Raw genomic sequence first — 455,756 nt, 5'->3', positions numbered from 1 at the left:
GCGGGTCGCCGGGTCGACCGACACGGTGCGGGTGGAGACCGGCTCGGGCGACATCGACGTGCAGGACGTGACCGGACCGGTCGTGCTGCGCGCCTCCTCCGGGAACGTGACGGGAAGCCGACTCGGCGGCGAGGTGGACGCGGAGACCAAGTCCGGCGACGTCACCCTCGAACTGGACAAGCCCGTCTCCGCGCGGGCGCACGCGTCGAGCGGCAACGTCGCGCTGACCGTGCCGGACGGTGCGTACCAGGTCCGGCCGAGGGCCGACTCCGGCGAGATCGACCTGGGTGTGCCGGATGACCCCTCCGCCACGTCCGTGCTCGACCTGCGTACCGGCAGCGGCGACATCACAGTCACCTCGCGATGACTTCCCCGTCCCGGCCACGCTGTTCCGGAACCGGCTCCGCCCGACGCTCCACCGCTTCGGGGATGGGCCGCGACGCCGGCTGACGGCCACCCGGAATCAGCTCGGGTGGACGCCGCGCCGCGACATCCTCGACCCAACCCACGATCGCGGTCACCAGCCCCACCAGCAGGAAGACCAGGACCACCCGAATCGCCAGGCCGAGCAGATCCTGATGTGACCAGCCGACCACGTCGACGAGCGGGGTGAGGGCGACCACGAACGCCATGTGCCACAGGTAGACAGTCAGCGCCCGCCGGTTCAGCACGGTGACCGCCCGACCGAACAACGCCTTGCGATCCACCCAGGCTGCGGTCGCCGGGGCCCGGCCCAGTGCCACCAGGATGAACGCGGCCGACCAGAGCGCGTTGCCGAGCGGAATGTCGTTGAGGTCGTAGCCACGCGGACCCTGGTGGGTCAGGACCCAGGCACCGCCCAACGCGGCGAGCGCCAGCGCGGTCGGTAGCAGAATCCAGGCGCTCAGCCGGCGCAGCAGCCCGCTCTGATGGGCGAAACCCAGCAGCCATGCGCCGAAGTAGAGGCCGAACTCGCGCAGCACGACCGGCGGATCCTGATAGATGCCCACCTCGATGACCAGCAACAGGCAGTACGGGGCGAGCAGAGTGGGCAGTGGGAAGCGGCGGAACAGCCACAGCGCGACCGGCGAGGCGAGCACGAACCAGAGGTAGTCACGCAGATACCAGATCGGGCTCAGCGCCAGCGCACCCCAGTAGTTCGCCGGCGGATCGGCCACCGGGAAGAACCAGAGCAGCACCGCCGGGGTGAACGGCAGCCCGGTGAGCAGCATCGCCGGCACGAAGATCGCCGCGACCACCCACAGCGACGGCAGCAACCGCCGTAGTCGCCGGCCGACAGCGGTCGGCCCGGACCGCAGCAGCGACGCGGCCATCAGCGATCCGGCGAGCGCAAACATCACCGACATCGCCGGGAACAGCAGTGTCAGCGAGGCCCAACCGGTGACGTGGTAGACGACGACCCGCACGATGGCCAGGGCGCGCAGCAGGTCCAGGTATCTGTTTCGCATCAGCCTGCATCTGTGTCGGGGGCGCGTAGGCTCTTGTTTACCCTCCTACCCTCCGTTGCCCGCCGACGAAACAGTCAGACACCCACCGCGATAGTGAAACTTCCCATCTGCCTGACCGGTCCCGATCAGTCGATCCGGTGCCACTCGTCCGGTTCGACCCGGCCTGCCCGAACGACTCAGAACCCGAGCTTGCGCAACTGCTTCGGATCGCGTTGCCAGTCCTTGGCAACCCGTACGTGCAGATCGAGATAGACCTTCGTGCCCAGCAGTTCCTCGATCTGCCGCCGCGCGGCGGTGCCGACTGCCTTGAGTCGAGCGCCCCGATGCCCGATGACGATCGCCTTCTGACTGGGCCGCTCCACGTACACGTCGGCGTAGATCTTCGTCAGCCGACCCTCCGGAATCATCTCCTCCACCACCACGGCGATGGAGTGCGGCAACTCGTCCCGGACGCCCTCCAGGGCAGCCTCCCGGATCAGCTCCGCCACCAGCACCTGCTCCGGATCGTCGGTGAGCATGTCGTCCGGGTACAACTGCGGCGACTCGGGAAGATAGCGCGTCATCACCTCGACAAGGGTGTCCACCTGGTGCCCGGAGACCGCGCTGACCGGCACGACCTCCGCGAAGTCTCCCAGCTCGCTGACGGCGAGCAGCTGCTCGGCCAACCGCTTCCGATCAACCAGGTCGGTCTTGGTGACCACCGCCAGCACCGTCGCCTTCAGCTCGGCCAGCTCCCCGGTGATGAACCGGTCGCCACGGCCGATCGGTTCGTCGGCCGGGATGCACAGGCCGATCACGTCGACCTCGCTCCAGGTCTGCCGGACCAGGTCGTTGAGCCGCTCACCCAGCAGGGTGCGGGGCCGGTGCAGGCCCGGGGTGTCGACAAGCACGAGCTGCGACTCCGGCCGGTGCAGCACCGCTCGGATGATGTGCCGGGTGGTCTGCGGCTTGTTCGACGTGATGGCGATCTTCTGCCCGACGATGGCGTTCGTCAACGTGGACTTGCCAGCGTTGGGACGCCCGACGAAACACGCGAAACCCGCCCGGTAGGCGCGCCCGCTGCGTTCGGTCATTCGGTCACCGTGCCGAGCACCGTGCCGTCCGGCCCGGCCACGTGCACCGGCGCGTCGGCGGCCAGATCACGCACGGCCGCGTAGCCGGCACCATCCAACGTGGACGCCTCGGTCACCACCACCGCGGCCTCCAGCCGGGTGGCACCCGCGGCTGCCGCCGAAGCCACAGCCAGTTGCAGCGCGGTGATGGTCAGCGACGGCAGCGACACGCTGGCCGCCGCATAGGTCCGGCCGTCCTGGTCCCGGACCGCGGCACCCTCCACGGCACCCACCCGGCCCCGGGCACCACGGGCGAGGATGACCAGCTTGCCATCCTCGGCGCTCAGTTCGGTGCCGGTGGGCCGGGCGGCCGGTACGGCCTGTGACTCAGGCATCGGCGGGCTGCCTCTCTTCGGATCGGTCGGTGTCGGAACGGGACGCGGTCGGCTGGCCGCCCCGGTCGTCAGTCGTGTCTGTCGGCTCCACCCGGCGCACCAGCACCGTGTCGATCCGGTTGCGGCGACCGGTGGTGCCCTCGGCGACAAGTCGCAGACCTGCCACCTCGACCTGCGCGCCCGGGATCGGCACCCGCCCCAGGGACTGCGCGAGCAGACCACCCACGGTCTCCACCTCGTCGTGCGGCAACTCGGTGTCGAACAGCTCGCCGAGATCCTCGACCGGCAACCGGGCGGTGACCCGCACCGCACCGTCGGGCAGGTGCTCGACGGGTGGACGCTCGACGTCGTACTCATCGGTGATCTCCCCGACGATCTCCTCGAGGATGTCCTCGATGGTGACCAGACCGCCGGTGCCGCCGTACTCGTCCACCACGATGACCAGGTGGTTGCGGGCGGCCTGCATCTCCGACAACAGATCGTCGACGGGCTTGGACTCGGGCACGAAGGTCGCCGGGCGCATCAGCTCGGCCACCGGCAGCTGATGATCCTCAGCGGCCCCACCCTGGGTACGCCGGATCAGATCCTTGAGGTAGAGGACGCCGAGCACGTCGTCGACGCTCTCGCCGATCACCGGGATCCGGGAGAACCCGGAGCGCAGGAACAGCGCGAGTGCCTGGGAGAGGTTCTTGCCCGACTCGATCCACACCATCTCGGTACGCGGCACCATCACCTCGCGGGCGATCGTGTCACCGAGGGCGAAGACCGAGTGGATCATCTGCCGTTCGCCGTGCTCCACCACACCCCGCTGCTCGGCGAGGTCGACCAGCTCACGCAGCTCGACCTGGGTCGCGAACGGCCCCTCCCGGAACCCACGGCCCGGGGTGACCGCGTTACCGATCAGGATCAGCAGGGATGCCAGCGGGTTGAGCACCCGACCCAGCCAGCGCACCAGCGGCGCGGCCGAACGGCCCACCGCGTACGCGTGCTGCCGGCCCAGGGTGCGCGGGCCGACGCCGACCACGACGAAGCTGACCACAGTCATCGCCCCGGCGGTGACGAGCGCCGCACGCCAACCCGCGCCGAAGGTGTCCACCGCCACCAGCGCCACAAGCGTGGTGGCGGTCAGCTCGGCGAGCAGCCGGAGCAGCAGCAGGAGATTGAGGTGCCGGACCACGTCACCGGCGACCGTCTGGAGGGTACGGGCTCCCCGGATCCCCTCCCGGGCCAGCTCGGCCGCCCGGGCCGGGGAGACCGCGGCCAGGGCCGCCTCGGTCATCGCGATCAGCCCGGCGAGCACCACCAGCCCGGCAGCGAAGACGAGCAGTTGCAGGTCGGGTAGGCCGGTGGCGGCCGCGGCCAACGAAGTGTCCATCACCGGGAGCGGGCCGACCGCCAGCTCGCCAGCAGCCGGGCCTGGAGCCCGAACATCTCCCGTTCCTCCTCCGGCTCCGCGTGGTCGTAGCCGAGCAGGTGCAGCACACCGTGCACGGTGAGCAGGTGCAACTCGTCAGCAGTGCTGTGCCCGGCGGTCGCGGCCTGCTTCGCCGCCACCTCCGGGCAGAGCACGATGTCGCCGAGCAGCGCCGGCTCACCACCGGCGGCGGCGCTCTCACCCGGCCCGTGGTCGACGCTGCCCTCGTCCATGGGGAAGGCGAGCACGTCGGTCGGGCCGTCGCCGCCCATCCACCGATGGTTCAGCTCGGTCATGTAGTCGACGTCGACAAGCAGCACGGAAAGCTCGGCGAGCGGGTTGACCCCCATCTCGTCGAGCGCGTGCCGGGCCACGGCGAGCACGGCGTCGGTGTCGACCTCGGCACCGGACTCGTTGGCGATCTCGATGGACAACTGTCTTCCCTCGGTCTAGCGGCGCCGGCCGCCGCGGTTGCCCTGGACGCTGCGCCCGGACACCGCGTGCACACCCTGCGCCTGCTGATTCTCGGCGTCCCACCGCGCGTACGCGTCGACGATCTCCCCGACCAACTTGTGACGCACCACGTCGGCGCTGGACAGCTGCGCGAAGTGCACGTCCTCGACACCTTCCAGAATGTCCCGGACGACACGCAACCCGCTTGTCGTCCCGCCGGGCAGGTCGACCTGGGTGACGTCGCCGGTGACCACGATCTTGGAGCCGAAGCCGAGCCGGGTGAGGAACATCTTCATCTGCTCGGGCGTGGTGTTCTGCGCCTCGTCGAGAATGATGAACGCGTCGTTGAGCGTGTTGTGCGTGACCAGGAAGTCATCGGTGACATACAGCGAATCCTCCGCTGCCACCTGGATGCACATCGTCTCCTGGACACCAGCGGGGACGATCGAGTCGATGAAACGCATCGGTCGGCCGCCGCCGCACTCCTCGTACCGCTGGCGCTTACGCGCCAACCGGAACGGCGCTACGCCCTCCGGCAAGCGGATCTCCACGACGTAGGCGTCCGACCGGTACGCGACCGGTCGACCGCTGGCCAGGCCAGGCTTGCGCCCCTCGGCCACCCGAACGCGCCACGTCGCCACGCCACCGAGTGACTGGACCAGGTGGACGACGTTGTCGCGGAGTCGGGGAGAGGTCGTCGAGTACTGCACCCGGCAGGTACGTCCCGCCTGGACGACCGGCCCGCCGTCGGTGTCCAGCAGCCCTTGCAGGACGGCCAGGCGGACATCGACGCTGTTCTGGAGATACACGGACGGCACGAACTTGGTGCCCGACTTCGTGCCGGCCAGACCCAGCTCGCGGAGCGCCACCGTCACCGGGTTCGCGACGATCACTCCACCGCGGTGACCCTTGGTGTGCCGGAGCACATAGTCATAGTCGCTCTTGCGGTGCAGCTCGATGTCGACGAGGTTGTCCTCGATCGCGCGAGCGAGTTCAGGGTCCGCCGTGGTGAATCCCGGCGTCGTCCGGCACGAGATCGACCCGTCACCGAGCAGCAGGCCGAGGACGTACGGATCGAGCGGAACGTCCTGCGGCTCCAGCTGGACCGGAGCCACCACAGGCAGTTCGTAACGACGGATGTAACCCCGCCGCTCCTGCCCGATCATCTCCTGGGTCTCCAGCGTGCGTCGCCGACCGCGTCGCTTGTCCTCGGGCGTGGCGACCGTCCAGAGGTGCTCACCGCAGCACAGGGTGGAGGCCCCGTCCTGCGTGGTCACCCGGTAGACCTGTTTGGGCCCTTGCGGGTAGATCCCGATCACCGGGGTCGGCATACCGTCCGAGCCGATCACCAGGTCGCCGACCTGGAGTGAGCCGAACCGCTTGAAGCCTTCCGGCGTCAGGACACGCGCGTCGTACGGCTGTGCCCGGCCCCTCATGTATGCCAGGGGGGCGACCTCGATCGTCCCGGCCGCCATCAGCTTCGGGATGGTCTCCGGGTCGAGCATGTCGTGCAGTGCGTCGTAGAGCGGACGCAGGTAGGGGTCGATCTTCTCGTTGAGCGTGCCGGGCAGGAAGCCCAACCGCTCACCGGCCTCGACCGCCGGCCGGGTCAGGATGATCCGGTTGATCTGCTTGGCCTGCAACGCCTGCACCGCCTTGGCCATGGCGAGGTAGGTCTTACCGGTACCCGCCGGGCCGATGCCGAAGACGATGGTGTGCCCGTCGATCGCGTCGACGTAGCGTTTCTGCCCGAGCGTCTTGGGGCGGATGGTGCGCCCGCGCCGGGAGAGGATGTTGAGGGTGAGCACCTCGGCGGGTCGCTCCGTACCACCCTGTTCGAGCATGCCGACGGTACGCCGGACGGCATCTGTGGTCAGGGTCTCGCCTTTCTCGATGAGTTCGAGCAGCTCGCTGAAGAGCCGCTCGGCGAGGGCGTTGTCGGCGGGAGCGCCGGTGATGGTGATCTCGTTGCCACGCACGTGCACGTCACTGTTCACCGAGCGCTCGACCAGTCGCAGGATCTCGTCACCCGCGCCAAGCAGGTTGACCATGATCTTCGAGTCGGGAACCGTGATCCTGGTCTGCACCCGGGGCGGGCCGGGAGGTGGGGTGCCGGTCATAGGTCGGGCCCGAGGGGCCCTGCGCCACCTGCTCTCGATCTCGGTGCCGGGCCCGTGGCACGGCGTGCGGACGTTGCATCCATCGTATCGGTTCAACGACGCGGACACGCTGCCCATTTCCGCCGCCGTGGCACCCCGGCAGCAGTGGACAGAACAGGCATTTCACCCCCGGTGACTGCCGGTTCAGGCGCGGAAGTCGAATCCCTCGAAGGTCTCCTGACGCCGGGTGAACCGGTACGTCGCCCAGTGCATCCGGACCACCACGCCAGCGGAGTCGCGGGTCAGCCGGAGCAGCTCACCGGTTTCCCGCCCGGCGACGGTACGGAACACGTCAGGTCGCTGCGGCACCGGCGCGAAGACCGCCTGCGGCTTTCCCGGTGGGTCAGCGGCGCCACGGGCCCGCAGCGCCCCCTCGTGCCACGAGAAGACGTACTCGAAGCCCTCACCCCACCAGCGGCCGAGCAGCCCGCGCACCTCCGGCGGCGCCGGATCGCCGGGACGCCACGGATCGATGTCGGCCGGATCGTGGTCGACTGCGGCGGCGAGCAGCCGGTGCGGCAGCTCCAGCAGCTCGACGGCGGTGCCGGAGGAGCCCAGCACGGCTGCGCCGAACGCGGCCGGGGTGCCCTCACCGCCCCGTCGGCCGTACACCCCGGCGAGGAAGCCGGGCATCGCCCCGTCGTGCCCGACGTGCACCACCCGCTCCCCCTGCGGTACCAGGATCAGTCCGAGACCGAACCCGCCGGCCCACACCGCCTCGTCGGTGACCGTCACCGGCCAGCGCATCTCGTCGAGAGTGGTCGGGGCGAGCACCCGGCCCGCCGCGTCCATCGCCGGCGGGTCGGCCAGGAAGGCGGCCCAGCGGGCCATGTCGGTAGCGGTGCTCCACAGCTGTGCGGCAGGTCCGACAGCGCCGAAGTCGGTGGGTGGTTCCGGATGCGCCTCGTCGGAGTACGCGTCGACGAGGAACCCGGTCGCGGCGCGCGGGCCCGGGGTGACGGTGGTGGCGGTCAGTCCGAGCGGAGTCAGCACCCGATCGCTGAGCACCTCCGCCCAGGTGCCACCGCGTACCTGCCCGACCAGGCGGCCGAGCAACGCCATGCCGAGATTCGAGTAGTGGTAGCGGCGCCCGGTCGGCAGCACCCGCTCGGCCCGGGCCAGCTCGGCGACGAGCTGTTCGGCGTCCGGCGCGCGCAGCGTGTCCCAGACGTCGCCGTACGGCTCCCGTTGCAGGCCGGCGGTGTGCGACAGCAGCCGGCGTACGGTCAGCTCGCCGTGCGCCGGCAGGTCGAGGTGCCGGCGCAGCGGGTCGTCGAGGTCGAGCAGCCCGTCGTCGCGGCACTGCATGACCAGGACGGCGGTGAAGGTCTTGGTCACCGAGCCGATCCGGAACCGGGTCTGCTCGTCCAGGGCCGTGTCGATGCCGGTGCCGCCGGCGGTGCAGGTCCACAGCGGCCGGTCGGCGCGATGCACCGCAGCCGAGATCGCCGGCACCCGGGCCCGCGCCTGGATCTGGCGCACCATCCGGTCCAGGTGACCGGCGGCGGAGCTGCGGCCGGCGGCGGAGGTCATCCGAGGTTCCGGGCCAGCATCGGGCCCAGTGGCGCGCCACCGAGGACGTGCGCGTGCACGTGGAAGACCTCCTGACCGCCGTACGCGCCGGTGTTGAACATCAGCCGGAACCCGTCGCCGAGCAGGCCCTCGTCCTCGGCCACCGCGGCGGCGGTGGCCAGCACCTCGCCGGCCAGCGCCGGATCTCCCTGACCGAGCGTGGCCACGTCCGCGTAGTGCTCCTTCGGCACGACCAGCACGTGGACCGGCGCCTTCGGGTCGATGTCGCGGAAGGCGAGTGTGGTCGGCGTCTCACGGACCACGGTGGCCGGGATCTCTCCGGCGACGATGCGGCAGAACAGACAGTCGCTTCCCATCCGGGCAGTGTAAGAAAGAGATCCCCGGCGGCGTCCGTGCGACGCTCACCACCGCAGCAGGCGGGTGGCGAGGACGGCCAGGGCGGCCACGCCCGCGGTGGAGGTACGCAGCACCGAGGTGCCGAGCCGGACCGGTCGGGCGCCGGCCTGGTGGAAGGCCGACAGCTCGTCCGGGGTGATGCCGCCCTCCGGCCCCACCACCAGCACGATCTCGCCGTGGTCGGGCAGTTCGACGGTGGTCAGCCGGTCGGTCGCCTCCTCGTGCAGCACGTACCCGGCCGCCGCACCGGCGATCCGGCGCGCCACCGAGGCGGTGGCTTCGTCAGGTGCCCCCGCCAGCACCGGCAGCCATGCCCGACGGGCCTGCTTCGCCGCCTCGCGGGTGGTGGCCAGCCATCTGCCGCGGGCGCGTACGCCCCGGTCGCCGCGCCACTGCACCACCGAGCGGCTCGCCGCCCAGGGGACGATCTCGTCCACCCCCGCCTCGGTCATCGCCTGCACGGCCAGTTCGCCCCGGTCCCCCTTGGCGATGCCCTGGACCACGACCAGTCGGGGGTTCGCCGCGTCGACGTACCCCCGGTCGGTGACGTCGAGGTCGAGGGTGCCCCGGCCGACGGCGGTGACCACGGCGGTGGCCGTGCCGCCCCGGCCGTCGGCGAGCAGCACCTGCTCGCCGACCCGCAGCCGTTGCACGGTGGCGGCGTGGTGGCCCTCCGGGCCGTCCAGCACCAGCGAGTCCGCGGTCGGCAGCGACTCGACCAGGAACAGTGGGGCGGACACGTCAGGCGTGGCCGTTGAAGGCGTCGCGCATCCGGGAGAAGAAGCCGCCCTGCTTGGTCAGCTCGGCCACCTCTTCGCCGCGGGTCTTGGCGAACTCGCGCAGCATCCGCTCCTGCTCGGCGTCGAGCTTGGTGGGGGTACGCACGTCCAGGTGGACGTAGAGGTCACCGCGCCCGGCGCCGCGCAGGTGCGGTACGCCCCGGGCCCGCAGCCGCAGGGTGCTGCCCGGCTGGGTGCCCGGCTTGACGTCGACAGGTTCCTCGCTGTCGAGCGCCTTGATGGTCAGCCGGGTGCCGAGCGCGGCGGCGGTCATCGGCACGGTGACCCGGCAGTGCAGGTCGTCGCCCTTGCGGGAGAAGACGTCGTGCGGTCGTTCGTGGATCTCCACGTAGAGGTCCCCGGCGGTGCCGCCACCCGGGCCGACCTCGCCCTGCTGGGCGAGACGGATCCGCATGCCGTCCTCCACCCCGGCGGGGATCTTGACGGTCAGCGACCGGCGGGTGCGTACCCGGCCGTCACCGGCGCAGGTCGGGCAGGGGTGCGGGATGGTGGTGCCGTAGCCCTGGCAGACCGTGCACGGTCGGGCGGAGACCACCTGGCCGAGGAAGGTGCGCTGCACCGACTGCACCTCGCCCCGGCCGCCGCAGGCCTCGCAGGTGGCCAGGTGGGTGCCGGCGGCGGTGCCGGCGCCGGAGCAGGTGGTGCAGAGCACGGCGGTGTCGACGGTGATCGGTGCCTCGACGCCGAAGGCGGTCTCCTGGAGGTCCAGCTCCAGGCGCAGGATCGCGTCGGCGCCGGGGCGGGTGCGCGGTCGCGGGCCTCGTCCGGCGCCGGTCGCGCCGCCGAAGAACGCGTCCATGATGTCCTGGAAGCCGACGAAGGGTCCGGCTCCGCCGGGGCCGCCCGGGCCGCCGGGTCCACCCCCGCCCGGTGCCAGCGGGTCTCCGCCGAGGTCGACGATCTGCCGTTTCCGATCGTCCGAGAGGACCTCGTACGCGGCGTTGATGTCCTTGAACTTCTCCTGTGCCTCCGGGTCCGGATTCACGTCCGGATGGAACTGGCGCGCCAGCTTGCGATAGGCGCGCTTGATCTCGTCATCGGAGGCACCCTTGCTCACGCCGAGAATGCCGTAGTAGTCCCTGGCCACTGCGTTCCGTGTCCTCGTGTTCGTCTCGAGTTACGCCGTTCGGCGGCGGCAGCCTGCCGGCGGCCCTGACTTGTCAGTTCTGGGCCAGCAGCTCGCCCACGTAGCGTGCCACGGCCCTCACCGTGGCGATGGTTCCGGGGTAGTCCATCCGGGTCGGTCCCAGCACGCCCATCCCCCCGACGATTGTCGCGCCCGGGCCGTACCCGGTGCTGACCACGGATGCCGCCCGCAGGTTGTCGTACTCGTTCTCGTCGCCGATGCGTACCCGCAGTGTGCTCGGCTCCACCTCACCGATGAGCTTGAGCAGCACGACCTCCTCCTCAAGCGCTTCGAGGATGGGGCGCAACGAGCCCTGGAAGTCGAGCAGGCCGCCCCGGGCGAGGTTTGCGGTGCCAGCCAGGGCGAGCCGTTCCTCGTGCCGTTCGACGAGCGTCTCCAGCAGCACCGTGGACAGGGTCGTCATGGCCGGGCGCAGGTGCGGCACGCAGTCGTCGATGAGGGCCTGCACCAGCGGCGGGGTCTCCGACAGGCGGACTCCGACGAGTTTCTCGTTGACCAGCCGGCGCAGGTCCAGGACGTCGTCGGCGAGGACCGGTGCGGGCAGCTCGACAAGCCGCTGCTCGACCCGGCCGGTGTCGGCGATCATCACGAGCGTCAGCCGGGTGGTGGAGATCGGCACCAGTTCCAGGTGACGCACCCGGGATCGGGCCAGGCTCGGGTACTGCACGACGGCGACCTGACGGGTCAGCTGCGCCAGCAGTCGCACCGTGCGGTGCACCACGTCGTCGAGGTCGACGGCGCCGGCCAGGAAGCGCTCGATCGCCCGGCGTTCGGCCGGGCTGAGCGGCTTGACCCGGCTCAGCCGGTCGACGAAGAGTCGATAGCCACGATCGGTGGGCACCCGCCCCGCGCTGGTGTGCGGTTGGCGGATGTAGCCCTCCTCCTCCAGCACGGCCATGTCGTTACGGACCGTCGCCGGCGAGACACCCAGTTGGTGTCGTTCGACGAGCGATTTGCTGCCGACCGGCTCCTGGGTGGCGACGTAGTCCTCGACGATCGCGCGGAGCACGGCGAGCTTGCGGTCGTCCAGACCCACCTTCCCCACCTCCTGTCGCAGGTCAGCTCTCAGCGCCGCGGCCACCAGAGGAACACTCTGGCACTCGACTGTAGCGAGTGCCAGTCTACGTCGGGGCCCGCGCGGACGCGATGATCAAGTCAGCACGGCTGTCATCAAACCGATCGTCGGGTTGACACTGGCCGGTGTCGCTCTGGTGCGCCGTTGCCGGTGGCACCTACCGTGACCTCCATGACTGAACCACCTCGTCCCCCGACTCCGGCGACGAACCCACGACACCACTGTCCGGCTCACCTGGCCAGGGCGGCTATCCACCGCCCGGCGGCTATCCACCCCCCACCGGCGACCAGCCGCCGCCGGCCGGCTATCCCCCACCCGGCGGCTATCCCCCACCCGGCGGTTACCCGCCGGGAGCGCCGGGTGTCGGCTACCCGACCGGCGGTTACGGCCCTCCGGGTGGTGGCTACGCCAACAACGAGGACAAGACCTGGGTCCTGATCGCCCACTTCGGCGGCCCGCTCGGCGTGGTCGTCGGTGGCGGCCTCTTCGGGTGGGTGGCGCCGCTGATCGCGATGATGACCCGCGGGCAGCAGTCCCCGATCGCCCGGGCGCACTCGGTGGCCGCGCTGAACTTCCAGCTCACCTGGGCCATCGTCGGCGTGCTGAGCTGGGTGCTCGCCACGATCACCTGCGGCATCCTGTTCTTCGCGCCGATCATCGCGGGGATCGTGCCGGTGATCTTCGGCATCATCGGCGGGGTCAAGGCCAACGACGGGGTGCTCTACCAGTATCCGATGAGCTACTCCTTCGTGAAGCGCTGACCGGCCGGGCCGCCTGGTGACGGGGATCAGGGCAGCAGGTCGCGGACCACGGCGTCGGCGAGCAGCCGGCCGCGCAGGGTGAGCACGGCACGGCCGGCGGCGTGGGCGGGCTCGGCGAGCAGACCCTGGGCAAGTGCCCGCGCCGCGCCCGCTCGCCCGGCGTCGGTGAGCACGTCCAGCGGCAGGCCGGAGGCCAGCCGCAACCGCAGCATGACCTCTTCCATGTGCGTCTCGTCGCCGGTGAGCACCTCCCGGGCCTGCCCGGGTGACTCGCCGGTGGCGAGGCGTTTGGCGTACGCGCCTGGATGTTTGACGTTCCACCAGCGCACGCCGCCGACGTGGCTGTGCGCCCCGGGCCCGAGGCCCCACCAGTTGCCGCCGGCCCAGTAGAGCAGGTTGTGCCGGCAGCGCGCGTCAGGTGTGCGGGCCCAGTTGGAGACCTCGTACCAGGAGAAACCGGCGGCGTCGAGGGCCGACTCGGCGGCCAGGTACCGGTCCGCGGCCACGTCCTCGTCCGGGTACGGCAGCTCACCACGGCGCATCCGGGCGGCCAGCCGGGTGCCGTCCTCGATGATCAGGGCGTACGCGCTGACGTGGTCCGCGCCGGCGGCGACCACCTGGTCCAGCGAGGCGGCGAAGTCCTCGGCCCGCTCCCCCGGCGTCCCGTAGATCAGGTCGAGGTTGACGTGGTCGAACCCGGCGTCCCGGGCCTCCAGCGCGGCGGCGGTGGCCCGGCCGGCGCTGTGCCGGCGGTCCAGCACGGCGAGCACCCCGGGCGCGGCCGATTGCATGCCCAGCGAGATCCGGGTGTACCCGGCCGCCCGCAACTCCTTCAGCGTGGTGGGTGTCACCGACTCCGGGTTGGCCTCGGTGGTCACCTCCGCGTCGGCGGCCAGCCCCCACGTCCGGTCGATGGCGTCGAGAATCCGGGCCAGGTCGTCGGTGGGCAGCAGGGTAGGGGTGCCGCCACCGACGAAGACCGTCTCCACCCGGGCGGGCGGAGCCTCGCCCAACACCCGGGCGGCGAGCGCCAGCTCCGCCAGCACGGCGTCGGCGTAGCCCTCCCGGGTCGCGCCACCGCCCAACTCGTCGGCGGTGTACGTGTTGAAGTCGCAGTAGCCGCAGCGGCTCGCGCAGAAGGGCACGTGCACGTACACCCCGAACCCCCGGGCGCCTACCGACGCGTGGGCGGACGCGGGCAGCGACCCGTCGGCGGGGACGGGCTCGCCTGCTGGAAGGACGCCGGGCATGGCCACTAGTGTGCCCTCCCATGACCTCTCCCGACGCGCTCGTGCGGGTCGCCACGGCCCACGGGGTGACCACGCTCACGCTGGACAGTCCGCACAACCGCAACGCGCTCTCCACGCCGCTGATGACCGAACTGCTGGCCGGGCTGGCCGCCGCGGTCGCCGACGACGCGGTCCGGGTGATCGTGCTCGACCACACCGGTCCGGTCTTCTGCTCCGGAGCCGACCTGAAGGAGACCGCTGCGGCGTACGCCAGCGGCACGGTGCCGGCAGGGATGCTGGGTGACGTGCTCGCGGCGGTCCGGGAGTGCCCGAAGCCGGTGCTGGCGAAGGTCGGTGGCCCGGCCCGGGCCGGCGGCCTGGGCCTGATCGCGGCGGCCGACCTGGCGGTCTGCGCGGCGGAGGCCACGTTCGCCTTCACCGAGGTGCGGATCGGGGTGATCCCCGCGGTGATCTCCGCGACGGTGCTGCCCCGCCTGTCGTCCCGGGCGGCGGCCGAGCTGTACCTGACCGGCGACACCTTCGACGGCCGGCGGGCCACCGAGATCGGCCTGGTCACCGCAGCGGTGCCGGCCGAGGAGCTGGCTGCCGTGGTGCGCCGGTACTGCGACTCGCTGGTGCGCGGCGCGCCGGCGGCGTTGGCCGGGGCGAAGCGGCTGCTGCGCCGACCGGCCGCCGTCGACCTGCGCGCCGAGCTGGCCGAGCTGGCGGAGTTGTCCACCGGGTACTTCCTGTCGGCGGACGGGATGGAGGGTGTCACCGCGTTCCGGGAGAAGCGACCACCGCGCTGGGTGGCCGAACTCGGCAGGTGAGGTGCGGCCGGGACGGGGAACCTCACGTCCACGCGTGGTCGCCGCGCGGGGGCCGGAACCGGTCGGACGACCCCGGACAGCTCGACGAGGGACGTACGCTTGGCGGACCTTGACACAGGAGGTGCGGGTGCGAACTCGGGCTGCCGCGACGGGCTTCGTGGTCCTCGTCCTGATCGCCACGATCGGGATGATCGTGGTGCTGAGGCAGGCCGGCGAGGGGCTACGGCTGCCGCTGACCGGCCGGGCCTGCACGGTGCAGGCCGACGGCGAGGTGACACTCGACTCGCAGCAGATGGCGAACGCGGCGACGATCGCGGCGATCGGCGTACAGCGCGAGATGCCCGAGCGGGCGGTGGTGGTGGCGCTGGCCACCGCGTACCAGGAGTCCGGGCTGCGCAACCTGACAGGTGGTGACCGCGACTCCGTGGGGCTGTTCCAGCAGCGGCCGAGTCAGGGTTGGGGTACGCCGACCCAGATCCGCGACCCCCGGTACGCGGCCGGGAAGTTCTACGCGGCGTTGAAGAAGGTGCGTGGCTGGGAGGACATGCGGGTCACCGACGCCGCGCAGAAGGTGCAGCGCTCGGCCTTCCCGGAGGCGTACGAGAAGTGGGCCGACGAGTCGCAGGTGCTCACCCGGGCGCTGCTCGGTCACGCCACCACGGCGGTCACCTGCGCGGTGGGCGGCGATCCGGTGATGCGCGGCGCCGCCGCCATCGCCGCGCTGGCCGAGGGGCTGACGCTCGACTGGGGTCTGACCGAGCGCTCCCCGGTCGAGGACTCCGGGTCGGGGCCGGACTACTTCGCCACCGAGGTGGACCGCGAGGTCGGCCTGGCGAGCCTGACGGTGGGCATCCGGGCCGCCGCGGCGCGCTCGACCGACGCCACGCAGACGATCCCGGACGGTGAGCGGGCCGGCTGGCGGTACGCGTACTGGCTGGTCTCCCACGCGAAGGAGCACGGGGTGAAGCGGGTGGCCTTCGACGGCCGGGAGTGGACCGCCAAGCGGGGCACCTGGAAGCGCATGCCGGACAGCGAACGAAGCAGCGGGCAGGTTCAGGCCGAGGTGCACGCGGACGTCTGAGCAGCCCTGATCTCTTTACCCGCAGTCACCGCAAAATCGGGCTATCCCCCACATAATCGCCCGTCCCGCCACGTTGCGTGACTTGCGGTAGTGGTGCAACCGCCATCAGTCGCCATCCCCGTGGAAAGGTCACGGGGTGCCCCCCGGGCCCTCGACACGCGCGTTACGATCGGCGGCCTGTGCCAGAAATGGTTTCACCTCTTGGGGAGGGGTACGACGTGGCGTTCGACTACGGCGACCGGACCGGCTATGAACCGATCAGTGACGTCGACCGCAAGGAGTTTCACGAGCAGGGCTTCCTCCTGCTGCGGAACGTCCTGACCGAGGATCACCGGGCCGCTCTGGAGGCCGCGGTCGACCGGGTGTACGAGGAGGAGAAGGCCAAGGGCACCACCACCAAGGACGGCACCCTGCACCTGCTGGGCTTCCTTGAGCGGGACGAGCTCTTCGGCGAGCTGCTCACCCACCCGATCGCGTTCCCCTACATGTGGGGCCTGGCGGGCTGGAACATCTACACCCACCACAACCACCTCGACGTCACGCCGCCCGCGGCGGAGCCCGAGAAGCCCTACTGGGGTTGGCACCAGGACGGATACCGGCAGAACTCCGACCCGGAGACGATGGACCCGAACCTGCCGCGGCCGATGTTCTCGCTGAAGGTCGCCTACGTGCTCTCCGACCTGTCGGAGAACGGCCGGGGCGCGACCAAGGTGATCCCGGGCAGCCACCTGTGGAACTCGCTGCCCCGCCCGACGGACCTGAGCGTGCACAACCCGGACCCGGAGGGCACCGTCGAGATCACCGCCAACCCGGGCGACGCCTTCATCTTCGACCGCCGCCAGTGGCACTCCCGGTCGACGAACCTGTCGAACATCACCCGCAAGATGCTGTTCGTCGGCTACACCTACCGGTGGATCCGTCCCCTCGACGAGCTGCACCCCGACAAGGACGGCGAGTGGTACCGCAACCGCACGCCGGTGCAGCGCCAGTTGCTCGGTGAGGGCACCCACACGGCCAACTACTGGGGCATCAACTGGGACGGCTACATCGACGACGAGATCCCGCTGCGCAAGGAGCTCAAGCAGCGCGGTCTGCTCAACCGCAACATCCCCTGGCTCCGCTGACCGGACCGTGACCAAAGGTCCCGCCCGCCACGACCGATCGTGGCAGGCGGGACCTTTTCGCATTCACCCGCCGGTTCGGCCAGCGCCGCCAGCGCGCCTGTGGATCAGCCGAGGCGGCGGCGCACCTTCTCGCGGACCGGCTCGGGCAGGTCGTCGGCGGCCAGGAGCCGGGGCAGCAGCGCCGGCTCCAGGCTGAGCGCCCGGAACACCTCACCAAGGGTCACCCCGTGCGCCGGCCGGTGCACGATCTCGATCGGGTCGCCGGCAGCCACCGCGCCGTCGCGCAGCACCCGCAGGTACGCGCCCGGCGTCGCCCGCTCGGTGAACCGCTTGATCAGATCCGGTACGCCCCAGAAACCGGCGAAGGTGGTGCACGGCGTACGCGGGGTGGTCACCTGGAGCAGCGCCGCGCCGACCGCCCACCGCTCGCCGATCACGGCACCTGTCACGTCGACCGCCTCGGTGGTGAGGTTCTCGCCGAAGCCGCCGGGGCGGATGGTGCGCCCGAGGTCCGCCTCCCACCAGGTCGCGTCCTCCACCGCGTACGCGTAGACCGCCTTGTCCGGACCACCGTGGTGGGCCCGTTCGCCGATGAAGTCGCCGGCCACGCCCTCGACCCGGAAGACGACCGGGGCGTCGGCCGGCCGTTTGTCGATGCCGCTGCGCCCGCTCGCGGCACCGGCCCACGGCGCTTCGGTCACCACGCCCACGTTCACCGAAGCCACCCTGCCCATCATGATCAGCATCCTACGGGAGCAGCCCGGTCACGCCTCGGCCCTCGCGTTCAGCCGGGCTGGTCAGGTCGGGCGCGACACCGGTCACGAGGCCGTGGGTACCCATACGAAAGGCGCCCGACCGTGAGGTCGGGCGCCTTTCGACGGCTCAGCGGTTACCGGTGGGTGACGCCCCGGCGGTTGCGGCCCACACCGACGACCAGCGCGACCGCGACGGCGGCCAGCAGCACCTGGAGCATCAGCTCCCGCCAGTCGATCCCGGCGGTCTCGGCGAAGCCGGAGGCCCGGGCGATCACGGTGCCGAGCAGCGCGGCACCGACACCGATGAGCATGTGCAGCCAGATCGGCATGTTCTGCCGGCCCGGCACCACCAGGCGGCCCAGTGCGCCGACGATCAGACCGACGATCAGCGCGGTGATGATGCCCCAGACGGTGAGCTCCATGGTCGCTCTCCTTCACAAAAGACGTTCCACGTTTGTGGTGTTCCTGTCGTGACCGCCTAGTGCCCGACCCGTGAAGATCCCAAACCGAATTTTCTGGCGGAGAAGCCGCGAGGATTCCGAAAGGTCGCGCCGGGGGAGCCCACACGCCGACGGGCGCCCGGCCTGATGGCCGGGCGCCCGTCGGAGGCGGATGCGGTTACCGGTGGGTGACACCGCGGCGGCGACTGCCCAGGCCGGCCACCAGGGCGACCGCGATCGCGGCCAGGGCGACCTGGACGGCCAGCTCGGCCCAGTCGATGCCGGCGGTCACCGTGGCGATGCCCATCGCACGGGCGAGCACGGTACCGAGCAGCGCCGCGCCGACGCCGATGATCATGTGCAGCCAGATCGGCATGTCCTGCCGTCCCGGGACCACGAGGCGGCCCAGCGCGCCGATGATCAGACCCACGAACAGCGCGGTGATGATGCCCCAGACGGTGAGCTCCATGGCGGCTCTCCTTACCCAGAAGATGTCATTCGGGGGTTCCTGTCGTGCCGATCAGATTCCCTCGACACCGAATCCCCAAACCGCCCAGAGCGCCGTCGACGGACGCCACAGGTCATGCCGCGCGTCAATGGCACATTGCGCCGCGACGAGACCTGTCGGTCACTTCTTTCCGGTCGCCTTGCCGTCGGAGTCGGAGGAGAGCGCGGCGATGAAGGCCTCCTGCGGGACCTCCACCCGGCCCACCATCTTCATCCGCTTCTTGCCTTCCTTCTGCTTCTCCAGCAGCTTGCGCTTACGGCTGATGTCACCGCCGTAGCACTTGGCGAGCACGTCCTTGCGGATGGCGCGGATCGTCTCCCGAGCGATCACCCGACTACCGATGGCCGCCTGAATGGGCACCTCGAACTGCTGGCGCGGGATGAGGTTGCGCAGCTTCGCGGCGATCGTGGTGCCGTAGGCGTACGCCTTGTCCTTGTGCACGATGGCGCTGAACGCGTCCACCGGCTCGCCGTGCAGCAGGATGTCGACCTTCACCAGGTCGGACGCCTGCTCGTCGGTGGGCTCGTAGTCCAGCGAGGCGTAGCCCTTGGTGCGGCTCTTGAGCTGATCGAAGAAGTCGAAGATGATCTCCGCCAGGGGCAGCGTGTAGCGCAGCTCCACCCGGTCGGCGGAGAGGTACTCCATGCCGAGCAGGTTGCCCCGGCGGCCCTGACAGAGCTCCATCACCGCACCGACATAGTCGTTGGGGGTCAGCACGCTGGCCCGCACCGTCGGCTCGTACACCTCGGCGATCTTGCCGGTCGGGTACTCGCTGGGGTTGGTGACCACCACCTCCTGGCCATCCTCCTGGATCGCCCGGTAGACCACGTTCGGCGCGGTCGAGATCAGGTCCAGGTTGAACTCCCGCTCCAGCCGCTCCCCGATGATCTCCAGGTGCAGCAGGCCGAGGAAGCCGCAGCGGAACCCGAAACCGAGCGCACCCGACGTCTCCGGCTCGTAGGTGAGCGCGGCGTCGTTGAGCTTGAGTTTGTCCAGCGCGTCCCGCAGTGCCGGGTAGTCCGACCCGTCGATCGGGTAGAGACCCGAGTAGACCATCGGCTTCGGGTCCTTGTAGCCACCGAGCGGCTCCGCGGCCGGCCGGTTGTTGATGGTGACGGTGTCACCGACCCGGGACTGGCGCACGTCCTTCACCCCGGTGATCAGGTAGCCGACCTCGCCGACGCCGAGCGCCTCGGCCTTCACCATCTCCGGCGAGATGACCCCGATCTCCAGCAGCTCGTGCACCGCCCCGGTGGACATCATCTTGATCCGGTCCCGGGCGCTGATCTGACCGTCGATCACCCGGACGTAGGTGACCACACCCCGGTAGACGTCGTACACCGAGTCGAAGATCATGGCGCGGGCCGGAGCGTCGGCGTCACCGACCGGCGGGGTGAACTGCCGGACGATCTCGTCGAGCAGGTACGGCACGCCCTCACCGGTCTTGCCGGAGACCCTGATGCAGTCCGCCGGGTCGCCGCCGATCAGGTGGGCAAGCTCCTCTGCGTACTTCTCGGGCTGGGCGGCCGGCAGGTCGATCTTGTTGAGCACCGGAATGATGTGCAGGTCGTTCTCGAGCGCGAGATAGAGGTTCGCCAACGTCTGCGCCTCGATGCCCTGGGCCGCGTCGACAAGCAGGATGGCACCTTCGCAGGCGGCCAGCGACCGGGACACCTCGTAGGTGAAGTCCACGTGGCCCGGGGTGTCGATCATGTTGAGCACGGCCTGTTCCCCGGCCCGCTCGCCCTCCCGGATCGTCCACGGCATGCGGACGGCCTGGCTCTTGATGGTGATGCCACGCTCGCGCTCGATGTCCATCCGGTCGAGGTACTGCGCGCGCATCAACCGCGGATCGACCACACCGGTGAGCTGCAACATCCGGTCAGCCAGGGTCGACTTTCCGTGGTCGATGTGAGCGATGATGCAGAAGTTCCTGATCCGCCCCGGGTCGGTGGCACCAGGAGCGTTCGCGCCGGGATCGAGCGTCGGTGGCACAGCGGTCCGTTCTGGTCGGCTGACGTGAGCGGGCCGGCACGTGCCGGCCCCCTCTATGCTCCCATGTCCCCGGCGGACATCGGCCGGGCGTCCGTCACTCCTGCGGCGGCTCGACGAAGAGAGCGGCGAGCCGGGGCAGTCGACGGCGCGCCTCGTCCTCGTCGTCGAAGTCCCAGAAGTCGTTCAGGTCTGGCTGTCGGATGGCCGCACGCTCTCCTGGCAGGTCGGTCGCGGTCGCCTTGCGGTACGCGTCCCACGGCACCGCGAGCATGTCCTCGCACTCGAACTCCTCGCCACTGAGCGCGGCGGACCGGATCTGCGGCAGTTCGGCGAGCGAGTCCGGATCGGCGACCGCCCGGGCGAAGACCTCCCGTCCCTGGGTCATCAGCCAGCCCCGGAAGTACTCGAATCCGTCGTCGGAGGCCCCACCGTTGATCAGGTACGCGGCACCCCACAGATCGACCCGGTAGGACGCGGCCAGGACCCGTTGCTGGTGGTGGGCGTACCCGATGATCTCCTCGGGGTCGCGGGCGGCGAGCAACGCGACAGCCCGGGCGGCGACGGCGTCCGGTTCGCCCCCGCCGGTCCGGGCGCGGTCGATCAACTGCCAGAAGTCGTCGGTCCTCATGGGCTGGCAGTCTGGCAGACGCCACCGTCGGTGCCCGGATCCGCGCCGGATGTCGCCGCCCGGCCGGCCGCCGGGCAGCATGGTCGGGGTGAGTGTTCCTGTCCCGCCGGCCGTGCCGTACCACGCGACCGCGCAGCGGCCCGAGTGGTCGTCGCTGCCGGCACGGCTGCGAGCCGAGGTGTCCACGCGGATGGGCGCCCCGGTGGTCGAGGCCCGCACCGCTGGCGCCGGCTTCACCCGCGGGTTCGCGGCGCTGCTGCGCACCGCCGACGGGCACAGCGCGTTCGTCAAGGCCGCGCCCCACGCCGAGCAACCGCACCTGGTCGACTGGTACGCCCGGGAGGCCGCGATCCTCACCCGGCTGCCGGCCGGGCTGCCCGCGCCCCGGCCGCGCTGGACGCTGTGGGAGGCGGGCTGGTACGTCCTCTGCCTCGACCCCGTCGACGGTCACACCCCCCGACTGCCCTGGGACCAGGCCGAACTGACCGCCACCCTGACCGCCTTCGCCGACATCGCCGAGGCGCTCGCCGAGCCGTCCGTGGAGCTGACCGCCCTCGGCCTGCCCCGCCTCGCCGACCTGGCCCGCGACGACATCCTCTGGTGGGGCGAGGTCGCCGCCGGCCGGGAACCGGCACCGCCGCTGCCCGCCGTGGTCCAGGGACGCCTGGCCGACCTGGTCGCGCTGGAGTCCCGCCTGCCCGGGTACGCCGCCGCCGCGACCGGGCTCACCCACGGCGACCTGCGGGTCGACAACGTTCTTATCGACACCGCCGGGTCGGTCTGGTTCTGCGACTGGCCGTGGCTGTGTCACGGGCCGGCCTGGTTCGACCTGGTCACCCTGCTCATCACCGGGTACGCCACCGGACTCGACGTCGATTCGCTCTTCGCCGCCCAGCCGGCCGCCGCCAGCGCACCCGACGACGCGCTCGACGTCACGCTGGCCGCCCTGGCCGGCTACCACCTCACCGCCGCGAACTCAGCGCCACCGACCGCCTCGACCAACCTGCCCGCCCACCACCGCTGGACCGGCGAACAGGCCATCCGCTGGCTCTCCCACCGGCGTGGCTGGCTCTGACCACACCCGCCGCCCGCACCCACACCGTTGATCATGAGGTCAGCGACAGTTTGAAGATCAACGAGTAGGGCTAACCTAATGATCAACCAGGGCGGGTTGCGGGAGGCTGTTTTGGCCCGTTCGAGCCGACCTGGTAACCTGGCTCTTCGCGCAGCGATGACGCATGCTCGTCGCGCGCACAAGCTGACCAACCCGAGCTATCAAGACGAGGCTGTCGCGTGGCGAACATCAAGTCCCAGATCAAGCGCAACCGGCAGAACGAGAAGCGCCGGCTGCGTAACAAGTCGGTCAAGTCGTCGCTGAAGACCGCCATCCGCAAGTTCCACGAGGCCGCTGAGGCCGGTGACGTCGAGAAGGCCACCGCTCTCATGCAGGACGCCTCGCGCAAGCTGGACAAGGCGGCCAGCAAGGGCGTCATCCACGGCAACCAGGCCGCGAACCGCAAGTCCGCGATCTCCAAGCGCGTCGCGTCGCTCGCCGCCTGAGCTGAGCGCCCAGACCTGACGGAAGCCTCGGGGCACCGCCCCGGGGCTTCCGCACGTCGTCCAGCCGCGGTTGCTCCGGTTTCGGCCGGTGGCAGCCGCTCCCTTGATCCCGTTCCCGGTCGGCGGCACTCCCGGTCCAGCCAGCGCCCCCGGTTCGGGCAGCGCGCTGATCAGGATCCGGGTTCGGTGGTCCCCGGGCGACGGCCCGGCTGACCCCGATCGGCCTCGCCCTCGAGACCCCGCGCTGCCGGCCGGTGCTGCTGGTCCGAGGGCCCCACCGGTCGATGCTGCTGATCCGCCGGCTCAGCCAGACGATGCTGCTGATCCGCCGGCTCGGCCGGTCGCTGCTGCTGGTGTGCTGGCTCGGAGCGAACCACGACGCCGGGCACGCTGTGCCGCAGCCAGTCGACCCGGGCCCGCCCGACCACCGGCTCCATCTGCCGGCGGAACCTGTCACGTTCCTGCTCGGGTACGGCCGCTGCGGAGCGCACCACCGCGGCGGCCACCAGATCGTTGAGCTTGACCATCACGGCCACCGCGGCGGGCAGCACCAGCACCGCCCACCAGGTCACCAGCTCGGCGAGCGCGAGCAGGGCCGCCAACGCGATCGCCCCCTCGAAGAAGATGAAACAGAGCACTCCGCCCGGGTTGACGAACCGCAGCCCGAGCACCCGCGCGTAGAACGGACGGTACTGCTCCTCGTCGGCCGGGATCGTGGCCCACGAGCCACGGAGCGCTCCGCTCACCTGGCGCCACCCTGCCGCGCCGCCGCCACCGAGAAGACCGCCTTCTCCAGCGCGTACGCCCGATCGTCGGAGCCGCCCTTGACCGCCGCGTTGCACTCTGCCGCCGCCCGCATCGCCAGTACCAGCCCGTCCGGGGTCCAACCACGGGCCTGTCGTTGGGCCCGTTCCACTTTCCACGGCGGCATGCCCAGACTGCTGGCGAGCTGGTACGGACTGCCTCGGCCGGCGGAGGCGACCCTGGCGACCGTACGGATGCCGTCGGCGAGGGCGTCGGCGATCGGCACCGGATCCACCCCCACGTGCAGCGCCCAGCGCAGCGCCTCCAACGCGCCCGGCAGGTCACCGACCATCGTGGCGTCGGCCACCGTGAACCCGCTCACCTCCACCCGACCCCGGTAGTAGCGGGCCACCGTGTCGGCGCCGATCCGGCCGTCGGTGTCGGCGATCAGCTGGGAACAGGCCGCGGCGAGTTCGCGCAGATCGTTGCCGACCGCGGCGATCAGCGCCTCGGCCGCGTCGTCGGTGCATCGCCCACCGGCCCGGCGAATCTCCTCGCGGACGAAGGCCACCCGCTCGCGGTGCCCCTTGAGTCTGGTGGCCGGCACGACCTGGGCACCTGCCGCCTTCAGCCCGTCGGCGAACGCCTTGCCCTTCGCCGCACCGAGGTGCGCCACCACGAGCTGCACCTCCGGATCAGGGTTCTTCGCGTACGCCAACAGGGCGGCGACCAGGTCCTTGCGGGCGTCCTGACCGGACCGGAGCACCAGCACCCGACGCCCACCGAACAGCGACGGGCTGAGCATCTCGTCGATCTCGCCGACGGTCAGCTGACCGGCCTGGTACTCGCGCACGTCGACGCCGGGGTCAGCGGCCCGGGCAGCGGCGACGGTTTCGGTCACCGCGCGCGTGGCGAGCAGCTCCTCGTCGCCGAGGACGAGCACAATAGGAGCGGCACTGGCGGCGGTCACGCCGCCCATATTCGCACGCTCGGCCGGCTGGTCCAGCCTGCTCGTCGGTACTCTGCCGGCGGACCCCGCACTCAGCGCAAATCCAGACATACGCCTTATCTTCCGCTTTTCACGGTAAATTGCCGTTGATTCATCACGGTGGACGGACCCGGTCGACACCGGCGCTCACCACCCCGAGCCCTCGGGACGACCGCACGACCGCCAGGTCACCACCGGTGTCGGTACGCAGCACCCGCGCCCCACCCCGGGCCAGCCGGGTCAGCACCGCCGGGTTGGGATGCCCGTAGGTGTTCCCCGCCCCGACCGGCACCAACGCCACCGCCGGCCGTACCGCGTCCAGAAAGGCCGGATCCTGGTACGCGGAGCCGTGGTGGGCGACCTTCAGCACGTCGGCCCGCAACCCGTCCGGCGGCAGCCGTTCCCGCACCGCCTGCTGCTCCTCCACCTCGGCGTCGCCGGTCAGCAGGATCCGCACCCGGTCGACAGTGGCGAGCAGCACCAGAGAGTTGTTGTTCGGATCCGAGCGGGTGCCTCGCATCGGGTACGGCGGGCCGAGCACTGTCACCTCAACCGCCCCGGCCCGGTACCGCCACCCCGCCGGGGCGGCCACCACAGGTGTGTCGTGTGCCGCGGCGGTGCTGCGCACCAGGTCCCGGCCGGCCGCCGGCTCCGGCCACTGGGGAACCAGTACCGTGTCCACCCGCCGTCCCCGGAAGATCCCGGCCACCCCGCCTGTGTGATCCACGTGGAAGTGGCTGACCACAAGCAGCGACACCCGCCGTACGCCGAGCCGGCGCAGGCAGGCGTCCGCCGCCGCCGGATCCGGGCCGGCGTCGACCACCACCGCCCGGCCGGCCACCACCGGCAGCAGCACCGTGTCGCCCTGACCCACCGCGCAGGCCGTGACGACCCACCCCTGCGGCGGCCATCCCGGCGCGACCATCCGTACCGGCAGGGTGCCCAGCATCACCGCGACCGCGCAGACCGCCACCAGGCGACGTACCACGGGGCGGCGGGCCGCGATCAGCAGCGCCACGGTCAGCGCCGCCAGCAGCAGCGCCCCGGAGATCCCGCCGGGCCACGGCAGGTTGCCCGCCGGCAGCCGGGCACCGTACCTGGCGACAAGCACCAGCCACCACGCCGGCCAGTGCGCCAACCAGGCGACGGTCTCGGCACCGGCCGGCCAGACCGGCGAGACGACAGCCGCTGCCACGCCCAGCACCGTCGCCGGGGCGATCGCCGGCACCGCGAGCAGGTTCGCCGGCACCGCCACCAGGCTGACCGTGCCGGTCAGACCGGCGATCACAGGTGCACAGGCGAGCTGTGCGGCGGCCGGCACCGCCAGCGCCTCGGCCGCCCCCGGCGGTACGCCCCGCCGCCGCAGCCCGTCCCGCCAACCCGGAGCGAGCAGCAGCAGACCACCTGTGGCCAGTACGGACAGCGCGAAGCCGGCGTCACCGGCAAGTTCCGGATCGACAAGCACCAGCACCGCCACGGCGGCGGCAAGTGCGGGCACCGCCGCCCGGGGTCGGCCGGCGGCCAGCGCGGCGAGCCCGATCGCGCCCATGGTGGCCGCGCGGACCACGCTCGGCGACGGCCGGACCAGGATGACGAAGCCCACCAGGGCCAGCCCGCAGAGGCCTACGGCCAGCACCGGACCGGCTCGGGCCCAGCGGGCCAGCAAAAGCACCGCCCCCACCACAATTGCCACGTTCGATCCGGAAACAGCGTTCAGGTGGGTCATTCCGGTGGCACGGAAGTCCTCCTCCACCGTGTCGGGCAACTGGCTGGTGTCGCCGACGACCAGGCCGGGCAGCAGGCCACCCGGGTCGTCCGGCAGCGGCGCACACGCTCGCTGGAGACCGGCACGGAGCCGGCCGGCCGCGCGCTGCACCGCCGACGGGGCACCGAGCCGATCCGGTGCGCCGACGGCCATCAGGACCGCCCCGGTGAGGTCGCCGCCGCGCGGTGCGGCAAGGCGCCCCTGCGCGGTGAGGCGCTGCCCGGGCAGCAGCCCTCGCCACGCCGGGTCGTCGGCGAGCACCAGGACCCGCGCCGGCGTGGTGACCCGCTGGCCCTGCGGCCCGGTCAGAGTGACAAACCTGGCCGGCACCAGCAACGTCGGTGGACGGCCCACGATGCCGCCGCGTACCGGCCTGGGGTCGTCCCGGACGACCAGTTCGGTGCTGACCCGGGCCTGTTCGTCCACCAGGACACGCAACGGGCCGGCGTCCCGTACGGTCAGCCGCGCCGAGGTGGCCGCCCCGCCGCAGATCACGCCGAGCAGGATCGCCACCGCGATCCAGCCGTGACGGCGCAGGGTCGGATGTGGTCTGCCGACCACCCCGAGCAGGTGCAGCGTCACCGCCCCGGCGAGTCCGGCAGCGGCGACGGTCACCAGCAGTGTCCGCCGGGAGTCGAGGTGCAGCCCGGCCAGCGCGGTCAGCCAGGCCGCCACGGCAAGCCCCGCCATTCGGAGGTCCGGGGTGGTCGAGCCGGCCGTGAAACCGGCGGCGGTTCCGGCCGACCGGGTGACCGGGGTGGGCGTCGCCTTCACACCGTCACCAGGTCCTTGAGCTGCTCGTACCGTGCGTCGCCGATCCCGTTCACCTGACGCAGGTCGCCGACGGACCGAAAGCCGCCGTGCGTGTCGCGATGCTCGATGATGCGCTGGGCGAGCACCGGGCCCACCCCGGGCAGCGTCTCAAGCTGTGCCGATGTGGCGGTGTTCAGGTTGACCCGCCCGCCGGTGCCGGGTTCGCCGCCCGGACCTGAGCCGGGCAGGGTGCCCGACGGCGGGACGCCCGGGCCCACGGTGGGCGCCGGTACGCCGACCAGGATCAACTCGCCGTCGCTGACCCGACGGGCCAGGTTCAGCATCGCCACGTCCACCCCCGGCAACGCACCCCCGGCGGCGTCGACGGCGTCGGCCACCCGAGCGCCGGCCGGCAGTCGCACCAGTCCGGGCCGCCGGACCTTGCCGGCGACGGCAACCACCAGCTCGCCGGTGGGCACCGCCGCCGGCACCGCGGGTTCGTCGCCGGCCACGACGGCCGGCTCCGTCGTGCCGGCGGTGCCGGTCTCGGCGACGACCGGCTCCACCTGAGGTCGGGATCGCCAGGCCCAGAATCCTGCGGCCACCACCACGAGAACGGCGACGACCGCGAGGGCCCGCACTCCCCGCCGCCCCGGATCGAAGGCACCAGGCCCGGGCAACGGAAGCCTCGGCGACGCCTCGTCGACCGTCCGATCCCGCGCCACGTCGACAGGCTCCTCGTCGCCGGCACCGGCCGGACCACCGACGGCACGAGGATCGGCGGCCCGAACCGGACCGGCGGCCCCAACCGGACCGGCGGCACGAACGGGTCCAGCGGCCCCTGCCGGACCGGCGACACCGGCCCGGTCGGCAGCCTGGACCGGCAGCAGCGCTGTCGGCCAGTCCGCCACCGACGGCGGCAACCCGCCGGACGCTCCGGCGACCGGTGGCAGCCCGACCGACGAGGGCAGGCCAGCGGAGGCAGGCGTCCCGTGCTCACCCGCCATCGGCGGCCCGGCAGCATCCTCCGAGAGGTCCAGCGCACCGGGCATCAGTCGCCACAGCCGCTGACGGACCACCGTCTCCTCGTCCTCGTCCTTCGACACGGCGCGAGGCTAGAGCGGCGCGGCCCCGGCGGGCGCGACGAGCAGGCAGGACTGTGGACAGGGCAGGACTCTGTGGACAACGCCCTGATCATGCACCGGATCTGCTATGGCCTCGGCACGGCCGAGCCGGCACCGGTTCAGTCCGGGCGGGACTCCGGATCCAGACCGAGCACGGAGCGCCCGCCGTCGACCGGCAGGGTCACCCCGTTGACGAAACCGGCGGCCCGCGAGAGCAGGTACGCGACCGCCTCCGCCACGTCCTGCGGTTGCCCGATCCGGCCCACCGGGTGCAGCCGGGTCAGTTCCGCCTCGATCCGCCGCGCCTCATCCGGTTCCGTCTCGGCCAGCAACGCCTCGTGGCGCTCGGTGGCCACCGAACCGAGGGCGACCGTGTTGGCCCGGATGCCGTACCTGCCGTACTCGACGGCCAGCGCCCGGGTCAGCCCCTCCACCGCCGCCTTGGCCGTGGCGTACGGCAGGCAGCCCGGCACCGGCCGGCTCGCCTGATGCGACGAGACGTTCACCACCGCGCCAGCGGTGCCGGCGGCGAGGAAGCGGCGGACCGCGATGGCCGCGCCGACCACGACGGGGCGCAGGTTGCGGGTGATCAGGTCGACGACCTCGCCGACCGGCGCGTCGTGTACCGATGCGTCGCGGAAGACGGCGGCGTTGTTCACCCAGCCGGTGAGTGGCTGGGCGCGCTCGGCCAGGTCGGCGGCGCGGCCGGCGACGCCCTCGTCACCGGCGTCACCGACCACCGCCGCGAGCTGGTCGGCCCGGTCGTGCCCATCCAGCCAGGACAGCGCGTCCCGATCGCGTTCGATCACCACCACCGTCCGGCCGTCGGCGAGCAACCTCTCCACGATGCCCCGGCCGACGCCACGGCCACCGCCGGTCACCACACAGGACACTCGTCCCACCTCCCCAGCTTGGGATCCGCGACCAATCCTCGCCCACCCCCGCCATTACCCCCGGGCGGCTGCGCGGATCAGGCGGCGGCGTCCGGCCGTCGGTGAATCACCACACAGGCGAGGCCGGGTCCCACGTGCACGGCGACGGCGGCACCGGCCTCGGAGACGTACACGTCGCGCAGCCGGTCGCCGAGCCGGTCGGTAAGCGTGCTGACGAGTTCCCCGGCCCGCTGCGCTGCGTCAAGATGGTGTACGGCCAGGTCCACAGGTCCGTCGCCGGCTGCCTCGACGGTGAGGTCGACCAGTCGTGCCATGCCCCGACTGGCGGTACGGACCTTGTCCCGCAGCACGATGTGCCCCTCGGGCATGTGCAGGATCGGCTTGACCGACAGCGCGGTACCGAGCAACGCCTCCGCCGCGTTGATCCGCCCGCCCCGACGGAGGAACTCCAGCGTGTCCACGTAGAAGTGGATGCTGGTACGGCCGACGGCGGCCACTGCCGCAGCGCGTACCCCGGCCAGGTCGGCGCCGCGCGCGGCGGCCCGGGCCGCCGCGATCGCCGGGAAACCGAGACCCATCCCGCAGGAGCGGCTGTCGACCACGCTGACCCGGTCGCCCAGTTCGGCGGCGGCCAGTTCGGCGGCCTCCACCGTGCCGGAGAGCCCGGCCGACAGGTGCACCGAGACGACGCCCTCCGCCCCGGCCGCCAGCAGCTCCCGGTACGTTCGGCCGAACTGTTCCGGCGACGGACGGGAGGTGCTCACCGAGACCCGCCGCGCCCGCAACGCCCGGGTGGCGTCCGCCGGGAAGGTCTCGACGCCCTCCAGCCCTTCCACCCCGGCCAGCACCACGGTCAGCGGTACCACGGTCAGCGGGTGCTCCCGCAGCAGCTCGGGTGGCAGGTAGGCAGTGGAGTCGGTGACGACCGCGACTGGCATGCGGGCACCGTAGCGGATCAAGCTGGATGACCGCCCGACCGTGTCCTCAGACCGCCTCGGCGGAGACCGGGGTGACGGCCGCGACGGTGCCGGTCGGGGTGGCGGGGAGCTCCATCGGACCGACGTTGTGGGCCCGCAGGTGCCAGCCACGCTCGACGTCGTGGCGCAGCTCCGTCCAGTGGCAGTTGCGCAGGGAGCCGACGGTACGCAGCACGTGGTGCTCCCAGCCGAGCAGGTGACCGCAGCCCTGACGGGCCGCGGCACCGTGGGTGGCCACCACGACAGTGCCGCCCGGCACCTCATCGGCGGCCTCCTGCAGGGCGCTGCCGATGCGCTTGGCCAACTCGTCAAGCGGTTCGATGTCCGCTCCCGGGTCGGGATCGCCGGCCCGCCAGCGGGCGTACTCCTCGGGGAACCCTTCGGCCACCTCGGTGAGGAACATCCCCTGCCAGTTGCCGAAGTACCGCTCCCGGAGCCGGGCGTCGGAGCGTACCGGCAGGCCGGTCAGCGCGGACAGTGCGTCGGCGGTCTCCGCGGCGCGGCTCAGGTCGCTGGCGAACAGGGCGTCCGGGCGCAGCGCGGCCAGCAGCGGCGCGGCGGCGCGGGCCTGCTCCCGGCCGAGGTCGTTGAGCGGTACGTCGGTCTGCCCCTGCACCCGGCTGGCGGCGTTCCAGTCGGTGTTACCGTGCCGCCAGATGATCAGCCTGGTCACTCGCCCGATCCGGCGGAGGCCTCGGCGGGGGCGAGATCCCGGTCGACGAACGGGATCGTCGGGCAGTCCTTCCAGAGTCGGTCCAGGGCGTAGAACTCGCGCTCCTCGGTGTGCTGCACGTGCACCACGAGGTCGACGTAGTCGAGCAGCACCCAGCGGCCGCCGCGCTCGCCCTCACGCCGCACCGGCTTCGCCTTCTCCGGCAGGTCGAGCAACGCCTCTTCGATGGCGTCGACGACGGCCAGCACCTGACGCTCGTTCGGGGCCGCGGCGAGCAGGAACGCGTCGGTGATGGCGAGCTGGTCACCCACGTCGATGATGACGATGTCCTGAGCCTTCTTGTCGGCCGCGGCCTGGGCGGCGACGATCGCCAGCTCGTGAGCGCGTTCGGAAACTGTCACCGTTCTCCTTCGATCAACCGTGCGATGCTTCCAGCCTCTCACACGGCCCGGATTGACGACTCGTCAGTTTCAGCCGAAAAGAGGGATGAAACGGCTGAATCACTCCCGGTAGAGACGCCTTTTCGCGATGTACTGCACCACACCGTCCGGCACCAGATACCAGACCGGTTCGCCCCGGGCGACCCGCGCCCGACAGTCGGTGGACGAGATGGCCATCGCCGGCACCTGCACCAGGCTCACCGTGTCGGCGGGCAGGTGTGCGGCGGTCAGCTCGAAGCCCGGCCGGGTGACCCCGATGAAGTGGGCCAGCTCAAAGATCTCGTCGAGGTCCTTCCAGCTCAGGATCCGTTTCAGGGCGTCCGCGCCGGTGATGAAGAACAACTGCGCCTTCGTCCCGTACCGGGAGCGCAGGTCGCGCAGGGTGTCGACGGTGTAGGTGGGCCCGCCCCGGTCGATGTCGACCCGGCTGACCTGGAACCGGGGATTGGAGGCCGTGGCGATCACGGTCATCAGGTAACGGTCCTCGGCCGAGCTGACCGGCACGTCGGCCTTCTGCCATGGCTGCCCCGTCGGCACGAATATCACTTCGTCGAGGCCGAACCGGTCCGCCACCTCGCTCGCGGCCACGAGGTGCCCATGATGGATCGGATCGAAGGTCCCGCCCATGATCCCGATCCGCCGAATGTCTTCCTCCACCCCATGATCCTAGGCCGTGTACGACCGGAGGCGGGCCGGGCCGTCACCCTCCGGACCGGCCCGGCCACCGTCGTCACGCGGTGGTGGCCGCCACCGCCGTGCGCGCCACCAGAGCCCGGCGCAGGTCGTCGTCGGCATCGGTGACCACCCGACGCAGCCCCGGCGTAAGGTCGTCGCGGGCCAGCAGCGCCGCGGCCGCCTCCCGGGTCGGCTGGGACACCGCGTGGCGGGGGAAGGCCAGCTTGGCGACCTCGTCAGCCACCCAGGGCGTACGCAGCCGCGCCGCGGCCGGCATGTCGGCGAAATACCTGGCGACGTAGGCGCTTGTCAGTTCCGCCTGCTCAGGCTGCCAGAAGCCCTCTGCCGTCGCCTCGACCAGCCGGTTCGACAACTCCGTGTTCGACACGATGATCTCCCACGCGGCCTGCTTGGCGGCGGGTTCGGGCAGGGCGGCCCGGCACCGGGCCGCCCGCTCGGCACCTGTGGCGCTCGGGTCGACCGCCACCTCGGCCGCGATCTCGGCCGCACCGGCGGCACCCAGCACCACGAGTCGACCGAGCAGCGCCCACCGCAGTTCGGTGTCCACCGCCAGCCCGGCGGGTACGGCCCGGCCAGCGAGCCAGCCGGTGAGCAATTCGGCGTCGGTGCTCGTGGCGATCAGGCCTCGCGCGGCGGCCAACTGCAACGACTCCCCCGGCGCGGCACCGTCGAGCAACCGCCGGCAGGACTCGGCGACCCGGGCCAACGCGGACAGTCGAGCCAGCGGGTCGAGGTAGCGGTCGATGAGCGCCCGGCTCATCGCCAGCACATCCTCAACGATGATCACTTCCGTCTCGGCGGGCAACGCCGCGACGATCAGGTCGACCAGGCCGCTGACCGGCCGTTCGCCGTCGGTCGCCGTGTCCACCGCCGCACCCCAGAGCAGGGCGCGGGCCAGCGGGTCGGCGAGGCGGGGCAGCAGCAACGGCACTGCGTCCACCGAGGCGGGATCGAGGCGGATCTTCGCGAAGGTCAGGTCACCGTCGTTGGGCAGCAGGACCGCCGCCGCGGGTTCCCCGACCAACCCGGCGAGCCGGGTACGTCCGTCGTCGGTCTTCGGGTCGAGGTCGACCTCGATCCGTTCGGCGGTGCCGTCCACGGAGTACCGGCCCACGCCGATGCGGTGCGGGCGCAGCACCGGGTGCGTCGACGGCGCGGTCTGGGCGATCACGACCTCGCGGTACCGACCGTCGGCGTCCACCCCCACCTCGGCCCGCAGCGTGTTGACCTGCGCGGTCCGCAACCAGGACTCCGCCCAGTCGGTCAGCTCCCGCCCGCTGCTGGCGGCCAGGCTCTCCAGCAGGTCGGCGAGGCTGGCGTTACCGAAGCGGTGCCGGGCGAAGTGATCGTTGAGCCCGGCCAGGAACGCCTCGTCGCCGAGCCACGCCACCAGCTGCCGGAGCACGCTGGCGCCCTTGGCATACGAGATGCCGTCGAAGTTGAGCAACCCCTCGGCGGCATCGGTGACCCGCTCGGGAGCCACCGGATGCGTGGAGGGGCGCTGGTCGGCGGCGTATCCCCACGCCTTGCGGCGCAGCGCGAACGTCGTCCACGCCCGGTCGAACCGGGTCGCCTCGGCGGTGACCCGGGTGCCCAGGTACTCCGCGAACGACTCGTTCAACCACAGATCGTCCCACCACCGCATGGTGACCAGGTCGCCGAACCACATGTGGGCCATCTCGTGGGCGATGGTGGTGACGCGCAGCTCGCGCTGGCTGTCGGTGACCGCCGAGCGGAACACGTAGTCGTCGCGGAAGGTGACCAGGCCGGGATTCTCCATCGCGCCGGCGTTGAACTCGGGCACGAACGCCTGGTCGTACTTGCCGAACGGGTAACGCTCGTCGAACAGCTGATGGAACCGGTCGAGGCACTGCTTGGTGACGGTGAAGATCTCCGCCGCGTCCGTGTCGAGGTGCTCGGCGAGTGAGCGCCGGCAGTACACACCCAGCGGAATCCCGTCGTGGGTGTCCCGGCGGACGTGCCAGGGACCGGCGATCAGGGTGAAGAAGTATGTGGCGATCGGCAGGGTGGGGGCGAACTCCCAGCGGCCCGGTGCCGGGTTGGCCGCCAGTGCCGCGTTCGCCGCCACCGTCCAGTGCTCCGGCGCGGTCACCGACAACGTGACGGGTGCCTTCAGATCCGGCTGGTCGAAGGCGGCGAAGACCCGCTGCACGTCGTCCAGGAACGACATCACGTACAGGTAGGTCTCGCCGTCGGCGGGGTCGACGAAGCGGTGCATCCCTCGCCGGTGTTCGTGTACGCCATCTCGGCGTCGACGGTGAGTGTGTTCTGCGCCGCGAGGCCGGTCAGCGGCAGCCGGTTGTCGTCAAGCGAGGCGGGATCCAGTTCGGTGTCGTTGAGGCGTACCGCGTGCAGCTCCGCCGGCTTGACCTCGGCGAAGGTCTCGGTGCCGGTGGCCCGGAACCGGATCGTGACGCGGGAGCGGAACCGCTCGCCGCCCCCGGTCAGGTCGAGGTCCACCTGGTAGGACTCGACGGTGATCGACGCGCCACGCGCGGTCGCCTCTGCACGGCTCAGGCTCGGCATCCGCTTATCCTGCCCGATGAGGGAACGAACCGGCTTCCCCATATCCCCTGGTACTGGAGGACGGGACCATGACAGCGCACCCCAAGGGTGACTTCGACCTCTCCCGGGCGGTCTGGCAGCGGGCCGAAGGCGACACCTCGGAGGCCGCCGTGGAGGTCGCCTTCGTCGACGACCTCATCGGCATGCGCAACTCCGCCGAGCCGGACGGCCCGGTGCTGGTGTTCACCCAGGCCGAGTGGGACGCCTTCGTCGCGGGCGCTCAGGACGGCGAGTTCGACCTGGACTGAGCGCGGGCGCGGGGTCCGGGAACGGTCGCCCGGTCCGGCTTTCCTGGACCCCGCGCTAGCCACGGTCACCGTCGCCCCAACCGAGGCCACCGGGGCCCGGGCCGTGATGAAAACCGCCGTGGTCCGCGACATCGACACAGCGCTCGCCGTCCGGCCCGAGGGCACCACAGAACAACCGCTCCGCACGCTGCCAGGCGTCGGCCGGCGACAACGCGGAGGCACCGATCGCCAGCTCGGGCCGGAGCACGCTCAACGCCTCGGCGTACCCGACCGCCACCTCGCGGGCGGTGACGAGATCGGCGGCGGTGAAGCCGAGATGCACGGTGAAGTGGCGGTCGGGCCGGGACGGTCGGCGTGGCGGCGCCACCAGCGGCGGCTGATCCCCGCCGGACGCCCCGGTCATCCACCGTCGCCAGTACGCCGCCCGGTTGTCCCGCATCAGTCCCTCCCCGTGACTCGCCGAACCGCCTGACCGGCGCCGCACCGACCGCTCGGACCCGGGGGCCGGATGACCGCCGGGCATGCCGACAACGCCGCCGGATCCAGCAAACCAGGCTCCCCCGGTCCTGGGAGGGGCCAGCAGCCGACCACCTCACCGGCCGGCCGACACCACCGCCCCGCTGGTGGGTTCAGCGGCCCTGACCTGGGTAGACGCAGCCCGCGACGCAGGAACGGCCGGTCGGCGACGGCCGCGCCCCGGCAACAGGGGGCCCGATGGCTACCATTCCGACGGACCGCAGCCCGGACAGCACCCTGGCCTTCCTGCGGGCCGGCTACCGGTTCATCGGGCAGCGGTGCGACCGGTACGGCACCGACATCTTCCAGACCCGTCTGCTGCTGGAACCGACGATCTGCCTGCGCGGCCGGGCCGCCGCCGAGCTCTTCTACGACGCCGACCGGTTCGCCCGGGACGGTGCCATGCCGGCCCGAGGTCAGCGGACGTTGACCGGTCGGGGCGGCGTCCAGGGCCTCGACGGCGACGCCCATCGGGACCGCAAGGCGAGGTACCTGTCACTGATGACCCCGACTGCGGTCCGGCGGCTGGGGCAGCTCTTCACCGACGAGTGGCAGGCCCGGCTGCCCGCCTGGGAACTGGCCGGGACGGTGACCCTGCACACCGAGGTCGCGTCGATGCTGACCCGGGCGGTCTGCGCCTGGGCGGGGGTGCCACTCGCCGGCGGTGAGCTGGACCGGCGTACCGCCGACCTGCTAGCCATGATCGACAGTGCCGCCGCGATCGGCCCCCGGCACTGGCGCGGCCGACTGGGCCGCCACCGCGGCGAGTACTGGATCGGTGACCTCGTCGAGCAGGTACGCACCGGCTCGCTGTCGCCGCCCGAGGGCACCGCCCTGCGGGCATTCGCCGAACATCGCGACGGCGACGGGCACCGGTTGCCCCGCCGCATCGCCGCGGTGGAGCTGCTCAACGTGCTCCGCCCGACAGTCGCGGTGGCCCGGTTCGTGGTTTTCACCGCGCTGGCCCTGCACGATCATCCCGCCTGGCGGCAGCGGGTACGCGGCGACGCCGACGCCGCCGGGCAGTTCGTGCAGGAGGTACGCCGCTACTATCCGTTCTTCCCGGTGACCGCGGCCCGGGTCCGGCGGGACTTCGACTGGCAGGGATACCACTTCCCGCGCGGCCGCCGGGTGCTGCTGGATCTGTACGGCACCGATCATCACCCCGAGTTGTGGCCGGAGCCGGAGCGGTTCCGGCCGGAGCGCTTCGCCGGCTGGCCCGGCGACCCCTACACGCTCATCCCGCAGGGCGGCGGGGACCATCTCCACGGACACCGCTGCGCCGGCGAGTGGATCACGATCGAGTTGATGAAGCGGTCGCTGGCAGTGTTGACCGAGGTCATCCGTTACGACGTACCGCCGCAGGACCTCGCGGTGGACCTGAGCCGGATGCCGGCCCTGCCGGCCGGCGGCTTCGTGATCACGGCCGTGCGGCGCACCGGCTGAGCCCACGCGCCGGGCCGCCACCGGTCTGGCACCGCGCCGCCGGGGCCACCGGCGGCGCAGTGCGGATCAGACCGGATGCAGCACCGTACGCAGGCAGCCGTCCTGCTTCTTCTCGAACATCTCGTAGCCGCGCGCACCCTCCTCCAGCGGAAGCGGGTGGGTGGCCAGGTAACCAGGGTCGATCTCCCCGGCGGCGAGCCGGTCGAGCAGCATCGGGATGTACCGCTGGGCGTGCATCTGCCCCATCCGCAGCACCAGGGCCTTGTTCATCGCCGCGCCCAGCGGGAACTTGTCCACCACTCCGGCGTAGACGCCGACGATGCTGACCGTGCCGCCCTTGCGGGCCGCCATGATGGCCTGCCGGACGGAGGTCGGCCGGTCGAGCTGCGACCGGGTGGCCTGCTTCGCCCGGTCGTACGCGTACACCGGTCCGACGTCGTGCGCCTCCATGCCGACCGCGTCGATGCAGGCGTCCGGGCCTCGACCGGAGGTCATCTCGCGCAACGCCTCCAGCACGTCGGTGTCGGCGTAGTTGACGGTCTCCACCCCCAGCCGGTCCGCGGCGACGGCCAGCCGCTCCGGCAGCCTGTCGACAATGATGACCCGCTCGGCACCGAGCAGTTGGGCGGCCCGGGCAGCCATCTGCCCCACTCCCCCGGCACCCCACACCGCGACCACCTCACCGCCGGTCAGGCCGCAGAAGTCGGCAGCCATCCAGCCGGTCGGCATGGCGTCCGAGGCGAAGACCACCGCGTCGTCGGGCACCCCGTCGGGCACCTTGAACGCTCCGACGTCGCCGAACGGCACCCGTACGTACTCGGCATGGCTGCCGGAGTAGCCGCCGGCGGCGTGCGAGTAGCCGAGGATGCCGGCCGGCGCGTGACCCCACAGCTTCTCCGCGAAGACCGGCTGCGGGTTGGAGTTGTCGCACAGCGAGTACTGCTCGGTCCGGCAGTACCAGCAACCGCCGCAGGCCACCACCGAGCCGACCACCACCCGGTCACCGACGGCCAACCGCCGCACCCCGGGCCCGACCTCGACCACCTCACCCGTGAACTCGTGGCCCAGGACGTCGCCCTCCCGCATCGCGGGGATGAACCCGTTGATCAGATGCAGGTCCGAACCGCACACGCTGCTGGCCCGGACCCGGACGATGATGTCGCCGTCGGCGCGTACCCGCGGCTCCGGTACGTCGCGTACCTTCAGCTTGCCGACGCCCTCCCAGCACAGCGCCCTCATGCCCGTCCTCCCGTCGTCAACCGCTCCCGGATCTCGTCGGTGGCTCGTTCCTGCGCCTGACTCCGTCCGGACGGGTCACGCCGGGTGTCGATGACCTGGCCGCACTCGATAAGCGACTTGACCCGGCGCAGCGTGTCGCGCAGCCGCAGGTCCGGCTCGTCCCCGCCGGCCAGGCCCAGGGCGCGGCGCAGCGGGCCGGAGCGGTACCGCAGTTCCGCGCGGATCTCCGTACCCCGGCCCTGTGGCGCGGGCACCAGTTCCACGGTGCCCTGCTGCTCCAGGCCCCCGGTGACCTGCCAGCGCAACCTGCCCGGGCCGGTCACGGTGATCTCCGCCCGCCATTCGGTGGCGCCGCTGTCCGGATCGCGCGACACACACCGCCACCGGTTTCCGTCGATCTGCTCCAGGGTCGCCCACTCGGCCAGGGCACGGTCGAGCCGCTCCCGCTCCGTCCAGAAGCCGATCACCGCTTCGACCGGCCGGTCGACTGTCACCCCGCGCCGGACCACGTACCAGCCGTCCTCCCGGTGTGGCTGGTGCCGACGCCGACGTCGGATCACCGCCCGACCGACGCCGATCGCGGTGGCGGTCGCGGCGCCCATCACGGCCAATCTCGTCGCGTTGCTCCTCATCACGCCTCCTCCTACGGGGCGTCCGGCACCCGGCCGCCCCGTAGGAGGCGCTACCCGACACGGAAGCCTCGAAACGGGGCAGAAAGCAAGGGCCCCTCCGTCGGGTTACCCGAGGAGGAGCCCTTGCTGTGGATCACACCATGCCGCGTCCGGTGCGTACGCGGAGCGTCGCGACCGGCGGCCGAGTGCGCCTTCCGGTCAGGGTCGCACGCGGTCCCGGGAGTGCTGCGCCTGGTCCTTCACGTCGTGGGCCGCGGACCGCGTGTCGTCGGTCACGGCCTGCGTGGCCTCCTGCGCGGTGGCCTTCACCGATTCTGCGGCCTGCTGCGCCGGCTCGCGCAGTTCCTCCTTCATCTCGCTCGCCACCCGGCCCAGCTTCTCGGTCACCGCCGAGCCATGCTCACCGGCCTTCTCCCGAGCCTGGGTGGCCAACTGCTGTTCGCGCCGGGTCGGCGGGATGAGCGAGGAGACGAGCATGCCGGCACCGAAGGCGATCAGGCCGGCGGCCAGCGGATTGCCCTCGGACCTGCGCCGGATGACCTGCGGGGCACGGTGTGCCGCGTCGCCGACGGCCGAGGCGGCCGAGTGCGCGGCGTCGCCGACCGTGGACGCGGTCGCGGCGGCGCGATCACCGGCCGCGTGGGCACCCTGGCTGGTCTGGTGGCCGAGGTCGGATGCGGTTCCCATTACCTTGTCCCTCACATTCTGCAGCGTGGTACGCACCCGCTGCTTTCGATCGTCGACGATGCGACCCGGGCTGACCTTGTACGCCAGGGCGTCCACGTCGGAACTCAGGTTGTTGCGGGTGGCCTCGATCTCCCGGCGGATCTGGACGGGGTCGGTGCTCATCGGGTCACTCCCTCCGGGTGCGGCTTGAGCGCGTCGGGGATGCGCTGCACTGTGTCGTTCGTCTGCTTGAGCCCACGGATGCGCTCCGCGTTCCGGCGGCCCATCGTGTAGAGGAGCGCCGCGATCGCCGCCCAGATGACGGCCATGATCAGTCCCGCCCAGCCGGCATCCATCACGTTGGACAAGCCGGCCCAGAGCGCCAGGGAGAGAAACAGGGCGACCATGTACGCGCCGAAGCCGGCGCCGCCGAACAGGCCGGCGGCCTTGCCCGCCTTCTTCCCCTCCTGGCGGATCTCGGCCTTCGCCAGCTCCACCTCCTGCCGCATCAACGTCGACAGATCGCTTGTGACCTGGCGCATCAGCTCCCCGATGGAGCTACCCCGGACCTCCTCGGCGGAGGGCGGGTGATGGTTCCGGGCGTCCGCACCGGAACTCTGCGTCGGCATGGTCATGCGATCGCCTCCCTTCGGATGGCTCGGGCCCTCACGGGCGGGTGGTTCCGCTGGACGGCACGCCCGGCAGCGGGTCGGTCCGGTCCACCGGAGGCAGCGGCGTGCCCGTGCCGGAGTAGCCCTCGTCGATCGGCCGGAAGTCGGCGGGCTGGGTACGCGGGTCGAGGTTGCCCCCGGCGGACACTCCCGCCACCCCGGCGGGCGACGCGGACGGCGGAGCCTGGGTCGGCAGCGCCATGGTCCGGTCGGGGTCGCCGTACGGGTCAGCGGTGGCGGCGTGGCCGGGACCGTCGTCGCCACCGGCCGAGAGGTTGCGGGTCAGCCGGCCCGCCACCACACCGAGCAGGGCCGCGCCGACCAGGAAGGTGCCGGGGTTACGGCGCGCGTAGTCACGTACCTCGGTGAGCAGGTCGCCGGGTTCGCGCTGCTCCAGCCAACCGGCCACACCGTGCACCCGGTCGGAGGCCTGACGGGCGAGCTCGCTCACCGGGCCGGCCTGGCCCCCGTTGTCGGCCATGGAACGCATCTCGTCGGCCAGCGAGCGCAGGCCACCGGCGGCGCGCCGCTGCTGCTCCCCGGCCTGGCCGGCGAGTTGCGTACGGGCCTCGCCGTACAGGTCGCGGGCCTGGCGGGCGGCCTCCCGACCGACCTCGCGGCCCTGCTCGCGAGCGGTCTCGGCCACCGCTCCACCGGCGTGCACGGCCTCCGAGCCCACCTGGCGGGCCTGTTCGCGGACGCCGCTGCCGTTCGTCGAATCGGGCTCGTGGGTCCTGGGGGTCGATGACAGATCGTAGGTCATGATGTCCCTTCCGCTGCGGGATCGTCGCGGGTGTTGGGGGGTGCGGCGGAACAGTGTCGCCGCCGCTGATTGACCTACCCTGCGATCGGCCACCCATGCCCGATCGGTGATTTCTCTGCGGCACGGCCGGGACGGGCGACAAGATGAAGGATCGGCGGGACGACATCACGTCACGGAACGTGGTCGTCCACCTGTCGGACCCTCGCGGGGGTCGTCCCGCGGCTCCACGGAGGTGACATCGATGGCGCGTCGGTCAGTCGGCGGCCGGGCCGCGCGCACCCGGGTCCAGCTCGCCACCCTGATCGTGGCGGGAGTGTTCCTGCTGCTCGGGGTACTGGGGTTCGTGCCCGGCATCACCACCGGCTACGGCGACATGACCTTCGCCGGACACCACTCCGGTGCCCGGCTCCTCGGCCTCTTCCAGGTCTCGGTCCTGCACAACCTGTTGCATCTCGGCTTCGGCGTGGCCGGGCTGGTGCTGGCCCGCACCGTGGCCGGTGCCCGCGTCTACCTCATCGGAGGTGGTGCGCTCTATCTCGGGTTGTGGATCTACGGTCTGGCCGTCGGGGAGGAGAGCGCCGCGAACTTCATCCCGCTCAACGACGCGGACAACTGGCTGCACCTGGGACTCGGCTTCGGGATGATCCTGCTCGGGCTGCTGCTGTCCGCACGGACCGGCGGCAGCGGCGGCCGTCTCGACCGGCCGTTCGACAGGCCCTGATCGGGCTCAGGCCGGAACCGGCAGCCGCTTGGCGAAGCAGGTCCGGTACGGCCCCTCAACAGGCCCACCGACAGCGGGTACCGGCTCGTAACCGCAGGCCCTGAAGAGCGCCACCGCTGCCGGCAGGTGCGGGCCGGTCTCCACCCGCACCACCGAGTGCCCCCGCTGGTACGCCAGCTCCTCGAGCGCGGCGACCAGCTGACGGGCGATGCCGCGGCGCCGGTAGGCCGGACGAACGTACAGCCGCTCCAGCTCGCCGGTGTCGTCGTCGCGCACCCGGATCCCGCCGTACGCCACCGCCCGGCCGGCGAGCACCACCGTCAGCCAGCAGGCGTCACCGTGCGTGCCGATGTCCCGACCGGCGGCCCCGCCCGCGATCTCACGCAGCTCGCGCTGCCCGGCCGCGACAAGTGCGGCGACCTCCGGATCCGCCAAGGGGCGGGACTCGATAAGCATCACTCCACGCTAGGGCGACGAACTTTCGCGAAGGTTTCCAGCAGTCGTCCCCACTTCGGAGCGCACCGAGCTATTTGGCGTCGTCCCCGTCGTCGGACGCCGGCACAACCTCGCCGGACGCCGCCGCGACCTCGCTGGACGCCGGCTCGACCTCCTCGGACGCCGCCGCGACCTCGCCGGACGCCGCCGCGACCTCGTCGGCCGGTCGCTGCCGGCGGGCCTTGCGGGCCGCCAGACGCTCGGCCGCGCTGGCCCGGTTCGACTTCTCCTCCAACCGGACGTCACGGCCCCGGGCACCCGGGACGAACTCGGCACCGGCGTAGAGGGTCGGCTGCCAGTCGAACTCGCGTTCACCGATGCGGACCAGGTCACCGGGCTGCGCGCCCGCCTTGGCCAACTGCTCCTCGACGCCGAGCCGGGCCAACCGGTCGGCGAGGTAGCCGACCGCCTCGTCGTTGTCGAAGTTCGTCTGACGCACCCAACGCTGCGGCCGGACACCGCGCACGGTGTACGAGCCGTCATCCTCGGCCTCGATGGTGAAGCCGGCGTCGTCGACAGCCTTCGGTCGGAGCACGATCCGGGTCGGTTCGGCCGGCGGCGTCGCGGCACGCGACTGTGCCACCAGCTCCGCCATCGCGTACATGAGTTCCTTGAGCCCTTCCCGGGTGGCCGCGGAGACCTCGAAGACCCGCAGGCCACGCGCTTCCAGGTCGGGCCGGACGATCTCGGCGAGGTCGCGGCCGTCCGGCACGTCGACCTTGTTCAGCGCGACCAGCCGGGGCCGGTCGGCAAGCCCGCCGTACTCGGCCAGCTCCGCCTCGATGGTGTCGATGTCGGCCAGTGGATCCCGCCCCGGTTCCAGGGTGGCGGTGTCGATGACGTGCACCAGCACCGCACACCGCTCGATGTGCCGCAGGAACTCCAGGCCCAGCCCCTTGCCGGTGGCCGCGCCCGGGATCAGCCCGGGCACATCGGCGACGGTGAAGGTGTGGTTGTCGAGCCGGACCACGCCGAGGTTCGGTACCAGCGTGGTGAACGGGTAGTCGGCGATCTTCGGCTTGGCGGCGGAGATCACCGAGATGAGCGACGACTTCCCGGCCGACGGGAAACCCACCAGACCGACGTCGGCGACGCTCTTCAGTTCCAGCACCACGTCCAGTTGCTCGCCCGGCTCACCCAGCTCGGCGAAGCCGGGGGCCTTGCGGCGCGAGTTGGCCAGCGAGGCGTTGCCCCGACCACCGCGCCCGCCCCGGGCAACCTCGAACGTGGTGCCGGCACCGACCATGTCGGCCAGCACGGTGCCGTCGCTGGTCTGCACGACAGTGCCGTCGGGCACCTTGAGCACCAGGTCGGCGCCGTTGCCGCCGTCCCGGTTCGATCCCGCGCCGCCCCGCCCGTTCTCCGCCTTGACATGCGGACGGAAGTGGAAGTCGAGAAGCGTGTGCACCTGCGGGTCGACCACCAGCGAGACGCTGCCACCGTGTCCGCCGTTGCCACCGTCCGGGCCACCGAACGGCTTGAACTTCTCCCGGTGGATCGAGACACAGCCGTGCCCGCCGTCGCCGGCCTGCAGGTGCAGGACGACCCGGTCAACGAACGTCGTCACGCCGTAATCCTTCCAGCAGGGCCCGGCCCCGCACGAGAATAGGCGAAGCGGGCCGGGACATCAGGTCCACGGCCCGCTTACGCCGGAGAGCTACTGCTGCGGCACGATGCTGACGGTCTTACGACCGCGCCTGGTGCCGAACTGGACCGCACCGGCGGCCAGCGCGAAGAGCGTGTCGTCTCCGCCGCGGCCGACCAGGTCACCGGGGTGGAACTTGGTGCCACGCTGACGGATGAGGATCTCACCCGCGCTGACGACCTGACCACCGAAGCGCTTCACGCCGAGCCGCTGGGCCGCGGAGTCACGACCGTTACGCGAGCTGGACGCACCCTTTTTGTGAGCCATTGGAGGACGACCTACTTCCCGCTGGAGATGCCGGTCACCTTGACCTGGGTCAACGGCTGACGGTGACCCTGGCGCTTGTGGTAGCCGGTCTTGTTCTTGAACTTGTGGATCCGGATCTTCGGGCCCTTGGTGTGCGCGGCGATCTCGCCGGACACCTCGACCTGAGCGAGCTTCGCCGCGTCGGTCACCAGGTCGTCACCGTCGACGAGGAGCACCGCGGCGAGCTTCACCGCGTCACCGGGGGCACCGGTGAGCTTCTCGACCTCGATCACGTCGCCCTCGGCGACCTTGTACTGCTTGCCGCCGGTCTTGACGATCGCGTACATCGGAGGCGGACTCCCTGTCGTTGAGGCTGCTGGCGTCTTTTCCCGACCGTTGCCGGCCCGGTCGTCCCCACGGCGGCTCGCCAGGCAGCAGAAGCACGGCGGCGCGGGCACGCGGGAACTCGGCACACCAAAGTGCGCCGCAGGTTAGCGTACGCCATGGTCGGGCCGGGACCCAAACCGGGGCTGGGCCGGTCAGCGGGCGCAGAGCTGGTCGAGGCGTTGCTGCAGCCGGTCCAGCGCCGTCCCCTCGAGCGCCTCGATGTCGGTGCCGAGCCGGCCGACCTCGCGCGACAGCTCCGTCAGCAGCGTCTTGAGCTGCTGGTCGTCGGCGCGTGCCGCCTGGGCTCTGAGCGCTTTCGCCCAGTCGGACAGCGCCGCCTCGGCCCGCCTACCGGCGGCCTCCGCGTCGGCGGTGTCGCCCGAACCGGTGGCCGTGACCATCGCGGCCACCTGCTCGACGTACTTCTTTCCCGCGTCACCGCTGGCCTGTTGGGCGGCGGCGCAGACCTCCGGGGCGTTGCCGCCCGCCGCTCCGGGGGCGGGGATCGCCGACGGCGACGGGGTGGGTGTCGTCGGGCCGGTGGTGACGTCGACGTGCGTCGTGGCCGGAGCGGCCGGTTCGTCCGCGTCGCGCCGCTCGGCCGAGCAGGCGGTGCCGACGAGCAGCGTGGCGATGGCCACGGTGACGGCGAGCGGTCGGCGCATCGTCTCCTCCTCCGCGGCCGCGTCCGCCCGCCGCGTGCCTGACCGCACGGGACGGGGTCAGCAGGCCCGGGCCGGGCCGCAGCGACCGCCCATCGACCATACGGGAAGGTCCCGCCCGGCGGACATCACCACCGGGCGGGGCCGACCCCTACCGAACGCCGTCAGGGCCGGGTACGTCGACGCGCGCCACCGCGACGGGAACGACGCCGCCCGGTGCCACCTTCGCCGCCGTCCTCCTCGTCGACCTCGCCGAGCGCGTCCGGATCGTCCGGCGCGGCGAGCCGTGCCGACTCGCCCTGCTGGCTGTCGGCCACGTCCACGGCAGCCGGGGTGTCCGTCTCGTACCGCGACAGGTCGTAGCCCATGGTGTCGTGGTAGTCGGCGTCGACGGTGCTCGTGGTGTCGGTCTCGGTGACCTCCACCACGGTCCGCTCCGCCGACGCGGCGCCCTTGCGCGCGCGTCGCCTGGCCGAACCGGTCGTCTGCTCGGCCGCCGGGACACCCGCCGAGGCAACCGCCTTGACCTTGTCCCCACCGCCGGAGCGCGGCTTCTCCGGCACCGGTTCGGTGTGAATGACCAGTCCCCGGCCCTTGCAGCAGTCGCAGGTCTCGCTGAACGCTTCCAGCAGCCCGGCACCGATCCGCTTACGGGTCATCTGCACCAGACCCAGCGAGGTGATCTCGGTGACCTGGTGCTTGGTGCGGTCCCGACCCAGGCACTCGGTCAGCCGACGCAGCACCAGTTCCCGGTTCGACTCCAGCACCATGTCGATGAAATCGATCACCACGATCCCGCCGATGTCCCGCAGCCGCAGCTGCCGGACGATCTCCTCGGCCGCCTCCAGGTTGTTACGGGTGACAGTCTCCTCCAGATTGCCCCCGGCGCCTGTGTACTTGCCGGTGTTCACGTCGACCACCGTCATCGCCTCGGTCCGGTCGATCACCAGGTGCCCGCCGGAGGGCAGGAAGACCTTGCGGTCGAGCCCCTTGAGGATCTGCTCGTCGATCCGGTACTCGGCGAAGACGTCGGTGGTACCGACGTGCCGGCGCAACCGCGCGACCAGGTCCGGCGACACGTGCGACAGGTACGACTCGACCATGTCGTACGCCTCGTCGCCCTCCATCACCAGCTCGCGGAAGTCCTCGTTGAACAGGTCACGGACCACCCGGATCACCAGGTCCGGCTCCTGGTAGAGGAGCACCGGCGCACCGCCCTCGGCGGCCTTGGCCTGGATGTCCTCCCACTGCGCCTGGAGCCGCTTGACGTCCCGGGCCAGCTCGTCCTCACTCGCGCCCTCGGCAGCGGTCCGGACGATCACTCCAGCGCCGTCGGGTACCAGCTTCTTCAGCGCGTCACGCAGCCGCTTACGCTCGTTGTCCGGCAGCTTGCGGCTGATCCCGGAGGCGTTGCCGCCGGGTACGTAGACCAAATGCCGGCCGGAGAGCGCGATGTGGCTGGTCAACCGGGCCCCCTTGTGCCCGATCGGGTCCTTGGTGACCTGCACCAGCACCGAGTCACCGGACCTGAGGGCCTGCTCGATCGAGCGGGCCCGTCCCTCCAGGCCGGTGGTGTCCCAGTTGACCTCGCCGGCGTACAGGACCGCGTTGCGTCCCCGACCGATGTCGACGAACGCCGCCTCCATGCTCGGCAGCACGTTCTGCACCTTGCCGAGGTAGACGTTGCCGGCCATGGTGCCGGAGGAACTGCGGGTGACGTAGTGCTCGACCAGGACGCCGTCCTCCAGCACGGCGATCTGGGTCCGGTCGCCGCGCTGGCGCACCGCCATCACCCGGTCGACCGCTTCCCGGCGGGCCAGGAACTCCGACTCGCTGAGGATCGGCGGCCGGGTCCGGCGCTGCTCACGACCGTCCCGACGGCGCTGCCGCTTGGCCTCCAGCCGGGTCGATCCGGAGACGCCCTGCACCTCGTCGACCGTCCGGCGCGGCTCCCTGATCTTCACCACGGTGGGTACGCCGTCGTCGGCGGCGCCGTCGGTGTCACCGGCACCCCGGCGACGTCGCCGACGGCGTCGCCGGGTCATCCCGTCGCCCTCGGCCTCGTCGCTCTCCTCGGCCTCGCCCTCGCCCTCGGCCTCGGCCTCGTCAGCCTCGGCCTGGACGGCCTCCTCGGCCTCGCCGTCCTCGACCTCGTCGCCGTCGTCGGCACCGCCCTTGCCCCGGCCCCGGCCGCGGCGACCACGGCGGCGGCGACGCCGACCGCCAGCGGTCTCCTCGTCGTCGTCGTCCTCCTCCTCGGCGGCCTCCTCGGCAGCCACGCCGGGTTCCTCATCGACCTCGGCCGTCACCACCGGCTCGGCCTCCCGCCGGCCCCGACGGCGTCGGCGCGACGGCTCGGCCGGTTCCTCGGCGGGTTCCTCCTCGGCGGGTTGCGCCGCGGCGGCACGGGCCGCGATCACCTCTTCCGGGGCCATGAACAGCACGGTCGGCGCGGTGAGCGCGGCCTTCCGACGACGGGACCGGCTCTCGGGCTCGGCCGGTGCCACCTGCGCACCCGTCGGCTCGACGGCCCCCTCCGGCTCGACGGAGACCACCGGCTCAGCGTCCCCGGCCGGCGCGACCGCCGGCTCCGGCTCGGTGCCGCCCTCGGCGGGCAGCGCGGCGGAGCCGAAGTCGGTGCCGGCCGCCGGCGCGAGACCGGCATCCGGCGCGCTGGCGGAGGGCTGCGTCGGCTCGGTCCCGACGGGCGGCTCGATCGCGGCGTCGACGAACGGTTCGGCGGCTGCGGGCGTTGACTTCCGACGACGGGTACGGGTCACCTTGACCGGCGGTACGACGTCGCTCTCCGCGACCTCCGCCTCGGCCACGGCCAGTGGCTCCTCGACGGCCTTCTGCCCGGTGGTCGCCTTGCGACGACGGCGTGGCGTCTTCGCCGGAGGGTCGAGATCACCGGATACCGGGGCGAACACCTCGGCCTGGGGCGATTCCCCGCTGCCCACCATCGCGGCACTGGGCGCCTCCACCGGCGCGTCGGTCTGCTCGGGCCGGCTGACCGAGGTGGCCCGGCGGCGGGTCGCCCGACGCCGGGGCGCCGGTTCGACGGTGTCACCCGGATCGGCGACGCCGCCGAGGTCAGCGGTGCCGCTCACGGCACCGGGAATCTCCTCCGGCGGGTCAGCGACCGGGCCGGGCCCGGCCGCCTCCTGGGACGGGCGGAAGCTGGCCGCCTCGGCGGTGCTGGTCTCGACGGTCTCGTCGGCCGGGTTGACACCGGCTCGTTCGCTGCCCTCGGGCTCGTTCTCGAGCATGGACGTTCTCCAGTTCTGGCTTCCCCGGGCGCGGGTGAGCGCTGCCACGCAGGGTTGCCGCAAAGGTGTTTCCCCGGGCGCACGGAGTGCGCGTCGGCGAAGTCTGCCTGCCTGGACGCCGACCGTCGGTCAGCGCCCGCCGATGGTTGCCCCGTCGCGGTCCGCGTCCAGCGGATCCACGATCGCACCCTGCGCGGTCAGCGTGCCCTGAGCCAGCCGGATCACCTTCGGGGCCACCGGCGGCTCCAGGCCGGCCACCACGCGGAAGCCGGAAAGGACGTCATCGGGCCGTACGGACGGAGTGACCTGCCGCACGACCAGTTCGAGTATCGCACACGGTACGTCCGGGTCCTCGGAAGGCGTCGTCGGTGCGGCGATCACATCGATGCCGATAACTGCGGCACGCGCGTCGAAGGTGCGCCGCCCCTGCTTGGTCATCCGTTCGACAAGCACCTCCTCGGCGGCGCCGAAGACGGCCACGGCCTTGGCCAGCACGTCGGGATCCACCTGCGGCAGCTCGATCCGCCAGCGGGACGCCTCGATCCGGTCGGGCAGGCTCGCACCGCTGGCCACCACGGCGTCGAGCACGTCGAGTCCGGGTGACAGCGCCGCGTCCAGCGCCAACCGCAACTGCTCCGGGTCGACCGGCTCACGCAGGCCGATCTCCAGATACTCCGCCTCGCTCGCCACCCCGGTCGGTGCCGCGCTGGCGTACGAGATCTTCGGGTGCGGGGTGAAGCCCTGGGAGAAGGCCACCGGTACGCCGGCCCGGCGCAGCGCCCGCTCGAAGGCCCTGGCGAAGTCGCGGTGCGAGGTGAACCGCAGCGGTCCCCGCTTGGCGTACCGGATCCGGACGCGCTGGACGACAGGTGCCTGGCCGCCCTCGGGCTGTGGTTTCCTACTGATCGTCGTGCTCCTCGGTGTCAGGCCCCGCCGGTGGCGCCGGGTTACTGCTGGGCGCCGGGTTACTGCTGGGCGCCGGGTTACTGCTGGGCGCCGGGTTACTGCTGGGCGCCGGTGGACAGCTTCAGGCCGTTGACCGGAGTCAACGGGAGCAGCTTCCGACCGGTCGGGCCGATCTGGATCTCGGTGTCCATCGCCGGGCAGACGCCACAGTCGAAGCAGGGCGTCCACCGGCAGTCGTCCTGCTCGTACTCGCTGAGCGAGTCCTGCCAGTCCTGCCAGAGCCAGTCCTTGTCCAGGCCCGAGTCCAGGTGGTCCCAGGGCAGGACCTCCAGCTCGTCGCGCTCCCGAGTGGTGTACCAGTCCAGGTCGACCCCGAAACCGGGCAGCACCTCGGCGGCGGCGTCCACCCAACGCTGGTACGAGAAGTGCTCGCTCCAGCCATCGAACCGACCGCCGTTCTCCCAGACCCGCCGGATCACCGCACCGACCCGACGGTCACCGCGGGACAACAAACCCTCGATCAGCGAGGGCTCACCGTCGTGGTAGCGGTAGCCGATCGCCCGACCCAGCGACCGGTCGGCGTTGATGGCCTGCTTCAGCAGCCTGAGGCGGTGGTCGATGACCTCCGGCCGTTCCATCGCCGCCCACTGGAAGGGGGTGTGCGGCTTGGGCACGAACCCGCCGATCGAGACGGTGCACCGGATGTCCTTGGAACCGGTGGCGGCCCGACCGGCGCGGATGACCTCGTGCGCCATCTCGGCGATCTCCAGCACGTCCGCGTCGGTCTCGGTCGGCAGGCCACACATGAAGTAGAGCTTCACCTGCCGCCAACCGTTCGTGTACGCGGTGACCACGGTACGGATCAGGTCGTCCTTGGAGACCATCTTGTTGATCACCTTACGGATCCGCTCCGACCCGCCCTCCGGGGCGAAGGTCAGACCGGTCCGGCGGCCGTTGCGGGACAGCTCCTGGGCCAGGTCGATGTTGAACGCGTCGACCCGGGTGGACGGCAACGAGAGCGAGACGTTCGTGCCCTGGTACTGCTCGGCCAGGCCGGAGCACATGTCACCGATCTCGGAGTGGTCCGCCGACGACAGCGACAACAGCCCCACCTCGTGGAAGCCGGAGAACTCCAGCCCCTGCTGGACCATCTGTCCCACGGTGGTGATGGAGCGCTCACGGACCGGCCGGGTGATCATGCCGGCCTGACAGAACCGACAACCCCGGGTACAGCCCCGGAAAATCTCCACCGCGTACCGCTCGTGCACCGTCTCGGCCAACGGCACCAGCGGCTTCTTCGGGTACGGCCAGGCGTCCAGGTCCATCGTCGTGCGCTTGTGCACCCGGAACGGCACGTCCGCCCGGTTCGGCACGACCCGCTGGATCCGGCCGTCCGGCAGGTAGTCCACGTCGTAGAAGCGCGGCACGTAGACGCTCTCCGTACGCGCCAGCCGCAGCAGCAGCTCGTCCCGCCCGCCCGGGCAGCCCTCGGCCTTCCATTCCCGGACGATCCCGGTGATCTCCAGGACCGCCTCCTCGCCGTCACCGAGCACGGCGGCGTCGACGAAGTCGGCGATGGGCTCCGGGTTGAACGCCGCGTGCCCGCCGGCCACGATCACCGGGTCGGCGTCGGTACGGTCCGCCGCGAGCAGCGGGATGCCGGCCAGGTCGATCGCGGCGAGCAGGTTGGTGTAGCCCAGCTCGGTGGCGAACGACACGCCGAAGACGTCGAAGTCACGGACCGGACGGTGGGCGTCGACGGTGAACTGCGGCACGCCGTGGGCGCGCATCAGCTTCTCCAGGTCCGGCCAGACCGCGTACGTCCGCTCGGCCAGGGTGTCCGGCAGCTCGTTGAGCACCTCGTAGAGGATCTGCACGCCCTGGTTGGGCAGCCCCACCTCGTACGCGTCCGGGTACATCAGCGCCCACCGTACGGTCGCCGTGTCCCACTCCTTGACCACCGCGCCCAGCTCACCACCGACGTACTGGATGGGCTTGGTCACCTGGGGCAGCAACGGCTCCAGGCGGGGCCACACGGAGTTGGCCGCGACGGGACGCGAAGTGGTGGACGGGACGCTCATGATGCCCAAGGGTACGCGGTGCTCCACCGCCAGCCGCGCCGACGGGGCGAGCGCAATCGGTCAGGCCGGCATTCGCCGCCGCGCACGCCAGCGCCGCAGGCCCTCGCTGGTCAACGCATGGAAGAGGATCATGACACCGATGCCCGCCAGCCCGAGGATCGGGTTGACGAACCAGCCCAGCGCCGGGGTGGTCAGATAGAGCGCCATGCCGACCACCGGGCGGACCCGCTGGGCGGACACGAACGCCCGGTCGAGCCCCTCCCGAGCAGCCTCGGGTGCCGTCGCAGGTAGGCGAAGAATGAGCCGCAACAGGGTGTGGTGGTTGAGCCAGAGCACCCCGACGTACCCGGGTGCCGCCTCTGGCTCCGACATAGGCCGAGACTATGGGTGCACACCCGGCCACCACCCGTGAATGGCGTGCGCCGGAACGCCGTGGTGCACCGGCCTCACCGTCATCCCGAGTCGGTGCCGGTGGCACACCGGTACTAACCTCGGACCGGCGCGAGAGGAGATTGCCGCGATGCCGGAGCCGCAGCCGGGAGCCGACCGGCCGGTCGACGGGAGCCGTCCGGGTGAACACCGGGACGGGGAGCCGGCGGTCACCCACGAACTGCCCACCGACCCCGCAGCCGCCGCAGACCAGTCGGCCAGCTCGGACGAGACCAAGCAGGCCGACAACGAGCCCGCCAAGGCGGGCCCGCAGGCCAACATCGAGCCCGCCGAGGCGGGCCCGCCCTCCGACGTGGCGGCACCCACCCGGGTTGACCCACCCGCCGACGCCGACCCGGACGACGGGCAGCCCTCCGCCCCGGCGGAGCCGCCTGTCGGTCCGCAGGGCACCCGCGTGCTACCCGAGTCCGCGCCGGAGGCGGCCACCCCGCGCTGGAGCGGCTCGGCACCCGTACCGCCGGCAGCACCGCGCCGACGTGGCTGGGGCGAGTCGGCCGAACCCACCCCGCCGCCGGCACCCCCGGCGCCGGCGGCGCCGCAGCCGGAGCACCAGACGCCTGTCGATCCGTGGGCCGGCGTCGACACGAGTGGCTGGGATCTCCCCTCGACCGATTTTCCCGCCCTGCCGCCGACGCTGTCCTACCCGAGCCCACCGCCGACCCGGCCGTACTCCGGCCCCCCGGCACCGGTCTCGCCGGTTCCGCCGCCCCAGCATCAGCCCCCGCCCGCGCCGCAACACCAGCCCCCGCCCGCGCCCCAGCACCAACTCCCACCCGGGGTCGGGCCGCAGCAGCAGCCACAACAGCCCGGTCCCTACCCGCCCGTCCCGGCCGGCCCACCGGCGGCACCGCCGCCGCGTGGTCGGCGGGGCCGGAAGAAGGCCAAGGCTGGACCGGTCGCGCCCGCACCGGGTTGGCCGCCAGCCCAGGGGCACCTCCCGAAGGCACCCCGCAAGCGTCGCCGTTGGCCCTGGCTGCTGCTGCTGACCCTGGTTTGCTGCTGTGGCTGCCCCGCCTACTACGGCGTGCCGATGGCCAGCCAGTACCCGGCGAACGCCACGCTGCCCCAGCAGGTGGCCGACCTCAGACTGCGCGAGGACCCCCGGAGCACCCGCGACGCCCGGCAGCTGGAGACCCAGATGCGCGAGGCGCACTGGCTGGCCGACGGCACCTTCGCCGGGATCTACCACACCAGCAACGGCAAGCGGGTGACCGTCTTCGGCGGCACCGGCTTCCGGTTCACCCCGTCGGCGGACGCCGACGCCGAGATCGGACGCCTCAAAGACCAGTACGCACTCGGCGACGCGCAGGTCATGGAGACCGGCGTCCGGGGTCGCCACGAGCGTTGCGCCGTGGGCCGCACCGACGGTATCGGCGCGGTGGTGTGCACCTCGGTCGACCACGGCAGCATCACGACGGGTGTCTTCACCGGGCTCTCCGTCGACGACAGCTCCCGGCTGCTGGGCACCCTACGGGACCAGATCGTCACCACCGACGGCTGATCGAGGCCGCCGGGCCGCCCGTCAACCGGCGTGACGCGGTCCGGCCACCGTCGGCTCAGCCGGCGTCGGCTCAGCCGGCGTCGGCTTCTCCGGTGACCGGCGGATGGGCCCGCGGTGGGGCGTAGCGCGACACGTACTCCTGGCCGGTGAGCTTCTGGATCTCACCCATCATCTCGTCGGTCATCTGCCGCAGCGACAGCCGGTCGTCCGGCCGGCCGGTGAAATCGAGCGGCTTGCCGAACTTGACGGTGATCTTCCCGGTGAAGGGGCGCGGCACCCGGGCGCCGATCGGCTGCACCTTCTCGGTGCCGATCATGCCCACCGGAATGATCGGAACGCCGGCCGCGATGGCCAGCCGGACCGCCCCGGTGCGCCCCCGGTACAGCCGCCCGTCCGGCGAGCGGGTGCCCTCCGGATAGACGACCACCAGGTCACCGCCCTTGAGTGCCGGGATCGCGGCGTCGAAGGCGGCGAGCGCGGCGCGGCCACCGGCCCGCTCCACCGGGATCGCGCCGAGACCGGTGAGTAGGAACCTGGAGAAGCGCCCCTTGACGCCGGTGCCGGTGAAGTACTCGGACTTGGCCCAGAAAGCCAGGTGCCGTGGCACCACGGTGCCGAGGAACAGTTCGTCGGCCACCGACAGGTGGTTGCCGGCGAAGATCGCTCCGCCCCGGTCCGGGATGTGCTCCAGCCCCTCCACTGTCGGACGGAACGCCAGCCGCATCGCGGGCCCCACGGTGAGCTTGCCGATGGTGTAGAGCAGCGGCACTGGTCCTCCGGCGGATCGAGTGAGGTAAGAGGCGGTGTCACCGTAGCGGACCGCCCCACCACAGCATGCGTGAGGTCGGGCTGGTCCGCTCGCTGGGTACGGGTTGCCGGGAAGGGGCCCCTCCGCTCGGAAAGGGCCCCTCCGGACAACTCAGACGCGACGAACGACCACCGCGACGGGGACACCCTCGCCGACCTCACCGGCGAAGCCGTCGATCCCCTCGGCGAAGTCGACGCTGTCGGCCAGCACCTCCCGGGCCACGAAGTCGCGGTACCCGGCCACCGCCGCCCGGACCTCGTCGGAGCCCGACGCCGTCACCACTATCCGGTCGGACACGTCGAGGTCGGCGTCCCGGCGCGCCTGCTGCACCACCCGGACGAAGTCCCGGGCCAACCCCTCGGCGGCGAGCTCGGCGGTGACGTCGGTGTCCAGCACCACCACCCCCTCGCCACCGGGCAGCGGAGCCGAGTGCTCGGCATCCGCGGCGACCAGGCGCAGCTCGAACTCGCCCTCGGCGAGGGTGACTCCGGCGGCCACCGGGGCGCCGTCGACAAGCTCCCACTCCCCCGACTTGACCGCCTTGATCACCTGCTGCACCTGCTTGCCGACCCGGGGGCCGAGCGCCCGCGGCACCACTGTCAACACCTGCTGGCAGTACGCCGACACCTCGTCGGTGAAGACGACCTCCTTGACGTTGACCTCGTCGGCAACCAGGTCGGCGAAGGGCCGCAACTGCCCGGCCGCCGGGCTGGCCACGGTCAGCTTCGCCAGCGGCAGCCGGACCCGCAGCCCCTTGGCCTTCCGCAGCGACAGCGTCGCGGAGGCCACCGCACGCACCGCGTCCATCGCGGCCACCAGCTCGTGGTCGGCCGGGAACTCCTCGGCCTGCGGCCAGTCGGTCAGGTGCACCGACCGCTCACCGGTCAGCCCGCGCCAGATCTCCTCCGCGGTCAGCGGCGCCAGCGGTGCCACCACCCGGCAGAGCGTCTCCAGCACGGTCCACAGCGTGTCGAACGCGTCCGCGTCGCCCGTCCAGAAACGATCCCGGGAACGACGCACGTACCAGTTGGTCAGCGCGTCCAGGTAGGACCGGACGGTGGCGCAGGCACCCGAGATGTCGTACGCGTCCATCTGCGCGCCGACCGTCGACACCAGTTCGTTCGTCTTCGCCAGCACGTACCTGTCGAGCAGGTGCGTGCTGTCCACCCGCCGCCGGGCGGTGTGCCCGTCGGCGTTGGCGTAGAGCGAGAAGAAGTACCAGACGTTCCACAGCGGCAACAGCACCTGTCGGACGGCGTCGCGCACGCTCGACTCGGTGACCGGCATGTCCCCGCCCCGCAGCACCGGCGACGACATCAGCATCCACCGCATCGCGTCCGAGCCGTACGAGTCAAAGACGTGGTAGACGTCCGGATAGTTGCGCAGGCTCTTGGACATCTTGCGCCCGTCGGAGCCGAGCAGGATGCCGTGGCTGAGGCAGTTGCGGAACGCCGGCCTGTCGAACAGCGCGGTGGCCAGCACGTGCATGGTGTAGAACCAGCCCCGGGTCTGGCCGATGTACTCGACGATGAAGTCACCCGGATAGTGGTGCTCGAACCAGTCGGCGTTCTCGAACGGGTAGTGCACCTGGGCGAACGGCATCGAGCCGGACTCGAACCAGCAGTCCAGCACCTCGGGCACCCGACGCATCATCGACCTGCCGGTCGGGTCGTCCGGGTTGGGCCGGACCAGCTCGTCCACCGCCGGCCGGTGCAGGTCGGTCAGGCGTACGCCGAAGTCGCGTTCGATCTCCGCCAGCGACCCGTACACGTCGACCCGCGGGTGGTTGGGATCGTCGGACTTCCACACCGGGATCGGCGAACCCCAGAACCGGTTCCGGCTGATCGACCAGTCCCGGGCGTTGGCCAGCCACTTGCCGAACGAGCCGTCCTTGATGTGGCCGGGCGTCCAGTTGATCTGCTGGTTCAGCTCGACCATCCGGTCCTTGAACGTCGTCACCGCGACGAACCACGACGACACCGCCTTGTAGACAAGCGGGGTGTCGCAGCGCCAGCAGTGCGGGTACGAGTGGGTGTAGGTGTCCTGCTTGAGCACCACCCCCCGCTCCTTGAGCTGACGGATCACCGGCTTGTTGACGTCGAAGACCTGCTCGCCCTCGAAGGGCGGCACCAGCGCGGTGAACCGGGTGTGGTCGTCGACCGTGACGATCGTCGGGATGCCGGCCGCGTTGCAGACGTTCTGGTCGTCCTCACCGAAGGCGGGCGCCAGGTGCACGATCCCGGTGCCGTCCTCGGTGGTCACGAAGTCCGCACCGAGCACCTGGTAGGCGTTCGGCCCGGCCTGCTCGACCAGGAAGTCGAAGAGCGGCGTGTACCGCCGCCCCACCAGGTCCGCGCCGCGCACCGTGCCGACCTGCTGGTACCCCTCCAGTTCCTTGGCGTACGCGCCCAGCCGCGCCGCACCCACCAGGTGGCGGACGCCGTCGCGCTCCAGCACCGCGTACTCGATGTCCGGGCCGACGGCGAGCGCCAGGTTCGACGGCAGGGTCCACGGCGTGGTGGTCCAGACACCCAGCCGCACCGGCCCCCGGACCAGTTCCGACGCGGACTCGTCCGGCGTCAGGTCGAACCACACGGTCAACGTCGGGTCGTGCCGGTCGCGGTAGACGTCGTCCATCCGCGTCTCGGTGTTCGACAACGGCGTCTCGCACCGCCAGCAGTACGCCAGCACCCGGAAGCCCTCGTAGACCAGTCCCTTGTCGTGCAGGGTCTTGAAGGCCCACATGACGCTTTCCATGTAGTCCAGGTCGAGGGTCTTGTAGTCGTTGGCGAAGTCGACCCAGCGCGCCTGCCGGGTCACGTAGCGTTCCCAGTCCTGGGTGAACTCCAGCACCGAGGCGCGGCACGCCTCGTTGAACCGGGCCACCCCCAGGTCGAGGATCTCCGCCTTGCTGGTGATGCCGAGCTGCTTCTCGGCGACCACCTCGGCAGGCAGGCCGTGGCAGTCCCAGCCGAAGCGCCGCTCCACCCGCCGACCACGCATGGTCTGGTAACGCGGCACCACGTCCTTGACGTACCCGGTGAACAGGTGCCCGTAGTGGGGCAGGCCGTTGGCGAATGGCGGCCCGTCGTAGAAGACGTACTCGTTCTTCCCCTGGTCGCCGGCCGGACGGGCGTCCACGGACGCCTCGAAGGTCTTGTCGGCCGTCCAGTGCTCCAGCACCCCGCGCTCGACCGCGGGCAGGTCCGGGCTCGCCGGTACGCCGCCGGCGGTCGGGTCGTGCAACGGATAGGCCATCGCCTGTCGCTCCTCGCTGACGCTCACTGTCGTGGGTCTGCGAGGACGAAGCCCTTTACCGGTACGCCGTGACCGGCGTCCCGGGGCCCGCGGTACCACCCCGCTTGACGGTCAGCATCAACCGCCCGCTCGTTGTCCGGCTGTGACGGGCCGCCCCGTCCGGTTCTACTGAGCCGGTCACCCGGCCGTTCTTCCGGAAGCTCCCCGGTGATAGCCGGATCATCGCCCACCCATGATACCCACCCCACCTCCCACCCCTCCCCCAATAACCCCGACCCTCCCGCCCTCCGCGATCTTGTAGTTCCGGTCCCCTCTTCACGGCTTTTACACCGTTATGCACGGACGGAAAGTGCAAGATCGCGGTCGGCGGTGGAGGGGTGGAGGGGTGTGGTCAGGGGGCGGGGAGGGTGGTGGTCCAGAGGGAGTGGCCCTGGCGGTTGCGGAGGTGGACGGTGAGGGCGCGGGTCGCGGCGTCGATGTGCACCTCGCCGAAGTGCTGGAATCCCTCCGCCGGGGAGGTGTTGGCCCGCGGTGGGGCGTTGACGAAGACCGCCATCGGGCCGAAGGTGCCGTCCAGGGCGTTGGGGCCGAAGGCACCGGCGTGCGCCGGGCCGGAGACGAACTCCCAGAACGGGGTGAAGTCGTCGACCGCCGCCCGCGCCGGGTCGTAGTGGTGCGCGGCGGTGTAGTGCACGTCGGCGGTGAGGAAGACGATGCCGGTCACCCCCGCTCGATGGGCCGCACCGAGCACCTGGGCGAACTCCAGCTCCCGTCCGGCCGGCGCACCCGGGTCGCCCTGCGCCACGCCCTCCTGGGCGTCCGGACCGTCGGGCACCACCAGCCCCAGCGGCAGATCGATGGCGATCGCCTTCCAGGTCGCCCGCGACCGGGTCAGTTCCCGGATCAGCCAGGCCCGCTGTTCGGCGCCGAGCAGACCACGCCCGGGGTCGGCGTACGTGTTGCCGTCGTTCGGGTCCTTGTAGGTCCGCATGTCCAGGACGAAGAGGTCCAGCAGCGGCCCGTACGACAGGCGGCGGTACCGTGGTCCGCGCGGCGGGGTGGGCAGCCACTCGTCGAAGGCCCGCCGGGCCCGCGCGGCGAGCACGTCGACCCGACGCTCGGTGTAGCGGCTGTCGGTCAGCACCTCCCCCGGGTACCAGTTGTTCGTCACCTCATGGTCGTCCCACTGGTTGACCTGGGGAACCTCCGCGACGAACGCCCGCAGGTGCTCGTCGAGGAGGTTGTACGCGAACTGCCCACGGAACTCGGCCAGCGACTCGGCCACCTTGAGCTTCTCCGGCACGACCAGGTTGCGCCACACCCGCCCGTCGGGCAGTGGGACCGCCTCGGCGAGCGGGTTGTCGGCGTACACGGTGTCGCCGCTGCACAGGAAGAAGTCGGGCCGCCGCTCCCGCATCGCCCGGAAGATCTCCATACCGCCGAAGTCGGGTGCGATGCCCCAGCCCTGCCCGACGATGTCCCCGGTCCAGACGAAACGCACGTCGCGGCGGCCACGTGAGGTCGGAGCGGTGGTCAGCGAGCCGGTCAACGGGGCACTGGCCAGGCCCGGCCGGTCCAGGCTCTCCACCCGTACGCGGTAGTGCAGCCGTTCGGCGCCGGGCAGCCCGAGCAGCCGCACCTTCCCGGTGAAGTCGGTGCCCGGGGTCAGCACCGGCCCGCGTACCTGACGGGCACTCCGGAAGTCGGGCCGGTGGGAAACCTCCACGAGCATCCGCCCCGGCCGGTCCGCGCGGGTCCAGAGCACCGCCGAGTCCGCCGTGGCGGCTCCGCTCTGCACGCCGTGGGTCAGCACCGGCCGCCCGGCAGGTCGCCAGGCCGGCCCGGCGAGCGCGCCGGGTCCGCCCAGCAGCGCGCCACCGGCGACACCGGCGCCGGCGACCAGACCGGCCCGCAGCAGGGTACGTCGGTCGACTTCGGTCATCGTTCCTCCTGGATTTGCTGGCTGACCGCTTCGGTCTACCGGGCTGACGTGGCCATCGACATCTGTCCAGGTGGCCGCCGCCGGAACGGTGCATGACCGGCGTCACAGGGCCGGGTTGTCACACGACGGGACGGGCGGTCCGTCGTGGGGGTGTACACCGATCTATCGGGAGGTTGTCATGCAGCGGATCAACGTGGCCGAGGTGGCACCGGAGGCGTTCGGCGCCGTGCTGGGGCTGGAGAAGTACGTCCGGGCCAACGTCGACCACACCGTGCTGGAACTGGTGAAACTGCGCGCATCGATGTTGAACGGCTGCACGTACTGCGTCGACATGCACAGCCGGGAAGCCCTCGGCGCCGGCGAGTCGAGCCGGCGGCTGTTCGCGGTGGCCGCCTGGCGCGAGGCTCCCTTCTTCGACGAGCGGGAACGCACCGCGCTCGCGTTGACCGACGCGGTCACCAAGCTGGGTGAGCACGGCGTGCCCGACGACGTCTGGGACGCCGCGTCGAAGGTCTGGTCGGAGAAGGCCCTCGCCGACCTGGTTCTGGCGATTGCCACAATCAACGTGTGGAACCGGATCGCGGTGACCTTCCGCAACGAGTTGCCGACGGACGTGTGAGCCCGGTCGACGCGGCGGAGGCGGCCGGTGCGCTCGACGCGCACCGGCCGATGCTGCTCGGGTTGGCCTACCGTCTGCTGGGTAGCCGCCACGACGCCGAGGACGTCCTCCAGGAGGCATACCTGCGCTGGTTGCGGGTCGACCGCGCCGAGGTGAGCGAACCGCGTCGCTACCTGTCCCGGGTGGTGACCCACCTGTCGATGGACCGACTGCGGGCCCGGCAGGCCACCCGCGAGACGTACGTCGGGTCGTGGCTACCGGAGCCGGTGCCGACCGCGCCGTCGCCGTTCGGGCCGTTGGAGCGGGCCGAACTGCGCGACTCCCTCTCCACCGCGCTGCTGCACCTGCTGGAACGGCTCACCCCGCCGGAGCGCGCCGTCTACGTGCTGCACACCGCCTTCGAACTGCCCTACGCCGAGATCGCCGAGTTGCTGGACCGCTCCGCCGAGGACTGCCGCCAGTTGCACCACCGGGCGAGCGTACGGATCGGGCGCGACAAGCGCCGATTCACCGCCGACCGCGCCGAGCAGGAGCGGCTGCTGGAGGCGTTCGTCGCCGCCGCCACCGAGGGCGACATGGCCACGCTCACCGACCTGGTCGCCGCGGACGCGACCGCGTGGAGCGACGGCGGCGGCCGGGTGCGCGCCGCCCGCAACCCGATCACCGGGGCCGACCGGGTCGTCCGGTTCCTGCTCGGCGTCCGGGAGAAGGGCTGGCTGCTCACCGTGCGGCGCACGGAACTCAACGGCCAGCCGGCCGCCGTGATCACTACAGCGGCCGGTGACACGTACGCGGTGACGCTCGGCACAGCCGCCGGTCGGATCACCGACATCTTCCTGGTGGTCAACCCGGACAAGCTGCCCTGGGTGAGCTGAGCCGAGCGGGCCGGGCTCAGCCCAGCTCGGGGAACCAGAGCGCCAGCTCGCGCTTGGCGCTGTCGGCCGAGTCGGAGGCGTGCACCAGGTTCTCCCGGTTGGACAGGGAGAGGTCGCCCCGGATGGTGCCGGCGGCGGCCTTACGCCCGTCGGTGGCACCGATCAGACCACGCACCACCTCGATGACCGCGTCGCCGGAGAGCACGAGCGCGACAAGCGGACCAGCGGTCATGAACGCCTTCAGCGGCGGGTAGAACGGCTTGTCGACGTGCTCGGCGTAGTGCTCGTCGGCCAGCGCGTCGTCCATCGTCCGGGACACCATCGCGTCGATCCGCAGCCCCTTGCGCTCGAACCGGGAGATGATCTCGCCCACCAGCCCTCGGCGGACCGCGTCGGGCTTGATCAGGACGAGCGTGCGCTCGTCCGGGCTGCTGCTGGACACGCTGGGTTCCTCCTCAGAGCGGAAGCCGGTCGGGCTGGGTACGGTCAGCCTAGCGACCCGGTCCCGGCGCCGGCGCGGTGGCCGGCCTTCCCCCGGCCCCCGATCCGGCCTAGCCTGGCCCTGACCCCCGGGAGGTCCACTGTGGCGAATGGTGGCGGCAACCGACCCATCGCACCGGTACGCAAGTTGATCGCTGCGGTGCTGGGCACCGTGGCCACCTTCGTGGTCCTCTTCGGCCTGGGCATGACCAGCTGGGCCATCGTCGCGCTCGGTGCCGCCCTGCTCGCCCTGGCGATCGCACTGGCCACCGTGCGGGGCGGCGGTCGCACCTGGGTGGTCGGCGCCGGCCACGTGCACAGCGCCTCAGAGCCGCCGACCCAGTACGCCTTCGGCCGCTGCGAACTGCAACTGGTGATCGACGCTCCCGGGCTGCCACCCCGCTCAAAGAAGATCATCGAGCCGCGGGTTCCGGTGTCGAAGTGGCCGTCACTGGGGCAGACCCTGCCGATCCGGGTGGCTCTGGACGACCCTCGACACGTACGGGTGCTCTGGGACGAGGTGCTCACGCACACCGAGGCCGGTAGTGCCGCCGACCTGCCCCCCGAGTTCGCCACGGTGCCACCGGACGAGGTGCTGATCGGGCAGGAGGCACCACCGTGGGCCGGCCGGGCACCGGAGGACGACTTCCACGACCCCCTGGGCGACCTCTCCGACGGTCCACTCGGCGGCCCGTCGGACGGCCGGCCGCACGACGTCGTGGCCGAGCCCGTGGAGCACCACGAGACGGTGCGGGTGCGCCAGCGCCCCGGTGAGCCGGTAGTGCTTGAGGGCACCGTGGTGGAACGCTCCGACGAGCAACGGCTTCCCCGCCGAGCCACGCCCGCCCCACGGACACCCGCCGAGGAGCAGTTCGTCGAGCAGCAGCCGGCCGAGGAATGGCTCGCCACGGCGGCGACCCCCGCCGGAGACGCACCCGCCGACCTGCCTGCCGATCCGGCAGCCACCGGGCGACAGGCGCGGCCGCCTACCGCTCCGACCACGGGTCTGACCGACCCGATGGATCCCCTCGATCCGCTCGACCTGCCGCTCGACGACCCGGAACCGGGCCCGCCGACCACCGCCGACCGCGCGACGACGAGCGGCGAACCGGCTACCACCGCCCGGGCGGAGACGGTCGACGCGGGGGAACTGGACGAGGCGATCTTCGGGTTCGACCCGGACGCCGCCGACCCGGCGGCCCCGATCAGCGGGGTGGGCATCACCCTGCTGGTGACCGAGTTGTCCCGTTCCCTGGAGTTCTACCGGGACCGGCTCGGATTCACCGAGGTCGACCGGGGTGCCGCCAACGCCGTGCTCTCCTCGGGGACGACCCGCCTAGTGCTCCGCGAGATGACCGGAGCCCAGCCGATCAGCCGCCGACTGGTCCACGTGAACCTCGACGTGGACGACATCCAGTCGGCGTACGAACGGCTGCGCGACTCCGGAGTCCGCTTCACCTACCCACCCCGGGTGGTCAACCGCGGCAGCAAGCTGGAAGTGTGGGCGGCGGCGTTCCGCGACCCCGACGGGCACGGCATCGCGCTGACCCAGTGGCGGGAACTCGCCGAGGCGTGACGAGGCCCCTGGGCAGCCGGTAGCCCGACGCACCTCCGCGGCCGCTGTCAGCCGAGGATGACGCGGCGCACGTGCAGCGCGTACGCCCACACCAGCGCGAACATCACGCCCAGCACGAACAGCGACCAGTGCAGCAGGCCGGACAACAGCAGCAACCCCTGCAACACCGTGCCGGCGTGCCAGGCCCACGACCGGCGCATCATGCCGGCGAGCACGGTGGCGACCACGGCCAGCGCCACGACCACCGCGATGACCGCACCGCCGAGATCACCGTCCACCGCCCGGATCGGCTGGATCGCCAGCAGCAGCACCAGCGCCTCCAAGGCGAGGGCAGCCGCACCGAGGCCACGTACCGCCCGCTGCGGATCGCGCAGCCCGGACCGGCGCGGCTGACCGTCGCCGTCCCCGGTCATCGCTTCAGCAGCCGACGCGCGTCGGCCACGGTCACCACGGACCCGGTGACGAGCACCCCGACACCGGCCAGTTCGCCCGGCACGTCCTCCTCGGCGAGCGCCACCGCCGCCTCGATGGCGTCCGGCATGTCCTCGGCCACCTCGACCCGGTCCGGACCGAACACCTCCGCGGCCAGCGCGGCCAGTTCCTTGGCCGGCAGGGCGCGCGGTGAGCTGTTGCGGGTCACCACCAGCCGGTCGACCACCGGCTCCAGCAGTTCCAGCATGCTGGCGGCGTCCTTGTCGGCGAGCGTTCCCAGTACCGCGACCAACTTGCTGAACGCGAACTCCTCCTGCAGAGCGGTGACGGTGGCCGCCATGCCCTGCGGATTGTGTGCCCCGTCGAGCAGGATCGTCGGCGCGGTGCGTACCCGCTCCAGCCGTCCCGGGGAGCTGGCGGTGGCGAAGCCTTCCCGTACCGCCTCCACGTCGAGCTGCCGGCGGGCGCCCGCGCCGAGGAACGCCTCGACGGCGGCCAGCGCCACCGCCGCGTTCTGTGCCTGGTGGGCACCGTGCAGCGGGACGAAGACCTCCTCGTACACCCCACCCAGCCCCTGCAGGGTGAGCACCTGACCGCCGACCGCGACGGCCCGGCGCAGGACGCCGAACTCCGAGCCCTCCCGGGCGACTGTCGCGCCCACCTCCGCGCAGCGTTGCAGGACAGGTCGGGCGGCCTCCTCCTCCTGCGCGGCGGCGATCACCGTCGCACCCGGGTGGATGATGCCGGATTTGGCGACCGCGATGTCCTGGAGCGTGTCACCGAGCCACTCGGTGTGGTCGAGCCCGATCGGGGTCAGCACGCAGACCCCCGCCTGGATGACGTTCGTGGCGTCCTCGGCGCCACCGAGACCCACCTCGACCACTGCCACGTCGACCGGGGCGTCGGCGAAGGTGGCGAAGGCCAGGGCCGTGGTCATGTCGAAGTAGGTGAGCGGCTCGGCCGAACGGTCGTCGACCAGCTCGGCCAGCGGCTTCACCTCCTGGTAGACGGCGGTGAACCGGGCCTCGTCCACCGGCTCGCCGTCCAGGCTGATCCGCTCCCGCACCGTCTCCAGATGCGGGCTGGTGTACCGCCCGGTGTGCAGCCCGAAGGCCCGCAGCAGCGAGTCGATCATCCGAGCCGTGGAGGTCTTGCCGTTGGTCCCGGTCAGATGGATCGACGGGTACGCCCGCTGTGGGCTACCCAGCAGATCCAGCAGGGACGAGATGCGGTCCAGTTCGAAGACCATCCGGGTGAAGCCGCGCGCGGCCAGCTCGGCCTCCACCTCCGCGAAGGCGGCACGCTCGGCCCGGCTGGTCCGCTCACGGCGGTCCGCGCCCACCCGGTCACCGGTACGGGGACGGCCGGTCAGTTCGCTGGGTCCGGTACCCGTCCGTTCGGCACGGACGTCATCGGTGCGGTCGACAGGATCGGTCACGAGGGAAGCGCCTCCAGGGCGGCATCGATGCGGGCCAGGTCGGCCTCGGCGACCGCCAGCCGTTCGCGGATCTTGGAAACGACGTGTTCGGGGGCCTTGCCGACGAACGCCGGGTTGCCCAGCTTCGCCCGGGCCTGCCCCGCCTCCTTCTCCGCGGCCGCGCGGTCCTTGGTCAGCCGGGCGCGCTCGGCGGCGACGTCGATCGAGCCCCGGGTGTCCAACGCGACACTGACCTCGCCCGGCATGGCCAGAGTCGCACTGGCCTGGAAGTCGTCGCCGGCCGGGTCCAGCCGTGCCAGTGACCGGATCAACGGTTCGTGCGCCGACACCCCGGCAGCGGACAACCCGTCGAGCCGGGCCGCGACCCGCTGGGTCGGACGCAGGCCCTGGTCCGAGCGGAACCGGCGGACCTCGGTCACCACCCGTTGGAGGGTGGCCACCTCCGTCTCGGCCGCGTCGTCAACGAGCGCCCGGTCAGCCATCGGCCAGGCCGCCGTCAGGACCGTCTCCCCACCGGTCAACGCCGTCCACAGCTCTTCGGTGACGAACGGGATCACCGGGTGCAGCAGTCGCAGCAGCTGGTCCAGCACGTGACCGAGGACCCGACGGCTGACCTCGGCCGGTTCACCGCCGGCGGCCAGCACCGGCTTGCTCAGCTCCACGTACCAGTCGCAGACGTCGTCCCAGGCGAAGTGGTACAGCAGGTCACAGACCTTGGCGAACTCGTACGCCTCGAACTGCTCGTCGACCTCGGCGGTGACATGGGCCAGCCGGGACAGGATCCACCTGTCGACAGTCGACAACCGACCGGCGTCCGGCATCGGACCGTCCGTGTGCGCGCCGTTGAGCAGCGCGAACCGGGTGGCGTTCCAGAGCTTGTTGCAGAAGTTGCGGGAGCCCTGGCACCACTCCTCGCTGACCGGCACGTCGCCACCGGGGTTGGCGCCCCGGGCCAGGGTGAAGCGGGTGGCGTCGGCCCCGTACCTGTCGATCCAGTCCAGCGGGTCGACCACGTTGCCGAACGACTTGGACATCTTCTTGCCGTGCTCGTCGCGGACCATTCCGTGCAGGGCGATCACGTCGAACGGTTGCCGGCCGTCCATCGCGTACAGGCCGAACATCATCATCCGGGCGACCCAGAAGAACAGGATGTCGTACCCGGTGACCAGCACACTCGTCGGATAGAACTTCGCCAGGTCCGGGGTCTGCTCCGGCCAGCCGAGCGTGGAGAACGGCCAGAGGCCGCTGGAGAACCAGGTGTCCAGCACGTCCTCGTCCTGGTGCCAGCCCGCACCGGTCGGCGGTTGCTCGTCCGGGCCGACGCAGACCACCTCGCCGTCCGGGCCGTACCAGACCGGGATCCGGTGCCCCCACCAGAGCTGCCGGGAGATGCACCAGTCGTGCATGTTGTCGACCCAGGCGAAATAGCGCTTGGCCAGTTCCGCCGGCTCGATGCGAACCCGACCGTCACGCACCGCGTCGCCGGCCGCCTTGGCCAGCGGTGAGGTGTTGACGAACCACTGCAGCGACAGCCGGGGCTCCACGGTGGTGCGGCACCGGGAGCAGTGGCCGACGGCGTGCACGTAAGGCCGCTTCTCCGCGACGATGCGTCCCTCGGCCCGCAGCGCGGCCACGATCGCCGGTCGGGCCTCGAACCGGTCCAGCCCCTCGAACGGTCCGTGCGCGGTGATGACCCCCGCTCGTCCATGATCGTCAGGCTGGGCAGGTCGTGCCGCTGCCCGATCTCGAAGTCGTTCGGGTCGTGCGCCGGGGTCACCTTCACCATGCCGGTGCCGAAGGCGGGGTCGACGTGCGGGTCACCCACGATCGGGATCCGTCGCCCGGTGAGCGGCAGTTCCACCTCGGTGCCGATCAGGTGGCGGTACCGCTCGTCGTCCGGGTGCACGGCGACCGCCGTGTCACCGAGCATCGTCTCCGCCCGGGTGGTGGCCACCACCACGTCGTCGCTGTACCGGATCGAGACGAGCTCGCCGTCGTCGTCGGTGTGCTCCACCTCGATGTCGGACAGCGCGGTGAGACAGCGCGGACACCAGTTGATGATCCGGTTCGCCCGGTAGATCAGGCCGTCGTCGTACAGCTTCTTGAACATGGTCTGCACGGCGCGGGACAGGCCCTCGTCCATGGTGAAGCGCTCCCGGTCCCAGTCGACCGAGTCGCCGAGCCGGCGCATCTGGCCGAGGATCGCTCCGCCGGACTCCGCCTTCCACTGCCACACCCGCTCGACGAACTTCTCCCGGCCCAGGTCGTGACGGGAGAGCCCCTGCGCGGCGAGCTGCCGCTCGACCACGTTCTGGGTGGCGATGCCGGCGTGGTCCATGCCCGGCAGCCAGAGTGCCTCGAAGCCCTGCATCCGCTTGCGCCGTATCAGCGCGTCCTGCACCGTGTGGTCGAGCGCGTGGCCCATGTGCAGCGAGCCGGTGACGTTCGGCGGCGGGATGACGATGGTGAAGGGCTGCCGCTCGCTGTCCGCGGCGGCCCGGAATCGACCGTCGGCTACCCACTGCTCGTACCGTCGCTGCTCTACCTCGCCCGGCTGATACTGGCAGGCGAGGGTCGGGGCGTCGGGGCGTCGGGCATCCAGTCTCTCGGTCACCCTGAAAGTCTACGGAGCGCTTCGACGGACCCGACGTGCGCCACCTGTCGTTCGCGTACGGTGTCGGCTATGTCCGACGCACATCTCAGTGCCCGCCAGCTCGACGAGGGCGCTCCCCCGGTCGAGCTGACAGATGAGCCGATCGAGCTGGGCGATCGCGAGCCGACCGACGGCACCGAACAGCGGGACGTGCGGTCCCGGCGGCGACGCCTGGCAGTGGTGCTGCTCGCGGTCGTCGCGCTGGTGGGGGTCGGCGCACTCGGCACCTGGGGCTGGCGGATCGTGCAGCAGAAGGACGCTCGGATCACCACGCCCGACCAGATCGCCGGACTTCGTCTGGACAGCAGCGACCGGGCGGCCAGCACCGCCGACTACCTACGTAGCGGGCTCGCTGCCGACATTCAGCTCGACACCAGCTTCGGTGCCGTCTACCAGGACCCGGCCGACGCCCGACGATCGGTACTGATCTTCGGTGGGACGACCCTGCTGTGGCAGCCTGAGCGGGATCTGGAAAGCCTGTTCGAGCTGATGGCCGACGAGACCGCGGCCGTGACCGGCCTCCGCGGTGTGTCACCCGGTCAGCTGGGCGGCGTGATGAAATGCGGCAGCACCAGCGGCGAGGGTGGCGATTTCGCGGTCTGCGGCTGGGCCGACCACGGCAGCGTGGTGCTGGCCATGTTCCCCGCCCGATCGGTCGACGAATCCGCCGACCTGCTGCGGCAGATCCGGGAGAGCGTACAGACCCGCGACTGACCGCCCCGGCCGCCGGGCCCGGGTCCGTCAATTGGGGCCCGTGTGCCGCACCGGCGTGATCAACCCCACGAGGGCCACCAGCACACATCCTCCGCCGGCGAGAACACACACCAGCGGCACACCGTACGCCTCCGCACCCCAGGTGACGGCGGCGGCACCGACCGGGCCGAGGGCGTAGTGGGTGGCCCAGAACACCGAGGTGACCCGACCGAGCAGTCGGTTCGGGGTGACTTCCTGGCGCAGCGAGAGCGAGCAGATGGCCGCGACCGCCACCGCGCCGAGGTAGCCCGCCGCCAGGGCCGCCACCACCGACACGGTACGCGCCGAGCCCAGCACCGCCACAGCCACACCAGCCAGCGCCACGCTCCCCGACCAGGTCGCCCCGAAGCCGAGCCGACGCCGCAGCGGAGCCACCGCGAGCGAACCGAGGAGCGTACCGGCAGCCGCCACACCCAGCACCAGGCCGACCGTGCGGTCGGTGCCGCCAAGGTTGTGCCGGACGTGGTAGATCAACACGTCGTCGAGCCCGTGGGTGAGGAAGATGAACGCCGACAGCAGCAGGGTGAGGGCGCGCAGCACCGGATGCCGCCACAGGAAACGCGCCCCCTCCAGCAGCTCGTCACGCAGGCCCGCGAGCGTGATCGCGGTCCGCGGCGGCCCGTGCTGCCGCAAGCGTACGAAGCTGAGTCCGACGGCCGCCACGGCAAAGCTCGCCGCGTTCACCGCGATCGCTGTCGAGTGGCCGAAGCCGGCGACGACCAGCCCGGCCAGCAGTGGTCCGCCGATGCCGGCTACCGCGTAGCTCGCCGAGAGTTTCCCGTTCGCCTCGGTGATCCGCTCGACGTCGACGAGCCCAGGAACCGCCGCCACGTACGCCACCCGGAACACCATGCCGACCGCCGCGCTCGCCGGGAGCACCAGGTAGAGCAGCCACAGTTGGGGCCCCCACAGCCAGGCCACCGGAATGGCCGTGAAGAGTGCGGCTCGGACGAGGTCGACGCCGATCAGCAGTCGTCTGCGGTCCGTCCGGTCGACAAGCACGCCAGCGAAGATCGCGGTGACCACCGAGGCCACCCCGGCGATCGCGGTGAGCAGGCCCATCAGAGCCACCGAGCCGGTCAGCTGAAGCACCAGCAGCGGTACCGCCAGGGCGGCGAACCCGTCACCGACCACGGAGAGGAACTGCGCACCCCAGAACACGGTGAAGTTGCGGTTCCGCCACAGCGGGTCGACGGCCGACCGTTCCGCCGTACGTGCCGTCATTCGCGCGATGCTATTGGTTGGCCGCTCCCGGCGGCTTCCCATTTAACGGGCCAGGCCTACTCTCGCCAACGTGTGCCACCACGGGCCGCAACGGCGCGCGACAAGGCCCTGAAATGCGTTTAGGGCCACCCCTTTGCGGGGTGGCCCTAAACGGAAGAATGTCCGGCGGTGTCCTACTCTCCCACACCCTCCCGGGTGCAGTACCATCGGCGCTGGAGGGCTTAGCTTCCGGGTTCGGAATGAGACCGGGCGTTTCCCCTCCGCCATGACCGCCGTAACCTTATCAACATGTCAAACAACACCAACACCAAACCATCACGTGCCGGGTGTGTTGTTTGTTTGTTGTGAGTTACACAGTGGACGCGAGCGACAATCTTTGTAGTCAAGTCCTCGGCCTATTAGTACCGGTCAACTGAACCCGTTACCGGGCTTACATTTCCGGCCTATCAACCCAGTCGTCTAGCTGGGGGCCTTACCCACCCGAAAGTGGTGGGATACCTCATCTTGAAGCAGGCTTCCCGCTTAGATGCTTTCAGCGGTTATCCCTTCCGAACGTAGCTAACCAGCCGTGCCCCTGGCGGGACAACTGGCACACCAGAGGTTCGTCCGTCCCGGTCCTCTCGTACTAGGGACAGCCCTTCTCAAGTATCCTACGCGCACGGCGGATAGGGACCGAACTGTCTCACGACGTTCTAAACCCAGCTCGCGTACCGCTTTAATGGGCGAACAGCCCAACCCTTGGGACCTGCTACAGCCCCAGGATGCGACGAGCCGACATCGAGGTGCCAAACCATCCCGTCGATATGGACTCTTGGGGAAGATCAGCCTGTTATCCCCGGGGTACCTTTTATCCGTTGAGCGACACCGCTTCCACACGCAAGTGCCGGATCACTAGTCCCGACTTTCGTCCCTGCTCGACCCGTCAGTCTCACAGTCAAGCTCCCTTGTGTACTTGCACTCAACACCTGATTGCCAACCAGGCTGAGGGAACCTTTGGGCGCCTCCGTTACCCTTTAGGAGGCAACCGCCCCAGTTAAACTACCCACCAGACACTGTCCCTGAACCGGATAACGGTCCGAAGTTAGATACCCGAATCAACCAGAGTGGTATTTCAAGATTGCCTCCACCCATACTGGCGTATGGACTTCACCGGCTCCCACCTATCCTACACAAGCCGAATCAAATACCAATGTCAAGCTATAGTAAAGGTCCCGGGGTCTTTCCGTCCTGCCGCGCGTAACGAGCATCTTTACTCGTACTGCAATTTCGCCGGGCCTGTGGTTGAGACAGTGGGGAAGTCGTTACGCCATTCGTGCAGGTCGGAACTTACCCGACAAGGAATTTCGCTACCTTAGGATGGTTATAGTTACCACCGCCGTTTACTGGCGCTTAAGTTCTCCGCTTCGCCCCGAAGAGCTAACAGGTCCCCTTAACGTTCCAGCACCGGGCAGGCGTCAGTCCATATACATCGAATTACTTCTTCGCATGGACCTGTGTTTTTAGTAAACAGTCGCTTCCCCCTGCTCTCTGCGGCCATACAACGCTCCACCCGCGCGGGGCTTCACGTCTCCGGCCCCCCTTCTCCCTAAGTTACGGGGGCAATTTGCCGAGTTCCTTAACCACAGTTCGCCCGATCGCCTCGGTATTCTCTACCTGACCACCTGTGTCGGTTTGGGGTACGGGCCGCTCAGAACTCGCTAGAGGCTTTTCTCGGCAGCATAGGATCACTGACTTCACCTGAATCGGCTCGGCATCACGTCTCAGCCCTGTGCACCACGGATTTGCCTATGGCGCGGCCTACACGCTTACCCCGGCACAACCACCGGCCGGGCTCAGCTACCTTCCTGCGTCACCCCATCGCTTGACTACTACCCGCCAGGTTCCCACGCTCCCCAACCTCAACCCGAAGGCCTCAGCTGGTTTGGATGGTTAGCACAACGAGGTTCATCAGGGACGCTCTTTCGCGGGTACGGGAATATCAACCCGTTGTCCATCGACTACGCCTCTCGGCCTCGCCTTAGGTCCCGACTCACCCAGGGCGGATTAACCTGGCCCTGGAACCCTTGGTCATCCGGCGGAAGGGTTTCTCACCCTTCTTTCGCTACTCATGCCTGCATTCTCACTCGTGCCGCGTCCACAACTAGGTCACCCTGCTGCTTCACCCCCGGCACGACGCTCCCCTACCCACCCACACACCTGCACACCACCCCGAAGAGCGATGCGAAGTCATTGTGTGAGTGCCACAGCTTCGGCGGTGTGCTTGAGCCCCGCTACATTGTCGGCGCGGAACCACTTGACCAGTGAGCTATTACGCACTCTTTAAAGGGTGGCTGCTTCTAAGCCAACCTCCTGGTTGTCTATGCGACCCCACATCCTTTTCCACTTAGCACACGCTTAGGGGCCTTAGCTGGTGATCTGGGCTGTTTCCCTCTCGACTACGAAGCTTATCCCCCGCAGTCTCACTGCCGCGCTCTCACTTACCGGCATTCGGAGTTTGGCTGATTTCGGTAAGCTTGTAGGCCCCCTAGACCATCCAGTGCTCTACCTCCGGCAAGAAACACGCGACGCTGCACCTAAATGCATTTCGGGGAGAACCAGCTATCACGGAGTTTGATTGGCCTTTCACCCCTAACCACAGGTCATCCCCCAACTTTTCAACGTTGGTGGGTTCGGCCCTCCACACGGTCTTACCCGCGCTTCAGCCTGCCCATGGCTAGATCACTCCGCTTCGGGTCTAGAACATGCGACTCAAACGCCCTCTTCAGACTCGCTTTCGCTACGGCTCCCCCACACGGGTTAACCTCGCCACATGCCACTAACTCGCAGGCTCATTCTTCAAAAGGCACGCCGTCACCCCTAAAGGCTCCGACGGATTGTAGGCGAACGGTTTCAGGTACTATTTCACTCCCCTCCCGGGGTACTTTTCACCATTCCCTCACGGTACTCGTCCGCTATCGGTCACCAGGAAGTATTTAGGCTTACCAGGTGGTCCTGGCAGATTCACGGCAGATTTCAGGAGTCCGCCGCTACTCGGGAACACCCACAGAAGACCAGCTGCTTTAACCTACCGGACTATCACCGTCTACGGTCAGCCTTTCCAGACCATTCAGCTAACAACTGGTTTTATAACTCCTCACACGAGTGTCAGCTCGTGTAGCAGGGTCCCACAACCCCGACCACGCAACCCCTGACAGGTATCACACGCAACCGGTTTAGCCTCAATCCGCTTTCGCTCGCCACTACTCACGGAATCACTATTGTTTTCTCTTCCTACGGGTACTGAGATGTTTCACTTCCCCGCGTTCCCTCCACACACCCTATGAGTTCAGGTGCAGGTGACATCACATGACTGATGCCGGGTTACCCCATTCGGACACCCTGGGATCACAGCTCGGTTGACAGCTCCCCCAGGCCTATCGCGGCCTCCCACGTCCTTCATCGGCTCCTGGTGCCAAGGCATCCACCGTTCGCCCTTGACAACTTGACCACAAAGATGCTCGCGTCCACTGTGCAATTCTCAACAAACAACCAACCCACAACCCACCACCCCACACCAGACCCGACAACATCGGCGGTATGCGAGGCCAGGCCATGCCTGGCAGCCGGCGAACCCGAAAGTCCACACTCAGCCTCTGAAACAACAACCAACGGTTGTTCCTTCAGGACCCAACAGGGTGCTATCCATCAACCACCAGCCGCACCAAAACCACTCGTTCCACACCAACCCCAAGGTCAGCAGTACTAGACAGTTCCGGCCGTTGCCGGCGCCAACTCGCCAGTGTCTCCGCCAATGAGCACCCCGATCCGACATCCGCAGACCGCGGGCTCCATACCAGCCTTCGCTGGATGGTGCTCCTTAGAAAGGAGGTGATCCAGCCGCACCTTCCGGTACGGCTACCTTGTTACGACTTCGTCCCAATCGCCAGCCCCACCTTCGACGGCTCCCTCCACAAGGGTTGGGCCACCGGCTTCGGGTGTTGCCGACTTTCGTGACGTGACGGGCGGTGTGTACAAGGCCCGGGAACGTATTCACCGCAGCGTTGCTGATCTGCGATTACTAGCGACTCCGACTTCACGGGGTCGAGTTGCAGACCCCGATCCGAACTGAGACCGGCTTTTTGGGATTCGCTCCACCTCACGGTATCGCAGCCCATTGTACCGGCCATTGTAGCATGCGTGAAGCCCTGGACATAAGGGGCATGATGACTTGACGTCATCCCCACCTTCCTCCGAGTTGACCCCGGCAGTCTCCCATGAGTCCCCAACCGAATTGCTGGCAACATGGGACGAGGGTTGCGCTCGTTGCGGGACTTAACCCAACATCTCACGACACGAGCTGACGACAGCCATGCACCACCTGTCACCGGCCCCGAAGGACCCCACATCTCTGTGAGATTTCCGGCGATGTCAAACCCAGGTAAGGTTCTTCGCGTTGCATCGAATTAATCCGCATGCTCCGCCGCTTGTGCGGGCCCCCGTCAATTCCTTTGAGTTTTAGCCTTGCGGCCGTACTCCCCAGGCGGGGCGCTTAATGCGTTAGCTGCGGCACAGAGAACCGGAGAGGCCCCCCACACCTAGCGCCCAACGTTTACAGCGTGGACTACCAGGGTATCTAATCCTGTTCGCTCCCCACGCTTTCGCTCCTCAGCGTCAGTATCGGCCCAGAGACCCGCCTTCGCCACCGGTGTTCCTCCTGATATCTGCGCATTTCACCGCTACACCAGGAATTCCAGTCTCCCCTACCGAACTCTAGCCTGCCCGTATCGACTGCAGGCCCGCAGTTGAGCCACGGGTTTTCACAGTCGACGCGACAAGCCGCCTACGAGCTCTTTACGCCCAATAAATCCGGACAACGCTCGCGCCCTACGTCTTACCGCGGCTGCTGGCACGTAGTTGGCCGGCGCTTCTTCTGCAGGTACCGTCACTTGCGCTTCGTCCCTGCTGAAAGAGGTTTACAACCCGAAGGCCGTCATCCCTCACGCGGCGTCGCTGCATCAGGCTTCCGCCCATTGTGCAATATTCCCCACTGCTGCCTCCCGTAGGAGTCTGGGCCGTGTCTCAGTCCCAGTGTGGCCGGTCGCCCTCTCAGGCCGGCTACCCGTCGTCGCCTTGGTAGGCCATCACCCCACCAACAAGCTGATAGGCCGCGAGCCCATCCCAAGCCGAAAAACTTTCCACCCACAAACATGCGTCCGCAAGTGAATATTCGGTATTAGCCCCCGTTTCCGAGGGTTATCCCAAAGCCTAGGGCAGGTTGCTCACGTGTTACTCACCCGTTCGCCGCTCGAGTACCCCGAAGGGCCTTTCCGCTCGACTTGCATGTGTTAAGCACGCCGCCAGCGTTCGTCCTGAGCCAGGATCAAACTCTCCAACAAAAACCTGTCGAAAAATCCATCCCAGCAACAAACAAAATTGTTGCCAAAGGAATCCAAACCAACCAGAAAAACTGGCCAGCCCGGGAATCAAACAATTTGGCACTGGCTTATCAAGCACCCTGTTGAGTTCTCAAAGAACAACCACACACCAAACTTGGCCTCGTTAGAGAACCGCGTTCGGGGCAACCGCTCCAAACTATCCGAACCGCGCTTCGAGGTCAACCTGAAGTTTCAGGCTTCTCGTAACTAGCTCGGGGCCCACGCCATCGCTCGCCTTTCGGCGTCAACGACTGTCGTGGAGAACCGCAGACCGGCCGATCACCACTCAAGGCAACCCGCCCGGCTCCTGCCGGCTCCAGAACCTTACCCGGTCGGCTTCGCGATCGCAACTCCATCGTGCAGAGCCGCTCCGCACCACCCGGTCTCAGCCTCACGTCGATATGATCGTCGCGCTGCTGGTGCCCGTTCTCGGCCGGTTTGCCCCGGCCTCCCGCGTGCAGAGAGAAAGTTACGCGGACGCCCCGGATAAGGCAAATCATCGTTCGTCGATGGAACCTCCCGCGTTCGGCGGGCACTGGCAGGGCCAGTTGCTGAGTGCGGTCAGCCCTGTCAAGTGGCTCGGCTGACCGAACCCTGCTCGGCTACCGCGCCCGACGCCTCGCCCACCCCAGCCGGTACACCTCGCCTTTCTTAACCGAGCGCAGTGCCGCATTCTCCTCGGAGTGTCCCCGCGCCAGCGACCATGAGGGGTTCCGGCATGCCAGAGTGTCTGGCATGGATGACGTGTCCCGGCCCGCAAGCCCGGTCCTCGCCGAGGACGCGCTGCTCGGCCTCCTGTTACCGATCTGGCAACTGCTCATCGGGGCCTTCGTGCTCTTCGCGGTCCTGGTCTCGATCGGCCGCCTGGCCCGGCGCGGCCCGTCCCGGATGAGCACCGCCCTGCTGATCACCGCCGCCGCCATCGCCGGTTTCGCCCTTGTCGGCGTTCTGCTTCAGGGATAACGGCGTCAGAGCCGGCGGTTGGCCAGGCTCGGTAACTCGGCACGGATCCGTTCCAGGCGGCTCAGGTCGATGTCGGTCACCGCGAACCCCGGGCCGTCGGGCACCTGGGCGAGCACCGTCCCCCACGGATCGATCACCATGCTCCGTCCGTAACAGGCGCGGCCGGGCTCGTGGTCACCGGTCTGCCCGGCCGCCGCGACGAAGCATTGGTTCTCGATCGCGCGGGCCCGCAGCAGCACCTCCCAGTGATCCCGTCCGGTGTGCATCATGAAGGCTGCCGGCACCACCAGCAGTTGGGCGGCACCGGCGGTCGCCAGTTGCCGGTAGAGCTCGGGGAAGCGCAGGTCGTAGCAGATCGACAGACCCACCCGCAGCCCTTCGACCTCCACCACCACCGGCTGATCACCAGGAGCCACCGACGCGGACTCCCGGTAGGAGACGCGACCGGGAATCTCCACGTCGTACAAATGGATCTTGCGGTAGGAGGCGGCGAGGGTGCCGGCGCGGTCGAAGACCAGCGTGGTGTTCCAGGTGCGGTCCGGGTCGGGACCAGCCTCGTGGAAGGAGCCGGCGATCAACCAGACGCCGCGCCGCCGGGCGGCGTCGGCGAAGAACCGACCCACCTCGCCGTCCGCCGACTCCGGCGCCGGCATTTTGGAACCAGTGCCGAGATAGTCGACGTACTCCGGCAGCAGCACCAGGTCCGCACCGGCTGCGGCGGCGCGGTCGATCAGGGCCTCCGCGGCGGCGAGATTCGCTGCTCGGTCGTCGCGGGAGTTCAGCTGGCAGACGGCGACGCGCATGGCTGCCAGCGTACGACTGGACGGCGGTCGGCCGCAGCGGGCGGTCGCGGCACCGGTCGGATCAGGCGGACTTTTCCTCACGCTCGCGCCGGGCACGGCGACCCGTGAACTCCCGCGGAACGATCGTCGGGTTCACGTTTTCCAGCACCGCCTCGCGGCTGATCAGCACCCGGGCGGCGTCAGGGTTGCTGGGCACCTCGTACATCACGGAGAGCAGCACCTCCTCCATGATGGCGCGCAGCCCACGGGCACCGGTGCCGCGCAGCATCGCCTGGTCGGCGATGGCTTCGAGGGCGAGCCGCTCGAACTCCAGCTCGACACCGTCCAGCTCGAACAGGCGCTGGTACTGCCGGACCAGCGCGTTGCGCGGCTCGGTGAGGATGCGTACCAGTGCGCTGCGGTCCAGGCTCCGGACACTCGTGATCACCGGCAGCCGGCCGATGAACTCGGGGATCAGCCCGAACTTGAGCATGTCCTCCGGCATCACCTGGCTGAAGATGTCGTCGGTGGAACGGTCGGAGACCGCGCGGAGCCGGGCGCCGAAGCCGGTGCCGCCGTGCCCCGTACGCGCCTCGATGATCTGATCCAGGCCGGCGAAGGCTCCACCGCAGATGAACAGGACGTTCGTCGTGTCGATCTGGATGAACTCCTGGTGGGGGTGCTTGCGACCGCCCTGCGGGGGCACGTTCGCGACAGTGCCCTCAAGCATCTTCAGCAACGCCTGCTGGACGCCCTCACCGGAGACGTCACGGGTGATCGAGGGGTTCTCCGACTTGCGGGCGATCTTGTCGATCTCGTCGATGTAGATGATGCCGGTCTCGGCCCGCTTGATGTCGTAGTCGGCAGCCTGGATCAGCTTCAGGAGGATGTTCTCCACGTCCTCGCCGACGTAGCCAGCCTCGGTCAGGGCGGTGGCGTCGGCGACGGCGAAGGGGACGTTGAGCATCCGGGCGAGGGTCTGCGCCAGGTGGGTCTTGCCACACCCGGTCGGACCGAGCAGCAGGATGTTCGACTTGGCCAACTCCACGCCGTCGTTACCGGCGCCCGGCGCATTGGCCGCCTCAGCCTGGATCCGCTTGTAGTGGTTGTAGACCGCGACGGCGAGCGCCTTCTTGGCCTGCTCCTGACCCACGACGTAGTTGTCGAGGAACTGGCAGATCTCCATCGGCTTGGGAAGCTCTTCCCACTTCACCTCGCCGGACTCGGCCAACTCCTCCTCGATGATCTCGTTGCAGAGATCGATGCACTCGTCGCAGATGTAGACCCCGGGGCCCGCGATGAGCTTCTTGACCTGCTTCTGCGACTTCCCGCAGAAGGAGCATTTCAGTAGGTCGCCGCCGTCACCGATCCGTGCCACCTACGTTCTCCCTGCACTCATCGGCCGGAGCCCCGGCCACGACCTGCGGACGCTGACGCTCCGCCCGTCTTTCTCTCGCCCGCCGGTCGCCCGGCGAGGTGGTACGGACCCGACGTTACCCGCTACCGGAGGTTTCTCCGACCCCCAAAACGGGTGTGTCAGAGGTCGGCCGGCAACCAACCCGACCGACCTCCGACCCGGTAGCGGTCAGCCAGCCGCGTTCGCGGCCAGGAGACCCTTCTTACGACTGGTGAGGATCGTGTCGACGAGCCCGTACTCGCGGGCCTCCTCAGCCGTCATGATCTTGTCACGGTCGATGTCCTTGCGAACCAGGTCGACCGGACGGTTGCAGTGCCGGGAGAGCATCTCCTCCAGCTGCGTACGCATCCGCAGGATCTCCTTGGCCTGGATCTCGATGTCCGAGCCCTGCCCGTAGCCGCCCTCGGTGGCCGGCTGGTGGATGATGATGCGCGAGTTCGGCAGGGCCATCCGCTTGCCCGGAGTGCCCGCCGAGAGCAGCACCGCGGCGGCCGAGGCGGCCTGGCCGAGGCAAACGGTCGAGATGTCCGGCCGGACGTACTGCATGGTGTCGTAGATCGCCGTCATCGCGGTGAACGAGCCGCCCGGCGAGTTGATGTACATGATGATGTCCCGGTCGGGGTCCGTCCCCTCCAGGGTGAGCAGCTGGGCCATCACGTCGTTGGCCGACGCGTCGTCCACCTGCACGCCGAGGAAGATGATGCGGTCCTCGAAGAGCTTGTTGTACGGGTTGGACTCCTTGACCCCGTACGACGTCCGCTCGACGAACGACGGCAGGATATAGCGGTTGTGCACGGCCGCGAACTGGGGCGGCAGGCTCAGGTCGGTCATCGTCTGCTCCTCGATCAGCTCAGGGTCCCGGCGCCCTCGGGCACCTGAGCGGCCCCCGTGATCACCTTGTCGATAAAGCCGTAGTCGACGGCCTCCTGGGCGGTGAACCAGCGGTCCCGGTCCGAGTCCGCCTCGATCTGCGCCGGCTGCTGACCGGTGTGGAAGGCGACGCGCTCCTGGAACATCCGCTTGGTGTACAGCATCTGCTCGGCCTGGATGGCGATGTCGGCGGCGGTGCCGCCCATCCCGCCGGAAGGCTGGTGCATCATGATCCGGGCGTGCGGAAGGGCGTAGCGCTTGCCCTTCGTCCCCGCGCAGAGCAACAGCTGGCCCATGGACGCGGCCATGCCCATCGCCACTGTCGACACATCGTTGTCGATGAACTGCATCGTGTCGTAGATGGCCATGCCGGAGTAGACCGAGCCACCGGGCGAGTTGATCCAGAGGTTGATGTCGCGGTCCGGGTCCTCCGCGGCGAGCAGCAGCAGCTGCGCGCAGATGCGGTTGGCGACCTGGTCGGTCACCTCGCTGCCCAGGAAGACGATCCGCTCCTTGAGCAACCGGTTGTAGACCGAGTCGTCGAGGTTGCCAATGGTGTCACCGCCGCGGGCCTCGATCGCCCGAAGCGGCTTCGCTGGGATGTGCATGTCGGTCATGGCAGCCCTTCGCTCTCCGTACCGTCGTGTCCGACACTAACCGCTGGGCCGGTCGCCAGACTCCCGGTCCGGGCACTGTTCGCTCTCAGCGCAGCAGGCCGAAGGCGTACCCGGAAAAGGGATCGGGCCACCACCCACCGCGACCGGCGGACGGTGGCCCCACCCGGCGATCAGTGCTCGTGCGAGTGCTCCTGCTCGCTCGCCTCACGCAGCGCGTCCATGGTGACCACGTTGCCGGCCGAGTCCTTGATCGTGATGCGTTCCATCACCGAGGCCAGCGCCTTGCCCCGCCGGACGTCACCGTAGACCGCACCGGCGGTGCCGGAGCGGACGAGCTGGTCGTAGTACTGCTGGGGAGCCATGCCGGCACGCTGGGCCCGGTGGACGATCTCGTGACCGAACTCGTCGTCGGAGACCTGCACGTCCTCGGCGTCGGCGAGCGTGTCCAGCAGCAGCTGAACCTTGACGCCCTGGGTGGCGGCGTCGGTCAGCTCGGCGTCGATCTGCTCCTCGGTCTTCTCCTCGGCGGCGAGGTAGTCCTCCATCGAAGCGCCGATGCGCTCCAGCTGGTCGGCCATCGCCTCCTTGCGGCTCTCCACCTCGTCGCGGATCACGCCTTCCGGCGCCGGCACGTCGGCAGCCGCGACGAGCTGCTCCAGGGCCTTGTCCCGAGCGGCGTAGATCTGCTCGATCCGCTTGCCCCGGCTGACCCGCTCGCGCAGGTCCGCCCGCAGTTCCTCCATGGTGTCGAACTCGCTGGCGAGCTGGGCGAACTCGTCGTTCAGCTCGGGCAGTTCCTTCTCCTTGACCGTACGCACGGTCACCAGCACCTCAGCGTCCCGGCCAGCGAAGTCGCCGCCCACCAGCTGCGTGGTGAAGGTGGTGTCCTCACCGGCGGACAGGCCGACGACCGCCTCGTCCAGCCCCGGCAGGAGCTGCTTGCTGCCCACCTCGTGCGAGATGTTGCTGGCCGAGCCGCCCGGCACCTCCTCGCCGTCGACGGTCGCCCGCAGGTCGATCTGGACGTAGTCACCCTCGGCCGCGGCGCGCTCGACCGTCTTCAGGGTGGCGAACCGCTCACGCAGGCCGTTCACCTGCTCGTCGATCTCGCTGTCGTCGATCTGCAGCTCGTCGACGGTGACCTCGATCGAGGCCAGATCGGGCACGGTGATCTCCGGCCGGACGTCCACCTCGGCGGTGAAGTTGAGCGAGTCACCGTCGTTGAACTCGGTGATGTCGACCTCGGGACGGCCCAGCGTCTTCAGGTCGTGCTCCCGGACCGCGGCGAGGATGTTCTGCGGGATCGCCTCCTGCACCGCCTCGTTGAGCACGGTGCCCCGGCCGACCCGCTGGTCGATGATCGCCGGCGGCACCTTCCCCTTACGGAAGCCGGGGATCTGGATCTGCTGACCGATCTCCCGGTACGCCTTCTTGAGGCTCGGCTCGAGCTCGACGAACGGCACCTCGATGGCGAGCCGCACGCGCGTCGGGCTCAGAGTCTCGACGGTGCTCTTCACAGGCGTACTCCTTGACGGATCTCGGTTGATTCTGGGCGCACTTCGGCCCATCGAGTGTAGGCGAGCCGGCACGGCGGACCAGCAGCGCCCGGGCCGGCAGCGGGCCTGCCCCGCGTGCCGGCGGTCCGGGTGCCGCCGCCCGGTGCTCGCGGCAGTCGGGGTGGCGGGATTTGAACCCACGGCCCCTCGCTCCCAAAGCGAGTGCGCTACCAAGCTGCGCCACACCCCGTGGCGACGAGCAGTCTATGCCGTCCCTCCGACAACAGGTTGCCGGGGCGTCACCCAACGCGCCGAACGAGGACGAACCGGACATCCATGCTCTGAGGGCGGCGAGGCGGCGGGGCGGGGATACGGTCGCGCGGCCCTCGTCGGTATTGGGTAGGCTGTCGGGCACACCCGGTCCTCCGGGTGTACGCGGGCGTAGCTCAATGGCAGAGCTTCAGTCTTCCAAACTGACGGTGCGGGTTCGATTCCCGTCGCCCGCTCCACGGTAGTGGCCCAGGTCAGAGGTGATTCCGACCTGGGCCATATTCGCGCCTATCGCTTGCCTTCCGGGCGTGCCCGTTGCGGGCCCGATCGCGTTCCTTGGCGATGCTGGCACTGAGCCGGTGGCCAGCTCCGACCCTGGGAGCCGCGTTCATGCCCGGCGAGGTTGGGTCAAGAGCGCCACTGTGGCGGTGTCCCCCGGGGGTACGGCTCCGTGACACGAGAGTCGGCCAGTCTGTTCCGGCAGCGCCCGCACGAGCCGTCAAGGCCCGCTCGACATGGGGGGGCCGAGCGGCGGCCCGCTTCCCTGCGGCATGTCTCGAACCCGTTACGGTGGCTCAGCTCAACCCCGGACCGTGGCACTGGTGGATGGACCTCCGGCCTTTCCCGGGCGAGAGGCTGTGCAGGTCTGATCAACGATGTGATGGGGGATCGCTGGTGGGGCAGCGGCACGTGCGGAAAATGTTGCGGAAGATGGCCGACGGGCAGCCGGTGGAGGTCGAGCAGGTGGCCACGTTGCGCTCACTCGCCCTCATGGCCGCTGTTGCCGAGCAATTCGGTTACGCGTACACGGACACACGGCAGCGACACCGCAACGGACCGCAGTTGTTCTTCGTACCCGACCCCCGTCCGCAGGCCCGCGAGAGGGCCGAGCGGAACCGAGTGCAGTACCCGGATGCTTCCACCGGGGGCGCCCTGCCCCCGGTGTCTGCCGACGTGCTGGATCTGTTCAAGGCCCGTATCAGCTACGACCTCGAGGGCTGGAACGACGACAAGCAGCGAACGTGGCTCCTCTATGTCGTCCTCACCGTGCTGTGCGCGATCCTCGGTGTGGGGCTCGGGCTAGGAGGGACGTCCCCCACCGCCGCCGCTGCTGTCGCCGCCGTCGCCTGGGCGGCGCTGATGTCTGTCACCCTATTTTTGGTCTCCGTTCGTCGACGGAGACGGGCTAAGTTCGCTGCGATCCTGGAGGCGGCCGGGTTCACGCAGACGACTGAGCAGAGCGGCCGGGAGCGGTATCTGCCGCTGACGTACCAGTAGGCCGCACAACCGCGGGGATCACGAACAGGGTGTCGGTGGTGGCGGAGAGCCGGTCGTGCCCGTTACGTACCCGTGAGGTCGGTCAACAAGGGTCAACAGCAGCTCCGAGCCGTGGCTGTCCGGGAGGAAGGCCACCCGGTCACCAGTGCCGCCGCGAGCGCGTGCCGGCAGCTCAAGGCACCTTCCAGACTGACGGTGCGGGTTCGATTCCGTCGCCCGCTCCACCGCACTGCGGCCAGACCAGAGGCGCGATCCCCTCATCCTGGCCGGTCGGCCGCTCCCCTGCTTGCCTCTGCGGAGAGCAAGAGGCATGTGCAGCGCGCTCCACTGCACGACGTGACAGTGGAATGTGATCGCTTCGGTGCGTGTGGTGCTGCCACGATTGGCACCGTGACTGGCGACTCTCGCACCTGGCGTAGTGCGCTGCTGGCTCGCGTGGTCGCGGAAATCGAAACGGAGATTCGTCAGGCGTGGCAACGCCTTCTGCTCGACCTTGATGTCGATCCTGGTTCTGCTGAGGCGATCGAGGTGGCCTGGTTGGTGGTCGACGACCCGGCGGCGTACGACTGGCGGACCGTCGACGGCGCAATTGACCGGCTGAGTTGTCCGGCTTGTGGGGCAGGGTTGACCCAGGGTCCGGCCGCGTGTGAGAAGTGCGAGTTTCACCACCGGATGCGGTTCGGTGCCCGGGAGGTGGACCGCCGGGATGTTCCGCCGGGCAACGAGCATGCCTTGCGGGTGGCGAGTGCGGTGGCGCGTACCCGTCATCGTTATTCGGCCCGCGCTCGGGTGGGCTACGAACTGGTGCTGCCGGACCTCGTCGCCGGTGGGTTGCCCACCACCCGGCAGGCGCAGGCCGGCAAGGCTCTGATCAACAAACTGACCGATGATGAGTGTGACCGCGTTGAGAGCTTCGCCGAGGTCGAGGAGTTGGCGCGCGGTCGCTGATCCCCTACCGGCCACGACCTATGGGAGCCGCCATGTCCGGTGAACCGGAGCCGGGTTTGCAGCCCGAGTGGCTGCGGCCCGACCATGACCAGGGTGATCCGGTGCTGGTGACTGTGGGCGGGCAGGTCTTCCGGGTTCAGGCCCGGGCGGGCGCACCGGGCACGTACGACTTCGACTGGCTCAGCGGGCCGCACGACTACGGCTTCGGGCTGTCCCGGTCTGACGGGTCGGTGATGAGCCGCGCCGAGATGGTGGAGGCGATCCGCGAGTTCCTCGCCGAGATCGACCCCGCCACCGGCTACCTGGCGGAGTGACGGCAGCACAGCCGACACCGTCAGCGGCGAGAAGCCGGCACCGTCACAGGCGACAGAGCCGATGGTGCAACCAGGTGACGACGAGTTCGTCGAAGCCGGGGGCGCGGGCGGTGCCGATCCGGAGGTTGTGGTCGGCGCCGGGGAACACCACGATCTCGTGGTCGTCGTGGCCGGCCTCGCGCAGGATGGCGGCGACGACCCGGACGCTCTCCGGCACCGGTACGAGCAGGTCGTCGGCGCCGTAGATGGCAAGCAGGGGGCAGCTCAGTGACCTGAGCGCGGCGGTCGGATCGTGGTCGGCGATGCCGGCGAGGAAGGCGATCGACGGGGGTGTCGTGCCGGCGAGCTTCGTGTACCACGGTGCGGTGTGCCAGGGTGCCTGGGCGGCGTGGACGCGTACCGGATCGTCGCCGGAGCGTACCCGGTGGATCTGCTCGTGGAGCAGGGTCACGGCCTGCTCGACGTCCGCCTCGGTGAAGCCCTCGGCGGGAAGCTGGTGGCGCAGCCGGTACTCCTCCTGCGCCAGCACGCCCACGCCCGGGCCGGACACGCAGACCACCGCCGCGACCGTGTCGCTCCGGGACGCCGCGAGTGGGGCCACCCAGCCGCCCTGGCTGTGGCCGATCAGCGCGACCGCGTCGGCTCGTACGTCTGGATGCTGGCGCAGGGCGCGGACCGCCGCGAGGGTCTCCTCGGCCCGGTCGGTGAGCCGCTGGCGGGTCCAGTCTCCGGTCGAGGCACCCGAACCCGGCTTGTCGTAGGCGAGGCTGACGAAGCCGGCGGCGGCCAGCCGGGTCGGCCACTCCCCCAGGTCGCGCCCGCCGGGCCCCGAGCCCTCCACGAAGACCACCGCCGGGTACGGGCCCGGCGTGGGTGGTCGAACCAGGTCACCGACCAGCTCGTCGCCGTCATGCTCGAAGGACAGTTCCGTCGACACCGGCTCGAACAACACGCCGCCCACGGTATCCCTGCCCGGCTTGACGCCACGGCTCAGCGAGCCGCGTGTTCGGCGCGGGCGGGTGCGCCCACCTCATGCAGGTGTCGCAGAGCCTGTCGGTAGGAGGTGACGAGACCGGTCTGTTCGTAGGCGACGCCGATCTCGGCGCAGTACGCCTGCACGATCGGCTGGGCCTTGCGCAGGCTGGGCGTCGGCATGCCGGGGAACAGGTGATGCTCGATCTGGTAGTTGAGACCGCCGAGCGCCACATCGGTCAGCCAGCTACCGCGAACGTTGCGGGAGGTCAGCACCTGCTTGCGGAGGAAGTCCTCGTCGCCGGTCGGGTGCGGCATGCCCTTGTGGTTCGGAGCGAACGTCATGCCCAGGTAGACACCGAACAGGGCCTGGTGCAGCAACAGGAAGACGAGTGCCTGCGCCGGTGAGAGAACGAGCAGCAGTGCGGTGAGGTAGCCGACGGCGTGCAGGATCAGCAGTGTGCTCTCGACGCCACGTCGTTTGACTGTGCCGTTGCGCAACGCCTTGACGCTGGACACCTTCAGATCGATGGCGAGCAGCGTGAGCAGCGGGAAGAACAGCCCGGCCTGGTGCCGGGTGATGAACCCCTTCAGCCCTCGCCGGCCGACGGCCGACTCGGTGGCCCAGATGAGCACCTCGGGGGCCACGTCCGGGTCGAGGTCGTCGTGGTTGGGGTTGTTGTGGTGGCGGGTGTGCTTGTCCATCCACCAGCCGTAGCTCATCCCGACGCCGAGATTGCCGGCCAACCGCCCGGCGACCTCGCTGGGGCGTTTAGTACGGAAGACCTGGCGGTGTGCCAGGTCGTGCGCCACGAGCGCGAGCTGGGTGAACGTGACGGCGAGGAAGACGGCTGTGATCATCTGCCACCAGGAGGAGCCGATGACGAAGAATGCCGTCCAACCGCCGAGGTACATGAGCGTGACGACGCCCAGCCGGAGGGTGTAGTAGGCGGGCCGGCGCTGCATCAACCCCGCGCCGATGATCCGGCGGGACAGGGTGGCGAAATCGCTACCGGTCGTCGTTGTAGTCGTCATGGCTCTAGCAGACCACCCCACAGCCGGGTCGTCAGGAGCATCAGCCCTTCCGTCGACGGGGGTGCTGGCACCACCGTCGGATGGCGAGATCGCGGGCACAATATGAGCTGTGGACATGGCTGGAGCTGATGAGCGGGTGGGCCGGTGGTTCCGGCGGGGAGTCCGCTCCGTGCTGGACAGCATGGCCGCGATCGGCCTGGCCCTCACCAATGTCCCGTTGCTGGTGGTTTCGGTTGTCGCCCTGGCCCTGACCCCGGTGCCGTTCCTGGGAATGGCCCTCGTGCCCTGGACGATGACGCTGGTCCGGAAACGGGCGAATCTGGAACGCAGGCTCGCGTCCCAGACCGGTGTCCTGGTGGCACGTCCGTACCATCCGCCGCCGGAGCGGTCCCTGCCCGGCGGCTGGCGACGTTTCCGGTGGACCGTCACCGACCCCGCTACCTGGCGTGACCTCGCCTGGCTCGTGCCCGGGGCGATCATCGCGGTCGCCCTCGGCGTGATCTCCGTGGCCGTGCCGCTGTACGGGCTGGCCGGTCTGACGTTGACACCGCTGTGGATCTGGCTCGGCACCGGATGGTACGGATACGGCCTCATCTGGTCCGTCGACACGGTCGGCGAGGCCCTGCTGTGCCTGCCGCAGGGCGCCGCCATCCTCGCCGGTGGTCTGTGGGTGGCCCCGTGGCTACGTCGCGTCGACGCCTCCTTCGCCCGACTTCTCCTCAGGCCGACCAGGGCCGCCGAGCTCCGGCTACGGGTAACCCAGCTGACCGCGACCCGCGCCGACACCGTGGACGCCCAGGCCGCCGAGCTGCGCCGCATCGAGCGGGACCTGCACGACGGCATCCAGGCACGGCTCGTGTCGCTGGGCATGATGATCGGTCTCGCCGACGAACTGATCGACCGTAACCCGACCGCGGCTCACGAGATGCTGGCCGAAGCGCGCGAGTCGAGCGGCACGGCGCTCGTCGAGCTACGGCACCTCGTACGCGGCATTCACCCTCCCGTGCTGGCCGAGCGTGGACTGGCCGGCGCGGTGCGGGCGCTGGCGCTCAGCCTTCCCGTGCCGATCACGGTCGACGCCGATCTTCCGGGGCGGCTCGACACACCTGTCGAGTCGGCGGCGTACTTCGCCGTGGCCGAAACGTTGACCAACATGGTCCGGCACAGTCGTGCCCAGCACGCCTGGGTCACCCTGCGCCACGCCGAGGGGCGACTGGCCATGGTGGTGACCGACGACGGGGCAGGAGGCGCCAACCCCACCGCCGGTACCGGTCTACGGGGTATCGAACGTCGCCTCGCCGCCTTCGATGGCACGATGGCGCTGTCGAGCCCGCCCGGCGGGCCCACCGTCATCACCATGGAGTTGCCGTGCGCGTTGTCATCGCCGAAGACCACGCACTCCTTCGCGACGGACTGACCCGACTCCTGCAGGCCTTCGACTTCGACGTCGTCGCGTCCGTCGACAACGGTCCCGCGCTGCTGCCCGCCCTGGTCACCCACAAGCCCGAGGTGGCGGTGATCGACGTCCGCCTGCCCCCGACATTCACCGACGAGGGCCTACAGGCCGCGATCGCGGCCCGCACCCAGATACCCGGACTGCCGATTCTCGTACTGTCCCAGCACGTCGAGCCCATGTACGCCCGCGAGCTGCTCAGCACTCCCCAGGGCGGCGTGGGCTATCTGCTGAAGGATCGCATCTCCAACGTCGGCGAGTTCGTTGACGCCATCCGCCGGGTGGCCGCCGGCGGCACCGCCATGGACCCCGAGGTGATCTCCCAGCTCCTCGCCCGCCGGGAGCCGCTGGCGGTCCTCACCGCCCGGGAACGGGAGGTGCTCGGCGAGATGGCCGAGGGTCGCTCCAACGCCGCCATCGCCACCAAGCTGCGCATCACCGAGAAGGCGGTGAGCAAGCACATCAACAACATCCTCACCAAGCTGGACCTGCCGCCCTCGGAGGACGACAACCGCCGGGTGCTGGCCGTGCTGGCGTATCTCAACGCCTGACCCGGAGAGCGCACCGGCACCTGTGGGTCGACGTCACGGATCGGTGTGACGCGGCTCCACGGCGGTCGATACCGGCGGCAGGTGGCGCAGTGCCCGGAACGCCACGACGGCAAGTGGTACGCCGACCGCCAGGACGGCGACGACCTGTGCGGAGGCGACCGTCAGCAGTGCCGTGCGCTCCACCTGGCCGCCGATGTCGGGCAGGGTCGCGGTCCGCAGGGCGAGCGCGGTCGTGGCGAGCAGCACCAGCGCCAGCGACCAGGGCAGGGTGCGCGCTGGCGGGCGGGATGTCCGTACCACCAGGTGGCCCGCCATCGCGACGACGACAAGCACACAGCACAGGCCCGGCCAGTCCAGCAGCCGCAACGCGGGCGTGGTCGCCTGGGCGACGAACAGCGGCACGGGGACCGCGAGGATGCCGATCGGTAGGGCCAGCAGCCAGGGACGGCGTGCCACCGCAGCGGCGTCGCGGTGGAAGGCCGACATCGCGACAAGCAGCAACAGCTCGACCAGCAGCATCGCCCACGGCGCCACGGTCAGCGGTACCGGGCCGGTGACCTGTTCGACGGCGACCGCGATGCCCTGCGGCACGACGGCGACCGCGGCGACGGCCTGGGCCACCCGGCGGTGCCCGAGGACAAGGGCGAGGAAGGCCGGCAGCCAGGCGTACCCGGCGACGTTCAAGGTCGCCTGCCAACTGCTGGCGGGTGGCACGAGAACCCACTCGGAGGTGGGCGCGGGCAGCCAGCTCAACGCGCCGGAGAGCCACAGTGTGATGCCGAGACCAGCGGTGGCCATGACCGCCTGGAGAAGCACTCCGCTCAGCACCGCCAGGCGGACCGCCTGTCCCCAGGCGTACGGGCGTGGGGGCGCGTCAGCCCCACCGACCCGCAGCCGGGCGGCGAGGGACAGGACGCTTGTCACCTCCGCCAGGCTCGGGCGGCCGTGATCGGCCAGGTACTCGTCGGTCTCGGCGTCGCCGGTCTGCATGGTCTCCAGGAAGGCGGCGACCATGTCGTCCTCCCACTGCCGCCGGTATCCGACGGGTAGCAGGCGCAGCACCCGGCGGTAGCGTTCCTCCAACCGGCTCATCCGGCCGTCCCTTCGATCGGGCTCTGTCGGCGCAGCCGGGTCGAGGCGAGCCGGGCGTTGGCGGCCAGCCGTCGGGCCTCCGCGTCGAGGGCGTGGCGTCCCCGTTCGGTCAGCCGGTAGTACCGGCGCAGCCTGCCCTGCCAGGCCTCCTCGCGGTCCAGTTCGATCAGGCCGCTGCCGACGAGCCGGTCGAGTGCTCCGTACAGTGACCCGATTTTCAGCCGCACGCGCCCCTGCGACAGCTCCGCCGCGTCGGCGACGATGCCGTAGCCGTGACGCGGGCCGTCGATGAGCGCGGTGAGGACGAAGAAGGTCGGCTCGGTCATCGCCCCGGAACTCATCAGCCCAATATAGTGGCTGGCAAGATATCTTGACCAGCGTTACTTGTCGGTGATGCCCGGCGCAGTCCGGCCGGCGGGCGAGGGCTGATCCGGCGGTCGGGTCGGATCCGGACGGCGCGTCCGGGAAACCGCACCAGCGGGGATGAATCGCGCCAGGCTGGGTAAGCAGGCCGCCGTCCTGGTGGAGTGACGACCTCGGTCGCGGTGCCCCGCGGCCACCTCCCGGGCGGGCCGGCCGACAGGCCGGTCCGCCCGGCGGCCGGGCACCCAGCAACCTAGTTGGTCAGCCAGTTCCAGGCGTCCATGATCCACTGCGTCTGTTGCAGGAAGGCGACACCCAGGCCGGTCAGGAACACCGCCGTGACCAGGTGCGCGCCGCGCGCGGTGCGCCGAATCCGCCCCATCTGCCGTTCCAGCACCACGCGGCCGAGCAACCGGGCCAGGGTGAACAGTCCCGCCGCGACCAGCAGGCTCAGCACGAAGATCACGACCGGTCCGACCAGGTCTCCGCCACCGGAGATCGCCCAGATCCCCCAGCACACGAACGCGAACAGCGCACCGGCGAAGCTCCACTCGCCGCCGCGCTTCAGGCGTGCCACGTGCCAGCTCAGCGGCTGACGCGGTGCCGGTTCGCCGGGCCAGCCGGTGCCGGTCTGCTCGTGCTCCACTGTCGGGAACGGCTCGGTGCGCGGCGCCCGGGCTCCGACCTGAGCCACCCCACGGCGGTACGGGTCGCGCTGCGGCGGCACCCCGTCTCCGGGCTGCGGCGGCACCTCGACGGTCCGCTCCGCCCACGGCTGCGTCTGCTCGGGCATGTCGTTCCCTCCCCCTTTCACCGGCGGCGCCCCCGGACGCCGCTGGAGACCTCGAGGGTAGCCAGCCCGCAAATCGGTCGCCGTACCCACACCTATCGACTAGACACGAGCGGTGACCACCTCCACCCTGCCCATCGAGGCAGCCCGCGCCGAGGACTACGACGAGATCGGCCGTTTCCTCGGCACTCTGTTCCATCACAGTGTCGAGCCCGAGGCCCACGAGGCCGAGCGCGCGATATTCGAACCGGACCGGGCCCTGCTGGTGCGCGACGCATCGGACCTGGTGGCCAGCGCTGCGGCGTACACCCGGGAGCTGGGCGTGCCCGGCGCGGCGGTACCCGCGGCGCACGTCACCCTGGTGGGGGTCGCACCCACCCACCGCCGGCGGGGCCTGCTCACCGCGATGATGCACCGCCAGCTACGTCAGATCTACGACAATCGCCGGGAGCCCGTCGCGGTGCTCTGGGCCAGCGAGGGCCGGATCTATCCGCGCTTCGGCTACGGCCTGGCCTCGCAACGCTTCCACGTCTCCGGCGAGACCACCGAACTACGGCTGCCGGCCCCGACGCCGGACGAGGGCCGACTGCGCCTGGACCGGCCGGCCGACCGGCAGGCCGACCTGGCTCGGGTGTACGACCGGGCCCGCGTCGAGCGTCCCGGCTGGTCGACGCGGGACGACAGGTGGTGGCGGTACGTGCTTGTCGACCCGGAGGCACACCGGGGCGGCGGCACCGAACGGCGGGTGGTGCTGCACGAGGGGCCCGACGGGGTGGACGGCTACGGACTGTTCCGCACCAAGGCCGAGTGGGACGATGCCGGCCCGAACAGCCTCACCACCGTCGACGAGGTGGTGGCGAACACCCCGGCGGCGTACCGGGCGATCTGGCGGATGCTGCTCTCACTCGACCTGACCCGGCGGCTGAGCTGGATGCGGGCCGCAGTGGACGAGCCGCTGCTGCGGTTGCTCAACGAACCGCGCCGGCTCGACTTCCGGCTGGTCGACGCCCTCTGGGTACGGGTGGTGGACGTACCGGCCGCGCTCGCCGCCCGGCGCTACGCCACGGACGTCGACGTGGTCATCGAGGTGACCGACCACCTGCTGCCGGAGAACACCGGCCGGTGGCGGCTGCGCGGCGGACCGGCCGAGGCCACCTGCACCCCGGCGACCGGGCCGGCCGACCTGGCCTGCGACGTTCGCTGCCTCGGTGAACTCTTCCTCGGCGGGGTGACCCCGGCCGCGCTGGCCGACGCCGGTCGACTGGGCGAGCTACGCCCCGGCGCGCTCGCCGCAGCCAGCCCCGCCTTCACCTGGCACCGGGCCCCCTCCGCCATGGAGATCTTCTGACCCCACCTTCGCCGGTCTTGCACTTTTGGTCGCCGCTCTGCCCCCTTGCTCCGCTTCTGTCCCGACGAAAAGTGCAAGATCGCCGGGGAGGGCGGGTGGGGGCGGGGGTACGGTCGGGGGGTGGCGGATGGCGGGGAAAGGCGACGGCGGCGGCACCGGCACCACGGCGTTCCCGGTGGCGGGGCCGACCCAGGTGCGGCGGCCACCACGGCCGGGGTGCACGACGGCGTCGAGGCACCACGGGGGCGACGTAACGGCGCTTCCGAGGAAAGTGAGCGCGGGCTGCGCGGGCTGGTCGGGTCCGGCTCGTCGCAGGTGAGCGTGACCGCCGCCATGCGGGCCCGGGACGCCGCCCGACCCACCGACGACGATCTCGCCGCAGCGGCCGAACGGGTCGTCATCGTCCGCCGCAACTGGACCCCCCGCGACGAACTGCCCCGCCGCTGACCCAGGTCGGGCGGCCGCCGAGACGGTGCCGCCCGACCCCGGATCGAGTGATCGTCAGGGCAGGTCGGGCAGTTGCCGACTGCGCTCGTACTCGGCGACCTGGGCGATCCGGCGCGCGTGCCGATCACTGCCCGAGAACGAGGTGGTCAGGAACGCCTCGACGATGGCGGTGGCCTCGTCGAGGGTGTGCTGGCGGGCCCCGACGGCGACCACGTTCGCCTCGTTGTGCTGCCGACCCAGCTGGGCGGTCTCGACGTTCCACGCCAGCGCCGCCCGCACCCCCGCGACCTTGTTCGAGGCGATCTGTTCGCCGTTGCCGGAGCCGCCGATGACCACACCGAGGCTGCCCGGGTCAGCCACCACTCGGGTGCCGGCGTGCAGGCAGAAGGCCGGGTAGTCGTCCTCCGGATCGAAGGCGTGCGGGCCGACGTCGACCACCTCGTACCCCTGCTTGGCGAGGTGGTTGGCCAGGTGCACCTTCAACTCGAAACCGGCGTGATCGGATCCCAGGTAGACGCGCATACCGCGCAGTCTGTCAGGCCCGTCCCACCGGGCACCGCCGGGGCGGGTGGCGGACGGGACGGGCCGGACGGGTCAGGACCGGTCGGGCAGTTCGGCGACGACCAGACCGCCGCGCGCCTTCGGGGTGAACCAGGTGCTCTTGCGGGGCATCTTCTCTCGGGCCAGGTTCACCGCGACGAAGTCGTCGACGGTCACCGGCGCGATGAGGACGGCCAGCTCGGCTCGACCGGCCTCGACCTCACCGGTGAGCCAACTCGCCGGGTAGTCACCGCCGACGTAGGTGATCCGCTTGTCGCCCGGATCCAGACCGAGGGCGTCGCGCAGCAACATCCGCTCGACCAGGGCGTGGTCGAGGTTCTCCAGCCGGCTGGCAGCGGTGTGCGGCAGCGTCACCGCGTACGCCTGGTCGGGAAGCTGGAGCACGACGGTGCCGCCGGTCGCCGGCACCTCGGCCGGGCCGTCGAGCGCGGTGATCCGCGCCCCGGCGGCGGCCAGCCGCTCCAGCAGCTCCCCGGGGGTGGTGGTCAGCTCGCTGACCAGGCGATTGTACGGCTGGATGGCCACCGAAGCCGGTGTGGTCACGACTGCCAGGAACCGGGACATCCCACCGGTCTGCGCGGCCAGGCTGCGGTGGTTGCCGTCGGCGACGACCAACTCGCCCCCGCCGGCCAGCGCGGTCAGCTCGTCCTGCTGCCGGCCCGGACCGACCAGCCAGATGGCGTGGGTACGTCCGGCCTGGTCGGTGTCGGTGGCGGCGGGGGCCCCGGCCGTGTCGGTGGCTGACGCGAGCGCCGCGTGCAGTTCGTCACCGCGCCCGGTCTGCAACAGCAGTACCGGTGAGAGCAGGTGCCCCAACGCCTGGGCCAGCGCGACCCGCTCGCGCACCTTCGCGATGAAGACGTCCTCGTTGCGGATGACCAGGCCGGGCTCGTCGGCCCGGGTGGAGATCTGATCGGTGTCGACCATGGCGAACAGCCCGTAGGCCGGATCCTCGCCCGGCGCGCTGATCCGGTACAGCACCACCACCTGTTCGGCCGGGGTGTAGCTGCCGTCGGCCTTCGCCTCGGCGAGCCGGCTCACCGCGGCCGGCAGGGCGTCGGCGAACGACAGGCCGAGGCTCTCCGGTGCCTTGTGCGGCATCTCGATGCCGAGGGCGCTGTGCGGATTCGCCTCGATGATCGCGGTGATCTCCGCGTCGTCGGCGAACTCGTCGTAGTTCTGGGCGCCGGTACCACCTGTGGTGATCCAGGCTCGGGTGATCGGATGCACGACCGTCATGACGGTTGACGCTACCGGCGGCGCGTCGGGTGCCGCCGCCGGACCCGCCCGGAGCCCACCAGGTGAAAGCGTGGACACTGCCCGACGGCCAACGCAGCGCAGGTACCCGCGGTCACCTGTCGTGCGCCGCCCCCCGCCGGTGCCGGCCGCCGGGACCCGGCATGCCGACCGGACGACCCGCCGGAATCGGCCGTGGCCCCTGGTTGCGCAGCTCTCGGTCGGGTGGGGTCAGTCGGGAGGTGACCGGAACCCGGGCGACTCCCACCACGCTCGGCCGGGCCAACACCCCGGACGAGTTCGGGGACCGGTCGCGGCGGGCCGGCGGCAGGTCACCCGATGGTCGTGGTCCCGGCATGGGCGCCCGCCCTACCGGCTCCGGCCGGGGCGGCACGGCCTCGCGGTCGGACCGGTCCCGTCGCGGCGCCGGCCAGCTCAGCTGCACCGCGGGGGGTCTGGGCGTCGCACCGCCGACGCCCTCCTCCCGCGTCCGGGGGTCGTCGACCGGGGCACGATGTCTGGCCATCTGACGCCTCCACGAGCTGGCGGACTGCGGCCAGCGGGCACGGGTGCGGCCCGCCAGCGATCACCACGGACACCCGGTCAAACGACCCCACGAAGGCACCGGTGACGCCCGGCCGGCCCGAAGCGTCGCCGTCGACGCGACGGCGGTCAGTCGAAGATCGGGTCGAGGTCGCGGCTGCGCTTGAGCTCGAAGAAGCCGGGGGTGCCGGCGACCAGCAGGACCCCGTCCCAGAGGCGACCGGCGGCCTCTCCCTTGGGCGCCGGGGTGATCACCGGCCCGAAGAAGGCGACGGCTCGCCCGTCGGGGCCGGGAGCGTGGATGACCGGGGTGCCGACGTCGGTACCGACCGGCCGCATCCCGGCCTCATGGCTGGCCCGCAGCGGCGCGTCGAGGGCGCTGTCCCCGGCCGCCTCGGCCAGCGCCGGGTCCAACCCGACCTCGGTCAGGGCGGCCTCGTACAGCTCCGGCCCGAGCGGCTCCTTGCCGAGATGGATCCGCGTGCCCAGGGCCGTGTAGAGCGCCCGCACGGCGTCGGAGCCATGGCGCTGCTGCACCGCGACACAGACCCGCACCGGCCCCCACCCGTTGCGCATCAACTCCCGGTAGTCGTCGGACAGCTCCCGACCCTCGTTGAGCACCGACAGGCTCATCACCTGGAAGCGGACGTCGACGGGACGGACCCGCTCCACCTCCAGCAGCCAGCGGGAGGTGATCCACGCCCACGGGCAGATCGGATCGAACCACATGTCAACGCTGACGCGCTCGTTCACGACAGGATCCCTTCGCAATGGTGACGCCGACTCACCGACGTACATCCGATCTTGCTCCCGCCCCCTGCCACCTGCGCGAGGATCCAGCCGTGACCTCGCCCACCACCGACTACCCGTACATGGAAGACTCAGGCCCGGACCGGCCGTCACGAGCGGTCGACGGACCATGCGGCCGTGACGGACGGCGAGAGTGGGATGGAGACGAACAGTGCCGGGAGTGCGCAACCTGACACAGGTCGAGGCCACCGAGCGGGCCCGCCTGCTCGACGTGACCGGGTACGACATCAGCCTGGACCTGTCCAGTGCCGTTCACGCCGCCGACGGTCGTACCTTCCGGTCGACCACCGAGGTGCAATTCCGCTGCGCCGAACCGGGCGCCAGCACGTTCATCGAGGTGGCGGCCGACTCGGTACGCTCGGCGACGCTCAACGGCGACCCGGTGGACCTGGCCGACTTCTCCGCCGAGAAGGGGCTCACGCTGACCGGGCTGGCCAGCGAGAACACGCTCGTCGTCGACGCGGATTTCGCGTTCTCCAGCTCCGGCCAGGGGCTGCACCGCACCGTCGACCCGGTCGACGGTGAGACATACCTCTACAGCCAGTTCGAGACGGCCGACGCGCAGCGGGTCTTCGCCTGTTTCGACCAGCCGGACCTGAAGAGCGTCTACACCTGGCACGCCACGGTTCCGGAGCACTGGAAAGTGATCTCCAACATGCCGGTGGAGCGCGAGGAGGCGGCCAGCGAGGGCCACAAGACCGTGCACTTCGCCACCTCCGCCCGGATGAGCACGTACATCACCGCGCTGTGCGCCGGGCCGTACCACGAGGTGCGGTACACCCACGACGGCATCGACCTGGGCTACTTCTGCCGGGCGAGCATGGCGCAGTACCTCGACTCCGACGACCTGAACCTGGTCACCACGCAGGGCTTCGACTTCTTCCACGAGCAGTTCGGGGTGCGGTACCCGCTGCCCAAGTACGACCAGCTGTGGGTGCCGGACTTCAATGCCGGCGCGATGGAGAACTTCGGCTGCGTGACCCACGCCGAGTCGCACTACCTGTTCCGCTCGCAGGTCACCGACTTCGAGTACGAGCAGCGGGCCAACACCGTCCTGCACGAGCTGGCGCACATGTGGTTCGGCAACCTGGTCACCATGCGCTGGTGGAACGACCTGTGGCTGAACGAGTCGTTCGCCGAGTGGGCCAGCCACTGGTGCAACACGCACGCCACCCGGTTCACCGAGGCGTGGACGACCTTCCTGTCCATCCGGAAGAACTGGGGCTACCGGCAGGACCAGCTCTCTTCCACCCACCCGGTCTACTGCGAGATGCCCGACCTGGAGGCGGTCGAGGTCAACTTCGACGGCATCACGTACGCCAAGGGCGCCAGCGTGCTCAAGCAGTTGGTCGCCTACGTGGGCGAGGAGCCGTTCCTGGCCGGTCTGCGCGCCTACTTCGCCAAGCACGCCTGGGGCAACGCCACCTTCGACGACCTGCTGTCCGAGTTGGAGACCGCCTCCGGCCGCAAGTTGACCACATTCGCCTCCCAGTGGCTGGAGACCGCCCAGGTCAACACGCTGCGACCGGAGCTGACCATCGGCGCGGACGGCACCTACCAGCAGGTACTGGTCCGGCAGGAGGCACCGGAGGGCCACCCGACCCTGCGTACCCACCGGATCGGGGTGGGGCTCTACGACCTCAGTGACGGCCGGTTGGTGCGTCGCGACCGGTACGAGGTGGACGTCGACGGCGAGCTGACCGAACTCACCGAACTCACCGGCGTGCGCGCGGCCGATGTGCTGCTGCTCAACGACGACGACCTCAGCTACACCAAGCTGCGGTTGGACGAGCGGTCGATGGCCACTGTGGTGCAGCACATCGCCGGCCTTGAGTCGTCGCTGGCACGGGCGCTGTGCTGGACCGCCGCCTGGGACATGACCCGCGACGCCGAACTGGCCACCCGCGACTACGCCGCGCTGGTGCTGGCCGGGCTGCCGGCGGAGACGGACATCAACCTGGTCACCGCGACGCTGCGGCAGGTCAGCAGCGCACTCACCTTCTACGCCGACCCGGACTGGGCGCCGACCGGCTGGGCCGACCTGGCCCGCACCGCGAAGACCGCACTCGCCTCGGCCGAGCCGGGCAGCGGCTTCCAGCTGGCCTGGGCTCGGGCGTACGTCTCGGCCGCCCGGTCCGGCGAGGACCTGGCCGTGCTGCGCGGCTGGTTGGAGGGCACCCAGGTGACCCCCGGGTTGACCATCGACACCGAGCTGCGGTGGAGCGTGTTGCAGTCGCTGGTGGCCAACGGCGCGGCCGGCGCGGCGGAGATCGAGGCGGAGCTGGCCCGGGACAAGACCTCCAGCGGTGAGCGGGAGGCCGCCTACGCGCACGCGCTGGTGCCGACCGAGGCCAACAAGGCCGCCGTCTGGGCCCAGTTGACCGGCCCTGAGGCGCTGCCGAACTGGCGGCACCGGGCGCTGTTGCAGGGCTTCAGCCACCCCACGCAGGTGGAACTGGTTACCCCGTACCGGGACCGGTACTTCGCCACCGTCGGGCAGGTCTGGGCGACCCGGGACAGCGAGCCGGCGCAGGAGTTCGCCATGCTCATGTACCCCGCCTACCTGGTGGCGGACGACACCGTCGAGGCCACCGACGCCTGGCTGGCGCAGGAGGGCCACCCGGGGCCGCTGCGCCGACTGGTCGCCGAGGGTCGCGACGGGGTGGTCCGCGCCCTCGCCGCGCAGGCCCGGGACGCCCGAACGGCCTGACCGGACGCGGACCCTGAAGCCGGCGTGGGTATGAGCCTGCGCCGGCTTCGCCGGTTACGGTGATGGAAGGAGGTGGACGTGATGGCACAGCCGATTCACGAGCGGCGCCCACCCGAGCGAAGCTGGCGGGAGCAGGATCTCTCCGACCTGCCAGAGGATGGAAGTCGCTACGAGATCATCGATGGGAGCCTCCACGTGACCCCACCCGCCGGTCCATATCATCACGAGTTGGCTGATGACATTCGGATGGCGATGCGGCAGGCAGCCCCGAAGGGGTGGCGGGTGATCCGTGAGATCGGGGTGCAGGTGCCGGCAGGCAACCTGACCCCAGACATCACGGTGCTCAAGGTGGGAGCCCCGCAGGACCGGATGTGGGCGGAACCAGCTGACGTCGCGCTCGTATACCGCTACGAACTGGTCAAAGAGGTCCACTACAACCTTCTCGGCACGGTCGGGCCCGACGATCCGGTCGAGGTGACGGAGCCGTGGCCGATGCGGCTCAATCCGTCAACCTGGCCGAGGTGAGACTGGGCGCATGATCCCGGTCACGCAAAAGCCCGGCCGCGTACGACGCGGGCCGGGCTTTTGTCGTAAGTGTTGGTCTCAGCCCTTGCCGGCGTAGCGGGAAAGCTGGTCGAGGCCCTGGATGATGCCGCCGGCCAGGTCGCCGCCACCGAAGGCGGCCACCATCGACAGAGCGGCGATCTTGGCGTACGTGTCCGGGACGCGCTTGCGGGCGTACCGACCGGTGACGATCTCCAGCTGCCGCTGGTTGGGCGAGATCGCGATCAGCACCGAGCGGTCGGGCTCGGCGAGCTGCCGGTGCAGCCGCTCGGCGTGCTCCCGGACCGGCTCGTCGAGGCCGCCGATGAAGACGGAGAAGACGAGCCCGGTCGTCCGGTCGGCCAGGCGTAGCGCCTCGTCGATGCGCAGCAGCTGGCGGGTCGAGAACGGCCCGTCGAGCACGTCTGGCGGAGTCTCCGTCCCGGCTACCTGCTGCTTCTCACCAACGGTCACTTGCGCCTCCGGTTCCACCGGTCGGCGTCTCGACGCCGGCCTGTTCCTGCGTGCGGCTGGTCAGCGCGGGCGCCTGTGCCCCCACCGACAGCGCGGTGCCCGCGGAGTCGGCCAGTTCCTCGGGGCGGCCGAGGAACCAGACCGGCGTGAAGTTGAACGGCCGGCCCGGCCGGTAACGCTTGGCACCGCCACCACCGCCCTGGCTACCCGCGTAGACGAGGCCGGCGATCACCAGCACGATGGCTGCCGGGATGCCGACGAAGACCAGCAACGTGTCGGTTACAGACAATCCCAACGCCCCCAGGCGGAAGAAGAGACCTTCGATCGGGTCGGGTGGTGGATCACCTCGGTGACCTCCCGACTCCGCTGTCATTCACGTTAGCGGAGCCGACGCTCCGCCAGACTGCGGGGTGCCGATCCCATCCGCCACTGGAGTCCTCCAGTTGCGCAGCGGTCGCGATCAGCCTCGCATCCTCGCCGTACCGACCGGTGAGCAGAACCCCTACCGGTAGCCCTTCGGCGGTCACGCCGACCGGCAGCGAAACGGACGGTTGGCCGGTGACGTTGAAAACCGCACAGTACGGGGAGAAGCGGCGTTGCCTGTCGAAGTCCTCCTCCGGGGCACGCCCCTGAGTGAACCAGCCGACCGGTGCCTGCGGTGCCGCCAGGGTGGGACAGAGCAGCAGGTCGCAGCCGGCGGTGCGGCGGGCGCCGAGGCGTACCTGCGCCTGGATCTCTCCGAGGGTCGCGGTGAGGGTGCCGGCGGAGATCTCGCCGGCCCTGCTCCGCAGGAAGCGGGTCAGCGGCAACAGCTCGGACTCGCGCTGCGGCGGCACCGGGGCGAGCGCGAGGACGTACCAGACGATCTCGAACAGCGGCCAGACCTGTGGGCCGAGCGGCGCCGGCACCTCGACGACCTCGTGCCCGGCGGCGGCGAGCAGCGCGGCGGCCCGGTCCACCGCGGCGACGCAGTCCGGATGGACCGGCTCGTCGGCGAGCATCGGGGCGGTGAACCGGCCGATCCGCAACCGGCCGGGCTCGGCGGCACGGGCGGCCGCGAGATGGCCGCCCGGTGGTGGCGGCGGCGGCAGGTACGGTTCGCCGGGTACCGGCTCGGCGAGCACGTCCAGGAACGCGGCCACATCCGCGACGGTCCGGCCGAGCGGACCGCTGGTCGGCAGGCCGAAGGCACCGAACCCGAGCGGGCCGCCGGAGACCACGCCCCGGCTGGGTTTGTAGCCGACCAGCCCGCACAGCGATGCCGGGATCCGCAGGGAACCACCGCCGTCGGAGCCCTGCGCCACGGGCACCAGGCCCGCCGCCACGGCCGCCGCCGCGCCGCCGCTGGATCCGCCGGCGGTGTTGGCCAACGCCCACGGGTTACGCGCCGGCGGCGCCACCAGGGTCTCCGAGTACAGCGAACAGCCCAGCTCAGAGGTAGTGGTCTTACCGAGACTGACCAGGCCCGCGGCCCGGATGAAGCGCACCACGTCGGCGTCGACGGGCGGTACGAAGTCAGCGAAGGCGGCCGAACCGAACGTGGTGCGGACACCTGCCGTGAGGGTCAGATCCTTGATCGCCGTCGGCACCCCGTGCAGTGGTCCACGCTGGTCCGCCGGCACCGTGTCGGCGGCATGGGCGGCGGCGCGCGCCAGCTCCGGGGTGACGGTGACGAAGGCACCTACCGTGTCACCGAGCGCGTCGACCCGCCGCAGGTGATGCTCGACAAGCTCCACGCTGGACAACTCGCCACGGGCTATCGCGGCGGCCTGTTCCAGCGCGGTCAGGTCGTGCGGCTCGGCCATGCCGCCATCCTGCCCGCTCAGAGCACCCGTTGCCGCCCCGACACGTGGTGATCCGGCCGCCAGAGACTGAAGTGACACTTGGGCTGCCGTACGCTCCGACCGAATTATCGCCTTGGAACGGGGAATCAGATGTGGAAGCGGCAGCGGAAGCTCGCAACCATGCTCGTGGCCACGATGGTCTCATCGCTCGTCGCGCCGCCCGCCCGGGCTGATGTGGTCGACCCAGCTACCGCGCCGACAGTACGCAGCGTCAGCTACAACGTATGCGGAGCACACGTCTGCCAAAGCCCACTTAGTACCGCTAGTTGGGTATTCGAAATGCGGCAGGAGGTGACGGCGTGGGACGCCGACGCGGTGATGCTGCAGGAGCTGTGCATCGGTCAGTGGACTGGGCTACGCGCTGCACTCCGCGATCTCGGCTATCAGGCTGTCTGGACCGGTACCCGAACCGCCGCCGGATGCGCCAAATGGGACGCCTCCGGTGACGCCCGTTTCGGCCTCGGCGTCTTCGTCAAGGCCCCGGCTGCCGACCGCTACGCCGCCAATCTGGTCGTCCCCGTCGGGCAGGAGGCACGCGCCGTGCTTTGCGCTCGCGCCGTGCTCGACGGCCGTGCCACCCTCGCCTGCACCAGCCACCTCGCCCAGTACATCGAGCCCGACAACGGCTCGGCTCAGGTCCTGACATACGTCGAGCGCTGGGCCGGTGGACTCCCGACAATCTTAGGTATAGACGCGAATGACGTACCGGCGTCGTCGGTGGCGGAGGCCATCCGTACCGGTCGCAGCGGGACCGGCAGGTTCGCTGAGGTCGACGAGAATGATCGCGAACACTTCACCCAGGACTGCATCGACGCCGCAGCAGCGGTCTGTCGTAGCGGCGAAGCGACAGTGAGCATCAACGGCACCCTGAGGAAGTTCGACCACATCTTCCTGACCAGTCAGGATTTCCACACCGTTCGCGGTGACGCCGTCGAGCCCGGTCTCTCCGACCATCTACTACTGAGGGGCGCCGCCTGGTTCGAAGTCCGGCCGGGGTCCGGCGTACCAGGCGATCTGACTGACGACGGCCGAGTGGATGCCATCGCTGTGGACAACGGGGGAAACCTGCGGCTCTACTCCGGGGTAGAAGACGGCGCCCTACTATTTCCGCACCAAGTCATCGGGACCGGCGGATGGACTGACGCCCTGGTGGGTCACCGCGGTGACTGGACCGGAGATGGCCGTGAGGATGTGATCGCCAAGATCGGTGACAGCCTCTGGGTCTATCCGAATATCGGCAGTGGTCGCCTCGGCAGCCGGATGCCCATGGGTGGCCGGCCGACCGGCTGGACCACCACCGGCCAGCTCACCCTGCCCGGTGATTTCACGGGCGACGGCCATCCAGACCTTCTCACACGGTCAAGCACCGGCCTCTGGCTGTATCCCGGGCGCGGCTCGGACATGCCAGCGGTCTCGGCCGCGACCCCCCGCCAACTCGGTGGCGCCGAATGGCAGAACCAGGACGTCCTCGCCCCCGGCGACGTGGACGGCGACGGTTGGGTCGACCTGTGGGCTCGGGACCGCGCCACCGGCCGACTATGGCTGTATCGGAGCCTCGGCGGTACAGATCTCGCTCCTCGGCAGGCCGCAGCCACCAGCGCATGGCCGAGTGCGGACTACCCGCTGACGACGTCTCCTGGCGATACCAACAACGACGGCCTCGCCGAACTCTGGACGACCACCACCTCCGGCGATCTTCTCCTCCAGATCGGCGCACCAGGCGGACCGGGTCCCGCGAGCACCATCGGCAGCGGGGGTTGGTCCGGAATTCTCCGGCTGAGTTGACCGTCTGATGCTCGGGTGGTCCGGTCAGCGGCCAGGCCACCCCAGAAAGCGGAGGGCGTTGGTGGAGAGCAGGTTGGCGCGCTGGGCGTCGGTGAGGAAGTCGGCCTGGCGGACCACCGCGCCGGCCGGGCGCTCGCCCAGGGGGTACGGGTAGTCGCTGCCCACCAGCACCCGGTCGTCGCCCATGGTGTCCACCAGCAGCCGCAGCGCCGGGGCCGAGAAGACCACCGAGTCGACGTAGAAGCGGTCGACGTAGGAACTGGGCGGGGCGGCGGAGGCCCCGCGTACCAGGTCACCCCGCCGGTGCCAGGCGTTGTCGGCGCGCCCCGACCAGAACGGGAAGCTGCCGCCGCCGTGGGCGAAGCAGATCCGCAACGTCTCCGGCACCCGGTCGAACACTCCGCCGAGGATCATCGCCAGCACCGACAGGTGGGTCTCGGCGGGCATGCCGGTGAGCCACCGGGCCATCCAGCGGTCCAGGCGAGGGCTGCCGGCCATGTCCCACGGGTGGACGAAGACCGGCGCACCGACCTCGGCGCAGTGGGTCAGGAAGGTCACGATGCCGGCGTCGTCCAGATCCCGGTCGCCGACGTGATTGCCGATCTCCACGCCGACGTGGCCGGCCGCGAGGCAGCGGTCCACCTCGGCGCAGGCCGCGTCCGGGTCCTGCAACGGCACCTGACAGAACGGCAGCAACCGGTCGCCACCGGCGGCGGTGACCTCCAGGGTCAGGTCGTTGAAGATCCGGGCCACCTTAACCGCCTGGTCGGCCGGACGGTCGTAGCAGAAGAAGACAGGCGTGGGCGAGACCACCTGCACGTCGACCCCGTCGGCCGTCATGTCGGCCAGCCGGGTGTCGGCGTCCCAGCATTCCGCGCCGACCGGGCGGAACGGCGTCTCCCCCACCATGATCATGGCGGCGCGTTCCGTGTCGATCCGGAGCCAGGGCCAGCCGGACCCGCCGCACGTCGCGGCCAGGTCCGGCCATCCCTTCGGTACGACGTGCGTGTGCACGTCCACCACCGGAGGCGCCGCCGGCACCGGAGCCGTCATCAGCCCTTGCCCGGGTGCAGGTGGCCGCAGTTGTCGCAGGTACGCGCCGACTCGTCGGCGTAGAACGCCGCGAAGACCGGTGGCAGGTCGGCGGCGATGTCCCGCACCTGCAACTCGACCTCGTGCACCTTGTGCGAGCACTCGGGGCAGTACCACTGGAACTTCTCCAGCGTCCCCTCCTCGCGTACCCGCTCGATCACCATCCCGATCGAGCCGGCCTCGGGCCGCTGCGGCGAGTGCGGCGTGTTCCGTGGCAGCATCCACATCTGGCCCTCGCGCACGTGCACCGTACGCGGCCCCTCGGGGAGCATCAGGTTGATGTGCATGTTGCCCTTGACCTGGTAGAAGAACTCCTCGTACGGGTCGACGTGAAAGTCGGTGCGCTGGTTCGGTCCACCGACGACCATGACGATGAAGTCCTCGGAGCCGGGCAGCATCTCCTTGTTGCCCACCGGCGGCTTCAGCAGGTGCTGGTTCTCCGCGATCCACCCGGGAAAGCTGAACGGCTCGGCGATCTCACTCATGACTGGCCTCCTTCTGGGAGCAGGGCGACGGCCTGCATCTCGATAAGCAGGTGCGGATGCGGCAACTGGTGCACGGCGACAGTCGTCCGGGTCGGTCCGGTCGCGTCGAAGAACTCCGCCCACACCTCGTTGTACCCACCGAAGTCATTCATGTTGACCAGATAGCTGGTGACCTGGACCAGGTCGGTCAGCTCCGCGCCGACCGACCGGAGCAGATCCGCGATGTTCCCGATCACGGCCCGGGTCTGCGCCCGGATGTCCAGGTCGGTCGTACCGAACTCGTCGACCGACACACCCGCGAACGTGTTGTCCGGCCGCCGCGACGACGTACCCGACACGAAGACGAACCCACCCGCCACCTTCACATGCGGAAAAGCCCCCCGAGGCACCGCCTTACCCGCCACCACCCGAGCCCCGTCAGTCATGGCAACCACTTCGCACCACCACGCGGGCAGCAACCACCTCAGACCCCCATCCCAGCCGGCACCGGCACCACCCACTCCAGACCGATTCCACCCGACACCGGCACCGCCCACACCAGACCGATTCCACCCGACACCGGCACCGCCCACACCAGATCCACCCCACCTGGCACCGGCGCGGCAAGCCCGACCACGTCAGGGGTTCCGGGCAGCCCGACCGGCGCAGGGATCAAGCCTGACCGCCCGGAGCCGGTCGGGCTGCCCGGAACCCCCACACCCGGACCACTCGCTCCCGGAGCCTGCACACCCACACCCGTCACGACGCACTCCGCAACGAAGCCGTGCCCAGCTTCTCGACCACTGCCCGGACATGAGCACCAGCACGCAACGGAACAGCAGCCGTCGCCGCGCCCGCCAGGAACACCCAGCCCTCACGCAGCCGCACCCCGTGCCGCCCCGCCAGTCGGATGCCCTCGTCGAGCGCCCGGCGCGGGTCACCGAGGATGGCCGCCGTCGAGCCGACCTGTGCCACCCGCCCGTCGATCTCCAGCAACACGCCCAGGTTGTCCAGCCCGTCCGGCACCGGCGACCACGGTCCGATCACGAACGCACCGGCCGAGGTGTTGTCGGCGATGACGTCGGGCAGGGAGAAGGTGAAGTTCGCGTACCGGGAGTCGATCAGCTCGATCGCCGGGGCGACCGCCCGGACCGCGTCGGTGAAATCGCCGACCGGCTCACCGGGCTCGGGCAGCCGGTCCAGCAGAAACGCCACCTCGGGCTCGACCCGGGGATGGATGAAGTCCGCCACGTCGATCGTGCCGCCGTCGGGGATCCGCATCGTGTCGGTGAGCCGACCCCAGATCACCTCGTCCACCCCGACCTGGGCCATCTTCGCCTTGCTGGTCAGCCCCATCTTCAACCCGACGAGCCGCTCCCCCCGGTCCAGCCGGCGCTGCACCAGGGCGGTCTGCACCGCGTACGCGGCGTCGACGTCCAGCCCGGTCTCGACGGCGAGCTGCGCGACCGCTGTGGCCGTGTCGGCGGCCGTGCCCAACGTCTCGGCGATCCCGGCGATGTCCGGCCCGATCATGAGCTCTCCTTGCCGGCCAGGTCCAGCGCCACGTCGACGATCATGTCTTCCTGCCCGCCGACCATCCGGCGTCGGCCCAGCTCCACGAGGATCGAACGAACGTCCACGCCGTAGCGTGCCGAGGCCCGTTCGGCGTGCCGCAGGAAGCTGGAGTAGACCCCCGCGTACCCCAGGGAGAGGGTTTCCCGGTCGACCTGGACGGGCCGGTCCTGCAACGGACGGACGATGTCGTCGGCGGCGTCCATCAGCGCGAAGACGTCGCAGCCGTGCTGCCAGCCGTGCAGTTCGGCGACCGCGACGAAGACCTCCAGGGGCGCGTTGCCGGCACCGGCACCCATGCCGGCGAGGGAGGCGTCCACCCGGACCGTCCGGCCGGCCGGCGACCCGACCGGGCCGTCGCCGGCGACCCGACCGTGTTCGACGGCGACCACGCTGTTGGCCACCCCGAGGGAGAGGTTGTGGTGGGCGTGGATGCCGATCTGGGTGGTCGGTTCGAGGACCTGCCGGTACGCGTCGACGCGCTGCGCGACGTCGGACATCAGCAACCGGCCGCCGGAGTCGGTGACGTAGACGCAGTGCGCCCCGTAGGACTCCATCAGCTTGGCCTGGGCGGCCAGCCCCGCCGGGTCGTTCATGTGGGACATCATCAGGAAGCCGGCCACGTCCATGCCGTTCTCCCGGGCCCAGGAGATGTGCTGGGCGGAGATGTCGGCCTCGGTGCAGTGGGTGGCGATCCGGACGCTCGTCACCCCGAGCGCCCGGGCGGCCTTCAGGTCGGCGATGGTGCCGATGCCGGGCAGCAGCAGAGTTGTCAGCTTCGCCCTCGTCATCACCTCGGCCGCCGCCGCGATCCAGTCGGCGTCGCTGGCCGCGCCGTGGCCGTAGTTGACGCTCGACCCGGCCAGACCGTCACCGTGAGCGACCTCGATCGCGGCGACCCCGGCGGCGTCGAGGCCGGCGGCGATCGTGCGGACCTGGTCGACGGTGTAGCGGTGGGCGATGGCGTGCATGCCGTCGCGCAGCGTCACGTCCTGGATGTACAACTCTGTCACTTGGCCAGCACCTCCGCCCGCAGGGCGACCAGCCGCTGCGCGGTACGCAGCGCGGCCGAGGTCATGATGTCCAGGTTCCCGGCGTACGCGGGCAGATAGTGCCCGGCACCGGAGACCTCCAGGAAGACCGAGACCTGCAACCCGGTGAGCTGCCGTCCCAGCGACGGCACGTAGGTGTCGACGCGGTCGAACTGCACGTCCTGCTTGAGTCGGTAGCCGGGCACGTACTCCTGGACGGCGGCCACCATGTCGCGGACGGAGTCGACGATGGCGTCACGGTCGGCGTCGGGGTCCGGGCAGAGGCAGTAGACGGTGTCCCGCATCAGCAGCGGCGGGTCGGCCGGATTGAGCACGATGATCGCCTTGCCCCGGTCGGCCCCACCGACCACCTCGATGGCCCGGGCGGTGGTCTCGGTGAACTCGTCGATGTTGGCCCGGGTGCCCGGGCCGGCCGACCGCGAGGCGATCGACGCGACGATCTCCCCGTACACGACAGGTGTCACCCGCCGCACCGCGGCGACGATCGGCACCGTCGCCTGCCCACCACAGGTGACCATGTTGAGGTTGGTCTCGCCCAGGTGCTCCTCCAGGTTGACCGGCGGCACGACGTACGGGCCGACCGCCGCCGGAGTCAGGTCGATCACGGTCCGCCCGTGTGCGCGCAGCACCGCGTCGTTGTGCCGGTGGGCACCCGCCGAGGTGGCGTCGAAGACCAGTTCCACGTCGGCGAACTCGGGCATCGCGACCAGGCCCGCCACACCGTCGGCGGTGGTGGCCACGCCGAGTCGTCGGGCCCGCGCCAGACCGTCGGAGCCCGGGTCGATGCCGGCCATCGCCACCATCCGCAGCGAATCCGACAACCGCAGTACTTTGATCATCAGGTCGGTACCGATGTTGCCCGACCCGATCACCGCCACACCCGTCATCCGTCAACCTCCCTGGAGGAGAAGCAGGTCCGTACCGAGCCGAGGCCGGAGATCCGCGCCTCGTACGCCGCGCCCGGCGTCACCGACACCATCGGGCCGAGAGCGCCGGAGAGCACCACGTCGCCGGCGCGCAGCGGGTCACCGGCGCGGGCCATCGTGCTGGCCAGCCAGGCCAGCGCGTGCAGCGGATTGCCCAGGCAGGCCGCCCCGGCGCCGACTGACACCGGCTCACCTGCGTGTTCGAGGACCATGCCGCACAGCCGCAGATCCACGTCGGCGATCCGGCGGGGTGTGGTGCCGAGCACGAACAGGCCGCTTGAGGCGTTGTCCGCCACCGTGTCCACGATGGAGATGTCCCAGCCGGCGACCCGCGAGTCGACGATCTCGATGGCCGGCAGCAGATGGTCCACGGCACGCAGCAGGTCGGCGCTGGTGATCCGCTCGTCGGGCAGATCGGCACCGAGCACGAAGGCGACCTCCGCCTCCACCCGGGGTTGCAGCAGGCTGTCGACCGCCACCTCGGCACCGTCGGGTACCGCCATCGCGTCGGTTAGCACCCCGAAGTCCGGCTCGTACACCCCGAGGCTCTCCTGGACCGCCCGGGAGGTCAGCCCGATCTTCGCGCCCACCCGGCGCTGCCCCGACGCCAGCCACTCGCCCACCTGACGCTGCTGCACCCGGTACGCGGCCTCGACATCCCCCTCCGGCAGCAACCGCCCCCGCACCGGCGGACAGGGCTTCCCGCTCGCCCGAGCCTCGGAAAGTTCCCGGGCCGCCATCTCACAATCGCTCATGACAGGTCCACGCAGACGTTCGTCAGTTCGGAGTAGAAATTCAGCGAGTGCACGCCACCCTCCCGGCCGATCCCGGAGGCCTTCACCCCGCCGAACGGGGTCCGCAGGTCGCGCAGGAACCAGGTGTTCACCCAGACGATGCCGGCGTCCAGCCGGGCACCGGCCCGGTGCGCCCGACCCACGTCACGGGTCCAGACCGTCGCCGCCAGGCCGTATTCGGTGCCGTTGGCCAGGGCGTACGCCTCATCCTCGTCGTCGAACGGCGCCACGTGCACCACCGGACCGAAGATCTCCTCGCGGTTGGTCCGCGCCTCCGGGCCGAGCCCGGTCAGCACCGTCGGCTGCACGTACGCGCCACCGTCGCGGGCGTCGCCGAACCGTGGCACGCCACCGCCCGCGAGCACCCGGGCCCCCTCGGCCCGCGCCAGGTCGTAGTGCCCGAGCACCTTGTCCCGATGGCCGTGCGAGATCAGCGGCATGTTCACCGTCGCCTCGTCGGCCGGCCAGCCGTACGCCAACTCGCCGGCGCGCTCGGCCAGCCGCGCGGTGAACTCCTCGAACACCTGCCGCTGCACGTAGATCCGTTCGGTACAGAGGCAGACCTGCCCGCCGTTGGTGAAGCTCGACCGCACCGAGCCGGCCACCGCCGCGTCCAGATCCGCGTCGGCGAAGACCAGTCCGGCGTTCTTGCCACCCAACTCGAAGCTGACCGCCTTCACCCCGTCGGCGGCGGCCCGCATGATGGCGCCGCCGGTGGCCGACTCACCGGTGAAGGTGATCGCGTCGACGTCCGGATGACGGGTGAGGAACTCGCCGGCCGAGCCGGGCCCGAAGCCGTGCACCAGGTTGAACACGCCGTCCGGCACCCCGGCCGCCGCCATCACCTCGGCGAGCAGGGTGGCCGACGCGGGCGTCTCCTCGCTCGGCTTGACCACCACCGCGTTACCGCAGGCAAGCGCGGGGGCGACCTTCCAGGTGAGCAGCAGCAGCGGCAGATTCCACGGCACGATCACCGCGACCACGCCTACCGGCTTGCGTACCGCGTAGTTGAGCGCCCGACCACCGGCCGGCGTGACAGTGGTGAACGACTCGGTCGGCGCGGTCGCCACGATCTCCGCGAAGGCCCGGAAGTTCGCCGCACCGCGCGGGATGTCCAGAGTGCGGGCCTGGGAGATGGACTTGCCGGTGTCGGCGACCTCGGCGGCCACCAGGTCGTCGAAGCGGCGCTCCAACTCGTCGGCGATCCGGCGCAGCACCTCGGCGCGTTCCCGCTCCCCCGCCCGACCCCACCGGCCCCGCACCGCCGTCCGGGCCGCCGCCACCGCATCGTCCACGGTGTCCTGACCGGCCTCGACCACCTCGAACACCGGCTCGCCGGTCACCGGGCTGCGCTTGGTGAACCGGTTTCCGGCGTCGACGAACTCGCCGCCGACGAAGTTGCGCAGCAGACCGGGACCGTCAGGTGCCCGCCCGGCCATCAGCCGGGGATCCCAGAGCGTCATCGGAGCCTCCTGAGCCCGACCGCCACCGCCGCGCCGGCCAGCGCCGCCAGACCGGCCGCCGCCAGACCGACCACCTGGTACTGCCGGCGGACCCGACGTCGCACCTGGGCGTACGGGACGGTGGAGAAGGACACCAGTTCATACTGGGAGACGTACCGGCCGGGCAGCGCCCGCTCCAACGCGTGCTCGACACGCTTGCGGGTCCGGTAGACCGGCGAGGCCACCTTGTCGCGCATCTCCACGAAGTTGGTAAGCGCCATCCGGGCGATCGCGTCGGCGTTGTCCTGCCGACGGCGCTGGAACAGCGGCAGCGCCGCCGACCAGTCCCCGGCACACTCGTCGAGGCAGCGGTCCAGCTCCACCACGTCCTCGAAGGCGCAGTTCGCGCCCTGACCGTAGAACGGCACGATGGCGTGCGCTGCGTCGCCGAGCAGGGCGACCCGCCCGTCCACCTGCCACGGGTCGCAGCGCACGGTGCCGAGGACGCCAACCGGGTTGTGCTGGTAGTCGTCGACCAGGTTCGGGGCGATCGGCGGCAGGTCCGGATAGTGCTGCGCGAAGTGCCGCTCGATCGCCGCCGGGCTGCCCAGCGAGGCGAAACTCGCGGTGCCGTGGGTGGGCCAGAACAGCGTGCAGGTGAACGAGCGGTCCGGGTTGGGCAGCGCGATCATCATCGAGGTGCCGCGCGGCCAGATGTGCAGCGCCCCCGGGTCCAGGGCGAAGTCGCCGCCCAGCGGCGGGATGGTCAGTTCCTTGTAGCCGTAGTCGAGAAAGTCGACGCTCTCGGTGACCAGGTCGTGGGCGAGCAACTGCCCGCGTACGGCGGAACCGGCGCCGTCGGTGCCGAGCACCACCCGCGCACCCTCGGTCACCGCGCCCCCCGGTGTCTCGAAGGTCATCGTCCCGGTCGCCGGGTCGAGCCCGACCAGCCGGTGCTCGAAGGCGATCCGCACTCCTGGCAGCTTGGCGGCGGCCTCCAGCAGGGCGTTGTTCAACGCGCCCCGGCTTATCGAGTTGATCGCCCGATCGCCGGAGGCGCTGTACGACTGCAGTCCCGGCGCACCGTGCACCGGATGGACCATCCGGCCCCGCATCGGTAACGCGTCCGCCATCACCTGCTCGGCCAGCCCGATGCGACGCAATGCGTCGAGCCCCCGCTCGGAGAGGGCCAGGTTGATCGAGCGACCCCGCTCGGGCGTGCCGCTGCGCGGGTCCGGGCGGCGCTCGTAGAGCGCCACCTGATGGCCCCGGCGAGCCAGGAAACAGGCCAGCAGGCAGCCGGCCAGGCCGGCACCCACCACCGCGATCTCGTCGCGTTCGCGGGTCACCGGGCCACCTCCGAGACCGTCGCGGCCAGCGCGTCGGCGACCCGCCAACAGTCGTGGTACGTCGAGTACAGCGGTACCGGGGCGAACCTGACCACATCCGGTTCCCGGGCGTCGGCGACCACCCCGTGCTCGTGGCGCAGTCGCTTGGTCAGCTCGCTGGCGCTGCCCTCGCCGATGCGTACCGACAGTTGGCACCCGCGTCGACGCGGCTCACGCGGGGTGATCACGGTCAACGGCCGACCGGCGGTGACCTCGTCCAACAGCCGCTCCAGGTAACCGGTGAGCCGGAGGCTGCGCGCCCGCAGCGCCGGCATGCCCACCGAGTCGAACAGTTCCAGCGACGTGCGGACCGGCCCCATCGCGAAGATCGGCGGATTGGAGACCTGCCACGCCTCGACGGTGGTCGGTGGCCGGCTGACCGGGGCCATCTCGAACCGGGTGGCCGCCGCCGTGCTCCACCACCCCTCGAAGCGGGGCAGCGTCCCGTCGCCGTGGTGCCGTTCGTGCACGAACACCCCGGCCAACGCGCCGGGGCCGGAGTTCAGGTACTTGTACGAGCACCAGGCGGCGAAGTCGACGTCCCAGTCGTGCAGCGACAGCGGCACGTTGCCCGCCGCGTGCGCCAGGTCCCAGCCGACGACCGCACCGGCGGCCCGGCCGGCCGCGGTGATCGCCGGAATGTCCAGCAGCTCGCCGGTGAGGTAGTTGACCCCGCCGAGCAGCACCAGCGCCACCGTGTGCCCCTCGGCCGCCAGGTAGCCGGTGACGTCCTCGGTCCGCAGGGTGTCCTCGCCGGGGCGGGGCGCGAGCCGGACGACTGTGGTGTCCGGGTCCAGGCCGTGGAACCGCGCCTGGCTGCGCACCGCGTAGCTGTCCGACGGGAAGGCGCTGTCCTCGATGACGATCCGGGTCCGCGCACCCACCGGCCGGTAGAAGCTGACCATCAGCAGGTGCAGGTTGACCGTCAGCGAGTTCATCACCACGGTCTCCGTGGGCAGGGCGCCGACCAGTCGCGCGGCCGGCGCCGTCAGCAACTCGTGGTACGGCAGCCACGGCCGGTCCGCCTCCAGATGCCCCTCGACGCCGAGCCGGCTCCAGGCGTCCAGATCGGCCAGGAGTTCGGCACGGGTGGCCCTCGGTTGCAGGCCGAGCGAGTTGCCCGCCAGGTACGCGACCTCCGGATAACGGCCACCCTCGGCCGGCGGCATGTGGAACAGGTGCCGGTGCCCCGGCTCGGCCGCGTCGAGGCGGAGCGCTTCGGCCTCGGTGTCACTGTTCATCGTCGCCACAACCGCCTCACATCGCCGTCCGGGCCGACCACAACTCCGGGAAGACCACCCGGGCCATGCTGCGCTGCAACCACGCCAGCCCGGCGGAGCCGCCGCTGCCCACCTTGGCACCCATGGTGCGCTGCACCGCCTTGATGTGGTGGTGCCGCCAGTCGCCGAACTGCTCGGCCACCTCGGTCAGCGCCTCGCCGAGCAACCGCAGGTGATTGTCCGGGCCGGCGTCGGCGTAGATCTCCACCCAGGCCGCCTCGACGGCGGGGTGCGACTCGTGCTCGGTGGCCACGTCCCGCGCCAACAGGTCCGCCGGCAGGTCGTGACCGTGCCGGGCGAGCAGGGCGACCACCTCGTCCCAGACGCTCGGCGTGGCCAGGGCGTCGGTGAGTTCGGCGTACACCTCGGTCTGCCGGCGGAACGGCCGGATCAGTGCCGGGTCACGTAGACCGAGCAGGAACTCCAGGTGGCGGTACATCGCCGACTGGAAGCCCGACCCCTCGCCGAGCAGGTTACGGAAGCGGTTGAAGTCGGCAGGGGTCATCCAGCGCAGGCCCCGCCAGGCGGCGTTGAGTCCTTCCAGGTGCAGCGCGGCCCGACGCAGTGGGGCCAGCGCCTCCCACACCCGGTCGGCGCGCAGCAACCGGGACGTCTCCCGCAGCTCGTGGCAGGTCAGGCCGAAGTACAACTCCATGATCTGACTGACCATGAGGAAGGACATCTCACCCGGGTCGCCGCTCAACGGCTGCTGGAGCCGATGCAGGGTGCTGGCCTGCACGTACGCGTCGTACGGCACCCGCTCGGCGAAGTCCAGGGTGGGCTCGCCACCGTTGCGCGCGGCGCGGGCCACCCGCTGCCGTGCGGTGACCGGACGCACCTCCGTCCGGGGGCGCAGATCCGTCTGCTCCATGCGTCCGCTCCTTCCGGGTCGCCCGTCCCGTCATGATCTCCCGTGTGGCTGGCCGGATGGAATGCCTCTTCAACGGCTCTTTTCGCGATCGACCTGCGGAACGGAAGCCGCTCGCCCGGATCGACCTGTCGGACGTAAGGTCGCGAGCATGGACGAGATGGACTGGGCCCTGCTCCGCGAGTTGCAGGCCGACGCGCGGTTGTCGTTCAGCGAGTTGTCCCGGCGGGTGCACCTGTCCCCACCCGCGGTCGCCGAGCGGGTGCGGCGGCTGGAGGAGACCGGTGTGATCAGCGGCTACCACGCCCACGTGGACCTGGCCCGGGCCGGCCGCACGGTGGTCGCGCTGATCCGGATGTCCTGTTACGGCGCCCGCTGCATCCTGCACGATCCCGAGGTCGCCCGGTGGCCGGAGATCCTGGAGATCCACCGGATCACCGGCGACGCGTGCAGCGTGCTCAAGGTCGCGGCCGGCTCGATAGGTGACTTCGAGGCGGTCATCGACCGACTCGCCCCCTACGGCCAGCCGTCGAGCACGATGGTGCTCTCCACCCCGCTCGGCTGGCAGGCCGTCGCCCCGCTGCCCGGCCCCGGCGGTTAGCCACCGGAGCAGGGGGAAAGCACCGCAGGTCGCCCCAGCAGGACCGGTACGCCGGTGCCGGGAGGGAGAATCATGCGAGGTCTGCGACAGTACGGAGGCGCCCACAGCGCCCTGTCGGCAATCGCCCGACCGTTCGGGGCGTTCGTCCTGATCGCGGCGTTCGCGCTGGCCGGGTTGCTGGCCCTGCCCGGCGCCGCACCCGCCAGAGCGGGTCAGGACACGTTCGTCGAGGTGACCCCGAACAGCGTCCAGGCCGGCTCCCGGGTGAGCATTCGGGCGAGTTGCGACAACGCCAACGACCGCCAGGCCGAAGTGACCTCGGACGCGTTCAACCGGGTCTACCTCCGGCCGGACAACGGCTTCCTCACCGGTTCGGTCACCGTGCCCGGTGACAAGGCCGCCGGCGACTATCCGGTGCACCTGCGCTGTGACAACGACCGGACGGACAGCACCACGCTGACCGTGCTGAACATGGACCAGCCCACCAAGGGCCCGGCCACCGGTGCCGGGGGTACCGCTGATCGGGGCACCGGCTCGATGCTGCTGCTGGGTGGCGTCGCCACGGTGGCCGCGGCGGTGGTCTTCGGGCTGCTGAGCAGCCGACGCCGGGCCGGTTCCTGACCCACAGTCACCATGGCCGGCTTCCGCGTACCCACTCCGGAACCGGGCCCCGGCCCACGCCGGACCAGCACCCGTCGGAGTCAGCGCGCCTGGCGGGGACTGGTCGTGGCGGCCGGCCGGCTGGCCCGGGTCGCCGCGCAGGTCGGTACGGCCAGCGTCACCACGCCCGATCCCTCGGCGGCACCGCTACCACCCAGACGGCGGCCGGCCTGGGCGGCGGGGTCCGGACGGCTCGGCCGTGCCGGTCCGGGGCTGCCGGTGCTGGTGATCGGCTCGCTGATGTTTCTGATCATCGCGATGCTCGGCGTCGAGCGGGTGACCGGGTTGAGCCTGCTACCGGACCGCTTCATCGCCGGGCTCGCGCAACCGCCCAAGAAGTTCCCGTTGCTGGCGGCGAGCGAGCCGGTCGGCATCGAGATCAGCGAGATCGACCTGGCGGCTCCGGTGCACAGCGTGGGCATCGCGCCCGACGGCAGCATCGCCGCACCGCCCGCCGAACGCGCCCAGGAGGCCGGCTGGTACGACCAGGGACCGACCCCCGGCCAGTACGGACCGGCAGTCATCGTGGGTCACGTCGACACCACCACCGGGCCGGCCGTCTTCCACGAGTTGCCCCGGTTGGCGGCCGGTGACCGGGTCGAGGTCGCCCGCTCGGACGGCTCGGTGGCGGTCTTCGAGGTCGACCGGGTCGACCGGTACGACAAGGAGCGGCTGCCGACGGACGACATCTTCGGTGACTTCAGCCGGCCGCAGCTACGACTGATCACCTGCGGTGGGCGCTGGGTCGGTGGGGAGACGGGGTACGCGGACAACGTCGTGGTGTTCGCTTCGCTTGTCGAGGCTCGTTAGGGGTCGCTGTGGGGTTTTCGGGGGAGCCCGACCCGCTCCGGGCGGTCAGGCTTGATCCCTGCGCGGGTCGGGCTCCCCCGAAAACCTGTTGGTGGCGCTTTCCGCGCGGAAGGTGCGGGTGTGGTCCGCACAGACAGTGGGTTGGGATCTGGATTGAGCCCTGCGCTGGCAGCGAGTGAGTGTTCGCTGGGTCAGGCGGCTTCGGGTTCGCGGAGGTCTAGCCAGTCGGCCCAGCGCGGGTCGGGGGCGCGGTGGCCGAGCACCCGCCAGGCGATCCCCTTGGGTGCGGTGGGCAACGAGTGCAGCCGCCAGCCGAGTTCGGCCGGGGTCTTGTCGCCTTTGGTGTGGTTGCACCTGGCGCAGGCGGCTACCACGTTCTCCCAGGCGTGCCGGCCGCCCCGGCTGCGGGGGAAGACGTGGTCGATGGTCTCCGCCGGACCCCGGCAGTAGGCGCAACGCCAGCCGTCCCGGGCGAAGATGGCCCGGCGGGACAGGCCCACGTGGGTCCGGTACGGCACCCGGACGAAACGGGTGAGCCGGACGACCGAGGGCACCGGCAGCGCGCTGCGGGCGCTGTGCAGGATGCCGTCGCCGTCGGCGACACATACCGCTTTGGCGGAGAGCACGAGAATCGCGGCTCGACGTACCGACACGACACACAGCGGCTCGTAGGTGGCGTTGAGGACCAGCGCGCCGGAGCCCACCGTGGGTCGTATGTCAGGCATCGCGTCACCCTCCCGGTCAAGCGGCTTACCACTCGCCACCGCCGACCGGTGCCGGGCACAACCGGGCACCACGTCGACGCCGGCCGGATCACCGACGTCCGCTGCGCCAATCGTCCCTGATCGGACCCGCGAATGCACGTACTAATCCTGGGTACCCCCCGGCGCTTTCTGCCGACCGCGCGACGGGCCGGGCGTCACCTGTCGGTGGGTCGACGGCGGGCCCACCGGACGGTTGCGGTACGAAAACACTGTGACCGTCAGCAGCCTCAGCCCCACCCCCGCCCCGTCCAGCCCGGAACCTGTCGACACGCCGAGCCCGGAGTGTCTGGACGAGGTGCTGTGCAAAGTCGTCTTCAACTGGACGGACTCGGTGTGGTTCGCCGAGGGCAGCTTCTGGATCCTCGTCAAGCCACTGCGGATCATCCTGATCCTGCTGCTGGCGTTGGCCGCCAGGTGGCTGGTGCACCGCACGATCCGCCGGCTCGTACGCACCACCAGCGACGCCGGGGTGCCGACCATGCTCCGCCCGCTGCGCGAGCGCATCCCGAGCGCCGCGACCGAGCCCGGCGAGTTCGTCCCGGAGCGCCGCCGGCAGCGCGCCGAAGCGATCGGTTCGGTACTACGGAGCCTGAGCACCGCGTTCATCTTCGGCATCGCCCTGCTGATGGTGCTCAAGGAGTTCAGCTTCGACCTGGCACCGCTGCTGGCCAGCGCGGGCATCGCCGGCGTGGCCCTCGGCTTCGGCGCGCAGAGCCTGGTCAAGGATCTGATCGCGGGGCTGTTCATGCTGATCGAGGATCAGTACGGGGTGGGCGACAACGTCGATCTCGGCGAGGCAACAGGCATGGTCGAGGCGGTCGGACTACGCGTCACCACAGTCCGGGACGGGCGGGGCGTGCTCTGGTACATCCGCAACGGCGAGATCGTCCGGGTGGGTAACAAGAGCCAGGGCTGGGCGTTGGTGGTGGTCGACCTGCCCATCGGTTTCGCCGGCACCGAGGAGGCGACGGCCGTGCTGCGTACCGCCGCCGCCTCGATCGCGGTGGACCCGGAGCTGGCCCCGTCGATCGTCGAGCCGCCGGAGGTGCTCGGCGTCGAGCAGGTGACGGTGGAGGGCACGGTGATCCGGACAGTGGTGAAGACGACCGCCGACGGGCAGTTCAGCGTGGGTCGGGAGCTGCGTCGCCGGCTGGCCGAGGCGCTGGAGAACTCGGGCATCACCGCACGGATCGCGGCGGGCCGCATCTACCCCGGCGTACCTACTCGATCGGATTCCGAGACCGGTCAGGGCGGTGCCACCTGAGCTGACCGGCGGGGGTCGCGGCTGAGCGGCCCCTCGGGTATCGTCCGTTCGTTCAGTCGGAGATGCGACCGACCAGCCGTTCGCCCTAGCCAGTTGTCAGACGATCGGGCAGAATCCGGTGCACGCGCTTACCGAGCGGTGTCACGTCCTCGCTGATCCGCAGACCTGACGATGGTCCCGGGCCGCCATCACGAGTGGCCAGACACCGGGACGATGGAGGCGATGGTGTCCGACGAGCGACCTTCTCCGGAAGGGCCGGCCACCTTCCGGGAGGTTTTCGCCCAGCCTGAGTATCGCGCCGTCTTCGCGGCCAGCACGCTGACCTGGGTCGGTGACTATGTCGCCAAGGCGGCGGTCACCCTCCTGGTCTACCGGGAGACCGAGTCGGTTGCGCTGTCGGCCGCCGCCTTCGCGGTCAGCTATCTGCCCTGGCTGGTCGGCGGTCCGCTGCTGGCGACGATCGCCGAGCGGCACCGGTTCCGGCAGGTCATGGTCGTCTGCGACCTCATCCGGATGGCGATGATGCTGCTCGTCGCCATCCCCGGGATGCCGGTGCCGGTGATCCTGGCGCTGCTGTTCGCCACCACGCTGGCCAACCCACCGAGTCAGGCCGCCCGGTCGGCGCTGCTGCCGCTGATCCTGCCCGGGGACCGACTCGTCGTCGGGTTGTCCGTGAGCGCCAGCGTGGGGCAGGCCGCCCAGGTGGTCGGCTACCTGCTCGGCGCCGCCGTCGCGACGGTGAATCCCACGGCCGCGCTGCTGATGAACGCTGCCGCCTTCGCGCTGTCGGCCGCCATCGTCCGACTCGGGGTGCTCGACCGGCCACCGGCGATGACCAGCGCCCACCGCAGTCACCTGCTGCGGGAGACCGCCGCGGGCTTCCAGATGGTCTTCCGGACACCGGTGCTGCGGGCGATCGCCGTCCTGGTCTTCAGCGCCATGCTCTTCTCCATCGTGCCCGAAGGGCTGGCCGCCGCCTGGGCCAACGAACATGCCGGCGAGAGCATGGACCCGGGGCTGGCGCAGGCGGTGATCATGGCAGCCACCCCGGCCGGCTTCATCCTCGGCGGGCTCATCATCGGCCGTATGATCGCGCCGGCCCGTCGGCTGCTCCTGCTCCGGCCGCTGGCCGTGGCCGCCCCGCTGGCCCTGGTACCCGCGCTGCTGGACCCGCCGCCGGTGGTGGTGGCACTGCTCGCCGCCGTCTGCGGTTTCGCGGTCGCCGGTTTGCTCCCGATGGCCAACGGGCTGTTCGTCCAGGCCCTGCCGGACGGCTTCCGGGCCCGGGCGTTCGGCGTGATGGCGACCGGTGTGCAGGTCATCCAGGGTGCGGCAGTGCTGGTGACCGGGCTGCTCGCCGAGCGTTTCCCGATTCCGGTAGTGGTGGGTGTGTGGAGCGCCGCCGGGGTGGTGCTGATGTCGCTCGTCGCGCTGCGCTGGCCCGACCAGCAGACCGTGACCGCCTCCATCGACGCCGCCCGGGCCGCTTCCGGCGCCGCTGACGAGCCCGCCGCCCGCGGCGGACCACCTGCGGCGGCCTCCCCCGACGACCCGGGTCCCGGGCACGTCGGCCCGGGACGGCCCCGGCACGCGGTGACCTGAGCCACCCTCGTCACCCGGTGCCGGCCGGGCCGGAGCCGGTGCGGGCCTGGCAGGATGGAACGGTGAATCCCGCAGGTGAGTCCGAAGGCCACGGCGAGGCGGTCACGTTCTTCGACGCCGTCGGCGGAGAGCCCACGTTCCGCAAACTGGTCGAGGAGTTCTACGCCGGCATCGCCGCCGATCCACTGCTGCGCCCGATGTACCCGGAGGAGGATCTGGGTCCGGCCGCCGATCGGATGCGACTCTTCCTCATGCAGTACTGGGGCGGCCCGAACACCTACTCGGCGCAACGCGGCCATCCCCGACTGCGGATGCGCCACGCCCCGTTCCGGATCGGCGCGGCCGAACGCGACGCCTGGCTGCGGCACATGCGCCGCGCGGTGGACAGCCTCGATCTGCCCCCGGCGCTCGCCACGGAGCTGTGGAACTACCTCGAACGGGCGGCGTACTTCATGGTGAACGACATGGCGGACCCGACGGCACACGGCTGACGTCCACCGCCCCGCCACCAGGCGGGGCGGTGGTGGCCGCCGTCAGAGCAGGGCGCCCTCGTCGTGCAGCCAGTCCACAAAGCTGGTGGCCACGGCGGCACCGCAGTCGAGCAGCTCGACCAGGAGCGCGTCGTGGGTACCGGCCGCGAGCGGAACCTGCAACTCGGCGTAGATCGGCAACTGACCGCGCTCGGTGGCGTCGCCCACGTACGCCTTGCAGAAGCGTCGGGTGTGGTTCCACTCGTTGACCACCCGGTAGGCGCGGTCGGCCCAGTCCGGCGGCACCGTCGCGTGTGGCCGGGCCCGCAGCACGAGGATCTCGTCCTCCGGCCCCTCCAGGGTTACCAGCACCGCGTGCCGTTCCCACATGGCCAGCAGGTTGCCGTCTCCGTCGGCCAGGTAACGCACGTCGAGCAGGTCGAGCGCGTCGCAGATCCGACGCAGCGTGACCTGTTCGACCGTGGCTGGCATGTCGGCGATCAACTGACGCTCCGCAGCCGGGCAGTCGTCTCCCGGTTGGCGGGGCGCCGGCGGGCCGACCCGGACGGTACCTTCCACCATGATCCTGCTTCGAGTTTCCGGGTCACCGCCACTGGCGGGACCTGGACGCCATGACCACCACGGCATCGCTCGCGCACCTCACTCCCCAGCGGATCCGGTCGCCTACAGTGGGTGGATCCGAGGATGGACGGTACCCGGACAGCCGGAACGAAGCACCCCCCAACGCCAGCACCAAACCGGAAGGATGACTAGCGGTCATCCTTTCGCATGAGCCACCGATGGCCGTACGACAAGATCCGTGGCCTTCTGCGACCAGATGGCTCCGTACGGTCCCACCAGCCCGACCCATCGGCCAGCCGCACGTACCTGCACGCCGTCACCATCCGACGAATCCCCGGCCGGACCGAGGAAACCCATGCGAACCAGACCCTGCACCATTCGCTGGGTCACCTCCACCGGACGGTCAGGCTCGTCGTCGGGGGTGACCACCACCGCCACGTGGTCCAGCAGGGCGTCGCGCAGCATCCGCTGCCCCACCGCCCGACCGCCGACCCCGTGTTGGGCAGCCTCGCGCAGGGTCCCGGCCGCCGCCTCGGCCAGCCGACGCAGTTCCCCGGCCGGCAGCCTCTCCACCCGACGGCTGGTGTCCGGCGGCAGGGCCCACCGCCACTGGGCGTCGTGACGGGACGGCAGGTCCGCGCGACCGTCCGCGAACGCGGCGAGCAACTGCCCGGCGGCGACCGTGACGTCACCGGCGCCCGCGCCGGCCACCGTACGGACGGCCAGCACACCCCACGGCAGCCGCGCCCAGAGGGCGGTACGCGCGCCCGCAGCGGCCGGCCGGAGCCGGACCAGGGCGGCGCGCTCCAACCGGACGAGCCGAGCCAGGAAGGCCCCCGCGTCGGCGACGTCGACGATGCCGTGCCCGACGCTCATGGCGCACCGTCCTGCCGGGCGTAGCCGAGCAGGAACGTCCGCTCCGGCTCGCTGAGCCGCCGCGGCACCTGCTGCGCCAGGTCGAACGGCACGAGCACCGAACGTGCCCGACTGATGAGCAGCTCACCGTCGTACATCTCGTAGCCGACGGTGAAGGACGCCGCGCGCAACTGCTCCACCCACAGCTCGATCCGCACGGTGGGCGCCGACTCCGCGCCGCCCTGGTCGAGGGCGTAGTCCACAGGCCGTAGGTAGTCGACCTCGTGCCGGCGGATCACCACGCCGTCGGCGAACGAGTCCACCCCGTTGGCCCGGGCGCCGACGAACATCAACGCCACCCGGGCCTCCTCGTAGAGGGTGAGGAAGCGGGCGTTGTTGACGTGGCCGTACGCGTCCAGGTCGGACCAGCGCAGGGTGCAGTGGTAGACGAACCGGTCAGCCACGACGGACGCCCGGTCAGTCGCGGGTCAGCTTGCGGTACGTCACCCGGTGCGGGCGCGCCGCCTCCGCGCCGAGCCGGTCGACCTTGTTCTTCTCGTACGCCTCGAAGTTGCCCTCGAACCAGAACCACTTCGCCGGGTCCTCGTCGTCGCCCTCCCAGGCCAGGATGTGCGTGGCGACCCGGTCCAGGAACATCCGGTCGTGGGAGATCACCACGGCGCAGCCGGGGAACTCCAGCAGCGCGTTCTCCAGACTGGACAGCGTCTCCACGTCCAGGTCGTTGGTCGGCTCGTCGAGCAGGAGCACGTTCCCGCCCATCTTGAGCGTCAGCGCGAGGTTGAGCCGGTTGCGCTCACCGCCGGAAAGCACCTTTGTCGGCTTCTGCTGGTCCGGCCCCTTGAAGCCGAACGCGGCGATGTACGCCCGGGACGGCATCTCGACCTTGCCCACCATGAGGTAGTCGAGGCCGTCGGAGACGACCTCCCAGACCGTCTTGTCGCCGTCGAGGCCCTGCCGGTTCTGGTCGACGTACGACAGGGAGACCGTGTCACCGACGCGGACCTGGCCGGCGGTCGGCTCCTCCAGCCCGACGATGGTCTTGAACAGGGTGGTCTTGCCGACGCCGTTCGGGCCGATGATGCCGACGATGCCGTTGCGTGGCAGCGAGAACGACAGGTTGTCGATCAGGATCCGGTCGTCGAAGCCCTTGGTCAGGCTGTTCGCCTCGATGACGGTGTTGCCCAGGCGCGGCCCCGGCGGGATCTGGATCTCCTCGAAGTCCAGCTTGCGGGTCTTCTCCGCCTCGGTCGCCATCTCGTCGTACCGGTCGAGACGGGCCTTGGACTTGGTCTGCCGGGCCTTGGCGTTGGAGCGGACCCACTCCAGCTCATCGGAGAGGCGCTTCTTCATCTTGGCGTCGCGGCGGCCCTCCACGGCCAGCCGGGCGGCCTTCTTCTCCAGGTAGGTGGAGTAGTTGCCCTCGTACCCGACGGCGCGGCCCCGGTCCAGTTCCAGAATCCAGCCGGCCACGTTGTCCAGGAAGTACCGGTCGTGGGTGATGGCGATGACGGTGCCGGCGTACTTGGCCAGGTGCTGCTCCAGCCACTGCACGCTCTCCGCGTCCAGGTGGTTGGTGGGCTCGTCGAGCAGCAGCAGGTCGGGGGCCTCCAGCAGCAGCTTGCACAGCGCGACCCGGCGCCGCTCACCGCCGGAGAGCTGGGTGACGTCGGCGTCCGGCGGCGGGCAGCGCAGCGCGTCCATGGCGAGTTCGAGCTTGGAGTCGATGTCCCACGCGTCGGCGTGGTCCAGCTCCTCCTGGAGCCGGCCCATCTCCTCCATCAGCTCGTCGGAGTAGTCCGTCGCCATCTGCTCGGCGATCTTGTTGAACCGCTCCAGCTTCGCCTTGGTCTCCGAGACCGCTTCCTCGACGTTGCCCAGCACGGTCTTGGCGTCGTTGAGCGGGGGCTCCTGCGCGAGCATGCCAACGGTGTAGCCGGGCATCAGCCGGGCCTCGCCGTTGCTCGGCCGGTCCAGCCCTGCCATGATCTTGAGGAGGCTGGACTTACCGGCACCGTTCGGGCCGACCACACCGATCTTGGCCCCCGGCAGGAAGCTCAGCGTCACGTTGTCGAGCACGACCTTGTCGCCGTGCGCCTTGCGTGCCTTCTCCAGGACGTAGATGTACTGGGCCACGGTGCGGGCTCCTCCGTCGGTTTCGATCGCTGATTCGCGTGATACGGGCGCGGGCCAGGGCCGCCATCCGCCGCCGTCGGCCGGGAGCCGGCCGCGCGCACGCCGTTGTCAATCCTGACAGGTACGCCGCGCCGCGCCCACATCGCCCCGCCAGCGGGGGTACGCCGACCCCGCAGCCACCGCCCCGGCGGCTCGCCGGGCCGTCCCACCTGTCAACATGATCACGTCCAGGGTTCGCCGAGTTCGGGGCGGGTAGGTGAGTCCGGCACAGGGGAACAGACGCCGCAGCTACGCTCAGTACGCTCATCGCGGTGGACCCGTCAGCACCCGGAGGTGGCCGATCGTGACCGTCCGTAGCTCCTTTGTCGTAGTGGCGAACCGACTGCCGGTCGACGAGGTGAGCACACCCGAGGGACGGCAGTGGCGACGCAGCCCCGGCGGGCTGGTCACCGCGCTGCACCCCGTCCTCGCCGAGCACCAGGGCACCTGGGTCGGCTGGGCAGGCGGCACCGGCGCGGCCCCCGAGCCGTTCGACCTGGAGGGCATCCGGCTGCATCCGGTGCCGCTGAGCGCCGAGGAACTGGAGCGCTACTACGAGGGTCAGTCGAACGCGACGATCTGGCCGCTGTATCACGACGCCGTCGAGACACCCGCCTACAAGCGCCGTTGGCGTGAGGCGTACCGCCTGGTCAACGCCAGGTTCGCGGAGGCCGCGGCGGAGGTCGCCGCGGAGGGGGCCACGGTCTGGGTCCAGGACTACCAGCTCCAACTGGTGCCGGCGATGCTCCGGGAGCTGCGTCCCGACCTGCGGATCGGCTTCTTCCTGCACATCCCGTTCCCGCCGATCGAGCTGTTCATGCAGATGCCGTTCCGCACCGAGATCCTGCGCGGCCTGCTCGGCGCCGACCTGGTCGGCTTCCAGCAACGGCTCGCCGCGCAGAACTTCGTCCGGCTGGCCCGGCACCTGCTGGGGCTGCGGTACGAGGGCCAGATGATCCAGGTGGACGGCCGTCAGGTCAAGGCCGGCGCCTTCCCCATCTCGATCGACACGCAGGAGATGGAGCGGTTGGCCGCCGACCCGGCGATCCAGGCCCGCGCCAAGGAGATCCGCGAGGAGCTGGGCAATCCCCGGACGATCATCCTCGGCGTCGACCGCCTCGACTACACCAAGGGCATCGAACTGCGCCTCAAGGCCTTCCGCGAGTTGCTCGCTGACGGAAAGTTGACAGTGCCCGACGCGGTTATGGTGCAGGTCGCGACACCGAGCCGCGAGCGCGTGGAGCACTACCAGGCACTTCGCGTCAAGGTCGAGCGCGAAGTTGGTCGGATTAATGGCGAATTCGGCCGGGTTGGCGTGCCGGCGGTGCATTATCTGCATCAGTCGTACAGTCGGACCGAACTGGCTGCGATGTACGCCGCCGCCGACGTGATGATGGTTACTCCGCTGCGTGACGGAATGAACCTGGTGGCCAAGGAGTACGTCGCATCGCGGGCGGACCACGGGGGCGCACTCGTACTCAGTGAGTTCGCCGGCGCGGCCACCGAGCTGCGTCAGGCGTTCCTGTGCAACCCGCACGACCCCGACGCGGTCAAGGACGCTCTGCTACGGGCCGTGCATGTGGAGAAGCCGGAGGCTCGTCGCCGTATGCGGACAATGCAACGCCATCTGCGCACCCACGACGTGGGGCACTGGGCGAAGTCCTTCCTCACCGAACTGGGTGTGCCCGACATGGAGGCGGCGTGAACGCAGCGTCCACCGAGAACGCCACGCCCGTCGCGGGCCCGATGGATCCGGAACTGCGCGCCGCCATCGGGCGGATCGCCCGGGTTCCCCAGCTCCTGGTCGCCTGCGACTACGACGGCACGCTGGCACCGATCGTGGAGGACCCGAGCAAGGCCGTACCGCTGCCGGAGTCGGTGGCGGCGGTCCGGGCCCTGGCGGCCCTGCCGCAGACCACAGTGGCTGTCGTCTCCGGCCGCGCGCTGCGGGACCTGGCCGCGCTCTCCCGGCTACCCAGCGAGGTGCACCTGGTCGGCAGCCACGGCTCCGAGTTCGACATCGGCTTCGTCGAGCGGCTCTCCCCTGAGCTGATCGCGGTACGCACCCGGCTGCGGGACGTCCTGCGGGACATCGCCGCGGCCCACCCCGGCGTCCGCCTGGAACGCAAGCCGGCAAGTGTCGCCGTACACACCCGGGGAGTGGATCCCCAGGTCGCCGCCGCCGCCATCGACGCGGTCCGCAGTGGCCCCGCGACCTGGCCGGACGTCACAGTCACCCAGGGCAAGGAGGTCATCGAGCTCTCCGTCGTGGCCACCCACAAGGGCACCGCCGTCGACCAGCTGCGCACCCAGCTCTCGGCCAGCGCGGTGCTCTTCATCGGCGACGACGTGACCGACGAGAACGCCTTCGCCAACCTGCACGGCCCGGACGTCGGCATCAAGATCGGCCCGGGCGAGACCAAGGCCGGTCACCGGGTGGCCGAACCGATCGAGGCCGCCCGCGCCCTCGGACTGTTGCTGGAGACCCGGCGGCACTGGCTGTTCGGCGAACGGGCGGTGCCGATCGAGCGGCACTCGATGCTCGCCAACGGCCGCACGGTCGCGCTGCTCACGCCGGACGCCAAGGTGAGCTGGCTGTGCAACCCCAAGCCCGACTCCGCGGCGATCTTCGCCGATCTGGTCGGTGGCAGCCCGGCCGGTCACTTCAGTGTCGCGCCCGAACGGGGCGGCATCCCGCTGGGCCAGCGCTACCGGTCGGGCACCATGACCGTGGAGACCCGCTGGTCCGGTCTCACCGTCACCGACTGGCTGGACAAGCCGGACCCCCGGGCCACGCCGGACGGCCCGGCGATCATCTCGGGCGACTCGACCCTGGTCCGGGTACTGACCGGCACCGGTCGGGTTCGCCTCGAATTCGCGCCCCGACCGGAGTTCGCACAGGTAGCCGTGCAGCTCCAGCCGCTCGGCGACGGCCTGCTGGTGCTCGGCTCCAACGAACCGATCGCGCTCTACTCCCCCGGCGTGCAGTGGGAGGTCGGCAACGACGGCGGGTACGAGACCGCGAAGGCGGTGGTGGACCTCGCCGCGCTCGGCGGCCAGGTGGTGCTGGAGCTGCGGTTCGGCACGCACAGCCTGGAACACCACCGGCTGCCCATCCACGAACGGCAGGCCGCGGCGGAGCGCCCGTGGAAGGACTGGGTGGCCTCGCTGCGGCTGCCGACCACCGCCCGGGACCTGGTCGCCCGCAGCGCACTGACCCTGCGCGGTCTCTGCCACGAGGCCACCGGCTCGATCCTGGCGGCGGCGACCACGTCGCTGCCCGAGGAACTGGGCGGAGTCCGCAACTGGGACTACCGCTACTGCTGGCTACGCGATGCCGCGATGACCGCCCGCGCCCTCGTCGACCTGGGCTCGATCGCCGAGGCTGAGGCGTTCCTGCGCTGGGTGGACGGCTGTGTGGAGCGCACCGGCGGGCACCCCGAACGGCTGCACCCGCTCTACACCGTGGACGGTTACGAACTGGGTGCCGAGGCGGTCATCGACACCCTGCCCGGCTACGCGGGATCCCGCCCGGTACGCGTCGGCAACCTCGCCAACCACCAGCTCCAGCTCGACGTCTTCGGCCCGATCGCCGACCTGATCGCCGCCACCGCCGACGTACGCGGCTCGGTACGCGCCGAGGAGTGGCGGGTGCTGGAGAACATGGTCGAGGCGGTCCGCCGCCGCTGGCACGAGCCGGATCACGGCATCTGGGAAGCCCGTCTGCCACCCCGGCACCACGTCTTCTCCAAGGTGATGTGCTGGATGACAGTCGACCGGGCGCTGCACGTGATGCGCCAGCACGGCGGCGAGGACCGGCCGGAATGGGTGGAGCTACGCGACCGGATCGGCGCCAACGTGCTGGAGTACGGCTGGCACGAGCACGCCGAGGCGTACAGCGTCGCGTACGGCGACGAGGACATGGACGCCTCGTCGCTGTGGATCGGCATCTCCGGGTTGCTGGCCGGTGACGACCCCCGCTTCCTCTCCACCGTGCTCAAGATCGAGGCGGATCTGCGCAGCGGCCCGGTCGTCTACCGCTACCACTGGGACGACGGCCTGCCCGGCCGCGAGGGCGGCTTCCACATCTGCACGGCATGGCTGATCGAGGCGTACCTGCGCACCGGCCGGCGGACCGACGCCGAGGAACTGTTCATGCAGATGATCGACACGGCGGGTCCGACCGGGTTGCTGCCCGAGCAGTACGACCCGCTGGCCGAGCGCGGGCTGGGCAACCACCCGCAGGCGTACAGCCACCTCGGAGTGATCCGCTGCGCACTGCTGCTGGACAACATGCTCAAGCAGTAACGAACCCCCACCCCACGCCCCTGTTGATCATGAGGTTAGCGGCGTATTTGATCTCTAGTGCTGCCGCTAACCTCATGGTCAACTGCGTGTGGGTGTTGGTGGGGGTGTGGCCCGGCACCGCACCGATGTGCCGCCTGTCCGGTTCCGTGGGCATCCGGGGCGATCTTGGTACGGTTTTGCCCTTGGGTGGGCGGTTTCGGACCAAGATTGCCTGGGCGGTCGGGGCTTGGGGTGGAATGGGTGGTGGGTCGGGGGCGTTGGACATGGCTGAACGACCCAGGTAGACGGCCTGCCGCAGGGGTGGGCCGGGTGGTCCGGGAATGATGGCGGGCCGGCGGTCGTTGGACATCCCTGAACGACCGACGAGGACCGCCTGTCGCGGTGGGTGCATGGCCCCGGGAATGATCCGGGCCGGTCGGTCGTTGTGCATGGTCCCGGCGGCGTGAAGTGGCGATACGGCCCCGCGTGCCGGAGGACTTCTCTTTTCCCCCTTTGTTTTGTTGAGCGCCTGTCGGTGCTTGCGTGCGCCTGACCGATCCCCCTCGGTGTGGGTGTGCGTCGACCCCCGAATTGGAGCTTTGCCATGAACTCGATGCTGCGGAAGAACTCGATGCTGCGGAAGAGTGTGCTGGGTGTTGCGGGTCTGGCTTTCACCGGTGGCCTGTTCGCTGGTCCGGTGGCCGCGCACGCCGATGTCACCCCGGTCCAGACGACCCCGGTCGCGGCGGTGCAGGCGGACAAGCCGGACATGGGCAAGTTGCTGCCGCATGGCACCCCCAGGAACCAGTCGACGATCGAGCTGAACGATGAGCAGGTCGGCAATGTGAAGGCGATCATCGCGGCGACGAAGAAGGCCGGTATGGACGAGCGGGCCGCCGTGGTGTCGATCGCGACGGCGTTGCAGGAGTCGAAGTTGGAGAACCTGGGTCACCTGGGTGACCGCAACGACCACGACTCGCAGGGCCTGTTCCAGCAGCGCCCGTCCAGCGGCTGGGGCACGGTGGAGCAGATCACCGACCCCGAGTACTCCACCCTGGCCTTCCTCAAGGGCCTCAAGCAGGTCGACGGGTGGCAGGACATGCCCCTCACTGAGGCCGCGCAGACCGTGCAGGTGTCGGCCTACCCCGACCACTACGCCCAGTGGGAACAGCAGGCCGCCGACCTGGTAGCCCAGCACTGGACCAGCTGACCCATGACCTGAACCAAGGGAACACAACCGAAGACATTCCTCCACAGGGGGAACAAGCCGCTGGCCGGCACCCGATCCCAGGGTGCCGGCCAGCGGCGCATCTCCCGCAGACAGCGGACAGCAGACGTCCAGCCCGACCAGTAAGCAGCCCAACCCGACCGGCACAAGACAACAACCCCGCAGACAAACCGGCCACGGCACCAACACACCAAGACGGCAAGACGGCAAGACGGCAAGACGGCAAGACGGCAAGACGGCAAGATGACAAGGCGGCAAGGCGGCAAGGCGGCAAGGCGACAGAACAAGACGGCAGGGCGACAGAAACAGCAGCCCAGACCCCACCCGGGGCTGGCCACCGCCCGCACAGGGACCGACCAGGTCAGGCTGGGGGCGACCGTGCCCGGCGCAGGGATCAAGCCTGACCGCCCGAAGCCGGGCACGGTCGCCCCCAGCCCCCACCGCAACCACCCACGAAGCCAGGCACAGCCGCCCAACCGCAACCACCCACGAAGCCAGGCACAGCCGCCCCAGCCCCAACCGCAACCACCCCGAACCGGAAGGATCGTCCCCGGTCCAAACGCAAGCCGATCAGGAGTCGGACAGCTCAGCCGGATCCAGAGCCGCGACGACGTCGCCGATGACGACTACCGCCGGTGGGCGCAGCCCTTCGGCGGCCACCGCGTCGGCCACCTCGCCGAGGGTCGAGCGAAGGACCCGCTCACCGCCGGTGGTCGCCTCCTGGATCACGGCAGCCGGCGTTCCGGCCGTCCGCCCGTGCGCCAGCAGCGTGCTGGTGATCGCCGGCAGGTTCTTGAGGCCCATCAGGATCACAAGCGTGCCGCGCAGGCCGGCCAGCGCGTCCCAGCGGACAAGTGAGTCCGGCGAATCCGGTGCGACGTGCCCGGACACCACTGTGAACTCGTGCGCCACCGCCCTGTGGGTGACCGGGATGCCGGCCGCCGCCGGGGCGGCGATCGAACTGGTCACGCCCGGCACCACGGTGACCGGTACACCGGCCGCCGCGCAGGCGAGCAGTTCCTCGCCGCCCCGGCCGAAGACGTACGGGTCGCCGCCCTTGAGCCGGACCACGAAGGCTCCCGCCAATGCCCGGTCCACCAGGATCCGATTGATCTCCTCCTGCGTCCGGGACGGGCCGTAGGGGATCTTGGAGGCGTCAACCAGTTCCACTCCGGTGCGCAGCTCGTCCAGGAGCAGTCCGGGCACCAGCCGGTCGGCGACGACCACGTCGGCCTCGCTGAGCAGTCGCCAGCCCTTCAGGGTGATCAGCTCCGGGTCGCCGGGTCCGGAACCGACCAGGAAGACCTGGCCGGTGCCGCCGGGTGCGGAGTTCAGCGGTGCCTGGGCGTCCGGCCCGGTCAACAGGGTGCCCGTCCTGGCTTGCAGGAAAGTGCGGATGGCGTCGCGGACGCTCACCGCGCGGCGGGGGTCGCCGCCGCCGTGCACCGCCACCGTGACCGGACCGTACCGGGTCACCGCCGGGGTCCAGGCCGTCGCCGCGTTCCGGTCGTCGGCGCGTACGCAGAAGATCCGACGGGCCGCGGCGGCGGCGCTGATCTCGGCCGCCGCGGCCGGGTCGTCGATGGCGACCTGCACCAGCCAGGCGCCGTCAAGATCGTCGGGGGCGAACCGGCGCGGTACCCAGCGCAGTCGCCCGGCGTCGACGTGCGCCCGCAGCGCCGGGGTGAGATCCGGTGCCACCAGCAGGACGTCCGCGCCCGCGTCCAGCAGGGCCGGGACGCGCCGCGTGGCGACTGTTCCCCCACCGACCACGACCACGCGGAGGCCGGCCAGCCGAAGCCCGAGGGGGTACGCGTTGGCGCTCACGCCGCCGCCTCGCTTCGCTCACCGGCAGCGCGAGACGCCGCACTGCTGAACCCAATGGCTCGCTCGCTCCGCTCACTCACGCCGCCGCCTCGCTTCGCTCACCGGCAGCGCGAGACGCCCCACTGCTGAACCCAATGGCCCGCTCGCTCACTTCTCGGCCACCCCGGCGGAGTCGAAGGTGGCCACCTCGTGCAGCACCCGGACCGCGCCGGTGACCACCGGTAGGGCCAGCAGCGCGCCGGTGCCCTCACCGAGCCGCAGGCCGAGGTCGATCAGGGGGGTGAGGCCCAGTTGGCGCAGCGCGACAGTGGCGCCGGGCTCGACGGAGCGATGGCCGGCGACCATTGCCGCCACGGCGTCCGGGGCGAAGGCCGCCGCGGCGAGCGCGGCGGAGACCGCGATAACCCCGTCCAGCAGCACCGGTACGCGGCGCGCGGCGGCACCGAGCACGAACCCGGTGAGCGCGGCGTGTTCCAGCCCACCGACGGCGGCCAGCACGCCGAGCGGGTCCGTGGGGTCGGGGTTGTGGCGGCGCAGCGCGGCCCGCACCACCTCGATCTTGTGCTGGTAGGTGGGGTCGTCGACGCCGGTGCCCCGGCCGGTGGTCTCGGCGGCGTCCACACCGGTGAAGGCTGCGATGAGCGCGGCGGCCGGGGTGGTGTTGGCGATCCCCATGTCACCGGTGAGCAGAATGCCGGCCCCGGCGTCGACAAGCTCGTCGGCGATGGTGATGCCGACCTCGACCGCCGCCCGCGCCTCGTCCCGGGTCATCGCCGCGGTGACGGTCATGTCCCGGGTACCGCGTCGAACCGACGCGTCGACCAGCCGGGGTACGGCGGATCCGGCCGCGCGGTCGAATGGACCGGCACCGGCCGCGCCGTCGAGAGGGCCCGCACCGTCCGGGTCGTCGACGCTGGCCGCGCCCGGTTGATCAGGTACCGGCAGCGGGCCGGCCACGCCGACGTCGATCACCGTCACCGAGGCACCCGCCTGTCGGGCGAAGGCGTTGACCACCGCCCCACCGGCAAGGAAGTTGCCGACCATCTGCCCGGTGACCTCCTGCGGCCAGGGACTGACCCGCTGGGCGTGTACGCCGTGGTCGCCGGCGAAGATCGCCACCGCCGCCGGGGCGGGCACCGGTGGCGGGCAGCTGCCGGCCAGACCGGCGAGGCGTACGGACAGGTCCTCCAGGGCACCGAGCGAGCCGGCCGGCTTGGTCAGGCGCGCCTGCAACTGCCGCGCGGCGGTCATCGCCGGCTCGTCGGGCGGGCCGACGGCCGCGATGGTGTCTTCCAGCATCATGCCTCCATGATCTCGGCCAGCACCTCGATGAACGCGTCGGTGGTCAACCGGTCCCGAACTGCGATCCGCAGCCAGTCGGAGCCGAGCCCCGGAAACGTGTCGCCCCGGCGTACCGCCCAGCCGCGCCCTCGCAGGAGGTCCCGGAGCCGGTCGGCACCGGTGATCCGCACCAGCACGAAGGCGCTGGCCGGTCGGCCGGCCACGCGTACCCCGGGCAGGGCCGACAGCCGCGCGACCAGGTGATCGCGGTCGGCCGCGAGTTGCGCGGCGATGGCGCGTTCGGCCCGGGCCGCCTCGGGGCCGGCGCAGGCCGCGGCGGCGGCCAGGGCCGGGGTGGAAACCGCCCAGAGCGGCTGTACGGCGGCCAACCGGCGCAGCAGGGCGGCTTCTCCGAGCAGGTAGCCGATCCGCAGCCCGGCCAGCCCCACGTCTTGGTGAGGCTGCGGACGACCACCAGGCCGGGCAGGTCCCGGCGGGCGGCAAGTGACTCGGGCTCACCGGGTACGCCGGGCGTGGCGGTGGTGTCCGCGAACGCCTCGTCGATCACGAGCACCCGACCGGGGCGGGCCAGGGCGGCGAGGTTGACGGCCGGGTGCAGCACGGATGTCGGGTTCGTCGGATTGCCGATCATGACCAGGTCGGCGTCGGCGGGTATCCGGTCCGGGTGGAGCCGGAAGCCGTCCGACGCGTCGAGCAGCACCCGTTCCACTGTGTGTCCGGCGGCCCGCAGCGCGGCTTCCGGTTCGGTGAACTGCGGGTGCACCACCACCGGCCGTCGCAGCCCGCGCAGCGCCTGGGCGAGCAGCACGAAGCCCTCGGCGGCACCGGCGGTGAGCAGCACCTCCTCCGGTGGCCGGCGGTGCCGGGCGGCGACCGCGGCGCGAGCCGGGCGTGGGTCCGGGTACGCGGCGAGGTCGGCGAGCGAGGCCGTGATCGGCTCGGCCAGCCAGGGCGGCAGCGGTGCGCGCCGCACGTTGACGGCGAGGTCGACCAGGTCCGCCGCGACCTCGGCGTCACCGTGGTGGGTGAGGTCCGGCTCGGCCGGTGACGCGCCGGACGTCGTGGTCGGCTGGCCATGCATGACCGCGATCCTGCCGGGAAGGCGGCGCTCGGGACAGCAACCCGGAGGGTGGGCCGCATCACCACCGATCACTTCATGAGTATTTCTCATGGATGAATCGGAAATGTCATAACTTGGCGGTGTGAGCAATCGACCCCTTGCTGCCGCTGGTCGTCTCGTCCCTCTTCTCCGTGCCGGGCTGATCGCCGGCATCGTCGTCGCCGCCGCCGCGTACCCGGCCGTCGCGGTGACCGGAATCGGTGCCAAGGCCACCGCGCACGCCGTGGAGAGCAAGACCCGCCTGCTGACCACCGCCCTGCCCGCCGAGACCTCCTACCTGTACGCGCCCGACGGCAAGACCGTGCTGACCATGTTCTTCGAGGAGTACCGGCAGTACACCAAGCTGTCGGACATCTCGCCAAACATGCAGCAGGCCATCGTGGCCGCCGAGGACAACCGCTTCTACCAGCATCACGGCGTCGACCCGAAGGGCGTCGCCCGCGCCTTCGTGGCGAACGCCCGCTCCAGCGGAGTCTCCCAGGGCGCCTCCACGCTCACCATGCAGTACGTGCGGATGGCGCTGCGGGACAGCGCCACCAACCCGAGAGAGGTGCAGGAGGCCACCGCGCAGACCCCGACGCGCAAGGTCAAGGAGATGCGCATGGCTGTCGACCTGGAGAAGGAGTTGAGCAAGGAGGAGATTCTGGAGCGGTACCTCAACTCGGCGTACTTCGGGCACCGCGCGTACGGCATCTACGCCGCCAGCGAGATCTTCTTCTCGAAGACCCCGAAGGAGCTGACCGCCGTCGAGGCGGCCACCCTCGCCGGGCTGGTCAAGTCACCCTCCCAGTACGACCCGGCCAGCTCCGACCAGAAGGACGCCACCGCGCGGCGCAACTACGTGCTCGACAACATGGCCCGGCTCGGCTACCTCTCGCCGGACTCGGCCCAGGCGGCGAAGGGTCAACCGATCCGGCTCCGACTGACCTACCCACCCAACGACTGCGCCTCGGTGCCCGAGAAGTGGAACAGTTGGGGTTTCCTCTGCGACTACCTGAAGAACTGGTGGAGCGCCCAGCCGGCATTCGGGAAGAACCCGCTCCAGCGGTTGGACAAGCTACGCCGGGGCGGATACCGGATCGTGCTGAGCATGGACCCGAAGATCCAGACAGCGGCGGAGAAGAACGTCGGCACCCAGGGAAACACCGGCAGCCCGTTCGCCAACGGCATCGTGGTCTCCGAACCCGGCACCGGGCGGGTCAAGGCGATGGCGGTGAATCGCACGTACTCGCTGAACCTGAACGAGAACCCGCTCAGCTCCAATCCCGAGGCCGGACCTGACGTGAAGGCCAACTACCCGAACACGGTGGCTCCCCTGATGGGCGGCGGCGACCTGCCCGGCTACCAGGCCGGCTCGACGTTCAAGATGTTTCCCATGCTGGCCGCTCTGGACGCCGGCATGACGCTGAACACCAGCTTCAACGCGCCGCACAGCTACCGATCCGAGATCTACGACGGATGGCAACCCTCAAACGCCAGTGGCGCGATGAGCGGCATGCAGACCATGTGGTCCGGTTTCGGCAAGTCGGTGAACACCTACTTCGTCTGGCTGGAGGAGCAGGTGGGTGCGGAACGGGCCGTCCGGCTGGCCGAGCAGCTGGGGCTACGCTGGCGCACCGACGTGGACCGGGAGCACGCCTCCCCGGCGAAGGCCAACAAGTGGGGCGCCTTCACCCTTGGTGTCTCTGACGCCACGCCGCTGGAGATGGCCAACGCCTACGCCGCGGTCGCCGCCGACGGGCGCTACTGCGAGGCGCTGCCGGTGAACGCCATCTACAACCGCGACGGCACCCCGGCCACGTACACCACCCCGGGTGGCATCGAACGGGAGGTCGCCAAGCCGCGCTGCCGTCAGGTGGTGAGTGCTGACGCGGCACGCGCGGCCACCGACGCCGCCCGCTGCCCCACCGGCGACACCCCGGCCAAGGGCAGCTGCGGCGGCTGGTCCACGGCGGACAGCGTGCGCGGCACGGTGGGCCGCCCGGTCGCCGGCAAGACCGGTACCACGGACAGCACCCGTTCGGCCTGGTTCGTCGGCTACACGCCGGAACTGGCGGCCGCCAGTTTCATCTCCGACCCCGACAATCCGTTCAACGCGGTCGGTGACGGCCAGTCGCAGATCCCGATCGCGGCGGTGTCGAACACCCTCCGCGATGCGCTGAAGGGCAAACCCGTCCGGGACTTCGTCCCACCATCGGACCGGATCGTCGGTTGACGATCAGGCCGGCGGCCCGCCGGCCGGCCCGGACGCCACCACACCGGCCGGGTCGCCCGGGTCGACACCCACCTGCACGGCCGGGCCACCGCCGCCCGCCCCGGCCGGGACCGTGGCCGCCTCGGCCGCAGCGGCGGCCACCAGTCGGGTCGCGATCCGCGGGTACGCCGCCCAGTGCGGGACGAGCTGAGAGGCGTGCACACCCCGCCAGATGAACCCCTCCGGGGTGCCACCCGGCCAACTCCACGCCGGCCGCTGCCCGCCCCGGGGCGTGAGGACGGCCCGGTGCTCCTTGTGCCCGGTCACCACCTCGCCCCGGACGGCCACCACACTGTCGCCCTGCGCGGTCGCCTCCCGGTAGCCGACCACCAGCCCGTCCCGGAGACTGCCGATCGCGTCGATCACCCCGCACATCGGCAGCCCGTCCAGCTCCCGGGCCAGCCAGAGCAGGCCGGCCCCCTCGGCGATCACCGGCTGGCCGGTGCGGGCCAGTTCGGCGACGGCGATGCAGAGCCGCCGGTTGGCCGAGAGCTGCTCCGCGTACGACTCGGGCAGAGCGCCGCCGACCACCAGCGCCCGGGTGCCGGCTGGCAGCACCTCGTCGGTGAACGGGTTGAGCGGCACCACCTCCGCGCCGGCGGCACGCAGCAGTTCGGCGGTTTCGGCGTGGCTGAAGCTGCCGCCCGGTCCACCCACAAGCGCCACGACCGGGCGGGCGGCACCGGCCGGCACCGGCGCGGCCCCCTCGGCGGCCCCCAGTGGCGACCACGGCTGCACTCCCAGCGCCGGCGCCGAGCGGGCCAGTCCGAGCAGCCGCTCCAGGTCGACGGTGGCGGTCACCGCCTCACCCAGCCGCCGGACCGCCCGGGTGGCCTCGCCGGCGCCTTCGACCACCGGCACCACCCCGTGCCGCCGCGAGGGCAGCACCGAGGGCAGATCCTGACGGCGCAGCGCGCCGTAGACCGGGATGCCGATGTCGTCGAGCGCCTCGCGCAGCAGCGCCTCGTGCCGGGCCGAGGCGACCCGGTTGAGGATCACCCCACCGATCCACAACTGTTCGTCGTACGCCCGGAAGCCGTGCACCAGGGCGGCCACCGACTGGCCCATCGCGGCGACGTCGACCACCAGCACCACCGGGCTGCGCAGCGCGGTGGCCACCGCGGCGGTGGACTCGGTCTCACTGCGTCCGGTCAGGCTGTCGTACAGGCCCATGCTGCCCTGCACCACGGCCAGGTCCGTGCCGTCCGCGCCGTGCAGCAGCAGCGGGGCGACGCGTTCGGCGCCCACCAGGCGCGGATCCAGGGTGCGTCCCGGCCGACCGCCGGCCAGCCCGAGGTACGCCGCGTCCACCTGATCCGGCCCGATCTTGAAGCCGGCCACGTTCAGTCCCCGGTCGGCGAACGCGGCGAGCAGGCCGATAGCCAGTGCGTTCTTGCCGTGTCCGGAGGAGGGGGCACTGAGCACCAGACGCGGCACGACGGTCATCATCGACTCCTCGCCAGCGGTCGGCGTGCCGACCGTCGGCGCGCTCCGCCCGCGTGACGATAGCTGAACCGGGCGCTCCGCAGGCACCCCTGCGCCACCCGTCCAGGCCAGGTCAGGCGGCTCCGTGGCGGACCGCCCCGACGTCGGTACGCTCCGCCACCGCCGGGCGACAGTCGGCCGCCTCCGGCAGGGGCCACTGCCTGCGGCAGTCGAGGGGCGGTCAGGGCGCGCCGGTGCGGTGGTGGCTCGGCGAAGTGGCGGCGGTCACACGGGTAATCTCGTGGCGTGTACCGGTTCCTGCTGACGCCGCGCTGGCTGGGCCTTCTCGTGCTGGCCCTGGCCGCCGCCACGGTGATGGTGCTGCTCGGCAACTGGCAGCTGGACCGCTACCACGGCCGCACCGCGATCAACGAGCGCATCGACGCCGGCCTGCGGATGGACCCGGTACCGCTGCGGGAGGCGCTGCCCGCGCCGACCGGTGGCCCGGGCACCGTCGGCCCGCCACCGGCGCAGGAGCGGACCTTCACCCGGGTCACCGTGACCGGCCGCTACGACACCGACAACATCGTCCTGGTGCGGGGCCGCACCGTCGACAGCCGGGTCGGCTTCGAGGTGGTCACCCCGCTGGTGCTGGCCGACGGCACCGCCGTCCTGGTGGACCGGGGCTGGATCCCACCGGCCCCCGGCGGGGCGCTGGCCCAGCCGGACGTGCCACCGGCGCCGGCAGGTGAGGTGACGGTCGAGGGTCGGGTGCACGCGAGCGAGAGCGGCGACGCGAAGGTGTCCCGACGCGAGGGACGGGTGGAGAGCCGCCGGGTCTCCGTCCCCCAGCTCGCCGGCGAGCTGCCGTACCCGGTGCACGGCGCGTACCTGCTCCTCGACGAACAGACGCCGGCGGCCGACCCGACGTTCCGGGCGGTGTCGATCGGCCACGCCAACAACTGGCAGAACCTCGGCTACGTCGTCCAGTGGTGGATCTTCGCGGCGATGACGGTGGTCGGCTACGGCTGGGTCGCCCGCCGCGAGGCCCGCCGGATCGCCGGGGTGGTCGACGAGCGCCCCCGGGACCGGGCCGCCGACTCCGGTACGCCGGCCACCAGCTGACCGTTCACCCGGGCGGACGGCCCACGTGTATCGCGCGGACCGCGTCGATGGTGTCCGCCTCGGCTGCGGTCTTGTCGTCCCGGTAGCGGACCACCCGGGCGAATCGCAGCGCGACCCCGCCGGGATAACGCGAACTGGTCTGCACACCGTCGAAGGCGATCTCCACGACCTGCTCGGGCCGGACCCGGACGACCCAGTCCCCGCGATCCACCGCGAGGCCGAGGAAGCGCTCGGTCTGCCAGCGCAGCAACTCGTCGGTGAGCCCCTTGAAGGTCTTGCCGAGCATCACGAACTCACCGGTGCCCGGGTCACGGGCACCCAGGTGCAGGTTCGACAACCATCCGGTACGCCGGCCGCTGCCCCACTCGACGGCGAGCACCACCAGGTCGAGGGTGTGCCGGGGCTTCACCTTGACCCAGGCCGCGCCGCGCCGACCGGCGTCGTAGGGCGCGTCGGGCGCCTTGACCACCACGCCTTCCTGGCCCGCGTCGAGCGCGGCGGCGAACGCCTCGCCGGCCCGCTCCGGGTCGTCCACCTCCATCCGCCCGACCAGCAGCGACGCGTCGGCAGCGCCGCGCAGCGCCGCCCAGCGTTCCCGACCCGGCAGGTCGATCAGATCGACCCCGTCGAGGTGGAGCAGGTCGAAGAAGTACGGCGTGAGCACCGTCTCCCCGGTGCGCTCGGCGGCGGCGCGCACCGCCGGCGCGACAGGTGCCCCGGCAGCGGAGCCGGCCCGGCGGGCGGCGGCACTTGACGTCTGCTGGAACGGCAGCGGCCGGCCGGTGGCGTCCAGCCCGATGGCCTCCCCGTCCAGGACGATCTCCCGCGCGGGCAGACTCCGCACGGCGGCGACCACCTCGGGCACCCGGGCGGTGATCTCGTCGAGGCTGCGGGAGAACACGGCGATGTCGGCACCACTGCGGTGCACCTGGATGCGGATGCCGTCGAGCTTCACGTCGACCACCGCCGGCACACCTGTGGCGGCGAGCGCCTCGTCGACAGTGGACGCGCTCTGCGCCAGCATCGGCGCGAGGGGCCGGCCCACCCGCAGCCCGAACTCGGCGAGCGCGGCGGCCCCGCCGCCCAGGGCGGCCACCGCCACCGCCCGCAGGTCTCCCGCGAGCAGCAACGCCCGGCGTACCACGGCGACGGAGACCCCGGCAGCCCGGGCGACCGCGTCGGCGAGCAGCCCGGCCTGGGCGCCGTGCCGCAGCTCGCCGAGGAACAAACCGGTCAGCAGACGCTGCTCGTCGGCGGTGGCGGCGGCGTAGAGCGCGTGCAGCAGCGCCCGACGGCGAGCCTGCGAGCCTGCGCCGTGCACGGCCGCGATCTCGTCGATCGCGGCGTCGACAGCCGACACGGTGAGCGTCGGAACGGTCGCCGGCGGGGGCAGGTCACGCAGGCTGGCCCAGCCGATGCCGGTCTGCCGCTGGCGCAGCTCACCGGCGAGCCAGCCGGAGCCCGCCGCCACCTCGGGCGGATCGAGCCGCCGCAGCGCGTCGGCGAGCAGCTCCACCTTGGCCCGGCGACCACTGGTGGCGCCGACGGCCGCGGAGGTGGCAGCCAGGTCAAGGAAGCGCACGACCTCATCCTGCCAGCCACCACCGACAACCGGCGCTACGTCAGACCGGGACCGGTTCCTCGATCCGCAGCCCACGGGCCCGCACGCCGTCGGCGATCCGGGACAGCGACGCGTCCAGGGCGACCAGGGCGGCGGACAGCTCGCCGAGCTGTTCCTTGAGCGTGTCGTCGGGCCACGCGGAGACGTCGACGTCCCCCAGAGCGATCACGGCGGCCTCCAGGCGGGCCAGAACCTCGTTCGTACGCATGTTCGAGAGGCTACAACAGCCCTGCGTCCGACACACCGGAAACGGCCACTGTAGGCACGAAGTTACGGTTTCACCCGCGACCCGCCTCAGCCACCCTGGCCAGCAGCAACGCCTCGGCGAGGCAGACCCGGGCGAACTCGCCGAGGTGCAGGCTCTCGTTCGGCCCGTGCGCCCGGGCGTGCGGGTCCTCCACCCCGGTCACCAGGATCGCCGCCTGCGGGAACATCTCCTGGAAGGTCGCGATGAACGGAATGGAGCCGCCGACGCCGATCTCGACCGCGTCGGTGCCGTCCCACGCGGCGCGGAAGGCCGCCCGGGCCGCGTCGAACATCGGGCCGCTGGCGTCGATCACGCAGGGGGCACCGTCGTGTTCGAAGGTGACCTCGACCTGGGCCCCCCAGGGCGCGTTCTTCTCCAGGTGGGCGCGGACGGCCTCGTACGCCTGCTTCGGTTCGTCGCCCGGCGCCAGCCGTACGCTCAGTTTGGCCTTGGCCGCCGGGACCAGCGCGTTCGGTGCCTCGCCGGTGGCCGGGGCGTCGATGCCGAGCACCGCGAGCGCCGGCTTGGTCCACAGCCGGTCGGTGATCCGGCCGGTGCCGAACAGCCGCACGCCGTCGGCCAGCCCGGCCTCGGCCCGGAACCGGTCCTCGGGGTAGTCGACGCGGGCCGCTTCCCGGCCGACCAACCCCGCCACCGCGACGTTCCCGGCATCGTCGTGCAGGGTGGCGAGCAGCCGGACCAGGGTGGTGAGCGCGTCCGGGACGGCACCGCCGAACATGCCGCTGTGCACCGCGTGGTCCAGCGTGCGCACCTCGACGAAGCAGTTGACGATGCCGCGCAACGACGTGGTCAGCGCCGGTACGCCGACATCCCAGTTGGTCGAGTCGGCGATCACGATGACGTCGGCGGCGAGCTTGTCCCGGTGCTCGGCGAGCAGACGCTCCAGGGAGTCGGAACCGTACTCCTCCTCCCCCTCGACGAACACCACCACTCCGACCGGCAGCCGGTCACCGAACGCGCGCAGCGCCGCGACGTGCGCCATGATGCCGGCCTTGTCGTCGGCGGCACCTCGCCCGTACAGCCGGCCGTCCCGCTCCACCGGCTCGAACGGGTCGGACTCCCACAACGTCGGATCGCCGATCGGCTGCACGTCGTGGTGGGCGTAGAGCATGACTGTCGGCGCACCGGGCGGCGCCGGCTTCCGGCCGATGACCGCGGGCTGACCACCGGCCCGGGCCACCTCCACGTCCAGACCGCAGCCGCGCAGCAACTCGGCCACCGCCTCGGCGGATCGCTCCAGGTGCGAGTGGTCGAAGCCGTCGAAGGCGATGCCGGGAATGCGGACGAGACGCTCCAGGTCGGCGCGGACGCCGGGCAGTTCCCGCGCCACGGCCTCCCGCAGGTCCGACTCGGTCATGATCGGTGTGGTCATGACCGGCATCGTATGCCGGCCTTACCGGACGGCGCGGGCGGCGTCGCCAACCGCTATCCGGCAGTAGTAGCGCTCGGCGACGTGCGGTAGGGCGGGTGCGCCGTCGACGACCAGGTCGGCGCGGGCCTCCGTGCCGTCGGCGGCGAAGTGGGCGCGTTCGGTGACGTGCCAGCGGCGCAGTTCCGGAAGTATCGCCGGACCGTCGCGGGCCACCGCCCGGGTCAGCCGCAACTGCTGCGGTGCGGTGACGAAGACCGCCAGGGTCAGGTCCGTCGCGACGGCGGCCCGGGCCGCGCTGACCCCTTCCACGATCAGCACCGGCGCGACCGGAACCGGCACCAGGGCGGGTAGGAAGCGCCGACGCACCCAGCTGTACCGCCGGTAGGCACCGGGCTGCCCGGCGCGTACCGGCGCCAGCACCTGCTCCTCCAGCCGGTCCCAGAAGCTGAGCTGGTCGTCCCAGCCGTCGAGCAGGTCGTCGGTGTGCACCACAGCTGGCCGAGCGACGTCGGGCAGCTGAGCCGCGAGGGCGTCGGCCAGGCGCGCCGCGAAAACCGTCTTGCCGGCACCGCTGGGCCCGTCGACGGCCACCAACCGGGTTGGCCCCAGCCGGCCCGCCTCGGCCAGCACTCGTCGGGCCAGCCCGGCGTACGCCTCGAAGACCACCACCACGGGCACCGACGTTACCGATCGGGTTGTCCCCGGCCACTTCGGACCGCAGGGCCCACCGCCGGGCGGCATGATCGTGGCGTGTCCCATTCCGTGATGAGTCCCGGTGTCGAGGCGTTGCTGGAACAGGCCCGCGCGGGCATGACCCGGTTGACCCCGCAGGAGACGGTGCAGGCCGCGACCCGGGGAGCGCTCGTGATCGACACGCGCACCGACGCACAGCGTCGGGAACAGGGCGACCTGCCCGGCGTCATCGTGATCGACCGGACGGTGCTGGAGTGGCGGCTCGACCCGGCCAGTGACTGGCGGATTCCCGAGGCGACCGGCTACGACCTGGAGATCGTCGTGGTGTGCCGTCAGGGTTACAGCTCCAGCCTCGCCGCCGCGAGCCTGCGCGCCCTCGGCCTGCACCGGGCCACCGACATGATCGGCGGGGTCGAGGCGTGGCGATCGGCCGGCCTGCCCTTCTCCGACCAGGCCGCCGACGTCCGCCCCTGACTCAGTCCGCCATCAGGTCCAGGGTTTGCCTGGCATACTCCATCGCCAACTCCTCGGTCTGGGCATCGTCCGGCACCTGCGGCGCGATGAAGTTGAGGTGCACGTGGGCCACGGCCGTTCCGGCCATCGCCGCCGCCATCGCCATCCTGGACTTCACCGGCCCGTCGTACGGCTCCGGTGGATCGGTCATCGGGCCGTTGTCCGGTGGGATCGACACCCAGGCTCCGTCACCGACCCCGCTGACCTCCTGGGCGATGCCCTGCGCTCCGGCTGACGGCGGACCGCCCAGCGACTCGCGGGCCTCCGCCGTCGACGCCGCGACCCGCATGGTGATGGTGATCGCGTGGATCGCCAGGGGGTCCCTCGACACCGCGCTGAGTACGCAGCTCTTTCGGTCCGGCCGGTCGGGACGGTCCCGCACCTGCGTTGTCCCGCCGGCCACGTCGAGCAGCGGCTGGTGGTCAAGCTTGGTGCAGAGATCGTCCACGACCCGGTAGGACGCGGCGGGTGACGGGGATGAGCTGCCTGCCGGATCTGCGGTGCCGGCGCAGCCGGCGAGCGCGACCGGAAGCAACAGGGCGAGCCAGCTCCGGCGACGGGTATCGACCATCACGAGATCGTGTCACAGTGGATCAGTTCCTCGGTACCCGCCGGCCTCGCACGCCAGTTCCCGAGGTCAACGTCGTGGGGCGCCGGGTGGGACGAACGGTACGTCGGTCGGGGGCCCCTCTCCGATGAGCCGCCACAGGGCGTCGGTGTCGAGGTGCTCCTCGACCAGGTCACCGAGCAGGTCGAGATTGCGTTCCCGGGCGGCGGCGAAGGACGTGTCCGGCGCGACCTGGAATCCGGTACGCCCGGCGAGGCGGGCCACCCGGGTGAGGAACCAGCGACGGAACTCGTCCGATTCGAACGTTCCGTGCCAGTGGGTGCCGTGCACGACGCCGTGCATCGCGCCCTCGTCGGCACCGTCGGCGTAGCGCAGCAACGGGGTCAGGTGCGGGTCGGCGGTCGAGACGTACCCGTGGTGGATCTCGTAACCGTGGACCGGGACGGCACGGTCGACGCTGCCCACCGCGGGCCGGACGGTCTTGCGCCGGTCGAAGGTGATCTCGATGGGGAGCAGGCCGAGAGCGGGCACGGTGCCCTGCCCGCTCTCCACCGGGTCGTGGATGGCCCGGGCCAGCATCTGGTAGCCGCCGCAGATGCCGAGCACCGGACGGCCCGCCGCGACGTGCGCGGCGACAGCGTCGGCGAGGCCCGTCTCCCGCAGCCAGGCCAGATCGGCCACCGTCGACTTCGAGCCGGGCAGCACCACCAGGTCGGCGGCGGCGAGTTCGGCCGGCTCGACTGTCAACCGCACCCGCACCCCCGGCTCGGTCGCCAGCGCCTCGACGTCCGTGGCGTTGCTGATCCGGGGCAGCCGCAGCACGGCCACGTCGAGCCACTCGGTGCCACGCGGGGCCGCCGGGCGACCGAGCACCCGGCCGTACGCGAGCGAGTCCTCCGCGTCGAGCCACAGGTCCAACGCCCAGGGCAGCACCCCGTACGTCGGGCGACCGGTGAGCTGTCGCAGCATCGTCAGCCCGGGGGCGAGCAGCCCCAGGTCACCCCGGAACTTGTTGACCACGAAGCCGGCGATCAGTGCCTGGTCGGCGGGATCGAGCAGGGCGAGGGTGCCGAACATGGCGGCGAACACGCCACCCCTGTCGATGTCGCCGACCACGATCGCCGGCAGTTGTGCCTGCCGGGCCAGGCCCATGTTCACGTAGTCGCTGTCGCGCAGGTTGATCTCCGCCGGGCTGCCGGCCCCCTCACAGATCACCACGTCGTACTCCGACCGCAACTCGGCCAGGGTCGCGTAGGCGGTCTCGGCGAGCCGGGGACGCAGCGTCCGGAAGGTGTCGGCGGTGATCGTGTCGACGGCCTGGCCGAGCAGCACCACCTGGCTGGCCAGGTCGCTGCCGGGCTTGAGCAGCACCGGGTTGAACCGCAGGTCCGGCGCGAGCCCACAGGCCGCCGCCTGCATCGCCTGCGCCCGACCGATCTCGCCGCCCCGGCCGTCGGGCCCGAGCACCACGGCGGAGTTGTTCGACATGTTCTGCGCCTTGAAGGGCGCCACCTTCACGCCTCGGCGGTGCAGCCACCGGCAGATGCCGGCGGTGAGCACGCTCTTGCCGGCGTCCGAGGTCGTCCCGGCCACCAGCAATCCACCGGTCACCGACGACCCCGCAGCCGGACCGGGCGCAGGCTCCGCAGTGCTCGAAGCGTCGGGAGCGGTCGAATGTCGCCGAGCGGCCGGACGGCCGGGAGCGGTCGAAGGGCCAGCAGCGGTCGGAGCGTGCGGCGGGAAGCGGTGCCGACCAGCCGCCCCGCGGTCAGCGGGTACACCGCCGCGAGACCGAGCGCCGCCAGCCCGACCGCCCGGGAAATCCGGGCGGCCCGGCCCAGGTGCCGCGCCCCGGGACGTGGACCGTCACCGAGGAACGGACGCACCTCCGTGCGGCCGAAGTACACGTTGCGTCCACCCAGCCGTACGCCAAGCGCCCCGGCCATCGCCGCCTCGCACTGGCCGGCGTTGGGGCTGGGATGGTCGTCGCGGTCCCGCCGCCACACCCGCCAGGCCCGTTCCCGGTCGCCCTTGCCGACCGGTGCCAGCGCCACGGTCAGCAGCCCGGTCAGCCGCGCGGGCACCAGGTTGAGCAGGTCGTCCAGGCGGGCAGCCGGCGTACCGAACCGGGCGTAACGGACGTTACGGTGGCCGACCATCGCGTCGAGGGTGTTCGCCGCGCGGTAGCCGAGCAGGCCGGGCAGCCCGGCGACCGCGCCCCAGACCAGTGGAGCGACCACCGCGTCGGAGGTGTTCTCCGCCACCGACTCCACAGTTGCGCGGGCGAGTTCGGGCTCGTCGAGCGTCGACGGATCCCGCCCGCAGAGGTGCCCGAGCCGCTGTCGAGCGGCCGGCAGGTCACCACCGCGCAGTGACCGGCCCATCGTCTTCGCCTCATGGCGCAGGCTGCGCCCGCCCAGCACCGCCCAGGTGCCGGCGGCGACCAGCACGGTGCGGGCCACCGGACGGTGCCGGGTACCGACGGTGGCGGCCACACCCAGCACCACCGGCGCCCCGACGCAGAGCGTGGCGAAGACCCCGCCGGCAAATCGGTCGGGCCGGTAGAGACGACGTTCCAGGGCGGCGGCGGCCCGGCCGAATCCGGCCACCGGGTGGCCCCGGCGAGGGTCACCGAACACGGCGTCCAACGCGTAGCCCGCGACGAGTCCCGTCGCGTTCGCCACCGCACCCGCGTGTCGCACGGCGTATCACCCCCGGGCGGCCAGCCTAGCCGAGTCGAGCACCCGGCTCGGCCCGGCGGACGCCGCCCACGCCGCCGCCCCCGAGTGCCGCCAGCACGGGTTGGTGGGTGACCGGACATGTCACCTGCCCGGTCACCTGATCACCAGCGGCGGGCCTCCGCGCCGCACACCGTCGGGCGACGTGCCCGGTCAACGCCGGCCAGAGGGCACGTTCCCACGCGCCGTCAGGCCGGCTGTGGCAGCCGGCCGCGCCGTCAGGCCGGCTGTGGCAGCCGGCCGCGCCCTCGTCGGCCACGACCGGTCGCGGCATCGCCCGCCCCCGATTCCTCCGGGCGCACCGCCAAGTCAGCCTCGGCCTCGGTCGCTTCGGTGGGCACCGGAGCCAGGTCGTCGGAGACGCTGGCCTCGGCGACGTCCACCTCGTCGAACTCGTCCGACGACGGCTGGTCGGTGCCGGACGAGTCGAACCCACCCGTCGAACCCGGGCCGACTCCGCGCGTCGAACCCGGACCGACCCCGCGCGTCGAGCCCGGATCGAACCCGTCCGTCGAGCCCAGGTCGAACCGGCCGGACGGACCGGGGTCGAGATGGCCGGCGAGACCGGCTCCGAAGCCGGACAGATCGGACAACTCGAAGTCCTCGTCGACCGGACGGTGGTCGGGTCGGGCCGGCGCCTCCTCGTCCGGCACCGGCTCGGTAGGCTCGCCGTGCACCCGCTGCTCGGCGTCGGCGTCGGAGACCGCGCTGGTGGCCAGGGCGGGCCGGTTACGTAGGAACCTGCCACGCCCCCGGGACAGGTCGTGGCCGACCGCGACGGCCTCCAACTCGTACAGGGTGCGATGGTTGCCGGCGTCGTCGATCCAGTCACGGGTGTAGAGACGGCCGCAGACCACCACGGGGTCGCCGACCATCACCGAGGCGGCAACTCCCTCGGCGAGCTTGCGCCAGCAGTTGACGCGTACCCGCAGGCTGTTGCCATCGACCCAGCGACCGCTGTCGCGGTCGAGGCGTCGGGCGGTCGAGGCGACCTTGAAGTTGGCCACCAGGGTGTTGCTCTGCGTGGTGCGGCGCCACTCCGGCGCGGTCAGAACATTTCCGACAATCGTCATGTAGGTATCGAACATCGTCCCTCCTCGAAGGGGTCGGGGGCGTGTCTCCGGCGAGTCGACTCGTCACCGAGCCTGCGGCCCGGAGCCCGTCGCGGGCAGCCCGGGAGGCGGCAGCTGTGGATGGCCGGACCACCTGTGGACGAACGCCTGATCAAGGTCCCGATGTGGTAGGCCGATCGGCCCTGACCCCCGGACAGCCGACCGCCGATGATCAACAGGGGGCGGAAATGGTCACGTTCCGGACGGAGCCGACCTGGGTAGAGATTCCGTCAACCGCACCTGTGAGCACGACGTCGAACGAAAGGGTCAGCGATCATGGTGATGACCAACACCCGTTCCACCCGCCTCGCGGGGCAGGTGCAGCGATGAGCGCCGTGCAGGACCCGGCCACCGTGGCCCAGTGCCTCCGGCTCGGCGCCGGCTTCGCCGACCGCGAGCGGGACCGCATCGTCGAGCAGTTCAGCACCCTCGACGCCCGCCTGGCCGGCTTCCACTCCGACGCCACCGACATGGAGCTGTCGGTGAAGGACCGGGAGGCCAAGGGCCAGAAGGTCACCCTGGAATGCTGGATCGCCGGACGGCAGCGGGTGGTCGCCACCTCGACCGAGGAGGATCTGCACGCCGCGCTCAACGACGTCCGCGACGACCTGCGTCGTCAGCTCAACGACTCGAAGACCCGGCAGGAGCCCCGCAACAACAAGCACCTGCGGGTCAACGAACCGCCCGGCCCGGCCGCGTCGACCGACGAGCTTGCCGGTGCCGGAACGACCGACGAGAGGTGACCGCGTGGCCGGGCGGTAGACGACCGGCCACCCGCTCACCGTGGAGGTGACAGCCATGCCCAACGTGCAGCAACCCGAGATGCGCCGCAGCGGCGAGACCCGACTGGTCCAGGACAGCGACGGCCCGATCGAGGGCGGTTCGTCCTCGACCCGGCGGGAGCACCGCTCGGTGCCGGTCGACCAGGTGTCGCCGTACGGTCCCGACCGTGGGCGGGCCTCGACCTCACACGAACCCACCGGCCGAGAGGCCGTGGGGGACTGACAAGCGGTGGCCCCCGTCCGCCGGGTGCGGGTGGGCGGGGGCTACCGCCCGGTAGCCGGCCGGCGTACCGTCGGCGGGGTGGAACCGGACGTGCTTGGCCCGCCCTATGAGCGGCACATCATCGACCTGGGCCGGGATGACGAGGGCCCGGTGGTGGCGACCCTGGTCCGCCGCCGGGCCGAACGCCCCACCGGGCGCGCCGTGCTCTACGTGCACGGTTTCGTCGACTACTTCTTCCAGACCCACGTGGCCGACTTCTTCGCCGCGCGTGGCTGGGACTTCTACGCCCTCGACCTGCGCAAGTACGGTCGTAGTCTGCTGCCGCACCAGACCCCCAACTTCTGCCGCGACCTCGGCGACTACTTCCCCGAACTGGACGCCGCCGCGCAGATCATCCGCGACGAGGACGGACACGACACCCTGCTGGCCATGGGCCACTCCACCGGCGGCCTGGTCGTCTCCCTGTGGGCCGACGCCCGACGCGACGCCGGGCTTGTCGACGGGCTGTTCCTCAACAGCCCGTTCTTCGACCTGAACGCTCCCTGGTTCGTGCGGCGACCCCTCGCGGCCGCCGTCGCACGCCTGGGCCGCAGGGCGCCGCACCGCATCCTCCCGTTCGGGCTCGGCACCGTGTACGGCGAGAGCCTGCACGCCGACCATCGCGGCGAATGGACGTACGACCTGGCCTGGAAGCCGCTTGCCGGTTTCCCCGTCCGGGCCGGCTGGCTGGACGCCATCCGCACCGGCCAGCGACGACTGCGCGCCGGCCTGAACATCCCGGTGCCGGTGCTGCTCGCCTGCTCGACCCGGTCGTTCCGGGGCACGAAGTGGCAGGACGCGGCGACGCTCGCCGACGCCGTCCTCGATGTCGAACACATGGTCCGCTGGGCACCCCGCCTCGGCCAGCACGTCACCGTGTCCCGCTTCGACGGCGGTCTGCACGACCTCACACTCTCCGGCCCCGCCGTACGCGAGAAGGTCTTCGCCGAGGTGGGCCGATGGGCCGAAGCCTTCCTCGGCGCCGGACCGACGACCAGCCGCCCGCTCCCGCCGCAGCCCCGGCCCCCGGCGGACGAGCCGCATCCGGCCGGGGAGGCGCACTCCCCGCGGACGCCTGACCCCGTCGACTGTCGTCATCCGCCCGGCACCACGGCTACGACAGCGACCTGACCACCCGTTCCGCCGGACGAGCCCCGGGCGGCGGTACCCTTCTCGCGCGATACCACGTTGCGCCCGTAGCTCAGCGGATAGAGCAGGGGACTTCTAATCCCAAGGCCGCAGGTTCGAATCCTGCCGGGCGCGCCCTCACTCCCCCAGCTCAGTGGCTTGCCGGTCCCGGTAGGGCCGAACACCAACCGCCGTCAGTCCCTGACCGTCGGCTCGTCGGTGGCGTCGTGGCTCCGACGCAGTAGGGCCAGCAGGCCGTGGCCGTCTTCGGTGCGGGCGTCCGGCTGTAGGTCGGGGTGGGACGGCTCGCGGTCGGTGCGCGGCGAGCGCATCAGGATCGCGGCACCGGCACCGGCCCGACGGGCGCAGGCCACGTCGCGGTGCACACTGTCGCCGACGAACCAGCAGTCACCGACAGGTACACCGACGGCGTCCGCCGCCAGCCAGGCCAGCCGGGGGTTCGGCTTCCGAAGGCCGGCCTCGTCGCTGTAGAACTCGGCCACGAACAGGTCGGACAGCCCGGCGGTGGCGAGAAAGTCCCGATGCGCCGCCCCGCAGAGGGCGTTGCTGACCACCGCCATCGGCAGTCCCGCATCGGCTGCGGCCCGCAGCACCTCCGGGATCCCGGGACGGACGTGCCACTCCGGTCGCCAGGCCCAGGCGTACGCCAACGGGGTCGCCGCTTCCTCGACAGCCGCGCGGGCCCGCTCCGGCCAGGCACGGGTCACGAAGTCCGCCCACACCCGGGCGTGTGGCAGCTCGATCGGGTCGCCGGAGCGGCCGACGTCGTCGCGCCACCGGGCATAGGCCCGGCCGCCCTCGGTCAGATCGGCGGCGATCCGCTCCGCCGGCACCGCGCCGTCCACCACGTCGAACAACCGCCGCACCAGCTCCGGTGGTGCTGGTGGCTGTCGCGGAGCATCAGCCAGGACTCCGCCGAAATCCAACAGGAGCGCGCGCGGTGATCGGAGCATGTGGTCATTCTTTCGCACCAGATGCGTGGGCCGGAGCGCGCACCGCCTGCCGTCGCGTCGCACCGGCGGCAGGTCATCAGCCTGAGCCAGCGAGCACCACAGTCAATCTTGGACAGTTCCCGTCAGTGAAGGAGGGAACTGTCCAAGATTGGCTCGACCTGGTTCGGGTTGGTGGTGGACCGGGGTGGTCAGGTGGGCTGGCAGGGGGTGCCGTTGAGCTGGAAGTTGGTCGGGCGGTCATTGGTGCCGGAGTAGGTGGCCTGGAAGCCGAAGCTCACCGTGCCGTTTGTCGGCAGGTTGCCGTTCCAGGCGGCGTTGCGTGCGGTCACGTTCCTTCCGGACTGGGTGACCTGCGCGTTCCACGCGTTTGTGACCTGCTGGTTGCCGCTGAACGACCAGGTCACGGTCCAGCCGGTCAGGGCGGCGCCCCGGTTGGTGACACGGACGTCCGCGGTGAAGCCGTTGTTCCACTGGTTCGCCGTCCAACTCACCGTGCAGGCAGCCGGCCCGGTGGTGGGAGGGGGCGTGGTGGGAGGGGGCGTGGTCGGGGGCGGCGTGGTCGGGGGCGGCGTGGTGGGGGGCGGCGTGGTGGGGGGCGGCGTGGTGGGGGGCGGCGTGGTGGGGGCGGCGTGGTGCCGTCGCGGGGTGGGAAGCGGAGGATGCGGTCGTCGGTGGCGGCCGGGGTGCCTCGGCCGTCCCGGTTGCTGGTGGTGACCCAGAGCCAACCGTCCGGGCCGTACTCGACGGTGCGCAGCCGCCCGTAGCTGCCCGCCAGCTCGGCGGTGGGAGTGCCGACGCCCCCGGAGCCGTTCAGTGGCACGTTCCAGAGTCGGTTGCCCCGCAGGCTGGCCACGAAGAGGCGGTTCCCCGCGATCGTCGCACCGCTCGGGGACGCCTCCGCAGGCGTCCAGGTGAGCAGCGGGTCACGGAAGCGTGGGTCGTTGGCACGCCCCTCCACTGTGGGCCAACCGTAGTTGCCGCCGGCTACGATCAGGTTGATCTCGTCCCACGTGTTCTGGCCGAATTCGGTGGCGTACAGTCGGCCCTGGGCGTCCCAGGCCAGTCCTTGCACGTGGCGGTGGCCGAGGCTGTAGACAGGTGACCCGGCGATCGGGTTGTCCGGCGGGGCGGTGCCGTCCGGCCGGATACGCAGGATCTTTCCGTTGCGGCTCTGCGGGTCCTGCGCCGAGGCGGTCTGTCCGGCGTCGCCGACGCCGACGTAGAGCATTCCGTCCGGTCCGAACGCGATCCGGCCGCCGTTGTGGATGGCCGCACGGTTCAGGCCGGTGAGGATCGGCTGCTGGGTCTGCGGTGCGGTGAGCCGGAACCGGGCTATCCGGTTGTCGGTCGCGGTGGTGAAGTAGACGTAGATCCAGCCGTCCTGGGCGTAGGTCGGCGAAACGGCCAGGCCGAGCAGGCCGCCCTCGCTGACCGGAGTCACACCGGAGATGGTGACGATGGGCTCCGGCGACTGACCGGGCCGGACCCGCACCACCTGCCCGGTGGGACGCTGGGCGACCAGGGCGCTGCCGTCCGGCAGGAAGTCCATCCCCCACGGCACCTGGAGGCCGGTGGCGATCGTCTCGGGTCGGGAGAAGTCGAAGTCGCCGACGGCGAGCAGCGCGGGTGGCGCGTCGTCGAGGGCACCGGCGGGACGTTCGGTGTTCGGGACCGCGCCGGCCAGGCCGGCGACGCCGACGCTGCCGGCGACCAGACCGGCGGTGAGTACGGCCCCGACCGCGAGTCGGATCTTCATGCCACCCCCTAAAGTATTGATGTTGGTGAATATAACACGCCTGCTTGATCTCGCCGGACACGCGTCCGCCACCACCGCACCGGATATCACTGGCCCGCGCCGTGATGCCGGCCGTACGGTCACCACCATGCAGCTACGCGACGAGTTGGCAGCCGATCGGGATGCCGTCCTCGATTTGCACCGGTTGGCCTTCGGCGGCCACGGTGAGGTGGTGGCGGCGTTGGTGCGGGCGCTGCGCGACGACGATCCGGAGGCCCTCAGCCTGGTCGCGGAGGAGGATGGCGAGATCGTCGGGCACGTGTTGTTCACCCGTAGCCTGCTCGATGCCCCGCGTCGACTCGTGACGGTGCAGGTGCTCAGCCCGCTCGCGGTTACTCCCGACCGGCAGCGGCGTGGCATCGGCGGCGCCCTCGTCAGACACGGCCTGCGGCTGCTGGACCAGCGGGGCGTACCCGCCGTCTTCCTGGAGGGAGACCCGGGGTACTACTCCCGCCTCGGCTTCGCCGCCGCCGGCGAGCTGGGCTTTCGCCGACCATCGCTGCGCATCCCGGCACCCGCCTTCCAGGTGGCGAGGCTTTCCGGGTACGAGCCCTGGATGACCGGAACCTTCGTCTACTCGGCCACCTTCTGGCAGCAGGACTGCGTCGGCCTACGCGAGGAGCACAGCGGCTGAGGGTGACCGAAAGGCGACGCAGGGTCGAACCCGACGTCACCCACGGTTATCAGTACCACTGCCATGTGTTATTCTCCGACGTCGATCTCCGCAGCGCGGACCCGGATCGGGTCGTTTGTCGCAAAGGACGCTTTCCCGATGCCGGCCGTGCCAGACCCCATCACGTCACCCGCCAGGGTGGATCATCCAGCCGCCGGCGCATTCGCGTTCATCTTCACCCGGTTGCCGGCACTGCTACGGCTCTCCTGCGGCCTGTTCTGCCTCGCGGTCGCCCTGGCCGTACGCACCCCGCCGGTACGTCTGGAGCTGCTGCTACCGGCTGTGGCGGTGCTGACCGGGTGGTCGGCCTGGTACGCGCTGCGCGCCTGGCGGGACGGGGTCGGCGCGCCGCTCGTCGCCGTCGACGTGACGCTCACCAGCACCGCGTGCCTGGCTATCCCGGTACTGGTCGCACCCGAGGTGCTGCCCGGTGAGGCCAGCTGGATCGCCGTGCTGGCCAGCACCACCGTGATCAACGCACAGGCGACCGCCCCGGCCCGGTGGTCGGTTCCGGCCGGGCTGCTGGTCACCGCCGCGTACGCGACGGGCGCGCACCTGGCCGGAAACTCGACCGAGGCGAGGGCCCACGCGGCCACCCTGCTGGCCCAGACCGCCTGCACCGCGATGATGACCGCGGTGATGCGCCGACGCATCGTCCGGGCCGACACCGCATTCGTGGCCGCGCAACGGGCCGCCCGTCACGCCATGGTCGCCCGGATCGCCCGCGAGGCGGAACGGCGGCAGAACCGCGACCTGCACGACACCGTCCTGGCCACGCTCACCATGGTCGGGCAGGGGGCGGTGGCCGGTCCCTCCACGGCGCTACGCGAGCGGTGTGCCGCCGATCTGCGTACGCTCACCGCCCTGGCGGAGGCGCGTTCGGTGCCGCACGACGCCACGGCCCGGCTGGACGAACGACTCCGGACGATGCTCGCTCGGTTGCCGGGCCTGCCGGTGGCCGCCGACCTGCCACCGTGCACGGTGTCGGCGCCCGTCGCGGAGGCCGTCGCGGAGAGCGCGCACGCCGCGCTGGCGAACGTGGCCAACCATGCACCCGGCGCGCGGGCGACGCTGCGACTGCGGCAGTTCGCCGGTGCCCTGACTGTCGACGTGACCGACGACGGCCCCGGTTTTGACCCGGCCACCGTGCCGGCCCACCGATACGGTCTGCGCGAGTCGGTACGCGGTCGGATGGAGACCATCGGCGGTCGGGCCGACATCGACTCCGCGCCCGGTCGGGGCACCCGCATCCGGTTGGAGTGGTCGGATGTCGGCTGAACCGGGTACGACACTCCTCCCGCAGCACACCCGGCCAGCTTCGGTACCGACCCCGCGGGTCACAGCCGGCTCGGACGAGGTGGGCGCGGTCCGGGCGGCCGCCGCGGTGGCCCACACCTCCGACCGGGGGGCCCGGATCGTCGCGGTCACCATCGCGCTGGTCTGGCACCTCGCCATCGGGCTGCCGGCGGTGCTGACCGCCGGCCCGGCACTGGCCGTGCCCCAGGTGGTTCTCGGTGGCTGGTTGCTGGTGGCGGTGCTCGGTGTGATCGCCGGGTTCCGGCTGCTCCGCGACGCGCCGCTGCCGGCCGCGCCGCTGGCCGGGCTGCTGCTGGTCGTCGACGTTGCGGTCTTCGCCTCGGCGGGCAGGGCACATCTGTTCAGCCCGGCCAACTGGGTCTGGGGCACCCTCGCCTGGTTCTTCCTGGTGGTGCTCTGGGGGCGGCCGGTGCACCAGCTGCTCGCGCTGCTGTCCGCCCACGCGGCCACCGCGCTGACCGCCGTCGTGCTGCACGGCGCGACGGGTGCCGCCGACCTGGCCCGTGCCACCATGGCCCTCTACGGCACGTCGTCGCTGCCGGCGGCGGTCTTCGCCGGTGCGGCGGCGCTCGCCACGCTGTCCCGGCAGCGGGCGGCCACGGCGGCGACCACGAACGCGATGGTGGCCGAGCGGGAAGCCGCCGAACAGGCCCGGCACGAGCGGGGCGAGCGGTTGACTCTGGTCAGTCGTGCCGCAAGTGAGGTGCTTACCGAGTTGGCCGGCGGGCGGGCCGACCCGGCCGACCCGGAGGTGCAGCGGCGCTGCGTACGGGCCGCCGCCCGGCTGCGTCGCCTGATCGCCGAGTCCGACGACGTGCCCCACCCGCTCCTGCACGAGCTGCGGGCCGCCGCCGATCTGGCCGAGCGCAACGGCCTCCCGATCGACCTGGTCACAATTGGTTCACCGCCACCGTTGCCGGTACGGGTTCGCCGGAGCCTGGCGGATCCGCTCACCGCCGGCCTCGCGGACGCCCGGGACTGGGCCCGGTTGACAGTGGTCTCCCGCCCCGACGAGGTGGTGGTCAGTCTCGTCACACCCGACCGGGAGGGGCCGGACCCCACCGGGCATCCGGCCGAGGACGTCGACGGGCAGGTAGAGCACCTCTACGAACGGGACGGGAAGATCAGATGGACGCAGACGCGCTGGCACCGGTGACGCCGGGGCGGCCCGTCGGGGTGGCGATCGTGGACGACCACCCGGTGGTCATCGACGGGGTGCGCGCCTGGCTCGCCACCGAGCCGCAGTTGACGGTGCTGGCCACCGGCGACGATCCGGACGAGGTGTTGCGGGCCGCGCCGGAGGCCGACGTGGTCCTGCTCGACCTGCGGCTGCACGGCCGGTTGGTGTTGGACAAGCTGGCCGAGCTGAGTTCCGCCGGGCGACGCGTGGTGGTCTACTCGGAACACTCCGACCCGGCGACGATGCTGGCCGCGCTGGACGCCGGGGCGGTGGCGTTCCTCGCCAAGCACGAGGGACGGGAGCACTGCGTGGCCACCGTGCTGGACGCGGCGAGCGACCGGCCGTACGTCGCACCGGCGCTGGCCGGCGCGATGGTCGGCGATCCGCGCCCGGACCGGCCGGTGTTGTCCGATCAGGAACGTGAGGCGCTGTTGCTGTGGTTCCAGTCGATGTCGAAGGCGTCGGTGGCGCGGCGGATGCGGATCAGCGAGCACACCGTCAAGCAGTACGTCGACCGGGCGAGGATCAAGTACACCCGGGCCGGCCGACCGGCCGCCACGAAGGCGGCACTGCTCGCCCGGGCGATTGAGGACGGACTCGTCCGACCGGAGGAAATTGGTATCTACCGGTCGCGTGCGTCAACCGATCAGCCGACCCCCTAACGGGCGTCATGACAGCGGTGGCTGCCTGGGCGAGGCTCGGGGGTAGATGCCGTCCGCACCGGAGGTTCCGACGATGCACGATGACGTCTCCCCGTTCTTCATCGCACCGCACCGGTTCGACGCGGTGGGCGACGGCACCGGCCCGATGCTGGACCGGCGGTACGAGCTGGTGCCGGAGTGCGGCGAGCAGGTGCTCGATCGCCACCGGGTGGACGTGGCCGGATACCTGCTCGGTCCCAGCGACGCCTACCGCGCCTGGGCGCTGCCCGCTCCGGTCGCCGTCACCGTCACCGACCACCGCCTGGCGTATGTGGGTGGCGGCACGCAGCTCGCCCTCGTGGGGCCGGGGCCCCGTGCCTCGGCCCGACTGCCGGGGCTGGTCAGCGGGCAGATCCGCTGGCAGTGGCCGTCCCGGCTGGAGCTGCTGCCCGCCGACGGCAACTCGACGACCCTGCTGGTGATCTGCGACGCGTTGCGGACGATCCGGCAGCCGGCGCTCGCCCTGGTCGGTCCGGCGGACCGGATCGGCGAACTCGCCCGGCAGCTCCGTCACGCGATCGCCACGTTCCGGCTGGTCCGGCCGGAGCTGGTGGACCTGTCTCCGCCGGAGCGGGACGTGCTGGCCCGCCTGGCCCGGACCGCGTCACGCGTCAGCACCGGGCGGGTGCTGCTGCCCGGCGCGCTGCCCGTGGAGTTCCACTCGCGCGACGACTACTACCGGCCGAGGCGCGCCGACGAGCAGCCGTACGACGCGGCGTCCGGGCAGCGATAGGCCACCGCGTCACCCACTGGGTGGGTCGACCACTGGTCGTTGGTCAGGAAGTCGCGGAGCGCCTGTCGTCGGCGTCGAGCACGAGGGCCTCCTGCGGGGTCGGCGCACTGCCGCCGAGGTGCGCCGGTAGCCACCACCTGTCCTCGGGCGTGGCGGGCTGGTCCGGGTACTCCCGTTGGGCCTGGTCGACGAGCGCCGTCAGCCGAATCCGCAGGTCCTCGGTCATCGCTGTGGGGTCCGGATACGCGGTGGGCTCCATCGGCTCGCCGACCAGGATGGTGATCGGCGTGTGCCGGCGGGTGAGCGTCCGCGGACGCCCCTTCGTCCACAGCCGCTGGGTGCCCCAGAGCGCCACCGGCAGCACCGGCACCTGTGCCTCGCGGGCCATCCGGGTGGCCCCGCTCTTGAGATCCTTGACGGTGAAGGAGCGGCTGATCGTCGCCTCGGGAAACACGCCGACCACCTCGCCCGAGCGCAGCGCGGCGACTGCTGCGGCGTACGAGTCGGCGCCGGCACGCCGGTCCACCGGGATGTGCCGCATGCCGCGCATCAGCGGCCCCGACACCCGGTGCCGGAACACCGAGTCCTTGGCCATGAACCGGACGAGTCGCCGGGACTCGAGCGCGCCCAGTCCGCAGAAGATGAAGTCCAGGTAGCTGACGTGGTTGCTGGCCAGAACCGCTCCACCGGTGCGGGGAACGTGGTGGTCACCCTCGACGGCGAGCTTCAGGTCGAGGACCCGGAACATCGTCTTGGCGGCGGCGATCACGGGCGGGTACACGAGTTCCGGCATTCCGGAACTTTACCCCGAGTAGGTTACGCACCGGTAGGGACGGTGGTCACCGCGATTGTCGGAGCTCCGGCCGGGTCACCCGTCGTCCGCTCGGGCAACCCGGCCGCCGTCGATCATCAGGCGAGCGAGTGCAGGTCGAGCCGGCCGCGCGCGAAGGCGTCCACCTGCCCCCAGCGGCCCGGGATGTCCAGCACCTCGATCCGGCCCATGCCGATGGGCAGGCATGGTTCGACCGCCAGGTGCCCCTCGTGGGGTTCCAGGCCGAGCATGGTACGCAGCAACAGCAGCGGCGCCCCCGTCGACCATGCCTGCGGGCTGCACGCCGTCGGATACTCCACCGGGAACTTCGTCTGCTCGCGCGGGTAACCGCCGAACGCCTCCGGCAACCGTCCGTCGAAGTACCGGGCGGCGTCCAGGATGCCGTTGGCGATCATGGCGGCCTCCTCGGCGAACCCGTACCGGCGCAGACCCCAGGCGCAGAACGAGGTGTCGAACGGCCAGACGGTGCCGTTGTGGTAGCCGATGGGGTTGTACCGCACCTCGCCCTCGGCGAGCGTCCGCACTCCCCAGCCGGTGAACAGTCGCGGCCCGACCAGATGGTTGGCGATCTGCTCGGCCCGGTCGTCGTCGACGATTCCGCTCCAGAGCAGGTGGCCGATGTTGGAGCTGAGCACGTCGCACTGTCGCCCGTCCGGGTCCAGGGCGAGCGCGTAGTAACCGCCGTCCTCCACCCACCAGTCCCGGTTGAACCGTTCCTTGAGGGCCGCCGCCTCCCGCTCCAACTGATCGGCGTACGCCGGGTCACCCCAGAACTCGCGGGCCAGACGCGCCCCGCGCATCTTCGCGTCGTACGCGTACCCCTGCACCTCGCAGGTGGCCCGGGGGAACGGTGGCAGGGTGCCGTCGCGGTAGGAGATGGAGTCCCAGGAGTCCTTCCAGCACTGGTTCTCCAGGCCGGTGTCGGTGTTCCGCCGCTCGTACCAGATGTAACCGTTGCCGACCAGGTCGGCATAGTCGTCGATCCACTTGAAGGCCCGGCGGCACTCCTGCTCCAGCTCCTTGACCAGCGCGGCGTCGCCGCTCCACTGCTCGTACTCGTCGAGCAGCACCACGAACAGCGGCGTGGCGTCGACCGATCCGTAGTACGGCGAGTGCGGCTGCTCCTCGAACGCGGCGCTCTCGCCGTACCGCATCTCGTGCAGGATCCGGCCGGGGTCCTCCTCCCGGAAGTCGTCGAACCGGGTGCCCTGCAACGAGGCCAGGACCCGCAGTGTGGTCGCGCTCAGCTCCGGCGTGAACGGCAGCGTCTGCAGACAGGTCAGGATGCTGTCCCGGCCGAACATGGTCATGAACCAGGGCAGACCGGCGGCAGGAAGGGTCTGGCCCCCCAGCGAGAGCGGCGAGAAACGCAACGCGGCCAGGTCGACGATGCACTTGCGGTACGTCGCGGCCAGCTTGTCGTGCTCGCTGTTCACCTTCGGCGCCTTGGCGATCCACTCCTCCAGGTCGTGTTGCAGGGCGAGCCGCTCGGTGCCGTGCGCCCGCAACCCGAAGCGGAGATCCCGTCCGCCCGGGCCGAGTGCCAGGGTCTGCACGTCGATGGCGGTGTCCCACTGTTCGTTCGGTTCCAGGTGGATGGAGTACGCGAAACCGTTGCGGTCGTACCGGGCGGGCGCGGAGGACGAAATGATCGTCTCGCGCTTGAAGTTGCCGCGCCGGTAGCCCAGGCGCAGCCGGTCCGGCTCGGCCTCGGCGTAGATCTCACCCTTCTTGTTGAGGATCTCGTCCTTGACCTCGAACAGGTCGGCGAAGTCGCAGCCGGCGTCCATCCGGATGTCCAGGTCGACCGCCTTCTCGTCGTGGTTGAGGATGGTGATGTGCTCCCGGAAGCTCCCACCGACCGCCCGCTCCCGGATGATCGACAGTTTCGCGTCGACGTAGTGGGTGGCCAGCCCGGGCACCAGGAAGAAGCGAGACTCGTAGTACTGGAGGTCGTCGTAGGAGAGGGCGTTCAGGCGCTCGCCGTTGACCGTGAGCACCCACTTGGAGAGAAAGCGGGTGTCGATGGAGAACAGCCCGGTCGGTTCGGTGGGTGTCGCCTCGATGTCCCCGGTGGCCTCACAGACCACGAAGTTGTTGCCGTCGAGGATCCGTACGGTGTGGCTGGGCGCCATCACTGCACCCCCTTCCGGTAGCGCTGCGGTCCCCGGGCGTACGGCGATCCGGGGAATATCCGGTCCACCTGCACCACCAGTCGGGCGTCACCGGTGACCGTCATGTCCCCCCGCAGCAACGCCGCCAGCCCGTTCTCCCGGCCGGTGACAAGTTCCTCGAAGAGTGCGGGGCTGGCGCCGACCACCGTGTCCGCCTCCATGTCCTGCCGGCTGACCTGGATGTTTCCCCGGTCGATCCGCATCAGCCAGTGCGTGGTCTGCGGCCCCTCGTGCAGGTCGAAGCGCAGGGCTCCGGAGATCTTCGCCAGCAGGGGCTCATGCCCCCGTTGATCGAGATCCTCGAAGAATTGCGTGATCGCGTCCGCCATCGGGCCCTCCTCCCGGTCGCTCGGTGTCCCGCAGGAGGGGTCCCCGACACCCGGTGGCTCAACCTCACCCGCTTGGGGTGAGCGGTCGGCGTGGCTGGCCGGCAGTGGCCCTAGCCAGGCGGGTACGGGTGTTCCGCGCGGCACGAAGCCGGCTCCCGACGGCTCGGGAACCGGCTTCGGTCGGCGGAACGCTCAGTTGTTGGGGTCGTCGGCGCTGATGTCGGCAAGCACCGACTGGGGCTCCCGCTCGACCGCCAGATCACCCATGGACACCAGGCCGATCAACCGGCCGTCCTCCACCACGGGCAACCGTCGCACGGCGTACGTGCGCATCAGGTCGGCAGCGGCGACGGCGTCGTCGTACTGACTCACCGTCACCACGTCCTTGGTGGTGATCTGGTTCAGCCGGGTGGTGTCCGGGTTCATGCTCTCCGCCACGCCGCGGACCGTGATGTCCCGGTCCGTGACGATGCCGACCACGCTGCCGCCGTCGGTCACCACCACGTCACCGATGGCCGAGTCACGCATCTCCTGGGCCGCCGCGACGAGCGTGGCGTCGCCGTCCATGGTCACCAACCGGGTCGTCATGAACTCTCCGACAGTTGTCATGGCGCCTCCCTCTTCGGTGTCGGGCAACCCCGCGTCTACCCGACCGCCGCCGCCAGTAACGTGACAGGTCGGCCACCCGGACGGCGGTTCGGCCCCCGGCGGTTCAGCCTCCGGCGGCGACCAGTTCGGCGAGTTGCACGGCGTTGAGCGCCGCGCCCTTGCGAAGGTTGTCGTTGGAGCAGAACAATGCCAGGCCGTGCTCGACCGTCTCGTCGGCGCGGATCCGGCCGACGAACGTCGGATCCTGACCGGCCGCCCGCAACGGGGTCGGCACGTCCGCCAGCGTCACCCCGGGCGCGCCAGCGAGCAGTTCGTACGCCCGTTCCGGACTGATCGGCCGGGCGAACCGGGCGTTGATCTGGAGTGAGTGACCGGTGAAGACCGGCACCCGTACGCAGGTGCCGGAGACCTTCAGGTCGGGAATTTCGAGGATCTTGCGGCTCTCGTTACGGAGCTTCTGCTCCTCGTCGGTCTCCGCCGACCCGTCATCGACGATCGAGCCGGCGAGCGGGAGCACGTTGAAGGCGATCGGCTGGGCGAACGACCGGGGGGCGGGGAAGTCCACCGCGGCACCGTCGAAGGTGAGCCCGGTGGCGGTCTCGGCGACCTTGCGGACCTGCTCGTCCAGCTCGGCGACGCCGGCCAGGCCGGCACCGGACACCGCCTGGTAGGTGGAGACGACCAGGGCGACCAGTTCCGCCTCGGCGTGCAGCGGACGCAGCACCGGCATCGCGGCCATGGTGGTGCAGTTCGGGTTGGCGATGATGCCCCTGGGTCGGGCGGCGGCGGCGTGCGGGTTGACCTCGGCGACGACCAACGGCACCTGGGGGTCCATCCGGAACGCCGAGGAGTTGTCGATGACGACCGCACCCGCGGCGGCCACCCGTGGCGCCAGCTCCTTCGCCGAACCCTTGCCGGCCGAGAAGAGCACGATGTCCAGCCCGCTGTAGTCCGCGCTGGCCGCGTCCTCGACCGTGATCTCCTCGCCGCGCCACGGGAGCGTACGCCCGGCCGAGCGCGCCGAGGCGAACAGCCGCACCTGCTCCGCCGGGAAGTTCCGCTCCGCCAGCACCTGCCGCATCACGCCACCGACCTGGCCGGTGGCTCCCACAATGCCGATCCTCATGCCCGCGAGGCTACCCAGCCCGCAGCCCGGACCGGGAACGCTTTCCCACCGCCGGGGATCCCAGCGACAGGGCGTAGCTGGTCCGGGCCGGGACAGTCGCCCCTCGCCGGCCGGTTCCGCCGGAAGAACACCGCCGCACCACCGTTGCCGACCGCAGCATCTCAGCCCGGACCGCCGACGCCGCGACCGACGTCACAGTCCCGGCCGGTGGGCTCGTCGATCAACCCGCCGGCGGGTGGTCGATCAGCTCACCGAGACCGGTGGCCACCAGTTCGTCCCTGATCACCGCGGCGTCGCCCTCCACCACCAGGGTCAGCGACTCCGGGCGCAGGTGCGTCTCGGCGGCCGCCGAGACCTGGGCCACCTCGGCGGCCAGCAACTCCTCCCGCAGCCGGGCGTGGTAGTCGTCCGGCAGGTCGTGCACCACGAGCGTGCTGAGCGCTCCGGCGATCGCCCGTGGACTCTGCAGCTCGACCGAGAGCTGGCCCGCCCGCCAGGACCGGGCCACCGCCAACTCGTCCTCGGTCACCCCACCGGCCTGGGTACGCGCGATCTCCCCGACCGCCTCGACAAGCGCCGGCGCGGTGACGGCGGTCTGCACGCCGGAGCTGACCGCGAACCGACCGAACCGGCGGGACGAGGCGAAGTCGCCCCGGATGCCGTACGTGTAGCCGCGCACCTCCCGGATGAGGTGGTTCAGCCGGGAGGTGAACGCCCCACCGAGCACCGTGCCGGCGAGCGCGATCGGCACGTGGTCCGGGTGCGCCCGGTGCGGTCCGGGATGACCGAGCCGCAGCGTGGACTGCACCGATCCGGGCCGGTCGACGAGGATGATCCGCCGCCCGGGACGCACCGGCACGTCGATCGGCGCGCCCCGGTCCACCGGCCCGCCGCCGGTGCCGGCGAACGCCGTGGCGGCGAGGGCGTCCAGGTCGAGCCGGTCCAGGTCACCGGCGACGACCAGGGTGCCCGGCCGGATGAACCACTCCGAGTGGAAGACGGTGACGTCCTCCACGTCCAGTCCGGCCACCGAGTCGGGGTCGCCGTACATCGGGCGGCCCCAGCGGTTTCCGGCGCCGAACAGGTCGGCGCGCAACGCCGCGTCGGCCCGTGGCCCCGGGTTGGCCCAGTCCATCCGCAGCGCGGTCACCTCGTCGTCGCGGACCCGCCGCACGTCGTCCGGGTCCAGCCTCGGGGTCCGCACCGCCTCGGCGAGCAGTTCCACGGCCGCGCCCAGCCGGCCCACCGGCACCTGCACGCTCGCCTGGAAGGTGTCCCAGTCCAACCCGGTCACCAGCTCGGTGCCGAGCGCCTCGATGGCCAGCGCGTACGCGGTGGCGTCGCGCTGGGTGGTGCCCTCCTCCAACGCTTTGGCCAGTACCCCGCCGAGCCCTTCGCGGCCCACCGGTTCACGGCCGGCCCCGGCGTCCAGCAGCAGCATGGCCACGGCGAGGTTCTGCCCCGGCAGGTGCGCGGCGACGACCTGACCACCGGCGACGGAGCGGCGGACCACCTGCGGAAAACGGTACGGGCGGGCGGCGCCCGGGCCGGGGCGGTCAGCGATCAGGGTCACTGAGGGCCGCTCACTGCTCGCGGTCACTGGTTCTCCTCGGGGAGGTAGGTCAGGGTCGCCCGGTCTTCGGCGGTGAGGGTGTCGGCCGCCACCTCGGCGATCTGCTCGGCGGTCACCGCGAGCCAGGCCGGTAGCCGCTCGGCGAGCGTGCCCGGGTCACCGAACTGGGTGGCGTACCGGCTCAGCGCGTCGGCCCGGCCGTCCACCGTGGACATCTGCCGCCACCAGGCGGTGGTCAGCAACGCCTTCGCCCGGTCGAGTTCGGCGGCGGTGACCGGCACTGTGGCCAGTTCGTCGACCACCTCGGCGAGACCGGCGGCCAGCCGCTCACCGCTCACGCCGGGTCGGGCGGTAGCGGTGGCGATGAGCGGTGCCGGGGCGTGCGCGAGATCCACCCCGTACGCCCCGACCAGATCGGGCTGGGCGATCCGTTCGCCGTCGGCGAGTCGCTGGTAGAGCCGGCTGCCTCGACCGCTGCCGAGCACGGTGGCCAGTACGGTCACCACGTCGTATCCGGGGGTGCCGAACGGGTAAGTGCGGTGCGCGACGTACACGCGGGGCGCCGGAACGTCGGTGACCACCGTCTCCTCGACGGGCGTTCCGGTGGCCGGCACGACGCGGCCGTCGGGGGCCGGCGGGATCTCCGGCCGGGGCGGGATGCCGCCGAAGTACTTCTCGGCCAATGTGACGACCTCGTCCACGGTGGTGTCGCCGACCACCGTGAGCACGGCGTTGTTCGGCGCGTAGTAGGTCTGGTGGAACGCCTGGAAGGTGGCCAGGTCAGCGGCGTTCAGGTCGGCCATCGACCCGATGGTGGCGTGATGGTACGGGTGGCCCGGCGGATAGAGCAGCGGCAGCAGCCGCAACCAGGCGTCGCCGTAGGGGACGTTCTCGTAGCGTTGCCGCCGCTCGTTCTTGACCACGTCCCGCTGGTTGTCCAGCGTCTCCTGGGTCAGCGCCGGCACCAGCCCGCCCATCCGGTCGGCCTCCAGCCAGAGCGCCAGCTCGAGGTGCTCCGCCGGGACCGTCTCGAAGTAGTTGGTGCGATCCGGGTTCGTGGTGGCGTTGAGCGAGCCACCGGCCCCCTGGACCAGCTTCATGTGCTCGGTCTTCGCGACGTGCGTCGAGCCCTCGAACATCAGGTGTTCGAAGAGATGGGCGAAGCCCGTCTGGCCGGCCGGCTCGTGCCGGGAACCCACGTCGTACCAGAGGTTGACCGCGACCGCCGGGGCGGTGCGGTCCTCGCTGACCACCACGCGCAGGCCGTTGTCCAGTCGGGTCGTCGAGATCGGCCAGGGGTAACCGCTGTCGGGCATGGCACCGACGCTATCCGATCTTTCGTCCCGGCAGGCCCCGGGACGCCCCACCGGCGAGCCGCACCGGCCCCACGGCCGCCCGTGACATCGCACCTGCCGGAGGGTTGGCATCGACGGTACGGCCCTGGGTATGCGGAAAGGCATGCCGACAATCCCCGGGCCGCAGCCCGCAGTCATCGCCGAACGAGCGGCCCGGGCGCTGGCCCGGCTGCGCCGAGCCCGCATGCTGCACCCGGCCGGGCGCTCCTTCACCGGTGAGGTGCTCGTCAGGGGTACGTCCGGCCCGCCGACAGGTGCCCGGCTGGTCGATCGGCCGGGCCGTTACCCGGCCACGATCAGATTTTCCAAGGGAAGCCCCACCCCGGGTGGCTGGCCCGACGTGCTGGGCCTGGCGGTGCGGATCCACCGGCCGACCGGACGGCCGTTCGACCTGCTGGTCAGTTCCAGCGCCGAAGCGCCGGGGCTGCGACACCTGCCGCTGCCCCGACGCCGGTTCACCGGCACGTACAGCTCGATCATGTCCTACCGGACGGGTCGGCGGCGGCTCTGGTTCGCCGCGCTGGCCGACCCGGAGTCGCCCGACCTGGGCCATGACCTGGCCGGCCTCTCCACCGCGGTGGCGACGGAGAGGCCCGGGCTGGTCCTCGCCGTCGCCTCCGCCGTCGGGCCGTGGCGGCCGTTCGGGCGGGTCACCATCGGCGACCAGCTCAGCGCGCGGGACGACGCCACCCTGGCCTTCGATCCGGTGGGCAACCTCCCGGAGGAGCTGCGGTTGGCCGGACCACTGGCCTGGCTACGGCGACACACCTACCGAGGATCCCGTCGCGGGCGCGGCGTGCGCGCTCAGTCCGGCGGTTCGACGGGGTTGACGGTCTGATCCGAGGTACGCCGCTCCAGCACGGTGTCGGGGGCGGCGTTCTGATCGGCCTCCCGGGCATCGGACTCGGCGAGGATCGCGTCGGCCTGGGCCCGCGCGTCGTCGCTGCCCACGGCCGCCTCCTCCGGTAGCAGGTGGGCGCGGGACTCCACCCGCTCCTGGTCGCTTCGCTCGTCAGTCATACCGCTCCTCATACCCCACCGGCCTCCTCCGCACGCAGGCCACTGGTCAGCGGAACGGGCCACGCACCTCGTAGGTGATGCCGCCGGAGGAGGAGCCGGAGGTGCCGCGCTGTGACGAGAAGTAGAGCCGGGCGCCGTCCGGCGAGAAGGCCGGCCCGCAGATCTCCGAGGAGGACTGGCCGGTTATCCGCAGGAACGGCGCGACCACCCCGGCCGGAGTGATGATATTGATCTCCATGTTGCCGCCGTCCTCGGCCACGTAGAGATCACCCGAGCCGGTGCCGGTGATGTTGTCCACCCCGGTCAGCGGTGCGGTGCCGGAGACCAGCGAGTCGTCGTACGCCAGGTCGATGCGCTGGTTGACGGCGTCGTACGCCCACACCCGGTTGTCGCCCTTCGTGGTGAACCAGCAGGTGCCGTCGTCGTACCAGCAGCCCTCGCCACCGTTGAACCGCTTGGCGCCGGAGACCTGGCTGCGGGTCACCGTCGGCGACCCGTCCGGGTCCGGCACCCGCGCCCAGGTCACCGGGCCGCTGGTGGCGGTCCCGGCGACCAGCACCTCCAGGGTCCCGGCGGAGAGGTTGCCCCAGGTGTTCGGCCGGAACCGGTAAAAGCAGCCGTTGCTCTCGTCCTCGGTCAGGTAGATCACCCGACGGTCCGGGTCGCAGGCGGCGGCCTCGTGCTTGAACCGTCCCATCGCCGGCCGCTGCACCGCCGCCGTGCCGCCCTGCGGGTACGTCTCGTAGACGAACCCCCGGCTGACCTCCTCGCAGGAGAGCCAGGTGCCCCACGGTGTGGCGCCGCCAGCGCAGTTCTGGTTGGTGTTGGCGAGGATCCGGTACGCCGAGGCGATGCTGCCGTCGGCGTTGAAGCGCACCGCCGAGGCACCACCGCCCGGGGTGATCTCGGAGTTCGAGACGTAGATCCAGCCGGTGCCGGCGACAAAACAGGCACCACCGTCGGGCGCGTCGTGCCAGGTGTACGACGTCCCCGCCACGGTCTGACGGGACCTGGCGATCACCCGGCTGGTGAATCCGGTGGGCAGTTGGATGCCGTTGCTGTCGGCGCTGCGCAGTGCGCCGTAGGGACTGGGGCCGGGCTGGGCGGGAGCGGCCGCGGCGGCACCCGCCCACGGGCTGCCGGAAAAGGCGGCGGCACCACCGGCGACGGTGGCGCGCAGAACGGTACGACGATCCATCGCGGGACCTCCGGATGAGCAGTGTTCGGTGGCGCTGAAATTACCGGCGGTTTCATTGATGTCGGTGAACACAAGACGATGCCCAGTCGACGAGATGGTGAGCGCTCGGGCACACTCGGGCACGGTCGGGTACGCTTACCGCCGTGACGCGCTCGTATCGATGGTTTAGGCAGCCGGCTCGGCCGGTGACCTCACCATGATCTGACGTCACCGAATTCGAGCCGGCCGGGCAGGAGCTTTCGTTCCTGCCCTTTCGCGTACGAGCAGCCGGCTCGACCCGGGCACCGGCCCCGGGTGCGGTCGGCGGAAGGATGCCCACCGTGACGACCCCGGAGAACCACCGGGTCATCGACCAGCGGATCGACCGTGTCGTACCGCTGACCACCCCGGCCCTGCTGCTGCACGAGTTGCCGTTGGACGACACCCTCACGGGCGCCGTGCTGTCCGGGCGCCGGGCGGTCGGACAGGTGCTCGACCGGGCCGATGACCGGCTGCTGGTGGTGGTCGGGCCGTGCTCGGTCCACGACCCCGCCGCCGCCCTCGACTACGCGCACCGGCTGCGGGCGGCGGCCGAGCGGGTGGCCGAGGACCTGCTCGTGGTGATGCGGGTCTACTTCGAGAAGCCGCGCTCCACAGTGGGTTGGAAGGGCCTCATCAACGATCCGGGGCTCGACGGTTCCGGTGACGTCAACACGGGCCTGCGTCGGGCCCGGGCGCTGCTGCTCGACGTGCTGCGTCTCGGCCTGCCGGTGGGGTGCGAGTTCCTCGACCCGATCACCCCGCAGTACATCGCGGACACCGTCGCGTGGGGGGCGATCGGGGCGCGCACCGTGGAGAGCCAGGTGCACCGGCAACTCGCCTCCGGGCTGTCCATGCCGATCGGCATGAAGAACCGCCCCGACGGCAGCATCGCCACCGCCGTGGACGCGATCCGGGCAGCCGGCGTACCGCACGTCTTCCCCGGCATCGACGTCTCCGGCACCCCGGCGATCATGCACACCCGGGGTAACGCCGACGGCCACCTGGTGCTGCGGGGCGGCGGCGGCCGGCCGAACTACGACGCGGCCTCGGTGGCCGGTGCGCTGGACCTGCTGCGGGCCGCCGGGCTGCCGGAACGGTTGGTGGTCGACGCCAGCCACGCCAACAGCGGCAAGGACCACCGCAACCAGCCCGTGGTGGCCGCCGACGTGGCCGCGCAGATCGCCGCCGGCCAGCGCGGCATCGTGGGGATCATGCTGGAGAGCTTCCTGGTGCCGGGTCGACAGGACCTCGACCCGACCCGCGAACTCACCTACGGCCAGTCGGTCACCGACGCCTGCATCGGCTGGGACACCACCGACGAGGTACTCGCCGACCTGGCCGCCGCCGTCCGCACCCGCCGCGCCACCACCACCCTCCCCACCCCCGCCTAACCCACCCACCCCACCCCCACGGCCGTGCTGATCATGAGGTTAGCGGCAGTAGTCGATCCACGGTGCCGCCAACCTCATGATCAACGCGGGTGCGGGGTGGGGGTTGGGGGGTGGGGTGGGGGTGTTTTGCGGGGTCGGGGGCGGGTAGGTCACGGGGGTGACCGATGACGTACCTGTGACCGAGGCGCCCACGACGCAGGCGCGGCTGCCCGACGGCATCCTGGCCGATGTGCCTGTGGTGGACACCGCGGCGCTCGATCCACCCACCACCGACCTGCCGGCCACGGCTGCCGCGGTGGGGGACGAGGTGGACGTCGAGGAGGTGGACACCCGACCGCTCGACGAACTGCTCGACGATCTCTATCACGGTCAGGAGCGGATCAGCCAGGTGGACATCTACCGCCGGGCGGTCGCCGCCGAACTGCCGGCGCAGTTGCTGTCCCGTCTCAACGCGCTTCCACAGGGTGAGTACGCGGTCGACGAGGTGACCGACCTGCTTGGCGGTTCGGCAGGATGATCGGCCGGTCGATGCCGGCGACGAGGAGAGGAACAGCATGACGAAGCGCGAGGAAGATCAGCATTCCGGTACGCCCGCGCTCGGCCAGCCACCGGAGGGCACCGACACCCTGCCCGAGCCCGACTTCGCCAACGAGCACGACCGCACCGCCGTCGACCGGGACATCATCACCGGAGCCGACGAGGACGAGCGGGAGCCGGAGTCGCCCCGCGGCTGGTCCGGCATGCAGCGCTGAGCCGCCTCCCCCGACTCGGCTCGCTCGCTGCCCGGGCGGTCGGAGAACCACCTGACGAGCGAGAGGCCGGCCCGGATCACCGGGCCGGCCTCTCGTCGCTGTCCGTCAGTCCTCCTCCTTGCCACCGCCCTCGGCCGCCTGCTGAGCGATCGCGTAGCCCATCTGGAGGAAGTCGGAGGCGGCCACGGCTGTCAGCGCCGTGGCGACGAGCCGGGTCAGTCGCGGAGCGAGCACCAGCCCTCCGGTGAGACCGGTGGCCACCCATACGGCCAGGCAGAACGGGCAGCTGAGCAGCTCTCCGATGGCATGGCGGGTGGAGCTGCCCGAGTCCCGGACCTGTTCCATCACCTCGCCGCTGCCGATCGGCCGGTCGTACCGGGTGAACGGGGCACGCAACGGGCTGGTCACCGCGTCCTTGGACAGCAGCCGGCTGAGCTTGTGGGTGGCCACGGCGAGCAGCACCACGTCCGATGTGGCGGGTCGCTCGGGCACGCTCCGACCGGCCGCCTTCACCAGGCCGGCGATCGCACCTGTCACACCGGCGTACGTGCCCATCGCCACCAGATAGCCACCGAGTGGGCGGTGCTCGTGCGGCGCGTACGCCTGGCGCAGTCGCGCCACCTTCTGCCTCAGATCGCTCACCCGGCCTCCTCTTCAAATCACGCTACGGTCTGCCGCGTCTCGGCGGCCGGTTCGGACCGGCTCAGCCGGCCTGCAGGTTGTCGGCCACCTCGCGGGCGAGGCTGTTCAGTACCTCGTCGGCGAGCCGGTCGACGTCCTCGCCGTCCCCGGCCAGTTCGAGCCGGAGCCGGGAACCACCGGCGTCGACCGGCTCCACCGTGAGGTCGGCCGACCAGTCGGTGTGGCGCGCCGCCCAGCGGGCCCGCAGTTCCCCGGCGTCGCCCTCCGGGGCCGGGTCACCCGAGAGCAACGGTTCCGGCAGCCAGGCGGAGATCCGGTCGGGATCGGTGGCCGTGTTGAAGACGACTTCCGGGGGTGCGGACACTCCCCGCTCGGCGTACGCCATCACGCGTCCCGCAGCCGGCTCGGGTCGACCTCACGCCCCGGGTGTCGCGCGAGGTACTCGGTCTCCAACTCGGCGGTGCGCCGCAGGTGGTTGGCGAGCGCCGAGTCGGTGGCGTGGCGGAGCGTGTCCAGGCGGGTGCGGTGCAGACTCTGCATCTCCCGCACGAGATCCTCCTCGTCCAGCTCGGCGGGATCGATGCCGAGCAGGTCGGCGTCGGGTGCCGGGGCCGGCACCCGGTCGTCGCCCCACTCGGGAATCCGCTGCTCGGGGCTCACCTCCGTACCACCGGCCGGAAAGCCGTCATGTCGTCCCGATGCCGTCATCTCGCCCCCTCATCCGTTCTGGGCTGGCGTCTGTACGGTTGCCCACGCCGGGTGTGGCCAAACCAGAAGGCACTACGACACCGCGTCGGAGAGCACTGCCGGTCCCGGTACCCTCGTGGCATGAAGCGGCTCTGGACCCCGGCGTGGATCGCGCGCCACGTGGCCATGGTCGTGCTGGTGACCACCTTTCTCGGGCTCGGCTGGTGGCAGGTCAGCCGGGCTGCCGCGGGTAACGCCATCAGCTGGGGTTACGCCGTGGAGTGGCCGATCTTCGCGGGCTTCGTGGTCTTCGTCTGGTGGCGCGAGGTACGCCAGGCGCTACGCGGGGTTCCGCCACCGGACGAGGACGTGGCCGCGCCGGCGTCCGCCGGCAGCCCGGCCGCGTCAACCGCTCCCAACACCGCCGACGACGCCCGTACCGAGCAGTCACGCCCGGGGATCCGGCGCCCGGTGCGGGTCGTCCGAGTCCCCGCCGGTCCCGGTGCGGACGACGCCGATCTGGCCGCCTACAACCGCTACCTGTCATGGTTGAACGCCAACCCGGGCGCGAAGCCCGGCGACTATCCCGGCTGAGCCGGGCCCGGAAGGACTGACGAGAAGTGCGCGCTGCCCTCACCCGCTACCGCGTGATCGCCTGGGTCGTCGGCGTGGTGCTGATCCTGCTGGTCGTGATCGGCATGCCACTCAAGTACGGCTTCGACAACCCGATCGTGGTGGAGACCGTGGGCCAGGCACACGGCTTCCTCTACATGGTGTACCTGGTCGCCGCGTTCGACCTGTCCCGGCGGGCCGACTGGCCGCTCAAGCGGATGATCCTGGTGATGCTGGCCGGCACCGTGCCGTTCGTCTCCTTCTGGGCCGAGCGACGGGTGAGCGCACTTGTCATGGCCGAGCAGCGGAACCGGGAGCAGGCGCAGGCGCCCGAGCCGATCGCCGGGTAGGGCGTGCCTCGACGACCGCGACAATGATCCTCACCGGCGCGGTCGCCACGGCTCGGCGTCGGCCAACGGGTCCTCCCAGCCGCCGTAGCTGTTCATTTCGCGGGCCCGGCGCAGCGCCCGGCTCACCTGCCCGAACTGGTGCTCGTCGTCGCTGCTGAACAGCAGTTCGTCGGTTCCCGCCCGACGGCCCCACAGCTCGTACGCCGGTGGGCGCCAACGGTCGCCGGCCGTCGCGAGCAGCACCGGCACCAGAAACACGGCACCTAGCAGGAGGTACGCCCCGGCGGTGAGCCGTTGCAGCCCACCGGTGAAGCCCAGCAGCAGCCCCACGCCGCTGATCACCACCGTCGAGACCAGCACGGCCCGGGTCGCCGCCCGGTCGTGCGGCCCTCGGGTGCTGTGCAGATGGGTCAGCTCGGCAACCCGCCAGCTGCTGCGCCCGACGGTGAACCTGTCGACCGTGACGATGATCCCGGGCCGGGCGTAGAGCAGTGTCGGCTCGCTGCCGGCGCCTCGGGGTGTCCGTGGCTGTCGCATCGTCGCGCCATCAGGATTCACGACCCCTCCTCCCACGGCTGGTGGCACCGGGTCGGCTCCCGCCGGCCCTGTTCATCGACGTCAGTCGACGGGAATCCCGGCCGCGCGATTCATTGTGGGCCGCTCACGCCACTCCGGCTCGAACGTTTCCGATGGTCACGGGCTTGCGACGGACCATCGGTGCCGGAAAGAGCGCACCAAGTCCGGCTTGTCGGTCAAAACTCCCCGGCATCCGACGTCATATGCCGAGAGCGACCAGTCCGACATGTCGCCGATAACCCCTCTGGGCGTTGCGTGCTCCGCCACAGCACCCCCATTGGTCTCGGCTTTCCCTGCGGATGACTCCCGTCCCGTACTAGGTTGGGCGGGTCGGCTCGGCCGGCCGCCGTCCGCCCGGACGGCACCGGGCCGTCGCCGTCGCGGAGCCTCAGCCGCCCGCGCCGGCCCCGGGAGAGGAGCATTCGGGCTCTTGTCGTCCCTGACGCACACGCTGCGTGCCCTGACGGCCGCCGCCTTCACACTGGCGCTGCTCGCGCCGGCGACGGTGGCCCGAGCCGAACCTTCCCCCGCCGAACTGACCCGGCGGATCGAGAAGGCCTCCGTCGAGTTGGAACGCGTGGTGGAGGCCCACAACGAACTGCGGGAGAAGATCAAGGAGAACCGCGGCGCTGTGGCGCGGTTGCAGAAGCAGATCGGCCCGCTGGAGCAACAGGCCGAGCAGAGCCGGGCCGACGTCGGCGAGCTGGCGGTGACCGCGTACAAGACCGGCAATCTGGGCACCGTCGACGCGCTGCTGCACGGCAGCGACTCGGCCTCCGTGCTGGACCGGCTGGGCACGCTGGACCACCTCACCCGGCAGCGGCAGGCCACCATCGCCAGCTACACCGCCGGCCAGCAGCGGCTGCTCGACGAGAAGACCCGACTGGACGTCACGCTCAGCCGGCAGGCGGCGCAGTCACGCGAGCTGTCCTCGGCCAAGAAGCGCATCGAGCGCGATCTCGCCAAGCTCTACGAGTTGCGCCGGCAGGCGTACGGCCGGGCCACCGAACGACCGACGAACCGGGCCAGCAACGCCCAGGACGCACCCTCCGTCTCCGGCAAGGCCGGCGCAGCCGTCCGGTACGCCTACGGCGCGCTGGGCAAGCCGTACGCCTGGGGCCAGGACGGACCGGGCAGTTACGACTGCTCCGGACTGACCTCTGCCGCCTGGCGGGCGGCCGGCCGGTCCCTGCCACACAACACCCGCATGCAGTGGGGTGTGGTGGCGCACATCAGCCGCGCCGAGCTACGCCCGGGCGACCTCGTCTTCTACCGCAGCCTCGGCCACGTGGCCATCTACGTCGGCGACGGTCAGGTCATCCACGCACCGACCTTCGGCAGGAACGTGGAGAAGCGATCCGTGGACCTGATGTCACCGTACGGATACGGTCGGGTGCGCTGAGCATCGACCGAGCCGCGCCGCCTCGCCGGAGGCGCGTGGCCGACACCTGAGCACAGCGAACGGCCGGCGTCCCCGTTGGACGCCGGCCGTTCGTCGTTGATGTCGCCCGCTCAGGCCGCTTGCAGCCCTTCCGCCCGGGCCAGCTCGCGGAGCCGGCCGAGCGCCTGGATCTCCAACTGCCGGATCCGCTCCCGGGAGAGGGAGAACCGCGAGGCCACCTCGGTGAGCGAGTGCTCCCGACCGTCCTCCAGCCCGTACCGGGCCCGCATGATGCCGGCCGAACGGTCGTCCAGGTGGTTGAGCAGTCCTTCGATCCGCTGACGCTCCAACCCGGTGAGGACGATCTCCTCCGGGGAGGGTGCGTCACTGTCGGCGACCAGATCACCGAGGTTGGTGTCGCCGTCGTCGCCGACCGGCGTGTCCAACGACACGGTGTCCTGCGACCAGCGGACCAGTTCGTTGACCCGCTCGACGGTCACACCGAGCGACGCCGCGATCTGCTCCGGCTCCGGGTCGCCACCCAGCTCACGGGTCAGCTGACGGGCCACGTTGCGCATCCGGTTGACGTCCTCCACCAGGTGCACCGGCAACCGCACGGTGCGCTCCTGTTGGGCGATCGCCCGGCTGATCGCCTGGCGGATCCACCACGTCGCATATGTCGAGAACTTGTATCCGCGCTCGTAGTCGAACTTCTCGACCGCCCGGACCAGACCGGTGTTGCCCTCCTGGATGAGGTCCAACATGGGCATACCGGACCGGACGTACCGGCGCGCGATCGACACGACAAGTCGCAGGTTGGCCCGGATGAACAGGTCCTTCGCCCGCTCGCCGTCGGCGATCAGCCGCTCCAGTTCCTCCCGGGTGGCGCCGTCGGGGACGCGGTCCTCGCCGAGCAGGTGCTCGGCGTACAGGCCGGCCTCGATGGCCTTGGAGAGGTCGACCTCCTTGGCGGCGTCCAGCAGCGGCGTCCGGGAGATCTCGTGCAGGTAGACTCCGACCAGGTCGCGCTCCTCGGCAACCTCGTCAGTTCGCATTCCGATGTTCTTGTCCACGGTGCCCACGGTCCCCTCGCTCGCGCCGGTTGCCCGGTTCCTTGCCATCCCCACGCCCATCAGCCCTCCCCCGTAACCTCCGCTGTGCCCATCGGTGCTGACATCTACACAACAGATGAGACGTGTCGGGGATTCCATGTCGTGGGTCGAAAGTGTCACGAATGCCTGATAATCCGCTGAGAGCAGCGTCCACGTTTGCTGTCAGCACCCTGGCTGACCACCGCTGGCAGACACCCCGTGAGGTCGACGGATGGACGGATCGCCAGCGTCCCGGTCCATGGCAGCACTGCCCGGCCGACAAGCGCAGCGACCCGGGTCACCGCCGTGCTGCGATCCTGGTCACTGCCTGATACGCGTACGTGGACCGCTTGGTTCATCCACGCCGGTGGTAATACCCCACGCCCTGGTGAACAATCCGCGCCCCGGTCCTATGCCCGCCGCCGTTGCGCGGTTCGGCCGGTTGTCGGGTTCGCGATGCCGGTAGGGCCGACGCCGCGCCTACCTCGTCGATCGGGTTCGCGTGGACCCGCCCCGGACGCACAATGACCACCGTCGGGAAGCCGTTCATGCCCGCCTGCGGCCGGACCCACCCGGCGGGCGCGGACCGCCTCGGCGGTCACCTCCAGGGCCTCGGCCCGGCCGCCCGGGCACCGCACTAACCTCAGGTCATGGCGAATCGCAGTGTGTTGGTCACCGGGGCCACGGGCGGGCTGGGCACGGCGGTAAGCGCCGTGTTCGTGGCGGCTGGGTGGCGCGTGGTCGCGACCCAGCGTCAGCAACCGGCCCCGACAGGCGGGCCCGAGGTGAACGCGCCGGTCCGGATCGCCGCGGATCTGACCGACCCGCAGGAGGTGGCCCGGGTGGCCGAGGTGGCGGCCGGCGACCCCGAGGCACCCCTGCGCGCGGTGGTCAACCTCGTCGGCGGGTACGCCAGCGGCGGGCTGGTGCACGAGACGCCGGTGGCGGAGTTCGAACGGATGCTCACCCTCAACCTCCGCCCGACCCACCTGGTCACCCGGGCCGCGCTGCCCCATCTGGTCGCTGCCGGGGGCGGCGCGGTGGTCTGTGTCGCGGCCCGCGCCGCGGTCGCGCCGTTCCCCGGTGTCGCCGGATACGTGACCGCGAAAGCCGCGGTGCTCGGTTTCGCCGCCGCGGTAGCCGTGGAGTACAAGTCGGCCGGGGTCCGCTGCAACACGGTGCTGCCGAGCGTCATCGACACCCCGACCAATCGCGACGCGATGCCGGACGCCGATCACGCCCGGTGGGTGGACCCGGCCGAGATCGCCTCGGTGGTCCACTTTCTCGCCTCGGACGAGTCGGCACCGACAAGCGGCGCGGCCGTACCCGTCTACGGGCGGGCCTGAAGCGGCACCAGTTCGTTCACCGGCACTGCGCCGCCGACCGGTGCCGGCCCGGCCGACTCGTCCCCGGCCGTCAGCCAGTGGCTCAGATGCCCACGGATCTCCATGGCCGTCTCCTCGGCGGGACGATTCGCATTTACCGGCACGAAGGTCGGATACTCCGGCAGGGTGCGGTAGGCCAGGTCGGCGGCGGTCAGGAAGCCCAGGCTCTCGTGGTCGGTGCCCCGGCGCTCGATCCGCCGGTACGCCTCGATCGGCTCGACGGTCAGCAGGAACGTCACCTGCGGTCGGGGGAAGATCCGGTAGGCGGCCCGGACCAGCCGCTCCCAGCGGTGCCCGCCGTGTGCGCGGAGGCTTGCGTACTGGCAGGCCGCGTAGCGGTCCATCACGGCCACCCGCCCGGTGAACAGGCCACCGAGCAGTGTCATCGCGATGGCCAGCCAGCGCAGCACGGATTCCACAAGCAGCATGCCGTCCCGGCCGAGGAGCCCCTGGGCGTCCGCCCGGCCGAGTCGGTGTGCCGCCCGGCCGAGCCAGCGCCGCCCACCCGCGTTGCGGTGATAGGTGGCCGGATGACCGGCCGCGGTGAGCGCCTCGGCGAGCCGGTACGCCTGGGTTGTCTTGCCTGAGCCGTCGATGCCGATCAGGGCTACGGTGCGGAGCCGGCCTCTGCTACAGCGGACTCCCGTCGAATCGGGCGTTCCCGTCGATCTGGCCACCCTCGAAAGGTTATCCGACAGGCGCATGGCGGCTGCGTCATTGATCCCGGTTGAGACATGTTCATCCCGTTGCCCGCGTCGCGCAGGTGTGGCCGACCGGAATGCCGGGTACCGATCGGAGATCCCACCGGTGGCACCCGGACGAGTCGACAGGAGAGGCAGATGGCCGAGCGCGACGACGAGACTCTCCTACACACCCTCAAGAAGGTCGCCGCCGTGCTCAAGCAGTCGGAGATCCCCTTCGCCCTCGGCGGCAGCTTCGCCGTCTACGCGCACGGTGGGCACTCCAGCGAGCACGACGTCGACTTCCTCATCCGCGAGTCCGACGTCGAAGCCGCACTGGAGGCGCTGGTCCAGGGCGGCTTCACCGCCGAGCGGCCCCCGGAGGACTGGTTGGTCAAGGTCTACGACGGCGGCCGGATGGTGGACCTGATCCACCGGCCGATCGAGACGCCGGTGACCGAGGAGACCTTTGCCGACACGGTCATGCGTCCGGTCGACGCCATCCACATGCCGGTGCTGTCGGCCACCCAGCTGATGGTGCACAAGCTGCTCAGCTTTTCCCAGCACTACTGCGATTTCGCCCGTGGGCTGCCGCTTGCCCGCTCGCTGCGTGAGCAGATCGACTGGGAGCGGGTACGCAAGGAGACGCAGCACTCGCCGTACGCCGAGTCGTTCCTGGTGCTGCTCGACAGGCTGGACGTCGTGCCGTACGTCGGCACGGCCGACGGGAAGGAATGACCGTGACCGTGCACTCCGATGCCGGATCGCCCGACGAGTACGTCGAGGCGGAGATCCACCGGCTGCTCACCGAGGATCCGGCCGTCGCCGAACAGGGAATCACAGTGGTCCGCACCGAACGCGCCCTCGTGCTGCACGGTGAGGTCGAGAGCGCACACCGACGGGAGGAGATCCTGCGCCGGGTGGCCGAACGCTTCCCGGACGTGCAGATCACCAGCGACATCGGGGTAATTCGCACGCAGGCGCCCACGGAGATCGAGCAACTGCCCTGAGGGAGGTTCGATGGTTATCCGGATCGCCGCTGTGGGCGACGTACATCTGGACGAGGACGTGCTCGGCCGGTTCCGGCCGGCGCTGGAGGAACTGCCCGGCAGCGTCGACGCGGTGCTGCTCGCCGGCGACCTGACCCGGCACGGCACCGAGGCCGAGGCCCGCTGTGTGGCCCGGGAGTTCGGCGGCCTGGGCGTACCTGTGATCGCCGTGCTGGGCAACCATGATCACCAGTGCGACCAGGTGCCGCAGGTCGTCGGGGCGTTGGAGGAAGCCGGCATCACCGTGCTGGAAGGCGACGGGGTGGTGCTGGACTGCCCGGGTGGTCGACTCGGGGTCGCCGGGGTGAAGGGTTTCGGTGGTGGTTTCGCCGGCCGGTGCGCCAGCGACTTCGGCGAGCCGGAGATGAAGGCGTTCGTCCGCACCACCACCGAGAGCGCCGACCGGTTGAGCGAGGCACTCCGCTCGCTGGACTGCGACGTCCTGGTGGCGCTCACCCACTACGCCCCGGTGCCGGACACCCTGGCCGGTGAGCCGTTGGAGATCTACCCGTTCCTCGGCTGTTACCAGCTGGGTCAGGCGATCGACTCCGCGCCGACCGCACTCGCCCTGCACGGGCACGCCCATCACGGCTCCGAGCGGGGCACCACCCCGGGCGGAGTACGCGTCCGCAACGTGGCCCATCCGGTGATCAAGCAGGCGTACAGCATCTTCCACCTGGGCGATCACCTTGATCAGGGTGAGGTTTCCGGAGTCGCTGTCGGGGGTATTCAGCAACCATGGAGCTGATTCTCTGGATTCTCGCAGTCGTACTGGTGGTTGCCGGCATCCTCGCGCTGTTCCGCCGGCAGATCCTCTGGGGCATCGTCCTCATCGTTGTCGGGCTGCTCGTCGGCCCGGGTGGGGTCAGCATCTTCAATTGACCTGGCGGCGCAGTGCGTCGCTGACCGGACCCGCCGGGGTCGTCGTGACCGGTACTCCGTCCTCCCGACAGGAGTCACCGACCACGGCGACCCCGGCGTGCTGTCCACGGGTTGACCAGCCCGCAACGAACGCCACCCGCTGAGGTTTGCCGCCCCCGCTCAGCGGAGAACCATCGACCATGCGGACGAGTGCGGAACAGACCCGACGAAACGGTGCCGGTCAGTGGTGGGCGCTCGCCGGTTTCGCGGTGGCCGTCGTGGCCGCCGCCGCCATCGGCAACCTTGCCGCGTCGGGCGCCGCCGACCAGTACGCCAACCTCGACCGGCCCGCCTGGTCACCGCCCTCCTGGCTGTTCGGCCCGGTCTGGACCGTGCTCTACGTGATGATCGCGGTCGCCGCCTGGCTGGTCTGGCGCCGGGTGGGGTTCGGTGCGGCGCTCGGCGCGTGGGCGGTCCAGCTCGTGCTCAACGCCGCCTGGACGCCGCTCTTCTTCGCCGGTGACCGGTACGGGTTGGCGTTCGTCGAGATCGTCCTGCTGTGGCTGGCGATAGGTGTGACGGTGCTGCTGTTCGCCCGGGTGAGCCGCCTGGCGGCGGCGCTGCTCCTGCCCTACTGGGCCTGGGTCACCTTCGCTGCGGCGCTCAACTATTCGATCTGGCAGCTGAACGCCTGACCGGGTCGCCGGTCCGCCACCCCGCCAGCGGCACAGCCCGTCAGCCCCGACCGCCGGGGCCGGTGTGCCGCTGCCTGCCCGCCACGCCGAGAACCCTCCCCGCCGCTCGTCCGGGTTGACGCACGTATCCGCTGATAGACGGGGGTCGTTGCGGCCGGTGGGAGCGTGATCATGGCCGCTTGCCAGGTTTCCGGATTGTTACTCGCTCGTGTCCGTCCAAGGGGTGGACCCCGGGAGATGCAAGCGCTTACATGTGAAAACGCCCATCGGACCGGCGCCAGGTCAACCGGATGCGATCCCGGCCAGCGCCGGCTAGGAAGGAGGACGGCATGGCGATTTCTGCCAGGCCACGCCAGGCCCTCGCGATCGCTGGCGCGATCGGACTGGCGCTCAGCGCCACCGCCTGCGGCACCGGAAGCAGCAGCAACAGCGGCAGCAACAGCAACGCCGATTCCGCGGAGTGCGCCCCGTACGAGAAGTACCAGGGCCACGACGGCAAGACGGTGACCATCTACTCGTCGATCCGGGACCTCGAGGCCGACCGGCTGGCGGAGTCCTGGAAGCAGTTCGAGGACTGCACCGGCATCACGATCAACCACGAGGGAAGCGGTGAGTTCGAGGCCCAGCTTCCCGTACGCGTCGACGGCGGCAACGCGCCCGACCTGGCCTTCATCCCCCAGCCCGGCCTGCTTGCGCGGTTCGCCGAGCGCAACCAGCTGAAGCCGGCAAGCGCCGACACCAAGGCGATGGCCGAGGAGAACTACCCGGCCGACTGGCTGAAGTACAGCACCGTCAACGGCACCTTCTACGGCGCGCCGCTCGGGTCGAACGTGAAGTCGTTCGTCTGGTACTCGCCGAAGATGTTCCAGGAGAAGGGCTGGGCCGTCCCGACCACGTGGGAGGAGATGATCAAGCTCAGCGACACCATCGCGGACAGCGGCACCAAGCCGTGGTGCGCCGGCATCGAGTCCGGTGAGGCCACCGGTTGGCCGGCCACCGACTGGATCGAAGACGTGATGCTGCGGACGCAGACCCCCGAGGTCTACGACCAGTGGACCACGCACCAGATCCCGTTCAACGACCCGCGGGTCGCCGAGGCGCTGGACCGCGCCGGCACCATCCTCAAGAACGAGAAGTACGTGAACGGCGGCTTCGGCGGCGTCCGCAGCATCGCCACCACCGCCTTCCAGGAGGCCGGTGTGCCGATCACCCAGGGCAAGTGCGCCCTGCACCGGCAGGCCTCCTTCTACGCCAACCAGTGGCCTGAAGGCACCCGGGTGGCGGAGGACGGCGACGTCTTCGCCTTCTACTTCCCGGCCATCGACCCGGCGAAGGGCAAGCCGGTGCTGGGCGGCGGCGAGTTCGTGACCGCGTTCAACGACCGCCCCGAGGTGCAGGCGGTGCAGACCTACCTCGCTTCGGGTGAGCACGCCAACAGCCGCGCCAAGATTGGCGACTGGGTGTCCGCGAACAACAAGGTCGACCTGGCCAACGTCGCCAACCCGATCGACAAGCTGTCGGTGGAGATCCTCCAGGACGACAGCTCGGTCTTCCGGTTCGACGGTTCCGACCTGATGCCCGCCGCCGTCGGCGCCGGGACCTTCTGGAAGGGCATGGTCGAGTGGATCAACGGCGGGAACACCGCCAGCGTCCTCCAGGGCATCGAGAGCAGCTGGAAGTAATCCCAGTGGTGGGCCGGTCCGCGTGCGGCGGGCCGGCCCGCCGGCTCTACCGAGGACCCGGGGAGGGTTGATGAACTTCGACTTTGCCGAGCAGTCACCCAAACTGATGATGCTGCTGTGGGGGTTGGTCGCCTTCGCGGTGGTGGTGGGTGGCCTGCTCGTGCTGCTCGACGCGGTGCCGGCGTTCTTCGCGCGGCGACGCGAGGCGCGACTCGTCGCCGCCTCCGCCAGCGGGGCGCCACTGCCCGGGCGGAGCAGGTCCCGAGAGGGACTGTTCGCCACGTTCTTCCTGTTGCCGACGGTGCTGCTGCTGATGATCGGCCTGGTCGTCCCGGCGCTACGGACCACCCTGCTGTCCTTCATGGACGGCGGCAGCCAGAACTTCGTGGGCCTGGACAACTACCGCTGGATGTTCGCCGACGACGCGATCGTGCGGGTGCTGCTCAACACGTTGATCTGGGTGACCCTGGTGCCGTTGGTCGCCACCTCGATCGGCCTGCTCTACGCCGTGCTTGTGGACAAGGCCCGGATGGAGGCGGTGGCCAAGTCACTGATCTTCATGCCGATGGCGATCTCGTTCGTCGGGGCGAGCATCATCTGGAAGTTCGTCTACGCCTACCGGGGCGAGGGCGAGGAACAGATCGGTCTGCTCAACCAGATCGTCGTCAGTCTCGGTGGCGAACCCCGGCAGTGGCTGCTCGACTCGCCGCTGAACACCCTGCTGCTCATCGTGATCATGGTGTGGATCCAGGCGGGTTTCGCCATGGTGGTGCTGTCGGCGGCGATCAAGGCCATCCCGGCCGACATCGTCGAGGCCGCCCGCCTCGACGGGGTCAGCCCGTGGCAGATGTTCTCCCAGATCACGCTGCCCAGCATCCGGCCCGCGTTGATCGTGGTGGTGGTCACCATCTCGATCGCCACGCTGAAGGTCTTCGACATCGTCCGGACCTCCACGAACGGCAACTACGACACCAGCGTGATCGCCAACGAGATGTACAACCAGGCGTTCCGGTACGGCCAGAACGGGCAGGGCTCCGCCCTGGCGGTCTTCCTCTTCGTGCTTGTGGTGCCAATCGTGATCTTCCAGATCCGCAACATTCGTCAGCAGCGACGGGAGGGCTGAGATGACCACCACCACTCCCCCGGTCGCCGCCGGCACCCAGGACGAAACACCCACCACCCGGGCGTCCCGGGTACGCAAGCGGCTCAACAGCCGCACCGCGACCCTTGTCGCGATCGTCATCGCGGTCGTCTGGACCATCCCCACCTTCGGTCTGTTCGTCTCCTCGCTGCGGCCGGAGAACCAGATCAAGACCACCGGCTGGTGGACGTTCTTCCGCGACCCGGAGTTCACCCTCCAGAACTACCAGGACGTGCTGTTCGGCCAGTCCTCCGGATCCGGGCAGCTCGCCAACTACTTCGTCAACTCGCTGGTGATCACCCTGCCGTCGGTGCTGTTCCCGTTGGCGTTCGCGGCCATGGCCGCGTACGCGCTGGCGTGGATCAACTTCCGCGGCCGGGACTGGGTCTACATCGCCATCTTCGCGCTCCAGATCGTGCCGCTGCAGATGGCCCTCGTGCCGCTGCTGAGCTTCTTCTCGCGCGGAGTCAGCCTGGGCGGCGTCACCCTGATGCCGGCCTGGAATCTGGACGGCGCGCAGAACTTCGCCCAGGTGTGGTTCGCACACACCTGCTTCGCCCTGCCGTTCGCCGTGTACCTGCTGCACAACTTCGTCTCACAACTGCCCAGGGACCTGATGGAGGCGGCCCGGGTCGACGGGGCCACCCACCCCAAGATCTTCCGCACCATCGTCCTGCCGCTGATCGCACCCGCGCTTGCCGCGTTCGGCATCTTCCAGTTCCTCTGGGTCTGGAACGACCTGCTGGTCGCGCTCATCTTCGCCGGGGGCAGCGACGTCACCGCGCCGCTCACCGTCCGGCTCGCCGAACTGGCCGGTACCCGGGGCAACGAGTGGCAACGGTTGACCGCCGGGGCGTTCGTCTCGATCGTCGTACCGCTGATCGTGTTCCTGTCCTTGCAGCGCTACTTCGTTCGGGGGCTGCTCGCCGGCAGCGTCAAGGGTTGATCCGCCGTGGTGCCGCCGCCCACGGCGGCGGCACCACGCGGGACGTGAGCGGGGTTCCACGTGACGAAGATCGACGATGTCGCCCGGCTGGCCGGCGTCTCCACGGCCACCGTCTCCCGGGCGCTGCGCGGGCTGCCGACGGTGTCGGCGGCGACCCGCAGCCGGGTGCTCGCCGCCGCCGAGCAGTTGCAGTACGCCGTGTCGCCGAGCGCCTCCCGGCTGGCCGGCGGCCGGACCGGCACCGTGGCGGTGGTGGTTCCCCGGATCACCAGGTGGTTCTTCGGCGTGGTCGTCGAGGCCGCCGAGGACTTCTTCCACCGGGCCGGCTACGACCTGCTGCTGCACAACCTGGGCGGGCGGGAGCAGAACCGGCAGCGCGTACTGCACGCTGCCCACCTGCACAAACGGGTGGACGCCATCATGTTGGTCGCCACCCCGCTGCGGGCCACCGACGTGACCGCGCTCGCCGCGCTGGACCTGCCGGGCGTCACCATCAGCTCCGGCACCACGGTGCCGGGCTGGCCCTGCGTACGCATCGACGATGTGGCGGCGGCCCGGACCGCCACCCGGCACCTGCTGGATCTGGGGCATCGCCGGATCGCGCACATCTCCGGTGACCCCGACGACGAACTCGCCTTCAGCGCCCACCTGGACCGACGCCGCGGGCATCAGGAGGCGTTGCGGGCGGCCGGGTTGCAGCCGGACCCGAGCCTCGACGTGGAGTCCAGTTTCGACATCGCCGGCGGCACCCGGGCCACCGAGGAACTGCTCCGCCGGGGCGATCCGCCGACGGCCATCTTCGCCGCCTGCGACGAGATGGCGATGGGTGCGCTGACCGCGCTGCGCGACGCCGGCCTGCGGGTTCCCCAGGACGTCAGCGTGATCGGCATCGACGACCACGCGCTCGCCGGTGTGCTCGGGCTGAGCACCATCGCCCAGCCGGCCGTGGAGCAGGGCCGGCTGGCCGCGCAGTTGCTGCTCGACCCGCTCTGCGGACGGGTGGGCGATCCCGACACGGCCAAACCGGATTCGCCGGTGATCCTGAACACTCGGCTGGTCGTGCGTGATTCGACTGCGCCCGCCCGGGCACACTGAACGGCAGCCAGCACGCCGTCCGGGCCCGCCGGCCCGTACGGCTCGACCATGGGAGTACGCCCTGAACCACGACACGACGCACCAGAACCCGCCGACCGGCTGGTGGACGGAGGCGGTGATCTACCAGATCTACCCCCGCTCGTTCGCCGACTCGGGTGGCGACGGCATCGGCGACCTGCCCGGGATCACCGCCCGTCTCGACCATCTGGCGGAGTTGGGCGTCGATGCGGTCTGGCTCTCCCCGTTCTACCCGTCCCCTCAGGCCGACGCCGGCTACGACGTGGCCGACTACCGGGACGTCGAGCCGCTGTTCGGCACGCTTGCCGACGCCGACGACCTGATCGCCAAGGCCCACGCGAACGGGCTGCGGGTGATCGTCGACCTGGTGCCCAACCACACCTCGTCGGCCCACGCCTGGTTCCAGGCCGCCCTGGTCGCCGGTCCGGGCAGTGCCGAGCGCGAGCGGTACGTCTTCCGCGCGGGCCGGGGACCGGGTGGGGCCGAGCCGCCCAACGACTGGCAGAGCGTCTTCGGTGGCCCGGCCTGGACCCGGCTGCCCGACGGCGAGTGGTACCTGCACCTGTTCGACACCGCCCAGCCCGACCTGAACTGGGACAATCCCGAGGTCCGCGCCGAGTTCCTGGACGTGCTGCGGTTCTGGCTGGACCGTGGCGTGGACGGCTTCCGGGTCGACGTGGCACACGGTCTGATCAAGCAGGCCGACCTGGCCGACTGGCAGGAGCCGCAGGAGATCCTCTCCGGGCAGGAGGCGGACAAGCCCCGCCCACCGATGTGGGACCAGGACGGCGTACACGAGGTCTACCGCGAGTGGCGGCGGCTGCTGGACGGCTACCCCGGTGAGCGGATCCTGGTCGCCGAGGCGTGGGTGGAGCCGGCGGAGCGGCTGGCCCGCTACGTACGCCCCGACGAGATGCACCAGGCGTTCAACTTCGAGTACCTGCTCGCCTCCTGGACCGCCCCCGCCCAGTACGCGGTCATCACGCGGTCGCTGGAGGCCACCGACGCGGTGGGCGCGCCCACCACCTGGGTGCTCTCCAACCACGACGTGGTGCGGCACGCCTCCCGGCTCGGGCTGCCGGTCGGCACTCCCCGCCCCAACGGCATCGGTGTCGGTGACGAGCAGCCGGACGCCGCGACCGGGCTGCGGCGTGCCCGCGCGGCCACCCTGCTGATGCTGGCGCTGCCCGGCTCGGCCTACCTGTACCAGGGTGAGGAACTCGGGTTGCCGGAGCACACCACCCTGCCCGACGAGGCCCGGCAGGACCCGACCTGGGAGCGCAGCGGGCACACCCAGCGGGGCCGCGACGGGTGCCGGGTGCCGATCCCGTGGGAGGCCGACGCGCCGTCGTACGGCTTCGGGCCCACCGACGCGAGCTGGCTGCCGCAGCCTCCGGTCTGGGCCGAGTACGCGCTGGACCGTCAGCGTGGGGTACCCGGCTCGACGTACGAGCTGTACCGGGAGGCGCTGCGGCTACGCCGTGCGTACGGCCTCGGTCCGGGCACCCTGGAGTGGCTCTCCTCGGGCGACGAGGTGCTGACCTTCCGCAACGGTGACCTGGTCGTCCTTACCAACTTCGGGGCGGACGCCGTCCCGGCGCCCGACGGCGAGCTGGTGCACAGCAGCGCACCACTTGACGAGGACGGGTCGGTGCCCACCGACGTGACCGTCTGGGTCCGCACCGCCTGAGCCGTCCCGGTAGGGCCCCTCGGGGCCCTACCGGTGCTCACTTCAGCTTCTCGGCGCGGCTGTCCAGCAGTTGCCGTATGTCGGCGATGTCCTTCGGCGAGGTACGGGCGGCGAGCCAGTACATGACACCTGTGGGGATGAAGAAGAGCTGGAAGGCGGCCAGCCCGACGGCGTAGTTGAGCGGCGGCGGGAAGGCCACCCGCAACCCGTGGAAGACGACACCGACCAGCCCGTTGCCGGCCGCCCGACCCACCCCGTTGACCAGGTTGCCGAGGCTGTAGACGGTGCCCCGGTTCTCCGGTGGGTTGACGTCGGCGATCAGCGCGAACCAGTTCGGCGAGTTCGCCGAGGTCAACGCCAGGGCCAGCAGCGCGGCGAGCAGGCTCAGCCCGACCGTCGGTTCGCTGACCACGCTTGTCAGCACCGCCCGCACCACCGCGCCCGTGGCGGCGCCGTCGGGCACGTCGATGCGCATCGGCACGAAGAACAACACCAGGTAGAACGGGAGCGCGGCGAAGATGCCGACCGAGGCGACCATGGCCCGACCCGAGGGCGTACGCCGTTGCAGCGCGTCGCCGATCAGCCCGCCAACGATGGAGAACACCCCGCCGAGTTGGAACAGTGCGGCGAAGACGCTGCCCACCACGATGGCGGTCGCCGTGGTGTAGCCCTGGTCCTCGGCCCGCTCGCGGAAGAGCACCGGCAGCCAGACCAGCGAGCCGAAGGCGGCCTGCGCGGTGAGGCCCTGGAGGATCAACCAGCGGTTGGTCCGCCGACCCAGGATGACGGGCAGGTCGGCCCGGCTGATCCGGTAGTCGTAGTCGTCGCCGGTGGCGAACGCGGCGGCAAGTGCCGGCTCGCTCTGGCCGCGCCGGATGTCGTACGTGAACAGGTAGGCCGCCGTGGCGGCCAACCCGACCACCGTGATCAACAGGAACGGCCGACGCCAGTCGGCCGCGCCGAGCAGCCCGCCGAAGAGGCCACCGGCCACCGTGCCGACCCCCTGGGAGAGCCCCCAGAAGCTCATCACCAGGCCCCGACGGCGAGGCGTGATGAGGTCGGTGACGACCGAGTAACCGACCGACCCGACCGCGCCGAGGCCCACCGCGGCGAGCAGTTGCGCGACGAGGAAGGTGGGATAGTTCCCGGCCAGCGCGCTGCCCCCGGTGCCGGCCGCCCAGAGCAGTGTGCCGATCATGAGCAACGGCTTGCGGTTGGTGCGGTCGCCGAAGTACGCCCAACCCACCGCCGCCACCGCGCTGACCAGGAAGCTGCTCGCGGTGACCAGGCCGAGCAGCCGTTGCGGCACCGCGAAGGAGTCGGCGATCGCGCCGTACAGCGGGGGCACCAGACCGATCGCCACGTTGTCCAGCGAGGCGAGCAGCACGAAGACCACGACGCTGTAGAGCCGGCGCGGCGCGCTCCTGCCCCACACCCGCGCGGGTCCGCCTGTGGTCGAGGTCATGCGGGCAGCAAACCAGGGCGGGATAACGAGCTGATCACCGGGTCGCTCCACGGCACGGACGAGATCGTGCTCGATCCCGGATCGGCTGGCTCCTCGTCACGCGGATGCCACCCGATCCGGGATCGGTGGTGGTCAGTCCTTGGGCAACCGGTCCAGGTGGTGCTCCCGGGCCTGTGCGTAGCGCTCCCGGATGCCGGGCACCGGCTCGGCTGCGTACTCCTCGACGCCGGCCGGTGTCCAGGACGGCGGCTCGCCGGTGCCCAGCGCCAACCACGCGGCCTGTCGGGCGGCACCGTCGGCGACGTACTCACCGGGCGGTGGGACGACCACCGGGCAGCCGAAGACCTGCGCCGCGATGCGACGCACCGCCGCCGACCGGGCACCGCCGCCGACCAGGATCACCCGGCGTACCTCCGCGCCGTGAGCGGCCAGCGCGTCGAGCCCGTCGGCGAGGGCGCAGAGCATCCCCTCCACGGCCGCCCGGGCCAGGTGCGCCGGGGTCGAGGTGCGCAGCGTCAGCCCGTGTACCGCCCCGGTGGCGTCCGGCCGGTTCGGGGTCCGCTCGCCCTCCAGGTACGGCACCATGACCAGCCCGTCCGCGCCGGGCGGCGCGGCCAGCGCCAGATCGGCCAGCTCGTCCAGACCCACCCGCAGCATCGCCGCGGCGGCGTCCAGCACCCGGGCCGCGTTCAGCGTGCAGACCAGTGGCAGGAACCGGCCGGTCACGTCGGCGAAGCCGGCGACGATACCGCTCGGGTCGGCCGCCGGGGTGTCCGCGACGCTGAAGACCGTGCCGGAGGTACCTATCGACACCACCACGTCGCCGGGACGCGCCCCGACGCCGAAGCCGGCGGCGGCGTTGTCGCCCGCCCCGGGCCCGAGCAGCGCCGCGCCGGAGCCCGGGGCGGCGCCCGAGCCGGACAGCGCCGCCGGAGCAAGATGCCCGGCGGCCTCGGTCGGGCCGAGGACCCTCGGCACCCGCACCACCCGACCGAGCGCCTGCTCCAACAGATCCGGCCGGTACTCGCCGGTGGCCGGGGACCAGTAGCCGGTGCCGCTGGCGTCGCTGCGGTCGGTACGCAGCGCGTCCAGCCCGGGGGCCCCGGCCAGTCGCCAGGTCAACCAGTCGTGCGGCAGGCAGACCGCCGCCACCCGGGCCGCGTTGGCCGGCTCGTTCCGGGCCAGCCAACGCAGCTTGGTGACGGTGAAGCTGGCCACCGGCACGCTGCCCACCGCGTCGGCCCAGAACCGGCGTCCGGCCTGCCCCTCGCCGGCCTCCTGGACCAGCTCGGCCGCTGCCCCGGCGGACCGGGTGTCGTTCCACAGCAGGGCCGGCCGGATGACCTCGCCGGCCTCGTCGAGGCAGACCATGCCGTGCTGCTGACCTCCCACGGAGACCGCGGCGACGTCAGTCAGCCCACCGGCGGCGTCGATCGCCGTCTGGAGGGCGGACCACCAGGCCGAGGGGTCGACCTCGGTGCCGTCCGGGTGCGGTGCCCTGCCCTGCCGGACCAGGGCACCGGTCTCCGCGTCCCGGACGACCACCTTGCACGACTGGGTGGAGGAGTCCACCCCGGCGACGAGCGGCATGCCGGCCGCCTCAGCGTGCGCCGAGCACGTGCTCGACGGCGAGCTGGTTCAACCGGATGAAGCCGAAGCCCTTGGCGGCGGCGGCGTCGACGTCGTAGTTCTCGAACGCGCCGGTGTCGGCGAGCAGCTCGGTGTAGCCCTCACCGTCGCCCAGGGTCGGTACGCCCAACTCGCCGACCTTGCTCGCGGCCAGCGCCTCGACCACCTCCGGGTCGGCCCGGAACGCCGCCGCCCGCTCCTTGAGCAGCAGGTAGGTCCGCATGTTCGCGGCGGCGGAGGCCCACACCCCGTCCATGTCCTCGGTGCGGGAGGGCTTGTAGTCGAAGTGGCGCGGCCCCTCGTACGCCGGGCCGCCGCCCGGTGCGCCGTGCTCCAGCAGGTCGACCAGGGCGAACGCGTTGAGCAGGTCGCCGTGGCCGAAGACCAGGTCCTGGTCGTACTTGATGCCGCGCTGGCCGTTGAGGTCGATGTGGAACAGCTTGCCCTGCCAGAGCGCCTGGGCGATGCCGTGGACGAAGTTCAGCCCGGCCATCTGCTCGTGGCCGACCTCCGGGTTCACCCCGACCCGCTCCGGGTGGGCGAGGGTGGAGATGAACGCGAGGGCGTGCCCGACGGTGGGCAGCAGGATGTCGCCGCGCGGCTCGTTGGGCTTCGGCTCCAGCGCGAAGCGCAGGTCGTAGCCACGGTCGATGACGTACTGGCAGAGCAGGTCGACCGCCTCGCGGTAACGCTCCAGCGCGGCCTGGACGTCCTTGGCCACGTCGTACTCGCCGCCCTCGCGGCCGCCCCACATGACGAAGGTCTTCGCGCCCAGCTCGGCGGCGAGGTCGACGTTGCGCAGCACCTTGCGCAGCGCGTACCGCCGCACGTCACGGTCGTTGCTGGTGAAGCCGCCGTCCTTGAAGACCGGCTGCTGGAACAGGTCGGTGGTGACCATCGGCACCACCAGGCCGGTCTCGTCGAGCGCCTTGCGGAACCGGGCGATCTGGGCGTCGCGGGTGGCGGCGTCCGCGCCGAACGGCACCAGGTCGTCGTCGTGGAAGGTGACGCCGTACGCGCCCAGCTCGGCGAGTCGGTGCACCGACTCCACCGGGTCCAACGCTTCGCGGGTGGCGTGGCCGAACGGGTCGCGGCCCTGCCAGCCGACCGTCCAGAGCCCGAAGGAGAACTTGTCGGCAGGGGTGGGACGGGGTGCCATGGCAGACCTCCGGTGATGTCGTCCGCTATTTGTTCAGTGGTTGAATTAAATGACTGTGGTGTGGCAGTGTCAAGGGGTGAAACCACCCGCAGCCCCGGCCGGTGCGGTGCGGCAGGGCAGCCTGCGTGAGCTGAACCTCGCCCTCGTGCTCGGCCGTATCGCCGCCGCCCGCCGCCCGCCGTCGCGGGCCGCGCTGGCTGCGGAGACCGGCCTCACCCGGGCCACCGTCTCGGCCGTGGTGGAGGACCTCGTCGCCGGTCGGCTCGTCACCGAGGCGGACCCGACACCCCGGGCCGGCGCCGGTCGCCCGGCGCGCGGTCTGATGCTGGCCGGCGACGGCCCCGCCGGGCTCGGACTGGAGATCAATGTCGACTACCTGGCCGCCTGCGTCGTCGACCTCGCCGGTCAGGTTCGGCACCACACCGTGCACCGGGCCGACCAGCGACCCGTCTCCCCGGCCGACGCGCTCGGCCGGCTCGCCGAGCTGGCCGGACGGGCCCGCGCCGACGCCGACGCCCAGGGCCTGACCCTGGCCGGTGCGGCCCTGGGGGTGCCCGGCCTGGTCGACGACGCCGGTCGGGTCCGCCTGGCACCGAACCTCGGCTGGCGGGACGTGCCGGTGCCGGAACTGCTGGCCGACCACCCCGCGCTGACCGAGACCGTCGACGGGATACCGCCGCTGGTGGTGGACAACGAGGCGAACCTCGCCGCGCTCGGTGAGTTGCACGCGGGTGCCGCGCCGGGCAGCTTCCTGCACATCTCCGGCGAGGTGGGCATCGGCGCCGGCATCGTGCTGGACGGCGCGTTGTTCCGGGGCACCCGCGGGTGGAGCGGCGAGATCGGGCACATCCCGGTCCGCCCGGACGGGCCACCCTGCCGCTGCGGCGGCCGTGGCTGTCTGGAACTCTACGCCGGGCAGGAGGCGATCCTCTCCGCCGCCGGTCTGGCCGGAGCCGACCTGCCGGCCGACCGGGCATCGACCCGGCTGACCCAGCTCGCCACCGCCGGGCACCCCGCCGTCCTGCGCGCCCTGGCCGAGGCGGGTACGGCGATCGGGGTCACCGTGGCGAGCGTGGTCAACCTGCTGGACCTGGACACGGTGGTGCTCGGTGGCGGCTACGCACCGCTCACCGGCTGGCTCCGGCCACCCGTACTCGCCGAGATCGAACGTCGGGTGCTCACCGCGGCCTGGTCCCCGGTCACCGTCCGGCCGGCCACCCTCGGCGCCACGGCAGCCGCGGTGGGAGCCGCCGGTTCGGTGGTACGCCGGATCATCGCCCGCCCCGGCGGCTGGTTGGCCCGACTCTGACTCTCTCGGCAGGTGCGGCTCAGCGACAGGTCGGTACGCTTGCTCCCAGGCAACCAACCGTGACCCCGAGGAGTGCACCACCGGCATGCGTACTGGTCGACAGCGCCCGGCGCCCGGCACCCGCCGGTGACCAGCACCCGACAGGGCGCCGTCACCGGTGCGGCAGGCGAGCAGGCCGACGACGGACGGTCGGACCGCCCCGCCGCCGCCGTGCCCCTCACCAGCACGCTCCCCGTGGACGCCGATCTCGCCCGTGAGTTGCTCGACGGGCTCGACGAGGCGGTGCTGACGGTCGACGACACCGGCCTGGTCGTGCTGGCCAACGCGATGGCCGGGAAACTGCTGCCGGAGGTCGTCGCCGGCACCGACCTGGCCGACTGTGCACCGCCGACGCTGGCGGACGCGCTCGCCACCGGTACCTCCGACTTCGAGGGTGAGCACCGGGGCCGGCTGCTGCAGGGCGTCCGCCGCGAGCTGGGCGGCAACCGGTCCGCCTGGTACGTACGGGATGTCACCGACGAGTACGGTCGCGCCGAGGAACTGCTGGCCGAGCGCCGGCGTACCCGGTTCCTGGCCCGGTCCGGCCGTCAACTCGGCCTGGCGCTGGCGCGTGACCAGGCCCTGCGAATCGTTGCCACGCTCCCGGTGCCGTACCTGGCCGACCTGGCCCTGGTGGTGCACCTGCCACCGACGCCCACCGAGTACCGGCCGCACTGGGTGCGGTATGCCGCCGACGACACCGCGCCGGCCACCGGAGCTGTCGACTGGGACGTGGTCTCCGCCGTGCCCGGTCTCATCGAGGCCCTCGACGGCGAGCCCACCGAGCCACGACTCAGGCCGGTTAGCGGCGGAAACGGGCTCGACCCGTTGCTCCCGGCGGGTCTCGACCCGCCCGCGACCCTGCTGGTCAGCCCGATGCCCGGGGCCGGTGGCACGGCTGGTGCCCTGGTGCTGCTGCGCCGCTCCCCGCGGGCCGGGTTCGACGGCCGCGATGTCGAGCTGGTCCGGGAGTTCGCCGCCCGGGCCGGCGCCGCACTGGCCACCGCACAGTTGCACGACGAACAGAGCCACCTTGCCCGGGTGCTCCAGAGCAGTCTGCTGCCGCCGAAACTGCCCCCGGTGGCCGGCATGAGCCTCGCCGGTGGCTACCGCGCGGCCGGGGACAGCCTGCGCATCGGTGGCGACTTCTACGACGTCCTGCCGACCGGTGGCGGGGCGCTCTTCGCCGTCGGCGACGTCTGCGGCAAGGGCGTCGGTGCGGCAGTGCTCACCGGCCGGGTACGCCAGTCGTTGCAGACCCTGCGCCTGGTCGAGCAGCAGCCGCTGGAGTTGCTCGGGCTGCTCGACCGGGCACTGCTCGACATGCCGGACGCGTCCCGACGCGGCCAGTTCACCACCCTGCTGCTGGGTGCCCTGCGCCCCGGGCCCGAGGGCGGGTTGCTGGTGCGGATCGCCGGCGGTGGACATCCGGCGCCCCTGCTGATCCGCGGCGACGGCAAGGTGACGGCGGTTCGGGTGGGCGGCATGCCCGTCGGTGCGCTGAGCGGTGCCCGATTCGCCGCCGCCGACCTTCGGCTGCGCCCCGGTGAGCTGCTGTTCACCAGCACCGACGGGGTCACCGACACGCGGGGCGGCCCGCGCGGCACGGAGCCCTTCGGTGAGCAGCGGCTTCGCCGGACGCTGGCCGCCGCCGCCGGGCTGCCCCCGGCGACGCTTGTCGACCGGGTGCTTCAGGAGGTCGACAGGTGGACTGCCGGGCACCGCCACGACGACGTCGCGATACTGGCGATCGGCCCAGCCCCGGCCTGACCCCGGTGCGAACCCGGCCGAGCCGCCCGGCGACCCGGTCGGTCAGGCTGTCCGGAAGACGGAAGCGTCCCCCGCCGCCCAGCCCCGCGACGCCGCCTCGACGGCCTCCCGACCGTCCGCCGACTGCTCCACGCGTGGCTGCTCGGCCTGCGGCACCAGCGGCGACACCGGCCGTACCACCCGTGCGCGGGCGGCCTCGTCGAACGCGCGCAGCCCCCGCAGCAGCGCCTCCCGAGCCTCGGGCGTCATATCCGCCAGGATCGTCGCCAGATGCTGGCGACGGTCGTCGCGCAGCTCAGCCAGCAGCCGGCGGGCCTCAGCCGTCAGGTGCAGCGAGATCTCCCGCCGATCGGCACGACCCGGCTCCCGTTCCAGCATCCCGGCGGCCACCAGCCGGTCGCAGAGTCTGCTCGCCGACGACAGCAGCATGTCCAGGCCGGTGGCGAGGCGTCGCAGGTTGATCCCGTCGTGCCGTTCGACGAGCATGACGGCGCGAAGCTGGGCGGTGGAGATACGGTTGGCCGTCCGTTCCCGCGCACCGTCCCAGACCGTCAGCAGGGCACCTGCCGCGGTATCCAGCTCGGCAGCCATACTCATCTCGGGTCCCGGTGGACCATGCAGTTCCGCCATGGTGCGCCTGAGCGTACTCCGATTCCGTCGGCGGTTGGGCTTGTGATCAAGGAGAGACCATGACCGAGCCGGTCGACAAGGGCCGCGCGGCCATCACCTCCGCCCCCGTGGACCTCCTCGTGACCCGCGTCGGCGAGCTGTTCGCGCGGGAGTACGGCGTCACCGACACGGAGCTTTTGCAGGTCGACTATCGGCTGGCGGCGTTGCTGCCACTCGGTTCCGGGGACGCGGTGACCACGCCCGGGCACCCGGCGTGGCGTTGCTTCGACCACCAGAGCCCGATCCATGTCGACGGGGTCGGGTACCTGCCGGTGAGCATGCGTGGGGAACAACGTGGCGTGCTCAGAGTGACTCCTGTCACTGATGCGCGACTGGCCGAGATGGCCGAGGTCGCCACCGCGCTGGCCCACGAGTTGGCTGCGGTCGACGCGGGCACGGACGTGTACCGGGTGGCCCGGCGCAGCCGCCGCCTCACCCTCGCCGCCGAGGTGCAGTGGGAGCTGCTGCCGGGACGCAGCCGACTCCGTCCCTCCTTCAGCCTCGCCGGCCAACTGGAGCCGGCGTACGCGGTGCGCGGTGACAGCTTCGACTGGTCCGACGACGGTGAGCGGGTCTGGCTCGCCACCATCAACGGGATGGGTGAGGGGGTCGCGGCGTCGATGCTGACCACCCTCGCCACCTGCGCGCTGCGCAACGCCCGTCGGGCCGGCATCCCGCTGGCCGACCAGGCCGCCCTGGCCGACCAGGCGATCTACGACCTGCACCGGGGCGAGCAGTACCTCGCGACCCTGCTGCTCCAACTGGACCTGCGCAGCGGGCTGCTCACCGCCGTCGACGCCGGTTCGCCCCGGCTCGTCCTGCTGCGCGACGGCGAGGTCAGCATTCAGCCACTGGAGGAGCAGTTCCCGCTCGGCATGTTCGAGGGAACCAACTACCGGGAACAGTTCGTCCAGCTCCAGCCCGGCGACCGGTTGTTCATGATCAGCGATGGGGTGATCGAGGCGACCGGCCGCGCGGAGCGGTACGGCCAGACGGCGCTCGACCGGATGTTGCGCCGGACCGCGCCGATGACGTCCCTGGACGCGGTCCGCTCCCTCCTCGGCGACCTGCGCGCGTTCGTCTCCGGTGATCTCACCGACGACGCCGTCGTGGTCTGCCTGGACTGGCTCGGTCCACAGCCATGAGGCACCCCCGCCGGGTCAGTACGCGCCGCGACTGTTGACCACCGCGCCGACGGTCTTCCAGAGGATCGTCAGGTCGGCGGCCAGCGACCAGTTCTCCACGTAGTAGAGATCGAGCCGGATGCCGTCCTCCCAGCTCAGGTCGGACCGTCCGCTGACCTGCCAGAGCCCGGTCATCCCCGGTTTGACGAGCAACCGGCGGGCGACGTCGCCGTCGTAGCGGGCCACCTCGGAGGGCAGCGGCGGCCGGGGGCCGACCAGGCTCATCTGCCCCAGCAGGACGTTCACCAGTTGCGGCAGCTCGTCCAGCGACCACTTGCGCAACAGCCGGCCGACCCGGGTCACCCGGGGGTCGTCCCGCATCTTGAACAGCAGGCCGTCGGTCTCGTTGCGGGCGGCCAGCTCCGCCAGCAGCACGTCCGCGTTGACCACCATGGTGCGGAACTTGAAGACCCCGAACTCCTGGCCGCCCTGCCCGACCCGGGTCTGCCGGAACAGCACCGGGCCCCGGCTGTCCAGCTTCACGGCCAGCGCGATGACCGCCACCACCGGTAGCAGCAGCGTCAACGCGACGAACGACATGGACCTGTCGACGAACCCCTTCACCAGTTTGCGGACGCCGCGGAACTCCGGCGCCTCGACATGGATCAACGGCAGCCCGGCGACCGGCCGGGTGTGGATGCGGGGCCCCGCGACGTCGGTGAGCGCCGGAGCCAGCACCAGGTCGATGCCGGTGCCCTCCAGTTGCCAGCCGAGCCGACGTAGCCGGGTGGCGGTCAGCTCCCCGCAGGCGGTGACGGCGACCGTGTCCGCGCCGATCGCGGCGGCGGCCTCCGGGATGGCCCGGAACGAGCCGACCACCGGCACGTCACCGAGCCGCTGCGCGACCGGGGCCAGCAGGGCGTCCGGGATGCAGGCGCCGACCACCTGGTAGCCGGCGTACGGTTCGCGACGCAGGGTGTGCACCAGCTCCAGCACGTGGGCGGTGTCACCGACCACCAGTACCTTCCGGGACCAGCCCGACCCCTGCGAGCGGGCGCGGTGCAGACGCTTACGGGCGGCGAACCGGGCCACCTCCAGACCGATAATGCCCACCGCGAAGGTGATGGCCAGGAAGCCTCGGGAGACACCGACGTCGGCGACGTAGCCGGCGATGGCGGTGGCGCCGGCCAGCCGCAGACTCGCCATGCTCACCCGGCGGTACTCGTCCGCACCGTAGCCGACGACCCGGTCGTCGTAGCAGCGCAGGGCCTTCAGCGAGACCAGCCAGGCCAGCACGAGCGCCGGGGCGACAAGAACGTACGGCACCGTGCCGCGGGGGGCCGCCTCGCCGAACCGGACGGCGTAGCCGACCAGCACCGCCACCGCCAGTACGGCGGTGTCCAGCACGACCAGGGTCCGGACGTACGTCCGCTGGTCGGTGCGCACCGGTCGCCCTGGTGGCGGGGAGTTGTGCGGTCGCGATGACGATCTGACCGGGGTCAACAGCGTCGCCGAGGTCACCAGCCCTCCCACTTCGCTCGCCGACGGCACGGGCCCGGCCAGTAAGGCCGGGTCTGCCGATGCACGACGACATCCTGCCCTGACAACCATGACTACCAATTGCTTCGGACGTATTGCCGTCAGTTTCCAAGGCGTAGGACAACGAGAAAGGGGCCGGTGGTACCGGAGAAACCGGTACCACCGGCCCCTTTTCGGGGTTTCTCAGGTCAGGCCGGCGCCTTCCGCAGCGCGATCGCCCGGAGGAAGATGTCACCGATCTTGGTGGGGTCGGTGGCGACGAACGCACCGCCACCGGCGCTCTTCGCGATGGTGTCCAGCTCCGACTTGCTGACCTCAGTGCCGATACCGATGATGATCACCTGGATCGGCTGGTCCGGGTCCTTGATCCGCTTCAGCTCGGCGAGCAGGGCCTTCTGGGAGATGCCGTTGTCGTCCTCGTTCTTGCCGTCGGTGAAGAGCACGATCGAGTTGACCTTGCCCGGCTCCCAGTTCGCCTGGACGTCCTTGTACGCGGCCAGCAGCGTGTCGTACAGGCCGGTGTCGCCGCTCGACGAGACGACCCGGTCCAGACCCCGCTCCAGCTCGCTGCGCTGCCGCGACAGCGGCGCGATCGGCACCAGCTCCTGGTAGTCCCGCGAGCCCACCAGGTTCGTCGAGAAGACCCACAGGCCGATCGACCAGGAGTCGTCGAACAGGTTCAGGCCGCGCCGGGCAGCCTCCGTGGTGACCTGCTGCCGGGTCGCCCCGTTCGCGGTCGGTACCTCGTTCTTCATCGAGCCGGAGACGTCGATGACGCAGAGCATCCGGCCGGACAGCGTGGCGATGGACCAGCTGGAGACCGCCCGCTCCACCGCGTCCGGCGCCAGCCCACCGGCGGCGACGCCACCCTGTGCCGGCGGCGCGACGGAGGGGTCTCCGCCGGCCGGGCTCGGCGCACCCTGCGGCGCGTTGAAGCCGGCGCCCCAGTTGCCGTCCGGGGCCCGCAACGACTGCGCGGCCAGCTTGTCCTTGAACGACGCCGTGGTGAGCGCCTCGAACAGCACCCCGGCGGCGGACGCCTTGGCCGGCTCGATCCCGGGCAGCACGGCGTACGGGTAGTCCAGCGGCAGCGGTGCCGGCTTCAGGTAGAGCGCTGCCAACGGCACCGGAGGCTTCCGGGCGTTGTACTGGATGACGTCTTCCTCGGACAGCGCCGCCGCACCGAGGGCGCTGGCCAGCGTGGTGGCGTCGGTGGCCGTCGGGAACTTGGCGAGCAGGTCCTGGCGCAGCGCCGAGGCGCCCGCGGCCAACGCCCGCAGCGCACCGACGCGCTCCTGCTCGGCGGTCTCGCCACCGCTCGACGCCGCGGCGGTCATCATCGACAGCAGGCCGGACAGTCCGGCGGCGTCGCGGGTCGGCTCCACGATGCCGGTCTTCAGCGGCCGGTCACTGTTGAGGCGTGTCAGCAGGTCGGTCCAGCCGAGTTCCTGCTGCGGCCAGCCCAGCCGGGTGGCGATCGGCTCCGGCATGGCGACCACCACCGGGCTGCTCGCGATGGACGAGCCGTTGCCGGGCTCGAAGGCCGCCGCGCCGCCGGTCTTGAGTCGCAGCAGCCAGGTCGAGGAGTCCGGGATCCAGACGTCCGGGCTCACCGCGGTGCCACTGGCCTGCCCCACCCCGGCCAGGATCGCGCCGTGCTTGGCGGAGACCACCGCGGCCACTTCGACCGGGTCGGAGGCAGCGACCGTCACATCGATGCACGTTCCATCGACTGCGGCGCCCTTCTCCTCCCACTCGGTGGCCGCCTCGTCGACCGCCGGGGCGAGCTCGCTCGCCACCGCGACGGACAGCTCGATCTTGCCCGAGCAGTCCTGACCGGCGAGTTGGCGATATCCCACCCACCCACCAGCGGTGACGACGAGTACGCCGACCGCTGCTGCGGCGGCGGCACCGTGAATACTTGAACGCATGCGATGGCGGCCTGCTGACACGCAGACCATCTTGCGTATCCGACCGTTGGACTGCCATGGCCGTTCGGACGAAAGTTACAGAGGAGAAACAGTTTACCGTGATTCAGTAACTTTGAGTGACGAGTCAGCGGCGCAATGTGGATGTATCTATGTCCGACGCCCACGATCAGGGCAGAACGCAAGTAGGGCTCGCAACCGGCAACGGCTCCCCGCTCGCCACCGGCACGCCCGTCGCCGGATCGACCCGGAAAGTGCGCACCATGTCCGCCCGTTCGTCGGCGACGTAGAGGTGCTCCCCGATGAGCGCGAAGTGCCGGGGCCACTCGCCGCCGGTCTCCACCTCCGCCACGAGTTCCGGCAGGCCAGCGCCGAGGGCGAAGACCGTCACCGTGCCGACGCCCCGATTGGCGACGTAGAGGAAACGGCCGTCCGGACCGATTCCGATCTCGGACGGTTGGACGTGCCCACCCCGGTCGCTGGCGTCGACCCGGCCCCGCTGGTGCAGCGTCCCGTCGGTCAGCTCGTAGGCGAGTACCGAGCCGTCCAACTCGCCTGAGACGTAGCAGCGCCGCCCGTCGGGGTGCCGGGCCAGGTGTCGGGGCCCCACCCCGGCAGCGGTGCGCACCCGGGGCGCGCGCGGAACCAGTCGCCCGGTGGCGGCGTCGAGGTCGTACCGGTAGATCGAGTCGGTGCCCAGGTCGACAGCCAGCAACGGCGACGCGCCCGGGCCCGGCGAGACCATGTGAGCGTGCGCCCGCTCCTGGCGGTCGGGGTCGGCCCCGTGCCCCTGGTGCTCCACCACGTCGGTGCGCTCGCCGGGCACCCCCTCGGCGTCGAGCGGAAACACCGTCACGCTGCCGCCGCCGTAGTTGGCCACGAACAGGTGCCCGCCGTCCGGCGCGACCGCCAGATGGCACGGCTCCGCACCGCCGGTGGGCCACGAGCCGATCGCGGCCAGGTCACCATCGGTCTCGACCCGCCACGCGCTGAGCCGGCCCTCGGGCAGCTCGTTCACCGCGTACAGCACGGGTCGCGTCGGGTGGCGGGCCAGGAAGGACGGCGAATCGGTGACCGCGACGGTGCCCAGCGACGTCAGTTCACCGGTACGCGGCTCCCGCCGGGCGGCGACGATCCCGGTCCCGCGCCCTCCGCTGGGCGCGGTGTATCCGCCGATGTGAACGATCTCGTCTCGACCTGCCACCGGCTCCCGCCCTCCGCTCATTCGTCCGCCGACTCCCACCAGAAACCTTCCCCCCGCACCGGCGAGTTAGACCTCTGAACCGCGACCCGGCCACACCGGTCCGCCCCGGGCCCCCGCCCCCGGTCGGCTCAGGCCGTCGGCACCGGCTCGCCCCGCTGCCGGGCCACGTGCTCGACCAGGGAGATCAGCACGGTCTTGCCGGACTGCCGGTCCCGCGCGTCGCAGAGCACCATCGGCACGTCCGGGTCTAGGTCCAGGGCCTTACGCACCGCCTCCAGGCTGAACCGCCGGGAGTCGTCGAAGCAGTTCACCCCCACCACGAACGGGATGCCCCGCTGCTCGAAGTAGTCGATCGAGGGGAAGCAGTCGGCCAGCCGTCGGGTGTCGGCGAGCACCACCGCGCCGAGCGCCCCGAAGGCCAGCTCGTCCCAGAGGAACCAGAACCGGTCCTGTCCAGGCGTACCGAAGAGGTACAGCTGGAGGTCGTCGTTGATGGTGATCCGCCCGAAATCCATCGCGACGGTGGTCGTCGACTTGGTCTCCACCCCGGAGATGTCGTCGGTCTCGATGCCGGCACCCGTCAGGATCTCCTCGGTCTGCAACGGCCGGACCTCACTCAACGCGCTCACAAGCGTCGTCTTGCCGGCGCCGAAGCCACCGGCGATGAGGATCTTCAGCGCGATGGGCACCCGAAGGCCCCGCCGCTCGCCGTCATAACGCACGGAGTCCATCGACCACCGCCTTGAGGATGTCGTTGTCGGGTAGGTACGTGGCACGCGGCGGCTGGTGCACGGCGACCAGTCCCCGGGACAGCAGATCTCCAAGCAGCACCCGGACCACGCCGACCGCCAGGTCCAGATCTGCGGCGAGTTCCACGACCGGGGTCCCGCTGCCGGCCAGTTCCACGAGCAACCGGTGCTCCGGATGCAGCTCCGGATAGGCCGCGAGGTCCGGGTCCGGCTTCGCCATCACGTAGGCGACCAGGTCGAACCCGTTGCTGCTCGGATGGGCACGACCCCCGGTGAGGGTGTACGGCCGCACCACCGGCCCGGCGTCGGCGTCGAGCCACTCGTGTCGGGGCCCGGGTAAGTCAGTCCGCATCGGCGGTACCCACCGACGCGCGAGCCGGCGCACCCAGGTTCTCGCCCACCCGGGTCACCAGCATCGCCATCTCGTACGCCACCAGGCCGATGTCCGCGTCCGCGTCGCTGGCGACCGCCAGGCACGCGCCCTGCCCGGCCGCCGTGACGAAGAGGTACGCGGACTCCATCTCCACCACGGTCTGCCGGACCGGTCCCCCGGTCAACTGTCGGCTGGCCCCCCGGGCGAGGCTGGACAGGCCGGAGGCCAGCGCGCAGAGGTGCTCGGCGTCGGCGGTGTCCATGCCGGCGGAGGAACCCAGCAGAAGTCCGTCCGCCGACAGCACCACAGCGTGCCGCGCGGTCGGCACCCGCTCCAGCAGATCGTCAAGCAACCAGTCGAGATCTGCGTTCTGCCTCGTCGATTGCATCAGGCGTCCCTCTCAGTCGCGGTCGGGGAATCCACCGGCGCCGCTTCGGTGCCGGGCGGCGCAGCGGTCCGGTCCTGGGCCACCCGCGCGGTCCCGGACCGGTCCGACGAGTCCACCTGGGTCCCAGTCTGGCCGTTCGGGCCCGTGGCAGGTGCGCCGTCCGGGCGGTTCGGCTCCGCCGGGGACGGCCCCGGGCCGGTCGGCTGCTCGGGCATCGGCCCGTCCCGGTCGGGGTCGCGGGTACCGGTGGCGGCGCGCCGACCCCGCGCGGTGCCCGCCTGCAACGCCGACATGAATCGCCGCGCCTCCTCGGGGCTTCGCGGCGTCGGGTCGCGGTGCGCCCGGTCGAGGGCCCGCGAGGCGAGCACCGGCTGCCGGACGGTCGGGCCGTCGATCGCGGCCGACCGTGCGACGGGTGCGGCCACCGTCGGCAGTTGGACCGTGGGCTCCGACGTGCGGTCACCTCCGGGTACGCCCGGGTGCGTGGCAGCCGGTCCGGCCGGCACCGGTGTCGACGAGTCGGTCCCGGATGGTGACGTACCGGCGGCGGACGCCGGTGCCGCTCCGGTCGGAGCCGCCTCGGTGCCGGACGGGGCACGGTCCATCGCCCCGGCGTCCGTCGCTGTCGGGGCTTCCGCCGAGTCCGAAGTGGACGGGGCGACGGCTCCCCGGCGGATCCGGCGGGGCAGCCCGTCGGCCTCGGCCGGCCCGACCGTCGAGCCGCCCGGAGCGCCGGCTGCCGCGCCCGACTCGCCGGTCGACACCGGCCTGCCACCTCGGGCGGTCCGGGTCCGGGTCCGGGGCACGGTGGTCAGTCGACTCGCCCGGGCCAGTCGCCGCTGCTCCGGCGTGGCAACCCGGTCGTGACCCGCCAGCACCTCCGGACCGGGCAGCGGCGACGGTTCCTCAGTGATCAGCTCGGTCGGGATGAGAACCACGGCGGTGAGGCCGGTTCCCTCCGATCGGCGCAGCCGCACCCGGACGTCGTGCCGGGCGGCCAGTCGCGCCACCACGAACAACCCGAGCCGGGCGGTCTCGCTGGGATCGAACTCCGGCGACCGGGCCAGCTTCAGGTTCGCCTCGTCGATCGCCGCCTCGCTCATGCCGAGACCCTCGTCGGATACGGAGAGGGCGTAACCGTGGGCCACGTGCTCACCGGAGATCTCGACCCGTGAATCGGGTGGTGAGAACGCCGTGGCGTTCTCGATCAGCTCGGCGAGCAGGTGGATGATGTCGCCCACCACCCGGCCGACCGTGCCGGCGGGCTGCACCGTGGTGATGTCGACCCGGTCGTACGACTCGACCTCGGAGATCGCCCCTCGGATCAGGTCCACCATGGCGACCGGGTTGCGCCAGCCCCGGCCCGGTGCGGCACCGGCGAGGATGACCAGGTCCTCCGCGTGCCGACGCAGCCGGGTGGCGAGGTGGTCGACGCGGAACAGCTCGGCCAGGTGGTCGGGGTCCTCCGCGTCGCGTTCCAGTCGGTCGAGCAGGGCGAGCTGCCGGTGCACGAGCCCCTGGCTGCGTCGGGCGATGTTCAGGAAGACGTCGTTGAGGCCACGCCGCAGGCTCACCTCGTCCATGGCCGAGCGGATCGCGGCCCGGTGCACCTCGGTGAACGCCTGGGCGACCCGGCCGATCTCGTCGGCGCCCCGGTCGGCCACGGACGCCTCCTGTGCCAGGTCGACCTGCTCCCCCTTGCGCAGCCGGTCCACCACCTCCGGTAGGCGCCGTTCGGCGTCGGCGAGCGTGCCGCGTACCAGGGTCAGCCGCTGCGCGAGTGAGCGGCCGACCCGGACCGCCACGACCAGCGAGAGCACGACGGCGACCAGGCCGAGCAGTCCGGCTGCGGCCAGCCGGACCAGGGTGCGTACCGCCATCGGCACGGACCGGTCGGCCAGTCCGTCCGCCTGGGTCAGTTCAAAGTCCCGCAACGACTGCTGCACCGCGTCGTAGCTGGTCTGCCACTCCTGCGGGTCGAGCCGGGGTCGGGCCGACGGGTCGGTGGTGACCAGGTCGTCCTGCATCGACCGGAGCCGGCCGAACGCACGCTGTTCGGTCAGCCGCTGGTAGGCGGTCCGGTCCGCCTCGGGCAGGTCGGCCACCGCGGCCTCGGCCAGGAACCGTTGATTGCCGATGCCCTGCACGAGCAGGGTGTGCTCGCCTTCGGCGAACCCACCGGCGGTCAGCACACCGGCCAGCAGCGCGTCGGTCTGGCCGAGCAGTTCCCGCGAGCGACCGAGATTGGTGAGCGCCAGCGCCTCCCGGTTGAGGTCGTGGTCCGGAAGATTGGCCAGGGCGGTGAAGGTGCGGAACGCGGAGGAGATCATCCCGCTGTAGAGGCCGACGGCACCGGTCCGGTCGAGGTCCCGACGATCGATGAAGGCTCGGCCGGCCGGCAACGCGTCCAGCTCGCCGAGGAACCGATCGAGCCGGGCTTCGAGCAGCTCCCCGGCGGCGTCCCGCAGCTGTTCCCCGCCGACCCGGCGGCGTAGCTCGGTGACCGCCGCGTCGGTGCGGGTCCGCTGTTCCAGGAGAGCCGGCAGCACACAGTTCGCTGGCGGCTGGCCGCACTCGCTACGGGGCGAGGCGAGGTGCACCACGGAGAGCCGGCGCTCCCGTTGCAGCTCGGCCACCACTGTCTCACCCGGTCTGCCGAGATCGTAGAGAAGAGTGCGGGCGGAGAGCAGGTCGAGCGCCGGTCCGAAGGTGAGCGTGGTGGCGAAGATCCACAGTGCCAGCAGGGCGGTCACCGGCACGACAACCAACGCGGTCAGCTTCGAGCGGATCGGCCAGTCGCGGGTGTTCAATCGGACCTCGCCCGGAAGGGTGGCTGGCAGGGCTCCGGCGCAGCCGGGCAGCGCCGTCACCGGGGCGCACCCCGGTCGTCCCGCCGGGACGCCGGCTCGGGCGCCTTGGGCAGGATACGTAATCCGCGCCGGTCGCACTACCGTCCGTCGAGACTACCGGTACGTTGCCGAACGTTCCGAGGACGAACCGCTTGTCGGGTTTCGCCGGGCCGGCAATGGGATCGGGGCAGGAAAGTGCTCCGGAACTGGATTGGCGATCAGTGCGTGGCGGGAATACCTGCAGGCGAAGGAGGAGCCATGTCGCCCACGCAGATAGTCGTCACCGTCCTCGTCATCCTGGTGGTCGCCGCCATCGCCGCCGCAGTTGTCGTGGCCGGCCGCCGCCGGGCGCTCCGGCAGCGCTTCGGTCCCGAGTACGACCATGTCGTCGCCGAGCAGGACAGCCGCAGCGCCGCCGAGCGTGAGCTCCGGGACCGGGAGCGCCGGCACGCCGAGCTCGAACTGGTCCCGCTCACCCCCGAGTCCCGTGCCCGGTACGCCGAGGCATGGGAGGAGCTCCAGGTACGTTTCATCGATTCCCCCGCCGAAACCGTCGGTCAGGCCGACGAACTGGTCAGCCGGCTGATCGCCGAACGCGGCTACCCCACAGGCGAGTTCGACGACCAGATCGCCCATCTCTCCGTGGACCACGCCCGCACGCTGGGTCACTACCGTGACGCGCACGAGATCCACCTGCGCAACTCCCGGGGCGAGGCCAGCACGGAGGATCTCCGCCAGGCCGTCGTCCACTACCGCGCCCTCTTCAGCGATCTGCTCGGCGAGGAGCCGCCGGTCGCTGCCGGGACGCCCGAACAGCGCCAGCCCGATGCCGCCCATGACGCCACCAACCGCTGAGGAGACCACCATGCGGCAGGAAGAGCAGCAGCTCAACAACGACCACCCGGAGACCGTACGCTCCGCCCCGGTGGCGGTGCCGGACACCGACGACGACCGGGAGACGCACGAGGACCTCGACACCCTCGACGAGCCGACGGACCGGGACCGGTCCGAGGCCGATCGGGGTCGCCCCTGGGACGGGCGGCCCGGCGCCGACGGCGAGCGGGCCGAGTTCAACGAGCCGGGTCCGGTGCCGACCGCCTTCGGCGCGACCACTGTCGGTGGCGCGGTCGCCGCGTCCGCACTGGCCAGCCCACGTCCCGAGGACGAGCGCGACCCGCGCGGGGAGGACACCGCCCGGCCTGGCGACGGCGCGGTCGACGGCGAGCGGGAGGGATGGCGGGCGGACCCGACGGCCGAGTTCGACCGGACCGAAGACCGGGTCGACCGGACCGACGACGAGTTCGACCGGGCCGACGACAAGTTCGACGGCGACCTCGACGACGACAACGACGTCGAGGCTTCGACCGCCGCCGACGGGACGACGGACGACCGCCTGACCGACGACCCCGTCGACGGCGACCGGGCGACCGACGACGTCTCCCGAGTGACGGCGGCGGACGACGACACGGCGGCGGACGGAGCCGGTTACGGCAGCGCCGCCCCGACGATGGTCGACCCCGACACGCAGACCTCCGGTACGGGCACGGACACCTCAGGTGCGGCGGTGCCGGCCGGGGCGGCGACCCTGTTCGACGAGGCGACGGCGCAGGGCTTCCGGGACCGCTGGCGCGACGTCCAACTCCGCTTCGTGGACGACCCCCGGGCGGCGGCCGGTGAGGCGCAGTCGCTGGTGGAGGAGGCCATGGAGGCGCTGGCCGCAGCCCTGGCCGAGCACCAGAACAAGCTCGGTGGCTGGCAGGAGGCCGGCTCCTCGGACACCGAGCAGTTGCGGGTGGCCGTGCGCGAGTACCGGGACTTCCTCGACCGCGTGCTCGGACGCTGACCCGCGGCGACCCGACACCACGACGCCACCCGAAGGCGGGTGCCCCGGATCCGGGGCACCCGCCTTCGGCGTACCTCCACCAGGCATGGCCACCGGCGGGGCGGGTACGCGCAACAGGGCCGGCGAGCGCCGCGGACAGGAGGGCAGCAGCGATGACGGATCGTGATCGGGAACGACCGCTGGAGGAGCGCCCCGAGGCGGCCGCGGCGGTCGACGACGACAGCACCGTGCCTCAGCTGATCACCGGAGGTGGCGCAGACCGGGACAATCCGGCATTCGCCGAACCGGGCGACCAGACCGGCGACGCGCCGACCGAGGACCTCATCGGCGACCCGTACGCGGCGGGAACCGGGGCGACGGGGACCGGCACCGGGGCTGCCGGCGACAACATCCGTACCGGTGCTGAACAGCCCTGGGAGCCGGAGGACCTGGTGATGGCCCGGGGGCAGGACCTCACCGCCGAGAACATCGAGCGGGCCCGGCGCGAACTGGACGACATCGGTCGCGCCGCGATCGAGAAGACGGTGCCCTGATCCGCCCGCGCCACGGTGCGCCCCCGCCGACGCGGCGGTAGCCGGTTGCGGCGTACCGCGCCGTCGTCGCGGGTGACGGCAACCGTGGCGCAGGCGGCACGAGGGGCCCCTGGTCCGACCGGTGCGGTCGGACCAGGGGCCCGGGTGACCTGCCGCCGCAGCGCCTCACCTACTGTCGGCGGCGGGTATGCCTGTGTCCGTCAGGACAGCGGCGGGTAGGCGTTGGCCATCAGCTCGGCGAACTGCGCCGGGAACCAGGCACCCGAGATCGGGGCGTCCGCCAGGGCACCGCTCATGCTGTTGCCGTTGCGGTCGTTACCGGTGTAGGTCGGGTCGCACATCCGGTCGAAGCCCTTGCCGTCGTTGTTCGGGATCTCGCGGCTGGAGCCGTCCGACTCACCCGGGGGCTTGACCCAGACGTACGCGTCGATGCCCGTAGCCGGGGCGGCCTTCGGGCGCTCGCCCATACCGGCACCGGCCTGGTTGCACCAGTTGCCCTTGTGGATACGACGGTCGACCCGGCCACCGTCCACGTAGGTGTTCACGTTGGTCGTCGGACCCGCGGCGGTGGGCCGGTTGGGGCCACCCCAACCGTTACGGGAGGTGTCGATCAGCATGCCGATGCCGCTCGGGAAGCCCTGCCGGACCAGTTCCTGACGGAACGCCTGAGCGAAGCTCTGCTCGTCGTTGTACTGGTTCCAGTCGATCCAGTCCGACTGCCGCACCGTCTGCCCGTTCACCGAGTCGGTGACCTTCGCGTACGGCTCGATCAGCGCCGAGTAGTTGGCGGTGTTGGTGATGAAGCCGTGCACGTGGTTCACGGTGCTGCCGGAGGCCGTCGCGGCCTCCTTCAGGATCTGGGCGGTCGGGGTGAAGTTGCTGTCCCAACCGAGCCAGCCGTGGTGCCCGGCGTCGACGTAGTTGTAGACGTTCGAGAAGGCGCCCAGCTTGGCCAGGGCGTAGCCGACACCCTGCACGTACGCACCGTTGGCCTTGACCGTGTCGCACATCACGGTGCCACCCGGGTTGCCGGAGGTGTTGGTCACCAGGTTCGGCAGCGAGTCGACCTCGATGACGTTGATGATCCGGATGTTGCGGTACTTCGCGTCACCCTGGATCGCCGCGATCGGGTCGATGTACTCGGCCTTGTACTTCGGCAGTTCGTCCGCCTTCAGCTCACCGTTGGAGGCGAGCGCCGCGCAGTCACGGCCGGGAAGGTTGTAGATGACGAACTGGATGTACTGCGCGTTCTGCCGCAGCGCCTCGTCCAGGTGGTCCCGGATCCCCATCGGACCGTTGGACTGGCTGTTGTCGGTACCCTCGATCGCCGCGATCCGGTCGATCCAGACCGCTGTCGACAGGTTCGACACCCGGTTGCCACCGCTTACCGACTCGGCCTTGGCCTTCCACTCCGGGTTCACGTAGCCCCGGGCGTTCAGGTACGGGTTGTCCACCTTGGTGCCGGGCGGCGGCGTGGTGGGCGGCGGGGTCGTCGGCGGCGGCGGCGTGGTCGGCGGCGGCGTCGTGGGCGGCGGCGGCGTGCTCGGCGGCGGCGTCGTCGGCGGCGGCGGCGTGGTCGGCGTCGTGCCGCCGTTGCAGGCCACCCCGTTGACGGTGAACGAGGTGGGCTTGGGGTTGCTGCCGCTCCACGAGCCGTTGAAGCCGATGCTCGCGCTGGCGCCGGTGGCCAGGTTCCCGTTCCACGACTCGTTCTGCGCGGTCACGTTACGGCCCGACTGACTCCAGCGGGCCGACCAGCCCTGCACCAGACGCTGGTTGGCGTCGGGGAACGTGAAGCCGAGCGTCCAGCTGCTGAGCGCGTCGCCGACGTTCCTGATGGTGACGTTGGCGGTGAAGCCGCCCTGCCAGTCATTCGTCGTATAGGTCACGTCGCACTGCGTCGCCGCGTGCGCCGCGGTCACCGGTAGTGTCACCAAACCGCCCGCGACCAGCGCGCTCGCGCCGGCCAGCGCGACGGCCCGGCGTCGGCCGGACAGCCTACTCCACACATTCATGCCACTGATCTCCTTGGGCGAGACCGGATCCGCGTACGGCCCGGCACGTGGCCCGAGGGGCGTCCTGCGCGGACGACCGCCGGTGCCAACGGGATTCTTCGGGAGCGCCCGACCCGGACGGGCGTTGGTGGTGGTGCGACGACCGGTCTCACCGGTCGGCGGTCAGGTGGTCGTCCGGCGAACCGGATGCCCTCGACACCTGCCTACGCGGTGTGGCTCTGCTCACCGCGTGCAGCGATTCTTGCATGGGAGCGCTTCCATGGCAATGGTTCGATATTTTCAAAACCCTACCGGGACAAATACCCCATCGCTACCGCAACCACGAAGCGGGCGGGGCGGATCAGCACGTCCAGCTCCCGCTCAGGCACGCGGACAGGTCGGCACTCCCCGGGCAAGTAGCCCGTCAGAACCCGGCAGACCGAACTAATGGCAGAACACGAATTTTTCCCTGCATAAGTCATGAAACGGTCTAACGTCGGTTCTGGCTCGGTTGTTGCCGGCCGCAGGACAACAGGGATGGAGTGACACAGGTCATGGCTAAGAAGATGCTGGGGAAGGTCGTTGCGGGTGCTGCCCTCGGCAGCGCCTCCCTGCTGGTGTTCGCGCCCGGGGTCGCGTACGCCGACGGCCAACCGGACACGGACGAAGGCAAGGTCTTCGCCAAGCCGCACGCGGTCAAGGCTGGCGAAGAGGTCAAGCTCGTGCAGATCTGCGAGGAGCCGCAGGAGCACCCGTTCGTCTGGTCCAAGGTCACCGGGAAGGTCAAGCTCAAGCCGGCCGAGGACCGCGACTCGCGCGGCGACCACAAGGGTTGGGGCGAGGAGAACGGCGCCACCGAACACGGCGCGGACAGCGAGGGCTGGTCCGGCCACGAGCGTTCGCAGCCGGCCGAGGCCGAATCCGGCAGCGGCTGGGGCGGCGGCGCGGCTGACGTCCGCGACGACTGGAAGGGCGAGGAGCACGGCCAGGACGCAGAAGGTGGCCGCGACTCCAAGGACCACGACAAGAAGGACTGGAAGAGCGAGGACAAGAAGGACTGGAAGGGCCAGGACGAGGCGAGCGAGTGGGCCGACGAGGAGTCCACCGGCGGCTGGTCGGGTCGGCACGAGAACGGCGCGGACTCCGCCGAGCACGACTGGTCCGGCGAAGGCGACTGGTCGGGTGAGTCCGACAAGGGCGACTGGTCGGGTGAGTCCGACAAGGGCCACTGGTCGGGTGGATCCGAGGAGCACTCCGGCGAGAGCGAGTGGTCCGGCAAGCGCGACTGGGCGGCGGACGCGGCCGACGAGCACGGCAAGGACGACAGCTGGGAGCACCAGAAGGACTTCGTCTACTACGGCGAAGCCCGCGTCGCCCGGGACGCCAAGCCCGGCACGTACAAGCTGGAGGGCTCCTGCGGCACGGGCGAACTGGTCGTCCTGCCGCACGGTGGGGTCGACGGCGGTGACGGTGGCATCGCCACCGGTGCCGACCGCGGCCTGGCCACCGCCGGTGCGGGCCTGGTCGGTGCGGCTGCCCTCGGGGGCCTCGTGCTGATGCGTCGTCGTCGCGCCGATGAGTTCGCGGCCTGACGCGACGACGAGACGGGCCGACGGCCGTCACGGTGGACCGTGGCGCGCCGTCGGCGCCGCCGTCGTCGTCCTGCTCGCCATGATGGGCTCCGGGCTCATCGGCGCATCGCTCAAGACCACCGAGACGCCGCGCCCACCGCAGCCGGTGGCGGGGACGACGGCACCCACCCCTGCCGGTCCGTTCAGCGGGGCCGACCTGAGCGGGGCGGAGCGGGTACCGACGGGGCTGCCCCGCGCCGCCCCCACCGGCATCACCATCCCCCGGATCGGAGTCCGCGCCGGCATCATGGCGCTCGGCACCAACCCGGATGGCACCGTCCAGGTGCCCCCGCTCGACCAGGCACTTCTCGCCGGCTGGTACGAGCCCGGACCGAGCCCCGGCGAGCCGGGTAACTCCGTAATCGTCGGGCACGTCGACTCGGCGGCCATCGGGCCCGCCGTCTTCTTCTCCCTCGGGGCCCTGCAACCCGGCGACACCGTCACCGTCGACCGGGCCGACGGCCGAGCGGCGACCTTCCGGGTGGACTCGGTTGCCTCGTACCCGAAGGCCGCGTTTCCCACCGAGTTGGTGTACGGCCCCAGCGACCGGCCGGGGCTACGGGTGGTCACCTGCGGCGGCCAGTTCGACGAGGCGACCGGCGACTACCCTGACAACGTGATCGTCTTCGCCTCCCTCATCCCCTGACGACCCCACCCCGCCGATCATGCAGTTGTGGCACCCGACGAACGCCGCGAATCCACGCGTTCGGGGTGCCACAACTGCATGATCACGCAGGTCGGCGCGGTCAGGTGGCGGCGGAGGTGCGGACCAGGGTGCGGATCTGACGGAGGAGGACCGACAGGGCCGCCAGGTCCGCCCGGGACTCGTCGAACTCCCCCATCGCCCGTTCGGCGCGGTGGATCGAGGTGGCGTTCGACTGCTCCCACTGCTGCACCCGCTCCTGCGGCGGCAGGTCGACCGACGTGGAGTCGAGCACCTCCGCGGTGAGGGCGGCGAGCGCGGCGTACAGGTCGTATCGCAGCGCCATCCGGGCGAGCGTCTGCCACCGGTCCTCGCGCGGCAGCAGCGAGATCTTCGACAGCAGCGAGTCCACCCGGAACCGGTCCGAGAGCACGAAGTAGACCGAGGCGACCTCGCCGACGTCCCGCGCGGTACCGGCGGCGGTCTCCACCACGTCCAGCAGCCCGAAGCTGTACATCAGCCGGGTGCTGCGCTCGGCCAGCTCGCGCGGCACACCACGCTCCGTGAGGGAGTCGATGTGCGCCGCGATCGACTCACGCTCGCTGCCGTAGAAGAGCGTCTCCATCGTGGGCAGGAGCCGGGTGATCCCGTCCCGCAACCGGGTGATCTCCGCCGGCACGTCGATCGGCGAGCGGCGGTTGGTGACCAGCCACCGCACCGCCCGGTCGAGCAGCCGGCGGGTGTCGAGATAGACGCTTGTCTGCAACTCCGGATCGATCCGGTTGTCCAGCGCCTCGACGTCGTCCCACAGTGCACGCAGTCCGAAGACCTCGCGAACCACCACGTACGCCCGGATCACGTCGGCCGCCGTCGCGGCGGTCTCCTCGACCACCCGGAAGACGAACGAGATCCCGCCCCGGTTGATCGCCTCGTTGACCAGCACCGTGGTCACGATGTCGCGGCGCAGCCGGTGCCGGTCCATCCGGTCGGCGAACCGCTCGCGCATCGGCGTCGGGAAGTAGTTGACGAGCACCTCGTCTGTCCACTTCTCGTCGGGCAGCCCGTCGTTGAGGATCTCCTTCTCCAAGGCGATCTTCACGTACGCCAGCAGCACCGCGAATTCCGGCGCGGTCAGCCCGGACTCGGTGCGGACCGCCAGTTCCTCGTCCGGCGGCAGCGCCTCCAGCGACCGGTCCAGGACGCCCGCACGCTCCAGCTCCGTGATCATCCGGCGGTGCACCGGAAGCAGCGAGGTCGCCTGGGCCTGGGAGTTGTTGATCGCCCGGGCCTGGTCGTAGTTGTCCCGCAGCACCAGCTCCGCGACCTCGTCGGTCATCCGGGCGAGCAGCTCGTCCCGCTCGGGGACGGACAGCTCGCCGTCGGCCACCGCGGTGTTCAGCAGGATCTTGATGTTCACCTCGTGGTCGGAGCAGTCCACCCCGGCCGCGTTGTCGATGAAGTCGGTGTACATCCGGCCGCCCGCCTGGGCGTACTCGATCCGACCGTGCTGGGTGAAGCCCAGGTTGCCGCCCTCACCGACCACCCGGCAACGCAGGCTGCGACCATCCACCCGGATCGCGTCGTTCGACTTGTCGCCCACCTGGGCGTTTGTCTCGCTGGACGCCTTGACGTAGGTGCCGATGCCACCGTTCCAGAACAGGTCGACAGGCGCGGTGAGGATGGCCTTCATCAACTCCTGCGGGCTCAGCTGCTCGACGTCGTCGTCGAGCCCGAGCACGGTACGGACCTGCGGTGAGATCGGCACCGACTTCGCGGTACGCGGATAGACCCCGCCACCGGCCGAGATCAGCTCGGCGTCGTACTCCTCCCAGGTGGACCGGGACAGCTCGAACAACCGCTTCCGTTCGGCGTACGAGGTGGCCGGGTCCGGGTCCGGGTCCAGGAAGATGTGCCGGTGGTCGAAGGCGGCCACCAGCCTGATGTGCTCGGAGAGCAGCATGCCGTTACCGAACACGTCACCGGACATGTCGCCGACACCGACAACTGTGAAGTCCTGGCTCTGGGTGTCGTGCCCCAGCTCGCGGAAGTGCCGCTTGACCGACTCCCACGCGCCCCGCGCGGTGATGCCCATCTTCTTGTGGTCGTAGCCGGCCGAACCGCCGGAGGCGAAGGCGTCGCCCAGCCAGAAGTCGTGCGCCGTCGAGATCTCGTTGGCGGTGTCGGAGAACGTCGCGGTGCCCTTGTCCGCCGCCACCACCATGTACGGGTCGTCGCCGTCGTGCCGGACCACGTCCTCCGGTGGCACGATCTCACCGGCCACGATGTTGTCGGTGACATCCAGCAGCGCCGAGACGAACTCCTTGTAGCAGGTCACGGCCTCGTCGCGGTCACCCGGCTGCTGCTTGAGCACGAAGCCGCCCTTCGCGCCCACCGGCACGATCACGGCGTTCTTCACCATCTGCGCCTTGACCAGGCCGAGCACCTCGGTCCGGAAGTCCTCCCGCCGGTCGGACCAGCGCAGGCCACCCCGGGCCACCGGCCCGAACCGCAGGTGCACGCCCTCGAACCGGGGCGAGTACACGAAGACCTCGAACCGGGGCCGGGGCGCGGGCAGTTCCGGTATCGCCTGCGGGTCGAGCTTGAACGCGACGTACGGCTTGGGACGCCCGCCCACCGGCTTCTGATAGAAGCTGGTCCGCAGGGTGGCCTGGATCAGCGAGAGATACGACCGCAGGATCCGGTCCTGGTCGAGGCTGGCCACGTCGTCGAGCGCGGCGCGGATCTCGGCCACCAGCTCGGCACCACGCCGCTCGCGCTGCTCGGCACCGACCGGCCCCGGCTCGAACCGCGCCTCGAAGAGCTGCACCAGCAGCGTGGCCAGGTGCGGGTACGCGATGAACGTGGACTCCATGTAGTCCTGTGAGAACACCGTGCCGGTCTGGCGCAGGTACTTCGCGTACGCCCGCAGCACCACCACCTGACGCCAGGTCAGTCCGGCGCGCAGCACCAGCTCGTTGAAGCGGTCCACCTCGGCTTCGCCCCGCCACGCCGCCGCGAAGGCGTTCTCCACGTGCGGGCGTACCTCGGCCAGCTCCTGGTGCCCCTCCGGCAGCCGTAGCCCGAAGTCGTACAGCCAGATCCGCCCGTCGACCCGTTCCACCTCGTACGGGTGCTCGTCGACGACCCTCACGCCGAGCGAGTGCAGCACCGGCAGCACCGCCGAGAGCATCATCGGCTCGCCGTAGCGGTACACCTTGAACCGCACGTCCATCGACTCGTCGACGTACGTGCCCCGGCCGCCGGCACGCGGCGCCAACTGCTTGCGGAACAGGTGCATCTCCAGTTGGCCGGGCTCCTCCAGCAGCTCCAGCTTGGCCAGGTCCTTCATCGCCTCGTACGGCGTGTGCCCGTCCTTGTAGCCCTCCGGGAACGCGTCGGCGTACCTGCCGAACAGGTGCTTGGCCTGCTCGTCGCCGAGCTTGCGCTCCAGCACCAGCCGGTAGTCGTCGTCCCACAACCGGGTGGCGTCGGCCAACTCCTCGGCCAACAGATCAGCGTCGATGTCGCCGGGCGGGCTCGTCGGGTCGGTACGCACGATGAAGTGCACCCGGGCCAGCATCGACTCCGTCACCCGGGTGGTGTAGTCCACCCCGACACCGTTCAGCTCACGCAGCAGGATGTCCTGCATGCGCAGCCGGTTCTGGGTGGTGAACCGGTCCCGGGGCAGGTAGATCAGACAGGAGATGAACCGCCCGTACGCGTCCCGGCGCAGGAACACCCGCAGCTGCCGGCGACCGGCCATCCGCAGCACCCCGATGACCGCGTGGTACAGGTCGTCGGTCTTGATCTGGAACAGCTCGTCGCGCGGGTACGTCTCCAGGATCTGCATGAGATCCTTGCCGGAGTGGCTGCGCAGGCTCAACCCGGAGCGGTCCAGCACCTCGGCGACCTTGCGTCGGACCACCGGCAGCTCCTGCACGCTGGTCCGGTACGCGGCGGTGGAGAACAGCCCCAGGAAGCGCCGCTCCCCCACCACCTCGCCGTTCTCGTCAAAGATCTTGAAGCCGATGTAGTCGAGGTACGCCGAGCGGTGCACCGTGGCGCGCGAGTTCGCCTTGGTGATGATCAGCAGGCGTTTCTCGGTGACCTTCTCGTGTGCCTCGGGCGTCATCGAGGACAGCGCCCGCGCCTCTGGCGAGTCCTGACGCAGGATGCCCAGCCCGGTGCCGAGCACCGCTTCCAGCGCCGGCCCGCCCCCGGCCGCGTTCGGCACCAGCCGGTACTCCCGGTAGCCGAGGAAGGTGAAGTGGTCGTGCGCCAGCCAACGCAGCAGCTCCACCGAGTCGGTGATGTCCTTCTCCGGCACCGGTGGCCGGTTGTCGCTGGTCCGTGCGGCAGCCAGCTCCTCGGCGAAAGCGAGGGCACGCTGGCGCATCTTCGGCCAGTCCTCGACGGCCTCCCGCACGTCGGTCAGCACCCGCTGCAACTCACGGCGCAGCTTGTCGCGTTCCTCCGGGTCGCGGACCGGGTCGATCTCGATCCGCATCCAGCTCTCGACCAGGTCACCGGAGATCGCGTCGTCCGGCTCCACGTCGGCGGCGACCTCGACCAACCGACCAAGCGGCTCCCGGCGGACCACGACCAGCGGGTGCACCAGCAGGTGAACGTCCAGGTGGTGGGTGTTGAGCAGGGCGGTCACCGAGTCGACAAGGAACGGCATGTCATCGGTGACGATCTCGATGACGCTGTGGTGCTGCTCCGCGTCGGGTGAGTGGATCCGCAGCTTCAACTCACCCGGCACCCGCTGCCGGGCCAGTTCCCGATGCGCGCGGGCGGCGTCGAGCATCTCCTCGGCGGTGAACCCGATCAGTTCCTCGTCCGGCGCGAACCGCCAGAACCGGCCCACCAGGGTCGCCGCGTCATGGTCGTCACCGGCGAGCGACACAGCCTGGGCCACCAGGCGCTCGGCGTTGGGCACCGGCTCGTCGAGTTCGGTGTCGTCCGCGTCGTCGGCCAGCGCCTCCGGCGGCAGTCCCAGATCGTAGAGGGTGTCGATGCTCGAACCGGTCATCCCGGTCGCGCCTGTGTCGAGCCGGTCGAAACCGTCCCCGTCGGTAGCCGTGTCGAAACTGTCGTCCCGGCCGGTGTCAGCCTGCCGGAGGTCGGGTCCCGGTTTGATCGCCGGACGCCGGTCCATCGGTGCCACTCCCCTCGACCCACAGCGCTGTGGGTCACTCTGCCGCCAAGCCTAGGCCGACCGATCGGTTTCACCGTCGGCGGACCACCGGCCGGACGTCCGGATCTCCGACGTCGTCCTTTCACCCGTTGCGGTACGAGGTTGGGCCGGGTTCGGAGTACCCCGCCTGATGTTGTTCATCACACCGTCGCAAGACCGTCTTTTCGCCTGGCCAGCCCCGACCGGGACAGTGGCCCGCGCGTCGGCGTACTAGCGTGCGGAGCAGCCGACCAGGAGGAAGCAGCAGATGTACGTTTCGCGCCGGCACCGTCGCAGCCGGTCACCACTGGCCATCGTCGCCGCCTGCCTGGTCGTCGCGGCCAGCCTGGTCGCCTGCTCCGGCGAGGACGGCCCGCAGCGCACCGTCGACGCCTTCCTGGAGGGCTGGCGCAAGGGCGACCTGAACGCGGTCGGCTTCGTCGACCCGACCGGCGCGAAGATTCCCGCCGGCACCGTCGTCCAGGAGATCCGGGACCTTTCCGGCGAGCTTGTCGATGCTCCGCTCACCCTGACCCGCCAGGGCGATCCCGAGGTGGTCCAGAGCACCGCCACCGCGAGTGTCCGCGCGGAGTGGACGCTGCCCGGCGGGACGACCTGGGCGTACGACCGACCGGTGCGGCTCACCCAGGGCCGCGACGACCAGTGGCAGGTGATCTGGGAGCCGCAGATCGTCCAGGAACAGCTCACCCGGGGCGACCGGCTGGGACTGCGCCGGGAACGGGCGCCCCGGGCCACCGTGCTCGACGGTTCCGGCGAGCCGATCGTGGCCCCGCGCGACGTGGTCCGGGTGGGCCTGCAGCCCAACGAGGTGACAGACGTCGGGGCCATGATCCGCGAGTTGGATGCCGCCTTCCGCGCCATCCGTCCGGCGATCACCCCGCCGGTTGACCTGTCGGACCTGCCCAAACGGCTCAAGGAGGCCAAACCGGACGCGTTCGTCGAGGTGGTCACCCTGCGCGACGAGGCCTACCGGCAGATCAAGTCACGCATCTACCCCCTCTCGGGGACGAAGTTCCCGACCGACACGCTGGAACTCGCCCCCACCCGTGAGTTCGCGAGGGCGGTGCTCGGCAGCGTCGACCCCGCCTACGCCGAGGACCTCGCCAACCATCCCGACCGCTACTCCCCCGGCGACCTCGTCGGTCACGGCGGGTTGCAGGGCCGCTGGGACGAGCGGCTGCGCGGCGTACCGGGACTCACCGTCGTGATCAACCGCGCTGGGCCGGACGGCACGGTGGAGCCGACCGGCACCGAGGTGTTCCGCAGCGAGCCCCAGCCGGGTCAACCGGTGCGCACCACCCTCGACGTGGCCACTCAGAACGCGGCCGACCGGGCGCTGCGCGGGGAGCGCCGGCGGGCCGCCCTGGTGGCCGTACGGATCAGCGACGGTGCCGTGCTCGCCGCGGCCAACGGCCCCGGTGCGGCCGGGGAGAACCTGGCCTTCACCGCGCAGGTGCCACCCGGCTCCACCTTCAAGATGGTGAGCGCGTTCGGGCTGATCGAACGGGGTGCGGTGACTCCCGAGAGCACCGTGGCCTGCCCCAAGACGTTCACGGTGGACGGGCGCTCCTTCAAGAACTCCAACAACTTCGCCCTCGGCGAGGTGCCCTTCCGCACCGATTTCGCCAAGTCGTGCAACACCGCCTTCGCCGCGCTCGCCCCCCAGTTGGGCGCGGACGGGCTCGCCGCCGCCGGACGCACCCTGGGCCTGGAGGGCGCGTGGGGGATCTGGGCCTCGACGCCTTTACCGGCAAGGTGTCGGCGGGCGGTGGCGCCACCGAACAGGCCGCCGCGGCGATCGGCCAGGGTACGACGGTGGTCAGCCCGCTGGCCATGACGGCGGCGACCGCGGCGGTGGCCCGGGGCCAGTTCCTGCCACCGCAGTTGCTTGTGGATCCCGCCCCGGAACGGGCGGCCGAGCCGGGGCCGCAGTTGAAGCCCGAGGCGGTCAAGGCCGTCCAGGACATGATGCGCGACGTGGTCACCAGCGGCTCCGGGACGGCGTTGCGGGACGTGCCGGGCGAGCCGGTGCACGGCAAGACCGGCACCGCCGAGTACGACGACAACCCCGAGAACACCCACGCCTGGTTCGTCGGCTGGCAGGGCGACGTCGCCTTCGCCGTCTTCGTCGAGAAGGGCGGTTCGGGTAGCGGCACCGCGGTACCGATCGCGGAGCGCTTCCTGCGCGCCCTGGCCGACTGACCAGGGCTCCCGGCCGGGCTGTCCCGGCCCCGAGTCGACTCGACGGAGGGTAGGTCAGCTGGCGGTCAGGCGGCCGGCCCACCGGGCGTGGTGGCCGGACGCGTGGCCGCCGTCGGGAGGTCGGCGACACCCGGGCCACCATCGCCCAAGCCATCGCCGACCTCAGCCGACCCGCCGTCGACCGACCCGCCGTCGACCAGGCCGCCATCGGCCACGTCATCGTCGTCGTCGCGGGCCTGACCGTGGTCGCGAGGTGCCGGTGCGATCGGCAGGCCGAACTGATCGATGCTCCGGCGCGGGCCGGGGGTGGGGCTCGGCGTCTCCTCGGGACGAAGTCGGGGTGGCGCGGAGCCGGGAGCGGTCACCGGACGAAGGCCGGACACCACTGTGTTGACGATCTCCGCGGCGTACGCGCCGTCCGGGTCGTAGTCGGGATCGAAGACGGTCAGCTCGACGCCGAGGCAGTGCGGGGTGTCGACCAGACCGGCGAGCAGGATCTCCAACTCGGCGAAGGCGATGCCACCCGGGTCGGGCGCGTCGACCGCCGGCATCACGGCGGGGTCGAGCACGTCCACGTCGACGTGCACCCAGTAGCCGGCGCAGTCGGCGAGCTGCTCGTGCGCCCACTGTGCGGTGCGCGCCGCCCCCTCGGCGCGCAGTGCCGGCACCGGTCTGGTGATGATCCCGGCGGCCTGGAGGTCGAGTCGGTACTCGTCCTGGGCCCGGATGCCCAGCACCACCACGTCGATGTCCCGGAAGTAGGGCCGCCGACCCTCGATGGCCGCCAGGTCGGCCTGGCCCCGGCCGGTGACCAGAGCCAGATCCTCGCCCGCCGCCGCGCCCACGTACGAGGCGTTGCCGGGGTGCCGGAAGTCGGAATGGCCGTCGACGAAGACCAGCCCGATCCGGCCGCCGACCGCCTCCCCCAGCCGGTGCATGGCCAGCGCCGAGCCGAGCAGGATCGAACAGTCACCGCCGAGGACCACGGGGAACTCTCCCCGGTCGATGATCGCGCCGATCCGGTCGGCAAGTGCGGCCGAGTAGTCGGCGATCTCCCGCGCGTGGCAGACGCCGTCGCCGGGCCGCCAGTCACCGGCGTCGTAGCGGGGCGGGGTCAGGCAACCCGCGTCCCGGGCCCGCAACCGGGGCAGCAGGCCCTGGTCGCGTAGCGCACCAGGTGCCTTACCGCAGCCCGGTACCGAGGTGGACGTGGGCGGGCGCAGACCGAGGTTGCTCGGCGCGTCGAGGACGGCGATCCGGCGCATCACGGGCTCCCGTCCTCCGAGGTGAGGGCGGGCCGGCAACACGCCGGCCCGCGCTGGCGTGGCAGGTACTCAGAACAGGGCGCTGGCCAGGGCCCGGCGGGCCGAGGCGACTGCGGGGTCCTCAGGTCCGGCGATGGCGAAGAGGCCGACCAGGTGCTGGCGGGCCTTCTCCCGATCGTCACCGCTGGTGCAGCGGACCAGCCCGACCAGACGCTGGTACGCCTGATCGGCCAGCCCACTGAGCACCTCGATGTCGGCGGCGAGCAGTTGGGCGTCGACATCGTCGGGGTCGGACGCCGCGGCGGTGAGCGCGGCCTGCGGGTCGGTGCCGGCCACCCGGCGGGCGAGCCCCACCTGGGCCAGCCCGGCCTCGGCGGCGGCGTCCGTCGGGGTCTCGGCGAGGATCTTCCGGTACGCCTGCTCGGCGGCGTCCAGGTCACCACTCATCAGCGCGTCGTCCGCCTCGTCGAGCCGGGGGTCCTCCGGCTCGGCCACGCTCACTCCGCCGGCCTTGAGCACGGCCTGGATCCACTGGCGCAGCTGCGGCTCGGGCACCACACCCGAGAAGGCGTCGACGGGTTGCCCGCCGACCACCGCGTACACCATCGGAATGCCCTGGACCCGGAACATCTGCGCGAGCCGCGGGTTGGCGTCCACGTCGACCTTGGCGAGCACCCACGCGCCGCCACCCTCCACCGCCAGCCGTTCCAGCACCGGGGAGAGCTGCTTGCACGGCTGGCACCACTCGGCCCAGAAGTCGACCACGACGGGTGTGGTCAACGAGCGCTCCAGAACCTCCGACTGGAAGGTCGCCTCGGTCACGTCGACGACTGTGACGTCACCGACGGCACCGCCGGGTGCCCCGGCGGGCGGGCCGGCCTGAACCGGGGCCGGTGCGGGACTGGGGGCAGGGGTGCGCAGCGCGCTGAGGTCGACCGCGCCGCGGGTAAAGATCGACGAGGTGATCCGTGGGTCGCTCATGGTTGTCTAGTCTCGCACGCAGTTCGCCGAACTCGGCTCAGCCTCGGCCCGCACAGTTGCCACTGTCACCCCTGCCCAGCCACCCTGGTGGGGCGAAGGTCAGAAGCGTGCGGGCTCGCGGTAAACGCCCCATTCGGCGCGCAGCGCGTCGCAGATCTCGCCGAGGGTCGCCTCCGCCCGGACAGCGTCGAGCATCGCCGGGATCATGTTCTCCCCGGTGCGGCTCACCGCCACCATCGCCGCCACCGCGTCACGCACCCGGGCCTCGTCCCGAGCGCGCTTGCGTTCGGCGAGCATCCGGCGCTGCTCCAGCTCCACCTCGTGCGAGATCCGCAGGATCTCCAGCTCCTTGGCGACCGTGCCGGTGTGGCAGTTGACTCCGACGATCTTCTTCTCGCCCTTCTCCAACGCCTGCTGGTAGGCGAAGGCGGCCTCGGCGATCTGCCCGGTGAACCAGCCGTCCTCGATGCCGCGCAGGATGCCGGAGGTCATCGGCCCGATCGCGTGCGGGCCCTCGCCGCCCAGCGCCCGGATCCGGGCGAAGATCTCCTCCGCCTCGGCCTCGATCCGGTCGGTGAGCGCCTCGACGTACCACGAGCCGCCCAGCGGGTCGGCCACGTTCGTCACCCCGATCTCCTCCATCAGCACCTGCTGGGTACGCAGGGCGATCTCGGCGGACTCGTCGGTGGGCAGGGCGAGGGTCTCGTCCAAGGCGTTCGTGTGCAGCGAGTTGGTGCCACCGAGCACCGCGGCGAGCGCCTCGACGGCGGTACGTACCACGTTGTTCACCGGTTGCTGCGCGGTCAGCGACACGCCGGCGGTCTGCGTGTGGAACCGCAGCCAGAGCGCCTTCTCGCTGGTGGCGCCGTAGACGTCGCGCAGCCAGCGGGCCCAGATCCGACGGGCGGCCCGGAACTTGGCGATCTCCTCGAAGAAGTCGACGTGCGAGTCGAAGAAGAAGCTCAGCCCGGGGGCGAAGACGTTGACGTCGAGTCCGCGCGACAGGCCCAGCTCGACGTAGCCGAAGCCGTCGGCGAGGGTGTACGCCAGTTCCTGCGCGGCGGTGGAGCCGGCCTCACGGATGTGGTATCCGGAAACCGACAGCGGCTTGTAACGCGGGATCTCAGCGGCGCAGTACTCCATCAGGTCGCCGATCAGACGCAGGTGCGGCTCCGGGTCGAACAGCCACTCCTTCTGCGCGATGTACTCCTTGAAGATGTCGGTCTGCAGGGTCCCGTCGAGGCTCGACAGGTCGGCGCCCTGCCGCTCGGCGGCGACCAGGTACATGCAGAAGACCGGCACCGCCGGGCCGGAGATGGTCATGCTCGTGGTGACCCCGGCCAGGTCGATGCCGTCGAAGAGCACCTCCATGTCGGCCGCGCTGTCCACCGCCACCCCGCAGTGGCCCACCTCGCCGAGCGACTGCGGGTCGTCGGAGTCGCGCCCCATCAGCGTGGGCATGTCGAAGGCGACCGAGAGGCCACCACCACCGGCGCCCAGGATCATCTTGTAGCGCTCGTTCGTCTGCCGCGCGTTGCCGAACCCGGCGAACTGGCGGATGGTCCAGGTCCGCCCCCGGTAGCCGGTCGGGTAGAGGCCACGCGTGTAGGGGAACTCCCCCGGCCAGCCGATCCGCTCGAAGCCCGGGTACGCCGCGCCCTCCGGCGGGCCGTAGACCGGCTCGACAGGCATCCCGGAGAGCGTGGTGAAGTCGGCGTCCCGCTTGCGCGCGGAGTCGTAGCGGGCCTGCCAGCGGGCCCGCCCGGCCGCGATGTCGTCGGCGTTCATCCCCGGGCTCCTCCTTGAGTCCTCGACTGCACGTCGAGTGTAGAGCCCTTACCTGAACGATCGATAAGGTAGTTCGTACCGACCGGTAACCTGAGCTGCGTGAACTCAGGCGGGGGGACCGTCGATGGCCACGTCGTCCACCCGGATGTTGATCTCGTCGACCCGCAGTCCGTACGCCTCGACCGTCCGGGTCACCTCGACCCGCACCGCCGTGGTCACCTGGGGCACCGGATGCCCGGCCTCGGTCACGATCACCAGGTTGATCACGGCACCGCCGTTCGTCACGTGCGCCGAGCACCCCCGACGCGCGTCGCCGACCTGGTCGAGACCCACCCGGTCCAGCACGGCGTTGAAGAACCGGGCGATGTCGCCACCCAACTCGACCACGCCGGGCACGGCCTTCGCCGCGGCCACCGCGATCTTCTCGACCACCTCGTCCGAGATCTGCGTACTACCACCCGCCACGGCGTCCGGCGTCATCGGCAACTCCTGCGTCATCTCGTGGTCCATGCGTCCCCCAGCAGCCGTCGCAGCGCACGCGCGACCGCGCGGCGGTGCGAGCCTAACCGTCCCCGGCGCTCCGCAGTGGACGCGGTCACCCGGAGAGCTGGGCGAGCAACGCCTCGGCTGCGGCGTACGGATCGGTCGTACCGGCCGCCACCTCGGCGGCGAGCGCCGGCAGGTGCGTACCGTCGCGCAGCGAGCCGATCCGGGCGCGCAGCACGCCGAGCGCGATCGCCTCGACCTCGGCGGCGGCCCGCGCCTCCCGCCGACGCCGCAGCTCGTCGTGCTCGACCAGCCAGGCACGGTGCTTGTCGATGGCGGCGGCGATGTCGTCGATGCCCTCGGCGCGGGCGGCGATCGCCCGCACCACCTGCGGACGCCACTGGCCCGGCCCACGCTCACCCAGGGCGATCATGCCCTGGATGTCCCGGACGGTGGCGTCGGCGCCGTCCCGGTCGGCCTTGTTGACCACGAAGACGTCGGCGATCTCCAGGATGCCGGCCTTCACCGCCTGGATCGCGTCGCCCATCCCGGGCGCGAGCAGCACGAGCGTGGTGTCGGCGAGCGAGGCCACCTCCACCTCGGCCTGCCCGACGCCGACGGTCTCGACAAGCACCACGTCGCAGCCGGCACCCTCCAGCACCCGCACCGCCTGCGGGGTGGCCGCCGACAACCCACCGAGATGCCCCCGGCTGGACATCGAGCGGATGTAGACGCCCGGGTCGGTGGCATGGTCCTGCATCCGCACCCGGTCACCGAGGATCGCGCCACCGGTGAACGGGCTGGACGGGTCGATGGCCAGTACGCCGACCCGGTGACCCCGGTTCCGCAACGCCCGGACCAACTCGTTCGTGGTGGTGGACTTGCCCACCCCCGGCGAGCCGGTCAGGCCGACCACCTGGGCCTGCCCGCCGTACGGGGCGAGCGCCGCGGCGATGGCGGGGACCGTCTCGTCGCCCGACTCGACAAGAGTGATCAGCCGGGCGACCGCGCGGGGGTCACCGTCGCGGGCCCGCTCGACAAGCATCGGAACGTCCCGGCTGCGACGCACCGAACCGGTGGCCGCCGCCGGGACGCGGGTGTTCGACTCGCTCACAGATCGGTTTCGGTCGGGTCCGGAACGTGGATGACCAGCGCGTCGCCCTGGCCACCGCCGCCGCAGAGCGCCGCCGCTCCGGTGCCGCCGCCCCGCCGCTTGAGTTCCAGCGCGAGGGTGAGCACCAGCCGGGCACCGGACATGCCGATCGGGTGGCCGAGCGCGATCGCACCGCCGTTGACGTTCACCTTGTCAGGGCTGATCCCGAGGTCACGGGTGGACTGGATACCGACCTGGGCGAACGCCTCGTTGATCTCGATCAGGTCGAGGTCGGCGACGGTCAGCCCGCCCTTGCGCAGGGCGTGCTGGATGGCGTTGGAGGGCTGCGAGTGCAGGGAGTTGTCCGGCCCGGCCACGTTACCGTGCGCGCCGATCTCGGCCAGCCAGGTCAGGCCGAGTTCCTTCGCCTTCGCCTTGCTCATCACCACCACGGCCGCCGCGCCGTCGGAGATCGGCGAGGAACTGCCGGCGGTGATGGTGCCGTCGGCAGCGAACGCCGGACGGAGCTTGGCCAGCGTCTCGACGGTGGTGTCCGGCCGGATGCCCTCGTCCTCGCTGATCACCAGCGGGTCACCCTTGCGCTGCGGGATGACCACCGGAGTGATCTCCTCGGCGAAGTGGCCGTTCTTCTGCGCGGCGGCGGCGCGCTGGTGGCTGTTGGCCGCGAACTCGTCCTGCTCCTGGCGGGAGATGCCGCGGGTGCTGCCGTGCCGCTCGGTGGACTCCCCCATCGCGCAGCAGTCCCAGGCGTCGGTCAGCCCGTCGAGCGCCATGTGGTCCTTGAGCGTCACGTCGCCGTACTTGTAGCCGCCACGCTGGCCGAGCAGCAGGTGCGGGGCGTTCGTCATCGACTCCATGCCGCCGGCCACCACGATGTCGAACTCGCCGGCCCGGATCAGCTGGTCGGCCAGGGCGATCGCGTCGAGCCCGGACAGGCAGACCTTGTTGATGCTCAGGGCCGGTACGGACATCGGGATGCCCGCCTCGACGGCCGCCTGCCGGGCGGGAATCTGCCCGGCGCCGGCCTGGAGCACCTGACCCATGATCACGTACTGCACCTGGTCGGCCGCGACTCCCGCCCGTTCGAGCGCGGCGGCGATCGCGATGCCGCCGAGTTTCGTCGCCGGTAGGTCCTTGAGGTTGCCCAGCAGGCGCCCCATCGGGGTCCGCGCGCCACTGACGATCACCGAAGCCATACCTGCCTCCGAGGGGGTGCCGACCTGTACGCCTTAACGATTGTTCGGCCAGACTAACGTCATGCCTGAGAACTCCCCCGTCGAGCCCGCTGCCGACTATGTCACAGACATCGGACTGCGCCGCATCGACCATGTCGGGATCGCGGTGGCCGACCTCGACGCCGCCATCGACTTCTATCAGCGCACGTTCGGGATGCGCTGTGTCCACACGGAGACCAACACCGAGCAGGGTGTACGTGAGGCGATGCTGGCCGTCGGACCGGACACCGGGGGCGGCTGCGTGCAACTGCTCGCCCCGCTGACCCCCGAGTCGACGATCGCGAAGTTCCTGGACCGCAACGGCCCGGGCGTTCAGCAGGTGGCGTACACGGTGGCCGACATCGACGCGGCCTGCGCGGCGCTGCGCGAGCGGGGCGTACGGCTGCTCTATGCGGCTCCGAAGCGCGGCACTGCCGATTCGCGGATCAACTTCGTGCATCCCAAGGACGCTGGCGGCGTGCTTATCGAGCTGGTGCAGCCGGCCGCGGCCCACTGACCCGACCGCCGAGCACGGCGGGCCGACCCGAACCGAGCACGGAGGTGCGCGCTTGCCCGAGCGAGCATGCACCTCCGTGCAGCGGGCGATGCACTTTTTCACAGGAGGCTTCCGACCCTAGCTACCGTTCAGTAACCTCCGGCGTCACAGGTAGCCCGAGTCGCGGGATGTGGTGGCGGCCGACATGGTGACGGCCGCCGACCGGCGTCGACGATGGCAGCCCCAGGCCCGCCGCTGGCGCGGCGAGAACCGGAGGTCACCGTGCAGGACATCCTCGAAGCCATCATGGCGGCGGACGGGTCGGCCGACCCGGCGCGGGAGTTGGCCGGCGTCGCCGGACTGCCGGTACCGGAGAGCTACCGGGGTGTGGTGGTGCGGGCCGAAGAGACCCGCATGTTCGATGGCCTGGCCACCCGGGACAAGGACCCCCGCAAGGCGCTGCACCTCCAGGAGGTGCCGACGCCCGAACTCGGCCCGGGCGAGGCGCTCGTCGCGGTGATGGCCAGCGCCATCAACTACAACACCGTCTGGACGAGCATCTTCGAGCCGCTCTCCACGTTCACGTTCCTCAAGCGGTACGGCCGCACCTCCGAGCTGGCCCGTCGGCACGACCTGCCGTACCACGTGGTCGGTTCGGACGCGGCGGGGGTGGTGCTCCGGGTCGGTGCCGGGGTGAGCCGTTGGCGCCCGGGCGACGAGGTGGTGGCCCACTGCCTGTCGGTCGAGTTGGAGGACGCGGCCGGACACGACGACACGATGCTCGACCCGCAGCAGCGGATCTGGGGGTTCGAGACCAACTTCGGTGGCCTGGCCGAGCTGGCCGTGGTCAAGGCCAACCAGCTGATGCCCAAGCCGGCGCACCTGAGCTGGGAGGAGGCGGCCAGCCCCGGGCTGGTCAACTCGACCGCGTACCGCCAGCTGGTGTCGCACCACGGCGCGAACATGAAGCAGGGCGACGTGGTGCTGATCTGGGGTGCCTCGGGCGGTCTGGGCGGCTACGCCACCCAGATGGCCCTCAACGGTGGTGCCATCCCGGTCTGCGTCGTCTCCTCGCCGGAGAAGGCGGAGCTGTGTCGACGGATGGGCGCCGAGCTGGTCATCGACCGCTCCGCCGAGGGCTTCCGGTTCTGGTCGGACGAGCAGACCCAGGATCCGGACGAGTGGCGCCGCTTCGGCGAGCGGATCCGGGAGCTCACCGGCGGCGAGGACCCGGACATCGTCTTCGAGCATCCCGGCCGGGAGACCTTCGGTGCCAGCGTCTACGTCGCCAAGCGCGGTGGCACCGTCGTCACCTGCGCCTCCACAAGTGGCTTCCTGCACCAGTACGACAACCGCTACCTCTGGATGCACCTCAAGCGCATCGTGGGCAGCCACTTCGCCAACTACCGGGAGGCGTGGGAGGCCAACCGGCTGGTCGCGCTGGGCAGGATCCACCCCACGGTGTCGCGGACGTACGCCCTGGAGCAGACCGGCCAGGCCGCTTACGAGGTGCACCGCAACGCCCACCAGGGCAAGGTCGGCGTCCGCTGTCTGGCCCCTGAGGACGGACTCGGCGTACGCGACCCCGAGCTGCGCGCGCGCCACGCCGAGGCCATCAACCGGTTCCGCGGGCGTTGACCTGACGGCGGAGGTCCCGATGGCCATTCGGTGATCGCCGATTGGCTTTCCACACGGGCCACCCGACGCCCATTCGTGCGATCGGACGACGCGGGAAAAAAGGGCCGTGCGCCATCGCGCCACGGCCCTTTTCCACGTCACGCTCCGTGCCATCCGGCTCGCCCCGGAGCTGGCAAGATCGCGTGTCGCCCCCGTGGTCGACCCCGGCCCAGAGTTGACCATGTAATACGGACGGCAAAGGGTGCCACGCTCTTGCGAAGCACCCCGGGGAGTCTGCCAGTATGTCCCAATGCCCCAGCAGCAGTCCTCCCCTCTCGCGTTCTTCGATAACGCGAACTCGCAGCCAGATTTCACGGTTGGCCTGCGCGGATACAACACCGGTCAGGTCGACGACTTCATCGGCCGGCTGAACGCCGCGCTGAGCCAGGCCAACAAGGACCGCGCCGACGCCGAGCAGGCGCTCAACGACGCGCAGCGCCGGCTCCGGCAGTCCGAGCAGCGACTCACTGCCCTTGAGCAGAAGCTCACCGACACCAGCAAGCAGCTGGAGGAGAACAGCCGGCCCACGTTGTCCGGCCTCGGCACCCGGGTCGAGCAGATCCTCCGGCTCGCTGAGGAGCAGGCCAACGACCACCGCAACGAGGCCAAGCGCGAGTCGGAGGGGATTCTCTCCGCCGCCCGCCTCGAAGCGCGGGAGATCACCGACAAGGCGCGGGCCGAGGCGGCGGCCATGAAGGCGACCGCCGAGCGGGAGGCGGGCAACGTCCGCACCGCCGCCGAGCGCGAGGCCGCCGAGGTGCGCGTCCAGGCCCGGCGCGAGGCCGACACGCTGCGCGCCGACGCGGATCGGGAGACCAAGCAGCTGCGTACGGTGACCGCCCACGAGGTCGCCGAGCTGAAGTCCACCGTGGAACGCGAAGTGGCCACCCTGCGTGCCACCGCCGAGCGCGAGATCACCCAGCAGCGGGCCAAGGCCGCCCGCGAGGCTGAGGAGAAGCGCGCCGAGGCGACGAAGCTGCTCACCGACGCCCGCGACAAGCGCGACAAGGACCTTCAGGCTCTGGAGCTGCAATTGGCGGAGCGGCGCGAGAAGGCCGAGCGCGAGGAGTCGGAGCGGCACGCCGCCCAGGTCGCGCAGACCCAGAAGCTGGTGAACGAGGCCGAGCAGCGGGCCCGGGCCGCGCAGGATCGGGCCAAGGAGATCGAGCAGCGCGCCGAGGCCCGCCGGGTCGAGTCGGAGCGCACCGCCACCGAGACGGTGGAGAAGGCCAAGGCGCTGTCCGAGCGGACGCTGAGCGAGGCCCGCGCCGAGTCGCAGCGCCTGCTCAACGAGGCCCGCACCGAGGCCGAGCTGACCACCCAGGCGGCACGCCGCGAGGTCGAGGACCTCACCCGGCAGAAGGACGCCGTCACCTCGCAGCTCGGGCAGATGCTCTCCGGCCTGGCCGGCATCGTTCCGGGCGTACCCAACAACAACGCCGCCGCGGCCGGGGCCGACAAGCCGGCCGCCAAGAAGGCCGACGGGGCCGACGACAAGGTGGCCGCCGAAACCTCCAGCTGACCAGGTCCACCGGGGCATGATCCACGGCGCGGGGTGACATCGGGTGACCGGTGACACCCCGCGCCGCCCTGCGTCAGCGAAACCCCTCCCCGGGCCGTGAAGTAGCTCCCAACAGGGGCGTCCGTATCGCCCCAGGAGGGCCCGATGCGTGTGAGGATGGGAGCATGTCGCACGGCGAGGAACTGTTCGCGCTCGGCGGGGACGTGACCACGGAGCCCAGCTTCGAGTCCGCCCTGCGGGGTTACGAGAAACGGCAGGTTGACCGATACGTCTCTCGCGCGGAGCACGAGATCGCCGCGCTCGCCGCCGAACGGGAACAGGCTTACACCCAGATCCACAAGCTGGCCGGTCAGGTCGAGGTGCTGCAACGCGACCTCGCGCAGGTGCGTAAGCAGGTCGGCGTGGTCGACCGGGCCGCCTTCCGGCACCTCGGGCCGCGGGTGGAGCAGATCCTCACGCTGGCGGAGGAGCAGGCCGAGGACATTCTCTCCGCCGCCAACGAGGAGATCGAGGCCCGTCGGGCCGCCGCCGAGCACATCATCGAGGAGGCCCGGGTCGCGGCGGCGACGGCACTCAAGGACTTTGAGATCGCCCTGGCCGCTCGCCGGGCGGAGGAGGAGCGGCAGGCCGCGGCCCGCCGGGCGGAGTCGGAAGCCGCCGCGAAGTCCGCCAAGGAGGAGGCCGCCCAGCTGCGCAAGGCCGCCCAGGAGGCCCTGGCCCGGGCGCAGCAGGAGGCCACGCAGCTACGGGACGCGGCCAAGGAGATCCACAGCCGGGCCCAGCAGGAAGCCACAAAGCTCCGTGACGCGGCCCGTGCGGCGCTCGCCACCGCCCAGCAGGAAGCAACCCAGCTTCGCGACGCCGCCAAGGAGGTGCACGCGAAGTCCCAGCAGGAGGCGCGCCGGCTGGTCGACCAGGCCACCGAGGCCGGCCGGGCCACCCATGCCAAGGCCCAGCAGGAGGCCAAGCAGATCATCGACGACGCCGCCGAGGCCGGCCGGGCCGCCCGCAACAAGGCCCGCCAGGAGGCCGAGCGGCTGAGTACCCAGGCGACCGAGGCGGCGAAGCGCACCCGCGCCGAGACCGAGGCGTACGCCCAGCGGATGCGCAGCGAGACCGAGGCGTACGTGCAGCACTCCCGGGCGCAGGCGCAACAGGAGCTGGGGGCCTGGCGGGCCGGGGTGGAGAAGGAGGTCAACAGCCGACGCGAGGCAGCCGATCGGGAGCTGACCGAGCGCAAGGCGACCGCCGAACGCGAGTTCACCGCCCGCCGCGACGAGTTGGAGCAGCAGTACAAGACCCGCCACGCCGAGCTGGACGAGCGGATCCGCAGCCGCACCGCCGAGCTGGAGGCCGGGTTCGAGACCCGCCGGTCCCAGCTGGAGTCGGAGTACACCGCGCGGAAGAACGAGATCGAGCAGGGCGCCGACCAGATTCGCCAGGCCGCCGAGCAGGACGCCGCCACGGTGCGCGGGCGGGCCGAGGAGCAGGCAGGTGAGCTGCTGCGCCAGGCGGAGACCGAGTCCACCGCGAAGCGGCGCGAGGCCGACGAGTACGTCACAACCGTCCGGCGCGAGGCCGACGAGTACGCGGCCAGCACCCACCGCGAGGCCGACCAGTACGCCGACACCACCCGGCGCGAGGCCGACGAGCACGTCACCGCCGTGCGGCGCGAGGCCGACGAGCACGTCGCCGCCTCCCGCCGGCAGTTCGAGGAGTACGCGGCCACCACCCAGCAGCACCTCGCCACCACTCAGCAGCACCTCGCTGCCACGCAGCAGGAGGCGGCAGCCGGCCGGCAGCAGCTCGCCCAGGTGATGCTGGAGATCGCCAAGGCCCAGCAGCAACTCGCCGACCTGCGCCAGGAGACGTGGAAGTCCCGGCAGGAGTCCGACGAACTGGAGCGCAAACTGCTCGGCCTGCGGCTACAGGCCACAACTGCTCCCGACGGCTCAGCCGCACCCGCAGCTGCGCTCGCCGGCCCGTCCACGAACGGGGTTCGCCCCACCGGCACCTCACCGAACGGCGCTCAACCCGCCGCCGACAAACTGACAGTCACCCCGTCCGGCAGCGGTGCCAGCGACGGCCCGGCCGGTGACCGTCGGAGTGGAGACGATGCCGGGCCGGCGACGAAGCCGGTGGCCGAACCGGTCACCACTGTCGAAGACCCCTCGCCGAGCCGGCCGGCGGCCGAGCCGACAAGCGTCGACGGCGGCACCGCGAGCGAAGGGCTGGACGGCGAGCCGACGGTGGCAGCGGTTCCCGGCGAGGGCGGCCGAGGTGCCACCCCGACGAAGATCACCAGCACCGGCGAGAACGGCAAGCGCCCGACCAAACCGACAACCGACGAGCGCAGCGCCAAGCCCAGCAAGGTAACCTCCGACTGACGTCTGTCGGCATGGGCGCTCGGGTGGGCGCGCCCTGGCACCGGGTGCTGGTGGTGCCGACACTGTCGAGCTGAGAGCGCGGGCGCATCGCAGCCCGCACCCCCGCGATCTTGCAGTTGTGGTCGCGGAATACCGGGCGTTAATGGACGAATCAGCGACCACAACTGCATGATCGGCGAGTCGGTGGGGGCGGCGGGGTCTGGTACGGGCGAGGATGGCGTCGTGCATCAGGCCCACGAGGTAGATGGACGGGCTGGCCAGGTTGTGTTCGTACTCCGCCCTCAGCAGTAGTCGCGCCTCCCGCAGGGCCGGGGCTGCCCGTCAGTACGACAGCACCAGGTCGGCTGTAACGGGGTGTGTGGTGGTCGAGCCGGCACGGGCGGCGCGCGCGTTCGACACATCAAGCTCCGGCGAGGAGGGCTTCGGACACATCTGGTGTCACCGGAGCGACACCAGATGCACCCGGACCGGGTGGGGCCGCTCGCAGGCCGTCGAGGGACGCCGAGCGGGAAGGGCAGCCGTCCTGGTTCCTGCCCTGGCTGGACGCCGAACGCCAGGCCCGGCAGCTCCGGGTCTTCCAGCCGACGCTGGTCCCAGCGCTGCTCCAGACCGAGGGCTACGCCCGCGCGGTGATCCGCTGCGACGACCTGCTCAGCGACGAGGAGGTGAGCGGGTCGCCGCCCGGCTGGACCGGCAGGCCATCCTCGACCAGCCCGACCCGCCGCAGCTCATGGCGGTCGTCGACGAGGCCATCCTGCACCGGCGGGAGGAGCGTCTCGATGCGCTCATGGCGCACCAGATCGAGCACCTGATCGCCTGCGCCGAGCGCCCGAACGTCAGCGTCCACGTCGTCCCGCTCAGCGTCGGGCTGCACGTCGGCCTCTCGGGCTCGTTCTCGTTGGCCCGAGGTGTGGACGGTGGCTGGGTGGTGAGCCAGGAGACCCAACTGACCGCGTCACCGACAGACAACGAGCGAATCTGGCTACCCTGTTGGCGCGCTGGGAGACGGTGCGCAACGAGGCGCTGTGCTGCCAGCAGTCGATCGCACTCCTCAACGAGATGGTGAGGTCATGGCCCTGAACGGCGCGACCTGGCGCACCTCCACCCGCAGCGGCAACACCGACTGCGTGGAGGTGGCCGACAACCTGCCCGGCGTGGTGGCCGTCCGGGACAGCAAGGACCGGCAGGGTCCGGTGCTCGCGTTCACTGCGTCGACCTGGCGGTTCTTCGTCGACAAGGTCAAGCGACAATGATTCGCCGCACCGTCCCACGCTGAGCCACCCACGCCCTCAGCTCGACAGCGCGCCCGCACCACAACTCGGGTCGACACAGGCGGCTCGCCGGCCGGGGCAGGACGATCCGGCGGCACCGCCGGAACACCGACGGGAGACCGGATGGCACAGCACGAGCCCGAGCCGAGGCCGGCCGCGCCCGACCGGCACGAGCCGGAACAGCCCGGAGCAAGTCGAGGTGAGACGACGCAGGCCCAGGAGGCGACGCCGCCTGGCGCGGGGGCGGCAGGCTCCGACGGGGGTACGAAGAACACGGTGCCCGCCGGGGAGACCGCAACGGCCGCCGGGGAGACCGCAACGGCCGGTGAGGCGCAGCGTCCGGAGGGGACGGAGAGCAACCGCTTCGGCACCCCCGGGCGTCCGCTGAGGCGTAACAGTTTCCTTGTCGGATTCACCGGGGCACTCGGCGTGCTGCTCGCGTACGCGGTCTATCTGGGGGTGCGCAACGCCGCCGGGATCCTGGTCCTGGTGGTGATCGCGCTCTTCCTCGCGGTGGGCCTGCACCCGGTGGTGGTCCGCCTGCGGTCCTGGGGTTTTCCGCGCGGGCTGGCCGTGGCGGCGGTCGTGCTGATCGTGGTGGCGTTGCTCGCCGCCGGGGTGCTGGCGCTGGTGCCGCCGATCGTGACCCAGTCCGGGCAGTTCATCGAGCAGTTGCCGAGCTACCTGGAGTCGCTACGCCGCAACGAGACGGTGAACGACCTGGTCGAGCGGTTCGACCTGATGCGCCGCGCCCAGGAGGCGGCCAGCGCGGACGTGGTGGGCCGGGCGTTGGGCGGGGTGCTCGGCGGCGCCCAGCTGGTCTTCGGCACCGTCTTCCGGGTGCTGACCGTGCTGGTGCTGACCATCTACTTCCTGGTCTACTTCGATCGGCTCCGCGACCTCGCCTACGCGCTGGTGCCGCGCTCCCGTCGCCAGCGGGTGCAACTCATCGGTGACGAGATCCTGACCAAGGTCGGGGCGTACATGGTCGGCGCGCTCGCCATCGCGGTGCTGGCCGGCGCGAGCACCTTCGTGTTCGCGCTGATCGTCGGCCTGCCGTACCCGTTCGCGCTGGCGGTGGTCGTCGCGGTGACCGACCTCATCCCACAGATCGGTGCCACCCTCGGTGCCGTGATCGTCAGCCTGGTCGGCTTCGCCACCGACCTCTCGGTCGGCATCGCCTGCGTGGTCTTCTTCGTGATCTACCAGCAGATCGAGAACTACCTCATCTACCCGAAGATCATGCGGCGGTCCGTGCAGGTCAACGAGGTTGCCGCGCTTGTCGCCGCGCTGCTCGGGGTGTCGCTGGTGGGGGTGATCGGCGCGCTGATCGCCATCCCGACGGTGGCCGCCATCCAGCTCGTCCTCCGTGAGGTGATCCTCCCCCGCCAGGATGCCCGCTGACCTGCCGACCAGGGCATACCGGCACCGGCCTCAGGACCGGGCTGCGGCGGATCTCAGTCGGCCTGGCGCTGCGGTGGGCCCGAAACCGGGGTGTCGGCGAACGCGGCGACCGTCCGGTCAGCGTACGCGCTGGCGTCGCCGGTCTCCATCGGGCCGTCCCAGGTGGTCGGCAGCGGTACCGACACCGTCGGGTTGACCCGCCGGACCACCTCGTCCAGCACGGTCTCGGCGTCACCGACCCAGAGGTGCTTGGCACCGGGTACGCCGACGACCTCGGCCTGCGGCACCGCCGCGAACTGCTCGCGGGCCTGCTCCGGGCGCAGGTAGTCGTCGAACTCCGGCACCAACGCGGTGAGCGGCTTGCCCGACTCGGCCCACTGGGCGAGGTCGGACCGCTCGGAGTAGCGCAGCGGCGGGGAGAGCAGGATCGCGCCGGTCACCGCCGGGTCGCAGCCGTAACGCAGCACCAGGTCGGTGCCGAACGACCAGCCCAGCAGCCAGACGTTCGGCAACTCGTGGAACTCGGCGTACTCGATGGCGGCGGCGACGTCGAAGCGCTCGCCGACGGCGGAGTCGAAGCTGCCCTCGCTGGTGCCGCGCACGCTGCTGGTGCCCCGGGTGTTGAACCTGAGCACAGCCAGGTCAGCCAGGGCGGGCAGGCGCCAGGCCGCCTTGCGGAACACGTGACTGTCCATCATCCCGCCGTGGGTGGGCAGCGGGTGCAGGCAGACCAGGGTCGCGGCCGGTTCCCGGTCCACCGGGCGGGCCAGCTCGCCGACCAACCGCAGGTCATCCGCGGTGTGCAGCTCGATGTCCTCCCGGCTGCCCGGCAGAATCGAGGAGGCACGGATCGGTGTGCTCATGCTTCCAGTCTCCCGTTCCGACGGCCACGCTGGATCACCGGGGTCCGTCGGTCGCGGGCACGCCAGCAGCCGGTGTGCCAGTGCCGCCGGTCGGTCAGGTCGCCCCGGCCGTCCGCCGGCCAGGCCACCACGTGCGCCACGCCGGGCCGGATCTCCTGGTCGCATCCGGGGCAGCGGTACGTCTTGGTGGACGCTCCGCCGCTGATGCCGCGCACCTGCCACTCGCCGTCCCGCCACTGTTGGACCGCGGCGACGCCGTGCCGGGCGCGCTCGGTGTCGAGGCGCACCGCGTCGTCACGGCGCGGACGGTTGCGACGGGGACTCACGTCGTCAAGCGTACGGGCGGAAAGCCGCGACCCGTTCAGCGGCGGGTGTGGTCGCGGAAGCCACGGCCGGTCTTGCGGCCCAGGTAGCCCGCGGTGACCAGGTGCTCCAGCAGCGGCGCCGGGGCGAAACCGGGCTCGCGCAGTTCCAGGTACAGCTCCCGCTGGATGGCCAGGGCCACGTCCAGACCCACCACGTCGAGCAACTCGAACGGGCCCATCGGGTAACCGCAGCCCAGCTTCATCGCGTGGTCGATGTCGTCGGCCGTGGAGTAGCTGGCCTCCAGCATCCGCACCGCGTCGTTCAGATACGGGAAGAGCAGCGCGTTGACGATGAAACCGGACCGGTCGCCGCAGACCACCCCGGTCTTCCCCAGGGTGGCACTGACGGCCTGCGCGGTGGCGATGGTCTCGGCCGAGGTACGGATCGTCCGGACGATCTCCACCAGCGGCATCGCCGGGGCGGGGTTGAAGAAGTGCAGACCCACCACGTCTGCCGGGCGCTGGGTGGCCATCGCCACCTCGATCACCGGCAGCGAGGAGGTGGTGGTCGCCAGCACCACGCCCGGCTTGCAGATCTCGTCCAGGCTGGCGAAGAGGGCCTTCTTCACACTGAGTTCCTCGACCACCGCCTCGATCACCAGATCGACGTCGGCCAGGTGCTCCAGGGTCGCCGACCAGTTGATCCGGCCGAGCGCGGCCTCCCGGTCGGCCTCACTGAGCCGACCCCGGACCACGCCCTTGTTGAGGGAGGTCTGCACCGCCTCGAAGACCTTCGCCGACTGCTCCGCCCCCCGGGTCACCGAGACGACCTCGTAGCCGGCCTTGGCGAAAACCTCGATGATTCCGGTGGCCATCGTCCCGGAACCCACGATGCCGACCTTGGTCAGGACCGCGTCGGTGAGCGCCGGCTCGGTCGTGGTCGGCGTCTGCTCGTCCGGTACGACCTTCGGCGAGCCCGGCCGCTCGTAGGTGTAGAAACCCCGGCCGGACTTCCGCCCGAGCAGTCCTGCGGTCACCATCTGCTTGAGCAACGGCACGGGGGCGTGCCGGCGGTCCCGGCCACCACGCCGGTACATGGTGTCCAGGATCTCGTACGCGGTGTCCAGGCCGATCAGGTCCATCAGTGCGAGCGGACCCATGGGCAGTCCGCAGCCGAGCTTCATGGCCGCGTCGATGTCCTCGCGGGTGGCGTACCGGGACTCGAACATGTCGACGGCGTGGTTGAGGTAGCCGAACAGCAGCGCGTTGGCGATGAACCCGGCCCGGTCACTTATCGTCACGTCGACCTTGCCGAGTCGTGCGCAGAGCGCCTCCACGTCGGCCACCACGTCGGCGGAGGTGACCACCGTGCGTACCACCTCGACCAGCTTCATCACCGGAGCCGGATTGAAGAAGTGGATGCCGACGACCTGGTTGGGGCGCGCGGTGGCCACGGAGATTTCGGTGACGCTCAGCGACGAGGTGTTTGTGGCGAGGATGGCCTCGGGCTTGCAGACCCGGTCCAACTCGGCGAAGAGCCGCTGCTTGAGGTCGAGGTGCTCGGGTACCGCCTCGATCACCAGGTCCACCGAGTGCAGCGCGTCCAACCCGACGGCGAAATCGACCCGGGCCAGCAGGGCTTCCCGGTCGGCCTCAGCGAGCTTGCCCCGGGCCACCGCCCGGTCCGTCGAGCCGGTCAGGTTCGCCCGGCCACGGTCGAGCGCGGCGTCGGAGATTTCCACGGCCACCACGTCGATGCCGTTGCGGGCGAAGACCTCGACGATGCCGGCACCCATGGTGCCCAGACCCACCACACCCACGCTGGTGAACTCGCGCGCCACGACCCGGCCTCCCCTGTCGGCGACGACACGGCCGGACTTGAACGGCCGCTAAGGTTCTGCGCGCGAGTCTGCCACGTCACCCACGGTTGTCGAGGTGCCGTGGCACATGTCACCGATGCCCGATTCTCCGTGCCGACTCCTACCGGGCTGCCGGCGTGGGTCAGACCGAGTCGACCCCGGTGAGGGCGAGCAGTTCCGCGACGAACTCCGCCGGGCGCTCCAGGTGCGGGCTGTGCCCGCAGCCGGGCAGCGCCACCTCCCGGTAGCTGCCGCCGGCCTCGGCGTACCGGTCGAGCACCGCGCGGGTCTGCCCGATCATCGGCTGCGGCGGACATTCCTGCGGCCCGGGCCAGCCGCGCACCACGCCCAGCGCCCCGAGCTGAGCCAGGTCGAACAGCGAAGTGTCCGAGACGATCACGTCGGCGTCACCGCGGACCCAGGTGACCGGCGGCTTCGGCGTGACGGCCACCAGTTCCTCGGCGACCCGGAACCGCGCGAGCGCGTTGAGCACGCCGCGACCGCCCGGCGCGCTACCCGGCCAGTTCGGCGACCCTGCCGCGTCGCCGGGATAGTTGTCCGTGCCGGTCGCGGTGGAGAGCACGCTGTCGAGCAGCAGTTCCTCGTCGTCGCCGAGGCAGGACGGGTCCGCCACGTACGCGGCCCGCAGCACACTGCGCGGGCTGGTCCGCGCCTCGGCGCTGCGGTCACCGGCGGCCAGCCGCGCGACGAAGTCGCCGCTCGCGGTGCCCGCGCCGGAGCCGGCGAGGTCAGTCGTGGTCGCAGTGCCGGCCAGGTCGCGGGTGGCACCGAAGCCGTACGGGGACACCGGCGCCGCGAGCAGCAGCCCGGCGACCCGGTCGGGGTGGTCCACCAGCAGCCGCATCGCCACTCCGCCACCAAGAGAGTGGCCGACCACCACGGGCCGGGCGCCCTCGGCGAAGAGCGACGGCTCGTCGAGCAGCGCGGCCACGTCGTCGGCGAAGTCGGTCAGGCCACGGCCGGCGTCGACCGGAGCGGTCTGCGTGGCGCCGTAGCCGCGCAGATCCGGAGCGACCACCCGCAGGGTCTCCGGCAGGCGGCGCACCAGCGGCTCCCAGAAGGCGGCCGAGGAGCAGTTGCCGTGCACGAGCAGCACCGGCACCCCGTCGACGGGTCCGGCCACCCGGACGGCCTGGGTGATCCCGTTAGCGGTGACGACCTGCTGCTGGGTCTCCATCCGGGGCATGCTGCCACGCTCGGCACCCCTGGTCCATGTGGCCGGCGACCACCGTCCGGACCGGCATGAGTGGCCGGCACCCACCCAGCCCGAAACTCTGTCGTCAGCGGCGAACGCCGACCACGGCTGCCGCCGGCGGTACGCCGGGCTGCCCGGGCACCACGGGCGTCTCGACCGTGACGGGCAGCGGTCGGGTCGGACGCCGCTCCTGCCGGGGCAGTTCGAAACTCAGACCGACCGGGTCCGTCCGGGCCACCGCCGGATCGAAGAATCTCAGCTCGGTACTGCCGATCCGGATCACGTCGCCGTCGCTGAGCCGGATGATCTCGGTGGCCCGGATGCCGTTCACCCAGGTGCCGTTCGTGGATCCGAGATCCACGAGCGAGGCCCCCTCACCGGCCCGCCAGATCTCGACGTGTCGGCGGCTCAGGTGCGGATCGCGCACCACAATGTCGACCGCCGGATCGCGGCCGATCACCTGTGGTCGGTGGGGCAGCCGGAAGCGCTGCCCGCGCATCGGCCCGGCGGCCACCGTCAGCAGCGGCATCAGTTGCGGATGTTCCTCCATGGACGTGTCAGCCCCTCCACCCGTGCGACGATCCCGGGCCAGCGTGTCACCAACGGCTGTCCACCTTCACCATCCAGCCGGATGCCTACCGGCAACCGTCCGGGTGCTTTGCGTTCACATCTTCCACGACGTCCCGCGACGGAACTACCGAGCCGATCGGGCGGTTCGTCCGATTCAACCGTCCGGACGGCCGGGAGGATTCGCCCGTTTCCCCACCCCTACCGGCGAGTAATCCTCGCGTCTAGACTTCCGCCATGACGGCTGTGCGACCCCCCGGCACCCCGACGATCCAGCACGAGCACCTGATCTCGACAAGCCCGGCGTCGGGCGACGAAGCAGGACGCGTTCCGGTCGCCAGCGCGGTGGACGTCGAACGCGCCGTCGAGCGGGCCCGCGCGGCCGGCCAGTGGTGGGCGGGGCTCGGCTACACCGGGCGGCGGGAGCGGCTGCTGCGCTGGCGGCGGCTGCTCGCGCAGCGGATGGAACAGTTGGCCGGCCTGATGCACACCGAGGGTGGCAAGCCGGTCGCCGACGCACTCGTCGAGATCGTGACCGCCGTGGAGCACGTCGACTGGGCGGCCCGTAACGCCCGGCGGGTGCTGGGCCCCCGGCGGGTCCGCTCGCGGCTCGTTCTGGCCGAGTTCTCGGCCCACCTGGAGTACCAGCCGCACGGCGTGATCGGCGTGATCGGGCCCTGGAACTATCCCGTCTTCACCCCCATCGGTTCCATCGCGTACGCGTTGGCGGCCGGCAACGCGGTGGTCTTCAAGCCCAGCGAGTACACCCCGGTAGTCGGTCAGTGGCTCGTCGACAGCTTCGCCGAGGTGGTGCCCGAGCATCCGGTGCTCACCGCGGTGCACGGCCTCGGCGACGTCGGCGCGGCCCTGTGCCGGGCCGGTGTCGACAAGCTCGCCTTCACCGGCTCGACCGCCACCGCGAAGAAGGTGATGGCGGCCTGCGCCGAGTCGCTGACCCCGGTGCTGCTGGAGGCCGGCGGCAAGGACGCCATGATCGTCGACGTCGACGCCGACCTGGACGCCGCCGCCGAAGCCTGCGTCTGGGGAGCGATGACAAACGCCGGGCAGACCTGCATCGGCATCGAACGGGCCTACGCCGTGGAGCCGGTCTTCGACGCGTTCGTCGACAAGGTCGTCGAGCGCGCGGGCCGGCTCACCGTCGGCCCCGGGGACGCCGACATCGGTCCGATCACCATGCCGAGCCAGCTCGACGTGATCCGGCGGCACATCGAGGACGCGGTGGCCCGCGGCGGTCGCGCGGTCCTCGGCGGGCCCGACGCGGTGAAACCGCCGTACGTCCACCCGACAGTGCTGGTCGAGGTGCCGGAGGAGGCCGCCGCCGTACGCGAGGAGACCTTCGGACCCACCCTGACCGTCAATCGGGTCCGCACCGTCGACGAGGCGCTCGCCCGGGCCAACGCCCTGCCGTACGGGCTGGGTGGTTCGGTCTTCGGTCAACGACGTGCGGTCGCGATCGCCCGACGGTTGCGCTCCGGCATGGCCTCGGTCAACTCGACGCTCACCTTCGCCGGCATGTCCACCCTGCCGTTCGGCGGGGTCGGCGAGTCCGGCTTCGGCCGGATCCACGGCGAGGACGGGCTGCGCGAGTTCGCCCGGGCCAAGGCGGTCACCCGCCGCCGGGGCCCCTCCGTGCTGCCCTCGACCACGTTCGACCGCACTCCGGCCGACATCGCCCGGCTGGTGAAGGCGGTCAAGCTGATCTACGGCCGGTGACCGGGGCGCGTCCTAGAAGAGCGTCAACTCGTCGCGCTCGATGCCACGCAGCCGGTCGTAGTCGACCACCACACAGCGGATCCCCCGGTCGGTGGCGAGGACCCGCGCCTGCGGTTTGATCTCCTGCGCGGCGAAGACCCCGGCGACCGGGGCGAGCAGCGGGTCCCGGTTGAGCAGTTCCAGGTAGCGGGTGAGCTGCTCCACGCCGTCGATCTCGCCCCGGCGCTTCACCTCGACGGCGACAGTGCCCTGGTTGGCGTCCCGGCAGAGCAGGTCGACCGGGCCGATCGCGGTCATGTACTCCCTACGGACCAGGGTGAACCCGTCGCCCAGCGTCTCGGGGTTGGCCGCCAGCAGCTCCTGGAGGTGCGCCTCCACGCCGTCCTTGCGTAGCCCGGGATCGACACCCAGCTCGTACGAGGTGTCCTGGAAGATCTCTTCCAGGGTGATCCGCAGTTCCTCGCCGGCCTTGTTGACCACCCGCCAGACGCCGGGGGCCTCCTCCAGCCGACACGGCGGGCTCATCCAGTTCAACGGCTTGTACGCCCGGTCGTCGGCGTGGATGGACACCGACCCGTCCGCCTTCACCATCAACAGCCGGGTCGCCGGCGGCAGGTGGGCCGAGAGCCGTCCGACATAGTCCACCGAGCATTTCGCAATCACCAACCGCACCCGAGCAGGGTAGCGGAGTCACCGGGCATCGCCACCGAGCGGCGCTGGCGTGCCGGTGCGATGCTGTGATGGTGCTCGAAGTACTCACCGGTACCGGTCTCGCCGCCTCGGCGGGGCTGAACGCCTACATCCCGCTCCTCCTCATGGGTGCGCTGGCCCGCTACACCAGCGTCATCGACCTGCCTGGCGGGTGGCAGTGGCTCGGCAACGAGTGGGTGCTGGGCATCCTCGCGGTGCTGCTCGCCGTCGAGTTCGTGGCGGACAAGGTGCCCGTGGTGGACCACATCAACGACGTGGTGCAGACGGTCGTCCGACCGACGGCCGGCGGGCTGGCGTTCGGGGCCGGTTCCGCCTCCGAGACCGTGACGGTGAGTGACCCGGACAGCTTCTTCGCCGGTGGCGGCCAGTGGTTGCCGGTGCTGGTCGGGGTGCTCATCGCGCTCGGCGTGCATCTGCTGAAGTCGACAGCCCGGCCGGTGATCAATGCGGCCACGGCCGGCGTGGGCGCGCCGGTGGCGAGCACCGCCGAGGACGCCACAAGCGTGGTCATGTCGCTCGTCGCGATCATCCTGCCGGTGCTGGTGCTCGCCTTCCTGGTCGCCCTGGTGCTCGTCCTGCCGTGGTTGCTACGCCGCCGGGCGGACCGGCGGCGGGAGCGGCAGGCGGCACGCGAGGCGGGCTTCCGCGTCTGATCGCGGGGCGTCGGGCTCGACCGAATCGCCACCTCAACCGGCCCTAAAGCCTAAAATTGGGGCAATCAACGGAGGAGGTTGGGTCATGACCGCAGCTATGGAGATGCCCCGGGTCCAGGAGTGTGTGGTCGCCGCGTGCGCGTACAACCACACCGGCGACTGCCACGCCTTCGCCATCACCATCGGCAGCATGGACCACGCCCACTGCCACACCTTCATCGAGATGCCTGCCGTCCGGGCCGGTGCCGACGGGCAGATCGCCCAGGTCGGGGCGTGTCAGCGCGCCGACTGCCGGCACAACGAGCAGTTGGAGTGCCAGGCACCCGGCATCAAGGTCGGCCCCGACGCCGACCTGGCCGACTGCATGACCTACAGCCACCGCTGACACCGTCGTCAGCACGGCTCCCGGCACCGTGCCGGGAGCCGTGGCGTCACAGTTCGTTCGCCTGCCGGATGACGGTGACCAGTTCGTCGATGATCCCGGTCAGGGCGAAGTCCTTCGGGGTGAACACCCGCGCCACGCCGGCGGCGCGCAGTTGCTCGGCGTCCCGGGCGGGAATGATGCCGCCGACCACCACCGGCAGGTCCGGTCGGCCGGCGGCCCGCAGCCCGTCGAGCACCGCCGGCACCGCCGCCAGGTGCGAGCCGGATAGCACCGAGAGCCCGACCAGGTCCACGTCCTCCTCCACCGCGGCGGCCACGATCTGCCCGGCGGTGAGCCGGATGCCCTGGTAGACCACCTCGAAGCCGGCGTCCCGGGCGCGTACCGCGATCTGCTCGGCACCGTTGGAGTGCCCGTCCAGGCCCGGCTTGCCGACAAGCAGTCGCAGCCGCCCGCTGCCCAGCTCGCGGGCGGTGGCGGCGACCCGGGCGCGGACCTCGGCCAGACCCTCGTCGCCGCCGCTCGTGGATCCGGCCGCCAGCCCGGTCGGGGCCCGGTACTCGCCGAAGACCTGGCGCAGGGCCGCCGCCCACTCGCCGGTGGTCACCCCGGCGCTCACGCACTCCAGGGTGGCCGCCATCAGGTTCGTCGTGGTAGCGGCGTCCGCGCGCAACCGGGCCAGTGCCGCGTCCACGGCCGCCGCGTCGCGATCGGCCCGCCAGGCGCGTACGGCTGCCGTGGCGGCGACCTCCACCACGGGATCGACAAGTACGACGGCCTCGGCGCCGGCTGCGGTCAGCGGTGACGGTTCGGTCTCGGTGAACCGGTTGACGCCGACCACGACGTCGCTGCCGGCCTCGATCCGTCGCCGCCGCGCGGCCAGCGAGGCCACCAGAGCGCTCTTGAGGTATCCGCTCTCCACGGCGGCGACCACACCGCCCATCTCCAGCACCGTGGCCAGCTCGGCCCGGGCACCGGTGACGATCTCGTCGACAAGGGCCGTCATCACGTGCGAGCCCTCGAACAGGTCCGGGTACTCCAGCAGGTCCGACTCGTACGCGAGCACCTGCTGCATGCGCAGCGACCACTGCTGGTCCCACGGACGCGGCAGGCCGAGCGCCTCGTTCCAGGCCGGCAGCTGCACCGCCCGCGCCCGCGCCTGGCGGGAGAGGGTGACCCCCAGCATCTCCAGCACGATGCGCTGCACGTTGTTCTCCGGCTGGGCCTCGGTCAGGCCGAGGGAGTTGACCTGCACGCCGTACCGGAAGCGGCGCTGTTTCGGGTCCTCGACGCCGTACCGGTCGCGGGTGATCTCGTCCCACAACGCGCCGAACGCGCGCATCTTGGCGATCTCCTCGACGAAGCGCACCCCGGCGTTGACGAAGAACGAGATCCGCTGTACGACGTCACCCATCCGCTGCGCCGGCAGTTGACCGCTGTCGCGTACCGCGTCGAGCACCGCCACCGCCGTGGCCAACGCGAACGCCACCTCCTGCACCGGAGTCGCCCCGGCCTCCTGGAGGTGGTACGAGCAGATGTTCACCGGGTTCCAGCGCGGCATCTCCCGCAGGGCGTACGCGACCACGTCGGCGGTCAGCCGGAGCGAGGCGGCCGGCGGGAAGATGTGCGTCCCCCGGGACAGGTACTCCTTGATGATGTCGTTCTGGGTGGTGCCGGCACAGCTGGCGAGTTCGGCGCCCTGCTCGGTGGCGACGGTGCCGTAGAGGCCGAGCAGCCACATCGCCGGCGCGTTGATGGTCATCGAGGTGTTCATGTCGGCAAGCGGGATGCCGTCGAAGAGCGCCCGCATGTCGCCCAGGTGCGCCACCGGCACGCCGACCCGGCCGACCTCGCCGTTTGCGAGTTCGTGGTCGGGGTCGTACCCGGTCTGGGTGGGCAGGTCGAAGGCGACCGACAGGCCCGTCTGCCCCTTGGCCAGGTTGCGGCGGAAGAGCGCGTTTGTCGCGGCGGCGGAGGAGTGCCCCGCGTACGTACGCATCACCCAGGGGCGGTCGCGCTCCGGCAGCCGGCCCGGGAGTGCCTTCTCGTCCATGGCCGGAGTTTAAGTTACCGTCCAGTAGAACGGGCTGTGCAAAACCACACAGCGTCCGCCACCCCCGGTGCGGACGCCTGGTGCTGACGGGCCGCACACTTGACGGCATGAGTGACGACGTCGCGATCCGCGTCCGAGGGCTGCGCAAGACGTACGGTGACAGCCTCGCGGTCGCCGGCCTGGACCTGGACGTCCACCGGGGTGAGGTGTTCGCCCTGCTCGGGCCGAACGGCGCCGGCAAGACCACCACCGTCGAGATCCTGGAGGGCTACCGCCAGCGCGACACCGGCGAGGTACGCGTCCTGGACGTCGACCCGGCCAACCCGACGCGCGACTGGCGGGGGCGGGTCGGCATCGTGTTCCAGGGCACCGGAGAGTTCGACGAACTCTCCGTCGCCGAGGTGGTGCACCACTTCGCCGGCTTCTACGCCGACGCCGACGACCCCGACAAGGTGATCGAGCGGGTCGGGTTGACCGCCAAGGCACGCGCCCGTACGCACACCCTCTCCGGCGGCCAGAAGCGCCGGCTCGACGTGGCGCTCGGTATCGTCGGCCGCCCGGAGCTGCTCTTCCTCGACGAGCCGACAACCGGCTTCGACCCGGAGGCTCGGCGGGAGTTCTGGGAGCTGATCCGCGATCTCGCCGCGGCCGGCACCACGATCGTGCTGACCACGCACTACCTGGACGAGGCCGAGGCGCTCGCCGACCGGGTGGGGGTGATCGCCGGTGGTCGGTTGGTCGAGGTCGCCGCACCGAACCGCCTCGGCAACCGGCAGGAGGCGCTGGCCACGGTCTCCTGGCGTACGCCGGACGGCACGCTGGACAGCGCGCAGAGCGCGACGCCGACGGCGCTCGTGGCGGACCTCGCCGCGCGTTTCGGCGGTGAGGTGCCCGGCCTGACCGTCACCCGGCCCACCCTTGAGGACATCTACCTGACGATGATCGGACACCGATGACCACCACGACGAAACCGGCGACCCCGGTCAGCGCGGCAGCCCCGGCCCGGCGGAGCGGCCCGACCGGCCTCGCGCTGCGTCAGGGGCGGTTGGAGATCCGGCAGTTCCTGCGCAGCCGCGAGTCCGTCGTGTTCACGCTGGGCTTCCCCCTGATCATGGTGCTGATCTTCGCGTCGATCTTCAACGAGGAGATCGCGCCGGGGGTGAGCTACACGCAGTACTTCATCACCGGCATGATCGCGACCGGCCTGATGACCGTCAGCTTCCAGAACCTCGGCATCTGGATCCCGATCGAACGGGACCGGGGCGTGCTCAAGCGTTACCGGGGCACCCCGATGCCGAAGTGGGTCTGGTTCGCCGGCAAAGTGATCATGGTGCTGGTGACCGGCGTCGTGATGACCGCGCTGCTGCTCGCGGTCTCGGTGACGCTGTTCGACCTGGACCTGCCGACCACCACCACTGCCTGGTTGACCTTCGGCTGGGTCAGCGCGTTGGGGGTGACCGCCTGCACGCTCTGCGGCATCGCCATCTCGTCGCTGGCCCGGACCGCCCGCAGCGGCTCGGCGGTGGTCACCCCGGTCGCGCTGGTGCTCCAGTTCATCTCCGGGGTCTTCTTCGTCTTCACCAACCTGCCGTCCTGGATGCAGCAGGTGGCGGCGCTGTTTCCGCTCAAGTGGATGTGCCAGGGACTGCGGGCGGTGTTCCTGCCGGAGAGCTTCGGCGCGGACGAACCCGGTGGCTCGTTCGAGCTGACCCGGGTCGCCCTGGTGCTGGGCGTCTGGTGCGTGATCGGTCTGGTGCTCTGCCTGACCACCTTCCGCTGGACCACCCGCCGCGACGGTTGAGCCACGGGGAGGGCCCCGGCCGGGCCCTCCCCCGCAACGGCGTCAGTACGAGTAGAAACCCTGGCCGGTCTTGCGGCCCAGATCGCCAGCGGTGGCCATCCGCTGCAACAGCTCCGGCGGGAAGAACTTCTCGTCGGCCGTGTCGGTGTAGATGTTGCGGGTCGCGTTCAACAGCACGTCGACACCGGTCAGGTCGACGGTGGCCAGCGGACCCATCGCGTGCCCGAAGCCGAGCCGGCAGGCGGTGTCCAGGTCCTCGGCGGAGATGACGCCCGCCTCGACCAGCTTGACCGCCTCCATGGCCAGGGCGCAGATCAGTCGGGTGGTGACGAAGCCGGCGATGTCACGGTTCACCACCACGACGGTCTTGCCGATCTCCTCGGCGAACGACTTCGCCCGCTCCAGGGTGGCGTCGCTTGTCTTGTAGCCACGCACCAGCTCGCAGAGCTTCATCATCGGCACCGGCGAGAAGAAGTGGGTGCCGACGACCGCCTCCGGCCGATCGGTGGCCGTGGCGATCTGGGTCACCGGGATCGCCGAGGTGTTTGTGGCAAGCACCGCGTCCGCCTTGCAGATCTTGTCCAGCGCGCGGAACACCTCGTGCTTGATCTCCAACTTCTCGAAGACCGCCTCGATGACGATGTCCGCGTCGGCGGCCGCTTCCAGATCGGTGGTGGGGGTGATCCGCCCGAGCGCCGCCTCGACGTCGTCGTCGGAGAGCTTCCCCTTCTCGGCGAACTTCGCAAGTGACCGTCGGATGCCGTCCAGACCGCGTGCCGTCGCCGCGTCATCCAGATCCCGCAGCACCACCTGCCAGCCCGCCTGCGCCGCCACCTGGGCGATGCCCGAACCCATCAGACCGGCACCGACGACCGCGAGTCGACCCGCCATGCTGCTTCTCCCTCGCTGCGAATGAGTGTCTGTCTGCACCCTAGTCGGCGGGGCTGAACGATGGCTAAGGCGACTCAGATGGTCAGTTCGGGTTCCTCGGGTGCGGTCGCCCGCTCCACCTCGATGCCGAGTGCCCGCAGGTCGGACACGAAGTCGGGGTAGCCCCGGTCGACGTGGTGCACGTGGGACACCTCGGTAACCCCGTCCGCGCAGAGCCCGGCGATGATGAGCCCGGCACCGGCCCGGATGTCGGTCGCCCGCACCGGAGCGCCGGAGAGCCGCTCCCGGCCGCGTACCACCGCGTGATGCCCGTCGGTCTTGATGTCCGCGCCCAGCCGCATCATCTCGTTGGCGAACATGAACCGGCCGTCGAAGATGTTCTCGGTGATCAGGGACGCGCCCTCGCTGAGCGCCGCGAGCCCGATCGCCATCGGCAGCAGGTCGGTGGCGAAGCCCGGGTAGGGCAACGTGACCACGTCCACCGCCCGGGGCCGGTCGTCCATCCGTACCCGGAAGCTGTCCGCCCGGGTCTCCACCATGCCGCCGGCCGTCACCAGCTTGTCGAGCGCGACCTCCAGGAACGCCGGGTCGAGACCCGTCACGGTGACGTCGCCACGGGTCATCGCCGCGCCGAACGCCCAGGTCCCCGCGACGATCCGGTCCCCCACCGTGGCGTGCCGGACCGGACTCAACCGGGGTACGCCGACGATGGTGATGGTCGAGGTCCCCTCACCGTCGATCAGCGCACCCATCCGCTGGAGCATCGTGCAGATGTCGACGATCTCGGGCTCACGGGCCGCGTTGTCGATCACGGTGGTGCCCTCGGCCAGCACCGCCGCCATGACGAGGTTCTCGGTCGCCCCGACGCTGGGAAAGTCCAGCACGATCTCCGCGCCCCGCAGCCCGTCGGGCGCCGAAGCGATCACGAAACCGTGCTCTCCGGAGATGTCGGCGCCCATCCGGGTCAGCCCGGAGATGTGCATGTCCAGACCCCGCGAGCCGATCGCGTCACCACCCGGATGGGCCACCCGCACGTAGCCCCGGCGGGCCAGCAACGGACCGAGCACGCAGATCGACGCCCGCAGCCGGCGGACCAGGTCGTAGTCGGCCTCGACGCCCGGCTGCTCCGGCACGTCGATGGTGACCGAGCGGGACCGGGCCACCCCGCCGCCCGTGACCATCGGGTCCACCGGGTCGTCGGCGTCGAACCGTACGCCGCAGCCGAGGCGGCGCAGCACCTCACCCATGATGGCGATGTCGGTTATCCGCGGCACGTTGGTGATCACGCTTCGGCCCGGGGCGAGCAACGCGGCGGCCATCAACTTCAACGCCGAGTTCTTCGCACCCACCACGTGCACCGTGCCGGCCAGTCGGGCGCCACCGCGTACCCGGATGACGTCGACGTCGGCGACCGCGGCGTCACCGGCGTCACCCGGGCCGACGCCCGCAGGCCACCCCGCGCCGGCGTCCGGCCGTGCCGGGATCGTCAGGTCCGGTATCCGTAGGCTGTGCGTCATGGCCGTCCACCTCACGCGCATCTACACCAAGGCCGGCGACGCCGGCATGACCAGGCTGAGCAACAACGAGCAGGTGCCGAAGAACGATCCACGGATCGCCGCGTACGCCGACGTCGACGAGTGCAACGCCGCGCTCGGCGTGGCACTCGCCCTGGGCCAGCTCGACGACGAGCTGCGCCGGGTGCTGGGTTTGATCCAGAACGACCTGTTCGACGTGGGCGCGGACCTGTCCACCCCTGTCGAACCGGACCCGAAGTATCCGCCGCTGCGGGTCACTGAGGAGTACGTCGAGCGCCTTGAGGGCTGGTGCGACGAGTACAACGCGCGCCTGAGCAAGCTCGACTCCTTCATCCTCCCCGGCGGCACCGCGGGCGCGGCGCTGCTGCACGCGGCGCGGACGATCGCCCGGCGCGCCGAGCGGTCGGCGTGGGCGCTCATCGCACACGACCCCGACCGGACCAGCCACCTCCCGGCAAAGTATCTCAACCGCCTGTCGGATCTGCTCTTTATCCTGTCAAGAACGGCAAATCCGGACGGAGACGTGCTATGGGTGCCGGGCGGAGGCCGGTGACGCTCGGTGCACTGCACCACGTGGAGGTCTGGATACCCGACCTGACCGCCGCGATGCGTAGCTGGGGTTGGCTGCTCGGTGAGTTGGGCTGGACGTCGTTCCAGCAGTGGCCGGTCGGCCACTCCTGGCGGCTCGGCCCGACCTATCTGGTGCTGGAGGCGTCGCCCGCGCTCACCGGCCGACGGCACGACCGGCTCGCCCCGGGACTCAACCACCTGGCCTTCCACGCCGGCTCGCCCGCCGCCGTGGACCGGCTGGTCGAGCAGGCACCGGCGTACGGCTGGGAGTTGCTCTTCGCCGACCGCCACCCGCACGCCGGCGGGCCCGACACGTACGCCGGGTATCTGACGGACGGGCAGGGGTACGAGGTGGAGTTGGTCGCCTCGGGCTGACCGTGCCTGGCTTCGTGGGTGGTTGCGGTTGGGCGGCTGTGCCTGGCTTCGTGGGTGGTTGCGGTGGGGGCTGGGGGCGACCGTGCCCGGCTTCGGGCGGTCAGGCTTGATCCCTGCGCCGGGCACGGTCGCCCCCAGCCTGACCTGGTCGGTCTCCATACGGGCGTAGGCCAGCTCGGGTGGGTTGATCTGCTGGCCGGGCTGGCTGGCTGTCGCTCTGCCTTGCCGGTTGTCTGCTGGGGATGTGCCGCTGGCCGGCACCCTGGGATCGGGTGCCGGCCAGCGGCTTGTTCCCCCTGTGGAGGAATGTCTTCGGTTGTGTTCCCTTGGTTCAGGTCATGGGTCAGCTGGTCCAGTGCTGGGCGACGAGGTCGGCGGCCTGCTGTTCCCACTGGGCGTAGTGGTCGGGGTAGGCCGACACCTGCACCGTCTGCGCCGCCTCAGTGAGGGGCATGTCCTGCCAGCCGTCGACCTGCTTCAAACCCTTCAGGAACGCCAGGGTCGAGTACTCGGGGTCGGTGATCTGCTCCACCGTGCCCCACCCGGAGGACGGGCGCTGCTGGAACAGGCCCTGCGAGTCGTGGTCGTTGCGGTCACCCAGATGACCCAGGTTCTCCAACTTCGACTCCTGCAACGCCGTCGCGATCGACACCACCGCGGCCCGCTCGTCCATACCGGCCTTCTTCGTCGCCGCGATGATCGCCTTCACATTGCCGACCTGCTCATCATTCAGCTCGATCGTCGACTGGTTCCTGGGGGTGCCATGCGGCAGCAACTTGCCCATGTCCGCCTTGTCCGCCTGCACCGCCGCGACCGGGGTCGTCTGGACCGGGGTGACATCGGCGTGCGCGGCCACCGGACCAGCGAACATGCCAACGGTGAAAGCCAGACCCGCAACACCCAGCACACTCTTCCGCAGCATCGAGTTCGTGTTCATGGCAAAGCTCCAATTCGGGGGTCGACGCACACCCACACCGAGGGGGATCGGTCAGGCGCACGCAAGCACCGACAGGCGCTCAAACAAGGGGGAAAGAGAAGTCCTCCGGCACGCGGGGCCGTATCGCCACTTCACGCCGCCGGGACCATGCACAACGACCGACCGGCCCGGATCATTCCCGGGGCCATGCACCCACCACAGCGAGCGGTCCTCGTCGGCCGTTCAGGGATGTCCAACGACCGCCGGCCCACCACCATTCCGGCCCGAGCCGCTCACCACAGCGCGGCGGACAGGTCTTCCTCAGCCGTCCGGGACTATCCAACGCCCCCGACCCGCCACCCATTCCACCCCAAGCCCCCGACCACCCAGGCAATCTTGGTCCGAAACCGCCCACCCAAGGGCAAAACCGTACCAAGATCGCCCCGGATGCCCACGGAACCGGACACCCGGCACATCGGTGCGGTGCCTGCCCAGGACGGGGGTGTGATCCACCTGCCCGGCCCCGGCCTCGGGATACGGCGTCTCGGGCCCTTCCGCCGGGCGGTGACCCCGCTTTGCCGCATGTCGAGCGTTCGGGGGTCGGCCGAGCCGGCTCGGCGCGCAATCGGCCGGGGCACCGACCGTGGCGAGTGTGGCCCGCAATCGGCCGGGGCACCGGCCGAGCCGGTCGCGCGGCACAACCCCGACCACCCGGCCCCAGCCACACCAATCCAAAACACCCAGCACCGCACAAACCCCCACACGTCCTACCGCTACCGCACGGTTGATCATGAGGCGCGGGAGCTCCGGGGTGCGGAGGGGCACGGGGGTGAGTGGGTTAGGCGGCGGGCCAGTCTTGGGAGGCCATACGTGGCGAGACCGCCCCCGGAGGGGCGGCCTCGAGCCAGGAGAGAAACCCGGTGACGGTTGATCGTGCCATGGCGATCTCGACCGGGGCGTGTCGACTGGTACAGCGAAGGATGATCCAGTCGGCGGGCATGGACATTCGTTCCTGCCCCTCGGGCAGTCGCCGTCGTTCGACGGTCAACCCTTCGCGGGAGAGCACCCGCTTGGGGCGTACGGCGAAACTGAACATCCGGTACCAGCGGAGTTCGTCGCCGACGAAGCGGCCGAAACCGGGCGACCAGCCTCGGCCGTCGAGCATGGTGGAGGTCCGGACACTGAGCCGGATGATGCCTCCGCTTCGGGTGACCAGAGCCCGCCGGATGAAGAGAAACAGGATCGCGCCGAGGATCACGGCGACGCCGATTCCGACCCCTTCGACGATCTCCATCGGCGGGTCGGCTCAGTTACCCGAAGCTGCGGCGGCCGGAGTGGCGTTCTCCGCCAGTACGGTCACGCCCTGCTGGCTGACCGAGAGGAAGCCGCCCGCCACGTCGTAGGTGAGCTGCTCACCCCCGGGAAGCTTGATGCGTACCTGGCCGGGCTCGGCGAGCTGGCCGAGCATGGGCGCGTGCCCCGGCAGCACACCCAGCTCACCTTCGGTCGTCCGGGCCATGACCATTTCGGCCTTGCCCGACCAGACCTTCTCCTCGACGGCCACGAGCTGGACGTTTAGCTGCTCTGCCACGCTGTCTCCTTGCTGAGGCGGCGGATTGGGAAAATTCTAGTCGCGCCCCGGACCTGTTCTTCAGGCGGGTGCCAAGACCTGCACCACGAATCAGCTCCGGCTCACCAGCTTCGGATGTTCGAGGAGGAACGGGTCGAGCAGTTCCCGCTCCAGAGCGACGAAGAAGTCGTCCACCTCGGGCGCGAACCGCTCACCGAGGTACTTGCCGTTCTCTTCGACACCGCCACCGGGCAGCTTGATCATCTGGATGTTGCCGGGGCGGATGTCCTTGAGGGCGAGACCGAAGTCGACAACGCTGTGCCCCCGACCACTGAAGATCAGCGACTCACCCGCCGCACGGAGCACCTTGTCCAGCTTGACCGGATTGGTCACCACGTCGGCACTGAGGGCCTGGCCGGCCATCGCCTTGACGAACTGCTGCTGGTGCCGCTGCCGGCCGTAGTCCCCGTCGGGGACACCGTTCTCCGGGTACCGCTGGCGGACGTAGTCCAGCGCCTGCCAGCCGCTCAGGTGCTGCTTGCCCTTCTTGTAGACAGCTTGCGGCCCGATGTAGCCCTCGCCGTTGGGGTTGCCCTGGCGGTGCTTGCCGTTCGGCTCGCGGTGCTCGGAGCGGACCTCCCGCTCGATGTTCATCGTGACGCCACCCATCGCGTCGACGATCTTCTGGAAGCCGGAGAAGTTGATGATCGCGCCCGCGTCGAAGCGCTTGATGCCGGTGACCCGTTGCACGGTGATGGCGAGCAACTCGAAGCCTCTCGCCGCATCGGGCTTGCCACCGGGCACCCGACTGCCGTACGACATCGCGGCGTTCAGCTTGGTGGTGTCACCGTTGAAGTCCGCCTTCTCGAACGGCGGGATCTCCACGTAGAGGTCGCGCGGCAGGGAGAAGAGGTACGCGCGGTCCATCTCCTTCGGCACGTGCAGGACCATGATCGCGTCAGACAGCGGCGGGGTGTCCTTGTCGCGAGGGTCGATGCCGACCAGCAGGATGTTGAGCGGGCCCTTGATGTCGCTCTTGGGAGTGGCGCCGGCCGCCTGGTCGCCGAAGAGGTCCGCCTTGCCGATGGCACCCTCGTAGCGGGCCATCAGCGCCTCCGCGCCCACCAGGCTCGTCCCGCTTAGCACCATCAGGACGACGCCGAAGATGGTGCAGAGCTGCGCCCAGCGGGGAACACCCCGCCACACCGACGACCGCCCACCGCGCTTGCCGCGTCTGCCGGCCTTACCCACAAGCATCTCCGTTCGTCGCGCCCCCTGGGGAATACGGGCGCGCGGGGCCGAATGGTTTAAACCGATCAACGCTCATCGGCGCATGAGCGTGGCTAGACGGTATCTCGCAGTCGGCGTGATCGCCGAGCACGGGAAACCGGGCAGCGGCGATGGTACGTCGTGAAGATGAACAGAAGGCCGCCCCGGGGTTACCGGGGCGGCCTTCTTTTTTCGTGTCTTGCGGAAGCGCCGAGGTCAGCCCTTCATCAGCTCGGCGGCCTTCTTCTCCAGGTCGTCGAGCCCACCGCACATGAAGAACGCCTGCTCGGGGAAGTGGTCGTACTCGCCCTCGCTGATCTTGCGGAAGGCCTCGATGGTCTCCTTGATCGGGACCGTCGAGCCCGGCACGCCGGTGAACTGCTCCGCCGCGTAGGTGTTCTGCGACAGGAAGCGCTCGATCCGCCGGGCCCGCTGGACCGTGATCTTGTCTTCCTCGGAGAGCTCCTCGATACCGAGGATGGCGATGATGTCCTGCAGGTCCTTGTAGCGCTGGAGGATCCGCTTCACCTCGCTGGCCACCTGGAAGTGCTCCTGACCGACGAACTCGGGGGCCAGGATCCGCGACGAGGACGCCAGCGGGTCCACCGCCGGGTAGATGCCCTTGTCGGAGATGGACCGCTCCAGGTTGGTGGTCGCGTCCAGGTGGGCGAAGGTGGTGGCCGGCGCCGGGTCGGTGTAGTCGTCCGCCGGCACGTAGATCGCCTGCATCGAGGTGATGGCCTGACCCCGGACGGAGGTGATCCGCTCCTGGAGCTCGCCCATCTCGTCGGCCAGGGTCGGCTGGTAACCCACCGCGCTGGGCATCCGGCCCAGCAGGGTGGAGACCTCGGAACCGGCCTGGGTGAAGCGGAAGATGTTGTCGATGAAGAGCAGCACCTCCTGCTTCTTCACGTCCCGGAAGTACTCCGCCATGGTCAGCGCGGAGAGCGCGACCCGCAGCCGGGTGCCCGGCGGCTCGTCCATCTGGCCGAAGACCAGCGCGGTCTTGTCGATGACGCCGGACTCGGTCATCTCGTGGATGAGGTCGTTGCCCTCACGGGTCCGCTCACCCACGCCGGCGAAGACCGAGGTGCCACCGAAGTTGCGGGCGACCCGAGTGATCATCTCCTGGATGAGCACCGTCTTGCCCACGCCGGCGCCGCCGAACAGGCCGATCTTGCCGCCCTTGACGTACGGAGCGAGCAGGTCGATGACCTTGATGCCGGTCTCCAGCATCTCGGTCTTCGGCTCCAGGTCCGCGAAGGCCGGGGCCTTGCGGTGGATGCCCCACTGGTCGTCGGCCTCGATGGTCTCGCCCTCGGTGAGGTTGAGGCATTCGCCGATCGCGTTGAAGACGTGGCCCTTGACCGCGTCGCCGACCGGCACCCGGATCGGGAAGGCGGTGTCCCGCACCTCGGCGCCGCGAACGAGGCCGTCGGTGGGCTGCATCGAGATGGCGCGAACCACGTTGTCACCCAGGTGCTGGGCGACCTCCAGGGTCAGCGTCTTCTCGCCGCCGGAGAGGGTCACGCTCACCTGCAGGGCGTTGAACAGGTCCGGCATGGCGTCGCGCGGGAACTCGGCGTCGACGACGGGGCCGATGACCCGGACCACGCGACCCGTGGCCGTCTTGGTCTCGGCTGGTCCTCCAGCAGCGGTGGAAACAGTCATCACACTTCACTTCCCGACGCGGCCAGCGCGTTAGCGCCGCCGACGATCTCACTGATCTCCTGGGTGATCCCGGCCTGGCGGGCCGAGTTCATCTCACGCGTGTACTTGTCGATCATGTCTTCCGCGTTGTCGGTGGCGCTCTTCATCGCCCGCCGCCGGGCCGCCGACTCGCTGGCCGCCGACTCCAGCAACGCCGCGTAGATCCGCGTGTTGATGTACTTCGGCAGCAGCGCGTCGAGCAGTGCCTCCGGCTCCGGCTCGAACTCGTAGTCCGGCAGCACGCCGGGCGCCGCCTCGGAGCGGGGCCGCTCCTCGACCTGGAGCGGGCCGATGATCCGGGTGACCGGGTTCTGGGTCATCAGGGACTTGAACTCGGTGTAGACGATGTGCAACTCGTCGACCCCGCGCACCCCGTCCGGGCCTGGCTCGCCGTCGACGTCGTCGGCGCCGGCCGAGAACGCCTTGATCAGCGTCTCGCCCACCTCGCGCGCGTCGGCGAAGGACGGCTGCTCCGAGAAGCCCGTCCAACTGCCCTCGATCGGCCGGTTACGGAACCGGTAGAACGACACGCCCTTGCGCCCGATGACGTAGAGCACCGGCTCCTTGCCGTCGGCCTGAAGGCGGGCGACAAGCGACTCCGCCGTGCGGATGGCGTTGGAGCTGTAACCGCCGGCCAGGCCCCGGTCGGCGGTCACCAGCAGCACGCCCGCCCGCCGCACCCGCTCGCGCGGGGTAAGCATCGGGTGGTCGATCCGCGCGTTGGAGGCCAGCGCCGTGAGCACGCCGGTGATCGCCCGGGCGTACGGCAGGGACGCCTCCACCCGGGCCTGGGCCTTGGCGATCCGGCTCGTCGCCACGAGCTCCATCGCCTTGGTGATCTTCTTCATCCCCTTCGCCGAGCGGATGCGTTGACGAAGAACACGTACCTGCGCCGCCATGGCCCGACCCTAACGCTTCTCGGCCGGAGCACCGCCGCTGTAGCGGGTGACCGTCTCGTGCTCGGACTCGCCCTCCAGCGGCTCCGCCGGCGCCTCGTTGATCGAGCGCTCGTCCTCACGACCGAGGAAGCCCTGCTTGAACTCGGTGATGGCCGCGTCGAGGGCGGCGATGATCTCGTCGTCCCACTTGTTGTCGGCGATCGCCTGGAGCGTGGCGTTGTGCTTGCGCCGCAGGTGCTCCAGGAACTGCGTCTCGAAGCGCCGCACCTCGCCGACCGGAACGTCGTCGAGCTTGCCCTCGGTGCCGGCCCAGACCGAGACGACCTCGTCCTGCACCGGGTACGGCGAGTAGTTCGGCTGTTTGAGCAGCTCCACCAGGCGAGCGCCGCGGTCCAACTGGGCGCGGGAGGCCTTGTCCAGGTCCGAGGCGAAGGCGGCGAACGCCTCCAGCTCACGGAACTGGGCCAGGTTCAGCCGCAGCGAACCGGCGACCTTGCGCATCGGCTTCACCTGCGCGGCGCCACCGACCCGGGAGACCGAGGTGCCGACGTTGATCGCCGGCCGGACGCCCTGGTTGAACAGGTCGGTCTCCAGGAAGATCTGGCCGTCGGTGATCGAGATGACGTTCGTCGGGATGAAGGCCGAGATGTCGTTGGCCTTCGTCTCGATGATCGGCAGGCCGGTCATCGAGCCGCCGCCCATCTCGTCGGAGAGCTTCGCGCAGCGCTCCAGCAGCCGGGAGTGCAGGTAGAAGACGTCACCCGGGTACGCCTCACGGCCCGGCGGGCGGCGCAGCAGCAGCGACACGGCCCGGTACGCCTCGGCCTGCTTGCTCAGGTCGTCGAAGACGATCAGGACGTGCTTGCCGTTGTACATCCAGTGCTGCCCGATGGACGAGCCGGTGTACGGGGCGAGGTACTTGAAGCCCGCCGGGTCCGACGCCGGGGAGGCGACGATCGTGGTGTACTCCATCGCGCCCGCCTCCTCCAGCTGCCCCTTGATCGAGGCGATGGTGGAGGCCTTCTGACCGATGGCCACGTAGATGCAGCGGACCTGCTTCTTCGGGTCGCCGGAGGCCCAGTTCTCCCGCTGGTTGAGGATGGCGTCCAGGGCGACCGTGGTCTTGCCGGTCTTCCGGTCACCGATGATCAGCTGCCGCTGGCCCCGACCGATCGGGGTCATCGCGTCGATGGCCTTGATGCCGGTCTGCAACGGCTCGAAGACGGACTGCCGCGACATCACGTTGGGGGCCTGGAGCTCCAGCTCGCGGTAGCCCTCGTCGGTGATGTCGCCGAGGCCGTCGATCGGCTTGCCGAGCGCGTCGACCACGCGGCCGAGGAAGCCGTCGCCGACGGGCACCGAGAGCACCCGGCCGGTGCGCTTGACGCGCTGCCCCTCCTCGAGCCCCGAGTAGTCGCCGAGGACGACGACGCCGATCTGCCGGACGTCGAGGTTCAGCGCCACGCCGAGCGTGCCGTCCTCGAACTCCAGCAGCTCGTTGGTCATGGTCGAGGGCAGGCCCTCGACGTGGGCGATGCCGTCGCCGGTGTCGGCGACGGTGCCGACCTCCTCACGGGAGACGTCGGGCGAATAGGAGGAGACGTAGCGCTCCAGGGCGCCACGAATCTCCTCCGTCGAGATGGTCAGCTCGGCCATCCTCTGCTTCCTTAAGTATCAGGGGCCCGGGATACCTAGTACCGACCGGTCCTCGGGTCGACTGTCTTTCCGGGCGCTTCGCGGGTGCTGGTCAGCGCTTCGCGAGCGCGTTGCGGGTCTCGTTGAGGCGGCGCAGGATCGTCCCGTCGTAGAGGTCCGAACCCACCCGTACGCTCACTCCACCGAGGATCGTCGGATCAACCGTAAGCTTGACAGCAACCTGTCGATCGTATATAGCGGATAGCCGATCACTCAGTCGCCGCTCCTCCTCCTCGGTGATCGGGGCGGCGACCGTCACGTACGCGACCTGCCGGTCCCGCCGCTCCGCCGCCAACTCCACAAGCCGGGACAGCGCGGCGGTGAACGAGCGTCCACCGAAGCCGGCCAGCGCCGCCTCCGCCAGCCGCACCGTCACCGGGCGGGCCTTGCCCGTCAGGAGCATCCCGACCAGTTCGGCCCGCTGCGCCACCGGCGCCATCGGGTCGGACAGGGCGTTTGACAACTGCGGATCCCCGGCGACCACCTGGCCGAAGCGGAACAGCTCGTCCTCCACCTCGCCCAGCTCATCGGCGCGGTCCGCGCTGGCGAGCAGGGCCTGCACGCCGAGGCTCTCCGCACCGTCGAGCAGCTCCGACGGCGCGGACCAGCGGCCCGCGACGAGCGTCCCGAGCAGGTCGAGCGTGTCCGCACCGACGTTGCCGGAGAGCACCGAGTTCAGCAGCTCCGTGCGGTCCGCACCCGAGCGGGCCGGGTCGGAGAGCGCCCGACGCAGCCGGACCTCCCGCCGCAGCAGGTCCGCGACGGCGAGCAGGTCCGCACCGGTGCCGGCCACGGTCGCCGGCTCGGCGCCGGCGACGTACCCCTGCAACCGCGCGAGCGCGGCGGCGTAGGACTCCCGGCTGGCGGCCTGCATCAGCGGGCCCCCGCGCTCTCGAGGTCGGTGAGGAACCGCTCGACGGTGCCCTTGCGGCGGGCCTCGTCGGCGAGCGACTCGCCCACGATCCGGCTGGCCAGGTCGACCGCGAGGCCGCCGACCTCCGCGCGCAGCTCGCGCACGATGGTCTGGCGTTCCACGGCCAACGACTCCCGGCCGGCGGCGATGATCCGGTCGGACTCCTCCCGGGCCTTGGCCAGGATCTCCGTCCGGATCGACTCGGCGTCGGCGCGGGCGTCGTCCCGGATCCGGGCCGCCTCGGTACGCACCTCGGCGAGCTGGGCCCGGTACTGCTCCAGCAGCTGGTTGGCCTCGGCCTGAGCGGCCTCGGCACGCTTGAGGCCGCCCTCGATCGCGTCGACCCGCGCCTGGTACATCGCCTCCATGCGCGGCATCACGAACTTGAGCAGCACGAAGCAGAGCAGGGCGAAGGCGATCGTCCCGACGACGAGCTCCTGCCAGATCGGCACGAGCGGGTGGTGCTCTACACCTTCAGCGGCGACATACATGTCAGACCTCCGGGTCGCGTCGGGCTACGTCAGACTGCGAACGCGAGCACCAGGCCGAACAGGGCGAGCGCCTCGACCAGCGCGAAGCCCAGGACCAGCCAGGTGCGGTTGTAGCCGGCGGACTCCGGCTGGCGGGCGCTGGCCTGGATGTAGGCCGCGAAGACCAGGGCGACACCGATGCCGGGGCCGATGGCGGCGAGGCCGTAGCCGATGGTGTTGACGTTGCCCTCGATGGCGGCAATAACGTCCATTGCGGGTATTCCTCCTAGTAGAGGCGTGAGTTCTCACGCGTACGCGGTCGTACCGGAAGCTTGGTCGGGCCGGGCGGCCCGCCGAGGTCTTTGGATCAGTGCCCGTCGGCGAGCGACGTGCCGATGTAGTTGGCGGTCAGGGTGACGAAGACGTAGGCCTGCAACAGCGCGACGAGCACCTCGAAGAAGGCCATCAGGATCGCCATCAGGAACGAGAAGATCGACGTCACCTGAACGAAGACGTTGTCCGAGGCCAGCATCACGAAGCCGCCGACGGTGAAGACCAGCAGGATCAGGTGACCGGCGAACATGTTGGCGAAGAGTCGCACCGCCAGGGTGACCGGCCGGTTGATGAAGTTCTGCAGGAACTCGATCGGGATCAGCAGGACATGCATCGGCCACGGCACACCCGGGATGATCAGGCTCTGCTTGAGGTAGCGGCCCAGGCCCTGCTTGCGGACACCGATGTAGAGGTACATCACGTAGGTGATCGCGGCCAGCACGATCGGGAAGGCGATGTGCGAGTTCGGCGAGATCTGCAACCCGGGGGTGACGCCGAAGAGGTTTGTCACCGCGATGAAGCAGAACAGCACTGTGAAGTACGGCGCGAACCGGATGCCGTCCTTGCCCATCTGCTCCCGGGCGATGTTGTCCCGGACCAGCCCGTAGATCGACTCCGCGTACCACTGGCTCTTGCTCGGCACCAGCTTCGGGTTCCGGTAGCTGGCCATGAAGAAGATGATCAGAATCCCGACGGCCAGCCAGACCATCAGCGTGAACTTCGTGACCCACGGACCGGCGAGGTCCGGCGGGTAGAAGTCTCCGACGCTGGGGGGCCAGGGAAGGCCCTCTGCGGCGACAAGCTGTCCGCTCACCGTGTCATCCTCCGCACTCGACAGACCCGCGCGTGCCGGCACTCAGGCACTGAGCCTCTTCATGATCAGGTAGATCGCTCCGGCTGCGCCGAGCATCATGCCGACGGCGATTCCGACGCCGGTCGGCAGGCCCAGGAACTCCCCCGCCAACCAGCCGAGGAATCCCCACACCACGATGCCGGCGAGCAGGTAGCCGAGGACGGCTCCGGCGACACCTTCCGACGAGTGTTCGTCGGGGCTTCTGCGGTGGGGGTTGTCGGCCATGACGTCGCGAACACTATCAGCCGGGTGTTTCGCGAGTGTGCGGCACCCCCCACACTGCGAGCAGCGTGCGGGCGGCGGGTGCGGCGCATCAAGCCGGGGTCAGCCTACTCCTGTCCGACCAGCGGGACAGGCCCACGAAACGCCCGGGAAACGCCAGCCGTACGGTCAGTGATCCGACGGACGGTCCACGCTGGGCAGCGGCGAGCGCAATGCCCAGGTCAGGTGGGCAGCGGTCCACACCACCACGGCCGCGATGATCGCCACGCCCAGATCGGGCAGACCCGGCCAACCGGTAGCTGCCACGGCACTCAGCGCCACGCCCAGGATGACGATCTTCGTGGCGTAGGTGACAAGCCCCACTGACATGATCAGTCGCGGGTGGACGGCGTCCGCCCAGGCCACCGAGAGCCCGGAGATGAGGTAACTGACGATCACCAGGGCGATACCGGCGGCCACCCCGACCGCGCCGGTCGGACCACGCAGCACGGCGGCCAACGGCACCGCGACCACGGCCAGCGCGGCACAGGCGAGCAACGGAAGACGGAGGTACGGCAGCCGGGCGCGGATGGCGCCGGGCTCGCCCGCCCGGGGAGCGGTCGTCGGGGGTACGTCGGGCTCACCGGCGCGGGGCCCGCTCATCGGGGGTAGGCCGGGAACTCGGCGACCAGTTCGGCCACCTCAGCGGCGATCCGGGCCAGCTCGTCGGCCCCGCCCGGGGCGGACGGGTCGGTCCGCACCGCCCGGGCGATCAGCTCGGCGACCTGCCTCATCTGCGCCTCCCCGAGGCCCTGGGTGGTGACGCTGGGACTGCCCACCCGGATCCCCGAGGCGACCGTCGGCTTCTGCGGGTCGTACGGGATCGCGTTCTTGTTGAGCGTGATGGTCGCCGCGTCGCACCGCGCCTCGGCCTCGGCGCCGGTCACCCCGGTCTCCCGCAGGTCGATCAGGGCCAGGTGGGTGTCGGTGCCGCCGGAGACCGGGCGCATTCCCTCAGCCGCCAGCCCGTCGGCGAGGGCCCGGGCGTTGGCCACCACCTGCGCGGCGTAGCTGCGGTACGCCGGCTGCGCCGCCTCGTGCAGCGCGACGGCCTTGGCCGCCACGGCGTGCATCAGCGGACCACCCTGGGTGAACGGGAAGACCGCCTTGTCGATCCGCTCGGCAAGCGACTCCCGGCAGAGGATCATGCCGCCGCGTGGACCGCGCAGCACCTTGTGGGTGGTCGCGCAGACCACGTCGGCGTACGGCACCGGCGACGGGATCGCCTGCCCGGCGACCAGCCCGATGAAGTGCGCCGCGTCCACCATCAGGTACGCACCGACCTCGTCGGCGATCTCCCGGAACCGGGCGAAGTCGATCAGCCGTGGATAGGCCGTCGCCCCACATATGATCATCTTCGGCTGGTGGGCGCGGGCGAGATCCCGTACCTCGTCGTAGTCGATCAGCTCGGTGTCCTGCCGGACGGTGTAGCCGACGGGGTTGAACCACCGACCGGAGAAGTTCACCCGGCTGCCGTGGGTCAGGTGGCCACCATGCGGCAGCTCCATCGCCAGCACCGTGTCACCCGGCTGCACCAGGGCGGCGTACGCCGCCAGGTTGGCGCTCGCGCCGGAGTGCGGCTGGAGGTTCGCGTGCTCGGCGCCGAAGAGGTCCTTCGCGCGGGCGATGCCGAGTTCCTCGGCCCGATCGACCTGCGCACAGCCACCGTAGTAACGCCGGCCCGGGTAGCCCTCGGCGTACTTGTTGGTGAGCGTGGAGCCGAGCGCCGCCAGCACCGCCGGGGAGGTGAGGTTCTCGCTGGCGATCAGTTGCAGGCCGCCGCGCAGCCGGTCGAGCTCGCCGAGCACCACCTCCGCGATTTCCGGGTCGGCCGTGCTGAGCTGCTCGAAATCCGGCCCCCAGAAGGTGCCCTCGGCGGTCTCCACAGCGCCAGAGTCTATGAGACCGCAGACTGGAGGCGTGAGATGCCTGGTGACCGGCGCGACGGGATACATCGGTGGGCGGCTTGCGCCACGCCTGCTGGCGGAGGGACACACGGTGCGCTGCCTGGCCCGGCGGGCCGGCCGGCTGCGCGACGTGCCGTGGGCTTCGCAGGTCGAGGTGGTCGAGGGTGACCTGAGCCGACCGGAGAGCCTGGCCGGGGTCTTCGACGACGTCGACGTGGCCTACTACCTCGTGCACTCGCTCGGCCAGGCCGGCTTCGAGGCCGCCGACCGGCAGGCCGCGACGGCCTTCGCCGAGGCTGCCCGCGCCGCCGGCGTACGGCGGATCGTCTACCTGGGTGGGCCGCAGCCGGCGCCCGACGACGTCACCTCGGCGCACCTGCGCTCCCGTACCGAGGTGGGCCGGATCCTGCTGGACAGCGGGGTACCGACGGTGGTGCTGCGGGCGGCGGTGATCCTCGGGTCCGGCTCGGCGTCGTTCGAGATGCTGCGCTACCTGACCGAGCGGCTGCCGGTGATGGTCACCCCGCGCTGGGTCAGCAACCGGATCCAGCCGATCGCGGTCCGCGACGTGCTGCACTACCTGGCCGGCTGCGCGGGGCTGCCCCCGGAGCTCAACCGGGCCTTCGACATCGCCGGCCCGGACGTGCTGACCTTCGCCGAGATGATGCAGCGGTACGCCCGGGTGGCCGGGCTCTCCACCCGGCTACTGCTGCCGGTACGCGTGCTGACGCCCACGCTCTCGTCACACTGGGTCGGGTTGATCACGCCGGTGCCGAACGCGATCGCCCGGCCGCTGGTGGAGAGCCTGGTGCACGAGGCGATAGCGCACGAGCACGACATCGTGAGGTACGTCCCGGATCCGCCCGGCGGACTCACCGGTTTCGACAGGGCCGTCGAGCTGGCGCTGGTCAAGGTACGCGACGCCGAGGTGGAGACCCGCTGGACGAACGCGGCCGGGGCGGACGCGCCGGCCGAGCCGTTGCCGAGCGACCCGCACTGGAGCGGCGGCACCGCCTACACCGACCTGCGGGAGCAGACGGTCACCGCCCCGCCGGAGGCGTTGTGGCAGGTGATCGAGGGGGTCGGCGGGGAGAACGGCTGGTACTCGTTCCCGCTGGCCTGGTCGGTGCGCGGCTGGTTGGACCGGCTGGTCGGCGGGGTGGGGCTGCGGCGGGGCCGGCGTCACCCGCACCAACTGCGCGTCGGTGAGGCGCTGGACTTCTGGCGGGTGGAGGAGATCGTCCCCGGCGAACTGCTGCGGCTGCGCGCCGAGATGCGGGTGCCCGGTCGGGCCTGGCTGGAGATGCAGGTGCGGCGGGGCGACAACGGCCAGGTCAGCTACCGGCAGCGGGCGGTGTTCCTGCCCCGGGGGCTGGTTGGGCACGCGTACTGGATCGCGGTGACGCCGTTCCACGCCCTGGTCTTCGGCGGAATGGCCCGCAACATCGCCGCCGGTGCCGAACGGGTCGCGGCAGGCGCACCGACCCGCTGAGTGGACGCGGGTCAGTTGCCGGTGCGCTGCCCGGTGACCCGCCAGGCGGTCATCTCGCTCGGCGGCACGAAGTCGCGTACCGGCTCGTCGCGCAGGGCGAAGGAGAGGATCTCGCCCACCCCCTCCACCATCGCGGTCTGCACCGCACGGCCGACGGCGTCCTGCGGCTCGTCCGGGTTCGCCGCCATCGCCGCCACCGCGAGCTGCGGGGTGAGCGCCACCACCGTCTCCGTGGCGTACCGCTCGGAACTGCCCGTCTTGCCCGCGACCGGTCGGCCGAGCTGACCGCGCAGCCGGGTCGCTGTGCCGCCGGCACAGCCCTGGTACATGGACTGGTCACCAACCGGGCAGCGGGCCGCGTCCGCCGCCGCCCGGGCCACGTCGACGTCGAGCACCTGCCGGCAGTCCGGCTGCCCGGCGGCGACCCGGCGGCCGGCGGCGTCGGTGATCGAGGTGACCGGCGTCGGCGCGCACCAGGTGCCCTCCGCGCCCAGCGTCGCGTACGCGCCGGCCAGGTCGAGCGGGGTGGTGGCGGACACGCCCAGGGTGAACGGCCCCCACTCGCGTGCGCCGTGCCGAGCCAACTGGGCATCGTCGTCCGCGCGGAACGCGATGCCCAGCCGTTCGGCCATCTCCACCACCCGGTCCGCACCGACCCGCTCGGTCAGCCAGGCGAAGTACGTGTTCACCGAGTCGCCGAAGGCGGTCCACATGTCGTGTCGGCCGCTCACCGAGGCGCTGGCGTTCGCCGGGCACCAGTAGCCGCCGCAGCTCGCCTCACCACCGCTGATCCGGAAATCGGTGACGATCCGCCGGGGCGCGTCGAAGACGGTGTTCAGGGGCAGCCCGGCCTCCAGCGCGGCCAGCATGGTGAAGAGCTTGAACGTGGAACCTGCCTGGTAGCCGACGATGGTGCCGCCACCGGCGACGAGTTGGTTGACGGTGTTGGGATGGTTCTGCTGTCCGCCCGGGTTCGCGGCCACGCTGTAGACCCGGTTGACCGACATGGCGAGCACCCGCCCGGTGCCGGGCTGGACCACGGCGGTCGGCAGGGCGTGCGGGTGCTCGGCCGGGTAGATCCGCCGCACCTGTTCGGTGGTGGCCCGCTGCACCCCGGGGTCGAGGGATGAGACGATGCTGAACCCGCCCCGCCGCAGGGTGCGCTGCCGCTCGTCGACGCTGGCGCCGAACGCCTTCTGGCTGTTCCACCAGCGGGTGAACCAGTCGCAGAAGAAACCCCAGTCGTTGTGCCCCTCGGGCACCGCGGTGCAGTCGTTGGGTGTCTCGCTGGGCCGCAGGTTCAACGGTTCGGCGGCGGCCCGGGCCGCCGCGTCGGCCACGACCACACCCGACTCGACCATCCGGTCCAGTACGTAGCCGCGCCGGGCGGTCGCGCTGTCGGCGTCGCCGTTTATCGGGTCGTCGCTGTCCGGAGAGCGGACCAGACCGGCCAGCAGAGCCGCCTGGGCCAGCGTGAGCTTCGCCGGTGAGGTGGAGAAGTACCGCTTACTGGCGGCGGCGACGCCGTACGCGCCGGCACCGAAGTACGCGATGTTGAGGTAGCGGGTCAGGATCTGGTCCTTGGTCAGCTCCCGCTCCAGCGCCAGGGCGTACCGGATCTCCTGGATCTTGCGGGCGGTGCTGACCTCGGTGGCCGCCGCCCGCTGCGCCTCGCTCAACCGGGGGTCCGTGCTCAGCACGTTGCGGACGTACTGCATGGTCAGCGTGGAGGCACCCTGGCGGGTGGCCCCGTCGCGCCGGTTGGCGGTGAACGCTCGCACGATGCCCCGCAGGTCCACCCCGCTGTGCTCGTGGAAACGGGCGTCCTCGGCGGCGATGATGGCCTGGCGCATCACCGGAGCCACCTCGTCCAGCGGCACGTCAACCCGGTCCTCCTGATAAAAGGACGTGATCAGGGTGGTGCCGTCGTTGGCGTAGAGGTTGGATCGTTGCGCCGTCGGCGGCGTCCTCAGCGTGTTGGGCAGCTCCGCGTAGGGCGCGGAGAGCGCCGAGAATCCGATGCCGAACACCAGCGCGGCCGGCAGCGCCGCGACCGCCAGCACCAGGCCGGCCAACGTGCCGGCCAACAGGACGGTGAACATCTTCGGCAGGAACGCCCGGGTCATCAGCTCTCCCCGCAGGAGCCGTCAGGACTCCCCCAGAATGGCGCTAATCACCCTTTCTGCCGCGCCTTTCCTGAAACCCGGATGAAATTCGCCGATCAGGGGAGCAGCAGCGCGGCGAGCGGCTGCACCGTCTCCTCGATCTCGTCGGCCACCCGGCTGAAGCACTGGTCGCCGCGCCCCCACGGATCGTCGAGGTCGTCGGTGGACAGGGCGGCGGCACCCTGGCGGGCCTCGTGCGCCGCCTCGACCAGGGCAACCCCGCGAGCGTGGACCGCGTCGGCGGTGGCCTCGGCCGCCGGCAGCGCAGCCGGATCGAGGGCGGCCAGCAGCCGACCGAACTCGCCGAGCACGAACGTGCGGGCGGCGGCGTCGGGCCGCAGGGCGGTCACGTACTCCTGCTGGTCCGCGGTGGCGGTGAGGACCAGGTCCGCCGCGTCGATGTGGTCGGAGCGCAGCTTGCGCGCGGCGAAACCGGCGACGTTGCCACCCCGGCTGGTGACCTGGCGGGCGGCCGGCGGGTTCATCTCCTCACCGGCGTGCCAACCACCGGTGCCCGCACTGTGGCTGTGCAGCAGTTCCTCGACCCGGGCCGGGTCGACCTCGCGCCGGGCCAGCCGATCGGCCACGGCCACGGTGAGCAGCCGCTCGGCCATCGGCGAGCGGCAGATGTTACCCATGCAGACGTGCAGGACGGTGAAGGGAGGCACTACGCCACCTGACTCTCGCGCAGCTCCGGAACCACGTCGCGCAGCCGGGCCAGGTCGATCGCGCCCTCCCGGACGAGCACCGGCTCGTCACCGGTCAGGTCCACGATCGTGCTCGGCACCGGATCCAGCGCCGGCCCGGCCTCCAGGTAGGCGCGCACCGAGTAGGCCAACTGATCGCGCGCCTGGTCGGCGGTGAGCGCGGCCGGTTGGCCGACCTTGTTGGCCGAGGCCACCGCCATCGGTCCGGTCTCGCGCAGCACCTCAAGCGCCACCGGGTGCAGCGGCATCCGCACCGCCACCGTGCCGCTGTCGTCGCCGAGATCCCACCGCAGGCTCGCCGAGTGCTTCACCAGGATGGTCAGCGCCCCCGGCCAGAACGCCTGCACCAGGTCCCGCGCCGCCGCCGGCAGCGTGTAGGCCAGACCGTCGAGGGTGTGCCGGGAACCGATGAGCACCGGCGGCGGCGCGTGCGGGACGCCCTTGGCGTCCAGCAGGGCCTTGACCGCGTACGGGGTGAACGCGTCGGCGCCGATCCCGTAGACCGTGTCGGTGGGCAGGACGACCAGCTCGCCGTTGCGGACCGCCTCGATGGCCGCAGCGATGCCGCGGTCTCGGTCGGCGAGCGACCGGCAGTCGTAGAGCATCACGAGGAGCCAGTCTGCCACGTCACCGCCGCACCCGGTGGCGGGCGGTCCGCGAGGCGGGACGCCGTGCCGAAGCGGGGCCGCCCGGCGAGGTCAGGATGGTCGACGATGGCGTCGTACCGGCCGTCGGCGGCGAGCAGGCCGGGCAGCACGGTGCCGTGGCTGTCGTCGTGCTCGATGCCGAGGACGCCGCCGGGACGCAGCAGGAACCCCGCGCGGTCGATCACCCGACGGATCACGTCCAGCCCGTCGACCCCGCTGAACACGGCCTCCGCCGGGTCGTGGTCGGCCACCTCGGGGGGCACGGCCACCGCGAGCGGGACGTACGGCGGGTTGCACAGCAGCACGTCCACCCGGCCGACCAGACCGTCGAGCAGGGCCGGATCGGTGGCGTCCGCCGCCACCACCTCGATCGGCCGGTCACCGGCGGCGGCCCGGGTCGCCGCGTTGCGCCGCAGCCAGGACAGGGCCGCCGGGGAGCGTTCCACCGCCACCACCCGGGCGTCCGGCACCTCGTACGCCACCGACAGGGCGATCGCGCCGGAGCCACTGCACAGGTCCACCACGAGCGGCTCCGGCCGCCCGCTGGTCCGGACGACCTGCCGGGCCTGGTCGACGCCCCAGCCGGCGAGGAGTTCGGTTTCCGGGCGCGGCACGAAGACGCCCGGCCCGACGGCCAGCTCCAGGTGCCGGAAGCCGGCGCTGCCGGTGAGATACTGCACCGGTTCCCGTTGTGACCGGCGGGTCACGAGCGCGCGGTAACTGTCGAGTTGCTCGTCGGTGAACCCGTCCGTCAGGGCCAACCGCCCCCGGGAGACCTGGAGCACGTACGCGGCCAGCAGCTCCGCCTCGGCGCGGGCCGAGGTCACGCCGGTGGCGGCGAGGGTACGGGCCGCGTCGGCGATCACGGGAGCCGGACGGTGACGTCTCGTCCCTTCGGACGGGTGTTGCGGTGCGGTGGTCACGCAATAATCATGAAGCGTCGCCGTGCACGTGCATAAGCGGGTGCAGCGGCACACCGACAGGAGGTCGCGGGTGGGCTGGCTCGACCGGGTCGAAGACCAGGTTGACGCCCTGACGAAAGCGCGGGCGTTACAGGAGGTGAGCCGTTCCACCGAGGCGTACGCACTCCTGGACCGGGTGCTGCGTGCCACCCGCGACCCGCACGCCCGCGCCGACGCGCTCGTGCAGCGGCTCTCGGCCCTGATCAATCTCGGGCGCACCGCCGAGTACACCCGCGCCATCGAGGAGGCTTCCGCGGCGGTACGCGACCTCGCCGAGCCGTATCTGCACGGGCACCTCAACGCGCTGGCCGCGCTCGCCGCCCACCATCAGGGTGCGCTGGACCGCTGCGTGACGCACCTGGTCAAGGCGGCTCGGGCGCTCGGGGCGGTGGAGGACCCGGACCGGGACACCGCGTGGGGCTGGCACGACCTGGCGATGGCCTACTCCTACCTCAGCTTCCACGGGTACGCGTTGGGCGCGATCGAACGCGCCCGGCAGCTCGGCACCGCCGCCGGGATCCCGGAGGAGACGTTCGCCGCACCGGGCATCCGGCTGCGCAACGCGGTAGCCCTCGACCACACCGGGGACAGTGACGGCTGTCTGCGCGTACTGCGGGATGTCGGCGGTGACCTGGACCGGTTCGTGACCGCCGGGCGTGCCGACCGGCTGCGCCCCAGCAGCCTGGCCGCCTACGGTTACGCCGCCGCCCGCCGGTGCGCGCTCGGCGACGACCTCTCCCCCGCCCAAGGCCGGGATCCGTCCCAGCTGCTCGGCTACGGCGCGGACAGTGCCCGCGCCCGCGACATGCGCCAGCTCGGCCAGGTCTGCCTCGCCATCGCCAGCGGACGCCCGATCGAGGCGGTCACCCGGCTGGACACGGTGCAGGTGTCCGCCGAGACGCTCGGCGCGGCCGAACCGGCCCGGCTGCGCAGCATGGCGCTGGGACGGGCCGGCGACCACGCCGCCGCGCACCGGGCCGACCGGCTGGCCTTCCGGCTCGCCGCGCAGCGGCACGACCGGCTCCGGGACGTCTACATCGACGGCATCGCCGCGCGGATCGACCATGAGGAGATGCGCCGCGAGGCGGCGCGGTTCGAAGGGGAGGCGCTCACCGACCCGCTGACCGGGCTGCCCAACCGACGCCGGCTGGAGCGCTACATCGCGGCGGTGGTCGCCCGGGGCGAACGGGTGGTGATCGGCGTCTGCGACCTGGACGGCTTCAAGGCGGTGAACACGCGGCACGGACACCACTCGGGGGACCTGGTCCTGCAACGCGTCGCCGGAGTGATCAACAGGGTGATGCGTCGGGGCGACTTCGTCGCCCGCTATGGCGGCGACGAGTTCGTGGTGGTGTTGCCCGAGGCGGGGATGACCGAGGCGGCCGAGGTGGCTCGACGCATCGACGCCGCCGTCCGCACCGAGGACTGGGAGTCGCTGGTGCCCGGCACCCCGGTCGGTGTCAGCATCGGCTTCGCCGAGGTGGGGACCGGCGGCCCCGGCCAGCGGGACGCGCTCGGTGCCGCCTTCGAGGCCGCCGACCGCGAGATGCTGCGGGCGAAGGTCCGGCCGCGTACCGCCTGACCGCGCCGACCGGCTCAGCGGCGGGTCAGCTCCGCGTCACCGGCCAGGCGCGCGGCCCGGTCCGCCTCGGTGAGCGCGTCGAGCACGCCGTCCAGCTCCCCGGCGAGCACCAGATCGAGGTTGTACGCGGTGAAGCCGATCCGGTGGTCGGTGATCCGGTTCTGCGGGAAGTTGTACGTGCGGATCCGTTCCGAGCGGTCCACCGTACGCACCTGCGCCTTGCGGGCGTCCGACGCGGCGGCGTCGGCCTGCTCCTGCGCGGCGGCGAGCAGCCGGGCGCGCAGGATCCGCATCGCCTGCTCCCGGTTCTGCAACTGGGACTTCTCGTTCTGGCAGGAGACCACGATGCCGGTGGGCAGGTGGGTGATCCGTACCGCCGAGTCGGTGGTGTTCACCGACTGCCCGCCCGGGCCGGACGAGCGGAACACGTCGACACGCAGCTCGTTCGGGTCGATTGTGACGTCGACCTCCTCGGCCTCCGGCAGCACCAGGACACCGGCCGCGCTGGTGTGGATGCGCCCCTGTGACTCGGTGACCGGGACCCGCTGCACCCGGTGCACGCCGCCCTCCCACTTCAACCGGGACCAGACGCCGTTGCCGCCCTCGGGCACCCCCTTGGTCTTGATCGCCAGCGAGACGTCCTTGACCCCGCCGAGGTCGGAGTCCTGGGCGTCGATCACCTCGGTGAGCCAGCCCCGCCGCTCGGCGTAGCGGGTGTACATGCGCAGCAGGTCACCGGCGAACAGCGCGGACTCCTCACCGCCCTCGCCCGCCTTGATCTCGACGATGACGTCCTTGGCGTCGTGCGGGTCACGCGGGATGAGCAGCTCGGCAAGGCGCTCCTCCAGCGCCGGCACGGTCGCCGCGATCGTCTCGGCCTCGGCGGCGAAGGAGGCGTCCTCGGCGGCGAGTTCCCGCGCGGCGGCGAGATCGGCCCGGGCCTGCTCCAGCTCACCGGCGGCCTTGCGCAGCGGCACCAGCTCGGCGTAGCGACGGCCGACCCGGCGGGCGGTGCCCTGGTCAGCGTGGATCGCGGGATCCGCGAGCCGCTTCTCCAACTCGGCGTACTCGTCGAGGAGGGCGGCCAGGCGCTCACTGCTCATGCTGGGGATCGCTCCTTGGTCGGCGGGGAGACCGGGACACAGACGGACAACGCCCGCGTCCGGCGGGAACCGGACGCGGGCGTCGGACGAGGAGCTACTTGGCCTTCTTGCCCTGGGCCTTGGCGTACTTCTGCTGGAACTTCGCGACCCGGCCAGCGGTGTCCAGCACTCGCTGCTTGCCCGTGTAGAACGGGTGGCAGGCGCTGCACGTCTCGACGTGGATCGAGCCGCCCTTGGCGGTGCTGCGGGTGGTGAAGGTGTTACCGCAGGAGCAGCTGACCTCGGTGGTCACGTACTCCGGGTGGATGTTGGGCTTCATGTCGCCTCGGTCCTCTCGTCTGTGGTCGCCGGGTCGCCCTGTGCCTGCTGGTGGGGGCGTGAACCGGAACCGGTGGCCGATTGACCAGTCTGCCATGGGCGTCGGTGGGCCCCGGAATCGGGCCACACCAGCTGGTCGCCGGTAGCAACATCGGGCCTGGGGTACGCATTCCCGCAGCCCGCACGAAGCATTCCTCCGCCCGCGCCGGTACACGCGAAGGGGCGTGGCCGGATCCGGCCACGCCCCTTCGTCGATCGTCGTCGGCGGACGTCACTCCCCCGGCGTCGACTTCGCGATCTGCATCAGGAACTCGATGTTGGTGCGGGACTGCTTCAGCCGGTCCAGCAGGAGATCCAACGCCGCCTGCGAATCCAGCGAGTGCAGCACCTTGCGCAGCTTGTGCACGATGGCCAGCTCCTCCGGCGCGAGCAGGATCTCCTCCTTGCGCGTACCGGACGGGTGGATGTCGATGGCCGGGAAGGTCCGCTTGTCAGCGATCTTCCGGTCCAGCTTCAGCTCCGCGTTACCGGTGCCCTTGAACTCCTCGAAGATGACCGTGTCCGCCATGGAACCGGTCTCCACCAGAGCGGTGGCGAGGATGGTCAGTGAGCCGCCGTTCTCGATGTTGCGCGCCGCGCCGAGGAACCGCTTCGGCGGGTAGAGCGCGGTGGAGTCGATACCACCCGACATGATCCGGCCGCTCGCCGGCGCCGCCAGGTTGTACGACCGGCCGAGCCGGGTCACCGAGTCGAGCAGCACGACCACGTCGTGGCCCAGCTCGACCAGGCGCTTGGCCCGCTCGATCGCCAGCTCGGCGACGGTGGTGTGGTCCTGCGGCGGGCGGTCGAACGTGGCCGCGATGACCTCGCCCTTCACCGACCGCTGCATGTCGGTGACCTCTTCGGGCCGCTCGTCGACAAGCACCACCATCAGGTGGCATTCCGGGTTGTTGTGCGTGATGGCGTTCGCGATCGCCTGCAGCACCATGGTCTTACCGGCCTTCGGCGGTGAGACGATAAGCGCTCGCTGGCCCTTGCCGATCGGCATGACCAGGTCGATCACCCGGGTGGTGAGGATGTGCGGCTCGGTCTCCAGCCGCAGCCGCTCCTGCGGGTACAGCGGGGTGAGCTTGTAGAACTCCGGCCGACGCTTGGCCTCGTCCGGCTCCATCCCGTTGATGGTGTCCAGCCGGACCAGGGGGTTGTACTTGTCGCGCCGCTGCTCACCGTCGCGCGCCGCCCGAACCGCGCCGGTGATCGCGTCACCGCGCCGCAGGCCGTACTTCTTGATCTGGGACATCGACACGTACACGTCGTTGGGGCCGGCCAGGTAGCCGGTGGTCCGGACGAAGGCGTAGTTGTCGAGCACGTCCACGATGCCGGCCACCGGCACGAGCACGTCGTCCTCGCCGACCTGCGGCTCGCGACCGTTGTCGCCGCCGCCGCTGTCGTTACGGTCGCCACGACCGCGTCGACGGTCCCGGAAACGGCTGCGCCGGCTGCGCCGACCGCCGCCCTCGCCGTCGTCGTCACCGTCGTTGTCCCGGTCGGCACGCTGCCCGCGCTCGCCCCGGTCGCCACGCTCGGCACGGTCACCACGCTCGGCACGGTCACCACGCTCGGCACGGTCACCACGCTCGGCGCGGTCGCCCCGGTCCCCCCGCTCAGCGGCGCGCTCGCCGCGTTCCGAGCGCTCCGCGGTGCGGTCGCCACGCTCGGCCCGGTCACCACGCTCGGCCCGGTCACCACGCTCGGCCCGGTCACCACGCTCGGCACGCTCAGCGGCGCGCTCGCCACGTTCCGAGCGCTCCGCGGTGCGGTCGCCACGCTCGGCACGCTCGGCCCGGTCGCCACGCTCGGCCCGGTCACCACGCTCGGCACGCTCGCCGCGCTCGGCCCGCTCGCCGCGCTCGGTTCCGCGGTCACGACCAGACCGGCCCTCGGACCGCTCGCCCTCGGCGGCGGACTCCTCGGCACGCGACTCCGCCACGGCGGTCCGGCTACGCCGGGTACGGCCACGGCCCTCGCTCTCGACGCTCGCCGCCGGCTGCTCCGCGCCACGGCGCTCGGCCTCCGGCCGGTCACCCGTGTCCCGTACCTCCGCGTGGACCTCCTCGCGGACCGGTGCGGCGGCCGCCGCGACCTCGGCCCGTGGTCGAGGGGCCCCGGCAGCGCCGCCCTGCCGCTCGGTGATCGCGCTGATCAGCTCGCCCTTACGCATGCGAGCCGTCCCCGAGATGCCGAGCGACGCGGCCAGGCTCTGCAGCTCCGGCAGCAGCATCGCCGACAGACCCGTGCCGCTGCGCCGACGGCGGGCGGGGGCAGCGGTGGTGGCATCGCCAGCGACGTTGGAAACATCCGACGTCACGTCGGTGGTGTCGCTCAATGGATTCCTTCCCTCGATAGGCCGGGACTGCCCGGAATCGACAACAGGTGGCCGGGCGGCCTCGGTACACCCGCCTCGCATGACGCTTCGCGGGAGTCTGTAACACAGCAGCCGGTCGGTCGCCCGACCCACCGGATGGAGCGGTGAGCGGGGTTTCGCCGTCTGCGGCGACCAGTGAAGACTGCGGTGCGGCGTGGGCCTAGGCAGGGGTGACGGGCTACCGCCGAAAGCTTCGGGGGTGCGCCGACCCGCAGAGAGATCGCATGCTTCGCGGCTGTGCTAAGTCTAGAGCGTAATCAACTCTTGCGACCTGCGGCAACAGGGTCCCGCTCCGCGTGTCCGAGTCTACCCCGCTCGACCTGCGCCCCGCATACATCTACCGGCAACCGCAGCAGCCGCCAGTCTGTTCCCGCGTCGAAGTCTACGGGCAGCTCGGAAAGGGCCAGCACGGTGGGGCCTGCCCCACTTACCACGGCCGCCACACCAGCGTCACGCAACCCGTTGACCAGGGCAGACGTTCCTGACATCGATGGCGCACGGTAGTCCTGGTGCAAGCGGTCGGCGGTGGCCGGCAACAGCAGTGCGGGCTGTGCGGTCAACGCGTGCACCAGCAGCGCCGCGCGGCCGGCGTTGAACGCCGCGTCACCGTGCGGCACGGTGGCCGGCAGCGCAGCGCGGGCCGAGGCGGTCAGCCCACGCTCGGCCGGCACCAGCACCGTGGCGCGCACCCCGTCGGCCACCGGCAGCGACACCGCCCGGGCACCGGTGGGCTCCGTCCAGGCCAGGGTGAAGCCGCCGAGCAGGCAGGGTGCGACATTGTCCGGGTGGCCCTCGATCTCGGCGGCCAGGCGCAGCACCGCCTCGTCATCGAGGCGGCTCTCGCCCTCGGTCACCAGCGCCCGGGCCAACAGCACCCCGGCGACGATCGCCGCCGACGAGGAGCCGAGTCCACGCGCCTGCGGGATGCGGTTGACACACTCCACAGCCAGCCCTGGCGGTTGCCCGCCGAGCGCGTCGAACGCCGCCCGCATGGCGCGTACCACCAGGTGACCGTCGTCGACCGGCAGGTCGCCGGCGCCCTCCCCGGTCACCGTCACCGTCACGCCGTCGTCCGTCACCTCGGCGGCCACGTCGTCGTGCAGCGCGAGGGCCAGCCCCAGCGCGTCGAAGCCCGGCCCCAGGTTCGCACTGGTGGCGGGGACCCGGACCCGGACCGGTTCGGCGACGAATGTGGTCGACACGCCGACCATGCTAGTGCGGCGGTCCGGAACGTTCACCGGGCCGGACCGGGTTACCGGTTCTCCGCGACGGCGGGTGGCGACGCGGCGAGCGAGAGCCGTCGCGTCGCGATCCGCCATCCGATCGCGTAGACCAGGGTGACCAGGCCGCAACCGGCAAGTACGACACGTTCGTCGACCACGTCCACCACCGCGGCCACCACCAGCTGACTGACGGAGATGGCCAGGGTCGCCAGCATCATGTCGGTGGCGAAGACCCGACCCCGCAGTCGGTCCGGTACCTCGCCCTGCAACGCGAAGTTCGACATCACCCAGTTGCTGCCCCCGGCGAAGTGGGCCACGAAGACCAGGACCAGCACCAGTGGGAACCAGGCAGCCACCGAGGTGCCGAGGTAGGCCAGACCGTAGGCCGACATGGACAGTGCCAGGCCAGGCAGCAGCCAGGCCCGGTTGGTCAGCACCCGCCGCATCATGATCGGACCGACCAACGCGCCGGCCCCGCGTACCGCGAACAGCAGGCCGGCACCGAACGCGCCGACCCCGTACAGCCCGGCGAGCAGCGGGAAGACGGTCAGCACGCCATTGCCGAGACCGACCGCCGACTTCACCGTGACCAGCGCGAGCACCCGCGGGCGGTGCCCGATGTACACAAGCGCCTCACGGATCGCCGCCCAGGTCCGCGGCGACCCCGCGTCCCGCTCGCGGGGCGCCTGCAACGGACGTCGGATGAGCGTGGCCAGGCCCGCGGCGATCACCAGCCCGACGGCACCGACCCAGAAGCAGACGTACGGGCCGGCCGCCGCGCTGAGCACCCCACCGAGCGACGCGCCGACGACAGTCATCGTGCCCCACGCCGACCCGGCCACCGCGTTGCCCGCGGCCAGTTCATCCGGATCGAGCACGTTCGGCAGCGCCGCCTGCGCCGCCGGTGAGTAGAACGCCTTGGCCACCGCGACCACGCCGATACCGAGCAACGCCAGCCAGGCCGTACCGGCATCGCGTACCCCGAGCAGCAGCAGGACGCCGACCAGCGCGGCGCCGTTCGAGATGATCATGATGGTGCGACGGTCGAACCGGTCCGCGATGGTGCCGGTGTACGGCAGCAGCAACGCCACGATGCCGGTGTCCACGGCGAGCACCAGGGCCCCCCACACCCCACTTCCGGTCAGCTGCGGCAGCAGCACCAGCAGCGGCACCATGACGAACCAGTCGGCGCCGAAGACCACCAGCTCGGCCAGGAAGAGATTGCGGAAGTTCCGGTTCCGGGTGAGGACCGAGAGGGTGGACGCCACGGAGCGGACCATACCCGGCCGCTGTCAGCGGTTGCGTCGGAGCGCGGACAGGCCCCCGGAGGGTCCGAGGACCCCCCGGGGACAGCGCTCACTCGTTCGGGGGGAACGGTGAGTTGCGGGTCTTCGGCAGTCGGAGCACCTCGAACTGGTCGGTGTTCTCGATCAACGCACCGGAGGGAGCCGCCGGCACCGGCCGGCTCTCCCGCCGCCCGGCGTCGGCCGGGCCGGCACCGACCGCCGCGCCCACCGGCGCCCGCCCGGTCTCCGTCCCGGTGTCATCGGTGTCGCTCACCTCGCCACCGCTCGACGCGTCGTCGGACGGGTCACCGTGACGGCGGCGCCGCCACGTCCGGACCGACACCTTGGTGTCCTCCACCATGGCGTACAGGGTCGGCACCAGGATCAGCGTGAGCACGGTGGAGGTGAGCAGGCCGCCGATCACCACGATCGCCAGCGGCCGCGAGATGAAACCACCCTCCCCGGTGAGTCCGAAGGCCATCGGAGTCAGCGCGAAGATGGTGGCGATCGCGGTCATCAGGATCGGCCGCAGCCGATGCCGCCCACCCTCGACCACCGCTTCCCGTACGCCCATCCCCTGGGCGCGGTACTGGTTGACCAGGTCGAGCAGCACGATGGCGTTTGTCACCACGATGCCGACCAGCATGAGCACGCCGATCAGCGCCGGCACGCTCAGCGCGGTGCCGCTGACCAGCAGCAAGGCGACCGCTCCAGTGGCCGCGAACGGAATGGAGACCAGCAGGATCAGCGCCTGGATCACGCTGCGGAACGTCGCCATCATGATCAGGAAGACGATGGCGATGGCGGCGAGCACGGCCAGACCCAGGTCGGCGAAGGTCTCCCGCTGCTCGGCACTGACGCCGCCCAGGGTGAGGGTGGCCCCCGGTACGTCGATCGCGTCGAGGCGACTCTGCAACTCGGTGCTGATCGCGCCCAGGTCGGAGCCGGTGACCGTGCCGGTCACCGAGACGCTGCGCTCACCGTCGATCCGCCGTACCTGCTGGGGCCCGGTGGTCTCGGTGACGTCGGCGATGTCGTCCAGCTTGACCGCGCCCACCGGCAGTGCCCGCAACTCCGTCACGGTCACCGGCGGCGCGGCCGACAGGCGCAGCACCACGTCCCGGGCGGCGCCGTCGACGGTCACCTGACCCAGGGGCGTACCCCGGAAAGCCTGCGACACCAACTGCCCGACGGCGGCCTCGGTGAGCCCGGCCCGGCTGGCCGCCACCCGGTCGACTGTCACGTCGACCCGCGGTACCCGATCGGCCAGGGTGGTCGAGACGTCCTCGACCCCGTTGATGCCGGTCAGAGCCGACTCGGCCTGCTGGGCGGCGGCGGCCAGCGCCTCGGGATCGGCGGCCCGCACGATGACCGCCAGCTCGCTGGCGGACGCCCCACCCTGGCCCGCCGGGAAGGTGATCTCGCCGACCTCCGACCCGAGCGCCGTGAACCGGTCCCGCAGCACGCCGCGCATCGCCTTGGCGTCGGTCTCGTCACCGAGGCGCAACGCGTAACTGGCCACGTTGTTGCCGGCCGTGCCGGCCCACGGCGTGTCGCCGCCACCGGCGGTGACCTGGTACGACTCGACGCCAGGGGTGCCCGCCAGCACCTCCTCGACCCGCCGGGCCGCCGCGTCGGTGCCGGCCAGCCCGGTACCCACCGGCAGTTCCTGCCGGATGTTGAGGGTGTCCTGGCCGGAGTCGTCGAGGAAGTTGGTCTCCAGTTGCCGGGCCAGCCCGAAGGTGCCGAACAACACCAGCAGCCCCGCCGCCAGGGTCGCCCAACGGTAGGCCCGCCGGCCGGTGGCGAACCGGATGACCGGCAGATACACCCGCTGCAACGGGCTGCGCAGCTCGCGCTCCTCCGCCGCCCGGCGGACCGCCGCCCCGTCGGTCCCGCCGCTCACCGGCTTGAGGAACCAGTACGCGAGCACCGGGATCACGGTCAGCGACACCAGCAGTGAGGCGAGCAGCGCCACGGTGACCGTGATCGCGAAGGGCGCGAAGAGCTGGCCGACGAAACCACCGACAAGTGCGATGGGGGCGAAGACGGCCACCGTGGTCAGCGTCGACGCGGTGACGGCACCGGCCACCTCGCGTACGGCGGTGAGGATCGCCTGCCGCTTCGGCCCGCCGTACGACAGGTGCCGCTTGATGTTCTCCAGCACGACGATCGAGTCGTCCACCACCCGGCCCACCGCGACCGTCAGCGCGCCGAGGGTGAGCAGGTTGAGCGAGTAGTCACCGATCCAGAGGGCGATCAACGCGACCACCACCGACAGCGGGATGGAGACCGCGGTGACCACTGTGGAGCGCACCGACAGCAGGAACACCAGGATGACCACCACGGCCATGATCAGACCCAGTAGGCCCTCGGTGCTCAGCGTCTTGATGGACTTCTCCACGAACGGCGCCTGGTCGAGCACGACGGTCAGCTCGGCACCGGTGGCGGACCGCAGGTCGGCGAGCCGGTCGGCGACCTCGTGCGAGATCTCCACCGCGTTACCGTCCGGGTCCGCGGTGACCGCGATGCCGAGGCTCTCCCGGCCGTTGGTGCGGGTGATGGCGGTGGCCGGGGCTAGTTGCTCCTCGACCGTGGCGACGTCGCCGAGGCGTACCGGACCGGCCTTCTTCACCGGTGGCGCGACGATCACGCCACGCAACTCGTCCAGGCTGGTCAGCGGGGCACCCACCTGCACCGGCAGGGTGCGCTCGCCGTCCAGTACGGCACCGGCCGGCACCGCCACCCCGTTGGCCTGCAACGCGGTGCCGATCGCGGTCGGCTGCACCTTCGCCTTCGCCAGCTTCGCCGGATCCGGTGTGATCACCACAAGTTCGTCGCGGACACCTGTCAACTCGACGCTGCGGACGCCGTCGATCGCCGCCAGTTCCGGCACCACCGTGTCGCGCAACTTGCCGGCGAGGGTCCGTTCGTCGTCGTCGCCGGACGCGGCCAGCACCACCGCCGGCAGGTCGTCGGTGCCGCCCGCGATCACCTGCGGGTCCACGCCCTCGGGCAGCCGGGTCCGGTTGATCGCGGTCTGCATCCGGCTGACCATGTCGTCGAGTTCGGTGCCGAACTCGTACTGCACCTGGATGGTGGTCAGGCCCTCCCGGGAGGTCGAGACGACCGAGTCGAGACCGGCGAGGCCGCGCAGGCTGTTCTCGATCGGTTCGGCGACCTGGGACTCGACGACCTCCGGTGCGGCACCGGGGTACTGGGCCACGATGAACGCGGCGGGGAACTCCAACGACGGGAGGAGTTGCTGCTTCAGTGACGGCACGGCGTACACACCGAATGCCGTGGTCACCACCGCGATGAGGGCTACCAGCCCCCGGTTGGCGAGGCTGAATCTGGCGAGCAGCGACATCGCGTGGCTCACTCCTGGGGGAGACGGTCGAGGGGTACGAGCAGTGTGCCCGACCCGGTCGTTCTGCCGGTGTCCGGGGCGGCCGGGGTCCCGGAGGTGCCGATTCGCAGCGACGCCACCAGATCGCGGTACAACTCGTCGGTGCGCAGCAGGGTGGTGTGGTCGCCGACGGCCCGGATCCGGCCACGATCCATCACGACGATCTGATCGGCGTCGAGCACCGTAGAGAGCCGGTGGGCGATGGTCACCACCGCGCCCGTCGCGGCCCGCTGCCGCACGCATCGGCCGACCACCACTTCGGTCAGACCGTCGACCTGCGAGGTGGCCTCGTCGAGCAACAGCACATCGGGGGTACGCAGCACGGCGCGGGCCAACGCGATGCGCTGCCGTTCGCCGCCGGAGACGGTGGTGGCGCTCAGCGGCGTGTCCAGCCCGAGGTCCAGCGAGCCGACCTTGTCGTGCAGGTCGACCGCGCGCAGTGCGGCCCAGAGTTCCTCGTCGCCGGCATCGGGGTGGGTGAAGCGCAGGTTGTCCCCGATGGTGCCCGGCACCACCGGGGCGTCCTGCTCGACGTAGGCCAGCCGGCGTCGGATCTCGGCGGGTGTGTGCTCCGGGTAGGGCCGGCCGTGCAGCAGCAGCCGACCCTGCTCCGGTTCGAGGAAGCGGAGCAGCAGGGAGAACAGGGTGGTCTTGCCGGCACCGGAGGGCCCGACGATGGCGGTGTGGCCACGTCTGGGGATCTCCAGGTCGATGCCGCGCACCGCGGGTGCCGCCCCCGGGGCGTACCGTGCGGTGACGCCCTGGAAGGTCAGCACGACGCCGCCGGATTCCGATCCGACGGGCCCGGTCGGCCCGGCGGGTGCCGGTGCCGGCTGGCCGGTCGGCCGGGAACCGGGCTCGACCGCGATGGCCTCGATCTCCCGCAGGCGGCCGGCGGCCGCGATGCCGGCCTGCATGGCCGTCATGTTCTGGGTCAACTCGCTGATCGGCCCCATCAGCTGGAAGGCGTAGAGCAGAAAAGCGATCAAGGTGGACACCTCGATCAGGCCACGCTCGGCCCGCGCCGCCCCGAATCCGAGGATGACGATCACCGCGAGCTGGATGCCGGTCCAGGAGATGGTCCAGACGGTCGCCGCTCGGCGGGCGGCGTGAATGCCGTGCCGCGCCGAGTCCTCGGCGTGCCTGGTGATCAGACCTGCCTGTCGCTGCTCGGCGCGGCTGGCCTTGACCGTACGAATGGCGCGTAGCGAACCCTCCAGGGCCCCGCCGAGCCGTCCCACCGACTCCTGCGCCGCCTCCTGGGCCCGCCCGATCGACGGCAGCAGCAGTCCCATCAGCACTGCGACGACCACGACCGCGACCATGGTGGTGGCCAGCAGCACCACGTCGAGCGTGCCCATCAGCACGAGCGTCCCGACAAGCGCCACCGCACCGTTGATCAGGCCGACGAGGCTGCCGGACGCCTCGTGCAGCAATCCCGGGTCGGAGGTCGCCCGGGTGACCAGCTCGCCGCCCGGCCGGCGGGTCAGCTGGTCGATCCGGGCCGCGAAGTAGCGACGGATCACCCCGGACCGCGCGTCGAGCACCACCCGCTCGGCGACGCCGCCCATCAGCATCCACTGCCACAGCGAGATGCCGGCGCCGACGACGACGAGAGCGAACAGCACGGTCACCGGCCGGGACAGGGAGCCACCGGCACCGAGGGTGTCCAGGACCCATTTGGTCACCAGCGGGGTGGCCAGCCCGGCGGCGTTGGCCAGCAGGCCGAGCAGCAGCCCGAGCAGCATGGCCGGCCAGTGCGGCCGTAGATAGCCGAGCAGCAGGTGGGTCCGGCCCCGGCGGGCGGCCGGCTGGGGGTTGATCGGTTCGGCAACGGCGATCTCAGTCACTCCGTTATGGAACACTCATGTTCCGTTCCGGGCAAGCTAAATTCTGAAATCGCACATTGGTACCCTCTGTCCGTGGTGACCACCGATGAGAGCGGCAGCCGGGCGCGGACCCGGCAGGCGATCCTGCAGGCCGCGATCGAGGTTCTGAGCCGCAATCCGGCGGCCAGCCTGGGCGAGATCGCCACCGCCGCACAGGTCGGCCGGACCACCCTGCACCGCTACTTCGCCGAGCGGTCGGACCTGCTGGCCGGCGTGGCAGACGAAGGCGTCACCCGGCTCAACCGGGCGACCGCCCGCGCCCGGCTGGCAGAGGGCACCGGCGCGGAGGCGCTGCACCGGCTCTGCGCGGAATACTTCGACCTGGGCGACCTGCTCTCACTTGTCTTCGCCGAGCCGCAACTGATCACCGACCCCGCCTGGGCCGCAGGTGTCTGCGACGACGACTTCCATGCTCTGGTGGCTCGGGGGCACGCGGACGGCAGCATCGATCCGGCGCTGCCCGCCACCTGGTTGCAGTCCGTGCTCTGGGCGCAGCTCTACGCGGGCTGGAGCTACCTGGCCGAGCACGACGTGTCCCGCCACGAGGTACTCGCCCTGGTCACCCGGACCGTCGCCGGCGCCGTCACCCCCCGTCCCTGACTCCCCCACCAGCCGCCCTTGCGGCGATCATGCAGTTGTGGCTCCCGAAACGCACACGTTTATCCACCCTTGTGAGGTGCCACAACTGCATGATCGGCGGGTGCTGCGGGTCGGGCGATGGCGGTGGTGACGAGGTCGGATCACAACCGCGCGCGGAGCCGTCAGGCGAGGTCGAGGGAGCGGGCGGCGACGAGCGGGTCGTTGGCGATGGTGACGGGGGCGGGGGCGGTGGAGATGGCCCACTCGGGGTCCTTCAGCCCGTGCCCGGTGACAGTGCAGACCACCGTGGACCCGGCCGGCACCCGGCCGGCGGCGGCCTGCTGGAGCAGGCCGGCGACGCTTGCCGCGCTGCCCAGTTCCACGAAGACGCCCACCTCCCGGGCCAGCAGCCGGTACGCCGCCAGGATCTCCCGGTCGGTGACCGCCTCGATCAGGCCGCCCGAGGCGTCCCGCGCATCCAGGGCTTTCGTCCAACTCGCCGGGTTGCCGATCCGGATGGCTGTGGCGATGGTGGACGGCTCGGCCACCACCTGCCCGGTCACGATCGGCGCCGCGCCGGCCGCCTGGAAGCCGTACATCTTGGGCCGCCGGCTGGCGTTGCCCGCGTCGTGGTCCTCGGTGTAACCCATCCAGTACGCGGAGATGTTGCCGGCGTTACCCACCGGCAGGCAGTGGATGTCGGGCGCGTCGCCGAGCGCCTCGACGATCTCGAAGGCGGCGGTCTTCTGACCGTGCAGCCGGTCGATGTTCACCGAGTTGACCAGGGCCACCGGGTAGTCCTGGGCGAGCTTGGCGGCCAGCGCCAGACAGTCGTCGAAGTTGCCGTTGACCTGGAGCAACCTGGCGCCGTGCACGAGCGCCTGGGCCAGCTTGCCCAGCGCGATCTTGCCCTGCGGAACCAGGACGGCACAGGTCATCCCGGCCCGGGCCGCGTACGCGGCGGCGGAGGCGGAGGTGTTGCCGGTGGAGGCGCAGATGATGGCCTTGTTGCCGGCCTCGACCGCCTTGGAGACGGCCATCGTCATGCCCCGGTCCTTGAACGACCCGGTGGGGTTCGCGCCCTCCACCTTGAGGTACACGTCGCAGCCGAGTCGGGCGGAGAGCACCGGCGCGGGCAGCAGCGGCGTGTTTCCCTCGTGCAGGGTGACCACCGGCGTGGCGTCGGTGACCGGCAGCCGGTCCCGGTAGGCGTCGATCAGGCCACGCCACATCTCGCTCTCCTCGCCTCTGCGCTTGATCCGGCCGCTCACAGCCCACCCTCGACCCGCAGCACGCTCGCCACCGAGCGGACGATGTCCAGACCACGCAGTTGCTGGACGGTCGCCGCGAGCGCCGCGTCCGGCGCGACATGGGTCACGATGACCAGCACCGCCTCACCGGCCGCCCCGGCGGCGCCGCCAGCCGGCCCCTGCCGGACGGTGGCGATCGAGACATCGTGCCGGGCGAACACCCCGGCCACCGACTCCAGCACACCCGGCCGGTCGGCCACGTCGAGGCTGATGTGGTAGCGGGTGAGCGCCTCCCCCATCGGCCGCACCGGCAGGTCGGCGTAGGCGGACTCGCTGGCCGCGCGGACCCCGGCGAGGCGGTTACGGGCCACCGCCACCACGTCGCCGAGCACCGCGCTGGCGGTCGGTGCCCCACCGGCACCCCGTCCGTAGAACATCAACTGCCCGGCCGCCTCGGCCTCGACGAAGACCGCGTTGAACGCGTCGCCGACGCTGGCCAGGGGATGGGTCACCGGGATCATCGCCGGGTGGACCCGGACATTCACCGCTTCCCGGCCCTGCCCGTCGGCACCGCGCGCGGCGATGCAGAGCAGCTTGATCGTGCAGCCCATGGCCTTGGCGCTGGCCACGTCCGCGGCGGTGACCTCGGTGATGCCCTCGCGGTGCACGTCGGCGGCGGCGACCCGGGTGTGGAAGGCGAGCGAGGCGAGGATCGCCGCCTTGGCGGCCGCGTCGAAGCCCTCCACGTCGGCCGTCGGGTCGGCCTCCGCGTACCCCAGTTCGGTCGCCTCCTCCAACGCCTCGGCGAAGCCGGCGCCGGTGGCGTGCATGGCGGAGAGGATGAAGTTGGTGGTGCCGTTGACGATGCCGGTGACCCGGGTGATGCGGTCGCCGTGCAGTGACTCGCGCAGCGGGCGCAGCAGCGGGATGGCCCCGGCCACCGACGCCTCGTAGTAGAGGTCGCCGCCGCCCTCCGCCGCCGCGTCGTGCAGGGCGCCGCCGTCCTCGGCGAGCAGCGCCTTGTTGGCGGTGACCACGCTCTTGCCGGCCCGCAACGCCTCCACCAGCCAGCCGCGCGCCGGCTCGATGCCGCCGACCACCTCCACCACCACGTCGACGTCGTCCCGCTTGATCAGGCCGAGCGCGTCGGTGGTGAACAGGGCAGGATCGACAGGCAGTTCGCCGCGGTCGCGCCCGATCCGGCGTACGGCGATGCCGGCGATCTCCAGCGGCGCGCCGACGCGGGCGGCGAGGTCCGCCGACTGCTCGTGCAGCAGCCGGACCACCTCGGCACCGACGGTGCCGCAGCCGAGCAGGGCGAGGCGTACAGGTGACGTCATCCCACATCCAAAGCGAGCAGGTCCTCTTCGGTCTCCGGTCGAACGATCAGCCGGGCCCGGCCGTTCCGAACCGCGACCACGCCGGGGCGGGGCACGTGGTTGTAGTTGCTGGCCATGCTGCGGCAGTACGCGCCCGTTCCGGGCACCGCCACAAGATCTCCGGGCTGCACGTCGGCGGGCAGGAATTCATCCTTCACCACGATGTCCCCGGACTCACAGTGCTTTCCCACCACGCGGGCGAGCATCGGTCCGGCGGCGCTCGCCCGAGAGGCCAGGGTCGCCGAGTACGACGCGTCGTACAGGGCCGTGCGGATGTTGTCGCTCATCCCGCCGTCGACGCTCACGTAAGTCCGGATGCCGTCGACGTCCTTGACCGTACCCACCTCGTAGAGAGTGAACACGGCGGGGCCGACGATCGCCCGGCCCGGCTCGATGGACAGGTGGGGCACCGCCAGCCGCTCCGCCGCGCACTCGAGTTCCACGATCTTGCGCAGTCGGTCCGCCAGGTCCTGCGGTGCCGCCGGGTCGTCCTGCGAGGTGTACGCGATACCGAAACCACCGCCGAGGTCCAGCTCGGGCAGCTCGACGCCGCGCGCGTCGCGGATCTGCGCCTGAAGGGCGAGCACCCGTCGGGCGGAGACCTCGAAGCCGTTGGTGTCGAAGATCTGCGAGCCGATGTGCGAGTGCAGGCCACGCAACTCCAGCACGTCCTCGTCGAGGACGCGCAGCGCGGCGGCCAGGGCCGAGCCACCCGCGAGGGAGAAACCGAACTTCTGGTCCTCGTGGGCGGTGGCGATGAACTCGTGGGTGTGCGCCTCCACCCCCACGGTGACCCGGATCAGCACCCCCGGCCGGATGCCCCGCTCGCGGGCCAACACGGTGAGCCTGTCGAGTTCGACGAACGAGTCGACGATGATCCGCCCGACGCCGACCTCCAGCGCCCGGCTCAACTCGGCCACCGACTTGTTGTTGCCGTGAAAGCCGATCCGTTCCGGCGGCATCCCGGCGGCCAGCGCCACGGCCAGTTCGCCGCCGCTGCACACGTCGAGGAACAGACCCTCCTCGGCGATCATGCGTACCACCGCGCGGCAGAGGAACGCCTTGCCCGCGTAGTACACGTCGTCGGCGGAGAAGGCATCCCGGAAGGCCCGGCAGCGGGCACGCAGGTCGTCCTCGTCCAGGACGTACAGCGGCGTGCCGAACTCGGCGGCGATGTCCCGTACGCCCAGGCCCGCGACGGTGAGCGCGCCGTCGGCCCCGCGCGCAACGTTGCCCGGCCACAGCTGCGGCACCAGGGCGTTGACGTCGGCCGGGGTACGCAGCCAGGCCGGCCCCCGGTTACCGATGTCGCCGTGCAGCGCGCCCGCTTCGTGAGCCCGCATCAGTACCTCCCCGGCTTCGCGACCGCAGGGCCCGCAAGCTCACTTCTCGCGCTCACGACTACATCCGTTCCGGCGCCGAGACGCCGAGCAGGCGCAACCCGTTGGCGATGACCACCCGGGTGGCGTCGTTGAGCCAGAGTCGCGCCCGGTGCAGGTCGGTGACCTTCTCGTCGCCTCGGGGCAGGATCCGGCAGTTGTCGTAGAACCTGTGGTACGCCCCGGCCAGGTCCTCCAGGTAGCGGGCCACCCGGTGCGGCTCACGCAGCTCGGCGGCGGCGGCCACCACGGCGGGGAACTCGGCGAGCGCCTTGAGCAGCTCGTTCTCCTTGTCGTGGTCGAGCAGCTCGGGCCGGAACGACGCGGCGTCGCCCCGGACCAGGCCCACCTCGGCGGCGTTGCGGCCGACGCTGGCCGTACGGGCCGCCACGTACTGCACGTAGTAGACGGGGTTGTCCCGGGTGGCCCGGGTCCACAACTCGATGTCGATGTCGATGGGCGAGTCGCTGGAGTACCGGGCCAGCGCGTACCGGGAGGCATCCACCCCGATCGCGTCGACCAGGTCCTCCAGGGTCACCACGGTGCCGGCCCGCTTGCTCATCCGGACCGGCGCGCCGTCGCGGACCAGGTTCACCAGTTGGCCGATGAGGATCTCCAGCGTCTGCTCGGGGTCGTCGCCGAAGCAGGACGCCATCGCCTTCATCCGACCGACGTAGCCGTGGTGGTCCGCGCCGAGCATGATCACGACGCGGTCGAAGCCCCGTTCCCGCTTGTCCAGGTAGTAGGCGCAGTCGGCGGCGAAGTAGGTCCACTCGCCGTTGGACTTGCGCAGCACCCGGTCCTTGTCGTCGCCGAAGTCCGTGGTACGTAGCCAGGTGGCGCCCTCGGACTCGAAGACGTGGCCCTGCTCGCGCAGCCGGGTCAGGGCGTGCTCCAGCTCGTCCCGGTCGTGCAGGTCCTTCTCGTTGAAGTAGGTGTCGAACTCGACCCCGAAGTCCCGCAGCGAGGACTTGATCTCGGTGAACATCAACGCGACGCCCTCGACCCGGAAGACCTCCTGGGCGGCGGCCTCGTCCAGGGTCAGCACCTCCGGCCGCCGGGCCGTGACCTGCTCGGCGATCTCGGCGATGTACGCCCCGCCGTAGCCGTCCTCGGGCGCCGGCTGGTGCCGGGCGGCGGCGAGCAGCGAGCGGGCGAAGCGGTCGATCTGCGAGCCGGCGTCGTTGAAGTAGTACTCGGTGCCGACATCGGCACCTGTCGCGCGCAGCAGCCGGCTCAACGCGTCGCCGACCGCCGCCCAGCGGACTCCACCGATGTGCACCGGACCTGTCGGGTTGGCCGAGACGAACTCCAGGTTGATCTTGAGCCCGGCGAGCCGGTCACTGCGGCCGTACTCCTCCCCCGCCTCGACGATCGAGCGGGCGAGCTGCCCGGCGGCGGCGGCGTCCAGCCGGATGTTGAGGAAGCCCGGGCCGGCGATCTCGACCGATTTGATGCCGGACGTGCTGGCCAGCTCGGCCGCCAGCGCGGCGGCCAGATCACGGGGCGGCAGGCCCACCTTCTTGCTCAGCTGAAGCGCCAAGGTCGCAGCGTAGTCGCCGTACTCAGGGTTGCGGGGACGCTCGACCGTGGTGTGCTCCGGCAGCGCGGAGCGGTCCAGCTCTCGGTCGGCGAAGACGGCGTGAGCGGCGGCGAGGACGGCTTCGGCAAGTTCTGCAGGAGTCACCGAACCATGTTATCGGGGGTAGACTCGGTCCCCGCGGCGGCGACCCAGCATCCGAACCCAGCCCGCCAGAGCCCCTGACCGACCGACCTGACGAGGCACGATGAGTATCAGCACCCCGGGCGGCCCGGAACGCCGCCCGACCGTGGTCAGCACCGGCAAGAAGCCGGCGGCGGGACGGCCGGCCGCCGGCGCCAAGGCGACCGGAGCCAAGGCTGGCCCCAGCAAGTCCGGATCGGCCCAGCGCGCGGGGGGCGGCAAGGGGCCGCGTAAGCCGATCACCCCGGTGAAGGTGAGCCAGGGCCGGTCGTGGGGGCCGATCGCGCTCTTCGTCGCCGTCGGCGTGCTCGCCACGTCGATCATCGGATTCGGCGCCTGGGCGACCTTCAAGGGCAGCCAGTCCTGGGAGGACAAGGCGGCCGACATCGCGGGCATCGTCAACTACCGCGAGACCGACCCGGAGAGCCTCACCTACGAGTCGCACCAGTCCGGCAAGATCGAATACAAGTACAGCCCGCCGGTCGGTGGCGCACACAACAACGCCTGGCAGCGGTGCCTCGGTGACGTCTACGACGCGCCGATCGCGGCCGAGCACGCGGTGCACAGCATGGAGCACGGCTCGGTCTGGCTCACCTACCGCCCGGACCTGCCCGCGGCCGACGTCGAGAAGCTGGCCAGCGTCATCCGTGGCAACGACTTCATGCTGATGAGCCCGTACGAGGGCCTGGACGCCGCCGTGTCGCTCCAGGCGTGGGGTTACCAGCTCAAGGTGGACAGCGCCGACGACCCGCGGATCAAGGAGTTCGCCACCACGCTGGCGCAGAACGCCTCGATCGAGCCGGGCGTGCCCTGCTCCTCCGGCAACTACACCACCGGCACCGGCACCGAGCCGCGCGAGTTGGCTCCGCCGACAGGTGGCTGACGTGTCCAGCGCGACCCAGGAGGCCCCTCCGGCTGAGCGCAACGGCACCGAACTCCGCCGACCGTCCCGAACGCTGCGCTACCTGACCCTGGTCATGGCGGCGGTGCTGCTGCTCGGCGTCGGGTGGACGGCCGCGACACTTGTGGCGGACCGGGCTCCCGGTGACGACTCAGCCGAAGCCGGTTTCGCCCGGGACATGTCCCGCCACCATGCCCAGGCGGTGGAGATGGCGATGATCGCGTACGCCAAGGGGCAGAATCCGGCGATCCGGCAGATGGGCTACGACATGGCCCTGACCCAGCAGGCCCAGATCGGTCACATGCAGCGCTGGTTGCAGGAGTGGGAGCTGCTGCCCACCGGTTCCCGGCCGGCGATGGAGTGGATGCCCGACGCCGTGCCGGTCGGCCAGGACGGGCTGATGCCCGGCATGGCCACCCGCGACGAGATCACCCAACTGCACGAGGCCCAGGGCGCCGAGGTCGACAAGCTCTTCATCAAGCTGATGATCAACCATCACCTCGGCGGCGTGCACATGGCCGACGGCCTGCTGAAGGTCTCCGACCGCGCCGAGGTAGTCCGGATGGCCCAGGCCATGAAGCAGACCCAGCAGAAGGAAATCAACGAGCTGCGCCGCATGGAGGTCACAAGCGGCTGATCCGTTGACACCGGCTCGACCTCTCGCCGCCCCGCTCGTCACGTCGAGCGGGGCGGCGGCGTGTCTGGCAGCCACAACCGACCGGGATCGCCTCCTCCGCCCCACCTTGGTGGCATAAGACCGATTTTCCCTCTAGGGGTTACTTGGAGCGAAGTGCACTCGTTGTCCCGGACGTGGGGGTTGCACTCAGAGACGCGCGGCGTTCGGTCACCAGCTGGTGCCGACGCCACACCATCGGCGGTGACGGAGCGGTGGCAGCCGTCCGTCGCGGACAGCGGCAGGGTGAGCCGGGAACACTCAGCCGCGAACAGGAGCTGGAACTGATCGACGCCCTCCGGGGCGGATACCCCGACGCGTTCGGCCTGGACGAGGAGTTGTGGACCCGCCAGAGCCTGCACGCCCTCATCGAGCAGCAGTTCGACCTGACGCTCGACGTGGGAGTGGTCGGGGCGTACCTGCGGGCCTGGGGGTTGGGTCCGCGCGAGCCCCGCGAGCGGGCCTGCGGGCTCTGCGTCGGAGCAGTCGAGCGTTGGGTACGCAGCGAGTACCCGGCGATCACCCGGGCCGCCCAGGAACACCTGGCCGAGGTCTACTGGCTGGGCCGGGTCCGGCTGCGGGGCACCATGCCCGCGGCCGACGTCATCTCGGCGGTCTCCTCGCGGGGGCGGGTCCGGTTCATGGTCACCACACCGTCGGTCGACCCGCCGCTGCCCCGGGAGTTCCTGCACCGACTCAGCGGCGCCGAGCAGCGCACCGTGCATCTGATCGTGGACGGCTCCTGGGCCCGCAACGAGTGGCCGCGCCGGCTGCCCCGGCGGATCGTGCCACACCCGCTGCCCAGCTGCGGACGCGCGCTCGCCGCCTGAGCCGCGCCGCCGACACCCGCCAGATCCGCCCGAACGGAACCGGTCCGGCAACGACCCGGGCCGGTCCCGTTCAGGTGAGCCGAGACCCACCCGCGACCCACCGATACCGATTCGGCGATCGGGTGGGGGGTTTGCTAACCTTCTCCAGTCACTGAGCCCCCGTAGCTCAGGGGATAGAGCACCGCCCTCCGGAGGCGGGGGCGCAGGTTCGAATCCTGCCGGGGGCACCAGCTTTCGCGCTCCATGTCCGCTGAGAAGCGCGGACCTGGAGCGCTTGTCATTTCCCCCGGGGCCCGAGCCCCAGACCCCACGCGACCGCCGCCATGTCCGCCGAGAAGCGCGGACCTGGGGCGCATGTCATCTCCCCTGAAGGCGGACCTGGGGCGCACATCATCTCCCCCGGGGCCCGAACCCCAGCCCTACGCCACCACCCCCACGTCCGCGGAAAGCGCGGACCTGGGGCTGTCGTTGAGGGACTGCCGCCTTTGGCCGTAGGGGTGCGACGGGCCCACTCAGGTCGGGACCTTGGTCCCGACGGCTTCGGGTGTTCCGGCCCGCGCGCAACGACCCGCATCGGAGCGAGAGTGGTCACGTAAGAAGCTGACCACGGAGGCAACGATGACCATCCACCACGGCACCCACCGATCCATCGAGCGCCCGCTTGAGCACGCCGAGCTGCCCGGCGCCATGCTGACCACCACTGCCGCCCGGGCCCTTGCCGTGCTGCGGATCTCCACCGGGCTCGTCTTCATCTGGGCCTTCCTCGACAAGACCTTCGGCCTGGGCTATGCGACCCCGGCCGAGCGCGCCTGGATCAACGGCGGATCGCCGACCAAGGGGTTCCTCGCCAATGTTGAGGTGGGACCGTTGCAGTCGGTGGCCCACTCGATTGCGGGAACGTGGTGGGCGAACGCCTTCTTCATGGTTGGACTGGCCGCCATCGGCCTCGCGCTGATCGCCGGCGTCGGCCTGCGGGTGGCGGCCACCTCGGGGACCCTGATGATGGCGCTGATGTGGCTGGCCGAGTTCCCGCTGGCCCGGTTCACCGCCGGTGGCGACCCGACCGGTTCCACAAACCCGGTGGTCGACTACCACCTGATCTACGCCGTGGTCCTGGTCGCCCTGGCCGCCGCGTACGCCGGGCACACCTGGGGTCTGGGCCGGTTCTGGGCCCGCCTGCCCTTCGTGCAGCGCCACCGCTGGATGCTCTGACCCGCTCGACGCCTCCTGGGCCGGACCGCCACCACGGTTCGGCCCAGGAGGCGTCCTGGCGAAAGGGCAGTCTCCTCAGTCGGCGGCAGCGCGCCGGGCGCGGGCCCGACGCCGGCCCTCGTGCATGGCCTGTACCCGAGGCACCGGAATCGCCCGCCCCTCCTCGATCAGATCGGCCGGGAGTCGCTGGGGCGCCGGCATCAGGTCGACCCACGGGTCCCGCTCCGCCACCAGCGACGGGACCGTCCGGATGGTGAAGTCCGTCGGGGTGACGGACGCCAGATCCGGCCAGGGCACCGGGAAGGAGACCGGCACACCGGGACGCAGCCGAGGGCTGTACACCGAGACGACTGTCGCCCCGCCGGTACGGGTGGGGTCGACGAAAACCTTGCCGCCCCGGTCCTCGCGGATGAACGCGGTGGTCGCCAGGGTCGGGTCCAGCCGTTCGGCCCGAGCGGCGAGGGCCCGGGTGGCGGCGGCCAGCTCCTCGGCGTCGGAACCTGGCTCGACCGGGACGAAGACGTGCACCCCCTTGGCCCCGCTGGTCTTCACCGCTCCCGCCAACCCGGCGTCGGCGAGCGCCTGCCGGACCAGCAGCGCGGCCGACACCCCGGCGGCAAATCCGGTGTCCTCCGGCGGATCGAGATCCAGCACCAGGTGGGTGGGTCGGCTCAGGTCGTCCGCCATGGCCAGCGTGGGGTGGTACTCGACCGCCCGCTGGTTGGCGAACCAGAGCAGGGTCCGGCGGTCGTCGCAGAGCCCGTACGCGATCTCCCGGCGGGATGCTTCCGCCCAGATCGGCACCCGGCGCACCCAGTCCGGGGTGTAGCGCGGCAGGTTCTTCTGCATGAACGGTGGTTGCCCCGGACGCACCCGGACCACCGACAGCGGCCGGCCACGCACCTGCGGGACGATCCGATCGGCCACCGCGTCGAGGTAGTCGACCAGGTCGCGCTTGCGCACCCCCGACCCGTCGAACAGCTGCTGGTCGAGGTTGGTCAGCGCGACCCCGTCCCGGGTCTCGTCAGCCGCCATCCGATCACCATCCCCGGCCGGGGGCCCGGCGGTCAACCGCGACACCGCGCTGATCCGTTCGCGCCGTCAGCTCGACAGGCTCAGCGGAGGTGTATGCGGGGCCGCCGTCCAGGTGAAGGGCGCGCCGGTCCGGCGGGCGTGGTGGTTGTCGAGCGACGGGTCGGACCGGTCCGCAGGCGGGCGACGGTCAGGTGAGCGGGCCGCCGGCGGCGACGGCGGCGAGCAGGCGGCTGGTGTGGGCGCGGGTCGCCGCGTACAGGCCGGAGCCGTAGCTGACCCGGGCCACGCCCAGGGCGGCCAACTCCGCGAGCGCTGGTGCGCCGGGGCGGGCCAGTACGTTCACCGGCGCGGCGACCGCCGGCACGAAGCTGCGTAGCTGCACCGGGTCGGCCAGCAGGATCGGGTAGACGCTGTCCGCCCCGGCCGCCAGGTAGCGCCTGGCCCGGCGGATCGCCTCGGCGAGCCGGTCGGCCGCCGGCTCGCCACCGGGCCGAAGGAAGACGTCCACCCGGGCGTTGACCACCACCTCGACCCCGGCGTCGTCGGCTGCCGCCCGCACTCCGGCCAGCAGGTCGGCCTGTTCCTCGGCGTCCACCAGGACACCGGTACGCGGATCCGAGTCCTCCAGGTTGAGCCCGACCGCCCCGGTGTCGAGCAGCCGGGAGACCAGGTCGGCCGGGCGCAGACCGTAGCCCCGCTCCAGGTCGGCGGTGACCGGCACGGCGACCGCGCGGGCGATCCGGGACACCGCCGCGAACATCTCCACCGGTGGGGTGCGCTCGCCGTCGGCGTACCCGAGGGATTCGGCCACCGCGGCGCTGCCGGTGGCCACCGCCGGAAAGCCGGCGTCGGCCACCGCCCGCGCGGAGCCGGCGTCCCAGGCGTTGGGCAGCACCAGCGGGTCGCCGGGTCGGTGCAGGGCGCGAAGCGCGACCGCCCGGGCCGCCGTGGACTCGGTCACGCCATCGATTGTGGGGCCTGGCACGACGGTGCCCGGAGAGCCAATTCGGTACCGCTGGTTGTGGGGAACCCCACTGATCTGACCGATCGGTCAGCCTCTGACCGATCGGTCAGGCATGCTGAGGAAATGGCCCGCCCCACCCCGCAGACCCACGGCGAGATCCTGGCGGCAGCGGCGAGACGTTTCGCCGCCACCGGTTACCGGGGTACGTCGTTGCAGGACATCGCCACCGAGGTGGGCTGTTCCAAGGCTGCGGTGCTCTACCACTTCGCCAACAAGGAGGCCATCCTCACCGAGCTGATGGCACCCGCGATCGAGGTGCTGCGCTCGCTCGACGAACGGATCGCCGAACAGCCCGGACCGGCCGCCGCGCAGCGGGTCGCCGCCGAGGGCTTCGTCGACCTCGCGGTCCGGTTCCGCAGTGAGATCGCCCTGCTCCGGGGCGAGTTCCCGGAGTTGCTGCAACAACCCGTCTTCGCCCACATCCAGCAGATCTCCGAACGACTCATCGACGCCTTCGCCGGGCACTCCGAACGGGCCTCCGCCCGGATCACCGCGCTGGTGCTGCTCGCCGGCATCGCGGAGACCTGCGGCCAGTTCGCCGACGTGCCCGATCAGGAGTTGGGCGACGCGTTGCTGGCGCTGCTGCTTCGGGCGCTTGAGCAGCCCGCGCACTGACCCTGTTCCACAACCAACGACCGAGGGAAAGGACCTCATGGCGACCCTGCTCTACCGGCTTGGCCGGGGCTCGATGCGTCGTCGGCGACTCGTCGCCGCGATCTGGCTCGTCGTACTCGTCGGGCTCGGCCTGGCAGCGGCGACCCTGCGCGGCCCGACGGCCAGCAACTTCACCATGCCCGGCACGGAGTCGCAGCGTGCGCTCGACCTGCTCGACGAGCAGTTCCCGGCCGCTGCCGGCGCCACCGGCACCATCGCGGTCAAGGCACCGGCGGCGGGCCAACTGGGCACACCCGAGGGCCAGACGGTGATCCAGTCGATCACCCAGGAGGCCACCACGGTCCCCGGTGTGCTCGCCGCCATCGACCCGTTCCAGGTCGGCTCGGTCACCCCCGACGGCCAGTACGCGCTCATCCAGGTGCAGTTCAACGAAGGCGCCGACCAGGTGACCGACGAGCAGCGCGAGGCGTACGAGCGGCTGGGTGCCGAGGCCCAGGCCCAGGGTTGGCAGGTCGCACCGGGCGGTGAGGTGCTCAACACCGAGCCCGAGGTCGGCTCCACCGAGGCGATCGGCGTCGCGGTGGCCCTCATCGTCCTGGTGGTCACCTTCGGCTCGCTTGTCGCCGCGGGCATGACGATGCTCAACGCGCTGATCGGCGTCGGCGTCGGGATGGCCGGTCTCTTCGCGCTCAGCGGCGTGATCGAGCTGACCAGCACCGCGCCCATCCTCGCGTTGATGCTCGGTCTGGCCGTCGGCATCGACTACTCGCTCTTCATCACCTCGCGGTACCGACAGAACCTGCTCGACGGTATGCCGGCGGACGAGGCGATCGGTCGGGCGGTCGGTACCGCCGGCTCGGCGGTGACCTTCGCCGGAGCCACTGTCGTCATCGCCCTGGCCGGTCTCGCGGTGGTGAACATCCCGTTCCTGACCGTCATGGGCCTGGCCGCCGCCGGCACCGTCACCATCGCGGTACTGGTGGCGATCACCCTCCAGCCGGCCCTGCTCGGCTTCGCCGGCCGCCGGGTCCTGCCCCGTCGGCTGCGCTCGTCGGTGCCGGTGGCCCTCACCGCCGACGACCTCCCGGACGACGCTGCCCGGCGCAGCGACGTGACCACCCACCGGGCGGCGCCGGAGGCCGCCACCGTGGCCGGTGAGGACACCTCGGCGTTCGGTTTCCGCTGGGCGCGGCTGGTCACCCGGTTCCGGATCCCGGTGATCCTCGTCGGCCTGCTCGGCCTTGGACTGCTGGCGCTTCCGGCGCCGGACATGCGCCTGGCCCTGCCCGACGCCGGTACCGCCCCGGTCGGATCCGCCGCCCGGGTCTCCAACGACCTGATCACCGAGGGCTTCGGCCCCGGCTTCACCGGGCGGCTCGCGGTTGTTGTCGCCGGCGATGACGCCGCCGCCACCGCCGCAGCCGTCCCGCAGGTCACGGCCCTGGTCCAGCGCACCGACAACGTGCTCGCCGTGGCCCCGCCGCAGCTCAGCCCGGACGGTCGGACGGCGTTGCTCGGGGTGATCCCGCAGACCGGCCCGACCGACCCGGCCACCGAGACGATGGTGCACGACATCCGCGCCGCGGTCGGCGGCATCCAGGGCGCGGACGTACTGCTCACCGGTGTGACGGCGATCGGCATCGACATCTCGGAGAAGCTCTCCGACGCGTTGCCGATCTACCTGGCGCTGGTGGTCGGCCTGTCGATCCTGCTGCTGATGCTGGTGTTCCGCTCGGTGCTGGTGCCGGTGAAGGCGGCCCTGGGCTTCCTGCTCACCGTCGCCGCCACGTTCGGCATCACCGTCGCGGTCTTCCAGCAGGGTCACCTAGCCGACCTGGTCGGCCTGGACACTCCTGGCCCACTGATCAGCTTCCTACCGATCCTGCTGATCGGCATCCTGTTCGGGCTGGCCATGGACTACGAGGTGTTCCTGGTCTCCCGGATGCGGGAGGACTTCGTCCACGGTGACACCGCCCAGCAGGCCACCATCAACGGAATGGGCCACGGAGCACGGGTGGTGACCGCCGCCGCCCTGATCATGACCTCGGTCTTCGGCGGCTTCATCTTCCTCGACGACCCGGTGATCAAGTCGATGGGCTTCGCGCTCGCCATCGGTGTGGCCATCGACGCCTTCGTCGTCCGGATGACGATCGTGCCTGCGGTGATGTCGCTGCTCGGCAAGGTGGCCTGGTGGCTGCCCCGCTGGCTGGACCGGGCGCTGCCGAACGTCGACATCGAGGGCGAGAAGCTTCGCGCCAAGCTCGACGACAAGGTCGGTGCCGGCGCCTGACCCGCACCACCACACGGCCCTCCACCCGACATGGGTGGGGGGCCGTGTCGGCACCGGCTCAGACGCCGGCCGGGTAGGTCTCCATCTCGCCCGGGGCGGCCAGCGCGGGCAGCGGATGCAACGCGGTGGTCTCGTCGCACCAGATGAAGGCGTCGTAGCGGTCCCCGAGCCGGGTCGGCACGTAGTTGCCCCACGACTCGAACGACGGGTCGTACACCACCCCGATCGCCCGATGATCGAGCGTGTCGGTGACCCAGCCCGGCTGGTCCGGCCCGCCGAAGACCAGCACCGCCCGCTCCGGCATCAGCTCGTGCAGCCGGTGCTCCAGCGAGCCGGGCCGGGCCGGTGGCACCACCATCGCCTCTGCCGGCGAACCCCAGCGCGGGGCGGCGATCACCGTGCCCCGCCAACTGCCGAAGCCGATCAACACCACCTGGTCGGCACCATGGCGTTCCCGGGCCAACTGGCCGATGTTCACCATCCCGTCGGCGGCCATGTCGGTCGCCCGCGCGTCACCGACGTGTGTGTTGTGCGCCCACACCACGCCCCGGGCACCCGGCCCGTAACGGTCGAGCAGCCGGTCCAGGGTGTCGGTCATGTGGGTGTCCCGGACGTTCCACGACCCGGGTCCACCGGCGACCATCTCCCGGTAGTAGCGCTCGGCACCGGCCACCACCTCCGCGTTCTGCCAGGTGGAGAAGGCGCCCGGCCCGTCAGTGGCGGCGTGTTCGCGGGTACGCGCCAGCAGCCGGATCACCTCCTGCTCACATCGGGCGGAGACGAACCGGCTCGCCGCGCCGTACTCCTCGACGCGCTTGCCGTACGGCTCGAAGCACCGGTACGCGTCCTGGGCTATCTCCAGCGACGCCGGTTCCTCCTCGCCGAGATAGTCGAAGATCGCCTGCATCGACTCCCAGAGGCTGTACACGTCGAGACCGTGGAAGCCGACCCGCGCCGCCTCCGTCCGATCCATGTTCCAGGCCCGCAGCCAACGACAGAAGCGGGCCACCTCGGCATTCGCCCACATCCAGGTCGGCCACCGTTCGAAGCCCTCAAGCGCGGTCTGCGGCTCGGCCGCCGCCCCGGGTGCACCGGTCACCGAACGGTGCACCCGGTCGCAGTCCGGCCAGTCACCCTCGACCGCCACGAAGGAGAAGCCGCACTCGGCGACCAGCCGCCGGGTCAGCTGCTCCCGGATGCGGTAGTAGTCGTAGCTGCCGTGCGTCGCCTCCCCGATCATCACCACCCGGGCGTCCCGGACGCGCTCCAGCAACGGATCGAGGTCGCTCGGCGCGCCGAGCCGCTGTACCAGCATGCCTGCGGCTACCCGGCACCCCGACGGGCAAACGCGGGGGTCCGTCGGGGGTGTGCCGGGGCACTTGCGCGGGTAGGTCGGACAGCATGACCGACAGCGGTGCCGCCCTGCCCGAATACCTCGCGGGGCTGGACTTTCCCGTCTCCCGCGAGGACCTGGTCCGGTGGTGCCAGGAAAACGGCGCGAGCACCGAGCAGTTGCAGGCCGTACGGGCGCTGCCGGTGGAGCAGTTCAGCTCCGCCACGGAACTGGCCGAGGCGCTGCGCATGCTCCCCTGAGCCGCTCAGCGGGCGTGCAGCAGGCGGTGCAGGACCAGCCACTGCTCCGGCCAGACCTGCCCGACCGGGACGTCCGGAGCGAGCCGGCTGGCCCGCAGCGCCGCCGCCAGCCGGGCTCGCGGATGCTCGCGGGCCAGCGAGGCCGCGAGCGAGCCGCCGACCCCGCCGAACCCCAGCTCGACCATTCGCCGGTACGCCGGTAGCGCCCTTGGCGACAGCAACGGCTCCGCCCGACGCTCGACGCGCAGAATCCCCGCGTCCACCCGGGGCACCGGACGGAACGCGGTACGCGGCACCCGCCCGGCCAGCCGCCAGTCGAACTCCGGCCAGGTCAGCACCGTCAACCGGGTCCACCGGCCGTAGTCGCCGGCCCGCCGCCGGGCGTACTCCAGTTGGGTGAGCAGGGTGGCCGTGCGCAGTCCCGGCGCGGCCAGGCACCACCGCACCACGGCCGCGGTCAGCGACCACGGGATGTTCCCGACCACGGCGAACTCCTCCCCGGGTGCCACGGCCGTGAGGAAATCGGACTGGCAATGGGTGACGTTCGGCAGGGTCGCGCAGAGCTGAGCGAGTGCCGCCCCGGCGACGGGATCCACCTCGTACGCCGTCAATCGGCCACAGCGGGCGGCCAGCAGGCGGGTGAGTTGTCCCCGCCCGGCGCCCACCTCGAGCACCAACCCGTGCGGGTCGGGGCGAGCGGCGTCGACGAACCGGGCGACGGCGGTCGGGTCGGTGAGGAAGTTCTGGGAGAACACACGACGGGACCTGTCGCGTGCGGTCGTGCGGGAGCGGCGGGGCGCCATGACGTCGTCCTTGTCTGTCGCCGCGTGGCGACATGAGCGGACAGGCGACCGTCGACGGGGCCTGTCCGAGCGATCGGGACTCGGACGGCCCTGGTGAGATGGCGCGGGAGCGGCACGCCCCGATGCGGGACGGGGTGCCGGAGACGTACGCGTGAGCGGCGTCAGTCGCGGATCGCGCCGGCCAGGGCCGGACGCCGAACGCGCGGACGGGCCACCAGCAACGGCCCGAACGCGGCCGGCGTGGCGGCCGCGTTGATCAGGGCACAAACGCACATGCCGGCGACCCTACCGACCCGCCCAACGGGCGGCCACCGGTTTAGGCCGGTACGTCGATCACGGTGCGCTGCGCGCGGGCGGTCTCGGCGGCGGCGAGGACCGTCACCACCTCGCGGCCGAAGCGCACGTCGCAGCGGTGATCGCGGGTGCCGGCATCGACCTCGGCCAGCAACTGGTCGATGGCCACCCCGAAGGCCGTCGCCGAACTCGCGCCGCTGTCCGGGAGTCGCTCGATGCCGTTCTCGCCGTAGAGGACGAACTCCGCGGCGACCGAGCGGGGCGGCGCGTCCAGGGTCAGCGACACCGTGCTGGTGGCCCCCTCGGCGTGGCTGAGCAGCAGGTGCACCAGGCCGCCGGGGCCGTCGCTGGCGGACACCCGGGTGACCCGGCCGAGCACCGGCAGCAGGACGGCCAGGGCGTGCGGGCCGATGTCCCACAGCGCGCCGTGCTCCCGGCGCCACGGCGACTGCGCGTACGGGCTGCCGGGCTGGAAGATCGAGGCGAACCGGATCACGTTGGCGGTGTGCCAGCCCCCGGCAGCGGCGGTGGCGGCAATGAAGCCGGCGACGTTCGGTTGGTAACGGCCGGTGAAGAAGACCACCGACGCCACCCCCGTGCCGGTGGCCGCCTCGACCACCCGGTCGGCGTCGGCCACCCGCAACGCCAGCGGCTTGTCCAGCAGCAGGTGCCGACCGGCGGTGGCGGCCCGGACCGCGATGTCCGCCTGGATGTCGGGCGGCAGTGCGACAGCCACCGCGTCGCACGCTTCGATAAGCGTGTCGACGTCGTCGAACGCCGGTACCCCGTAGCGGGTGGCCAGGGCGGCGGCCTTGTCGGGGTTGCGCCCCCACACCCCGATCAGATCCGCTCTCGGGTGCGTTTCGAGCGCCGCCGCATGTGTCTCCGCCGCCCAGTGCCCGGTGCCGAACAACCCGAACCGCATCCCGTACCTCCGCGTCCTCGCCTGGCCACGGCTCACCCGCCCCGGCGTCTCATCAGACCATGCCCGCGACGCCCGCTACGCGACCTCCCGACCCGGCCCGCGCCACCGGCAGCCCGCCGGCCCTGTCGCCGGTCGCTCTTACTACGGGGGTTAGTAGAGTGGGCCGGTGATCGGATCGAGCACCGGACGAACCAGGTGACCGCCGCCGCGACCACCACCGGGTCGCCGGCCGACGGGGCGCTGGCGGTCGCCGCCATCGTGCTGTCGCTGCTGGTCGCCGGCTGGGCGCTGGTGGCCGCGCTGCGCCACCGGCCGCCGGACCGGATGCAGTTGATCGGGCTGGCCGTGCTGGAGTTGCTGCTGCTCGGGCTGGTGCTGATGACCGCCGTGGCGCTGGCCGGCGGCGAGCGCCCGGGCGAGCCGGGGTCGTTCTTCGGCTACCTGGTCACGCTTGTCTGCCTGCCGCCGCTGGCGGCGGTGCTGGCCCGAATGGAACCGACCCGCTGGGGGTCGGCGATCGTGTGCGCGGTGTGCCTGGTGACACCTGTGGTCGTGGTCCGGCTCCAGCAGACCTGGGCGGTACTCGGTGGCTGAGCCGCGCACCGGACGGCCTCGGACCAACGCCGGCCCGGGACGGCTGCTGATCGCGGTCTACCTGCTCTTCGCCATCGCCGCGAGCAGTCGTGCCGCCCTCCAGATCGCCACCAGGTTCGACGAGGCGCCGTTGGCGTACCTGCTCTCCGCGCTCGCCGCGGTGGTCTACATCGTGGCCGCGGTCGGTCTGGCGCGGGCCGGTCACGCGGGCCGCCGGGTCGCCCTGGCCTGCTGCACGCTGGAACTTGTCGGTGTGCTCGGGGTCGGCGCGTTCAGCCTGGCCCGCCCCGACCTCTTCCCGGACGAGACGGTCTGGTCCGGGTTCGGCAGCGGCTACGGCTACATCCCCCTGGTGCTGCCGATCCTCGGCCTCGCCTGGCTCCGGCACACCCGCCGACAGATGGCCGGAGCCCCTTCCTGACACCCGGTGCGCAGGAAGGGGCTCACGGGACGAGGCCGGTCAGTCCCGAGGCCCGCCGGCGACGTAGACGACCTGGCCGGACACGAACGACGCCCCCTCGCTGACCAGGAACGAGATGGTGTGCGCCACGTCCTCGGGCCGGCCCACCCGACGGACCGGGATCTCCGCCTCGGCGTGCTTCTGCATCGCCTCGAAGTCCACCTTCATCCGGGCGGCGGTGGCGGCGGTCATGTCCGTGACGATGAACCCGGGCGCGACCGCGTTGACGGTCACCCCGAACGGGCCGAGTTCGATGGCCAGGGTCTTGGTGAAGCCCTGCATGCCGGCCTTGGCCGCGGCGTAGTTGGCCTGGCCCCGGTTGCCCAGCGCGGAGGTGCTGGAGAGGTTGACGATGCGGCCCCACCGGGCCTCGACCATGTGCTTCTGCGTGGCCTGACTGAACAGGAACGCCCCGCGCAGGTGTACGCCCAGGACCGTGTCCCAGTCGGCGTCGGTCATCTTGAACAGCAGGTTGTCGCGGAGCACACCGGCGTTGTTGACAAGCACCGTCGGCGCGCCGAGTTCGGCGGTCACCCGTTCCACGGCGGCCTCCACCTGGGCCCGCTCCGCCACGTCCGCACCGACTCCGAGCGCCCGACCACCGGCCGCCACGATCGCGTCCACGGTCTCCTTGGTCGCCGACTCCTCGATGTCGACCACGGCGACGGCCAGGCCGTCGGCGGCCAACCGTTTGGCGGTGGCCGCGCCGATTCCCCGTGCCGCCCCGGTCACGATGGCGACCCGCTGACCCTCCGACATACCTACCTCCCGGTAACTTGGCTCGACGGCAGGAGCCTAACCCACCCCGGGTCGACGTGGTCCCCGTCGATCCCGACCTCCGGGCCGGGCCAGCCCGCCCGGAGGCCCGTCGCCCCGCCCGGAGGTCGCCGACCCGGCCCGGAGGTCACCTGCCCACGGGCGGGCCGGCACCGGCGTCCCCGCTCAGGACGACCAGGATCGACAGAGCCGGATCCAGCGGTACCCGTGCCCCGACAGGTGCAGCTTGTCGAGCTTGCCCACCTCGTCGTAGTTGCGGTCGGCGAGCACGTCGATGGGCAGGTCCGCCTCGGGTTGGAGCAGGCTCAGGTCGACCTCGACGTCGGTGGTACCGAGGTTGTGCAGGAAGACCATGGTCCCCGTCGGGCCGTCGGCCCGGTGCGCCAGCACCCCCGGCGGCATCGGCACGTCGATGTGCTTCGTGGATCCGGAGCCGATCTCCGGGGCCTCCCGCAGCGTACGGATCATCCGCTCGAACCAGGCCAGCAGCGAGGTGCGATCCCGACGCTGGAGGGTGACATTCACCTTCTCGTACCCGAAGTCGCCCTTGTCGATGACCGGGCGGACCAGCTTCTCCGGCTCTGCGGTGGAGAAGCCGGCGTTCGGTTGGCTCGACCACTGCATCGGGGTACGGATCGCCTCCCGCCCGTCCAGTGACAGGTCCTCCCCCATGCCGATCTCCTCGCCGTAACGCAGCACCGGCGTGCCGCGCAGCGAGAACTGCAGGGAGTACGCCAACTCGATGCGCCGGCGGTCGTTGCCCAGCATCGGTGCCAACCGGCGACGGATGCCCCGGTCGTAGATTCGCATGTGTTCCTCGGGACCGAACTGCTCGTACACCTCGTTGCGCTGTTCGGCGGTGAGCCGGGACAGGTCGATCTCGTCGTGGTTGCGCAGGAACGTCGCCCACTGCCCGCCCTCGGGCAGTGCCGGCGTGTCCCGCAGCGCCTCGATCACCGGTTCCGGGTCCTGCCGGGCCAGGGCCAGCATCAGCCGCCCGTTCAGCATGAAGTCGAAGAGCATGTGCACCCGGTTCGCCGAACCCCCGCTGTCGCCGAAGAAGGCGGGAAGGTTGTCCGGTTCGACGTTCGCCTCGGCCAGCAGGACCGCGTCCCCGCGCCGCCACTGCACGTGCTGGCGCAGCTCGGTGAGGAATTCGAAGTCCAGTTCCGGGTTCGCGTCGCCCGGCTCGGTGCGCTCGATGATGAACGGCACCGCGTCCATCCGGAAGCCGGCGACACCGAGTTGGATCCAGAACGACATGATCTTCTTGATCTCGGCGCGTACCGCCGGGTTCGTGGTGTTCAGGTCGGGCTGGAACTTGTAGAACCGGTGGTAGTACCAGGATTTCGCGGTCCGGTCGTAGGTCCAGGTCTCGTGCTGCTCGCCCGGGAAGACCATGCCCTGGTGCCGGTCGGCCGGCTCCAGGTCGGACCAGACGTACCAGTCACGGTACGGCGAGTCCGGCGAGGAGCGCGCGGACTGGAACCACGGGTGCTGGTCGGAGGTGTGGTTCACCACCAGGTCGATGATCACCCGGATGCCCCGGTTGCTGGCCTCGTGCAGCAGCTCGGCGAAGTCGCCAAGGGTGCCGAACCGTGGATCGACGTTGTAGAAGTCGGTCACGTCGTAGCCGTCGTCGTCATTTGGCGACGGATGGATGGGGTGCAGCCAGAGGCAGGTCACACCGAGCCGGGCCAGGTAGTCCAGCCGGCCGATCAGACCCCGGATGTCACCGACCCCGTCACCGTCGGAGTCCGCGTACGTGTCGATGTCGAGGCAGTACACGACCGCCTCCGAGTACCACCTGTCAGACATGCCCCCGAACCTTCTCCCGGCTGCAACCTCGGCAAACCCGCAGCGCGGTCCGGACCCCGACGGGAGCCAACGGGAACGCGGCCGGCCGGGGAGCTGACGCGGGCCCTGGGTATGGTGCCGGCATGCGGAGCATCGAGTGGTCCGGTGGCGAGTGGCACCGCCGGCCGGTCCGGGTGGCCGAGGAACCGGACGGCTCGCTGAGCGTCGAGCCGGGCCACGGCAGCGACCTGTGGCGACACACCAGTTACGGCTTCGTGCACGACGACGCCCCGGCGCTGCTCGCGCCGTTCCCGACCGGCACCGCCGTGGAGGTCGACTTTCGGCTGGACTGGACCGGGCAGTTCGACCAGGCCGGTGTGCTGGTCCGGGTGGACGACCGGAACTGGGTGAAAGCCGGCGTGGAGGTCAGCGACGGCCAGCCCCAGGTGGGTGCGGTGGTGACCCGCGATGTCTCCGACTGGTCGGTGGCGCCGGTCCCCGACTGGGCGGGCCGGGAGGTGGGCGTACGGGTCAGCCGTGCCGGTGACGCGTTGACCGTGCGCGCCCGGGTCGTCGGTGAGCCGTGGCGGCTGGTCCGGCTCGTCCCGTTGGCTCCCGACGTGGTGGCGACAGCCGGACCGTACTGCTGCTCGCCCAGCCGGGGCGGGCTGGTCGTACGGTTCACCGGATGGCGCCAGGGCCCGGCCGACGAGGCGCTGCACCCACCGGACTGAGCCGTCCGGCCTGGTGTGCCTCGCGGTTCCGGCGGGTAATAGCCCGCTTTACGCCGGTCCCGCGAAAGGCATCATCATGGCGCTCGCCCAGGACGTCGACCCCGCGCAGGTCGGCGGGTTGACCGGCTGGATCGCCGGGGTGATCGAGGCGGGCGGGGCGGTTGGGGTGGCCCTGCTCGTCGCCCTGGAGAGCATCATCCCGCCGATTCCCAGCGAGATCGTCCTGGCGATGGCCGGGTACCTGGCCGGCGAGGGCCGGTTCAACGTGGTGGTGGTGACCGTCGCGGCCACCGTCGGCTCGGTGCTCGGCGCGTTGGTCCTGTACTGGCTGGGTGCCGCGCTCGGCGAGGACCGCCTCAAACGGTGGCTCGACCGGTTGCCCCTCGTCGATCTGGACGACCTGGAGAAGGCCGACAGGTGGTTCGAGCGGTACGGCCGCTGGGCGGTGTTCTTCGGCCGGATGGCACCTGTCGTACGCAGTCTGGTGTCGGTGCCGGCCGGGGCGAACCGGATGCCGCTCGTCGAGTTCGTCACGCTCACCACGCTGGGCAGCGGCATCTGGAACGGGCTCTTCATCGGCCTCGGCTACGCCCTGGGCTCCCGCTGGCAGCAGATCGACCGCTACAGCTCCTGGTTCGACTACGGGATCCTCGCCCTGCTCATCCTCATGCTCGCCACCTGGGTGATCAAAAAGATCCGCCGCCGCCACACCCGCACCCCCTCCCCCCGCCCCTGACCCCCGCGATCTTGCACTTCTGGTCGGGATAATTCGTCCGCAAAAGGTCAGAACGCCGACCGAAAGTGCAAGATCGCGGAGGACTGGTGTGTCGCGGAGGACGGGGTGTGGGGATCAGGGGAGGGTGCGGAGGTGGGGGGCTACGGTGCGGGCGAAGGTGTTGTTGTTCGTGATGTCCCAGTTGATGGACCAGGTCATCGCGCCACGCAGGGCGGGGTAGGTGCGTGGGGGCGGAAGCTGCCGCAGTTGGTGGCCCGGGTCAGACAGTCGAGCGCGGCGTTTACCACGCTGGGCGGGACTATGCCGCCGCCGGCCGCCCCCGGACCGGCCGGCAGGCCGAGCCCGACCTGGTCGGGGCGCAGCCCCGCCTCCAACTGGATGCAGGCCAGCGCGACGATGAAGTTGACGGTCCCCTGGGCGTACGCGGAGTTGTTGTCGCAGCCGAGCATCGCACCGGAGTTGTAGAACTGGGTGTTCACCACGGTCAGGATGTCCTTGATGTCCAACGCCAGCTTGAAGTAGCTGCCCGCCGGGTTCTGCATGTCGATGGTCTGCGGCGCCATCGCGATGATCAGCCCACTGCCCACCTTGGCCCGCAGTGACCGCAGGGCCTGGGCCATGTAGGTCGGGTTCAACCCGTTCTCCAGGTCGATGTCGACCCCGTCGAAGCCGTAGCGCTGGATCAGGGCGTACACGCTGTCGGCGAAGGCCACCGCGGACGCCGAGCTGTCGACCACGACACGACCGGTCTCGCCACCCACCGAGATGATCACCTTCTTGCCGCGACTCTGGAGGGTCCGCACGTCGGCCGAGAAGTCGGCGTCGGTGTAACCGCCCAGCGAGGCGGACAGGCCGGGGTCGATGGCGAAGCCGACCGCGCCGGGGGCGCCGGTCGCGTCGGCGAAGGCGACCGCGACCAGGTCGTACTCGGTGGGCACGTCACGCAGCCGCAGCTCAACAGCGGGATTGTCGAAGTTGTGCCAGTAGCCGGTCAGGATGTGCTTCGGCAGCCCGGTGGTCGGCGGCGGGGTGGTGGGTGGCGGAGTCGTCGGCGGCGGAGTCGTTGGTGGCGGAGTCGTCGGCGGCGGCGTGGTGGGCGGCGGCGTGGTGGGCGTGGTGCCGCCCGCGCAGGTCGCACCGTTGAGCCGGCAGTTCGCCGGTACGCCGGAACCGCTGCCGAGGAAGCCGAAGGAGACCGAGGCACCCGGCGCGATGGCACCGTTCCAGGAGCGGTTGGTGAAGGTGTACCGCTGGCCGCTCGAGGTCAGCAGCGCGTCCCAGTAGGTGCCGACAGTGGTGCCCGCGGGCAGGTCGAAGGCGAGACTCCAGCCGTTGACAGTGGTGCTGCCACCGTTGCTGATCGTGTACTTCCCCTCCCAGCCGGAGCCCCAGTCGGACGTCTTGACGAAGCTCGCGGTGACTCCGGCGGCATAAGCGGCCGGCGCGAGCCCGACCGCACCGATCGCGGCGGCCAGCGCGCCGATCACCGACAGCACGAACGTTCTGGACCTTCTCATGTGCCCTCCAGCTCGGGATGCAGATCCATGGACGTCAACCTGGCGCCTATTATTAAGACTGTTAACTGTTTCTGTCCAGGGCTGGCCAGACCACTCAGGCGAGCCGGCGCGGCCCCCTGCCCGCCAGCGGCGACGCAGGGGGCCGTGCCGGAGGCCTCAGCGGCGGAAGTGGAACCAGTTGACGTTCACGAAGTCGTTGGGCTGGCCGCTGGTGAAGGTGAGGTAGACGGTGCGTCGTCCGGTCACACCGGAGACGTTGCCCGGCACCGAGCGCCAGCTCTGCCAGCCGCCGGTGTTGGCGATGGCGAAGCTGCCGATGGGCGCGCTTGTCGGGCTGTCCACCCGTACCTCCACCAGGCCGCTGACGCCGGACGCCGCGCCGGAGGCGACCCGGGCCACGAAGTCGCGTGGCCCGCCGGAGCCGAACTCGACGTTGTCGTAACGGACCCAGTCGCCGTTGCGCAGCGCCCCGATGTTCTGCCCGCCCTCGGCGCACGCCTCGACGATCACGCCGTTCTGGGCGTTGAAGGACTCGGCCTGGATGGTCGCGTACGCGTCCCGCGTCCCGCTCGGCGGCGGGGTGGTCGGCGGCGGCGTGCTGGGCGGCGGGGTACTGCCACCACCCCGGCTGTAGACGGCGACGTAGTCCACAACCATCGGCCGGCCGGGCACGGTGGCCGAGGTCGGCGTCGTGCTGCCCGCGACCCCGTTCGGGAAGGCACCACCCATCGCCACGTTCAGCAGCAGGAAGTAGCCGGCGTGGCTGGTCATCTGCGACCAGTACGGCTCACCGACCCGGGTCTGGCTCACCGTGTGGTAGAGCTGCCCGTCGACGTACCAGCGCAACTGCTGCGGACTGACCGAGGCGTCCCACTCGAACCGGTAGGTGTGGAACGCCGACTGGCAGGTGCTACCGGGGCAGGCCCGGGAGGCGCCGATGCCGTTGAACTCGTCGCACGGGCCGCCCGGGGCGACGCCGCAGTGCAGCACTCCCCAGACCGAGTTGAGCCCGTTGACGTTCTCCATCACGTCGAACTCGCCGATGCCCGGCCAGTTCTGGTAGTTGCCCCGGTACGGCGACCCGAGCGCCCAGAACGCCGGCCAGTAGCCGGACGCGGCGGCACCCGTGACGTTGGGCATCTGGAGCCGACCCTCGATGGCCAGCACGCCGCCGGCCGGGGCCTTGAAGTTGCTGCGGACGGTCTCGATGCGGGCCGAGGTCCAGCGGCCGGCACCGTCGCGCAGCGGGGTGATCCGCAGGTTGCCGGCGCCGTCGTGGCTGACGTTGGCGGTGCTGTTGGTGTACGTCTGGATCTCGCCGGTGCCCCAGTTGGGTGGTCCACCCGGGTAGCTGGTGCCGGTGTCGATGATCCAGTTGGCGGAGGACGGGAGGGTGCCGGCAGCGCCGGTGAAGTCGTCGCTCCACACCAGGCTCCAGCCCGACGGGGGTGGCGGTACGGCGGCGTCCGCGGTGGTGCTGAGCCCGGCCAGGACTGTGGTGACGGCGGTGAGGAGGGCCAACGCCAGCGGCAGCCGGCGTCGCGCAGGCGGGGCGGCGGGTGCCGCCGGAGCAGGTGTCATGACGTGCCTCTCTGAGGGGACGGGAGAGCGCTCTCTCACGAGTTGTACGTCCCCTTCAGGCAGTTGTCAATGTCGATCGATTCGGCCGGTCCGGCGCTCGGACACCACCCGCCGCGCCGGCCGGAGTTTCCCGATGCCACCACAGGGGGTAATTGCCGGCCGACCCGGTGCGGACGGACCGACCCGGGCAGGAGTGGACGGTGGTAGTGATGGTCAGGCAGGCGGCAACGGCCCCGAGTCCCACGGTCGAGGCAACGGACCTGCTCACCGTCGGTGTCGAGGAGGAGTTCCTGCTCGTCGACCCGGAGACCGGGGTCGCGGTGCCCGCTGTCGAGGAGGTGCTGGAGCAGATCCCCGCCGAGCTGCGCGGTCAGATCGAGCGGGAGTTCCAGACCAGTCAGATCGAGATCGGCAGCCCACCCGGCCTGGAACTCTCCTCGATCCGGCACTCCCTCGGCCTGCTCCGCTCCGCACTCGCCGACGCCGCCGAGCGGGCCGGCGCGCGGCTGCTCGCGATCGGCACCGGGCCGGTCGACGGGCCGGTGCCCCCGGTGGTCGACAAGCCCCGCTTCGACCGGATGCTCGCCCGGTACCGGCTGCTGGTGCCCGGGCCGGGCAACAACGGCATGCACGTCCACGTGGGAGTGCCGGACCCGGACACCGGCGTGCAGGTGCTCAACCACGTACGGCCGTGGCTGCCGATCCTGCACGCGGTCACCGCCAACTCCCCGTTCGCCCGGGGGAGGACACCGGGTACGCCAGTTGGCGGTCGATCGAGTGGGAACGCTGGCCCTCGGTCGCGCCGACGCCCTACCTGGTCAACCACGAGCACTACCAACGACTGATCCGTCAGCTGATCGGCAGCGGCGTGATGCTCGACGAGGGAATGCTCTACTGGTACGCCCGACTGTCGGCCAAGTACCCGACGGTGGAACTGCGCATCGGCGACGTCTGCCCGACCGTCGACGACGCGATCCTGATCGCCGCGCTGGTCCGGGGGCTGGTGGCGACCGCGCTCGACGACATCGCCGCGGGGCGGCCACCGCTGCCGACCGACCATCACCTGCTGGTTGGCGCGCACTGGCGGGCCGCCCACGACGGGCTGGAGGGGGAGGCGGTCGACCTGTCCAGCGGCGAGCTACGGCCGGCGTGGGACCTGCTGCACCAGCTCGTCGGGCGACTCGGGCCGGCCCTGGAACGACACGGCGACCTCGCCGAGGTGACAGGTCTGCTGGAGGGGCTGCGCCGGCACGGCAGCGGCGCGGCGCGGCAGCGTTCGGTGTACGCCAGGACCGGACGGATGGAGGATGTGGTGATGGACGTGGCCCGACAGACCCGGGGCGAGGACCCGGCCTGACGAAGGGGTGGTGCCGTGGCGGAACGGTTGATCGTCATCGGCGGGGATGCCGCCGGCATGTCGGCCGCCTCCCAGGCGCGTCGCCGCCGGGGCCCGGACGACCTGGAGATCGTGGCGTTCGAACGAGGACACTTCACCTCGTACTCGGCCTGCGGTATCCCGTACTGGATCAGCGGCCTGGTGACCGACCGGGAGCAACTGGTGACCCGGTCGCCCAAGACGCACCGCGAGGACTACGCCATCGACGTACGGCTCCGGCACGAGGTGGTCGGGATCGACCTGGTCCGGCGCGAGGTGGTCGCCCGCGACCTGGACGGCGGCAGCGAGGTCCGCGAGCCGTTCGACACCCTGATGTACGCCGCCGGGGCGGTGCCGAAGAAACCGGACTGGGCGCGCACCGACGCCGCCGGGGTGTTCGGGGTGCAGACCCTCGACGACGGTTCGGCGCTGCGCCGGTGGCTGGACGCCGATCCGCAGCCGCAGCGGGCGGTGGTGGTGGGCGGCGGCTACATCGGCGTCGAGATGGCCGAGGCGCTGGTCCGCCGTGGTCTGTCGGTCACCCTGGTCGAGCGCGGCGAGCAGCCGATGTCGACTGTCGACCCCGACATGGCCCGGCTGGTCACCGAGGCGATGCGTGGGCTGGGTGTGGACATCCGCACCGGCGTACGGGTCACCGGTCTCTCGGAGCGCGACGGCCGGGTCTGCGAGGTGGTCACCGACGACGGGCCGATCCCCGCCGACCTGGTGGTCCTCGGTCTCGGGGTACGTCCCAACACCGAGCTGGCCGCCGCCGCCGGCCTGCCGCTCGGGCCGACCGGCGGGATCCGGGTGGACCGCCGGATGCGGGTCTCCGGGGTGCCCGGAGTGTGGGCCGCCGGGGACTGTGTGGAGACCCTGCACAAGGTCAGCGGTATGCCTGTGCACGTGCCACTCGGCACGCACGCCAACAAGCAGGGCCGGGTCGCGGGGATCAACATCGGTGGCGGCTACGCCACCTTCGCGGGGGTGATCGGCACCGCCGTCACCAAGGTCTGCGACCTGGAGGTGGGACGCACCGGGCTCCGGGAGGGCGAAGCCTCGGCGGCCGGATTCGAGTTCGTCTCCGTGATCGCCGAGTCGACGAACCGCGCCGGCTACTACCCGGGTGCCCGCCAGATGACGGTGAAGCTGATCGCCGAGCGCCCGAGCGGGCGACTGCTCGGCGCCCAGATCGTCGGCTGGTCCGAGGCGGCGAAGCGGATCGACACCCTGGCCGTGGCGCTGTGGAACAAGATGACTGTGGACGACATGACCGCGCTCGACCTCGGCTACGCCCCGCCGTACGCCCCGGTCTGGGATCCGGTGCTGGTCGCCGCCCGTAAGGCGGTGGACGCGCTCGCCTCCTGAGCGTTCTTGTCGGTGGGGACGGTTAGCGTGAGCGTGCCGCGCCCGGTCAGGGCCGACGCCGACCCCTCGGAGGAATCCCCCATGTCGCAGGAGACGACCTACCTCGAACTGTCCGAAGTGGACGGTGCCGCGCACAAGTTCTACGAGGTGGTGGTCGACGACGCCACGATGACCGTGCGCTTCGGGCGGATCGGCGACCAGGGCCAGGTGAAGACCACAGGCTTCCCCGACAACGCACGGGCCCGGGCCGCCGCGGCGAAGAAGATCGGCGAGAAGGTCCGCAAGGGGTACGCCCCGGCGGTGCCCGGCGTACGCCAGAAGCGGGCCGTCTCCCGGCGGCAGATCGTCAGCACCCGTTCGACCGCCCGCACCGCACCGGTGCTCTGGCGGTACGAGTCCGGCGCGCCGGCCTTCGGCATCTTCGTCGACGGGCGCACCTGCATGGTGGGCAATGAGCGAGGTGTGATCACCACTCTCGACCACGACGCCCGGGTGCTGGACCAGGTCCGCCTGCCCGACGGGGTCAAGTGCATCGTGGCCGACAACGCCTGGATCTACGCCGGCTGCGACGACGGCAACGTCTACGACCTCTCCGGCAAGATCCCCCGGGTGGCGTACGCGATCGTGCCCGACATCGACATCTACTGGCTCGACATCCACGACGGGGTGCTGGGCGTCTCCGACGCCGACGGCGGGATCGCCGCCATCGACCACGAGGACGAGTTCCTCTGGCGGCGGGCCGGGCGTGGCCGGTCGGCCTGGATGGTGCGGTGCGACACCGACGCCGTCTACCACGGCGACTCGACGGGGGTGAGCGGCTACGACTGGCGCACCGGTCGGGAGCTGTGGCACACCCGCACCGGCTCGGTGCTCTTCGGCTGGCAGGAACGCGACGCCGTGTTCGCCGGCACCGCCACCCGCGAGGTGGTCCGGATCGGCAAGGACGGCGGCTCGGCGCTGCGCACCTACCGGGCCGACGCCCCGGTCTTCTCCTGCGCCACCGCCGAGGACGGCCGCTACGTCTTCGCCGGGGACAGCCAGTCGTCGATCTACTGCTTCGCCGCCGACGGCACCCGGCTGTGGAAGCTCGGCACCGGCTGCGGCTCGGCGTACTCCATGCAGTACCACGACCAGCGCCTCTACGTGGTGACCACAAGTGGTCACCTGGCCTGCATCGATGCCAGCGAGCCGGCGATCCGGGCGGCGGAGGCGGGCAGCGTGCCGGACGTGGTCGACGTCAAGGCCCCGGCCCGGCTGCCCGAACCGGCAGCGGTCACCCAGGTCGAGATCGTCGGCGACGCCGGTGACGGGGTGGTCGTCGAGTGTGTCGATCAGGGCGGTCGGCTGCGGGTGCACGTGCTCTCCGCCGGCTACCACCGGAACTGGTCGGTGCAGTTCCCCAAGGGCATCCGCGAACCGGGTGCCCGATACCTGGTCACCGAGGTCCGCGAGTCCGGCCGCGGCGGCTTCTACCGCGCCTACGGCGACATCCGCCGGCTCCGCTGATCCCCACCGCGCCCCCGCCCCCGATCGCGCCGCTGACCGAGCACCTGTCGCGGCCGGTCGGCGGGCGCCCGGGTTACGGCGGCCGGTCTGTGGTCCGGCGCCCGGGTTACGGCGGCCGGCCCGGTGGTCCGGCGCCGAGGTTACGGCGGCCGGTCTGGTGGTCCGGCGCCAAGTTCTTGGCGGCCGGTCTGGTGGTCGGCAGCCCGGGTTGTGGCGGCCGGTGGGGCTCGGCCACCATGAGCCGGTGACCGGCGTGCTGCGTATCCCCGACGGGTTGACCTGGCTGCACGGCATGCCGGGCGGCCCGGAATGGTTGGCCGAGTTGCCGGACCGGCTGGCCCGCTGCACCCGGCGCTGGTCGCTGCGGGTAGCGCCACCCTTCGGGTACGCCTGCACCTCGCTGGCGCTGCCGGCCGACCTGCCGGACGGCACCCGGGCGGTGCTCAAGTTGCAGTTCCCGGACGCGGAGAGCGAGCACGAGGCGATCGCGCTGCGCCGCTGGGACGGCAACGGCGCCATCAGGCTGCTCGACCACGACCCCGACCTGCGGGCGCTGCTGGTGGAGCGCTGTGACCCGGGCACACCGCTGCACGTGTTGCCGCTCGACGAGGCACTCGACGCCGTGGTGGCGCTGCTTCCCCGCCTCTGGGTGCCCTCGGCGACCGTGCCAGAGCGGCCGGACGACCCGATGGATCCGGCCGGTGCGGCGGATGCCGCTGCGGCCCCTGGCGGGGCGGCCGGGCGGGCCGGTGCGCCGTTCATGTCATTGTCGGAGGCGGCGGCCGGCTGGTCGGCCCGACTACCGGTCAAGTGGGAACGGGCTGGACGCCCGTATCCGCGCCGGCTGGTCGACACCGCACTCGACCTGCTGGCCGGGCTGGTCGGCAGCCAAGGTGAGCAGGTGCTTGTCAACCAGGACCTGCACGCCGGCAACGTGCTGCGCGCCGTACGCGAGCCGTGGCTGGTGATCGATCCGAAGCCGCTTGTCGGCGAACGCGAGTTCTCGGTCGTTCCGATGGTGCGCGGCACCGAGCTGGGCCACTCCCGGTCGGCCGTCCGTCGCCGCCTGCACCGGCTCAGCGCCGAACTGGGGCTGGACCGCGACCGGGTACGCGGCTGGACGATCGGCCAGACGATGGCCTGGAGCATCGACGGCGACCGGGTCTTCAGCGACCACGTCGAGGTGGTCCGCTGGCTCCTGGACTGAGGCGAGACGGCTGCGGCTGCGGCTGCGCACCGTTTCGCCTCGCCTCGACCGCGCTTGGCGGGGTCGACCTCAGCCCAACGACTGGCAGCTGGGGCACCAGTAGAGGTTGCGGGCGGTGATGGTGCCTCGGTTGACAGGTGTCTGGCACACGTGGCAGGGCTGGCCGGGGCGACGGTAGACGTAGACCTCTCCCCCGTGCCTGTCGACGCGGGCCGGGCGGCCCATCGCCTCGGGCAGGTGGGCGGCGCGGACGGTGTCGATCCGCCCGGTGGCGACCGCGAGCGTCATCAGTTCGACGAGATCGGTCCAGAGCATCTGCCAACCGGCCCGGGTCAGCTCCCGGCCGGGCAGCCTCGGCGACAGACCGGCGCGGAACAGCGCCTCGGTTACGAAGATCAAGCCGGTGCCGGCCACCACCGCCTGGTCCAGCAGCAGCGCCGCCAGCGGCGTCGCACTGCGCGAGATCCGGGCGTACGCCCGGTCCGGGTCGGCGTCGACGCGCAGGGGATCCGGACCGAGTCGGGCCCGCAGCGCCGCCACCTCCGGCGGAGTGAGCAGCTCACAGGCGGTCGGGCCACGCAGGTCGAGCCAGTGCCGGTCGCTGGTCAGTCGTAGGCGGATCTGTCCCACCGGCTCCGGCGGCTCACCGTCGCCGTCGGTGACCTTGCCGTAGAGGCCGAGGTGCACGTGCAGGGTCAGCTCACCGGCATGGTGGTGCAGCAGGTGCTTGCCGTACGCCTCGGTGCCATCGAGCACCGTCCCGGATATCCGGGCGGCACCGTCGGCGAAGCGGCCCTGAGGGCTGGCAGCGAGCACCTTGTCCCCGGCGAACAGCTCGGCGTGCCGGACCGCCAGGCGATGAATCGTGTGTCCCTCTGGCACGGCGCCAAGCGTAGCCAGCGGGCCGGTGAGCAGCGATCGGGCAGGCCCGCTACTCGACGGTAGGGGGATTGCTGCCGGTGTCTGGTTCAATTGCCGGTCGGGCCCCCGGCACGGCGGGCACCACGTCGACTCGATGGGGGCAGTGGGTCATGACGGTTGGGATGCGCCGTGCGGTGGTGGTCGGCAACAGCGACGGGATCGGGCTGGCGTTCACCCGCAGACTGCTCGCCGACGGCTGGCTGGTCACCGGGCTGTCCCGGCGGGACAACCCGATAATCGTCCCGACGTACAACCACCACACCGTCGACGTCACCGCGCCGGACTATCCCGACGTGCTGGCCAAGGCGATCGACGAACTCGGCGGGTTGGACCTGTGCGTCTACGCCGCCGGCATCGGGGAGCCCGTCGACCCGACCGACCTGGCCGCGCAGACCCGCACCTTCGAGGTCAACCTGATGGGCGCGGTACGCACCACTGCCGTGGTGGTGCCGAGGATGCTGACCGCCGGCGACGGGCACCTGATCGGGATCTCCAGCCTCGCCGACCGGCTGGTCTCCGGCGAGGCACCCGGTTACGCCGGCTCGAAGGCCGGGCTGTCGTCGTACCTGATGGGCCTGTCGGCGGCCCTGCGCCGGCACGGCGTGCACGTGACCACTGTGCGGTTCGGTTTCGTGGACACCAAGATGGCAAAGGGCTCCTCCCGGCCGTTCATGATCCCGGTCGAGCGGGCCGTGGAGATCCTCGTGCGCTGCGTCCGCAACCGACCCGTCCTGGTCTCCCGCCCCCGCCGCCTGGCCCTCCTAACCTCCGCCCTGGCCCCCCTAACCCGCCCCCGCTAAACCCCACCCCACCCACCCCACCCCTACCCCCCGCTCTCCCCACCCCTCACCTCCGCGATCTTGCAGTTGTGGTCGTCCATATGCCCTGTTGGCATGCATTTGTCGCGACCACAACTGCAAGATCGCGGGGAGAGCGGGGGTAGGGGTGGGGGTGAGCGGGGTGGGGTGGGTGTCGGGGGTGTGGGGGGTGGGTACCTGGTGGGTGTTGTGGCGTGGTTGGCGATACGGGGCTGATGCCGCCGTCCACGCATCGATCAGGAGGTGAACCTATGAGATTTCCTTCGCTGTCACGCCGGGGGGAACCGGCGCCGCCGGCAGATGACGAGGGCCGGGACGGGACGGTCGCCACCGACACCCGTACCGACGAGCGACCCGGCGTCGAGGGCAGCACGGACGGCAGCACCACCCGCCGTGCACCGACCGACGACAGCACCACCGACCGGGCCACCAGTCAGCGGGCCACCGGCCGAACCGCCACCGACCGGACCAGCGCCGACCAGACCACCGCCGGACGGGCCACCGGGCAGGTCGCCGCCGGCGGAACGGCCACCAACCGGACCGTTGGTACCGACCGGGCGGACCGTCAGCCCGATGCGAGGCGGAGCGCCGAGGCCCGAGCCGCCACGGCTCGCTCCACAGTCCTGGGCTCCCGCCGCGCCCGCGCCGCCGCCCCCGAGACCGTCGACGGCGACCGGACGACCGGCGTCGATCACGCCGTCGACGGCGACCGCGACCGGACCGTCGACGACCTCCACACCACCGACCGGGCCGGCGACGCGGACCGTGGCACCGGCCGGGAGCGGGGCATCGGCACCGGGGCCGGCGAGCGGAACGGCGTGGTCGACGCTGACCGGACCCCCGACGACGAGGCCAGCCGGGACGTGCCGCCGGCACCTGTCGGCCCGCGACCCCGAGCCAGTCTGCTGGCCACGCTCGGCCTGATCGTCGGCGTCGCCGGCGTCCTCTTCGTGCTCACCGGCACCCTCGCCGGGTACGGCATCGCCCTGGGCGCGGGTGGAGCCGTGCTCGCTGTGCTCGGGCTGATCGCGACCCGACGGCGGCACATCGCCGGCAAGTCCGACGCGCTGCTCGGCATCGCCTTCGGCCTCGGCGCGGTGGTGCTCGGCGTGCTGGCGATGACCGGCCAGTACGACTGGCCGAGCACCGACGGCGACCTGGTGGCCCGCTTCCGCGAGTGGCTTGATTCACAGTTTGTCGATCGCCTGTAGCGGGCACCTTTCGACCCGCCGGTGGTGCACCGGCACCGGTCGGTGCGGAACCGACCGTAGCCCGATCAGATCTGGTGGTTCACCAGCCGGGCGCACACGCTCGTCAGGGGCGGCGGTTCGCCGCCCCTGACGTGTGTCCGGGGCGGTTCGCCGCCCCTGACGTGTGTCCGGGCGGCGAACCGTGACCGAACATGCCGGCCCCGCCGATCAGGAACAGCCACCCAGCGAATCGGCCCGACCGAGTTCCCACGCAATGAAAGTCCGTTGGACGGGTGGTAAACGCAACGTTCTGCCGCTGAATGCAAAGGTTCGCGGTGGATCCTGCTCGTCGAACCCGCATACCGTTGAGCCACGGCGCCAGCCCGTGGGCCGACGGTGGCCGGGCGCGCCCGACGCTTGGAGCAGGACACATGACGATGGACGCCACCCGCCAGCGCTTCCTGATGTGCCGGCCGACGTACTTCGCCGTCGACTACGCGATCAACCCCTGGATGGACCCGACCGCCCCGGTCGACGTCGACCTCGCCGTCCGGCAGTGGGAGCGGCTGCGCCAGGTCTACCTGGACCTGGGGCACACCGTCGAGGAGATCACGCCGGTACCCGGCCTGCCCGACATGGTCTTCGCCGCCAACGGCGGCACCGTGATCGACGGCAGGGCGATGGCTGTGCAGTTCCGGGACCCGCAGCGCGCCGACGAGGCCCCCGCGTACCGCGCCTGGTTCGAGGCCGCCGGCTTCGAGATGTACGACCCGAAGCACGTCAACGAGGGTGAGGGCGACGTCCTGCTGGCCGGTGATCACCTGCTCGCCGGCACCGGTTTCCGCACCGCGCACGCCTCGCACGCCCAGCTCCAGGAGGTCTTCGGTTACCCGGTGATCACCATGCAACTTGTCGACCCGCGCTTCTACCACCTGGACACCGCGCTGACCGTGCTCGACGAGCGGACCGTGGCGTACCTGCCCGAGGCGTTCTCGCCCGGCAGTCGGGCCGTGCTGCGCCGGCTCTTCCCGGATGCCGTGCACGCCACCCTGGCCGACGCGGAGGTGCTCGGCCTCAACGCGGTGAGCGACGGCCGGCACGTGGTGCTGCCCGAGCAGGCCACCGGCCTGGCCGCCAAGCTGCGCGACCGGGGCTACCAGACGATCGGCGTCGACCTGTCCGAGCTGCGCAAGGCCGGCGGCGGGCCGAAGTGCTGCACGTTGCGACTCCGTCAGGGAAAGGCGAACCGATGATCGAGGACATGCTGCGGACCCCTGCCGCGGTGCAGGACGCGGAGCGCCACACCGCGCACAACTACCACCCGCTGCCGGTGGTGATCTCCTCGGCCGAGGGCGCCTGGGTGACCGACGTGGACGGCAGGCGCTACCTCGACTGCCTGGCCGGTTACTCGGCGCTGAACTTCGGCCACCGGCACCCGACGCTCATCGCCGCCGCACACGCCCAGCTCGACAAGCTGACGCTCACCAGCCGGGCCTTCATCCACGACCAGTTCGCCGACTTCTGCCGGGAGTTGGCGGCGCTGTGCGGCAAGGACCTGGTGCTGCCGATGAACACCGGGGCCGAGGCTGTCGAGACCGGCATCAAGGTGGCCCGCAAGTGGGGCTACCAGGTCAAGGGGGTACCGGCCGGCCAGGCCAACATCGTGGTCGCGGAGGGCAACTTCCACGGGCGTACGACCACGATCGTCAGCTTCTCCACGGACGAGGACGCCCGGGCGGACTTCGGGCCGTACACCCCGGGCTTCCGGGTCGTGCCCTACGGCGACCTGGCCGCGCTGGCCGAGGCGGTCGACGAGCACACGGTCGCCGTGCTGCTGGAGCCGATCCAGGGTGAGCAGGGCGTGGTGGTGCCGCCGGAGGGATACCTGCCGGGCGTACGGCGGCTGTGCACCGAGCGCGACGTGCTGTTCATCGCCGACGAGATCCAGTCCGGCCTGGGCCGCACCGGCACCACGTTCGCGTGCGAGCAGGAGGGCGTCGTGCCGGACATGTACCTGCTGGGCAAGGCGCTCGGCGGCGGCATCGTGCCGGTCTCCGCGGTGGCCGCCGACACCGACGTGCTCGGTGTCCTGCGGCCCGGGCAGCACGGTTCCACGTTCGGTGGCAACCCCCTCGCCTGCGCGGTGGCGACCGAGGTGGTCCGGCTGCTGGCCACCGGCGAGTTCCAGCGCCGTTCGGCCGAGCTGGGCGAGCGGCTGCACGCCGGCCTGCGCGGGCTGATCGGCAAGGGGCTGGTCGCGGTCCGCGGTCGGGGCCTCTGGGTCGGTCTGGACCTCGACCCGTCCCTGATGAGCGGCCGGGAAGCCTGCGAACGGCTGATGGAGCGGGGGGTACTGGCCAAGGACACGCACGGCTCGACCATCCGGCTGGCCCCGCCGCTGGTGATCACCGAGGAGGAGATCGACCACGCGGTGGCGCAGGTGGCCGCCGTGCTGGCCGGCTGAGCGGCCGTACCGAACCGGTGGGCGTCGGGACCACGGTCCCGGCGCCCACCGGCGTCAGCGGGGCAGGCGCATCGCCATTGTCGGCGCCTCGGACATCACCGAGTCCGGGTTGTACGGCGCTCCCGCCGGGAACTCGTTCGGGCGGCCGACCTGCACCCCCGGGTACAGCTCCACCATGTCACCGTTGCCGAGCACCCGGGACTGCTGCGGGGCCAGCGGGATCCGGTCCGTCTCCGCGAGGGAGCCGCCCGGGCGCACGCCGGAACCGTTGGTGCTGACATCGGTGGCCACGACGTCGCCGCCGCGCAGCTCCAGCCGCAGATGGTTACGGCTGATCCAGCGTCGCGCCTCGTCGTTGAGCCACTGACCGAGCATGACGCCGCCGGAGCCCTCCGGCGCCCGGCCGATCACCACCGGCTGCTCCTCGGTGAGCACGAAGCGACGGCGGATCAGGCCACCGACGCGTACCGCGAGAACCTCGCTGCGCGGCCGGGGACCGGCGTCCCGCAACCGCGCGCCGTGCCGGGGACAGGTGGGTACGCCGTTGCGCAGCGACGGTGGCGGCTGCCCGGTCGGCGCGCGGTCCACCAGGGCCAGGTCGGCGAAGGCGCCACCGCCGCCGGCACCGCCGAACAGGGTGCAGCCGGACTCCGGACAGCGCCATTCGCGGGACAGCAGCTTGGCACCGGCGGGTGCGGGCGGCCCGGCGACCGGTGTGTGGCCGCCGCCGACGTGAGCGATGAAGACCGGACCGCCGGCACCCGGCACCGGGGCCAGTACCCGGCCCGGCTGCTCCACAAGCCACGGGAACCGTCCCCGCAGGCCGTCAAAACGGACCCGGCTGAGCACCGGCAGGCCGAGCAGGTCGGCCACCTCAAGCATCCGGTCACCGGGGTTGTCGAGCACCTCCACCAGGCCGTCGTCGGCCCACCTGCGTACCACCATCCGCTCGTTGGAGGTGAGGTCGGCGTCGGAGAGCATCCCCCGGTGCACCACCGCGTAGACCGGGACGTTGTCCTCCTCCAGGCTGCGCGCCAGCGCGTCGATGACCATACCGAGGCGCAGTGAACTGGCCGGACGACCGCCGTCGAGGTCCTGATAGCGGATGATCTCCGCCAGGTCCAGCACCGCGCGGGCCAACTGCGGATCGGTGCAGACCCGCCCCTCGATGGCGTCCAACACCTTGCTGATCTCGAACCTCATCGGGCACCCTCCACGATCTCGTCGATCCGCCGGGCCAGCCGTAGGTCACGCTCGGTGACACCGCCGGCCGAGTGGGTCACGCAGCGGAAGGTCACCCTGCGCCACCGGATGTCGATGTCGGGGTGGTGGTCCAGTTCCTCGGCCGTCGCGGCCACCCGGTCCACCACCGTGATGGCGTCCGGGAAGCTGGCCAGCTCCACGGTTCGGGTGATCCCGGCGGGGTCCCCCGACCAGCCCGCCAGCCCACCCAGCTCGTTTCGCACCGCCTCGGCGGTGAGCACCTCTGCCATGGCCAGACCCTACCGGTGGCGGCCGGCCGCCCCTGATCGTGGCGGCCGGCCGACGCTCGGCTGGACGGGTACCCGTGGCAGGGGTCGCGGTCAGCCGAGTGGCCCGGGCAGCCGTCAGCTCATCCGGCCCACGGCGGATCGCAGCCGCAGCAGGTCGCGACGGCGGCGCTCGTAGGTGGTCGCCAGGCCGATCAGCGCGAGCCCGGCGACGGCCAGGAAGGCCCACCTGGGCAGCAGGTCCCAACCGCGCACCAGCTCGTACAGGGCGAGCAGGGCCAACGTGTTCCCGCCGAGCACCACGGGTGCCTGCCAGCGGCGGACCGCGCCGAGCAGCGTCACGACGAGAGCGGCGGCGCCGAGCAGCAGCCGCCGCACGGGCTGCGGGTCGGTGCCGAACAGCACAGCGGTCAGGCTGGGCAGCAGCACGGCGGCCAGGCCAGGACCGAGCGCCAGCCAACTGTTCAGCCCTGGCCGGGTCCGCAGCGCCACCGTGCCAGCGGCGAGCGCCACCGCCGCCAGCGGCACGGTGTACGCCTCCAGCACGCTCACTCCGCCGGCCACCAGGAGCAGCCAGACGGCCAGCAGTTCGCTGCCACCGCCGATGCCGGCGAAGACCCAGCGCCGCCCGAGCGACTCGTCCCGACGCAACAGCCGGACACCCATCGCGACGCCCCACAGCACGCAGATCGTCGCGGCGTGCCGGAGTGCGCCCAGGGTGAGCAGCAGCGCGAGCAACGCGACCACCTGTGCGGCGGCGTCCAGCACCCGGCCCAGCAGCACCGCTGGAGCGCCGCTCCGGTACGACTCGGGAGCCGCCAGGGTGGATCCCGCCGGCACCGCGACCGGCTGTGGCACCGCGGCCGGCTGTGGCACCGCGGCCGGCAGACTCCCCCGGCCCGGCAGCATCGCGGCGAGCAGCAGGGTGAGCGCGGCGACGCCGAGCACCGCGAACGCCGCCACCCGGGGCGGCTGCCCACCGGCCAGCGGTGCGGTGACCGCGAATCCGGTCGCCGCCGCCACCGCGACCAGCCAGCCGGACACGCGTACCGCTAGGTCACGGGCACCCACTCCGACGACAGTCGCCGCCACCGCCACCAGGCCCAGCCCGGCCAGCGTCGCGGCCTCGGTGGCCTGAAGGTTGAGCAGTCCGGCCACCGCCAGCACGAAACCGACGGGCACCGCCGCCCGGACGAAGGAACCGGCCAGCGGCCACAGCGCGACAGCGAGCAGCAGTGCCACACCGCCCAGGAGTGCCGCCGCCGGTACCACCGGCCAGGGCACGGCGGCGGCGACCAGCAGCACCGGGCCGGCGGCGGCCACGAAGGGCAGCGCCAACCCGGCGACCCGCCAGCCAGCGGCCCGGCCACCGGCGGGAACAGCAGCACCGGGCTCGCCGCCACCCTCGTCAGCGGATCGTTGTCGCGCGGAGTCGGTGCGGGACGCCGGCCAGGCCGCCAGGGCCGCCGCCACCGCCAGCAGTACCAGCGCCAGGCCGACCGGCAGCGCGTCCGGTGCCGACCGGGTAGCCGGGACGCCGGACCAGAGCGCGGGCGGCGGACCGTACGGCGTCAGTAGCGCGCTCACCACCATCGGCACGGCCGCCAGCACCGCCACCACGGCCAGGCCCAGCCCGGCCACCGGCAGCAGCCCCACCGGTCGGGCCCGGAATCCAGCGAGCGCGACAAGCGAGGCCGCCACCGAGGCGTACACCGCCACCCGCTCGGCGCCCGGCACGACCAGGGGCGACAAGCCGGTCAGCACCCCCACCACGGCGAGCCCGGTCGCGGCGTACCCGGCCAGTTCGGGCCAGGATCGACGCAGCGCGAGCAGCGCCACCGCCGGCAGCGCGACGGCGGCCAGCGCGCCCCGGGCCTGCCACCAGGGCGGGGCACCGACGCCGATCAGCGCGACCGCCGTCCCCGCCGGCACCACGAGCACCGCGGCGGCCAGACCGGACCCGGCCACGGCCCGCCGCACCGGATCGCCGTATCGGCCGGCGACCGCCACGCCGAGGCCGACGGCCAGGATCACCACGCAGGCGGCACCGGCACCGATCGGGTCCGCCAGCCCGACCAACAGCCCGTGCCCGAGCAACGCCGCACCGGCCGACGTCGCGGCAAGCACCGTCACGGTGGGCAACGTCGGACGAAGCACCGCCACGACCAGCAGCACCGCCCCGACCGCGAGGTCGATAGCGACCACCGCCGGCCACGACGCGGCCCAGGCCACCGGCGCGGCGAACGCGATCGCGGCGAGACCGACCGCCAGCACCGCCGGCCGCACCGCCCGAGGCAGCAGCAACGCCACCGCCGCCGAGGTCAGCGCCACCGCCACCGGCAGTTGCCAACCCCACGCGAACACCGGACCCGCCGTGGCCCCCTGCCACGGCGGCAACGACCGGACCACGGCGGCTCCGGCCAGCACCAGCCCCGCCACCGCCGCCAGCAGCCCTCCGCCGCCGGCCACCAGCAACGCCCCCACCCGGGGACCGGCCCGCCAGCTGCGCGGCAGCAGCCGTATCGCGCCGGCCAGCAACGCCGCGACAAGCGCGGCCACCACCAGCCACACCGATGCGCGCAGTTCCACCACCGGACGGACGATCGCACCGGCCAGCACCGGCACCAGCGCGCCGCCCGCCAGCGTCCGGGCCGGCTCGCCGCCGGCCAGCAACGCCGCGCCGAGCGCGGTAAGCGCCACCAGCAGCATCGGCACGCCGGCCACCAGCGGTACGCCGCCCGCCCGGCCGACGAGCAGCGGCACCAACGCGCAGCCGGCGGCGAGCAGCAGCCAGCCGGCGAAGCCGGTCCAGGCCAGCGCGCCACCGGCCAGCCGCAGCGCCGGTGTCGTCGCGACCCCCTCGTTCGCGACGGCACCGGCGCGTCGCCGCAGGACGGCGACCACCGCCAGGTCGACGAGCGCCACCCCGACGAAGACCACCGCCCAGCCGGCCGGTTCCGGGCGGGCCTCGGCCGCGAGCAACGGCAGTACCGGCTGGACGACGAGCATCGCGGCGAACCACGGCACGGCCAGTCGACTGAGTCGGGCGTAGCCCAGGGCCACCGCCGCCCCGACCGCCGCGACCAGCGCGGCGTACCGGCTGCCCGGCCAGGCGGTCACCCCGAACAGGTCGACAGACCAGGCGGCGTAACCGTCGAGCAGTACCAGCAGCAGCCCGACGGCGGCGAAGGTCTCGGCGGTGCCGCGCAGCCCCCGCCAGCGGGCGACCAGCGGCACGGCCAGCAGCAGCGCGGTGAACGCCAGCAGGATCACCGCACGGCCAGCGACCCCGACCGACGCCCAGGCCACCGCCGTGAAGACCGTCGCCGCCGTGCCGAGCAGCAGTCCACCCAGGACGAACAGCAGACCCTGCACGGTCCGCGTCGAGGCTTCCGCACCACCCGGGCGAACCAGCGCGGAACCGGGCCGCCCGCCGGGAGCCGGCACGGGTGCGGCCGGCACCGGAGCGGGTCCCGGGAGTCCGCCGACGGCCGGCGGCGGGCGGTGGCCAGGTGCCGCGGCGGACACCGGGAACTCGGCCCGGACCGCGGCGGCCAGTTCCGCCCGCCGTCGCCGCACCGCGTCGAGCCGCCCGGCCAGCCCCTCGTACGCCTGACGGGCCCGCTGCACCTCACCGCCCAGCACGTCGATCTCCCGGTCGAGCCGGATCACCTCGGCGGCAGCCGAATGCGGCGGCCGGCCGCAGCCGGTGCAACCGGAGTCGAGATTTGCCGACGAACCGCAGGCCGGGCAGGGGTAGGCGTTGTCCACGCCGTCATCCTCGACCGCCGGGTACCCCCGACGCCAGAGTGCGCGTACTCAGGAGCGGGTGTGCTCGAAAACCCAGGCGGCGTAGCCCGGATGACCGCAGTCCACCCTGCTGACCAGGATCTCCGGCACCTCGTAGGGATGGCTGGCCCGCAACTGCTCGACCAACGCGTCGACCCGGTCCGGTGCCGTCTTGAACTGCACCGACCACTCGGTGCTGGTCTCCACGCTCGACTGCCACCAGTATGTGCTGTCCACCTGACCGCCGACCTGCGCGCAGGCCGCCAGCCGCCCGGCCACCGCTGCGGCGGCCAGCAGATCGGCGACCGACCGCGCGTCGACCACCGTCGTCACCACGCTGATCTGCTCCACAGGCGCACCCTACGTCGCGTCGTCGTGATTGGTCGCGATCCACTCGTCTATCCGACTCCACCATTCGTAGAGCCAGTCGATGCGCTGCTTACGGTCGGTCGGGACCTCCTCCGGCGGCACCGACCAGAACCGCATCACCAGCCGCTTGTCCATCGGCAGCTCACGCCACACGTCGTTGACGGTGAGCATCCGGTCCAGACCGGTGTGGGCCACGAAGATCACTCCGGCGTCGGGTGCCGCGTCCAGCGCCGCCAGCAGCCCGCCCGGCTGCGGGGCGAGCACGTGCCGCATCGCCTCCGCCCGCAGCGCCATCCGCTCGTGTCCCCGATCACGCAACCGCGCGATGGCCCGCAGCCGGCGTTTCGGGGTGAAGTTGCTGCCCTCGGGGAAGATGACGAAAGCGTCGTCCTCGTCCAGCCCGGTGGCCAGATGCCCGACCTGCTCGGTAAGCGAGCCCCGGCCGTCGTGCCCCGGCGCGATGAACCGGCTCGGCAGCCGGTTGAGCAGTATGTCGATCGCCGGATCCCATTGGAGGGTGTCCTTGAGGACGATCCGTGGCTCGCGGCGGAACCAGTTCACCAGGGCGTGGATCAGGATGAACGAGTCACCCGGACCGGCGTGCCGGCACAGCACCAGTTCCGGCCGGCCCGGCAGTGCGGTGTCCGGGTCGGTGCCGACCACGTCGATGCTCAACCGCAGCGTCCACCGGGCCTGCCAGAACAACACCCGCAGGAACCAGCCGGCCAGCACGTAGTGAGCCCGCTGGAAGGCCGGTGAGCGTACCCGCCAGCCGAATCCGGAGCCGACCCAGAGCACGAAGAGGCAGAGCAGCGCCGCCGCGTCCCACACCAGGTAGAAGCAGCCGATCCAGAGCAACCGCAACGGACGCAGGTGCCCGGGGACGAACGGGGACGCGGCGAGCGCCAGCAGGACCCACAACGGCACCGTGGTGACCAACAGGATCGCCAGCAGCACCACGCCTGGTGCCAGCAGCAGTCGGCGCAGCCAACGCGGCGGTAACGGCATCAGCGGTCCAGGTTGGCCAAATAGTGCCGGGAGGCCGAGTACGCCCGGCTGATCCGCCGGCCCACCGCCGCCATGTCCCGGTACGCCCACGGGGTGTCGTCACGCGGCTCCAGCCCACCGGTCGGCAGCACGTGCACCTCGACCCCGTCGGGCAGGGCGGCCATCTCCCTGGCGAACCGGTGCCGGCGGGCGATCTCGAAGGCGACCTGGGCGATCTCCCAGGGCCGCCGTGGCGGTGCCAGCGCCCGCTCGATCCGGCCCACCTGGAGTACGAAGATCCGGCCGGCGCCGGCCGCGACCGCCTCGCCGATCGGGATGGAGTTGACGATCCCGCCGTCCACGTAGTGCTGGTCGCCGATGCGGGCCGGCGGCAGCAGCCCCGGCACCGAGGCGGACGCCAGGACTGCCGGCACCACCGGCCCGCTGACGAACCAGTGCTCGGCGGCGCGCTCGATGTTCGCCGCGCAGCAGCGGAACGGAATCGTCAGGTCGGCGAAGGTGGTCTCGGCACCGAGTTCGTTCTCCAACAGCTTGCGCAACGGCCGGGGCGAGTGCAGATGGGTACGGGCGGCGAAACGCCGCAGTTGCCGGGCGACCGAGTCGCCGTACACCTCACTGGCTTCCGGGGAGGCCCAGAGCCGGACCAACCGGTCGGTCACCGCCTCGGACGGGTCGGCGGCCACCAGGGCGCCGTTGACCGCGCCGATCGACGTGCCGAGCACCAGGTCCGGCCGGATCCCGGCCCGGAACAGGGCCCGCAACATGCCCACCTCGACCGCGCCCAGGACTCCCCCGCCGCCGAGCACGAAAGCCACAGGTCCCCGCGCCATGCCGTTCATCCTGGCACGGCCGGGCACCGACGGGCCCACCCGTACGCCCCGGCGCGACGCCGAGCGCCCACCCGACGCGACACCCACCGCTCCGGAGGCACCCGTCGCATCGAGGGCCGTTGACAGTGGGGCAACATTCGCGCAACCTGATACCGCTCCCACCTACGAGGCAGGTGCGATCCGTGAAGCCAGCACTGCAGCCCGGCCGGTTGCTGGCCACCAGATACCGGCTGATCGACCAGATCGGTTCCGGCGGCATGTCGGTGATCTGGCGGGCCCACGACGAGGTACTCGACCGGGTGGTCGCACTGAAGGTGCTCGCCCCGTCACTGGCCGCCGACGCCAGGTTCCGCGACATGGTCCGGGAGGAGGCCCGAGCCGCCGCCCAGCTGGTCCACCCGAACGTCACCTCGGTGCACGACTACGGCGAGACGGTGTCGCCGGACGGCGCCATCACCTCCTTCGTGGTGATGGAACTGCTCTCCGGGGAGGAACTGGAGTTCCGGCTCACCGAGGGCCCGCTGCCGTGGCCGCAGGCGGTGGAGATCGGCGCACAGGTCGCCGACGCGCTGGCCGCCGCCCACCGACTCGGCATCGTGCACCGCGACATCACCACGGCCAACGTGATGATGACGCAGGTCGGCGCGAAGGTGCTCGACTTCGGCATCGCCACCCGGATCGGCGCCCCCGACGACGATGAGGACGGTGCCACCTTCGGCACTCCCGCGTACGTGGCACCGGAACGGCTCGACGGCGCTCCGGCCCAACCCGCGACCGACGTCTACTCGCTCGGCGTCCTGCTGCACGAGACCCTGACCGGGCGGGTGCCGTATCCGGCGGACACCTGGGACGAACTCACCGTCGCGCTCGCCGACGGGCCACCGCCGTCGCTGGCCGAGGTGCCGGGGCTGCCGACGACGGTGGCCGAGATCTGCCTGCGCTGCCTGTCGCGGGATCCTGCCGACCGCCCCACGGCCCGGCAGGTGGCCACCGTGCTGCGCGACCAGATGCTGCCCGCCGATCCGCAGGCCAACACGATGCTCGCTCCCACCGTCACCCTGCCCTCGGTGGGACGGGCCGACGCGGCCCCGGTCCCCGCCTGGGTGCCACCGCCCGCCGGCCCCACGGCCTTCCAGCCCGCCCTCACCGGGGTCGTCTCCGGCGCGGCGGCGGGCATCCCGGCCGCCACCGGCGTCGCTGACCACACCGGCAGGCACCCGGACGGGAGCGACGCCGGGACCGGTACCGGAGTGGAGGCCGGGCCCGCACCGGTCTCCACTGCCGACCCGGGGCGGGGACGACGGCTGCCGCGCCCGGCACCCGTCACCGGTGCCGACCCCCGGCGGCTACGTCGCCCGCTGCTCGTTACGGCGGCTCTGGCCACGCTCATCGCCGCGGCGCTGGCGGTGCCGGCACTGCTGAAGGAGGACGACGACGGGCCGCCCGCCGTCCTGCCCACGACCGGACCGACCGCGTCACCCGACCCGGTCCTGCCGGAGGCCACCGCCAGCGCCTCGCCGACCGCCGTGCCGTCCACCCAGCCGACGCCGTCGGCGACATCTGGCGCACCGAACCCGCCGGCGGGTGGCGACAGCCTCGTCGAGGCCGCGAACCGCTTGGACCAGGTGATCGGTGCCGGTCTCGCCGACGGGGGCATCCGCGAGGACGTCGGCCTCGACCTGCGCAACGAGCTGCGCAACCTCACCCGGGCGGTGACCGGCGGCGAGGGCGAGCTGGGGCCGGGGGTCGCCCGACTCCGGGAGAAGGTCTCCACCCGGCTGCGCGAGAACGGGTTGAGTCAGGCGTACGCACAGCAGTTGGATGCGGCGATCACCGCGCTCGGCGCCGCGCAGGTGTGAGCGGCACGTCCCGTCACGCCGGAGTGACAGGCGCCGGCTCGCGCACCGCGCCACGCGGGGTCGCGGCGGCGAGGAAGCGGCGGTACACCTCCTCGTAGCCGACGGCCATCCGTTCGGTGGAGAAGGTCCGGGCCACGTGTGCCACACAGTCCCTCGGGTCGAGGTCGGCGGCCCGCCGCAGCGCCGCCGGCAACTCGTCCGGCTGCTGACAGATCAACCCGCTCACCCCGGGGCGGACAAGTTCCGGCACCGCTCCCCGGTTCAGCGCCACCACTGGTGTGCCGGTCGCCATCGCCTCCAGCATCACGATGCCGAACGGCTCCTCCCACTGGATCGGCATGATCAGGCAGCGCGCCTCGACCAGCAGGCGCAGCACGGCCTTCCGGTCGGCGTCGAGCACCACCGTGACGTCCGGCCCGAGCATCGGCCGGATCACCTCGTCGTAGTAGCGCCGCTCGGCGGGCTCGTTGCACTTGCCGGCCAGCACCAGCGGCAGACCGGCCGCCCGGCAGGCGCGGATGGCCAACTCCGGCCCTTTGTCCGGGCTGAACCGGGCGAGCCACAGCACCGGGCCGTTACTGGGGACGTCCTTGCGCGGGAAGTCGTCCAGGCTCATCGCGTTGTGTACCGTGCCCACCCAGGGCAGGTGCGGATTCAACGCCCGTTGGGTGTGTGAGATCGCCACCAGGCCGACCCCACGGTCGGTGTCGCTGAGCACCGTCCCGTACTCGCCCACCGGATTGCCGTGCACTGTCGCCACAGTGGGTACCTCCCGCCGGCCGGCCACCAGCGGACCTATCGTGCTGTGGTCGTGCACGATGTCGAAGTCGGCGGGACTGAGCAGATGGTTGACCCGGGCCAGGTGAGCCAGCTCGGGCAGCGCCTCGCCGAGGCGGTCGAACTGCAACTCGTCGAGGGTGGCGAGGAAGTCGGCGGCGGTGCCGTGGGCCGCACCGGCACCCATCAGGGTCACCGCGTGACCCCGGGCGATCAGGGCGTCGACCAGACCGGCCACCACCTGTTCCAGGCCGCCGTAGCCCGGCGGCGGCACCGACAGCCAGGGCGGCACCACCATCGCGATCCGCAACCGGTGCTCACGCGCAAGGTTGTCGGCCACGTACCCTCCCTGTCGCGGTCCGGAGGCGTCGACGATGATCGGCGCCAGCCTGGAATCGAGCGTCTTCCCGGTCCCGGCCCGGACAAACGGGCGTGGGGTCGCCGGTTCAGCCGCCCACCAGCAGTTGGTCCCGTACCATGCAGACGCCTTCGGCCGACCACGCGATCCGTTCCGCCTGATCGCGCTCCCACCAGGAACGCACCACCCCGCTCAGCGTCACCGTGTCGCCGCGCACCTGGACGACCACCCGTTCGGTGCCGATGCCCCGCATCAGGGCACGTTGCACGTCGGTGCGGATCCGGTCGACGTCGACCGGGGCGGCGGGCCGCACCTCGACCAGGTTGGTGACGCCGCGTACGCCCCGCAGCCGGCGCAGTTCCCGCTCGGCGGTACGCCGTTGCCAACCGAACTCCACGGCGCCGCGCAGCATCATCCAGCCGTCGGAGACGGTGAGGTCCAGTCGCTCGGCCGGTACGAAACTGTTCCACTCCAGCGCTCGGCTGGCCGCGATCGCCAGGTCGCCGTCGGTGACGTCGACAGGTCCGGTGGGGCGTACCTCGATGTCGTCGGCGACCGCCCGCACCCCACGTACCCGTTGTGCGCCGCGCACCGCCGCCCACCTGTCTGCGGCGCTGTCCACGCCGCCGGTGAGCGTCACCACGCCGTCGCGCACGCTCACCCCGATGTCGGTCGAACGCACCTGCGCGTCCCAGGCGAGTTCGTCGAGCACATCGCGCTGGATCCGGTCATCGTTCCGGGTCGCCGTCGTCGTGGTCATTGGCCCCCCCGTCCGCCTCCACAGGTCTTCTCGGCCGAGGCTGCCGGGCAGCGGGGTGAGCCCGGTTCACCCGGTCCGGGTGAACCCCCGCAAAGAGGAAGGGCGGCGGGTGTCGCGGCCAACCCCCTTGGCCGCGCCACCCGCCGCCCCGGAGGGAGGAAGCAGGTCTGTCCGTCAGGACGCTTCGGCGAGCGTCACGGTTGCCGTCGCCTCGGTGCCGTTTCGCTGGTACGTCACCTCGACCTGGTCACCGACCTTGCCGGCCTGGACGGCGGCCACCAGGTCGTTGGAGTCGTTGATCGCCTTGTCCCCGAACCGGGTGATCACGTCACCCTGTTGCAGCCCGGCCCGCTCGGCCGCGCTGCCCGGGTTCACCGCGCCGATCAGCGCACCGCCGTCGGGAGCGGCGTTCACGCTGACGCCCAGCGACGGATGGCTGACCTTCTCGCCCCGCTGGAGCTTCTCGGCGACGTCCTTGGCCTTGTTGCTCGGGATGGCGAAGCCCACCCCGATGTTGCCGGTGCTGCCCTGCCCGGCGGTGGCGATCGCGGTGTTGATGCCGATCACCTCACCCCGGGTGTTGACGAGTGCGCCACCCGAGTTGCCCGGGTTGATCGGGGCGTCGGTCTGCAACAGCCCCGAGATCGAGCTGACCGCCTGGCCGGGGAGTTGCTGACCGCCACCGGCCTGGATGGTGCGGTCCCGGGCGCTGAGGATCCCCGCGGTGACCGAGCCCTGCAGGCCGAGTGGACTGCCAAGCGCGAGCACCTGGTCGCCGACCTGCATCGCGTCGCTGTCGCCGAGGGTGGCGGGCTGAAGGTCGGTCAACCCGTTCGCCTTCAGCACCGCGAGGTCGGTCTTCGGGTCCGTCCCCACCACCTCGGCCTGGGTGTTGGTGCCATCCGCGAAGAAGACCCGGACCGTGTCAGCGCCCCCGGCGATCACGTGGTTGTTCGTCAGCACGTAGCCGTCGGCACTGAGCACCACGCCGGAGCCCTCGCCGCTGCCGGTGCTGATGGACACGACGCTGTCCTGCACCGACGCGGCGATGCGCGGCAGGTCGGCGCCGTCGATCACGGGCGCGGCGCTGTAGGTGCGGGTGATCCCGCCGCCGTCGCTCAGCGCGAGGGCGAGGGCCCCACCGGCGACCCCGCTGCCGAGCATCAGGGCGAACACCGCCACGCCGGCGCCGGCCAGCTTGGCGATCCGGCCGGGGCGGGGCCCGTTGGACGGGGTGGGTGCCCACGGGGCCGGCTGACCCGGGTAGCCGCTCGACACTCCGGGTGGCTGCCCCGGATACCCCGGCTGCTGCCCGGCACCGGGCCCGGTCGGCTGCCCGCCGCTCCAGGCAGGCTGGCCGGGATACCAGGGATTGCTTGGGTAGCGGGTACCCGGCTGGTACGGGTGCTGGTAATGCTGCTGGTGCTGGTGAGTGCCGGCCGGCGCCCAGGTGGGCTGACCGGAGACCGGCTGCGTCGCCACCGGCGAGCCGACGCCGTCGCCCGGCTGGCTCGGCGCGGCGTCCGGGCCGACCGACGACGGGTCGACGGCCCGCACCGGTACGGTCGGCGCCTCGACCGTCGGGTCGGCGTCGGGACGGGCTGCGGACGGGGAGTCGGACCGCGCGTACTCGGCGCGGGACAGCTCGGGTTGCGACGGCTCGGCGTCGGTGGGGGCCGGCCGGCGCGGGTCGGACTCGTACTCGGTCATGCCCCTACCTTCTCCCATCGCTCTGCGTCCCGCCTTGGGCTGAACTGAGGATTGGCTGAAAATCACTAGTTGTCGATGTCGGTGGCCGGTGCGAGCGGCAGCCGTACCCGGAAGGTGGCACCACCGCCCGGCGTCTCGGTCACCTCGACGGTGCCCTGGTGCACGGTCACCAACGCGGCGACGATGGCCAGGCCCAGACCGGTGCCGGTGTTGCCGTCGGTCCTGCGGGTACGCGAGGCGTCCACCCGGTAGAAGCGCTCGAAGACCCGTTCCGCCTGCTCGGCGGTGAGTCCCGGCCCGGTGTCGGCCACCTCGATCACCGCCAGGTTCCCGGGCTCGGCGCGCAGCCGCAGCGTCACGGCCGCACCGGGCGGGGTGTGCCGCAGCGCGTTTGTCATCAGGTTGCCGATCACCTGCCGCAGGCGGGCGTCGTCGCCGCGTACCACGAGCGGACCGGAGCCGGGCTCGATCTCCAGTTCGATCCGACGGTCCGGCGCCATCGCGCGGGCTGCCGCCACGGAGTCCGCCGCCAGCACCGGCAGTTCCACCGGAGCCAGCGAGAGCGGCCGTTCGCGGTCCAGCCGGGCCAGCAGCAGCAGGTCCTCCACCAGCAGTCCCATCCGGGCCGCCTCGTCCTCGATCCGGCGGAGCAGGTCCGAGGTCTGCTCGGGGGCCCGGGCCGCACCCTGGCGGTACAGCTCGGCGAAGCCGCGGATGGTGGTCAGCGGGGTACGCAGTTCGTGCGAGGCGTCCGCCACGAACTGCCGCATCCGCTCCTCGGAGCGGCGGGCCCGGGCCTCGGAGGCACGGGCCCCCTCGGCGGCGTCCCGGGCCGCGGACTCCGACGCCGCCCGGGCGGTGAAGGCCATCTCGATCTGACTGAGCATCGCGTTCAGGGCCCGGGACAACCGGCCCAGTTCCGAGGTCGGGCAGGGTTGGCCGTCCTCCGGGTCGGGCACCCGGCGGCTGAGATCACCACCGGCGATGGCGGCGGCGGTACGTTCGATCTCCACAAGCGGCTTGAGGCTGGTCCGGACGATCGCCGCGCCGATCGAGGCGAGCAGCACCAGCACCGCTCCACCGACGAGCAGGTCGATCCAGATGAGCCGCTTCACCGCCTGCTCCACGTCGGTGAGGTGCTGCCCGATCGCCGCCCACTGCCCGTTGGGAAGCTCGGTGTAGAGCATCCGCCAGCGCACGTCGGTGCCGCGCGCGTGGGTATAGAACGGTTTCCCGGCCAGTTGCTGGAAGCCGGCGGCGTCCTGGGGCCAGGGCGGCAGGTCGGCGACGTCGAACCGGCGTTCGTCGAACCCGTAGGCCGAGACCAGCCCGCTGCTGCGGCTGGTCACCACCACCACGTAGTCGGTGGGGATGACCGAGTCGGGCGGGATGTAGACCTCCGCCCAGGGCTTGTTCGCCAGGTCGCTCTCGATGGTATCGACAGCGCTGGTCAGCTCCCCGTCCACCTGGTCGACCAGGTAGCTGCGGAGAAAGATCGTGGTCAGTGAGGCGATCACCAGCAGCGCAGCGGCGACCAGGGTCAGCACGGCCGCGACCAGCTTGACCCGCAGCGGTACCGCGCGGAGCCGGTACTTGACCTGCTGTACCGCGTTCACGCCGCCGGCTTGCGCAGGACGTACCCGACGCCACGCAGGGTGTGGATCAGCCGGGGATCGGTGGTGTCGACCTTGCGGCGCAGGTACGAGATGTACGACTCGACGATGTTGTCGTCGCCCCGGAAGTCGTAGTTCCAGACGTGGTCGAGGATCTGCGCCTTGGACAGCACCCGGTTGGCGTTGAGCATCAGGTACCGCAGCAGTTTGAACTCGGTGGGCGAGAGCTGCACCCGCTGGCCGGCCCGATAGACCTCGTGGGTCTCCTCGTCCAGTTCCAGATCGGCGAAGGTGAGCCGGGCGGGCGCCTGCTCGCCGGTGCTGGTACGGCGCAGCACCGCCCGGATCCGGGCGGTCAGCTCCTCCAGGCTGAACGGTTTGGTCACGTAGTCGTCCCCGCCCAGGGTGAGCCCGCGGATCTTGTCGTCGGTGGCGTCCCGGGCGGTGAGAAAGACCACAGGCGTACGGGTGCCGCCCTCGCGCATCATCCGGATCACCTCGAAGCCGTCGAGGTCCGGCAGCATCACGTCGAGGACCACGAGGTCGGGGCGATGGTCACGGGCCGCGCTCAGCGCGGCGCTGCCGCTGGTGGCGGTGGCCACGTCGAATCCCGCGAAGCGCAGGCTCGCGGAGAGCAGTTCGAGAATGTTGGGGTCATCCTCGACGACGAGCAGTCGCGCCTCGGTCTGGGTAGCGGCCATGCCGCCCATCATCCGCGCAGACACTGCGCCCGCGCTGGGCGGATCCTGGAAAAAGCCTGTGAGCGGGATCGGTCAGGCGGCCAGCGGCAGCTCCCGCTCCCCGGTCGACGGATCCCCCGGTGACGTCGCCGCCGGGGGCCGGGTCGCCGCCGGAAGCACGATCGGGCCGGCGTCGGGCCGGGCCGGCACGCGTACCAGGTGCTCGGGCATGGGCTCGGTGGTCACCGGCGCGGTCCGCGTGGCCGGCGACGGTACGAGATGCACTGCCGACTCGGCGACCCGGGCCAGCGCCCGTCGGTCGGCGGACCGTCCCGGGTGCAGCGGCGCGGCGATGTCGACGCAGACCGTCAGCCTCCGGACCGCGAGCATTCGGCGCACCGACCGCACCAGGTTCTCGTCGCCGACGAAGGCCGGTGCGGTGCTGGTTGCGCCGGTCACGCCGCAGCGGTAACCGATCCGCAGCGGCACCACTGGCGCCCCGGCGTCGATCGCGGCCTGAAACATCGCCGGCCGGAAACCGGTAGGCGGACGACAGGTGGCTGCGGCGCCACACCAGGTGGTGCCCTCGGGGAACACCGCCACCGAGCGGCCCGACCGCAACGCCGCGGCGACCCGGCCCACCGTGGCGGGCAGTTCGCGGGGACGGGAACGGTCCACGAACACGGTGCCGGCCGCGTGCGCGAGCAGGCCGACAAGCGGCCACCGGCGCACCTCCCGCTTGGCCACCAGTCGGGCCGGCGCGACCGCCAGCAGCGCCAGGACGTCCCACCAGGAGACGTGGTTGGCGACCAGCAGGACTCGCCGCCGAGGCAGACGACCGCGCACGTCGAGGCGTACGCCGCAGACCCGGGCCGTGGAACGGGCCCAGCCGCGCAACGCGGCCTGACGTTCCCGGGTCGGCAGGATCGGGAGCACTGCCGCCAGCCCGACGCCGAGCCCGAGCATGCCGAGCAGGCCGGCGGCGCGGCCCAGTTGCCGCACCGCCGAGGCGGTGGAAGCCTCGCCGGGGCCGGGCAGGCAGTCGGGGCCACAGCCGGAAGTGGGCCGCCAGAGCGTGGTCATGGCTGCCCGCCGAGGAAGTGCCGCAGGTAACGCGGATTCATCCGGTCCATGGAGAGCAGGACGTAGAAGTCGGCCACCCCGAAGTCCGGGTCGTACGCCGGCTCGCCGCAGACCTGGGCACCGAGCCGCAGGTAGCCGCGGAGCAGCGGCGGGACCAGCTTGGCCGATCCGGTGACCGGCTCGGTCGGCGCACCCGGCTCGGCGAACCAGGGTCGCAGTGGCCGGACCCGCAGGGCTGGCGGCGACAGGTGCCTGGCCCGCGCCTGGGCCCAGACCTCGGCGGCGGCGAGGCCGCCGTCGGCCACCGGTACGGAGGCACAACCACCGAGCCAGCGCAGCCCACGCAGGTGCAGGTAGCGGGCGATGCCCGCCCACATCAGGTTGATCACCGCGCCGCTGCGGTGCGCGGGGTGTACGCAGGACCGGCCGGCCTCGACAAGGTGGCTCCGCAACGGGTCGAGTGCGGTCAGGTCGAACTCACCCTCGGCGTAGCGCCGGTTGGTGCGTCCTGGCGGGAGCAGTCGGTAGGTACCCACCACCTCGCCGCTGCCCTCCTGGCGCACCACCAGGTGGTCACAGTACGTGTCGAAGGCATCACGGTCGAGGCCGGTCGTGTCGTGGGACACGGTGGCGCCCAACTCGCCGGCGAACACCTGATGACGCAGGCGTTGCGCGGCCTCGACCTGGCTGGGGTTGTCGGCTATCGAAAGGGTGTAGCCGCTGGTCGTCAGTGCTACGTCCACGGCTGGCAGAACGGCCATGCCCTCTGTGTAGCGCCGGGGGGTTGCCGGTCCCGGTGACCAGCGGTGTCGATCCGGTGAACGCCGGTCGGCGACCGGTGGCCGACCCGCCGCGCCGGCCGACCCCGGGGGCGTGCGAGGCTGCCGGTGCCCCGGCGGCCGGACCGGGCGGCGTGGCGGAGGGAGGCTCGATGATCATCGAGGGACGCTTCAACGGACCGCCCGGCTCGGGCAACGGCGGATGGAGTGCCGGTGTCTTCGCCACCGCGTACGGCGGGGACGGTCCGGTCGAGGTGACCCTGCGCCGACCGCCACAGTTGGACACGCCGCTGACGCTCGTCGACGCGCAGGTGCGGGACCCGGCCGGGGAGGTGGTCGCGCAGCTACGGCCGGCGGAGGATCTCGACGACATCGCGGTCCCGTCTGTGGATCTGGCGACCGCCCGGGCCGCCTCGGCGACGTACCCGGGGCTCGTCGACCATCCGTTCCCCGGCTGCTACGTCTGCGGTCCGCAGCGCCCCGACGGCCTGCGGATCTTTCCGGGTCGGCTGCCGGACGGCCGCACGGCCGCACCGCTGCGGGTGCCACGTCAGGTCGAGGCCGCCACGGTCTGGGCCGCCCTGGACTGCCCCGGCGGCTGGGCGGTGATCGGTGCCGGCCGGCCGTACGTGCTCGGCCGGATCGCGGCCCGGATCGCGGCGCTGCCCCAACCGGACGACGAGTGCGTGGTGACCGGGGCGCTGATCGGCACCGAGGGCCGCAAGGCCCTCGTGCACACAAGCCTGTACGCCCCGGACGGCCACCCGCTAGGCCACGCCCGGGCGACCTGGATCGCCGTGTAGACACGGTCGTCGATCGACTCGTACCTGGGGATGAGACGGCTCCTGCCTGAGGTGGACGACGATCTCCCGAACGAGCCCGATTGAATTGCTTGACCATTAACGTCACGCTGTGCAACGGCGCACCCCGGCGCCGCCACGGGAGGAGAACGATGACCGACGGGCAACCAAGCCCCACCAACGACGCGCAGATCGTGGTTTCCGGTCTGAGCAAGCAGTACCGCAACGTGCTCGCGGTCAACAACCTGTCCTTCACGGTTCAACCGGGTCGGGTCACCGGCTTCCTCGGACCGAACGGTGCGGGTAAGACCACCACCCTGCGCATGCTGCTCAACCTGGTCACCCCGACCGCCGGAGCGGCGACCATCGGTGGTCACCGGTACCCCGACCTGGCCGACCCGCTGCGGCACGTCGGCGCGGTGCTGGAGGCGTCCAGCGCGCACAAGGGCCGGACCGGCGTCAACCACCTGCGGGTGATCTGCGCCGCCGCCGGGCTGCCGCGGGAACGGGCCGATCAGGCACTGGAACTGGTCGGGCTGACCCCGGCCGCCAAGCGCAAGTTCAAGGGCTACTCGCTGGGCATGAAGCAGCGCCTCGGCATCGCCGCGGCGATGCTCGGCGACCCACGGGTGCTCATCCTCGACGAGCCGGCGAACGGTCTGGACCCGGAGGGCATCCGGTGGATGCGCGGATTCCTCAAGGGACTGGCCGCCGAGGGACGCACGGTGCTCGTCTCCAGCCACCTGCTCTCGGAGATGCAACTGCTGGCCGACGACGTGGTGATCATCGCGGCCGGCCAGTTGGTCCGGCAGGGCCCGGTGGACCAGGTGATCGGGTCGATGGCGCAGGGCGTCCGGGTCCGGGTCCGCACCCCGCAGGCCGACGCGCTGACCGCCGCGCTGGCCCAGGGGCCGGCCACTGTCGAGAACGACGGGCAGGGCACTCTCCTGATCGGCGGGGTCGACGCTGCGACGGTCGGCCGGGCGGCCCTGACCGCCGGGGTCGAACTGCACGAGCTGACCACTGAACGACCCGACCTGGAACGTGTGTTCCTGGAGCTGACGGCCGGAAAGGCGGGCATCCGATGAGCCACCTCGTCCGCTCCGAACTACTCAAGATCCGTACGACCAGCACCTGGTGGTGGCTGGCCATCGGGGCGTTCCTGTCGATCGCCCTGGCCTTCGCCTTCAACGCCTGGCTGGCCACCGAGACCCTCAGCGGCGGTGGGGAGGAGTTCGGTTACACCGGCGACGCCGCCTCCGCGCCCGCCCAGGCGGCGAACCTCTACACCTCCGGCCAGTACCTGGGCCTGATGTTCGTGATGCTGATCGGCATCCTCATGGTCACCAACGAGTTCTTCCACCAGACCGCGACCACGACGTTCCTGGCCACCCCGCGACGCACCGCGGTGATCGTCAGCAAGCTCGTCGCGGCCAGCCTGCTCGGCTTCGCGTTCTGGCTGGTGACCACGCTTATCGACCTCGCCGCCGGAGCGACGTTCCTGTCCCTCAACGACTACGGCACGCAGCTCGGCGAGTGGGAGGTCCAGCGCGCCCTGCTGCTCAACCTGATGGCGTACGCGATCTGGACGGTGCTCGGCGTCGGCATCGGCACGCTGATCACCAACCAGTTGGGCGCGGTGATCACCGCCTCGGTGCTCTACCTGATCGGTACCCAGGTGGTGGGCCTGCTCTTCCTGCTGCTGGCCAACGTGCTGGACAACATGGCCGTGATCAAGTGGCAGGTGGTCTGGCCGGCCGCCGCCTCCCAGGTCATGATCACCCCGGGCGAGAACGAGATGCTGCCCGCCTGGTGGGTGGGCGCGCTCGTGCTTGTCGGCTACGCCGTGATCAGCGGTGTGGCCGGAATCCTCATCACCCGGCGCCGCGACATCTCCTGACGCCTGGACGACCAACCCGGGTGAGCGCACCGCCCCGACGGGCCCGGTACCCAGCGAGAACTGGGTACCGGGCCCGTCGCCGCTCGGGAGCAGTCAGGCCATAGCAGCGATCAAGGGAATACGCAGCGCTTACCGAACTTCTGGCATCTTCTGTGAATCCGACCACGCGTCGGAGGCGGAAATGCCCCGACGTTCGGTACGGCGTAGCCTGGGAACCGTCCTGTGCGTCCGTCCCGGCGCACCGGGCACCGCGTGACATACAAACCCGCGTGAAAGAGGCGATTACCGGCCGTGTCGACCCAGCAGACTTCGCAGGAGAACCCACTGGCGGGTTTCGGCCCGAACGAGTGGATCGTCGAGGAGATGTACCAGCGCTACCTCGCCGATCCGAGCAGCGTCGACCCGGCCTGGCACGACTTCTTCGCCGACTACCGACCCGGTCAGGGCACAGCGGGCGCCACTGACGGTCGCGCGGCCACCACCGCCGCGACAAAGGACGCCGCCCCGGCCGACACCGAGCCGGCCACGAAGAGCGCACCGGCGGCCAAGGGCGAGCGCCGCACGCCGGCGGCACCGGCGAAGCCGACACCAGCCGCGTCGAAGCCGGCGCCGGCCACCCCGAAGGCGACCACCCCGAAGGCGACCACCGCGAAGCCGGCCGCCGCCAAGGCCGAGCCGGCGAAGAGCCAGCCGACCCGGACCGCGCCCACCGCCAACGGGCCGCAGACCACCCCGCTGCGCGGCGTGGCCGCCAAGATCGTCCAGAACATGGACGCCTCGCTGGCCGTGCCGACCGCGACGAGCGTCCGAGCCGTGCCGGCCAAGCTCCTGGTCGACAACCGGATCGTGATCAACAACCACCTCGCCCGGGGACGCGGTGGCAAGGTCAGTTTCACCCACCTGATCGGCTACGCCCTGGTGCGGGCGCTCGTCGCGCACCCGGAGATGAACAACTCCTTCGGCGAGGTCGACGGCAAGCCGGTAATGGTCCGCCCCGAGCACGTCAACCTGGGCATCGCCATCGACCTGACCAAGCCCGACGGCAGCCGCAACCTGGTGGTCCCCTCCATCAAGGCCTGCGAGCAGATGGACTTCCGGCAGTTCTGGCAGGCGTACGAGGATGTCGTCCGGCGCGCCCGCCGCAACGAGCTGACCATGGAGGACTACTCCGGCACCACGATCTCGCTGACCAACCCCGGCGGCATCGGCACCGTGCACTCCATGCCGCGACTCATGCAGGGGCAGAGCGCGATCATCGGGGTCGGTGCCATGGAGTACCCGGCGCCGTACCAGGGCATGAGCGAGGCCACCCTGGCCGATCTCGCGGTCAGCAAGGTCATCACCCTGACCAGCACGTACGACCACCGGATCATCCAGGGCGCGCAGTCCGGCGAGTTCCTCAAGGTCATGCACGAGCTGATGCTCGGCGAGCACGGCTTCTACGACCAGATCTTCACCTCGCTGCGGATCCCCTACGAGCCGGTGCGCTGGATGCGCGACGTCGCCGTCGACAGCGAGGGTCAGATCAACAAGACCGCCCGGGTCCACGAGCTGATCCACTCCTACCGGGTGCGTGGCCACCTGATGGCCGACACCGACCCACTGGAGTTCAAGATCCGCAAGCACCCGGATCTGGACGTCCTCCAGCACGGGCTGACCCTGTGGGACCTGGACCGCACCTTCCCGGTCAACGGCTTCGCCGGCCGGCAGCGGATGAAGCTGCGGGAGATCCTCGGCGTGCTGCGTGACTCGTACTGCCGCCGGGTCGGCATCGAGTACATGCACATCCAGGACCCGGCCGAGCGCCGCTGGATCCAGGAGCGGGTCGAGCGCAAGTACGAGAAGCCGCCGGCCGGCGAGCAGAAGCACGTGCTCAACCGGCTCAACGCGGCCGAGGCGTTCGAGACCTTCCTACAGACCAAGTACGTCGGCCAGAAGCGCTTCTCGCTGGAGGGCGGCGAGTCGCTCATCCCGCTGCTCGGCGAGGTGCTGGAGGCCTCCGCCGAGGGCGGGTTGGACGAGGTCGTCATCGGCATGGCCCACCGGGGCCGGCTCAACGTGCTGGCCAACATCGTCGGCAAGCCGTACGAGAAGATCTTCTCCGAGTTCGAGGGGCACCTGGACCCACGATCCACCCAGGGTTCGGGCGACGTGAAGTACCACCTGGGGCAGAACGGCAAGTTCACCACCCCCGACGGCGACCACGCCGTGAAGGTCTCGGTGGTGGCGAACCCGTCGCACCTGGAGGCCGTCGACCCGGTGCTGGAGGGCATCGTCCGGGCCAAGCAGGACCGCATCGACCTCAAGCTGGAGGGCTACACCGTGCTGCCGCTGGCGGTGCACGGTGACGCCGCCTTCGCCGGTCAGGGCGTGGTGGCCGAAACGCTGAACCTCTCCCAGCTGCGCGGGTACCGCACCGGCGGGACGGTCCACGTGGTGGTCAACAACCAGGTCGGCTTCACCACCGCCCCGGAGTACAGCCGCTCCAGCCTCTACAGCACCGATGTGGCCCGGATGATCCAGGCCCCGATCTTCCACGTCAACGGCGACGACCCGGAGGCCGTGGTCCGGGTCGCCCGGCTCGCCTTCGAGTACCGCCAGGCGTTCAACAAGGACGTCGTCATCGACCTGGTCTGCTACCGGCGGCGCGGGCACAACGAGGGCGACGACCCCTCGATGTCCAACCCCCAGATGTACCGGATCATCGACTCGAAGCGCTCGGTGCGCAAGCTCTACACCGAGGAGCTGATCGGGCGGGGTGACATCACCGTGGAGGACGCCGAGGAGCTGCTGCGCGACTACCAGGCGCAGTTGGAGCGGGTGTTCAAGGCCACCCGCGACGCGGCCAGCACGCCCCGCCAGCTGAGCCGCCCGCCCCGACAGGACGAGCCCGAGCCGCAGGTGGAGACCGCCACCGAGGCGTCGGTCATCAAGGCCATCGGCGAGGCGCACGTCAACCTGCCCGAGGGCTTCACCCCGCACAAGCGGATCCAGCAGTTGCTCGACCGGCGGGCCCGGATGGCCGTCGAGGGCACCATCGACTGGGGGTTCGGCGAGATCATCGCCTTCGGTGCGCTGCTGCACGACGGGGTCACCGTCCGGCTCGCCGGGCAGGACTCGCGCCGAGGCACCTTCGTGCAACGGCACGCCTCGATCGTCGACGCGGAGACCGGCGACGACTACCTGCCGCTGAAGTCGCTCACCGGCGACGGTGAGCACTCCCGGCTCTTCGTGCACGACTCGTTGTTGAGCGAGTACGCGGCGATGGGCTTCGAGTACGGCTACTCGGTGGAGAACGTGGACGCGCTCGTCTGCTGGGAGGCGCAGTTCGGCGACTTCGTCAACGGCGCCCAGACGGTGATCGACGAGTTCATCTCCTCCGGCGAGGTGAAGTGGGGCCAGCGCTCCGCGGTGACCCTGCTGCTGCCGCACGGCCACGAGGGTCAGGGCCCGGACCACACCTCCGGCCGCCCGGAGCGGTTCCTCCAGCTCTGCGCCGAGGACAACATGCGGGTGGCCAACCCGACCACCCCGGCGAACTACTTCCACCTGCTGCGCCGCCAGGCCCTCTCGCCCAAGCGGAAGCCACTCGTGGTGTTCACGCCGAAGTCGCTGCTGCGGCACAAGCTCTGCGTCTCCTCGGTGGAGGACTTCACCACCGGCACCTTCTCCCCCGTGCTGGCCGACCCGGCCGCGAGCGCGCCGGAGCAGGTCAAGCGGGTGCTGCTCTGCTCGGGCAAGGTCTACTACGACCTGTTCCAGGCCCGGAAGGAACGCGGCGTCACCGACACCGCGATCATCAGGCTGGAGCAGCTCTACCCGATGCCGGTGGAGGAGATCCGGGCCGCCCTCGCGCAGTACCCGAACGCGGAGGACTTCGCCTGGGTACAGGAGGAGCCGGCCAACCAGGGTGCCTGGTCGTTCGTCGCGCTCAACCTGCTGGAGCACCTCGACGGTGTCCGGCTGCGCCGCATCTCCCGTCCGGCCGCCGCGGCTCCGGCCGTCGGCTCGGCGAAGATGCACGAGGTCGAGCAGACCGCGCTGATCGAGGCGGCCCTCCCCCGCCCCTGATGAGAACTGATCCGGTCCCGTCCCGCCCTACGGTGGGGCGGGACCGGCCGGCTTCACCGGGGACGCCGGTGAGGAAGCGAGCAGATCCATGTACTTCACCGACCGGGGCATCGAGGAGCTGGTCGAGCGGCGCGGCGAGGAGCAGGTCAGCCTGGAGTGGCTGGGCGAGCGGCTGCGTGACTTCGTCGACCTGAACCCTGAGTTCGAGACCCCGATCGAGCGGTTCGCCACCTGGCTGGCCCGGCTCGACGACGAAGACGACGACTGATCACCGTGCCAGCCATCCGACCGGGCGGCCGGCGTACCGGGTCGTGGCGTTCGCTGCCGACGAGCCTGCCCGGCGCCGCGAGGCGTCGACGGCCTGTCGTGGCGGCCGGGGTCGCCCTGGCGTTGCTGCTGGCCGGTTGTTCCGATGATCCCGCCCCGCCTCGGGTGTCCGACCCGGTTGGCTCCGCGCCACCGCCTGCGCCCTCGGTGTTCTACCTCGACCCGGCCAACCCGGCCGAGGCGGAGGCGGCGCGGCGCGCCGCCCGGGGCGACTCGGCGGGGGCGGAGGCGCTGCGCGCGATCGGCAGCCGGCCGAGCGCGAAGTGGCTGACCGGTGGGGCGGCCCGTGACGAGGTCGACGCCTTTCTCGGCCAGGCCGCCATCGCCGGCCAGACACCTGTGCTCGTGGTGCACAACGTGCCACAACGCGACTGTGGTCGGCAGGGCGAGGGCGGTGCCGGCACCAGCGCGGAGTACCAGGCGTGGATTCGCGAGGTCGCGGCCGGCGTCGCGGGCCGTCCGGTGATCGTCGTGCTCGAACCGGGCGCGCTGCCCGACGCGGTGGCCGGCTGCGTGGCCGACTCCGCCGGTCGGCTCGCGCTGCTGCGCGACGCGGTCACCGTGCTGGCCAGTACCGGCAACGCCCGGATCTACCTCGACGCCGGGCATCCGGGCTGGATCCGCGACATCGAGGGGTTGGCGGCCGGGCTGCGCCGGGCCGGGGTGGACCGGGCCGACGGGTTCGCCCTCAACGTGGCGAATTTCGTCAGTACCGAGGACAACGTCGGCTACGGGCTCCGGATCTCCGACGCACTCGGCGGTGACGCCACGTTCGTCATCGACACCAGCCGCAACGGCAACGGCCCCTATCCCGCCGCACGGGTCGGCGGTGCGCCGAGCTGGTGCAATCCCCCGGGCCGGGCGATCGGCGCGGAACCCACAGCCGACCCCGGCCTGCCCCGGGTGGACGCGCTGCTCTGGATCAAGTTCCCCGGCGAGTCCGACGGCGACTGCCGCCCCGGTGAGCCCCCAGCGGCGAGTTCTGGCCCGCGTACGCCATCTCCCTGGCCCGCCCCTGACCCCGTCGGTCATGAGGTTAGCGGCAGAGAAACGGACAAAAGTCCCGCCAACCTCATGGTCAACGGGAGCTGGCGGGGGTGAGGCCGGTGCGGCGGAGTTTCTGCCAGCCCAGGCGGCCGCCGGTGAGGGCTGTGGTCACCGACTGGATCATCACCAGGTACATCAGCTGGCGGTAGACGAACTGCTGCAACGGCAGCACCCACAGCACGCTGAGCTTCTCCCGGTCCAGCCGGAACGCCACCACTGCGGTGAGCGTCTGCAACGCGAGCATGACCAGCCAGGCCACCGCCGTCGCGGTCCGGTCGAGGAAGAACAGGCCGTAGAGCGCGAGCAGGTCGATCACCGGGGCCAGCAGCGGCAGGAGCACCCCGAACAGGCTCAGGAACAGCAGACAGCGCCGGGTGAAGCGGCCGGAGGCCCCACTGTCGAGCAGCGAGCGCCGGTGCTTCCACATCGCCTGCATGGTGCCGTAGCTCCACCGGTACCGCTGCTTCCACAGCTGCCCCAACGTCGCCGGGGCCTCGGTCCACGCCCGGGCGGTCTCCTCGTAGACCACCTTCCAGCCGGCGCGGCCGAGCGCCATGGTGATGTCGGTGTCCTCGGCCAGCGTGTCGTCGGTCATGCCACCGGCGTAGCGCAGCGCCTGCCGGCGGAAGGCGCCGATCGCCCCGGGCACCGTGGACATGCAGCGCAGGGTCTCGTACAGCCGGCGGTCGAGGTTGAAGCCGATGACGTACTCGATGTGCTGCCACTTGGCGATCAGGCTGTCGCGGTTACCCACCTTGACGTTGCCGGCGACCGCGCCGACCTGCGGGTCCGCGAACGGCTGGACCAGCCGCCGCACCGAGTCCCGCTCGAACACGGTGTCCCCGTCGACCATCACGATCAGTTCGTGCCGGGCCAGCGCCACCCCGGTGTTCAACGCGCTCGGCTTGCCACCATTCGGCTTGCGAACGACCCGGACGTTCGGCAACCGCAACGCCTCGACGATCTCCGCCGTACCGTCGGTGGAGCCGTCGTCGACCACGATCACCTCGATGCCGCCCGGATAGTCGCCACCGGCCAGCGAGCGGACGGCCGCGGCGATCCCCTCCTTCTCGTTGTACGCGGGCACGATCACCGAGACCGGTTCGGTCACCGGCGGCCCCCACGCCCAACTCTTCGCCCGCCGTCGGCGTGCGTGCCGCCCGGCGAGCACGAGCAGCAGCACGGTACGACCCACGGTGAGCGCGCCCACCGTCAGGAAGATCACTCCGAGCCAGCCCAGCGTGCGGTCCGCCCCCTGCACCCCCCAGATCAGCATCCGCCCGCGCCAGCGCTCCCCCGCGCTGGCCGGCTGACCGGCGTCGACCCGGTGGTCGATGCCGGCCTCGGCGAGGGCCAGGTTCAGGCCACCGCTGACCGTGACGAAGCGGTAGCCGCGCTCCTTCATCAGCGGAATGAACCTGTCGAGCGCGGCGACGGTCTGGGCCCGTTCGCCGCCCGCGTCGTGCCAGAGCGTGATCGCTCCCGAGTACCCGGACGGCGTCACGTTCGTCAGGATCTGGTCCACGCCGGGCAGCGCCCAGTCCCGACTGTCCGTGTCGTTGAGCACGCTCAGGTAGCCAAGTTCACCGGCCCGGGCGAAGACCGGCCAGTCCAGGTCGTTGATGGCCATCGCGTAGGAGGAGTACGGAAAACGGATCAGCGAGGTGCGGACCCCGGCCGCGCTGGCGATGGCCAACTGGGTCTGGGTGTACTCCATCCGGCGTCGCCAGTCGGGCAGCACCGTCAGATCCGGGTGGGTGAAGGTGTGCACGCCGATCTCGTGGCCGTCGGCGGTCAGCTCGCGTACCAGTTCCGGATGACGGGCCACCTGGGAACCGACCACGAAGAAGGTGGCCGGAACCTGATGGGCGGCCAGCACCCGCAGCACCTCGCGGGTCCAGACCGGGTCCGGCCCGTCGTCGAAGGTGAGGGCAACGGTGCGCGGGGGCAGTCGGTACGACCGGGTCTGGCCACCCGTGCTGCTGATGATCGGGCCACCGGAGACCACAGTCGTCGGCACCTCACGCTGCCCGTGGTGGGTCTGCTGCTGACGATCCGGCGCGAAGGAGGCGTTGGCGTACGCGCCGACGAGGAGCACGGCGGCCAGCACCGCGCCGAGAACGCCGAGAAGGGCCCAGCTCGGCGACGGTACGACCCGGCGGCCTCGTACCGTCCGGCGGGACCGGCGCGCCGGCGGTTCAGTCATCGGCGGGGGCGGCTCCGTCGACAACGATCGACGGATCGACTGTCGGCGACGCCGGTTCCGTGGTGGGCGGGTCGACGCTGGGCGTGGTCGCCGGTGCGGTCGACCGCGAGGGTCGGGGCGGTGCCGGCACCGACGCAGGGGTGCGGCGAGGTGTCGTCGGTGCGCTGGTCACCGTCGTGGGCGCCCGGGACGGGGTGACGCGTGGGCGCGGCGCACCACTGCTCGTCGGCCGCGGCGCGGCCGTGGTCGGCGGCGCCTCCGCAGCGGGGATCGACGGGGCCGGCGGCGGTCGCCAGGACTGGCGGGTCGGCTCCACGAAGGGCAGCACCGTGTCGGCGTTGACCGGGCCGCCGGCGAAGCTCGCCACCACCAGGCCGGTGTAGATCAGACCCACCAGGCCCAGGACGTACGCGAGCCAACGCAACCGGGACCGACGCCTGCCGCTCGGGTCGACGAAGACCGGCGGCGGCTGGGGCACTGCGGACAGCACTGTCGTGGGGCTGTCCGTCGACAGCACAATCGTGGGTGCGTCGACCACCGCCGGCCGCACCACCGTCGGCGCGTCCACCACTGCCGGCCGCACCACCGTCGGCGCGTCCAGCACCGCCGGCCGCACCACCGTGGGCGCGTCGAGCACCGCCGGCTGCACCACCGTGGGCGCGTCGAGCACTGCCGGCTGGATCACCGTGGGTGTGTCCGGCGCGGTGGGAAACCCCGGTGTCGACGCGTCAGTCACGGCCGGCCGGACAAGCGTCGGCGACTCCGACGCGGCCAGGTCGTCGGCTGCGGTTGGCTCGTCTCCCCGCACGCCGTTCGCCGCGTCGGCGCTGGTCAGAGGGTCCGCAGTCATGGCCGGGAGTCTAGGAGTGAACATTTCTCGGCTTACTCGCGGAGTTGGCCGATGCGACCGGAATCCCAGTTTGCGGGGCGACCACCCACGCCGGGGTGAGCGTCGAATCACGGAGCGCGATGAGCACCTCGACCGGCAGGCGCGCCGCCTCGTCGACCCGGTCTCCCGGACCCACCGAAACCCGCCGCGAGCAGGTCAAACGGCCTGGTCGTCCTCGTGCCGGCGGCCACCACGACCCGGACGGTCCGGCCGCCGCCCCTGGTCGGTCGGACCGAAATAAAGATCTCCCCGGTCGAGCCGACGATCGCCGGCCGCGCCCCGGGACGGACGAGCGGACGCCGGACGGCCCGGGCAGGCGGGTCCGAGGACCCACCCGGGAACAACCCTGATCTTGTAGCGTGGGTCCGTGGCCCGGAGCGTTTACCTGACCAGTGTCGGCTCGGGCGGGGGGAAGTCGACGATCGCCCTCGGCCTCGCGGAGTTGTTGTCCCGTCAGGTCGGCGGGATCGGGGTGTTCCGTCCGCTGGTAGCCCCGGATCGACCCGATCCGATCCTCACCCTGCTCAGCGAGCGTTACCGGGTGGGGTTACCAGTGGCGGACCTGCACGGCACCACGTACGCCGAGGCCACCGCACTTGTCGCCGACGGTCGCCGGGAGGAGCTGATCTCCCGGATCATCGAGCGCTACCGGGAGGTGGAGCGGCAGTTCGCGGCGATGGTCGTGGTCGGCAGTGACTTCGCCGCCGCCGGTGACACCGCCGGCCCGCGCGAACTGGCCTTCAACGCCCGCCTGGCCACCGAGTTCGGCAGCGTCGTGGTGCCTGTCGTCGACGGGTACGGGCAGCAGCCGCAGGCGATCGCCGCCGCCGCCCGGGGCGCGTACCACGACCTGGCGGACCTCGGCGCGACGGTGCTCGCGGTGCTGGCCAACCGGGTTCCCGAGGCGATGACGTTGCCCCGGCTACCGGTCCCCGCGTACGCCATCCCGGAGGTGCCGAGCGTGTCCGCGCCGACAGTGGCGGAGGTGGCCGGGGCACTGGGCGCCACGCTGCTGGCCGGTGACGAGACCGCGCTCGCCCGCGATGTGCTCGACTACGTGGTCGGTGCGGCCCACGTGCCGACCCTGCTGGAGCACCTGACCGAGGGCGCGCTGCTGATCATGCCGGGTGACCGGGACGATCTGCTGGTGGCGGCGAGCGCCGCGCACGTCGCCGGTCAGGTGTCGCTGGCCGGGTTGGTGCTCACCCTCGGGGTGCCGCCCGACCCCCGGTCGATGCGCCTGGTGGAGGCGCTGAACGCCCGGCTCGCGGTGCTCTCGGTGACCAGCGACAGCTACCACACGGTTGCCGCGTCGAGCCGGATCGAGGGCCGGCCCAGCACCGGCAACCCGCGGAAGGTGGAGGCCGCGCTCGGCGCCTTCGAGGCACACGTGGACACCGTCGAACTGGCCGGCCGGCTGCGGGTCAGCCGCTCCGCGCGGGTCACCCCGCTGATGTTCGAGTACGACCTGATCGACCGCGCCCGGGCCCGGCGGCGGCACGTCGTGCTGCCCGAGGGGACCGAGGAGCGGATCCTGCGCGCCACCGAGATCCTGCTGCGCCGGGGGGTGGCCGACCTGACCCTGCTCGGCCGGCCCGAGGAGGTCGCCCGACGCGCCCGGGAACTGGGGGTGGACATCGGCGCGACCCGGGTGGTGGACCCGGTGAGCAGCCCGTGGCGTGACGAGTTCGCCGAGGCGTACGCGAAGCTGCGCGCGCACCGGGGGGTCACCGCCGAACTGGCGCACGACATCGTCGCCCAACCGAACTACTTCGGCACCATGATGGTGTGGGCGGGTCACGCCGACGGGATGGTTTCCGGGGCCACCCACACCACCGCGGCGACCATCCGGCCGGCCTTCGAGATCGTCAAGACCATGCCGGAGGTCTCCGTGGCCTCCAGCGTCTTCTTCATGCTGCTCGCCGACCGGGTGCTGGTGTACGGCGACTGTGCGGTCAACCGTGACCCGGACGCCGCCCAACTCGCCGACATCGCCATCTCCTCGGCGGACACGGCGGCCAGGTTCGGCATCGAACCCCGGGTGGCGATGCTGTCGTACTCGACAGGCAGCTCGGGTGCGGGCGAGGACGTGGAGAAGGTCGCGGCAGCCACCGCGCTGGTCCGCCAGCGCCGGCCCGAACTGGCCGTCGAAGGTCCGATCCAGTACGACGCGGCCATCGATCCGGCCGTGGCGGCCACGAAGCTGCCGGGCAGCGCCGTCGCCGGCCGCGCGACGGTCTTCATCTTCCCCGACCTCAACACCGGCAACAACACGTACAAGGCGGTGCAGCGCTCCGCCGGAGCGGTGGCCGTCGGGCCGGTCATGCAGGGCCTGCGCCGGCCGGTCAACGATCTCTCCCGGGGCGCCACGGTGCCGGACATCGTCAACACCGTGGCGATCACCGCCATCCAGGCCGCCGCACTCGCCGAGGTGGACAAGTGAGCAAGGTGCTGGTACTCAACAGCGGGTCGTCATCGATCAAGTACCGGCTGTACGACGGCGACCGGGTGATGGACAAGGGCACCGTCGAACGGATCGGTGAACCAGGTGGTGGGCCGAGTGACCATGCCGGCGCGATCCGGCAGATCCTGGGCGGGTTGGACCTGACAGGTCTCACGGTCGTGGGTCACCGGGTGGTGCACGGCGGGCGGCGGTTCACCGCGCCGACGCTCGTCGACGACGCCGTGCTGACCGCCATCACCGACCTGGTGCCGCTGGCCCCGTTGCACAACCCGGCGAACCTCGCCGGTATCGAGGTGGCCCGCGAGGCCCTGCCGGGGGTGCCGCAGGTAGCCGTCTTCGACACCGCGTTCCACCACACGCTGCCCGATGCCGCCGCCACGTACGCGATCGACCGCGAGGTCGCCCAGCGGTACGGGATCCGGCGGTACGGCTTCCACGGCACCTCCCACGCGTACGTGTCCCGGCGCACCGCGGCACTGCTGGACCGCCCGTACGAGGAGATCAACACGATCACGCTGCACCTGGGCAACGGCGCCAGCGCGTGCGCGGTGTCCGGCGGCCGGAGCGTCGCCACCTCGATGGGGATGTCGCCGCTGGAGGGCCTGGTGATGGGCACCCGCAGTGGCGACCTCGATCCGACGGTCGTGTTCCATCTGCGCCGCGAGGGCGGTATGGGCGTCGACGAGATCGACGACCTGCTCAACCACCGCAGCGGCCTGCTCGGGTTGAGCGGGGTCAACGACGTGCGCGAACTGCTCGCCCGTCGGGCGGCCGGTGACGAGGCCGCGGCGCTCGCCTTCGACGTCTACTGCCGCCGGATCACCGGCTACGTGGGGGCGTACTACGCGCTGCTCGGCCGGGTGGACGCGGTCACCTTCACCGCAGGTGTCGGCGAGCACGCGGCACCGGTACGCGCGGCGGCGCTTGCCGGACTGGGCCGGCTCGGCATCACCGTCGATGCGGAACGCAACGCGGGCAGCGGTGACCGGCTCATCTCGCCGGACGGCGCGGAGGTCGCCGTCTGCGTGATCGGCACCGACGAGGAGCGGGAGATCGCCCGCGCCGCCCGGGCCGTGGTCACGGGCGTCAGCTGACCCCTGGCACGACCAGCCCGCCGGGTCGCCGCACGAGCGTCCGCGAGCGAGGACGCAGACCAGCCGACGACCGCAGCCAGCGACGACCGCCAACCGGCGGGCGGCCGGAGTGCCGCGGACGACGGCGGGGCCGGTCGACGAGCGGACCGGTCAGCCGAAGGCCAGCCAGGTGGCGAGGGCGAGCAGCACCGCGGCGACCACGGCCGCCCCGATGATCAGACTGGTACGCGACGCAGCCTCCGCCGGAGCAGCCTCCGGGTTGGCGAAGGCACGGAACGCCTCGGTGTTGCCGCTCGGGTCGGTGTAGTTCTCAGCCATGCCGGGAACCTTAGCGAAACCGATCCAGCCTCCATGCCCGAGACCACTCGCGATCTTGCGCTTTCTGTCTCGACAATCATCAGCAAATCCGACATTCACCCGACCAGAAGTGCAAGATCGACGTGACCGGGGCGGCGGTGCCGGAGATCGGGCCGGGCACAATCGGAGTCATGTCGCGTCGCGCTGCCTCTGCTCTGGTCGCCACCGCCCTCGTCGCCGGCGCTCTGGTCGGGTGTTCCACCGACCGTGAGCCCAGCGAGGGGGCGGGTGCGCCGACACCACAGGCCACTGCCGCTGCCACGCCGTCGGCGCCGGCGATCCCCGCCGGTAGCGCCCCGGACGGCACCTTCGCGCTCGGCGTACGGCAGCTCAAGCTGAACCGCGACGGCGACCGGCCGCTGCCGGTGACGGTCTGGTATCCGGCGGCCGGCCGGGCCGGCGGGAAGCCGAAGAGTGGCGCCGACGCCGCCGACGGGAAGTTCCCGGTGATCATGTTCAGCCACGGCCTGGGCGGCCGTCCCGACGACTACCAGGCGCTGCTGACCCGATGGGCGTCCGCCGGTTTCGTGGTGGCCGCGCCGACCTTTCCGAAGACCTCCCGCGGCGGAGACGGCCCGAACGTGCTCGACGTGCTCAACCAGCCCGCCGACGTGTCGTACGCGCTGACCCGGGTGCTCGCCCTCGACACCCGAGACGGTGATCCGCTGCGCGGCCGGCTGGCCACCGACCGGGTGGCCGCCGCCGGTCACTCGGCGGGCGGGGTGACCACCATCGGGCTGTTCACCACCGGCCGCGACGAGCGGTTGGCGGCCGGAGTCGTCTTCGCCGGCACCGCCCTCGGGGTGGGCACCGCGTTCGCCGGCGCCGCCGCCCCGCAGCTGTTCGTGCACGGCGAGGCCGACGAGGTGGTGCAGTACGCCGCCGGCAAGGCCGTGTACGACAAGGTGCCGTGGCCGAAGGCGATGCTGAGCCTGCCCGACGGCGACCACGGTCGTGCGCTGCTGCGCGGTGAGGGTGCGTCGCTGCGGGTGGTCGCCGAGACCACCACCGAGTTCCTGCGCTGGACGCTCTACGGCGACGTCGAAGCCAAGAAGCGCATAGCCACCGCCGCCGCCCGCGACGACATCGCCACCCTGGACGACAACCTGTAGGCCGTGGTCTGGCGAGTGCCCTGGTCCGCCGTCCGGATCGCGCCGGCCAGGGTGCTCACGCGGTGTGGTCGACGACCACCTTGCCGAAGACGTCGCCGGAGTGCAGGCGGGCGAAGGCGTCGCCGACGCGGCTGAACGGCACGACGCTGTCCACCACCGGACGCACTCCCCGCTCGGCGCAGAAGCTCAGCAGGGCGGCCAACTCATCCGGGGTACCCATCGAGGTGCCCAGGATCTCCAACTGCATGGCGAAGACCCGGCGCAGGTTGACGGTCGGCTCGTGGCCGGCGGTCGCGCCGGAGACCACGATCCGGGCACCCATGGCTGCCGACTTCAGCGAGTGGTCGAAGGTGGCCGCACCGACCGTCTCGATCACCACGTCGACCCGCTCGGGCAGCCGAGCGCCGGGGGCCAGCGCGGTCGCGCCCAGCTCGGCGATGCGCTCCCGCTTGGCGGCGTCGCGGCTGGTCGCGTAGACCCGTTTGCCCATCGCGGCGGCCAGCACGACGGCCGCGGTGGCCACGCCGCCCCCGGCACCCTGGACCAGCACGGCGTCGGCGTCGGCGACCCGCCCCTTGGTGGTGAGCATCCGCCAGGCCGTCAACCAGGCCGTCGGCAGGCACGCCGCGTCGGTCGGCGTCAGCCCCGCCGGCAGCGGCAGCAGGTTCCACCGGGGTACGGCCACCCGCTCCGCGAGCGTGCCGGGAAAGTGCTCGGAGAGGATGGACATCCCGCGCGGGTCGCCAGGTGTCGGCACCACGGGGTAGACGACCACCTCGTTGCCCTCCGGGTCCACTCCGACCGCGTCGCAGCCGAGGATCATCGGCAGTTGCTCGGCACGGAGCCCGACGCCGCGCAGTGACCAGAGGTCGTGATGGTTGAGCGAGCTGGCCGTGACGCGCAGCGCCACCCAGTCGTCGTCGGGCAGGCTCGGCTCGGGCTGCTCACCGACGGTGAGCGCGGCGAGCGGGTCGGCGTCGTCGAATCGGGAGGCGAAGGCGGCACGCATGATCCGCACCGTAACAAGCTGAGCGTGCGTTAAGAAGGGCCCTGCCGCGCGGACAGGGCCCTTCCGCACACCTCAGGCGCGGGCCACGCCGTCCCGGCGGGCCGCCTCGGCGACCGCGTCGGCCACCGCCGGGGCCACCCGTGGGTCGAGCGGCGAGGGCACGATCGCCTCCGGCGTGAGCGACTCGGCCACCACCGAGGCGATCGCGTCGGCCGCGGCGACCTTCATGGCGTCGGTGATCCGGGTGGCCCGGGCGTCAAGTGCGCCCCGGAACACGCCCGGGAAGGCCAACACGTTGTTGATCTGGTTCGGATAGTCGCTGCGGCCGGTGGCGACCACCGCGACGTGTCGGGCGGCCACCTCCGGGTCCACCTCCGGGGTGGGGTTCGCCAGCGCGAACACGATGCCACCCGGAGCCATGCCGGCCACCGCCCGCTCGGGGATCAGCCCGCCGGAGACCCCGATCAGCACGTCGGCGTCGCGCAGCGCCTCGGCGACGTCGCCCTGCCGACCGTCGGCGTTCGTCAGCTCGGCGAGCTCGGCCTTGGTCCCGGTGAGACCGGTGCGCTGCCGGGAGATGATGCCCCGGGAGTCGCAGACCACCACCCGCTCCGGGTCCACACCACCGGCCACCAGCATCCTGGTCACCGCCACGCCGGCCGCCCCCGCGCCGCTCACGGCCACCCGCAGGTCGCCGAGCTTGCGGTTGAGCAGCGTCGCGGCGTTGCGCAACGCCGCCAGCACGACGATCGCGGTGCCGTGCTGATCGTCGTGGAAGACGGGGATGTCCAACGCCTCGTCGAGTCGCCGCTCCACCTCGAAGCACCGGGGCGCGCTGATGTCCTCCAGGTTGATGCCGCCGAACGACGGCGCCAGCGCGGTGACCACCGCGACGATCTCGTCCACGTCCTGAGTGGCCAGGCAGACCGGTACCGCGTCGACCCCGCCGAACTGCTTGAACAGCACCGCCTTGCCCTCCATCACGGGCAGCGCGGCGCTCGGGCCGATGTTGCCGAGACCGAGTACGGCCGAGCCGTCGGTGACGACCGCGACGGCACGCGAGGCCCAGGTGTAGTCGTGGGCGAGGGCGGGGTCGGCGGCGATCGCCTCGCAGACCCGGGCCACACCCGGGGTGTACGCGAGGGAGAGGTCGTCCCGGCTGGTCAGCGGCACTGTCGAGACGACCGCCATCTTGCCGCCTCGGTGCAGTTGGAAGACGGGATCAGCAGGGTCCACGGGGGACGAAGACATGGTGACTCCAGAATGATCGAGCAACTGGGCCGGCCGGTCGGGCGCACGGTGAGGCGAGCGAGCGGCGGCGGTGCGGGGGGTCACCCGGGCACCTCCGAGCATAGTCAGGCCCAGGGGTCCAGTATGTGAGCAGGTTCATAACGGTCTTGGCGGCACCCGGCCGGGTCGGGGCCAGTACCTGGCGATCACCCGGCCCTGCACGTCAGCCACGCCGTACGCCCGGGAGTCGTCGGTGACCAGGTTGTTGTCACCGGAGAGCCACCAGCCGCCGTCGACCGGGCGGACCGTGCGTTTGACCACCAGCAGGTCGGGTCGGCTGCGGAAGACCGCGATCACCACGTCACCGGGTCGGATCCCCCGGCCACCCCGGCGCACCAGCACCGCGTCACCGTGACGCAGCGTGGGTGACATGGAGGGACCGGTCACCAGCACGGCCGACAGCGGCCACCGCAGTCGGGGTGCGGGCACGGGTTTCACCTCCAGCGGCCTCGGGGACCACCGTCCAGGAGTAATGTCGTCTTGGATCATCGCAAACTTCCCATGGAGGATCCCGATGCGACTTCCACGCATCCTTACGCCCCGCGTGAGCGCCAGCGCCCACTGCGACCTGCCCTGCGGCGTCTACGACCCCGCGCAGGCCCGCATCGAGGCCGAGTCGGTGAAAATGATCTGCGAGAAGTACCAGGCCAACACCGACCCGGAGTTCCGCACCAGGGCCATCCTGATCAAGGAGCAGCGCGCCGACCTGGTCAAGCACCACCTCTGGGTGCTGTGGACCGACTACTTCAAGCCGCCGCACTTCGAGAAGTACCCGCACCTGCACCAGTTGTTCAACGAGGCCACCAAGCTGGCCGGGGCCGCCGGTGCCAAGGGCGCCACCGACCCGTCCAAGGCGGACGAACTGCTCCAGAAGATCGACGAGATCTCCAAGATCTTCTGGGAGACCAAGCAGGCGTGACCTCGCCCGCGTACGGCGGCTGAGCGCTGCCGCTCGCCAACCGGCTCAACCGCGTCGGCGGTCGACGTGTCCCGTTGCGGACGCGCCGACCGCCGACGCGTTGTCGCCCCCACCACCCGTCCCGGGGCGCTCCCGTCCGGCGTGGTCCACCTGCGCCGGGCCGCCGCGCTGACCGTCATCAACCGCCCGGCGGCCCGAGCGGGTAGAGTCCCCGACCGGGGGGATGAGTGGTGACTCAACTGACCGGCCAGCCGACGACCGATGACGACATCGTGCACCTCACCGTGCCCGCGGACGGCGGATACCTGAGCGTTCTCCGTACCGCCACCGCCGGCCTCGCGGCCCGCCTCCAGTTCGCCCTGGACGAGATCGAGGATCTGCGCATCGCTGTCGACGAGGCGTGCGCGATGCTGCTCGCCATCGCGGCCCGGGATGCCGAGCTGGACTGCCGCTTCTCGGTCACCGAGGACGCGCTCACCGTCGAGGTGACCGTGCCGACGACGCCCGACGCCCGACTACCGGCGGAGTCGTCGTTCGCGTGGAAGGTGCTCACCGCGCTCACCACCTCGGCGGGCGCGAGAGCGGCCGACGGACGGGCGACCATCTCGCTGCTCACCCGGCGCGCCTCCGGCTGGTGACCCGGCCCGCGCCGGCCCACTGACCGGGCGTGCGGGTCAGCTCACTCGAAGCCCAGCGCGCGGGTGGTGGGCGGGCTCACCAGCAACCAGGTGACCCCGACACCGAGTGCGATAAGCGGCACACCGAGCCAGCCGAGCCCACCCTGGATCATGAACCAGCCGATCGGCAGCAGCATGAGTTGAAGCACGATGGCCGGCGCGCGGGCACCGGACCGCCGCCGGAGCAAGGCGCCACCCAGCACCCAGAGGGTGACCGCGACAGCTATGGCGAAGGCCGTCACCAGCAACGCCGACGTCACGTCGGTGGTGGTGGCGGTCAGGTTGGCGAAGATCAACCAGGCGGCGACCAGCCCGACCGCGACCGCTTGGCCGCGTAGCAGCCGGACCGCCCAACGGAGCGTGACGGGGGTTGGGTCGGAGTCGATGGTCACGCGGTCACGATACCGGTGGGGTCGCGGAGTATTGTGCCGCCCATGCGGGCCGTCCTGCTGGTCAATCCGAAGGCCACCACCACCAGTGAGCGCGCGCGTGACGTGCTCGTCCGAGCGCTGCGCAGTGAGGTCGACCTCTCCGTGCGCTACACCCGCCAGCGTGGCCACGCCACCACGCTGGCCCGGGAGGCCGCCGAGGAGGGTGTCGACGCGGTTGTCACCCTCGGTGGTGACGGCACGGTCAACGAGGTGGTCAACGGGCTGATGACGGCGTCCAGCGCGGGTGGCGCCGAGCCGACCGCCGACCGGCTGCCGGCGCTGGCCACCGTGCCCGGTGGTTCGACGAACGTCTTCGCCCGCGCGCTCGGCCTGCCCCGGGAGTGGCCGGAGGGGGCGAGCATGATCCTGGAGGGGCTGCGGCTGGGTCGACGCCGGACGATCGGCCTCGGTCTGGCCGACGACCGTTACTTCACCTTCTGCGCCGGCTTCGGGCTCGACGCATCGGTGATCCACCGGGTCGAGGAGGCGCGCCGCCGGGGACGGGTCCCCTCCCCCTCGCTCTACTTTCGAGCGTTCACCGCGCAGTTCCTGCTCGGCAACGAGCGGCGGCGTCCGGCGATCCAGCTGGAGCGGCCGGGCGAGCTGACCGAGGGCGAGCTGGCCACGATCATCGTGCAGAACACCGCCCCGTGGACGTACGTCGGGGAGCGTGAGGTCAACCCGAACCCGGCGGCGTCGTTCGACCTCGGCCTCGATGTGCTGGCCCTGCGCCAGCTCGGTGTCGCCAGCACGACACGCACCGTCACGCAATTCTTCTCTCCGACACCCGATCCGCAAGGTCGTCAGGTGCTGCGGCTGCACGACGTGGCCGAGTTCACGCTGGTCGCAAGCCGTCCGCAGGCGTTTCAGCTCGACGGCGACTATCTTGGCGAGCGGGAAAAAGTCAGATTCACCTCCGTTCCCGCCGCACTCAGAGTAATCTGTTAGGTCTCCGGTCCCGCCGGGGTGCGGTAGCCGGCGTCACCCCCGACGCGACGGCTGCGACACCCGGGACGGATGCCGGAAATGTCAGCAATGTGGCGCGGACTGTACTATATTGATCCTCGACTGTGATACGACGGGTAGCCGGAGAGATCTGGAACCCGGACAAATGGGTTGTGGGCTTGCTCACCGTCCGGAGTTTTTCCGAGCGCCACCCTTGACATCGCGTGAGTTCGTGAAAGTATTCACAAGCGAACTTGAGTTACCGGGACATTGCCTGGACATGCTCAACAAGTTGAGCTTTTCCAGCAGGATCTCGGGGCCAACAGCCTGCTCACGCACTGCCGAAATGACGGACGCAAACCGTCACCATCGGCAATGCGGATGCATATAGGAAAAGCACCAAGAAGCAACATCTGCCACCCATCCAGAATGAGGAGTGTTGCCGCCATGGACTGGCGTCACCATGCTGTCTGCCGCGACGAGGACCCGGAGCTGTTCTTCCCGATCGGGACGTCCGGTCCGGCTCTCCTGCAGGTCGAGCAGGCCAAGGCCGTCTGCCGGCGCTGCTCCGTGACCGACCAGTGCCTGCAGTGGGCGCTGGAATCCGGTCAGGACGCTGGCGTCTGGGGCGGGATGAGCGAGGAGGAGCGGCGCGCCGTCAAGCGTCGCGGCGGCCTCCGGGTGCTGCGCGCTCACTCCGCCTGACCACCACACACGTACCAAGCGCGACGCCCCGGCCGGGCCCAGCCCGCCGGGGCGTTCTGCTGCCCCCAGCTCCACCGGGGCTCGCGTTCACGGTCCCCGTGACTCTCATGGTGCCCACCTCGTCAGGGGTGCGGATCCCGGTTCGGCGGGGTGTGGGCGGGCGCGGCGGTTGTGCGGCGGAGGATCAGGTCCACCAGGTCCGGTGCGTCGGTCAACGGGGATGCCACGGCGACCGCGCCGGCGTCCCGCGCCGACGCCGTCACCGCGTCGTGGAACAGCCCGGGGGCCAGGAAGTAGGCCGCCACGGCGACCCGTCGCGCGCCAGCCGCCCGTAGCCGGGTCACCGCCGCACCGGCGTCCGGTGGCGCCGCCGAGGCGTACGACACCCGGGTGGGAAGGTTCAGCGACGCGCCCAACTCGGCGGCGACCCGCCCGACGGACCCGCGCGCCGCGGCGTCACGTGTGCCCGCGGCGGCCAGCACCAGGGCGTCGTACCGACCCGGCTGCGCCTCGCCCAGCCGCCGCCGCAACCCGGCCAGCAGCGCCGGATCCACCTCACCCCGCACCGGCCCGAGCACATCGGTGATCCGCACCTGGATCGGTGCGTCGCCGTGCTGGGCCGCCGCCACCGCCGCCGGGATGTCGACCCGACGGTGGTACGCGGCCGTCAGCAGCAGCGGCACCAGAACCGCCCGGGAGTACCCGGCGGCGGCCAGCCCGCGCAGCGCCTCGGTCGGGCCGGGCTCGGTGTGGTCGAGCCAGCTCGCCAGCACCGGCGTACCCGGGCGCGCGGCCGCGACCGCCCGGGCGAGGGCCCTGGTGGCCTCGGCCGCGCGCGGATCGCGACTGCCGTGGGCGACGAGCAGCAGCGGGTCGCCGGCCGACCGGGGCTCGTCGGGCCGGGCCCGATCGGCACCCGGCCCGACGCCTCCGGTCAGACGTGCAGGCCGCACTCGGTCTTCTCGAACATCGCCCAGCGACCGGCCCGTGGATCCTCACCGGCCCCGGTCCGCCGGGTGCACGGCCAGCAGCCGATCGAGCCGTAACCGCGCCGGAACAGCTCGTTGACCGGCACGTTCCACCTGGCGATGTACGCGTCGACATCCGCCTGCGTCCAGGCCGCGATCGGATTGACCTTCACCCTGCCCCGCCGCGCGTCGAAGGTGACCACAGGCGTGTTGGCGCGGGTCGGCGACTCGTCGCGGCGCAGGCCGGCGGCCCACGCGTCATAGCCGGTCAGCGCCCGCTCCAGCGGCTCCACCTTGCGCAACTGGCAGCATTCGTCAGGCGACCTGTTGAACAGCCGCGGTCCGTACTCGCCGTCCTGCTGACCCACTGTGAGTCGCGGCCGGATGGACCGGACGTTCACCGGCAGCGTGCGGGCCACCTCGTCGCGGACGGCGAGGGTCTCCGGGAAGTGCAGCCCGGTGTCCAGAAAGACCACGTCCACCCCCGGAGCGACCCGGGACACCAGGTGGGCGAGGACGGCGTCGGCCATCGAACTGGTCACGCAGAACCGGTCCCCGAAGGTTTCCGCCGCCCACCTGGCGATCTCCAGCGCGGGCGCGCCCTCCAGGTCGCGGCCGGCCCGCTCGGCAAGCGCCCGCAGCTCGTCCGGGTCGCGTCGGGAGGGATCCGCGGTGGCCGCGCCGCCGGTGCCGACCAGGCCGAGGCCGGCGGCGGAGACCAGGGCGCTCACCGGGCCACCGCCCGGGAGAGCAGGCCGCTGAATTTGACCGTGAAGACCCGCGCGCAGGCGTGGCACTCCCACGCGCCGGGACCGGTCTCGCTCGGCCGCAGATCCTCCTCACCGCAGTACGGGCAGTACAGCGGCACGGAACGAGTCTCACCACTCATCGCAGTTCCTCCTCGTCGACCCGAATCACCCAGTTGGCGAACGTCTCACCCTCGGTCCGGCCGGCCAGGTAGCGCACGGCCAGCCGCTCGACATACCCGGGCAGTTCCTCGGCTGTCGTCTTCAGGCCGCGCAGCTTGCGTCCGAAGCCGGCGGTGCGCCCCTCGGCCATGCCGAGCCCGCCGCCCAGATGGACCTGGAAGCCCTCCACCTGACGGCCGTCCGGCCCGGTCACCAGCTGCCCCTTGAGGCCGATGTCCGCTACCTGGGTCCGGGCGCAGGCGTTGGGGCAGCCGTTGATGTGGATGGAGATGTCCGCGTCGAAGTCGCGCAGTCGCTGCTCCAACCGGGCCACCAGTTCCTCGCCGCGCGCCTTGGTCTCGACGATCGCGAGTTTGCAGTACTCGATGCCGGTGCAGGCCATGGTGCCCCGCCGCCAGGCCGACGGCTGGGCCTCCAGCCCGATCCCGCGCAGGCCGGTGACCAACGACTCCGTCCGCTCCGGCGGCACGTCGAGCACCAGCAGCTTCTGGTACGGGGTGAGTCGCACCCGGTCACTGCCGTGCGCCTCGACCACGTCCGCGAGCTGGGCGAGCTGGGTGCCGGAGACCCGACCGACCACCGGGGCCGCACCGACGTAGTTGCGGCCGTCGTGCTGCCGGTGGACGCCGATGTGATCGATCGGCCGCTCCGGCAGCTCCGGGGCGGGACCGTCGAGCAACGTCCGGCCGAGGTACTCCTTCTCCAGCACCTCCCGGAACTTCGCCACGCCCCAGTCGGCGACCAGGAACTTCAGCCGGGCACGGTGACGCAGCCGGCGGTAGCCGTAGTCGCGGAAGATGCCCACCACACCGGCCCAGACGTCGGGTACCTCGGACAGCGGCACCCAGGCACCGAGCCGCTGGGCCAGCATCGGGTTCGTGGACAGGCCCCCGCCGACCCAGAGGTCGAAGCCCGGGCCGTGCTCCGGGTGATCGACACCGAGGAAGGCGATGTCGTTCGCCTCGTACGGGGTGTCCACCAGCCAGGAGATCGACGACTTGAACTTGCGCGGCAGGTTGGAGAACTGCTTGTCGCCGACGTACCGGCTGACGATCTCGTCGATGGCGGGTGTGGGGTCGATCTGCTCGGCCTCGGCCACCCCGGCCACCGGGCTGCCCAGCACGATCCGGGGGCAGTCACCGCACGCCTCGGTGGTCTGCAACCCGACCGACTCCAACCGCCGCCAGATCTCCGGCATGTCCTCGACCCGGATCCAGTGGTACTGGATGTTCTGCCGGTCGGTGATGTCCGCGGTGTCCCGGGCGAACTCCCGCGAGATCTCGGCGATCGTCCGCAGCTGCCTCAGGTCGAGCTGGCCGCCGTCGACGCGGACCCGCAGCATGAAGAACTCGTCCTCCAGCTCCTGCGGCTCCAGCACGGCGGTACGCCCGCCGTCGATGCCCGCTTTCCGCTGGGTGTACAGGCCCCACCAGCGGAACCGGCCGCGCAGGTCCTGCGGGTCGATGGAGGCGAATCCACGGTGGGCGTAGATGTTCTCGATTCGGGCCCGAACGTTCAGCGGATCGTCGTCCTTCTTGATCCGCTCGTTGGGGTTGAGGGGCTCCCGGTGCCCGAGCGCCCACTGGCCCTCACCACGGGGGCGCCGGGGCGCCCGCGGCGGGCGGGCCGGGATCTCGCTGACTGCCATCGCGGCGTCCTCCGTTGTCTGCTGCGCCTCGGTGGGGCTGAGCAGGCGCGACGACCGGTTCCCGGAGGGACCGTGGACAGCGATGTCTCTGCACGGCCGGCGCGCTGCGTGCCCGAGGCAGGGATGGTCGGGCGTCGTCAGTGAGCCGGACAGATGGCGCTGCGCACGCGGCCGTAATCAACGTGGCGACGAGCCACGAAGCGGCGCACGACAGCGGCAGTCATGGACGTCATGCTGCCACACCTCGGGCGGGGCAGCCAATGACCACGTGCCTGATCCCACATCACGGGCGGTCGCTGCCGGCTCCTCCGAGCGTCACCGTGTGGCACGCTCGCGACGTGGGGGATTTGTCCGATAGATCTATTCCGGCCGCCGGCGACGGCGTCCAGCTCAGCGGCGGACGGCTGCGCTCGGTGCCGGTGTGGCTGGTGCCGGCGACCGGCACCCTGCTGGCGACGCTCGTCGGCCTGGACACCGCCCAGCCGTGGCGCGACGAGCTGGCCACCTGGAGTGCCGCCACCCGAGGGTTTGCCGGCCTGATCCGGCTGGCCGGCACCATCGACGCCGCCGCCGGCCCCTACTACCTGCTCATGCATGCCTGGCTGACCGCGGCCGGCGACTCGGTGACGGCGCTGCGCCTACCCTCCGCCCTGGCCATGGCCGCCGCCGCCGGCCTGACCGCGGTCCTGGGGCAACGGCTCTGGGACACCCGCGCCGGCATGCTCGCCGGCCTGCTGTTCGCGGTGCTTCCCGGCACCTCCCGCTACGGGCAGGAAGCCCGGCCGTACGCCCTGGCCAGCGCCCTCGCCGTGCTGAGCACGCTGCTGCTCGTCGACGCGCTGCGGCGGCCCGCTCGGCGTCGCTGGCTCGGCTACGCCGCGGCGACCACCGCTCTCGGGCTCACCCACCTGGTGGCCCTCACCCTGCTCGCCGCCCACGCGGTCGCCGTGCTGGCCGTGACCAGGGCCGTCCGGGCCGGCGGCGTCCCCGGCGGCCGGGGTGACGGGTCGAGCGACGGTGGGCAACGCCAGCCACCACCGGGCCGGGTGGTCCGGTGGTGGTTCGTCGCGCTGGTGCCGGTGGCCGCGGCGGTGGTGCCGCTGGCCCTGGTCGCCCGAGGCCAGCGGGCCCGGCAGCTCGACTGGGTGGACGCCGCCCGCCCCGGAGACCTGGCCGCGCTGGCCGGCGGGGTGGCGCAGAGCAGCGTGGTCGGCGGCGTGCTGCTCGGACTCGCCGCGCTCGGCGCGGCCCGGGCGGGCCGCCGGGGGCTGCTGCCGGTGAGCTGCGTCGTGGCGCCGGTACTGCTGCTCTTCATCGCCGGGCTGGTCGTCCCCCTCTGGGTACCCCGCTATCTGGTCTTCGTGGTGCCCTTCGGCTGCCTGCTGGCCGGCGCGGCGCTCGCCTCCGCCCGGCTACCCGCCGCGCTCGCGGTGGTGGCCCTGACCGGCCTGCTCGGCCTGCCCGACCAGGCTGCGCTGCGCCGTACCCACGAGTGGCCACGCAGCGCGACTGTGGACTACCGGACGGTGGCCGAGATCGTCGCGAGCGATCGGCAGCCCGGTGACGCGGTGGTCTACTCACCCCGGGACAGCTGGCTCTTTCTCGACCTCGGCCTGCGTTATCACCTCGGCGGTCGGGCCCCGCAGGATGCGCTGCTGGTCGAGGGGCAGGAACGTCGGGGTGACCTGTGGGCCGCCGAGTGCGGCCGGCCGGCGGAGTGCCTGGCCGGGGTCGACCGGGTCTGGCTGGTGCTGGCCGGACGACGATCCGATCCACTGGCCGCCGTGCCCGGTGCCAAGGGCGACGCGCTCCGCGACCGCTTCGCGGTGACCCGGGTGTGGCCACGCCCCGGCATCACCCTCGCGCTGCTGACCCGACGCGGCTGACCCGCAGTCCGCGCTGCCCGGACCGACGAGCGCCGGTCGCGGCCGGGCCGGACGCGTCGGTCAACCGCCGCCGCGACCCTCGGGGGCGCTGCGCGCCAGCGGGAGAGCCAGGAACGCCTCGGTGCCACCGTCGGCACCGGGACGCAACTCGATCGTGCCGCGCAGCTCTCCGGTGACCAACGCCCGGACGATCTGCAACCCGAGCTTGGCACCGCCCTCGGCGTCGAAGCCGGCCGGCAGACCCCGGCCGTTGTCCGTGACCGTGACGTTCAGCATCTTGCGGAGCCGGTGAGCCGTGACCACCACCTCGGGCTTCGCGGGCCCGACGATCATCGGCGGGTCGTCGTCACCGGCCGGTGGGAAGCCGTGTTCCACGGCGTTGAGCAGCAGCTCGTTGAGCACCATCACCAGCGAGGTGGCGATCTCGGCCGGCAGCACGCCGAAGGTGCCCGTACGGCGCATCGCGACGCTCACCTCGGTCGCCGCCACCTCGGTCGCGGCGTTGGCCACCCGGTCGACGATCCCGTCGAACTCCACAGCCTCGTCACTGGACATGGCGAGCGTCTCGTGCACCAGCGCGATCGACGCCACCCGGCGTACGGACTCCTCCAGGGCCACCCGCGCCTCGGGCATGGACACCCGGCGGGCCTGCAGGCGCAACAGCGCGGCCACCGTCTGGAGGTTGTTCTTCACCCGGTGGTGGATCTCCCGGATGGTGGCGTCCTTGGTGATCAGGGCGCGGTCGCGCCGGCGTACCTCGGTGATGTCGCGGACCAGCACCAGCGCGCCGATCGGCACCCCGGCGGGCATCAGCGGCAGGGCCCGGGTGAGCATCGTCGCCCCGCGCGCGTCGATCTCCCGCCGGGGCGGCGCCTCGCCGCGCAGCGCGGCGAGGATGCCGTTCGCGGCGTCGGTGCCCTCCAGGGGATCGCCGGCCAGCCGCCGGTGCAGCGCCGCGAGATCCTCGCCGACCAGGAGCGAGGCGTGCCCCAGGCGGCGGTACGCCGACTGCGCGTTGGGGCTGGCGTAGGTGACCTTGCCACCCGCGTCCAGCCGTACCAGTCCGTCACCGACCCGCGGCGCCGAGGTGGTCTCGCCCGGGTGCCGAGGCGGTGGGAACGTGCCGTCGGCGATCATCTGCGCCAGGTCGTCGGCGGTGGTCAGGTAGTTCAACTCCAGCTGGCTGGGCGTACGCGCGGTGGAGAGGTTGGTGTCCCGGCCCACCACGGCGATCACCTCGCCGGATTCGCCGTCGGCCGTGCGCAGCCGGACCGGGATCGCCTCGTGTCGGGCGGGCACGTCGCCGTACCAGACCGGGTCACCCTCCCGCCAGATGCGTCCCTGCCGGTAGGCGACCTCCAGGTGCGCCACCTCCGGGCCGCCGACGATCCGCCCCACCTGGTCGTCCTGGTAGGCGGTGGGCGCGGTGGTCGGGCGGACCTGGGCCACGCAGAGGAAGCTGCCCTCACCGTCCACCGGAACCCAGAGCAGCAGGTCGGCGAAGGAGAGGTCGGACAGCAACTGCCAGTCACCGGCGATGCGGTGCAGGTGGTCGATGTCGACCCGACGCAGGCGGGTGTGCTCCTCGGCGAGATCGCGCAGCGTTGACACGCCGACCAGCGTGCCACGCCGACCGTCACATCGTCGCGGTGACCTTCTTCAACCCACGCGGTGCGTCCGGATCCTCGCCCCGGGTCAGCGCGAGCGCCAGCGCCAGCCGCTGCAACGGCAGGATGTCCAGCAGCGGGGCGTACCGCTCGTCGACCTCGGGCACGGCGAGGCGGGTCGCGCCGTCGACCTCGGCGGAGCCGACCACCACCACGTCGGCGCGGCGCTCACCGAGCCGGGGCAGGACCTCGCCCATCGACCGTCCGCCCGGCCCTGAGCCGACCACCGCCAGCACCGGCACGTCCGGGTCGGTCATGGCCAGCGGGCCGTGCAGCAGGTCGGCACCGGAGAACGCCAGCGCCGGCAGGTACGACGTCTCCATCAGCTTCAGCGCCGCCTCCCGGGCGGTCGGGTACGCGTACCCCCGGCCGGTGGTGACGAGCTGGGCCGCGAAGCGGTAACGCGGCGCGAGCTGTGCCGGAACCGGGTCGCTGAGGGTGCGGGCGGCCAGCTCGGGCAGGTCGGCCAGGGCCCGGCGCTCCTCGGCGGGCAGCTCGCCGTCACCGGCCCGGATCCCCTCCACGAGCATCAGCAGGGCGAGCAGCTCGGCCGTGTAGGTCTTGGTGGCGGCCACCGCCCGCTCGTGTCCGGCGGCGATGTCCACGGCGAGTTCCGCGGTCGTGGCCAGCGGGGAGTCCGGTGCGTTGGTGACGGCGAGGGTGAGCGCACCGGAGTCGCGGGCGGCCCGGAGCACCTCCGTCAGGTCGGGGGATCCGCCGCTCTGGCTGACCCCGACGACCAGGGCGTCGGAGAGGTCCGGCCGGGCACCGAAGAGGGTGACAGCGCTCGGCGAGGCCAGGCCGGCCGGCAGGCCGAGGCGGATCTCGCTGAGGTACGCGCCGTAGAGCGCGGCATGGTCCGAGGTTCCCCGCGCGGTGAAGACCACGTGCCGGGGGCGGCGCTCGGCAACGATTCTGGCCACCCGGGCGATGTCTGCGGCGTGCTCGGTGGAGAGCAACAGCTCGTAACCCGCCGGCTGCTCGTCGATGTCGGCGGCCATGCCGCTACCTGGGCGCGTCACGGAAACTCCTCCCCTGCGCGATATCCGCGCGATTGCTGCTCAGTCTTGCACCTTTGCGCCGGTCTGAGCAATCAAACGAGCAGCATCGCGCAGTGGATCACCAAAACTGGATCTCGTCCCCTACGCTGACCCGACCTCACCGCGCAACCGGTACCGACAAGCGAGAGGATCACGTGGCCGAGGGAACGGACGACCGGGCGCTGCCGGCGACGGAGGAGCTGGTCCTGGCCCGGCGGGCTCTGGATTCCGGCGAGCTGACGCATGCCGCCGACCACGTCGCGGCGGCGCTGGCCCGGGCACCGACGCTGCCCGAGGTGCACGAGACCCTCGCCCGGCTGGCCGTCGCCAGCGGCGACGGCGGCATCGGCCTGTTCCCGTTACAGCACCACACGTTCGTCGGTGCCGTGGTTGCCCGCGCGCATCTGCTCGCCGCGGCCGGCCGCCCGGCCGAGGGACTCGATCTGCTGGTCGCCGCCACCGCGCACGCGCCCGGGGCGGACTGGGCGGGAGTGCCGTGGGTGACCTCGCCCGAGTTGGCCGAACGCCTCGGACCCGAGCAGGCCGCCCGGGTGCTGATGCAGGTCTGCGCCGCCATTCCGGATCCGGTCCCGCCATCGAACCGGGCGGCCCTGTCGCCGTACCTCACGCTCGCCCGCAACGCGATCACCGTCCACCCGGAGCACGCGCTGTTGCTGGGTACGGCGTCCGCGCTGGCCCGACGGGTGGACGAGGTGCCGCTCGCGGTCCACTGGGCCGGCCGGGGAGTACGCGCGACCCCGTCGAAGATGGGCGAGGTGTGGCTCGGGTACGCGCTGCGCAGCGCCGGCCGGACCCGGGAGGCGCTCGCCGCCCTGCGGCGGGCCGTGGAGCACGACCCGGACGACCTGGCGGTGTACGCCGACATCGCCGGCACCCTGGCCGACCACGGCCGGCTGGAGGAGGCGCTGGGCTGGATCGAGCGGGCCCTGGCCCGCAACCCGTCCTTCGACTGCGCCGTGCACACGGCACACCGTCTGCGGTTCCAACGGGACGGCGCGGTCCGTCACCTGGTCGCGCTTGCGGACTTCATCCGCGATCATCCGGACGACTCACACGAACACAGCGACCTGGCCGAGTGCTGCCGCGGACGCCCCTGGCTGGGTCAGTTGACGCCGGCCGCGCCGGCCGCGGCGGCCGGCGCGATCCCCGGACCACCCGGTGCCGGGCACCTCGACCGGCCGGAGCGGGCGGCGCTCCTCCCCGCCCCGCCGCCGCCGTCCGCGGAGGCCGCCCGCCGCCTGCGCGAACTCGCCCACCCGGCCTGGCCGCACCCCCCTGCGGCGTACGACGCGGCGGTCGGCCTGGCCACCCTGGACCTGGCCGATCTGCTCGGCCTGCTGGCCCATCCGCCGGAGACCCCGCAGACCGCGCTGGGGCGGGTGCTCGCCGGCCAGGACCCGGCGCTGTGGCTGCGGTGCGTGCAGGTCTGGACCTGCCTCGGGCTGCTGCACCACCGGACCGACGAGCCATGGGCGGAGTCGACCCGGCGGCGGGTGCTCGTGGAGTTGGCGCGCGAGGTGCCAGAGGTCGCCGAGGCGGCCCTGTTCGCCCTGGTGACCGCTGCCTGGGTCGACCCGGCCGTCCGGCCCGACGTGGCCGCGTTGGTCTCCGAGCGGCTGGCGACGGTGGCCGAGGCGGCCCGTCGACATCCGGTGCCGAACGCCGTCTCCCTGGCACACCTGGCGCTGGCCACGCCGGATCTCGATCCGGAGACCATCGCCCTGGCGCGCACGCTGGCCGGCGTGCCCACCGGCCAGCGCCGCGGCAGGCTGCGCGCCCTGCTGCGTCGGCTCCTGCCCCCGTGGCGGAGACGATCGCACGGCATGCCCTGAAGGTGGACCGGGCAGGCTCAGACGGCCGGTGTCCGGGCCAGGTCGGCCTCGGCCTGCTCCTGGCCGCCGCCGTCGGGCTCCGGTTCGTTGCTCGTCCGCAACGGGATCTCCCGGATGAACCAGGCCAGCGCCGGGACCACGACGGCGAAGAGCACCGCCCAGAGGAACACGTGCGAGATCGCGTCGGCGAGGCCACCGAGCACCACCTCGCGGGCCTGTGCCGGCAGTTCCTTGAGCTGTTCGATGTTCATCGCCGCGCCGGCCTCGCCGCCACCGCTGAACGCGCCACCGGCGGCCGAGCCGGCCAGCCGGTTGGCGAAGATGGCGCCGAACAGCGAGATGCCGAACGACCCGCCGATGGAGCGGAAGAAGGTGGCCGCGCCGCTGGCCGCGCCCAGGTCCTTCTGGGCGACGCTGTTCTGCGCGATCAGCATGGAGGTCTGCATGAGGAAGCCCATGCCGGCACCGAGCACGAGCATGTAGAGCGACGACTGGACCTTGCTGGTGTCCACGTCCAGCAGGCTCAGCAGGGCGAGCCCGACGGCCATCACCACACCGCCGACGATCGGGAAGATCCGGTACCGCCCGGTCCGGGTGATCGCCCGGCCGACGACGAGCGAGACCAGCAGCATGCCGAACATCAGCGGCAGCAGCAGCAGGCCGGAGTTGGTGGCCGAGGCGCCCTGCACGGTCTGCTGGTAGAGCGGCAGGAAGTTCATCGCGCCGAACATCGCGAAGCCGAGCAGGAAGCCGATCACCGAGATGAGGGCGAAGTTCCGGTTGGCGAAGAGCCGCAGCGGCAGGATCGGCTCGGGGACCCGGCGCTCGACGAACCCGAAGGCCACGAGCGCCACGACGGCCAGCACGGCGAGGCCGAGGATCTGCGGGGAGGCCCAGGCGTACTCGTTGCCACCCCAGGTGGTGATCAGCACGATCCCGGTGATGCCCACCGACAGCAGGGCGGCGCCGAGCCAGTCGATCCGGTGCTCGGTGCGGTAACGGGGCAGGTGCATGGTGGCGATCAGCAGCACCAGCGCCACCCCACCCAGGGGAAGGTTGACGTAGAACGCCCAGCGCCAGGAGAGGTGGTCGGTGATGAAACCGCCGACCAGCGGGCCGGCGACCATCGCGATGGCCATGATCCCGGCGATCATGCCCTGGTAGCGGCCACGCTCCCGGGGCGGCACGAGGTCGCCGATGATCGCCATGACGCCGACCATCAGGCCACCGGCGCCCAGACCCTGGACGGCCCGGAAGGCGATCAACTGCACCATGCCGTCGTCGGGACCGCCGAGGAATCCCGACCCGGCCATGCCGCAGAGCGCGGAGCCGACCAGGAAGATCACCACAGCGGTGAGGAAGACCGCCTTACGCCCGTAGAGGTCGCCGAGCTTGCCCCAGATCGGGGTGGAGACGGTGGTGCCCAGCACGTACGCGGTCACCACCCAGGTGAAGTGGTTGAGCCCGCCGAACTCCCCCACGATGCGCGGCAGAGCGGTACTGACGATCATGTTGTCGAGCATCGCCAGCATCATGGCGATCATCAGACCGAAGAGCACGACCCGGACATTCGGTCGCACGGCAGCCTGGTTCTGCTGGACCATCGGTAAGCTCTCCCCCCGAGATGCGGCGCACTTACTTGCCGCCCGGCTAGTCACCTTACTAGCCGGACGGTAAGTTGGACAGGTAACGACGGTCAACCGGATTGGCAGGTACGGGTGAGTCAGAGCACAGGCGGCACGCGGGAGCGGATCAAGGCCGTGGCGCTGGAGCTCTTCACCGAGCAGGGCTACGAGGCGACCTCACTGCGCGAGGTGGCCGAGCGGCTCGGGGTGACCAAGGCCGCGCTCTACTACCACTTCAAGAGCAAGGACGAGATCGTCACGAGCGTGGTGGAGGACCGGCTGGAGCGGATGGACGCCCTGATCACCTGGGCCGAGAGCCAGCCGGCCACGCTGGCCACCCGCCGGGCCGTCATCGAGCGGTACGCCGACGCCATGTTCAGTGGCGAGCAGCCCTCGGTGATGCGGTTCTTCGAGCAGAACCAGACAGCCTTGAAGAGCCTCTCCGCCGGCCGGGAACTGCGCGATCGGATGTTCCGGCTGGCCACCGCGCTCTGCCAGGGTGACGACTCCCCCGGTGCCCAGCTCCGTGCCGTGCTGGCCCTGTTCGCCGTGCACAGCAGCTGGTTCGCCGTACGCACCCCGGACATCACCGACGCCGAGCGCAAGCAGGTGGCTCTGGAGGTCGCCGACGAGTTGCTCGCCGCGATCGCCGAACCGCCCACCCGCGTCCCTGACCGCTCCGGGCGGAACAGCTAGCGCAGCGGCAGGCGGAGGGCGAGCAGGTCCACTCCGGGCAGGGGGCTCCAGTCCCGCTCAGGCTGGCGGACGAAGCCGCGCCCACGGTAGAGCCGGTGGGCCGGCTCGGCATGGCCCTCGCGTACGCAGATGGTCACCGCGGTGCAGCCCAGCTCGATCGCGCGTGCGACACACGCCTCGACGAGCGCGGCACCGGCTCCCCGGCCCTGGGCGGCCGGGTCCACCGCCAGCATCCGGAACTCCGCCTCCCCCGGGGCACACATCTCGGCGTACCGGGTGCCGGGCAGCACGAAGGTGACCGAACCGAGCAGCTGCCCGGTCGCCCGGTCCACGGCCACCAGCACGTCACCGTGCTCCGCCCGAGCGGCGACGTCGGCGAGCACGTCGGCGTAGCCGGTCTCACCCTTGAGCTGGCCGTCCGCCTCGTACGCCGCGACGGTGAGCCGGGCGACCCCGGCGAAATCGGCCGGCTCGACCGGACGGATCAGCAGGTCACTCAACCGATCACCGCGATCAGGTCACCGTCCTGCACCACGTCGCCCTCGTTCACCGCGAGCTGCTGCACGACGCCGTCGGACTCGGCGATCACCGGGATCTCCATCTTCATCGACTCCAGGATCACCAGGGTGTCCCCCTCGGACACGGTGTCCCCGGCCGACGCGACGACCTTCCAGACGTTCGCCACCATCTCGGCGCGGATCTCCTCGGCCATCTCTCGGCCCCTTCCCTCGCGGCTCCTGCGACGTATCCAATCATGCGCAGGCGGGCGGCGGGCGTGGAGCGGCCCCGGCAGCAGTCCACCCGGACCGCCGGCACTAGCATCAACGGGTCGGACCCGGACGCCGGCAAGGGCGACAGCGCCCCGGCGGCGGGGTCGCGCGCAGCCGATCCGGCCATCACGAGGAGGTCACCATGGCGAAGAAGGCCCGTAAGAAGAAGGCCCGTAAGAAGAGCGCCGCGAACCACGGCAAGCGCCCCAACTCCTGAGCCGGCGGGCGGCTGCCCGCCGCGATCGGACGACGGACCACAGGTGCCCGGGTCACTTCCGACCCGGGCACCTGTGCAGGTCAGTCGGCCAGTTCGCGCGACTCGCTGCTCTCGAACACGACGAGTTCGCTGATCCGTACCCGTAGCCGCTCGCGCAGCTCGTCCGGCGCGGACTCGTTGCCGCAGCAACGCGCCACGAGCGCCCTGACCTCCTGCTCGATGCCGTACTCGCGCAGGCAGGGGCCGCACTCGTCGAGATGGTGCCGGATCAGCGTCCGCCGCTCCTGCGCACACTCCAGGTCGAGGTACAGGTAGACCTCGGCGAGCACCTCACGGCAGTCCGTCTCGTGCGGATCTCCACAGCTCACGTCACACCTCCCGGCCGGTGGCGGCGGTCGAGCTCCGGGCCGGCTGGGCCGCGGAGAAACCCCGCTCCGCGGCGTACCCCTCAAGCAGCTTGCGCAGATTACGACGCCCGCGGTGCAACCGCGACATCACCGTGCCGATCGGCGTGCCCATGATGTCGGCTACCTCCTTGTAGGAGAAGCCCTCGACATCGGTCAGGTAGACGGCCAGCCGGAACTCCTCCGGCAACTGCTGGAGGGCCTCCTTGACGTCGCTGTCCGGCAGCCGGTCGAGCGCCTCGGTCTCGGCGGACCGCAGCCCGCTCGAGGTGTGCGACTCCGCCTCGGCAAGCTGCCAGTCGGTGATCTCGTCAGTGGGCGCCTGGACCGGTTGGCGCTGCCGCTTGCGGTACGAGTTGATGTAGGTGTTGGTCAGGATCCGGTAGAGCCAGGCCTTCAGGTTCGTGCCCTGCTCGAACTGGTGGAAGGCGGCGTACGCCTTCAGGTAGGTCTCCTGGACCAGGTCCTCGGCATCCGCCGGGTTACGCGTCATCCGCAGGCCGGCCGCGTACAGCTGATCGACGAATGGCATTGCGTCCCGCTCGAACCGGGCCCTGCGCTCGTCCGTCTTCTCCGTGGTCAACCGCACATCCCCTCGGGTTGGATGCTTCCCCGCCGAGGATACGCGCACCGACCTTCCGGAAGATTCGGTTCCGACGGGTGTGCCCGTCGCCACCTCGGCCGGCGGCACCGCCGCCGGCCAGTTCGGGCCGGCCAGCAGCCGCCTGAGCTGCCGTGCCTCCCGCTCGTCGCGTTCCCGGTTCCGGATCTCGGTCGGCACCGGTCACCCCCTCGCACAGTGGTTGTCCGAGGTGTTCAACGCGCGCCGCGGGTCGGGACATTCCGGCTCGCCCCGGGCGTTCCTGGTCCCCGCCTCGGTGGTGCGACCGTGGCTGGGACCAGGAAGGGCCTGGGAGCCCGGTGTCGCCGCCCGACCGGGCACTGGGACACCATCGGGTGCAACGAAGCGGCGCAGCCGCCGGACACGGCACCGGGAGGCACGGCGGCGCGCCGGCAGCCAGCGCGCCGTCAGGTGGCCCAGCCGTGCTCGCGCAGCCAGGCCACTGCCAGGGCGGCCGTACCGGCGGGGTCGCCCCGAAGGTCGTGCCGCTCCCCCGGGCGGACCAGCACCCGTACCAGCGGCCCCCGCTCCGGCACACCGAACGGGTCCCGGTCCCCGTTCACCACCAGGGTCGGCAAGCCGGTCATCAGCTCAGCTGCCCGGCTCCGCTCCGGTCGACCGGGCGGATGCAGCGGGAAGGCGAGCGCCACCACCCCGGCGGCGGCCACCGCGGTCGCCGTCCGGCAGGCCACCCGAGCGCCGCTGGAGCGACCACCCACCACCACCGGTACGCCCCGATGCCGTCGCCGCAGCACGGCGAGCACGGCCGACCACGCCTCGTCGAGGTGCCCGGCCGGGGCGGGCGCACGTCGGCCGGCGACCCGGTACGGCTGGGTCACCCGGGCCACCACCAGCCCGGCGGCCACCGCCGCGTCGCGCAGGCCGATCAGATCCGGGGCGTCGACACCGCCGCCGGCCCCGTGCCCCAGCACCAGCAGAGCCCGGGGCAGGCCGGACGGTTGATCGGTCTCGACCCGGGCGGGACCGCGCGGAGTGTCGATGACGTCGTCGTGTGGCACCGCCCCATTGAACCCGCCCCGACCTGGGCGGTGCCCCGCAGATCAGCTCAACGGCACCAGGGTGAGCAGCCGGTCACGCACCGGCGGGCCCGGCTCACCTGCGGCATCGGGGTCGGGTTGCACCTCGCTGCGCCAGGCCACCAGCATCGCCCGCCGCTCCCGAGGCGTGGTGCCGCCCCAGACGCCGTGACAATCGCCGACCTCCAACGCCCAGGCCAGGCAGGAGCCCTGCACGTCGCAGCTGCGGCACAGCGCCACCGCCGCGTCCGCCGGCTCGTTCGGCGCCGGAAAGAACGTTTCCGGGTCGACGCTCTGACAGGTGCCTCTGGTGCGCCAGGCTTCGTCCTGTCGCCGCTCACGCAACGCCCGCAACAGTCGCGGATCACGCCGCGCGGCGGCCACCTCGTGCGGACGGGGCATACGCGCCCGTGTCATCCACCCACCTCCCCCGTGGGACCAGCAAGATCGATGGAGATCGTTCACCCGACGTGAACGACACCCACCACCGGCGCTGTGTTCTATCGCACTTACGTACACCGAGACAAGACTCTGCCGGGAACTTGGCAGAACGTTCGCGTCACCTTTCGCCCGCAACCGCAGCAAATCACTCCCGACAATGTGCCGGCCGTGATCAGAACAGCGTCATCTCCGACGGCTCGGCGGGACGGGTCAGCGGCACCCGGGCGGTCAGCTCCGGACCGTCGTTGCGCACATCGCCAACGGCCTTGCCCACCGGCCGTATCTCCAGCCGGGCCAGCCAGTCCATCGGCGGCGGCACCAGCAGCTCGGCCGCGTCGCCGCCGCCATCCAGCCAGGCCGCCCAGCGCCCGGGGGTCAGCAGCAGGGGCATCCGGTCATGCACCTCGGCCAGTTCGCCGAGGGCCGTGGTGGTCAGCACGCTGAAGGTCAGCAGCGTCGTGTCCGGGCCGTCCCAGCGCGACCAGATGCCGGCGAAGGCGAGCACCGAGCCGTCGCGCGGGGTCATGTAGTACGGCTGCTTCGAGCCGTCGGCCAGCCGCACCCACTCGTACCAGCCGTCGGCGGGAACCAGGCACCGTCGACGGGCGAAGGACGGCGCGTACGCCCGGCTGGTGGCGACCGTCTCGGCCCGGGCGTTGATCATGCGGGCCGCTCCGGCGGACGACCGGGACCACTGCGGCACCAGACCCCATCGGCCCCGCGAGAGCGCCCGGTGGCCCTCGGCGCTCACCCGGATGACAGGCACGGGATCGGTCGGCGCCACATTGTGATCGGCGACCAGCCCGTCGCCGGTCTCGTCGACGGCCTCGAACAGGCCGCTGAGGTCACCGGCGCTCCGGGTCGTGGCGTACCTTCCGCACATGTCGTTCACGCTAGCGCGCCGCTTGTCGGGCGGCTGTCCCGTTCCCCGGGAGCGGCCGATGACCGTGGCAACGCCGGGCCGACGGCACGGCAGAATGTAGCTGTGGGGAACGTGCCAGCGACCCGGCCGCTACAGCCGTGGACCGCACCGACGGCCAGCGATCCGGTGTCGGCGTCGCTGCGACTGCCCGGTTCCAAGTCGATGACCAACCGGGCTCTGGTGCTCAGCGCGCTGGCCGCCGGGCCGTCGACCCTGTCCCGGCCGCTGCGGGCCCGGGACACCGAGCTGATGGCCGCCGCACTGCGAGCGATGGGCGCCCACGTCTCGATCGCCGACGACGACCGTTGGTTGGTCCGGCCGCACCGGCTGTTCGGCCCGGCGCAGGTCGACGTGGGACTCGCCGGCACGGTCATGCGCTTCGTGCCCCCGGTCGCGGGGCTGGCCGACGGGCAGGTCACCCTCGACGGTGACCCGCACGCCCGCATCCGCCCCCTCGGCCCGCTCATCGAGGCGCTGCGCTCACTCGGCGTACGCGTCGACACCTCCGCCTCGGGCAGCCTGCCACTCGTGGTGCTGGGCGCCGGCCGGGTGACCGGCGGCGAGGTCGCGATCGACGCCTCGGCCTCCAGTCAACTGATCTCCGGTCTGCTGCTCGCCGCCCCCCGCTTCGACCGAGGGCTTGTGGTCCGGCACGTCGGCCCGCCGGTGCCCTCCGCGCCGCACCTGCGGATGACGGTGCAGATGCTGCGCGCCGCCGGTGCCGCGGTCGACGACAGCACTCCCGACGTCTGGGCGGTCGAGCCGGGGCCGCTCACCGGGCGCGGGTGGGAGATCGAGCCGGACCTCTCCGGCGCGGTGCCGTTCTTCGCCGCCGCCCTGGTCACCGGCGGCGAGGTGACCCTGCGCGGCTGGCCGGCACGGGGCAGTGCCCAGCCGGTGGAGCGACTGCGCTCGCTGTTGCAGCAGATGGGTGCGGCAGTCACCCTCACCACCGAGGGGCTGACGGTGCGCGGCACCGGCCCGGTGAAGGGATTGCACGCCGACCTGTCCGACGTCAGCGAACTGACCCCGGCGTTGACCGCGCTGGCCCTGCTCGCCGACTCGCCCTCGGTGTTCACCGGCATCAGCCACATCCGGGGCCACGAGACAGACCGGCTGGCCGCGCTGAACCGGGAGTTCACCGGGCTGGGCGCGGACATCACCGAGTCGGCCGACGGCCTGGAGATCCGGCCTCGACCGCTGCACGGTGGGGTGTTCCGCACCTACCACGATCACCGGATGGCACACGCGGCGGCGGTGGCCGGGCTGGTGGTGCCGGGCGTCGAGTTGGATGACGTGTCGTGCACCTCGAAGACCATGCCCGAGTTTCCGGCGCTATGGTCGGCACTGGTGACCGACAAGAACTGAGCTGACGAAGGGGCGGTCCTGGCGACCAAGCGGGAGTACGACGAGGACGACGTCCGGGTCCGACCCGGCAGATCCTCACGCCCGCGTACCCGGACCCGGCCACGGCACGCCGACGCCAAGGACGGTTTCGTCATCGCGGTGGATCGCGGAAGGTACACCTGCGTGCTGCCCGGCGCCGGGCCCGACGACCCCACGGTCACCGCGATGCGCGCCCGCGAGCTGGGCCGTAAGTCGGTGGTGGTCGGTGACCGGGTCGGGCTGGTCGGCGACACCTCCGGTTCGTCCGGGGCGCTGGCCCGCATCGTCCGGATCGAACCACGCAGGTCCGTGCTGCGGCGCACCGCCGAGGACGACGCCAGCACCGCCGAGGGGCGGCTGGAACGGGTGGTGGTCGCCAACGCCGACCAACTTGTGATCGTCAGCGCGCTGGCCGACCCGCCACCGCGCACCGGGTTCATCGACCGCTGCCTGGTGGCCGCGTACGACGCGGACATCGAACCGCTGCTCTGCCTGACCAAGGCCGACCTGGCCGGGCCAGCGGCGGTGCTCGACTACTACACCGAGCTGGAACTGCCGTACCTGCTCATCCGGCCGGACTCCCCGTTGGAGCCGCTACGCAGTCTGCTGGTCGGCCGGGTCTCGGTGCTTGTCGGGCATTCCGGGGTGGGCAAGTCGACACTTGTCAACCGCCTGGTGCCGGAGGCCGAACGGGCGGTCGGCACGGTAAGCGCGATCGGCCGGGGACGACACACCTCGACAAGCGCTGTGGCGTTGCGACTGCCCGGGTCACCCGACGCGGAGCAGGATCCGGGCTGGATCGTGGACACCCCCGGCGTACGCAGCTTCGGGCTGGCCCACGTCTCGGCCGAGAGCCTGCTGCACGGTTTTCCGGACCTGGTCGAGGCCACCGCCGACTGCCCGGCGAACTGCCCGCACACCACCGACGAGGCCGACTGCGCCCTCGACAACTGGGTGGCGGCGGGGCGGGCCGACCCGCGCCGGCTGGCCTCGTACCGCCGGTTGCTGGCCTCTCGCGCCGGGGAGACCGAAACCTGGACCGAGCCCGACCCGCGCGGGCGCCCGGAGTGATCCGGCGGGCCCAACCCGCCGACGCGGCACCTCACGTCGGCACCACCACCGACGCGCCGTCGCCGGCCCCCGGCGTCGTCCCGGAGCCGGCGTCGCTACCGTGTCCGGCATGACCGGGTACGCCGATGACCTGACCCTCGCCCACCGGCTCGCCGACGCCGCCGACGCCCTGTCGACGGCCCGGTTCCGCGCCCTGGACCTGCGGGTCGAGTCGAAGCCCGACCTGACCCCGGTCTCCGACGCGGACACCGCCGTGGAGCGCGAGATCCGTGCCCTGCTCGCCGAGCACCGGCCCGACGACGGGCTGCTCGGCGAGGAGTACGGGGCGACGCCCACCGCCGGCACCCGCCAGTGGGTGGTGGACCCGATCGACGGCACGAAGAACTTCGTCCGGGGCGTGCCGATCTGGGCCACGCTCATCGCCCTGCTGGAGGAGGGCCGCCCGGTCGCCGGGCTGGTCTCCGCACCGGCACTGGGGCGCCGCTGGTGGGCGGCGCGGGGCACCGGGGCCTACGCGGGCCCGGACGCGGCCCGCGGTACGCCCATCCGGGTTTCCGGGGTGACCCGGCTGGCCGACGCCAGCCTCTGCTACTCCTCGCTCGACGGCTGGGAGAAGGCCGGCCGGCTCGACGCCGTGCTGCAACTGATGCGGGACACCTGGCGCAGCCGCGCCTACGGCGACTTCTACGGTTACATGCTGTTGGCCGAGGGTGCGCTGGACGTGATGATCGAGCCGGAGTTGTCCCTCTGGGACGTGGCCGCACTGGTACCCATCGTGACCGAGGCAGGGGGCGCGATCACCGGTCTGGCCGGTCAGCCAGCCCCGGCGGGTGGCGACAACAGCACCCTGGCCAGCAACGGCGCGTTGCATCCCGACATCCTTGAAAGGCTCGGTAGCCCGCCGAGCATTGACGCCGGGTAACCTCTATCCTCGCCAGGTGGCTACCTCGGGTTGGTGTTTCCTGGCGGCGATGATCGTCGCGTATGGCGTCGCCAATCTGTTGCAGTCGGTTGCCGCCGCCCGCACCACGGTGCATCACACCTTCGATCCCGGGCTGCTGCTGCGCCTGGCCGGGCACCGCACCTATCTGGTCGGGCTGGCCTGCCAGGTCGCCGGATTCGTCCTGGCCTTCCTGTCCCGGCGGGACCTGCCGCTGTTCCTGGTGCAGGCGAGCGTGGCCGCCGGCCTCGGCGTCACCGCCCTGCTCGGCGTGATCCTGCTGAAGTGGCGGCTGCCGGCGGCTGAGGTCGCGCTGCTGGTGCTGCTGTTCGCCGGAATCACCGCGCTGGTGCTAGCCGCCCGGCCGGCGCCGTCGAAGGCCCTCGGCACCGAGGGCATGATCGCCCTGCTGGTGGCGCTGGCGGTGATCGCGGTGCTGGGCTTCTTCGCGGTCCGGCTGCACGGCGCGCCGGGTTCGGTGGCGCTCGGATCGCTGGCCGGGCTGGCCTTTTCCGCCGCCGCGGTGGCGGCCCGGCCGCTGGCCTCCGCGTCGAGCTGGGACGCCTTCCTCAGCCACCCGCTGCTCTACCTGCTCGTCGCCCATTCCGTGGTCGGCCAACTGCTGCTCGGCCTGGCGATGCAGCGCGGTTCGACGACGGCGGCGGTGGCCGCCATGGACGCGGCCGGCGCGGTGCCCGCTGCCATCGTCGGGCTGCTGCTGCTCAACGACAAGATCTGGCCGGGCCGGGAGTGGCTCGCCGGCATCGGGTTCCTGGTCACCCTCGCCGCCGTCGTCGGGCTCACCCGGTACGCGGAGCCGCAGCATCAGCACGCCGTCGCCCAGGAGACCAGCCGGGCGTTGGCCAATGCTCCCCTGCCGCTCATCCCGCGACCCACGGCGGCGGGCTGCGAGGTCGCGGCGGCCAGCGGCGTGGGTGATCCGCTGCCTCAGGCCGCCTCGACCGGCTTGCGTCGGCCCACCACCCGCTCGTAAAGCCGCTCCAGGGCACTGGCCGTACGTTCCCAGGTGTAGCTGCACCGCACCCGGTCGACCGCGGCGTGCCCGTACGCGAACCGGCCGGCGTTGTCGGTGAGCAGCCGACGCAGCGTCATCCCGAGGGTTCGTACGTCGCCCGGCGGCACCAGCTTGCCGGTCACCTCGTCGACCACGGCGTCGGCGATGCCACCCATGGCGTAGCCCACCACCGGGACACCACAGGCCATCGCCTCCAGCGACACCCGGCCCGCCGAGGAGTAGTGCGGGGTGCAGGCCACCACGTCGGCCGAGCGGTACCAGGTCGCCATCTGCTCGTGCGGCACCGCGCCAACCAGGTGCACCTGCTCGCCGACCCCGACGCGGTCGGCCAGCTCGCGCAGCCGACGGGCCTCGGCGTGGTTGGCCAGCCGGTCGGTCGGTGGCCCGCCGGCGATCACCAGCTCCGCGTCGCCGACCAGGCGCAACGCGCGGATCAGATCCTCCTGGCCGTGACCCCGCCCGAGCCCACCCACGGAGAGGATCCGGGGGCGCTGCTCACGCGGGGCGGCCTCACCGTCGGGATGGAAGCGCTCCGTGTCGACCCCGGTCGGGACCATCGCGACCGAGGTGCGTTGCAGGCCCATCCGGGTCAGCTCGTCGACCTCGTCGTTGCACTGGGCCACCGCGATGTCCACGGCTCGGGTCAGCGCCCGCTCCAGCGGGATCCGGCTGCCCGGGCCGTCGTACTGGGCGCCGAGGTGGCGCAGTTGCTCCATGCCGATCGAGTGGAACGTCTGCACCATCGGGATGTCGGTCTCCCGTACGGCGTGCGCGGCGGCCAGGCCGCCGATCCAGTAGTGGCCGTGCACCACCTCGGGGGTCCAGTCGCCGGACCACCTGCCGGCCAGCCACTCACCGAACTCGGGCACGTAGGGCACCAGGTCAGCAGTGGGGATCGGTGCGACCGGGCCCACCGAGGCCCGCTCCACCCGGTAACCGTCAACGACCTCGGTCTCGATCACCTCAGGGTCGTCCCGGCGGGTGTACACCCGCACGTCGTGACCTCGCCCGGCCAGTTCGGCCGCGACCCGTGCGATGTGCTGGTAGGTGCCGACGACGGTTCCGTCGCCGGACGGCGGCGCAGCGGCGTGGGCACAGACAAGGCCAACGCGCATGGGTCACCTCCATGCGGATGAGGGCTGTGGTCTTCGGTCAGAGCGTCCCATTAACCGGCCTCCGACGAGCCGAAACCTCGCAGATCGCGGGCACGCTCGGCGGCATGACCCGGACATGACGGGGTACCGATGAGGAATGCCCCTCGCCCGAGCACTCGCCGACGCCACAGTCGTCATCACCGGTGCGTCAAGCGGCATCGGCGCCGCGACCGCGTACGCCCTGGCGCGGCGCGGCAGCACCGTGGTGCTTGCCGCGCGTACCGAGCCGGCCCTGCGGGAGGTGGCCCGACACTGCCGTGAGCTGGGCGGCCGCACCCTGGTGGTGCCCACCGACGTGACGGACGCGGACGCCATGCGACGGCTCGCCTCGACAACTGTGGCGGAGTTCGGCCGGATCGACGCCTGGATCAACAACGCCGCGGTCGGCACCATCGGGTTGTTCGACGAGATCCCGGTGGCCGAGTTCCGCCAGGTGCTGGACGTCAACCTGCTCGGCACGGCGAACGGGATCCGGGCCGCGCTGCCACACCTGAGCGCGGCCGGCGGCGGCGTCGTGGTCAACAACGCCTCGGTGCTGGCCGAGGTGGCAATGCCCTACCAGTCCCCGTACAACGCGGCCAAGCACGGTGTCCGGGGCCTGGCCGACACGGTCCGCCAGGAACTCCGCGCCACCGGACGGGGTGCCGTCTCGATCTGCACCGTGCTCCCGGCCACCATCGACACCCCGTTCTTCCGGCACGCCGCCAATCACAGTGGCCGGCAGGTCGTTCCGCCACCACCTGTCTATCCGCCGGAGGTGGTCGCGGAGACGATCGTCCGGCTGTTGAGGCGACCCCGCCGGGAGGCGTACGCCGGTGGCGCCGCCCGCCTGATCGGCATGCAGTGGCGGCTGGCCCCGGCGCTGGCCGAACGCGTTCTGGGGTGGTACGGCCGGTACACCCAGTTCGGCCCGACGCCGATGGCCGACACCACGGGCAACGTCTTCCGCCCCGACGCGACGGCGCAGCCGGAGGGCGGCTGGGCCGGCCGACGTCGCCAACTGGTCCGCATCTCCACCGTGTTCGGGCTGGCCGCCGCCGGGACCGCCGTCGGCACGGCCGCCGCGCTGGCCCGCAAACTGACCCGGTGAGCGCTCGGGCCGGCACCTGTCGACGTCCGGCCGGCTATCCGCCCCGGCGGGACCGGTTACGGCGGGAGGGCAACGGGTAGTGGTCAGTCATGCGCGACGACGAGTACCCGACCCCCGTGTCCGATCCCGAGGCCGACGGCCTGCCCGACACCGCCGACGACGATTCGACGGCCGGGGACGACGTGCTGACCGGACGGGAGGCCGACGGCCCGGCACCGGCCCAGCTGCCCGGTGACCGGACCCCGGTGGCGGTCGACGAGTTCGGCACCACGGCCGAGGAGCAGCTCGACGGCGAGTCGTTGGACTACAAGCTGAGCCGGGAACAGTTCGAGCTGCCGGTCGACGATCCGCTGGCCGGGCCGGTGGATCCGGACATCGCGGCCGAGGCGGACAGCCGGGAACAGGCGGCGCAGGCGCAACTCGACGCCGACGTCATCGACCCGGGTCCCACCTCCGACCCGAAGTCCCCGGTCTCGCTCTACGACCACGACCAGCTGGGCACCAGCGTGGACGCCACGGTCGGTCGGCTTGTCGAACCGGACGAGGGGGCGCACACCGACCAGGAGACCGATTCGATCGCGTACGACGCGGGTGCCGCCGGTGGCGGAGCCAGCGCCGAGGAACTGGCCGTGCACGAGACCCGGCCGCCGCACTCGGTCTGAACAGCGAGCGCCGGCCCGCTCAGTCGTCCAGGCCGCGTTCGATCGCGTACCGGGTCAGCTCGACCCGGTTGTGCAACTGGAGCTTGCCGAGCGTGTTCTGCACGTGGTTCTGCACCGTACGGTGCGACAGCCCGAGCCGCTCGGCGATCTGCTTGTACGACATGCCCTTGGCGACCAGGCGCAGCACCTCGGTCTCCCGGTCGGTGAGCCGGGGTGCCGCGTCCTCGGCGTCAGCCGCCGCGTGACCGGTGACGGTGGCCAGTCGGCGGTACTCGCCGAGGACCAGTCCGGCCAGCCCCGGCGTGAAGACCGGCTCGCCCGCCGCGGTCCGCCGCACCGCCTCCAGGAACTCCGCCAGCCCGGCGGACTTGAGCAGATAGCCGGTGGCGCCGGCCTTCACCGCGTCCAGTACGCCCTGCTGCTCGCCGCTGGCCGAGAGCATGAGCACCCGGACGTCGGGGTGCGCCGCCCGCAGTCCCTGGATCACCTCCACCCCGGAGATGTCCGGTAGTTGCAGGTCGAGCACCACCACGTCGGCACGGGCCGCGGCGACCACCCGGACCGCCTGACGTCCCTCCCCACAACTGGCCACCACCTGGTGGCCGGCCTCGGCGAGGTCGCGGGCCACCCCTTCCCGCCACATCGGGTGGTCGTCGACGACCATCACACGTACGCCGCTCATGGTTCCCTCCTCGGCACGGTGAGTTCCACCTCGGTGCCGGCACCCGGTGTCGAGCTGATCCGGGCCGTGCCACCCAGGTCGGCCAACCGGCCCCGGATAGCCTGGGCGACGCCCAGCCGTCCCTGGGCCACGGCCTCGGCCAGGCGGTCGGGCGGAAAGCCCGGCCCCTCGTCCCGGATCGACACGGTGACCGCCGCGCCCTCGTCCTCGACCAGCACCCACGCCCGACCACCACCGTGCCGGGCAGCGTTGTCCAGCGCCGCCCCGACGGCCGCCGCCAGCTCACGGGCCACCGGCGGAGGCAGCGGCACCGGGCCAGCCGGCGCGGACAGCGACACGGTGGCCGAGGCGTGCCGGCCGAGCAGGGTGCGCAGGTCGACAGGCGCGTCGGCGGCACCGGCCGGGACCGGCCCGGCAGCGGAGATCAGCGAACGCAGCGCCACCTCCTGCTCGCCGGCCAACCGGGCCAGTTCGCCTGCCTCGCCGTCGAGGTGCGCGCCACGCCGCTGCACCAGGGCGAGCACCTGGAGCACCGAGTCGTGGATGTCGCGGGCCAGTCGTTCCCGCTCCCTGGTGGCGGCCTCCAACTCCACCGCCCGGTGCAGCCGCTCTCCAGCGGTCACCGAAAGCCGGGCGACGTGCCCGACCACCACGCCGGCGAGCAGCATCAGGATCGCTCCGTTGAACGCGCTGGGGGTGACCATGCCCCGGGTCGCGAGATCGGTCGCGCCGAGCACAAGTGCCGCGATCACGCCGCGCCGCCGCCCGCCGGAGACGGCCCACGCCAGCACCGGTCCACTCAGCCAGGCCACCGGAAGGGTGGGCAGCCCCGCGTCGAGCGCCGGCCGGCCCATCACCCACGGGGTGGCCAGCAGGATCGCCACGACAACTGCCAGGTCGGCCAGGAGCAGTGGCCAGCCGCGCCGCGCCGGGTCCGCGTACCCGACCGCGGTGACGCCGGTCCAGGCCGCCATGACCAGCACCAGCGCTCCGGCGGCGAGGGGGTGGGCGTACCGGTCCGCGTCCCGGATCAACACCACGCAGACGTACGCCAGGGAAGCCACCCGGAAGACTGCGACGGCCCGCCAGAGCGGGACCTCGAAACCACCGGCAGTGGGCACGTGCGCCACGATGCCACAGGCCGTCGGAGCCCCTGCGGCCGAGCACCTCGACCAACCCTGACGTACGGTGGTAAAAGCCGCGTAAACCTCTGCGATCTCTGTCGGGACGGGGCCATGACGAACGCAGGATCTCCCCCACCGCGTACGGTGGTGCCCATCGAACACGCCCTCCTGATCGCCGACGCCTTCGACCAGGCCCAGGTGACCGAGCTCCGACACTCGGTCGCCGCCTGCGTGCGCTCTGTCGGGCTGCGCGACGAGCGGCTTGACGACTTCGTGCTCGCGGTCAACGAGCTGATCACAAACGCGGTGCGGCACGGCGGCGGACGGGGCTGGCTGCGGCTGTGGGAGGAGCCCGGCCTCGTGGTGTGCGAGGTCGCCGACCATGGTCAGGGCATCAGCACGCAGGACCTCGACAACCGCAGCCGGCCCGCGCCTGAGACGGCCGGTGGCTGGGGGCTCTGGCTGGCCCGCGAGCTGACCGACGCGATGGATGTGGATACCGGACCCGCCGGCACCACGGTGCGCATCATCACCGCTACCGCCCCCGCCGAGCAGCACGTCGGACGTCACCGCAGCCGCGAATAGCGGCGGTCCGCGCCGCCCGGGTCCCTACCAGCGGGTGCCGGTCAGCTTCTCGTAGACGTCCACGTAGCGCGCCCGGGTGGCGTCGACCACCTCGGCGGGCACCTCCGGGGCCGGGTGCCGCTTGTCCCAGCCGCTGGTCGCCGCCCAGTCCCGTACGTACTGCTTGTCGTAGGAGAACTGGGCGCGCCCGGGCTGGTAGGACTCCGCCGGCCAGAACCGGGACGAGTCGGGGGTGAGCAGTTCGTCGCCGAGGACCAGGGTGCCGTCCGACGCCCAGCCAAGCTCGATCTTGGTGTCGGCGACCAGGATGCCCCGGTCGGCCGCCAGCTCGGCGCCCCGGCAGTACACGTCGATCGTCAGCTGTCGCAGCCGCTCGGCGGTCTGGGCGCCGACCTTGTCGACCACCTCGGCGAAGGTCATCGGCTCGTCGTGCTCGCCGGCCGGCGCCTTGGTGGACGGGGTGAAGATCGGCTCGGGCAGGATGGAGGCCTCGACCAGTCCGCGCGGCAGTTCGACACCGGAGACCTTCCCGGTGCCCTCGTACTCCTTCAGGCCGCCGCCGGTGAGGAAGCCGCGGGCGACGCACTCGACCGGAACCATCTCGAGCCGGCGGCACCGGATCGCCCGGCCGGCGAACTCCGGCGGCACGTCGGTGGCCGAGATGACGTGGTTCGGGACCAGGTCGGCCAACTGCTCGAACCACCACAGCGACAACGCGGTGAGCAGCTTGCCCTTGTCCGGGATCGGGGTCGGCAGCACCACGTCGTAGACGGAGACGCGGTCGGAGGCGACCAGGATCAGGTCATCGCCCTCGGCGTAGACGTCCCTCACCTTGCCCGAGTGCAGAAGTTCCACGCGGACAAGTAGACCACGCGCCGGGCGTACCACCGCTGGCGGTCCACGGCGCGACCGTCAGGGCGCGAACGGCCCCTCGGTCCGGGTCAGCGCCGACGGCGAGTCATCCGGATCACCAACAGGACGATCACAGCCACCACCGCCAGACAGCAGAGCAGGCTCAGGAAACCGAAGAAGCCGGAACCACGTCCGCGCCGTCGCGCCGCCTCCACCACCAGTTCCCCGGTGCCGGTCGAGGCCCATGCCGCGACCGGGACGAACACCGTCAGCGCGACCGTACCCAGGAGCGTGCCGAGCCGCCCCCACCACCTACCGAAGGAAGACATGGGCTCATCCTCGCTGAACCGCGCAACCTCGGCGGGCCGAATGATGCTCGTGTCGATAGGTGCCACCGGGGGCAGAGAAAAAAGAGGCCCCGGACGAATCCGGGACCTCTTTCCGCAGTAGCGGGGACAGGATTTGAACCTGCGACCTCTGGGTTATGAGCCCAGCGAGCTACCGAGCTGCTCCACCCCGCGTCGGTAGGATCAGCCTACCCCATCCGTCGCGGTGCTCATCGCCCACCCCACCCGTCACCCGGTCACCGCCGGTACGGACCAAAAAAGGCCCCGGACGAATCCGGGACCTTTTTCGCGTGGTAGCGGGGACAGGATTTGAACCTGCGACCTCTGGGTTATGAGCCCAGCGAGCTACCGAGCTGCTCCACCCCGCGTCGGTAGATCCACCGTAGCGTACGACCCCCGGCCCCCGCAAAACGACAGCCGGAACGGCGCGGTTCCGCACCGTGTCGGCCACGCCGCACCCAGGTCAGGCGCGGCGTTTCGAGGTCGGCCGGAAACGGTGCGGCCCACGGCGGCGAGGATCGCCGAACCGTGGGCCGCACCGTTCGCGGTCGGTCAGCCGGTGGGTGACGGACTACCGGAGGGAGCCGGCGGGCTCGGCGTGCCGTTGGTGCCCGCCGCCTGCTGCGCCTGCTGGAACGCGGTGAGCGCCTCGTCCAGCGCGGCCAACGCCCGACCGTAGCGTTCGAAGTCGCCGGACGCCTGCGCGGCACGCACCTCGGTGATCGCCGCCCGCACCCGCTCGGCGGCGGTGCCGAGCTCGCCGGTGAGCGGCGGAGCGTCGCCGGGCGTCGGGGTGGCCGACGGCGACGTCGGGGGCTCCTCGCCCTCGGGCGGCTCCTCGGTGCCCCCGGCCGGCGGCGGCGGGTTACCTGCCGCCGCCTGCTTGCCCTGCTCGACGAGCTGCTTGATGCCGTCGGCCACGTTGTCGGCCAGCACGACGTAGGAGCCTCCGTCGCCGTACGACATCAGCACCTTCTGCAGCAGCGGGTACGCGTCCTGCTGGTTGCTCTTGACGTAGACCGGCTCGACGTACAGCATCCCGTTGCCGAAGGGCAGCGAGAGCAGGTTGCCGTACTGCACCTGGGCCTGGTTCGAGGAGAGCAGGTTCAGCTGCTGCCGGATGTTGGCGTTCGTGTTCGTCATCCGCTGGTGCACCTGCACCGGCCCGGAGATCGCCGTCTGGTCCGGCAGCTCCAGCACCTGCAACGTCGGCTTGCCGTCCTGGTACGAACCGGAGATCAGGGCGGCCAGGTTCTGCCGGCCGTTCGGGGTGACCGCGCTGGTGAGCTGGAAACGGGGCGCGTCCTGGCCCGGGAACTGGGTGTAGAGGTAGTACGGCGGCTGCTTCTGCCCGCTGTCGGGCGCGTCCGGCACGTTCGGCACCTGCCAGAAGTCCTGGCCGGAGTAGAAGTCGCCGGGGTTGGTGACGTGGAACCGGGTCAGCATGTTGCGCTGCACCTTGAACAGGTCGGCCGGGTATCGGAAGTGGTCGGCGAGCGCCGGTGGGATCTCGGCACGCGGCTTGATCAGGTCACCACCGAACGCCTTGTTCCACGCCTTGAGCACCGGGTCGTTCTCGTCGAACTCGTAGAGCACGACAGTGCCGTCGTAGGCGTCGACTGTCGCCTTCACCGAGTTGCGGATGTAGTTGACGTTCTCCCGGGCAAGCTGGATGGTGCCCCGACCGGTCAGCTCGTCGGTGGTCTCCTGCTGAAGATTGACCCGCTCCGCGTACGGGTAGGTCGCGGCTGTGGTGTAGCCGTCCACGATCCACTGCACCCGACCGTCCACCAGGGCCGGGTAGGGGTCACCGTCCAGGGTGAGGAACGGCGCGACCTTCTCCACCCGGTCCCGGGGGTTACGCACGTAGAGCAGCTTGGAGTTGTCGTTGACCGCCTCGGAGAGCAGGAAGTTCGCCTCCTGCTCCTTGATCGAGTAGAGCAGACGACGGGTGAACGAGCCGATGTCGACACCACCGGAACCGGTGTAGGTGTAGTACGACTCGGACCCCTCACCGCCTTCGCCGCTCTCACCGGCCGGGCGGTCGAACTCGGCCGGATTGGCGTCCTCGCTCGGCTTGCCGACGATGGCGTAGTCACCGGCGGCCATCCGCTCGCCGTAGTAGATCCGGGGCTGGTTCGCCGGGATCAGGTCGGTGGCCGACGCGCACGACTCCTGCGTCCGCTCGCCGAGCGAACCGGAGACGAAGAAGGGCTGGCCACCGCAGACCACCCGGTTCGCGGGTGCGGCCACCACGCCGTAACCGTGGGTGTAGACGGTGTGCCTGTTGATCCAGTTGCTCTGCTGGGCGGTCAGCTCACCGTAGTTGATCTCACGTACGCCGACCACGTAGTCCTGGGTCGCGCCGTCGATCGTGTACCTGTCGATGTCGAGCTTCGGGCCGAAGTCGTAGAAGCCACGGACCTGCTGGAGCTGGGTGTAGGTCTCGCTGACCAACTGCGGGTCGAGCAGCCGGACGTTCGGCACCACCGAGGTGTCGGTGGCCAGGCTCTCCGGCGGGTTCAGATTGTTCGCGGCGTACGCCGAGCTCTGCGCGATGTCCAGCCCGAAGGACGCGCGGGTCGCGTCGATGCTGCGCTGGATGTACGGCGCCTCCTTGTCCCGGGCGCTGGGCTTGACCTCGAAGGTCTGCACCGCCCACGGGTAGATGCCGCCGATCGCCACCGCCGAGACACCGAGCAGGGCCAACGAGATGCCCGGCCAGACCAGGTTGCGCATCCAGGCGTTGGAGAACACGATGATCGCGATCGCCACCACCACGGAGATGTAGGCGAGGATCTCCTTGGCCGGCAGCAGCGCGTTGATGTCGGCGTAGCCGGCGCCGTAGACGCCCACGCCGTCGTTGTACTCCAGCAGCATCGCCCGCCGGTCCAGCACGTACGCGATGGCCTTGAGCAGGACGAAGACCGCGACAAGCGTGCTCAGGTGGGCCCGGGCGGCGTTGCTCATCCGGTCACCGACGCCCTGCAGGCGCACCCCGCCGAAGAGGTAGTGCACGGCCAGCGCGCCGATCAGCGCCAGGACCACAGCGGTGAAACCGAGCCCCAGCAGGAACCGCCAGAACGGCAGCTGGAACACGTAGAAGCCGACGTCGACGCCGAACTCCGGGTCGTCGACGCCGAAGTTGCCGCCGTGCAGGAAGAGCAGCCACTGGTTCCAGCGGCTCTGCGCCGACAGACCGGCGAAGAGGCCGACGATGGCGGCGGCCACCGTGATCCACAGCCCCAGTCGGGGGCCGAGCAGCATCCGGTACCGCTCCAGGGTGGCCTGTTCCGGTGAGTGCGGTCGCATCCGTGGGCGCAGCCGTTGCGCGAGCCAGAGGTTGCCGCCGACGATCGCCGCCATCGCCAGGCCCGCAGCCAGGAAGAGCAGCAGCCGGGTGACGAGTACGCCCCGGAAGACCTCCGTGTAGTCGACCTCGGAGAACCAGAGCCAGTCGGTCCAGGCCTGCACCCCCCAGCCGAGCAGGGTGAACAGAACGAACACCCCGATCAGGACTCCGATCGTGACGCGTCCGCGTCGGCTCATCCTCGGCAGGGGGCTGCTGCTACGCATGACCACTGTTGGCTCCGCACGCTCGTTATGATCGGCTCCGACCAGGCACCCAGAGTACGGGGTGTTCCTGAAAGCGTGAGCGCAAGGTCATACCGCGCGACTCAGCAGTACGCCGGCTCGCCACCGGAACGCAGCGTCTCCAGCGCCTCCAACGCCTCGTCGAGCGAGCCCACCTTCACCAACGGCAGGTCGGGCTGCCGGTTACGGACCGCCTCGGCGCAGTTCGCCGCGGGTACCAGGAACGCCGTCGCGTTTGCCTGCTTAGCTCCGACCAACTTCTGGGGGATCCCACCGATCGGGCCGACCTGCCCGGCGTCATCGATGGTGCCGGTACCGGCGATGATCCGACCGCCGGTCAGATCATCAGGGGTCAACTTGTCGATGATGCCCAGGGCGAACATCAGGCCCGCGCTGGGTCCACCGATGTCCTTCAGATCGAAGGAGAGGGTGAACGGGTGCGGCTGCTGCTGCTCGATCTCGATCCCGATCCGGGGCCGGCCGTCCTGCTCCTGGCTGGTGATGGTGTCGGTCCGCGCGGCGCCGTCGCGGGTGTACCCGATCCGCAGGGCGGTGCCGGCCGGCTTGGCCCTGATCAGTTCGGTGAGCCGGGAGGCGAACGGCACCGGCTCACCGTCGACCGACGTCACCACGTCACCCGGGCGGAGCACGGTGGCCGCCGGCCCGTCGGTGGCCACCGTCTTGACCACGACCTGCACCTCGTATCCGAGTTCCCGCAGGGCAGCGGTCTCCGCGCTGGTCTGCGAGACCTGGAAGTCCTCGGCGTTGCGCTGCTCCACCTCCTCCTGGCTCTCCCCCGGCGGGTAGACCAGTTCGCGTGGCACCACCGCCTGCTCGTCGGAGAGCCAGCCCTGGATGGCCGAACGGAGCTTGACGCCGGGCTGCACCCCCACCGTCGTCAGCCGCAGTTGGCCCGCGGAGGTGGAGGTTTCCCGGCCGGCGACCTGGATGACCTCCTTACCGTCCTCCTGGCCCAGCGTGTCGACTGTCGGGCCGGGGCCGAGCACCACGTACGGGACGGGCGCGCCGAGCACCCCGATGCTGAGCAGCGCGGTGAGCAGAGCACCGAGCAGGACGGTCAGGCCGCGACGTCTCATGCGGCAGAGCGTACCGATCCCGATCGTGCCTTCCGGCCGGCACGACGCACGACTTCGCCCTCAGCGCAACCGCGGTGGCGGCGGCCCGGGTGGTGGCGCGCGTACCGTAGACGTCGTGCCTGATATTCCGTTCGGTTTCGCGCTTCCGGGTGGGCAGCCGCCCGACCCCAACGACCCCGCGCAGATGCAGCAGTTCATGTCGCAGTTGCAGCACCTGCTCTCCGCGTCGGGCAGCGGGCCGGTCAACTGGGACCTGGCCCGCCAGGTGGCGGCCAGTCAGCTCGCTGCCGCGGGCGACCCGGCGGTCTCGCCCTACGAGCGTCACGCGGTCGAGGAGGCGCTGCGCATCGCCGACCTCTGGCTGGAGCCGGCCTCCGCGCTGCCCTCGGGCATCCGCACGACGGTGTCCTGGAACCGCAACGAGTGGATCTTCAAGACGCTCGACGTCTGGCGCAAGCTGTGCGACCCGGTGGCCAGCCGGATGGTCGGCGCGATGGGCGACCTGGTCCCACCGGAGGCCCGGGCCCAGCTCGGCCCGATGCAGTCGATGGTGGCCACCCTGGGTGGCGCGCTCTTCGGCGGCCAACTCGGCCAGGCACTCGGGTCACTCGCCGCGGAGGTGCTCTCGGCCGGCGACATCGGTCTGCCGCTCGGACCCGCCGGCACGGCCGCGCTCGTCCCGGCCAACATCAAGGCGTACGGCGAGGGCCTGGAGCTGCCCGAGGACGAGGTCCGCCTCTACGTGGCCCTGCGTGAGGCGGCACACCAGCGGCTCTTCGAGCACGTCCCGTGGCTGCGGGGGCACGTCCTCAACGCCGTCGAGACGTACGCTGCCGGCATCCGGGTGAACCGGGAGGCGATCGAGGAGGCGATGGGTCGGGTCGACCCGACCGATCCCGAGTCGATGCAGGCGATCGCCCTTGAGGGCATCTTCACTCCCGAGGACAGCCCGACGCAGAAGGCCTCGCTGGCCCGGCTGGAGACGGCCCTCGCCCTGGTGGAGGGTTGGGTGTGCCACGTGGTCGACGGGGCGGCAGCCGGCCGACTGCCCAACGTCGTGGCCCTGGGCGAGGCGTTCCGCCGCCGCCGCGCGGCCGGTGGGCCCGCCGAGCAGACCTTCGCCGCCCTGGTCGGGTTGGAGCTGCGGCCCCGTCGTCTGCGCGAGGCCGCAGCGCTCTGGGCGGCGCTCACCGAGCATCGGGGCATCGCCGGCCGGGACGCGCTCTGGGGCCACCCCGACCTGCTGCCCTCCGACGACGATTTCGCCGACCCGGTGGCCTTCGCCATGGCCGACGTGGATCTGATGACCGAGCTGGAGAACTTCGACTTCTCCGCGCCGGGCGGCCCGGAGGAGAAGGCCCCGGGCGAGACGGAGCGCCGCGACGACACCGAGGGCGGCGAGGACCGCTCCTGACGATTCGCCCGGCTGCGTCGTCGCGCCGGGCCGGCGGGGGCGGCGTCAGCCGCTCCGGCCGGCGCCGGAGAGCAGGGACCGGGTGTGCTCCCACCCGTCCAGCGCCGGATCGAGCCGGGCCAGATCCGCCGGGCCGCGCAGCCGGTGCCAGGAGGGTGTCACCGCCAGGTCGCCGGGGAGCGGGGCCGCCGCCCGGACGGCCGCGGGCACCGTGGCGTCCATGTCCAGCGGCGGCAACCAGGACGGTACGGGCAGCCGGGCCGCCACCCCGAGCAGTCCGGGCAGGCCCCCCTCCGCTGGCGCGACCGCGACCGGCCGACTTGTCAGCGGACGCAGCAGCTTGCCGACGGTGAGTCCGGGCAGGTCGGGCGCGTCGCCGGCGACGACCGCCACCTGCTCGTAGTGCTCGCTCGTCGCCGGGTCGCCGCCCGGAACAGCACCCGATGGCCGGTTCGTGCCGGCCGTCCCGTCCGACTCACGGGCACCGGTCAGGGCGGCGAACACGGCATTCGGGGTCGGCTCGGACACCTCGTACACGGTCGTGCCGGGCCAGATGACCGCGTCGGCCAGCCAACGGTCCGCCCGCGTGACAGCCACCGCGGTGTCCACCTCGTTGAGCATGGCGAGCAGGTCCACCACGTCCTCGGCCAGCGCGGTCCGCCAGTCCACCGGGTCGACCCCGGGTGGCACCCAGGCCACCGGCGCAAGCAGCGCCACCACCACACGTCGGGCCATTCACCGACCCTACCGCCGCGGCGACGCGACGCTCAGGGGGTGCCGGCGACGGCCGCCACGCCCTCCAGGTAGCCGCGCGCCCGTTCGGTCTTCGGATACCTGCCGACAAGTGCCCAGAACTGTGCGTTGTGACTGGACACGATGAGGTGGACAAGCTCGTGCAGCAGCACGTAGTCGATCACCCAGTCCGGCATGTCCTGGATCCGGTGCGAGAGCCGGATCGAACGGTCCGCCGGGGTGCAGGATCCCCACCTGCCGTTCTGATTGCTCACCCACCGGACGCTGGCCGGCAGAGCCTGGTTGCCGTACTCGGTGAGATAGAGCTTGATCAGCCGGCCGGCCCGGACCAGCAGTTCGGCGTCCGAGCGGGCCAGGCGTCCCTCGCGGGCGGCCAGCCGGGCGAGCATGCGGTCGACCCACTCGCTCTCCTCGGCCCGGGAGAACTGGTCGGGGATGAGGACCACGACCCGCTCACCGTCGCGGTAGGCGGACACCGTGCGTCGCCGACGCTGGCTGCGCCGTACCTCGACGACCGGCTTCCGCGGCCCTGCCATCAGTGGACCGCGCAGCCTCGGTTTGCTGTCACGTTGGCAAGCTAATGCGTTGTGACCAGGGGTCCGCAAGAGTCAACCCCCCGACACGCGTCCGGAAAATGGGGATTAGTCGCCAGGAGTCCCGAAAAAATTCTTGCCAGACCCGGAGCAGCCGTCACGGTCACCCTTCGTGGTGACCGGTGAGGTGTCACACCTTGAGCCGACCACCACGTTAAGTGATCACCACGACGGACCTCAAATCGACTGTCGAACGCCCGCCCAGGCGGTACCACCAGCGCAATTGCGGGATACCGGTCGGCGTGTCCCCGCCAAACTGACTGATCTGACCCGATTCGGCGTGCACACTCTCGACGTCGCCTTGCTCACAGTGGCAATGCGCAGCTGACATGGAACCGCCCAGACCTGGGTAGGGTCCGCCAACCAGTGGTCACGTAGGTGGCCACCGGACAGAACCGGCGCCGGGCGCGCTGAGCGACCGCCACCGGGAGACCCACCGGGTCGTTATCGACCGGTGGACGACACGAGGAGGGCACATCGTGGCCGACCAGGCCCAGACCTACAACGGTTACTGCGTCAAGTGCAAGGAGAAGCGGGACTTCGAGGGCCGCGTCGAGGTCTCGAAGACCGGCATGAACATGGCCAAGGGCAAGTGTCCGGTATGTGGCACAACAGTGAACCGCATCCTGGGCAAGGCGAAGGTCTGACGTACGTACGCGCATGCGGATGGGGGTGGCTGCGGCCACCCCCATCCGTGTCTTCGGTGACTGTCGGACCACCGACTCCACCACCCGTAGGTTGTGGATAACTCGCCGAATCCTGTGGACAGCCCTGGATCCGGGGCCGCCCGCCTGTGGACAACGATCGACGGAAAGCATGGGCACGATCACTATTCGTACTCATGACGCGATCCGCCGAACGTCCGCCGTCTCCCCGTCCCCGGCTGCTGCCCGGGCTGACCCGGCTCTGGCGCGACCGGCACACCCTTCAGCTCGGTCTCGGCCGGGAGCGCGCGGTCCTGGTCGAGGTGGCCGACCCCCGGGCGGCCCGGCTGCTAGACCTGCTCGACGGCGCCCACAGCGAACGGCAGGTGCTGGCCGGGACGGGAGCACGCCCGGAACACGCCCGGGCCCTGCTCGACGCGCTGCGCACCGCCGGCCTGGTGGTGCCGGCGCACACTCTCGTACCCCGGGATCTCACCGGGCCACGACGGGCCCGGCTCGCTGCCGAGGCCGGCGCGCTGGCGCTGGCCACCACCCGGCTACCGGGCACCCCGGCCCAGGTGCTCCGGCGCCGCCTGGCCGCCCGGGTGACGATCACCGGCAGCGGTCCGCTCGGCCCCGCCATCGCTGTCGCGCTCGCCCAGGCAGGTGTCGGTCATGTCCATCCCGACCTGCCTGGACCGGTTCGCCCGGTCGATCTCGTCGGCACCGGTATCGCCGCCACGGAGATCGGGCATCCGCTCGATGCCGCGGTTCGCGCGGCGGTGCAACGGGCCGCCCCCGGCACCGGCACCGGCCCGCTCCGCAGCCCCCGTCCCGACCTGGTCGTGCAGCTCGGCTCCGACCGGCCGGCCGCGCTGCTGGCCGCCGGTCACGCCCAACGGCGACAACCGCACCTGTTCGTGGACATCCGCGAGGGGGTTCCGACGATCGGGCCACTTGTCCGCCCGCCGGTCGGCCCCTGCCTGCGCTGTCTCGACCTGCACCGGGTCGACCGGGATCCTGGCTGGCCGACGCTCGCGGCCCAACTCGCGAGCACCCCGCCCGTCCCGGCCTGCGCGGCGAGTCTCCTGCTGGCCGCGACCGGATACGCCGTCGGCGAGGCGTTGAGCCAGCTCGACGGCGGTAGTCCCGAAACCCTCGGCGGGTCGGTCGAGGTGATGGCGCCCGGCAGTCTCCGGCGACGCCACTGGCCACCCCACCCGCGCTGCCGCTGCGGGGGATGACAGTGCCTTGGCGGCAACGGGTGCGGCTGCACGGCAGCAACGGGCCGGCCGAGTCGGTAACAATGACCACGTGACCGACATCCCGCGCCGGGCCGTGTCCCGGACCGCCAAGCTCGCCGCTCTGCCGCTCGGCTTCGCCGGCCGGACCGTCCTCGGCATGGGAAAGCGCGTCACCGGGCTCGCCTCCGACGTGATCTCCGCCGAGATCCAGCAACGCACCGCCGAGCAGTTGTTCAGCGTCCTCGGCCAGCTCAAGGGCGGCGCGATGAAGTTCGGTCAGGCGCTGTCGGTGTTCGAGGCGGCCCTGCCCGAGGAGATCGCCGCGCCCTACCGGCAGGCGCTGACGAAGCTCCAGGAGGCCGCGCCGCCGCTGCCCGCCGCAAGCGTGCACAAGGTGCTGGCCGAGCAGTTGGGGCCGGCCTGGCGGGACCGGTTCGTCAGCTTCGACGACTCACCGGCGGCCGCGGCCAGCATCGGGCAGGTGCACCGGGCCGTGTGGCGGCTGCCGGACGGCGCCGGCCGGGACGCCGCCGTGAAGATCCAGTATCCGGGTGCCGGCGACGCCCTGCTCGCCGACCTCAAACAGCTCTCCCGGCTGGGCGGCATGTTCCGGGCCATCCAGCCCGGGCTGGACATCAAGCCCCTGCTGGCCGAGTTGCGGGAACGGATCACCGAGGAACTGGACTACGAGCTGGAGGCTGAGTCGCAGCGAGCCTTCGCCGCCGGGTACGTCGACGACTCGGAGATCTACGTGCCGGAGGTCTACTTCGCCTCGCCCCGGGTCCTGGTCACCGAGTGGATCGCGGGTACCCCGCTGGCCGACATCATCAGGTCCGGCAGCGAGGAGCAGCGCAACGAGGCAGGCCGGCTGATGGCCACGCTGCACCTCTCCGCGCCGGCGCGGGCCGGGCTGCTGCACGCCGACCCGCATCCGGGCAACTTCCGACTGCTGCCCGACGGTCGACTCGGTGTCATCGACTTCGGGGCGGTGGCCCGGATGCCGGAGGGCACGCCGGAGCCGATCGGCCGCATCGCCGGGTTGGCCCTGCGCGGCGACGCCGAGGAGGTGGTGGCCGGGCTGCGGGCCGAGGGCTTCGTGAGCACCGAGGAGCCGATCGACGCGCAGGCGCTGCTGGAGTTCCTACGTCCGATGCTGGAGCCGATCGCCGCCGACGAGTTCCAGTTCACCCGGGCCTGGCTGCGCGCCGAAGCCACCCGACTGGCCAGCCCCCGCTCCCCGGCGTACCAGCTCAGTCGGCAGCTCAACCTGCCGCCCTCGTACCTGCTCATCCACCGGGTGACGCTCGGGTCGATCGGGGTGCTGTGCCAACTGGAGGCCAAGGCCCCCTACCGGGGCATCCTGGAACGCTGGCTGCCGGGATTCGCCCCGGTCGGCTGAGCAACGTGCGGTGTCCAGGACACCACGGCAGACATGACGCGGCGGGCGGGGACCGATGGTCCCCGCCCGCCGTCTGCGGTGTCGTCCTACAGAACGCCCAGTTCGCGAGCTGACCGGGCACGGCCGGACATGGCGACGCTACGGGCGGATCGGGTTGCCTCAGTGCTCGTGGTGGTGCGACCGGCCTGAGGCCGGAGCATTCGCGCCCTCGACAACGCTTCGTGGAGTAGGTACATCTCGGCTCCGTTCGGAAGGTGCAGCATGGTGGTCAGCTTTCTCTCGGCCGGTGCGACACCGGCGGGGTTGGTCCGAATCGGGAACATGTCAGGCAGCCAGCCGGACAGCGCTGCGCGACGCGGCGAGACCATTGGCCGCCAGCCGCGCCTCGGCTTCGACCCGCAACTCGGCGTCCCGGGCGAGGTCCTCCTTGCGCGGGCGACCGCGGGGCCGCTTGCGCGGAACAACCGCGCCACGCTCGAAGATCTCGCCGCCCCAGACGCCCCACGGCTCGGCCCGCTCGACCGCGCCGGCCAGGCACTCGACGCGCAGCGGGCAGTCCCCGCAGAGCGACTTGGCCAGTTCCAGCTCGGTGGGCGAGTCGGAGAACCACAGGTCAGGGTCGAACTTCCGGCAGGGCAGGTTCGCCTCCACCTCGACGCTCACGTCGAGCGGGGCCAACGCCAGACTCATCGCCCGGTCACCTCTCTCTCGCTGCGATCTCGTGGATCGCTGTTCAGACGTACTTCGGCGGTGCAAAAAAAACTGAGGCCGCGGATCCCGGTATGCGGGTTCCGCGGCCTCGAGGTGAGCCGGTGGTCTGGGGTCAGACCGGTCTACCTCGAGGTGGAACACCGCGGACGTCCATCCGCTTGTTGGCGCCATCGACGCCCTTGCCCGTGAAGCCACTGCTCCCCTGGAGCCCGTTCGTGACCGGTGCGAGGATCAGCTCGGCCTGAATCTCGGCCCGGTGCACCTGCGGAGCCCACGGTCGCGCGGCGACGGTGGTGGCCCGGACGCCCGCCAGCGGAGCGGCGGTCATCAGGGCAGCCGACAGCGGAGCGACGGCAACGGGCAGCGCCGTCGGACGCTCGTAGATGTAGCTCTCCATCGGTGCCACCTCCTTCGACGTTCACTCGTGGTCGACCCGAACACATACCCCGTGAGCAGCCCGAACAGGGCCCCCTTGCGAGGTGTGTCCTGAGGCTATGCCGGTCGGTAGGGCGAGGGCAAACGAATTAACGGTCAGATTCAGAAAGTTTTCTGCGGGCAGATTTCGTCGACCGCCGCGCCGCCCACCAACGCCAGTACCGCCTCCCCGTAGAGGCCCAGCTTGCGCGGCCCGATCCCGGCGATCGCGACCAGTTCCTCGGTCCGGCCGGGCCGCCGCTCCGCCAACGCCACCAGGGTCGCGTCGGTGAAGACCACGTACGCGGGCACCTTCTGCGCCCCAGCGACCCGGGACCGCCACTCGCGCAGCCGCTCGTGCAGCTCGTCGTCGATGTCGGAGGGGCAGGTGGCGCACCGGCCCAGCTTCCGGTCCGGCCCGGCGAGCAGGGTGGCGCCGCAGATCCGGCAGGACACGATCCGGGTGGCGGCGCGCCGCTGCGGGGTCCGCACCGCCGAACCCCCGCTGGCCCGCTCCGTCGTCGAGGTGGGCGCCAGTTGCGGCAGGAAACGACACGGTCGCCGGGGCCGTCCGCCCGGCGAGCGCGACGAGGCGTACGACAGCCAGAGCCACTGCCGGGCCCGGGTGATACCGACGTAGAGCAGGCGGCGCTCCTCCTCGACCTGCTCGGCGGTGCGCGCGTACGTGGTGGGCAGGGTGCCTTCGGCCAGACCGACCAGGAAGACGGCGTCCCACTCCAGCCCCTTGGCCGAGTGCAGGGACGCCAGGGTCACCCCGTCGACTGTCGGTACGTGCTGCTGGGCCGCCCGCCGGGCCAGTTCCTCGGTGAAGTCGGTGAGGGTGACCGGGCGCTCCACCGTGGCGGCCACCCCGAGCGGCAGGATCTCCGGCGTGGCCGCGTACTCCTCGGCGAGCTGCACGAGCGCGGCCAGTGCCTCCCACCGCTCGCGGGCGGCACCACCCGGCGGCGGGGTGTCGGGTGCCCATCCGACGCCGGCCAGCGCCTCGACCACCGCCGCCCGCAGCGGGGTCTCGCCGGGCAGCGAGCGCGTCGCCGCGCGCAGGGCGACGATCGCCTGGCGTACCTCGGTGCGCTCGAAGAACCGCTCCGCCCCCTGGACCAGGTACGGCACGCCGACCTCGGCGAGCGCCTTCTCGTACGCCTCGGACTGGGCGTTGGTGCGGAACAGCACGGCGATCTCGCGGGCCGGGGTGCCGGCCTCGATGAGCGCCCGGCAGCGGGCCGCCACCGCGGCCGCCTCGGCCGGCTCGTCGGTGAAGATCCGCCGCTCCGGCTCCGGGCCGGCCGGACGCTGCCCGACCAGTTCCAGTCGCAGCCGCGCCTCGGTGCCCCGGGCCTGCGAGATGACCGCATTGGCGAGCCCGACCACCTGCGGCGTCGAGCGGTAGTCGCGGACCAGCCGGACCACTGTCGCCGACCGGTGCCGACGCGGGAAGTCGACAAGGTACGCCGAGGTGGCCCCGGTGAACGAGTAGATGGTCTGGGAGGCGTCGCCGACCACTGTCAGGTCGTCGCGTCCACCGAGCCAGGCGTCCAGCAGCCGCTGCTGCAACGGGTTGACGTCCTGGTACTCGTCCACGACGAGGTGTCGGTACTGGTTGCGAACCTGCTCGGCGACGTCCGGATGCTCCTCGATGCCCCAGACCGCGGCCCGCAGCACGTCCTCGAAGTCGATCACCCCGCCGGTCCGCTTGAGCCGCTCGTACGCGGCGAACACCTCAGCCACCTTCGCCGGCTCGTGTGAGGTCTCCCGCAGCGCCTTGGCCGCGGCCACCAGGTATTCGCCCGGCTCGACGAGGGAGGACTTGGCCCACTCGATCTCACCGGCGAGGTCGCGGGCAGCCGTCCGGTCGGCCCGTAGGCCGGCTCGCGCTGCGGCCAGGGTGACAAGTCTGACCTTGCTGTCCAGCAACTCGGGCATGGCCCGCCCGCCGAGCAGCCGGGGCGCGAAGTAACGCACCTGGCGCAGCGCCGCCGCGTGGAAGGTGCGTGCCTGCACCCCGGCCACGCCGGCTCCGGCGAGCCGCTGGCGCAGTTCCGCGGCGGCGCGGGCGGTGAAGGTGACCGCGAGCACATGCCGCGCCGATATCTCGCCGGTCAGCGCCCGGTACGCGATCCGGGACGTGACGGCCCGGGTCTTGCCGGTACCGGCACCGGCAAGCACGCAGACCGGGCCGGCCGGGGCGGTCACCGCCGCGCGTTGCTCCGGATCGAGCCCGGCGAGCACGCGTTCGGACGCGGAGTTAACCACCACAGCGGGGAATTGTCGCAGCTTCCCCTGATGTTGCAGCGGATAGCCTGTGCTTGATCGGCAAGCCGCCGGCGCGACGTTGGAGGATCTGACCATGCTGACGATGTATTCCACTCCCTGGTGCGGCTACTGCCACCGGCTGAAGTCGCAGCTCGACCGGGAGGGGATCGCCTACCAGGTGGTCGACATCGAGCGGGATCCGGCGGCTGCCACCTTCGTGATGCAGGTGAACGGCGGCAACCAGACGGTGCCCACGCTGCGCTTCGCCGACGGCAGCGCGCTGACCAACCCGTCCATCGCCCAGGTCAAGAAGCACCTGGCGAGCATCGCCGCCTGACCGCGCCACTGCCGCGTCGATCATGAAGTTTGTTGCCCGGGTAAGCGTTTACCACGGACAACAACTTCATGATCGACGGCTCTGGGGGGCGGCTGGCCGGCTTGGGGTGGTGGGGTCAGGTCAGCGGTCGGGGGTGCGGGCGAGGGCGCCTACTTCGACCTTTCCGCCCTCCGGGGTGAGGCGTTGGGTGGGAAGCCGGGGCCGTGACGGTGGCCCGGGCGGTGGGCTGAGGTGGCGCCCATTCCAGAGGTAGTGGCCGGCGAGCAGGGTCGCCAGACCTACCGACGCGAAGACCAGCCGGTAGTCGAGCAGGGCCACGACCAGCGCACCCAGGCCGATCGAGAACGCCTGCGGGCACCTGACCGCCGCCTCGGCGGCGGCGGAGACCCGGCCGAGCAGTTCCGGCGGGGTCCGCCGCTGGATCAGGGTGTGCAGCCCGACCAGGGTCAGCGGCAGCGACAGACCCGCCACCAGCACCGCGGCGAGGCCGAGCCACAGATTCGGGTACGCCAGCATCAGCGCGGCGGGGCCGAAGAGCGCCACCCCCACGGCCAGGGCTCCCAGCTCACCGACCCGGCGCAGCACGGCGGCGGAGAACAACCCACCCACCAGGCCACCGATGCCCTGCACGGTGAAGAGCACGCCCACGAACGCCGGGTCCCGCCCGAGCCCCCGGTCCACGTACGCGAAGATCAGCGACTCGGTGAAGCCCATCACCAGCGACGCGAGGCCGTATCCGAGCAGTGCCCGTCGCAGCGCCCGCTCGCCCGAGAGGTGGCGGAGTCCGGCGACCAGTTCCTGCGGCCAGCCCGGTCGGCGCTCGACGCCGCCGGCCGGCACGGCGCGCGACGGACGCGGCGCAGGCGAACCACCTGACGTGGGCGACGAGCCTGAGGTGGGCGACGAGCTTGGGGTGGGCGACGAGCTTGGGGTGGGCGACGAGCTTGGGGTGGGCGACGAGCTTGGGGTGGGCGACGAGCTTGGGGTGGGCGACGGGCCGGCCGTGGCGACCACCCGCGGCGCGCCGACCACCACTGCCGCGAGCAGGAATCCGGCCATCCCGACCACGGCCAGCAGCCAGCCGCCGAGCGCCAGGTAGAGGCCGGCCCCGGCGAGCGGGCCGATCAACCGCAGCCCCTGCCGCGCCGTCTGCAAGGCCCCGTTCGCCTCACCGAGCAGGTCCGGCGGCACCAGTTCCCGGAGCAGGCGGCTGAGCACCGCCCCGACTGTCATGTTCGACAGCCCGTACGACGCGGCCACCGCGTAGATGAGCCACATGTCGCCCGCGTCGCGGACCGCGAACAGGGGGGTGAGCAGCAGCGCCGTCGCGAGGTTGGTGACCACGAAGAAGGGTCGCCGCGGATACCTGTCGACGAACCATCCGACAAGCGGCGCGAGCGTGCGTGGTACGAGGATGACGAAGATCGTGGCGCCGGCGAGGCCGTCCGATCCGGTGAGGTCCTTGACCCAGACGGCGAGCGCCAGCAGCAGAATCGACTCCGCGGTCATGCTGGCCAGCAGCCCACCGAAGAGCAGGCGGAAGTCCGGTCGACTCAGGACGGTGCGCATTGATCCTCCGGTGGCGCGGCTCGGGGCGGCGGTGGGTTCGGCGGAGCCGGCGACGCGGATCGCGCCGACCGGAGTCGCTGTCGGGTCTGCGTATTTCTGATGACACGCCCTCCGCCGGTACCTCCGGCGCCGGTCGCGACGTCCATACTGACCGTGGGGGGCGAATTTCATACAGTTACCGTCGCGTCCGCGGCGGTCGACGGAAAAGAGGACACAGTGCCTCCTGCCTCACCCAGCCCGATCCTGCGCCGCCGCCGGCTCGGTGGTGAACTACGCCGCCTGCGCGAGGCCGCCGGGCTCACCGGCGACCAGGTCATCGAACGAGTCGGCTGGGCCTCCGCGTCCAAACTGTCCCGTCTGGAGAACGGTCGCAGTCGGCCTGATCCGGGCGACGTCCGGGATCTGCTCGACCTGTACCACGTCGACGACGCCCTCCGCCTGGAGCTGCTCGGCATCACTCACGAAGCCGGGGACATGCGTGGTTGGTTGAAGAGGTATCCGGCCATGACGCAACAGCAGCGCGGCTTCGCCGAGCTGGAGGCGGGTTGCGCCGAGATCTCCGAGTACAACCCGGTGCTGGTACCGGGGCTGTTGCAGACCACCGGGTACGCGCGCATGCGGATCTCCTCGGCCTGGCAGGTCGACCAGGCGGCCGGCGTTCCGGAGGCCGACGACGAGATCGAGACGGAGATCAGGGCCCGGTTGGCGCGACAGTCGGCGCTGACCCGGGAGACCGATCCGCCCCGCTACACGGCGGTGCTGGAGGAGTCCGCGCTCGGCCGCCGGGCCGGGCCGCCCGAGGTGCTCCGTGAGCAGTTGGCGCAGCTGTGCGAGCTGGCCATGCTGCCGAACGTGACGCTGCACGTGCTTCCCCGGGACACCCCGATCGGCCAGTGGTACCTCCCGCCGACCGCGTTCTCGGTCTATCGGTTCGCCGATCCCCTCGATCCGGAGACGCTCGCCATCGAAGGTGGCTTCACCGACGTCATGTCGACCGAGGTAATCACCCTAAATCGCTATAAAGTGGTGTTCGAGTGGCTACGCACGGCGGCACTCTCCGCAACGGACACCCTCTCCTGGCTGATGGAGTCGTCGGGACGGCTGTCCGTGGCGGCGGTCCCGCCCGCTGTGGCGGGTGGTCCGGCAACGGCGCCGGCCCAACGCCGCAGAGCCTCCGGGCGCCTGACGGAACGGTGACCATCCACCGGTCCGCCACCGGGACGTGCGACGCCACTCGTTCCGTCGGTTCACCTCAGGAGCGCAACGATGAACGAGTTCCGCAACACGCCGCCCGTCCTCGCCCAACTCGCGGGCGCACCCTGGCGCACCAGCACGCGCAGCCAGACCTCCAACTGCGTGGAGGTCGCGCCACTGTCCAGCGGTCCCGCCGCCGTGGCGCTGCGTGACAGCAAGGACCGGGGTGGCCCGGTGCTGCTGTTCGGCCGGGCTGGATGGCAGGGCTTCATCTCCGGTGCCGTGAACGGGCAGTTCGACAAGCCCTAGGCACGCGGACGTCCTGCGGGGCCGCCGGCTGAGCCGGCGGCCCCGTCGTCGTCTTCCCGAGCGACCCTGAGCAGGGATCGGATGATCGGTCGGGGCTGCGAGCCGATGGGCGAGTTTCACTTGCTGGGACGCTGGGCGGGCGTACGATGGCGGGGTAGTGACGTGGAACTTCCACGGTTCCACCCGTCGCGACACATCCGGAGACCCACATGCGGTTCCTGATCGTTCGCACCGAGATTCGCGCCGCCGCCGACGCCGACATCACCGCCGCCTGGGCCGGGGGTCAGCGGCTACGCGACGAGACCGCCCGGCCCGAGCCACGACGCCAGGTCGTCCACGCCGACGACCGCGACGCCGCGCTGCTGCTGGCCCGTGCGATCGCCACGGTGGGGGTCGTACGCTCCGGCAAGCAGCGGGTCAAGGTGTTGCCGCTGGACGACGGACGCCACCAACGGGCCGCCCCCGGCTGGCCCGGCACCTGATCCACCACACGTCCGTCGTGGTCGACCGGCTCCCCCGCCGTGTTCCTCACCAGCCGACCACGACGGCCCGTGTCCCCGGTCCGTGACCGCCGCGGCAACGACGGTCACGGACCGGGGCCGCAACGCCTCCAGCCCGCCGGTCAGCAGCGCCCGTTGAGCCAGCGGTCCACCAGGAACAGCGCGATCGACGAGGGTGGCGGCAGCAGCAGACGGGCGTCACCCACCTCGACCGGCCGACCGGCGAGCGCCGCCCCGATCTCCTGCCGGGAGAACCAACGTGCCTCGGCGATCTCGGTGGGATCGAGCCGCAGCGGTTGCACCGGGTCGGCGGTGGCCAGGAAGCCGAGCATCAGCGAGCCGGGGAACGGCCACGCCTGGCTGCCCGCGTACCTGATGTCGGAGACCTCGACGCCGACCTCCTCGCGGACCTCGCGCAGCACCGCGGCCTCGGCCGACTCGCCCGGCTCCAGATAGCCGGCCAGGCAGGAGAACCGTCGCCGGCCCTTCGTGCTGGGCCAGGTGGCGTTGTTGCCGAGCAGACACCGGCCCTCGACGCCGTCGACCCCGTCGTGCACGAGCACGATCATCGCGGGGTCGGTACGCGGCCACACCCGCTCGCCGGTCCGGTCCACCCGGGTCCAGCCGGCCTCGTCCGCCCGGGTCGGCTCACCCGTGACCGGATGGTAGAGATGGCGCAGGTGCCAGTTGGTCAACGCCAGCGCGGTGGTGAACAGCCCGGCGTCCCGGTCGCTGAGCAGATGCCCGACGTCCCGCAGGTGGGCCGGTCGGGTCTGCGGCACCGTCGGCAGCGCACTGTGCACGCAGAAGACCGACGCGCCGTCCGGCTCGACACCGAGGAACATCGCGTCGGCGGCGAGCGCCGGCGGCAGTTCGTCGGCAGCCACCAGCACCAGCTCGGGCACCTCGGTGTCGGTACGGATCAGGGCCCGCCCACCTGCCTCGACGTCCAGGATCAGCACCCGCGCCCCGACCCAAGCCTGGGCCAACCACTGCGGGTCGGTGCGCCGGTGCGCCGCGCGGTCCAGCGTGGAACGGGCCAACGGTGGGCTGCTCTCCCCACAGCCGCTCATGACCGCGCTCCGCCGCGACGGTCGCCGACGTGAGGTAGCACCGCACGACCACGATGACGTACCCGCTTCACGGAACAGGGGCGGTCTCGACCGGGGCCAGCGTGGCCAGCGACGCGGCGATCCGCTCGGCGTCACCGAGCACCACAGTGACCGCTCGGGACGGGGCGAGATAGCGAGCCGCCACCTCGGTGACGTCGTCGACCCGCACCTTCGCCAGCCGGGCCGCGTGTTCGGCCAGGAAGTCCAGCCGCAGCCCGTTGCCGGCGTACGCGCTGACCAGCGACGCCAGCCCGGCCTGAGTGGAGATGCCGAGTTGGAGCGTGCCGAGGGCGTACTGCCGGGCCTGCTCCAACTCGTCCACGGCGGGTGGCACGGTGGCGAGCCGACCCAGCTCGTACGTCGTCTCCAGCAGTGCCGGTGCGGTGACCTCGGTGGCCACGTCGGCGGCGGCCACCAGCACCGAACCAGCCACCGAGTGCTCGATCAGCGAGTGCGGACCGTACGTGTAGCCCTTGTCCTCCCGGATGTTCTCCACCCACCGGGAGGAGAAGTAACCACCGAAGACCAGATTGGCCAACTGCAGAGCGGCGTGGTCCGGATGCGTACGCGGCACCGCCGGCAACGCCACCCGCATCGACGACTGCACCGATCCGGGCCGGTCGACGAGCCACAACGGACCCGGTTCCAGCGGTGGCGCCGGCGGCACCTCGGCCGGGTGCCCGTCACCGTGCCAGCCGCCGAGGGCCTTCTCGGCCGCGTCCAACGCCCGCTCCGGGCGTAGGTCACCGACCAGCACGAGCACGGCACCCGCCGGATGCACCCGCTGGGCGTGCAGCGACCGCAACGCCGCCGGACGCACGGCCCTGACCTGCTCCGGATCCGGTGTCTGCACAGAGTACGGATGCCGGCCGAAGATCCGCCGGAGCAGCGCCGTACGGACCAGGTGCCCCGGCTGGCTCCGGGCGACCTGAATGCCGTCGACGAGCCGGTCCCGCTCGACGCCCACCCATCCGGTCGGATAGTTCGCGCCGGTGAGGACCTCCGCGAGAAGCTCCAGCATCCGGTCCAGCCCGGTGGCCAGACCAGCACCGGAGATCATCAGCCGGTCCGGGTCAAGCCCGGCGGAGAGTCCGCCGCCGATCTTCTGCAACTCCGCGGCGATCTGCACGCTGCTCATCGTCTCCGTGCCGGAGAGCAGGGTCTGCGTGAGCAGGTGGCCCCGGGCCAGGTTGACCCGGCCGAAGGGCATCCAGAGCCGCAGCTCCACCAACGGGACCGCAGGTCGACGTACCACGATGACGGTGAGCCCGTTGGCGAGCGTGCGCTCGGCCTGCCGGGGCAGCTTGAGTCGGCGGGTCGGGCCCAGTGGCGGCAACTGTCGTCGCGGCGCGGTCGCACTCACCGGGACCCACCTTTCGTTCGCGACTGCGGGGCTCGCAAACCCGGCTCACTCCTCGCACTCACCGGGACCCACCTCCTCCGGGGACCACCTCGACGGACGCGCGGCGCTCCGGGCGCAGGGTGGCCGCGGCGGCCCGGACCTGCTCTTCGGTGACCTCACCGATCAGGCTGGGCAACTCGCCGAGCAGCCCCGGTTCGCCGCGCTGCTGCTCCAGCACCGCCATCCGCAGCGCCCGGCCGAGCACCGCATCGGTGTCGCGCAGCAGGTGGGTCGCCATCCGCGCCTGGGTACGGGCCAACTCGCCGTCGGCGAGCCCGTCCTGGGCGAGCCGGTCCAACTCCTCGTCCAGGGTGCGCAACACCTTGTCGACATCACCGCCGGGCGGCAGGTGCGCCTGGAGCAGCAGCGCGGTCGGGTCGCGCACGTCGAACGGGTCTCCCATGATGCCGAGGTAGCCACCGACGGTGGTCACCGCACGGTCCCGGTGCACAAGCCGCTCCACCAACCGGGACGCGTCACCGTCGGTGAGCACCTCGGCCAGCACCACGTACGGCAGGTAGGCGGCGAAGTCGTCGACCGGGTCGGGCACCCGCCACGCCGACGCCACCGCCGGCAGCGGAGCCAACTGGTCGGCGTACGCGGTGCGCCGCTCGACGGTCAGGTCCGGCTCGGCGAAGTCCGGCCGGTCGGGTGCCGGGCGGGCCGGCACGTCGCCGAAGTGCCGCTCGATGAGCGTCACCGCCTCGGCGGTGTCGATGTCCCCGCTGACCGCGAGCACCGCGTTGCCGCTGGCGTAGTACCGCCGGAAGAAGTCGGCGGCGTCGGCGACGGTGGCCGACTCCAGATCGTCGAAGGAGCCGTACCCGTCGTGCGCGTTCGGGAAGGTGTCGAAGAGCACCGGCGGCAGGGTCAACCAGGGGAACCCGCCGTACGGCCGGTTGAGCACGTTGACCCGGATCTCCTCCTTGACCACGTCGACCTGGTTACGCAGGTTCTCCTCGGTCAGCCGGGGACCGCGCATCCGGTCGGCCTCCAGGAACAGCGCCCGCTCCAGGGCGTTGCTCGGCAGGGTCTCGAAGTAGTCGGTGTAGTCCAGGTGGGTGGAGCCGTTGAAGGTGCCACCGGCACCCTGCACGTACCGGAAGTGGGCGAGCTTCTCCAGATTCTCCGAGCCCTGGAACATCAGGTGCTCGAAGAGATGGGCGAAGCCGGTACGCCCCTCCGGCTCGGAACGGATGCCGACGTCGTAGACGACTGCCACCCCGATGACCGGGGCACTCCGATCGGGGGTCAGGACGACCCGTAGGCCGTTGTCGAGGGTGAACCGTTCGACCGGATACCTCGTCGCTGGGATTCTCGCTCTGCGGGTCGGCACGGATCCGACCCTAACGTCTCACCGCGCCCGCCGGTGCCTGCGCGCGAGGAAGCGCCAAGCGGTCGGGGCGGTGCGACGAACGACAGCTGAGCGCGCCCGGTCAGCCGGACGCGCTGCTGGTGCGGTCGGTAGGTACCGGTCCGTGCAGATCCACCAGACCGGACGGAGCCGAGCCGCCCGGCGTGACCGGCCAGGGCGCGAACGCCAGGGCGGTGGCCAGTAGCAGCCCTACTGCCGCCACCGCGAGCACCAGAAGCAGCTCACGCGCCGCCGAACCCACCATCGGTAGTCCTCCCCCGCACCCGACACGAGCCCCCCGGCTCGTCCCCCGCGGCCAGCGTTCCGGAGCCGGGCGAGGAAGACAGTCGCCCACCCGACGGCCGAAATGCTGATTACCGACTCAGGATTGCGGCGCTGGTCGGAGCGGGCCGCGACGCGTGGGCGGAGGACCGGCCGTGACCGCCGGAAACACGGACGGCCGGGCCGCCACCGATGCGCAAGGCACGGCGGCGACCCGGCCGACACCGGGTGACCGGAGGTCAGATCGGACGGATGTTCTCCGCCTGCGGGCCCTTCTGGCCCTGCACGACCTCGAACTCCACCCGCTGGTTCTCGTCGAGGCTGCGGTAGCCGGAGGACTGGATCGCCGAGAAGTGGGCGAAGACGTCCGCGCCGCCGCCGTCCGGGGTGATGAAGCCGAAGCCCTTGTCAGCGTTGAACCACTTGACGGTGCCAATAGCCATGCTTGTTTCGTCTCCTTGACGGAACGTCAACTCCGCACCTGTTGCGGAGTTGAAAGAGGATTGTTCCGGACGTACCTGCCCGGAACGCCTGTCGCTGCTGGTCGCCCCGCCCGGAGAAGTCCGGACATAACAAAGAGCGCCTGGGGCCACATTCCGCCAGGCGCTAACAGAGCTGGTAACCGAAACTGCAACGGGGGAACCCTACCACGGATCCGGCGCGACGCCAGTACCTCACGTCGACTCGGGAACCGATCTGATCAACGCGGTCAGCCCGTCGACGTCGAGCAGGTCAGCCGGGCGGACGGTGACCCCGTCGCGCACGTAGTGGAACGCCGCGCCGACCCGGTCGACCGGCACGCCGGCCAGTTCCGCCCAGGCCAGCCGATAGACCGCCAACTGCACCGCCGCCACCTCGGCGGCGGTGCCGTCCGGCCGGGCGCCGGTCTTCCAGTCGACCACGTCGAAGCGGTCGCCGGGACGGCGGAACACGGCGTCCATCCGGCCGCGTACCACCACGCCGCCGATCACCGTCGCGAACGGCACCTCCACCTCGATCGGGGTACGGTCCGCCCACTCGCTGGCCAGGAAGCGCCGTTGAAGCTCGGCCAACTCCTCGTCCGGCGCCGCGTCGGCGTCCGCCGCCCCCGGCAGCTCGTCGGTGTCGAGCAACCGGTCCGCGCCGAACCGCTGCTCCAGCCAGGTGTGGAAGGCGGTGCCCCGGCGGGCGTACGGGTTGGGCTCCGTCGGCATCGGGCGACGTAGCGCCCGGGCCAGCCCGGCCGGATCCCGACGCAACGCGACGAGTTGCGTCACCGACAGATGTTCCGGCAGCGACACCTCGACCGGACCGGAGAGCCGGCTCAACTCCGCCCGCTCGGCCAGCAGCAGATCGGCCTCCCGCCGCCACCGGGTCACCTCCGGATCCGCGTCGGCCGCGTCCTCCGGTCGTCCACCGTCGCCGTCACCGTCGGTCAGGAAGCGGCGAACCAGCGCCGCCGCCTCGGCCAACATCGGACGGCGGGGGCCGAGCGGATCCGCCGGCCACTCGGCCCGCAGCACCACCTCGGTGGTCGGGTTCACCGCGTCCGGTGCCGGCTCCGGAGTCCACTCGTCCACCAGGTGGCCGGCGTCGGCGTCCAGGCAGGCGTCGTACACCTCGCGGAGCAGCGCCGACGGCCCGCGCGGCCGTTTGGTGCCCTCGCCCCACCAGTGACCGGAACAGAGCAGCAGGCGACGAGGCCGGGTCACCGCCACGTACGCCAGCCGCCGTTCCTCCCGCTCGTCGTGGGCCCGCCAGGCGTCCGTGAAATCCTCCACCGCCCGAGCCACACCACGCTGGTCGTCCGCCTCGGCCAGGGCCAACTCCGGCAGCCCGTCGGCGTCTCCCCGCAGCGGGAACGGCAGCACGCCCAGGCCGCCGAGCCAGTGGTCCGAGTTGCGGACCGGGCCCGGCCAGACCCCCCGACACAGCCCGGCCACCGCCACCACGTCCCACTCCAGTCCCTTGGCGGCGTGTGCGGTGAGGATCTGCACCGCCCCCTCGACCACCTCCACCTCGCCCGGCGCGAGCCCGCGCTCCTCGTCCTCGGCGGCGGCGAGATAGGCCAGGAAGCCGGCGAGCGTGGCGGCCGGTGACTCCCCGCTGAACCGGGCGGCCACGTCACCCAACGCGTCGAGGTGCCCCCGGGCCAGGCCGGCGTCGCCGGCACCGTCGCGACCGGCCCGTACCGCCACCTCCACGTCCAGGCCCGTGGTCCGCTCCACGTCCGCGATCAGCTCCGGCAACGACTGGTCCAGCCGGTAGCGGAGCAGGCCCAGTTCCCGGGCGTACCCGCGCAGCCGCGCGTACCCCTCGGCCGAGTACGCCTGCGCGGGCCCCAGGTCGGCGAGCGCCTCCACCAGGGTCGCCTCGTCAAGGCGATCGGGGGTGATCTCCGGGGCGCCGTCGTCGGCGAGTCGGCGGCGGGCCGCCGCGATGCTCCTCGCCCGACGGTGCAGCGCCACCAGGTCCCGCGGCCCGATCCGCCACCGGGCGCCGGTCAGCAGCCGCAGCAGCGCGGCCCCGTCGGTCGGATCGGCCAGCACCCGCAGGGTGCAGACCACGTCACGTACCTCCGGGGTGTCCAGCAGCCCACCGAGCCCGACCACCTCGACCGGCAGACCGCGCTCACGCAGCGCGGCGGCGATCGCCGGGATCTGGCTCCGCACTCGGACCAGCACCGCGGTGGTCGGGCGTCGGGTGACCGGAATCTGCTCGGGCAGCGCGCCCGGCGTGCCGGCCGCACCCCGCCAGGCGGCCAGCACGCTGTCGGCGATCCAGTCGGCCTCGTCGGCGTAGGTCGGCAGCAGCGCGCAGTGCACAGTGCCGGCGGCGGCCCCGCGCGGGCTGCGATGTGGGATCGGCGCGTCGACGCCGAGCGCGGCGTGCAGCTCGGCCACCCGGGCCCCGGCCGCCCGCAACGGCGTGGCCAGCGCGTTCGCCACCCCGAGGATCTCCGGCCGGTTACGCCAGCTGGTGGTCAGCCCGAGCACCCGAGCGGGGCTACCGTCGGCCCGGGCGAACTCGGTCGGGAAGCGGTCGAGCGTGCCGGCGCTGGCGCCCCGCCAGCCGTAGATGGACTGGCAGGGATCACCCACCGCGGTCACCGGGTGCCCGCCGCCGAACAACGCGCCGAGCAGCACCACCTGGGCGTGGCTGGTGTCCTGGTACTCGTCGAGCAGCACCACCCGGTAGCGACCGCGTTCGATCTCACCCACGCCGGGATGGTCCCGGGCCACCCGGGCCGCCCGGGCGAGCTGGTCGGCGAAGTCCATCGCCTCGAAATCGTCCTTACGGCGGGCGTACCCGCGCACCAGCGGCAGTAGCTTCAGCCGGGTCTGCTGGAGGGTGAGGGCCTTGCGTACCCCGGCGTAGATCCGCCCCGGGCGCGACTGCACGTCGGCGAAGAACCGGCCGGTCCAGGCGGCCAGATCGTCCGGGTCGACCAGGTGCTCGTCCAACTCGCCGGCGAGCGCCAGCACCGCGTCGGTGATGGTGCTGGGCATCCGGTCCACCTCGGACATGTCCCCGTCGTAGTTGCGCACGATCAGGTCGACCAACTGCCAGCGGGACGCCTCGGTCAGCAGCCGGGTGGACGGCTCGTAGCCGGCGCGCAGGCCGTGCTCGGTGACGATCCGCCCCGCGTACGAGTGGTAGGTGGCCACCGTCGGCTCACCGGCGAGCGGGTCGTCGAGCGGGTTCCGGTCGCGCCGGCCCAACCGACGGACCAGTTGATCGAGTCGGACGCGTACCCGGTGCGCCAGCTCACCGGCCGCCTTGCGGGTGAAGGTGAGGCCGAGCACCTGCTCCGGCCGGACGTACGAGTTGGCCACCAACCACACCACCCGGGCGGCCATCGTCTCGGTCTTGCCCGAGCCCGCACCGGCGACCACCAGCAGCGGCTCCACCGGCGCGGCGATGATCGCTGCCTGTTCCCGGGTCGGCGCCGGCAGGCGGAGCAGCTTCGCCAGCTCCACAGGCGTGTACCGGGGACCGGCGTCGGCGGCCCGGGGCGCCGGTGGAACCGGCTCGAACAGGGTGGGCTGGGTCATGGTTCGACCACCTGCCGGCCCTGACCGGACACCGGGCAACTGCTGCGCACCGGGCAGACCCGGCATTTCGAGTTGGCGACCGCCGCGAAGGTCGAGGCGGCCATCGTGTCGGCGGTACGCCGGACCAGCGCGGTCGCCCAACCGGCCTCCGGACCGTCGGTGGCCGGCGGCTGGGCCTGCTCCCGGGCATCCTTCGCACCGGTGCCCAGCTGCACCAACGCCGCTCCGCCGGGCTCCTCGCCGAACTCGGCGAACGCACCCGCCGCCACCGCCGCCTGGTACGCGCCCAACTGCGGATGCTCGGCCACCTCACCCTCGGTGACAGCCGTGGACTTGCCGGTCTTGAGGTCGACAACCACCAGCCGGCCGTCCGCGTCGATCTCCAGCCGGTCCACCCGGCCGGTCAGCTCGACCGGCCGGTGCGGGTCGTCGAGGCGTACCGCGAATTCGTGTTCGATGGCGAGCAGCCGGCGCGGATTGGCGGCGAGCCAGCGGAGCAGCTTGTCAACCATCGCCTCGGCGCGGGCCTGCTCCGGGCCGACCATCCAGCGTGCGGCCAGCTCAATCGCGTCGAAGCGGGCGGCCACGTACTCCAGCAGCGTCTCCCGGTCGGCGCGGGCGTCCTCGGCGAGCATCGCCGCCGCGTGCACCAGGTTGCCTACGCCCTGCGCAGTGCTTGCCGGCGCGCTGCCGCCGTGCCGTTCCAGCAGCCAGCGCAGGCTGCACCGCAGCGCGCTCTCCATCCCCGAGGGGGTCACCCGGACCGGTTCGCCGTCGTCGACCAGGGGCCGATCGTCCGACAGGGGACGCAGCCCCCACCAGTCGTCGGGATGCGCGCCGGACACCCCGGCGGCGGCCAGCCGGGCCAACTCCGCCGCCGCCGCGCGCCGCCGGGCGACAGGCGCCGCCGGATCGGCCACCGCGGTACGCAACTCCGCCACCAGCGCGGGCAGCGTGAGCGCCCGGGGCGGCCGGCTCAACGGCAGCCGGCCCGGTCCGGCCGGTCCAGCCTCGGTGGTGTCCCCCGGACCGTCATCCTCCGGGAGGTGATCGGCCGGCGTCCCGGTGGGCAGCGGCTCGTCCGGCGGCCGGGACCGTGGTGGCGGACCGGAGGCACCCGGGTCGTCGGTGGGGCCCAGTTCGTAGAGGAACCGGCTGGGTTGCTCCTCGTGGTCGTCGCCGCCGACCGATGCGGAGGCGACCGCGCTGACCAGCAGCCGCCGCCGGGCGCGGGTCACCGCGACGTGGAACAGCCGCCGCTCCTCGTCGAGCAGCGCCGAGGTCTGCCCGACCACGGTGGCCACCGCGGCCGAGCCGTCCCCCCGGCCCGCCAGCACGTCGACCAGGCGCTCCGAGCCGAGCAGGCTGCCGCGCAACCGTAGGTCCGGCCAGACGCCCTCCTGTACCCCGGCCACCGCGACCAGGTCCCACTCCAGTCCCTTGGCGGCGTGCGCGGTGAGCAGCCGCACGGCGTCACCCCGGTCGGCGGTCGGCGCGAGCGTGTCAGCCGGGAGTTCCTGACCGAGCACGTGGTCGAGGAACACCTCGGTACGCGCGCCCGGCAGCCGGTCGGTGAACCGGGCGGCAGCGTCGAAGAGGACAAGCACGGCGTCCAGGTCACGGTCGGCGGCCTCGGCCCGGCGACGCCGGGCGAGGTCACCCTCGCCGGCCACGGCGGGCCCCCGGGTCAGCGCGGCCGACCACAGCTCGCCCAGGCCGCTGGCCCGCCAGACGGCCCAGAGGACCTCCTCGGCTGTGGCGCTCGGCCGACCGGCCGCCTCCCCGGCGACGGCGAGCAGCCCGGCCACCGTCTGGGCCGGCTCGGCCCACCGCCGCTCGATCCCGGCCAACTCCGCCGGGTCGCGCAACGCCTCGACGATCAGCTCGCCGGAGGGTCGCCGGTCGCCCCGGGCCAGGGCGAGGGCCCGGAGCCCCTGCCGCAGCCGCCGCTCCGCCAACGGGTCGGCCCCGCCCAGCGGTGAGTGCAGCAATGCGACAGCGGCCTCCTCGTCTAGCCGCTCCGGCTCCAGCGCGCAACGCAACAGGAGCAGCAGCGGCGCGACCGCCGGTTGCAGATGCAGTGGTAGATCCTCGCCGTGCACCACCGTCGGTACACCGGCGGCATGCAGCGCCCGCCGCAGCCCGGGCAGCTGCCGGGCGGTGGACCGGACCAGCACCGCCATCCGCGCCCACGGCACGCCGTCGAGCAGGTGCGCGGCCCGCAACGCGTGCGCCAGCCAGGCCGCCTCACTCGTGGTCGAGGAGAACGTGCGTACCTCCACCGCGCCCGGCGCAGTCCCCGGCAGCGGACGCAGCCGCCGGTGCGCGGCCGGCCCGCGCAGCCGTCGGGCGAGCCGGGTGGTGGCGGCCAGCAACCGCTCGCCCGCCCGGTAGCTGGTGGTCAGCAGCACCTGAGCGGCCGGAGCGCCGGAGGCGGTGCGGAACCGGTGCGGGAAGGCCGTGACACCACCCGGGTCGGCGCCCCGGAAGGCGTACGTGGAGGAGTCGGGATCGGCGAACGCGACAAGGGGAAGCCCACCGCCGGCCACCGTGTCCAGCAGCTCCAACTGGGCGGGGTCGGTGTCGGCCAGCTCGTCGACGTAGACATGGGCCAGCCGACGCCGCTCGGCGGCGAGCAGCTCCGGATCGTCGCGCAGCATCCCGGTGGCCGCCCGGACCAGTTCGGCCGGGTCGTAGGCGACCGAGCCCCGGTTGGCCACGTCCCGCAGGGCCAGCACGGCGACGTACTGCCGCAGGAACCGGGCGGCGGCCGGCCAGTCGGCACGACCGAGCCGGTCACCGAGCCTGGCCAGCTCGACCGGACCCACCCCACGCTCGGCGGCACGCATCAGCAGGTCTCGCAGTTGCGCGGCGAAGGCCCGGGTGCGCAGGGCCGGCCGCAGGTCGGTAGGCCAACCGACCGGATCGTCGTCAGGCTCCGCGTCCGGCTCCGCACCGACGACGTCCAGCAGCTCACGGATGATCAGATCCTGCTCCGGTCCGGTCAGCAGCCGGGGTGACGGCTCACCGCGTTCGGCGGCGGCCCGCCGCAGCAGGCCGAAGGCGTACGCGGGAAACGTGCGCACCAGCGGCTCGCGCAGCACCCGCTGGCCGGTCGCGGCGACCCGCGCCTCGATCCGGTGCCGCAGGTCCGCGGCGCCTCGGCGGCTGAAGGTGAGCACCAGGATCCGCTCCGGGTCGACCCCCTCGGTGATCCGGGCGGTGACCGCCTCGACGAGCGTCCGGGTCTTCCCGGTGCCCGGTCCACCCAGGACGAGCATCGGACCGCCGGTGTGCGCGACGATCTCTGCCTGTCGCGGGTCGACAGGCGCAGCGACCGAGCCAGGCGCAGCACCCGCCGGGTCGACAGGGTCCGGCGCGGCATGACCTGGGCGTTCCTCGCCCGGCCCGGCGTGACCAGGCCGTTCTTGGCCCGACACAGCGTGAGCAGGCCGTGCCTGGCCGGGCACGGCGTGATCCGGCGCGCTGTGACTCGACGCGATCCGGTCCTGGTCGGCCCGGCCCGGCGTAGCCCGGTCCGGTGCGGTGTGATCCGGCACGGGGTCCGGATGCGGGGCGTCCGAGGGCGGCCCGGTGGACGGGCCGCTCCCCTCGGTCGGCCCGGCGGGCCGACGCACCAACCGGTACGCCTGCATCCCGCCATCCCATCACGGCCCTGCGACAGCGCTCGACGCGCCACACCCGCCTCGGCCGACACCGGACGCTCGACATGCGGCAAGGTGGGGCCACCGCCCGGCGGGAAAGTCCAACACACCGTATCCCGAGTCGATCACGTGCCGGGCCGGTTCGCCGTGGGCTGAGCGGTGCAGGTGGCGGACCGGAGGCGGGGGCGACCAGGGCCGAGCCGCCGTCGGGTGGGTTCAGGTGAGGCGGGATTCGATCAGGTCGAGAGCACTGGAGACGGTGTCGACCGACCGGAGCAGGTCGAAGCCGGCGGGTTTGAGGAACGCCTGGTCGGTCAGGTTACGCAGCCAGCCCAGCAGCGGGTCGTAGAAGCCGTCGGTGTCGACAAGCACCATCGGCTTGTGGTGCAGGGCGAGCGTCGCGGTGGTCCAGACCTCGAAGAGTTCGTCGAGCGTGCCGAGCCCGCCGGCCAGGGTGAGGAAGGCGTCCGACTTCTCGATCATCAAGATCTTCCGGCTGGCCATCGAGTCGGTGACAAGCAGTTCGTCGGAGTCGAGGTCGGCGACCTCCAGGTCCACGAGCGCCTGCGGTATGACGCCGATGGTGCGACCTCCCGCCGAGCGGGCGCCGTTGACGAGCGCACCCATCATCCCGACGCAGCCGCCGCCGCTGACCAGTGTGTGCCCGCGTCGCGCAAGCTGCGCACCGGTGTCGGCAGCCAGGTCCAGCCAGCGCTTGTCGAGCGTGCGGGAGGAGGCGCAGAACACGCAGATCGCGGCCACCGGTCAGCGCCCCGCGGGGCCGTCGGTCGTGGCCGACCCGTCGGCGGCGGCCTGCTGGTCCGCGGCGGCCTGGGCGACCGCCTCCTCGCGTACGGCCTCCTGCTCGACATTGAGGGCGGCCTCGGCCTCGACGATGTGCCGAACTGCAGCGGCGACGTCGTCGGTGACACAGATCAGCTCCAGGTCGACCGGACCGATCTTGCCTTCCGCGGCCATCGTGTCCCGCAACCAGTCGAGCAGGCCCTGCCAGTAGTCCGCGCCCATCAGCACCACCGGGAACCGGGTGACCTTCCCGGTCTGCACCAGGGTGAGCGCCTCGAAGAGTTCGTCCATGGTGCCGAAGCCGCCGGGCAGCACCACGAACGCCTGGGCGTACTTGACGAACATGGTCTTGCGGGCGAAGAAGTAGCGGAAGTCGATGGCCAGGTCGACCCACTCGTTGATGCCCTGTTCGAAGGGGAGTTCGATGCCGAGGCCGACGGAGTGGCCGCCGGCCTCGCTCGCTCCCCGGTTGGCCGCCTCCATCACGCCGGGGCCGCCTCCGGTGATCACCGCGTAACCGGCGCGGGCCAGTGCCGCGCCCAGCGCCTCGGCGAGCTGACACTCGGGGCTGTCCGGCTTGCTGCGCGCCGAGCCGAAGACACTTACCGCCGGCGGCAGGTCGGCGAGGGTGTCGAAGCCCTCCACGAACTCGGAGAGGATGCGCAGTGCCCGCCAGGCGTCCTTGGTCTTCCAGTCGGCCCGCGCGCGGGAGTCCAGCAGACGTTGGTCCGCGGTGCTACTTGTGATCGACTGGCGACGGAATGTGACGGCGCCGCGATGCCGCTCCTGTCCTCGTTCGCGCCCGTTGCTCTGGGTCATGCAAGCAACCGTAGTGGAGTGGGACCGGAGAACCTGGCAAACACTTTGTGATCTTGTGCAACCAAATCGCTTCCCCGTACGTCTTACTATTCACATACCGGGTATGCCCCGGCGCGCGGGCTTCGGGGGAGGAGACAGCGTGATCAACAACAACGAACGGATCCGGATTCGCCGCCAGATGCAGCGGCGCATCCGCGACGTGGTGGCCGAGCGTCGCCGCAGCCGCCTGCTCGAGAATCCACCCGAACCACCTGTCGACCCCGGCACCGAGTCCCACCTGACCGCCGTCTGACCGCTGCCGAACGCCTCGGTCACGCCGCCGGTGGTCAGGCCGGGGCGAGCCAACGGTGCAGCGTCGCCGCTCCGTCACGGATCTTGCCGATCTCGACGTGCTCGTCCGGGTGGTGGGCCAGGTTCGGATCCCCCGGTCCGAAGTTCAGCGCCGGGATCCCCATCGCCGCGAACCGGGCCACGTCGGTCCAGCCCAGCTTGCCGATGGGAGCGGCACCCACCGCCGCCACGAACTCCCGCGCGGGGGCGGCCTCCAGTCCGGGCAGCGCACCGGCCGCGCAGTCGGTCACCGTCAGCTCGTAGTCCGCGAAGACCTCGCGCAGGTGCGCCTCGGCCTCGGCCGGCGTACGGTCCGGCGCGAAGCGGTAGTTCACCTCGATCTCGCACCGGTCCGGCACCACGTTACCGGCGACCCCGCCGTGGATGCGGGTCGCGTTCATGCCCTCCCGGTACTCGCACCCGTCGATGGTCACCCGCCGGGCCTGGTAGGTCGACAGGCGGCGGAGCACCTCACCCGCGCCGTGCACCGCGTTGACCCCGTGCCAGGACCGGGCCGAGTGGGCCCGGACGCCTGTGGTCACCACCTCGGCCCGCATGGTGCCCTGGCAGCCGGCCTCGACGATGCCGTACGTCGGCTCCAGCAGCAGGGCGAAGTCGGCCTCCAGCCAGTCCGGGTGCGCCTGCGCGACCAGGTGCAGCCCGTTGTACCTCGACTCGATCTCCTCGGCCTCGTAGAAGAAGTACGTCACGTCGTAGCGCGGCTCGGGCAGGGTCGTCGCGAGGTGCAGCGCGAAGGCCACCCCGGACTTCATGTCCGAGGTGCCGCAGCCGTATATCAGGTCGCCACGCAGGGTCGACGGGAAGTTGTTGTTCAGCGGCACGGTGTCCAGATGGCCGGCCAGCACCACCCGCGAGGCCCGACCCAGGTCGGTACGGGCCATCACCGTGTTGCCGTGCCGGTAGGTGGTCAGGTGCGGAACCACCCGCAGAACCTCCTCCACGCAGTCGGCGATGGCCTTCTCGTTGAGAGACACGGACTCGATGTCGACAAGCGCGCGGGTCAACGCCACCGGATCGGCGAGGACCTCGGGGGTAAGCGGGTTCTCCATGGTCCGCACGGTACCGTCACAACCGGCGACCGCGAGACGCGAGCCCTTCGGCGAAGCGGGAGTGCGCGTGCGAGCCCCGCGGTCGCGAGCAGCAGCCAGCCCAGATGGGAAGCAAGGGGTGAGTAAGTGACGTCCACACAATCCGCGTGGGGCATCGGCCTGGCCACCGTCACCGCCGAGGACCAGGTACTCGACACCTGGTACCCGACCGGCAAGCTGGGCCTCGGTGACCTGCCGCTGGTGGCCGGCGAGGACGAGGCAGACGTGCTCGACCTGCCGCCCGGCGCGATCGGTGAGCGGGCCCTGCCGGGTCTGCGTACCGTCCAGGTGGTCACCGTGATCGGTTCGCTGGACGACCCGATCAAGGACGCGGCGGACGCGTACCTGCGGTTGCACCTGCTCTCCCACCGCCTGGTGCGCCCCAACGAGATCAACCTCGACGGCATCTTCGGCAGGTTGGCGAACGTGGCCTGGACCTCGGCCGGGCCCTGCCCGCCGGAGCGGGTGGACGAGCTGCGCGTCATCGAGCGGGCCGCCGGCCGTCATCTCGGCGTGTACGGGGTGGACAAGTTCCCCCGGATGACCGACTACGTGGTGCCCGCCGGGGTGCGGATCGCCGACGCCGACCGGGTCCGGCTGGGCGCACACCTCGCCTCCGGCACCACGGTCATGCACGAGGGCTTCGTCAACTTCAACGCCGGCACGCTCGGCGCCTCCATGGTCGAGGGGCGCATCGTGCAGGGCGTGGTGGTGGGTGACGGTTCGGACATCGGCGGCGGCGCCTCCATCATGGGCACCCTGTCCGGCGGCGGCACCGACAAGGTACGCATCGGCGAGCGCAGCCTGGTCGGCGCCAACGCCGGTGTCGGCATCTCGCTCGGCGACGACTGTGTCGTGGAGGCGGGTTGCTACATCACCGCCGCCTCGAAGATCAGCCTTCCGGACGGCCGGGTCGTCAAGGCACGCGAGCTCTCCGGCGTCGACGGGTTGCTGTTCTGGCGCAACTCGGTCTCCGGCGCCCTGGAGGCCCGCCCCCGCACCGGCCGGGGCATCGAACTGAACGCCGCCCTGCACGCAAACGACTGAGCCACCGGTGGGACGGGCGTGATCACGCCCGCCCCACCGGCACGGCTCACCGCAGGCGGTACGCCTGGATGATCCGCTGGGTGACGGTGTTGCCGTCGACGTCGCGGGCGGTGGCCCGCAGCGACACGTGGCCGGCACCGCGCGGGTGCTGCACGGTGGCCTCCCAGCCGCTACCGGCCTTGCGCAGCTTGGCGCGCTGCCAGCGCTTGCCGCCGTCGTAGGAGACCTCGACGGTCAACGACGCCGTCTTCGCCGCCGGTGCGCCCGGTTGGCGCTGCACCGCGACCGGAATCACGAAGGCCCGGCCGGCCGGGGCCGCGTTCCGCTCGTCCAGTCGCGGCGCGAACCGGATCGCGGAGGCGGGCAGCCGGACCGGGTCGTCGCCCCGCACGTGCCGGGACCGGAAGGTCCAGGTGGTGGCGACCTCCGTGCTCAGGTCACTGACCGAGCGCTTCGCCGAGGTCTCCAGCCGGTACCTGGCGGGCCCGGCGGGCACCTCGAACTGACCCCAGCCGGGATCCTCGGACTCACTCACCAGTTTGCCGTTGCGGTACAGGGCGGTACGTCCGGCGTCCGTCAGCGAACTGCCCAGGTGTCCGGCCGCGTCGCTGTACAGCGGTACGGACAGAGTGATCAGGTCACCCAGCCGGGTCAGGCCGTCGTCCGGCCAACGCGGCACCGGGAACGACTGTCCGTGAGGCGCACCGTTCCAGACCTCCCGGTAGGTCCGCCCGGCCCGGTACGTCGTCGGTTCCGAGAAGAGCACGGCCACCGGTTCGAGCCAGGGCACGTCATCGCTGCGCGTACCGAACCACAGCTCGGTGCTCCAGCGCACCGCCCCGGTGTTGTAGTACTCGACCCGCTGACCCGGTACCTCGGAAGGCAGCCCGACCGCCCAGCCGCCCAGGTCGGGCTCGAACAGGGCGAAGGACATCCGCTCGGCGAGCGTGCCCGGATAGCCGTCCCGGAACGTCTGCTTGACGGTGGCCAGGTCACTGCTGCGGTAGTGCCGGGTCAACCCGGCGGGCATCCGGCCCGGCACCATCTCGGCGAGGGCGTAGAGATACGGGCTGCTGGCCGCCTCCAGGTCGGCGAACTGGCTGCTGAACACGGCGAAGAAGTGGTCTGCCGCAGTCCGCCCGCCGAGCTGTCCGGTGAACAGCCCACCGAAGTCGTCGGCGACCGCACCGAACCCGGCCAACCCCTCGTCGAACAGGAAGTACGCGTCGACAGCGACAAGCGCCGGCGTCGCCGAGCGGTCCGGCACGGTCATCCGCACCGGCTTCGCCGTACGCGCGTCCACCACGGTCTCGGCGTCCGACTCCACCACCAGTTCCGGCTGAGTCATCAGCACCAGTTCCTCGCTGGCCTCGTCGAACAGGAAGCTGGCCAGCCCGTACCGCCCCTTGGGCACCCGCACCTCGGCGGTGCCGTCCGGGTCGGACACGAAGATGTCGGTGAAGTCGTCCAGCCCGAGCAGGAAGGTCGCGTACTCGTCCGGCACGGCACCCTCGCGGCTCAGGTGGCGCAGGGTCAACGTGTAGCTCTCCACCTCCTTGTGTACCGCCACCGGCGTGATCGCCACCAGGTCGCCCGCGCGGGCGACCACCCGGCCGGTGTAGTGGCCGTCCGGGCTGTCGACGCTTGTGTCGACGGTGACCGTGGCGGACGCGGTACCACCGGCCGGCACCTGGACCTGCTCCGCACCGAGCGTGAACACTCCGGTCGGGGCGGGTTCGCCGTCCGGGCCGGTGGCCTCGATGCTGAGGTCCAGGGTGAGCGCCGTGGTGCCGGTGTTGCGCCAGGTCACCTCGCGTTGGATGGGTTCGTCGTCGGCGTGCGGCCAGAGCGTGCGGCCGAACGAGACGCTCGCCGGCTCGCTGACCACCGACTGGGTGATGGCACGTGCCACGTCGACCCGGCCGGCACCCTGCTGGTACGCGGTCAGGTCCGGATGCGGCCGGGCCGAGGCCATCAGGGTGGCCTTGAGCCGCTCCGCCGTCGCGTCGGTGTGCTGCTGGGCGAGCAGCGCCGCCGCCCCGGCCACGTGTGGTGCCGACATCGAGGTGCCGGAGAGCGAGACGTACTGGTCGCCGACCGGTTCACCGAGCTGTGTGCCCTCCCCCCGGGCGGCCACGATGTCCACTCCCGGGGCGGTGATCTCCGGCTTGAGGGCGTCGTCACCGACCCTCGGGCCCTGGCTGGAGAAGTCGGCGAGCTGGTCGTCCCGGTCGACCGCGCCGACGGCGAGCGCGGCGTCGGCGCTGGCCGGTGAGCCGACCGTGCCGGCCCGCCCGGAGTTGCCGGCGGAGATCACGAAGAGGGCACCGGTCTGCTCGGTGAGCGTGTTCACCGCCTCCTCGAGCGGATCGACCTCCGGCGTGTCCGCCCCGCCCAGGCTGAGGTTCACCACGTCGGCCTCGGCCTCGGTGGCGGCCCACTGCATGCCTGCCAGGATGGCCGACTCGGTGCACCCGTACTCCTCGCAGACCTTGCCGGAGAGCACTGTGGCATCGGGTGCCACGCCCTGGTTGCGGCCGTCCGAGGCGGCGCCGCTGCCCGCGATGATCGAGGCGACGTGGGTGCCGTGCCCCACGATGTCACCCGGGTTCTCCTCCTCGGTGAAGTTCCTCGACTCGGCGACCCGGCCGGTGAGGTCGGGATGCGCGGCGTCGACACCGGTGTCCAGCACCGCTACGCGCACCCCCTGACCGGTGAAGCCGGCCTGGTGGGCAGCGGGCGCCCCGATCTGCGGCACGCTGTGTTCCAACGTCAGCTGCCGCCGGCCGTCGAGCCAGATCCGCTCGACACCCCCCGCCGCGTCGAACCGGGCGCCGCCGTCACCGGCGACCGTGGCCCAGAGCTGACCCGCACGTTGCTTGTCCGCGGTGGCCGCGACACCACCGATGGCCGCCAGGTCACGGGTGACGGTCACCCCGTCGGGTGTGCCGGCCCGCCGGGCGGTCGGCCCGTAGGTCATGAGCAGGGGCAGGTCGTCGCGGTGCGCGTCGTCGTAGCCGGCGGCGATCAGCCCGGCCACGTCGAAGAGCCGGCGGTCGACCCGTCCGTCGCGGATCAGCGGCAGGGCGTCCTGCGGCACCACCCAGAGGTGATCCCGCTGCCGCTGGGTGAGAAAGCGGATGCCGTCGCGGCCCTCGGCCGGGCGTACGCTCGCCCCGCGCGCGGTGACCGTGACCTGGTCACCGGTGATCAGGGTGACGGTGGTGGAACCGCGGCCGGCGTCCGGCCTGTCGGTCGGGGCCTGGGTCGGCGGGGCCGCTGTCGGCGCAGCCGGTGCGGCCGTGGCCGCCGCCGGTACGCCGAGCACCAGACCCAGCACGAGTCCGGTGGCGGTCAGTTTGCTCCTTCGTCGCAACTGAATCCTCCTCTGGAGCGTCTATATCGATGCAGGACACATCGACTCCCATCAGAGTTGCATACCGAGTATGTAAATGGGAGTCAAGAATTCGACGAAGTTGAGTCCTCGTCGCGACGACGCCAGGCATGATCGGACGGATGACGTCCATGAAGGAACGCATGCTCGCGGGCGAGCCGTACCTCGCCGACGACCCGGAACTGATCGCCGATCATCTCCGCGCCATGCGCCTGATGGAACGGATCAACAGCGGGTCCGTGGACGGTCAGGAGGCCCGTCGGGCGGCGCTGCACGAACTGCTCGGCGAACTCGGCGACGAGACCGGGATCCGGCCACCGTTCTACTGCGACTACGGCTACAACATCCGGATCGGACCCCGCAGCTTCGTCAACTACCACGCGGTCTTCCTCGACGTCGCACCGATCACCATCGGCGCCGACGTGCAGGTCGGCCCCAACGTGCAACTGCTGACCCCCACCCACCCGGTGGAGCCGGAGCCACGCCGGGCGAAGTGGGAAGCCGCCCGGCCCATCACCATCGGCGACAACGTCTGGCTCGGTGGCGGAGCGATAGTCCTCGCCGGAATCACCATCGGTGACAACACGGTCGTCGGCGCGGGTGCCGTGGTGACCCGCGACTTGCCGGCAAACGTCGTCGCCGTCGGTAATCCGGCCCGTGTCGTCCGCCAGCTCGACTGACCCACAATCACCCTTCTAGCTGCACAAACACCTCCATGACGAGTGGCACCCAACGCGCCGTGTCGGGCACTGTAGGTGACAGGTGCGTCACCGGGAGGCTCGCATGGGAGGTCGGATTCTCGAACTGCGCGTACACGGAGTGTCCAACACGCCGCCCGCCGAGACGCTGGGCCTGACGGCGGAACCCGGCAACGAGTCGGCCCAGCCACGGCTCGTCGCCGGCGGTCCGGTCACCGGCTTCTACCGCTCCACGACCACCACGCCACTCGATCCGATCGTCGTCGAGGCGTACAGCTGGGGGCAGTTGACCTCCGGCGCGCGGACCGCCCGCGACGTGCAGCGGGCCCTGTGGACGCTGCTGCTGCCCTTCACCCTGGCCAACGTCGCGCTGCACGCCCGGCCGGGGATACCGGCCGACCCGGCCACCGAACGGCTGGCCAGCCGCTCCGGCATGACAGCCTTGCTGATCAGGCTCTTCTGCCTGAGCCTGACCGCCACTCCGGTGCTCGCGATGACAGGCGTCGGTGTCGATCTCATCGGCTGGCAGTGTGTGGACGCGGTCTGCCTGAGTCGGATCCCCGGCCCGTGGGAGTTCCTCGCCAACCCCTGGTGGCAGCAGGGCGGCCGAGCTATGGCCGTCGGTCTCACCGTGCCGCTGGCCATGATCGGGGTGCTCGGCCTGGTCACCTGGCGGACCTACCAGTACGAGGCGGTGATGCCGGCCGACCCGACCACGAATCCACCGGGACGGCGGACGCCGCCGCCGGCCGACGCCGACGTGCCGGTCGGTCAGCCCGTGCAGGAGCCACCGCCCGTGCCCGAGTCAGCACCCGGACCCCTGAGCAACCCTCTTCAGGACCCGACGTTCTGGTGGGGCGAGGGGCAACTACGCCGTGCGGCCGTGCTGCACCTGTGCACCGGCACCGTGGTGGCGGCGGCGGTCCCGCTCGGCACGGTCTCGGTGCTCGACCCGCCGCACGGCGTACGGGCAGCGGTCACCTGGTCCGCGGTGGCCGCCTTCACCGCAGTCCTGGCGATCACACTCGTGGCCATCGGTCGGCCCTTCCTGACCCGGCGCGACGGCGCCACCCCGCTCGGCGGATGGAGCATCGCGGTCATCGTCCTCACCGGAATCGGCCTGGTCGGCACCGTCGCGGTACTGCTGCTGCCCGACGCCGCCGGCAGCACGCTCGCCGAGCTACGTACGCCGGTCGGCTGCGCCGACGACCCCACCCAGCCCGGATGCCTGACGGACCGCTCGCTACCCGGCTTCGACCGGGTCGTCGCCTGGCTGGGCACCGGACAGCTGCTCCTGCTCATCGCGATCGGCGCGACCGTCCGCTCCGGCCGGCGCGGCGGTGCCACCCCGGCCGCCGCCGCGCTGCTGATCGCCCTCGGTGCCGCCTGGTGCCACAGTTGGCTGCCGGACGCGCCACCGGCTCCGGTGACGCTGGGGCAGCTCGCCCTGCCGTTGCTCGCCTTCGCCGCGATCGGTCTGCTGCTGCCCCGGACCCGCCCGACAAGCGTGAAACAACCGCTCGAACCGCACACCGACCTGGCCTGGCGCGGTCGGGCGCCGGCGGTCATCGCCGGCTTCGGCTGGCTGCTCAGCCTCGCGTACAGCACCGGGGTGCTCTACTGGGTCGCCAACCGGCTCAACGGTGAGCAGACGCCGGACGGCCGGCCCCGGGTGGTACCGCCGACCCCGGTGACCTGGGCCGGCCTGACCTTCGCCGCCGCGCTGCTGATACTCGCCCTGGTCGCGGTCCGTGCCCTGGTGCTCTTCCACCGCCTGCGATGCGAGGAGTACGCCCGCCTGAGCGCCCGGGGCGGCCGACTGTCCGCGCACGACCTGCGTCGCGCCCGGGACGTCAGTGCCCACCAGGCGCTGCACCGGCTGGTCGGCGAACACGCGCTGCGCCTGATCGGCTGGTACGCCGGTGCGATGGCCGTGCTCGCCATGCTGGGTTGCGCAGCCGTGCTCACCTGTCCCCTGCCCCGGACCAGGACGGGCGGCGTGGCCCCCGTGATCACGGCGGTGGCGGGTGTCGGCGACGCACTGCTCGGCTGGCTCCCGGTGGCGGTGGCCGCCGTCGGCCTGCTCGTCTACCGCAAGAACACCATCCGCCGCTCCGTCGGTGTGGTCTGGGACATCGGCACCTTCTGGCCACGCGCCGCCCACCCACTGGCGCCGCCGAGCTACGCCGAGCGGGCGGTACCCGAACTGATCACCCGTACGGCCGGCCTGATCGCGCTGGCCGAGCACGACCCGCGCCGGATGGACGGCATCATCCTCTCCGGGCACAGCCAGGGCACGGTGATCTGCACCGCGGTCATCCTCCAGATGCCGAACCGTTGGCGGCACCGGATCTGGTTCTTCTCCTACGGCTGCCAACTGACCCGCCTCTACGGTCGGATCTTCCCCGCCTACTTCGGGCCGGACCGGCTACCGGTGCTGGCCGAGGCGCTTACCCGCCCCGGCGGCGGCACCCGGTGGACGAACTTCTGGCGGGACACCGATCCGCTCGGCTGGCCGGTCACCGCCGGGGAACGGGACATCGCGGTGACCGATCCCGAGGCACTGCACCCCAGCGACGGCGAGGTCGCCGACCCGCCGATCCGCAGCCACAGCGGTTACCCGGAGGCTGCCGAGTTCCAACGGGAGAGATCCCGGGTGGCGTGGCTGCTGCGGCGGGCGATCCCGTCACCCCGGCGGGGGCTCGGCTAGGCGTACCACCAGGTCGGCACGGTCGGCGGTGCCGGCCACCAGCGCCGCGTTGGTCTCGTCGCTGCCCAGCGCCCAGGCGCGGGCGTCCTGCTCCGACCGCCCGTACGTCATGTGCCGGGCGACCAGCCGACGACGCCGCAGGTCGGCGTCGAGGTCCAGGAACCACGCCTCGTGCAGCAGGGCGCGTATCTCGTCCCAGGGCCAGTTCGGCACCAACAGATAGTTGCCTTCGGTAACCACCAGCCGGACCTCCGGCGGCACCTCGATCGCACCGGCGATCGACTCCTCCAGATCCCGGCGGAACCGCGGTGCCCAGACCGACGTGGGTTCCTTACGCCGCAGCCGACGCAGCAGCGAGACGTAGCCGTTCGCGTCGAAGGTGTCGAGGGAGCCCTTCCGCAGCTCCCGGCCGAGTCGACGCAACTCGTCCTGCGCGAGGTGGAAGCCGTCCATCGGCACCAGCCGGGCGGCCGGACCCACCGCCTCGACCACCTGCGCGGCGAGCGTGGACTTGCCGGCCCCGGGCGCGCCGGTGATGCCGAGCAACTGCCTCGGTCCGGCATCGGCCAGACCTCGGGCGCGCTCCAGCAGCGTCTCCAGCGACAACACCTGAGCGAGGGTCATCAGGACAGGACCGGCCGGCTGATCGTGAACCGGGCCCGGACGGCCGCGTGCACCCCCTGCGGCTGCGGGTCGAGCTCCAGTTCCGGTCGGCCAGCGGACTCGACCCCACCGGCGTCGAACGCCATCCGGGCCATCATCGGCTGCGCGGTGCCGCCCTCGTCGGACAATTCGACCAGGTCGGTGACCTGGGCGCCGAGCGCCTCGGCGTACTCGCGGGCCCGCTGCAACGCGTCGCTGATCGCGGTGTGCCGGGCCTGCCGGTAGACGGGACTGTCCGGGCGCAACGACCACCACGGGCCGGCCACCTCGACCTGGTCCTGATCGGCCAGGCGCAGCATCACCTCACCAAGGGCTGTGAAATCGCTCACCGTCACCGTGGTGACCACCGAACCGTGCCAGGCCACGACCCGCTCCCCGGAGCGCCGGGTCTCGGGCCGGACCCGCAGCTCGCCGGTCTCTCGTCTGTCGATCGTCGGGCCGTACGAGTCGAGCAGGACCCGGATCGCCGCGGCCCGCTCGGCCAGCCGGGTCAACGCCAGCTCCCGCTCCCGATCGCGGGCCAACGCGGTCACGGTGAACCTGGCGAGTTCCGGCGCGACCTCGCGGTACGCCTCGCCGCGTACGGTGACCACCGGTCCGTCCACCATGCCCTCACCCTACTGGCGGGCCCGCCGCCACGCCCACCGATGCGCCGGGCGTGCCGACGTTCAGGCCGACGGGAGGTGGGCGAGGTAGGAGACGGTGCCGGCCACGACCTGGCACCCGGTGAGCTGTCCCCCGGCCGCCCCGACGTCGTGCAACCAGGCCACCTCGGCCGGTTTCGCGTCCGCCGGGAACGACCGGACCTGTTCCTCGTACCGGCGGCCGGCCAACTCGGCCCGGGCGGCGCCGGCCTCGGCGTAGCGGGCGGTGAGGGCGTCGGCGTCATCGGAACGCAGCGCCCCGGCCAGCTCGTCGAGAAACTCGGTGACCTGTGCCAGCGCGGCCAGGACCTGGTCGCGGTTGCCGCGCAGCATGTTTCCGGTGCGGTGCGGCGGGGTGCCGGCGACCCGGGTGCCGTCCCGGAAGCTCCCGGCGGCCAGGGTCAGGACCGCGTCCCGTAACGGCGACCGCTGCGCCGCGCCGGCCAGCGCCCCGGCGAGCAGGTGCGGCACGTGCGAGGCGAGCGCCACCACGGCGTCGTGCCGGTCCGCCGCCATCGGCACGACCCGGGCCGCGAAGACGTCGGTGACCAGGGTGACGAGGCGACGGAACGCGACAAGCCCGTCCGGTGCCGGGCAGAGCACCCAGGCGGCACCGGTGAACAGTTCCGGCAGCGCCGCCGCGAGCCCCGCCCGGTCGGTACCCGCCATCGGGTGACCGGGGACGAACCGGCTGGTCAGCCCCTGGGTGGCGGCGAACGCCGCCAACTCGGCCTTGGTGCTGCCCACGTCGGTGAGCAGGCAGTCCTCGGTGGTGGCCGCGGCGACCTCGACGAGGGTCGCGGGCAGCGTGGGCAGCGGACCGGCGAGAAACACCACGTCCCGACCGGCCACCGCGTCGACCAGCCGCTCCGCCATCGGCACGCCGGCCAGTCGGGCCTGCCGGCGGGTCTGCTCGTCCGGATCCCAGCCGGTCACGTCGAGTCCGGCGGCATGCAGCCGCAGCAGCACCGAGCCACCGATCAGGCCGGTGCCGACCACCGCCGCCCGCAGCCGTGCGTCAGCCTTGAGCACCATCCGCGTACCTCGGCGTTCCGTGTCGTCCGGGAGCCGGCCGGCCCCGCGGCGGCGTGCCGCCCGGATCCGCGCCGAACTGCCACGCGGTCCACGGACACGCCCTGCGTCCGGGCCGAGGATATCGCCGGCCGGACCGACACGCGCCGCCCCGACCGGACCGGAAGGGGGTTGTCCGGCAAACCTCCACGTCGTACGGTCCCCTGCGCCGCCCGCACCGCGCGGGCACGAAACGGGGAGGAACGGCCATGGCCGCGACGTACCGGGCGCTCGCCTCGGTGGTCATGTTGATCGGGTTCTACGTGGTCGCGCTACTTCAGCTGGCAGCCGTCGCCGCCCTCGGCGTCTGGCTGTACGGCCACACGAACGGGCTCGTCACCGGGAAGCTGCTGCTGCCGCTGATCATCGCGCTGGGCGCGGTGGCGGTCGGGCTCTGGCGGGCGATCCGGACGAAGAACGAACCGGCACCGGGCCTGGTGCTCGACGAGCGGGAGGCACCGCAGTTGTGGGCCACCGTCCGGGAGCTGGCCGAGTCGGTAGGTACCCGGGCACCGGACGAGATCCGGCTGGTACCTGAGGTGAACGCGGCGGTCGGCGAGCAGAGCCGGCTGCTCGGGCTGATCGGCGGGCGGCGCACCCTCTACGTGGGTCTGCCGCTGCTCCAGGCGATGCGGGTCGACCAGCTCCGCTCGGTGCTGGCGCACGAGCTGGGTCACTACTCCGGCAAGCACACCCGACTCGGCGGCGTCGCCTACCGGGGGCGGCTGGCGATCGAGGGCACGATCGAACGGATCAAGCCACGCAACCCCGTCGGCCTGGTCTTCAAGGGATACGCGAAGCTGTACCTGATCGTCGACAACGCCGCGTCGCGGCGGCAGGAGCTGGAGGCCGACCGCGCCTCCGTCCAGCTCGCCGGCCACGAGGCGGCCACCTCCGCGCTACGCAGTCTGCCGGCGCTCGACGCGGCCTGGAACTTCTTCACCGGCCGGTACGTGGAGTCGGGCTGGCAGGCCGGCCTCGCCCCGGACGACCTGTTCGGCGGCTTCGGACAACTGCTCCAGGCCCGCCGGGACGAGATCGACAAGCTCCAGCAGGACGTACCGGACCGCGAGCCGTCCCGGTGGGACACCCACCCGCCGATCGGCGTCCGGATCGAGGCGATGGCGCAGCTGCCGGCCGGTGCGGCGCGCACCGACGACCGCCCGGCACACGTGCTGCTCACCGACGTCCTGGCGGCGGGCCGCCGGTTGCAGAGCCTCGTCATCGACCTCGGCAACCGCCAGGTGCTGCCGTGGCCGGAGTTCACCCACGCGGCTATCGCCGCAGGCGTGCAGCGCCAGGCGGACGGCGTCTACCGAGCGGCCGGCCGCTTCACCGGCACCACCGAGCCGGGCCTGTCGACAGTGCTCGACCTGGTCCGGGCGGGCCGCCTGGGCGAGTTCGCCGAGCAGTTCTTCAGCGACACCACCCGGCGGGAGGCGGCGGCCCGCTTCGCCGGACCAATGGAGATGTTGCTGGTGAACGCGACAGTCCGGGCCCAGCGGGCCCGCTGGCAGCTGTCCTGGGGCGGTCCGGCCCAGTTCGTCGGGACCGGCGGTGAACCGTTGGATCTCGCCGAGATCGCCAAGCTGGCCGTCTCGGCGGAGACCCTCGACGAGGCGCTGGCCCGCCTCGCCGAGCTGGGCGTCGACCCGTCCGCCGCGACGGTGGTGCAGAGCCGGGCCACCGCCGACAACGCCGGCATCATCGGCGCCATCGGCAACGTGAAGGTCGACGACGTGGAGCACGACCTGCTGATCCTCGACCGCGGCCTGATCCTGGTCGGCGGTCCGGGCAAGGCTGGCGACGGTGAGAAGCGGCTCACCGGACTGCTCGAATCGACGCCGGTGGCGACGTTGGCCACCCGGCACCAGTTCCTGCCGTACGAGGAGATGGTGTCGGTGAACGTGACCAGGCAGATCCCGCTGAAGGCCGAGCTGACGCTGCACGACGGCCGGGTGATCGCCCTGAAGGAACTGTACGGCAGCGTGCTGCTGGAACGGCACAGCCGGGACAACCTGCTGCGGGTGTTCGAACGGATCAACGAGGACTGAACCGACGACCCGACCGAGGCCCGTCCCCGCATCCGGGGGCGGGCCTCGTCGTGGTCAGGACAGGCGGGCGGCGACCGCGGCGATCCGCTCGTCGGACTCGGTGAGCGCCGCCCGGACGTACTGCCGGGCGCCGGCCCCGTAGAAGACACCGGCGGCGACCAGGATCCCGCGCCGGGCCAACCAGTCGACAGTGGCCCAGCAGTCCTCGCCACGGGTCAACCACAGGTAGAGCCCCGCCTCGGAGTGCTCGACGGTGAAACCGGCACCGGTGAACGCCGCGCGCAGCGCCGTCCGACGCGCCCGGTAGCGCTCCCGCTGCTCCTCGGCGTGCCGCTCATCGCGGAGGGCTGCCACCATGGCCGCCTGCACCGGCGCCGGCACGATCATCCCGGCGTGCTTGCGGATCTTGAGCAGCTCGGCCACGAGTGCCGGGTCGCCGGCCACGAAGCCGGCCCGGTAGCCCGCCAGGTTGGAACGCTTGGACAGCGAGTGCACCGCCAGCACGGAGTCGTACGAGCCGCCGCACACCTCGGGTGACAGCACCGACACCGGCTCGGCGTCCCAGCCCAACGGCAGATAGCACTCGTCGCTGGCCACCACCGCGCCGCGCTCCCGCGCCCAATCCACCACCTTGCGCAGGTGGGTGGCGGGCAGCACCCGCCCGGTCGGATTGCCGGGCGAGTTCACCCAGACCAGGCGCACCCGGGACGTCGGACCGACGGCGGTCAGCGAGTCGGCGCGTACCGTGGTGGCTCCGGCCAACCGCACGCCGTCCTCGTAGGTCGGGTAGGCGATCGACGGGACCACCACGACGTCGCCCGGCCCCAGCCCGAGCAGGGTGGGCAGCCAGGCCACCAGCTCCTTGGAGCCGATCGTCGGCAGCACCCCGAGCCCGTCCGGGCTCGCGCCACAGGCCCGTGCCACCCAGCCCGTGATCGCGTCCCGCAACGCCGGAGTGCCGGCGGTGAGCGGGTACCCGGGCGCGTCCGAGGCGTCCGCCAGGGCCTGCCGGATCACCTGCGGCACCGGATCGACGGGCGTACCCATGGAGAGGTTGATCAGGCCGTCCGGGTGCGCCGCGGCCAGCGTGGCCGCGGCGTCCAGGGCGTCCCAGGTGAACTCGGGCAGCCGCGACGAGACCGGGGCGGGCCGGTTCAGTGGCCCTCGCCGCGCGGCGGCTGCGCGGCGACGAAGGTGGCGTCCTTCTCCACCTTGCCGATCTTCGAAGCGCCACCGGGCGAGCCGAGATCCTCGAAGAATTCGTAGTTGGCCCCGGTGTAGTCCTTCCACTGCTCCGGGACATCGTCCTCGTAGAAGATCGCCTCCACCGGGCAGACGGGCTCACAGGCACCACAGTCGACGCACTCGTCGGGGTGGATGTAGAGCATCCGGTTGCCCTCGTAAATGCAGTCGACCGGGCACTCCTCGATGCATGCCTTGTCGAGCACATCCACGCACGGCTCGGCGATGATGTAGGTCACCGGTCTTCTCCTCCGCAAGACGCGCCGCGATCACCCGCGACGGTAAGAGCCTAGTATCTCGCCGGGGAGGAGGTCGATCGTGCTCCGAGAGCAAGACTTGGGACACAGAATCGTGGTGCGGCGTCGCGTCGGCGTTCGCGGTGGTCGACCGGTCTACTCCGACGCCCTCGGTGAACTGGTCGAACTGACCGAGACGCATCTCACGCTCACCACCCGGCAGGGGCGGCTACGCGTACCCATCGCCGAGGTGCACCGGGCCAAGCGGGTACCGGCGGCCCGACGGCCGACCGCCGCCGCCATGGTCGAGCTGGAACTCGCCGCCGACGAGGCGTGGCCGGCACCCGTCCGGGCCCGGCTCGGTGACTGGTTGCTGCGGGCCGCCGACGGCTGGACCGGCCGGGCCAACTCGGCCCTGCCGGTGGGTGACCCGGACCGCCCGCTGCCGGCCGCGGTGGACGCGGTGCAGCGCTGGTACGCCGGGCACGGCCAGCCGGCCATGGTCAACACACCGCTGCCCCTGGCCGCCCCGGTCGGCACCGAACTCGACAGGAGAGGCTGGCACAGCCGCCCGCCGGTGCTGGTGCAGACCGTCCCACTGGCCACTCTCCTCCCGGCGGCACCTGCCGACGCGGGTGACCTCGTCGGCGCCGTCGAGTTGGCCACCGCGCCGTCGGCCGACTGGCTCGCCGTGGCGGCCGGCCGCAAGGGTGGGCTGCCGGACGCCGCCCGGCACGTGCTGTCCGCCGTGGACCAGGTCCGCTTCGCCCACGTGTATGTCGACGGCACGCTCGTCGCGGTCGGCCGTGGCACGATCACCGGCCGGGGACGCTGGCTCGGGTTGTGCCTGATCGAGGTGCTGCCCGCCGCCCGCCGGCAGGGACTCGCCGCCCGGCTGATCCGAGCGCTCGCCGACTGGGCCACCGAGTCCGGGGCGACCGACGCGTTCCTCCAGGTCGAGCAGAGCAACTCCGGTGCGGTGGCGCTCTACCGCAAGCTGGGCTTCACCACCCACCACACCTACCTCACCCGGGTGGCGCCGCAGTGACCTCGTCGGTCAGCGGCGCACCACCCGGCGGGGCTTGGTCGCGGTGGTCTCGGCGTAGCGTTGCAGGCTGCGCGACCGGTGGTCGCGGCCGAGCGTGACCAGCAGCAGGTAGCCCAGCATGGTTCCGATGGTGGTCGCCACCAGGTACAGCCCGATCTGCGCGAAGAACGTGCTGCCGCCACCGGCGAACGGGTTGTCGCCGACCAGCAGCGGCCCGATCAGCACGGTCAACCCGAGCGCGACGCCGATAGCGACGGCCACGTCACCTGCCCATTGGGCCAACGGCCGCCGCCCGCCCCAGACGAAGGCGACACCGGCCAGGATCAGACCGATCACCACGAACATCCCGAGCGACACCCGGTCGGCGGAACTGTCGTCGCCGTCGAAGCCGAACCGGATGACCAGTCGGGCTACCACGTTCACCGCGAACAGTGCGATTGCGAGCACGCCAACCGCACGCCACCGCTGACCCATCACACGCCTCCCGCCGTACCGCCCGCCCGGATGGCGGGTCTCCTGGCAGGAATATCTATCACCCGTCGCTGAGCGCCGTCAGTACCGTCCGGGAGCCGGTGCCGGCGCGAGGATCGACCGGAACGCCATCACCGTGAAGGTCATCGCACCGCCCACCACCAGGGTGAGTCCGACCCAGTTGCCGACCAGCAGCACGTCGCCCTCGGTGGTCCGGTCGGCGGCGACCACCATGATGGCCACCCAGGGCAGTGCGGGCAGCGCCACCGCCCAGCGCCGGCCGACCGCCTCGACGGCGAACCAGCTCAACGCGATGTTCACAGCCACCGCCACGAGCACCGTGACGCCGATCAGATGCCCGCCGACCCGCAGCGGGGCGAGCAGCAGCTCCAGCACCGCGCTCAGTGTGGCGGCCAGCACGGCGAACACGCCGCCGGTCACCCGCAGGCCGATGTCCAGGGGACGCCGCCACCTCCGGCTCGGCCGGGGCGGCTCCTGCTCCTGCGGGGCGACCGACATCGCGGCGGGCAGGGTCACCGGTGACCGGCCGAGGTGACCGGTCTCCGGCCGGGGACGACGCCCGGGCCGTCGGCCACGTCCGGCACCGCGTCGGCGACCCCGGCGAAGAGGTCCGACTCCCAGCCGTACGGGCCGTTGCCCGGGCCCTTCTCCCCGAGCGCCAGGGTGAAGTACTCCACTCCCATGAACTCGGCGCCGAAGTTGCCGGCGATCGAGTAGAGCCACGAGGTGGCCGGGATCTGCGTCGCGTGGGCACGCATCGCCGCCTCCTTCGCGGCGTGCTGCTCGGTGGCGTCGATCCGGGCCGCGATCTCCTCGTCCGGGGTGCAGAACGGCAGCTCGGTGGCGTCGGCGATGCCGGCGAAGGGGTTGTCCGACGCCTCCGCGAAGTGCGTCATGCCCGCCTCCAGCACACTGCGCGGCATCGCCGTCCAGTAGACCTTCGCCGGCCCGAGCCCCTCGGCGGCGGCCAGTTCCACAGCCCGCATGGTCACCCGGTGCGCCTGGATGTGGTCGGGGTGGCCGTAGAAGCCGTTGTCGTCGTACGTGACGACCACCTGTGGGCGTACCTCCCGGATGATCTCCAGCAGGTACCCGGCGGCCTCGTCCAGGTCGGCGCCCCAGAAGGCCCGGGGGTGCTCGTTCGTCGGCAGACCCATCATCCCGGAGTCCCGGTAGCGGCCGGCACCGCCGAGAAACCTGTGGTCGGTGACGCCGAGTTCGGCGCAGGCGGTCGCCAGCTCGGCGATCCGGTACCCGCCGAGCTGGTCGGCCTCGGTCGCGGCGAGCCCGGCCAGTTCCGGTACGTGGATCTCGCCCTCCTCGCCGAGAGTGCAGGTCACCAGGGTGACGTGGGCACCAGCGGCCGCGTAGTGGGCCATCGTCGAGCCGGTGCCGATGGACTCGTCGTCGGGGTGCGCGTGGACCAGCAGCAGGCGGTGGTCAGGCAGCGTCGTCACGACGGTCACTCTAACCGGCGGTTCTCGCCCGCCGGCCCCGACGCGTCCGCGCAGGTCACTCACATCAGGCTCGGTACCGGCCTACGATCTGGCCTGTGGACTTTCCCGAGCTGGCCGCCCGCACCCGCAGGTTCAGCCACGGGGCGCCGCGCGCCGTCTCCGTGGCTGACGACGGCGCCCGGGTGGTCTTCCTACGCTCGGCCGGACCGGAGGACCCGGCCGACGCGCTCTGGCTGCTGGACGTGGCGACCGCCGAGGAACGGCTGGTCGCCGATCCGACCACCCTGCTGGGCACCGACGCCGACCCCGACGCGCTGAGCCCTGGCGAACGGGCCCGGCGGGAGCGGCTGCGGCTGAGCGCCTCCGGCATCGGCTCGTACGCCCTCGACGCCGCCGGACGGGTGGCGGTCTTCGCGCTGGCCGGGCGGCTCTTCCGGGCCGACCTGGTGCACGGCGACGTGATCGAGGTGCCCACCGTCGGGCCGGTGCTCGACCCCAGACCGGACCCGAGCGGGCAGCGGCTGGCCTACGTGACCGACGCCGCCGAGGGGGTGCGCCGGGGCGAGCTACGGGTGGTCGACACCGACGGCGCCGACACCATGCTGGCCGGCGAGGACTCCGGGGTGCTGTGGGGGTTGGCCGAACACATCGCGGCTGAGGAGTTCGGGCGGCACCGCGGCTACTGGTGGGCGCCCGACTGTCGGTCGGTGCTCGCCGCCCGGGTCGACGAGTCCCGGCTGCCCCGCTGGCACCTGCACGACCCGGCGCAGCCGGGCAGCCCGCCGGCCAGCGTCGCGTACCCGGTGGCGGGGGGCCCGAACGCTGAGGTCAGCCTGCATCTGCTCGACCTCGACGGCGGCTGGGTCGACGTGCACTGGGACCGGGAGACCTACCCGTACCTGACCGCTGTGCACTGGGGTGAGGGCGCCCCGCTGATCACCGTGCTGCGCCGCGCCCAGCAGCACGGGCTGGTGCTCGCGGTCGATCCGCGTACCGGGGAGACCCAGGTGCACGCCGAGCTGGCCGACCCACGCTGGGTCGAGCCGATCCCGGGCACGCCCGCGCACCTGCCCGACGGGCGGGTGCTTGTCGGCGGCGAGCTGGCCCACGACGGATACGACGCACGCTGCCTGTTCGCCGACGGCACCCTGCTCACCCCGCCCTCGCTCTACGTACGCCGGGTGATCGGCCGGCTGGCCGGCGGCAGCGGCCCGGCGGACCTGCTGGTCGAGGCGAGCGACGGCGAGCCGAGCGAACAGCACCTGTTCCGGGTCCGCACCAGCATCGGCGGCGGCGTGGACGCCCGCCGGTTGACAAGCGACGCCGGCTGGCACGTGGGTGCGGTCGGTGGCGGCGTACTGGTCATCGGCAGCGCCTCGTTGGACCACGCGGGCGTGCGGTGGACGGTGTTCCAGGGCGACCGGGAGGTGGCCACGCTGCGGTCGCTGGCCGCCACGCCCAGCTACTCCCCGCTGCCACTGCTGGAGCGGGTGACCGATCGCCGGCTCCCGGCAGCGGTGCTCTACCCGGACAACCACGTCACCGGCCGGCGATTGCCGGTCCTGCTGGACGTCTACGGCGGTCCGGGGCATCAGGAGGTGGTGGCCGCACGCTCGGCCTGGCTGGAGCGGCAGTGGTGGGCCGACGCCGGCTTCGCGGTGGTGGTCACCGACAACCGGGGTACCCCGGGTATCGCCCCGTCGTACGAGAAGGCCATCCACCGACGGGTGGCCGACGTGATCCTGCTCGACCAGGTGGAGGCGCTCACCGCGCTCGCCGACAAGCACCCGGACCTGGACCTGGACCGGGTCGCGGTGCGCGGCTGGTCGTTCGGTGGTTGGCTGGCCGGCCTGGCGGTGTTGCGCCATCCGGAGCTGTTCCGGTGCGGCATCGCCGGAGCGCCGGTCACCGACTGGGCCCTGTACGACACCGCGTACACCGAGCGTTACCTGGGCCTGCCCGCCGACGGCGAGGACGTCTACGCGCACCACTCGCTTGTGGAACTGGCCGCCGAGCCGGTCACCGACCCGGCACACGCCCGACCACTGCTGCTGGTGCACGGCATGGTCGACGACAACGTGGTGGCGGCGCACACGCTGCGGCTGTCGGCGGCGCTGCTGGCCACCGGCCGGCCGCACTCGGTGCTGCCGCTCACCGGCGCCACCCACATGGCCGCCGGTGGCCTCGCCGAACGCCTGCTGCGCCTGGAACTCGACTTCCTCCGGACCCACCTCGGGATGTGAGTCGGGCTACGGCTTGACGTGGGCGTCGACGAGTGCCGGGTAGCCGAAGACGCTGGAGACGAAGATCCCGCCGGCCTTGGCACCGTGCACCAGGTAGGCCACATCGACGTAGAGCGGGACCACCGGGGCGTGCTCCTTCATGATCCGTTCATCGAGCTCCGCCCACTGCCGGCCCTGCTCGGTCGGTGGCAGGGCGAGGATCCTGTCGAACTCGGCGTTGATCGTGGGGTCGTTGAAGTACGCGTGGTTGCTGTTGCCCCGGTCCCGGATGGTGCGGCCGTCGTAGAGCACCGGCAGGATCGACGCGCCGCTGGGCCAGTCGGCTGCCCACGAGCCGAGGTACAGGTCCCACGGGTTGCCGCTCTTCTTGATCTCGTCGAGCTTCGCGTCGTCCGGGATGTTCCGGATCGTGATCGTGAACCCGGCGCGCTCCAGGTTGCCCTTGAGCTGCGTCGCCACCTGCTGCTCCAGCGAGCTGTCGGCGGCACCGAGGACCAGCTCGGGGCGCTGTCCGCCGAGCAGTTCCCGCGCCTTGTCCGGGTCGCCGTGGGGCCCCGCCGGATACGCGTCGTACGCCCGGTGCCCGATGGTGGCCGGTGGCATCAGGGTGGTCATCGGCACGGCGACGTGCCGCCCACCGAGCACCTTCACCAGGCCCTCCCGGTCGATGGCGTGGTTCAACGCCTGACGCACCCGCAGATCGGTGACCCGCGCGTTGTTGATGACCAGGTGGTTGGCGCTCGGCGTCGGGGAGAGGATCGTCCGCGACCGCAGCCCGGCGTCGCCCGCCACCCGGGCGATCAGCGAGGCGGGCACGTAATCCCAGGACAGGGCGCTCTGGTCGGGCCCGTTGTCGGCGATGACCCGGTTGGCGGCGGTGTCCGGGGTAGGGCCGAAGCTCCACACGAAGCGGTCCGGGTACTGGTGGCGCACCGGATCGGTGGTGGCGTCCCAGTGCTCGTTGCGCTCCATCACGATCTCGACGCCGGCCCGGTAGCGGGTGACCTTGTACGGCCCGGAGGAGAACGGCGCGTTGCCGAGGTCGACGCCGGTGTCCCGGTCGGGCGGCAGGGGTGCGGTCGTCGGCAGCGACACCGCGAACGGCAGGTCGCAGCGGGGTCTGGCGAACTCGAAGCGCAGCGTCCGGTCGTCCGGCGTGGTCAGGCCCGGTGGCAACGAGGTGCGGTTGGCCTGGAAATCCCAGGCCGTGTCGTACTGCGGGGTGTCGACAAGCCACTCCTGGAGGTAGGTGGGGCCGCCGGCCAGGTCCGGGTCGAAGGAGCGGGCGATCCCGTACCCGATCTCCCGGGCTGTGACCGGCCGGCCGTCCTCGAACCGCACTCCGTCCCGGACCGTGAACTCCCAGACCCGGCAGTCGTCGTCGACGTCGCGGCCCGGCGTCTCGGCCAGGTCACCGACAAGCGTCAGGTTGCCCTCGCCGTCGTCCTTCCAGGTGGTCAGGGTGCGCGCGATGAGCGGTACGGTCATCAGGCCGGCGAACGAGTACGTCCGTTGCGGGTCCAGGTGGGAGATGGGCGTCTCCCGGAGGATGGTGAAGGTGCCGCCGCGCCGCGCACCCGCCACCTCCGGCGCCGGGCCGGCCGAATCCCTCGGGTCGGTGGCGATGACCCCCGTGGCCTGCCGACCGGTGTCCACCCGTGGCTCCCCACCGGTGTTCGCCGGGCAGGCGCTCAGGGCCGACACCAGCACGAACGCACCACCCACCGCAACCGCCGCCCGTGGTCGCATCCGCCGCCTCCTCAGTTGTCGATGAGTCCACACCGTCCCGACCCGGCTCAGCCCAACCGGACCCGTGGGTCGACGACCGCGTAGAGCAGGTCCACGAGCATGTTCGCCAGCACCACGAAGACCGCCGCGGCCAGCACCGTGGCCATGATGGTCGGCAGGTCGCCCGCGCGCACCGCGTCCACGGCGGTACGGCCGAGCCCGTGGATCCCGAAGGTCGTCTCGGTGATCACCGTGCCGCCGAGCGCCGCGCCGACGTCGAGGCCGGCGACGGTGATCACCGGAGTGATCGCCGCCCGCAACGCGTGCCGCCCGTACACCGCCGACCTGGGCAGGCCCTTCGCCCGGGCGGTACGCACGAAGTCCTCGCTCAGCGTCTCCAGCAGCTGGGCGCGGAACAGCCGGGCGTAGTTGGCGGAGAAGAGCAGGGCCAACGACAGCCAGGCGAGCACCAAACCACCGGCCCAGCGAACCGGGTCGTCGAGCAGCGACGTGTAACCCGGCACCGGCAGCCAGCCGAGCGTGTACACGAAGATCAGCAGCAACACCGCGCCGACGAAGTACAGCTGCAGGGAGGCACCGGTGAGCGAGAAGCCGATCGCCAACCGGTCGACCCAGGTGCCTCGGCGCAGTGCCGACACCAGTCCCAGTCCCATCCCGAGCAGCAGCCACAGGACCGCCGCCGGAATGACGATGCTCAGCGTTACCGGCAGCACTCGGACGAGAGTGTCGGTGACCGCCTCGTTGTTCACGTACGACCAGCCCAGGCAGGGGGCGTCGCAGTACCCGCCCTGGGCGGTACCCAGTTCCCTACCGACGACGACGCCCCTCATGTAGCCCCCGTACTGGGCGACCAACGGATCACTCAGGCCCAGTTCCTGACGTACCCGTTCCAGCCGCTCGGGATTGCAGTTCTTCGGGCACATCCCGCTGACCGGGTCGCGGGGCAGGGCGAAGAACATCAGGAAGGTCAGCACGCTCACCGCGAAGAGGGTGAGCACGGCCGAGAGCGTACGCTTGACCAGGAAGCGCAGCACCCGACCACCTCTACCCGGTGGACTTCGGGTCGAGCGCGTCGCGCAGCGCGTCCCCGAAGAGGTTGACGGCGAGCACCAGCGCGAAGATGACGGCGCCGGGGAAGAGGACGAACGCCGGATCGGTCTGGAGGTACGCCAGGCTCTGGTGGATCATCCGCCCGAAGCTCGGCGTCTCCTCGGTCAACCCGACGCCGATGAAGGACAGGGCCGCCTCGCCGGTGACGAACTGCGGCACCGTGAGCGAGAACGACACCAGGATCGGTGCCCGGAGGTTCGGCAGCAACTCCCCGACCAGCATGTGCCACGGTCCCGCCCCGCTGGCCCGGGCCGCCGCCACGAACTCCCGCTTCCGCAACGCGATCACCTGGCCCCGGACCAACCGGGCGGTGCCGGTCCAGCCGAACACCGCGAAGATCACGATGAGTACGCCGACCCCGAAGGCCGCCGGCACCATGTCCCGCTGTCCGTGGAAGCGCAGCGTCAGCATGGGCGGCAACGCCAGCGCGACCACCAGGAACGGCAGCGCCAGGGTCAGGTCCGTGAGCCAGGTGACCACCGCGTCGAACCAGCCGCCGAGATAGCCGGCGAGCGTGCCGAGCACGACACCGATCACCGAGGTGAGCACCGCCGCCGAGAGGGCGACGAACAGCGATGTCCGCAGGCCGTACACCAGCCGGATGAAGATGTCCCGGCCCAGTCTCGGCTCCAGTCCGAAGAAGTGCTCCCTGGATACGCCGCCCGCTCGCCCCAGTGGCAGGCCGAACCCGTCCAGCCGGTCCTGGAACTGGTCCCGCGGACCGATCCCGTACGTCAGCTCGACAAGCGGGGCGGCGAGCGCCACCAGCACGAACAGCACAAGCGCCGCCCCGCTGGCCAACGCGGTGCGATCGGCACGTAGCCGCAGCCAGGCCAGTCGCCCGGGCGAGTGCCCGGCGCCACGGCGGTCGCGGGGTCGACCGGCAGTGCCGCCGGACCCGATCGCGGCCGGCACCGGACCCGCCGCCGGCGAGAGACTCATGCCACGGCTCGCACAGGCCCCGCAGGCAGCGGGCCCGGGTCGGGGAAGTGGCAGGCGGTGGCCTGGCCGCCACCGTCGCGTCGGACCAGTGCCGGCTCCTCGACGGCACACCTGTCGCGCGCCTGCGGGCAGCGGGTACGGAACCGACAGCCCGAGGGCGGGTCGAGCGGCGTGGGCGCGTCCCCGGTGAGCCGGAGCCGACCGGCCGGGCCGAGCTTGTCGACGTGCGGCACCGCGGCGAGCAGCGCTCTGGTGTACGGGTGCTGCGGCCGGTGGTAGATGTCGTCCCGGTCGCCGATCTCGACGATCCGGCCGAGGTACATCACCGCGACCCGCTGGCAGAGGTGCCGCACCACGGCGAGGTCGTGCGAGATGAGGACGAGGGCCAACCCCAGGTCGCGGTGCAGCCGCCGGAGCAGGTTCACCACCTGGGCCTGGATCGAGACGTCAAGCGCCGAGACCGGCTCGTCGGCCACCACCAACCGGGGTTCCGTGGCCAACGCCCTGGCGATGCCGACGCGCTGGCGCTGGCCGCCGGAGAACTCGTGCGGATAACGGTTGTCATGCTCGGGGTTCAGGCCGACACGTTCCATCAGCTCCCGGACGCGGGCCCTCGTCCCGCCCGGTGGGTCGATCCGGTGCACCCGCAACGGCATGGCGATGATCCGACCGACCGGGTGCCGGGGGTTCAGCGAGGCGTACGGATCCTGAAAGATGATCTGGAGCTGCGCGCGCAGTGGACGCAGCTGCCGCCGCCGCGCGTGGGTCAGATCCTGTCCGGCGAACTCGATGCTGCCGCCGGTCGGCTCCAGCAGCCGCACCAGCAGCCGGCCGGTGGTGCTCTTGCCGCAGCCCGACTCACCCACCAGACCGAGCGTCTCGCCCGCCCCTACCTCGAAGTCCAACCCGTCCACCGCCCGCACCGGACCGCCCCGGACCGGGAAGTGCTTGGTCAGGCCACGTACCCGCAGCAGCGGCCCGGCTTCGTCGGCCGGCCCGTCCGTCACCGCGCCACCCCCGCCCGGTTGGCGTCCTCGGCCCGTCGCCGGGCGCGCTCCCCGGTGGGGAGATGGCACGCCAGCCGGTGCCCGCCCGTCCCGACGACGCGCAGTTCCGGCGGCTCGGTGCGACACCTGTCACCGAGTGCCTCGGCGTGCCGGCAACGTGGCTGGAAGACGCAACCGGTCGGCAGGTCGGTCAGGCTGGGCGGGCTGCCCGGTATCGGCCTGAGGTCCGCCTCGGGGTCACCCCGCAACGACGGCACGCTGGCCAACAACCCCCAGGTGTACGGATGCTGCGGCGTCCTCAGCACCTGCTCGACGTGACCCTGCTCGACGATCCGGCCGGCGTACATCACAAGGACGTCGTCGGCGGCCTGGCCGACCACGCCGAGGTCATGCGTGATCAGAACGATCGCGGTGCCGAACTCGGCGCGCAGGTCGGTCAGCAGCTCCAGAATCTGTGCCTGCACGGTGACGTCCAGCGCGGTCGTCGGTTCGTCGGCGATCAGTAGGGCGGGATCGTTCACCAACGCCATGGCGATCATCACCCGCTGGCGCATGCCGCCGGAGAACTCGTGCGGGTACTGGTCGTACCGCCGGTCCGGCTGCGGGATGCCGACCCGGTCCATCACCTCGATCACCCGCTGACGCGTCTCGCCCCGCCCGGCCCGGCGGTGGTGCACCCGGTACGCCTCAGCGATCTGCCGGCCCACCCGGTGGTACGGGTGCAGTGCCGAGAGCGGATCCTGGAAGATCATCGCGACGTCCCGGCCGCGCAGCCGGCGGATTTCGGTCTCCGGCCGACCGACCAGCTCACGCCCACCGATCGTGACCTGACCCGTGACGGTGGCCCGCCGACGGTCGTGCAGGCCGAGGAGGGCCAGTGCGGTGGCGCTCTTGCCCGAGCCGGACTCGCCGACCACGCCGAGGGTGCGGCCACCCTCGACGGCGAACGAGACTCCGTCGACCGCGCGCAGCACGCCGTCGGCGGTGGGGAAGCTGACCCGCAGGTCAGTAACCCGCAGATACGGGTCCACCATCGCCTCCCTCCCGCCCGCGACGAAGGGGACACGATCCCACGAACCGTCCTCGCCGCACCACCGCCGGTCACCGCACCGAAAGTGCGACGATGGGGGGCATGCCGGCCGGCAGGATCCCGGCGAGACGAGCGGAGGTGACCATGACCGTGGCGGTGTTCGACCACGAGGGCCCGTGGACCGAGGAGGAGTACCTCGCCCTCGGCGAGACCTCCCAGCGCGTCGAACTCTTCGACGGGAGCCTGCACGTGACCCCAGCCCCCACCCCACGCCACCAGAACATTTCCGGTGAGCTACGCGCGACACTGCGTGGTCCGGCCAGAGAGGCCGGGCTACACGTTCTGGAGGGGGTGAACGTCCGGCTCCGGCCCGGCCGCATCCCCATCCCCGACCTGGTCATCACCGGCCCGATCGATTTCGACGCTCCCAACGTGGAGGCCGTCGACGTCCATCTCGTCTGCGAGATCATCTCGCCGAGCAACGCGGCCACGGACAAGGTGCTGAAGATGCACTACTACGCCGCCGCGGGCATCGAGTGGTACCTGCTCATCGAGCAGGCGAGCGGGGCTCTCCACCTCTACCGCAAACGCGGCAGGCACTACGTCGTGGAGAGTGCTACCGAGTCGGGCCAGGTTCTGGTGCTCACCGAACCGGTCAAGGCGACCATCCGGCCTGAGGACCTGCTTCCCTGACGGTTGTCGGTCGACTCGCCTAGGGTCGGGCCATGAGCGACAGGATCATCGGCACGGTGCGAGCCTGCCTCGTGCACCCGCGCGTCGAGGCGCGCCCATGAGTGAGTTCGAGGTGGCCGAGGCGGCGGTGCAGGCGGCGCTTGACGCCGGTGCCCGCTACGCCGACGTCCGGGTGATGCACCGGCGCTACGAGTCGATGACCGCCCGCAACGGCGACGTCGAGTCACTGACCCAGGACGAGAGCCTCGGTCTGGGCGTACGCGCGCTTGTCGGTTCGAGCTGGGGCTTCCACGCCGTACCGGACCTGTCCGAGCGGGCCGCTCGCGACGCCGGCCACCGGGCCGCGCGGACCGCGGCGGCAAGCGCTCAGGTCCCCGGCCCGCCCGTCGACCTGGTCGCGGTCACCCCGACCACGGCGAGCTGGTCCTCGCCCTGCCAGGTGGACCCACTCGGCGTCTCCCTCGCCGCTAAGGGTGATCTGCTGGTGGCGGCCACCCGCACCATGACCGAGCACGGCGCCGACCTCAGCGAGGGTCTCTACCAGATCTGGGACACCGCGAAGTGGTTCGTCTCCAGCGAGGGGCACCGCATCGACCAGCGCGTCCGCGAATGCGGCGGCGGCATCTCGGCCACCTCCGTCGGTGCCGGTGAGACCCAACGCCGGTCCTGGCCGAGTTACCGCGGCCAGTACGGCACCACCGGCTGGGAACTTGTCGACTCGCTGGAGCTGACAGCCCACGCGGGACGGATCGCCGAGGAGTCGCGGGCGCTGCTGACCGCACCACTCTGCCCCAGCGGCGAGACCGACCTGATCCTCGGTGGCGAGCAGCTGGCCCTGCAGATTCACGAGTCGGTCGGGCACGCCATCGAGCTGGACCGCATCCTGGGCTGGGAGGCGGCCTTCGCCGGCACCTCCTGGTTGGATCTCGCGCAACTCGGCTCGCTGCGGTACGGCTCCGAGCTGATGACCATCACCATCGACCCGACAATTCCCGGCGCGCTCGGCAGCTTCGGTTATGACGACGAGGGCTCACCGGCGGTCAAGCGCGACGCGGTGCGGGACGGCCGCTGGGTGGGCGTGCTGGCGGGCCGGGACTCGGCCGCCGTGGCGGGTCTCGACCACGGCGGCAGCGTACGGGCCGACGGGTGGGCGCGGCTGCCGATGGTGCGGATGACGAACGTGGGTCTGGAACCCGGCCCACACACCCTGGAGGAGATCGTCGCCGCCACCGACGAGGGGGTGCTGATGGACGTCAACCGGTCCTGGTCCATTGACGACAAGCGGCTGAACTTCCAGTTCGGCTGCGAGATCGGCTGGGAGATCCGCAATGGCCGGCGCGGACGGATGCTGCGCAACCCGACGTACACCGGCATCGGCCCGCTGTTCTGGCGTTCGATGGACATGCTCTCCTCCGAGACGGTCCCGTGGGGCACACCCAACTGCGGCAAGGGCCAGCCGGGCCAGATCGGGCACACCGGGCACCCGGCGGCGCCGGCCCGCTTCCGCAACGTCCGGGTGGGGGTGCACGCGTGACCGGGCACCAGCGGACGCACCGTCATGGCGAGGTGGTGACGTCGGCCGGCGTCGCCGAGCACCGGGAGACGGCGTGACGGGCGTACCGGCCAGGGCCGGTGACGCCGAGTTGGACCTCGCCGGGCGGGTGGTGGATCTGGTCGCCCGGTTGGCCGGGACGGCCGCGCAGGCGGAGGTCATGGTGACCCGGGTCGAATCGGCGTTGACCCGGTTCGCAAACTCGGCGATCCACCAGAACGTGGCCGCGTCCTCGGTGGATGTCCGGCTGCGGGTGCACCTGGCGGGGCGCACCGTCGCCGGTAGCGGGAACGCGGTCACCGACGACGGGCTACGCGCCCTGGTGGAGCGGGTGCTGACGGCAGCCCGGATAACCCCGCCGGATCCGGCCTGGCCGGGGCTCACCCCTGCGGCACCGGTGGCCACCGCACCGGAGTGGGACGCGGCCACCGCCCACGCCGGGCCGGCTGAGCGGGCCGCTCTGGTCCGGGCGTTCGTGGACGCGGCCGGCGGGCTGGAAACCGCAGGCTACTGCCGTACGGGTCACCGGGTGGCGGCGTTCGCCAACTCGGCCGGCCACTCTGCCCAGGGGCAGGCGGCGGATGCGGCGATGGACGGCGTCGCCCGGACCGGTGACGCGGACGGCAGTGCCCGGCAGCACGTCGACCGGCTCGCTGATCTCGATGGTGCCGGCCTCGGGTGGCGGGCCGCCGCGAAGGCACGGGCGGCGGCCCGACCGGTCGAGCTGCCGCCCGGGCGCTATCCGGTGGTGTTGGAGCCGACAGCCGTCGCGGACCTGCTGCAGAACCTGGCCTGGTACGGCTTCAACGGTCGGCGCTACGCCGAGCGCCAGTCGTTCGCCGCCCTCGGCGTGTCCCAGTTCGACAGCGCGGTGACCCTGGTCGACGATCCGCTGGCGGCCTCCGGGCTGTCGTTCGACCTGGAGGGTACGTCGAGTCGGGCACTGACCCTGGTGGACGCGGGCACCACGAGCGCCGTCGCCCACGATCGGCGCAGTGCCGCCGAGCTTGGTGTCACCTCGACCGGTCACGCCTGGGCCGGCGGCGCCACCTTCGGCCCGATCCCCCGCAACCTACGTCTCAACGCTGCCGGCACGGCGGGACCGGCCGACGCGACAGGTGCTTTCCTGGCCCGGGATCAAGGGGCAGCCGGACCAGGTCCGACGGCCACCGCAGTGGCTGCCGGCGACGCGGGTGGTCCCGACGGGGCTGGTCTGGCGACGGGTGGCAGGGCCGGCGCGATCACCGACCCGGACACCGCCGCGCTTGTCTCCCGGATGGAGCGGGGCCTGCTGGTGAGCGATTTCTGGTACACCCGGGTACTGGATCCGTTGAGTCTGGTGATCACCGGGCTGACCCGCAACGGACTGTGGCTGGTCGAGGACGGTCAGGTCACCCGGGCGGTCCGCGATCTGCGCTTCACCGAGTCGTACCCCCGGGCGCTCGCCCCCGGCGCGGTGTTGGAGCTGGGTCGACGCGCGGTACGTCTGCCGGACCGCGCGGACGGTGGCTGGTGGGAGGCACCGTCGCTGCGGCTGGCCTCGTGGAACTTCACCGGCGGTGCGTCCGGCTGACCGTTCGTCCGCCGCTGAACGATCTTTTCCGGGCGCTCGCATGTTGATCTTGGCAGGAGGCTTTCCAAAGAGCGGGACACACGGGACACTGCCTTGCGCGGACGGCCCGCCTAGATCGGCGTAACGTGTGTCACTTAGCTGCACCGGTACGTCCGGTGCGGTCGTTGGTGTGCGCATGACGCGGCAGGCTGGTGCGGGTTCGCCCGATCCGCGTGCCGCCCGGAAGTGTTCCGCCGCCCGTGACAGGGCCCCGTCAGGGAGACGACGCGAATGACATCATCGGCAACGAACCCGCGGGGTATGCGCGCACGCGCCGCCATCGCGGCGAAGACGTTGCGGACGGACCGTTGGTGGTTTGCCCCGCTGATCACGGTCATCGGGCTCAGCGCGTGGGTAGCGTATGCGACGGTCCGGGTCTTCATGCACAAGTGGTACTGGGTCGAGGACTACCACTACCTGACCCCGTTCTACTCCCCGTGCGTGACGGACCGGTGCCTGCCGGAGGCTTCCCACTTCGGGCAGTACCTGCCCGGCTGGTGGATCATCCCGGACGCCGCGTTCACCCTGCCGTTCCTGCTGCTGTTCCGGCTGACCTGCTACTACTACCGCAAGGCGTACTACCGGTCGTTCTGGCTGTCACCGCCGGCCTGCGCGGTGCCCGACGGTCACGCCTCCTACGGCGGCGAGACCCGGTTCCCGCTGATCGTGCAGAACTCGCACAGGTACTTCTTCTACTTCGCCGCGATCATCTCGCTGATCAACACCTGGGACGCGATCCTGGCCTTCCACAGCCCCGAGGGCTTCGGCTTCGGGCTGGGCAACCTGATCCTGCTCGGCAACGTGATCATGCTGTGGGCGTACACCATCTCCTGCCACTCCTGCCGGCACATCATCGGCGGGCGGCTGAAGAACTTCTCCAAGCATCCCGTCCGCTACCGGGCCTGGGGCTACGTCTCCTGGCTCAACGTCCGGCACATGCAGCTCGCCTGGATCACGCTCGGCACGCTGGCCCTGACCGACTTCTACGTCATGGCCGTCTCCGCTGAGTGGATCTCCGACCTGCGGTTCATCAACTGAGGGCCCCTGACATGACGACCACTACCACTCGCATCGAACGACACCACTACGACGTCGTCGTGATCGGCGCCGGCGGCGCCGGCCTGCGCGCGGCGATCGAGGCGCGGCTGGCCGGCAAGAAGACCGCCATCATCTCCAAGTCGCTGTTCGGCAAGGCGCACACGGTGATGGCCGAGGGCGGCGCCGCCGCGGCCATGGGGAACGTGAACAGCCGGGACAGCTGGCAGGTGCACTTCCGGGACACCATGCGCGGCGGCAAGTTCCTCAACAACTTCCGGATGGCGGAGCTGCACGCCAAGGAGTCGCCGCAGCGGATCTGGGAGCTGGAGACGTACGGTGCGCTGTTCGACCGCACTAAGGACGGCAAGATCTCGCAGCGCAACTTCGGCGGCCACGAGTACCCCCGACTGGCCCACGTCGGCGACCGGACGGGCCTGGAGCTGATCCGCACCCTCCAGCAGAAGATCGTCTCGTTGCAGCAGGAGGACAAGCGCGAGCACGGCTCGTACGACGCCCGGATCAAGGTCTTCTCCGAGACCACGATCACCGAGCTGCTGCTCGACGGGGACCGGGTCGCCGGTGCCTTCGGCTACTACCGGGAGTCCGGCGAGTTCGTCCTCTTCGAGGCGCCCGCAGTGGTGCTCGCGACCGGCGGAGTCGGCCGGTCCTACAAGGTCACCTCGAACTCCTGGGAGTACACCGGGGACGGTCACGCGCTGGCGCTGCGCGCCGGGGCCACTCTGATCAACATGGAGTTCCTCCAGTTCCACCCGACCGGCATGGTCTGGCCGCCGTCGGTCAAGGGCATCCTGGTCACCGAGTCGGTCCGCGGTGACGGTGGCATCCTGAAGAACTCCGAGGGCAAGCGGTTCATGTTCGACTACGTTCCGGACGTCTTCCGCAAGCAGTACGCGGAGACGCCCGAGGAGGCGGACCGCTGGTACGACGACCCGGACAACAACCGGCGCCCGCCGGAGCTGCTGCCCCGTGACGAGGTGGCGCGCGCGATCAACAGCGAGGTCAAGGCCGGTCGGGGTACGCCGGCCGGTGGCGTCTACCTGGACATCGCCTCCCGGTTGCCGGCCGACGAGATCCGTCGTCGTCTGCCCTCGATGCACCACCAGTTCAAGGGGCTGGCCGACGTCGACATCACCAAGGAGCCGATGGAGGTCGGCCCGACCTGCCACTACGTGATGGGCGGAGTGGAGGTCGACCCGGACAGCGGCGCCGCGTACGGGTCGGTACGCGGGCTGTTCGCCGCCGGTGAGGTCTCCGGCGGCATGCACGGCTCCAACCGGCTGGGCGGCAATTCCCTGTCCGACCTGCTGGTCTTCGGCAAGCGGGCGGGCGGCCACGCGGCGACCTACATCGACCAGCTCACCGGCCGGCCCCGGGTACCGGTGGCGGCTGTGGAGACGGCTGTGGAGACCGCCCTGGCGCCGTTGCAGCGGGACACCGGCGAGAACCCGTACACCCTTCAGCAGGACCTCCAGGCGGTGATGGGGGATCTGGTCGGCATCATCCGGCGGGAGGCTGAGCTGGAGGACGCGCTGGTCCGCCTGGCGGAGCTGCGCGAGCGGGTGGCGAAGGTCAGCGCCTCCGGTGGCCGGCGCTACAACCCGGGCTGGCACCTGGCGCTGGACCTGCGCAACATGCTCGTCGTCTCCGAATGCACCGCGAAGGCGGCGTTGGAACGTCGGGAGTCGCGCGGCGGCCACACCCGCGAGGACTTCCCCACGATGGATCCGCAGTGGCGGCGGGTCAACCTGGTCTGCTCCCTGGCGGGCGACACCGTCCGGCTGGAGCGCAAGCCGCTGCCGAAGATGCGCTCCGAGCTGATCGGCCTGTTCGACCGCGCCGAGTTGGCCAAGTACCTCACCGACGAGGAACTCACCGAGTTCGACGCCCTCGTCGCCGCCGATGCCGCTGCCGCCGACGCGGCCACCGACGCTGACGCCGAGAAGGAGCGCTGAGGAATGGGCACCCAAACGTCTGGAACGCCCGGCAAGCCGGGCGCCAAGCGCCAGTTCCGCATCTGGCGGGGTGACGCCGAGGGTGGCGACCTGCAGGACTACACGGTCGAGGTCAACGAGGGCGAGGTGGTCCTCGACGTGATCCACAGGTTGCAGGCCACCGACGCGCCTGACCTGGCCTGCCGGTGGAACTGCAAGGCCGGCAAGTGCGGCTCCTGTTCGATGGAGATCAACGGGATGCCCAAGCTGGGCTGCATGACCCGGATGTCGACGTTCGAGGAGAACGAGACCATCACGGTGACCCCGCTACGGACGTTCCCGGTCATCCGGGACCTGGTCACCGACGTGTCGTTCAACTACGAGAAGGCCCGGGAGACCCCGGCCTTCGCTCCCCCAGCCGATCTCGCCCCCGGTGACTACCGGATGCAGCAGGTCGACGTGGAGCGTTCGCAGGAGTTCCGCAAGTGCATCGAGTGCTTCCTGTGCCAGACCGTCTGCCACGTGATCCGGGACCACGACGAGAACAAGCAGGCGTTCGCCGGGCCCCGATACTTCATCCGGGCCGCTGAGCTGGACATGCACCCGCTGGACGACCGGACCGACCGCAAGGACTACGCACAGACCGAACAGGGCCTCGGCTTCTGCAACATCACCAAGTGCTGCACCGAGGTCTGCCCCGAGCACATCAAGATCACCGACAACGGGATCATCCCCATGAAGGAACGGGTCGTCGACCGCAGGTACGATCCACTTGTGTGGCTCGGTAGCAAGATCTTCCGGAGGGGTCAGGTGCCTCAGACCAGCGTGACCAGCGGACACTCCCCGGGCGCGGTGCGCTCCAGCGCCGCGGGCGGCGGTGTGCACTCCCACGCGGGCGGTTCGCACGACGCCCAGGCCGAGGTGCAGGCCCAGCAGGGCGTCAACTGGCACCGCGAGGTGCCCCACCCGACCGCCCCCGCGGTCGACGCCAGCGGCAAGCTCCCCCTCACGGAGCTCACCTTCGACCGCGCCGCCGCCCCCTCCCCCTTCGGCGACGACGTCACCTTCCCGCTCCCCCCCGAGCACCTCAACTTCGCCCACCCCGACCAAGACGAACGCAACCACTAACCGACCCGACGTCAACGGGGGCCGCGGCATCCGCCGCGGCCCCCGCCCCTTTTTCCCAACCCGCCCTTCCCCACTCCGCCGAGCCGCCGGTTGATCATGAAGTTATTGCTCTGGAAAGCGCTTGCCGACAGCAATAACTTCATGATCAACGCTGAACGAGGGGGAGGGAGAGAGGGGCTAGGGGGTTAGGAGGGGGCGGAGGGCGGCGACTATGGGGGCGTCGGCGGGGAGCCAGGTGACGGTGTCCAGGTCGGCGGCGGAGAGCCAGCGCAGGGCGGAGTGTTCGAGGGCCTGGGGCTGGTCGCCGTGCAGGAGGCGGGCGGCGTACACCTTGAGGACCGAGCGTCCGTGTGCCATCCGGACGTCGCGGCCGACCCGCTCGCCGATCTCCACGCGTACGGCCAGTTCCTCGACGCACTCGCGGGCCAGGGCCGCCGTCTCACTCTCCCCCGGCTCCACCTTGCCGCCAGGAAACTCCCACATGCCCGCCACCTCGGGCGGGGCGGATCTGGCACAGGCCAGCACCCGCCCGTCCCTGATGATGGCCGCGCCAACGATCACCTTCGGATCGCGTCGCACGGCGTTTCCGCCGTCGTTCGCCCGTTCGGTCCGCACGGGCGTCCAGGGTGCCAGATCAATCGGCGGTTTGGGTAGCTTGCTCGTCCGTCAGGCCAGGAATACCCGGAAGTGTGGGCGTGGACACCCCCACCGTGCGACGTAAGACTAGAGGCACCGACAATGACACGGGGCGGCGACGATTTGGCCACAAGCCGGCAACGAAGCCTGGGAGGTGCGGTGATGCGTGCGCTGTTCGGCAGTCGGACGAAGCACGACTACCTCAGCGACGCCCTCACCCTACTGTCCGGTTGGACGCGTGAGGGTGAGCAGATCCGGCGCACTCTCGTCATCGACGACACGCAACACGCGGCGCTGACCGAGCGGGTCAAGGTGGTGGCCGACGCGCTGCATCTGCGCCCGGAGATCAGTCGGCGCGCCGATCACACCCAGATCCGGGTCGGGCACGGCAACGAGCCGCTCTCCGAGGGTGAAGTCCTGCTGGCCGCCCGGATCGAGGACGCGTACCGCGCGGTCACCGAGAGCTGACGGTACGTCAGCTGGCGCCTGCTGCCTACCGTGGGCGGCATGGCCAACGCGACATATGACCGCAAGGAACAGTTCCAGCAGATCCAGAGCGGCCTGCTCGACGGCGAACAGATCATCGCCGTCTACGACGCTGTCGGCACCGGCACCGGGTTCATCGGGCTGACCGACCGGCGCGTCATCATCCAGGACCGCTCGTTCGTCGGCAAGAAGTACGCGATCACCAGCATTCCGTACTCGAAGATCACCAGCGTGAGCGTGGTCAGCAACAAGTCATGGGGCGGTTCGTTCTTCTCCACCGGCGCGATCGCCATCCACGTCGGTACGCACACCTACGAGGTGGAGTTCCGCGGCGACCAGAAGAGCCACCACGTGCACAACGTCATCCTGCACTACATCAGCTGACCCGCCCGGGATTTCAGTTGCCGCCGGAAATCGAGACCTGTTGACTCACGAGCAGGGCGATGCCCTGAACACGCACCAGCCGGACGAAGGGAGCGACGACATGAGGCACCTGAAGACGCCAACGCAGCGAGCAGGCATCGTCAACCCCATCGAATCGAGGCTTCGTGCGTACGTGGGAATCATCGGACAAGGCGCCGGGCGGCGCCGGTAGCAACGACGGAGGCCGCTGATGTCGGTCTTCGACGACCCGGGACACTTCGGTCGGCTCTGGGCCGACACCTACGACCAGCCTGGCGGTCTACCCGATCCGGCACCGGCGGTGGAGTTCCTCGCCGAACTGGTCGGCGACGGTCCGGCACTGGAACTGGCCATCGGCACCGGCCGGGTCGCCCTGCCGCTGGCCGCGCGCGGGATCACCGTGGCGGGGGTCGAGGCGTCACCGGAAATGGTCGGCAAGATGCGGGCCAAGCCCGGTGGACAGGACATCCCCGTGGCCATCGGCGACATGGCGGACGTGCCGGTGACCGGCCCGTACACCATGGTGTATCTGGTCTTCAACACCCTGTTCAACCTGGTCGGCGCCCAGCGGCAGGCGGACTGTTTCCGCAACGTCGCGCGGGTGCTCGCCCCCGGCGGCGCGTTCGTCATCGAGACGTTCGTGCCCGACCCGGCGGACTTCGACCGGGACGAGCAGGTCCAGATGCGGGAGGTGACCGAGGAGTCGGCCACCATCCGCCTGCACAAGTACGACCGCGAGGAACAGACGTTCCTCCGGCAGACCATCACGTTCCACTCCGCCGGGGTGCACCTGCACCCGTTCGCGATGCGTTACCTGTGGCCCGAGCAGATCGACGAACTGGCCGGGCAGGCCGGTCTCCGGCTCGCCGAACGGTACGCCGACTGGGACCGGTCCCCCTTCGGCCCGGACAGCACCTCGCACATCTCGGTGTACCGGCTCGGGTGAGCCTGGTGCGGGCGCGACGGCCGGATCGTCGTCGTGCCCGCACCACCGGCCGGCCCCGCACCACAGTCGGCCCCGCAGCGGCGGCCGGCTCGCCGGGGCTCTCGCACCGGGCTGGGATACTGGCACGCATGCCGATCCGTACGTCGCTGGCGGCCAGATTTCGAGACATCCGGGACCGGGGCCGGGGTCGTTGGCTGCGTCGCACGCTGCTGGCCGGCGGGCTCGGTGTCGTGATGCTGATGACCGGTGTGTTGGCGAGCGTGAGCTGGATCCGCTCCGGCGCCGAGGGACGCACCCACCCGGTCGCGACCGTCCCCGAGACTCCGGTCGCCCTGGTGCTGGGCACCCGGGTCCAGCCCGACGGCACCCCGGCACCCTTCCTCACCGCGCGGCTGGAGATCGCCCGAGAGCTGTACGCCGCCGGCAAGGTGCGGGCGATCCTGGTTTCGGGCGACAACATGCGCCACGAGTACAACGAGCCCGAGGCGATGCAGCGCTGGCTTGTCGAGCAGGGCGTACCGACTGACAAGGTGGTGCTCGACCACGCCGGCTTCGACACCTACGACTCGTGCGCCCGCGCGAAGCGGATCTTCGGGGTGGACCGGGCGACTGTGGTGACCCAGCAGTTCCACCTGGCCCGCGCCGTCACGGTCTGCCGGCACCTCGGCATCGACGCCTACGGCGTCGGCGACGAGACCGCCCGGGAGCTGAGCCACCGCACCTGGCGGATCAGTTCCGTCCGGGAGTACGGCGCCGGCCTGAAGGCCGCGTTGGACGTCCTCTCCGGCCGTGACCCGGTGCACCTCGGCAACCGCGAGACCGGTGTCGACGACGCCCTCCGCGCCGGCTGACATCCCGGCCGGCAGGTCGGTGACGCCCGGGAACAGCGGTGCGGGGTGGCCGGCAGCACGTATCCGACCGCCCCCGCACGGCCGAGGCGGCGGGCCTACGCCACGAAACGGGTACGGCGGCGACGGGCGACCAGGTAGACGACAGAGCGGAACGCCATCGGTCGACTCGGGGAGCGACACCCAGGGGACGCCCCCATCGGTCCGCGCCTACACGTTGAAGCGGAACTCGACGACGTCGCCGTCCTGCATGACGTATTCCTTGCCCTCGATGCGTACCTTGCCCGCCGCCTTGGCCGCGGCCATCGAACCGGCCTCGACCAGGTCGGCGTAGGAGACGACCTCGGCCTTGATGAAGCCGCGCTGGAAGTCGGAGTGGATCACCCCGGCGGCCTCCGGGGCGGTCGCGCCGATCGGCACGGTCCAGGCCCGCGCTTCCTTGGGGCCGGCGGTGAGGTACGTCTGGAGGCCGAGCGTGCGGAACCCCACCCGGACCAACTGGTCCAGCCCCGGCTCGGACTGCCCGATCGACTCCAGCAGTTCCCGGGCCTCGTCCTCGGGCAGGTCCACCAGCTCGGACTCGATCTTGGCGTCCATGAAGACCGCCTCGGCCGGTGCCACGAGCGCTCGCAGTTCGTCGAGGAACTCGGCGTTGTTCAGCTCGGCCTCGTCGACGTTGAAGACGTAGAGGAACGGCTTCGTGGTGAGCAGGTGCAGCTCACGCAGGTGCTCCAGCTCGATGTTGGCTGCTGCCGCACCCGCGTAGAGGGTGGTGCCGCCGTCCAGGACCTCGACGGCCCGGCGCGCGGCGTCCACCGCGGCGGCCCGGTCCTTGCGGAGCTTGGCCTCCTTCTCCAGCCGGGGCAGCGCCTTCTCCAGCGTCTGGAGGTCGGCCAGGATCAGCTCGGTGTTGATCGTCTCGATGTCGTCGCCCGGGGAGACCTTGCCGTCGACGTGCACCACGTTCGGGTCGGAAAAGGCCCGCACCACCTGGCAGATCGCCGAGGCGTCGCGGATGTTGGCCAGGAACGCGTTGCCCCGCCCCTGCCCCTTGGAGGCACCACGCACCAGGCCGGCGATGTCGACGAACGAGACCGGGGCGGGGATCACCTTCTGCGAGCTGAAGATCTCGGCGAGCTTGTCCAGCCGCTCGTCCGGCAGCCCGACCACGCCGACGTTGGGCTCGATTGTCGCGAACGGGTAGTTCGCGGCGAGCACGTCGTTCTTGGTCAGCGCGTTGAACAGGGTGCTCTTGCCGACGTTGGGCAGGCCGACGATGCCGATGGTGAGACTCACGACGAGCCAGCTTACGCCGGTACCACTCGGTCACCGGCAGGCAGGTCGATCCGCAGGACACCGGGGGCCAGCTCGGCGGCGGCGGCCAGCGGCAGCGTGAAGCGGGCGGCGGCGGGCGCGGCGTGCTGCGACTCGCCGAGCATCCAGTGGACCTCGTCGGCCGTCCAGCCCAGCCCCGGTCGGGCCGCGATCGCCCGGAGCAGCCGCAGCGCGGCCCGGGTGTCGTCGTCGTAGAAGCGCATGCACCAGTGGTGCACCCACATCCCGAGCGCGCGCACCCCGTCCTGGTCGAGCGAGCTGACCAGCCGGCCGCAGGCGGTGTCGCCGAAGGCACGGCCCGGGTCGTCGGCGCGGTCCCGCTCGATGGCACCGACCGCGGCGGGGGCGACGGCGCGCATCCGGCCGTAGAAGCGTTGGACCACTGTCGGGTCGAGCGGTGGGTGCTCGTGTCCCGACGTCGCCCGACCCGCCACGCTAGCCATTGCCGCACCCTTCTGGAGTTGGTGGCCGCACGCTACCCACCACAACCGACACTTCCGCTCCGCGCGGCCTGGTCGGTGACCCGTAGGGTGTGGTCCGAATTCCGCGAGCCGGGCGGGTGGGAGCAGGCGCATCATCGGTGACGTGGAACTGGACTTCGAGCGGTGTTACCGGGCCGTCGACAGCCGTGACCAGCGGTTCGACGGCTGGTTCTACACCGGCGTGACCTCGACTGGCATCTACTGCCGGCCGTCCTGTCCGGCGATGACCCCGAAGCGACGGAACGTGCGTTTCTTCCCGTCGTCGGCAGCGGCCCAGCGGGCCGGGCTGCGCGCCTGCCGGCGCTGCCGCCCGGACGCCTCCCCCGGCTCACCCCATTGGGACGTACGGGC

General features: G+C 71.3%; 406 protein-coding genes, 6 tRNA genes, 3 rRNA genes and 12 pseudogenes (2 of these 427 only partly in view). 165 read left to right on the top strand and 262 right to left on the bottom strand.

The features are described 5' to 3' along the window. Positions 1-367 carry the 3' portion of a DUF4097 family beta strand repeat-containing protein gene (locus tag CLT74_RS28295; RefSeq protein WP_486582633.1) on the top strand. It extends 497 nt beyond the left edge of the window, so only the last 367 of its 864 coding nucleotides appear in the window; its start codon lies off the left edge, out of view; the stop codon is at positions 365-367. Here the strand turns inward: CLT74_RS28295 and CLT74_RS28290 are convergent. The 13 genes and pseudogenes from CLT74_RS28290 to hrcA all read right to left on the bottom strand — a co-directional run bounded on the left by CLT74_RS28290 (position 354) and on the right by hrcA (position 11,833). Next, entirely contained in the window at positions 354-1,448 is a 1,095-nt protein-coding gene (locus CLT74_RS28290) for an acyltransferase family protein (RefSeq protein WP_099850470.1), read from the bottom strand. The two genes, CLT74_RS28295 and CLT74_RS28290, sit on opposite strands and share 14 nt — an antisense overlap. A 176-nt stretch (positions 1,449-1,624) precedes the next feature. Further along, positions 1,625-2,521, bottom strand: a complete 897-nt coding sequence (gene era / locus CLT74_RS28285) for a GTPase Era (protein ID WP_099850469.1) — start codon at positions 2,519-2,521, stop codon at positions 1,625-1,627. Further along, a complete protein-coding gene (locus tag CLT74_RS28280; RefSeq protein ID WP_099850467.1) occupies positions 2,518-2,895 on the bottom strand; it encodes a cytidine deaminase in 378 nt (125 codons plus the stop codon). Before CLT74_RS28280 ends, era begins: the two co-directional genes overlap by 4 nt. Then, positions 2,888-4,270, bottom strand: a complete 1,383-nt coding sequence (locus CLT74_RS28275; RefSeq protein WP_099850465.1) for a hemolysin family protein — start codon at positions 4,268-4,270, stop codon at positions 2,888-2,890. The genes CLT74_RS28280 and CLT74_RS28275 overlap by 8 nt, the downstream gene beginning before the upstream one ends. Continuing rightward, entirely contained in the window at positions 4,270-4,743 is a 474-nt protein-coding gene (gene ybeY / locus CLT74_RS28270) for an rRNA maturation RNase YbeY (protein ID WP_099850463.1), read from the bottom strand. The genes CLT74_RS28275 and ybeY overlap by 1 nt, the downstream gene beginning before the upstream one ends. A 15-nt stretch (positions 4,744-4,758) precedes the next feature. Next, positions 4,759-5,115: pseudogene (locus tag CLT74_RS31605) on the bottom strand (PhoH family protein); the annotation flags it as partial. A gap of 264 nt (positions 5,116-5,379) precedes the next feature. Next, a pseudogene (locus CLT74_RS31600) lies at positions 5,380-5,928 on the bottom strand (LAGLIDADG family homing endonuclease); the annotation flags it as partial. Between the two features lie 207 nt (positions 5,929-6,135). Further along, positions 6,136-6,882 (bottom strand): annotated as a pseudogene (locus CLT74_RS31595) (PhoH family protein); the annotation flags it as partial. Between the two features lie 183 nt (positions 6,883-7,065). Next, the gene (locus CLT74_RS28260; RefSeq protein ID WP_099850458.1) at positions 7,066-8,454 is read right to left on the bottom strand and encodes a serine hydrolase domain-containing protein; all 1,389 of its coding nucleotides are present in this window, start codon (positions 8,452-8,454) and stop codon (positions 7,066-7,068) included. Beyond that, positions 8,451-8,810, bottom strand: a complete 360-nt coding sequence (locus CLT74_RS28255; RefSeq protein WP_099850456.1) for a histidine triad nucleotide-binding protein — start codon at positions 8,808-8,810, stop codon at positions 8,451-8,453. Before CLT74_RS28255 ends, CLT74_RS28260 begins: the two co-directional genes overlap by 4 nt. Positions 8,811-8,855: 45 nt before the next feature. Continuing rightward, the gene (locus CLT74_RS28250) at positions 8,856-9,590 is read right to left on the bottom strand and encodes a 16S rRNA (uracil(1498)-N(3))-methyltransferase (protein ID WP_099850454.1); all 735 of its coding nucleotides are present in this window, start codon (positions 9,588-9,590) and stop codon (positions 8,856-8,858) included. A 1-nt stretch (position 9,591) separates the two neighbouring features. Continuing rightward, on the bottom strand, positions 9,592-10,737 hold the full coding sequence (gene dnaJ, locus CLT74_RS28245; RefSeq protein ID WP_099850452.1) for a molecular chaperone DnaJ: 1,146 nt from the start codon (positions 10,735-10,737) through the stop codon (positions 9,592-9,594). Positions 10,738-10,810: 73 nt separating this feature from the next. Next, positions 10,811-11,833, bottom strand: coding sequence for a heat-inducible transcriptional repressor HrcA (gene hrcA, locus CLT74_RS28240; protein ID WP_099853212.1), 1,023 nt, complete (start codon positions 11,831-11,833; stop codon positions 10,811-10,813). A 503-nt stretch (positions 11,834-12,336) separates the two neighbouring features. On the opposite strand from hrcA, the gene CLT74_RS31590 reads away from it, so the two are divergent. Continuing rightward, on the top strand, positions 12,337-12,633 hold the full coding sequence (locus CLT74_RS31590) for a DUF4870 domain-containing protein (RefSeq protein ID WP_486582631.1): 297 nt from the start codon (positions 12,337-12,339) through the stop codon (positions 12,631-12,633). A gap of 26 nt (positions 12,634-12,659) precedes the next feature. On the opposite strand, the gene hemW is transcribed toward CLT74_RS31590, so the two are convergent. Further along, a complete protein-coding gene (gene hemW, locus CLT74_RS28230; protein ID WP_099850451.1) occupies positions 12,660-13,883 on the bottom strand; it encodes a radical SAM family heme chaperone HemW in 1,224 nt (407 codons plus the stop codon). Between the two features lie 20 nt (positions 13,884-13,903). On the opposite strand from hemW, the gene CLT74_RS28225 reads away from it, so the two are divergent. The 3 genes from CLT74_RS28225 (at position 13,904) to CLT74_RS28215 (ending at position 16,897) form a co-directional block, all read left to right on the top strand. Continuing rightward, complete coding sequence (locus CLT74_RS28225; protein ID WP_099850449.1) at positions 13,904-14,692, top strand: enoyl-CoA hydratase-related protein; 789 nt, start codon at positions 13,904-13,906, stop codon at positions 14,690-14,692. Positions 14,693-14,813: 121 nt separating this feature from the next. Beyond that, positions 14,814-15,773 carry a hypothetical protein gene (locus tag CLT74_RS28220; RefSeq protein ID WP_099853207.1) on the top strand — a complete coding sequence of 320 codons (960 nt, stop codon included), beginning with the start codon at positions 14,814-14,816 and terminating at the stop codon, positions 15,771-15,773. 188 nt (positions 15,774-15,961) lie between these two features. Then, on the top strand, positions 15,962-16,897 hold the full coding sequence (locus CLT74_RS28215) for a phytanoyl-CoA dioxygenase family protein (protein WP_099850447.1): 936 nt from the start codon (positions 15,962-15,964) through the stop codon (positions 16,895-16,897). A gap of 104 nt (positions 16,898-17,001) precedes the next feature. Here CLT74_RS28215 and CLT74_RS28210 read toward each other — a convergent pair whose 3' ends face one another. The 5 genes from CLT74_RS28210 to CLT74_RS28190 all read right to left on the bottom strand — a co-directional run bounded on the left by CLT74_RS28210 (position 17,002) and on the right by CLT74_RS28190 (position 21,223). Continuing rightward, on the bottom strand, positions 17,002-17,631 hold the full coding sequence (locus tag CLT74_RS28210) for an MOSC domain-containing protein (protein WP_199172437.1): 630 nt from the start codon (positions 17,629-17,631) through the stop codon (positions 17,002-17,004). Positions 17,632-17,786: 155 nt separating this feature from the next. After that, positions 17,787-18,074, bottom strand: coding sequence for a GlsB/YeaQ/YmgE family stress response membrane protein (locus CLT74_RS28205; protein ID WP_099850445.1), 288 nt, complete (start codon positions 18,072-18,074; stop codon positions 17,787-17,789). 196 nt (positions 18,075-18,270) lie between these two features. Next, complete coding sequence (locus tag CLT74_RS28200) at positions 18,271-18,561, bottom strand: GlsB/YeaQ/YmgE family stress response membrane protein (RefSeq protein WP_099850443.1); 291 nt, start codon at positions 18,559-18,561, stop codon at positions 18,271-18,273. Between the two features lie 159 nt (positions 18,562-18,720). Beyond that, positions 18,721-20,595: a translation elongation factor 4 gene (gene lepA, locus CLT74_RS28195; RefSeq protein WP_099850441.1), complete on the bottom strand. Its 1,875-nt coding sequence runs from the start codon at positions 20,593-20,595 to the stop codon at positions 18,721-18,723. Between the two features lie 94 nt (positions 20,596-20,689). Next, positions 20,690-21,223: a DUF4240 domain-containing protein gene (locus CLT74_RS28190; protein WP_099850439.1), complete on the bottom strand. Its 534-nt coding sequence runs from the start codon at positions 21,221-21,223 to the stop codon at positions 20,690-20,692. A 79-nt stretch (positions 21,224-21,302) separates the two neighbouring features. Here CLT74_RS28190 and CLT74_RS28185 point away from each other — a divergent pair, with 79 nt between their 5' ends. Next, positions 21,303-22,298 carry an aminoglycoside phosphotransferase family protein gene (locus CLT74_RS28185; RefSeq protein WP_099853200.1) on the top strand — a complete coding sequence of 332 codons (996 nt, stop codon included), beginning with the start codon at positions 21,303-21,305 and terminating at the stop codon, positions 22,296-22,298. Positions 22,299-22,516: 218 nt separating this feature from the next. Beyond that, a complete protein-coding gene (gene rpsT, locus CLT74_RS28180; protein ID WP_099850437.1) occupies positions 22,517-22,783 on the top strand; it encodes a 30S ribosomal protein S20 in 267 nt (88 codons plus the stop codon). A gap of 170 nt (positions 22,784-22,953) precedes the next feature. Here rpsT and CLT74_RS28175 read toward each other — a convergent pair whose 3' ends face one another. From CLT74_RS28175 to pepN (CLT74_RS28130), 10 genes and pseudogenes are all read right to left on the bottom strand, one after another. After that, positions 22,954-23,529 (bottom strand): hypothetical protein, encoded by a 576-nt coding sequence (locus CLT74_RS28175; RefSeq protein WP_486582628.1) that lies wholly within the window; start codon positions 23,527-23,529, stop codon positions 22,954-22,956. Then, on the bottom strand, positions 23,526-24,506 hold the full coding sequence (holA, locus tag CLT74_RS28170) for a DNA polymerase III subunit delta (protein WP_099850435.1): 981 nt from the start codon (positions 24,504-24,506) through the stop codon (positions 23,526-23,528). The genes CLT74_RS28175 and holA overlap by 4 nt, the downstream gene beginning before the upstream one ends. Positions 24,507-24,630: 124 nt before the next feature. Then, entirely contained in the window at positions 24,631-27,054 is a 2,424-nt protein-coding gene (locus tag CLT74_RS28165) for a ComEC/Rec2 family competence protein (protein WP_486582627.1), read from the bottom strand. Further along, on the bottom strand, positions 27,051-28,139 hold the full coding sequence (locus tag CLT74_RS28160; RefSeq protein ID WP_486582625.1) for a ComEA family DNA-binding protein: 1,089 nt from the start codon (positions 28,137-28,139) through the stop codon (positions 27,051-27,053). Before CLT74_RS28160 ends, CLT74_RS28165 begins: the two co-directional genes overlap by 4 nt. 137 nt (positions 28,140-28,276) lie before the next feature. Beyond that, on the bottom strand, positions 28,277-29,050 hold the full coding sequence (locus CLT74_RS28155; RefSeq protein WP_099850433.1) for an SDR family oxidoreductase: 774 nt from the start codon (positions 29,048-29,050) through the stop codon (positions 28,277-28,279). Between the two features lie 77 nt (positions 29,051-29,127). Continuing rightward, on the bottom strand, positions 29,128-29,988 hold the full coding sequence (locus CLT74_RS28150) for a DegV family protein (protein WP_099850431.1): 861 nt from the start codon (positions 29,986-29,988) through the stop codon (positions 29,128-29,130). Between the two features lie 46 nt (positions 29,989-30,034). Beyond that, positions 30,035-30,700, bottom strand: coding sequence for a histidine phosphatase family protein (locus CLT74_RS28145; RefSeq protein ID WP_099850429.1), 666 nt, complete (start codon positions 30,698-30,700; stop codon positions 30,035-30,037). After that, positions 30,697-31,101 (bottom strand): ribosome silencing factor, encoded by a 405-nt coding sequence (gene rsfS / locus CLT74_RS28140; protein WP_099850427.1) that lies wholly within the window; start codon positions 31,099-31,101, stop codon positions 30,697-30,699. Before rsfS ends, CLT74_RS28145 begins: the two co-directional genes overlap by 4 nt. Positions 31,102-31,200: 99 nt before the next feature. Further along, on the bottom strand, positions 31,201-31,797 hold the full coding sequence (gene nadD / locus CLT74_RS28135) for a nicotinate-nucleotide adenylyltransferase (RefSeq protein WP_099850425.1): 597 nt from the start codon (positions 31,795-31,797) through the stop codon (positions 31,201-31,203). Between the two features lie 73 nt (positions 31,798-31,870). Beyond that, positions 31,871-34,383, bottom strand: a pseudogene (gene pepN / locus CLT74_RS28130) (aminopeptidase N). Between the two features lie 68 nt (positions 34,384-34,451). On the opposite strand from pepN (CLT74_RS28130), the gene CLT74_RS28125 reads away from it, so the two are divergent. Beyond that, the gene (locus CLT74_RS28125) at positions 34,452-34,670 is read left to right on the top strand and encodes a DUF397 domain-containing protein (protein WP_093407559.1); all 219 of its coding nucleotides are present in this window, start codon (positions 34,452-34,454) and stop codon (positions 34,668-34,670) included. Positions 34,671-34,725: 55 nt separating this feature from the next. Here CLT74_RS28125 and CLT74_RS28120 read toward each other — a convergent pair whose 3' ends face one another. Further along, a complete protein-coding gene (locus tag CLT74_RS28120; protein ID WP_099850423.1) occupies positions 34,726-35,109 on the bottom strand; it encodes a hypothetical protein in 384 nt (127 codons plus the stop codon). A gap of 275 nt (positions 35,110-35,384) precedes the next feature. Between CLT74_RS28120 and CLT74_RS28115 the strand changes: the two genes are divergently transcribed. Next, positions 35,385-36,632, top strand: a complete 1,248-nt coding sequence (locus CLT74_RS28115) for a cytochrome P450 (protein ID WP_099850421.1) — start codon at positions 35,385-35,387, stop codon at positions 36,630-36,632. 66 nt (positions 36,633-36,698) lie between these two features. Here CLT74_RS28115 and CLT74_RS28110 read toward each other — a convergent pair whose 3' ends face one another. From CLT74_RS28110 to CLT74_RS28090, 5 genes are all read right to left on the bottom strand, one after another. Continuing rightward, a complete protein-coding gene (locus CLT74_RS28110) occupies positions 36,699-37,871 on the bottom strand; it encodes a zinc-dependent alcohol dehydrogenase (protein ID WP_099850419.1) in 1,173 nt (390 codons plus the stop codon). Continuing rightward, positions 37,868-38,503 carry a cyclase gene (locus tag CLT74_RS28105; protein ID WP_099850417.1) on the bottom strand — a complete coding sequence of 212 codons (636 nt, stop codon included), beginning with the start codon at positions 38,501-38,503 and terminating at the stop codon, positions 37,868-37,870. Before CLT74_RS28105 ends, CLT74_RS28110 begins: the two co-directional genes overlap by 4 nt. Positions 38,504-38,701: 198 nt before the next feature. After that, positions 38,702-39,352 (bottom strand): DUF3618 domain-containing protein, encoded by a 651-nt coding sequence (locus CLT74_RS28100; RefSeq protein ID WP_099850415.1) that lies wholly within the window; start codon positions 39,350-39,352, stop codon positions 38,702-38,704. Beyond that, positions 39,349-39,804 carry a phage holin family protein gene (locus CLT74_RS28095; protein ID WP_099850413.1) on the bottom strand — a complete coding sequence of 152 codons (456 nt, stop codon included), beginning with the start codon at positions 39,802-39,804 and terminating at the stop codon, positions 39,349-39,351. Before CLT74_RS28095 ends, CLT74_RS28100 begins: the two co-directional genes overlap by 4 nt. A gap of 31 nt (positions 39,805-39,835) precedes the next feature. Next, positions 39,836-40,603 carry a hypothetical protein gene (locus tag CLT74_RS28090; protein WP_099850411.1) on the bottom strand — a complete coding sequence of 256 codons (768 nt, stop codon included), beginning with the start codon at positions 40,601-40,603 and terminating at the stop codon, positions 39,836-39,838. 241 nt (positions 40,604-40,844) lie between these two features. On the opposite strand from CLT74_RS28090, the gene CLT74_RS28085 reads away from it, so the two are divergent. Continuing rightward, positions 40,845-41,324, top strand: coding sequence for a DUF4383 domain-containing protein (locus tag CLT74_RS28085; protein ID WP_099850409.1), 480 nt, complete (start codon positions 40,845-40,847; stop codon positions 41,322-41,324). 6 nt (positions 41,325-41,330) lie between these two features. Here the strand turns inward: CLT74_RS28085 and CLT74_RS28080 are convergent, their stop codons facing one another. From CLT74_RS28080 to CLT74_RS28040, 9 genes are all read right to left on the bottom strand, one after another. After that, positions 41,331-41,780 (bottom strand): GNAT family N-acetyltransferase, encoded by a 450-nt coding sequence (locus CLT74_RS28080; protein WP_099850407.1) that lies wholly within the window; start codon positions 41,778-41,780, stop codon positions 41,331-41,333. A gap of 70 nt (positions 41,781-41,850) precedes the next feature. Beyond that, entirely contained in the window at positions 41,851-43,386 is a 1,536-nt protein-coding gene (obgE, locus tag CLT74_RS28075) for a GTPase Obg (protein WP_486582621.1), read from the bottom strand. 90 nt (positions 43,387-43,476) lie between these two features. Further along, complete coding sequence (gene rpmA / locus CLT74_RS28070) at positions 43,477-43,731, bottom strand: 50S ribosomal protein L27 (protein WP_091197044.1); 255 nt, start codon at positions 43,729-43,731, stop codon at positions 43,477-43,479. Positions 43,732-43,742: 11 nt separating this feature from the next. Beyond that, positions 43,743-44,057 carry a 50S ribosomal protein L21 gene (gene rplU, locus CLT74_RS28065; RefSeq protein WP_093407572.1) on the bottom strand — a complete coding sequence of 105 codons (315 nt, stop codon included), beginning with the start codon at positions 44,055-44,057 and terminating at the stop codon, positions 43,743-43,745. A 192-nt stretch (positions 44,058-44,249) separates the two neighbouring features. After that, complete coding sequence (locus CLT74_RS28060; protein ID WP_099853187.1) at positions 44,250-44,762, bottom strand: hypothetical protein; 513 nt, start codon at positions 44,760-44,762, stop codon at positions 44,250-44,252. Positions 44,763-44,923: 161 nt separating this feature from the next. Beyond that, entirely contained in the window at positions 44,924-48,028 is a 3,105-nt protein-coding gene (locus tag CLT74_RS28055) for an Rne/Rng family ribonuclease (protein WP_099850405.1), read from the bottom strand. A gap of 129 nt (positions 48,029-48,157) precedes the next feature. Next, a complete protein-coding gene (locus tag CLT74_RS28050) occupies positions 48,158-48,877 on the bottom strand; it encodes a TIGR03936 family radical SAM-associated protein (protein WP_099853183.1) in 720 nt (239 codons plus the stop codon). Between the two features lie 152 nt (positions 48,878-49,029). Next, complete coding sequence (locus tag CLT74_RS28045; RefSeq protein ID WP_099853180.1) at positions 49,030-51,015, bottom strand: TIGR03960 family B12-binding radical SAM protein; 1,986 nt, start codon at positions 51,013-51,015, stop codon at positions 49,030-49,032. Positions 51,016-51,075: 60 nt separating this feature from the next. Beyond that, on the bottom strand, positions 51,076-51,387 hold the full coding sequence (locus CLT74_RS28040; RefSeq protein ID WP_099850403.1) for a hypothetical protein: 312 nt from the start codon (positions 51,385-51,387) through the stop codon (positions 51,076-51,078). Between the two features lie 148 nt (positions 51,388-51,535). Here CLT74_RS28040 and CLT74_RS31585 point away from each other — a divergent pair, with 148 nt between their 5' ends. Continuing rightward, positions 51,536-52,966 carry a hypothetical protein gene (locus CLT74_RS31585; RefSeq protein WP_486582620.1) on the top strand — a complete coding sequence of 477 codons (1,431 nt, stop codon included), beginning with the start codon at positions 51,536-51,538 and terminating at the stop codon, positions 52,964-52,966. Between the two features lie 70 nt (positions 52,967-53,036). On the opposite strand, the gene CLT74_RS28030 is transcribed toward CLT74_RS31585, so the two are convergent. The 3 genes from CLT74_RS28030 to CLT74_RS28020 form a co-directional block, all read right to left on the bottom strand. Beyond that, positions 53,037-53,735 carry a lysophospholipid acyltransferase family protein gene (locus CLT74_RS28030; RefSeq protein WP_099850401.1) on the bottom strand — a complete coding sequence of 233 codons (699 nt, stop codon included), beginning with the start codon at positions 53,733-53,735 and terminating at the stop codon, positions 53,037-53,039. A 150-nt stretch (positions 53,736-53,885) separates the two neighbouring features. After that, entirely contained in the window at positions 53,886-57,032 is a 3,147-nt protein-coding gene (gene ileS / locus CLT74_RS28025) for an isoleucine--tRNA ligase (protein ID WP_099853172.1), read from the bottom strand. Positions 57,033-57,423: 391 nt separating this feature from the next. Beyond that, positions 57,424-58,974: an alkaline phosphatase D family protein gene (locus CLT74_RS28020; protein ID WP_099850399.1), complete on the bottom strand. Its 1,551-nt coding sequence runs from the start codon at positions 58,972-58,974 to the stop codon at positions 57,424-57,426. A 178-nt stretch (positions 58,975-59,152) separates the two neighbouring features. Between CLT74_RS28020 and CLT74_RS28015 the strand changes: the two genes are divergently transcribed. Continuing rightward, positions 59,153-59,593 (top strand): carboxymuconolactone decarboxylase family protein, encoded by a 441-nt coding sequence (locus tag CLT74_RS28015; protein ID WP_099850397.1) that lies wholly within the window; start codon positions 59,153-59,155, stop codon positions 59,591-59,593. Then, complete coding sequence (gene sigJ, locus CLT74_RS28010; RefSeq protein ID WP_486582619.1) at positions 59,542-60,468, top strand: RNA polymerase sigma factor SigJ; 927 nt, start codon at positions 59,542-59,544, stop codon at positions 60,466-60,468. The genes CLT74_RS28015 and sigJ overlap by 52 nt, the downstream gene beginning before the upstream one ends. A 16-nt stretch (positions 60,469-60,484) precedes the next feature. Here sigJ and ndk read toward each other — a convergent pair whose 3' ends face one another. Continuing rightward, on the bottom strand, positions 60,485-60,910 hold the full coding sequence (gene ndk, locus CLT74_RS28005; RefSeq protein ID WP_099850393.1) for a nucleoside-diphosphate kinase: 426 nt from the start codon (positions 60,908-60,910) through the stop codon (positions 60,485-60,487). 141 nt (positions 60,911-61,051) lie between these two features. Here ndk and CLT74_RS28000 point away from each other — a divergent pair, with 141 nt between their 5' ends. Continuing rightward, positions 61,052-62,524, top strand: a complete 1,473-nt coding sequence (locus CLT74_RS28000; protein ID WP_099850391.1) for a VOC family protein — start codon at positions 61,052-61,054, stop codon at positions 62,522-62,524. A 47-nt stretch (positions 62,525-62,571) separates the two neighbouring features. On the opposite strand, the gene CLT74_RS27995 is transcribed toward CLT74_RS28000, so the two are convergent. The 3 genes and pseudogenes from CLT74_RS27995 to CLT74_RS27985 all read right to left on the bottom strand — a co-directional run bounded on the left by CLT74_RS27995 (position 62,572) and on the right by CLT74_RS27985 (position 67,008). After that, a complete protein-coding gene (locus CLT74_RS27995; RefSeq protein WP_099850389.1) occupies positions 62,572-62,937 on the bottom strand; it encodes a DUF4233 domain-containing protein in 366 nt (121 codons plus the stop codon). Further along, the gene (locus CLT74_RS27990; RefSeq protein ID WP_486582772.1) at positions 62,934-64,205 is read right to left on the bottom strand and encodes a bifunctional folylpolyglutamate synthase/dihydrofolate synthase; all 1,272 of its coding nucleotides are present in this window, start codon (positions 64,203-64,205) and stop codon (positions 62,934-62,936) included. Before CLT74_RS27990 ends, CLT74_RS27995 begins: the two co-directional genes overlap by 4 nt. Positions 64,206-64,390: 185 nt before the next feature. Further along, positions 64,391-67,008 (bottom strand): annotated as a pseudogene (locus CLT74_RS27985) (valine--tRNA ligase). A 69-nt stretch (positions 67,009-67,077) separates the two neighbouring features. On the opposite strand from CLT74_RS27985, the gene CLT74_RS27980 reads away from it, so the two are divergent. Further along, the gene (locus tag CLT74_RS27980; protein ID WP_099850387.1) at positions 67,078-67,761 is read left to right on the top strand and encodes a hypothetical protein; all 684 of its coding nucleotides are present in this window, start codon (positions 67,078-67,080) and stop codon (positions 67,759-67,761) included. Between the two features lie 27 nt (positions 67,762-67,788). Here the strand turns inward: CLT74_RS27980 and CLT74_RS27975 are convergent, their stop codons facing one another. From CLT74_RS27975 to CLT74_RS27960, 4 genes are all read right to left on the bottom strand, one after another. Continuing rightward, positions 67,789-69,024, bottom strand: coding sequence for an MFS transporter (locus CLT74_RS27975; protein WP_099850385.1), 1,236 nt, complete (start codon positions 69,022-69,024; stop codon positions 67,789-67,791). A 160-nt stretch (positions 69,025-69,184) separates the two neighbouring features. After that, positions 69,185-69,301, bottom strand: a 5S ribosomal RNA gene (gene rrf, locus CLT74_RS27970). Positions 69,302-69,402: 101 nt separating this feature from the next. Next, positions 69,403-72,511 (bottom strand): 23S ribosomal RNA (locus tag CLT74_RS27965). A gap of 373 nt (positions 72,512-72,884) precedes the next feature. Further along, a 16S ribosomal RNA gene (locus tag CLT74_RS27960) occupies positions 72,885-74,399 on the bottom strand. Together the 16S, 23S and 5S rRNA genes form the textbook arrangement of a ribosomal RNA operon. A 440-nt stretch (positions 74,400-74,839) precedes the next feature. Between CLT74_RS27960 and CLT74_RS27955 the strand changes: the two genes are divergently transcribed. Both CLT74_RS27955 and CLT74_RS27950 read left to right on the top strand, forming a co-directional pair. Then, positions 74,840-75,025 carry a hypothetical protein gene (locus CLT74_RS27955; RefSeq protein ID WP_099850383.1) on the top strand — a complete coding sequence of 62 codons (186 nt, stop codon included), beginning with the start codon at positions 74,840-74,842 and terminating at the stop codon, positions 75,023-75,025. 148 nt (positions 75,026-75,173) lie between these two features. After that, positions 75,174-75,401: a hypothetical protein gene (locus tag CLT74_RS27950; protein WP_099850381.1), complete on the top strand. Its 228-nt coding sequence runs from the start codon at positions 75,174-75,176 to the stop codon at positions 75,399-75,401. 5 nt (positions 75,402-75,406) lie between these two features. Here CLT74_RS27950 and CLT74_RS27945 read toward each other — a convergent pair whose 3' ends face one another. From CLT74_RS27945 to CLT74_RS27920, 6 genes are all read right to left on the bottom strand, one after another. Further along, the gene (locus CLT74_RS27945; RefSeq protein ID WP_099850379.1) at positions 75,407-76,204 is read right to left on the bottom strand and encodes a carbon-nitrogen hydrolase family protein; all 798 of its coding nucleotides are present in this window, start codon (positions 76,202-76,204) and stop codon (positions 75,407-75,409) included. 61 nt (positions 76,205-76,265) lie between these two features. After that, on the bottom strand, positions 76,266-77,561 hold the full coding sequence (clpX, locus tag CLT74_RS27940; RefSeq protein ID WP_099850377.1) for an ATP-dependent Clp protease ATP-binding subunit ClpX: 1,296 nt from the start codon (positions 77,559-77,561) through the stop codon (positions 76,266-76,268). Between the two features lie 207 nt (positions 77,562-77,768). Beyond that, on the bottom strand, positions 77,769-78,431 hold the full coding sequence (locus tag CLT74_RS27935; protein ID WP_099850375.1) for an ATP-dependent Clp protease proteolytic subunit: 663 nt from the start codon (positions 78,429-78,431) through the stop codon (positions 77,769-77,771). A gap of 14 nt (positions 78,432-78,445) precedes the next feature. After that, on the bottom strand, positions 78,446-79,087 hold the full coding sequence (locus CLT74_RS27930) for a ClpP family protease (protein ID WP_099850373.1): 642 nt from the start codon (positions 79,085-79,087) through the stop codon (positions 78,446-78,448). Positions 79,088-79,257: 170 nt separating this feature from the next. After that, positions 79,258-80,604, bottom strand: coding sequence for a trigger factor (tig, locus tag CLT74_RS27925; protein ID WP_099850371.1), 1,347 nt, complete (start codon positions 80,602-80,604; stop codon positions 79,258-79,260). 155 nt (positions 80,605-80,759) lie between these two features. Next, a tRNA-Pro gene (locus tag CLT74_RS27920) sits at positions 80,760-80,833 on the bottom strand. A 185-nt stretch (positions 80,834-81,018) separates the two neighbouring features. Between CLT74_RS27920 and CLT74_RS27915 the strand changes: the two genes are divergently transcribed. The 4 genes from CLT74_RS27915 (at position 81,019) to CLT74_RS27900 (ending at position 83,393) form a co-directional block, all read left to right on the top strand. After that, positions 81,019-81,092 (top strand) — tRNA-Gly (locus CLT74_RS27915). 472 nt (positions 81,093-81,564) lie between these two features. Next, the gene (locus CLT74_RS27910) at positions 81,565-82,131 is read left to right on the top strand and encodes a hypothetical protein (RefSeq protein WP_143697210.1); all 567 of its coding nucleotides are present in this window, start codon (positions 81,565-81,567) and stop codon (positions 82,129-82,131) included. 342 nt (positions 82,132-82,473) lie between these two features. Further along, positions 82,474-83,079, top strand: coding sequence for a hypothetical protein (locus CLT74_RS27905; protein WP_486582617.1), 606 nt, complete (start codon positions 82,474-82,476; stop codon positions 83,077-83,079). 32 nt (positions 83,080-83,111) lie between these two features. Beyond that, entirely contained in the window at positions 83,112-83,393 is a 282-nt protein-coding gene (locus CLT74_RS27900; RefSeq protein ID WP_199172275.1) for a hypothetical protein, read from the top strand. A 43-nt stretch (positions 83,394-83,436) separates the two neighbouring features. Here CLT74_RS27900 and CLT74_RS27895 read toward each other — a convergent pair whose 3' ends face one another. Both CLT74_RS27895 and CLT74_RS27890 read right to left on the bottom strand, forming a co-directional pair. After that, on the bottom strand, positions 83,437-84,345 hold the full coding sequence (locus tag CLT74_RS27895; RefSeq protein ID WP_158240297.1) for an alpha/beta fold hydrolase: 909 nt from the start codon (positions 84,343-84,345) through the stop codon (positions 83,437-83,439). 38 nt (positions 84,346-84,383) lie between these two features. Beyond that, on the bottom strand, positions 84,384-85,400 hold the full coding sequence (locus CLT74_RS27890; protein WP_099850362.1) for an acyl-CoA desaturase: 1,017 nt from the start codon (positions 85,398-85,400) through the stop codon (positions 84,384-84,386). Positions 85,401-85,515: 115 nt separating this feature from the next. On the opposite strand from CLT74_RS27890, the gene CLT74_RS27885 reads away from it, so the two are divergent. Both CLT74_RS27885 and CLT74_RS27880 read left to right on the top strand, forming a co-directional pair. Then, a complete protein-coding gene (locus tag CLT74_RS27885) occupies positions 85,516-86,817 on the top strand; it encodes a sensor histidine kinase (RefSeq protein WP_099853160.1) in 1,302 nt (433 codons plus the stop codon). Continuing rightward, on the top strand, positions 86,769-87,404 hold the full coding sequence (locus CLT74_RS27880; protein WP_099850360.1) for a response regulator transcription factor: 636 nt from the start codon (positions 86,769-86,771) through the stop codon (positions 87,402-87,404). The genes CLT74_RS27885 and CLT74_RS27880 overlap by 49 nt, the downstream gene beginning before the upstream one ends. 33 nt (positions 87,405-87,437) lie before the next feature. On the opposite strand, the gene CLT74_RS27875 is transcribed toward CLT74_RS27880, so the two are convergent. From CLT74_RS27875 to CLT74_RS27865, 3 genes are all read right to left on the bottom strand, one after another. Continuing rightward, a complete protein-coding gene (locus CLT74_RS27875) occupies positions 87,438-88,496 on the bottom strand; it encodes a hypothetical protein (RefSeq protein ID WP_099850358.1) in 1,059 nt (352 codons plus the stop codon). Next, a complete protein-coding gene (locus CLT74_RS27870; RefSeq protein ID WP_486582615.1) occupies positions 88,493-88,837 on the bottom strand; it encodes a PadR family transcriptional regulator in 345 nt (114 codons plus the stop codon). The genes CLT74_RS27875 and CLT74_RS27870 overlap by 4 nt, the downstream gene beginning before the upstream one ends. Positions 88,838-89,112: 275 nt before the next feature. Next, on the bottom strand, positions 89,113-89,652 hold the full coding sequence (locus CLT74_RS27865) for a hypothetical protein (protein ID WP_099850354.1): 540 nt from the start codon (positions 89,650-89,652) through the stop codon (positions 89,113-89,115). A 112-nt stretch (positions 89,653-89,764) separates the two neighbouring features. Between CLT74_RS27865 and CLT74_RS27860 the strand changes: the two genes are divergently transcribed. Together CLT74_RS27860 and CLT74_RS27855 are read left to right on the top strand one after the other, a co-directional pair. Continuing rightward, positions 89,765-90,997 carry a GNAT family N-acetyltransferase gene (locus CLT74_RS27860; RefSeq protein ID WP_099850352.1) on the top strand — a complete coding sequence of 411 codons (1,233 nt, stop codon included), beginning with the start codon at positions 89,765-89,767 and terminating at the stop codon, positions 90,995-90,997. A 120-nt stretch (positions 90,998-91,117) separates the two neighbouring features. Beyond that, positions 91,118-91,444, top strand: coding sequence for a hypothetical protein (locus CLT74_RS27855; RefSeq protein WP_486582613.1), 327 nt, complete (start codon positions 91,118-91,120; stop codon positions 91,442-91,444). A 54-nt stretch (positions 91,445-91,498) separates the two neighbouring features. Here CLT74_RS27855 and CLT74_RS27850 read toward each other — a convergent pair whose 3' ends face one another. From CLT74_RS27850 to CLT74_RS27840, 3 genes are all read right to left on the bottom strand, one after another. Further along, positions 91,499-91,966 carry a ribose-5-phosphate isomerase gene (locus CLT74_RS27850; RefSeq protein ID WP_099850350.1) on the bottom strand — a complete coding sequence of 156 codons (468 nt, stop codon included), beginning with the start codon at positions 91,964-91,966 and terminating at the stop codon, positions 91,499-91,501. Between the two features lie 72 nt (positions 91,967-92,038). Further along, the gene (locus tag CLT74_RS27845) at positions 92,039-93,244 is read right to left on the bottom strand and encodes a DUF1015 family protein (RefSeq protein ID WP_099850348.1); all 1,206 of its coding nucleotides are present in this window, start codon (positions 93,242-93,244) and stop codon (positions 92,039-92,041) included. A 669-nt stretch (positions 93,245-93,913) separates the two neighbouring features. After that, on the bottom strand, positions 93,914-94,537 hold the full coding sequence (locus CLT74_RS27840; protein ID WP_099850346.1) for a mycothiol-dependent nitroreductase Rv2466c family protein: 624 nt from the start codon (positions 94,535-94,537) through the stop codon (positions 93,914-93,916). Positions 94,538-94,754: 217 nt separating this feature from the next. Between CLT74_RS27840 and pepN (CLT74_RS27835) the strand changes: the two genes are divergently transcribed. Both pepN (CLT74_RS27835) and CLT74_RS27830 read left to right on the top strand, forming a co-directional pair. Further along, positions 94,755-97,304, top strand: a complete 2,550-nt coding sequence (pepN, locus tag CLT74_RS27835) for an aminopeptidase N (protein WP_099850344.1) — start codon at positions 94,755-94,757, stop codon at positions 97,302-97,304. An 81-nt stretch (positions 97,305-97,385) separates the two neighbouring features. Beyond that, positions 97,386-97,829, top strand: a complete 444-nt coding sequence (locus tag CLT74_RS27830; RefSeq protein ID WP_099853151.1) for a Uma2 family endonuclease — start codon at positions 97,386-97,388, stop codon at positions 97,827-97,829. A 78-nt stretch (positions 97,830-97,907) separates the two neighbouring features. Here the strand turns inward: CLT74_RS27830 and CLT74_RS27825 are convergent, their stop codons facing one another. The 3 genes from CLT74_RS27825 to CLT74_RS27815 are packed head-to-tail and all read right to left on the bottom strand — an operon-like array spanning position 97,908 to position 100,126. Then, positions 97,908-98,321, bottom strand: coding sequence for a DUF5130 family protein (locus CLT74_RS27825; protein WP_099850342.1), 414 nt, complete (start codon positions 98,319-98,321; stop codon positions 97,908-97,910). Beyond that, positions 98,308-98,616 (bottom strand): aa3-type cytochrome oxidase subunit CtaJ, encoded by a 309-nt coding sequence (ctaJ, locus tag CLT74_RS27820; protein ID WP_486582611.1) that lies wholly within the window; start codon positions 98,614-98,616, stop codon positions 98,308-98,310. The genes CLT74_RS27825 and ctaJ overlap by 14 nt, the downstream gene beginning before the upstream one ends. Positions 98,617-98,662: 46 nt before the next feature. Further along, positions 98,663-100,126 carry an amidase gene (locus tag CLT74_RS27815; protein ID WP_099850338.1) on the bottom strand — a complete coding sequence of 488 codons (1,464 nt, stop codon included), beginning with the start codon at positions 100,124-100,126 and terminating at the stop codon, positions 98,663-98,665. 129 nt (positions 100,127-100,255) lie between these two features. Between CLT74_RS27815 and CLT74_RS27810 the strand changes: the two genes are divergently transcribed. Further along, positions 100,256-101,950 carry an FG-GAP-like repeat-containing protein gene (locus CLT74_RS27810; protein WP_099850336.1) on the top strand — a complete coding sequence of 565 codons (1,695 nt, stop codon included), beginning with the start codon at positions 100,256-100,258 and terminating at the stop codon, positions 101,948-101,950. Between the two features lie 24 nt (positions 101,951-101,974). Here the strand turns inward: CLT74_RS27810 and CLT74_RS27805 are convergent, their stop codons facing one another. From CLT74_RS27805 to CLT74_RS27750, 12 genes are all read right to left on the bottom strand, one after another. Then, positions 101,975-103,003, bottom strand: coding sequence for an amidohydrolase family protein (locus CLT74_RS27805; protein WP_099850334.1), 1,029 nt, complete (start codon positions 103,001-103,003; stop codon positions 101,975-101,977). After that, entirely contained in the window at positions 103,003-103,527 is a 525-nt protein-coding gene (locus tag CLT74_RS27800; RefSeq protein WP_099850332.1) for a 3-hydroxyanthranilate 3,4-dioxygenase, read from the bottom strand. The genes CLT74_RS27805 and CLT74_RS27800 overlap by 1 nt, the downstream gene beginning before the upstream one ends. Continuing rightward, entirely contained in the window at positions 103,524-103,952 is a 429-nt protein-coding gene (locus CLT74_RS27795; protein WP_099850330.1) for a RidA family protein, read from the bottom strand. Before CLT74_RS27795 ends, CLT74_RS27800 begins: the two co-directional genes overlap by 4 nt. Before the next feature lie 38 nt (positions 103,953-103,990). Next, positions 103,991-104,182 (bottom strand): hypothetical protein, encoded by a 192-nt coding sequence (locus tag CLT74_RS27790; RefSeq protein ID WP_199172274.1) that lies wholly within the window; start codon positions 104,180-104,182, stop codon positions 103,991-103,993. A gap of 83 nt (positions 104,183-104,265) precedes the next feature. Further along, positions 104,266-105,039: a fumarylacetoacetate hydrolase family protein gene (locus CLT74_RS27785; protein WP_099850326.1), complete on the bottom strand. Its 774-nt coding sequence runs from the start codon at positions 105,037-105,039 to the stop codon at positions 104,266-104,268. After that, positions 105,036-106,091 (bottom strand): 4-hydroxy-2-oxovalerate aldolase, encoded by a 1,056-nt coding sequence (gene dmpG, locus CLT74_RS27780; RefSeq protein WP_099850324.1) that lies wholly within the window; start codon positions 106,089-106,091, stop codon positions 105,036-105,038. The genes CLT74_RS27785 and dmpG overlap by 4 nt, the downstream gene beginning before the upstream one ends. Then, positions 106,088-107,017 (bottom strand): acetaldehyde dehydrogenase (acetylating), encoded by a 930-nt coding sequence (locus CLT74_RS27775; RefSeq protein ID WP_099850322.1) that lies wholly within the window; start codon positions 107,015-107,017, stop codon positions 106,088-106,090. The genes dmpG and CLT74_RS27775 overlap by 4 nt, the downstream gene beginning before the upstream one ends. Next, entirely contained in the window at positions 107,014-107,811 is a 798-nt protein-coding gene (locus CLT74_RS27770; protein ID WP_099850320.1) for a fumarylacetoacetate hydrolase family protein, read from the bottom strand. The genes CLT74_RS27775 and CLT74_RS27770 overlap by 4 nt, the downstream gene beginning before the upstream one ends. Beyond that, positions 107,808-109,289: a 2-hydroxymuconic semialdehyde dehydrogenase gene (locus CLT74_RS27765; RefSeq protein ID WP_099853148.1), complete on the bottom strand. Its 1,482-nt coding sequence runs from the start codon at positions 109,287-109,289 to the stop codon at positions 107,808-107,810. The genes CLT74_RS27770 and CLT74_RS27765 overlap by 4 nt, the downstream gene beginning before the upstream one ends. Positions 109,290-109,309: 20 nt before the next feature. Continuing rightward, a complete protein-coding gene (locus tag CLT74_RS27760) occupies positions 109,310-110,641 on the bottom strand; it encodes an FAD-dependent oxidoreductase (RefSeq protein ID WP_099850318.1) in 1,332 nt (443 codons plus the stop codon). Then, positions 110,638-111,921 carry a kynureninase gene (kynU, locus tag CLT74_RS27755; RefSeq protein ID WP_099853145.1) on the bottom strand — a complete coding sequence of 428 codons (1,284 nt, stop codon included), beginning with the start codon at positions 111,919-111,921 and terminating at the stop codon, positions 110,638-110,640. The genes CLT74_RS27760 and kynU overlap by 4 nt, the downstream gene beginning before the upstream one ends. Positions 111,922-111,937: 16 nt before the next feature. Continuing rightward, on the bottom strand, positions 111,938-112,831 hold the full coding sequence (locus tag CLT74_RS27750) for a tryptophan 2,3-dioxygenase family protein (protein WP_099850316.1): 894 nt from the start codon (positions 112,829-112,831) through the stop codon (positions 111,938-111,940). Positions 112,832-112,979: 148 nt separating this feature from the next. Here CLT74_RS27750 and CLT74_RS27745 point away from each other — a divergent pair, with 148 nt between their 5' ends. The 3 genes from CLT74_RS27745 (at position 112,980) to CLT74_RS27735 (ending at position 114,899) form a co-directional block, all read left to right on the top strand. Then, positions 112,980-113,429, top strand: a complete 450-nt coding sequence (locus CLT74_RS27745; protein ID WP_099850314.1) for an Lrp/AsnC family transcriptional regulator — start codon at positions 112,980-112,982, stop codon at positions 113,427-113,429. A gap of 72 nt (positions 113,430-113,501) precedes the next feature. Beyond that, positions 113,502-114,050 (top strand): hypothetical protein, encoded by a 549-nt coding sequence (locus CLT74_RS27740; protein ID WP_486582610.1) that lies wholly within the window; start codon positions 113,502-113,504, stop codon positions 114,048-114,050. Positions 114,051-114,062: 12 nt separating this feature from the next. Continuing rightward, positions 114,063-114,899, top strand: a complete 837-nt coding sequence (locus tag CLT74_RS27735) for a class F sortase (protein WP_099850312.1) — start codon at positions 114,063-114,065, stop codon at positions 114,897-114,899. A gap of 191 nt (positions 114,900-115,090) precedes the next feature. On the opposite strand, the gene CLT74_RS27730 is transcribed toward CLT74_RS27735, so the two are convergent. After that, positions 115,091-115,624 carry an HNH endonuclease gene (locus tag CLT74_RS27730; RefSeq protein ID WP_099853138.1) on the bottom strand — a complete coding sequence of 178 codons (534 nt, stop codon included), beginning with the start codon at positions 115,622-115,624 and terminating at the stop codon, positions 115,091-115,093. A 250-nt stretch (positions 115,625-115,874) separates the two neighbouring features. Here CLT74_RS27730 and CLT74_RS27725 point away from each other — a divergent pair, with 250 nt between their 5' ends. The 3 genes from CLT74_RS27725 to CLT74_RS27715 all read left to right on the top strand — a co-directional run bounded on the left by CLT74_RS27725 (position 115,875) and on the right by CLT74_RS27715 (position 119,020). Continuing rightward, positions 115,875-116,927 (top strand): mechanosensitive ion channel family protein, encoded by a 1,053-nt coding sequence (locus tag CLT74_RS27725; protein WP_099853135.1) that lies wholly within the window; start codon positions 115,875-115,877, stop codon positions 116,925-116,927. Between the two features lie 222 nt (positions 116,928-117,149). Next, positions 117,150-118,529 (top strand): MFS transporter, encoded by a 1,380-nt coding sequence (locus tag CLT74_RS27720; RefSeq protein WP_099853131.1) that lies wholly within the window; start codon positions 117,150-117,152, stop codon positions 118,527-118,529. 62 nt (positions 118,530-118,591) lie between these two features. Next, a complete protein-coding gene (locus tag CLT74_RS27715; protein ID WP_099853125.1) occupies positions 118,592-119,020 on the top strand; it encodes a globin in 429 nt (142 codons plus the stop codon). A 42-nt stretch (positions 119,021-119,062) separates the two neighbouring features. Here the strand turns inward: CLT74_RS27715 and CLT74_RS27710 are convergent, their stop codons facing one another. The 4 genes from CLT74_RS27710 to ettA form a co-directional block, all read right to left on the bottom strand. Beyond that, positions 119,063-119,647, bottom strand: a complete 585-nt coding sequence (locus CLT74_RS27710) for a type III secretion system chaperone family protein (RefSeq protein ID WP_099850309.1) — start codon at positions 119,645-119,647, stop codon at positions 119,063-119,065. A gap of 129 nt (positions 119,648-119,776) precedes the next feature. Then, positions 119,777-120,457 carry a DUF8185 domain-containing protein gene (locus CLT74_RS27705; protein WP_099850307.1) on the bottom strand — a complete coding sequence of 227 codons (681 nt, stop codon included), beginning with the start codon at positions 120,455-120,457 and terminating at the stop codon, positions 119,777-119,779. Beyond that, the gene (locus CLT74_RS27700) at positions 120,454-120,900 is read right to left on the bottom strand and encodes an acyl-CoA thioesterase (RefSeq protein ID WP_099850305.1); all 447 of its coding nucleotides are present in this window, start codon (positions 120,898-120,900) and stop codon (positions 120,454-120,456) included. Before CLT74_RS27700 ends, CLT74_RS27705 begins: the two co-directional genes overlap by 4 nt. 13 nt (positions 120,901-120,913) lie before the next feature. After that, positions 120,914-122,590, bottom strand: a complete 1,677-nt coding sequence (gene ettA, locus CLT74_RS27695; RefSeq protein WP_099850303.1) for an energy-dependent translational throttle protein EttA — start codon at positions 122,588-122,590, stop codon at positions 120,914-120,916. Between the two features lie 343 nt (positions 122,591-122,933). Between ettA and CLT74_RS27690 the strand changes: the two genes are divergently transcribed. The 3 genes from CLT74_RS27690 to CLT74_RS27680 all read left to right on the top strand — a co-directional run bounded on the left by CLT74_RS27690 (position 122,934) and on the right by CLT74_RS27680 (position 128,126). Then, complete coding sequence (locus CLT74_RS27690; protein WP_099850301.1) at positions 122,934-124,334, top strand: alpha,alpha-trehalose-phosphate synthase (UDP-forming); 1,401 nt, start codon at positions 122,934-122,936, stop codon at positions 124,332-124,334. A 41-nt stretch (positions 124,335-124,375) separates the two neighbouring features. After that, a complete protein-coding gene (gene otsB, locus CLT74_RS27685) occupies positions 124,376-126,937 on the top strand; it encodes a trehalose-phosphatase (RefSeq protein ID WP_099853121.1) in 2,562 nt (853 codons plus the stop codon). Positions 126,938-127,529: 592 nt separating this feature from the next. Next, entirely contained in the window at positions 127,530-128,126 is a 597-nt protein-coding gene (locus CLT74_RS27680; RefSeq protein WP_099853118.1) for a hypothetical protein, read from the top strand. Positions 128,127-128,714: 588 nt separating this feature from the next. Here CLT74_RS27680 and cobA read toward each other — a convergent pair. From cobA to cobC, 3 genes and pseudogenes are all read right to left on the bottom strand, one after another. Further along, on the bottom strand, positions 128,715-129,971 hold the full coding sequence (gene cobA, locus CLT74_RS27675; RefSeq protein WP_099850299.1) for a uroporphyrinogen-III C-methyltransferase: 1,257 nt from the start codon (positions 129,969-129,971) through the stop codon (positions 128,715-128,717). A 147-nt stretch (positions 129,972-130,118) separates the two neighbouring features. Beyond that, the gene (locus CLT74_RS27670; protein WP_099853114.1) at positions 130,119-131,270 is read right to left on the bottom strand and encodes a nicotinate-nucleotide--dimethylbenzimidazole phosphoribosyltransferase; all 1,152 of its coding nucleotides are present in this window, start codon (positions 131,268-131,270) and stop codon (positions 130,119-130,121) included. Next, positions 131,270-132,354, bottom strand: a pseudogene (gene cobC / locus CLT74_RS27665) (Rv2231c family histidinol phosphate aminotransferase CobC). The gene CLT74_RS27670 and the pseudogene cobC overlap by 1 nt, the downstream one beginning before the upstream one ends. A gap of 121 nt (positions 132,355-132,475) precedes the next feature. On the opposite strand from cobC, the gene CLT74_RS27660 reads away from it, so the two are divergent. After that, complete coding sequence (locus CLT74_RS27660) at positions 132,476-134,608, top strand: transglycosylase domain-containing protein (protein WP_099850297.1); 2,133 nt, start codon at positions 132,476-132,478, stop codon at positions 134,606-134,608. 3 nt (positions 134,609-134,611) lie between these two features. Here CLT74_RS27660 and CLT74_RS27655 read toward each other — a convergent pair whose 3' ends face one another. Next, a complete protein-coding gene (locus CLT74_RS27655; RefSeq protein ID WP_099853111.1) occupies positions 134,612-136,093 on the bottom strand; it encodes a cobyrinic acid a,c-diamide synthase CobB in 1,482 nt (493 codons plus the stop codon). 285 nt (positions 136,094-136,378) lie between these two features. Here CLT74_RS27655 and CLT74_RS27650 point away from each other — a divergent pair, with 285 nt between their 5' ends. Further along, a complete protein-coding gene (locus tag CLT74_RS27650) occupies positions 136,379-137,197 on the top strand; it encodes an SURF1 family cytochrome oxidase biogenesis protein (protein WP_099850295.1) in 819 nt (272 codons plus the stop codon). A gap of 4 nt (positions 137,198-137,201) precedes the next feature. Here the strand turns inward: CLT74_RS27650 and CLT74_RS27645 are convergent, their stop codons facing one another. The 4 genes and pseudogenes from CLT74_RS27645 to CLT74_RS27630 all read right to left on the bottom strand — a co-directional run. Continuing rightward, positions 137,202-138,779 (bottom strand): ATP-dependent DNA ligase, encoded by a 1,578-nt coding sequence (locus CLT74_RS27645; RefSeq protein WP_099850293.1) that lies wholly within the window; start codon positions 138,777-138,779, stop codon positions 137,202-137,204. A 40-nt stretch (positions 138,780-138,819) separates the two neighbouring features. Continuing rightward, complete coding sequence (locus tag CLT74_RS27640; protein WP_099850291.1) at positions 138,820-139,026, bottom strand: hypothetical protein; 207 nt, start codon at positions 139,024-139,026, stop codon at positions 138,820-138,822. A 70-nt stretch (positions 139,027-139,096) separates the two neighbouring features. Beyond that, positions 139,097-140,443 (bottom strand): dipeptidase, encoded by a 1,347-nt coding sequence (locus CLT74_RS27635; protein WP_199172434.1) that lies wholly within the window; start codon positions 140,441-140,443, stop codon positions 139,097-139,099. Further along, positions 140,433-141,289, bottom strand: a pseudogene (locus tag CLT74_RS27630) (uridine kinase family protein); the annotation flags it as partial. The gene CLT74_RS27635 and the pseudogene CLT74_RS27630, both read right to left, overlap by 11 nt. Here CLT74_RS27630 and CLT74_RS27625 point away from each other — a divergent pair. Next, a complete protein-coding gene (locus CLT74_RS27625) occupies positions 141,224-141,625 on the top strand; it encodes a rhodanese-like domain-containing protein (RefSeq protein WP_099850286.1) in 402 nt (133 codons plus the stop codon). The pseudogene CLT74_RS27630 and the gene CLT74_RS27625 sit on opposite strands and share 66 nt — an antisense overlap. A 1-nt stretch (position 141,626) precedes the next feature. Here CLT74_RS27625 and CLT74_RS27620 read toward each other — a convergent pair whose 3' ends face one another. From CLT74_RS27620 to CLT74_RS27600, 4 genes are all read right to left on the bottom strand, one after another. Next, positions 141,627-142,235: a hypothetical protein gene (locus tag CLT74_RS27620; RefSeq protein ID WP_099850284.1), complete on the bottom strand. Its 609-nt coding sequence runs from the start codon at positions 142,233-142,235 to the stop codon at positions 141,627-141,629. A 66-nt stretch (positions 142,236-142,301) separates the two neighbouring features. Continuing rightward, complete coding sequence (locus CLT74_RS27615) at positions 142,302-143,843, bottom strand: cobyric acid synthase (RefSeq protein WP_099850282.1); 1,542 nt, start codon at positions 143,841-143,843, stop codon at positions 142,302-142,304. Next, the gene (locus tag CLT74_RS27610) at positions 143,840-144,934 is read right to left on the bottom strand and encodes a cobalamin biosynthesis protein (protein WP_099850280.1); all 1,095 of its coding nucleotides are present in this window, start codon (positions 144,932-144,934) and stop codon (positions 143,840-143,842) included. Before CLT74_RS27610 ends, CLT74_RS27615 begins: the two co-directional genes overlap by 4 nt. Before the next feature lie 254 nt (positions 144,935-145,188). After that, the gene (locus tag CLT74_RS27600; protein WP_099850276.1) at positions 145,189-146,058 is read right to left on the bottom strand and encodes a single-stranded DNA-binding protein; all 870 of its coding nucleotides are present in this window, start codon (positions 146,056-146,058) and stop codon (positions 145,189-145,191) included. Positions 146,059-146,408: 350 nt separating this feature from the next. Here CLT74_RS27600 and CLT74_RS27595 point away from each other — a divergent pair, with 350 nt between their 5' ends. The 4 genes from CLT74_RS27595 (at position 146,409) to CLT74_RS27580 (ending at position 148,389) form a co-directional block, all read left to right on the top strand. Then, positions 146,409-146,825: an HPF/RaiA family ribosome-associated protein gene (locus CLT74_RS27595; protein ID WP_099850274.1), complete on the top strand. Its 417-nt coding sequence runs from the start codon at positions 146,409-146,411 to the stop codon at positions 146,823-146,825. Positions 146,826-146,880: 55 nt separating this feature from the next. Then, on the top strand, positions 146,881-147,087 hold the full coding sequence (locus CLT74_RS27590; protein WP_143697209.1) for a hypothetical protein: 207 nt from the start codon (positions 146,881-146,883) through the stop codon (positions 147,085-147,087). A gap of 78 nt (positions 147,088-147,165) precedes the next feature. Next, positions 147,166-148,257: an alpha/beta hydrolase gene (locus CLT74_RS27585; protein ID WP_099853106.1), complete on the top strand. Its 1,092-nt coding sequence runs from the start codon at positions 147,166-147,168 to the stop codon at positions 148,255-148,257. A gap of 59 nt (positions 148,258-148,316) precedes the next feature. After that, positions 148,317-148,389: transfer RNA gene (locus tag CLT74_RS27580), tRNA-Arg, on the top strand. 59 nt (positions 148,390-148,448) lie between these two features. Here CLT74_RS27580 and CLT74_RS27575 read toward each other — a convergent pair. The 3 genes from CLT74_RS27575 to CLT74_RS27565 form a co-directional block, all read right to left on the bottom strand. Then, a complete protein-coding gene (locus CLT74_RS27575) occupies positions 148,449-149,228 on the bottom strand; it encodes an HAD family hydrolase (protein ID WP_099850270.1) in 780 nt (259 codons plus the stop codon). A gap of 188 nt (positions 149,229-149,416) precedes the next feature. Beyond that, positions 149,417-149,719 carry a cellulose binding domain-containing protein gene (locus tag CLT74_RS30945; protein WP_199172272.1) on the bottom strand — a complete coding sequence of 101 codons (303 nt, stop codon included), beginning with the start codon at positions 149,717-149,719 and terminating at the stop codon, positions 149,417-149,419. Then, positions 149,716-150,984, bottom strand: a complete 1,269-nt coding sequence (locus CLT74_RS27565; RefSeq protein WP_099850264.1) for a PQQ-dependent sugar dehydrogenase — start codon at positions 150,982-150,984, stop codon at positions 149,716-149,718. The genes CLT74_RS30945 and CLT74_RS27565 overlap by 4 nt, the downstream gene beginning before the upstream one ends. 127 nt (positions 150,985-151,111) lie before the next feature. Here CLT74_RS27565 and CLT74_RS27560 point away from each other — a divergent pair, with 127 nt between their 5' ends. The 5 genes from CLT74_RS27560 to CLT74_RS27540 all read left to right on the top strand — a co-directional run bounded on the left by CLT74_RS27560 (position 151,112) and on the right by CLT74_RS27540 (position 155,627). Next, positions 151,112-151,657, top strand: a complete 546-nt coding sequence (locus CLT74_RS27560) for a GNAT family N-acetyltransferase (protein ID WP_099850262.1) — start codon at positions 151,112-151,114, stop codon at positions 151,655-151,657. Positions 151,658-151,795: 138 nt separating this feature from the next. After that, positions 151,796-152,974 carry an ATP-binding protein gene (locus CLT74_RS27555; protein WP_099850260.1) on the top strand — a complete coding sequence of 393 codons (1,179 nt, stop codon included), beginning with the start codon at positions 151,796-151,798 and terminating at the stop codon, positions 152,972-152,974. After that, positions 152,964-154,169, top strand: coding sequence for a hypothetical protein (locus CLT74_RS27550; RefSeq protein WP_099850258.1), 1,206 nt, complete (start codon positions 152,964-152,966; stop codon positions 154,167-154,169). The genes CLT74_RS27555 and CLT74_RS27550 overlap by 11 nt, the downstream gene beginning before the upstream one ends. After that, on the top strand, positions 154,142-154,855 hold the full coding sequence (locus CLT74_RS27545) for a response regulator transcription factor (RefSeq protein WP_099850256.1): 714 nt from the start codon (positions 154,142-154,144) through the stop codon (positions 154,853-154,855). Before CLT74_RS27550 ends, CLT74_RS27545 begins: the two co-directional genes overlap by 28 nt. A 73-nt stretch (positions 154,856-154,928) precedes the next feature. Continuing rightward, entirely contained in the window at positions 154,929-155,627 is a 699-nt protein-coding gene (locus CLT74_RS27540) for a hypothetical protein (RefSeq protein WP_099853101.1), read from the top strand. Positions 155,628-155,670: 43 nt separating this feature from the next. Here the strand turns inward: CLT74_RS27540 and CLT74_RS27535 are convergent, their stop codons facing one another. From CLT74_RS27535 to CLT74_RS27505, 7 genes are all read right to left on the bottom strand, one after another. Then, positions 155,671-156,420 (bottom strand): lysophospholipid acyltransferase family protein, encoded by a 750-nt coding sequence (locus tag CLT74_RS27535; protein ID WP_099850254.1) that lies wholly within the window; start codon positions 156,418-156,420, stop codon positions 155,671-155,673. 116 nt (positions 156,421-156,536) lie between these two features. Next, positions 156,537-158,594, bottom strand: a complete 2,058-nt coding sequence (locus tag CLT74_RS27530) for a glycogen debranching N-terminal domain-containing protein (RefSeq protein ID WP_099850252.1) — start codon at positions 158,592-158,594, stop codon at positions 156,537-156,539. Then, positions 158,594-158,962 carry an SCP2 sterol-binding domain-containing protein gene (locus tag CLT74_RS27525; RefSeq protein ID WP_099850250.1) on the bottom strand — a complete coding sequence of 123 codons (369 nt, stop codon included), beginning with the start codon at positions 158,960-158,962 and terminating at the stop codon, positions 158,594-158,596. The genes CLT74_RS27530 and CLT74_RS27525 overlap by 1 nt, the downstream gene beginning before the upstream one ends. A 192-nt stretch (positions 158,963-159,154) precedes the next feature. After that, positions 159,155-159,571, bottom strand: a complete 417-nt coding sequence (locus CLT74_RS27520) for a CBS domain-containing protein (protein ID WP_099850248.1) — start codon at positions 159,569-159,571, stop codon at positions 159,155-159,157. A 103-nt stretch (positions 159,572-159,674) separates the two neighbouring features. Then, on the bottom strand, positions 159,675-160,697 hold the full coding sequence (locus CLT74_RS27515; RefSeq protein WP_099850246.1) for an aspartate-semialdehyde dehydrogenase: 1,023 nt from the start codon (positions 160,695-160,697) through the stop codon (positions 159,675-159,677). 220 nt (positions 160,698-160,917) lie between these two features. Then, on the bottom strand, positions 160,918-162,270 hold the full coding sequence (locus CLT74_RS27510) for a M16 family metallopeptidase (protein WP_099850244.1): 1,353 nt from the start codon (positions 162,268-162,270) through the stop codon (positions 160,918-160,920). 23 nt (positions 162,271-162,293) lie between these two features. Continuing rightward, the gene (locus CLT74_RS27505; RefSeq protein WP_099850242.1) at positions 162,294-163,586 is read right to left on the bottom strand and encodes a M16 family metallopeptidase; all 1,293 of its coding nucleotides are present in this window, start codon (positions 163,584-163,586) and stop codon (positions 162,294-162,296) included. 142 nt (positions 163,587-163,728) lie between these two features. Between CLT74_RS27505 and CLT74_RS27500 the strand changes: the two genes are divergently transcribed. After that, positions 163,729-164,463, top strand: coding sequence for a phosphodiesterase (locus tag CLT74_RS27500; protein WP_099850240.1), 735 nt, complete (start codon positions 163,729-163,731; stop codon positions 164,461-164,463). On the opposite strand, the gene CLT74_RS27495 is transcribed toward CLT74_RS27500, so the two are convergent. Beyond that, entirely contained in the window at positions 164,430-164,645 is a 216-nt protein-coding gene (locus CLT74_RS27495; RefSeq protein ID WP_099850238.1) for a hypothetical protein, read from the bottom strand. The two genes, CLT74_RS27500 and CLT74_RS27495, sit on opposite strands and share 34 nt — an antisense overlap. 46 nt (positions 164,646-164,691) lie before the next feature. Continuing rightward, entirely contained in the window at positions 164,692-165,843 is a 1,152-nt protein-coding gene (locus tag CLT74_RS27490) for an alkaline phosphatase PhoX (protein ID WP_099853098.1), read from the bottom strand. A gap of 311 nt (positions 165,844-166,154) precedes the next feature. On the opposite strand from CLT74_RS27490, the gene CLT74_RS27485 reads away from it, so the two are divergent. From CLT74_RS27485 to CLT74_RS27475, 3 genes are all read left to right on the top strand, one after another. Further along, entirely contained in the window at positions 166,155-167,255 is a 1,101-nt protein-coding gene (locus CLT74_RS27485; RefSeq protein WP_099850236.1) for a 3-deoxy-7-phosphoheptulonate synthase, read from the top strand. Positions 167,256-167,493: 238 nt separating this feature from the next. After that, the gene (locus CLT74_RS27480; protein WP_486582770.1) at positions 167,494-167,772 is read left to right on the top strand and encodes a hypothetical protein; all 279 of its coding nucleotides are present in this window, start codon (positions 167,494-167,496) and stop codon (positions 167,770-167,772) included. Positions 167,773-167,809: 37 nt separating this feature from the next. Then, positions 167,810-168,007, top strand: coding sequence for a hypothetical protein (locus CLT74_RS27475; RefSeq protein WP_099850233.1), 198 nt, complete (start codon positions 167,810-167,812; stop codon positions 168,005-168,007). A 105-nt stretch (positions 168,008-168,112) separates the two neighbouring features. Here CLT74_RS27475 and CLT74_RS27470 read toward each other — a convergent pair whose 3' ends face one another. The 3 genes from CLT74_RS27470 to CLT74_RS27460 form a co-directional block, all read right to left on the bottom strand. After that, on the bottom strand, positions 168,113-168,649 hold the full coding sequence (locus CLT74_RS27470) for a DUF1360 domain-containing protein (RefSeq protein WP_099850231.1): 537 nt from the start codon (positions 168,647-168,649) through the stop codon (positions 168,113-168,115). A 61-nt stretch (positions 168,650-168,710) separates the two neighbouring features. Further along, positions 168,711-169,034, bottom strand: a complete 324-nt coding sequence (locus tag CLT74_RS27465; protein ID WP_099850229.1) for a hypothetical protein — start codon at positions 169,032-169,034, stop codon at positions 168,711-168,713. Further along, positions 169,034-169,357 carry a DUF6158 family protein gene (locus CLT74_RS27460; RefSeq protein ID WP_099850227.1) on the bottom strand — a complete coding sequence of 108 codons (324 nt, stop codon included), beginning with the start codon at positions 169,355-169,357 and terminating at the stop codon, positions 169,034-169,036. Before CLT74_RS27460 ends, CLT74_RS27465 begins: the two co-directional genes overlap by 1 nt. 120 nt (positions 169,358-169,477) lie before the next feature. On the opposite strand from CLT74_RS27460, the gene CLT74_RS27455 reads away from it, so the two are divergent. After that, on the top strand, positions 169,478-169,930 hold the full coding sequence (locus CLT74_RS27455; protein ID WP_099850225.1) for a hypothetical protein: 453 nt from the start codon (positions 169,478-169,480) through the stop codon (positions 169,928-169,930). A 26-nt stretch (positions 169,931-169,956) separates the two neighbouring features. Further along, positions 169,957-170,298 carry a DUF3817 domain-containing protein gene (locus CLT74_RS27450; protein WP_099850223.1) on the top strand — a complete coding sequence of 114 codons (342 nt, stop codon included), beginning with the start codon at positions 169,957-169,959 and terminating at the stop codon, positions 170,296-170,298. A 30-nt stretch (positions 170,299-170,328) separates the two neighbouring features. Here CLT74_RS27450 and CLT74_RS27445 read toward each other — a convergent pair whose 3' ends face one another. Then, positions 170,329-170,856: a DUF6232 family protein gene (locus CLT74_RS27445; RefSeq protein ID WP_486582605.1), complete on the bottom strand. Its 528-nt coding sequence runs from the start codon at positions 170,854-170,856 to the stop codon at positions 170,329-170,331. Between the two features lie 448 nt (positions 170,857-171,304). Between CLT74_RS27445 and CLT74_RS27440 the strand changes: the two genes are divergently transcribed. After that, a complete protein-coding gene (locus CLT74_RS27440; RefSeq protein WP_099850219.1) occupies positions 171,305-172,276 on the top strand; it encodes a C40 family peptidase in 972 nt (323 codons plus the stop codon). A gap of 110 nt (positions 172,277-172,386) precedes the next feature. On the opposite strand, the gene CLT74_RS27435 is transcribed toward CLT74_RS27440, so the two are convergent. Next, positions 172,387-173,376, bottom strand: a complete 990-nt coding sequence (locus tag CLT74_RS27435; protein WP_199172433.1) for a sigma-70 family RNA polymerase sigma factor — start codon at positions 173,374-173,376, stop codon at positions 172,387-172,389. A 620-nt stretch (positions 173,377-173,996) separates the two neighbouring features. Between CLT74_RS27435 and CLT74_RS27430 the strand changes: the two genes are divergently transcribed. Further along, the gene (locus tag CLT74_RS27430; protein WP_099850215.1) at positions 173,997-174,692 is read left to right on the top strand and encodes an SDR family NAD(P)-dependent oxidoreductase; all 696 of its coding nucleotides are present in this window, start codon (positions 173,997-173,999) and stop codon (positions 174,690-174,692) included. On the opposite strand, the gene CLT74_RS27425 is transcribed toward CLT74_RS27430, so the two are convergent. Further along, positions 174,677-175,435, bottom strand: coding sequence for a thymidylate kinase (locus CLT74_RS27425; RefSeq protein ID WP_099850213.1), 759 nt, complete (start codon positions 175,433-175,435; stop codon positions 174,677-174,679). The genes CLT74_RS27430 and CLT74_RS27425 overlap by 16 nt on opposite strands. A gap of 30 nt (positions 175,436-175,465) precedes the next feature. Between CLT74_RS27425 and CLT74_RS27420 the strand changes: the two genes are divergently transcribed. The 10 genes from CLT74_RS27420 (at position 175,466) to CLT74_RS27380 (ending at position 184,588) form a co-directional block, all read left to right on the top strand. Then, positions 175,466-176,149 (top strand): nucleotidyltransferase family protein, encoded by a 684-nt coding sequence (locus CLT74_RS27420; protein WP_486582603.1) that lies wholly within the window; start codon positions 175,466-175,468, stop codon positions 176,147-176,149. A 2-nt stretch (positions 176,150-176,151) separates the two neighbouring features. Then, entirely contained in the window at positions 176,152-176,421 is a 270-nt protein-coding gene (locus CLT74_RS27415) for a hypothetical protein (protein ID WP_486582602.1), read from the top strand. Positions 176,422-176,431: 10 nt separating this feature from the next. Further along, a complete protein-coding gene (locus CLT74_RS27410) occupies positions 176,432-177,208 on the top strand; it encodes a metallophosphoesterase family protein (protein ID WP_099850207.1) in 777 nt (258 codons plus the stop codon). Then, positions 177,199-177,342, top strand: coding sequence for a GPGG-motif small membrane protein (locus tag CLT74_RS30940; RefSeq protein ID WP_007464364.1), 144 nt, complete (start codon positions 177,199-177,201; stop codon positions 177,340-177,342). The genes CLT74_RS27410 and CLT74_RS30940 overlap by 10 nt, the downstream gene beginning before the upstream one ends. A gap of 179 nt (positions 177,343-177,521) precedes the next feature. After that, entirely contained in the window at positions 177,522-178,016 is a 495-nt protein-coding gene (locus CLT74_RS27405) for a TspO/MBR family protein (RefSeq protein ID WP_099850205.1), read from the top strand. Positions 178,017-178,345: 329 nt separating this feature from the next. Continuing rightward, positions 178,346-179,698, top strand: coding sequence for an ABC transporter substrate-binding protein (locus CLT74_RS27400; protein WP_099850203.1), 1,353 nt, complete (start codon positions 178,346-178,348; stop codon positions 179,696-179,698). A 70-nt stretch (positions 179,699-179,768) separates the two neighbouring features. Further along, the gene (locus CLT74_RS27395; RefSeq protein ID WP_099850201.1) at positions 179,769-180,821 is read left to right on the top strand and encodes a carbohydrate ABC transporter permease; all 1,053 of its coding nucleotides are present in this window, start codon (positions 179,769-179,771) and stop codon (positions 180,819-180,821) included. 1 nt (position 180,822) lies between these two features. Further along, a complete protein-coding gene (locus tag CLT74_RS27390; protein WP_099850199.1) occupies positions 180,823-181,785 on the top strand; it encodes a carbohydrate ABC transporter permease in 963 nt (320 codons plus the stop codon). Positions 181,786-181,845: 60 nt separating this feature from the next. Next, the gene (locus tag CLT74_RS27385) at positions 181,846-182,880 is read left to right on the top strand and encodes a LacI family DNA-binding transcriptional regulator (RefSeq protein ID WP_099850197.1); all 1,035 of its coding nucleotides are present in this window, start codon (positions 181,846-181,848) and stop codon (positions 182,878-182,880) included. Positions 182,881-182,941: 61 nt separating this feature from the next. Beyond that, the gene (locus tag CLT74_RS27380) at positions 182,942-184,588 is read left to right on the top strand and encodes a glycoside hydrolase family 13 protein (protein ID WP_099853086.1); all 1,647 of its coding nucleotides are present in this window, start codon (positions 182,942-182,944) and stop codon (positions 184,586-184,588) included. Positions 184,589-184,625: 37 nt separating this feature from the next. Here CLT74_RS27380 and CLT74_RS27375 read toward each other — a convergent pair whose 3' ends face one another. The 3 genes from CLT74_RS27375 to xylA form a co-directional block, all read right to left on the bottom strand. Further along, positions 184,626-186,053, bottom strand: coding sequence for an MFS transporter (locus CLT74_RS27375; RefSeq protein ID WP_099850195.1), 1,428 nt, complete (start codon positions 186,051-186,053; stop codon positions 184,626-184,628). A gap of 132 nt (positions 186,054-186,185) precedes the next feature. After that, on the bottom strand, positions 186,186-187,643 hold the full coding sequence (xylB, locus tag CLT74_RS27370; RefSeq protein WP_099850192.1) for a xylulokinase: 1,458 nt from the start codon (positions 187,641-187,643) through the stop codon (positions 186,186-186,188). A gap of 10 nt (positions 187,644-187,653) precedes the next feature. Then, positions 187,654-188,841 (bottom strand): xylose isomerase, encoded by a 1,188-nt coding sequence (gene xylA / locus CLT74_RS27365; protein ID WP_099850190.1) that lies wholly within the window; start codon positions 188,839-188,841, stop codon positions 187,654-187,656. A gap of 49 nt (positions 188,842-188,890) precedes the next feature. Here xylA and CLT74_RS27360 point away from each other — a divergent pair, with 49 nt between their 5' ends. Beyond that, positions 188,891-190,150 carry an ROK family transcriptional regulator gene (locus CLT74_RS27360; RefSeq protein WP_099850189.1) on the top strand — a complete coding sequence of 420 codons (1,260 nt, stop codon included), beginning with the start codon at positions 188,891-188,893 and terminating at the stop codon, positions 190,148-190,150. Between the two features lie 126 nt (positions 190,151-190,276). Beyond that, positions 190,277-191,959, top strand: coding sequence for a PP2C family protein-serine/threonine phosphatase (locus CLT74_RS27355; protein ID WP_486582600.1), 1,683 nt, complete (start codon positions 190,277-190,279; stop codon positions 191,957-191,959). Between the two features lie 42 nt (positions 191,960-192,001). On the opposite strand, the gene CLT74_RS27350 is transcribed toward CLT74_RS27355, so the two are convergent. Continuing rightward, a complete protein-coding gene (locus CLT74_RS27350; protein WP_486582599.1) occupies positions 192,002-192,556 on the bottom strand; it encodes a MarR family winged helix-turn-helix transcriptional regulator in 555 nt (184 codons plus the stop codon). Positions 192,557-192,648: 92 nt separating this feature from the next. Here CLT74_RS27350 and CLT74_RS27345 point away from each other — a divergent pair, with 92 nt between their 5' ends. After that, complete coding sequence (locus CLT74_RS27345) at positions 192,649-193,773, top strand: PP2C family protein-serine/threonine phosphatase (protein WP_099850187.1); 1,125 nt, start codon at positions 192,649-192,651, stop codon at positions 193,771-193,773. A 15-nt stretch (positions 193,774-193,788) separates the two neighbouring features. Here CLT74_RS27345 and CLT74_RS27340 read toward each other — a convergent pair whose 3' ends face one another. From CLT74_RS27340 to CLT74_RS27310, 7 genes are all read right to left on the bottom strand, one after another. Next, positions 193,789-195,273: a sugar transferase gene (locus CLT74_RS27340; RefSeq protein WP_099850185.1), complete on the bottom strand. Its 1,485-nt coding sequence runs from the start codon at positions 195,271-195,273 to the stop codon at positions 193,789-193,791. A gap of 206 nt (positions 195,274-195,479) precedes the next feature. After that, positions 195,480-197,243 (bottom strand): substrate-binding domain-containing protein, encoded by a 1,764-nt coding sequence (locus CLT74_RS27335; RefSeq protein ID WP_099853075.1) that lies wholly within the window; start codon positions 197,241-197,243, stop codon positions 195,480-195,482. Positions 197,244-197,388: 145 nt separating this feature from the next. Next, positions 197,389-198,423 carry a lactonase family protein gene (locus CLT74_RS27330; RefSeq protein WP_199172432.1) on the bottom strand — a complete coding sequence of 345 codons (1,035 nt, stop codon included), beginning with the start codon at positions 198,421-198,423 and terminating at the stop codon, positions 197,389-197,391. 128 nt (positions 198,424-198,551) lie between these two features. Next, positions 198,552-199,154 carry an ATP/GTP-binding protein gene (locus CLT74_RS27325; protein ID WP_099850180.1) on the bottom strand — a complete coding sequence of 201 codons (603 nt, stop codon included), beginning with the start codon at positions 199,152-199,154 and terminating at the stop codon, positions 198,552-198,554. Next, positions 199,135-199,524, bottom strand: a complete 390-nt coding sequence (locus CLT74_RS27320; RefSeq protein WP_099853072.1) for a DUF742 domain-containing protein — start codon at positions 199,522-199,524, stop codon at positions 199,135-199,137. The genes CLT74_RS27325 and CLT74_RS27320 overlap by 20 nt, the downstream gene beginning before the upstream one ends. After that, positions 199,514-199,933: a roadblock/LC7 domain-containing protein gene (locus CLT74_RS27315; RefSeq protein WP_099850177.1), complete on the bottom strand. Its 420-nt coding sequence runs from the start codon at positions 199,931-199,933 to the stop codon at positions 199,514-199,516. Before CLT74_RS27315 ends, CLT74_RS27320 begins: the two co-directional genes overlap by 11 nt. Beyond that, positions 199,933-202,743 (bottom strand): nitrate- and nitrite sensing domain-containing protein, encoded by a 2,811-nt coding sequence (locus CLT74_RS27310; RefSeq protein WP_099853068.1) that lies wholly within the window; start codon positions 202,741-202,743, stop codon positions 199,933-199,935. The genes CLT74_RS27315 and CLT74_RS27310 overlap by 1 nt, the downstream gene beginning before the upstream one ends. Before the next feature lie 297 nt (positions 202,744-203,040). Here CLT74_RS27310 and CLT74_RS27305 point away from each other — a divergent pair, with 297 nt between their 5' ends. The 3 genes from CLT74_RS27305 to CLT74_RS27295 all read left to right on the top strand — a co-directional run bounded on the left by CLT74_RS27305 (position 203,041) and on the right by CLT74_RS27295 (position 205,158). Next, positions 203,041-203,637: a hypothetical protein gene (locus tag CLT74_RS27305; RefSeq protein ID WP_099850175.1), complete on the top strand. Its 597-nt coding sequence runs from the start codon at positions 203,041-203,043 to the stop codon at positions 203,635-203,637. A 10-nt stretch (positions 203,638-203,647) separates the two neighbouring features. Further along, on the top strand, positions 203,648-204,625 hold the full coding sequence (locus tag CLT74_RS27300; protein ID WP_099853064.1) for a hypothetical protein: 978 nt from the start codon (positions 203,648-203,650) through the stop codon (positions 204,623-204,625). Positions 204,626-204,777: 152 nt separating this feature from the next. Further along, entirely contained in the window at positions 204,778-205,158 is a 381-nt protein-coding gene (locus CLT74_RS27295) for a hypothetical protein (RefSeq protein WP_099850172.1), read from the top strand. 200 nt (positions 205,159-205,358) lie between these two features. Here the strand turns inward: CLT74_RS27295 and CLT74_RS27290 are convergent, their stop codons facing one another. Continuing rightward, positions 205,359-207,173 carry a glycoside hydrolase family 6 protein gene (locus CLT74_RS27290; protein ID WP_099850170.1) on the bottom strand — a complete coding sequence of 605 codons (1,815 nt, stop codon included), beginning with the start codon at positions 207,171-207,173 and terminating at the stop codon, positions 205,359-205,361. Positions 207,174-207,706: 533 nt separating this feature from the next. On the opposite strand from CLT74_RS27290, the gene CLT74_RS27285 reads away from it, so the two are divergent. Continuing rightward, the gene (locus CLT74_RS27285; protein WP_099853059.1) at positions 207,707-208,744 is read left to right on the top strand and encodes a hypothetical protein; all 1,038 of its coding nucleotides are present in this window, start codon (positions 207,707-207,709) and stop codon (positions 208,742-208,744) included. After that, positions 208,728-209,429: a class F sortase gene (locus tag CLT74_RS27280; RefSeq protein WP_099850168.1), complete on the top strand. Its 702-nt coding sequence runs from the start codon at positions 208,728-208,730 to the stop codon at positions 209,427-209,429. Before CLT74_RS27285 ends, CLT74_RS27280 begins: the two co-directional genes overlap by 17 nt. 100 nt (positions 209,430-209,529) lie before the next feature. On the opposite strand, the gene CLT74_RS27275 is transcribed toward CLT74_RS27280, so the two are convergent. Continuing rightward, entirely contained in the window at positions 209,530-214,584 is a 5,055-nt protein-coding gene (locus CLT74_RS27275; protein ID WP_099850166.1) for an NAD-glutamate dehydrogenase, read from the bottom strand. A gap of 286 nt (positions 214,585-214,870) precedes the next feature. On the opposite strand from CLT74_RS27275, the pseudogene CLT74_RS27270 reads away from it, so the two are divergent. Next, positions 214,871-216,825 (top strand): annotated as a pseudogene (locus CLT74_RS27270) (penicillin-binding transpeptidase domain-containing protein). 65 nt (positions 216,826-216,890) lie between these two features. Here CLT74_RS27270 and CLT74_RS27265 read toward each other — a convergent pair. From CLT74_RS27265 to CLT74_RS27240, 6 genes are all read right to left on the bottom strand, one after another. Further along, positions 216,891-218,093 (bottom strand): arginase family protein, encoded by a 1,203-nt coding sequence (locus CLT74_RS27265; protein ID WP_486582597.1) that lies wholly within the window; start codon positions 218,091-218,093, stop codon positions 216,891-216,893. Between the two features lie 66 nt (positions 218,094-218,159). Then, on the bottom strand, positions 218,160-219,071 hold the full coding sequence (locus CLT74_RS27260) for a tetratricopeptide repeat protein (RefSeq protein ID WP_099850164.1): 912 nt from the start codon (positions 219,069-219,071) through the stop codon (positions 218,160-218,162). 99 nt (positions 219,072-219,170) lie between these two features. Continuing rightward, positions 219,171-220,859: a coenzyme B12-dependent isobutyryl-CoA mutase large subunit gene (gene icmA / locus CLT74_RS27255; RefSeq protein WP_099850162.1), complete on the bottom strand. Its 1,689-nt coding sequence runs from the start codon at positions 220,857-220,859 to the stop codon at positions 219,171-219,173. A gap of 105 nt (positions 220,860-220,964) precedes the next feature. Further along, a complete protein-coding gene (locus CLT74_RS27250) occupies positions 220,965-221,357 on the bottom strand; it encodes an Asp23/Gls24 family envelope stress response protein (RefSeq protein ID WP_486582596.1) in 393 nt (130 codons plus the stop codon). A 97-nt stretch (positions 221,358-221,454) separates the two neighbouring features. Further along, positions 221,455-222,390, bottom strand: a complete 936-nt coding sequence (gene meaB, locus CLT74_RS27245) for a methylmalonyl Co-A mutase-associated GTPase MeaB (protein ID WP_486582768.1) — start codon at positions 222,388-222,390, stop codon at positions 221,455-221,457. A gap of 65 nt (positions 222,391-222,455) precedes the next feature. Then, positions 222,456-223,655, bottom strand: coding sequence for an acetyl-CoA C-acetyltransferase (locus CLT74_RS27240; protein ID WP_099850157.1), 1,200 nt, complete (start codon positions 223,653-223,655; stop codon positions 222,456-222,458). A 61-nt stretch (positions 223,656-223,716) separates the two neighbouring features. Between CLT74_RS27240 and mce the strand changes: the two genes are divergently transcribed. The 7 genes and pseudogenes from mce to CLT74_RS27205 all read left to right on the top strand — a co-directional run bounded on the left by mce (position 223,717) and on the right by CLT74_RS27205 (position 232,430). Continuing rightward, positions 223,717-224,190: a methylmalonyl-CoA epimerase gene (gene mce, locus CLT74_RS27235; protein ID WP_099850155.1), complete on the top strand. Its 474-nt coding sequence runs from the start codon at positions 223,717-223,719 to the stop codon at positions 224,188-224,190. Between the two features lie 261 nt (positions 224,191-224,451). After that, a complete protein-coding gene (gene ccrA / locus CLT74_RS27230; protein WP_099853054.1) occupies positions 224,452-225,807 on the top strand; it encodes a crotonyl-CoA carboxylase/reductase in 1,356 nt (451 codons plus the stop codon). Between the two features lie 289 nt (positions 225,808-226,096). Next, positions 226,097-227,368 carry a DivIVA domain-containing protein gene (locus CLT74_RS27225; protein WP_099850152.1) on the top strand — a complete coding sequence of 424 codons (1,272 nt, stop codon included), beginning with the start codon at positions 226,097-226,099 and terminating at the stop codon, positions 227,366-227,368. Between the two features lie 164 nt (positions 227,369-227,532). After that, entirely contained in the window at positions 227,533-229,755 is a 2,223-nt protein-coding gene (locus CLT74_RS27220; RefSeq protein WP_099850151.1) for a hypothetical protein, read from the top strand. Between the two features lie 356 nt (positions 229,756-230,111). Further along, a pseudogene (locus CLT74_RS31580) lies at positions 230,112-230,821 on the top strand (DUF5753 domain-containing protein). A gap of 4 nt (positions 230,822-230,825) precedes the next feature. Further along, positions 230,826-231,008 carry a DUF397 domain-containing protein gene (locus CLT74_RS27210; protein WP_099850149.1) on the top strand — a complete coding sequence of 61 codons (183 nt, stop codon included), beginning with the start codon at positions 230,826-230,828 and terminating at the stop codon, positions 231,006-231,008. 141 nt (positions 231,009-231,149) lie between these two features. Continuing rightward, entirely contained in the window at positions 231,150-232,430 is a 1,281-nt protein-coding gene (locus CLT74_RS27205; protein ID WP_486582595.1) for an AI-2E family transporter, read from the top strand. A 53-nt stretch (positions 232,431-232,483) separates the two neighbouring features. Here the strand turns inward: CLT74_RS27205 and CLT74_RS27200 are convergent, their stop codons facing one another. The 5 genes from CLT74_RS27200 to CLT74_RS27180 all read right to left on the bottom strand — a co-directional run bounded on the left by CLT74_RS27200 (position 232,484) and on the right by CLT74_RS27180 (position 237,223). Next, positions 232,484-233,293 carry an alpha/beta hydrolase gene (locus CLT74_RS27200; protein ID WP_099850147.1) on the bottom strand — a complete coding sequence of 270 codons (810 nt, stop codon included), beginning with the start codon at positions 233,291-233,293 and terminating at the stop codon, positions 232,484-232,486. Further along, positions 233,290-233,580 carry a hypothetical protein gene (locus CLT74_RS27195; RefSeq protein ID WP_099853051.1) on the bottom strand — a complete coding sequence of 97 codons (291 nt, stop codon included), beginning with the start codon at positions 233,578-233,580 and terminating at the stop codon, positions 233,290-233,292. Before CLT74_RS27195 ends, CLT74_RS27200 begins: the two co-directional genes overlap by 4 nt. Before the next feature lie 74 nt (positions 233,581-233,654). After that, entirely contained in the window at positions 233,655-235,439 is a 1,785-nt protein-coding gene (locus CLT74_RS27190) for a 3-hydroxybutyryl-CoA dehydrogenase (protein ID WP_099850145.1), read from the bottom strand. A 160-nt stretch (positions 235,440-235,599) separates the two neighbouring features. After that, entirely contained in the window at positions 235,600-236,664 is a 1,065-nt protein-coding gene (locus CLT74_RS27185; protein ID WP_486582594.1) for an alpha/beta fold hydrolase, read from the bottom strand. Positions 236,665-236,758: 94 nt separating this feature from the next. Next, positions 236,759-237,223, bottom strand: a complete 465-nt coding sequence (locus CLT74_RS27180; protein ID WP_099850141.1) for an FHA domain-containing protein — start codon at positions 237,221-237,223, stop codon at positions 236,759-236,761. Between the two features lie 254 nt (positions 237,224-237,477). On the opposite strand from CLT74_RS27180, the gene CLT74_RS27175 reads away from it, so the two are divergent. Then, positions 237,478-238,974, top strand: a complete 1,497-nt coding sequence (locus CLT74_RS27175; protein ID WP_099850139.1) for an aldehyde dehydrogenase family protein — start codon at positions 237,478-237,480, stop codon at positions 238,972-238,974. Positions 238,975-238,986: 12 nt separating this feature from the next. Here the strand turns inward: CLT74_RS27175 and nucS are convergent, their stop codons facing one another. Continuing rightward, positions 238,987-239,646: an endonuclease NucS gene (gene nucS, locus CLT74_RS27170; RefSeq protein ID WP_099850137.1), complete on the bottom strand. Its 660-nt coding sequence runs from the start codon at positions 239,644-239,646 to the stop codon at positions 238,987-238,989. Positions 239,647-239,717: 71 nt separating this feature from the next. On the opposite strand from nucS, the gene CLT74_RS27165 reads away from it, so the two are divergent. Next, the gene (locus tag CLT74_RS27165; protein ID WP_099853048.1) at positions 239,718-240,338 is read left to right on the top strand and encodes a DUF4126 domain-containing protein; all 621 of its coding nucleotides are present in this window, start codon (positions 239,718-239,720) and stop codon (positions 240,336-240,338) included. Between the two features lie 85 nt (positions 240,339-240,423). Next, on the top strand, positions 240,424-240,723 hold the full coding sequence (locus tag CLT74_RS27160) for a DUF1540 domain-containing protein (protein WP_099850135.1): 300 nt from the start codon (positions 240,424-240,426) through the stop codon (positions 240,721-240,723). Positions 240,724-240,769: 46 nt separating this feature from the next. Here CLT74_RS27160 and CLT74_RS27155 read toward each other — a convergent pair whose 3' ends face one another. Continuing rightward, positions 240,770-242,773, bottom strand: a complete 2,004-nt coding sequence (locus tag CLT74_RS27155; RefSeq protein ID WP_099850133.1) for a protein meaA — start codon at positions 242,771-242,773, stop codon at positions 240,770-240,772. 107 nt (positions 242,774-242,880) lie between these two features. Here CLT74_RS27155 and CLT74_RS27150 point away from each other — a divergent pair, with 107 nt between their 5' ends. Together CLT74_RS27150 and CLT74_RS27145 are read left to right on the top strand one after the other, a co-directional pair. Beyond that, the gene (locus tag CLT74_RS27150) at positions 242,881-243,729 is read left to right on the top strand and encodes an ABC transporter ATP-binding protein (RefSeq protein WP_099850131.1); all 849 of its coding nucleotides are present in this window, start codon (positions 242,881-242,883) and stop codon (positions 243,727-243,729) included. After that, positions 243,726-244,574, top strand: a complete 849-nt coding sequence (locus tag CLT74_RS27145; RefSeq protein WP_099850129.1) for an ABC transporter permease — start codon at positions 243,726-243,728, stop codon at positions 244,572-244,574. The genes CLT74_RS27150 and CLT74_RS27145 overlap by 4 nt, the downstream gene beginning before the upstream one ends. Before the next feature lie 42 nt (positions 244,575-244,616). On the opposite strand, the gene CLT74_RS27140 is transcribed toward CLT74_RS27145, so the two are convergent. After that, positions 244,617-245,465, bottom strand: coding sequence for a 3-hydroxyacyl-CoA dehydrogenase family protein (locus tag CLT74_RS27140; RefSeq protein ID WP_099850128.1), 849 nt, complete (start codon positions 245,463-245,465; stop codon positions 244,617-244,619). Between the two features lie 74 nt (positions 245,466-245,539). Beyond that, complete coding sequence (gene murA / locus CLT74_RS27135; RefSeq protein ID WP_099850126.1) at positions 245,540-246,982, bottom strand: UDP-N-acetylglucosamine 1-carboxyvinyltransferase; 1,443 nt, start codon at positions 246,980-246,982, stop codon at positions 245,540-245,542. On the opposite strand from murA, the gene CLT74_RS27130 reads away from it, so the two are divergent. Further along, entirely contained in the window at positions 246,981-247,553 is a 573-nt protein-coding gene (locus CLT74_RS27130) for a cob(I)yrinic acid a,c-diamide adenosyltransferase (RefSeq protein WP_099850125.1), read from the top strand. The genes murA and CLT74_RS27130 overlap by 2 nt on opposite strands. Continuing rightward, positions 247,529-247,945 carry a VOC family protein gene (locus CLT74_RS27125; RefSeq protein WP_099850123.1) on the top strand — a complete coding sequence of 139 codons (417 nt, stop codon included), beginning with the start codon at positions 247,529-247,531 and terminating at the stop codon, positions 247,943-247,945. The genes CLT74_RS27130 and CLT74_RS27125 overlap by 25 nt, the downstream gene beginning before the upstream one ends. Before the next feature lie 343 nt (positions 247,946-248,288). Here the strand turns inward: CLT74_RS27125 and CLT74_RS27120 are convergent, their stop codons facing one another. The 14 genes from CLT74_RS27120 to CLT74_RS27055 all read right to left on the bottom strand — a co-directional run bounded on the left by CLT74_RS27120 (position 248,289) and on the right by CLT74_RS27055 (position 260,720). Then, the gene (locus tag CLT74_RS27120; RefSeq protein WP_099850121.1) at positions 248,289-248,882 is read right to left on the bottom strand and encodes a hypothetical protein; all 594 of its coding nucleotides are present in this window, start codon (positions 248,880-248,882) and stop codon (positions 248,289-248,291) included. 817 nt (positions 248,883-249,699) lie between these two features. After that, complete coding sequence (locus tag CLT74_RS27115) at positions 249,700-250,155, bottom strand: DUF2550 domain-containing protein (RefSeq protein WP_099850119.1); 456 nt, start codon at positions 250,153-250,155, stop codon at positions 249,700-249,702. 12 nt (positions 250,156-250,167) lie between these two features. Beyond that, a complete protein-coding gene (locus CLT74_RS27110) occupies positions 250,168-250,452 on the bottom strand; it encodes a F0F1 ATP synthase subunit epsilon (protein ID WP_099850117.1) in 285 nt (94 codons plus the stop codon). Between the two features lie 90 nt (positions 250,453-250,542). Further along, positions 250,543-251,688, bottom strand: coding sequence for an LCP family protein (locus CLT74_RS27105; protein WP_099850115.1), 1,146 nt, complete (start codon positions 251,686-251,688; stop codon positions 250,543-250,545). 228 nt (positions 251,689-251,916) lie between these two features. Then, positions 251,917-253,371, bottom strand: a complete 1,455-nt coding sequence (atpD, locus tag CLT74_RS27100) for a F0F1 ATP synthase subunit beta (protein WP_099850112.1) — start codon at positions 253,369-253,371, stop codon at positions 251,917-251,919. Then, a complete protein-coding gene (locus CLT74_RS27095) occupies positions 253,371-254,309 on the bottom strand; it encodes a F0F1 ATP synthase subunit gamma (protein ID WP_099850110.1) in 939 nt (312 codons plus the stop codon). Before CLT74_RS27095 ends, atpD begins: the two co-directional genes overlap by 1 nt. Positions 254,310-254,318: 9 nt before the next feature. Continuing rightward, positions 254,319-255,965, bottom strand: a complete 1,647-nt coding sequence (gene atpA / locus CLT74_RS27090) for a F0F1 ATP synthase subunit alpha (RefSeq protein WP_099850108.1) — start codon at positions 255,963-255,965, stop codon at positions 254,319-254,321. Between the two features lie 91 nt (positions 255,966-256,056). Beyond that, complete coding sequence (locus CLT74_RS27085) at positions 256,057-256,878, bottom strand: F0F1 ATP synthase subunit delta (RefSeq protein WP_099850106.1); 822 nt, start codon at positions 256,876-256,878, stop codon at positions 256,057-256,059. After that, positions 256,878-257,408 carry a F0F1 ATP synthase subunit B gene (locus tag CLT74_RS27080; RefSeq protein ID WP_099850104.1) on the bottom strand — a complete coding sequence of 177 codons (531 nt, stop codon included), beginning with the start codon at positions 257,406-257,408 and terminating at the stop codon, positions 256,878-256,880. The genes CLT74_RS27085 and CLT74_RS27080 overlap by 1 nt, the downstream gene beginning before the upstream one ends. Positions 257,409-257,437: 29 nt before the next feature. After that, the gene (gene atpE / locus CLT74_RS27075) at positions 257,438-257,659 is read right to left on the bottom strand and encodes an ATP synthase F0 subunit C (RefSeq protein WP_092377903.1); all 222 of its coding nucleotides are present in this window, start codon (positions 257,657-257,659) and stop codon (positions 257,438-257,440) included. A gap of 95 nt (positions 257,660-257,754) precedes the next feature. Continuing rightward, positions 257,755-258,576: a F0F1 ATP synthase subunit A gene (gene atpB / locus CLT74_RS27070; RefSeq protein WP_099850102.1), complete on the bottom strand. Its 822-nt coding sequence runs from the start codon at positions 258,574-258,576 to the stop codon at positions 257,755-257,757. Beyond that, positions 258,577-258,798, bottom strand: coding sequence for a hypothetical protein (locus CLT74_RS27065; RefSeq protein ID WP_093405421.1), 222 nt, complete (start codon positions 258,796-258,798; stop codon positions 258,577-258,579). Positions 258,799-258,963: 165 nt separating this feature from the next. Beyond that, entirely contained in the window at positions 258,964-259,437 is a 474-nt protein-coding gene (locus tag CLT74_RS27060) for a Cg1360 family ATP-synthase-associated protein (RefSeq protein ID WP_099850100.1), read from the bottom strand. Next, positions 259,434-260,720 (bottom strand): serine hydroxymethyltransferase, encoded by a 1,287-nt coding sequence (locus tag CLT74_RS27055; protein WP_099850099.1) that lies wholly within the window; start codon positions 260,718-260,720, stop codon positions 259,434-259,436. The genes CLT74_RS27060 and CLT74_RS27055 overlap by 4 nt, the downstream gene beginning before the upstream one ends. 34 nt (positions 260,721-260,754) lie before the next feature. Between CLT74_RS27055 and CLT74_RS27050 the strand changes: the two genes are divergently transcribed. Then, on the top strand, positions 260,755-262,233 hold the full coding sequence (locus tag CLT74_RS27050) for an SDR family oxidoreductase (RefSeq protein ID WP_099850097.1): 1,479 nt from the start codon (positions 260,755-260,757) through the stop codon (positions 262,231-262,233). Positions 262,234-262,244: 11 nt separating this feature from the next. Here CLT74_RS27050 and CLT74_RS27045 read toward each other — a convergent pair whose 3' ends face one another. The 4 genes from CLT74_RS27045 to prmC form a co-directional block, all read right to left on the bottom strand. Then, entirely contained in the window at positions 262,245-264,359 is a 2,115-nt protein-coding gene (locus CLT74_RS27045) for a transglycosylase domain-containing protein (RefSeq protein ID WP_099850095.1), read from the bottom strand. Between the two features lie 95 nt (positions 264,360-264,454). Further along, a complete protein-coding gene (locus CLT74_RS27040) occupies positions 264,455-265,066 on the bottom strand; it encodes an arsenate reductase/protein-tyrosine-phosphatase family protein (RefSeq protein WP_099850093.1) in 612 nt (203 codons plus the stop codon). Continuing rightward, complete coding sequence (locus CLT74_RS27035; protein WP_099853044.1) at positions 265,066-265,710, bottom strand: L-threonylcarbamoyladenylate synthase; 645 nt, start codon at positions 265,708-265,710, stop codon at positions 265,066-265,068. Before CLT74_RS27035 ends, CLT74_RS27040 begins: the two co-directional genes overlap by 1 nt. After that, complete coding sequence (prmC, locus tag CLT74_RS27030) at positions 265,710-266,675, bottom strand: peptide chain release factor N(5)-glutamine methyltransferase (RefSeq protein WP_099850091.1); 966 nt, start codon at positions 266,673-266,675, stop codon at positions 265,710-265,712. The genes CLT74_RS27035 and prmC overlap by 1 nt, the downstream gene beginning before the upstream one ends. A gap of 70 nt (positions 266,676-266,745) precedes the next feature. Between prmC and CLT74_RS27025 the strand changes: the two genes are divergently transcribed. After that, on the top strand, positions 266,746-268,296 hold the full coding sequence (locus CLT74_RS27025) for a GGDEF domain-containing protein (RefSeq protein ID WP_099850089.1): 1,551 nt from the start codon (positions 266,746-266,748) through the stop codon (positions 268,294-268,296). 14 nt (positions 268,297-268,310) lie between these two features. On the opposite strand, the gene prfA is transcribed toward CLT74_RS27025, so the two are convergent. From prfA to CLT74_RS26990, 7 genes are all read right to left on the bottom strand, one after another. Then, the gene (gene prfA / locus CLT74_RS27020; protein WP_099850087.1) at positions 268,311-269,399 is read right to left on the bottom strand and encodes a peptide chain release factor 1; all 1,089 of its coding nucleotides are present in this window, start codon (positions 269,397-269,399) and stop codon (positions 268,311-268,313) included. Positions 269,400-269,493: 94 nt separating this feature from the next. Continuing rightward, positions 269,494-269,718, bottom strand: coding sequence for a 50S ribosomal protein L31 (gene rpmE, locus CLT74_RS27015; RefSeq protein WP_099850085.1), 225 nt, complete (start codon positions 269,716-269,718; stop codon positions 269,494-269,496). A 270-nt stretch (positions 269,719-269,988) separates the two neighbouring features. Further along, positions 269,989-272,103, bottom strand: a complete 2,115-nt coding sequence (gene rho / locus CLT74_RS27010) for a transcription termination factor Rho (RefSeq protein ID WP_099850083.1) — start codon at positions 272,101-272,103, stop codon at positions 269,989-269,991. 296 nt (positions 272,104-272,399) lie between these two features. Next, positions 272,400-273,344, bottom strand: a complete 945-nt coding sequence (gene thrB, locus CLT74_RS27005; RefSeq protein WP_099853041.1) for a homoserine kinase — start codon at positions 273,342-273,344, stop codon at positions 272,400-272,402. 50 nt (positions 273,345-273,394) lie between these two features. After that, positions 273,395-274,633, bottom strand: a complete 1,239-nt coding sequence (locus CLT74_RS27000) for an MFS transporter (RefSeq protein WP_099853037.1) — start codon at positions 274,631-274,633, stop codon at positions 273,395-273,397. Between the two features lie 88 nt (positions 274,634-274,721). Then, complete coding sequence (locus CLT74_RS26995) at positions 274,722-278,021, bottom strand: efflux RND transporter permease subunit (RefSeq protein WP_099850081.1); 3,300 nt, start codon at positions 278,019-278,021, stop codon at positions 274,722-274,724. Positions 278,022-278,029: 8 nt separating this feature from the next. Continuing rightward, complete coding sequence (locus CLT74_RS26990; RefSeq protein WP_486582592.1) at positions 278,030-279,910, bottom strand: ABC transporter ATP-binding protein; 1,881 nt, start codon at positions 279,908-279,910, stop codon at positions 278,030-278,032. Between the two features lie 72 nt (positions 279,911-279,982). Between CLT74_RS26990 and CLT74_RS26985 the strand changes: the two genes are divergently transcribed. Beyond that, positions 279,983-280,549, top strand: coding sequence for a TetR/AcrR family transcriptional regulator (locus CLT74_RS26985; protein WP_486582591.1), 567 nt, complete (start codon positions 279,983-279,985; stop codon positions 280,547-280,549). Positions 280,550-280,710: 161 nt separating this feature from the next. Here CLT74_RS26985 and thrC read toward each other — a convergent pair whose 3' ends face one another. Genes thrC through argS form a run of 4 tightly spaced genes read right to left on the bottom strand, consistent with a single transcriptional unit; the run spans position 280,711 to position 286,223 of the window. Further along, positions 280,711-281,760: a threonine synthase gene (thrC, locus tag CLT74_RS26980; RefSeq protein ID WP_099853026.1), complete on the bottom strand. Its 1,050-nt coding sequence runs from the start codon at positions 281,758-281,760 to the stop codon at positions 280,711-280,713. A 35-nt stretch (positions 281,761-281,795) separates the two neighbouring features. Continuing rightward, on the bottom strand, positions 281,796-283,118 hold the full coding sequence (locus tag CLT74_RS26975; RefSeq protein ID WP_099850079.1) for a homoserine dehydrogenase: 1,323 nt from the start codon (positions 283,116-283,118) through the stop codon (positions 281,796-281,798). Next, the gene (gene lysA, locus CLT74_RS26970; protein WP_099850077.1) at positions 283,115-284,500 is read right to left on the bottom strand and encodes a diaminopimelate decarboxylase; all 1,386 of its coding nucleotides are present in this window, start codon (positions 284,498-284,500) and stop codon (positions 283,115-283,117) included. The genes CLT74_RS26975 and lysA overlap by 4 nt, the downstream gene beginning before the upstream one ends. 58 nt (positions 284,501-284,558) lie before the next feature. Continuing rightward, entirely contained in the window at positions 284,559-286,223 is a 1,665-nt protein-coding gene (gene argS / locus CLT74_RS26965; RefSeq protein ID WP_099850075.1) for an arginine--tRNA ligase, read from the bottom strand. Positions 286,224-286,323: 100 nt separating this feature from the next. Here argS and CLT74_RS26960 point away from each other — a divergent pair, with 100 nt between their 5' ends. From CLT74_RS26960 to CLT74_RS26940, 5 genes are all read left to right on the top strand, one after another. After that, positions 286,324-287,142, top strand: coding sequence for a thioredoxin-like domain-containing protein (locus tag CLT74_RS26960; RefSeq protein ID WP_099850073.1), 819 nt, complete (start codon positions 286,324-286,326; stop codon positions 287,140-287,142). 1 nt (position 287,143) lies between these two features. Next, positions 287,144-287,797: a DUF305 domain-containing protein gene (locus CLT74_RS26955; protein WP_486582588.1), complete on the top strand. Its 654-nt coding sequence runs from the start codon at positions 287,144-287,146 to the stop codon at positions 287,795-287,797. A gap of 173 nt (positions 287,798-287,970) precedes the next feature. Then, a complete protein-coding gene (locus CLT74_RS26950; protein WP_099850071.1) occupies positions 287,971-288,663 on the top strand; it encodes a winged helix-turn-helix domain-containing protein in 693 nt (230 codons plus the stop codon). Between the two features lie 155 nt (positions 288,664-288,818). Further along, positions 288,819-288,893: transfer RNA gene (locus CLT74_RS26945), tRNA-Arg, on the top strand. A 388-nt stretch (positions 288,894-289,281) separates the two neighbouring features. After that, positions 289,282-289,875 carry a DoxX family membrane protein gene (locus CLT74_RS26940; RefSeq protein ID WP_099850069.1) on the top strand — a complete coding sequence of 198 codons (594 nt, stop codon included), beginning with the start codon at positions 289,282-289,284 and terminating at the stop codon, positions 289,873-289,875. Between the two features lie 75 nt (positions 289,876-289,950). On the opposite strand, the gene CLT74_RS26935 is transcribed toward CLT74_RS26940, so the two are convergent. Together CLT74_RS26935 and CLT74_RS26930 are read right to left on the bottom strand one after the other, a co-directional pair. Further along, positions 289,951-290,910, bottom strand: coding sequence for a non-homologous end-joining DNA ligase LigD (locus CLT74_RS26935; protein WP_099850067.1), 960 nt, complete (start codon positions 290,908-290,910; stop codon positions 289,951-289,953). 187 nt (positions 290,911-291,097) lie between these two features. After that, positions 291,098-291,871, bottom strand: coding sequence for an isocitrate lyase/PEP mutase family protein (locus CLT74_RS26930; protein WP_099850065.1), 774 nt, complete (start codon positions 291,869-291,871; stop codon positions 291,098-291,100). Positions 291,872-291,997: 126 nt separating this feature from the next. Between CLT74_RS26930 and CLT74_RS26925 the strand changes: the two genes are divergently transcribed. Both CLT74_RS26925 and CLT74_RS26920 read left to right on the top strand, forming a co-directional pair. Beyond that, the gene (locus tag CLT74_RS26925; protein WP_099850063.1) at positions 291,998-292,549 is read left to right on the top strand and encodes a TetR/AcrR family transcriptional regulator; all 552 of its coding nucleotides are present in this window, start codon (positions 291,998-292,000) and stop codon (positions 292,547-292,549) included. Positions 292,550-292,586: 37 nt separating this feature from the next. Next, positions 292,587-294,839 (top strand): MMPL family transporter, encoded by a 2,253-nt coding sequence (locus CLT74_RS26920; RefSeq protein ID WP_099850061.1) that lies wholly within the window; start codon positions 292,587-292,589, stop codon positions 294,837-294,839. Positions 294,840-294,897: 58 nt separating this feature from the next. Here CLT74_RS26920 and CLT74_RS26915 read toward each other — a convergent pair whose 3' ends face one another. Beyond that, positions 294,898-296,154 carry an erythromycin esterase family protein gene (locus tag CLT74_RS26915; RefSeq protein ID WP_099850059.1) on the bottom strand — a complete coding sequence of 419 codons (1,257 nt, stop codon included), beginning with the start codon at positions 296,152-296,154 and terminating at the stop codon, positions 294,898-294,900. Positions 296,155-296,240: 86 nt separating this feature from the next. Here CLT74_RS26915 and CLT74_RS26910 point away from each other — a divergent pair, with 86 nt between their 5' ends. After that, the gene (locus CLT74_RS26910; RefSeq protein WP_099850057.1) at positions 296,241-296,432 is read left to right on the top strand and encodes a DUF2795 domain-containing protein; all 192 of its coding nucleotides are present in this window, start codon (positions 296,241-296,243) and stop codon (positions 296,430-296,432) included. A 5-nt stretch (positions 296,433-296,437) separates the two neighbouring features. On the opposite strand, the gene erm is transcribed toward CLT74_RS26910, so the two are convergent. After that, positions 296,438-297,235: an ErmE/ErmH/ErmO/ErmR family 23S rRNA (adenine(2058)-N(6))-methyltransferase gene (gene erm / locus CLT74_RS26905; protein WP_099850055.1), complete on the bottom strand. Its 798-nt coding sequence runs from the start codon at positions 297,233-297,235 to the stop codon at positions 296,438-296,440. Positions 297,236-297,267: 32 nt separating this feature from the next. Between erm and CLT74_RS31575 the strand changes: the two genes are divergently transcribed. Then, on the top strand, positions 297,268-297,390 hold the full coding sequence (locus CLT74_RS31575; RefSeq protein WP_486582587.1) for a hypothetical protein: 123 nt from the start codon (positions 297,268-297,270) through the stop codon (positions 297,388-297,390). A gap of 161 nt (positions 297,391-297,551) precedes the next feature. Here the strand turns inward: CLT74_RS31575 and CLT74_RS26900 are convergent, their stop codons facing one another. Continuing rightward, entirely contained in the window at positions 297,552-298,454 is a 903-nt protein-coding gene (locus tag CLT74_RS26900) for a Gfo/Idh/MocA family protein (protein ID WP_099850053.1), read from the bottom strand. A gap of 195 nt (positions 298,455-298,649) precedes the next feature. Between CLT74_RS26900 and CLT74_RS26895 the strand changes: the two genes are divergently transcribed. After that, the gene (locus CLT74_RS26895; protein WP_099850051.1) at positions 298,650-299,048 is read left to right on the top strand and encodes a hypothetical protein; all 399 of its coding nucleotides are present in this window, start codon (positions 298,650-298,652) and stop codon (positions 299,046-299,048) included. Next, positions 299,041-299,469: a hypothetical protein gene (locus CLT74_RS26890; RefSeq protein ID WP_099850049.1), complete on the top strand. Its 429-nt coding sequence runs from the start codon at positions 299,041-299,043 to the stop codon at positions 299,467-299,469. The genes CLT74_RS26895 and CLT74_RS26890 overlap by 8 nt, the downstream gene beginning before the upstream one ends. A gap of 39 nt (positions 299,470-299,508) precedes the next feature. Here CLT74_RS26890 and fabG read toward each other — a convergent pair whose 3' ends face one another. Together fabG and CLT74_RS26880 are read right to left on the bottom strand one after the other, a co-directional pair. Then, complete coding sequence (fabG, locus tag CLT74_RS26885) at positions 299,509-300,267, bottom strand: 3-oxoacyl-ACP reductase FabG (RefSeq protein ID WP_099850048.1); 759 nt, start codon at positions 300,265-300,267, stop codon at positions 299,509-299,511. A 183-nt stretch (positions 300,268-300,450) separates the two neighbouring features. Next, positions 300,451-302,103, bottom strand: coding sequence for an alpha-amylase family protein (locus CLT74_RS26880; RefSeq protein ID WP_099850046.1), 1,653 nt, complete (start codon positions 302,101-302,103; stop codon positions 300,451-300,453). Between the two features lie 122 nt (positions 302,104-302,225). Here CLT74_RS26880 and CLT74_RS26875 point away from each other — a divergent pair, with 122 nt between their 5' ends. Together CLT74_RS26875 and CLT74_RS26870 are read left to right on the top strand one after the other, a co-directional pair. Beyond that, the gene (locus CLT74_RS26875) at positions 302,226-302,816 is read left to right on the top strand and encodes a DUF1349 domain-containing protein (protein WP_099850044.1); all 591 of its coding nucleotides are present in this window, start codon (positions 302,226-302,228) and stop codon (positions 302,814-302,816) included. Positions 302,817-302,892: 76 nt separating this feature from the next. Continuing rightward, positions 302,893-303,552, top strand: a complete 660-nt coding sequence (locus CLT74_RS26870) for a DedA family protein (protein ID WP_099850042.1) — start codon at positions 302,893-302,895, stop codon at positions 303,550-303,552. 114 nt (positions 303,553-303,666) lie between these two features. On the opposite strand, the pseudogene CLT74_RS26865 reads toward CLT74_RS26870, so the two are convergent. Together CLT74_RS26865 and CLT74_RS26860 are read right to left on the bottom strand one after the other, a co-directional pair. Continuing rightward, positions 303,667-305,069: pseudogene (locus CLT74_RS26865) on the bottom strand (chitinase). Between the two features lie 156 nt (positions 305,070-305,225). Next, on the bottom strand, positions 305,226-306,650 hold the full coding sequence (locus tag CLT74_RS26860) for a carbohydrate-binding protein (RefSeq protein ID WP_099850040.1): 1,425 nt from the start codon (positions 306,648-306,650) through the stop codon (positions 305,226-305,228). Positions 306,651-306,859: 209 nt separating this feature from the next. On the opposite strand from CLT74_RS26860, the pseudogene CLT74_RS26855 reads away from it, so the two are divergent. From CLT74_RS26855 to CLT74_RS26840, 4 genes and pseudogenes are all read left to right on the top strand, one after another. Further along, positions 306,860-308,007: pseudogene (locus CLT74_RS26855) on the top strand (carboxylate-amine ligase). Between the two features lie 15 nt (positions 308,008-308,022). Next, positions 308,023-309,393 carry an FAD-dependent oxidoreductase gene (locus CLT74_RS26850; protein WP_099850038.1) on the top strand — a complete coding sequence of 457 codons (1,371 nt, stop codon included), beginning with the start codon at positions 308,023-308,025 and terminating at the stop codon, positions 309,391-309,393. Between the two features lie 81 nt (positions 309,394-309,474). After that, entirely contained in the window at positions 309,475-310,899 is a 1,425-nt protein-coding gene (locus CLT74_RS26845; RefSeq protein WP_099850036.1) for a WGR domain-containing protein, read from the top strand. A gap of 244 nt (positions 310,900-311,143) precedes the next feature. Further along, positions 311,144-312,106, top strand: coding sequence for an aminoglycoside phosphotransferase family protein (locus tag CLT74_RS26840; RefSeq protein WP_486582585.1), 963 nt, complete (start codon positions 311,144-311,146; stop codon positions 312,104-312,106). 69 nt (positions 312,107-312,175) lie between these two features. Here CLT74_RS26840 and CLT74_RS26835 read toward each other — a convergent pair whose 3' ends face one another. Continuing rightward, on the bottom strand, positions 312,176-312,988 hold the full coding sequence (locus tag CLT74_RS26835; protein ID WP_099850034.1) for a DNA-formamidopyrimidine glycosylase family protein: 813 nt from the start codon (positions 312,986-312,988) through the stop codon (positions 312,176-312,178). A 149-nt stretch (positions 312,989-313,137) separates the two neighbouring features. Here CLT74_RS26835 and CLT74_RS26830 point away from each other — a divergent pair, with 149 nt between their 5' ends. From CLT74_RS26830 to rocD, 4 genes are all read left to right on the top strand, one after another. After that, a complete protein-coding gene (locus tag CLT74_RS26830; protein WP_099850032.1) occupies positions 313,138-313,827 on the top strand; it encodes an SDR family NAD(P)-dependent oxidoreductase in 690 nt (229 codons plus the stop codon). A 269-nt stretch (positions 313,828-314,096) separates the two neighbouring features. Beyond that, a complete protein-coding gene (locus tag CLT74_RS26825) occupies positions 314,097-315,056 on the top strand; it encodes a thrombospondin (RefSeq protein ID WP_099850030.1) in 960 nt (319 codons plus the stop codon). Positions 315,057-315,472: 416 nt separating this feature from the next. Further along, the gene (gene ddaH, locus CLT74_RS26820; protein WP_199172431.1) at positions 315,473-316,288 is read left to right on the top strand and encodes a dimethylargininase; all 816 of its coding nucleotides are present in this window, start codon (positions 315,473-315,475) and stop codon (positions 316,286-316,288) included. Then, the gene (gene rocD / locus CLT74_RS26815) at positions 316,285-317,499 is read left to right on the top strand and encodes an ornithine--oxo-acid transaminase (protein ID WP_099850026.1); all 1,215 of its coding nucleotides are present in this window, start codon (positions 316,285-316,287) and stop codon (positions 317,497-317,499) included. Before ddaH ends, rocD begins: the two co-directional genes overlap by 4 nt. Before the next feature lie 54 nt (positions 317,500-317,553). On the opposite strand, the gene CLT74_RS26810 is transcribed toward rocD, so the two are convergent. From CLT74_RS26810 to CLT74_RS26785, 6 genes are all read right to left on the bottom strand, one after another. Next, entirely contained in the window at positions 317,554-318,702 is a 1,149-nt protein-coding gene (locus tag CLT74_RS26810; protein ID WP_099850024.1) for an FHA domain-containing protein, read from the bottom strand. Then, the gene (locus CLT74_RS26805) at positions 318,699-318,992 is read right to left on the bottom strand and encodes a 4a-hydroxytetrahydrobiopterin dehydratase (RefSeq protein ID WP_099850022.1); all 294 of its coding nucleotides are present in this window, start codon (positions 318,990-318,992) and stop codon (positions 318,699-318,701) included. The genes CLT74_RS26810 and CLT74_RS26805 overlap by 4 nt, the downstream gene beginning before the upstream one ends. A gap of 114 nt (positions 318,993-319,106) precedes the next feature. Then, positions 319,107-322,760, bottom strand: coding sequence for an SCO7613 C-terminal domain-containing membrane protein (locus CLT74_RS26800; RefSeq protein WP_099850019.1), 3,654 nt, complete (start codon positions 322,758-322,760; stop codon positions 319,107-319,109). 48 nt (positions 322,761-322,808) lie between these two features. After that, entirely contained in the window at positions 322,809-323,129 is a 321-nt protein-coding gene (cutA, locus tag CLT74_RS26795; RefSeq protein WP_099850017.1) for a divalent-cation tolerance protein CutA, read from the bottom strand. 9 nt (positions 323,130-323,138) lie between these two features. Next, positions 323,139-324,155 carry a 1-acyl-sn-glycerol-3-phosphate acyltransferase gene (locus CLT74_RS26790; protein WP_099850015.1) on the bottom strand — a complete coding sequence of 339 codons (1,017 nt, stop codon included), beginning with the start codon at positions 324,153-324,155 and terminating at the stop codon, positions 323,139-323,141. Then, positions 324,155-324,985, bottom strand: coding sequence for a patatin-like phospholipase family protein (locus tag CLT74_RS26785; protein ID WP_099853014.1), 831 nt, complete (start codon positions 324,983-324,985; stop codon positions 324,155-324,157). The genes CLT74_RS26790 and CLT74_RS26785 overlap by 1 nt, the downstream gene beginning before the upstream one ends. 182 nt (positions 324,986-325,167) lie before the next feature. Between CLT74_RS26785 and CLT74_RS26780 the strand changes: the two genes are divergently transcribed. Next, positions 325,168-326,844, top strand: coding sequence for a serine/threonine protein kinase (locus tag CLT74_RS26780; protein WP_099850013.1), 1,677 nt, complete (start codon positions 325,168-325,170; stop codon positions 326,842-326,844). Between the two features lie 13 nt (positions 326,845-326,857). On the opposite strand, the gene CLT74_RS26775 is transcribed toward CLT74_RS26780, so the two are convergent. The 7 genes from CLT74_RS26775 to CLT74_RS26745 all read right to left on the bottom strand — a co-directional run bounded on the left by CLT74_RS26775 (position 326,858) and on the right by CLT74_RS26745 (position 334,586). Next, entirely contained in the window at positions 326,858-327,919 is a 1,062-nt protein-coding gene (locus CLT74_RS26775) for a glycosyltransferase family 4 protein (RefSeq protein WP_099853009.1), read from the bottom strand. Between the two features lie 148 nt (positions 327,920-328,067). After that, positions 328,068-328,739, bottom strand: coding sequence for a BON domain-containing protein (locus tag CLT74_RS26770; protein WP_099850012.1), 672 nt, complete (start codon positions 328,737-328,739; stop codon positions 328,068-328,070). A gap of 174 nt (positions 328,740-328,913) precedes the next feature. Continuing rightward, positions 328,914-330,449, bottom strand: a complete 1,536-nt coding sequence (locus tag CLT74_RS26765; protein ID WP_099850010.1) for a trypsin-like peptidase domain-containing protein — start codon at positions 330,447-330,449, stop codon at positions 328,914-328,916. A gap of 65 nt (positions 330,450-330,514) precedes the next feature. Beyond that, positions 330,515-332,065 carry a sensor histidine kinase gene (locus tag CLT74_RS26760; protein ID WP_099850008.1) on the bottom strand — a complete coding sequence of 517 codons (1,551 nt, stop codon included), beginning with the start codon at positions 332,063-332,065 and terminating at the stop codon, positions 330,515-330,517. Further along, complete coding sequence (locus CLT74_RS26755) at positions 332,062-332,763, bottom strand: response regulator transcription factor (protein WP_099853003.1); 702 nt, start codon at positions 332,761-332,763, stop codon at positions 332,062-332,064. The genes CLT74_RS26760 and CLT74_RS26755 overlap by 4 nt, the downstream gene beginning before the upstream one ends. 72 nt (positions 332,764-332,835) lie before the next feature. After that, positions 332,836-333,825 (bottom strand): lysophospholipid acyltransferase family protein, encoded by a 990-nt coding sequence (locus CLT74_RS26750; RefSeq protein ID WP_099850006.1) that lies wholly within the window; start codon positions 333,823-333,825, stop codon positions 332,836-332,838. Beyond that, on the bottom strand, positions 333,822-334,586 hold the full coding sequence (locus tag CLT74_RS26745; RefSeq protein WP_099850004.1) for a GNAT family N-acyltransferase: 765 nt from the start codon (positions 334,584-334,586) through the stop codon (positions 333,822-333,824). The genes CLT74_RS26750 and CLT74_RS26745 overlap by 4 nt, the downstream gene beginning before the upstream one ends. 170 nt (positions 334,587-334,756) lie before the next feature. On the opposite strand from CLT74_RS26745, the gene CLT74_RS26740 reads away from it, so the two are divergent. From CLT74_RS26740 to CLT74_RS26715, 6 genes are all read left to right on the top strand, one after another. Beyond that, on the top strand, positions 334,757-335,407 hold the full coding sequence (locus CLT74_RS26740) for a hypothetical protein (protein WP_099852999.1): 651 nt from the start codon (positions 334,757-334,759) through the stop codon (positions 335,405-335,407). Between the two features lie 149 nt (positions 335,408-335,556). Then, positions 335,557-336,492, top strand: a complete 936-nt coding sequence (locus CLT74_RS26735; RefSeq protein ID WP_099850002.1) for an ATP-binding cassette domain-containing protein — start codon at positions 335,557-335,559, stop codon at positions 336,490-336,492. Then, on the top strand, positions 336,489-337,304 hold the full coding sequence (locus tag CLT74_RS26730) for an ABC transporter permease (protein ID WP_099850000.1): 816 nt from the start codon (positions 336,489-336,491) through the stop codon (positions 337,302-337,304). Before CLT74_RS26735 ends, CLT74_RS26730 begins: the two co-directional genes overlap by 4 nt. A 291-nt stretch (positions 337,305-337,595) precedes the next feature. Continuing rightward, positions 337,596-341,375 carry a multifunctional oxoglutarate decarboxylase/oxoglutarate dehydrogenase thiamine pyrophosphate-binding subunit/dihydrolipoyllysine-residue succinyltransferase subunit gene (locus CLT74_RS26725; protein WP_099849998.1) on the top strand — a complete coding sequence of 1,260 codons (3,780 nt, stop codon included), beginning with the start codon at positions 337,596-337,598 and terminating at the stop codon, positions 341,373-341,375. 88 nt (positions 341,376-341,463) lie between these two features. Beyond that, positions 341,464-341,643 carry a DUF6104 family protein gene (locus tag CLT74_RS26720; protein ID WP_013735712.1) on the top strand — a complete coding sequence of 60 codons (180 nt, stop codon included), beginning with the start codon at positions 341,464-341,466 and terminating at the stop codon, positions 341,641-341,643. A gap of 5 nt (positions 341,644-341,648) precedes the next feature. Further along, a complete protein-coding gene (locus tag CLT74_RS26715; RefSeq protein WP_199172271.1) occupies positions 341,649-342,803 on the top strand; it encodes a glycoside hydrolase family 6 protein in 1,155 nt (384 codons plus the stop codon). Here the strand turns inward: CLT74_RS26715 and CLT74_RS26710 are convergent. Continuing rightward, positions 342,781-344,955 (bottom strand): glycosyltransferase, encoded by a 2,175-nt coding sequence (locus CLT74_RS26710; RefSeq protein ID WP_099849996.1) that lies wholly within the window; start codon positions 344,953-344,955, stop codon positions 342,781-342,783. The two genes, CLT74_RS26715 and CLT74_RS26710, sit on opposite strands and share 23 nt — an antisense overlap. After that, positions 344,948-345,805, bottom strand: a complete 858-nt coding sequence (locus tag CLT74_RS30295; protein ID WP_143697208.1) for a hypothetical protein — start codon at positions 345,803-345,805, stop codon at positions 344,948-344,950. The genes CLT74_RS26710 and CLT74_RS30295 overlap by 8 nt, the downstream gene beginning before the upstream one ends. Positions 345,806-346,211: 406 nt before the next feature. Between CLT74_RS30295 and pta the strand changes: the two genes are divergently transcribed. Together pta and CLT74_RS26690 are read left to right on the top strand one after the other, a co-directional pair. Then, complete coding sequence (gene pta, locus CLT74_RS26695; protein ID WP_099849990.1) at positions 346,212-348,287, top strand: phosphate acetyltransferase; 2,076 nt, start codon at positions 346,212-346,214, stop codon at positions 348,285-348,287. Next, positions 348,284-349,402: an acetate kinase gene (locus CLT74_RS26690; protein ID WP_099849988.1), complete on the top strand. Its 1,119-nt coding sequence runs from the start codon at positions 348,284-348,286 to the stop codon at positions 349,400-349,402. The genes pta and CLT74_RS26690 overlap by 4 nt, the downstream gene beginning before the upstream one ends. Before the next feature lie 150 nt (positions 349,403-349,552). Here the strand turns inward: CLT74_RS26690 and CLT74_RS30935 are convergent, their stop codons facing one another. Further along, positions 349,553-349,720: a hypothetical protein gene (locus CLT74_RS30935; protein WP_199172270.1), complete on the bottom strand. Its 168-nt coding sequence runs from the start codon at positions 349,718-349,720 to the stop codon at positions 349,553-349,555. A 170-nt stretch (positions 349,721-349,890) separates the two neighbouring features. Here CLT74_RS30935 and CLT74_RS26685 point away from each other — a divergent pair, with 170 nt between their 5' ends. Beyond that, entirely contained in the window at positions 349,891-350,871 is a 981-nt protein-coding gene (locus tag CLT74_RS26685) for an alpha/beta hydrolase (protein WP_099852996.1), read from the top strand. A gap of 55 nt (positions 350,872-350,926) precedes the next feature. Here CLT74_RS26685 and CLT74_RS26680 read toward each other — a convergent pair whose 3' ends face one another. The 3 genes from CLT74_RS26680 to CLT74_RS26670 form a co-directional block, all read right to left on the bottom strand. Continuing rightward, positions 350,927-351,889 carry a zinc-binding dehydrogenase gene (locus CLT74_RS26680; protein ID WP_099849986.1) on the bottom strand — a complete coding sequence of 321 codons (963 nt, stop codon included), beginning with the start codon at positions 351,887-351,889 and terminating at the stop codon, positions 350,927-350,929. Positions 351,890-351,952: 63 nt separating this feature from the next. Continuing rightward, the gene (locus CLT74_RS26675) at positions 351,953-353,131 is read right to left on the bottom strand and encodes an NAD(P)-dependent malic enzyme (RefSeq protein ID WP_099849984.1); all 1,179 of its coding nucleotides are present in this window, start codon (positions 353,129-353,131) and stop codon (positions 351,953-351,955) included. Between the two features lie 135 nt (positions 353,132-353,266). Then, positions 353,267-353,659: a S24/S26 family peptidase gene (locus tag CLT74_RS26670; protein WP_099849982.1), complete on the bottom strand. Its 393-nt coding sequence runs from the start codon at positions 353,657-353,659 to the stop codon at positions 353,267-353,269. 25 nt (positions 353,660-353,684) lie between these two features. Here CLT74_RS26670 and sodN point away from each other — a divergent pair, with 25 nt between their 5' ends. Next, entirely contained in the window at positions 353,685-354,089 is a 405-nt protein-coding gene (sodN, locus tag CLT74_RS26665; protein ID WP_099849980.1) for a superoxide dismutase, Ni, read from the top strand. Positions 354,090-354,319: 230 nt separating this feature from the next. Next, positions 354,320-354,727, top strand: coding sequence for an ATP-binding protein (locus CLT74_RS26660; RefSeq protein WP_099852990.1), 408 nt, complete (start codon positions 354,320-354,322; stop codon positions 354,725-354,727). Positions 354,728-354,768: 41 nt separating this feature from the next. Here the strand turns inward: CLT74_RS26660 and CLT74_RS26655 are convergent, their stop codons facing one another. Further along, positions 354,769-355,158 carry a hypothetical protein gene (locus CLT74_RS26655; RefSeq protein ID WP_099849978.1) on the bottom strand — a complete coding sequence of 130 codons (390 nt, stop codon included), beginning with the start codon at positions 355,156-355,158 and terminating at the stop codon, positions 354,769-354,771. A 42-nt stretch (positions 355,159-355,200) separates the two neighbouring features. Between CLT74_RS26655 and CLT74_RS26650 the strand changes: the two genes are divergently transcribed. Both CLT74_RS26650 and CLT74_RS26645 read left to right on the top strand, forming a co-directional pair. After that, entirely contained in the window at positions 355,201-356,145 is a 945-nt protein-coding gene (locus tag CLT74_RS26650; protein WP_099849976.1) for a diacylglycerol/lipid kinase family protein, read from the top strand. A 444-nt stretch (positions 356,146-356,589) separates the two neighbouring features. Continuing rightward, positions 356,590-356,847: a WhiB family transcriptional regulator gene (locus CLT74_RS26645; protein ID WP_007072794.1), complete on the top strand. Its 258-nt coding sequence runs from the start codon at positions 356,590-356,592 to the stop codon at positions 356,845-356,847. Between the two features lie 122 nt (positions 356,848-356,969). On the opposite strand, the gene CLT74_RS26640 is transcribed toward CLT74_RS26645, so the two are convergent. From CLT74_RS26640 to CLT74_RS26630, 4 genes are read right to left on the bottom strand one after another with little or no spacing between them, the layout of a single operon-like run. After that, complete coding sequence (locus CLT74_RS26640; RefSeq protein WP_099849974.1) at positions 356,970-357,800, bottom strand: CbiX/SirB N-terminal domain-containing protein; 831 nt, start codon at positions 357,798-357,800, stop codon at positions 356,970-356,972. Next, on the bottom strand, positions 357,782-358,546 hold the full coding sequence (locus CLT74_RS26635) for a phosphoadenylyl-sulfate reductase (RefSeq protein ID WP_099849972.1): 765 nt from the start codon (positions 358,544-358,546) through the stop codon (positions 357,782-357,784). The genes CLT74_RS26640 and CLT74_RS26635 overlap by 19 nt, the downstream gene beginning before the upstream one ends. Continuing rightward, positions 358,543-358,704, bottom strand: coding sequence for a hypothetical protein (locus CLT74_RS30930; protein WP_199172269.1), 162 nt, complete (start codon positions 358,702-358,704; stop codon positions 358,543-358,545). Before CLT74_RS30930 ends, CLT74_RS26635 begins: the two co-directional genes overlap by 4 nt. Beyond that, entirely contained in the window at positions 358,701-360,392 is a 1,692-nt protein-coding gene (locus tag CLT74_RS26630; protein ID WP_099849970.1) for a nitrite/sulfite reductase, read from the bottom strand. The genes CLT74_RS30930 and CLT74_RS26630 overlap by 4 nt, the downstream gene beginning before the upstream one ends. A gap of 404 nt (positions 360,393-360,796) precedes the next feature. Here CLT74_RS26630 and CLT74_RS26625 point away from each other — a divergent pair, with 404 nt between their 5' ends. After that, complete coding sequence (locus tag CLT74_RS26625) at positions 360,797-362,278, top strand: glycosyltransferase family 39 protein (RefSeq protein WP_486582766.1); 1,482 nt, start codon at positions 360,797-360,799, stop codon at positions 362,276-362,278. A 60-nt stretch (positions 362,279-362,338) separates the two neighbouring features. Here the strand turns inward: CLT74_RS26625 and CLT74_RS26620 are convergent, their stop codons facing one another. Together CLT74_RS26620 and CLT74_RS26615 are read right to left on the bottom strand one after the other, a co-directional pair. Further along, a complete protein-coding gene (locus CLT74_RS26620; protein WP_099849966.1) occupies positions 362,339-363,889 on the bottom strand; it encodes a PAS domain-containing sensor histidine kinase in 1,551 nt (516 codons plus the stop codon). Between the two features lie 25 nt (positions 363,890-363,914). Next, on the bottom strand, positions 363,915-364,946 hold the full coding sequence (locus CLT74_RS26615) for an SIS domain-containing protein (RefSeq protein ID WP_099849964.1): 1,032 nt from the start codon (positions 364,944-364,946) through the stop codon (positions 363,915-363,917). A 194-nt stretch (positions 364,947-365,140) separates the two neighbouring features. Between CLT74_RS26615 and CLT74_RS26610 the strand changes: the two genes are divergently transcribed. Continuing rightward, complete coding sequence (locus CLT74_RS26610) at positions 365,141-366,838, top strand: tetratricopeptide repeat protein (RefSeq protein ID WP_099849961.1); 1,698 nt, start codon at positions 365,141-365,143, stop codon at positions 366,836-366,838. A gap of 17 nt (positions 366,839-366,855) precedes the next feature. On the opposite strand, the gene CLT74_RS26605 is transcribed toward CLT74_RS26610, so the two are convergent. Beyond that, positions 366,856-368,442 (bottom strand): MDR family MFS transporter, encoded by a 1,587-nt coding sequence (locus tag CLT74_RS26605; RefSeq protein ID WP_099849959.1) that lies wholly within the window; start codon positions 368,440-368,442, stop codon positions 366,856-366,858. A gap of 114 nt (positions 368,443-368,556) precedes the next feature. Between CLT74_RS26605 and CLT74_RS26600 the strand changes: the two genes are divergently transcribed. Then, positions 368,557-369,159, top strand: coding sequence for a TetR/AcrR family transcriptional regulator (locus tag CLT74_RS26600; protein ID WP_099849957.1), 603 nt, complete (start codon positions 368,557-368,559; stop codon positions 369,157-369,159). Here CLT74_RS26600 and CLT74_RS26595 read toward each other — a convergent pair. Continuing rightward, on the bottom strand, positions 369,156-369,659 hold the full coding sequence (locus CLT74_RS26595; RefSeq protein ID WP_099849955.1) for a GNAT family N-acetyltransferase: 504 nt from the start codon (positions 369,657-369,659) through the stop codon (positions 369,156-369,158). The genes CLT74_RS26600 and CLT74_RS26595 overlap by 4 nt on opposite strands. Next, complete coding sequence (locus CLT74_RS26590) at positions 369,656-369,871, bottom strand: biotin/lipoyl-binding carrier protein (RefSeq protein WP_093405215.1); 216 nt, start codon at positions 369,869-369,871, stop codon at positions 369,656-369,658. The genes CLT74_RS26595 and CLT74_RS26590 overlap by 4 nt, the downstream gene beginning before the upstream one ends. A gap of 200 nt (positions 369,872-370,071) precedes the next feature. On the opposite strand from CLT74_RS26590, the gene CLT74_RS31570 reads away from it, so the two are divergent. Then, entirely contained in the window at positions 370,072-370,146 is a 75-nt protein-coding gene (locus CLT74_RS31570; RefSeq protein ID WP_370461611.1) for a 50S ribosomal protein bL37, read from the top strand. An 80-nt stretch (positions 370,147-370,226) separates the two neighbouring features. On the opposite strand, the gene rsrA is transcribed toward CLT74_RS31570, so the two are convergent. From rsrA to CLT74_RS26565, 5 genes are all read right to left on the bottom strand, one after another. Continuing rightward, the gene (gene rsrA, locus CLT74_RS26585) at positions 370,227-370,514 is read right to left on the bottom strand and encodes a mycothiol system anti-sigma-R factor (RefSeq protein ID WP_099849953.1); all 288 of its coding nucleotides are present in this window, start codon (positions 370,512-370,514) and stop codon (positions 370,227-370,229) included. A gap of 1 nt (position 370,515) precedes the next feature. Further along, positions 370,516-371,331: a sigma-70 family RNA polymerase sigma factor gene (locus CLT74_RS26580; RefSeq protein ID WP_199172268.1), complete on the bottom strand. Its 816-nt coding sequence runs from the start codon at positions 371,329-371,331 to the stop codon at positions 370,516-370,518. A gap of 248 nt (positions 371,332-371,579) precedes the next feature. Next, on the bottom strand, positions 371,580-372,191 hold the full coding sequence (locus tag CLT74_RS26575) for an alpha/beta family hydrolase (RefSeq protein WP_099849951.1): 612 nt from the start codon (positions 372,189-372,191) through the stop codon (positions 371,580-371,582). A gap of 42 nt (positions 372,192-372,233) precedes the next feature. Further along, the gene (locus tag CLT74_RS26570; RefSeq protein WP_093405204.1) at positions 372,234-372,626 is read right to left on the bottom strand and encodes a WhiB family transcriptional regulator; all 393 of its coding nucleotides are present in this window, start codon (positions 372,624-372,626) and stop codon (positions 372,234-372,236) included. 196 nt (positions 372,627-372,822) lie between these two features. After that, a complete protein-coding gene (locus CLT74_RS26565; RefSeq protein WP_099849949.1) occupies positions 372,823-373,533 on the bottom strand; it encodes an SOS response-associated peptidase in 711 nt (236 codons plus the stop codon). A gap of 102 nt (positions 373,534-373,635) precedes the next feature. Between CLT74_RS26565 and aroA the strand changes: the two genes are divergently transcribed. The 4 genes from aroA (at position 373,636) to CLT74_RS26545 (ending at position 377,963) form a co-directional block, all read left to right on the top strand. Next, positions 373,636-374,940, top strand: coding sequence for a 3-phosphoshikimate 1-carboxyvinyltransferase (gene aroA, locus CLT74_RS26560; protein ID WP_099849947.1), 1,305 nt, complete (start codon positions 373,636-373,638; stop codon positions 374,938-374,940). A gap of 132 nt (positions 374,941-375,072) precedes the next feature. Continuing rightward, positions 375,073-376,029 carry a ribosome small subunit-dependent GTPase A gene (rsgA, locus tag CLT74_RS26555; protein WP_486582764.1) on the top strand — a complete coding sequence of 319 codons (957 nt, stop codon included), beginning with the start codon at positions 375,073-375,075 and terminating at the stop codon, positions 376,027-376,029. Positions 376,030-376,138: 109 nt separating this feature from the next. Beyond that, entirely contained in the window at positions 376,139-376,951 is an 813-nt protein-coding gene (hisN, locus tag CLT74_RS26550; RefSeq protein ID WP_099849943.1) for a histidinol-phosphatase, read from the top strand. A gap of 49 nt (positions 376,952-377,000) precedes the next feature. Beyond that, positions 377,001-377,963, top strand: a complete 963-nt coding sequence (locus tag CLT74_RS26545) for a hypothetical protein (RefSeq protein ID WP_199172430.1) — start codon at positions 377,001-377,003, stop codon at positions 377,961-377,963. Here the strand turns inward: CLT74_RS26545 and CLT74_RS26540 are convergent. Further along, complete coding sequence (locus tag CLT74_RS26540) at positions 377,918-379,120, bottom strand: glycosyltransferase (RefSeq protein WP_099849939.1); 1,203 nt, start codon at positions 379,118-379,120, stop codon at positions 377,918-377,920. The two genes, CLT74_RS26545 and CLT74_RS26540, sit on opposite strands and share 46 nt — an antisense overlap. Before the next feature lie 136 nt (positions 379,121-379,256). On the opposite strand from CLT74_RS26540, the gene CLT74_RS26535 reads away from it, so the two are divergent. Both CLT74_RS26535 and CLT74_RS26530 read left to right on the top strand, forming a co-directional pair. Further along, entirely contained in the window at positions 379,257-380,249 is a 993-nt protein-coding gene (locus tag CLT74_RS26535) for an SDR family oxidoreductase (RefSeq protein WP_099849937.1), read from the top strand. Between the two features lie 89 nt (positions 380,250-380,338). Further along, positions 380,339-380,911, top strand: a complete 573-nt coding sequence (locus tag CLT74_RS26530) for a DUF5709 domain-containing protein (protein WP_099849935.1) — start codon at positions 380,339-380,341, stop codon at positions 380,909-380,911. 19 nt (positions 380,912-380,930) lie between these two features. Here CLT74_RS26530 and CLT74_RS26525 read toward each other — a convergent pair whose 3' ends face one another. Together CLT74_RS26525 and macS are read right to left on the bottom strand one after the other, a co-directional pair. After that, a complete protein-coding gene (locus tag CLT74_RS26525; RefSeq protein ID WP_099849933.1) occupies positions 380,931-381,593 on the bottom strand; it encodes a response regulator transcription factor in 663 nt (220 codons plus the stop codon). Beyond that, positions 381,590-382,714, bottom strand: coding sequence for a MacS family sensor histidine kinase (macS, locus tag CLT74_RS26520; RefSeq protein ID WP_199172267.1), 1,125 nt, complete (start codon positions 382,712-382,714; stop codon positions 381,590-381,592). The genes CLT74_RS26525 and macS overlap by 4 nt, the downstream gene beginning before the upstream one ends. Positions 382,715-382,828: 114 nt before the next feature. Here macS and CLT74_RS26515 point away from each other — a divergent pair. Beyond that, positions 382,829-383,282, top strand: a pseudogene (locus CLT74_RS26515) (ATP-binding protein); the annotation flags it as partial. A gap of 44 nt (positions 383,283-383,326) precedes the next feature. On the opposite strand, the gene CLT74_RS26510 reads toward CLT74_RS26515, so the two are convergent. The 6 genes from CLT74_RS26510 to CLT74_RS26485 form a co-directional block, all read right to left on the bottom strand. Further along, positions 383,327-384,157: a phosphoribosylaminoimidazolesuccinocarboxamide synthase gene (locus tag CLT74_RS26510; RefSeq protein WP_099849929.1), complete on the bottom strand. Its 831-nt coding sequence runs from the start codon at positions 384,155-384,157 to the stop codon at positions 383,327-383,329. 86 nt (positions 384,158-384,243) lie between these two features. Continuing rightward, positions 384,244-384,483, bottom strand: coding sequence for a hypothetical protein (locus CLT74_RS26505; protein WP_099852981.1), 240 nt, complete (start codon positions 384,481-384,483; stop codon positions 384,244-384,246). Between the two features lie 118 nt (positions 384,484-384,601). After that, positions 384,602-384,675, bottom strand: a tRNA-Met gene (locus tag CLT74_RS26500). A 117-nt stretch (positions 384,676-384,792) separates the two neighbouring features. Further along, a tRNA-Met gene (locus tag CLT74_RS26495) sits at positions 384,793-384,869 on the bottom strand. Positions 384,870-385,053: 184 nt separating this feature from the next. Next, positions 385,054-388,077: a UPF0182 family protein gene (locus CLT74_RS26490; protein ID WP_199172429.1), complete on the bottom strand. Its 3,024-nt coding sequence runs from the start codon at positions 388,075-388,077 to the stop codon at positions 385,054-385,056. Between the two features lie 101 nt (positions 388,078-388,178). Beyond that, positions 388,179-389,192: a YlbL family protein gene (locus CLT74_RS26485; RefSeq protein WP_099849924.1), complete on the bottom strand. Its 1,014-nt coding sequence runs from the start codon at positions 389,190-389,192 to the stop codon at positions 388,179-388,181. A gap of 115 nt (positions 389,193-389,307) precedes the next feature. Here CLT74_RS26485 and CLT74_RS26480 point away from each other — a divergent pair, with 115 nt between their 5' ends. Continuing rightward, positions 389,308-390,606, top strand: a complete 1,299-nt coding sequence (locus CLT74_RS26480) for a zinc-dependent metalloprotease (RefSeq protein ID WP_199172266.1) — start codon at positions 389,308-389,310, stop codon at positions 390,604-390,606. A 45-nt stretch (positions 390,607-390,651) separates the two neighbouring features. Here CLT74_RS26480 and CLT74_RS26475 read toward each other — a convergent pair whose 3' ends face one another. Both CLT74_RS26475 and CLT74_RS26470 read right to left on the bottom strand, forming a co-directional pair. Continuing rightward, entirely contained in the window at positions 390,652-391,341 is a 690-nt protein-coding gene (locus CLT74_RS26475) for a hypothetical protein (RefSeq protein ID WP_099849919.1), read from the bottom strand. Between the two features lie 32 nt (positions 391,342-391,373). Further along, a complete protein-coding gene (locus tag CLT74_RS26470; RefSeq protein ID WP_099849917.1) occupies positions 391,374-391,895 on the bottom strand; it encodes a M48 metallopeptidase family protein in 522 nt (173 codons plus the stop codon). 536 nt (positions 391,896-392,431) lie between these two features. Between CLT74_RS26470 and CLT74_RS30925 the strand changes: the two genes are divergently transcribed. The 3 genes from CLT74_RS30925 (at position 392,432) to CLT74_RS26460 (ending at position 395,239) form a co-directional block, all read left to right on the top strand. Further along, positions 392,432-392,599 (top strand): DUF5679 domain-containing protein, encoded by a 168-nt coding sequence (locus CLT74_RS30925; RefSeq protein WP_012014940.1) that lies wholly within the window; start codon positions 392,432-392,434, stop codon positions 392,597-392,599. 194 nt (positions 392,600-392,793) lie between these two features. Next, a complete protein-coding gene (locus tag CLT74_RS26465; RefSeq protein ID WP_099849915.1) occupies positions 392,794-393,840 on the top strand; it encodes a hypothetical protein in 1,047 nt (348 codons plus the stop codon). Positions 393,841-393,910: 70 nt separating this feature from the next. Continuing rightward, on the top strand, positions 393,911-395,239 hold the full coding sequence (locus CLT74_RS26460) for an ABC1 kinase family protein (RefSeq protein ID WP_099849913.1): 1,329 nt from the start codon (positions 393,911-393,913) through the stop codon (positions 395,237-395,239). A 324-nt stretch (positions 395,240-395,563) separates the two neighbouring features. On the opposite strand, the gene CLT74_RS26450 is transcribed toward CLT74_RS26460, so the two are convergent. The 3 genes from CLT74_RS26450 to CLT74_RS26440 all read right to left on the bottom strand — a co-directional run bounded on the left by CLT74_RS26450 (position 395,564) and on the right by CLT74_RS26440 (position 398,641). Continuing rightward, entirely contained in the window at positions 395,564-395,929 is a 366-nt protein-coding gene (locus CLT74_RS26450) for a WhiB family transcriptional regulator (RefSeq protein ID WP_099849908.1), read from the bottom strand. 133 nt (positions 395,930-396,062) lie between these two features. Further along, positions 396,063-396,347: a hypothetical protein gene (locus CLT74_RS26445; protein ID WP_099849905.1), complete on the bottom strand. Its 285-nt coding sequence runs from the start codon at positions 396,345-396,347 to the stop codon at positions 396,063-396,065. A 140-nt stretch (positions 396,348-396,487) separates the two neighbouring features. Then, positions 396,488-398,641: an ATP-dependent DNA helicase UvrD2 gene (locus CLT74_RS26440; protein WP_099849903.1), complete on the bottom strand. Its 2,154-nt coding sequence runs from the start codon at positions 398,639-398,641 to the stop codon at positions 396,488-396,490. Between the two features lie 91 nt (positions 398,642-398,732). Between CLT74_RS26440 and CLT74_RS26435 the strand changes: the two genes are divergently transcribed. After that, on the top strand, positions 398,733-398,975 hold the full coding sequence (locus CLT74_RS26435) for a mycoredoxin (RefSeq protein WP_099852977.1): 243 nt from the start codon (positions 398,733-398,735) through the stop codon (positions 398,973-398,975). Positions 398,976-399,095: 120 nt separating this feature from the next. On the opposite strand, the gene CLT74_RS26430 is transcribed toward CLT74_RS26435, so the two are convergent. After that, positions 399,096-400,544, bottom strand: coding sequence for an MFS transporter (locus CLT74_RS26430; protein ID WP_099849901.1), 1,449 nt, complete (start codon positions 400,542-400,544; stop codon positions 399,096-399,098). A 216-nt stretch (positions 400,545-400,760) separates the two neighbouring features. Between CLT74_RS26430 and CLT74_RS26425 the strand changes: the two genes are divergently transcribed. The 3 genes from CLT74_RS26425 to CLT74_RS26415 all read left to right on the top strand — a co-directional run bounded on the left by CLT74_RS26425 (position 400,761) and on the right by CLT74_RS26415 (position 402,529). After that, positions 400,761-401,741, top strand: coding sequence for a Scr1 family TA system antitoxin-like transcriptional regulator (locus CLT74_RS26425; RefSeq protein ID WP_099849899.1), 981 nt, complete (start codon positions 400,761-400,763; stop codon positions 401,739-401,741). 69 nt (positions 401,742-401,810) lie between these two features. Next, a complete protein-coding gene (locus CLT74_RS26420; RefSeq protein WP_099849897.1) occupies positions 401,811-402,047 on the top strand; it encodes a DUF397 domain-containing protein in 237 nt (78 codons plus the stop codon). 209 nt (positions 402,048-402,256) lie between these two features. Next, on the top strand, positions 402,257-402,529 hold the full coding sequence (locus tag CLT74_RS26415; protein ID WP_099849895.1) for a hypothetical protein: 273 nt from the start codon (positions 402,257-402,259) through the stop codon (positions 402,527-402,529). Positions 402,530-402,669: 140 nt separating this feature from the next. Here the strand turns inward: CLT74_RS26415 and nudC are convergent, their stop codons facing one another. The 9 genes from nudC to CLT74_RS26370 form a co-directional block, all read right to left on the bottom strand. Then, positions 402,670-403,620: an NAD(+) diphosphatase gene (gene nudC, locus CLT74_RS26410; protein WP_099849892.1), complete on the bottom strand. Its 951-nt coding sequence runs from the start codon at positions 403,618-403,620 to the stop codon at positions 402,670-402,672. A gap of 67 nt (positions 403,621-403,687) precedes the next feature. Continuing rightward, positions 403,688-405,022, bottom strand: coding sequence for a M16 family metallopeptidase (locus tag CLT74_RS26405; protein ID WP_099849890.1), 1,335 nt, complete (start codon positions 405,020-405,022; stop codon positions 403,688-403,690). Positions 405,023-405,080: 58 nt separating this feature from the next. Next, entirely contained in the window at positions 405,081-406,397 is a 1,317-nt protein-coding gene (locus CLT74_RS26400) for a M16 family metallopeptidase (RefSeq protein WP_099849888.1), read from the bottom strand. Between the two features lie 100 nt (positions 406,398-406,497). Then, positions 406,498-406,680 carry a hypothetical protein gene (locus tag CLT74_RS26395; RefSeq protein ID WP_099849886.1) on the bottom strand — a complete coding sequence of 61 codons (183 nt, stop codon included), beginning with the start codon at positions 406,678-406,680 and terminating at the stop codon, positions 406,498-406,500. A gap of 256 nt (positions 406,681-406,936) precedes the next feature. Continuing rightward, positions 406,937-407,140 (bottom strand): cold-shock protein, encoded by a 204-nt coding sequence (locus tag CLT74_RS26390; protein ID WP_099849884.1) that lies wholly within the window; start codon positions 407,138-407,140, stop codon positions 406,937-406,939. 231 nt (positions 407,141-407,371) lie between these two features. Then, positions 407,372-410,731, bottom strand: coding sequence for an ATP-dependent DNA helicase (locus CLT74_RS26385; RefSeq protein ID WP_099849882.1), 3,360 nt, complete (start codon positions 410,729-410,731; stop codon positions 407,372-407,374). After that, on the bottom strand, positions 410,728-414,012 hold the full coding sequence (locus CLT74_RS26380) for an ATP-dependent DNA helicase (RefSeq protein ID WP_486582579.1): 3,285 nt from the start codon (positions 414,010-414,012) through the stop codon (positions 410,728-410,730). The genes CLT74_RS26385 and CLT74_RS26380 overlap by 4 nt, the downstream gene beginning before the upstream one ends. A 600-nt stretch (positions 414,013-414,612) precedes the next feature. Continuing rightward, positions 414,613-415,158: a TIGR00730 family Rossman fold protein gene (locus CLT74_RS26375; RefSeq protein ID WP_099849880.1), complete on the bottom strand. Its 546-nt coding sequence runs from the start codon at positions 415,156-415,158 to the stop codon at positions 414,613-414,615. Between the two features lie 3 nt (positions 415,159-415,161). Continuing rightward, complete coding sequence (locus tag CLT74_RS26370; RefSeq protein ID WP_099849878.1) at positions 415,162-416,019, bottom strand: LOG family protein; 858 nt, start codon at positions 416,017-416,019, stop codon at positions 415,162-415,164. Positions 416,020-416,158: 139 nt separating this feature from the next. Here CLT74_RS26370 and CLT74_RS30920 point away from each other — a divergent pair, with 139 nt between their 5' ends. Continuing rightward, the gene (locus tag CLT74_RS30920) at positions 416,159-416,311 is read left to right on the top strand and encodes a hypothetical protein (protein WP_199172265.1); all 153 of its coding nucleotides are present in this window, start codon (positions 416,159-416,161) and stop codon (positions 416,309-416,311) included. A gap of 34 nt (positions 416,312-416,345) precedes the next feature. Here the strand turns inward: CLT74_RS30920 and dapE are convergent, their stop codons facing one another. Then, positions 416,346-417,419, bottom strand: coding sequence for a succinyl-diaminopimelate desuccinylase (gene dapE, locus CLT74_RS26365; RefSeq protein WP_099849876.1), 1,074 nt, complete (start codon positions 417,417-417,419; stop codon positions 416,346-416,348). Between the two features lie 126 nt (positions 417,420-417,545). Between dapE and dapD the strand changes: the two genes are divergently transcribed. Next, complete coding sequence (gene dapD, locus CLT74_RS26360) at positions 417,546-418,505, top strand: 2,3,4,5-tetrahydropyridine-2,6-dicarboxylate N-succinyltransferase (RefSeq protein WP_099849874.1); 960 nt, start codon at positions 417,546-417,548, stop codon at positions 418,503-418,505. A 46-nt stretch (positions 418,506-418,551) separates the two neighbouring features. Here dapD and CLT74_RS26355 read toward each other — a convergent pair whose 3' ends face one another. Continuing rightward, positions 418,552-421,881, bottom strand: coding sequence for a S8 family serine peptidase (locus CLT74_RS26355; RefSeq protein WP_099849872.1), 3,330 nt, complete (start codon positions 421,879-421,881; stop codon positions 418,552-418,554). Between the two features lie 140 nt (positions 421,882-422,021). Between CLT74_RS26355 and CLT74_RS26350 the strand changes: the two genes are divergently transcribed. Further along, the gene (locus CLT74_RS26350) at positions 422,022-422,579 is read left to right on the top strand and encodes a sugar O-acetyltransferase (RefSeq protein WP_099852967.1); all 558 of its coding nucleotides are present in this window, start codon (positions 422,022-422,024) and stop codon (positions 422,577-422,579) included. Positions 422,580-422,682: 103 nt separating this feature from the next. Then, positions 422,683-425,307, top strand: coding sequence for a hypothetical protein (locus CLT74_RS26345; RefSeq protein ID WP_099849870.1), 2,625 nt, complete (start codon positions 422,683-422,685; stop codon positions 425,305-425,307). On the opposite strand, the gene CLT74_RS26340 is transcribed toward CLT74_RS26345, so the two are convergent. Genes CLT74_RS26340 through CLT74_RS26330 form a run of 3 tightly spaced genes read right to left on the bottom strand, consistent with a single transcriptional unit; the run spans position 425,284 to position 427,649 of the window. Continuing rightward, positions 425,284-425,931 carry a nucleoside/nucleotide kinase family protein gene (locus CLT74_RS26340; protein ID WP_099849868.1) on the bottom strand — a complete coding sequence of 216 codons (648 nt, stop codon included), beginning with the start codon at positions 425,929-425,931 and terminating at the stop codon, positions 425,284-425,286. The two genes, CLT74_RS26345 and CLT74_RS26340, sit on opposite strands and share 24 nt — an antisense overlap. Next, a complete protein-coding gene (locus tag CLT74_RS26335; RefSeq protein WP_099849866.1) occupies positions 425,931-426,578 on the bottom strand; it encodes an SIMPL domain-containing protein in 648 nt (215 codons plus the stop codon). The genes CLT74_RS26340 and CLT74_RS26335 overlap by 1 nt, the downstream gene beginning before the upstream one ends. 60 nt (positions 426,579-426,638) lie before the next feature. Next, positions 426,639-427,649, bottom strand: coding sequence for a prephenate dehydrogenase/arogenate dehydrogenase family protein (locus CLT74_RS26330; protein WP_099849864.1), 1,011 nt, complete (start codon positions 427,647-427,649; stop codon positions 426,639-426,641). Between the two features lie 245 nt (positions 427,650-427,894). Here CLT74_RS26330 and CLT74_RS26325 point away from each other — a divergent pair, with 245 nt between their 5' ends. Then, on the top strand, positions 427,895-429,739 hold the full coding sequence (locus tag CLT74_RS26325) for a M48 family metallopeptidase (protein WP_099849862.1): 1,845 nt from the start codon (positions 427,895-427,897) through the stop codon (positions 429,737-429,739). Between the two features lie 54 nt (positions 429,740-429,793). On the opposite strand, the gene dapC is transcribed toward CLT74_RS26325, so the two are convergent. Further along, positions 429,794-430,999 carry a succinyldiaminopimelate transaminase gene (dapC, locus tag CLT74_RS26320; protein ID WP_486582763.1) on the bottom strand — a complete coding sequence of 402 codons (1,206 nt, stop codon included), beginning with the start codon at positions 430,997-430,999 and terminating at the stop codon, positions 429,794-429,796. Then, positions 430,894-431,220, bottom strand: coding sequence for a ferredoxin (gene fdxA / locus CLT74_RS26315; protein ID WP_007464872.1), 327 nt, complete (start codon positions 431,218-431,220; stop codon positions 430,894-430,896). Before fdxA ends, dapC begins: the two co-directional genes overlap by 106 nt. Positions 431,221-431,299: 79 nt before the next feature. Between fdxA and CLT74_RS26310 the strand changes: the two genes are divergently transcribed. Then, a complete protein-coding gene (locus CLT74_RS26310; protein WP_099849858.1) occupies positions 431,300-432,265 on the top strand; it encodes a GNAT family N-acetyltransferase in 966 nt (321 codons plus the stop codon). Positions 432,266-432,274: 9 nt separating this feature from the next. On the opposite strand, the gene CLT74_RS26305 is transcribed toward CLT74_RS26310, so the two are convergent. From CLT74_RS26305 to mshB, 3 genes are all read right to left on the bottom strand, one after another. After that, positions 432,275-432,739: a hypothetical protein gene (locus tag CLT74_RS26305; protein WP_099849856.1), complete on the bottom strand. Its 465-nt coding sequence runs from the start codon at positions 432,737-432,739 to the stop codon at positions 432,275-432,277. A 78-nt stretch (positions 432,740-432,817) separates the two neighbouring features. Further along, positions 432,818-433,255 carry a hypothetical protein gene (locus CLT74_RS26300; protein WP_099852964.1) on the bottom strand — a complete coding sequence of 146 codons (438 nt, stop codon included), beginning with the start codon at positions 433,253-433,255 and terminating at the stop codon, positions 432,818-432,820. Between the two features lie 14 nt (positions 433,256-433,269). Further along, the gene (mshB, locus tag CLT74_RS26295; RefSeq protein ID WP_486582578.1) at positions 433,270-434,223 is read right to left on the bottom strand and encodes an N-acetyl-1-D-myo-inositol-2-amino-2-deoxy-alpha-D-glucopyranoside deacetylase; all 954 of its coding nucleotides are present in this window, start codon (positions 434,221-434,223) and stop codon (positions 433,270-433,272) included. A gap of 86 nt (positions 434,224-434,309) precedes the next feature. On the opposite strand from mshB, the gene CLT74_RS26290 reads away from it, so the two are divergent. Continuing rightward, positions 434,310-436,457: a prolyl oligopeptidase family serine peptidase gene (locus CLT74_RS26290; RefSeq protein ID WP_099849854.1), complete on the top strand. Its 2,148-nt coding sequence runs from the start codon at positions 434,310-434,312 to the stop codon at positions 436,455-436,457. Positions 436,458-436,463: 6 nt separating this feature from the next. Here CLT74_RS26290 and CLT74_RS26285 read toward each other — a convergent pair whose 3' ends face one another. The 5 genes from CLT74_RS26285 to CLT74_RS26265 are packed head-to-tail and all read right to left on the bottom strand — an operon-like array spanning position 436,464 to position 442,299. Further along, the gene (locus tag CLT74_RS26285) at positions 436,464-438,206 is read right to left on the bottom strand and encodes an ABC transporter substrate-binding protein (RefSeq protein WP_099849852.1); all 1,743 of its coding nucleotides are present in this window, start codon (positions 438,204-438,206) and stop codon (positions 436,464-436,466) included. Positions 438,207-438,253: 47 nt separating this feature from the next. After that, the gene (locus tag CLT74_RS26280; protein WP_099849850.1) at positions 438,254-439,240 is read right to left on the bottom strand and encodes an ABC transporter permease; all 987 of its coding nucleotides are present in this window, start codon (positions 439,238-439,240) and stop codon (positions 438,254-438,256) included. A gap of 10 nt (positions 439,241-439,250) precedes the next feature. Continuing rightward, the gene (locus CLT74_RS26275; RefSeq protein ID WP_099849848.1) at positions 439,251-440,258 is read right to left on the bottom strand and encodes an ABC transporter permease; all 1,008 of its coding nucleotides are present in this window, start codon (positions 440,256-440,258) and stop codon (positions 439,251-439,253) included. Next, positions 440,255-441,265, bottom strand: a complete 1,011-nt coding sequence (locus CLT74_RS26270; RefSeq protein ID WP_099849846.1) for an oligopeptide/dipeptide ABC transporter ATP-binding protein — start codon at positions 441,263-441,265, stop codon at positions 440,255-440,257. Before CLT74_RS26270 ends, CLT74_RS26275 begins: the two co-directional genes overlap by 4 nt. Then, positions 441,262-442,299, bottom strand: a complete 1,038-nt coding sequence (locus tag CLT74_RS26265) for an ABC transporter ATP-binding protein (protein ID WP_099849844.1) — start codon at positions 442,297-442,299, stop codon at positions 441,262-441,264. Before CLT74_RS26265 ends, CLT74_RS26270 begins: the two co-directional genes overlap by 4 nt. Positions 442,300-442,439: 140 nt before the next feature. Here CLT74_RS26265 and CLT74_RS26260 point away from each other — a divergent pair, with 140 nt between their 5' ends. The 6 genes from CLT74_RS26260 (at position 442,440) to CLT74_RS26235 (ending at position 450,270) form a co-directional block, all read left to right on the top strand. Continuing rightward, a complete protein-coding gene (locus CLT74_RS26260) occupies positions 442,440-442,988 on the top strand; it encodes a Uma2 family endonuclease (RefSeq protein ID WP_099852961.1) in 549 nt (182 codons plus the stop codon). A 97-nt stretch (positions 442,989-443,085) separates the two neighbouring features. After that, on the top strand, positions 443,086-444,522 hold the full coding sequence (locus CLT74_RS26255; protein WP_099849843.1) for a TldD/PmbA family protein: 1,437 nt from the start codon (positions 443,086-443,088) through the stop codon (positions 444,520-444,522). A gap of 73 nt (positions 444,523-444,595) precedes the next feature. Next, positions 444,596-446,113: a TldD/PmbA family protein gene (locus tag CLT74_RS26250; RefSeq protein WP_486582577.1), complete on the top strand. Its 1,518-nt coding sequence runs from the start codon at positions 444,596-444,598 to the stop codon at positions 446,111-446,113. Positions 446,114-446,383: 270 nt separating this feature from the next. After that, entirely contained in the window at positions 446,384-447,190 is an 807-nt protein-coding gene (locus CLT74_RS26245) for a hypothetical protein (protein WP_099849841.1), read from the top strand. An 11-nt stretch (positions 447,191-447,201) separates the two neighbouring features. Continuing rightward, entirely contained in the window at positions 447,202-449,163 is a 1,962-nt protein-coding gene (locus CLT74_RS26240; protein ID WP_099849839.1) for a fumarate reductase/succinate dehydrogenase flavoprotein subunit, read from the top strand. A 3-nt stretch (positions 449,164-449,166) separates the two neighbouring features. Further along, entirely contained in the window at positions 449,167-450,270 is a 1,104-nt protein-coding gene (locus CLT74_RS26235) for a succinate dehydrogenase/fumarate reductase iron-sulfur subunit (RefSeq protein ID WP_099849836.1), read from the top strand. A gap of 177 nt (positions 450,271-450,447) precedes the next feature. On the opposite strand, the gene CLT74_RS26230 is transcribed toward CLT74_RS26235, so the two are convergent. Further along, positions 450,448-450,885 carry a (deoxy)nucleoside triphosphate pyrophosphohydrolase gene (locus CLT74_RS26230; RefSeq protein ID WP_099849834.1) on the bottom strand — a complete coding sequence of 146 codons (438 nt, stop codon included), beginning with the start codon at positions 450,883-450,885 and terminating at the stop codon, positions 450,448-450,450. A 183-nt stretch (positions 450,886-451,068) separates the two neighbouring features. Between CLT74_RS26230 and CLT74_RS26225 the strand changes: the two genes are divergently transcribed. The 4 genes from CLT74_RS26225 (at position 451,069) to CLT74_RS26210 (ending at position 453,591) form a co-directional block, all read left to right on the top strand. After that, on the top strand, positions 451,069-451,374 hold the full coding sequence (locus tag CLT74_RS26225; protein ID WP_099849832.1) for a 4a-hydroxytetrahydrobiopterin dehydratase: 306 nt from the start codon (positions 451,069-451,071) through the stop codon (positions 451,372-451,374). Between the two features lie 39 nt (positions 451,375-451,413). Beyond that, complete coding sequence (locus CLT74_RS26220) at positions 451,414-451,776, top strand: PH domain-containing protein (protein ID WP_093405480.1); 363 nt, start codon at positions 451,414-451,416, stop codon at positions 451,774-451,776. A gap of 229 nt (positions 451,777-452,005) precedes the next feature. After that, positions 452,006-452,740, top strand: coding sequence for a class I SAM-dependent methyltransferase (locus CLT74_RS26215; RefSeq protein ID WP_099849830.1), 735 nt, complete (start codon positions 452,006-452,008; stop codon positions 452,738-452,740). A 128-nt stretch (positions 452,741-452,868) separates the two neighbouring features. Beyond that, entirely contained in the window at positions 452,869-453,591 is a 723-nt protein-coding gene (locus tag CLT74_RS26210; RefSeq protein WP_099849828.1) for an ElyC/SanA/YdcF family protein, read from the top strand. A 207-nt stretch (positions 453,592-453,798) separates the two neighbouring features. On the opposite strand, the gene ychF is transcribed toward CLT74_RS26210, so the two are convergent. Both ychF and CLT74_RS26200 read right to left on the bottom strand, forming a co-directional pair. Continuing rightward, complete coding sequence (gene ychF, locus CLT74_RS26205; protein WP_099849826.1) at positions 453,799-454,884, bottom strand: redox-regulated ATPase YchF; 1,086 nt, start codon at positions 454,882-454,884, stop codon at positions 453,799-453,801. Between the two features lie 11 nt (positions 454,885-454,895). Further along, positions 454,896-455,366: a hypothetical protein gene (locus CLT74_RS26200; protein ID WP_099849825.1), complete on the bottom strand. Its 471-nt coding sequence runs from the start codon at positions 455,364-455,366 to the stop codon at positions 454,896-454,898. 142 nt (positions 455,367-455,508) lie between these two features. Here CLT74_RS26200 and CLT74_RS26195 point away from each other — a divergent pair, with 142 nt between their 5' ends. Beyond that, positions 455,509-455,756, top strand: partial view of an AlkA N-terminal domain-containing protein gene (locus tag CLT74_RS26195; RefSeq protein ID WP_099849823.1) — the beginning only. The gene runs 1,189 nt beyond the window's last position; only the first 248 of its 1,437 coding nucleotides appear in the window; the start codon lies at positions 455,509-455,511; its stop codon lies beyond the right edge, outside the window.

It is taken from the genome of Verrucosispora sp. CNZ293 (assembly GCF_002754655.1).
Note: the sequence above shows the minus strand (reverse complement) of the source record. Positions and strands in the feature narration are given on the sequence as shown.

What these genes read in the sequence shown, in the direction of transcription:
- CLT74_RS28290 (WP_099850470.1), bottom strand. Translation starts at nt 1,448, where the DNA reads ATGCGAAACAGATACCTGGACCTGCTGCGCGCCCTGGCCATCGTGCGG.
- era (WP_099850469.1), bottom strand. Translation starts at nt 2,521, where the DNA reads ATGACCGAACGCAGCGGGCGCGCCTACCGGGCGGGTTTCGCGTGTTTC.
- CLT74_RS28280 (WP_099850467.1), bottom strand. Translation starts at nt 2,895, where the DNA reads ATGCCTGAGTCACAGGCCGTACCGGCCGCCCGGCCCACCGGCACCGAA.
- CLT74_RS28275 (WP_099850465.1), bottom strand. Translation starts at nt 4,270, where the DNA reads ATGGACACTTCGTTGGCCGCGGCCGCCACCGGCCTACCCGACCTGCAA.
- CLT74_RS28260 (WP_099850458.1), bottom strand. Translation starts at nt 8,454, where the DNA reads ATGACCTCCGCCGCCGGCCGCAGCTCCGCCGCCGGTCACCTGGACCGG.
- CLT74_RS28255 (WP_099850456.1), bottom strand. Translation starts at nt 8,810, where the DNA reads ATGGGAAGCGACTGTCTGTTCTGCCGCATCGTCGCCGGAGAGATCCCG.
- hemW (WP_099850451.1), bottom strand. Translation starts at nt 13,883, where the DNA reads ATGCCCGGCGTCCTTCCAGCAGGCGAGCCCGTCCCCGCCGACGGGTCG.
- CLT74_RS28225 (WP_099850449.1), top strand. Translation starts at nt 13,904, where the DNA reads ATGACCTCTCCCGACGCGCTCGTGCGGGTCGCCACGGCCCACGGGGTG.
- CLT74_RS28215 (WP_099850447.1), top strand. Translation starts at nt 15,962, where the DNA reads ATGGTTTCACCTCTTGGGGAGGGGTACGACGTGGCGTTCGACTACGGC.
- CLT74_RS28210 (WP_199172437.1), bottom strand. Translation starts at nt 17,631, where the DNA reads ATGGGCAGGGTGGCTTCGGTGAACGTGGGCGTGGTGACCGAAGCGCCG.
- CLT74_RS28205 (WP_099850445.1), bottom strand. Translation starts at nt 18,074, where the DNA reads ATGGAGCTCACCGTCTGGGGCATCATCACCGCGCTGATCGTCGGTCTG.
- CLT74_RS28200 (WP_099850443.1), bottom strand. Translation starts at nt 18,561, where the DNA reads ATGGAGCTCACCGTCTGGGGCATCATCACCGCGCTGTTCGTGGGTCTG.
- CLT74_RS28190 (WP_099850439.1), bottom strand. Translation starts at nt 21,223, where the DNA reads ATGAGGACCGACGACTTCTGGCAGTTGATCGACCGCGCCCGGACCGGC.
- CLT74_RS28185 (WP_099853200.1), top strand. Translation starts at nt 21,303, where the DNA reads ATGGTCGGGGTGAGTGTTCCTGTCCCGCCGGCCGTGCCGTACCACGCG.
- holA (WP_099850435.1), bottom strand. Translation starts at nt 24,506, where the DNA reads ATGGGCGGCGTGACCGCCGCCAGTGCCGCTCCTATTGTGCTCGTCCTC.
- CLT74_RS28150 (WP_099850431.1), bottom strand. Translation starts at nt 29,988, where the DNA reads ATGCCAGTCGCGGTCGTCACCGACTCCACTGCCTACCTGCCACCCGAG.
- CLT74_RS28125 (WP_093407559.1), top strand. Translation starts at nt 34,452, where the DNA reads ATGACAGCGCACCCCAAGGGTGACTTCGACCTCTCCCGGGCGGTCTGG.
- CLT74_RS28120 (WP_099850423.1), bottom strand. Translation starts at nt 35,109, where the DNA reads ATGCGGGACAACCGGGCGGCGTACTGGCGACGGTGGATGACCGGGGCG.
- CLT74_RS28115 (WP_099850421.1), top strand. Translation starts at nt 35,385, where the DNA reads ATGGCTACCATTCCGACGGACCGCAGCCCGGACAGCACCCTGGCCTTC.
- CLT74_RS28110 (WP_099850419.1), bottom strand. Translation starts at nt 37,871, where the DNA reads ATGAGGGCGCTGTGCTGGGAGGGCGTCGGCAAGCTGAAGGTACGCGAC.
- CLT74_RS28105 (WP_099850417.1), bottom strand. Translation starts at nt 38,503, where the DNA reads ATGAGGAGCAACGCGACGAGATTGGCCGTGATGGGCGCCGCGACCGCC.
- CLT74_RS28100 (WP_099850415.1), bottom strand. Translation starts at nt 39,352, where the DNA reads ATGAGCACCGACCCCGTCCAGATCCGCCGGGAGATCGAGGCCACCCGC.
- CLT74_RS28095 (WP_099850413.1), bottom strand. Translation starts at nt 39,804, where the DNA reads ATGACCATGCCGACGCAGAGTTCCGGTGCGGACGCCCGGAACCATCAC.
- CLT74_RS28090 (WP_099850411.1), bottom strand. Translation starts at nt 40,603, where the DNA reads ATGACCTACGATCTGTCATCGACCCCCAGGACCCACGAGCCCGATTCG.
- CLT74_RS28085 (WP_099850409.1), top strand. Translation starts at nt 40,845, where the DNA reads ATGGCGCGTCGGTCAGTCGGCGGCCGGGCCGCGCGCACCCGGGTCCAG.
- CLT74_RS28080 (WP_099850407.1), bottom strand. Translation starts at nt 41,780, where the DNA reads ATGCTTATCGAGTCCCGCCCCTTGGCGGATCCGGAGGTCGCCGCACTT.
- rpmA (WP_091197044.1), bottom strand. Translation starts at nt 43,731, where the DNA reads ATGGCTCACAAAAAGGGTGCGTCCAGCTCGCGTAACGGTCGTGACTCC.
- rplU (WP_093407572.1), bottom strand. Translation starts at nt 44,057, where the DNA reads ATGTACGCGATCGTCAAGACCGGCGGCAAGCAGTACAAGGTCGCCGAG.
- CLT74_RS28060 (WP_099853187.1), bottom strand. Translation starts at nt 44,762, where the DNA reads ATGCGCCGACCGCTCGCCGTCACCGTGGCCATCGCCACGCTGCTCGTC.
- CLT74_RS28055 (WP_099850405.1), bottom strand. Translation starts at nt 48,028, where the DNA reads ATGCTCGAGAACGAGCCCGAGGGCAGCGAACGAGCCGGTGTCAACCCG.
- CLT74_RS28045 (WP_099853180.1), bottom strand. Translation starts at nt 51,015, where the DNA reads ATGAGCGTCCCGTCCACCACTTCGCGTCCCGTCGCGGCCAACTCCGTG.
- CLT74_RS28040 (WP_099850403.1), bottom strand. Translation starts at nt 51,387, where the DNA reads ATGTCGGAGCCAGAGGCGGCACCCGGGTACGTCGGGGTGCTCTGGCTC.
- CLT74_RS31585 (WP_486582620.1), top strand. Translation starts at nt 51,536, where the DNA reads ATGCCGGAGCCGCAGCCGGGAGCCGACCGGCCGGTCGACGGGAGCCGT.
- ileS (WP_099853172.1), bottom strand. Translation starts at nt 57,032, where the DNA reads ATGGCCTATCCGTTGCACGACCCGACCGCCGGCGGCGTACCGGCGAGC.
- CLT74_RS28020 (WP_099850399.1), bottom strand. Translation starts at nt 58,974, where the DNA reads ATGACCGAAGTCGACCGACGTACCCTGCTGCGGGCCGGTCTGGTCGCC.
- CLT74_RS28015 (WP_099850397.1), top strand. Translation starts at nt 59,153, where the DNA reads ATGCAGCGGATCAACGTGGCCGAGGTGGCACCGGAGGCGTTCGGCGCC.
- CLT74_RS27995 (WP_099850389.1), bottom strand. Translation starts at nt 62,937, where the DNA reads ATGACCGGGGACGGCGACGGTCAGCCGCGCCGGTCCGGGCTGCGCGAT.
- CLT74_RS27990 (WP_486582772.1), bottom strand. Translation starts at nt 64,205, where the DNA reads ATGGTCTTCGAACTGGACCGCATCTCGTCCCTGCTGGATCTGCTGGGT.
- CLT74_RS27980 (WP_099850387.1), top strand. Translation starts at nt 67,078, where the DNA reads ATGTCCGACGCACATCTCAGTGCCCGCCAGCTCGACGAGGGCGCTCCC.
- CLT74_RS27975 (WP_099850385.1), bottom strand. Translation starts at nt 69,024, where the DNA reads ATGACGGCACGTACGGCGGAACGGTCGGCCGTCGACCCGCTGTGGCGG.
- CLT74_RS27955 (WP_099850383.1), top strand. Translation starts at nt 74,840, where the DNA reads ATGATCGTCGCGCTGCTGGTGCCCGTTCTCGGCCGGTTTGCCCCGGCC.
- CLT74_RS27950 (WP_099850381.1), top strand. Translation starts at nt 75,174, where the DNA reads ATGGATGACGTGTCCCGGCCCGCAAGCCCGGTCCTCGCCGAGGACGCG.
- CLT74_RS27945 (WP_099850379.1), bottom strand. Translation starts at nt 76,204, where the DNA reads ATGCGCGTCGCCGTCTGCCAGCTGAACTCCCGCGACGACCGAGCAGCG.
- CLT74_RS27935 (WP_099850375.1), bottom strand. Translation starts at nt 78,431, where the DNA reads ATGACCGACCTGAGCCTGCCGCCCCAGTTCGCGGCCGTGCACAACCGC.
- CLT74_RS27930 (WP_099850373.1), bottom strand. Translation starts at nt 79,087, where the DNA reads ATGACCGACATGCACATCCCAGCGAAGCCGCTTCGGGCGATCGAGGCC.
- CLT74_RS27910 (WP_143697210.1), top strand. Translation starts at nt 81,565, where the DNA reads ATGGCCGACGGGCAGCCGGTGGAGGTCGAGCAGGTGGCCACGTTGCGC.
- CLT74_RS27900 (WP_199172275.1), top strand. Translation starts at nt 83,112, where the DNA reads ATGTCCGGTGAACCGGAGCCGGGTTTGCAGCCCGAGTGGCTGCGGCCC.
- CLT74_RS27890 (WP_099850362.1), bottom strand. Translation starts at nt 85,400, where the DNA reads ATGACGACTACAACGACGACCGGTAGCGATTTCGCCACCCTGTCCCGC.
- CLT74_RS27885 (WP_099853160.1), top strand. Translation starts at nt 85,516, where the DNA reads ATGGCTGGAGCTGATGAGCGGGTGGGCCGGTGGTTCCGGCGGGGAGTC.
- CLT74_RS27875 (WP_099850358.1), bottom strand. Translation starts at nt 88,496, where the DNA reads ATGAGCCGGTTGGAGGAACGCTACCGCCGGGTGCTGCGCCTGCTACCC.
- CLT74_RS27870 (WP_486582615.1), bottom strand. Translation starts at nt 88,837, where the DNA reads ATGAGTTCCGGGGCGATGACCGAGCCGACCTTCTTCGTCCTCACCGCG.
- CLT74_RS27865 (WP_099850354.1), bottom strand. Translation starts at nt 89,652, where the DNA reads ATGCCCGAGCAGACGCAGCCGTGGGCGGAGCGGACCGTCGAGGTGCCG.
- CLT74_RS27850 (WP_099850350.1), bottom strand. Translation starts at nt 91,966, where the DNA reads ATGCGCGTCTACCTGGGATCCGATCACGCCGGTTTCGAGTTGAAGGTG.
- CLT74_RS27845 (WP_099850348.1), bottom strand. Translation starts at nt 93,244, where the DNA reads ATGACGGTCGTGCATCCGATCACCCGAGCCTGGATCACCACAGGTGGT.
- CLT74_RS27830 (WP_099853151.1), top strand. Translation starts at nt 97,386, where the DNA reads ATGGCACAGCCGATTCACGAGCGGCGCCCACCCGAGCGAAGCTGGCGG.
- CLT74_RS27815 (WP_099850338.1), bottom strand. Translation starts at nt 100,126, where the DNA reads ATGGCCGAGCCGCACGACCTGACCGCGCTGGAACAGGCCGCCGCGATA.
- CLT74_RS27810 (WP_099850336.1), top strand. Translation starts at nt 100,256, where the DNA reads ATGTGGAAGCGGCAGCGGAAGCTCGCAACCATGCTCGTGGCCACGATG.
- CLT74_RS27805 (WP_099850334.1), bottom strand. Translation starts at nt 103,003, where the DNA reads ATGACGGCTCCGGTGCCGGCGGCGCCTCCGGTGGTGGACGTGCACACG.
- CLT74_RS27800 (WP_099850332.1), bottom strand. Translation starts at nt 103,527, where the DNA reads ATGAGTGAGATCGCCGAGCCGTTCAGCTTTCCCGGGTGGATCGCGGAG.
- CLT74_RS27795 (WP_099850330.1), bottom strand. Translation starts at nt 103,952, where the DNA reads ATGACTGACGGGGCTCGGGTGGTGGCGGGTAAGGCGGTGCCTCGGGGG.
- CLT74_RS27785 (WP_099850326.1), bottom strand. Translation starts at nt 105,039, where the DNA reads ATGATCGGGCCGGACATCGCCGGGATCGCCGAGACGTTGGGCACGGCC.
- CLT74_RS27775 (WP_099850322.1), bottom strand. Translation starts at nt 107,017, where the DNA reads ATGACGGGTGTGGCGGTGATCGGGTCGGGCAACATCGGTACCGACCTG.
- CLT74_RS27770 (WP_099850320.1), bottom strand. Translation starts at nt 107,811, where the DNA reads ATGAGCGATTGTGAGATGGCGGCCCGGGAACTTTCCGAGGCTCGGGCG.
- CLT74_RS27765 (WP_099853148.1), bottom strand. Translation starts at nt 109,289, where the DNA reads ATGGCCGGGCGGGCACCTGACGGTCCCGGTCTGCTGCGCAACTTCGTC.
- kynU (WP_099853145.1), bottom strand. Translation starts at nt 111,921, where the DNA reads ATGAACAGTGACACCGAGGCCGAAGCGCTCCGCCTCGACGCGGCCGAG.
- CLT74_RS27750 (WP_099850316.1), bottom strand. Translation starts at nt 112,831, where the DNA reads ATGGAGCAGACGGATCTGCGCCCCCGGACGGAGGTGCGTCCGGTCACC.
- CLT74_RS27745 (WP_099850314.1), top strand. Translation starts at nt 112,980, where the DNA reads ATGGACGAGATGGACTGGGCCCTGCTCCGCGAGTTGCAGGCCGACGCG.
- CLT74_RS27740 (WP_486582610.1), top strand. Translation starts at nt 113,502, where the DNA reads ATGCGAGGTCTGCGACAGTACGGAGGCGCCCACAGCGCCCTGTCGGCA.
- CLT74_RS27735 (WP_099850312.1), top strand. Translation starts at nt 114,063, where the DNA reads ATGGCCGGCTTCCGCGTACCCACTCCGGAACCGGGCCCCGGCCCACGC.
- CLT74_RS27730 (WP_099853138.1), bottom strand. Translation starts at nt 115,624, where the DNA reads ATGCCTGACATACGACCCACGGTGGGCTCCGGCGCGCTGGTCCTCAAC.
- CLT74_RS27720 (WP_099853131.1), top strand. Translation starts at nt 117,150, where the DNA reads ATGGTGTCCGACGAGCGACCTTCTCCGGAAGGGCCGGCCACCTTCCGG.
- CLT74_RS27710 (WP_099850309.1), bottom strand. Translation starts at nt 119,647, where the DNA reads ATGCCGTGGTGGTCATGGCGTCCAGGTCCCGCCAGTGGCGGTGACCCG.
- CLT74_RS27705 (WP_099850307.1), bottom strand. Translation starts at nt 120,457, where the DNA reads ATGAGCGTCGGGCACGGCATCGTCGACGTCGCCGACGCGGGGGCCTTC.
- otsB (WP_099853121.1), top strand. Translation starts at nt 124,376, where the DNA reads ATGGATCCGGAACTGCGCGCCGCCATCGGGCGGATCGCCCGGGTTCCC.
- CLT74_RS27680 (WP_099853118.1), top strand. Translation starts at nt 127,530, where the DNA reads ATGCTGCGGAAGAACTCGATGCTGCGGAAGAGTGTGCTGGGTGTTGCG.
- CLT74_RS27670 (WP_099853114.1), bottom strand. Translation starts at nt 131,270, where the DNA reads ATGCTGGAAGACACCATCGCGGCCGTCGGCCCGCCCGACGAGCCGGCG.
- CLT74_RS27655 (WP_099853111.1), bottom strand. Translation starts at nt 136,093, where the DNA reads ATGACCGTCGTGCCGCGTCTGGTGCTCAGTGCCCCCTCCTCCGGACAC.
- CLT74_RS27640 (WP_099850291.1), bottom strand. Translation starts at nt 139,026, where the DNA reads ATGCGTACGAACGAGGTTCTGGCCCGCCTGGAGGCCGCCGTGATCGCT.
- CLT74_RS27635 (WP_199172434.1), bottom strand. Translation starts at nt 140,443, where the DNA reads ATGACCGAGTCGGACCTGCGGGAGGCCGTGGCGCGGGAACTGCCCGGC.
- CLT74_RS27625 (WP_099850286.1), top strand. Translation starts at nt 141,224, where the DNA reads ATGAGTCCCGGTGTCGAGGCGTTGCTGGAACAGGCCCGCGCGGGCATG.
- CLT74_RS27620 (WP_099850284.1), bottom strand. Translation starts at nt 142,235, where the DNA reads ATGGTCGATACCCGTCGCCGGAGCTGGCTCGCCCTGTTGCTTCCGGTC.
- CLT74_RS27600 (WP_099850276.1), bottom strand. Translation starts at nt 146,058, where the DNA reads ATGTTCGATACCTACATGACGATTGTCGGAAATGTTCTGACCGCGCCG.
- CLT74_RS27595 (WP_099850274.1), top strand. Translation starts at nt 146,409, where the DNA reads ATGAGCGCCGTGCAGGACCCGGCCACCGTGGCCCAGTGCCTCCGGCTC.
- CLT74_RS27590 (WP_143697209.1), top strand. Translation starts at nt 146,881, where the DNA reads ATGCCCAACGTGCAGCAACCCGAGATGCGCCGCAGCGGCGAGACCCGA.
- CLT74_RS27575 (WP_099850270.1), bottom strand. Translation starts at nt 149,228, where the DNA reads ATGCTCCGATCACCGCGCGCGCTCCTGTTGGATTTCGGCGGAGTCCTG.
- CLT74_RS27565 (WP_099850264.1), bottom strand. Translation starts at nt 150,984, where the DNA reads ATGAAGATCCGACTCGCGGTCGGGGCCGTACTCACCGCCGGTCTGGTC.
- CLT74_RS27560 (WP_099850262.1), top strand. Translation starts at nt 151,112, where the DNA reads ATGCAGCTACGCGACGAGTTGGCAGCCGATCGGGATGCCGTCCTCGAT.
- CLT74_RS27555 (WP_099850260.1), top strand. Translation starts at nt 151,796, where the DNA reads ATGCCGGCCGTGCCAGACCCCATCACGTCACCCGCCAGGGTGGATCAT.
- CLT74_RS27550 (WP_099850258.1), top strand. Translation starts at nt 152,964, where the DNA reads ATGTCGGCTGAACCGGGTACGACACTCCTCCCGCAGCACACCCGGCCA.
- CLT74_RS27545 (WP_099850256.1), top strand. Translation starts at nt 154,142, where the DNA reads ATGGACGCAGACGCGCTGGCACCGGTGACGCCGGGGCGGCCCGTCGGG.
- CLT74_RS27540 (WP_099853101.1), top strand. Translation starts at nt 154,929, where the DNA reads ATGCACGATGACGTCTCCCCGTTCTTCATCGCACCGCACCGGTTCGAC.
- CLT74_RS27535 (WP_099850254.1), bottom strand. Translation starts at nt 156,420, where the DNA reads ATGCCGGAACTCGTGTACCCGCCCGTGATCGCCGCCGCCAAGACGATG.
- CLT74_RS27530 (WP_099850252.1), bottom strand. Translation starts at nt 158,594, where the DNA reads ATGGCGCCCAGCCACACCGTACGGATCCTCGACGGCAACAACTTCGTG.
- CLT74_RS27525 (WP_099850250.1), bottom strand. Translation starts at nt 158,962, where the DNA reads ATGGCGGACGCGATCACGCAATTCTTCGAGGATCTCGATCAACGGGGG.
- CLT74_RS27520 (WP_099850248.1), bottom strand. Translation starts at nt 159,571, where the DNA reads ATGACAACTGTCGGAGAGTTCATGACGACCCGGTTGGTGACCATGGAC.
- CLT74_RS27515 (WP_099850246.1), bottom strand. Translation starts at nt 160,697, where the DNA reads ATGAGGATCGGCATTGTGGGAGCCACCGGCCAGGTCGGTGGCGTGATG.
- CLT74_RS27505 (WP_099850242.1), bottom strand. Translation starts at nt 163,586, where the DNA reads ATGCCCGACAGCGGTTACCCCTGGCCGATCTCGACGACCCGACTGGAC.
- CLT74_RS27500 (WP_099850240.1), top strand. Translation starts at nt 163,729, where the DNA reads ATGCCGACAATCCCCGGGCCGCAGCCCGCAGTCATCGCCGAACGAGCG.
- CLT74_RS27495 (WP_099850238.1), bottom strand. Translation starts at nt 164,645, where the DNA reads ATGACTGACGAGCGAAGCGACCAGGAGCGGGTGGAGTCCCGCGCCCAC.
- CLT74_RS27490 (WP_099853098.1), bottom strand. Translation starts at nt 165,843, where the DNA reads ATGGATCGTCGTACCGTTCTGCGCGCCACCGTCGCCGGTGGTGCCGCC.
- CLT74_RS27485 (WP_099850236.1), top strand. Translation starts at nt 166,155, where the DNA reads ATGCCCACCGTGACGACCCCGGAGAACCACCGGGTCATCGACCAGCGG.
- CLT74_RS27475 (WP_099850233.1), top strand. Translation starts at nt 167,810, where the DNA reads ATGACGAAGCGCGAGGAAGATCAGCATTCCGGTACGCCCGCGCTCGGC.
- CLT74_RS27465 (WP_099850229.1), bottom strand. Translation starts at nt 169,034, where the DNA reads ATGGCGTACGCCGAGCGGGGAGTGTCCGCACCCCCGGAAGTCGTCTTC.
- CLT74_RS27460 (WP_099850227.1), bottom strand. Translation starts at nt 169,357, where the DNA reads ATGACGGCATCGGGACGACATGACGGCTTTCCGGCCGGTGGTACGGAG.
- CLT74_RS27455 (WP_099850225.1), top strand. Translation starts at nt 169,478, where the DNA reads ATGAAGCGGCTCTGGACCCCGGCGTGGATCGCGCGCCACGTGGCCATG.
- CLT74_RS27435 (WP_199172433.1), bottom strand. Translation starts at nt 173,376, where the DNA reads ATGGCAAGGAACCGGGCAACCGGCGCGAGCGAGGGGACCGTGGGCACC.
- CLT74_RS27430 (WP_099850215.1), top strand. Translation starts at nt 173,997, where the DNA reads ATGGCGAATCGCAGTGTGTTGGTCACCGGGGCCACGGGCGGGCTGGGC.
- CLT74_RS27425 (WP_099850213.1), bottom strand. Translation starts at nt 175,435, where the DNA reads ATGCGCCTGTCGGATAACCTTTCGAGGGTGGCCAGATCGACGGGAACG.
- CLT74_RS27420 (WP_486582603.1), top strand. Translation starts at nt 175,466, where the DNA reads ATGTTCATCCCGTTGCCCGCGTCGCGCAGGTGTGGCCGACCGGAATGC.
- CLT74_RS27410 (WP_099850207.1), top strand. Translation starts at nt 176,432, where the DNA reads ATGGTTATCCGGATCGCCGCTGTGGGCGACGTACATCTGGACGAGGAC.
- CLT74_RS30940 (WP_007464364.1), top strand. Translation starts at nt 177,199, where the DNA reads ATGGAGCTGATTCTCTGGATTCTCGCAGTCGTACTGGTGGTTGCCGGC.
- CLT74_RS27405 (WP_099850205.1), top strand. Translation starts at nt 177,522, where the DNA reads ATGCGGACGAGTGCGGAACAGACCCGACGAAACGGTGCCGGTCAGTGG.
- CLT74_RS27400 (WP_099850203.1), top strand. Translation starts at nt 178,346, where the DNA reads ATGGCGATTTCTGCCAGGCCACGCCAGGCCCTCGCGATCGCTGGCGCG.
- CLT74_RS27395 (WP_099850201.1), top strand. Translation starts at nt 179,769, where the DNA reads ATGAACTTCGACTTTGCCGAGCAGTCACCCAAACTGATGATGCTGCTG.
- CLT74_RS27390 (WP_099850199.1), top strand. Translation starts at nt 180,823, where the DNA reads ATGACCACCACCACTCCCCCGGTCGCCGCCGGCACCCAGGACGAAACA.
- CLT74_RS27375 (WP_099850195.1), bottom strand. Translation starts at nt 186,053, where the DNA reads ATGACCTCGACCACAGGCGGACCCGCGCGGGTGTGGGGCAGGAGCGCG.
- xylB (WP_099850192.1), bottom strand. Translation starts at nt 187,643, where the DNA reads ATGCCGCTCGTCGCCGGGGTGGACTCCTCCACCCAGTCGTGCAAGGTG.
- xylA (WP_099850190.1), bottom strand. Translation starts at nt 188,841, where the DNA reads ATGGCACCCCGTCCCACCCCTGCCGACAAGTTCTCCTTCGGGCTCTGG.
- CLT74_RS27360 (WP_099850189.1), top strand. Translation starts at nt 188,891, where the DNA reads ATGACTGTGGTGTGGCAGTGTCAAGGGGTGAAACCACCCGCAGCCCCG.
- CLT74_RS27350 (WP_486582599.1), bottom strand. Translation starts at nt 192,556, where the DNA reads ATGAGTATGGCTGCCGAGCTGGATACCGCGGCAGGTGCCCTGCTGACG.
- CLT74_RS27345 (WP_099850187.1), top strand. Translation starts at nt 192,649, where the DNA reads ATGACCGAGCCGGTCGACAAGGGCCGCGCGGCCATCACCTCCGCCCCC.
- CLT74_RS27325 (WP_099850180.1), bottom strand. Translation starts at nt 199,154, where the DNA reads ATGGACTCCGTGCGTTATGACGGCGAGCGGCGGGGCCTTCGGGTGCCC.
- CLT74_RS27320 (WP_099853072.1), bottom strand. Translation starts at nt 199,524, where the DNA reads ATGCGGACTGACTTACCCGGGCCCCGACACGAGTGGCTCGACGCCGAC.
- CLT74_RS27315 (WP_099850177.1), bottom strand. Translation starts at nt 199,933, where the DNA reads ATGCAATCGACGAGGCAGAACGCAGATCTCGACTGGTTGCTTGACGAT.
- CLT74_RS27305 (WP_099850175.1), top strand. Translation starts at nt 203,041, where the DNA reads ATGTCGCCCACGCAGATAGTCGTCACCGTCCTCGTCATCCTGGTGGTC.
- CLT74_RS27300 (WP_099853064.1), top strand. Translation starts at nt 203,648, where the DNA reads ATGCGGCAGGAAGAGCAGCAGCTCAACAACGACCACCCGGAGACCGTA.
- CLT74_RS27295 (WP_099850172.1), top strand. Translation starts at nt 204,778, where the DNA reads ATGACGGATCGTGATCGGGAACGACCGCTGGAGGAGCGCCCCGAGGCG.
- CLT74_RS27290 (WP_099850170.1), bottom strand. Translation starts at nt 207,173, where the DNA reads ATGAATGTGTGGAGTAGGCTGTCCGGCCGACGCCGGGCCGTCGCGCTG.
- CLT74_RS27285 (WP_099853059.1), top strand. Translation starts at nt 207,707, where the DNA reads ATGGCTAAGAAGATGCTGGGGAAGGTCGTTGCGGGTGCTGCCCTCGGC.
- CLT74_RS27280 (WP_099850168.1), top strand. Translation starts at nt 208,728, where the DNA reads ATGAGTTCGCGGCCTGACGCGACGACGAGACGGGCCGACGGCCGTCAC.
- CLT74_RS27275 (WP_099850166.1), bottom strand. Translation starts at nt 214,584, where the DNA reads ATGGACCGGCGTCCGGCGATCAAACCGGGACCCGACCTCCGGCAGGCT.
- CLT74_RS27260 (WP_099850164.1), bottom strand. Translation starts at nt 219,071, where the DNA reads ATGAGCGACCCACGGATCACCTCGTCGATCTTTACCCGCGGCGCGGTC.
- icmA (WP_099850162.1), bottom strand. Translation starts at nt 220,859, where the DNA reads ATGAACGCCGACGACATCGCGGCCGGGCGGGCCCGCTGGCAGGCCCGC.
- CLT74_RS27250 (WP_486582596.1), bottom strand. Translation starts at nt 221,357, where the DNA reads ATGACGCAGGAGTTGCCGATGACGCCGGACGCCGTGGCGGGTGGTAGT.
- meaB (WP_486582768.1), bottom strand. Translation starts at nt 222,390, where the DNA reads ATGCTTGTCGAGCGGGCCCGCGACGGTGACCCCCGCGCGGTCGCCCGG.
- CLT74_RS27240 (WP_099850157.1), bottom strand. Translation starts at nt 223,655, where the DNA reads ATGGCTTCGGTGATCGTCAGTGGCGCGCGGACCCCGATGGGGCGCCTG.
- mce (WP_099850155.1), top strand. Translation starts at nt 223,717, where the DNA reads ATGCCTGAGAACTCCCCCGTCGAGCCCGCTGCCGACTATGTCACAGAC.
- CLT74_RS27225 (WP_099850152.1), top strand. Translation starts at nt 226,097, where the DNA reads ATGCCCCAGCAGCAGTCCTCCCCTCTCGCGTTCTTCGATAACGCGAAC.
- CLT74_RS27220 (WP_099850151.1), top strand. Translation starts at nt 227,533, where the DNA reads ATGTCGCACGGCGAGGAACTGTTCGCGCTCGGCGGGGACGTGACCACG.
- CLT74_RS27210 (WP_099850149.1), top strand. Translation starts at nt 230,826, where the DNA reads ATGGCCCTGAACGGCGCGACCTGGCGCACCTCCACCCGCAGCGGCAAC.
- CLT74_RS27205 (WP_486582595.1), top strand. Translation starts at nt 231,150, where the DNA reads ATGGCACAGCACGAGCCCGAGCCGAGGCCGGCCGCGCCCGACCGGCAC.
- CLT74_RS27200 (WP_099850147.1), bottom strand. Translation starts at nt 233,293, where the DNA reads ATGAGCACACCGATCCGTGCCTCCTCGATTCTGCCGGGCAGCCGGGAG.
- CLT74_RS27185 (WP_486582594.1), bottom strand. Translation starts at nt 236,664, where the DNA reads ATGCCCCGGATGGAGACCCAGCAGCAGGTCGTCACCGCTAACGGGATC.
- CLT74_RS27180 (WP_099850141.1), bottom strand. Translation starts at nt 237,223, where the DNA reads ATGGAGGAACATCCGCAACTGATGCCGCTGCTGACGGTGGCCGCCGGG.
- CLT74_RS27175 (WP_099850139.1), top strand. Translation starts at nt 237,478, where the DNA reads ATGACGGCTGTGCGACCCCCCGGCACCCCGACGATCCAGCACGAGCAC.
- CLT74_RS27160 (WP_099850135.1), top strand. Translation starts at nt 240,424, where the DNA reads ATGACCGCAGCTATGGAGATGCCCCGGGTCCAGGAGTGTGTGGTCGCC.
- CLT74_RS27155 (WP_099850133.1), bottom strand. Translation starts at nt 242,773, where the DNA reads ATGGACGAGAAGGCACTCCCGGGCCGGCTGCCGGAGCGCGACCGCCCC.
- CLT74_RS27150 (WP_099850131.1), top strand. Translation starts at nt 242,881, where the DNA reads ATGAGTGACGACGTCGCGATCCGCGTCCGAGGGCTGCGCAAGACGTAC.
- CLT74_RS27145 (WP_099850129.1), top strand. Translation starts at nt 243,726, where the DNA reads ATGACCACCACGACGAAACCGGCGACCCCGGTCAGCGCGGCAGCCCCG.
- CLT74_RS27140 (WP_099850128.1), bottom strand. Translation starts at nt 245,465, where the DNA reads ATGGCGGGTCGACTCGCGGTCGTCGGTGCCGGTCTGATGGGTTCGGGC.
- CLT74_RS27130 (WP_099850125.1), top strand. Translation starts at nt 246,981, where the DNA reads ATGGCCGTCCACCTCACGCGCATCTACACCAAGGCCGGCGACGCCGGC.
- murA (WP_099850126.1), bottom strand. Translation starts at nt 246,982, where the DNA reads ATGACGCACAGCCTACGGATACCGGACCTGACGATCCCGGCACGGCCG.
- CLT74_RS27125 (WP_099850123.1), top strand. Translation starts at nt 247,529, where the DNA reads ATGGGTGCCGGGCGGAGGCCGGTGACGCTCGGTGCACTGCACCACGTG.
- CLT74_RS27120 (WP_099850121.1), bottom strand. Translation starts at nt 248,882, where the DNA reads ATGAACACGAACTCGATGCTGCGGAAGAGTGTGCTGGGTGTTGCGGGT.
- CLT74_RS27115 (WP_099850119.1), bottom strand. Translation starts at nt 250,155, where the DNA reads ATGGAGATCGTCGAAGGGGTCGGAATCGGCGTCGCCGTGATCCTCGGC.
- CLT74_RS27105 (WP_099850115.1), bottom strand. Translation starts at nt 251,688, where the DNA reads ATGCTTGTGGGTAAGGCCGGCAGACGCGGCAAGCGCGGTGGGCGGTCG.
- atpD (WP_099850112.1), bottom strand. Translation starts at nt 253,371, where the DNA reads ATGACTGTTTCCACCGCTGCTGGAGGACCAGCCGAGACCAAGACGGCC.
- CLT74_RS27095 (WP_099850110.1), bottom strand. Translation starts at nt 254,309, where the DNA reads ATGGCGGCGCAGGTACGTGTTCTTCGTCAACGCATCCGCTCGGCGAAG.
- atpA (WP_099850108.1), bottom strand. Translation starts at nt 255,965, where the DNA reads ATGGCCGAGCTGACCATCTCGACGGAGGAGATTCGTGGCGCCCTGGAG.
- CLT74_RS27085 (WP_099850106.1), bottom strand. Translation starts at nt 256,878, where the DNA reads ATGCAGGCCGCCAGCCGGGAGTCCTACGCCGCCGCGCTCGCGCGGTTG.
- CLT74_RS27080 (WP_099850104.1), bottom strand. Translation starts at nt 257,408, where the DNA reads ATGTATGTCGCCGCTGAAGGTGTAGAGCACCACCCGCTCGTGCCGATC.
- atpE (WP_092377903.1), bottom strand. Translation starts at nt 257,659, where the DNA reads ATGGACGTTATTGCCGCCATCGAGGGCAACGTCAACACCATCGGCTAC.
- CLT74_RS27065 (WP_093405421.1), bottom strand. Translation starts at nt 258,798, where the DNA reads ATGGCCGACAACCCCCACCGCAGAAGCCCCGACGAACACTCGTCGGAA.
- CLT74_RS27060 (WP_099850100.1), bottom strand. Translation starts at nt 259,437, where the DNA reads ATGAGCGGGCCCCGCGCCGGTGAGCCCGACGTACCCCCGACGACCGCT.
- CLT74_RS27045 (WP_099850095.1), bottom strand. Translation starts at nt 264,359, where the DNA reads ATGACCCGGGCGTTCCTGCCGAAGATGTTCACCGTCCTGTTGGCCGGC.
- CLT74_RS27035 (WP_099853044.1), bottom strand. Translation starts at nt 265,710, where the DNA reads ATGCTCTACGACTGCCGGTCGCTCGCCGACCGAGACCGCGGCATCGCT.
- prfA (WP_099850087.1), bottom strand. Translation starts at nt 269,399, where the DNA reads ATGAGCAGTGAGCGCCTGGCCGCCCTCCTCGACGAGTACGCCGAGTTG.
- rpmE (WP_099850085.1), bottom strand. Translation starts at nt 269,718, where the DNA reads ATGAAGCCCAACATCCACCCGGAGTACGTGACCACCGAGGTCAGCTGC.
- CLT74_RS26995 (WP_099850081.1), bottom strand. Translation starts at nt 278,021, where the DNA reads ATGTCGCTGCTCGCCAGATTCAGCCTCGCCAACCGGGGGCTGGTAGCC.
- thrC (WP_099853026.1), bottom strand. Translation starts at nt 281,760, where the DNA reads ATGTGGCGTGGCCTGATCGACGCCTACCGGGACCGGCTGCCGGTCACC.
- CLT74_RS26975 (WP_099850079.1), bottom strand. Translation starts at nt 283,118, where the DNA reads ATGACGTCACCTGTACGCCTCGCCCTGCTCGGCTGCGGCACCGTCGGT.
- lysA (WP_099850077.1), bottom strand. Translation starts at nt 284,500, where the DNA reads ATGCGGGCTCACGAAGCGGGCGCGCTGCACGGCGACATCGGTAACCGG.
- CLT74_RS26960 (WP_099850073.1), top strand. Translation starts at nt 286,324, where the DNA reads ATGAGTATCAGCACCCCGGGCGGCCCGGAACGCCGCCCGACCGTGGTC.
- CLT74_RS26940 (WP_099850069.1), top strand. Translation starts at nt 289,282, where the DNA reads ATGACCATCCACCACGGCACCCACCGATCCATCGAGCGCCCGCTTGAG.
- CLT74_RS26935 (WP_099850067.1), bottom strand. Translation starts at nt 290,910, where the DNA reads ATGGCGGCTGACGAGACCCGGGACGGGGTCGCGCTGACCAACCTCGAC.
- CLT74_RS26925 (WP_099850063.1), top strand. Translation starts at nt 291,998, where the DNA reads ATGGCCCGCCCCACCCCGCAGACCCACGGCGAGATCCTGGCGGCAGCG.
- CLT74_RS26920 (WP_099850061.1), top strand. Translation starts at nt 292,587, where the DNA reads ATGGCGACCCTGCTCTACCGGCTTGGCCGGGGCTCGATGCGTCGTCGG.
- CLT74_RS26915 (WP_099850059.1), bottom strand. Translation starts at nt 296,154, where the DNA reads ATGCTGGTACAGCGGCTCGGCGCGCCGAGCGACCTCGATCCGTTGCTG.
- CLT74_RS26910 (WP_099850057.1), top strand. Translation starts at nt 296,241, where the DNA reads ATGACCGACAGCGGTGCCGCCCTGCCCGAATACCTCGCGGGGCTGGAC.
- erm (WP_099850055.1), bottom strand. Translation starts at nt 297,235, where the DNA reads ATGGCGCCCCGCCGCTCCCGCACGACCGCACGCGACAGGTCCCGTCGT.
- CLT74_RS31575 (WP_486582587.1), top strand. Translation starts at nt 297,268, where the DNA reads ATGAGCGGACAGGCGACCGTCGACGGGGCCTGTCCGAGCGATCGGGAC.
- CLT74_RS26900 (WP_099850053.1), bottom strand. Translation starts at nt 298,454, where the DNA reads ATGCGGTTCGGGTTGTTCGGCACCGGGCACTGGGCGGCGGAGACACAT.
- fabG (WP_099850048.1), bottom strand. Translation starts at nt 300,267, where the DNA reads ATGTCGGAGGGTCAGCGGGTCGCCATCGTGACCGGGGCGGCACGGGGA.
- CLT74_RS26880 (WP_099850046.1), bottom strand. Translation starts at nt 302,103, where the DNA reads ATGTCTGACAGGTGGTACTCGGAGGCGGTCGTGTACTGCCTCGACATC.
- CLT74_RS26875 (WP_099850044.1), top strand. Translation starts at nt 302,226, where the DNA reads ATGCGGAGCATCGAGTGGTCCGGTGGCGAGTGGCACCGCCGGCCGGTC.
- CLT74_RS26870 (WP_099850042.1), top strand. Translation starts at nt 302,893, where the DNA reads ATGGCGCTCGCCCAGGACGTCGACCCCGCGCAGGTCGGCGGGTTGACC.
- CLT74_RS26860 (WP_099850040.1), bottom strand. Translation starts at nt 306,650, where the DNA reads ATGACACCTGCTCCGGCGGCACCCGCCGCCCCGCCTGCGCGACGCCGG.
- CLT74_RS26845 (WP_099850036.1), top strand. Translation starts at nt 309,475, where the DNA reads ATGTCGCAGGAGACGACCTACCTCGAACTGTCCGAAGTGGACGGTGCC.
- CLT74_RS26830 (WP_099850032.1), top strand. Translation starts at nt 313,138, where the DNA reads ATGACGGTTGGGATGCGCCGTGCGGTGGTGGTCGGCAACAGCGACGGG.
- CLT74_RS26825 (WP_099850030.1), top strand. Translation starts at nt 314,097, where the DNA reads ATGAGATTTCCTTCGCTGTCACGCCGGGGGGAACCGGCGCCGCCGGCA.
- ddaH (WP_199172431.1), top strand. Translation starts at nt 315,473, where the DNA reads ATGGACGCCACCCGCCAGCGCTTCCTGATGTGCCGGCCGACGTACTTC.
- rocD (WP_099850026.1), top strand. Translation starts at nt 316,285, where the DNA reads ATGATCGAGGACATGCTGCGGACCCCTGCCGCGGTGCAGGACGCGGAG.
- CLT74_RS26810 (WP_099850024.1), bottom strand. Translation starts at nt 318,702, where the DNA reads ATGAGGTTCGAGATCAGCAAGGTGTTGGACGCCATCGAGGGGCGGGTC.
- CLT74_RS26805 (WP_099850022.1), bottom strand. Translation starts at nt 318,992, where the DNA reads ATGGCAGAGGTGCTCACCGCCGAGGCGGTGCGAAACGAGCTGGGTGGG.
- CLT74_RS26790 (WP_099850015.1), bottom strand. Translation starts at nt 324,155, where the DNA reads ATGCCGTTACCGCCGCGTTGGCTGCGCCGACTGCTGCTGGCACCAGGC.
- CLT74_RS26785 (WP_099853014.1), bottom strand. Translation starts at nt 324,985, where the DNA reads ATGGCGCGGGGACCTGTGGCTTTCGTGCTCGGCGGCGGGGGAGTCCTG.
- CLT74_RS26775 (WP_099853009.1), bottom strand. Translation starts at nt 327,919, where the DNA reads ATGGTGGTGCCGCCCTGGCTGTCGGTGCCGCCGCCGGGCTACGGCGGC.
- CLT74_RS26770 (WP_099850012.1), bottom strand. Translation starts at nt 328,739, where the DNA reads ATGACCACGACGACGGCGACCCGGAACGATGACCGGATCCAGCGCGAT.
- CLT74_RS26765 (WP_099850010.1), bottom strand. Translation starts at nt 330,449, where the DNA reads ATGACCGAGTACGAGTCCGACCCGCGCCGGCCGGCCCCCACCGACGCC.
- CLT74_RS26755 (WP_099853003.1), bottom strand. Translation starts at nt 332,763, where the DNA reads ATGGCCGCTACCCAGACCGAGGCGCGACTGCTCGTCGTCGAGGATGAC.
- CLT74_RS26750 (WP_099850006.1), bottom strand. Translation starts at nt 333,825, where the DNA reads ATGACCACGCTCTGGCGGCCCACTTCCGGCTGTGGCCCCGACTGCCTG.
- CLT74_RS26745 (WP_099850004.1), bottom strand. Translation starts at nt 334,586, where the DNA reads ATGGCCGTTCTGCCAGCCGTGGACGTAGCACTGACGACCAGCGGCTAC.
- CLT74_RS26740 (WP_099852999.1), top strand. Translation starts at nt 334,757, where the DNA reads ATGATCATCGAGGGACGCTTCAACGGACCGCCCGGCTCGGGCAACGGC.
- CLT74_RS26735 (WP_099850002.1), top strand. Translation starts at nt 335,557, where the DNA reads ATGACCGACGGGCAACCAAGCCCCACCAACGACGCGCAGATCGTGGTT.
- CLT74_RS26730 (WP_099850000.1), top strand. Translation starts at nt 336,489, where the DNA reads ATGAGCCACCTCGTCCGCTCCGAACTACTCAAGATCCGTACGACCAGC.
- CLT74_RS26720 (WP_013735712.1), top strand. Translation starts at nt 341,464, where the DNA reads ATGTACTTCACCGACCGGGGCATCGAGGAGCTGGTCGAGCGGCGCGGC.
- CLT74_RS26710 (WP_099849996.1), bottom strand. Translation starts at nt 344,955, where the DNA reads ATGACTGAACCGCCGGCGCGCCGGTCCCGCCGGACGGTACGAGGCCGC.
- CLT74_RS30295 (WP_143697208.1), bottom strand. Translation starts at nt 345,805, where the DNA reads ATGACTGCGGACCCTCTGACCAGCGCCGACGCGGCGAACGGCGTGCGG.
- CLT74_RS30935 (WP_199172270.1), bottom strand. Translation starts at nt 349,720, where the DNA reads ATGGCTGAGAACTACACCGACCCGAGCGGCAACACCGAGGCGTTCCGT.
- CLT74_RS26685 (WP_099852996.1), top strand. Translation starts at nt 349,891, where the DNA reads ATGTCGCGTCGCGCTGCCTCTGCTCTGGTCGCCACCGCCCTCGTCGCC.
- CLT74_RS26675 (WP_099849984.1), bottom strand. Translation starts at nt 353,131, where the DNA reads ATGTCTTCGTCCCCCGTGGACCCTGCTGATCCCGTCTTCCAACTGCAC.
- CLT74_RS26670 (WP_099849982.1), bottom strand. Translation starts at nt 353,659, where the DNA reads ATGATCCAAGACGACATTACTCCTGGACGGTGGTCCCCGAGGCCGCTG.
- sodN (WP_099849980.1), top strand. Translation starts at nt 353,685, where the DNA reads ATGCGACTTCCACGCATCCTTACGCCCCGCGTGAGCGCCAGCGCCCAC.
- CLT74_RS26650 (WP_099849976.1), top strand. Translation starts at nt 355,201, where the DNA reads ATGCGGGCCGTCCTGCTGGTCAATCCGAAGGCCACCACCACCAGTGAG.
- CLT74_RS26645 (WP_007072794.1), top strand. Translation starts at nt 356,590, where the DNA reads ATGGACTGGCGTCACCATGCTGTCTGCCGCGACGAGGACCCGGAGCTG.
- CLT74_RS30930 (WP_199172269.1), bottom strand. Translation starts at nt 358,704, where the DNA reads ATGAGTGGTGAGACTCGTTCCGTGCCGCTGTACTGCCCGTACTGCGGT.
- CLT74_RS26630 (WP_099849970.1), bottom strand. Translation starts at nt 360,392, where the DNA reads ATGGCAGTCAGCGAGATCCCGGCCCGCCCGCCGCGGGCGCCCCGGCGC.
- CLT74_RS26615 (WP_099849964.1), bottom strand. Translation starts at nt 364,946, where the DNA reads ATGGCCGCCGACATCGACGAGCAGCCGGCGGGTTACGAGCTGTTGCTC.
- CLT74_RS26605 (WP_099849959.1), bottom strand. Translation starts at nt 368,442, where the DNA reads ATGGTCCAGCAGAACCAGGCTGCCGTGCGACCGAATGTCCGGGTCGTG.
- CLT74_RS26590 (WP_093405215.1), bottom strand. Translation starts at nt 369,871, where the DNA reads ATGGCCGAGGAGATCCGCGCCGAGATGGTGGCGAACGTCTGGAAGGTC.
- CLT74_RS26570 (WP_093405204.1), bottom strand. Translation starts at nt 372,626, where the DNA reads ATGACACGGGCGCGTATGCCCCGTCCGCACGAGGTGGCCGCCGCGCGG.
- CLT74_RS26565 (WP_099849949.1), bottom strand. Translation starts at nt 373,533, where the DNA reads ATGTGCGGAAGGTACGCCACGACCCGGAGCGCCGGTGACCTCAGCGGC.
- hisN (WP_099849943.1), top strand. Translation starts at nt 376,139, where the DNA reads ATGACCGGGTACGCCGATGACCTGACCCTCGCCCACCGGCTCGCCGAC.
- CLT74_RS26545 (WP_199172430.1), top strand. Translation starts at nt 377,001, where the DNA reads ATGATCGTCGCGTATGGCGTCGCCAATCTGTTGCAGTCGGTTGCCGCC.
- CLT74_RS26540 (WP_099849939.1), bottom strand. Translation starts at nt 379,120, where the DNA reads ATGCGCGTTGGCCTTGTCTGTGCCCACGCCGCTGCGCCGCCGTCCGGC.
- CLT74_RS26535 (WP_099849937.1), top strand. Translation starts at nt 379,257, where the DNA reads ATGCCCCTCGCCCGAGCACTCGCCGACGCCACAGTCGTCATCACCGGT.
- CLT74_RS26530 (WP_099849935.1), top strand. Translation starts at nt 380,339, where the DNA reads ATGCGCGACGACGAGTACCCGACCCCCGTGTCCGATCCCGAGGCCGAC.
- CLT74_RS26525 (WP_099849933.1), bottom strand. Translation starts at nt 381,593, where the DNA reads ATGAGCGGCGTACGTGTGATGGTCGTCGACGACCACCCGATGTGGCGG.
- CLT74_RS26505 (WP_099852981.1), bottom strand. Translation starts at nt 384,483, where the DNA reads ATGTCTTCCTTCGGTAGGTGGTGGGGGCGGCTCGGCACGCTCCTGGGT.
- CLT74_RS26490 (WP_199172429.1), bottom strand. Translation starts at nt 388,077, where the DNA reads ATGCGTAGCAGCAGCCCCCTGCCGAGGATGAGCCGACGCGGACGCGTC.
- CLT74_RS26485 (WP_099849924.1), bottom strand. Translation starts at nt 389,192, where the DNA reads ATGAGACGTCGCGGCCTGACCGTCCTGCTCGGTGCTCTGCTCACCGCG.
- CLT74_RS26475 (WP_099849919.1), bottom strand. Translation starts at nt 391,341, where the DNA reads ATGGCCCGACGTGTGGTGGTGGCGCTGCTTGCGCCGGTGGCCTGGGTG.
- CLT74_RS26470 (WP_099849917.1), bottom strand. Translation starts at nt 391,895, where the DNA reads ATGGCAGGGCCGCGGAAGCCGGTCGTCGAGGTACGGCGCAGCCAGCGT.
- CLT74_RS26465 (WP_099849915.1), top strand. Translation starts at nt 392,794, where the DNA reads ATGACGCGATCCGCCGAACGTCCGCCGTCTCCCCGTCCCCGGCTGCTG.
- CLT74_RS26450 (WP_099849908.1), bottom strand. Translation starts at nt 395,929, where the DNA reads ATGAGTCTGGCGTTGGCCCCGCTCGACGTGAGCGTCGAGGTGGAGGCG.
- CLT74_RS26445 (WP_099849905.1), bottom strand. Translation starts at nt 396,347, where the DNA reads ATGGAGAGCTACATCTACGAGCGTCCGACGGCGCTGCCCGTTGCCGTC.
- CLT74_RS26435 (WP_099852977.1), top strand. Translation starts at nt 398,733, where the DNA reads ATGCTGACGATGTATTCCACTCCCTGGTGCGGCTACTGCCACCGGCTG.
- CLT74_RS26430 (WP_099849901.1), bottom strand. Translation starts at nt 400,544, where the DNA reads ATGCGCACCGTCCTGAGTCGACCGGACTTCCGCCTGCTCTTCGGTGGG.
- CLT74_RS26420 (WP_099849897.1), top strand. Translation starts at nt 401,811, where the DNA reads ATGAACGAGTTCCGCAACACGCCGCCCGTCCTCGCCCAACTCGCGGGC.
- CLT74_RS26415 (WP_099849895.1), top strand. Translation starts at nt 402,257, where the DNA reads ATGCGGTTCCTGATCGTTCGCACCGAGATTCGCGCCGCCGCCGACGCC.
- nudC (WP_099849892.1), bottom strand. Translation starts at nt 403,620, where the DNA reads ATGAGCGGCTGTGGGGAGAGCAGCCCACCGTTGGCCCGTTCCACGCTG.
- CLT74_RS26395 (WP_099849886.1), bottom strand. Translation starts at nt 406,680, where the DNA reads ATGGTGGGTTCGGCGGCGCGTGAGCTGCTTCTGGTGCTCGCGGTGGCG.
- CLT74_RS26390 (WP_099849884.1), bottom strand. Translation starts at nt 407,140, where the DNA reads ATGGCTATTGGCACCGTCAAGTGGTTCAACGCTGACAAGGGCTTCGGC.
- CLT74_RS26385 (WP_099849882.1), bottom strand. Translation starts at nt 410,731, where the DNA reads ATGACCCAGCCCACCCTGTTCGAGCCGGTTCCACCGGCGCCCCGGGCC.
- CLT74_RS26380 (WP_486582579.1), bottom strand. Translation starts at nt 414,012, where the DNA reads ATGCTCGTCCTGGGTGGACCGGGCACCGGGAAGACCCGGACGCTCGTC.
- CLT74_RS26370 (WP_099849878.1), bottom strand. Translation starts at nt 416,019, where the DNA reads ATGACCCAGAGCAACGGGCGCGAACGAGGACAGGAGCGGCATCGCGGC.
- dapE (WP_099849876.1), bottom strand. Translation starts at nt 417,419, where the DNA reads ATGGAGAACCCGCTTACCCCCGAGGTCCTCGCCGATCCGGTGGCGTTG.
- CLT74_RS26350 (WP_099852967.1), top strand. Translation starts at nt 422,022, where the DNA reads ATGACGTCCATGAAGGAACGCATGCTCGCGGGCGAGCCGTACCTCGCC.
- CLT74_RS26345 (WP_099849870.1), top strand. Translation starts at nt 422,683, where the DNA reads ATGGGAGGTCGGATTCTCGAACTGCGCGTACACGGAGTGTCCAACACG.
- CLT74_RS26340 (WP_099849868.1), bottom strand. Translation starts at nt 425,931, where the DNA reads ATGACCCTCGCTCAGGTGTTGTCGCTGGAGACGCTGCTGGAGCGCGCC.
- CLT74_RS26335 (WP_099849866.1), bottom strand. Translation starts at nt 426,578, where the DNA reads ATGGTGGACGGACCGGTGGTCACCGTACGCGGCGAGGCGTACCGCGAG.
- CLT74_RS26330 (WP_099849864.1), bottom strand. Translation starts at nt 427,649, where the DNA reads ATGGTGCTCAAGGCTGACGCACGGCTGCGGGCGGCGGTGGTCGGCACC.
- CLT74_RS26325 (WP_099849862.1), top strand. Translation starts at nt 427,895, where the DNA reads ATGGCCGCGACGTACCGGGCGCTCGCCTCGGTGGTCATGTTGATCGGG.
- CLT74_RS26305 (WP_099849856.1), bottom strand. Translation starts at nt 432,739, where the DNA reads ATGGGTCAGCGGTGGCGTGCGGTTGGCGTGCTCGCAATCGCACTGTTC.
- CLT74_RS26300 (WP_099852964.1), bottom strand. Translation starts at nt 433,255, where the DNA reads ATGTCGGTCGCCCCGCAGGAGCAGGAGCCGCCCCGGCCGAGCCGGAGG.
- CLT74_RS26285 (WP_099849852.1), bottom strand. Translation starts at nt 438,206, where the DNA reads ATGCGACCACGGGCGGCGGTTGCGGTGGGTGGTGCGTTCGTGCTGGTG.
- CLT74_RS26275 (WP_099849848.1), bottom strand. Translation starts at nt 440,258, where the DNA reads ATGAGTCTCTCGCCGGCGGCGGGTCCGGTGCCGGCCGCGATCGGGTCC.
- CLT74_RS26265 (WP_099849844.1), bottom strand. Translation starts at nt 442,299, where the DNA reads ATGGTGGACCCGTATCTGCGGGTTACTGACCTGCGGGTCAGCTTCCCC.
- CLT74_RS26260 (WP_099852961.1), top strand. Translation starts at nt 442,440, where the DNA reads ATGACCGTGGCGGTGTTCGACCACGAGGGCCCGTGGACCGAGGAGGAG.
- CLT74_RS26255 (WP_099849843.1), top strand. Translation starts at nt 443,086, where the DNA reads ATGAGTGAGTTCGAGGTGGCCGAGGCGGCGGTGCAGGCGGCGCTTGAC.
- CLT74_RS26245 (WP_099849841.1), top strand. Translation starts at nt 446,384, where the DNA reads ATGACATCATCGGCAACGAACCCGCGGGGTATGCGCGCACGCGCCGCC.
- CLT74_RS26240 (WP_099849839.1), top strand. Translation starts at nt 447,202, where the DNA reads ATGACGACCACTACCACTCGCATCGAACGACACCACTACGACGTCGTC.
- CLT74_RS26235 (WP_099849836.1), top strand. Translation starts at nt 449,167, where the DNA reads ATGGGCACCCAAACGTCTGGAACGCCCGGCAAGCCGGGCGCCAAGCGC.
- CLT74_RS26225 (WP_099849832.1), top strand. Translation starts at nt 451,069, where the DNA reads ATGCGTGCGCTGTTCGGCAGTCGGACGAAGCACGACTACCTCAGCGAC.
- CLT74_RS26220 (WP_093405480.1), top strand. Translation starts at nt 451,414, where the DNA reads ATGGCCAACGCGACATATGACCGCAAGGAACAGTTCCAGCAGATCCAG.
- CLT74_RS26215 (WP_099849830.1), top strand. Translation starts at nt 452,006, where the DNA reads ATGTCGGTCTTCGACGACCCGGGACACTTCGGTCGGCTCTGGGCCGAC.
- CLT74_RS26210 (WP_099849828.1), top strand. Translation starts at nt 452,869, where the DNA reads ATGCCGATCCGTACGTCGCTGGCGGCCAGATTTCGAGACATCCGGGAC.
- CLT74_RS26200 (WP_099849825.1), bottom strand. Translation starts at nt 455,366, where the DNA reads ATGGCTAGCGTGGCGGGTCGGGCGACGTCGGGACACGAGCACCCACCG.